Genomic DNA, 451534 nt, shown 5'->3' on the forward strand with positions numbered 1-451534 from the left:
GAGACCAGGACCTGCGCAACTTCGTCCTCAACGAACCGCGCGGCGGAGTGTTCCGCCACGCCAATCTGCTGGTGCCGGCCAAGGACCCGCGCGCGCAGATGGGCTGGATCATCATGGAGCCGGCCGACACCCCGCCGATGTCCGGTTCCAATTCGCTGTGCGTGGCCACCGTACTGCTCGACAGCGGCATCCTGCCGATGCGCGAACCGCTGACCCGGCTGCTGCTGGAAGCGCCGGGCGGGCTGATCGAGGCCCGCGCGGAATGCCGCGACGGCAAGGCCGAGCGGGTGGAAATCCGCAACGTGCCGTCGTTCGCCGACCGCCTCGACGCCTGGATCGAAGTCGAGGGCCTCGGCTCGCTACAGGTCGACACCGCCTACGGCGGCGACAGCTTCGTCATCGCCGACGCCCGGCGCCTGGGCTTCGCCCTGCGCGCCGACGAGGCCGCCGAGCTGGTCGCCACCGGCTTGAAGATCACCCACGCGGCCAACGAACAACTGGGCTTCCACCACCCGACCAACCCGGACTGGGACCATCTGTCCTTCTGCCAGCTGGCCGCGCCGCCGGAGCGCCGCGACGGTGTCCTCGGCGCGAGCAACGCGGTGGTCATCCGCCCCGGCAAGATCGACCGCTCGCCCTGCGGCACCGGCTGCTCGGCGCGGATGGCGGTGCTCCAGGCGAAAGGTCAGCTGCGGGTCGGCGAACGCTTCGTCGGGCGCTCCATCATCGGTTCGGAATTCTACTGCCACATCGAGTCGCTGACCGAACTCGGCGGCCGTCCGGCGATCCTCCCGTGCCTGTCCGGGCGCGCCTGGATCACCGGCATCCACCAGTACCTGCTCGACCCGGACGATCCCTGGCCGCAAGGCTATCGGCTGTCCGATACCTGGCCCGACGGCCACTGCTGACCACCCCGACCGACCGCAGGCAGCGGCCGGGCGGAAACCGATCCGGCGCGTACCGGATCGTCCACGACGGCGAACGCTGCCGTCGCCCTGTGACTCGGACCGCAGCGGTCCGATTGAATTCGTATACGAAATACGAAAAAAGGAGAAACCATGAGCAAGCACGTCAACTGGAGCGGCGTATTCCCCGCGGTCACCACCCAATTCAACGCCGATTTCTCGGTGAACCTGGAGGAAACCCACACGGTCATTTCCAACCTGGTGCGCGACGGCGTGTCCGGGCTGGTGGTATGCGGCAGCGTCGGCGAGAACACCTCGCTGACCATCGAGGAGAAGATGGCCGTCACCGAGGTCGCCAAGGATGCCTCCGGCGGCCGCGTGCCGGTGATCTGCGGGATCGCCGAGTTCACCAGCGCCGGCGCGGCGAAGGTGGCCAAGGCGGTGGAGCGGGTCGGCGTCGACGGCATCATGGTGATGCCGGCGCTGGTCTATTCCTCCAAGCCGCACGAGACCGCCGAGCATTTCCGCAGCGTGGCCAGCGGCACCGACCTGCCGGTGATGGTCTACAACAACCCGCCGATCTACCGGAACGACGTCACCCCGGACATCCTGGTTTCCCTGGCCGACTGCGAGAACATCGTCTGCTTCAAGGACAGCTCCGGCGACACCCGCCGCTTCATCGACGTACGCAACCAGGTGGGCGAGCGCTTCATCCTCTTCGCCGGCCTCGACGACGTGGTCCTGGAAAGCGTGGCGGTGGGCGCCCAGGGCTGGATCTCGGGAATGTCCAACGTATTCCCGAAGGAAGGCGAGACCATCTTCCGCCTGGCCAGGGCCGGGCGCTTCGCCGAGGCGATGCCGATCTACGAGTGGCTGATGCCGATCCTCCATCTCGACGCCCGTCCCGACCTGGTGCAGTGCATCAAGCTCTGCGAGGAACTCGCCGGTCGCGGCAGCGCCCTCACCCGTCCACCGCGCCTGGCCCTGCGCGGCGCCGATCGCGAGCACGTGGAGCGGATCATGGCCAAGGCCCTGGCCAGCCGGCCGGCGCTGCCGAACGTCGGCTTGTAGCCGGCGCCGCGCCCTCGCCGCCTCGCTCCCCAGGGAGCGGCCGGCGAGAGCCAGCGGCAGAGCATTCCGTCCACCGTCCCCAGGGAGGCCCCATGCCCAGTATCCTCGGTCACAACTACGTCGGCGGCGCTCGCAGCGCCGCCGGCAACCTCATCCTGCGCAGCCTCGACGCCGACAGCGGCGAAGCGCTGCCCTACGCCTTCGTCCAGGCCACCGAGGCGGAGGTCGACGCCGCCGCCCGCGCCGCCGAATGCGCCTATCCACGCTACCGGCAACTGTCCGCCGCGCGCCGCGCCGGATTCCTCGAGGCGATCGCCTCGCGCCTCGACGCCCTGGGCGACGACTTCGTCGCCCTGGTCCGTCGCGAGACCGCGCTGCCCGCTGCACGTATCGAGGGCGAACGAACACGTACCGCCAACCAGTTGCGGCTGTTCGCCGAAGTCCTGCGGCGTAGCGACTTCCACGGCGCGCGCATCGACCGTGGACAACCCGGGCGTACCCCGCCGCGTCCCGACCTGCGCCAGTGGCGAATCGGTCTCGGCCCGGTGGCGGTGTTCGGTGCCAGCAACTTCCCGCTGGCCTTTTCCACCGCCGGCGGCGACAGCGCCGCCGCCCTGGCCGCCGGCTGCCCGGTGGTGGTCAAGGCCCACGGCGGACACATGGCCACAGCCGAATGCGTGGCCGACGCGATCCTCCAGGCGGCGGCCGACAGCGGCATGCCGGCCGGGGTATTCAACATGGTCTACGGCAACGGCGTCGGCGAGGCGCTGGTGCGCCATCCGGCCATCCGCGCGGTCGGCTTCACCGGTTCGCTCAAGGGCGGGCGCGCACTGTGCGACCTGGCAGCGGCGCGGCCGCAGCCGATCCCGGTGTTCGCCGAGATGAGCAGCATCAATCCGCTGGTGGTGCTCCCCGAAGCCCTGCGCCGGCGCGGCCGCCAGGTGGCGGAGGAGCTGGCCGCCTCGGTGACGCTCGGCTGCGGCCAGTTCTGCACCAAGCCGGGCCTGGTGCTTGGCCTGCGCTCCCCCGGCTTCGACGCCTTCGTCGCGGCCCTGGGCGAGGCACTGGCCGCTAGGCCGGCACAGAGCATGCTCAACGCCGGCACCTTGCGCAGCTATGTCGAAGGACTGCAACGCCTGGAGCGCCACCCCGGCATCCGGCGCCTGGCCGGCGCGCCACAGGAAGGGCGGCAGGCCCATCCGCAGTTGTTCAAGGCCGACGTGGGCCTGTTGCTGGAAGGCGACGAACTGCTCCAGGATGAGGTGTTCGGCCCGGCCACCGTGGTCGTCGAGGCGGCCGACGAGGAACAGCTTGCCCGCGCGCTGGACAACCTGCACGGCCAGTTGACGGCGACCCTGATCGGCGAAGCGGAAGACCTCGCGGCGTTCGCCGGGCTGGTCCCGCTGCTCGAAGGCAAGGCCGGGCGCCTGCTATTCAACGGCTATCCGACCGGCGTCGAGGTGTGCGACGCCATAGTCCACGGCGGCCCCTACCCGGCCACCTCCGACGCTCGCGGCACCTCGGTGGGAACCCTGGCCATCGAACGCTTCCTGCGCCCGCTGTGCTACCAGGACTACCCCGACAGCCTGCTCCCGGACGCCCTGAAGAACGCCAACCCGCTGGGCCTGCTGCGCCTGGTCGATGGCCGGAGCACGCGCGAGGCCCTGGATTGAGCACGCCTGGAAGCCTGGATGGCGGATAACGCCGTTGGCGCTATCCGCCCTACGCAGTCGTCCTCGTTGCGCCACGCTGTCCGGTCGGCCCCTCGCCTTGCGCTCACTCCAGCAACGCCAGCAGCTCCCGGTGCAACGCCTCGGGAATCGTCACGCCGTCCCTGGCGCTGCGTTCGCGCGCTTCGAAGCGTCGCTGCGAGGGCAAGCGCGCGCCCTGTTCGACGATGCCTTCGAACAGCGTCTCGGCGCGCGCCAGGTGCTCCTCCGCCGAGGCGCCGAGCATGCGCCGCGGATCGATGGCGATCAGCAGTTCGCCACCGTAGGGAGAAGAACGGCTGCCCTCGTCGTAGGCCAGCGACTCGGCACTGGTCAGGTCGCCGATCAGCGGACCGGCGAGCAGTTCGACCATCGCCGCCAGGGCCGAGCCCTTGTGCCCGCCGAAAGTAAGCATGGCGCCTCGCAACGCGGCGCTGGCATCGGTGGTCGGCTCGCCCTGCTCGTCCACCCCCCAGCCCAGCGGGATCGGCTTGCCGGCGCGTTCGTGCAACTGGATCTCGCCACGCGCCACGGCGCTGGTGGCGAAGTCGAAGACGAACGGCGGGCCGTCCGGACGCGGCCAGCCAAAGGCGATCGGGTTGGTGCCGAAGATCGGCTTGCGTCCGCCCGCCGGCGCCACCCAGGCATGACTCGGCGTGGTCGCCAGGGCCACCAGGCCCGCCTCGGTGAGTGCCTCGACCTCAACCCATAGCGCGGAGAAATGCACACAGCGGTTCACCGCCATCGCCGCGATACCCTGGCTGCGGGCCTTCTCCAGCAGATGCGGCAGCCCCAGCCGGAATGCGCACTGGGAGAACCCGCCATGGGCGTCGACCCGCAGCAGGCCGGGAGCGATGTCGTGCAGTTCCGGCTCGGCGTCGGCGGATACCTTGCCGGCCTTCAGGGTGGCGATGCAGCCGAGCAACCGCCAGATACCGTGGGACGCGCATTCGTCACGCTCCCCCGCCACCAGGGTATCGGCCACCGCCTGTACATGGGCTTCGCTGAAAGCGTGCCGGCGCAGGATGCGCACGGCCAGCTCGCGGACCTCGTCCAGCGTCATTCGGATCACGGGCTTCTCCTTGTTCGACCAATCCCTAGGGTGGCCTGCCGCGACAGCCTTCTCTTGACCTCAATCGACCCGAAGCATGCCGAAAACGGCATAACCGGCTCGAGCACACCGGCAACTTACAGAAAATTCCTAGCAATCATGTAGGGCAATTCCAAATAGCCCCGCAGACCCTCAAGAAACCCCTCCGCCCCCCGCTACAGGCCCAAGCACCTTCCCACAGCCCGGTCGGAGACCACCCATGCTTCTTCGTCGTATCGCCATCACCCCACGCGCCGTCATCGGCTTCGCCATCCTCGCCTCGCTGCTGGTGGCGCTCGGCCTCTTCGCGCACAACCGCATGGGTTCGCTGAACCGCGCCGCCAAGGATATCGGCGAGGTCTGGCTGCCCAGCGTCGAAGCCTCGGCCCAGCTCAGCGGCCTGATGAGCGAACTGCGCCTCGGCGAGATGAACCACGTGCTGCTGCACGACGCCACGCGCATGCGCCAGCAGGAACAACGGATGGACGAGGTCATCGCTACCCTCGCCAGGGTGGAAAGGGAATACCGCCCCTTGCTGGTCCTGGACGAGGAGCGCGCGTTGCTCGACCAGTTCGTCCAGCACCAGCAGGAGTACCTCGAAGGACACGCCGCCCTGCTCGCGCTGTCCCGTGACAACCGTACCGACGAAGCCAGCGTGCTGATGGGCGGGGCCCAGTTGCAGCGCTACGAGCAGGTGCAGCGGACCCTGAAGCAACTCATCGCCCTCGACCGCGAGGCCGCCCGCGCCTCCACCGCCGAAGCCGCCGATGTCTACTCCCGGGCCTCCACCGCGATCCTCGCGGTGCTGCTGGTGGCCCTGGCGGCCAGCGTGACGATCGCCTGGCTGCTGACCCGCAGCATCGTCGTGCCGATCCGCCAGGCGGTGTCCTGCGCCGACCGCATCGCGGCCCGCGACCTGACCGGCGAGATCGCCAGCGACGGCGACGACGAGCCGGCGCAACTGATGAAGGCCATGCGCAGCATGCAGGCCAGCCTGCACGACACCATCGAGCAGATCGGCGATTCCGCCGCGCTGCTGGCCGCCGCTGCCGAGCAACTGAACGCGGTGACCGAGGAAGGCAACCGGTCGCTGGCCCGGCAGAACGATGAGATCGAGATGGCCGCCACCGCGGTCAACGAAATGAGCGCGGCGGTCGAGGAGGTCGCGCGCAACGCCAGCTCCACCGCCGAGGCCTCCAGTCTCTCGGAACGGGCCGCCGGCAACGGCCGCGCACGGGTCGGACAGACCGTCCGCTCGATCCGCCAGATGAACGCCGAGATCGGCCAGACTGCGCGCCTGGTGGAGGGCCTGGCCAGCCAGGCGCAGGACATCGGCAAGGTGCTCGACGTGATCCGCGCCATCGCCGAGCAGACCAACCTCCTCGCCCTCAATGCCGCCATCGAGGCCGCCCGCGCCGGCGAGCAGGGCCGCGGATTCGCGGTGGTCGCCGACGAGGTGCGCGCCCTCGCCCACCGCACCCAGCAATCGACCCATGAGATCGAAGGCATGATCGCCAGCGTCCGCGAGGGCACCGACACCGCGGTGTCCGCGATGCGCGAGAACGACCAGCGCGCCCGGCAGATGCTCGACGAGGCCGAGGCCGCCGACCATGCCCTGGGCGAGATCGCCGAGCACGCCACGCGGATCAACGAGCGCACCCTGGTGATCGCCAGCGCTGCCGAGGAGCAGGCCCACGTCGCCCGCGAGGTCGATCGCAACCTGGTGAACATCCGCGACGTTGCCGTGCAGACCACCCAGGGCGCCGAGCAGACCCGCGGCGCCAGCCACGAGCTGTCGCGCCTGGCCAACGACCTCAAGGGCATGATCGGTCGCTTCGTGGTCTGACCCGCAGGCGAGCTAGGGCGTCGCGCGGCGCAGCACCAACTGCCCGCCGTCGCCCTTCTGCACCCGGTAGTCGCCCTCGCCCTGGCGACCGAGGAGCATCAGGGTCAGGCCGCCGCGTTCGAGCAGCGCGATCCCGGCCGGGGTAGGCCTCCAGGCGCGCGGCTCGCTGGGCAGCCAGCGCGTCAGGCAGGCGGTATCGCCGCCCAGGTCGTAGCCACTGGCTTCCGCCACTTCGCTGTCGCGCAGCTCCAGGTGGCAGATCGCGGGCGCCTCGTCCTGCTGCAGGGTCCATTGCCCGGCGAGATCGGAAGCGCTGAGAAGAATCAGACTGCTGGCCATACTGATACCTGTGCTGAAAAAACCGCAGAGCAAGCAAACCATCCTGGAGAGCTTCGCGCTTGCCGACATCGAGAGATCTCCTTCAAGCCTGGAACATCGGAGAACGCGGCGAACGCCGCCCGCCATCCTCGCTTCGAACGCCAGCGCGCACCAGGCGCCGCGGGCCTCCGTTCGTCCGCCGGGCCGCCGGCCCACGGGCGCGCCACAGTTCACAACTTCGCTCCTGTGGAAGACACCTATCAATTCGAACAGTGCCCGGCCGGCCGAAGGGCCGCGGTTCGTACCGCCGCACCGAACCGCGCCCGCTTCAGCGCGTCAGACGACGATGTCGGCCTGGGTCGCCTGGCCGATCAGATTGATCGCGAAATCGGCATGGGCGTCCCCGCTGAAGTCGATCGCCAGGCTGCCGGCCTTGCTCGCCGCGTCGTAGGACAGGATCGCCTGGCCGGCCTGGCCGGCGAAGGCGTCGACGTATTGCAGCACCAGCCCGCCGTTGACGAAGGCGTCCAGCCCGGACAGGTCGATCTTGTCCTGGCCGCTGACGAAGTCGCGCAGGGTATCCGGCGCCGCCGCGGAGGACTCGGCGATATCGCCGTAGACGAAGGTGTCGGCTCCCGCGCCACCCCACAGCTGGTCCGCGCCGAGGCCGCCGTAGAGGATGTCGTTGCCGGCGCCGCCCTTGAGCACGTTGGCCACGTCGTTGCCGATCAACAGGTCGCTACCCGAGCCGCCGATGGCGTTTTCCACGGTGACCCCGGCAGCGATCGACACATTGCCCTTCAACCCGCCGACATCGGACAGCGCCTTCTCGTTGAGGTTGATCTTCTGGTTCTGGCTGAAGCCGGAGAAGTCCAGGGTGTCGTTGCCGCCGGCGTCCCACACCGAGAACACCAGCTTGGAACTGGACGAGGTGGCGCTGTAGAAGTCGCGCTCGGTGTTGGAGTTGAAGCCGTACACCGTGTCGCCGGTGCGGGTGGTCAGGTTGGCCCCATAGAGCTTCTGGATCGCCGCGATGTCGTCCAGCAGCGGTGCCGAGGAATAGGCGCCCTTGAAGTCCTGGCCGGTGTTCTGCTCTTCCCAGTAGCTCATCACCGAATAGGCGCGGGTGTCCTCGGCGTAGGTAGCGTCGGCGTAGGTGGGATCGCCCTCGCCGGCGTTGTAGTCGCCGGGGTGGCTCAGGCCCAGGGTATGGCCGATCTCGTGGGTCAGCGTCTGGCGTCCGTAGTTGCCGTTGGCCGGATTGACGTTGGCGCTGTAGCTGCTGTTGATCAGGTACCAGGATTGCCCCTTGAGCGCATCCGGTACATCCGGCAGGAAGGCGAACGCCGCACCGCCGACACTACTGCTGAAGTTGCCGAAGGTCAGGTCGCCCTGATCGCCCTGGCCGGCGTCGACGAAGTGGATATTGGTGACGTCCGCCCAGGATTGCAGCGACAACTTGGCCTGGGCCTGCTGCTGCGCGGAGAAGGCGCTGAACTTGCCCAGCGAGTAGATATCGCTGACATACTTCCACGGCGTATTGAAGAAGTCGTTCGGCTTGGTCAGGAACGAATAGGACAGGGTCAGCACCGAGTCGCCCGGCGCTTTCTGCCAAGACGCCTGTTCGCGGAGGATCTGCTCCGCCGCCTGGTCGACGGTATAGGACGGATGGCCATTGACCAATTCGTCCCCGCCCCGCGCATAGGCATGCAGGAAGTTGTCTACCTGGGTATACGCATCGCTACGACCTTTCAATGCAAGAGAATTGCTGGACATTGTCATATCCCTTTAAGTTGTAAAGGAAATAACTCGGATACAATTATCGGATGGATAATTGCAGTTATCGGCCAGATCAGGCCGAAGTCCAAACTGACACAGCTCATTTTCCAATGTCCACAGGTTTCATGAAAAAAATTAAGCTGCACTTAAAGCATATGCACGAACGAATTCCGCATATATGAAATCATGCAGGAAAGATAAACTACCGAAGACACTGGAATATTATATAAACCGTTTCACATAAATAGTGCCTTATTGGAAAAACAATTCCATGCGTATTGTTCGACCTCTGTCGACCCGCCCGGGACATCGACTTCACGCCAGGCGAACAATTGCCCGCACGTCCTTCGCGGTCTCAATTGAGCGCGCTCCGGTTTTCCTCCGTATCGGTCTTCGACAGGGTGTGCAGCGGCGCCGGGCAATCCGTCGTCGCGCAGTCGCGGCGGCGCGCCGGCGTCTCGCCGGAAACGAAGTTCGCCGCCACCAGTTCCAGGTCGGCTTCGTCCAGCACCCCGGCGTAGAAACGCAGGCGTGCCCAGGCCGTGAGGTAGTCGTACTTGGCCTTGGACAGCTCGTTCATCGCGCTGTACAGCGCCTGCTCGGCGTTCAGCAGGTCGAGGTTGACCCGCACCCCGGCGGCGATGCTCTTGCGCGTGGCCATCACCAGCGTCCGCGCCGAATCCACGGTCATCTCGTAGGCGCGGATCTTCGCCGCGCTGCTGCTGCTCTGGTTGTACATCTTGCGCACCTGGTTGAGGGTCTCGCGGACCTTGTCGTCCAGGTCGTAATGGCTCTTCTCCATGCGATGCGTGGCCTGGCGCGTCGCCGCCAGGGTCTCGCCGCCGGAGAACAGCGGAACGCTCAACTGGATGCCGACGCTGTCGGTCTCGTAGCGCTGGTTGTAGGTGTTCTCCGAACCGGACTTGGACTTGCCGGTGCTGGCGTACAGGCCCAGGCGCGGCAGGAAGTCGGCGCGGTTCTGCTCGACCTCGTAGCGGGCCACGTCCACCGCGTGGCGCAGCGAGGCCAGCTCGGGATTCTCGGCCAGCGCCAGGTCGCGCCAGGCGGTGTAGCTGGCGGGGCTCAGCGGGCGCACCTGGAAGCGTTCGCCGAGCGGCGCCAGGTCGGCGATCTCCAGCGGCGCCCCGACCAGTCGCTCCAGCTCGCGCAGGGCGGCATCCTGGCTGTCCCGCGCCTCGATTTCCTGGGCCTGGGCCAGGTTGAAGCGGGCCTGGGTCTCCAGGGTGTCGGTGCGGGTGCCGTTGCCGCGCTCGAACTGGCGCTGGTTGAGCTGGAACTGCTCGCGGTAGGAGCGTTTCTGCGCCCGCGCCAGTTCGATCTGGTCCTGGGCCAGCAGCGCGCCGGTATAGGCTTCCAGGACCCGGACCAGCAGTTCCTGGCTCTGGCTGCGGAAGCGCTCGTCGGACAGCAGCGCCTGGGCCACGCCCTTGCGGTAGCGGCTGAAGGCCTCGTAGTCGAACAACGGCTGTTGCAGGCTGAGGGTGGAGACGTAGCTGTCGTAGTCGCGGTCTTCCTTGAAATCGCCGCGGGTGGTGGCCTGGGTCACATCGGACCAACTGCGCCCACGGTTGTAGCTGTACACCAGGCGCGGCAGCAGCGCCGCGCGGCCGAGCGCACGGTATTGCCTGCCGGCCTCGTGCTCCTGGATCGCGGCCTGGAACTGCGGGTCGTTCTCCAGGGCCAGGTGATAGCCGTCCAGCAGGCCGAGGGCGAAGGCATCCTCGCGCAGCAGCAACAGGAAGGCGCCGAACAGCCAGGTCATCAGGCGGCGCATGGTCATCGGTCAGTTCTCCGCCAGCGCCACGTGGGCGCGGTCGAACAGGGGCTTGAACAGGTAGTTGAGCAGCGAGCGCTCGCCGGTGCGGACGAACACCTGCACCGCCATTCCCGGGCGGATCTGCAGGCCCTTCAGCTTGCCCATCGCGGCCGCGTCGACCTGGGCGCGCAGCGCGTAGTAGGGCTGCTTGTTCTGCTCGTCGAGCAGGCGGTCGGCGCTGACCATGGTCACCTCGCCGGTGACCCGCGGGGTCTTGCTCTGGTTGAAGGCGGTGAACAGCATCTCCACCGGCAACCCGCTGTGGATCCGGTCGACCAGGTTCACCGCGAGCTGGCCCTCCACTTCCAGGCTGTCGCTGTTGGGCACGATGTACATCAGCAATTCGCCGGGGCCGATCACCCCGCCATCGGTGAACACCTTCAAGCCGGCCACGTAGCCGCTGACCGGCGCGCGGATCTCGGCGTGCCGCAGTTCGTAGCGCGCCGAGGACAGCTCCTCCCAGAGTGTCCGCGCATTGACCTGGGTTTCCGCCAGTTGCCCGTTGACTTCCTTGCGGTACTCCTCCTCGCGTTGGGCGATGCGCATCTGCGCCTCGGCGATGCTCTGGCGGATCTGCCCGAAGCGACCGCTGCTCTCCGATAGCCGGGCGTTCACCTCGGCCAGTTGGCGCTCCTGTTCGAGCAACTGGTTGCGCGGCATGTAGCCTTCTTCGGCGAGGTCGCGCGCGCCGCTCAACTGGCTGTTCAACAGGCGTTGTTGCAGGCGCTGGTTGCCCTCGGTCTGGCGCAACCCTTCGAGCTGGGCGCGCAGCCCCTCGATGTTCGCCCGCAATGCGGAGAGTTCGTTGGCCAGCGCGGTCTGGCGGCTGCGCAGCAATTGCCGCTGCAACTCCAGGCGCTCGCCGAGGGTCGGCAGCGGGGCCTGCTCGGCCAGCCCCGCGGGCATCTCCAGGGTCCGCCGGCCGTCGTATTCGGCCTGCAGGCGCGCCTGGTTGAGCCGCGCGTTGGCGTACCGGTTGAGCAGCGAATCGACGTTGGCCCGGGCCTGGGTCGGTTCCATGCGGATCAGCGGCTCGCCCGCCTCCACATGCTGGCCGTCGCGCACCAGGATGTGCTTGACCACCCCGCCCAGCGGATGCTGCACCGACTTGCGCTGGCCGGAGATGATCACCGTGGCCGGCACCGCCACGCCCTGGTCGAGCGGCGCGAAGGCGGCCCAGAGCAGCGCACCGCCGAAGCCGAACAGGACCAGCAGCCAACCCAGTCGCGCATAGGCGTTCTCGTCGCGTTTCACCGTGCGGGTCATTCCACACCTCCCTGGCGCGGCGCGGCCACCACCTGCGGCGCGCCGTAGCCGGCCACCCGGTAGTCCGCGCGCTGCTGCGACGCCGACGCGGCGCGCTGGTTGTTCAAGGCGGCGAGCACCTGGTCACGCTCGCCGTACAGGTGCAACTGGCCGGCGTTCAGCGCCAGCAGGCGGTCGGCGCAACCCAGCACGCCGGCCCGGTGGGTGATCAGCAGCACCGTGCAGCCACGCGCCTTGAGCGCCTGGATCGCCGCCAGCAGCGCCTGCTCGCCGCTGTCGTCGAGGTTCGAGTTGGGTTCGTCGAGCACCACCAGGGTCGGCGCACCGTACAGCGCCCGGGCCAGGGCGATGCGCTGGCGCTGGCCGCCGGAAAGCCCGGCGCCGCCGACGCCGAGCACGGTGTCGTAGCCCTGCGGCAGGCGCAGGACCAGTTCGTGGACCCCGGCCAGGCGCGCCGCCTCCACCACCTTGTCGGCCTGCACCTCGCCGAAGCGGGCGATGTTTTCCGCCACCGTGCCGGCGAACAGTTCGATGTCCTGCGGCAGGTAGCCGATGCGCGGGCCGAGGGTCTCGCGCTCGTACTGGCGGATCTCGGCGCCGTCCAGGCGCACGCTGCCGTGCAGGGTCGGCCAGATGCCCAGCACTACCCGCGCCAGGCTCGACTTGCCGGAGCCGGACGGACCGATCACGCCGACCACCGAGCCGGCCGGGATCGCCAGGGTCAGGCCACGCAGGGTGCGCGCCTCGCTGCCGGGCGGCGCCGCGTCCAGCGATTCCAGCAGCAGGTGGCCACGCGGCTCGGGCAATTCCATGCGCCGCTCGCGGACGGGGAATTCGTCGAGCAGGCCGCTCAGCCGGCGATAGGCATCGCGCGCCGCGCCCCACTGCTTCCACACACCGATCAGTTGGTCGATGGGCCCCAGCGCACGGCCCATCAGGATCGAGCCGGCGATCATCATCCCCGGGGTGATGCGTCCCTCCACCGCCAGCCAGGCGCCGAGGCCGAGCACCAGGGATTGCAGGGCGATGCGCAGGTATTTGCTCAGCGCGTTGATCCGCGCCGCGCGCTCGCTGGCCAGGCTCTGCTGGTCGAGGAACGCCTGGTGCAGCCGTTCCCAGCGCCCGCGCATGCTGCCGAGCATGCCCATCGCCTCGATCACCTCGGCGTTGCGCAGGTTGTTGCTGGCCAGTTGGCCGGACTTGATCGACAACTCGCCGGCCTTGGCCAGCGGCACACGGGTGGCGCGTTCGTTGAACCAGGCGAGGGCCATCAGGGCCAGCGCGCCGACCAGCGAGAGCAGGCCGAGCCAGGGGTCGAAGAGGAAGATCACCAGCAGGTAGACCGGGAACCAGGGTGCGTCGAAGAAGGCGAACAGCGCCTGGCCGGTGAGGAACTGGCGCAGGGTGGTCAGGTCGTGCAGCGCCTGGCTGGCCTCCTGGCCGCCGGCGCGCAGGTTGCGTTCGAAGGCGGCGACGTAGATCCGCCCGTGCAACTGGCCGTCGAAGCGTTCGCTGACCCGCACCAGGACGAAGCTGCGCAGCGCCTCCAGCGCGCCCATGAAGACGAACACGCCGAGCGCCATCAGGGTCAGCATCAACAGGGTGACTTCGTTGGCCGAGGACAGCACGCGGTCGTACACCTGCAGCATGTACAGCGAGGGCACCAGCATCAGCAGGTTGATCACCCCGGAGAACGCCGCCACGCTGCGCAACGCGCCGCGGCTGGCCGCCAGGGCCTGTTTGATTTCGTTGGTAACGCTGGAACCGAGCCTTGCCATCGAGCGCGCTCACTTCTGCCACGACTGCCGCTGGAATCCCGAATGAGCCCGGATGGCACCTCCCTGTGCCGGGCGTTCCCTCGCCGTCAGGCGGCCAGGGCCTGATGCTCCGGCGCCGGGTCGGCGCCGATCAGCTGGATTGTCGGCGGCGCCGCTTCGCCGCCGTGGCCGAGCAGCGCCGCGAGCACCTTGCCGGCACCGTCCAGGGCGCTGTGCGCGGTATCCCCGGCGATCCCGGCGACGATCGACAGGTCATTGTCGAGGTCATGCACCAGCTCGATCTGGCCCTTCGGCCCGACCCCGGCGACATCGACACCGGCAATCGTTTGCGCATACAGCTTGCTGTCGAAGTGCAGGTCCAGCGTCGGCAGCGAGACACCGATGTCCTTGACCACCGGCACATAGCCGAGGATGCCGCCGACGATGGGCAGGTCCTTGAGGGTCACCTCGTTCCAGCTCAGCAGCTTGACCTCGTTGTAGCTACCCAGCTCCAGGGTGCCGCCGAGATTGGCCACGCCGAGGTTGTAGCTGGGTCCGGCGATACCGTAGAACTTGGCGCTGAAGCCTTCCTTGTCGACCGAGCCGACCACTCCCAGGCCGCCGAGGTTGAGCGGCGCCAGCACCGGCACCAGCGGCGCGGTGATCGGATTCAGCGCCAGGGCTGCGGTGACCAGCGGAGTCAGCGGCGTCTCGCCGCCGAAGGTCAGGCCTTGCTCGGTGAAGGAGACGTTGATCGGCAGCGGGCCGAGGATGCCGCGGCTATCGGGAATCACGCCCTGGTCGTGATTGCCGCCGAGCAGCGAGCCGATCACATTGACCCCGAGCAGGCCGTCGCTATTGCCGAGGCTTAGCGAGCCACCCTGGTAGGCGGCGTGATAGAGATCGTTGGCGGCCTTCAGGCTATCGCTGCCGAATTCCCAGGCATGGCCGACGGTGGCACCGACGCCCTGCCCCAGGTCACCGACCAGCTTCAGGTAATCCTCCGGCTCGACGCGCCCGTGCAACAAGTCGTCGGCGATCGCCAGCGAGTTGCCGGCCAGCCCGCCCAGCGTGCCGACCGCGGAGCCTACGGTGTCGAGGGCGTCGCCGGCGATCTCGCCGAGCGTGCCGGCCACCGCGCCGACCGTACCCTCCAGCGCCTGCTCCACGCTGGCAACGGCGTCATGCACCGATGTCAGCGCTTCGTGCACCTGCTGCTCCACGGCGTCGACGGTGGAGCCCACCAATGTCCTGGCCACGTCCGCCACCGCCGTGACGGCGGTGGCGGCCACCTGCGTCGCGCGCTCGTAGACCTGGCCGAACAGGTTCGCGGCTGCATTGAATAATCCCATCTTCTGTTCCTCGATTGAGTTGTCTCGGTTATCGCGTTTCCGGCGCAGGTCGCTGTTTACCGACCGAACCGGTCACGCGGTTAAGCGCAGTCAGTGAGTTCCGCGAGAAAACGGAACGCGGGTACCTGAAAGTTCATCAGGCCTGGCGACAACTTGTTTTTATTGGAAGACAGGAGCCCCCCGAGGGCGAAACCCATTTAATCCCGAGCAGCCCGCAACAGAGCGCTCTCCACCGCTTCGCCTGTTAAGTAGGACTAACATGGGAAAGGCGAATTTGTACCACCACTTAAATCAGTTCAATACTTTGGTTGGGCATACCGACCTGTCAGTTCTGCCAGGTGGATTTCCAAGCCCCTGATTCCTAAACGGATTATTGACGCTTTTAATTAATATCGAATGACGGACGGTCGCCCCGGCACGAACTCTGACGAAAATCAGAAATGAAGAAAGGGTTATATCCTTATGCACCAAAGTGCCGAGCCGCCCTCGCGGCGTGCCCAACTAGCGTGCAACTTCGGCAGCGCCCTCTTCGAAGAAGCGAATGACACTTTTGCGTGGCTCATAAGGAATACTCTTATTACGTGAAGCGCATCACAAAATATTGAATCGAACAGTCCAGGCGGATTGTTTTCTCCTGGTAAACGATGATTAACGGCGCGCTCCAAGGCCGGGTTATTTCCATGAATCGCTTCAGCCAACGCCTTGCCTGCCGATAGCCTCTGCCGTCACCCGTTCCCGCCCTTGCTCCCCGCCTTGCCTGCCCCTATCCTGCGCCCGTCACGGCCAAATCCGTGACCGGGTTTGACAGCCCGAAGAGACGGCGCGATGCGCCGAGCGGTGCATGCGAAAGCAGCGAATGCTTTTGCAGGCATCGGCTCGACCGCAGTTTTCCAACTGCGGGCCTTCATGGCGGATCGCGTGGGGAGACCCTCGTGGTCTGCCGGTTCCGTTTCCCGGTCTGTCAACCCTGCGCGATCCTGCCTCCATCGATTGACAGCGAAGGCGGCAGGTCATGTGACTCTCAGAAACGGAGCACCCAGCATGACGAAGGATGAAAAGGAAAAGACCCACGTCGACGCAATCATCGAACGCTACAAGGACCTGATGGTCGAGATTCCCCCCGCCGACCGGCAACCCGGTCTCTCCCTGCTCTGGCCGGTTCCCGCCCAGCCCGCCATCGACAAGGGCGTCCGCCAGGCCGAGAACTGGCTTGCCGACCAGATCGAAGGCCAGCTCTGGACCGCCTTCGCCTTCGGCCGCGACAGCCTGCCCACACCGATGCAGAAGACCGCCTTCGAAGTGGCCTTCCTGACGCGCCTGCAGCAGCGCCTGGTAGCCGCTCGACGTTCCGGTTGACCCGGCCATGGCGAATGACGCCGGTGGCGTCGTTCGCCCTATGGGGCTGCTCTATCCATGCCAAAGGGGAAATACAGGACAGCCAGGAATGTCGGCTTTTCAAGTGAACGGCTCGCCCCGTGCATATATCGCATCCTCGCTGCGCGAGCGTACTTCCACGGTTCATCCCCACGCATGTGGGGAACACATCGTCTCCAGCAGCACGCGGACGCGGTCCTTCGGTTCATCCCCACGCATGTGGGGAACACTCTACAAAGCCGAGCTGGCGTCTCTGCGGATGCGGTTCATCCCCACGCATGTGGGGAACACATGATGAAGCGGGTTCTCTACAAAGGGGTGTTCGGTTCATCCCCACGCATGTGGGGAACACTGAAGTTCCAGAGCGAATCTGGTTGTTCACGACGGTTCATCCCCACGCATGTGGGGAACACCGCGGGAAATCGATGTCTTCAAAGGCGGTCGGCCGGTTCATCCCCACGCATGTGGGGAACACTGGCGGCAGTCTTTTCGCTCCGGTGCGCGGATCGGTTCATCCCCACGCATGTGGGGAACACACGAGACTGACCGTCAGCGCGCTATAGCGATCCGGTTCATCCCCACGCATGTGGGGAACACTGCAAATCCTGGGCTGCCATCGAGCCAGAGGACGGTTCATCCCCACGCATGTGGGGAACACATGAATTGTACGAGGCCCTCATTGGGGCTGATCGGTTCATCCCCACGCATGTGGGGAACACTCCTCAAAGGCGGTCGGCTTGGGCTTCTGCGGCGGTTCATCCCCACGCATGTGGGGAACACTGTACCGCTTCACCTCACTCATGACCTACCTCCGGTTCATCCCCACGCATGTGGGGAACACCGCTCTCTCGCGCCGGGCCTGTGCCAAGTGAGCGGTTCATCCCCACGCATGTGGGGAACACACTTACCGTACAGAATTGTTTTTAAAGAAGAAAAAACACCTCGAAAAATCTACCGCCTCATCCTCTATTCCGTGGTCCGATCTAGAGGCTGGAATGCCACCAATTGCAGCCCGTCGAACAACACTGGATGTCGACGGTTAACGCCCAGGGTCTGGAACTCGTAGCCGGATTCGTTGGCGGCGGCCCAGGCCATTACCACGTTGCCCTCCTCGTAGCCCTCGCTCAGCTGCTGCCAGATCATTTCCCGGGTACGCCGCGATACATCGCCGATATAGACGCCCGCGCGGACTTCCAGCAGCCAGATTGCCAGACGTCCGCGCAAGCGCGGCGGGACGTTTTCCACCACTACGGCCAGGAAGCTCACCCTTGCGTCCTGTGCCCGAGGTCGCCGATTCCCTCCGGGTTGGGAATGGCTGGCGGCACCGACTCGGGCGGTGCGCTGGGAGGTTCGACGCCGCCGGCGGCCAGTACCTCTTCGATGGTGGGAATGATGCGGGTCAGCAGCTTGCTCGAACGGAAGATATCCCGGCAGGCGAGCCGCACGTCACGCTCGGGTTGCGACGGCGCCTTAGCGGCGATACGGAAGGCGACCGGCACCACTGTGTCGAATTTGAACAGGTCGGCGATGTCGTAAACGAACGACAGCGGTTTGCCAGTATGGATGAAGCCGACCGCCGGAGCATACCCCGCCGCCAGCACCGCAGCTTCGGTGATTCCATAGAGGCAACTGGTGGCCGCCGACAGGCAGCGATTCGGTACGTCGGCGGCATCCCACTTCCGCCGGTCGTAATTGCGCGCCCGCCAGTCCACTCCGAACTAGCGAGCCAGTAGCCGATAGGTCTCGCGCACCCGGGCGCCCTCGATGCCGCGCAATTGCTCGACACTACGCCGCGCGGGCGCCGGCTCGGCGAAACGCAGTTCGTACATCTTGCGTACCACCTTGAGCCGCAGCTCGTCGTCCAAGGCCAGACGGGCCTGGTACAGCAGACGATCAGCACGAGCGCCACCGGGCTGGCCACTGGCGTACAGACGCACGCCGGCCTCACCGACCCACACCAGCAAGGTGCCGACAGTCGAGGCCAGGTGTACGGCGGCATGGGACACCCGGGTACCGGGTTCGAGCATGATGCAGGCAACCGAGCCCACCGGAATGTGCATACGCACGCCGGTCTGGTCGATGACAACGAAGGCGCCGTCCCGCACGTCGATCTGCCCGTACTGGACGAACACCATGGACAGCCGGTCCTTCATCGGCAAGGGTTTGAGGGGCGGTAGCATCAGCTACGCGCCAGGCTCAGCAGGCCACAGCCGAAAGCCTTGGCAGGGCCTATCCCAGCGACCAGAGCCTGACCAAAGGCATCCGGGCGACTGATCCGCAAGCGCCCCTCGAACGCGGCGCGCAAGACGCTGATGCGTGTCTGCCCCTTGCGGCTGCCAAGCACTTCGCTGAAGGTTACGAGGGCCGCCTCGACCACGAAACCGTGCCGCTCGCCCTGGCGTGCCAGCCAAGCCAGTTGCTGCTCCTCGCCCACCAGCCCATAGCGCTTGCCCTGGCGTGTCACCGTCGGATTGGCGAACAATCTGAAACGGTAGGAGATATCGCTTTCCAGCCACTGTCGCAAAGCCAGAGATTTGCTCTGCGGCTCCCCCAGCAGGTAGCCAGGGAGCGCCTGCAGCACCGACCAGTTACCCTCGCTGGCCGCCTGGACCAGCAAGGTCGGAGTGGACCAGGCATTCCCCGAGGCCTCCAGACGCCAGAGGAAGCGCGATGCCGGAGCCTGCTCGTCGGCGAAAACCCGCGACAAAGTACGGTGCATCTCATAGGCGTCGCCTAGGTCGCGGCGCGCCTGAGCGCTGCGAGGATCAAGGGTCAGTCTGGTCAGGTACATCCGCGACTCCCGAGCGTACGAAGCGTGGGCCGAAACGGCGTTCGGCAAAGGGGGCGATGGGCTGATCGAGGCGTACCACCCCGCTGCGCTCATCCTCGATCAGGCAACGCAAGGGCTTGCCGCGGTCGCCCGGTTGCGCCTCGGCCAGGCGTGGCCAGGCCTGCAACGCCTGTTCCAGTGCCAGGGAAGAAAGGCCCTCGGGCAACCACACCGGGCTCCCAGGAACGAAACTCTTGCGGCCCAGGCACAGCGGCCAGAACGGTGCACGCAAGGCTTGCTGGATTCGCTCCAGCAGGGCCTGGTCGCGCCCTTCGAGCCCGACCAGAAAGACCGCGTCGGCCAGGTAATGCCGCGGGCTGACCACTGTCCGCCGCGGATCGGCCTTGCCACTGGCGACCAGCACACCGGTGGCCGTCTGGTAGTCGCGCAACGGAATGCCCTCTCGGTCGACGCGCACCCCCATCCGCAGGCTGGCCAGATCCTCCAGCGGCTCGCTGCGATCACGTCCCAGGGCGGCGCAGACCAGGCCAAGCACTCCCGACTTCGACGGTTCCAGCTGAGTGTCGCGCTCGTCAAAACGGCTGGTGGTGCCCCATGACTGCATCGGCCCTTGCAGGCGCATCAGCAAGGTAGCCATCTCAGCCTCCCAGACGGCTGGAAACCTGGCTGCGCAGCCAATCGGCGAGTTGCTGCAGGTTGCCGGCCGGCTCGCCACGCTCCTTCGGCCAGGCACCGCTGATGTCCAGATAGGCCCAGCGGTCGCGGCTGTCGCCGTAGACCGCAGCGAGCTGCTGGTCATGGCGGGCCAGCTCGGCGATGGACTGTTCGCTGAGGGAGATATCGGCACGCGCGACGACCGGCTTCTCGAAGGCATTGGCCAGGTTCAGTGGCCCCGCATGGCGCAGGCAAACACCGACGAACGCCGGCAGGTTGTGCGCCGCGAATGTGTTCTGCTTGCCCGACGGGATCGCCCGCACCATGGCCTGGGTGAACGCTTCCAGCGCCGACAGCACCAGCTCGCCGTCGTTCTGCAGGTTGCCGAGCAACTTGCGCAGGTCGACCACTGCGTAGCGATACAGCGTGGCGGAATTGAACTCCACCTGGCCGATCATGCCGGCGCCGCTTTCGTCCGGGCCACCGCGATCGTCGACGGCGGTGAAGTAATCGAACTCGCGCTCGACACGATGGGTACTGATCGCATGGGCCACCTGGCAGGCCGCGTCCTGATTGACTTCGGGCAGATCGGCGAGCATCCGCCCGAACAGCGCCACGTCAACGGCCTTGCCACCGTCGAGCAGGGCCCTGGCCTGCTTGATCACTTCCGTCGGCACGTTCGCCTTGGCTTCCTTCTTGCCCTTTTTCTCGCCAGCCGGCGCGGCGCTGCCCAGTTCATCCCAGCGCTGCTCGATCAGCGCGGCGAAACCGGCAATCTCCGCTTCGCCGAGAAACAGCAGGTATTCGGTCTTGCCATCGTCCTTGAGCTTGAGCCCCGCGGCCGCCAGCGCCGTCTCGATCTTGCCCTCGGCCTCGGCGGGATCGCGTCCGGCAAGCCGCTCCAGCAGCAATGCCTTGAGCTTCTTGGTGCGCACGCCGCGATGTTCGGGCGCGACCAACTCCTGCTCGTGGGCAGTCAGGCGGATCGCGCGCTTGAAGCACTGGCTGCTGACGCGAGCCCGACGGTGACCGCCAAAGATGGCATCCTTGGGCGCTCCGGTATCGTCACGGTTGAGGTTGGACGGAGCGAAGTTCTGGATCAGATGGAACTCGATGAACAAATTCATGCTGGTCTCTCAATCCTTGTGAAGGGAGGTGTCGGTTGTATTGGCCAGCGCCGCGTAGAAATCCCTGGCCCAGCGCTGGCGAATGGCGTCGCCGCGCGCAACAGGCAGGTAAGGGTCGAGCCAATGGGCAAGGTCGTTGAGCAAGGCGCCATAGTCGAAGGCGAGCTTGTCCGCCGCCAACAGGCTCACGGCCTGGCGCAGATACACCGGCAGGTTTTCCGCATCGGCAGCCAGCAAGGCGATGAAACGCTTTTCGATGCTGGCGCTGTTGCGCGCTTTCATCAGTTCGCCGAAGCGCATCGCCAGGCTCGCCCGCCCCTGTCCGGGATGGCTGGCGAACAATCCGGCGGTCAGATACAGCGCCAGGCGCCAGGCATCCTGCGCATGCCTCTCGGCACCGACGAAGCGTTCCACATAGGGATAGGCCGGCACATAGGCACCCGGCGCGAAGCCCAGGCTGCGCCGTAGAACGGCCAGCGCACCGCGATCATTCTGCAAGCGCTGCAGATGGCCGATGAAAGGATGTTCGGCAGCACTCATGCACGCTGCTCCTCTGCAAGTGGAGTGGAAGAGGTAGGTTCGCTACGGTAACGACGCAGCAACGCCAGGTAGCGCGGCCGGACCTTGGCCTCCGCACGCAACGCTGCGACCGACAGGCCCAGGCCTTCCCGCACGCCCTGCCAGGCGACCTCGAGGGCTGCCAGCAGGCGGCTTCGCCAGAACGCCTCGGCTTCGTCCAGCATCTCCAAGCTATCGCCGCCGATGAGGGCCATGAGCGAGGGCAACGAGCGCTCCAGCAAGGCGAAATAGGTGGCCGCAGCCGGACCGTTGTCAAACGACGTACGAGCCCTCGCCCAGGTGTCCTTGCTGGCAGGATCGGGCAACGCCCCGGCGAGCATTGCCACGGCGATCTTGCGCAGTTCGCCGTACAGGTCTTCCGATTCCCGGATACAACGGCGCAGTTCGTTGGCACAGCCCTCCGAGTCGAGCAGGGCCGCAGGCAGGACAACGGTCTCGGAGCGCCAGCGCAACAGTTTGGCCTGGTCGCTGGCCAATCCGGCGACCAGCAGCATCGAGGACGGCGCATCGGCGCCGATGCTGCGCAGGTTGGAAGCCCAGTCGAGAACGGCAGCCCGTTTCGAGCCAGCCGCCGCGCTGTCCGGCAGCAAGCTCGGCAGGTCGCGCCAGAACACCCGCCCTTCACCGAAGCTCAGCCGGACCATGCTGTTGTTGGCGCCGGGGCGGTAGCTGGCCATGGGGTCCGGCGCCTGGACATCGTCGGCCAGCGCCTGGCCGGCGGCGAAACGAATCCAGCGGACGCAGCCCTCTTCCTCCGGCAGCAACAACACTGCTCGCGACTGCCGGGTGTAGCGATCGTTAGGCCCGCTGGCAAGAATGGGGTCGGCGGCCAGTTGCGGAATCGTCAAGGCTTCCCGCTCCCAGGCAGGCAAATCGAAGGCTGCTTCGCCCGAGGCCGGGTGCAAGGCCAGGCACAGGGTTTTCGCCAGACTGTCCGCCAGGGGCACCACCGCCGCCGTATTGGCCAGTGCGCCGGCTTTGTCCGAATCGCGAACAGTCTTGACCAACCCGCCCGGAGTGAACTGTAGGAAGCCCAGCAAGGCGCACAACGCCCGGTCCGCACTCACCGCGGAAGGCGCCAGGTCATAGGAATGGTCGAACACGACAGGGGTATTGCCGTTGGCGCTGGCCAGGGAAATCTGGGCCCAGGGCTTCTGTTTGTCGCAGGTTTCCGCGGCGCTAGCCAAGGCCGCGACTTGCATGAACGGATACTGTGGATGGAACAGCCAGAAACGCTCTCGCCAACGCTCCAGGTAGCGTTCCACGACGTCAATGGACAACCCCTCGCGGAACCAACGCAGCCTGCCACTATCCTTCCACGCGCCGTACTCCAGCAAAAGCGCCCGGTGGGTAATGGCCAGCAGCAGGCGGTACTGTGCAATCAGACTCGGCGGCTCGGTTTCCGCCAGGGCGCTGATACGCTCGGCCTCGCGGAACACCTCCAGCAGCCCCATCTCGCGGACCTCGCCGTTCGCCAGGCGGACCGGCAGCCAGGGGGTGTCCAGCAGGTTGTAGTGTTCAGTCATTCTTACTCCTCGGGGTCCCTGATAAACACCAAGCCCAGCTCCTCATCCAGCACCACCGTCAATCTGCCTATCACCGCCTGTCCTTCAATTAGTTCCAACGGCCTGAGCTGCCGCAGCAACGGATGCTCGACGAAGGCACGCGGCACCTCCGTTGCCAGCAGGTGCTTGACCAGATCTTTGCGCGAGGTCTTGATCTGCCGGCTGGCCAAGGCCAGGGCCAGGTCATCGGAAACCCTATGCGCCGGGTCGAAGAGTTCTCCCCCAGCGGACAAGGACCAGCCGCCTTCCCGGCGATACACCGGGACCAGGGAAACCGACTCGTCTCCCAGGCGGGTGTAGTTCGGCAGACCGAGTCCTTCCTCGCCTTCCTGATAACCTCGATTGCGCTGCGTGTAAGCCAACTGGGGCTCGTCTTCCACAGCGATCGCCACGTTCGTCGCCATCATTCGCTCGGTGCGACGCTCACCCAGGCGCTTGCCGTAGGCTTCCACTTCGATGAAATGGCGATCGCGCTCGGTGATCTCCGCCGGCAGTTGCACCTCCTCGTCGTAGACCGCCTGGACCAGCAGGTCGATATCCTCGGGCAGTCGCAGATGATCCCGGAGGGACAGCAGCGCCCAGGTCCGCCCCAGGATGTAGGGGTCGTAGACATACTCCCAAGCCGTCGCCTTCAACTCGGGGAAGCGTTGCGGGTTCAGCCCGGCCACGTACAACCGTGCCTCGGCATGCGCCTCGGGGCGCAACCGATGAGCGTGCCGGTGCAGGCGCCCGGCGCGCTGCAGGAGCAGGTCCACCGGCGCCAGGTCGGTGAACATGAAGTCAAAGTCAATATCCAGCGATTGTTCCGCTACCTGGGTCGCCACCAACAAGGCCCGCTCGGGGCGCTGCCCCTCCTTGCCGAAGCAGTCGAGCACCTGGCCTTCCAGGCGTCCGCGCTGGTCTTCGGGAAAACGCGCATGGAACAGCAGCAAGCGGGTTTCCTCGCCGACCTGTGCCTGCAGCAGGCGATAGAGTCGTTGCGCGCGGTCTACGGTGTTGACGATAACTACGCCACAGCCGCCATGGGACAAGGCCTGCAACGCCTGTTCGGCGATACCTGGGAGGGCTTCCGTTACTTCGCGCAGGAGAATCCGTGGAAGCGAACGAGCCTGGCAGGCCTTCGACCGGACACCCCGCCCGTCGGCCAGCAGCAAACGCGGGTAGGCCGTCTGCGTTAACTCCGCGTCGTTCACACCCCAGGCGCGCAGCAGCTCGCAACGGCGCTGAGCGGGCAAGGTCGCGCTCATCAACACCACAGAGCAACCCATGGCCCGCAACCAGCGCAACAGTGCCTCGATCAAGGCACTGGTATAGGTGTCGTAGGCGTGCACTTCGTCAAGTACCACAACCTTGTTCGCCAGCCCCCAGAGCAGAACGAAGTGGTGCTTGACGTTCAGCGCGGCGAACAGCGCCTGGTCCACCGTGCCCACGCCATACGGAGAGAGCAGCGCCCGCCGACGACGGGCGAACCAGGCCGAGGACGCCACGCTTGCACCTGCGCCGCCGGCGATCCCGCGCAAGTGCAGGACCTGCGCGTCCTGCCCGGCCCCGCCGTGGACCAGTTGCACATCCGCGCCGTCGCCGCCGGCAAAGGCCTCCAGGAAAGTGCGGACCCGACGGAACAAGGCGTTTCCGGTCGCTCGCGTCGGCAGGGCGAGGTACAGCCCGCGATGCTGGTTGGCCGCCTGCAGGCGCAGATGAGCAAGCAGCGCCAGTTCGGTCTTGCCCTCACCCATTGGCGCCTCCACCAGCAGCAACGCAGGTCCCGCGGCCGTCGCCAGCAGTCCGTCGGCGATGCGCTGCAAAGGACGCGCCTCGACCGCCTGCTGAAGGCCAAGCACACGGCCGAGCAGTTGGTCGACCTCGGACAGTTCCGCAAGCAACGGCCGGTAATGCCGCCAGCCGATGGTCGCCAGCGCCGCCTCGGCACGCCGCCGGGCATCCTCGAAATAGTCGGCGAAGGCCGGCTGGCGCTCACCCAGCGGGAACCACTCTGGATTGGAACCAATCCAGTCGGAAACGCTGGTCAGCCCCGCCAGCCACTGAACGGCAGGCTGCGATAGCTCCTCCAGGGACGCCTGGCCTGTCGGCGCCAACAGCTTCCAATAGAGATCGAAGAGGCGACGCCGGGCCTGGCACCAGTCGGCCGGCTCGTGTCGCTGGACCACCCGTTCTATATCGGCAGAAGTGAAGTTGTAGCCATGATGGGCGCTGATCGCCTGCAGCACGTGCAGTATCCACAGCAAGGATGCATCGCCTTTTTCCAGCAGCAGCGGGCGCAGGAGCGAGGCGCTGGCACAGGCGTGGTCGGTGACCTTCAACAGGCGCGTATCGAAGCGCAGGCCGTTGGCCTCGTCCCGCTCGCGACCCGCCGGCCATTTGGCCTGGAACCCGGCTATCGCCTTGCCGAAGTCGTGCAGCCCAACCAGCGTAGCGATCCAGCGCGGCGCGCCGTCCAGCGGCAGCCCCAGGGCCTCGGCGGCCCATCGCCGACTGCTCCGCGGCTCGTGCTCCAGCACCGTCAGGGCCACCGCGGCCACATCCAGCAGGTGTGCCAGCAAACCATGGCCAGCCCCCTCATCGCTCTTGGCCCAGAGGTATCGCGATACGTCATCCATGTCAGAAAAGCCGAGCATTCCTTCCACCTTCCATCCCTGCCTACAACCGAGGCCGATCCTGAACTGCGGCTATCCTGCGTTCACCGCCGGCCCCTGGACTTGCCACATATCAGCCGACTCGCTGCCACAGGGCGATCCTACAGAGAAAAGAAAATGCCATTATTTGGCTATCGTTTCCAGCCCTCCCTCGGCGCCCGTACCGGGCCTGAGCCAGACCGGAGGAACGCGTCCTATTGGTGCATGACGCTCGTCAAGGAGCAGCCAGCGAGGGATGCGCCTGCTCCCCCCGTTTAGCAAGCGAAGGAGCGCAGGAGGGATATGGACCGGACCGACCACCCCTGTCCAAATTAGCAGGAACTCCATGGTGCAACAGCGAACGTCGGACATTCCGCTAACTCACTAACAACCTTCACTTGCCGCCTGTTCACAATCTATTTCCTTCCGCCACAGGGGGCTGGAAGCCTTCTTCGAGACCGGTAAGGGCAAGGTATCCAGGCAGCCCCCGCCCAATGCCTGCGCCGTCAGTTATTCGTGCTGAGCGAAGCCTGCATCCCCAGCGACGTGAACCAGGTTGGTTGGAAACTCCATGCCCTGAAAGAGGATCTTGCCGGACGGTGGGCGATCCGCGTCTCCGGCAACTGGCGGCTGACACTGGTGATCACGCCACTGGTCGTAGTGCCGCGCGGTTCGCCCCACCATGGGAAATACCGCGCGGTGGGGCGAACCGCAGGAGCGTAGACAGGTTTATCCCACGCCTGTGGGGGAACATCGGACCAGCCTGGTCACCATCGATGTCGATACCAGCTCATCCCCACGCCCGTGGGGAACACCAGGCAGCCAGTGCAGCCGCCACGATCGATGACGGTTCATCCCCACACCCGTGGGGAACACGGCGTGCTCCTGGCCAAGGGCAAGGAATACCTCGGTTCATCCCCACACCCGTGGGGAACACAGAAGCATCTCCTGAACGGACTCTAGAACAACCGGTTCATCCCCACACCCGTGGGGAACACAAATCGGCGCTCAACGTTCTGCCGTTCATGAACGGTTCATCCCCACACCCGTGGGGAACACAGCAGCACGACATCACCATCGAACGACACGGCCGGTTCATCCCCACACCCGTGGGGAACACCAGAACTCCACCGACTACGCCCAGCACACCTACGGTTCATCCCCACACCCGTGGGGAACACCACTGGCCGAGGTTGCCACCCAGCCTCTTTGCCGGTTCATCCCCACACCCGTGGGGAACACGTAGCCATCCGCCTCAACCTCCACGTCGGAGGCGGTTCATCCCCACACCCGTGGGGAACACTACAAGTTCGAATCCCTCCCGGAGGGCTACGACGGTTCATCCCCACACCCGTGGGGAACACCGCAGCTGGTCCACGTCCTGGGAAATGAACGCCGGTTCATCCCCACACCCGTGGGGAACACAGGTCCGTGGACTCTCCCTCAGTCATGTACGCCGGTTCATCCCCACACCCGTGGGGAACACCCTTACCGTATCCCATTGTTTTAAAAAAAGAAAAACAACAGCAAAATTCTACCGGGCCAAGCGGCCCTCGCGCCGCTCCTGGAAATGAGGGCCGTACTCATCCCACAGCCTAATCCGGCAGCTCCCTCGGGACCATTCGAAACCTACCCGCATCGGGATCCCGCGGTCCCCCAAGCTGATTGAACGCAAGCGCACCCACCGCCCTCCTATATTCCATACGACCCACCACCTCAACCGGAACCGAGCAAGACTCCGCAGACATGGCACAGCCTTTCACCATCGAACCGGACCCGAACCCCCTCGACCATTCACCGGCCTTCCTGGCCAACGGAGGAGCGGTCGGGAAACTGTTGCTCAGCCTCGACGCGGCCAGTTCGCCCCTCGGCCCGCCGGACGCCTGGTCGGCGAGCCTGAAGACGACGATGGCCACGCTGCTGCCGGCCAAGGCGCAGATCGTGCTGTTCTGGGGCGCGGAATTCGTCGCCCTGTACAACGATGCCTACGCGCCGAGCATCGGCGACAAGCATCCGCGCGCCCTCGGCCGGCCGGCGATAGAGAACTGGCGGGAGCTGTGGGATGACCTCGAACCGCTGCTGCGCGGGGTGTACGAGACCGGTGAAACCTTCGCGGCAAAGGATCGGCCCTTCTACATCGAACGCCATGGACGCGGCGAGACGGTCTATTTCGACGTGTCCTATTCGGCGGTGCGGGAAACCGACGGTTCCGTCGGCGGCGTGCTGTGCATCGTCACCGAGACCACCGAGCGGGTGCGTTTCGAACGCCGCCAGGCGTTCCTCCTGGAACTGGGCCAGACCCTGCCGTCCCTGGCCGATCCCCTGGAAATCGAAGCCACCGCCCTGCGCCGGCTCGGCGAGGAGCTGGGCGCGTCGCGGATATTCTTCGGCGAGGACAACGGCGACGGCATGACCTTCCAGGTCCATCGCGACTATCTCCACGACGGCCGCTCGGCGGTCGGTCGGCATCGCTACCTGGCGTTCGGCGCCACCCTGTCCGGCGAACTGCATGCCGGACGCAGCGTGGCGCGGGAAGACCTCGCCGGGGAGCGCGGCATGAGTCTCGACGAGGCGGCGAGCCGCGCGCGCCTGGGGCTGGGCGCCACGCTGCACGTCCCGGTGCTGCGCCACGGCCGGCTGGAGGCGCTGCTGGCGATCCACTTCGCCCATCCGCAGGCGCTCGGCGAAGATTCGCGCCGCCTGGCGGAGGAAGCCGCCAAGCTGGCCTGGACCTCGCTCACCCATGCCCGCGCGGAGCTGGCGCTGCGCACCAGTTCCGCGCAACTGGCGGCGATGTTCGACCAGGCCAGCGCGGGCATCGCGGTATGCGACCGGAACTGGCGCTTCACCCGGGTCAACGATCGCTACTGCGAGATCGCCGGCCGTTCGCGCGAGACCCTGCTCGGCCTGCGCATGCAGGACATCCTCGACCCCGCCGACTTCGCCCTCCCTGCGGCGCCAGGCGGAGCGACCGGCGCGGCGTTCGAGATGAGCGGCCGCTACGTTCGCCCCGACGGCGATACGGTGTGGGTGCAGAACCAGGTCACGCCGCTGGTGGACGAGCAGCATGCCGCCAGCGGCCTGCTCTGCGTGTGCATGGACATCAGCGCGCGGGTACGCGCCGAGAACGAGCTGCGCGAACTCAACGAAAGCCTGGAAGAACGTGTCGCGACCATGCTCGCCCAGCGCGAAAGCGCCCTGGCGCAGCTTCACGAGGCACGCAAGATGGAGATGGTCGGCCAGTTGACCGGCGGCATCGCCCATGACTTCAACAACCTGCTGACGCCGATCATGGCCTCGCTGGAACTGATCCGCCGGCGGCTCGACGACGCCCGCTCCACCGACCTCATCGACGGCGCGCTACAGTCCGCCGAACGGGCGCGGAACCTCGTCGGTCGCCTGCTCACCTTCGCCCGCCGGCAAACCCTCAAGCCGCAGGCGGTGGCCCTGCGCGAGCTGGTCGAAGGCATGCACGACCTGATCGAGCGCTCGCTCGGCCCGACCATCGAGGTCCGCATCGAGATCCCGGAACGCCTGCCTGCGGTGGTTGTGGATCCGCACCAGTTCGAACTGGCCATCCTCAACCTCGCGGTGAACGCCCGCGACGCCATGGGCGAAGGCGGCCGCCTGGAAATAGGCGCGCGGACCGACCTGGTGATCGACGGCGCGGTGGACGGTCTCGGCGCCGGCCGCTACGTGTGCCTGGAAGTCGCCGACAACGGCGGAGGCATGCCCGCCGAGGTGCTGGCCCGCTGCATGGAGCCGTTCTTTTCCACCAAGGGCGTGGGCAAGGGCACCGGCCTCGGCCTGTCGATGGTCCAGGGCCTGGTCGCCCAGTCCGGCGGCGGCCTGGGGATCCACTCGGAGATCGGCAAGGGGACCCGGGTGAGCATCTGGCTGCCGATCACCGCGGAGCAGACGCAATCCACCGCAGAAAGCTGCCCGGACGCACCGGAAGCGTTGCGGCCGACCCACGTGCTGCTGGTCGACGACGACAGGATGGTGCGCTACACCACCGCGCTGCTGCTCGGCGATCTCGGCTACCAGGTCAGCGAGGCGGCGTCGGCGGAGGAAGCCCTGGGCGAGGTCGAGCGCGGCCTGGCGCCCGACCTGCTGGTCACCGACCATCTCATGGCCGACAAGACCGGCGTGCAGCTTGCCGAGGAACTGCGCCAGCGCTTCCCACAATTGCCGGTGCTGGTCATCACCGGCTACGCCAACCTCAGGCCCGAGCAACTCAACGGCTTCGAGGTGTTGACCAAGCCGTTCCGCCACAACGAACTCGCCGAACGCCTCGCCCGGCTGCTGGAAGCCTCGCCGTGAGGCCCCGGGCCGGCGGAACGCCTCAGCGCACCCGCTCGCGGCTCTTCACCGCCAGGTCCAGGGCTTTCTGCATGTCCAGCCGCGCCGAGCGGCCGACGTCGCGGTGGTCCAGGCGGTAGCCGCGCTCCGAGGGCAGGATCGGTGCGGTGAGGTCCTCGGCATCGGCCGGCTCGAAATCGTAGTCGCCGCCGATGGTCATGGCGCTGCGCCGGAGCAGCATGCGGATCTCCTCGGGTCGCAGCCGCGGGTTGAGGGAAAGCATGGCGGCGACAGTGCCGGCGACCATCGGCGTGGCATAGGAGGTGCCGCAGTGCACCTCGCCCCGCGCGTCCCGCTCCAGGGTCGAGGCATGGGTACAGGCGGCGGCGGTGACATCCACCCGCATGTCGACGTTCGAGGTGCTGCGCTTGACCGCGTAGGCCGGGTCGTCCACCGCCAGGCCTTGGCGCTCGCTGCGCTGGTGGCCGCCCACCACCAGCAACTGCTCGGTGACGAAGGAGGACGGCAGGCGGTATTCGTCGGTACCGGAGTAGGACGAGCCGTTGCCGGCGGAGTTGACCACCAGCACGTCCGGATGCTCCTTGCGCAGCCAGAGGAAGAATTCCTCGAGCAACTCCTCGTAGCCGCTCATGGCGATCCCCGAGCGCACCAGCGAATCCACCTCGTCGCCGTCGACGTCGCGAGCGCCGACGCGGTGGATGCCCCAGCTCCAGTTGAGCACCCGCACGCCATCCTCCACCAGGTTCACCGAGGCGGCGACGTTGGCCGTGATGCCAGCGTCCGAATTGCGCTCGACGATCACTTCGAAACCCTGGCTGGCGCGGTCCAGCCCACGCAGGAAGCCACTGTTGCCGCCCTGGTCCCAGCGCGCGGCGAGGATGCCGGCGACCGTCGAACCGTGGTTGTCGGGACGTTCGGCATCGCGCGCGTAGAGGCAGGTACGCGGCGCGGGCGCCTTGCAGGGACCGAGGTAGTCGGCGAAGTCGGGGGCGTCGAAGTCGACGTCGCGCTCGATCACCCCGATGCGCACCGGGCGGGTCTCCAGCGGGGCCTGGCGGGCGCGGACCCGACGCTGGTAATAGTTCACCGCGTCCATGAAACGATTGGCCGCCCACTCGTCGGAGTCGCTGTCCGGCTTGTCCACGGGCCGGCGCGCCGCCTCGGTTTCCTCGCCCTTCTCCGGCGCGGACTCCTCCACCACCACGGCGTCCACGCTGGTCTCGCTGCCGATGCGGAGGACCAGCGCGTCGCGCTGGACGAGGTCGCGCGCCGGCAGGCGCAACTGGTAGAGGTTCAACGGCGGGATCGCGCCGACCACCCGCGCGCCATATTTATCGGCCAGGCGTTCGGCCTCCCGGCGACCGTCGTGGTTCTCCTCGATCAACAGGCTGACCAGGTCGACGTAGGTGGTCAGGCCATCCATGTTCTTCGCCACCTCGTCGGGACCGGCGGCGAGCACATGGCTGCCGTTCAGGGTCAGCCATACCGGATTGCTGCTGCGCCCGCCCTGCTCCAGCCAAAGCGGACCGCTGGCGTGGCCACGGCGGTCCAGGCGGAGCCGCAGGCCGTCGCCCTCGCGCCGCAGGGCGGTGGCCGGCAGTTCGCGGCCGTCCAGCAACAGGCGCGGCAGGCCGGCACCCAGGCCGCGCACGCGCAGGCACCACTCCTGCCGCTCGCTGGCCAGGAGATCGCCGCAGCGCTCCAGGCGCTCCAGGCGCAGGGGTGTTTCGGCGGCGACCAAAGGACTGCCCAGGGACGCGAAAAGGATGGCGAAAACGGCACGGCGCAGCGGCATGGACTCGGCTTCCGGAACGGGGACCTGTTGTTCCGACCGCCTGGCGAAACGCTTCGTTCAGGTTGAAGGCGGGCGCAGGCTAGCCCGCCAGTTGCTCCAGCGCTCGCCGGGTGACGCCATCGATATAGCCCGGCTCGCCATAGATGCGCGCCAGCAGGATGGCGCCTTCGAAATCGGCCACCAGTTGCCGGCCGCGCTCCAGCGCCTGCGCCTCGTCGAAGGCCGGGCGGTAGAGCTGGGCGAAGGCTTGCGCCCAGTCGTCGAGGAAACTGCGGATCGGCGCCATCAGCTCGCTGCGACCATAGCTGGCGTCGACCGCGACCACGCCCATCAGGCAGCCGATGCTGTCGTCCTGGAACAACCGGGCGGCCTTGCGGCCGAGTTTTTCCAGGCGCTCGCGGGGCGTCAGCAGCGGGTCGTAGGCGATGCTGAAGAGCGTCTCGGCGAGCCGCTGGTGGGTCCATTCGAGAACGTCGCGGAGCAAGGCTTCCTTGTTCGGGTAGTGGTGGTAGAACGAGGCCTTGGTCAAGCCGCAGGCGCTGGACAGCATGTCCATAGTGGTGCCGTGGTAGCCGTAGCGACGGAAGGTGCCGGCGCAGCACTGGAGAAGCTCGTCGCGGGAGATTTTCAACGGACGCACGGAAGGTTCCTGCTCTCGATCAAAGGCGTTGATTCTATGCCATAAGCCTTGGCGCCTCAATTTGACGGTTACCGAATGTTTGTTTAGTTTTTACAAACCGAATGTTCGGTAGGTAACTAGAAGAAGTTTCCGCTCCACCAACCCAAGCACAGGAGAGAGGCATCATGAGCGAAGCCAACAGCGGCCCGGGCCGCGTCACCCGAGAGCAGCGCGGTCATCTGTTTCTCATCGGCCTGGACCGCGCGGGCAAGCGCAACGCCTTCGACAGCGCAATGCTGGCGGACCTGGCGCTGGCCATGGGTGAATACGAGCGCAGCGAGGAATCCCGCTGTGCCGTGCTCTTCGCCCATGGCGAGCACTTCACCGCCGGGCTCGACCTGATGGAACTGGCACCGAAGCTCGCCGCCAGCGGTTTCCGCTATCCGGACGGCGGCGTCGATCCCTGGGGCGTGGTCCAGCCGCGTCGGAGCAAGCCGCTGGTGGTCGCGGTGCAAGGCACCTGCTGGACCGCCGGGATAGAGCTAATGCTCAATGCCGACATCGCGGTGGCCGCGCGCGGCACGCGCTTCGCCCATCTGGAGGTGCTACGCGGCATCCCGCCGCTGGGCGGATCCACCGTGCGCTTCCCGCGCGCGGCGGGCTGGACCGACGCCATGCGCTACATCCTCACCGGCGATGAGTTCGATGCCGACGAAGCCCTGCGCATGCGCCTGCTCACCGAGGTGGTGGAACCCGGCGAGGAACTGGCACGGGCCCTCGAATACGCCGAGCGGATCGCCCGGGCCGCGCCGCTGGCGGTGCGCGCCGCGCTGCAATCGGCGTTCCAGGGGCGCGACGAGGGGGACGATGCGGCGCTGTCGCGGGTCAACGAGTCGCTGGCCGCGTTGATCGGCAGCGAGGACGTCCGCGAGGGCGTGCTGGCGATGGTGCAAAAGCGCGCGCCGGCGTTCAAAGGCCGCTAGCTCCCCTGCGGGTCGACCCCCGGTCGCTCCGCTCCATCTCTCCTGCGGAAACCGACATGACTTCGTTGACTCAACATTCCGCAGCGCCGGTGCGGATGGAACGCCTGGCCCTGCCCGCGACCGACGGCTATCCGCTGTCCGCCTACCGCTACCACGCGCCGGGCCACGCCCATGGCAACCTGCTGGTGGCCGGCGCGACGGGCGTCGCCCAGCGCTTCTACCGGCGTTTCGCCGAACACGCCGCGCGCCAGGGCTTCGACGTACTCACCCTGGACTATCGCGGCATCGGCGAATCCGCGCCGGCAAGCCTGAAGGGCTTCGCCATGTCCTACCTGGACTGGGCCTACCGGGACCTCGCCGCCGCCGTCGAGCTGCTCGGCCGGGAGGAGCGGCCGCTGTACTGGATCGGCCACTCCTTCGGCGGCCACGCCATCGGCCTGCTGCCCGACCATGGGCGGCTCGCCGCCTGCTACAGCTTCGGCAGCGGCGCCGGCTGGAGCGGCTGGATGTCGCGCCGCGAAGCGCTCAAGGTGCGCCTGCTGTGGACCCTGGTGCTGCCGCCGCTGGTGGCCTGGAAAGGCTACATGGCCTGGAGCCTGCTGGGCATGGGCGACGACCTGCCGCTGGGGGTCTACCGCGACTGGAAGCGCTGGTGCCGCCATCCCCGCTACTATTTCGACGACCCGGCGATGCGCCACCTCCACCAGCGCTACGCCGCAGTGCGCACGCCCTGTCTGTTCGCCACCGCCCTGGACGATCCCTGGGCACCGCCGCGCTCGCGGGACGCCTTCGTCGAGGCCTACCGCAACGCACCGCTGGAAACCCTCGACCTGCGACCCGACGGTGGACCGCTCGGACACATGGGCTACTTCCGCGCCGGTGCAGAGGCGCTGTGGGACGACGCCCTGCGCTGGCTGAGACGGCATCCGGAGAACGCCTGAAAGACCAGCGAGAGCGCGCCATGCACCCGTTGCCGTTGTCCCTTCGCCTGTTCGCCGTCGCATTCTGGCTGGGCGTGGTCGCCGTGGTGTTCCTTCTCGAACGCAGCCGCGCCGAAAGCCGCGACCGGGGTTTCGCCGGGAGACCGCCACCAAGGCCGACAGCTTTGCCGGGGTGAACCGCTACTCCCGGCAGATCGCCCGCATCTCCCTGCTGGCCATCCCGGCCGGGCTGCTGGCCCTGGGCTGCGGCCCGTACCTGATGCGACAACGCTGAAAAATCCGCCGACTGTCCATTTCGCGACGATGACTGGCGCTTTTGCCGGCGCAGGCCGCCCGCGCCTGCCTTACCGTTCCCCGCTCTTTCAGACACGGGAGCAGGGCAATGCCGCTTGCCAGTCATCTGCGTTGCGTGGCGCTGGCGCTGGGGATCTCCACCGCGCTGGGCTGCGCGAACCGCAACCAACCCGCGCCACGCGCGGAAAGCCTCGACCCTGGCCTGTCGAGGGTGGCGGGAACCCGCGGCGACGCGCTGCCCGCCCAGTGGTGGACGCTCTACCAGGACCCTGGGCTGAACCACCTGGTGGCCGCCGCGCTGCGCCACAACCGCGACCTGGCCGCAGCCGATGCCCATGCCCGCGCGCTCCTCGGCCATCTGCGCGGCGCACAGGGCGAACGCTGGCCACGGACCGAGGTCGGCTATGGCTACCAGTATGGGCGCGACGGCGACGACCAGACCCTCGCCGAAGCCACCGACGAGGAGCTGCGCAGCCAGTGGAAACACACCGCCCGCCTCGACCTGTCCTACCAGTTGGACCTGTGGGGCGAAGTCCGCGCCCGCATCGCCGCGGCGAAGGCGGATGCCGAAGCGGCGCAAGCGGCGCGCGACCTGCTCAGAGTCAGCGTGGCCAGCCAGACCACCCTCGCCTACGTCCGCGCCTGCGCCCTGGCGCGACGGGCAGAGGTACAACGCCGATCGGTCGGCCTGCTCGACGCGAGCCTGGCGCTGAGCGAACGCCAGCTCGCCGCCGGCCTTTCCAGCGAGCTGCAGCGACGCCGGCTGCTGGCCTTGCGCGAGCGGACCCGCGCCGCGCTGCCGATGCTCGAGGCGCGGCGGCGCGCGGCACTCTACGAACTGGCGCTGCTCAGCGGGCGCTCGCCGCGCCAGTTGGACGCTCCTGCCGCGACCTGCGCCGGCATACCGCAACTGCGCCGTGCCCTGCCCACCGGCGACGGCTGGAGCCTGCTGGCGCGCCGCCCGGACGTCCGCGCGGCCGAGCGCCGGCTCGCCGCCGCCGACGCCCGGCGCGCGCTGGCCGAAGCCGAGCTGTACCCGCGCATCAGCTTCGCCGTCGGCGCCGAAACCTCCGCAGCGACCCTCGCCGGCCTCGGCGGCAGCGGCGCGCTGGCCTACGCGGCCGGCCCGCTGCTGAGCTGGCGCTTCCCCAACCGGGAAAGCGCGCGAGGCCGCCTGGACAGCGCAGCGGCAGAGCGCGACGCCGCTCTGGCGCGCTTCGACGGAGCGGTGCTCGGCGCCCTGCGCGAGGTCGAGCGTGCCTTGGCGCTGTATGCCGGCGAGCGCCAGCGGCGTGCCGACCTCCAGCGTGCCCTCGACGAGCAGCGCCACGCCTACCGGTTGGCGCGCAGCAACTATCGCGCCGGCGCCCTCGATGCCCTCGAGCTGCTCGACAGTCAACGCAGCCTGGTCGCCGACCGGGCGCGCCTGGTCGACGCCGAGATGCGCGTCGCCGAGCGCCAGGTCGAACTGTTCCGGGCTCTCGGCGGCGGCTGGCAAGCCGCTCCCAGCCCCTCCCACCAGGAAAACGGACAATGAACCAGGCAATCAGGGAACCCATCGAACACACCACTGGCGAAACCATGCCAGCAGCCACGCACCGGCGCCGAACCTGGCTGCTGGGCGGCCTCGCCGGCGCCATCGCGCTCGCCGCCCTGCTGGCCTGGTGGTGGAGCAGCGGACGCTTCCTGGAGGGCACCGACGATGCCTATGTACGCGCCGACTGGGTGGCGGTCAGCGCGCAGGTCTCCGGCTACGTCGCCGAGGTGCTGGTGGCCGACGACGCCGACGTCCAGGCCGGCGACCTGCTGCTGCGCCTGGACCCGCGCGACTTCCGCCAGCGCCTGCGCGCCGCCGAGTCCCGCGAAGCGGCGGCGCAGGCGGCGCTGGAAGCCCAGCGCGCGAAGCTGGAGACCCTCGATCGGCAACTGCTGGAGCAGGCGCAGACGATCAGCCGCGCCCGCGCCGATGGCGAAGCGGCGCGAGCCGAATGGCGCCGCGCCGAGACCGACTGGCGACGCTACCGGCAATTGGCCGACGAGCATGCCACCAGTCGCCAGCGCCTGGAGAATGCCGACGCGGCGCACCAGCGAGCGCGGGCGGCAGCGCGGCGGGCAAGCGCCGAGGAAGGCCGCCAGCGCGCCGCCAGGGACGTGCTGAAGAGCCGGCGACGCGAGGCGGAGGCGGCGCTCGCCCAGCGCCAGGCGGAGCTGCAGGAAGCCGCGGCGGCGCGCGAACTGGCGCGCCACGCCCTGGACGATACCGAAATCCGCGCCCCATTCGCCGGCCGCGTCGGCCAGCGCAAGGTGCGCCTGCGCCAGTACGTCACGCCGGGGCTGCCGCTGCTGGCGGTGGTGCCGCTGGAGCAGGCCTACGTGGTGGCCAACTACAAGGAGACCCAGCTCGAACGCATCCGCCCCGGGCAACCGGTAGAGCTGGAGGTGGACACGTTCGGCCGCCGCTGGCGCGGCCGCGTCGACAGCGTGGCGCCGGCCTCCGGCGCGGTATTCGCGCTGCTGCCGCCGGACAACGCCACCGGCAACTTCACCAAGATCGTCCAGCGCTTCCCGGTGCGTATCCGCCTGGACGCCGACGCCGCCGAGCGGGGCCGGCTGCTTCCGGGGATGTCGGTGATCGCCACCGTGGACACTCGCGAACCGGACGGAGCCTCCGCCGATGAGCGCTGACGACAAGGTATCGCTGCGTGCCTGGGTCGCCGTCACCGGCGGCCTGTTCGGCTGCTTCATGGCCGGCATGAACGTGCACGTCACCAGCGCGGCGCTGCCGGAGATAGAAGGCGCGCTGGGAGCCACCTTCGAGGAGGGCTCGTGGATCTCCACCGCCTATCTGGTCGCGGAAATCAGCATGATCCCGCTTACCGCCTGGCTGGTGGAAGTGTTCTCCTTGCGCCGGGTGATGCTCCTCGGCTCGCTGGTGTTCCTGCTCAGTTCGCTGAGCTGCGCGCTGGCGCCGAACCTGTCGACGCTGATCCTGATCCGGGTGATCCAGGGGGCTTCGGGGGCGGTGCTGATCCCGCTGTCGATGCAACTGATCCTCACCGAGCTGCCGTCCAGCCGGATACCCCTCGGCATGGCGCTGTTCAGCCTTTCCAACAGCGTGGCCCAGGCCGCCGGCCCGTCGATCGGCGGCTGGCTGGCGGATGCCTATTCCTGGCGCTGGATCTTTCTCCTGCAACTGTTGCCGGGGATCGCCCTGCTGGCCGCGGTGGCCTGGTCGATCCGCCCCCGCGACGGCGACCGCGAACGCCTGCGCCAGGCCGACTGGCTCGGCATCGGCGCGATGGTCGCCGGCCTCGGCGCGCTGCAGATCGTGCTGGAGGAAGGTGGCCGCCGCGACTGGTTCGAGTCCGGCTTCATCCGCACCTTCGCCGTCCTCGCCGTGCTCGCCCTGCTGCTCTTCGTACAGCGCCAACTGTGGGGCGCGCGGCCGTTCATCAACCTGCGCCTGCTGGGCAGCTACAACTTCGGCGTGTCCAGCCTGGCGATGGCGGTGTTCGGCGCGGCGACCTTCGGCCTGGTGTTCCTGGTGCCCAACTACCTGTCCCAGTTGCAGGGTTTCAACGCCCGGCAGATCGGCGACAGCCTGATCCTCTACGGCCTCGTGCAACTGCTCCTGGCGCCGCTGCTGCCGCGCCTGATGCGCTGGCTGAACCCCAAGCTGCTGGTGGCCGGCGGCTTCGCGATCATGGCCCTGGGCTGCTGGATGGGCGCGCACCTGAACGCCGACGCGGGACGCAACGTGATCATCCCCTCCATCGTCGTGCGCGGCATCGGCCAGCCGCTGATCATGGTCGCGCTCTCGGTACTGGCGGTGAAGGGCCTGGACAAGGCCCAGGCCGGCTCGGCCTCGGCGCTGATCTCGATGCTGCGCAACCTCGGCGGCGCGATCGGCACCGCGCTGCTGACGCAACTGGTCTCGCTGCGCGAGCGCTTCCACTCCGAGCGGATCGGCGAGACCCTGACGATCTTCGACGGCGCCCTGCAGCAGCGCCTGGGCGGTGGCCAGGTGCGGATACAACTGCCGGAGCAGCAGCAGGCGCTGGCCCTGCTCGACCACGGGGTGCGCCAGCAGGCCTATCTGATGGCCTACTCCGACGCCTTCTACCTTTCCTGCGTGGCGCTCCTGGCCTGCGCCCTGGCCTCGCTGATGCTGCGCCAGAAGGACTGAACTCAGTCGCCCTCGGCCACCCCGTAGGCGGCGCCGCGGCCGAAATAGAGGCTCGGCGAAACGCCCAGGGTCCGGCGAAACATGGCGCTGAAGGCGCTCTGGCTGTCGTAGCCGAGGTCCAGTGCGACCTCGAGGATCGAGTGCCCTGCCGCCAGCGCATCGAGGCTGGCGAGCAGGCGCATGCGCCGCAGCCACTGGACGAAGCTGAGACCGGTTTCGCGCTGGAAGGCGCGGGTCAGGGTCCGCGGGCTGACGCCCAGGCGACGCGCGGCATCGCCCAGGCTCCAGTCGGCGGCCGGCTCGGCGCGCAGGCTGCGGCACAGCGCCGCCAGTTGCGGATCGACCGGCTGTGGGACGTGCAGGGCGAGGATCGGCAGCACCCGCAGTTCATCGAGGATCAGCTCCATCACCCGCTCGTCGCGGCCGCCCGGCGGGTAGTCCGGGGCGATCCGCATCGCCGCGACGATCAATTGCCGCAGCAACGGCGGCACGTCCACCACCCGGCAGTCCTGCGGTAGGTCGTGGCGCGCTTGCGGGGCGATGAACAAGGTACGCATGCGCACCTGGCCGGCGAAACGCAGGGCATGCTCGATACCGGCCGGCAACCAGACACCGCGTCCCGGCGGCACCACCCAGATGCCCTCGGCGGTGCCGACCGTGACCACCCCGCTGAGCGCATGGATCAATTGCGCGCGCGAATGCCGGTGCAGCTCGACGCACTCGCCGTGGAGATAATCCTGGGCATAGGCGAAGACCGGACGGGTGGAAGGCAGGTCGATCAGCATCGGGCGGGCCTTGGCGGGCAGTGGTGGCGCTGTCTTTTTACCAGCCGCGCCATGCTAACGACCAGACCCGGCGGAGCACGCCGGCGCTCGCCGCGACGCGGCGAGCGCGCTACCCTGGCCGCCCCGGCGTGGCGCGACTGCCTGGCGTATCCGCCGCGCCATCCCTCCCCAAGCACAGGAGCGAAACCAGCATGGCCTCTTACGCGGAACTGTTCGATATCGGAGAAGACTTCGCCGCCTTCGTCGGCCATGGCCTGGCCACGGAACAGGGCGCGGTCGCGCGGTTCCGGCAGAAGCTGGAAAGCGACGGGCTGCCGAGCGCGCTGACGGAACGCCTGCAACGCATCGAACGGCGCTATCGCCTGCTGGTCGCCGGGGAAATGTGGTGCCCGGACTGCCAGATCAGCCTGGCCGCGCTGGACTTCGCGCAGCGCCTGCAACCGAACATCGAGCTGGCGATCATTTCCAAGGGCCGCGCCGAGGACGACCTGCGCCAGCGCCTGGCGCTGGAGCGAATCCCGATTCCGCTGGTACTGGTGCTGGACGAGGAGTTCAACCTGCTCGGACGCTTCGTCGAACGGCCGCAGGCGGTGCTCGACGGCGGTCCGCAGGCGCTTGCGGCGTACAAGGCGGGCGACTACCTGGAGCACGCCATCGGCGACGTCCTGGCGATCATCGAAGGCGCGGCGCGCTGAGACAGCGCCTGCGCCCGCTTCTCAGTGCCGCGAACAACCCGCGCCAAGGCCTCGGTACTGCAAGCGATGTAGGCGTCCGGCGCTGTCGCGGTAGAGCATCACCAGCGGCACCACGCCACAGGTGGCCGGCACCGGCGTGACGGAAAGCACCCGCTCGATGTCCGGCGGCATGCCGTAGTCGTAGCGCTCGATCGGCGGCAACTCTTTCCCGTCGTCGTCCGCCGCCTGGACCTGGGACGAGCAGGACAGCAGCAAGGCCAGCAAGAACGAGGTTTTCATGAGGTCTTTTCTCCATGCTGCGCCCCGTCGGACAAGACGCTTTGCGAATAGGCCCGGAGCAACCAGGCGAGGTCGGTGAGGATCGCGGCCAGGCGCCACTCGCCGGCGGCCGCCAGGCGGGCGCCGGCACGGCGTGCGTGCCGCACGGCGAGCGGCGGATCGCGATGGCGGACGGCGATGGCTCGCAGTGCGCGCTCGATCCACCGCGCCTCCGCGGCGGCCGGGTCGAGCCCGGCCAGGGCGCGCCACAGGCGCCGCGACTCGCGGCCGAGTTGCAGGGATACGAAGCCCAGGCGCAGGGCCAGCGCGCTGCGCGGATGTTCCATGCCATGCAACGCGCCCAGCTGGGCGATGCGATGCTGCTGGCGGGCCTGCCATGCATGCGCGTCGAAACCGGCGCGACGACGCAGCAAGGCGAGGGTCTCGCGGCGCAGATGGTCGAGCAGCGACGCCGAATGCCGTTCCAGGTCCTTCGGCAGCAGGCGGTAGACCAGCAGGCTGATGCAGAGCGCCAGCACCCAGGCGCAGGACTGGTTGGCGAAGTCGCCGAAATCGAAGCGGGCGAGATTGCCGGTGGCGACCAGGGTATTGAAGGCGATCAGGTAGGCGATTCCCTGCAACGCCCGCCTGGGCACTGTGGTGGCCTGGATACCGAACGACCAGAAGAAGGCGAGGCACAGCAGCAGCAATGGAAAACCGTTGATCAGCGGTAGCAGAAGGAATTTGCAGAGCAATGCGGCAGGTATCGCGTAGAGCGTGCCGCGAATGAAATTGCGCGTGCCCTCGGCGGGAAAGGGCGAGGCTGCCAGCAGCGTGCAGTAGGGGCCGAGCACCGCCAGCAGGGTCGGCCCCTGGTCCCACCCGCTGAGGAACCACAGGGCGCCGCCGACCAGCATCGCCAGCCAGGCTCGCGCGCCGTTGCGCAAGGCCTCGCGGTAATGTCGATGGAAGGCCGCTGGGCGGACGTCGGCGCGGGCCCGGCCGTCGAGCCGGGCGAACCCCCGCAGGGCGGCCTGCAGGTCATCCAGTTGCTCGTCGAGACGCTCCATGAACAGCCCTTCGCGACAGGCATCCGCTTGGTCTGTCGGAAGTCCGCGCCGAATCGCCGCCAGGCGACCGCGCAAGCTCGCGAGCCGTCGCGCGGCGCCGGCGAAGTCGAGCTCGCCGCGCTCCAGTTGGCCGCCCAGCAGGCACAGGTCGTCGGCCATCGGCAGCGCCAGTCCACGCTCCGCCAAGCGCCGGGCCCAATGCGTCTCGCCGGCGAAGCGGAACTCCATCAGCGTGGAAAACAGCGCCGCCAGGCCACCGCGGATCGCCGGGAGCGCAGCGCTCAGCGCCCGCGACTCGGCGCGACCGACGCCCAGCAGGTCGTCTACCGCGTAGACCTCGCCGGCCAGCGTCCGGCGACGGCGCTCCAGTTCCCCGTCAGCCGCACCGGCATGCCGCGCAGCGACCAGCGCCAGCGTCGCCGCGCAGAGCGAGACGAGACGCTGGCGCACCCGCCCGGACACGGTCCTGCGGCTGAAGAGCACGGTCACCAAGCTCAGGCAGCAGACCCCGACGATTACCGCCGAGGCGCGGGTGACGATGTGCTCGAAGGCCGCCTCGGGCTCGACCATGGCCGGTCCCAGCGCCAGGCACACGGTGTAGCCGGCGACCACCGCGGCGGTGGCGTAGAAGTGCCGGACCAGGCTCATGACGCCGACGCAGAGACCCAGCCAGAAACCCAGGGCGACGACGAACAGCAGCATCTTCTGGGCGAACAGCGCGGTCAGGACGAAGGCAGCGAGCGTGCCGACCAGGGTACCCACGGCGCGCCACCAGCCCTTGCCGACCACCGCCCCCTGCACCGGATTGATCAGCAACAGCACAGTGGACGCCGCGGAAAACGGCGAATCCAGTTGCAGGTAGAGTCCCAGGCCGAGCGCCAGAGCGGCAGCGCCGATGCTGCGCAGCACGTAGCCCAGGCTGTCGGTCCGCCAGGGCAACGGCAACGCCGCGTACCAATCGCGCCCGCCGGACGCCGACGCCGCCATCAAAGGTACTCCTGCAACCAGCGGGTCAGCCGCCAGTGCCGCGCGGTCCCCGCCTGCAGCACCTCGACACTGCCGGTCATGCCGGCGGCAAGCACCACGCCCGCCGGTACCCGGTCGAGTTCGATGCGCACCGGCACGCGCTGCGCCAGGCGTATCCAGCTGAAGTTCGGGCTGACCTGCGGCAGGCCGCTGTCGGCACGGCTTTCGTTGAGGTCGGCGACACCGCGACCGATGCTCGCGACATGGCCGTCGAGCAGCGGATCGAACCCCATCAGCTTGATCGTCGCCGGCGCGCCGACCTGTACATTGCGCAGCTTGGTTTCCTCGAAATAGCCGGTGACCCAGAAGCTTCGCCGATCGACGATGAAGATGTTGGTCCGGCCCGCCGCCGCGTAATCGCCGGGCTGCACGCGCAACTGCGTCACATAGCCGTCCACCGGCGAGCGCAACTCGCTGCGCCGCAGGTCCAGCCGCGCCTGGTCGAGCGCCGCCCCGGCGGCCTCGGCGCGGGCGCGGGCGATACGCAGGGCGCGACCGGCGTTGGCGACCTCCTCGCGCGAAACCGCGCCGGCCAACTGCATGCGTCGGCGCCATTGCTCGTCACGTTGGCGCAGGGTTTCCCGCGCCTGCTCCAGCTCCGCCTCGCGCTGGCGCACGGCCAGGCGATAGCTGCGCGGATCGATGCGGTACAGCGGATCGCCGCGGGCCACCCGCTGGTTATCTGCGACGAACACCGCCTCGACGCTGCCGGAGACTTCCGGCGCGATGCGGATCACCTGCGCGCTGACCCGCCCGTCGCGGGTCCAGGGCGCCAGCACGTAGGCTTGCCACAACTGCAACGCCAGGCACAGGGCGAGCAGGCCGCAGGCGAAGGTCGCAGCCACCTTGGAAAGACGAACGATGGACATGGGGACCTCGGCTCAGAACTTCAGCACCAGCACGGACAGCACGATGAACGACAGGAAGAAACGCAGCAGGCCGGGATGCCAGGCGCATTCCAGCCAGCGCCAGGCGAGGCGCTCCAGCAGCAGGTAGAGCGGCATCGCCAGGCACAGGTAGAGGAACAATGGCGGCACGTAGAGGCCGGAAACGGAGACTTCGCTCAGCATGCAGGGCACCAGGGTATCGAGGGCGCGGAGCGGTCGGCCGCTCCTGTCGGGTTGACGAGCACAGGCTACGGGTCGTGGCGATTTGCAAATATCGACTACTCAGCCAGAAAATAATCGAATTCGGACAACCAAAGGACCTGCCGTGAGCCGTGAACCGCAGACCTACCTCGCCCAACGCTTCGATCCCGACGCGCTCGGCCAGCCGGCCCTGGCCCTGCAGCTGGAGGCCCGGCACAACGACACCGAAGTGCCGGTGCACCGGCATCGCAAGGGCCAGCTGGTGGTGGCCTGCCGCGGCGGCATCACCTGCACGGTGCCCGATGGCCTGTGGATGGTGCCGGCCGGGTTCGGTGTGTGGATTCCCGGCGGCATCGCGCATAGCAACCGGGTCACCGCCAACGGCAAGGTCTGCTTCCTCTTCGTCGAGCCGGGGGCGGCACGCCTGCCGAGCGACTGCTGCACCCTGGCCCTGTCGCCGCTGGTCCTCGAACTGATCCTGCACCTGAGCGCGCAACCGCAGGACTATCCGCACGACGGCCCGCTCGCACGTCTCGCCGGGGTGCTGCTGGAACTCCTGGAACAGGCGCCGACCGAACAGCTCTACCTGCCGCTGCCGGACAACCGCGGCCTGCGCCGCATCGCCGACGAACTGACCCGCGCCCCCGGCGACCGCGCCAGCATGGCCGAATGGGCCAGGCGAGTGGCGATGAGCGAGCGGTCCCTGGCGCGGATGGTGCGCCGGGAGACCGGCATGACCTTCGGCCAGTGGCGCCAGCAATTGCAGATCATCATCGCCCTGCAGCAACTGTCCGCCGGCGTTTCGGTGCAACGCACCGCCGAGATCCTCGGCTACGAGTCGGTCAGCTCGTTCATCGGCATGTTCCGCAAGGCGCTCGGCAGCCCCCCGGCCCGCTACGTGCGCGACAGCATGCGGCGGCCAGCCGACTGAACGGAGGTCGACGGAAAGGTCTTGCAGTTCGTCAGCTGTTCTCCCCCGAGACTGGCACTCGAAGGCACTTCTGGGAATAATGCCGCCCTTTTTTCTCCAGGAGGATCAGATGGTTACGCACTTCTTGAGCGAATCCGGCCAGGCAGCCTGCGGGCGCGGCGACAGCAACGTGAACGGCTCGAGCGACGTCGGCCAGGTCAGTTGCAAGACCTGCCGGCGCACCAACGCCTTCGCCCAGGCCCAGGAAAACGCCGCTCCGGCCAGTGCCCCTGTCACCCCCACCGCCGCTGCGCCAGTGATCGACAAGGCCGCGCCGCGGCCGAAAGCCGAGGCCAGGCCCGCCGCCGCGCAGCGCCAGGACCGCGATGCCGCCCGCAAGGCCTGGCAGGCGCGTCTCAACGAATTATCCGGGAAGAACCGCATGCCGCGCTCGCGGCGCCGCGCGCAAGCCTATCTCTGAGCGGTAGCGGTACTTCGCGGCGGATGTCCGCACGCGGTCATATCCGTCCTGCCCAGCACAACCGCGCGTCCCCTCATCAGGCCAGGCCCTGCGCCTCCGCCAGGGCCAGACCGTCGAGGGCGCCGGCGAGCATGTCCGGCAGATGGCGCGGCTCGTCGGCCAGCTCGGCCAGCTCCGACAACCGATGCGCCGCCGTCAGCAAGGCGATCCGCCGACGCTCCAGGCGCCGACCGCTGAAGCGCTCGTAGGCGGCGACGATGCGCTCGGTGAGGTCGGCATCGATGAAGGTGGAATAGATGAACTCCTGGTGCAGCGGACCGATGCTCGCGTCGGCGAAGTCGTAGACACCGTTCAACCGCCCGACCTCGCTATCGAATGCCATGTTCCAGCCATGGCCGTCGAAGAAGCCGAAGATCGAACCCAGCGGATCGGCAGGCAGCTTGGCGTATTCCCGCACCAAGCGTTCCGCGCGTTCGCGCCAGGCCGCAGGCAGCAGCGGCAAGGCGCGCCTGCGCATCGCCGTGGGCGACTCCCAGGGACGCACCGGCAAGGCTCCAACCGCCCGCATGCGCGCCGGTTGCAGCCGATGCAGCTCGGCGTAGAAGCGCCCCAGCGCATCGCCGACCGCCTGCCGTGCGGGTTCGTCCAGGCGCCGATAGTCCTCGCCCAGGAGGTAACCGCCAGGCAGTTTTTCGTGGCGGGAAAACAGCGGCGGTCCCGCAAACACCTGCGGCGCCGGCACCGCCAGGCTCACCGCCGGACGCACCAGGCGTAGCACGGCGGCCTCGCGCAGCAGCGCCGCCTCGGCCTCCGCGCCGCGCGGAAACTTGAACACCCAGCGCCCTCCGACCTCCACCGCCGTGGAATGCCAGCCCGAGGCCAGGATGGCGAACGTGGCGTCCGCCAGTTCCGGACAGGCCGCCACTATCGCCCGGCGATATTCCTCCAGGGCACGCGGTTCCTTCACCGACGACTCCGCGCGACCATCGCCACGATCGCCTCGTACAGTTCCCGCCGCGCCTCTTCCGGGGCGATCTCTTCGGTGGCGGCCGCGTGCGACAGCGCTTCGGCGGCGCCGATCATTGCGCGCAGAGCGGCGACGGTCAGCCGTCCGCCGCCGGCGAAGGGCTCCAGCACGGCGCGGCACTTGTCCATGAAGAGAACCTCGTAGTCGCGCTTGATCCGCTCCAGCTCCGGCGAGCTGGCGAGGGCCGCGACCACCCCGGGAATCTCCCGTCCTTGTTGCATCACGCAGTCGACATAGGCGCGGGCGATGACGTCAGCGCGCCCCTCCAGGGTCGCCTCGCTCGCTTCCAGGGCAGCCTCCATCAGCGCCGTCTGGCGCAGGTCGTAATCCTGGTAGAGCGCCGCCAGCAGGCCGGCGCGGGTGCCGAAGTGGTCATAGACCACCGGCTTGGTCACCCCGGCCTGCTCGGCCAGGCGTCCGAGGGTCAGCGCCTCGGTGCCTTCTTCGCGGACCAGCCGCCAGGCCACCTCGAGCAACTGGCGCTGGCGCTCGTCGCGGGACAGGCGGCGGCGTGGCGACGGGTCGTCTGGGGAGTGCATTGACATAGATAACCTACTAAAAGTAACTTACTAAAGGTAACCTACAAAAGGTAGGTTTTACCCAGACTATCGACTTGCCCCCCTTCCCGCAATTCCCGGAGGAATTCGCCCATGCATGCCCTGATCGTCGTCGCCCATCACCATCCTCGCTCTCTCACACATGCCCTCGCCGCCCACATCGCCGAAGGCGTGGTCCGCGCCGGCCATTCCGCGGAAACCGCCGATCTGGCGGCGGAAGGCTTCGAGCCGCGCTTCGGCCTGGCCGACCACGCCGTGCATCGCGGCCAGGCGTCGCCTCCCGCCGACGTCCTCGCCGAGCAGGCGCGCATCGATCGCGCCGATACCCTGGTGCTGGTCTACCCGATCTACTGGTGGTCGATGCCGGCCCTGCTCAAGGGCTGGATCGATCGCGTGTTCTCCAATGGCTGGGCCTTCGACTACAGCATCGGCGGCGACCTGCGGAAAAAGCTGCAGCGCCTGCGCGTGGTGCTGGTTGGTGTCGGCGGCGCCGATGCCGGCACCTTCGAGCGGCACGGCTACGCCGGGGCGATGCGCACCCAGATCGACCATGGCATCTTCGATTACTGCGGCGCACGGGTGGTCCGTTCCGAACTGTTGCTGGAGTCGGAGAGCGCCGATCCGATCCGGCATCTGGACCAGGCCCTGCACATCGGCAGCCAGCTCTTCGCCGCACGCGGCGCGCAGGGGGCCGCCCAGGCGCAGCCGCTGGAGGCCTGACCCCAGGTCATTCGGCCAGGTGCATGGCGAAACCGGCCCGCTGCGGGGCAAGTTCGTCGCGCAGGGTCAGCGCCGGGATCAGGTAGTCGCCGCCGTTCTGCCGGCGGAACGGGATCGGCGCAGTGCGCTGCAGGTCATCGAGGCGCCGGCCCAACTGCTCGCTCAGCGCGGCGAAACGCTCCGCGTCGATCCGGCCGCTGCGATAGACGACGAACGGCGGCAATACCTCGAAGCCGGGGTAATGCAGGATGCCGTGGTGGATGGGGAACAGCAGGTCGTCCATCGGTCCGTTGATACCGCGCGCGGCGTAGTGCGACTCCCAGCCGCCGGCGGTGACTACCAGCATCGCCCGCTTGCCCTGCATCCGGCCCTCGCCGTAGCGGTCGCCCCAGTGGCTGTCGGAATGTTCGCCGACCCCGTAGGCGAAGCCGCAGGCATAGACGCGATCGATCCAACCCTTGAGGATCGCCGGCATGCTGAACCACCAGAGCGGGAATTGCAGGATCAGCGTATCGGCCCAGCGCAGCTTGTCCTGCTCACCGGCGATGTCGACGCTCTGCCAACCGTTCTCGAAGGCGCGCAGGGAAGTTGCGGAAGGATCGAAGCGTTCGCTGGCCTCGCGCTCGAGGCTGTCGCCGGCATCGAGCACGGCCTTCCAGCCCATCGCGTAGAGGTCCGAAACCTGCACCGCATGGCCGGCCGCCTCGAGGCGGGCGACCGCGAAGTCCTTGAGCGCACCGTTGAGGGAGCGCGGCTCGGGATGGGCATAGACGATGAGTACGTTCATGGCGGGTCTCCGGCAAAAGGTGGGCGCAGGATCGGCCATCGCCAGATATAGTTGAAATGAATATCCGAAATTCCAGGTATATGGATGATTAATCTCCGGCGACTGGACCTGAACCTGCTGGTGACCCTCGACGTGCTGCTCACCGAACACAATGTGACGCGCGCGGCGGAACGCCTGAATTTTTCCCAACCCTCGGTGAGCGTGCACCTGGCCAAGCTGCGGGCGATCTTCGACGATCCCTTGCTGCTTCCCGGCCCGCGCGGGATGCGCCCGACGGCGCGGGCGGAGGAGCTGCGCGAGCCGTTACGCCTGGCCCTGGAAGCCCTGGAGCAGGCGGTGGCGCCGGCCGCGCCGTTCGATCCGACGCAGTCACGGCATACCTGGCGCGTCGCCGCCACCGACTACGCCGAGTCGGCGATCCTCCTGCCGATCCTCGCCAGTCTTCGCCGCCAGGCGCCGGGCAGCCGCCTGGCGGTGCTGGAGCTGGCGCCGACGCGAATCGTCAGGCAGGCGGAACGCGGCGAGATCGACCTGGCCTTCCACACCCTCGAAGAAGCGCCGCCGGGACTGCGCTGTCGCCGGCTGTTCAGCGAGCGCTATGTGCTGGCCGGGCGCGCCGGGCATCCGGGGCTGCGTCGGCGACCGACGCTGAAGCAGTTCTGCCGCCTCGAGCAGGCGATCGTCTCGCCCGACGGCGGCGGCTTCCTAGGTCCCACCGACCAGGCGCTCGCCGAACTCGGCGCGGAACGCCGGGTGGCGTTGTCGGTGCCGCACTTCCTGTTCCTCCGCGCGGTGCTGGAAAGCACCGACCTGGTGGCGCTGCTGCCGTCGCGACTGGTACGCGAGCGCGACAGGTTGCGGGTGGTCGAGGCGCCTCTGGAGGTGCCCGGCTACGACCTGGCCATGCTCTGGCACGAGCGCTCGCACCGCGATCCGGCCCATCGCTGGCTGCGCGAACTCATCGCCGCCTCGGTGTAACGCGGCGATACGCTTCGGTCGTCGCCGCGGTTTGACGCACCGTCGCGCTTTGCCCAAGCTAGCGGGCTTCGATCCACCACCAGGAAGTCCTTGGCGTGAAGTTTCCGTTCCATCCCTGGCGCCGCCTGCTGCTCTGCGCGCTCCCTTTCGCCGCCCTGCTGACCGCATGCGACGACGGCAAGAAAGAGCCCCCGCCCAAACCCGCCGAAGTCACCACCTACAACAGCGTGCCCTGGGACGCCCTGCCGGCCACCAGCGACGCCGACCTGCTCGCCGGCTTCAATGCCTGGCGCTCGGCCTGCGCGCGGCTGGCCAAGGACCCGGTATGGGGCGAGCCCTGTGCGAGCGCCACGACGGTCGCCGCCGATCCGACGGCGGTGCGCGCGTTCCTCCAGGAGCGGATGCAGGTCTATAGCCTGCGTTCCTCCAGCAACGGCGACCAGGGCCTGATCACCGGCTACTACGAACCGGTCTACCACGGCAGCCTGAGCCAGGGCGAAAAAACCCCGGTGCCGGTCTACGGCGTACCGGACGACCTGGTGGTGGTCGCGCTGGAAAGCGTCTACCCGGAACTCAAGGGCAAGCGCCTGCGCGGACGCCTGGAAGGCCGGGTGCTGAAACCCTACGACGACGCCGCGACGATCCGCGACAACGGCTCCAGCGCGCCGGTGCTCGCCTGGCTGGGCGACCCGATGGACCTGCAGTTCCTGCAGATCCAGGGTTCCGGGCGCATCCAGCTGGAAGACGGCCGGCAACTGCGCATCGGCTACGGCGACCAGAATGGCCACCCGTACAAGCCGGTCGGCCGCTGGCTGGTCGAGCAGGGCCTGGTGCCGAAGGAAGAGATCAGCATGAAGCGCATCCGCGACTGGGCCGAGGCCAATCCGCAGCGGGTCTCCGAACTGCTGGCGAGCAATCCCAGCTTCGTGTTCTTCAGCCTGCGCCCGGACAGCGACGAAGGTCCGCGCGGCTCGCTGAACGTACCGCTGACCGACGGCTACAGCGTAGCCATCGACCGCAAGGTGATTCCGCTGGGCAGCCTGATGTGGCTGTCCACCACCCGCCCTGACGACGGCAGCGCGGTGGTCCGTCCGGTGGCGGCCCAGGATACCGGCGGGGCCATCGTCGGCGAGGTTCGCGCCGATCTGTTCTGGGGCACCGGCGACGCCGCCGGCGAACTCGCCGGACACATGAAGCAGCCGGGCCGGCTCTGGCTGCTATGGCCCAAGGGTGCGCCGCTGCCCGCCTCCTGAAAACCTCCGGCCGGTGCCTACGCACCCGGCCGGGACGGCTGGCCAACGCAACGCCAGCGAGCGCCCGACACCGCCGACCAGCATCGACGGCGCCGGGCGCGCTTGCGGCAGCAACCATTCAAACGATGAATGACGCCGCAGAATCTTCTGTGATGATCGCCGCGCCAGCCGGACCTCCGCGCCTCGCCGCAGCGGCCAGGCCCCCCGACACCACTTGTCCGTGCTACCCCCGGCAGGCGTAGCCGCGGCAGCCTGCCTCGGCAAAAAGCCATCAGCCGGCGCGCTTCGACGCCCCTCATACCGCCCTTTCGCCAACTACCAATTCTCATAGTTGTGAGGGGAAATTTGTATCTTATTTTAAATACCCACGAAACATATAAAAACACACACAGCGAAACACTTCGGAAACCCAACGCAAGGTGGAAGTGCAATGCGTGACCGTGAATCCATTCTCATCGCTTTTCTCTCTTTCCTGACGATAAGTCTGCATGGCAGCAGTTGACTGCCCTTGAGTCGACGGCACTCCGTATTTCCATAACGTTTTTCCGGGCAAGGCGCCTCGACGCTTGCCGCTCGCGTGAGCGAGCCGGTGGGCGGCGGACGACTGGCAGTTCCCGGGAAGACTCGGCCGCCGTCCTCACGAAAAACCAAAAACCCTTCATTTAGCCGAAGAAGCCGGCAGATGGACTCATTTTTTCGAAAAAAGGCGATCGCCAGAATGTCCCAGAACTCCCTGCTCGACCTGTACGCGCACCCAACGGTGGTGGCCCGCTTCAGCGAAATGGCAGCGCTTCATCCCCATCGCGAAGCCATCAGGGACCGTTTCGGAAGTGTCGACTATCGGCAACTCCTGCATAGCGCCGAACAACTTTCAGACTATCTTCTCGAGCATTATCCGCAGCCGGGAGTTTGTCTTGGAGTGTACGGCGAATATTCTCGGGAAAGCATTGTCTGCCTGCTCGCCATACTATTATCCGGCCATCACTACTTATATATAGACCTGAAACAACCGGCGGCCTGGAATGCAGAGTTGTGCCGGCAGGTCGACTGCCGCCTGATCCTCGACTGCTCGACCACGCCGACGCCCGGCAACGGTCTTCCCTGCGTCCCGGTCAGGCACCTGCCTGCCGCTCCAGCCTCGGTCGCCCGGCCATGCTTCGCGGCGGACCAGATCGCCTACATCAACTTCTCCTCGGGCACCACCGGCCGCCCGAAAGCCATCGCCTGCACCCACGCCGGCATTACCCGTCTGTGCCTGGGCCAGTCGTTCCTCGCGTTCGCTCCGCAGATGCGCTTCCTGGTGAACTCGCCGCTGTCCTTCGATGCGGCGACCCTGGAGATCTGGGGCGCGCTGCTCAACGGCGGCTGCTGCGTGCTGAACGACCTCGGCCCCCTCGACCCGGGCGTGCTGCGCCGGCTGATCGACGAGCGCGGAGCCGACAGCGCCTGGCTCACCGCCTCGCTGTTCAACACCCTGGTGGACCTCGACCCGGACTGCCTCGGCGGCCTTCGCCAGTTGCTCACCGGCGGCGACATCCTCTCGGTGCCGCACGTGCGCCGGGCGCTGCTGCGGCATCCGCGACTGCACCTGGTGAATGGCTACGGACCGACGGAGAACACCACCTTCACCTGCTGCCATGTCGTCACCGACGACGACCTCGAGGAAGACGACATCCCCATCGGCAAGGCCATCGCCGGCACCGCGGTGCTCCTGCTCGACGAGCACGGACAGGAGATCGCCGAGCCCGACCGGGCCGGGGAGATCGTCGCCTTCGGCGCCGGCCTGGCGCAGGGTTATCGGAACGATGCGGCGCGCACCCGCGCCAGCTTCGTCGAGTTGCCCTATCGCGGCCGCCTCCTGCGTGCCTACCGTACCGGCGACCGCGCTCGCTACGACGAGCAGGGCCGGCTGCGCTTCATCGGCCGCGGCGATGGCCAGGTCAAGCTGAACGGCTATCGCCTCGACCTCCCCGCCCTGGAACAGCGCTTGCGCCGCCAGCCGGGCATCCTCGACTGCGCCCTGCTGGTCCGCGAGCGCAACGGCGTCAAGCAACTGCTCTGCGCCTGGACGGGAAAAGCCGACGCCAGCCCGCAGGCCCTGCTCCGCCAACTGCCCACCTGGCAGCGCCCGCATGCCTGCGTCCGGGTCGAGGCCTTGCCCTTGACGGCGCACGGCAAGCTGGACCGCGCCGCCCTGCTGCGCCGCCTGGAAGAACCGCTGGAGCGCTGCGCCAGCGCGCTCGATCCCGACCAACGCGGCTGCGCGCAGCTGTGGAGCGAATTGCTGGGTTGCGAGGTCGGCGCCGCCGACCAGGATTTCTTCCTCTGCGGCGGCAACTCGTTGCTCGCCCTGCAACTGGTCGCCCTCTGTCAAACGGCGGGTGCGGGAGCAAACCTGGGACTCGCCGACTTGCAGGCAAACTCGCGCCTCGACCAGTTCAGCCGTCTCCTGCGCAGCCACGGCCTGGCGCCGGAGCGTCTGCTGGAACGGGCGGCGACGCCGGAGCAGCCGCTGGTGCTGTCGAGGAGCGCGGCATGAACGTCGGTCTCTCCGCGGAGGTGCGCTACCACTGGTTCCGCGAGCACCTGGTGGTGGTCGGCGATTGGCACCGCCTGTCCCCCTCCGAGCGCGACCGCCTGCGGCACCAACCGATGCCGGATGAGGCCGCGCAGTCCTTGCACGTCGACCTGTCGCCCTGGTCCTGCGGGATGGTCTTCAGCGAGCTGCTCGGCGCCGACCTGACCCGCTTCGGCCTCTGCTACCTGGCTCCGGCCAAGGTGCCGGCATCCGACCTGACGCGCCTGGGACGGCGCCTGCGCGAAGAGTTCCCGTTGCTCGACAGCCAGGTGGACAGCGGCGCGGAAGGTTTCGAACTGGTCGTCCACGGGCGGCCCGAGGAGAGCCCGGCGCTGGAAGTCGGCCCCTTCGCCGACGAAGACGCGCTCATCGCAGCGCTGCTGCAACACCCGCATTCCCTGTTCGAGCGCGGCCTGCTGCGACTGTTCCACGGGCGCTGCGGAGGACGTGCGCGCTGGGGCGTCTGGCTGCATCACCTGGTCGCCGACGCCGACTTCGCCAGCGTGCTGCTGGCCCGCCTGGCCGTGCTCAACGCCGACCCCACGACCGAAGCGGCGGCCCCCGAGTTCGGCTTCCTCCAGCAGCAATGGCGCCTGGAGCGCCAGCTGCGCGAGCGCAGGACCAGGCTGGAAGACTACTGGAGCGAGCGCGGCGAGGCGTTCCGTGAACTGGCGAGCCTGCCCTGGGCGGAGCGCGCCAGCCATTGCGAGGATTTCCGCTTGGCCGCCACGCCAGGAGACGGCGAAGCCGCCCTGCTGACCCGGCTCGCCTGCGCCCTGGCTCTCGCCCTGGCCAGCCAGGGCGCCACCGGCAAGGTCCTGGCGCTGACCCCGGTCAGCCTGCGCAGTCGCCGAGGCACGGCGGTTTCCGGTTGCTGGCTGAACCTGGTGCCGCTGCTGCTGGACGCCGCGACCGCCGAGGATACCTTCGAACGACACAGGCTCGAGGCCTTCGAGCACAGCCTGCTGCCGGCAGAGGCCATCGCCGAACGGGCCGGACTGCGCTATGCCGACGCCCAGGTGATGATCAATGTCATCGACCAGCCGTTCCGCAGCGCCGGGTTCATCCACCGGCCGACGCTGAAGAGCCGCCTGCCGCTGACCCTGACCCTGGTCCGGCGCGACGACGGCGGCTGGGACGCCAGCCTGGCCAGCCGCTTCGGCCGCGAACGGACCCTGGCGCTGGCGGCGGCCATGGCCGAGGCGCTGCGCCCGTGCTGATCCTGCTGCCTGACTTCATCGGCCACCCGAGCTGCTTCCGCGGGCTGCTGGCACGCCTCGGCGCAACGGACTGCCGGCCGGTCGACTACCACCGGCTGGATGCCTACGCCAGCATCGAAGCCCTCGCCAGCCAGGTACTCGACGGCCTGGCGGAAGAACCGGACTGGCTGATCGGCTATTCCTTCGGCGGCCTGGTCGGCTACGAGATGGCCCGCCAGTTGCCGGCCAGCCGCCTGCTGATGATCGACAGCCACCTGCCCTGGCCGGCCCTGCGGCGAATGCCGCCGAGCGAGCAATACCAGCGCTGGCTGAGCGCCGAGATGCGCGAATGGATCGCCCTGATGAGCGAGCTTGGCGAACTGCGCGAAGAGGTCCTGCTGCGCAATGTCGAGCTGTTCGGCCGCTGGCAGCCCCGCCATCGCCTCGCCCGCGCCAGCTGGGTGCGCTGCCGGGACGACGCCGGCCGCGACCCGGCCGCCGAACGCTGGTGCGACCTGATCGAGCAGCTCGACACCTTCCCCTGCGAGCGTCCGCACCACCTGGCCCTGCAGGACCCGGCGGTGATCGATTTCATCGTCCACACCGTCAGCAAGGAGTCCGTCCAATGAAACACTATCGGCAGGTGGTATCCCCGCAATTGCGCCAACAGGCGCTGGACTGGATCCTCGCCGCGGCGCAGCGGCCGGACCCGGCGCTGGAACCGGAATTCGACATCGCCGACGACGAGCGCCGCGAGGCGAAGAAGGTGCGCAACCTGCACCGCCACGACCCGCTCTTCTGGGACGACTGGTTCGCCCGCTCCGGGCTCGACGCGCTGGTCCGCGACCATCTGCGCAAGCCGCGCCTGCTGCGCCACGCGGCGTTCATCAAGCGCCATGCCGACGAGTCCTACATCCCGCTGCACCAGGACATCGCGCTGTGGGAGAAGCGCTACGAAAGCGCGCAGACCTTCTGGGTCGCCCTGACCCCATCGCGGAACGACAACGGCGGGATGTTCTATTACCCCGACGACCGCACCATCTTCCCCCACGAGTTCGACCTCGCCTACCCGATGTTCAAGTGCATCGACCTCCAGGCCAACGGCATTTCCCGCGAGCAACTGGTGGATGCCGAGCTGGACGCCGGCGACGTCCTGGTCTGGCCCGCCCGCACCGCACATGGCAGCCACAACAACCGCAGCGGCCAGCTGCGCATCGGCATGCCGATCGTCTTCGTCGACGACGACGAATTCCACCAACTGAATCGAGAGGACAGCATGAAAACCTGGATCGCTTCCAACCTGAAAAGCGTGTTCCCGGACGAGGCAATCACCGAGGACAACCTCGACCACTATCTTCCGCAGCTGTGCGACTACTCGCTGAAGATGGTCACCTTCCTCGCCCGTTTCTCCCGCCAGTTCGGCCATGCGCCGAAGATCCACGACTTCATCAGGGAGCCGCGGCTGGCGACGCTGTCGGCCTCGGACGCGGGAGCGAGACGATGATCCGGGTCATCGACTGCACCCTGCGCGAGGGGTGCCAGGCCCGCCAGTGCAGCTTCGACAGCGCGCAGTCGGTCCAGCTGGCGAGGGAAATCGCGGCGCTGGGGGTGGATATGATCGAGTGCGGCCACCCGCGGATTTCCGCGGACGAACGCGAGCGGGTACGCGCCGTGGTGGCGGCGGTTTCCACGCCGGTGCTGGCCCACGCCCGGGCGCGCCGGGAGGATATCGACGCGGTGCTGGAAACCGGTGCCCAGTGGGTCGGGCTGTTCGCCTCGATCAACGCGATCTCGCTGGAAACCAAGTTCAAGGGCATGAACCGCGAGGAGGTGCTCGAACTGTTCCACGACGCGATCCGCTACGCCCGCGAACGCGGCCTGCGGGTCCGGGCCACGGTGGAAGACGCCGCGCGCACCTCGGTCAGCGACCTGGTCAGCATGATCGCCACCGCGCGCGACGCCGGCGCCGATCGCATCTGCTTCGCCGACAGCGTCGGCATCCTGCTGCCGGACGAGACCTTCGACGTGCTCTCTCTGCTGCGCCACGAGTTCCCCGACGTGGTCTTCGAGTACCACGTGCACAACGACCGCGGCCTGGCCCTGGGCAACACCCTGGCGGCGATCCAGGCCGGGGTCCAGTGGCACTCGGCGAGCTGCAACGGGATCGGCGAACGCGCCGGGATCACCGATACCTTCCAGTTGCTGACCCTGCTGCACACCAAGTTCGCCGCCGACCGCTTCAACCTGAAGAACGTCCTCGCGGTCTCCGAGCTGGTCGAGGCGCACAGCCGGATCAAGCGTTCGCCGATGCACCCGGTGGTCGGCGAGAACGCCTTCGTCCATGTCGCCCGCCTGCACCAGTTGGCCATGCAGGAAAACCAGGACGCCTACAGCGCCTTCGATCCGGAACTGATCAACGGCCGCGTCTCGCTGCAACGCTACACGCCGATGCACCGCCAATCCCTGTTCCTCACGCCTTTCGAGAAATCCGCCAGCGAACTGAAGTACCACCGCCACGGCCCCGGCAAGCGCTTCGTCATGCTCGACCGGCGCCTGCTCGACGGCTCGCCGTTCTACTTCATCGCCCGCCAGTTCCACGACGTCGGCGACGGCGGGCCGGGCCACGTCGACAGCCACGTGCACAACTGCGACTCGGTGTTCCTGTTCCTCGGCAGCGACGAGGACTACCGCGGCCTGGAGGTGGAAGTCCTGCTAGGCGGCCAGCTGCGCCGTTTGCAGAGCCCGGCCAGCGTGTTCATCCCCGCCGGCGTCGAGCACAGCTACCGCTACCTCGGCGGCAGCGGCACCTACATCAATTTCGTCCACAAGGGCGATTACCACGAGAGCCTACTGGAGATTACCCAATGAAGCAGTTCGACAAGCACGCAGACGCCTACAACGTGGTCCGCGGCAAGATCGCCTATCCGGATTCGCTCTACCGCAACCTCGCCGAACGCGCCCCGGCACGCGAAGCGGCGCTGGACATCGGCTGCGGCAACGGCGTCTCGACCGTCCGCCTGCAACCCTGGTTCCGCTACGTGGAAGGCAGCGACCTGGGCGAGGCGCTGATCGCCAAGGCCCGCGAGAACTACCCGGAGATCCGCTTCAGCGTGTCGCCGGCGGAAACCTTCGCGCCGCAACGCCGCTTCGACCTGGTCACCAGCGCCACCTCCTTCTACTGGATGGACCGCAAGCAGGTGCTGACGCGCATGGCCGACTGGCTGACCCCCGGCGGGCTGTTCTGCGCCTACAAGTACGACTTCCCGATCGCCTACGGGCCGCTGCGCGACTTCATCGAGCACGAACTGGTGAACAAGTGGGCCAAACACCGCGACCCGCGCCTGACCCGCTATGACGACACCCTGGAGATCATGGGCAGTTGCCCGCACCTGCGCGACTGCCGCCGCGAAGTGTTCGCCAACATCATCTTCCTCAGCCCGGAGGAGGTCGCGCTGTTCTTCCTCTCCACCAGCTACGTGACCCGCTACATCGAGCAGGAAGGCGGCGAAGACTACGCCGACCGCTTCATCGCCGCGGTGCGCGAGATCGAGAGCGCGCCGCAGGTGGCGGTGAACTTCGACATCCACGCCTTCACCGCGCTGAATCGCTGAGGAGCCGGCATGAGCAGCCTCCCCGTACCCGTATCGCTCGACAGCACCCTCCGCCATCTCGGCAGCGCCGACCCGCGGCGGCCGTTCCTGATCGACGCCCGCGAGCCGGAGCGACCGCTGGAATACACCTGGGGCGACGCCGACCGCCAGGTCGACGCCCTCGCCGAGCAGATCGCCGCGCATGCCTGCCGCAGTGTCGGCGTGCTGCTGGACAACAGCTACCGCAACCTCTGCCTGATCTATGCGGTCATGCGCGCGGGCAAGCATCTGGTGCTGATCGATCCCGAGTGGGGGGAGGCCGCGAAGCAGGCCATCGTCGACGAGATGCGCCTGGACGCGCTGGCCAGCGAACATCCGCTCGAGGGCGCGCTGGCCGGGCTGCGCCTGGCGCTGGACTTCGAGCGCAGCGCGACGCGCCGGCTCGACCGCGCCGCGCACAGCCACATGATCCTGTTCACCTCGGGCACCACCGGCCAGCCGAAAGGCATCGAACTCAGCCAGCAGGCCATGCTCCATGCCTACCGCATCGGCCGCGACTGCCTGGGCATCGGGGAGCACACGCGCTCCGGTTGCTTCTACCGGATCAGCGGCCTGGGCATCCTCGGCATCAATTTCCTCTTCCCGCTGCTGTACGGCGGCAGCGCGGTGCTCCTGCCGCTGCACTGCTGGGCCGACAGCGAAGGCTTCTGGGAATACGTGGAACGCTTCGGCATCAGTTTCCTCTACCTGGTGCCGCCGGTGGTCAACCACATGGTCAAGGAAGGCTCCCCGCCGCCGCGCCGCTTGCCGTTGCAGCGCCTGCTCTGCGTCGCCGGCTCGGCGCGCCTGGACGCCGACCTGCAGGCGGCCTTCCAGCGCGACTACGCGGCGCTGGCGAACATCTACGGCCTCAGCGAGTGCGGCTTCGCCTTCCTCTTCGGCAAGCGTCGCGGCGACGCGTTCGACAACTCGGTGGGACCGGCCGTCGGCCTGGAACTCAAGCTGACCGACCCCGACGGCCGCCCGCTGGAGGGCAGCGGCGAACGCGGGCGCCTGTGGGTGCGCACGCCGAGCCTGTTCTCCGGCTACGTCAACCGCCCCGACCTGACCGCCCAGGTGCTCGAGGACGGCTGGCTGAACACCCAGGACCTCGCCTACTTCGACGAGGACCGCTGCGTGCACGTCCTCGGCCGTTGCGACGGCACCATCAACAAGGGCGGCAACCTGTTCCACCTGAATGAATGCGAACGGGCGCTCAACGGCCTGGACGAGGTGATCGACGTCTGCTGCCTGAAGGTCGACTGCCCGCTCTATGGCGAAGACTATGTCGCCGTGATCCACACCGCGCCGCAGGTCGAGTTCGCCTTCCTGCCCTGGCTCCAGCAGCAGCTCGGCACCCTCCGCGCGCCGCAGCGCGTGGTGCTGTCGCACCAGGCCCTGCCGCTGAACGGCGCCGGCAAGCACGACCGCCGTGCGCTCGCCGCCCTGCTGCAACGGGAAGCCTCGTGATGTGCGGCATCCTCGGTTACATCGGCACCGGTTTCAGTGTCTCGCGCTTCGCCGGAGCGCTACGCCTGCTGGCCCATCGGGGTCCGTTCGGCGAGGGCATCGCGGCCCTGCCGAACGGCGCCATCGGCATGACCCGCCTGCCGATGTCCGGCGCCGCGGCGGTGCCGCTGCCGCCGCAGGAGGGTCAGCGGCGGGTCGCCTACAACGGCGAGGTCTACCAGGCCGGCTGCGAAATCCATGGCGAGATCCGCCTGCTGCTCGACGGCTTGCAGCGCGGGGTACTGCCGGACGGCATGTACGCCCTCGCCAGCTGGGACCCGCAGACCCGGCAATTGACCCTGCTGCGCGACGAGTTCGGCATCAAGCCGCTGTACTACAGCTACCAGCCCGAGCGCGGCCTGCTGGCCTTCGCCTCCGAGCCGCGGGCGCTGCTGCACCTGCTCGGCGGCGCCCGCGCCGACGCCGAGGCGATCGCCCAGGTGGTCGCCGCCGGCGTGCCGCTGGAAGGCCAGACCCTGTTCCAGCAGGTCCGTCTGCTGCTGCCCGGCGAGGTGTTGCGCTTCGATCTCTCCCAGGAGCGTCCGCGCCTCTGCCAGCGCCAGCGGCTGGCCACCGCCCCGGCCAGCGAGGCGGACAGCCTCGACGAGCAGCTCGGCGAAACCCTCGAACGCTGCCGCCAGACCTTCCGCCCCTGCGCCCTGCTGGTCAGCGGCGGGGTCGATTCCAACCTGCTCGGCAGCTACCTGGACCCGCAGTTGCAACGCTTCCACCTGTGCCTGGAAGGCGACGAGGAAAGCCTGCTGCCACACCCTCGGCTGCAACGCTTCGAGCTGCGCCAGGAAGCCTTCATGCCGCTGCTGCGTCGCGCGGTCGGCAACTTCGGCGGGGCGACACGGATGTCCAGCCTGCTGATGTACCAGCGCCTGGCCGACGGTATCGGCGAGCAGGGCTATCACTGCGTGCTTCTCGGCGAAGGCGCCGACGAACTGTTCTGGGGCTACCCGCGCCATCTCGAACTCTGGCGCCGGCGCGACGCACCGGAACCGCGGCGCTTCGCCACCGCCTGGTTCGGCGAGTACCGGCGCAAGGCTACGCTGCTGGCGGAACCGGCGGGCCGACGGGTCGCCGAGCGGATCGAGGAACTCGCCCACGAGGCCCTCGGCCAGGGCCTCGAGGCGGCGATCGGCCAGTTCGACCTGCACTACTCGCTGGAGCCGCTGCTGCGACGCGCCGACCATCTGCTGATGTCGCGCACCATCGAAGCGCGCACCCCCTACCTGCATGGCGCCCTGGCGCAGCGCGCCGGGCGCCTCCAGCGGATCGTCGGCGACACCGCCAAGGCTCCGCTGGTGGCGCTCCTGGAGCAGCGCGAGAAACGCTGGCAGGCACAGCCGAAACGGCATTTCCGCCTGCCGTTCGAACGTTGGCCGCAGGCCCTCGGGGAAATGCGCCGGCACCTCGCCGAACGTCTGCCGGCGCTCCACGACCTCGGCCTGGAAGGCCTGGACGCACCGAGCGTCGCGGCGCTGCCCGGCGACCAGTTGTTCACCCTCACCACCCTGTCGCTCTGGCAGCAGGAATACGGAGCCTCGCTATGACAACCATCCATCGTCGCCCCGCGCCCTGGCGGGGCAACGCGGTGTTCTGCGCTTCGGCCGCTTTCGCCGCCGGCCTGGAAACGCTGTTCGCGCGCCTGCTGGAGCGGCGTCCCGCGGATAGCGCGGAGGCTCTCCTGCGCCAGCGCCTGCATCACGAACTGGAGCACGGCAGCGGCGTGCTGCTGCACGATTCCGCGCTGCTGCGCGGACTCGCCGAGGACGAATTCCAGCGGGTGTTCCGCGCATTCTGCCAATGGCTGGGACGCACCGTGGCGATCAACCGCAACGGCGAGTACCTCAAGGAAGTGCGCGACCTCGGTCTGCGCGACGCCCGCGACGCGCCGCAGCGCGGCCACCTGACCAGCCAGGAACTGGCCTTCCACTCCGATCGCGCCGACCTCACGGTGCTCGCCTGCTGGTCGCCGGCACGCCGGGGCGGCGCCTTCCGCATCCGTTCCTCGGCCGACGTCCTCGCCACCCTGGAAGCCGCCAATCCGGCCTGGCTGCCCCTGCTCGGCCAACCGATCCCCCACGACCTGCGCGACGAAGGCGACGCCGACTACGCGCTGGTGCCGCTGCTCACGGAAACCCCACGGACCTTCGTCTTGCGCTATATCCGCAAGTTCAACGAATCGGTGACGCGCCACGGGCTAAGCCTCGCCCCGCAGGTGCGAAGCATGCTCGACGGCCTGGACGAGGCGATCGAACGCGCCGACGGCTATGCCGAACTGGACTTCAGCAAGGGCATGCTGGTGCTGGTGAACAACCACACCACCCTGCACGCGCGCACCGAGTTCAGCGACGACGAGCGGCAGCGCCGCTGCCTGCTGCGCTGCTGGCTGAGCAGCGAATTCACCCGCGAACTGCCGGAAAGCTTCCTGCCGCTGTTCCACCAGGTAGCCGCCGGCAGCCTGCGCGGCGGCATCCGTCCCCTCGCCCAGGAGCCCCGCCCGTGAGCGACAACACCTTCAGCGTGCAACGCTTCCGCGCCCTGCCGACGGAAATCCACGTGATGCTCGTCGGTACGCTGCTGACCCGCGGCGCCTACTTCATGGTCTGGCCGTTCCTGGCATTGCTGCTGTGGCGCGAGTTCCGGCTGTCCGCCAGCGCCATCGGCCTGCTGCTGGCGCTGGCGACCGTCTGCGGCGCGCTCAGCGGCATCTACACCGGCTGGCTGTCGGATCGTTTCGGGCGCAAGCGCCTGATCTTCTTCGGCACCAGCCTCAGCGGGCTTTCCTTCGTGTTGCTGGGCTTCAGCGGCCAGCCGCTGTCCTACGGACTGGCGATCTCCGGGGTGAGCATCGGCTGCGCCCTGCTCGAATCGAGCTGCAAGGCGCTGATCGGCGACCGCGTCGAGGATCGCCGCTCGCGGGAACTGGCGCTCTACTGCCGGTACTTCCTGATCAACCTGGGCGCCGCCCTCGGCCCGCTGATCGGCCTGACCCTCGGCGTCGCCGCCCAGGCCGGCACCTTCCTGGTCACCGCGCTGGTCTACTTCTGCTACGGCCTGCTGCTCTGGCGCCTGCTGCACCACCTCGAACTTAAGCGGCGCAGCCTTGCCCCGCGATCCTCGACCGGGTTCCTCGAAGCCTGCCTGAGCATGGCCCGGCATCGCGCCTTCACCCTGCTGTTGCTGTGCAACATGCTGGCCGCGCTGATCTACGCCACCTTCGATTCGACCCTCGTGCAGTACCTCACCCGCAGCGGTCTGCCCGACGTGGTCAACAGCATCGCCCTGCTGGTGACCATCAACGCGCTGACCATAGTGGTCGCCCAGTTTCCCCTCCTCCGCCTGCTGGAAAACACCGGCACCGGCGGCCGCCTGATGCTCGGCATGCTGCTCATGCTCCTGGCCCAGCTAGGCTTCGCCTGGACCCCGGTGACCCTGTTCGCCGGCCTGGCGCTGGCCACGGTGGTGCTCAGCCTCGGCGAACTGATCGTGTTCCCGACCTTCAGCGTGGAGGTCGACCAACTGACCCCCGACGACTTGCGCGGCAGCTATTTCGGCGCGGCCAATCTCTACAGCCTCGGCACCGCGCTGGCACCGCTGTACGGCGGGATCATGCTCGACCATGCCGGCAGCCAGGCGCTGTACCTCGGCCTGGCCGCGCTGTGCGGGGTGATCATGCTGCTGCAGGTCGGCGCGGTCGGCCTGCGCCAGGCCGAGCGGGCCGGCGGATGAGCGGCGCGCTGCTGGTCTCGGGATTTTTCCTGCGCCGCTCCGCCTGGTCCGTGGAAGGCGCCGGCTGGCGAAGCTGCGACCATCTGCGCGACGCGCCCGGATGCGACCTGGCGCATTGGCTGGACCAGGCCGCCACCACGCTGGCCGGCGAGGAGCGGGTGATACTCTGCGGCCACAGCTTCGGCGGCTACCTGGCGCAATGCCTGGCGGCCCGCCTGGGCGAGCGCGCCGCGCACCTGTACCTGTTCAGCGCGCTGGTCAGCGAGGGCGGCGGCGCGCTGGAAAGCTACCAGGACAGCGGCCAGGACAATCTCCTCGGGCTATGCCGCCTCGACCCGCTCGGAGGGCGGGTCCGCCTGGAAGACCGCGCCGGCTTCCTCGAACTGCTCGGCGCCGAGGTGCCGACCAGCGCCAGCGAACCCGCGCAATTGCTGATCGACTCGCCACGGCAGACTCGTCCAGCCTGCCCGGTCACCTACGTGGTGGCGGCCGCCGACCGGCTCAGCCCGCCGTCGCTGCAACGTTCCTTCGCCCGTCGCCTGGACGCTCGGGTGCGGGAATACCCGGGCGGGCACCTCGCCGCACTGGCGGACCCGCGCTTCCTTCGCGCCCTGATCGAATCTAATAATTAGATAGATAAAGCCGAAAATAAGCACTTTTTTATCGTAACGATCTGACGGATGATGACCCCATCAACCGCCCGCCCCCTCGCGCAAACGAGCGGCGACGGGCCCAATGGAGATCCGATCATGATCGAACGTCGTCCCTTCGACCGTCTGGGCCATGCCGACCACGGCTGGCTGAACGCGCGTCATCATTTTTCCTTCGCCGACTACTATGACCCGGAGCGCGAGGACTGGGGCCGCCTGCGGGTCTGGAACGATGACGAGATCGCCGCCGGCAGCGGCTTCCCGCCGCACCCGCACCGCGACATGGAGATCATCACCTATGTCCGCGAAGGCGCGATCACCCACCAGGACAGCCTGGGCAACAAGGGCCGCACCGAGGCCGGCGACGTGCAGGTGATGAGCGCCGGCACCGGCATCGTCCATTCGGAGTACAACCTGGAAGCCGAGACCACCCGGATCTTCCAGATCTGGATCATCCCGGACCGCCGCGGCGACCAGCCGCGCTGGGGCTCCAAACCGTTCCCGAAGGCCGAGCGCGACGGTCGTTTCGTCACTCTCGCCAGCGGCGACGAGCAGGACAGCGAAGCGCTGCACATCCGCGCCGACGCCGAGGTCGCCGCGGTGACCCTGAAGGCCGGCCAGAGCGCCGAGTACGCCCTGGAAAACGGTCGCCGCGCCTACCTGGTGCCGGCCACCGGCAGCATCGAGGTCAACGGCGTGCGCGCCGAGGCCCGCGATGGCCTGGCGGTACGCGACGAACCGACCCTGAAGGTCACGGCCCTGGAAGACAGCGAAGTGCTGCTGGTGGAAGTGGCCTGACCCGACAGCCCCTCGCCCCCCCACGGGCGAGGGGCTGCTTTCGTTTCGCCCCAGCCCAGGGCCGCCTCTCTCGACGCAGCGGCGTTATCCGCCGCAACGCCTCCGGCCCTGCCGACTTGGTTCTTCCCAGCTTCACGCTTCGCGCTCACACTACCCGCAGAAGAATTCGAGAGGCTCCGCCATGCGTGAACTGCAACCCCTGCTGGAGAACCACGGGCTGCTCCTGCTGTTCCTCAACGTGCTCTGCGAACAGGCCGGGCTGCCGATCCCCGCCTACCCGGCGCTGATCGTCGCCGGCGCGCTGGCCATGCAGGGCGTCGGCGCGCCGCTGGGCGTGGTCCTGCTGGTGGTGGTGCTCGCCTGCCTGCTGGCGGACGTCGCCTGGTACCTGGCCGGGCGCCACTACGGCGGCTTCCTCCTGCGCAGCATCTGCAAGGTCTCGCTGTCCCAGGACAGTTGCATCCGCCAGAGCCAGAACATGTACCTGCGGGTCGGTCCGAGGGCGCTGCTGATGTCGAAGTTCCTGCCCGGCGCCAGTGCGTTGTCCACCACCCTGGCCGGCATGACCCGCACCCGCCTGCGCCGCTTCCTCGCCTACGACGCCGCCGGCTCGGCACTCTGGGCCGGTTCCGCGCTGCTGCTGGGGGTGATCTTCAGCGATGCGGTGGACCACCTGCTGGCCCTGCTCAGCGACTACGCGGCCATCGGCGCGCTGCTGATCGCCGGCGCCTTCGCCGCCTTCATCGCCTGGAAGCTCTGGCAGCGCCAGCGCCTGCTGTCGCGCAGCCGGCGGATTCCGCGAATCAGCGTGGAGGAACTGGAAAGCCTTCGCGAACAGGGGCAATTGCCGGTGATCCTCGATGTCCGCGCCCATCACGAAGACGAGCCGAGCGGCATTCCGGGAGCCATCCCGGTGGAACTGAACGTGTCGCTGAAGGACCTGCCCGGCGACCTCAGGGACGCCAGCATCGTCATCTATTGCGCCTGTCCCCACGAACTTTCCGCCGCGATGCTCGCCCAGCGCCTCAACGCCTCCGGCTTCACCCGCACCTGGGCGCTGGCCGGCGGCCTGGACGCCTGGCGCAAGGCCTACGGGCAGGTCGCGGCGAACGCCTGAGCGGTGCCCGCCGGGTTCAGACCAGGGCCTGCACCGCTGCGCCGCCGGCTTGCCGCTGCGACGCCGGCGAGGAGAACACCAGGTAGCCGTCCTCGACCTTGCCGTAGCGCAGCAGCGCCAGGTCGAGGACGTAGTTCTGGTAAAGCTTCCAGGGCATCCGGTCGCCCTGCTTGGGCATGCGCTCGGCGGCGCGCTGGATGTAGCCGGAGTCGAGGTTGAGGAAGGGCTCCTCGCGCACGTCGCCGGTGCTGTCGCGGGCGGTCACCTGGCGCATGCCGGTGGCGTCCATGTGATTGATCAGGCGGCAGAAGTATTCGCTGGAGAGGTCCGCCTTGAGCGTCCAGCTGGCGTTGGTATAGCCGACCACCGCCGCCAGGTTCGGCAGGTCGCGCAGCATGATGCCGCGATAGCCCATGCTCTGGTTGACCTGGAACGGCTTGCCGTCGACCGCCAGCTCGGCGCCGCCGAACATCACCAGGTCGAGGCCGGTGGCGGTGACGATGATGTCCGCCTCCAGCACCTCGCCGGTCTTCAGGCGAATGCCCCGCTCGACGAAGCGGTCGATGTGCTCGGTGACCACCGACGCCTTGCCCTTGCGCAGCACCTTGAACAGGTCGCCGTCCGGCACCGCGCAGACCCGCTCGTCCCACGGCTTGTAGCGCGGGCTGAAGTGACGCATGTCGAAGCGCTTGCCCAGTTGCAGGCTGGCCAGCTTGAGCAGGACCTTGCGGACCAGGCCGGGGAAGGTCCTGGCGAGCATGAAGAAGACCATCTGCATGGCCACGTTGCGCGCCCGCGCCTGGCGGTAGACCCAGGTTTCCGGAAGGAAGCGGCGAAGGAAATTGGAGATCGCGTCCTTCTGCGGCAGGGTGATCACGTAGGACGGCGAGCGCTGCAACATGGTGACGTGGGCGGCCTTGTCGGTCAGCGACGGCACCAGGGTCACGGCTGTCGCGCCGCTACCGATCACCACCACCTTCTTGCCGCTGTAGTCGAGGTCCTCGGGCCACAGCTGCGGATGGACGACCTGCCCGGCGAAGTCCTCGCGACCGACGAATTCCGGGGTATAGCCGGCCTCGTAGCGGTAGTAGCCGGTGCACATCAGCAGGAACTGCGCGGTCATGCGCAGCGGCTCGGGCTCGTCACCGCGCTGCACGTCGAGGTTCCAGCGCGCATTGGCGGAATCCCAGTCGGCCCTGAGCACCCGGTGGCGGTAGCGGATCTTCCGGTCGATGCCGTTCTCCCGCGCGGTCTCCTCGATGTAGCGGCGGATCGACGGACCGTCGGCGATGGCCTTGGGATCGCTCCATGGCTTGAAGTTGTAGCCGAGGGTGAACATGTCCGAGTCGGAACGGATGCCGGGGTAGCGGAACAGGTCCCAGGTACCGCCCATCGCCGCGCGCCCTTCGAGCAGGGCGAAGCTCTTGCCGGGGCAATGCTTCATCAGGTGGTAGGCGGCGCCGACGCCGGACAATCCGGCGCCGACGATGAGTACGTCCAGGTGTTCGACAGGCATAAGGTTCCTCGATCGGCGGAAGCGTCCAGCCGTCTGCTGGGCTGATGCCCTCCACCCTACAGAGGGGATGCCGCGCGGGTATCCCAACCTTCGTACTGCGATATCCGCAAAGTATGGACCCAGGCGTGGGAATCACCCATGCCGGCGTACCGGCATGGGTCGGGCGCTAGGACGCGCGGGAAGGTTTCTCCGGGGTCTCCGCCGCTACCGCGCCACGGTCTTCCAACTGGTCGGTCTGGAACAGCGTCTCCAGCTCGACCCGCGCCTCGCGAGCGCTTTTGATCAGCGCGTCGCGGTCGTTGTAGAACAGGTGCTGGGAGGCCAGGACCTCTTCGTCGTGCCGGCGGAAACGACGGATCCGCGCGTCCGCCTGTTCCTCGCTCAGACCCAGGCCGCAGAGCACCATGCGGCTCATCTCCAGGCTGGAGAAGAAGGTCTCGCGCACCGGCTCGACCCCGGCGTCGAGCAACAGGTGGACGTGCTGGCGGTTACGCGCGCGGGCGATGATCTTCAGGTGCGGATACAGCTTGCGCACGCGCTTGGCCGTCTCGATGTTGGTCTCCGGGTCATCGGTGGCGATGACGAAGAACTCGGCCTTCTCTACCTGGGCCGCGCGAAGGATCTCCGGGCGCATCGGGTCGCCGTAGAAGATCGGGATCGCGCCGAGGGTACGGGTCAGCTCGATGGTCTCCACCGAGGTGTCCAGGGCGATGAACGGCACGCGCTGGGCGCGCAGCACGCGAGCGACGATCTGGCCCATGCGGCCGACCCCGGCGATCACCACGCGCGGGGTGTCGTCGTTGTCGATGCGTTCCATTTCCGGCGGCGGCTTCGTCGCCTCCGGCTCCTTCGCCAGCAGGCGCGCGAGGCCGAGTACCAGCAACGGGGTCAGGGCCATCGACAGGGTGATGGAAAGCACCAGCAGGTTGTGCAGGTCGTTCTGGAACAGGCCCTGGTCGCGGGCCATCTTGAACACGACGAAGGCGAACTCGCCGCCGGCCGCCAGGACCACGCCCAGGCGCAGCGCCGAGGCCTTGTCGAGGCCGCCGGAAATGCGTCCGACGAAGTACAGCACCGGCGCCTTCAGGGCGATCAGCAGCACGGTCAGGCCGAGCACCATCCACGGCGACTTTAGCAGCAGGCTGATGTCCGCGCTCATCCCCACGCTGATGAAGAACAGGCCGAGCAACAGGCCCTTGAACGGCTCGATCTGCGCCTCCAGTTCGTGGCGGTACTCCGAGTCGGCCAGCAGCAGGCCGGCGAGGAAGGCACCGAGGGCCATGGACACACCGGCCAGCTCCATCAGCAGCGCGGTGCCCATCACCACCAGCAGCGCGGTGGCGGTGGACATGTCCTGCAGCTTGGTCTGGGCGACGATGCGGAACACCGGGCGCAGCAGGTAGCGGCCGCCGACCACCACCGCGGCGATGCTGCCGACCACCTTGAGGGTCTGGGTCAGTTCGCTGCCGCCGGCGTCGCTGTGCGCACCGCTGAGCAGCGGGATCATGGCGATCAGCGGGATCGCCGCGATGTCCTGGAACAGCAGGATGGCGAAGGCCAGGCGGCCATGGGGCTGGGTCAGTTCCTTGCGCTCGGCGAGTATCTGCAGGCCGAAGGCGGTGGACGACAGCGCCAGGCCCAGGCCGAGCACCACCGCGCTGTTCACCGGTTGGTCGAAGCCGACCAGGGCCACGGTGCCGATCACCACGCCGGTCAGCAGCACCTGCAGCAGGCCGACGCCGAACACCGACTTGCGCATCACCCACAGGCGCCGCGGCGACAGCTCCAGGCCGATGATGAACAGCAGCAGCACCACGCCCATCTCGGAGATCTGCGCGACGCTTTCCGGGTTGTCCACCAGGCCCAGCACGCTGGGACCGATCAGCACGCCGGCCAGCAGGTAGCCGAGCACCGCGCCCAGTTGCAGGCGCTTGGCCAGCGGCACCATGAACACCGCCGCGATCAGGAAGACCACGCCGGACTGGAGAAAACTGCTTCCGTGTTCCACGCTCAACTCCCGCTGGCGGCGCTGGCGCCGAACCGGTCGCGGATGGTGGCGATGGTCTCCACATCCATGGCGATATAGGCCTGCTTGACGAAGGCGTCGTAGGGCAGTTCGTCGCCCAGCGGCTGCAGGTAGCGGGTGCAGTAGGCGAAACGCACGAACAGCGAGCCGGGCTCCGGCTCCTCGATGGTCATGTCGAGGCTGCCGCCGGCCACCTCGGCGCTCGGCTTGATGCTGTAGTGGGCACTGTCCGGCGCCTTCAGCACGACTTCGTCCTCGACCACCAGACCCGGCAGGTACAGGCGCCGGTGCAGGCGGTCGCCGTCATCGACGAGGATCTCGAAACGCTCCAGGCCGACGACGAAATACTGTGGCTCGCGCGCACGGCAGACCAGGCCTTCCCAGAGTTGCAGCCGGTCGAGGACCGGCAGGTCGACAAGCGTCCGGTCGTTGACCTGGACCAGGTGTTCGAATTGCATGTGGCTCACTTCCTGTTCGGTGCATGCGATAGGCGAGTTCTGACCGGCGATGGGTGCAGAAAGTTTTCCCGCTGCCGGCGAATCGCCAGACCGCAGGTCCGCAACGATCGCCGACAGGCATTCGAGGACGCCGCCGGGGCACCCGGCGGCACATCGACCTCACTCGGCGTCGATCTTCCAGGGAATCGGCGGAGCGCTCAAGCGCGGCCCTTCCAGGGCGTCGAGCCGGCCGAAGCGGGCATCCCCCTCCTCCCAGGCCTTCTGCGCCCGGGCGATCTCACCCTTGCTGTGGCCGACGAAGTTCCACCACATGAAGATCTCCGCGCCGAACGGTGCGCCGCCCAGCAACAGCACCCGCGCGCCAGGATCGAGTTGCAGTTGCAGGCCGTCGCGGCCGTCGCCCAGGTAGGCCAGTTCGTTCACCGCGAAATGCTCGCCGCCCACTTCCAACCCGCCTTCCAGCGGCAGCAGGCCGTACTCGAAGTGCGGGTCGAGCGTCAGTTGCAGGGTCGAGCCATCGTCGCAGGCCAGGTCGGCGCCGAGCAGCGGCGAGTAAAGCCGGCACGGCGCCTGCCGCCCGTCCAGAGCGCCGGCCAGCAGGGTGAAGGTGACCCCCTGCTCCTGCCAGCGCGGCAGGTCGGGATGATGGTCGAAGGCCGGGGCGATGTCGCGCTGCTCGTAGGGCAGCACGATCCACAACTGCGCGGCGTGGGCGTGGCGCTCGTCGGGCAGCGACTCCTCGGTGTGGGCGATGCCATGGCCGGCGGTCATCAGGTTGACCTGGCCCGGACGGATCACCTGGACGTTGCCCAGGCTGTCGCGGTGCAACGCCTCGCCCTGGATCATCCAGGTGAAGGTCTGCAGGCCGATGTGCGGGTGCGGGCCCACGGCCAGGCCGCCGCCGGGTTCGAATTCGGCGGGACCGGCATGGTCGAGGAAGCACCAGGCACCGATCATCCGCCGCTGGCGCGACGGCATCAGCCGACTGACGGTGATCCCGCCGCCGATTTCCGCGGCACGCGCGGTGACTCGTTGCAGCAGGTGGTCGCGGCGCTCCGGACAGTCCCGCGAGGAGGACAGGTCGCAGCGCTCTTCGGTATTGCTCATGTTCAGGCTCTCCGGTGACGAGGCATTCAACCGCGCAGGCGGCGCACCCATAGCTGCAGGGCCTGCAACTGCTGCTGGATCAGCTCGCGCGCCTTGTCGTCGAGCAACCGGCCCTGGGCGTCGAAGGCGTTCTGCGCGCTGGAGATCATCACTTCCGGCTTGTTCAGCGGATGAACGTCGAGGAACACCAGCGTCTGGCGCAGGTGATACTGCGCCCGCGCGGTGCCGAAACGCCCGGCGCTGGCGCCGAGGATCGCCGCCGGCTTGCCGGAGAACGGCTGCTCCGGCGGCCGCGAGGCCCAGTCGATGGCATTCTTCAGCACCCCGGCCATCGAATAGTTGTATTCCGGGGTGGCGAACAGCAGCGCGTCCGCCGCGCGGATCTGCTCGCGGAAGCGTTCCACCGCGGGCGGGAAGCCGAGGGCGTAGACGTCCTCGTTGTACAGCGGGATGCCGGAGATGTCCGCCAATTCGATGCTCATGCCCGGCGGAACCAGACCGATCGCCTCCTGCAGCGCCGCGCTGTTGTAGGAGCCGCTGCGCAGGCTGCCGGAAATGCCCAATACCTTGATGTCGTCGCTCATGCCGTGCTCCTCGATGTGTGTGCGGGGTTCAGTCGCGCAGTTGGCTGCTGACGCTGACCTCTCCGGAGAGTACACGATGGATCGGGCAGGCATTGGCGATCTCCAGCAGACGCTGGCGTTGCTCGGCGTCGAGATCGCCGGCCAGGCGGATGTCGCGGCGGATATGGGTGAAAGGCTCCGGCTTGGTGCGTTCCTCGACGATGTCCAGTTGCACGTCGATGCCTTCCAGCGGCCACTCCTTGCGCTGCGCGTACATCGCCACGGTGATCGCCGTGCAGGCGCCCAGCGCCGAGAGCAGGATCTCGTGCGGCGAGGGACCGCTGTCGCCGCCGCCGAGGGCGGCCGGCACGTCGCTCAGCCACTGGTGGCTGTCGTCGCCGAGGGTCACGCGGTAAGGGGTGGTGCCGAGGGAAGCGTTGACGACCTGGGTAGCCATGGGGTTTCTCCTGTGCATGGGGGGCGTGCCGGAACCTCGGGTTCCGGCGAAGCGGCGTTCCGATGAAAACACCTGGACGGAAAACGACACAAGGCACCCGATGGCCGGAGTGCCTTGTGTCCGGGACAGCGGCGAAGCCGGCTTACTTCTTCGTGCCGAAGCTCTGGATCAGGTTGGCGTACGCCGGCAGGTGGCCGCCGAGGATGGCGCCGAAGCCTTCGATGTCGTTGCGCCAGTCGCGGTGCAGTTCGCAGCCGACGCTGAACCAGTTCATCAGTTGCGCGCCGGCGGCGGTCATGCGCGCCCAGGCGGCGTCGCGCACCACCGGGTTGAAGGTGCCGGAGGCGTCGGTGACGACGAATACGTCAAACCCTTCCTCCAGCGCCGAGAGGGTCGGGAAGGCTACGCAGACATCGGTCACCACGCCGGCGATGATCAGTTGCTTCTTGCCGGTGGCCTTGACCGCCTTGACGAAGTCCTCGTTGTCCCAGGCGTTGATGTTGCCGGGGCGGGCGATGTACGGGGCCTGCGGGAACATTTCCTTGAGTTCCGGCACCAGCGGGCCGTTGGGGCCGTCCTCGAAGCTGGTGGTGAGGATGGTCGGCAGGTTGAAGAACCTGGCGATGTCGGCCAATGCCAGGACGTTGTTCTTGAACTCGTCCGGGCTGAAATCGCGGACCAGGGAGAGCAGGCCTGCCTGGTGGTCGACGAACAGCACCGCCGCATCGTTCTTGTCGAGTCGCTTGTAGGTGAAGGACATGGTGTTTCTCCGGTCTCGGGCGGCGTCCGTCGCCGCGCGGTGTGAAACGAAGCGCCTCCTGGGAGGCATGCATGGGCGGTCTCGGGAGCGCACGCCGCCCATCAAGAGTAGTGACAGCGACAGCGATTTACCGCCCGGCAAAATGCGAAAACGGTGTTCTCGATACCAGAACAATGCCATTCCCCGGGCGCGCTACGCTTGCCCTGCCATTGCCGTTCCTGCACGTTCGACGCGCGCGTCCCCTTACCAGGAGTTCTCCCGCATGCGACAGTCTGCCTCCCGATTGTTTCGAGATTCGCCATGAGCCTGCGCCTTGAAGACATACAGGCCTTCCTCAACGTGGTCGAGCTGGGCAGCATCAGCGCCGCCGCCGAACGCATGAGCCTGTCCAAGTCCGTGATCAGCAAACGCGTCAGCGACCTGGAGCGCCACCTCGGCGTGCGCCTGCTCTACCGCTCGACGCGCAACGTCGAGCCGACCGAGGCCGGCGGCTTCTTCTACAAGTCGGCCAAGGCCTCGCTGCAGGACCTGAACAACGCCGCGGAAAGCGTGGCCCTGCGCGAGAACGACCTGTGCGGGGAATTGCGGGTGATGGCGCCGATGAGCTTCGGCACGCTCTGGCTGGGGCCGCTGGTGATGGAATTCATGGCGCGCAACCCGCGCCTGGAAGTGGTCCTGCAACTGGACGACCGGATCGTCGACTTCGAGAAGGAAGGCTACGACCTGGCGATCCGCATCACCCGCCTGCAGGACAGCTCGCTGATCGCCCGCCAACTGGGCACCAGCCGCCGGGTAGTGTGTTGCAGCCCGGAATACCTGGAACGGCACGGCCCGCTGCAACGTATCGAAGACATCCTCTGCCATCCCTGCATCGGCTACAGCCACAACACCCCGTCGCAGCTATGGAGCTTCGAGCCGCGGGTGGCCGGCGAGCCGGCGCGGATGATCACCCCGCGCGGACGCTTCAACACCAACAACGGCCAGACCATGCGCGACGCCGCGGTGCGTGGCCTGGGCCTGGCGATGCTGCCGCTGTTCATCGCCGCCGAAGACCTGGCCGCCGGCCGGCTGGTCGAGGCCCTGCCCCAGGAGCGGCCGCTGGACGACCTGATCTACGCCATGTATTCGCGAGCGGCGACCCTCTCGCCGAAGGTGAAGCTGTTCGTCCAGTTTCTCCAGCAGGCCCTGGGCAGCCCGCCGTGGGGCGTGCGCTGAGCCTCGCTCAGCGCTTGCGGCAGACGCTCAGCCCGTCGCCGATCGGCAGCAGCGAGTAGTCCACCCGCGCGTCGTTCTTCAGCGCCAGGTTGAGCTGCTGGATGCCGCGGGTATCCGCACTCTTCGGCTGCGCTTCGAGTACCCGGCCGCTCCACAGCACGTTGTCGAAAAGCACCAGCCCACCCTGGCGCACCAGCGCCAGCGCGGCCTCCAGGTATTCGGGGTAGTTGGCCTTGTCGGCGTCGATGAAGGCCAGGTCGAATTGCCCGGCCAGACCTTCGTCGAGCAACGCACGCAGGGTTTCCAGGGCGGGCCCGAGGCGCAGCTCGATGCGCTCCTCGACAGCGGCTTCGCGCCAGTAGCGGCGCGCGGTGAGATGGTAGTCGCCGGGCAGGTCGCAACAGGTAAGGCGCCCCTGCTCGCCAAGGGCGGTAGCCATGCACAGGGCGCTGTAGCCGGTGAAGGTGCCGACCTCCAGCGCCCGCCGCGCGCCGATCAGGGTCAGCAGCAAGGCGATGAACTGGCCCTGTTCGGGGGCGATCTGCCAGCGCGCGTTGGGCAGCTTCGCGGTTTCCTCGCGCAGGCGGGTCATCAGCGGGGTTTCCCGCAGCGAAACGTCCAGCAGGTAGCGGTAGAGGTTATCGTCGAGGTTGAGGGTGCGGGTGGTCATCGGCCCTGACCTCCCCGCCTCAGGGCATCCGCGCCAAGGGCGACGGCGCGACCAGCACGCGCTTGGCGTCCAGGTACGCGCGTTGCCAGTAGCTGTTCTGCAGGCTGTCCAGGCGCACCGTGCCGCCGGTGCGCGGCGCATGCACGAAGCGACCCTCGCCGACGTAGATGCCGGCATGGCTCACGGTGCGTCCACCGGAGGTGGCGAAGAACACCAGGTCGCCGGTCTGCAGGGCCTGCACCGGCACGCTGGGCGCGCGCATGGAAATCATCTCGCGGGTCGAGCGCGGCAGCTTGATGCCAGTCATGTCGCGGTAGACGAAGTTGATCAGGCCGCTGCAATCGAAGCCCGAATCGGGCGTGTTGCCGCCCCAGCGGTAGGGCGTGCCGACCAGGCCGAGGGCACGGAACAGCACATCGTCGGCGGCGGGCGAGAAATTCGTCGCCGGACGGAATACGACCTGTTTGGCGGGCGCGGGGGGCGGCGCTTTGCTGGCGCAGGCGGTAAGCAGCGCAGCAAAGGCGAGGATCGAGAATCGGGCCAGTGCATGCATAGTGGAAGCCTTCCTGGTGAGGAATGCTTCCACTTTGCTACGACAAGGAGTTAAACGCAATACTTAAAGTAAAACTTTAAGTTTAGCGCTTGCTCGTCAGGGCGTCCTTGTAGCCGGGTTCGAGCACCCGCTTGGCTTCCATGTAGCTCAGGCTCCAGTAGCTGGAGTCCAGGCTGTCCACCCGCACCCCGCCGCCGCGACGGCTGGCGGAATGGATGAACTGGCCATCGCCGATGTAGATGCCGGCGTGGCTGACGCGGCCACGGCCACGGTTGTTGAAGAACAGCAGGTCGCCGGGCTGCAACTCGTCCTTGGAGACCAGCGGCACGTCCATATCGATGAGTTCGCGGGTGGAGCGCGGCAGCTTGATGCCGGCCTCCTCGCGGAACAGGTAGCCGACGAAGCCGCTGCAATCGAAGCCTTTCGCCGTCGTACCGCCGAAACGGTACGGCGTACCGATCAGTTCGAAAGCGCGCTCGAGGATGCTGGACGCCAGCGCAGGCGTACCAGCCGATGAATTGTCCGCCCCTTCGTCCTCAACATCCTGCCAAGCGATCGCGTCGCGTTCGACGTCGATGCTGCTCTTGGCTGCGGTCGGCTCTTTGGCGACCTGCGGCTCCGGCGAATGGCTGGCGCAAGCGGCCAGCAGCAGAACGAAACTCATGGGCACGAGGGGTGCTAAGCGTTTAAGCATGGGCACGACCGTGTCTCATTAGTTTTACTAGCGGGCTAATTTGCCTTCTCGATCAATCCTATGCAAGTTTTTTATCGATAAATGTGACTTACCACCTGCGGCATGATGTCTAAGGCTCGTCCTGTCATTTTCACATCGACCCGCTCGCTGAGGTCGGTCACGCCAGGATTCACCTCCGCGGTGAAGCCTCCCGCCTGCCGCGTGCGCAGCACCGGTTCGACGATATAGGGGAAGCTCGCGGTGGTTCCCACCACCAGCACCGCATCGAAGCCTTTGCGCAATTCGCGGTACAGGGTATCGATCGCCTCTTCCGGCAACATTTCCTCGAACAGCACCACCGGCGGCCGCAGCACCCCACCGCAAGCGGCGCAGCGCGGCGGCAACTGGCCGTGCAGATGCTCCTCCAGGCCGCCGCTCTCGGCACCGCAGGACTGGCAGTAGAGCGGCGCCAGTTCGCCATGGATCTCGATCAGCCGCTCGGGCGGCGAGCCGGCCTGGCGATGGAAGCCGTCGATGTTCTGGGTCAGCACCCAGCATTCCGGTTTGTGCTTCTGCAACTCGGCGATGGCTTCGTGGCCGGCGTTGGGTCGGGCCGCCAGGCAAGCCTTGCCAAGTTCCGCGAGGTACTTCCAGCACAGCGCCGGATCGCGCCGCAGCATCGGTCCGGAAAGTGCCGCCTCGATCGGCAGGCCCTCTTCCGTGCGACCGTTGTAGAGACCGCCGAGGCCGCGATAGGTGGGCATACCGGAGTCCGCGGAGAGGCCGGCGCCGGTGATGACCAGGATGCGTTCGGCGCGCCGCAGGGCCTGGGCGACGGTGGCGATCGGGCTGTGGCTGTCCATGGTTGGCTCCTGTCAGGCTGGCGGATCGAGGGAAGCCGGCAAGCCGAGCCGGCGCATGCGCCCGAGCAGGGTCGTGCGCGGAATCCGCAACCGGGCGGCGGCCCGGGAGAGATTGCCGCGCGCCTGGCGCAAGGCGTCTTCTATCAGGTTGCGCTCCTGTTGCGCCAGCGCCTCGCGCAGGCCTCCGACCGCCGCGCTGTTCATCGAGCGCGCGGCCTCGCCGCCCATGGCCTCGGCGCCGTCGTCGGCGAACGCCACCTCATCCAGCAGTGCGCCGCCCTCCCCGTGCAGCAACAGGCTGCGTCGGATCACGTTTTCCAGTTGCCGGACGTTGCCCGGCCAGTCGCAGGCCAGCAACTGCGCCAGCGCCCGTTCGCCAAGGGCGGTGACACGTGGGTTGAGGCTGCGCGCATCGCGACGGACGAACGCCCGTGCCAGCAGTTCCACATCGCCGGGGCGCTCGCGCAGCGGCGGGATGTACAGGCTGCCCACGTCCAGGCGGTAGTACAGGTCCTCGCGCAGGCGTCCCTCGGCGATCGCCTGGCGCGGCGGCTGGTTGCTCGCCGCGATCAGGCGTACGTCGGCCCGCTGCGGGCTCAGGCTGCCCAGAGGCAGGTAGCTGCCGTCCTGCAGGACCCGCAGCAGCTTGCTCTGCATGGCCATCGGCATGGAATTGATCTCGTCGAGGAACAAGCTGCCGCCCTGCGCCAGGGCGAACATGCCCTTGCGGTTCTCGGCGCCGGTGAAAGCGCCGCGGGTGGTGCCGAACAGGGTACTTTCCAGCAGCGTCTCGGGAATCGCCGCGCAGTTCAGGCTGATCATCGGACCGCTGCGTCGCGGGCTCAGGGCATGGGCGCGACGGGCGAACAGTTCCTTGCCGGTGCCGGTCTCGCCATGGATCAGCAGCGGCAGGTCGGTGGCCGCGAAAACGTCCAGGCGCTGCAACTGCCGCAGCAGGCTCGGCGCCACGCTCAGGATGTTCGGGCAATCCGCCAGGCCTGCGGCCTCTTCGGTCTCGGCGACGACTTCGCCGAGCTCCATCGCGCCGAGCAGGCAACCGTCGCGCCCGCGCAGCGGGATCGCCCGGTGGCGATACTGCAACAGCTCGCCGCCGGCCCCCACGTAGGCCTGCAGCGTATCGATCGACGGCCGCCCTTCGGCCAGGCAACGCAACAGCGTGCTTTGCTCGGCCGCCAGCCAGGGAGCGCTCTGCAACAGGTGCATGCCCAACGCCCGCTGCGGGTCGAGACCATCGAGCAGGCCGCTGGCACGGTTGTAGTAGACGAAGCGACCGGAGGGGTCGACCACCGTGACCGGTTGCCGCAGGCCGTCGAAAATCGGCGCCAGGCAGTCCACCAACCAGGCCAGTTCACCGCTTCGCGTGGAAATCGTCGGCTCCTCGACAAGCGCCATGCTCTCCCCCTCGGTTTTCCGGATGTCGAAATCTCGTCAGTTGTCCCATCTTCGACGCAGCGCGACCGAGCATCCTTGGCGTGGATCAACCAAGTCCTCGGAAAACCAGGAAAATCCTCCGATTTATCAAGGATTTCCAAGGCAATTCCCGGGCGTTGGCTGGCGCGTGGCTTGCAACGACCTCGTCGTCCCCACACGAGGAAAATCGTTATGTTCAAGCACATCATCGCTCGCACGCCCGCCCGCAGCCTGGTCGACGGCCTGACCTCCAGCCACCTCGGCAAGCCGGACTACGCCAAGGCCCTGGAGCAGCACAACGCCTACATCCGCGCCTTGCAGACTTGCGACGTGGACATCACCCTGCTGCCGCCGGACGAACGCTTCCCCGACTCGGTGTTCGTCGAGGACCCGGTGCTCTGCACCTCGCGCTGCGCCATCATCACCCGCCCCGGCGCCGAATCGCGGCGCGGCGAGACCGAGATCATCGAGGAAACCGTGCAGCGCTTCTATCCGGGCAAGGTCGAGCGCATCGAGGCACCCGGCACGGTGGAAGCCGGCGACATCATGATGGTCGGCGACCACTTCTACATCGGCGAATCGGCCCGCACCAACGCCGAGGGCGCCCGGCAGATGATCGCGATCCTGGAGAAACATGGCCTCAGCGGCTCGGTGGTGCGCCTGGAAAAGGTCCTGCACCTGAAGACCGGGCTCGCCTACCTGGAACACAACAACCTGCTGGCCGCCGGCGAGTTCGTCAGCAAGCCGGAGTTCCAGGACTTCAACATCATCGAGATCCCCGAAGAGGAGTCCTACGCAGCCAACTGCATCTGGGTCAACGAAAGGGTGATCATGCCCGCCGGCTATCCCCGGACCCGCGAGAAGATCGCCCGCCTCGGCTACCGGGTGATCGAGGTGGACACCTCCGAATACCGCAAGATCGACGGCGGCGTCAGTTGCATGTCACTGCGCTTCTGAACCATGCCGCGGCGGACCGACCCGCCGCCTCCCGCCGTCGCACCCCGGCGCAGGCTCCGCCTGCGCCTGGCGCGACATACCGGATGCAGTTTCGGAGGTGCCACATGGCCGATTCGGACAAGGGAAAACTGGGGCTGCCGGCGCTGACCGCGCTGGTGGTGGGCGGCATCATCGGCAGCGGCATCTTCAGCCTGCCGCAGAACATGGCCGAAGGCGCAGGCGCCGGCGCGATCCTGATCGCCTGGGCGATCACCTTCGTCGGCATGCTGACCCTGACGCGGATATTCCAGTGGCTGTCGACCACCCGCCCCGAACTGGACGACGGCGTCTACGGCTACGCCCGCGAAGGCTTCGGCGAATACCTGGGGTTCAATGCCGCCTGGGGCTACTGGATTTCCGCCTGGGTCGGCAACGCCGGCTACCTGGTGGTGCTGTTCAGCGCCCTCGGCTCATTCGGCGCGCTGGCCTTCTTCGGCGACGGAACCACCTGGCCGGCGCTGCTCGGCGAATTGACGGTGCTCTGGCTGATGCATGCCTTCGTCCTCCACGGCGTGCACAACGCGGCGATCACCAACGCTATCGTAACCCTCGCCAAGGTGGTGCCGATCGCCCTGTTCATCCTCTGCGTAGCCCTGGCCTTCCGCATCGAGACCTTTCACCTGGACTTCTGGGGCAGCCCGGCACTGGGCAGCGTCACCCGCCAGGTGGAAACCACCATGCTCTACACCGTCTGGGTATTCCTCGGCATCGAGAGCGCCACGGTCTATGCCAGCCACGCGCGGCACGCGGCCGATGTCAGCCGCGCAACCCTGCTCGGCTTCGTGGTCACCCTGCTGTTGCTGGTCTGCGTCTCGGTGCTGTCGCTGGGCGTGGTGCCGCAGCACGAACTGGCGCAGATGAAGAACCCCTCGATGGCCCAGGTGATGGCCGCGGCGGTGGGCCCCTGGGGCGCCACGCTGATCAACGTCGGGCTGATCGTTTCGGTCGGCGGCGCGCTGCTGGCCTGGACCATGCTCGCGGTGGAAATGCTCTACCTGGCCAGCCGTGGCCCAACGCACACCGCGCCGGCACTGTTCGGCCGCACCAATGCGGTGGAAACCCCAGCGCCGGCACTGTGGCTGACCAGCACGCTGATCTCTGCGCTGCTGCTGGTGGCCTTCCTCAACGCCTCGGGCTACAACGCGCTGATCCAGTTGGCCACCTCGATGGCGCTGATCCCCTACCTGCTCTGCGCCGGCTTCTGCCTGAAGCTGGTGGCGCGCCGCCCGCACTCGGGCGCGATGCTGGCGCTGGCGCTGTTGGGGACGCTCTACGGGGTCTGGCTGATCTACGCCGCCGGGCTGAAATACCTGCTGCTGTCGATGATCCTCTACGCGCCAGGCCTCGGCTTCTTCCTGCATGCCCGTCGCCAGCGCGGCCTGCCGGCGTTCGGCAATCGCGCCGAAGGCAGCGTCGCGGCGCTGGTGCTGGTCCTCGCGCTGGCGGCGCTGTGGATGATCGGCAGCGGTCGGCTGAGCCTCTAGCTCAATGATTGACCGTATGCGCCAGCATCACCGACAGCTGGCACAGCGGCCGGCCGCTCTCCTCGCGCCACTGGTTGAAGGCTCCCTGGACGGCCGCCAGGTCCTTGAGGCTGGTGGGCGGCTTGTCGATGATTTCCTGGGCCTTCAGCGCGGCGACCATGTCGTCGCTGGGAATGAAGGTGTCCTTGCCGGCCATCCGCAGGAAACGCGGCGCCGACAAGCCGCCGAGCTGGTTGCCGCGCTTGGACAGCAGCTTCCACAGGCCGACGATGTCGGTTTCCGGCCAATCCGCGAGGAAGTTGCCGAAGCTGCCATGCTCGCGGGCCAGGTCGAGCACCATCTGCGCATTGCGCGGCACGCTCTTGAGCTTGCCCAGGTGGCGGATCAGGCGGGCGTCCTGCATCAGCCGCTCGAGATGCTCGGCGCTCATGAGCACGACCTTCTGCGGATCGAAGCCGAAGAACACTTCCTCGAAGGCTGGCCACTTGGCGTCCACCAGGCTGTGCTTGAGGCCGGCGCGGAAGATCCGCAGGCTGATCAGCGACAGGTAGCGGTCGTCACCCAGCGCGCGCAGCTCGGCGGCGCTCTTCGGCTGCGGCAGGCGCGCTTCCAGCGCCTCCCTGGAGCCGAAGCGGTTCAGGCAGTATTCGTACATCCAGGCGTAGTCGCGCATCGGGAATCCTTGCAGACCGGAGAGAAGAACTGACCCGCGGCGCGGCTCAGAGGTTCATCACGTCGAGGAAGCGCGGCGTGGCGTTCTCGTCGATGCGCAGGTTGGCGAAGTCGAACAGGTTGCGGTCGGCCAGTTGCGACGGCACCACGTTCTGCAGGGCGCGGAACATGATCTCGGTACGCCCCGGCGACTTGCGTTCCCATTCCAGCAGCATTTCCTTGACCACCTGGCGCTGCAGGTTCTCCTGCGAACCGCAGAGGTTGCAGGGGATGATCGGGAACTCCTTGAGCTGGGAATAGGCCTCGATGTCCTTCTCGCTGCAATAGGCCAGCGGCCGGATCACCACGTTGCGCCCGTCGTCGGCCAGCAGCTTCGGCGGCATGGCCTTCAGGGTGCCGCCGTAGAACATGTTGAGGAAGAAGGTCTCGAGGATGTCGTCGCGATGGTGACCGAGGGCCATCTTGGTCGCGCCGATCTCGTCGGCGAAGGTGTACAGCGTGCCGCGGCGCAGGCGCGAGCACAGCGAGCAGGTGGTCTTGCCTTCCGGGATCTTCTCCTTGACCACCGAGTAGGTGTCCTTCTCGACGATGTGGTACTCGACGCCGATCGACTTCAGGTACTCCGGTAGGACGTGCTCGGGAAAACCGGGCTGCTTCTGGTCCATGTTCACCGCGACGATCTCGAAGCGGATCGGCGCGACCTTCTGCAGGTAGAGCAGGATGTCGAGCATGGTGTAGCTGTCCTTGCCGCCGGACAGGCAGACCATGACCTTGTCGCCATCCTCGATCATGTTGAAGTCGGTGATGGCCTCGCCGGCCAGGCGGCGCAGGCGCTTCTGCAGTTTGTTCTGATTGACCGAAAGGGTGCCCATGGTGCTCTGGAATCCGGGTGTTCGAGGAGAAAAGCTGGCTATTTTACGCACAAAGCGACGCCGACCCCAGCCCCTCCCGACGCCCGATGCTAGTCTTGCCCCATGACTCCCGACCTCGACCACCGCCTCGACCTCGCCGGGCAGATCCTCTGCCTGCTGCGCGAGCATCCCGAGGGGCTTTCCGAATACCAGCTGATCCAGCTGCTGAAGGCCCGCCATTCGACGCATATCCCCCATCGCGAACTGGCCGACAAGCTGGTGCTGTTCCGCACCCATTTCCTCCTGTTCAACGCGCTCTACCACCTGCGCGACCACCTCTGGGCCGAGCGCGAGGCGCACCTGGAGATCAGCCCGCTGAGCCTGCGCCTGCATCCTTACGTGGATGGCACGCAGGCGCTGGAACAGGGCGATCCGCTGCGCGACTACTACCTCGACCTGCGTCACCTGGGGGAGACCAGCGAGGCCGACGTCGAGCGGTTGCTGCAGAGTTTCTGGACGCGCATGCAGGGCAGCGAGGAGAAGGCCGCCGCCCTCGCCCTGTTCGAGCTGGAAGGCGCGGTCGACTATCCCGCCATCAAGCTGCGCTACCGGCAACTGGTCAGCCAGCACCATCCCGACCGCGGCGGCAGCACCGCGCGCCTGCAATCGATCAACAAGGCGATGGAAATACTGCAACGCTATTACAGCCGGCCGTGAAGCTTCGATTTGCTCTAACCCCGCGAGCGACGCGGGGTCGGGCCGTTCCTATACTGCGACATAAGGTCGCATAGGTCGGCCGAGCACCGGGTGGCGCTGTCCATGCGCGCCCGGCGCTTCGCTGGGGGGCGACCACATAAGAACGAGGAGGAAACGGCATGATCCATCATGTATGGGGGCTCTTCACCCATCCCGATCAGGAATGGCAGGAAATCCGTGGCGAAGAAGAAAGCATCAGCCACATGTACCTGACCCACATCCTGATCCTGGCTGCCATTCCGGCGATTTCCGCCTATATCGGCACGACCCAGGTCGGCTGGGTGGTCGGCGGCGGCGATCCGGTCAAGCTGACCCAGGCCAGCGCGTTGCAGATGACGGTCCTCACCTACCTGGCGATGCTCGCCGGGGTGGCGGTGATGGGCGCGTTCATCCACTGGATGGCGCGGACCTACGACGCCAACCCGAGCCTGACCCAGTGCATCGTGTTCGCCGCCTACAACGCCACGCCGCTGTTCATCGCCGGGCTGGCGGCGCTGTATCCGCACCTCTGGCTGGGAATGATCGTCGGGGTGGCGGCGATCAGCTACACGGTCTACCTGCTCTACGTGGGGATTCCCACCTTCATGAACATCCACAAGGACGAAGGCTTCCTGTTCTCCAGCTCGGTGCTGGCGGTGGGCCTGGTGGTGCTGGTGGCGATGATCGCCCTGTCGGTGATCCTCTGGGGCAGCGGGGTCGGCCCGGAATACACCAGCTGACGTCCAGCGAACGCATCGTACGACCGGGCCGCGGGCAACCGCCGCCCGGTTTTTTCTTGCCCGCCGCCGCGCTTGCCTGATCCTGCACCCCGGACGAGCGGTCGTCCCGACGCCTGCGCCCGCCCTCCTGTCTCCGGCATAATCGCCCGCTGCTGGAGTCTTCCCGAATGCCCGAACACCTCAACGCCCGCGTCGAGGCCTGCTATCGGCAGGCCGAACACTTCTTCCAACGCAGCTTCCCCCGCCCGACCGTCAGCTTCCGCCTGCGCGGCCAGAAAGCCGGGGTCGCCCACCTCGACGAGAACCTGCTGCGCTTCAATCCCCAGCTGTACCGCGAGAATCGCGAGCACTTCCTGGAACAGACCGTGGCCCACGAAGTCGCGCACCTGATCGCGCACCAGTTGTTCGGCCCGCGCATCCGCCCCCACGGCGAGGAGTGGCAGTTGATCATGCGCGGCATCTACGGCCTGCCGCCGGACCGCTGCCACACCTACGCGGTCAAGCGCCGCGCCACCACCCGCTACCTGTACCGCTGCCATTGCCCGGAGCACAACGACTTCCCGTTCTCCCCGCAACGCCACACCCTGGTGGCCAAGGGGCGCCGCTACTACTGCCGGCGCTGCAAGGCGACCCTGGTGTTCACCGGCGAAGTGCTCCGCGAGTGATTCAGGCGATGGCCCCGGCCGCCTTCAGCTCGGCGATCCGTTCGGCGGAGTAGCCCAGGCCTTCGAGCACCGCCACGGTGTCGGCACCGAGCGCCGCGCCGATGTGGCGAGGCGCCGGCAGGCCGGCGGAAAACTTGATCGGACAGGCCATCTGCGCCTGGCTGCCGCCGTCCGCCAGCGGCACCTGGGCAACCAGCCCGCGCGCCTGCAACTGCGGGTGTTCCAGCGCCTCGGAGAGCGGCAGCAGCGGCTCCACGCAGGCATCCAGGGCGGCAAACACCGCCTGCCATTCGGCGAAGTCGCGTTTCTCGAACTCCATCTCGATCTCGCGCTTCAGCGCCCGCTGCTCTTCCGGCTTCGGCGACAGGCCGCGGGCGGCCAGTTCCGGGCGGCCGATGGCGGCACAGAATTGCTGCATGAACTGCGGTTCCAGGCTGCCCACCGAGAACCAGCGGCCATCGCGGGTGCGGTAGTAGTCGTAGAAGCTGCCGCCGTTCAGCGCCAGCGCCTCCATCTCCGGCTCGACCCCGGCCGCGAGATAGCCGGCGCCGGCCATGCCGTTCAGGCTGAAGGCGCAGTCGGTCATGCTGATGTCGACGAACTGCCCCTCGCCGGTCTGCTGCCGGTGGATGACCGCCGCCAGCAGGCCCATCACGCCATGCAACGAACCACCGGCGAGGTCCGCCAGTTGCACCCCCAGCGGCAACGGGCCACGCTCGCGGCGCCCGGTGTAGCTGGCGACGCCGGCCAGCGCCAGGTAGTTGATGTCATGCCCGGCGCGCTCGCGGTACGGCCCGGTCTGGCCGTAGCCGGTGATGGCCACGTAGATCAGCCGCGGGTTCGCCGCCTTCAGCGCCTCGTAGCCGACGCCGAGCTTGTCCATCACCCCCGGACGGAACTGTTCGAGGACGATGTCGTATTCGCGTACCAGCTCCAGCACCACCTCGCGTGCGCCCTGCCGCTTCAGGTCGAGGCCGATGGAACGCTTGTTGCGGTTCAGGTAGGCATGGCTGGCCGAGGTGCCATCGACGTGCGGCGGCAGCACCCGCACCAGGTCCATGCGCCCGGGCGACTCCACGCGCAGCACGTCGGCCCCCATGTCGGCCAGCAGCAGCGAGGCGAACGGCCCCGGCAACAGGGTCGAGAAATCCAGCACTTTCAACGATGACAACGGGCCTTTCATGCTCCCTCCTCTGGGTCGCCGGGCATTGGTCGGAATCGCCTGCCGAGCAGCCTATCCACCCGCCGCGCGGCGCGACATGGCCGTGGCGTCAGAGCTTCATGCCGCGGCTGATGATCTCTTTCATGATCTCCGAGGTACCGGCGAAGATCCGCTGGATGCGGGCGTTGGCGTACATCCTGCAAATCGGATACTCCCACATGTAGCCCCAGCCGCCATGCAGTTGCACGCCTTCGTCGACCACCTTGCCCAGCAGCTCGGTGGTGAACAGCTTGGCTTCGGCGGCGACCTCGGGGGACAGCTTCTTCTGGTTGTGGTCCATCACGCAGCGGTCGGTGAAGACCTGCGCCACGTCGATCTGGGTACGCATTTCGGCGAGCTTGAAGCGGGTGTTCTGGAAGTGCGCCACCGGCCGGCCGAAGGCCTGGCGCTCCTTCACGTAGTCGATGGTCGCCTGCAACGCCGCCTCGGCCCCGGCCACCGCGCCGCAGGCGTTGGTCAGGCGCTCCTGGGCGAGCATGTTCATCAGGTAGAAGAAGCCGCCCTTGGCGTCGCCCAGCAGGTTTTCCTTCGGCACCCGCACATTGTTGAAGAACAGCTCGGCGGTGTCCTGGCTCTTCATGCCGAGCTTCTTCAGGTTGCGCCCGCGCTCGAAGCCTTGCATGCCGCGCTCCACCAGGAACAGGCCCATGGCGTGCTTGTTCGCCGGATCGGTCTTCGCCGCGACGATCACCAGGTCGGCCAGCAGGCCGTTGGAGATGAACACCTTGGAGCCGTTGAGCAGCCAGTGGTCGCCCTTGTCCACCGCGGTGCTGCGCATGCCGGCCAGGTCGGAGCCGGCGGACGGCTCGGTCATGGCCACGGCGAGGATGGTCTCGCCACGGACGATCCCCGGCAACAGGCGGGCCTTCTGCTCGGCGCTACCGTATTCGGCGATGTACGGCCCGCACAACGCCGAGTGCAGCGGGATCATGAAGCCCGGTTCGTTGATCCGCGCCAGCTCCTCGCACATGATCTGCTCGTAGCGGAAGTCCTTGAGCCCGGCGCCACCGTACTCCTCGTCCGCCCAGGGCAGCAGGAAGCCCATCTCCCCCGCCTTCCTCCAGACAGCGCGGTCGACCACCCCGGCCTCTTCCCAGGCGTCCTGGTGCGGCACCACCTCTTTGTCGAGAAAGGCGCGGAAGGCATCGCGGAACAGGTTGTGTTCGGTCTCGAAGATCTGCCGTTGCATGTACGGGGACTCCCTGCGGTCAGTGGTTCCGCAGGGTAGGCGGCGCCGGCCGGCGCCCTCAATGACGCGAGCGCTCAGGCTCGGTTGACCGAATCGGTCAGCTACCAGTCCATGCTCGCCGGCTGCACGCCCGGGTGGGACGGGAACAGCGGCAGCACCTCCTCGGCCAGTTCCTGGATGACTTCCGCTGCCGGCCTGGCGGAGAACTGGATGCCCAGGGCGGCATGGTTGACGCCCGCCGCACGCCATTCGCCGAGCAGCTCGATCAGGCCGTTGCGCCCGGTGCGCAGGACGTAGCCGCCGTGCAACGGCGTACGCGGATACGCCGGGTCGTCCACCAGGTCCAGCCATTCGTTGGTCATGTGCGGGCGGAACCCGCCGTCCGCGATGGACATCCTCCAGGCGCGGATCTTCCCGGCCAGGCGACGTGGCCCGGACGCATCGACAGTCGACTCCGGATAGGTCAGCCAGCCATCCGCCTGGCGTGCCAGCCAGTCCGCCGGCTGCCGCGCGGAGCCGGTGACGACCAGCGGGATGGCGCCGGCCGGCGGACGCGGCAACAGTTCGGCGTCGTCCAGCGTACCGAGCGGCGAGGCGACGTGCCGGCAGCCGTGCAGCAGTTGGCGCAGGTAGTCCAGGCCCTGGGCGAACCGCTCGCCGCGCTGCGCATGCTCCAACCCGTAGGCGGGGAACTCCACCGGCCGGTCGCCGGAGGCGAGGCCCAGCACCAGGCGTCCGCCGGACAACCGGTCGACGCTCGCCGCGGCCTTGGCCAGGTCGACCGGTTGGCGCAGGGAAAGCACCGCGCTGCCGGTGGCCAGGGCGATACGGCGGGTCCGCCCGGCCAGATAGCCAAGGTAGGTGAACGGATCGAACACTTGTCCGGCATCGCCGAAGCGTGGGTCGAACAACGGTACGTCGCGTACCCAGACGGCGGCGAATCCCAGTCGATCGATGTCTTCGACCAGCCGCGCCTGGCCCAGCAGCACCCGCATGTCGCCCTGGTAGAAACGCAACGGCAGGAACAGGCCCAGGGTCAGCGCGTCTGCGGCGAACATGCGCCGATAGCCAGGGTGCCCGACGAAGGCCGGCGCCGAGGCGCCTTGCAGCAGGGCGCTCATGGACCCACCGCCGGTTCCGGCAGGACGATCCCGCGCTGCACCGCAGGCCGCAGGGCCATGCGCCGGTGCCAGTCGTCCAGGTGGCGATAATGGCTGAAGTCGAAGTCGACGATCCGCGCCGTATGGGTCCAGCCGAAGGTGGCGATATCGGCGATGGAGTATTGCTCACCGGCCAGCCAGGGCCGTCCGGCCAGGCGCTGGTCGAGGGTGGCGAAAACCTCCTCGGAGAGCCGCCGATAGCGTTCGATGGCCGGCGGGTACCGCTCTTCGGCGAAGATCTCGAAATGCACGCGCTGGCCGAGGATGGGGCCCATGCTGGAAGCATGGAAAGTCAGCCAGGTCAGGGCCTCCCAGCGTTCCCGGGGGGCGTCGGGAAGCAACCGCCCGCTGGTCTCCGCCAGGTACTGCAGGATCGCCGCCGACTCGAACAGGGTGATGCCGGCGGCCCGGTCTACCAGCACCGGTATCCGGCCATGTGGATTCAGGCGCAGGAATTCCGGGCGGCGTTGCTCGCCATGGTCGATGCGAACGTGGTGCAGTGCGTAGGGCAGCCCCAGTTCCTCGAGGGCGATGGTGATCTTGAATCCGTTGGGTGAACTGTCGCTGTAGAGCTGGAGGGAAGGCATGGCAAGTATCCTTGCAGCGCTGGACTATCCGGCGCCTGGGCGATGGGGGCGGCGCCGACCGGGGAAACCGCCTCGGCCGCTTCCCGCACACCGAAGAAAGCAGCTAGGCTAAAGTCTCTCGTTTCGCCACACATGCTGAAGCCCAGGTCGGCGGATGAAAAACGATCCTTTCTACAACCTGTTTATAGAAAAACTGAATTCATGGGTGCCGTCCTCCCGCTCCTCGCGCTACGCGCTTTCGTCGAAACCGCCCGCCATGGCAATCTCACCCGCGCGGCCGCGGCCATGGGCGTCACTCCCGGCGCGGTAAGCCAGCAGCTCAGGGCTCTGCAGGCGCGCACCGGCGTCGTCCTGTTCCAGCGCTTCAGCCATGGCATGCGCCTGACGCCGGAGGGCGAGCAGGTCTATCCCGGCCTCCGCCAGGCCTTCGAGCAGATCACCGCGAGCCTTGCCCAGCTGGAGGCGATCAATGCCCGCCAGACCCTCACGGTCAGCACCGAGCCCTCCTTCGCCGCCACATGGCTGGTGCCGCGCCTCGGTCAATTCAGCGCGTCGCACCCGCAGGTGGAAGTCCGCGTGGAGGCTACGGCACTGCTCGCCGACCTGCGCCGGGAACGAATCGACGTCGCCATCCGCCACGGGCTCGGCGACTACCCCGGACTCGACGTGCAGGCGCTGATGGCCCCGCCGCTGATCCCGGTGGCCAGCCCGCGCCTGCTGGCGGAAGGCCCTGAGATCCGCGAAGCGATCGATTGCCTGGCCTACCCGCTGTTGCAGGAGTCGGAGCGCAATGACTGGCGCCTGTGGCTGCGGGCGATGGGGGTGGAGGACGACCCGCGCAGCGAGAGAGGTCCGGCGTTCGCCGACGACCTGCTGCTGGTTCGCGCCGCCGAGGCCGGCCAGGGTATCGCGCTGGTACGGGAGATCCATGCCCGCGCCGAGATCGCCAGCGGCCGCTTGGCGGTCGCCCTCGAGCGGCCCTGGCCGAGCCGCTTCGCCTATTACGCGGTGAGCCTGCCAGGAGCGGCGCAACGAGCGCCCCTCTCGCTGTTCCTCGCCTGGCTGCGCGAGCAGGCCGCCGCCGAGGCATAAAAAAACCCGCCACGAGGGCGGGTTCGAAGGGCGGCAGGGAGCTCTTCACTTCCCCCTGCCGAACAGGTTTGAGCTTAGACCGCTTCGCGGCCGCCCACCGGAATATCGCTGGCAGGCGACGAAGCGTTGCCCTCGCCGGCCAGTTCGCGCTGCAAGGTGCCCTCGTCGAGCTGCTTGCACCACTTGGAAACCACTACCGTGGCCACGCCGTTGCCGACCAGGTTGGTCAGCGCGCGGGCTTCGGACATGAAGCGGTCGATGCCGAGGATCAGCGCCAGGCCGGCGACCGGCAGGTGGCCGACGGCGGAAAGGGTCGCGGCGAGCACGATGAAGCCGCTGCCGGTGACGCCGGCGGCGCCCTTGGAAGCGATCAGCAGCACCAGCAGCAGGGTGATCTGGTGGGTGATGTCCATCGGCGTATCGGTGGCCTGGGCGATGAACACCGCGGCCATGGTCAGGTAGATCGAGGTGCCGTCGAGGTTGAAGGAGTAACCGGTGGGAATCACCAGGCCGACCACCGACTTGTTGCAGCCGAGCTTCTCCATCTTGTCGATCATCCGCGGCAGGGCCGACTCGGAAGACGAGGTGCCCAGCACGATCAGCAGTTCCTCGCGGATGTACTTGATGAAGCGCAGGATGCTGAAGCCGTGGGCGCGGGCGATGCCGCCGAGGACGATGAGCACGAACAGGATGCAGGTGATGTAGAAGCACAGCATCAGTTGGCCGAGCTGCACCAGCGAACCCACGCCGTAGGCGCCGATGGTGAAGGCCATGGCGCCGAACGCGCCGATCGGGGCGACCTTCATGATCACGTTGATGATGTTGAACATCACGTGGGAGACGCGCTCGATGAACTCGAACACCGGCTTGCCGTAGCTGCCCAGGCGATGCAGGGCGTAGCCGAAGAGCACGGAGAAGAACAGGACCTGGAGGATGTCGCCGTTGGCGAACGCGCCGACCACGGTGCCGGGGATCACGTTCATCAGGAAGTCGACGGTGCTCTGCTTCTCGCCGGCAGCGGCGTAGGCAGCGATCTTGCTGGTGTCGAGGGTGTTCGGGTCGACGTGCATGCCGGCGCCCGGCTGGACCACGTTGACCACTACCAGGCCGATGATCAGGGCCACGGTGGAGACGACCTCGAAGTACAGCAGCGCCATGCCGCCGGTCTTGCCGACCGACTTCATGCTCTGCATGCCGGCGATGCCGGTGACCACGGTGCAGAAGATGATCGGCGCGATGGCCATCTTGATCAGCTTGACGAAGCCGTCGCCGAACGGCTTCATCGCCACCGCCGTTTCCGGGTACCAGTGGCCGAGCGCGATACCGATGGCGATGGCGACCAGAACCTGCACGTACAGGCTCTTGTAGAAGGGTTGTTTGGTCATGGGCAGAGTCCTCACGGGGGCGCTTCGCCAGTTCCCTGGAACGCGCTCACCGGTAGCGTTACCCCCCTTGCTGGGGAGATTTTTTGTCGTGAACCGCCGCGGCGGAACCTTGCCCAGGCATTGCAGAGGCTGTGCCAGGATGCTCTTTCTCTAAATAAAATCCTTATATATCAACAAGTTAAATAAAAAATGAAAATTGCATAGCGGGCTAAGCGTGGCGGATTACCGCCCGGCGGGCCGGCTGTGCCGCGCGAGCATGGCGGGAGTCCGCCACCACCCTTGTCGTCTTCCGGGTGGCGCCCTACCATCGCCGTTCCAACAACAAGGACGCCGCCATGCGTGAGCGCACCATCGCCAGCCATTTCGTCCGCGCCGCGTTGCGCGGGGCCACGCGCCAAGGCCTGGACGGCCCCGCCCTGCTGCGTCGCGCCGGCATCCAGCCGGCCCTGCTGGACGAACCGCGGGCACGCATCGCGCCGGAGCAGTTCACCCGCCTGATGCAGTTGCTCTGGGAAGTGCTGGACGACGAATACATGGGCTTCGGCGAAGTCCGCAGCAAGCGCGGCACCTTCGCCATGATGTGCCACACCCTGATTCATTGCCGGACCCTGGAAAAGGCCCTGCAGCGCGGCGAACTGTTCTACGGCCTGTTCCCCCAGGCGCCGCTGATCCACCTGCGGCGCGAAGGCGACCTGGTGCGCCTGAGCCTCGAGGAACGCCACCTGTCGGACCCGGATCACTTTCTCGCCGAAAGCCTGCTGGTGATCTGGCACCGCCTCGCCAGTTGGCTGATCGGCCAGCGCATCCGCCTGGAGGAAGCCACCTTCAGCTACCCGGCGCCGGACCACCAGGCCGAGTACGACCTGCTGTTTCCCTGCCCCCGGCGGTTTTCCGCCGGCTGCACCAGCCTGCTGTTCGCCGCCCGCTACCTGGGCATGCCGCTGCTGCAGGACGAACGCACCCTCAAGCAGTTCCTCCAGCACTCTCCCGCCGACCTGCTGGCGCGCCCGGACGGCGGCGACAGCCTGACCAGCCAGATCCGCCGCCTGCTCGGCCGCGACTGCCGGCGCTGGCCGGACCTCGACCAGGTCGCCCGCCAACTGCACATGAGTTCGCAGACCCTGCGACGCCACCTGCGCGAGGAAGGCGGCAACTTCCAGCAACTCAAGGACCACCTGCGCCGCGACCTGGCGATCTACCACCTGGGTCGGGACGAGCTGTCGATCCAGGACATCGCCGAGCAGCTCGGCTTTTCCGAGCCCTCGGCCTTCCATCGCGCGTTCAAGAAGTGGACCGGCCTCACCCCCGGCGCGTACCGGCACCAGGCGGAAGCCTGAAGCTCAGCCCAGCTCCTGGCGACGAAGCCCGCTGCGCAGTTGGTCGAGCACCGTGGCGAACGGCTGCGGCCGACCGACCGCGTAGCCCTGGGCGAAATCCACCCCGAGGCGCGCCAGGTGATCGAGGATTTCCCGGCTCTCGACGAACTCGGCCACGGTCACCGCGCCCAGGCGGTGGGCGATCTGGTTGATGGAGTCGACAATGGCCTGGTCCACCGGGCTCTTGTCCAGGTTGCGGACGAAGCTGCCGTCGATCTTGATCACGTCGACGACGAAATTCTTCAGGTAATTGAAGGAACTCAGGCCGGAGCCGAAGTCGTCCAGCGCCACCTTGCAGCCGAGGTCGCGCAGCTTGGCGACGATCCGCGAAGCCACCGACAACTGGTTCATCAACGCCGTCTCGGTCAGCTCGAAGTACAGGCGCTCCGGCCTCAGCGGCGAGTGTTCGATGCGATCCAGCAGGTAAGGCAGGAACAGCGGGTCGTTGAGCGAGTTGCCGGACAGGTTGATGCCGATGCTCAGGCCCTCCACCGCGGCGATCCGCGCGCCGAAGTTGATCAGCGCCTCGTTGATCACCCAGCGGTCGATGCTGGCCATCAGGTTGAAGCGCTCGGCGGCCGGGATGAAGGCGCCCGGCGGAGTCATCTGGCCATCCGGATCGTACAGTCGCAGCAGCAGCTCGTAGTGCCGGTCGCCGTCGCGGCGGGGGCCGACCGGGACGATCTCCTGCGCCTGCAACTGGAAGCGGTCGTTCTCCAGGGCCTCGCGCAGCCCGCTGGCGAGGAGTATGTCGCGGTGCTGGCGCTCCACTTCCTCATGGCCGAACTGGTACACCGAAACCCGGTTGCGCCCGGCATGCTTGGCCGCGTAGCAGGCCACGTCGGCCTGGCTCATCAGTTCGCTGGTGCTGCGCGAGGTGGCGGTAAGGGCGGTGATGCCGATGCTCGCGCCCACGTCGTAGAGCCGCCCTTCCCAGGGGAAGCGCACCGAGCAGATCTGCTCGATGAGCTTGCTCGCCACCTGCTCCGCCTCCGCCAGGTCGCAATCGAACAGCAGCAGGCCGAACTCATCGCCGCCCAGCCGCGCCAGGGTGTCGGAGGCGCGGGTGCGGTCGGCGAGAATCCGGCTCAGCTCGCGCAGCAGCATGTCGCCCGCCGCGTGCCCGGCGGAATCGTTGACCACCTTGAAGCGGTCGAGGTCGATGAAGCACAACGCATGCTGGGTCGCCCGCTCCTGGGCGTTGGCCAGGGCGCGCTGCAGCTCCTCCTCGAACTTGGTGCGGTTGAACAGCCCGGTGAGGGCATCGTGGGAGGCGTGATAGCTCAGCTCGCGCTGCATCGCCCGGGCCTTGGTGACGTTCTGGAACACCAGCACGGTGCCGATGATCTCGCCATCGCGGGTGCGCACCGGCGCCGCGCAATTCTGGATATCGTGCTGCTCGCCCTTGCGGCTGATCAGCGTGGCGCCGTCCTCCAGGTAGAACACCCGGGTGTTCTGCAGGCAGCGTCGCACCGGGCTTTCCAGGGCCTCGCCGGTGTCGCTGTCGAGCACGTTGAAGACCAGTTCGTGGGGCGCGCCGATGGCGTCCTGCAGGGTCCAGCCGGTCATCGCCTCGGCCACCGGGTTCATGAAGGTCACGCGGCCGCCGGCGTCGGTGGTCAACACGGCATCGCCGATGGAATACAGGGTCACCTGCAGGCGTTCCTTTTCCTCGTGCAGGGTTTCCGCCAGGGTGCGGATCTCGGTGATGTCGCTGTTGATGCCGATCATCCGCACCGGACGGTTGTCCTCGTCGCGCGTCAGCGTGGCGATCGCCCGCAGGTGGCGAACCTCGCGGTTGGGGCGGACGATACGGAACTCGCAGTCGAATTTCTGCAACCCGCTGACGGCGCGCTCCAGCTCGCGCAGCACGCGGTCGTGATCCTCGGCATGCAGGCTCGCCTTCCACTGCTCCACCGTGGTCTCCCCGGGACCGCTGCGGATGCCGTACAGGTCGAACATGCGGAAATCCCAGTGCAGGCGGTTGCGCGCCAGGTCCCACTCCCAGATGCCGATCTGCCCGGCGTCGGTGGCCAGCTTGATCCGTTCGGCGAGGCGCTCGCGCTCCAGCTCGGCACGCTTGTGACTGTCGATATCCTCCACCTGGGTGACGAAGTACTGGGCGACTCCCTCCTCGTCGCGCACCAGCGACACGCTGATGCGCGCCCAGAAGGTTTCGCCGTCCTGGCGCAGGTAGCGCTTCTCCATCTGGTAGGAGTTGATACGCCCGGCGAGCAGGTCGCGCACCAGGTCGAGGTCCAGTTCCAGGTCGTCCACATAGGTGATCTCCTGGAACGACAGCTCGCCCAGGCGTTCGGCGGAATAGCCGAGCATCCGGCACAGCGCCTCGTTGACCTTGAACAGCCGCCCCTCCAGCGACACCAGGGCCATGCCGATCGCCGAGAATTCCATGGCGCCGCGGAACTGCGCCTCGCCGATGGCCACCTGATGCTGCTCGCGGCGGCTGCGCTCCATGATCACCGAGACCAGGAAGGCGGGAATGAGGGTCAAGGCCATCGGCAGGTACAGCAGCGGCTCGCCGAAACGCTGCTGGGACGACTCGGGGACGAACACGCCGAGGGCGATCAGCACGGCGATGAAACAGGTGTTCAGGCAGCCGATCAGCGCGGTGCCGAACACGCTGGTGCTGGCGGCGGCCACCAGCAGCGGCAGGAGCACGTAGATGAAGGCGTAGGGCAGGCGCGTCAGGGCCACGAAGCTGATCACCAGGGTCACCAGCAGGAGCATCGCGTTGTCCACTCCCGCCCGCCCCGACAGAGCGTGACGCCAGGCCGCCAGGTTGCTGGCCATGCACAACGGCAGCAGCGCGAGCATGCCCATCGCATCGCCCACGTACCAGCGCGCCCACATTTCCGGGAAACGCCCCATGCCGAAGACGCTGACCAGCACCGCGCCCACCGAGGCACCGAGCAAGGGCGGGATCAGCGCGCCGGCCCAGAGCACGCGAACCGCCGAATGCAGGTTGAACTCGAAGTCCTCGCGCACCCGGTTGATGCGTAACAGCATCGCGGCGAAGATCGCTTCGCTCAGGTTGGCCGGCAGGAACGCCGCGCTCATCCACAGGCTGTCGCCATACAGGCGGTTGGCCGCCAGGTTGGCCACGGCGGAGCAGAGCAGGATCGCCGGCCACTGGCGCAGCGGCGCGCGCAGCAGGGCGGCGGTGAGGATCGCGTTGGGCAGCCAGATCGCCGCGATGGTGGCAGGCTGGCGCGACAGGTAGATGCAGGCCAGGGCGGCGAGAAAGAACAGCACACCGGCCTGGATGCCCGCCCACAAGCCCCTGTCGTCGGTTTTGCCACTGAACATCCGCTCGAATCCCCGGTACCTGCGTCAAAGGAACTGCGCCAGCCGAACAGACTTCAGCGTAGCGCGGAAACACCTCAGACGTAGGTAACGGCCGCCAAGTCTCAGACTGTAGCGAAACGTATGCGGAAGCAGGCGCCGCCCAGCTCGGAATCGTCCAGGCTCAGTTCGCCGTCGTAGCTCTCGATGATGTCCAGCGCCACGGCCAGGCCGATGCCCTGCCCCGGGTGCTGGGTATCGGCGCGCTCGCCGCGGCGGATGATTCGTGCGCGCTGTTCGGCAGGCACTCCGGGACCATCGTCCTCGACCCACAGCTCCGAGTAACCCGGCCCCAGCCGGGCGCCCACGCGGACCCGGCCCAGGCACAGGCGATAGGCGTTCTCCAGCAGGTTGCCGAGCAGTTCCAGCAGCGCGCCGCGCTCCACCGGCACGCTGAAGGACGGCGAGAAGTCCCGCTGCAGGCTTACCCGCTTGTCGCGATAGACCTTGTCCAGCGCGTCGCACAGGGTCTCCACCAGCGGCGCCAGTTGCTCGCGATGGCGTACCAGGCCGCTCTTGCGCAGGCTGGCGCGCTGCAACTGATAGCCTATCTGCTGGCTCATGCGCTCGATCTGGCCCTGTAGCACCCGCACCTGCTCGCGGTTGCCGGGCTCCTCGGCGAGCTGGTCGCCGACCCCCTGCAAGACCGCCAGCGGCGTCTTCAGACTGTGCGCCAGGTCGCCGAGGGAGTGGCGGTAGCGCTCGCGCTGCTTGTGCTCGCTGCGCAACAGGCGGTTCAGCGAGTGGGTCAGGCGCAGCAGCTCGCGCGGATGCTCCTCGCTCAGGCTCTCGCGCTCGCCGGATTCGATCTGGTCCAGCTCGGAACTCAACCCGCGCATCGCCCGGAAGCCCCAGGTCAGACCCAGCCAGAGCAGCCCGAGCAAGACCAGCAGGGCGCCGCCGAGCCACAGGTAGAGTTGCTCGCGGAACCCCTTGAGCAGGCTCTCGAACTCGCTGACCGATTGCATGGTGACGATGCTGTAGGCCGCCTGCTTGCCGCGCAGCAGGTCGATCTCGACGTCGAACACGAAGAACTCCTCGCCCTTCGCGTCGCGGGTGGTGTGGAATTCGTTGCCGCGGCCGTCGTAGCGCGGCGTGTAGTTGATCGACTCGTCGGCCGCCGAGGTGGAGCGCCAGAGCAGATCGCCATTCTGGTCGTAGATATAGCCGAGGACCTTGGCCTCCGGCAGGTTGAACTCCTCCACCGGCAGGTGCTCGGGCATCACCAGGCGGCCCTTCTCCACCCGCGCCGCCGAGACCAGGGTCGCCACGTCGGCGGCCAGGCGCTGCTCGATGGTGTTCTCCAGGGCGATGCCGAAGGCCCGCTGCAGGGCCGGCAGCAGCGCCAGCATGAACAGCACCGCCAGGGCGGCGGCGCCGAGCATCAGGCGGATGCGCAGGGAACGGATCACCGGCAGCGCTCGGTGAACAGGTAGCCCTGGCCGCGCACCGTATCGATCGGCTTGAAGCCGCCGCAGGCCTCCAGCTTGCGCCGCAGGCGGCCGACCAGCACCTCGATGACGTTGGCGTCGCGCTCCTCGTCGTCGGGATAGAGCTGTTCCATCAGGCGTTCCTTGGCCACCACCTGCTGGTGATGCCGCATGAGGTATTCGAGGATGCGGTATTCGTAGGCGGTCAGCGCCACCGGTTGCTCCTCGACCAGCGCCTGCTTGCGGTTCAGGTCGAGGACCAGGGGACCGGCCTCGATGGTCGACTGGACGAACCCCGAGGAGCGTCGCAGCAACGCGTTCAGGCGCGCTTCCAGTTCCTCGAACTGGAACGGCTTGACCACGTAGTCGTCGGCCCCGGCGGCCAGGCCTTCGACCTTGTCCTGCCAGTTGCCGCGGGCGGTGAGGATCAGGATCGGGAAGGACTTGCCCTGCGAACGCAGCTCGCGGATCAGGTCCAGGCCGCTCATGCCCGGCAGGCCGAGGTCGATCACCGCCAGGTCGTGGTGGTATTCGCTGACCCGGTAGAGGGCTTCCTCGGCATCCGGTACCGCGTCCACCACGTGCCCCTGTTCACCCAGGCGGGTATAGAGGTGGTGGCGCAACAGCGCCTCGTCTTCCACTACCAGCAGTTTCATGAGGTTCCTCCGGATGAGATGCGGCCGGACCTTCCGGCCCGGCCATCGAAGCATGCCCTCGCGGGCGCTGCGCGGTCATTTAGAACTTGTAGTTGGCGCCCAGGTAGAATTGCGAGCTGCTGTGCAGGTCCAGGGAGCCCAGCTTGTTGCCGCCATGCGGGGTCATCTCGGTGCTGGCGTTGGTGCGCAGGTAACGATAGCCGCCTTCGATCGAGGCATTCTTGCTCAGCTCCTGCAGGATACCGGCCTGCAGCCCGGCAGCGTAGCCGACATCGCTGTCGCGCTTGAAGCCCTTGCCGTCCTGTTCCAGCTTGACCAGGCCGAGGGTGGCACCGCCGAACAGCTTGGTGTTGTTGTCGCCGATCGGCAGGAAGGCGTCGTAGCTGCCGAGCAGGTTCTGCTGGCGCAGCTTGTTGCCGCTGCTGGTGTCGGAGATGTTCTCGTAGGTCGCGTAGTAGCGGCCCTGCTCGAACTGCTGGCCGGCGCGGATGCCCCAGGTGCCGGTGTTGTCGATCACCTTGTCGAGGTTCGGGCTGTTCAGGTTGCGGTTCAGCGACTTGGATTTCTGGATGTTGTTGCTGGTCTCGCCCCAGGTCAGGCCGACGAAGTTGTCGGCGGCCTGGACGCCGGCGGCGGAACCCAGCAGGGCGGTGGCGATGAAGAGAGTCTTGAGTGCTTTCATGGTGTTTCTCCGTTCTGCGAGAGTCGTGTCGTTCACGGCTTGCAGAGTACGGACAGGGTACTGAACCGCCCCTGAACGCTTGCTGAACCCGGGCTGAACGACTCGCGTTTGCCGGCGAACGCTCTGTTTCCAGGCTGCCGCGCGCCGGCTCGGCGAGGTTTTTGCCCGTACTGCAAGTAGGGTCTAGGCTTTCTACAGTCGCCTGCACAGAGGCTGGGCCAATGAACGAACAACCCGACCAGGGACGCGTCAAGGGCATGGAAGCCAGGCTCTTCCTGTTCCTCGTGATCTGCCTGTTCCCGCTGCTGTCCGTCGCCCTGGTCGGCGGCTTCGGTTTCTGCGTCTGGATGTACCAGCTACTGGCCGGCCCGCCCGGGCCGCCGGCCTGAGGTCGGGTATGAGCAGTCGCCGAGAGCTGTTCCGCCGCCTCGGCGGGCACCCGCCGACGCGGCGCCCGCCGTGGACCGCCGCCGACTTCGCCGAAGGCTGCACAGGCTGCGCCGCCTGCGTCGAGGCCTGCCCGGAAGGCGTGCTGAAGCTCGGCGCCGGTCGGCTCGTCGAACTCGACCTCTCCAGCGCCGGCTGCACGCTGTGCGGGGAATGCGCCAGCCGCTGCGAGGCCGGCCTGTTCGATGGCGCGCGCCCGGCCTTCCCCTGGATCGCCACGATCGGCGAAGCCTGCCTGGCCCTGGCCGGGATCCACTGCCGCAGTTGCCAGGACGCCTGCGAACCCGCCGCGATCCGCTTCCGCCCGGCCCCCGGCGGCGTCGCCCTGGCCGAGCTGGACAGCCAACGCTGCAACGGCTGCGGCGCCTGCCTGGCGCCCTGTCCGAGCCAGGCCATCCAACTGCGCGCGCTATCCACCAAGGAGTCTCCACGACATGCCTGAAGCCCTGCAGATCGCCAGCCTCATCCTGCATTGCCGGCCCGAGCGACTGCCAGCGGTGAAGGCCAACCTGGCGCTGCTCGACGGCCTGGAGATCTACCAGGAAAGCCCGCAGGGCAAGCTGATCCTGGTGCTGGAAGCCGAACGCGAAGAACAGATTCTCGACACCCTGGGCCAGTTGCAGAACCTGCCAGGAGTGCTCAACGCCGTGCTGGTCTACCACGAGACCCTGCACGACGACGATAGCAACGACGCGGCGGCCATGACCGACCGCGCGATACCGTGCTCGCCCGAGGAGACAATCGATGAACCTCACCCGTCGTGAATTCGCCAAGGCCAACGCCGCCGCCATCGCCGCGGCGGCGGCCGGCCTGCCGATCCTGGTCCGCGCCAGCAACCTGGTGACCGAGGCGGACGTCACCAGTCTGGTCTGGAACAAGGCCCCCTGCCGCTTCTGCGGCACCGGTTGCAGCGTGATGGTCGCCACCCGCGACGGCCAGGTGGTGGCCACCCATGGCGACATCAAGGCCGAGGTCAACCGCGGGATCAACTGCGTGAAGGGCTACTTCCTGTCGAAGATCATGTACGGCAGCGACCGCCTGACCCGCCCGCTGCTGCGCATGAAGGACGGCAAGTTCGACAAGCAGGGCGAGTTCCAGCCGATCAGTTGGGAACAGGCCTTCGACATCATGGCCGAGAAGTTCAAGGCCGCGCTCAAGGCCAAGGGACCGGAGTCGGTCGGCATGTTCGGCTCCGGCCAGTGGACGGTCTGGGAAGGCTATGCGGCGAACAAGCTGTTCAAGGCCGGCCTGCGCAGCAACAACATCGACCCCAACGCCCGCCACTGCATGGCCTCGGCGGTGATGGGCTTCATGCGCAGCTTCGGCATGGACGAGCCGATGGGCTGCTACGACGACATCGAGGCCACCGACAGCTTCGTCCTCTGGGGCTCGAACATGGCCGAGATGCACCCGGTGCTCTGGTCGCGGGTCACCGACCGCCGGCTCAGCGCGCCGCAGGTCAAGGTTGCGGTGCTGTCCACCTTCGAGCACCGCAGCTTCGAGCTGGCCGACCTGCCCATGGTGTTCAAGCCGCAGACCGACCTGATCATCCTCAACTACATCGCCAATCACATCATCGAGAGCGGCGCGGTGAACCGCGACTTCGTCGAGCGCCACGTGCGCTTCGCCCATGGCGCCGAGGACATCGGCTACGGCCTGCGCCCGGACGACCCGCTGGAGAAGAAGGCGAAGAACGCCGACAAGGCCAACACCTGGAGCGATATCGACTTCAAGGCCTTCGCCGAGTTCGTCAAGCCCTATACCCTGGAGCGCACCGCGCGCGAAAGCGGCGTGCCGGCCGAGCGGCTGAAGGCCCTCGCCGAACTCTACGCCGACCCCAAGCGCAAGGTGGTGTCGTTCTGGACCATGGGCTTCAACCAGCACACCCGCGGGGTCTGGGCGAACAACCTGATCTACAACATCCACCTGCTCACCGGGAAGATCAGCGAACCGGGCAACAGCCCCTTCTCGCTCACCGGCCAGCCCTCGGCCTGCGGCACCGCGCGCGAGGTCGGCACCTTCTCCCACCGGCTCCCCGCCGACCTGGTGGTGACCAACCCGAAGCACCGGGAAACCGCGGAGAAGATCTGGAAGGTGCCGGCCGGCACCATCCAAGAGAAGGTCGGCTTCCACGCCGTGCAGCAGAGCCGGATGCTCAAGGACGGCGTGCTCAACGTCTACTGGACCCAGGTCAGCAACAACATGCAGGCCGGTCCCAACGTGATGCAGGAAGTGCTGCCCGGCTGGCGCAACCCGGACAACTTCGTGATCGTCTCCGACGTCTACCCCACCGTCTCGGCCCAGGCCGCCGACCTGATCCTGCCCAGCGCCATGTGGGTGGAGAAGGAAGGCGCCTTCGGCAATGCCGAGCGCCGCACGCAGTTCTGGCACCAGTTGGTGAAGGCACCGGGCGAGGCGAAGTCCGACCTCTGGCAACTGGTGGAATTCTCCAAGCGCTTCACCACCGACGAGGTCTGGCCCGCGGAACTGCTGGCGAAGGCCCCCGAGCTGAAGGGCAAGACCCTCTACGACGTGCTGTTCCGCAACGGCCAGGTCGACCGCTTCCCGGCCAGCGACCTGGCCAAGGGCTACGCCAACGACGAGGTCGACGCATTCGGCTTCTATATCCAGAAGGGTCTGTTCGAGGAATACGCCGCCTTCGGTCGCGGCCACGGCCACGACCTCGCCCCCTTCGACGCCTACCACGAGGCGCGCGGCCTGCGCTGGCCGGTGGTGGACGGCAAGGAGACCCGCTGGCGCTACCGCGAGGGCTACGACCCCTACGTGAGCAAGGGCAGCGGCGTGCAGTTCTATGGCTATCCGGACAAGAAGGCGATCGTCTTCGCCCTGCCCTACGAGCCGCCGGCCGAGGCGCCGGACCAGGACTACCCGTTCTGGCTCGCCACCGGCCGGGTGCTCGAACACTGGCACACCGGGAGCATGACCGCGCGGGTCCCGGAGCTGTACAAGGCGGTGCCCGACGCGCTGGTCTACATGCACCCGGAGGATGCGCGCCAGCTCAAGCTGCGCCGCGGCAGCGAGGTCAAGGTGGTGAGCCGGCGCGGCGAGATCCGCGCGCGGGTCGAGACCCGCGGGCGCAACAAGCCGCCCCAGGGGCTGGTGTTCGTGCCGTTCTTCGACGCCAACAAGCTGATCAACAAGGTCACCCTGGACGCCACCGACCCGATTTCCAAGCAGACCGACTACAAGAAGTGCGCCGTTCGCATCGAACTGCTCAACCTGGCCTGAGGAGCGCGCCATGAAACCTCTGCTGACTGCCCTGCTCCTCGTCCTGCTCGGTGCCCCCGCGGCCTTCGCCGCCGACCTCGGCTACCCGCTGGACGCGCCCGCCCCCGACGGCCGCCGCCCCGGCGGCACGCTGGCCGAAAGCCGCCCCGCGCCGCCGCTGGCGGCCGAGGAAAACAAGGACCTGAAACGCGAGCGCAACTACCCCGAGCAGCCGCCGACCATTCCCCACAGCATCGTCGGCTATCGCATCGACAAGGACAGCAACAAGTGCCTGTCCTGCCACAGCCGCGCCAACAGCGCGCGAACCCAGGCGGTGATGATCAGCATCACCCACTACATGGACCGCGACGGCCAGCCGCTGGCCGCCGTCTCGCCGCGCCGCTACTTCTGCGTGCAGTGCCATGTGCCGCAACAGGACGTAAAGCCGCTGGTCGACAACCGCTTCGAGAACATCGACCAGATCCTCGAGAAAGAAGCCGCCAATGCGGCGCGCAAACCCTGAGGGAGGCCGCATGAAAGCACTCATCGCCTGGCTGGCCGGTTACTGGCGGGTCCTGCGTCGTCCCAGCGTGCATTTCAGCCTGGGCTTCCTCACCCTCGGCGGCTTCATCGCCGGGATCGTCTTCTGGGGCGGCTTCAACACCGCCCTGGAGGCGACCAACACCGAGACCTTCTGCATTTCCTGCCACGAGATGCGCGACAACGTGTTCGTCGAACTCAAGGACACCATCCACTACAGCAACCGTTCCGGAGTCCGCGCCACCTGTCCCGACTGTCACGTGCCACACAAGTGGACCGACAAGATCGCGCGCAAGATGCAGGCCTCCAAGGAGGTCTGGGGCAAGATCTTCGGCACCATCAATACCCGCGAGAAATTCCTCGACCACCGCCGCGAGCTGGCCGAGCACGAATGGGCGCGGCTCAAGGCCAACGATTCGCTGGAATGCCGCAACTGCCACAACTTCGAGTTCATGGACTTCACCCGGCAGAGCGTGCGCGCGCGGCAGATGCACTCCACCGCCCTGGCCAGCGGCGAAGCCACCTGCATCGACTGCCACAAGGGGATCGCCCACCACCTGCCGGACATGACCGGGGTGAAGGGCTGGTAGCGCCGCCCGCGGACCGGGCGGCGCGGCGCAATCAGGGCTGGGCGCCCTTCAGCGCCTCGAGGATCTTGCGCCCGGCGCGACCGTCGGCCGGGGTCAGGCCGAGGCGCTTCTGCTCGGCCTGGATCGCCTTGCGCGTGCTGGTGCCGATCAGCCCGTCGGCCTCGCCGATGTCGTAGCCGCGCGCCAGCAACGCCTTCTGCAATTGCTTGCGCTCGAGCCGGCTGATGCCCGGGTCGTCGGTCGGCCAGGACGCCACCAGGCCGCTGCCGCCGCGCAGGCGGTCGGAAAGCAGGGCGATGGCCAGCGCGTAGCTTTCCGCGGCGTTGTAGGAATAGATCGCATCGTAGTTGCGATAGACCAGGAAGGCCGGGCCCTGGGCCCCGGTCGGCAGGAGGATCGCGGCCTTCTCGTCGCCGCCCGGCAGCGGCTGGCCGTCGGCCCGCTTCACCCCACGGGCGACCCAGGCCGACAGCGGCTGGCGCTTGCCGCGCCCGGCCAGGCTGGCGGGGAAGTCGGCCGGCACCTTCACTTCATAGCCCCACGGCTGTCCCGTGCGCCAGCCAGCCTTCTTCAGGTAGTTGGCGGTGGAACCGAGGGCATCCGGCACGCTGCCTACCAGGTCGCGACGACCGTCGCCGTCGAAGTCCACGGCGATCCGCGCGTAGGTCGATGGCATGAACTGGGTATGGCCGAAGGCCCCGGCCCAGGAGCCGGTGATGCCGGCGTCGCGGATGTCGCCGGCCTGCAACAGCTTCAGGGTGGCGAGGAACTCGCCCTGGAAGAACGACTGGCGGCGCCCGTAGCAGGACAGGGTCGACAGCGAGGTCAGCAGCGGACGCTTGCCGAAGATCCGCCCGTAGTCGCTTTCCACGCCCCACACTGCCACCACCGTGTACTTGTCCACGCCGTAGCGCGCGGCCACCTGGTCGAGCAGCTTGTCGTGCTGGGCGAGCATCGCCTTGCCATCGCTGACCCGCTGCTCGTCCACCAGGCCGGCCAGGTAGTCCCACAGCGGGGTGGTGAACTCCGGCTGCGCGTCGAGCAGGTCGAGCACGCTGAGGTCGGCCTGCAGGCCGCTGGTGAAGCGCTCATAACTGTCGGCGGAAATGCCCTGCGCCTGGGCCTTCTTCTGCAGGCCGGCGAGGCAGGAAGGGAAGCTCGAGGCGTCGGGTTGCGCCAGGGCCAGGGCGGGTAGCAGGGCCAGCGAGGAGAGAAGAAGGCTGCGCATGGGGTTTCCTTGTACGGTGAACGGTCATCCATGGCACCGGCGGGCTTCCCCCGGCGCCGAAGGCCTGGTGGCCTGTACGGTTGACTCGGTGATCGGCGTTCGACTGGTCGAGTCAGCCACACGGGCCACTAGCCTACCGTCCCGCCGGGTGCGGCGCCATCTCCGCCCTGAAAGGCGGGTGAAACCTTGCTCGGGCAGACTGGCGACGGAATACGCATGCCGGGTGTCTCGCGGCCGATCCGCCGCGTCACATCCGTGCCCGAACGCGCTGCGCCACCCGCGCGTCCGTTTTCCGGGCACTGGCCGGGCGTTCGCCTGTCCAAGCAGTGTTCCCCGCCTCCGTCCACAAGCCGGAGCCGGCCCCGACGGTCCCAGACCACCGCAGGAAAGCCGGGCGGCCGCCACCCGCCACCGCCCCGGGCTTTCCACCCTCACTACACGTTTCGGAGTACAACCTTGATCCACTGGTTGAGCGACCCGACGTTCTGGACAGCCCTGCTGCAGATCGTCGCCATTGATATCCTCCTGGGCGGCGACAATGCCGTAGTCATCGCCCTCGCCTGCCGGCACCTGCCGGCGCACCGGCGCAAGCAGGCGATCTTCGGCGGCGTCGCCGGCGCCATCCTGATCCGCATCCTGCTGCTGTTCTTCGCCCTGCACCTGCTCGACCTGCCCTACCTCAAGGTGATCGGCGCGCTCCTGCTGCTGTGGATCGGCATCAAGCTGCTGCTGCCGGAGGAGGAGGACGGCGACGACATCAAGGGCAGCACCCACCTGCTCGGCGCGATCAAGACCATCATCATCGCCGACGCGGTGATGAGCCTGGACAACGTCATCGCCCTGTCCGCCGCCTCGGCCGGGGATTTCTTCCTGGTCTCCCTGGGCGTGCTGATCAGCATCCCGATCATCGTCTGGGGCAGCCAACTGATCCTGCGCCTGATCGACCGCTTCCCGCTGATCATCCTCTTCGGCGGCGGCCTGCTCGGCTGGATCGCCGGCGGCATGCTGCTCACCGACAGCGCGCTGAAACCCTGGCTGGCGCCCTACGCACAATGGGATTCCTACCTGCACTACGGTGCGGCGGCCTTCGGCGCGCTGTTCGTGATCCTCCTCGGCAGCCTCCTGGCGCGCCGCCAGTTGAAGCAGCGGCATGCCGCGCCGACGGCCGCCGCCGAAAGCGAAGGCCGCTAAGAGCAACGGGGCGCCCAGGGGCGCCCCGTCCTCTTTCTCCGTCTCAGATATTGGTGCTCGCCGGAATCCGGCTCGGCAACAGGTACTCGTAGGGCTTGCGGCGCGCCTGGTTGCGCGTGCGAATGGTCGCCTCGACCTCCTTCAGGCGTGCCTGGAAGCGCTCCAGCGGGCCGCCGCTGGCGGTCACCCGCCTGTCCGAGAACACCGGCGCATAGGGGAACCCGGTCTGCCGGTAGTCGCCGAGGCGACCGTGGTAGACCGAACCGAGCAGGTGATAGATGTTCACCTTCTCCAGCGCCACCAGGGTCGGCGGCATCATCTTCAACCAGTCGGCCTCGCTCTTGCCGCTCGGCGAGTCCGGAGCCGGCGCCGCGCTCATGGCGCAGATCGCTGGCGCGTAGGTCATCATCGAAGGCTGGGGAAAATTGACCGCCGCATGCTGCGCGGAGGCGGTGAAGATCACCATGGTCAGCACCTCGACCAGTTGGCTGCGACCGGTGATCGGGCGGAACCCGGCCACCTTGCCGCTGCCGATCACTTCGCCGACCCAGGCCGCCAGTTCGACGTCAGCGGTGACGTCGCCGTCGCTGGCGTAGTACACCGCCACGTAGTCGGCCGCCCACTGGCGGATCGCATTCCACACCAGCAGGCCGTCGTCGCGGTAGGGGTAGTCCGGTAACGCGGCCGGGTCGTCGACGTTCCGCGCCTTCAGGCTCTCCGGCAACATGCCGCGGTAGAAGTCGAAACCCAGCCGGTTGCCGCCGGCGGTGGCCTGGGTGTCCTGGATCGGCGCGGCGAACATCACGTCGATGAAGCCCGCGCTGGGCAACAGGATCCGCGCCGCCCCCTCGTTGATGAACAGGGTGCCCTCGAAGTGCGGGGCGAGCAGGACGTGCAGCGGATGGCTGGGCGCCAGGGTGCGCTGGGTGGCCAGGCAGAACGCCTCGCTCACCAGGTGGGTCTGGGCCAGGTGGACGAACATCTCGTGGTAGTTCTCCTCGGCGACCTGGACCACCGTCTTGGCCATCTGCCAACCCCAGTACAGATCACTCTCCGACTCCGCGGGACGCACGAACATCGGATGGGTAGCGGGGTCCTGGCCGCACTGGATGGCCACCGGCAACAGCCTCGCCCGATCCTTGCCAAGGGCGAACAGGGCGATCGGCGCATAGGCGAAGCCCGTCCCGGTGAGCAGTTTGTCCACCGCTCCCGACGGCGCCAGCTTGCCCAGCTCGGCGTAGTCCAGCAGGTACAGGCGGCGGCTGGCGGCGGCCTCCAGCAAGCTGTCGTCGGCGCCCATCACCCGGCGGAACTGCTCTTCGCCCAGCGGAAAGTTGGCCGGCAGCGCATCGACGCGGCGGATCAGCAGCGGATTAGGCCCGGCCACCCGCCAGTAGGCGAACGCTTCGTCGTCACGGAAGCTGTCGGCGACCTCCGGCAGGCGCAGGGTGCCGAACACCGCGCGGAAGCGATTCAGGCCGTCGCCCTGTCCACCCTGGGTAACCAGGTTGCTGGCGCTCTTGAGGATGTCGTCGACCAGCAGGCCGACCCGCGTCAGCAAGGCGATCACCCGCGTCTGCAATTCCGTGAAGCGCAGCAGCAGGCTGCCGGCCGCGGCCGGATCGTTCTTCGCCTCCTCCAGCAACGCCTCGTGGACCTGGCGCGCCGCTTCCAGATCGCCGCTGAGCCCGGCGGCGATCCGCTCGAACTGCGCGGCGGCCGACGCCGGCAACGAGGCGACGAAATTGACGATCAGCTCGACGATCACCCCGGCGGTCTTCAACAGCCAGTCGACATTCGGCAACTCGCCCAGCGGCACCGAGCGGGCCATCGGCACGCCTTTGACATTGGCGAAGTTCTCGGTCCAGACATATACCAGTTTCTTGCTGGTCAATACCGCACGCCGCGCCAACTTTCCGGCCAGGTTGTCATATTGCGGCAAACTCGGCGGAATCAGGTTGTCCAGCAAACTTCGCGAGGCATCGATAGATCGCTGTTGTTCCGCCCCGAGGTATTTCAAGGGCGAAAAGAATATCGAGTCATTGGCCAGTGCGGTTCCACTCAGGGCGACACCCGACAAGAGCACACTCCTGCGTTTCATATCATCGACTCCATCAATGCATTAACCAGGAACGACTCGATGCCTGAGCATCGAATCGCTCTTTCAACAGGTTGCGATCAGCTGTAAAGCCCTTCGCCGCTTTCCTTGTTGTAATGCAACGGAACATTGTGGTTGTCGGTCCCGCCGAGAATCTTGCCGACGGTGATCGCCGCCACCGAAGGCACCTGGAAGGCCAGCAGGTCGACCAGCTCGTGGGTACGGTTGAGGCCGATGGCGCTGGCCGCGTTGCCGATGCTGGAGAACAGCGGCGAGTTCAGGAAGGAGTTGGCCGCGTAGACGCCATTGATGATGGCATCGCCCAGGAAAGTCCCGGCGCCAGAAACTTGTTCGATTTCACCCACACTTAGAACCGCCAGGGCATTCACCTGATTTTTCATGTCTGAATCTCCACGTATTCAAATGATCGAAACGAATGGTTCTCGCTGAAAACAGCAAAGAAACCTGTACGTCCGAACTTCTTCGGAACGTGGAGAAAGCAATAGCGAGAGGAAAAATCGGCAATAAGCTGACGCTTCGCACAGTTGACAGGAAAAGCCTGAAACAATAGTTATCCACAATAATTATTGACGGCAAACTTTTGACTTGCAAAGAACTACGCCGGACAACGGCGATAGCCGATTTCATCCCGCCAGGCCTCGACCCATCGTGCAAACCCGGCAGGGCGTTGCGCAGAACGTGGCATTTATTCGGGGCGATCCGCCAAGGCGATTTCATGCACTGAAGTACCAGAATCAGCGGATCGTGAGACCTATTTCCCCTTGGAACGATACGGATATTTTTTCCCGCGCCCGGTTTCCTCTCTTCCGCGCCTGCCAGATCTGGCAGTTGCAAAATGCCACGGACGCGCAGTCCGCGGCGCAGACGCCTCGACCGCTCATTGATGGCTAACGCGCAGCTCGCTGAACGTCGCCCGCCCGCCCTCGCTGGACGGCCCGCGGTTGTCCTGCAGGTAGAGTCCGGCCTTGAAATAGAGGCCCTGGTAGGCCCACTGCGGGTCCAGTTGCTGCTCCAGGGCGCTGCCATTCACCGACACGCTGAGCAATCCGCTGCGAGACACGCCGATGCGGTAGCTGAACGACTGGCCGAGAGGAATCCCGTCCATCAGCGTGTAGGCCCTGGTCCCGCCATCGTCCGGTCGCTCGCGGACCAGCGCCTGGACCCGCCCCTGGTCGAGCCGCAACTGGTAGAGCAGCTTCACCAGCGGCGCGGCCTGGCCGCTATTGCTGCCATCGCTGTGGATCTGGCCGATGATCATGCGCCGGGTCGAGGGCACCGCCTCGATGCGCAGGGTCGCCTCCAGCCAGTTGTCGGCCCTGGCGTAACGCCAGTTGTAGGGCCTGCCGCTGGACAGGGTCTCGCGCAACTCGCTGCGCGGGAACTCGCTGTTGCGCGTGTGGCTGCCGTTGACCGGCACCCAGAAGCGAATGCCGTCGGCGGTGCGCTGGAAATAGTCGCTGCGGTAGTCGCGCTGCAATTGGCTGGTGGAGATGGTGATGGCCGGGCGGCCCTGGGGAATGGTCAGGTTCCAGGTACTCAGGTCAGGCATCCAGACGGTGTCCTAGCGAGGGAAAGGGACTCGCCCATAGGGTAGATGAGCGGCGCACGCTTTGCCTGGCCGAATGGCCCGCGTTTGAGCGGCGCAAGGCCGGCACCGAGGGTTTTCCCCGCGTCCCGCGCACAAGCGTCTATCTTGATCGGGGACCCTTTCACGGAGAGATGCCATGCGCCTGTTCTGCGCCCTGCTGCTCATCGCCTGCGCCGCCAGCGCCCAGGCCGCTATCCAGACCCGCGAGATGCCTTACCGGAGCGCAGACGGCACGCGCATGGTCGGCTATTTCGCCTACGACGACAGCAAGCCGGGAATCCGCCCCGGGGTCATCGTGGTCCACGAATGGTGGGGGCTCAACGACTACGCCAAGCGCCGCGCCCGCGACCTCGCCGAACTCGGCTACAGCGCCCTGGCCATCGACATGTACGGCGAAGGCAAGCACACCGAGCACCCGCAGGACGCGATGGCCTTCATGCAGGCCGCGACCCGGGATGCCGACGCCGCCAAGGCGCGCTTCCTCGCCGGCCTGGAACTGCTGAAGCGGCAACCGCAGACCGATCCCAGCCAGATCGCCGCGATCGGCTACTGCTTCGGCGGCAAGATCGTCCTCGACATGGCCCGCCAGGGCCTGCCGCTGGCCGGCGTGGCGAGCTTCCACGGCGCCCTCGGCACCGCCACCCCGGCCAGCAAGGGCAGCGTCAAGGCGAAGATCCTGGTGGAGCACGGCAGCGCCGACAGCCTGGTCCCGGCCAAGGACCTCGACGCCCTGAAACAGGAACTGAGCGCCGCCGGCGCCGACTACCGGGTGGTGATCCAGGACGGCGCCAAACACGGCTTCACCAACCCCGACGCCGACGCGCACAAGGACCACGGCCTGGACATCGGCTACGACCGCCAGGCCGACCGACGCTCCTGGGCAGACCTGCAGGCGTTCCTCAAGGACATCTTCGGGCAGGGTTGAACCCTGCGCCGACGCATAAAAAAACGGGAGTCCCCGGAGGGACTCCCGTCTTGAAAGGTCGAGACAGGACAGTATCCCGTCATCAACAAACAACCTCACCTGCATTCCACTGGAATGCGCGGCGCAGTCTGTCAAAACCGGGCCTTGCGGTCCGTTTTCCTTTGTTGCGCTTTTGCAATCTTGTGTAAGCGTCGCGTGACTGGTGGGCCACGTCGGGAACCGGCACAATGCGCGCCATGAACGACCGTCTCCCCTCCTTCTGCACCCCGCTGGACGACCGCTGGCCGCTGCCCGTCGCGCTGCCCGGCGTGCAACTGCGCAGCACCCGCTTCGACCCGGCGCTGCTGCAACCCGGCGACTTCGCCCTGGCCGGCATCCAGCCGCCGGCGAACATCCTCCGCGCGGTGGCCAAGCGCCAGGCCGAGTTCCTCGCCGGGCGCCTCTGCGCACGCGCCGCCCTGTTCGCCCTCGATGGCCGCGCCCAGACCCCGGCCGTCGGCGAGGACCGCGCACCGGTCTGGCCGGCCGCGATCAGCGGCTCGATCACCCATGGCGACCGCTGGGCCGCCGCCCTGGTGGCGGCGCGCGGCGACTGGCGCGGGCTCGGCTTGGACGTGGAGACCCTGCTCGAAGCCGAGCGGGCGCGCTACCTGCATGGCGAGATCCTCACCGAAGGCGAGCGCCTGCGCTTCGCCGACGACCTGGAGCGACGCACCGGCCTGCTGGTGACCCTGGCGTTCTCGCTGAAGGAAAGCCTGTTCAAGGCGCTCTATCCGCTGGTGGGCAAGCGCTTCTACTTCGAACATGCGGAACTGCTGGAATGGCGCGCCGACGGCCAGGCCCGGTTGCGCCTGCTCACCGACCTGTCGCCGGAGTGGCGCCACGGCAGCGAGCTGGATGCCCAGTTCGCCGTGCTCGACGAACGCCTGCTCAGCCTGGTGGCGGTCGGCGCCTGATCAGGCGTTCCCCGGCGTGCGCCGCGACGGCCGCAGCGCGCGGCCTTCCGCCAGGCGCTCGACGGCGCGGGCGGCGGCGACCATGCCGAAGGTGGCGGTGACCATCATCACTGCACCGAAGCCGCCGGCGCAGTCCAGCTTCACCCCTTCGCCGACGAAACTCTTCGACTGGCACACCGTGCCGTCCGGCTTCGGGTAGCGCAGCTGCTCGCTGGAGAACACGCAGGGCACGCTGTAGGTGCGCCCCGGCGTGCGCGAGAAGTTGTAGTCGCGGCGCAGGGTGGAACGCACCTTGGCCGCCAACGGGTCGTTGAAGGTCTTGTTCAGGTCGGCGACCTGGATCTGCGTCGGGTCGACCTGGCCACCGGCGCCGCCGGTGGTGATCACCGGGATCTTGCGCCGCTTGCACCAGGCGATCAGCGCGGCCTTGGCGGCCACGCTGTCGATGCAGTCGATCAGGTAGTCGAAGTCGACGATGTACTCGGCCATGGTCTCGCGGGTGACGAAATCGGCCACCGCGTGGACCCGGCAGGCCGGGTTGATGGCCCGGATGCGCGCCGCCATCACCTCGACCTTGGCCTTGCCCACCGAGCCTTCGATGGCATGCACCTGGCGGTTGGTGTTGGTCACGCAGACATCGTCGAGGTCGAACAGGGAAATCTCGCCGACGCCGCTGCGGGCCAGCGCTTCCGCCGCCCAGGAACCGACCCCGCCGATGCCGACCACCGCGACGTGGCTATCGGCCAGGCGTTGCAGCCCCTCGCGACCGTACAACCGGCCGATACCGCCGAAGCGCTGTTCATCCACCTGCATCACCAACCACCTCTGAAACCGAATCGCGGATTGCCGCGCGCATTATAAAAAGCCGCGGCCGCCGCGTCGCCTGCGTTCTTACGGCTCGTCGCGCAGGCCGGACTAGACTTGCAACAGACCCGCCGGCCCGGCGCCTGTACACCCCGGGGGGTGCGGGGTAGCATCCGCCGCCCCGTGTTCAGCGAAACATCCGGAACCTGGTTTCATCTCTATGTCTTCACGCAAGATCGGGCTCAACCTGGTGGTCATCGTCGCCCTGGCCGCCCTCTTCACCGGTATCTGGGCCCTGTACAACCGTCCGGTCAGCGTACCGGACTGGCCGGAACGCATCTCCGGCTTCTCCTTCTCGCCGTTCCGCCTCAACCAGAATCCGCAGAGCGGCCGCTACCCCAGCGCCGAACAGATGCGCGCCGACCTGGAACTGGTCGCCCGGCACACCCACAGCATCCGCACCTATTCGGTCCAGGGCGCGCTCGGCGACATCCCGGCGCTGGCCGAGGCGTTCGGCCTGCGCGTCAGCCTGGGCATCTGGCTCGGCCCGGACCTGGCCGGCAACGAGGCCGAGATCGCCCGCGCCATCCGCATCGCCAACGAGTCGCCGAGCGTGGTGCGGGTGATAGTCGGCAACGAGGCGCTGTTCCGCCGCGAGGTGACGGCGGAACAGTTGATCGCCTACCTCGACCGGGTCCGCGCGGCGGTCAAGGTTCCGGTGACCACCGCCGAACAGTGGCACGTCTACCGCGAACACCCGGAACTGGCGCAACACGTCGACCTGATCGCCGCCCACGTCCTGCCCTACTGGGAGGCCACGCCGGTGGCCGACGCGGTGGACTTCGTGCTCGAACGCGCGCGCGAACTCAAGGCCGCCTTCCCGAGGAAGCCGCTGCTGCTCGCTGAGGTCGGCTGGCCGAGCAACGGGCGCATGCGCGGCAGCGCCGAGGCGACACCCGCGGACCAGGCCATCTACCTGCGGCGCCTGACCAACGCGCTCAACGGCGAAGGCTACAGCTACTTCGTCATCGAAGCCTTCGACCAGCCCTGGAAGGTCAGCGCCGAAGGCTCGGTGGGCGCCTACTGGGGCGTCTACAACGCCGACCGCAAGGCCAAGTTCAACTTCACCGGGCCGGTGGTGCCGATTCCCAAGTGGCGCGCCCTGGCCATCGCCTCGGCGGTACTCGCGGTACTCGCCTTCACCCTGCTGCTGATCGACAGTTCCTCGCTGCGCCAGCGCGGGAGGACCTTCCTCGCCGTGGTCTCGTTCGCCTGCGCCTCGGTGCTGGTGTGGATCGCCTACGACTACAGCCAGCAGTACAGCACCTGGTTCAGCCTGACCGTCGGCGCGTTGCTGGGCGTCGGCGCGCTGGGGGTGGTCATCGTGCTGTTCACCGAGGCCCACGAGCTGGCCGAGGCGGTCTGGACGCGCAAGCGGCGCCGGCCATTCCTGCCGATCACCGCCGCGCAGGCCTATCGGCCCAAGGTGTCGATCCACGTGCCCTGCTACAACGAGCCGCCGGAACTGCTGAAACAGACCCTCGACGCCCTCGCCCGCCTCGACTACCCGGACTACGAAGTCCTGGTGATCGACAACAACACTCGCGACCCGGCCGTCTGGCAGCCCGTCGAGGCGCACTGCGCGCGCCTGGGCGAGCGCTTCCGCTTCTTCCACGTCGCCCCGCTGGAAGGCTTCAAGGCCGGCGCGCTGAACTTCGCCCTGGGCCACGTGGCGGCGGACGTCGAGGTGGTCGCGGTGATCGACGCCGACTACTGCGTCGACCCCGACTGGCTCAGGCACATGGTGCCGCACTTCGGCGACCCGCGGATCGCCGTGGTGCAGTCGCCGCAGGACTACCGCGACCAGCACGAGAGCGCCTTCAAGCGGCTCTGCTACGCCGAGTACAAGGGCTTCTTCCACATCGGCATGGTCACCCGCAACGACCGCGACGCGATCATCGAGCACGGCACCATGACCATGATCCGGCGCAGCGTGCTGGACGAGCTGAGATGGCCGGAATGGTGCATCACCGAAGACGCCGAGCTGGGCCTGCGGGTGTTCGAGAAGGGCCTGTCGGCCGCCTACTTCGAGCGCAGCTACGGCAAGGGGGTGATGCCCGATACCTTCATCGACTTCAAGAAGCAGCGCTTCCGCTGGGCCTACGGCGCGATCCAGATCATGAAGCGGCATACCGACGCCCTGCTGCGCGGCCGCGGTCCCGACGGCAGCCGCCTGACCCGCGGCCAGCGCTACCACTTCGTGGCCGGCTGGCTGCCGTGGATCGCCGACGGCCTGAACATCTTCTTCACCCTCGGCGCGCTGCTCTGGTCGGCGGCGATGATCATCGTGCCCAAGCGCGTCGACCCGCCGCTGCTGATCTTCGCGATCCTGCCGCTGGCCCTGTTCGCCTTCAAGGTCGGCAAGATCCTCTTCCTCTACCGGCGCACCGTCGGCGTCGACCTGCGTGACTCGTTCTTCGCCGCCCTCGCCGGCCTGTCGCTCTCGCACACCATCGCCAAGGCGGTGCTGTACGGCTTCGTCACCCGCGGCATCCCGTTCTTCCGCACGCCGAAGATGCGCTCCAGCCACGGCCTGCTGGTGGCCCTGGCGGAGGCCCGCGAGGAAGTCTTCGTGATGCTCCTGCTGTGGGGCGCGGCGGCCGGCATCGTGGCGGTTCAGGGCGTGCCGAGCCGCGACCTGCTGATCTGGGTCGCCATGCTCCTGGTGCAATCGCTGCCCTACCTGGCGGCGCTGGTCATGGCCCTGCTCTCGTCGCTGCCGAAACCGCGCGAGGAACTGGCCGGCGGCGCCGAGCAGATCGGCGGTTGAGGTCGGGCGAGGCGTCGGGACGGCCGGCCCCGCTCGCCTAAACGGCGTCCCTTCGCCCACGTTTATGCTTTAAGATTCCCCCTTTCCGCTCGACCCGCTCAGGATGCCCTCCCCATGACCGCCTCTTCGCCGAGTCTCTCGCCGACCCTCGAACTCGCCTGCGAGTTGATCCGCCGCCCCTCCGTCACGCCCCTCGACGCCGACTGCCAGGCCCTGATGATGCGCCGCCTGGAAGCCGCCGGCTTCGCCCTGGAGCCGATGCGCATCGAGGAGGTGGACAACTTCTGGGCACGGCGCGGCGGCGACGGCCCGGTGCTGTGCTTCGCCGGGCACACCGACGTGGTCCCCACCGGCCCGCTGCAGGCCTGGCAGCACCAACCCTTCGACGCCCTGATCGACGACCAGGGCATGCTCTGCGGGCGCGGCGCGGCGGACATGAAAGGCAGCCTGGCGTCGATGATCGTCGCCGTCGAGCGCTTCGTCGCCGACCACCCGGAGCACAAGGGCGCCATCGCCTTCCTCATCACCAGCGACGAGGAAGGCCCGGCCCACCACGGCACCAAGGCGGTGGTCGAACGCCTCGCCGCACGCGGCGAGCGCCTGGACTGGTGCATCGTCGGCGAACCGTCGAGCACCAGCCTGGTCGGCGACGTGGTGAAGAACGGCCGCCGCGGCTCCCTTGGCGCCAAGCTGACCATCCGCGGCGTACAGGGCCATGTGGCCTACCCGCACCTGGCGAAGAACCCGATCCACCTGGCCGCCCCGGCGCTGGCCGAACTGGCGGCGGAACACTGGGACGACGGCAATGCCTTCTTCCCGCCGACCAGCTTCCAGGTTTCCAACCTGAACTCCGGCACCGGCGCCACCAACGTCATCCCCGGTGAACTGACCGCGCTGTTCAACTTCCGCTTCTCCACCGAATCCACCGTCGAAGGCCTGCAGAAACGCGTCGAGGCGATCCTCGACAAGCACGGCCTGGACTGGCACGTCGAATGGGCGCTGTCCGGCCTGCCGTTCCTCACCGAGCCGGGTGAACTGCTCGATGCGGTGGCCGCCAGCATCAGGGCGGTCACCGGCCGCGAGACCCAGCCCTCGACCAGCGGCGGCACCTCCGACGGACGCTTCATCGCCACCATGGGCACCCAGGTGGTCGAACTCGGCCCGGTCAACGCCACCATCCACCAGGTCAACGAGCGGGTCCTGGCCAGCGACCTGGAGCTGCTCACCGAAATCTACTACCAGACCCTGGTGAGGCTGCTCGCCTGATGCTGATCTGCCCGCTCTGCTCCGCCGCCCTGGGCGAGGTCGACAACGGCGTCGCCTGCCCCGCCGGGCACCGCTTCGACCGCGCCCGCCAGGGCTACCTGAACCTGCTGCCGGTGCAGCACAAGAAAAGCCTCGATCCGGGCGACAACGCCGCCATGGTCGAGGCCCGTCGCCAGTTCCTCGGCGCCGGCCACTACGCGCCGCTGGCCCGGCGCCTGGCCGAACTGGCCGTCGAACGCGCGCCGCGACGCTGGCTGGATATCGGCTGCGGCGAGGGCTACTACAGCGCCCGGCTCGGCGAAGCCCTGGCCGGCGCCGAGGGCTACGCCCTGGATATCTCCCGCGAGGCGGTGAAACGCGCCTGCCGCCGCGCGCCGCAGTTGTCCTGGCTGGTGGCGAGCATGGCCCGGCTGCCGCTAGCCGACGCCAGTTGCGAGCTGATCGCCAGCGTGTTCAGCCCGATCGACTGGAACGAAGCCGTGCGCGTCCTCGCCCCCGGCGGCGGCGTACTGCGCCTGGGCCCGGCCAGCGCGCACCTGCTGGAACTGCGCCAGCGGCTCTATGACGACGTGCGCGACTACGCCGACGACAAGCACCTCGCCGGCCTGCCCGCGCAACTGAGCCTGCGCCACACCGAGACCCTCGAGTTCCGCCTGGCGCTGGACAGCTACGACGCGCGGGAAAACCTCCTGGCCATGACCCCGCACGGCTGGCGGGTCAACCCCGAGCGCCGCGCGCGAATCCTGGCCGAACCCTTCGAAGTCAGCGTGGCGGTGCGCTACGATTGGCTGCAACGCGACTGACCGTCCCCGAGGACCCCATGCGCCAACCGGATATCGAGATCTACCTGAAAGACGCCGAGCACGCGGCCGTCGCCGCCTGGCTGGAACAGGCTCTGGGGCCCTGCGGCCCATGGCAGGAGCACGGCCAGACCCTCAAGTGCACCGCCCGCGGCGAGCACGGTGCGGTGCGCGTCACCTGGCTGCCGAAGGCGGTGGGCAAGTGGCACAGCCTGTTCTTGGAGAGCGACAGCACGCCCTGGGACGACGACCTCGCCTGCGCCAGGGCCGCGCATGCCGCGCTCGGCGTGGAGATCCGCTGCGCGCCGGGCGGCTGGGAGGAAAACCAGGGCGAAGAGGACGCCGACCGCTGGCTGCGGGTCGACGCCGGGGGCGTCGAGGAAATTACCTGGCGCACCGCCTGAACGACGAAAACCCCGCGCTGCGAGGGGCCGCCCAACGGGGGCCTGGCGGGGTGGATGCGCTGGATGACAAAAGCCCGTCTCGCGACGGGCTTTTGCTTGCGGGAATCAGACCTTGGAGACGTCTTCCGCTTGCAGGCCTTTCTGGCCCTGGATCACCGAGAATTCCACTTTCTGGCCTTCCACCAGGGAGCGGTGACCCTCGCCGCGGATGGCGCGGTAGTGAACGAACACGTCCGGACCGCTATCGCGTTGAATGAATCCATAACCTTTGGCGTCATTGAACCACTTGACGGTTCCGACCTCACGATCAGCCATTACCACACTCTCCAACTTGCAATTTTTTATAAGTGGCCTTCCCAATCCGGGAAGACTTCGACGGTTCGGCTGCGCAACGCTGTTCTTGTTATCCGACCCCGGCAAAATGCCGTTGGAGCGGGCATTTCGAATGGCGTTCCACTAGCCACCGCGTCCCGGAGTATAAACAAACGAGTCCAACTGAAAAGGACTTTTTTAGCCCCTGGCGGAATACCCGCCACGCCCGGCGGGACTGGCCTTTCGATATGTTTTCGCTACGCCTGGAATACGTCTGCGCATGCACTTGCAGATAGCTAGCCGCCATATTTCCGTCAACTTTTCAGCGGTCGCGCAGACCTGCCTTGCGCGGCCAGGCCAGGGTGAAGCAGGCGCCGCCCAGAGTCTCGCTGCGGCCGATGGAGGCCCGGCCGCCATGCCAGTAGACGATCCGCCGGACGATGGACAGTCCCAGGCCATGCCCGCCGGAAGCACGGGTCCGGCTATCGTCCAGGCGTAGGAATGGCGTAAAGAGCCGCTCCCATTGCGCCTCCGGCACCCCCGGCCCGTCGTCCTCGACATCCACCCGGCAACGCTCCAGGCTGACCCGGTAGCTGATCCTGACCCGACGATCGGCATGCCGCAGCGCATTGGTCAGCAGGTTCTGCAAGGCCCGATGCAGGTAGCGCGGCTCGGCCTCGATCCAACTGCCCAGCTCCTCAGGCACCAGCGCGCCCTCCTCGCAACTGACCAGCACCTCGCGGCGCAGCGGAGCGATCTCCTCCACCACCTGGCGCACCAGCACGCCCAGCTCCAGGCGCTGGTAGGTCAGCGGCGGCGAGCCCTGTTCCAGGCGCGCGTAGGTGAGCATCTCGTCGACCAGCTTGTCGAGGTCCTGGATATCGTTGTCCATGCCCTCCAGGTACTTCAGGCGGGCGCCGTCGGTCTCGGCGGTCTCGATCATCTCCAGGCCGAAGCGCAACCGCGCCACCGGCGTGCGCAGCTCGTGGGACACCGCGCGAACCATCTCGCGCTGCACCGTCAGCAGCCGGTGGATGTGCTCGGCCATATGGTTGAAGGCCGCGCCCAGGCGTCCCACCGAGTCGCCGCCGCGCACCTCGACGCGGGTATCCAGACTGCCGCGGGCGATCCGCGTGGCGGCCGCCTCCAGGCTGCGCAGGCGCTGCTCCAGACGACGCACCAGCAGGTAGGTGATCAGGCCGATGAAGCTCAGGCACAGCGCGCCGAGCAGCAACAGCAGCTGCGGCGGATAGAGGTTCATCTGGAACAGCGGGCCCAGCTCCAGCACCCAGGGCGTGTCGAGGATGCCGGCGAAGATGCGGATCGAGTCGCCGTCCTTGCCCAGCGCCATCACCGTGTCGCCCTCCACCACCCGCCGGCGCTGGTCGTCGTCGAGGTCCAGCTCCTTGACCTGGAGCAGATGCACCGGGAAGCCGAAGCGCTTGTCGCGGACGATCCGCGCCAGGTGGTAAGGCTGTTCGCTGGCCGGGTAGCGCACCAGTTCGTCCATCAGCAGGTAAACCGTGGCCCGCGCCAGTTGCTCGCTGACCTGCTGCACCTCGCCGCTGAGCACCAGGTTCTCGGCAGCGCTGGCCTGGGTATAGACGGTGACGGCGTGCTCGGCGGTCTGCTTCACCAGCACCTGGCCGTTCATCAGGCGCGCGCGGCTGCGTCCATCCATCCGCAGCTCATCCAGCCCGCGCAGTTGCAGGGGAATCCCCAGCAAGCGGCTCCACTGCGCCAGGGCGCGCTTGCGCTCGGTGGCGGTCATCGGTTGCAGGTTGTCGGCCATCAGGCGGAAGGTGCCGCGCGCCAGCTCCTCGCGGTAGTGCTCGCCGCGCACCTCGTTGATCCAGTGCAGGCCGAGCAGGCCCAGGCCGCTGACCAGCAGCAGGGCCAGGAGCATGCCGCCATAGATGCGCAGGAAGATGGATTTCATCGGCGAGCCCCCGGCCGCTGTCCGCTGCTGTTGATTCTGGCCGACCGGGACGCCCGCGCCCCGGCCCGCAGGAAAAAAGCGCCTCAGCCCTCGCCGACGAACAGGTAGCCCTTGCTGCGTACGGTCTTGATCAGCCGCGGGTGCATCGGGTCGTCGCCGATCTTCGGGCGGATCCGCGAGATGCGCACGTCGATGGAGCGGTCCTGGCCGTCGTACTCGATGCCGCGCAGGGCGTTGAAGATCTCCTCGCGGGAGAGAATCCGCCCGGCGTTCGCCGCCAGCAGCCAGAGCAGGTCGAACTCGGCGCTGGTCAGCTCGATGGTGGTCCCGTCCAGCCAGGCCTCGCGCATCGCGTTGTCGATCACCAGGCGACCGAACGCCAGGCGTTTGCTGTCCGCCGCCGGGGCGCCCGCTTCCGGCGCCTCGCTGCGCCGCAACAGGGCACGGATGCGCGCCAGCAGCACACGCGGGCGCACCGGCTTGCACACGTAGTCGTCGGCGCCCATCTCCAGGCCGAGCACCTCGTCCATGTCGTCGGTGCGCGCGGTGAGCATCAGGATCGGACCGTCGAACTGCGGACGCACCTGGCGGCAGATGGACAGACCGTCCTCGCCCGGCAGCATCAGGTCGAGCACCACCAGGTCCGGGCGTTCGGCGAGGATACGCGCCGCCGCCAGTGCGCCGTTGGCTTCGATGTCGACCTTCAGGCCGTTGCCTTCCAGGTATTCCCGGGTCAGCTCGGCCAGGCGTCGATCGTCCTCGACGATCAGGATGCGCCAGGCTTCTTGCTCCACACAGCCTCCTCGTATCGCGGTCCCGGAGCCGCCGCGCGGCCCCCTCAGAGCGGCCCGCATTGTAGCCAATACGGGGGCCGCGCGGCAGCACGCGAGGAACATCTTGCAAACACTACATATTGTGGGTAGGGTGCGCGCCCCGAAAGGTTGGGGAGTAGGTCTGCGCCGGTGCTTTCCGAGGGCGACGAATGGCATTCTCCAGCGCTGCCGCGGCCTACGGACGCTTCCTAGGACTCACGCACAGAAGACCCACACTTTATCCACAGGTTTCCCCCAGACTGTCACCTTGCAAACACCCCATTAGCGCATTATCTTGTATCCCCATCGTCGCCACCCCCTATATCTTGGGTTTCGAGCGCACGAACGGCTACAACGGAACCAACCGCGCACGGACCACTCTGATGGCTCCGGCGGCTCCGCAAAAAAGCATTTTCCAGACGTACTGAAAGCATCGACGGCGCTCACCGCAAGGAGCCCTTCATGACGATGGAAAAGCGGTACGGGTGTTGCAACGGACGCTGTAAACAGACAGTCAACACCACTAGGTATTGTGTTCGACGGCAAAACGCCACGAACCCGCCAGGGCCAGGGAGGCACGCACAGTCCCCACCCTCAGCATTCGAATGAAGCAGCCGCCGCGAGGCCGGCTGCCCGGCTCTTTATCGATTCAAGGGAATGGGCGCCCCGGCGCCCGCTAGCAAAACCATTACGAGAACGTGGAGATACCCACCCATGCATACCGACACCACACGCGAGAACCCGCAGGCCAGCGCGCCGCAGGCCGCCGATTCGTCGCAGGATCTGGCCGCCACCGCGCCGGGCCAGCTGCGCGTGATCAAGCGCAACGGCACCGTAGTCCCCTACACCGATGACAAGATCACCGTGGCCATCACCAAGGCGTTCCTCGCCGTGGAAGGCGGCACCGCCGCCGCCTCGTCGCGTATCCATGACACCGTGCGCCGCCTGACCGAGCAGGTCACCGCCACCTTCAAGCGCCGCATGCCGTCCGGCGGCACCATCCACATCGAAGAGATCCAGGACCAGGTCGAACTGGCCCTGATGCGCGCCGGCGAGCAGAAGGTCGCCCGCGACTACGTGATCTACCGCGAAGCCCGCGCCGCCGAGCGCAAGAACGCCGGCGCCGCCAGCGACGTCGCCCAGCCGCACCCGAGCATCCGCATCACCCGCGCCGACGGCAGCCTGTCGCCGCTGGACATGGGCCGCCTGAACACCATCATCAGCGAAGCCTGCGAAGGCCTGGCCGAGGTGGACGGCGCGCTGATCGAGCGCGAGACCCTGAAGAACCTCTACGACGGCGTCGCCGAGAAGGACGTCAACACCGCCCTGGTGATGACCGCGCGCACCCTGGTCGAGCGCGAGCCGAACTACTCCTACGTCACCGCCCGCCTGCTGATGGACACCCTGCGCGCCGAAGCCCTGGGCTTCCTCGGCGTGGCCGAGAGCGCCACCCATCACGAGATGGCCGAGCTGTACGCCAAGGCCCTGCCGGCCTACATCGAGAAAGGCGCCGAGTTCGAGCTGGTCGATGCCAAGCTGAAGGAATTCGACCTGGAGAAACTGGGCAAGGCCATCGATCACGAGCGCGACCAGCAGTTCACCTACCTCGGCCTGCAGACCCTGTACGACCGCTACTTCATCCACAAGGACGGCATCCGCTTCGAACTGCCGCAGATCTTCTTCATGCGCGTGGCCATGGGCCTGGCCATCGAGGAGAAGGACCGCGAGGCACGTGCCATCGAGTTCTACAACCTGCTGTCGTCCTTCGACTACATGAGTTCCACCCCCACCCTGTTCAACGCCGGCACCCTGCGTCCGCAGCTCTCCAGCTGCTACCTGACCACCGTGCCGGACGACCTGTCGGGCATCTACGGCGCCATCCACGACAACGCCATGCTGTCGAAATTCGCCGGCGGCCTGGGCAACGACTGGACCCCGGTGCGCGCGCTGGGCTCCTACATCAAGGGCACCAACGGCAAGTCCCAGGGCGTCGTGCCCTTCCTGAAAGTGGTCAATGACACCGCGGTCGCGGTCAACCAGGGCGGCAAGCGCAAGGGCGCGGTCTGCGCCTACCTGGAAACCTGGCACCTGGACATCGAGGAATTCCTCGAGCTGCGCAAGAACACCGGTGACGACCGTCGTCGTACCCACGACATGAACACCGCCAACTGGATCCCCGACCTGTTCATGAAGCGCGTCTTCGACGACGGCTCCTGGACCCTCTTCTCGCCGTCCGACGTCCCCGACCTGCACGACCTCTACGGCAAGGCCTTCGAGGAGCGCTACGAGTACTACGAGGCCCTGGCCAGCTACGGCAAGCTGAAGCTGCACAAGGTCGTCCAGGCCAAGGACCTGTGGCGCAAGATGCTCTCCATGCTGTTCGAGACCGGCCACCCGTGGCTGACCTTCAAGGACCCGTGCAACCTGCGCAGCCCGCAGCAGCACGTGGGCGTGGTGCACAGCTCGAACCTCTGCACCGAGATCACCCTGAACACCAACAAGGACGAGATCGCCGTCTGCAACCTGGGCTCGATCAACCTGGTCAACCACATCGTCGACGGCAAGCTGGACACCGCCAAGCTGGAGAAGACCGTCAAGACCGCGGTACGCATGCTCGATAACGTCATCGACATCAACTACTACTCGGTCCCGCAGGCGCAGAACTCCAACTTCAAGCACCGTCCGGTCGGCCTGGGCATCATGGGCTTCCAGGACGCCCTGTACCTGCAGCACATCCCCTACGGTTCGGACGCGGCCATCGCCTTCGCCGACCAGTCCATGGAAGCCATCAGCTACTACGCGATCCAGGCTTCCTGCGACCTGGCCGACGAGCGCGGCGCCTACCAGACCTTCCAGGGCTCGCTGTGGTCGCAAGGCATCCTGCCGATCGACTCGGAAAAGAAGCTGATCGAAGAGCGCGGCGCCAAGTACATCGAAGTCGACCTGTCGGAAACCCTCGACTGGGCGCCGCTGCGCGAGCGCGTACAGAAAGGCATCCGCAACTCGAACATCATGGCCATCGCGCCGACCGCGACCATCGCCAACATCACCGGCGTCTCGCAGTCGATCGAGCCGACCTACCAGAACCTGTACGTGAAGTCGAACCTCTCCGGCGAATTCACTGTGATCAACCCCTACCTGGTGCGCGACCTCAAGGCCCGCGGCCTGTGGGACCCGGTCATGGTCAACGACCTGAAGTACTACGACGGTTCCGTGCAGCAGATCGAGCGCATCCCGCAGGACCTCAAGGACCTCTACGCCACCGCGTTCGAAGTCGAGACCCGCTGGATCGTCGAAGCCGCCAGCCGTCGTCAGAAGTGGATCGACCAGGCCCAGTCGCTGAACCTGTACATCGCCGGCGCCTCGGGCAAGAAGCTCGACGTGACCTACCGCATGGCCTGGTTCCGCGGCCTGAAGACCACCTACTACCTCCGTGCCCTGGCCGCCACCAGCACCGAGAAGTCCACCATCAACACCGGCAAGCTCAACGCCGTGTCGGCCGGTGGCAACGACGGCCTGCAAGCCGCCCCGGCCGCCGAGCCGAAGCCGGCGCCGGTGCCGCAGGCATGCAGCATCGACAACCCCGACTGCGAAGCCTGCCAGTGATCGCGCGTCGCTGAACGGCGTCCGTGTCGTGGCCGGGCAAGCCGGACTCCTCCCGTGAGTCCGGCTTGCCCGGCGCCTGACGGTCGCTCGTCCAGCGCCACGCTGGCAGCGCAAGGCCCCTCGCCAGGGCCAGGAACAATCCCCTTCTTCCCTCCGGGGGAGAAGAACGGCCCGGCCAGACCGTGCCGGACCACCGCTTTCGCGTGCACCTCACGCCCCATATCCAGGCCGCCGAGACGGCCGCCAGACCAGGAGAGAGCAAGATGCTGAGCTGGGACGAATTCGACAAAGAAGACCCGACCGAAGCCAAGGCCGCGCCCGCCGCCGCCCAGGCCGTTGCCCAGGGCCATGACAAGCTGGACGACGAAGCCGCCGGCTCGGTGGAAGAAGCGCGCGCCGTTTCCGCCGACGACTCCGACGCCGTCGCCCGCGCCAAGAAGGCCCTGAACGACCTCGACATCCAGGAAGGCCTGGACGATCTCGAAGGCTCCGCCGCGCGCGTGCAGGTCGGCGACAAGCAGATGATCAACGCCCGCGCCGACCTCAACCAGCTCGTCCCCTTCAAGTACGACTGGGCCTGGCAGAAGTATCTGGATGGTTGCGCCAACCACTGGATGCCGCAGGAAGTCAACATGAACGCCGACATCGCCCTGTGGAAGAGCAAGGACGGCCTCAGCGAAGACGAGCGGCGCATCGTCATGCGCAACCTCGGCTTCTTCTCCACCGCCGACTCCCTGGTCGCCAACAACCTGGTGCTGGCCGTATACCGCCTGATCACCAACCCCGAGTGCCGCCAGTACATCCTGCGCCAGGCCTTCGAAGAGGCGATCCACACCCACGCCTACCAGTACTGCATCGAGTCGCTGGGCATGGACGAGGGCGAGATCTTCAACATGTACCACGAGATCCCCAGCGTGGCGAAGAAGGCCTCCTGGGGCCTGAAGTACACCCGCTCGATCTCCGACCCGATGTTCCAGACCGGCACCCCGGAAACCGACCGCCAGTTCCTGCGCAACCTGATCGCCTACTACTGCGTGCTGGAAGGCATCTTCTTCTACTGCGGCTTCACCCAGATCCTCTCCATGGGCCGCCGCAATAAGATGACCGGCACCGCCGAGCAGTTCCAGTACATCCTCCGCGACGAGTCGATGCACCTGAACTTCGGTATCGACGTGATCAACCAGATCAAGATCGAGAACCCGCACCTGTGGGACGCCCAGATGAAGGACGAGGCGACCCAGATGATCCTCCAGGGCACCCAGCTGGAGATCGAATACGCGCGCGACACCATGCCGCGCGGGGTGCTGGGGATGAACGCGGCGATGATGGAGGACTACCTGAAGTTCATCGCCAACCGGCGCCTGACCCAGATCGGCCTGAAGGAAGAGTATCCGGGGACCACCAACCCGTTCCCGTGGATGTCGGAGATCATGGACCTGAAGAAGGAGAAGAACTTCTTCGAGACGCGGGTTATCGAGTACCAGACGGGCGGAGCACTGAGCTGGGATTGAGATTCTCGATTTAGGTCAAGACCGTTAGACGCTGTAGCCGGAAAGGGACTTTTGGGGCAGTGGTAGAAGATGAAAACCCCGCCTTGTGCGGGGTTTTCTTTAAGGAAGCACTATGCCGTACGATTTAGAAAAGAGATTAGTAATAGGCTTAGCCTCAAGCGCCCTCTTTAATCTTGAAGAGTCAGATAGTGTCTTTAGGTCAGAAGGAGAGGATGCCTACAGGAAATATCAAAGGGAAAATCAAAACAAACCACTCCCCCATGGGGTAGCATTCTCCTTTATTAGACGACTACTTTCCCTAAACAAACTTTCCCCTAAAGACCCACCAGTCGAAGTCATCTTACTTTCGCGAAACGATCCAGATACAGGCTTAAGAGTCATGAAATCAATTGAACACCATGGCTTACCTATGACTAGAGCAGTATTTCTACAAGGAAGGTCACCACAAAACTATATACCTGCCTTAAAAATCAGCCTATTCCTTTCAGCGAATGAAACAGATGTAAAACAAGCAATGATTGCTGGCTACCCTGCTGGACAAGTACTAAAGACTGCCGCATATGACGACCCTGAAGATAAAGAGCTAAGAATAGCTTTCGACTTTGACGGTGTAATTGCTGATGATGAAGCGGAGTCAATTTATCAAGAAACGAGAAATTTATCTGACTTCCACGATCATGAGCAAAGTCTTGTCAATACACCACACAGCCCAGGTCCACTTGCAGAGTTCCTTAAAAAAATATCAACCATACAAAAATTAGAGCAGGAACAACAAGAAAACGACCCCACATACTCTCCAGTACTTAACATCAGCATTGTTACTGCTAGAAATGCCCCTTCACATGAGCGCGTAATTAATACAATGCGCCACTGGAACATAAGAGTAAATTCCGCATTTTTCTTGGGCGGAATCGAAAAAAAATCCGTATTAGAAGTATTGAGCCCTCACATATTTTTTGATGACCAAAGACTACATCTAGACCCTGCGTCATCTGTACTACCGTCAGTCCATATTCCCTTTGGCGTGGCTAACAACATAGCCAAAGAGTGAACGTATCTCTCTACAAAATGCTGAAACTTCCGTAGATACCGTATTACCTGCTCCCAGCTTCCCAGTTGTTTCCCCAAACCCGCAGTTCGCTGCAAGTCTTTGTTTCGCCTTCCCAGGCGAGTCACTTTCTCAGTCGCGAGAAAGTAACCAAAGCGCTTGCCCCTGCATCCGGCCCCAGTCGCTTCGCGACTGGGGTTCCCTCCCTCCATCGCCGTTCCGGGGGCACGCCGCCACGGTCCTTCGTGGACCGAGGCGACTTTCGCGGCATCCTGCCGCTCAACCCCCTACACGACGATTCCGCTCGGCCTCCTGATGGGGCGGACCGGAGCGTCGGATATTTCTCTGGAAGAAGTAGGGCAAATCACGCACAGCGTGATTCGCAAGATGGGGCAGAGTTGCCAAGCGCCGGGCGGCGCAGGTTTGGTAAAAAGCCTTGTTTCATGTGGTTTCTTTGATAGAGAGAGTCTTTCAGCTTCGCTCATTCCGCTCGGTTGTTTCGTTCCTCTCGTCTCAATACTCTGCCACCGGCGCCTAAGAAACGCTAAACCACGCAGCGGCCAGACCGCTCCCGACAGCCAAGCGGCTTTTTTGAGTCTGCGGTATTCTCTCGCCCTCAAAATCTCTGCGACGCCGGGAGTGGACGAATACAAGACCCGAAAGGGAAATATGTCCGGCCCTCTGCGTGGGGTTTTCTTAACTCCCGGCACCCCAGCCCCAAGAAAGCTGGTCACATCACGCAGAGGTAACGGAAATGCCTATCACCAATCCCATATATCCATCCACACCGCTTCATCCCACCACCTCCCCGGAGGTGCGCCATGTCTGACGCCCCCCTCCACTACAGCCGTTTCACCCACCACCATCGGGTCCTGCGCGCCGTGCTGCTGGATGAGGAAGGCTGGTTCGTGCTCTCCGACCTGGCACGGCTGCTGGGCCGTTACCTGGGCGGTCGGGCGCCGGCGGCGTTGTGTGACGAGGCGCCGTGGCCGCTGGCGACGGCGGAACAGCGCGAGCGCTTGTTCGCCCTCTGCCATGTGCTGGAGCGGCACCTGGATGCCGACCAGTGGCGGCTCGCCTGGCTCCATGACGAACGCCACGGGCCACGCCAGGATTGCCTGGTCAGCGAGTCCGGGCTCTACGCTCTGCTCTGGCTCGCAGTGCCTGGCGCGGCGCGGGGCTTGCGCCGTTGGGTCAGCGGCTCGGTGCTGCCACGCCTGCGCAGCCAGTCTCACCCCAAAGCCACGCCCCAGCGCGCCGTGCTGCACTGGAAAACCGCCGAGATCGACACCCTGCACTGGCAAGGCAAGACCTGGATCCCCCTCTCCGACTGCCCCCACCTCCTCGACAGTCCACGCCCGCTGATCCGGGCCTGACCCCGTCATACGCCCTGAAAGGAGTCAGGGCTTGAAACAGCGGAGTGACCTGCTTTTACATGACTACTTGTAGTGGCCTGCAATCAGCACCGGCCTGTAATCCATCGCGGCCAACCAGAATTATCTGCGACTGACGGATAGGCTGGGCTCAGATTAATTGCGAGCGAGCATGCAATCCATGCGCCGGGCTTGCAATCCATCACCGCGGGCTCACGCTCTTTGCGACTGACGCTCATACCGGTAGTCCGGCACTTTGCATCTTCTCCCGAAGCTCGGTCGCCCGCGCCGGATCCAGTGTATTGCTGAACAACGCACGAACCTCGGCAGGCTTGGCATCGAACTGCTCTGCCAGAGTAGGCTCCCGCTCTGGGTGAGCAGAGATGCAGACCGAGTAACTATCACATAAAAAGCAGAGGCTCCTTACAGAGAGCCTCTGTTTATATTCCTCAAAAAGTGACTACAAAATCAGTCATGATCAGGATTCATTAGTATGAAAGAAAGAGTGTCAACCTTCATTTCAGCGGTATAATTGAAAAACACCTTAATATCAGGTCGATCAGGATAAGCATAGTAGTCCCAACCTCCAACTAATCCGATCACAGGCATTGTAAAGGGCTCTTTGGTCTTCTCTGGAGTGCCAAGAATGGAACGAACACCTGTTTTATCCATACTCCTAGAAAAGGGAGGTGGCAGTTCACCTTGATAGGCTGGAATGTTGTCCATCGTTTTTATAAGAACTATATGGAGTTTCTCGGCAACTTTACTTTCCCCCCAAAACTCTAGATCAACACCAGTATCGACATCTAGAGTAAGCCATTCAGAATCTTCGTACTGCTTCTCAAGAGGGGTTTCCGGTATTAAATTTTTCTTTAACAAATCGCCATAGCTCTGTCCAAGAGCACCAACAATTTTCTTGATTGATTCAGAATTCATCAGTACCACCCCTGCTCTGTATTGATTTTGTGCAACCTTGAACGTGCATCTTCAACATCTTTCTCAGAAAAACCCTCTTCCAGCAAAGCACCCTTGACTGCGTCAAAGTTGCTATCTACTGCCTTTCTTAAATCTGCTGCATCCTTACGCTGTTTTTCCTTAGTATTACGCCCGCCGTAGGTTTCGCTGTACTTCTGGTGTATCCGCGCAGGAATAGCGATGCTAGCCCCTTTCTTCATCAACTCCCGAATTTTCTTATCCTGAATTCCCGGAATATTCGATCTCAAACTCGTCGCCAACGCACCTTGAGCCGGCATATGGTCAAGATGGTTTCCATCACGAGGTCTTCCTGCAAAATTACCATAAATGTCCACTTCCAGCGGCTTAACTGGCGGCTTGGAAAAGACCAGATAGAGCGGAGGAACGTCCGAGCCCGCCGGGAAGATCACGATCAGATCGTCCAGATCTAATGGCACTCCCGGATAGGACTCCGGTTCGGCCTGCACTGGGGTGATCGTTGCTCCCTCATACACCGGAACCGGCTGCGGTACGACCGGAGTGTTGCTTGAGGGGTTCTGGCTTCCTGGAGGGGTAGCAGGGGTCCAGGTCAAGATCAGTGGTGGTGTATTCGGCACGGTGGATTTTGCGGGAACCGTCACCTCATACCGGCCCGTCGCAGCATTGAGGGTCGCGGCACGAACAGGCACCCCCTTGGGGACAGTTGCCCCGTTGGTCAGCACCGCGGCAATCTGCGACTTACCACTCGGGCTCTCTTGTGCAGCACTCGTGAGTCGTACCGGCATATCAACCGTGCCGCCTGCCTTGGCGACGCTTTGCAAATCAGCCGTGCCAGGAAGCCCCAGAGCGGACGCCTCCAGTGCCAATGCATTGCGAACGCCGGCAGGAACCTTGTCACTGTCTTTACCAGCCTGGTCGGAGTAGAGCGATAGCACCGCGAAGGTGGCAACGTATGCGCCAGGTCCACTACCAGCAATCTGAATCAAGCGATTGACAGCATTCGTTAGGGAAGCCGCCAGGCGAGCCGTCTCCACTGCCGCACTACCAAACCCGGCCACCGAAACCAGCGGCGCAGAGGTGGCCGGCATCGCCAAGGTGTTCGCAGCCTGGATGATCTGACCTGGTACTACATCGGCTGTTTTTTGCAAATCGTTGGTCGCCGCACGCTGTGCTTCGGCTACCGCTGCTGAGACCTCTTTTGCCTTAGCCTGCAGCGCTGCTTCGGTCTGCAGGGCAAAGGTGTTCACCTTGGCATAGGTGCTTTCAGTGAATTGTCGAAGGGTTGCTTGTGCAGCTTGCGAAGCCGCCTTGGTGGGGCTGGCCTTGACCTGGGCGGTTAGCTGTAGCGACCTGCGATCGAAAAGTTCCCGACCTGCAATCAGCGCCGTTTTCGACCGAGATTATTTGCGACTATCCCGCCCCGCAAACCAGGATTAAGTGCGAATGAGCCTGCAATAATCCGCGCCGACCTGCAATCCATCGCGGCCAACCAGGATTATCTGCGAATGAAATGGGCGGGGCACACGGGAAGCCCGGTCGAAACGCTGAAAATGCCACTACTCGTATCAAAAACGGGGCGTTTACCCGTTTTTACGCGACCGGGACCGAATCTGATGGCTTATTCGGAAGTTTCCCTAAGAAGCAGACGAAGCCCATAAACTGACTTCGCCTGATCTATATTTTTGGATATAAAAGACTATCAGCTAGATATAGCTATATTTCTTCAAAAGCTCTCTAACTTCCTGTTTTAGCTCCTCTTCATTTATCTCACCATCATCATCCTTCGGGCCATCCGTGAAGCAATCTGCCATTCCAAACATAAGTCTGAGGCAAGCGCCAAGATTATCATCATCCTTTTTCAGCAATCCTGACGCACCTTCGCTACGCCACATTTCAAAGAATTTTTTTGTGAAACTCTTTCCGCTTAACGATCCATCCAAAAAATTTCTTGCAAGATCAATAAGTGCCATGCTCATTTAAAGCACCTCATTCTCAAAATAGTTTTTTTCCTGTTTGCTTCCTGGTTCAAGATACCACCCTGACAAAAACATTCCATCCTCTTTGATAACAACCACAATATTAGTGTCAGGATTGTAAAATACCTTGGATCCTTGATATCTATGATAAACACCTTTTTCAATAGTTGAAGGTGAGCCAAGGTGTTCCAGAATTTTATCTCTGAACTCCGCCAAGGTGGTGTTATTTGCATTTCTGCCGGCGAAGCCAAAGTCATCGGCATGACTTTGATATTTCTTAAGCAGCTGCTTTCTCGTGAATATACCACTATCAAGAGGACTACTGAGCATTACATAAACAGGTTTGACTCCAGAATCCGCCGGGAAAATCACGATCAGATCGTCCAGATCTAACGGCACTTCCGGATAGGACTCCGGTTCGGCCTGCACTGGGGTGATCGTTGCTCCCTCATACACCGGAACCGGCTGCGGTACGACCGGAGTGTTGCTTGAGGGGTTCTGGCTTCCTGGAGGGGTAGCAGGGGTCCAGGTCAAGATCAGCGGGGGTGTATTCGGCACGGTGGACTTTGCGGGAACCGTCACCTCATACCGGCCTGTCGCAGTATTGAGGGTCGCGGCGCGAACAGGCACGCCCTTGGGGACAGTTGCACCGTTGGTCAACATCGCGGCAATCTGCGATTTACCACTCGGGCTCTCTTGTGCAGCACTCGTGAGTCGTACCGGCATATCAACCGTGCCACCTGCCTTGGCGACGCTTTGCAAATCAGCCGTGCCAGGAAGCCCCAGAGCGGACGCCTCCAGTGCCAATGCATTGCGAACGCCGGCAGGAACCTTGTCACTGTCTTTACCAGCCTGGTCGGAGTAGAGCGATAGCACCGCGAAGGTGGCCACGTATGCGCCAGGTCCACTACCAGCAATCTGAATCAAGCGATTGACAGCATTCGTTAGGGAAGCCGCCAGGCGAGCCGTCTCCACTGCCGCACTACCAAACCCGGCCACCGAAACCAGCGGCGTAGAGGTGGCCGGCATCGCCAAGGTGTTCGCAGCCTGAATGATCTGACCTGGTACTACATCGGCTGTTTTTTGCAAATCGTTGGTCGCCGCACGCTGTGCCTCGGCTACCGCTGCCGAAACCTCCTTGGCTTTGGCCTGCAGCGCTGCTTCGGTCTGCAGGGCAAAGGTGTTCACCTTGGCATAGGTGCTTTCAGTGAATTGTCGAAGGGTTGCTTGTGCAGCTTGCGAAGCCGCCTTGGTGGGGCTGGCCTTGACCTGGGCGGTTAGCCTGTTGACCTCGGTTTCGACCTCGGCGGCCGCATTGGCAGCAAACTGAGCCAGCGCTTGTTTTCGTGCTGTCGAAAACGCCGTGGCTTCGTTGACGATCTGCTTGACTTTGGTGTTGAAAGCCGTGACCTGGGCTTCTCCACTGGCCTGTGCTGCCAAGGCAATCTGATTCCGAAATGCCGCGCTGATCAGGTTCTGGCTGGACGAAATCTGGCTGTTGGCTTGTTGCTGGGCTTGCGCTGTCTTGACCTGCACCGCCTGGGTTGCCGAGGCGACTGCACCACTGACCTGGGTGGAAACCTGAGACAGACTAGCATCCACTGCTTTCACACGTTGCTGGACCTTGGTGGCGGTCGGAGTGGTGATCGCGTTGAAGTCGGCACCGAGCTGTTGAGTGACCTGCTGGGCTTCCAGGCGTGCCGCTTCTTCCGCTTTGCGTTTGGCGTCCGCTTCTGCCTGACGCTGGGCTTCTGCCTCCGCCCGGCGGCGGTCGGTTTCAGCATTGAGCTTGTTCAAGCGCTCTTGAAGACTATTGATCTGATCATTCAGGATGATTGTGTTGTAGCTTGCTTGCAGCTTATCCAGACTAGCCGAGTTCTGAACCACATCCAATTCGTTATCTAGTTCAGGGCGCTTTCGATTTAGCAGCCCGGTGACAACTACGGTTGATCTTTCCAGCCACTGCTCAGGTGTGAAGCTGGCAGGTAGTGCCGGATACTTGGCAGCTTCCGTATCCAACTCTGCCTGAACGTCGGCTTCCAGACTCTCTTTCCTCTTTTTGAAGTCAGCCTCCATGGCCAGAGTAAAACCACGGAAAGGGTTACCGAACGGATAGTTGCTTAGTATGTCCTGCCTGTCTCGTGATACGTCTATGCTAACTCCGCCAGGTTTCCCGGGGCGACTTGAGTATCTAACAATCAGTGGCGGTGGTGCATCAGCCATAGTTTTTACCTCGATTTGAGCTTGAGAAAATATACAGAGGTATTCTTGCTGGAATATGTGCCCACTGGAATCCAACTTCTAAAATCAACGCCAATGCACCTGGCACACACGCCAATCAACTACAATCCCTCCACACGACCATGAGCGTCATCGATTTCCTTCAATAGAGCTGACTCATTTGCGCATGTGTCCATCAAACGGTCATTTCCTGAACGCACACCTCATCTACCCCGGCCAGTCACGGAAGCCGCATACCTTCAGTTCATTAACGAACTCCCACTTTCAAAATTCATCCATGCCGCCCCTTCGCGAGCTTCCGGACAAAGCCACGCTGATTGCGAGCCCAGCGTTTTTGATTGAAAGCCGCTGCAGCTGGTCAGGCCGTTTCCGCAACGCTTGAAGTCCTGGCCGATATACCGGCAGGGCCAGCCATCGTTCGACGAATAAAGCCACCTCAGCCATGATGCCCTTTCCATCCCCAGCGGAACCCCGACATGGACGCCAAAGCTCTGCTCCTCGGCAGCCTCTGCCTGGCCGCCCCATTCGCCGACGCGGCGACGCTCGACAATGCCCTCTCCGCCTGCCTCGCCGCCCGGCTCGGTGCACCGCACACGGCGGAGGGCCAGTTGCACCTGCCACTCACCCTTGAGGCCCGGCGCTCCACCGGCGAATGCGGCTGTACCTCGGCGCTGGTGCGATATCGGCTGCTGGCCAGGGGCGCCAGCGCCGACAGCCCCGTGCTTCAAGAGGGGCTGCTCGATAGTCGCCAGGACACGCCGCGCACGCTGACCCTGGCGGCGGACGCCGGCATGGCGAGCGGCCGCGAACTGGTCGTCACCCTGGGTTGTCAGACGCCTGACTGACAGGCCGGGCTGCCACCACCAGGCCGAGATGGACGCCCTGCATGTATCCTCCGATCGGCAAGCCTCCCGTTCGCACATTCACCACTCTGCAATCCAGTTCATAAATCCCATAAAAGCCCTCTTCCGCTCCCCGCCAGCCCCCCCGCATCCCGCACCCTAGACGCCCCGCCGCTCTCCGCCGGCTCGCCCGACAAGAAAAACCAACCGATCGATCAGCCTCATCCTTCACCCATCACAGGAGCCATCGCGATGCACCTGATACCCCATTGGATCCCCCTGGTCGCCAGCCTCGGCCTGCTCGCCGGCGGCTCGTCCGCGTCCGCCGCCGAGGAAGCCTTCGACCTCTGGAACGAATGCGCCAAGGCCTGCGTGCTCGACCTCAAGGACGGCGTGCGTTCCAGCCGCATGAGCGTCGACCCGGCCATCGCCGACACCAACGGCCAGGGCGTGCTGCACTACTCCATGGTCCTGGAGGGCGGCAACGACGCGCTCAAGCTGGCCATCGACAACGCCCTCAGCATCACCAGCGACGGCCTGACCATCCGCCTCGAAGGCGGCGTCGAGCCGAACAAGCCGGTGCGCTACAGCTACACGCGCCAGGCGCGCGGCAGTTGGTCGCTGAACTGGCTGGTACCGATCGGCCACGAGAAGCCTTCGAACATCAAGGTGTTCATTCACGAACTGAACGCCGGTAACCAGCTCAGCCACATGTCGCCGATCTACACCATCGAGATGGGCGACGAGTTGCTGGCGAAGCTGGCGCGCGATGCCACCTTCTTCGTCAGGGCGCACGAGAGCAACGAGATGCAGCCGACGCTCGCCATCAGCCATGCCGGGGTCAGCGTGGTCATGGCCCAGGCCCAGCCGCGCCGGGAAAAGCGCTGGAGCGAATGGGCCAGCGGCAAGGTGTTGTGCCTGCTCGACCCGCTGGACGGGGTCTACAACTACCTCGCCCAGCAGCGCTGCAACCTCGACGATACCTGGGAAGGCAAGATCTACCGGGTGCTCGCCGGCAACCCGGCGAAGCATGACCTGGACATCAAGCCCACGGTCATCAGTCATCGCCTGCATTTCCCCGAGGGCGGCAGCCTGGCCGCGCTGACCGCGCACCAGGCCTGCCACCTGCCGCTGGAGACCTTCACTCGTCATCGCCAGCCGCGCGGCTGGGAACAACTGGAGCAGTGCGGCTATCCGGTGCAGCGGCTGGTCGCCCTCTACCTGGCGGCGCGGCTGTCGTGGAACCAGGTCGACCAGGTGATCCGCAACGCCCTGGCCAGCCCCGGCAGCGGCGGCGACCTGGGCGAAGCGATCCGCGAGCAGCCGGAGCAGGCCCGTCTGGCCCTGACCCTGGCCGCCGCCGAGAGCGAGCGCTTCGTCCGGCAGGGCACCGGCAACGACGAGGCCGGCGCGGCCAGCGCCGACGTGGTGAGCCTGACCTGCCCGGTCGCCGGCGGTGAATGCGCGGGCCCGGCGGACAGCGGCGACGCCCTGCTGGAGCGCAACTATCCCACTGGCGCGGAGTTCCTCGGCGACGGCGGCGACGTCAGCTTCAGCACCCGCGGCACGCAGAACTGGACGGTGGAACGGCTGCTCCAGGCGCACCGCCAACTGGAGGAGCGCGGCTATGTGTTCGTCGGCTACCACGGCACCTTCCTCGAAGCGGCGCAAAGCATCGTCTTCGGCGGGGTGCGCGCGCGCAGCCAGGACCTTGACGCGATCTGGCGCGGTTTCTATATCGCCGGCGATCCGGCGCTGGCCTACGGCTACGCCCAGGACCAGGAACCCGACGCACGCGGCCGGATCCGCAACGGTGCCCTGCTGCGGGTCTATGTGCCGCGCTCGAGCCTGCCGGGCTTCTACCGCACCAGCCTGACCCTGGCCGCGCCGGAGGCGGCGGGCGAGGTCGAACGGCTGATCGGCCATCCGCTGCCGCTGCGCCTGGACGCCATCACCGGCCCCGAGGAGGAAGGCGGGCGCCTGGAGACCATTCTCGGCTGGCCGCTGGCCGAGCGCACCGTGGTGATTCCCTCGGCGATCCCCACCGACCCGCGCAACGTCGGCGGCGACCTCGACCCGTCCAGCATCCCCGACAAGGAACAGGCGATCAGCGCCCTGCCGGACTACGCCAGCCAGCCCGGCAAACCGCCGCGCGAGGACCTGAAGTAACTGCCGCGACCGGCCGGCTCCCTTCGCAGGAGCCGGCCTTCTCGGGGCCTGGCCATACATCAGGTTTTCCTGATGCCAGCCCAATCGAATATGAATTCATCCTGATAGGTAATCCGCCTAACCTGCGTCTGCCACGCTTTCGCTCGTCCCGGAAGCGGCCATAACAATTCCAATAGCCGACGAGGACTCTCCATGCTCACCCATCGCATCGGTGGCATCCGCCTTTCCCCTTCCCCGCAGCGCTCGCCCGGAGACCGCCATGACTGATCTCCGCGATACCTCCCGCGACGAACGCCTGCTGGCGGCCCACGGCTATCGCCAGGAACTGGAGCGCGGGCTGAGCCTGTGGTCGTCCTTTTCCGTCGGCTTCGCCACCATCTCGCCGGTGGTGGGCATCTACTCGGTGATGTCCCTCGGCGCCATGAGCATGGGCCCCTCCTGGGTCTGGGTGGTGCCGCTGTGCCTGCTGCTGCAGTTCGGCGTGGCGCTGGTCTACGCCGAGCTGTCCTCGCAGTTTCCGCTGGCCGGCGGCTGCTACCAGTGGGTGCGGCGCCTGGTGGGCGACCGCCTGGCCTGGTTCACCGGCTTCCTCTACCTGGCTTCGGCGCTGGCCTCGCTGACCACCGTGGCCTACCTCGGTGGCTTCTGGCTCGGCCTGCTGGCGACCGGCGCGCCGCCGTCGGCCAACGGCCAGGTGCTCTGCGGCGCGCTGCTGCTGGCGCTGGGCCTGGCGGTGAACCTGCTGGGGATCAACCCGCTGAAGTACTTCGTCAATGCCGGGATCGTCGCCGAGGCCATCGCCTCCATCGGTATCGGCGTGCTGTTGCTGCTGTTCTTCCGCAACCATCCGCTCGATCTGCTGTTCAGCGGCCCGGGCGGCACAGGCGATGCGGACGGCGCCTACCTGGACGGCGTGCTGACCGCGCTGGCGGTGGGCGGCTGGGCCTTCCTCGGCTTCGACGCCTGCTCGCAGATTTCCGAGGAAACCACCGATGCCCGCGTCTCCACTCCCCGGGCGATCCTGCGCTCGATGCTGGTGGTGGGACTCACCGTGATGCTCACCGCCTTCGCCGTGACCCTGTCCTACCAGGACATCGGCGCGGTGGTCAGCGGCCAGGTGGTCGACCCGGTCACCCCGGCGGTGATGGACGCCTTCGGCGCCTGGGCCGAGCGGCCCTTCGTCGCAGTGGTGCTGATCGCCTTCGTCGCCTGCGTGGTGTCGGTGCAGACCTACATCGGCCGGGCGATCTTCGGCATGGCGCGCGACGCCATCCTGCCCGGCTCCGCCCTGCTGCGCCGGGTCGACCGGCGCAAGGTGCCGATGGCGGCGATGGTCTGCAGCACGCTGCTGGCCAGCCTCGGCCTGGCCCTGGGGCTGAACGCCACGGCGGTCGGCACGCTGATCGCGTTCGGCAGCGGCGGTTTCTTCGTGGTCTTCCTGATCGTCGCCGCCTGCGCCCTCTGGGCCCGCCTCGTCGGCCGCTGGGACCCGGACAAGGGCGCCTTGCGCCTGGGACGCGCGGGGCTGGCGGTGAACGTCCTGGCAGTCGCCTGGCTGTCTTTCGAGGCGCTCAACGTCGCCTGGCCGCGGGCCAGCCTCGCCCCGCCCGACGCGCCCTGGTTCCAGGTCTGGGCGGTGGTCGTGGTGTTCTCCGCGCTGGCCGCGTTCGGCCTGCTCTACATGGTCATCGCCAAGCCGCATCGGCGCATCGCCACCAGCCTCAGCTTCGCCGCTCCGCCGGCGGACTGACCCGCACGCGCCGGCCGTTCCGGCGTCTCCTCCGGTTGTTCCCGCACGCTGGCTTCGCGCCCGGCGGGGCCCGGCTCATCCTGCTTTCACGGAGCATCGCCATGAGCGACCTGCATTACTGGAACTACCCCACCGATATCCTCTGCGGCGTCGGCGCCCTGGAACAACTGCCGAGGCATTGCGCGCTGGCGGGCGCACGCCGGCCCCTGCTGGTCACCGATCCCGGCATGCTCGCCCTGGAGCCCCTGCGCCTGGTGCGCGAGTGCCTGGAACGCGCCGGCATCGACCATGACCTGTTCCACGAACTGTCGAGCAACCCCAGCCTCGCTGAAGTCCAGGGCGGCGCCAGGCGCTTCGAGGCTGGCGGGCATGACGCGCTGATCGCCCTCGGCGGCGGCAGCGCCCTCGACGCGGCCAAGGGTATCGCCCTGCTCAGCCGCGATCCGCACGGCCTCGAACGCTTCGAATGGACACAGACGCTGCGCAGCTATCCGACCCTCGCCGACTACCCGCTGCTCGGCCTGCCGCCGCTGCTGGCGCTGCCCACGACCGCCGGCACCGGCTCGGAACTGGGACGCGAGGCGGTGCTGACCGACACGCAACTGGGCATCAAGCGGGTCGTCGGCCATCGCGAGCTGCTGGCCGCCTGCGTATTCCTCGACCCGCGCCTGACCCGCGGGTTGCCGCCGGCGCTGAGCGCCGCCACCGGCATGGACGCCCTCACCCATCACCTGGAGGCGCTGTTCTCGCCGCTCTACCATCCGATGTCGGCGGGCATCGCCCTGGAAGGCGTGCGCCTGGTCAGGCAGCACCTGGAAAACGCCGTGCGCGACGGCAACGACCTCGCCGCCCGGGAAGGCATGCTGGTAGCCTCGGCCAGCGCCGCGGTGGCATTCCAGAAGGGGCTTGGCGGGGTTCACGCCCTGGCCCACCCGCTGGGCGCTCGCCATCACCTGCACCACGGCCTGCTGAACGCCGTGCTGCTGCCCTACGTTCTGCTGGCCAACCGCCCGGCGATAGAAGCCGACGCCGCGCGCCTGGCGCGCTACCTGGAACTCGACGAAGCGAGCTTCGACGGCCTGCTGGCGTGGATCCTCGAACTGCGCGCGCGCATCGGCATCCCGGCGAACCTCGCCGCCCTCGGCCTGGATGGCGAGGACGCGCAATGGGTGGGCGAGCAGGCGCTGGCCGACCTGTCCTCCTCGGCGACCAACGCCCTGCCGCTCGATGCCCGGGATTATGCGCGCATCTACCGCCAGGCGGTGGCCGGGACTCTCGCCTGAGTGCTCAGGACGTCAGGCCGTGGACCTGCAGCAGGTCGTCGATGAAGGCGCGGGCGGCTTCGCTGAGGGGGCGCCCGGCATAGACGATCATGCTGTGCTCCACCGGATAGCTCAGCCGCTCCGGCAACAGCGCGCGCATCCGCCCGCGCTCGATCCAGGCTTCGGCGTAATGGGTCGGCAGGTAGCCCAGGTGGGTGCCGGCCAGCACGGCATGGGCGACCGCTTCCATGTGGTAGGCGGTGGCGCGGCTGCGCGAAGGGCGTAGCGGCAGGACCAGGTTTTCCGGCAGGAAGCCGTGCATCACCCAGTCACAGGCGGCGATCCGCTCCAGGGTCGGCTGCGCCTCGGCGAACAGCGGATGGCGATCGCCACAGAACACGCCGATCTCTTCGCGATACAGCGGGCGGTATTCGAGGCTCGGCCGCGAACGGCTGAAATAGGAAATCGCCAGGTCCAGCTCGCCTTCGATCACCGCCAGTTCCAGCTCGGTGGGCGAATTGACGAAAAGGTTCAGTTGGACATCCTGGTCGCGCCGCTGGAAGCGCGCCAGCGCATCGCCGAAACGGGCCTGGGGCAAGGTCGCGAGATTGTCCGCCAGGCCCAGATACAGCTCCCCGACCAAACGTCCGGACAACGCCTGCGCCTGGTCGCGAAACAGGCCGATGGCGTCGAACATCGTTCGCGAAGCCTCCAGCACCCGGCGGCCCTTGGCGGTCAGTCGGAAGCCGCCCTTGCCGCGCTCGCAGAGCCGGTAGCCGAGGCGCTTCTCCAGGCTGGCGATGTGCATGCTGATGTTCGACTGGCTCATGTTCAGCTCGGCCTGGGCCGCGGTGAAACCGCCGCACTTCACCACGCAGGCGAAGATGCGCAACAGACGCAGGTCTAGGTCGGTGACGTTTCTCAGCATGGCGGTCCGATCCGGCGCGAGGTCCCGCAGTCTAGCCGAGCGCCGCGACACACGGCCATCCAGCGGCGGCGCACGGCGCGCCAGAGGCGCTGGCACATCATCGAAAATCTGGTCTATTCCAATTTCTTGAAAATACGCGGAAAAGTCCCGCCCAAAGGTGCAACCAGGACAAGAAAACGCACCAATACCGGGCAATCCCTCGAAAAAATCGAATGGTTTCGCTCTACTTTTGGTCTAGACCATAAAAATACCCGGTGCTAGATTGACCTTCGCCAGCCGGCCCAGCCTGACCGGATCGGCGCCACGCACCGCCGCCACACCTTCACAATCCATCTCAGCCTCGGCAGGACCGAGCAGGAGCGCGCCGACAGCCAACCTTGCGCACGAAAAAAGTCATGGAAAAGGCATCTGGTCTAGACCATGCATCCGGACAGCTTTGCAGCAGCACAACAAGAACAACCTCCCCGCACTGTCTAGACCCATAGGGACCCACATGAACAACCACAACGGTACCCTGCACCGTGGCTGGCAATCGCTCCAGCGCTGGCGCATCCAGATCTTCGTCATCACCTGTCTGGCCTACGCCGCCTTCTACTTCACCCGCAAGGCCTTCTCGGTGGCCAAGCTCGGCATCGCCGAAGACCCCTCCTTCGAACTCGACAAGAGCGCCATGGCCGATCTCGATGCCCTCTACCTGGCCGCCTACGCCGTGGGCCAGTTCATGTGGGGGGTGTTCGCCGACCGCTTCGGCACCCGCGTGGTGGTGCTCGGCGGTTTGCTCACCTCGGCGCTGGCGGCGCTGGCGATGGGTACCTTCGCCACCCTGCCGATCTTCGCCGCCTGCATGGTGGTCCAGGGCCTGGCGCAGTCCACCGGCTGGTCGGGGCTGTGCAAGAACATCGGCGCCTTCTTCGCCACCTACGAGCGAGGCCGAGTGCTCGGCCTGTGGAGTACCTGCTACGCCTTCGGCGGGCTGGTGGCGACGCCGTTCGCCGGCTGGTGCGCCTACCGGTTGACGCATGACTGGCGCATGGCCTTCCTGTCCTCGGCGGGAGTGGTGCTGGCGGTGGCCGTGCTGTTCTTCTTCCTCCAGCGCAACCGTCCGCAGGACGTCGGCCTGCCGCCCGTGGAGGCCGAGGCCGCGCCCCCCGCCAACGCGCCCCGGCCGAGCCATTCCGGCGCCCTGCTGAAGGCGCTCAGGAATCCCCACGTGCTGGTCCTCGGCATCGCCTACTTCCTGCTCAAGCCGGCGCGCTACGCGATCCTGCTCTGGGGCCCGGTGATCATCTACGAACGCATGCCGGAGATCGGCAAGGTCGCCTCGGCCATCGTGCCTTCGGCCTTCGAGGTCGCCGGGCTGGCCGGGCCGATCCTCATCGGCCTGGCCTCGGACAAGCTGTTCGGCGCCCGCCGCATGCCGGCCTGCGTGCTCAGCCTGGCGGCGCTGACCCTGAGCCTGGCGCTGTTCGTCCCGGCGATGCAGAGCGGCAGCCTGTACCTGGTGGTCGGCCTGCTGTTCATGATGGGCGTCACCCTCTACGGGCCGGACTCGATGATCAGCGGCGCCGCCGCCATCGACTTCGGCACCAGCGAGGCGGCCGGCACCGCCACCGGCTTCGTCAACGGCTGCGGCTCGGTCGGGGCGATCCTCGGCGGCCTGCTGCCGGGCTACTTCGACACCCTCACGGTGTTCTTCGTGTTCACCGCCACCGCGCTGCTCGCCAGCCTGCTGCTGGTGCCGTTCTGGAACAGCCGGCCAGGCGCGTGCCGCGTCGAACCGAAGGCGCATGCCGGCGGGCCGCTGCTGGCGGCCGGCAAGCCGCGTTGAAACCTCGCCGAACCATCGCCCGGCGCCAGGCGTGCCGGGCCAATCCCTAGCGAACAAGGAACCGCCTATGCCACTTGCCCTCTTCGACCTCGACGACACCCTGATCGACGGCGACTGCGCGACCCTCTGGGGGCGCTACATGACCGAACTGGGCTGGGTCGAGAAGACCGCCTTCCTGCACCAGGAACGCCGCCTCATGGAACTCTATGCCGAGGGCCGGCTGGCCATGGAGGACTACATGGACTTCAGCCTGGCGCCCATCGCCGGCCGCACCCCGGCGGAGATCGCCGGCGCCGTCGAGGATTTCGTCGCGCGGATCGTTGCGCCGCGCATCCACGCCGACGCCGTGCGCTGCCTGGAACGCCACCGCCAGGCCGGCGACCGCCTGCTGATCATCTCCGCCTCGGCGCACTTCCTGGTCAGCGCCATCGGCCGCCGGCTGGGGGTGGACGAGGTGCTGGCGATCGACATCGAGGAGCGCGACGGCCTCTACACCGGGCGCACCCGCGGCACCCTCACCTACCGCGAGGGCAAGGTCCGTCGCCTCGACGCCTGGCTGGCCCAGGAGGGCGAGACGCTGGCCGGCGCGACCTTCTATTCCGACTCGCGCAACGACCTGCCACTGCTCTCGCGGGTCGACCGGCCACACACGGTGAACCCCGACCCGGCGCTGCTCGGGCACGCCCGCGAGGCCGGCTGGCCAGTGCTGCAATGGCGCTGAGAAGGCGCGCCGCGCTATACCGCCGGCGGCCCGGAAGCATTACCCTGTAGCCCCCCGGAGCCCCAGCGGAGAAGCGTCGATATGCGCGACGAGCCGTCCCGACCCCTGACGGTGATCTACCAGTCCCTGCGCGAGCAGATCGAGCGCGGCCTGCTCGCGCGCGGCAGCAAGCTGCCCAGCGAACGGCAGTTGAGCGAGCTGTTCTCGACCACCCGCATCACCCTGCGCGAGGCGCTCGGCCAGTTGGAGGACCAGGGCCTGATCTACCGCGAGGAACGCCGCGGCTGGTTCGTCTCGCCGCAGCGGCTGCTGTACAACCCGCTGGTGCGCAGCCACTTCCACGCGATGGTCGCCGACCAGGGCCGGGTGCCGGAGACCGAGGTGCTCGGCGCGGCGATGATCCCGGCCAGCGTCGACATCTGCCAGCGCCTGGAGCTGCCGGCGCTGTCGCGGGTGTTCCAGATCCGCCGGGCGCGGCGGGTCGACGGGCGGCTGGTGCTGTACGTCGAGCACTACCTGAATCCCGCCTACTTTCCCGGCATCGAGCGCTTCGACCTGACTCGCTCGCTGACCGATCTCTACGCCAACCACTACGGCATCCGCTACGGCCGGGTGCGCTTCGAGATGGTCCCGACCATCCTCCCGGCGGAGGCCGCCGGGCCGCTGCGGGTTTCGGTGGGCAGCCCGGCGCTGCAGATCGTGCGGGTCAACCGCGACCAGGCGGGCCGCCTGATCGACTGCGACCTGGAGTACTGGCGCCACGACGCGCTGCAGGTCAACGTCGAGGTGCCCGAGTAGCGCTCCGCAGTCCTGTTCCTGGCGCATGCATGACCGCCTGGCGGGTTTCCCGCCGCTTCCAGCGCATTGGTCGACCGCTGGGCACGCTGCGTCGACGCTGAGCGGTTGCCGCTGACGGCACGGCCTGCTAAAAGTGGCGAAAACATTCGAAAATGCGATACGACCATGAGCGACAGTGAAAAATCGAATAGCCGCCTGTTCGACCTCGACCTGCTCCGCGCCATCGTCACGGTGGCCGACTGCGGCAGCTTCACCACTGCCGCCGCGCGCCTGCACTCGACCCAGTCGACCGTCAGCCAGAAGGTTCGCCGCCTGGAGGAAATGGCCGGACACCGCCTGCTGGAGCGCGGCAACCGCGACGTGTTGCCGACCGACGCCGGCGATACGCTGCTCGGCTATGCCCGCCGCCTGCTGGCACTGAACGACGAACTGGCCGAGGCGCTGTCCGGCGCCACGGTGGCGCTGACGGTGCGCATCGGCGTGCCGGACGACTTCGCCGCCGGCCGCACCACCGAGCGACTGGCGGCCTTCAACCGGCGTTATCCACAGGTCAAGCTGGAAGTCACCAGCGGCATGAGCCGCGACCTCAGCGCCAGCTACGACCGCGGCGAACTGGACCTGGTGCTGCTCAAGCAGCGCCGCGCCAGCCGCGAAGCACTGGCCTGCTGGCCGGAAAAGACATGCTGGGTGGACAGCGCCAGGAACCCCTGCATCGACCTCGACCCACTGCCCATCGTCACCTTCCCGCCGCGCGGGGTCTACCGCGACGAGATGATCGCCGCCCTGGAAGCGGTCGGCCGGCGCTGGCACATCAGCTTCACCAGTTCCAGCCTCAGCGGCCTGCAATCGGCCATCGCCGACGGCATGGGTATAGGCCTGCTGCCGTTGCGCGCGGTGAGCGCAGGCCACGCGGTGCTGCCGAAGAACGCCGGGCTGCCGGCGGTGGACGTGTTCGAAGTGGCGCTGCTGCACCGGCCGGCGGCGGATCCGATGGTGAAGGCGCTGGCGCGCGTACTGTCGCGGGTGCTGGCGGAAGATACCCGGAGCCGGCCCGCATTCGAAAAATGAATATGCTGGATTCCAACATTTAATTTGTGCATGTGACAGACGCTGGATATCGTTGCCGTCAGCAACGGCTCGCGCCCGCCCGTTTCGCTCCGGCGGCGCGTGCGCCGGCAGCAAGACAACAACGAGGAAACGCTCCATGTCCAAGTCCAGCTACTACGCGCCGCACGGCGGGCACCCGGCACAGACCGAGCTGCTCACCGACCGGGCGATGTTCACCGAAGCCTATGCCGTGATTCCCAAGGGGGTGATGCGCGATATCGTCACCAGCCACCTGCCGTTCTGGGACAACATGCGCATGTGGGTGATCGCCCGCCCGCTGTCCGGCTTCGCCGAGACCTTCTCGCAGTACATCGTCGAACTGGCGCCCAACGGCGGCAGCGACAAACCGGAGCAGGATCCCAACGCCGAGGCCGTGCTGTTCGTCGTCGAAGGCGAGCTGAGCCTGACCCTGCAGGGCCAGGTCCACGCCATGCAGCCGGGCGGCTACGCCTTCATTCCGCCGGGCGCCGACTACAAGGTGCGCAATACCACCGGCCAGCACACCCGCTTCCACTGGATCCGCAAGCACTACCAGAAGGTCGACGGCGTACCGCTGCCGGAAGCCTTCGTCACCAACGAGCAGGACATCCAGCCGCTGGTGATGCCGGACACCGAAGGCCGCTGGAGCACCACCCGCTTCGTCGACATGAGCGACATGCGCCACGACATGCACGTCAACATCGTCAACTTCGAACCGGGCGGCGTGATCCCCTTCGCCGAGACCCACGTGATGGAGCACGGCCTGTACGTGCTGGAAGGCAAGGCGGTGTACCGCCTGAACCAGGACTGGGTCGAGGTGGAGGCCGGCGACTTCATGTGGCTGCGCGCCTTCTGCCCGCAGGCCTGCTATTCGGGCGGCCCGGGGCGCTTCCGCTACCTGCTGTACAAGGATGTCAACCGGCACATGCGCCTGACCCTCAATGCGCCGCATTGAGGGCGGGACAGGCTGAAAGGGAACCCGGCGCCATGGCGCCGGGTTTTTCGTTTGCGGAAGGCACCCAGCCCGTCGTCAGCTCCGGGTGCGGAGGCTTTCAGGGCGAACCGAACATGGCCGTCCAGTAGATTCCCGCGTCGCTCTTCGGATCGGTGGCGTAGGCCGCGCCCAGCTCGCGGTAGCCGGGGTTCATCAGGTTGGCGCAGTGGCCCGGGCTGGCCAGCCAGCCGTCGACCACCTTGTCCACCCCGTCCTGGCCGGCGGCGATGTTTTCGCCGATCAGCCCGCCGCTGTAGCCGGCCAGCTCGGCGCGGTCGCCGGGGGTGCGGCCGTCGCGGTCGAGGTGGTCGAAGAAGTTGCCGTTGGCCATCGCCCGCGAATGCGCTTCGGCGGAGCCGCCAAGGGTGGCGTTCCAGGCCAGCGGCTGGGCCGCTGCGTAGGGCTTGCCACCGCACTGGCGGGCTTGCCCGCGGGCGGCGTTGATCCGTTCCAGGAGCTTCTGCCCTTCCGCCTGCCAATCGCCCATGCCGCCGCGCAGCAATGGCCGGGCGAGGACGATGCGCCAGTCGCGGTCCTGGCGGCTGACGCCGACGTCGACGAATTGCGGGTCGAGCACCACGCGGCAGAAGCTTTCCTGCAGCGCCTTCATCGCCGCGCCGGCATCGCGCGGCCCGGAAAGGCTGATCGACTGCACGTTGACCATCGGGTAGGCGGCCTGCGCCATCGCCTGCTGCAGGTCGCCGGCGGCATTCACCGGCAAGGCCAGGCGCGGATCGGCGGCCAGCGGCGGCAGTTCGCCGCTGGCCTGCCCGCCGCAGGACTGCACCTGGCCACGGTAGGCGTTGATCGCCTCGACCAGTTGCGCCTCGTCGGCGGCACTGGCGGCCGCTGCGAGCGCCAGTCCGAGCGTCAGTACGGCCAAACGCGGGATGCTTGGGATTGCCATGGAAATCTCCTCGATCTGATGGCGCCTATGATGCGCGATTCCGCGGCGCGCCGCCGCATTCGACCGGAACCCGGCGCCGGCGTTGCAGGCTCAGGCCGGCGCTTCGGCGAACGCCTCCACCAGCCGCTCGATCACCGCGCGGACCCGCGCGGTGTGGCGCAGGTCCTTGTGGGTAACCATCCACACCTCGTATGGCCGGCGTCGCTCACGCTGCGGCCAGACCCGCACCAGTCCGTCGCGCTCGCCCATGTACAGCGGCAGCTCGCAGAGCCCCAGGCCACGCGCCAGGGCCTGGCGCACCATCATGTTGGAATTCACCGCGATGACCACCCGGCCGTCGCGGATCGGCTCGCCGCCCAGGGTCAGTTCGCGCTGGCTGTGCCAATAGGGTTCGTACATCACCAGGTCGTGGCCGCGGAAACGCTCGCCGGGCACCGGTACGCCGTTGCGCCGCAGGTAGTCCGCGGAAGCGAACAGGCCCATGGGCCAACTGGCGAGTTTTCTCAGGATCAAATCGGGATTTTCCGGCCGCAGGGTGCGAATCGCGATGTCGGTCTCGCGCTTGGGCAGGTCGACCACGGCCGAAGCGCTGTCGAGCAGCACGCGGATATCCGGGTGTTCAAGGTGCAGGCGGGCCAGGGCGGGTAGCACGAAGTCGACGGCCAGGGAGTCGGTGGTGGACAACCGCACCTCGCCGGACAGTCGGTGGTCCATCCCGCGGGTCCGCCGCAGCAGCTCCAGGGCCGAGCGCTCCATCTTCTCGGCCAGTTCGAAGGCCGCCTCGCCGGCCGGGGTCAGCAGGTAGCCGGACGAGGTGCGCAGGAACAGGGTCGAGCCCAGCGCCGCCTCCAGCGACGCCAGCCGCCGGCCCACCGTGGCCTGGTCGATGTGAAGCGCGCGGGCGGCGCCGCGCAGGGTGTGCTCGCGGCAGAGCGCGAGGAAGACGCGGGTGTCGTCCCAATTCATGGCGGTTTTCCTGATGCATTTTCGCATCAGTCTAATGAAAAAGCGCTGCACGACCACGGCATCCGCGCTGATTACCATGCGAACCAGGTCCGAACCACTTTCCCAGGAGCATGCGATGAGCAGCACGAACCGATTTCCCGAACGAATGACCGCCATCGAGATCGCCCGGCCCGGCGGCCCCGAGGTACTGGTGGCGACCAGCCGGCCGCTGCCGACGCCCGGCCCGCGCGAGGTCCTGGTCGAAGTCCGCGCCGCCGGCGTCAACGGTCCCGACGTGCTTCAGCGCAAGGGCGTGTACGACCCGCCGCCCGGCGCCTCGGACATTCCCGGCCTGGAGATCGCCGGCACGGTGCGGGCGGTCGGCAGCGAGGTCAGCCGCTTCGCCGTCGGCGAGGCGGTGATGGCGTTGATTCCCGGCGGCGGCTACGCGCAGTTCGCGGTGGCCGACGAGCGCACCACCCTGCACCTGCCCGACGGCCTGGGCATGGAGGAAGCGGCGGCGCTGCCGGAAACCTTCATGACCGTCTGGGTCAACCTGTTCCAGCGCGGTGGCTTCAAGGCCGGCGAGACGCTGCTGGTCCACGGTGGCGCCTCCGGCATCGGCACCACCGCGACCATGCTGGGCAAGGCCTTCGGCGCGGCGAAGATCTTCACCACGATCTCCAGCGAGGCCCAGCGCGAGGCCAGCCTGCGCCTCGGCGCCGACGTGGCGATCGACTACACCGAGCAGGACTTCGTCGAGGAAGTGCTGCGCGGCACCGAAGGTCGCGGGGTCGATGTGATCGTCGATATCGTTGCCGGCGACTATGTGACGCGGAACTATCAGGCGGCGGCGATGAACGGACGGATCGTGCAGATCGGCGTGATCAAGGGCAAGGCCGCCGAAGTCGACCTGTTCCCGATGCTGAGCAAGCGCCTGGTCCATCTTGGCTCGACCCTGCGCTCGCGAAGCCACGACGAGAAAGGCGCGATCATCGCCGAACTGGAGCGCCAGGTCTGGCCGCACGTGCGCGCCGGCGCTGTCCGGCCGCAAGTGTTCCGCACCTTCCCCCTAGAGCAGGCGCGCCAGGCCCACGAACTGATGGACTCCGGCCAGCACATCGGCAAGATCGTCCTCACGTCCGCTCCCTGAAGCCGCTCAGACCTCGATATCGCCCAGGCGCAGCGCCCGCGCCACCGCCTGGGCGGTGGACGCCGCGCCGAGACGGCGGCGGGCGGCACGCAGGTGATTCTCCACGGTGCGCTCGGAAATCATCAGGATCGCCGCCACCTCCGCCTGCTGCTTGCCCAGGGCGATCCATTGCAGGACTTCCCGCTCGCGCTCGCTGAGCGCTTGCGCATCGCCCGCCGACACAGGGCCGCGCAGGCGCTTCAGGGCGAAGAACAGGATCGGGCAGAAGGCCTGGGCGGCGAGCTTGCAACCGGCATTCAGGTCCAGCCGCTCGCCGGCAAAAGACACCGCGCCCTCCAGGCCGTTGCGGCCGAACACCGGCACCTGCATGCCATTGACCTGGCCGAGGTCGCGGACCCCACGGACGATGCGGTAGGTCATGCGCGCCGGATCCTCCGAGGGGTTCTTCGACCAGAAGAACGGCTCGTCCAGTTCGAGGATGTGCCGGGTGACCGGACAGTGCAGAAGATAGGCGTCGCGCTCCTGGGCGCTGCGCCCCTCGGCCCAGTCGCCATGGACGAAGAACAGCTCGTCGATCAGTTCGTCCTCGCCGGGGCGGGGGAACAGGCTGCAGACGATCACCCGGTCGAAGCCCAGGCGTGCGGCGAACTCCACCATCTCGCGGCAGACCGCCTCGGTGGTAGCGGCCTTGCGCAGCCGGGCGACGCTGTCGAAGAGAAGGCTGGCGTAGTCGGTCATGGAGCGGACGTTCCTGGCTTTTCCCGCATGATCCCCGGCTTGCCGGCAAAAGCCCATAGGGGAAAACCCTCAGGCGACCGATCGTGGGTTAGGGGATTTCCCCTATTTCGCCGGCCGGCGACCCCGCCTATGGTCTTGGTGCGACCTCCATCACGCAGAAAGGAACGAGCCATGAGCAACGAGCGCGACACCAGCAGAACCCCGACGCCCGACCACGCCGAGCACAACGCGTTCTTTCCCTCGCCCTATTCCCTGAGCCAGTACACCTCGGCGAAGACCGACTTCGACGGCGCCGACTACCCGACCCCGTACAAGGGCGGCAAGAAGGTGCTGATGATCGGTACCGACGAACGCTACATCCTGATGCAGAACGGCAGCATGTTCTCCACCGGCAACCACCCGGTGGAAATGCTCCTGCCGATGTACCACCTGGACAAGGCCGGCTTCGAGTTCGATGTCGCCACGCTCTCCGGCAACCCGGTGAAGCTGGAGATGTGGGCGATGCCCGGCGAGGACGAGGCGGTGAAGAGCATCTACGCGAAGTACCTGCCCAAGCTGAAAGCGCCGCAGAAGCTCGCCGACCTCCTGGAGCAGGCCGTCGCCGACGACTCGCCGTACGCCGCGGTGTTCGTTCCCGGCGGCCACGGCGTGCTGGCGGGCATTCCGCACAGCCGGGAGGTGAAACGGCTGCTCAATGCCTTCCTCGCCAAGGACCGCTACATCATTACCCTTTGCCACGGTCCGGCCTGCCTGCTGGCACCGGCGGTCGAGGAGAAGCCGGAGGACTACCCGTTCAAGGACTACGAGATCTGCGTGTTCCCCGACGCCCTGGACACCGGCGCCAACCTAGAGATCGGCTACATGCCCGGTCCCCTGCCCTGGCTGGTGGGCGAGAACCTGCAGAAGCTCGGGGTGAAGATCCTCAACAAGGGCATCACCGGCCAGGTCCACCGCGACCGCAAGCTGCTCACCGGCGACAGCCCGCTGGCCTCCAACAACCTTGGCAAGCTGGCCGCCAAGACCCTTCTCGAAGCGTTCGCCCGCTGATTCCCCGCCGCGCCCCGTCCGTGCCCCACGGACGGGGACATCTCCCGTTCGTCCCGGCGTCATCGAACTTAAACCGGCCTGGCGCAGCATCGTCCTTCAGGAAGAGGAATGGCGCGTTGCCCGACGCCGTCCGGCGAAAGACGAATCGATGACCGCACAGAAAGAAAACTCTGACAGCACACCGACTAGTCGTCCTCCCTTCCCGCCGTTACGGTTCCGGGCTTGCGCACAAAGCCGAACCCAAGGGGGCCCCTCATGTCACTGCCGCCGTACCTCCAGCCCGGCGACAAGGTCGTGTTGTACGACCAGCACTGCCGCTTCTGCACGCTCTGGAGCGGTTTCCTGGCACGCCGCGCCGACCACCGGCTGAAGCTGCTTGCCGCGCAGTCCGCCGAAGGCCTGGCGATTCTCGATTGGTTCGGGCTGGCACCCGATCATTTCGACACCTGGCTGTTCGTCGACGGCGCCTACGCCTGCGACGACAACGATGCCCTGCTCGAGGTGCTGCGCCTGTTGCCGGGCCCCTGGCGTCACCTGCGCTGGCTGCGCCTGCTGCCAGCCTGGCTGCGCGACGAGTGCCACGAGGCGCTACGGCGCAACCGCTGGCGCTGGTTCGGCCGCCAGCGCCAGCCCCTCCGTCGTCGCTCCTGGCGTCCCCGTCGGGCCTGACGCCTCTCCGCACTGGCCGTGGCGGGTTATGCTGCCTGCGCACCAGCCTGCGGACCCATACCTGCCATGGCCCTTGACCCGAGCCAACGCCGACGACTGCGCCACGCGCTATCCGACGCCTTCGTCGACACTCTCCTGGAGCCCGAGGATATCGCCCGGCGGATAAAGGGCGTCGACCCGGCGTTGCTGGAACGGTTGTTCTTCGAGGAGGTGGCGCCGGTCTGCCACGGCAACCTGCTCAGCCCCGCTCCGGCGGTCTGGACCGCCTTCGACGAGGCCTGGCTGGAAGAGGCCATCGAGCGACGCCTGGCGCGGCAAAGGGGTAGCGCCCTGCGACGCTGGCACGAGCGCTGCCTGGTCGCCTGGCTGCGATGGCGATACGCCGACACCTGGCGCGCGATCGCCGGCGCTCTTTGAGCGAGCGCCTCAGTGAAATACCGAATGGATGAGCTTGCCGGCCTTCTTCGTGTCGACCGCCTGCTGGCGTACCGGCGGCAGCGGCTCGCGCTTGTCCTTGTCTGCCTCGTTCATCTGCGCCACCCAGGCGTCCACCCGATCGCGGCTGACGGCGCCGTAGTTGAGACGGCAGCTATCGACGAGGGTCTTGCCCTTCTTCTCCTTGTAGCTGCACTGCACGCGGAAGTCGCCGATGTAGTTGGTGGCGAAGCTCTCGGCACGGAACGGCGCGGAGAACGGCTTGGAGGTATAGGTCTCGTAGTAGTAGTCGGTCTTGGTCAGCGGCGTAGAACGACAGTTGGACTCCACGTTCACCGCCGTGTGGGTGACGCTGCGCTTCCTTTTCTGGACCGTCTTCTCCAGCGCCTCGCCGTTGGCCTCGCAGCGCTCCTCGTACGCACCGGTCTCGCGGGTGACGGTATAGGACAGGTACCTCACCTCGAACTCGTAAAGCTCGTAGTAGCGCGGCGTCAGTGCGAGGCTGAACAGCTCGGAGTACGACGAGGTGGTGACGTGGGCCGCATGGGTCTTGGAGGCGGGATCGCGGAAACGCAGGATCAGGCGGGTGGACGGGTCGTTGCTGCCGGTGTTCTCGAAGCCGACCACGCCGGTGACGAAGCTGGGCGGATCGCCGGCGCGCATGGAGAACCAGGACGACACCGAGCCCTGGTTCGCCGGGTTGATGTTGCAGCCCGCCAGCGATGCCATGCAGGCGAGCACGGCAGGTAGCTTTCCTTTTCTGGGCGTCATTGAAATCCCTTTGCTCGCGACAGGAGGAAAATATCGTTAGGAAACAACGTTGAGAGGCCGGCAAGGATACCCGACTGGCGCACGGGTCGCATCATTATGACATCACGCCGCCCGCCGGCGTTGCCGCGACCGTTCGTCGAACCTGTGAATTCCGGTAGTTTCCCTTGCCGTCGCTGGCGTCCCAGGATCGGGATTTCCTGTGTTCGCCGGGAGGATCCTGGCGTGTCCACGACCAGCCTCTGCCCCTCCGCCACGCGGGAACACGGTCCCGGCGCGAAACGCGTCCTGCCTCTGCTGTTCCTCACCTGCCTGCTGGATGCCGCTGGCGTCGGCCTGATCGTGCCCCTGCTGCCGACGCTGATCGGCAGCGTGGCGCCGCTGGCGATCCGCGACGCGGCCACCTGGGGCGCCGCCCTGGTGATGACCTTCGCGCTGCTGCAATTGTTCTTTTCGCCGGTCCTCGGCAGCCTCAGCGACCGCTTCGGACGCCGCCCCGTCCTGGTCCTGGCGATGCTCGGCTTCGCCCTCAGCTATCTGCTTCTGGCGTTGGCCGACAGCCTCTGGATGCTGTTCCTCGGTCGCGCGCTGGCCGGGCTCACCGGCGCCAGCGTGGCCACCGCGATGGCCTGCGCGGCGGACCTCGGCACGCACGGGCAGCGCACCCGGCACTTCGGCTGGCTGTACGCCGGCCTCGCCCTGGGCATGATCCTCGGCCCCGCTCTCGGTGGGCTGCTGGCGATGCACGGCACGACGCTGCCGCTGTTGCTGGCCGCCGGCCTGTGCCTGCTCAACGCCCTGCTCGCCGGCCTGTTCCTCGAGGAAACCCTGCCCCCGACGCGACGCCGCCGCCTGGATCCGAGGCGGATGAACGCCTTGCGCTCGATCAGCGGCCTGGCTCGACAACCGGGGGTCGGACGCCTGCTGGCGGTGCTTGCCCTGGTATTCCTCGGCTTGCAGGCGGTGATGGTGGTCTGGCCCTTCTTCGTGATCGAGAAGTTTCACTGGAGCAGCGCCTGGATCGGCTACTCGCTGGCCCTCTACGGCGTGCTCGCGGTGCTCGCCCAGACCCTCGGCGTGAACCTCTGCAAGCGGCGCCTGGACGACGCCCGCCTGCTGCGCCTGGGCCTCGCCCTGCAAGGCTGCGGCCTGCTGCTGTTCGCCCTGGTCGACTCGTCATTCTGGCTGGTCTGCGCGCTGCTGCCCTTCGCGCTCGGCAGCCTCGCCACCCCGGCCATGCAGGGGCTGCTCTCGGCCCGCGTGCCGGTCGATCGCCAGGGCGAGTTGCAGGGCGTGCTGAGCAGCCTGATGAGCCTCGCCGCGATCGTCGGTCCGCCGCTGATGAGCGGCCTGTTCCACTGGGGCAGCGGTCCGCTCGCGCCAGTGCCCCTGGCCGGCGCGCCATTCCTCGCCGGCGCCCTTCTCGTTCTGGCCGGGCTGGTCCTGGCCTGGCAACTTCGACCTACGGGAGAAGACCGATCATGGACCGGATAGACATGGGCGTGCTGGTGGTGCTGTTCAATCCTGGCGACGACGACCTGGAACACCTTGGCGAACTGTCGGCGGCCTTTCCGCAACTGCGCTTCCTCGCCGTCGACAACTCGCCGCACAGCGATCCGCAGCGCAACGCCCGGCTGCGCGGGCAAGGCATCGCCGTGCTCTACCACGGCAACCGGCAGGGCATCGCCGGCGCCTTCAACCAGGGGCTCGACACGCTGTTCCGGCGCGGCCTGCAGGGTGTGCTGCTGCTCGACCAGGACTCCCGTCCCGGCGGCGCCTTCCTCGCCGCCCAATGGCGCAACCTGCAGGCATGCAACGGCCAGGCCTGCCTGCTCGGTCCACGGATCTTCGACCGGGGCGACCGGCGCTTCCTGCCGGCCATCCACCTCGACGGGCTGGCGCTCAGGCAACTGTCCCTGGACGGCCTGACGACCCCACAGCGCACCTCGTTCCTGATCTCCTCCGGCTGCCTGCTGACCCGCGAGGCCTACCAGCGCCTCGGCCACTTCGACGAGGAACTGTTCATCGACCACGTGGACACCGAGTACAGCCTGCGCGCCCAGGCGCTGGACGTGCCCCTGTACGTCGACCCGCGGCTGGTCCTCGAGCACCGCATCGGCACGCGCAAGACCCGCCGCCTCGGCGGTCTCAGCCTCAGCGCGATGAACCACGCCCCGCTGCGCCGCTACTACCTGGCGCGCAACGGCCTGCTGGTCCTGCGCCGCTACGCCCGGTCCTCGCCGCTGGCCCTGCTGGCGAACCTGCCGACCCTGACCCAGGGCCTCGCGGTGCTCCTGCTCGAACGCGACAAGCTGCTCAAGCTGCGCTGCCTGGGCTGGGGCCTGTGGGACGGCCTGCGGGGGCGCGGCGGCGCACTGGAGCGCAACCGCCCGCGCCTGCTGAAGCGCCTCGCCGGTCCGGCCGTGGCGTCCGTAGCTTCCGGCAAGGCCAAGGCCTAGTCGGCGAAACGCATTCCCGCATAGGGCGCTTGCCGGCACGCCGCGAGCCGGCTGCGCAGGTCGCCGACGTGGGCCTCCAGGCGATGGCCGTCCGGGTCGAGGAAGTAGAACGAATCGCCCTCGCTGCGGTTCTGCTTCCATTCGCGCACGCCATGCGCGCGCAGCTGCGCGGCGAAGCGGGCGAAATCCGCGGCGGCGATGCCGAAGGCGTAGTGCGTGTAGTCCGCAGCCGGCCCGCCGTACTGCGGCTCCCGGGACAGGCACAGCCACAGCGAACCCAGTTCGAGATAGGCGCCCTGGTCCCAGCGCGCTTCCAGGCGAAAGCCGAGAAGATCGCGGTAGAAGGCGATGCTGGCCGGCAGATCGGCGACCGCCAGGGTCAGGTGATTGAGACCGGTGAGCATGGGGGCTCCTTGCAAGGTGTGGCGGGAGGTCGACTCAGGCACGTCCCAGCCAGTCGCCGCGGATCATTTCCATCAGTTGGCGCAAGCCGGGTTGCGGCTGGCGTCGGCTCGGATAGTAGAGGCAGAACGGCGCGCCCATCGAGGTCCAGTCCGGCAATACCAGTTGCAGCCGGCCGCTACGCAGCTCCTCGGCGATTCCCACCTCCAGGCAGTAGGCCAGGCCGACACCGTCCAGGGCCGCGGCAACCGCCGTATTGCTTTCGTTGACGCTGAAGGGGCCGGGCACGTCGACCTCGACCATCCGCTCGCCGTCGCCCAGTTCCCATTTGTAGAACGAGTTGTCGCCCAGGCGCATGCGGATGCAGGCGTGCCGCAACAGGTCGTCCGGCCGCTGGGGCACGCCGTGGCGCGCCAGGTAATCGGGCGACGCGGCCACCACCCAGCGCAGCTCCCCGGTCAATGGCACCGCGACCATGTCCTGGGGCACCGTGCCGCCGTAACGGATGCCGGCGTCGTAGCCGTCGGCGACGATGTCGACCATGCGGTCCTCCACCGAAAGTTCCAGTTGCAGGTCCGGATACGCCTCGGTGAAGCGCCTGAGGACCGGCCCCAGCAGCAGCCGCGAGGCATCGCGCGGCACGTTCAGGCGCAGCCGGCCCACCGGCGAGGTGCGATAGGCATCGAGCTCGCCGAGCGCCTCGCCGATCACCTGGAAACCATCCTCCAGCTTGGCCGCCAGCGCGCTGCCGGCATCGGTCGGCACCACCGAACGGCTGGTACGGTTGAGCAGCTTCACCCCGAGCCGCGCCTCGAGGTTGCGCATGCTGTGGCTCAGCGCCGAGGTACTGACACCCAGTTCCTGGGCCGAGTGGCGGAAGCTGCGGCGCCGGACGATGGTCATGAAGACGTTCAGGTCGGCGAGTTCGGAACGGGTGAAAGCCGGCATTCCAGGGCTCCTGGCAGTTCTCGGAGGTCAATGCAGCATTGAGCCACATTCAATCTCGGGTGATCTAGAGTAATCGCTCCGTGCCGCCGAGCGCATTGCCGGCAAGCGTTTTCCCGATCTGCAGGAGTATTTCCATGAGCGTTGAAAGCATTCGCATCGAGGGTATCGACACGCCGGTCTCGCGCATCGGCCTCGGCACCTGGGCCATCGGCGGCTGGATGTGGGGCGGCGCTGACGACGCGACGTCGGTGGAAACCATCCGGCGTGCGGTGGAATCCGGGATCAACCTGATCGACACCGCGCCGGTCTATGGCTTCGGCCATTCCGAGGAGGTCGTCGGCAAGGCCTTGCAGGGCCTGCGCGACAAGGCGGTGATCGCCACCAAGGCGGCGCTGGAGTGGAGCGACGCGGGCATCCACCGCAACGCCTCCGCCGCACGCATCCGCCGGGAGGTCGAGGACTCGCTGCGGCGGCTGAAGACCGATCGCATCGACCTGTACCAGATCCACTGGCCGGACCCGCTGGTGGCGCACGAGGAAACCGCCGGCGAACTGGAGCGCCTGCGCCGCGACGGCAAGATCCTCGCCATCGGCGTGAGCAACTATTCACCGGAACAGATGGACGGGTTCCGCCAGTTCGCTCCGCTGGCCAGCGTGCAGCCGCCCTACAACCTGTTCGAGCGCGCCATCGACGCCGACGTGTTGCCCTACGCCGAGCGTAACGGCATCGTCGTGCTGGCCTACGGTGCGCTGTGCCGCGGCCTGCTTTCCGGACGGATGAACGCCGAGACCCGCTTCGATGGCGACGACCTGCGCAAGTCCGACCCGAAGTTCCAGCAGCCCCGCTTCGCCCAGTACCTGGCAGCGGTCGCGCAACTGGAGGAACTGGCTCGCGAGCGCTATGGCAAGTCGGTGCTGGCCCTGGCCATCCGCTGGATTCTCGATCGCGGCCCTACGGTGGCGCTGTGGGGGGCGCGCAAGCCGGAGCAGTTGAACGGCATCGCCGACGCCTTCGGCTGGCGCCTGGACGACGAGGCCATGGCCCGCATCGAGCGGATCCTCGCCGAGACCATCCAGGATCCGGTCGGTCCCGAGTTCATGGCGCCGCCCAGCCGCAACGCCTGATCGGACGGCCGGGGCGGCAACGCCCCTGGCCGCTGGCCTGACGGAGCGGCGGAAGGCAAAATGGCGGTTTTTCTCAAGGACTGCCGGATCAGTTATGGAAAACGTCTACAAGACCCCGGAAGCGCCCCTGGTGGAAACCCGCGGCGCGAAGCGGGCGCATTTCTTCGTCACTTCCCTGGGCAAGATGAGCGTGCTCTTCCTCGTCACCCTGGGGCTGTACGGCGTGTACTGGATGTACAAGCACTGGAAGGCCCAGCAACCGCAGATGGAGCGGCGGATCAGCCCGGTATGGCGGGCGATCTTCGGCATCTTCTTTTTCCACGCCCTCGCCCGGCGGATCCACCAGGCCCTGCCGGAAGAGCGCCAGGCACTATGGAGCCCGAGCAAGGATGCGACCTGGGCGGTGCTGCTGACGGTCGCGGCGAACCTGATCAGCCACCTCACCGATGTGGTCCCCGCGCTGGAGCCCTACTCGCTGCCCTCGCTCCTGCTGCTGCTCACGCCGCTGATCCCGATGCGCAACATCCAGCGCCAGGCCAACCTCGCCAGCGGCGACCCGCAGGGCACGGGCAACGCCGGCTATTCGGGCTACAACCTGCTGTTCATCGTGCTCGGCGCGCTCTACTGGCTGCTGATCCTGATCGGTTCCGCGGTGATCCTCTTCGGCTCGTCCCAGGGCTGAGCCGCCTCAGCCGGGAAACGCCCGGCGCAACAGTTCGGGCAGCATCTCGCCGGCCGGACCGACGAGACAGTGCTCGCGCGGATGGCGGGTGCGCACCGTTTGCGGGTTCACATGCACGACGCTGGCACCGTGTTCCAGCGCCAGTCCGGGTATCCGCGCCGCCGGCTGCACCACGCCGGAAGTGCCGACGCTGAGCAACAGGTCGCACTCGCAGGCCGCGGCGAAAGCCTCGCGCAGCGCCGCCTCGGGCAGCGCCTCGCCGAACCAGACCACGCCCGGCCGGACCTGTCCGCCGCAGGCCGGACAACGCGGCGGCTCGATCCGTCGTCCCTCTTCCGGCTCGACCGAATCGGGCAAGGCGTCCCGGTAGGCTGCCGCGCAGGTCGCGCAACGCGGCGCGTGCAGGCTGCCATGCAGGTGAAGGACGTCGCGGCTGCCGGCGCGTTCATGCAGGTCGTCGACGTTCTGGGTGACCAACCGGGTGTCGGCGATCCGTCCGCTCAATGCGGCAATCGCCCGGTGCGCGGGATTCGGCTGGACACCCAGCACCTTCAGGCGGCGCCACTCGTACCAGCCCCAGACCAGCGCGGGATCGTCGGCGAAGGCCGCGGGCGTAGCCAGGGCCGCCGGATCGTAGCGCGCCCAGAGACCGCCAAGGGCATCGCGGAAGGTGGGAATCCCGCTTTCCGCCGACACCCCGGCGCCCGTGAAGATCACCAGGCGGCGGGCGCCGGCGAGCAGTTCGACGACAGCGCGCATCTCGCTCCTCCGCTTACAGCGCGGACAACGCGCGGTATTCGTCCTGGGCATGCTGGTCGGTCATGCCGCTGACGAAATCCTGGAGCATGCGGCAGCGGTGGTAGAACTCCCACTGCCGCTGCAACGGGTCCTCCGCCACACTTTTCATGGCCTCCAGGTAAGCCTTGATCTGCTGGCTCGGCAGGCGCCGAACCAGCAGTTGCGGATGCGGCGCGGCGGCCTGGCGACCTTCGGCGAGGGCCTGGAACTCCTCGGCCGGCAGGCGCAGCAGCGGCGCGTAGAAATCCAGCAGGCCCTGGATGATGCGGTAGCCCTGCAATTCCAGGGTTTCCACCTCCGGATGGCAGAACACCCATTCCATGGCCACATCCTTGAACGTCTGGACGATGGCGTGCGGCAGGCTGCCGTCCTCCATCAGCGCGCGGCCGAGGGTGCCGGCATGAACCGCTTCGAGGTTGTCGATGAACTGCTGGGCGGCGTGCTGGACCAGCGGGTGGATCATTTTCACCCGCAGGCGGATGAAGAATTCGCTGACCTTGTTGATCGGCTCCCGCTCGGCCTTTTCCAGCGAGTAGTCGACCATCCGCTGGAAGCTCATGTTGTCCGCGTCGCCGGGAATCGGCGCGTCCGGCGAATGGTGGACGGCAAACTTCTTCACCAGCAGATCCGCCAATTGACGGATGTCGAGGATGCCTTTTTCCACCGAGTCTTCGATATCGGCCAGGCAATAGGAGATATCGTCGGCCGCTTCCATGATGTAGGCCACAGGGTGGCGAGTGCCCGGGCGCATGCCGAGGACTTGGCGCAGTTCGTCGACGAAGGCTTCCTCGGAAAGATAGAAGCCCGGCTTCTTGTTCAGGTAGTGGTTCGCCGCTGCCTTGTCCGGCTTCGGCTCGTAGGCCGGACGCACGTACTTGAGCAGGCCGGCGGTCTGCGTGTAGGTGAGGTTCAGGCGCAGCAGCTTCACCACCAGGCGGATGGCCTGGGCGTTGCCTTCGAAATGCTTGAGGTCGGTGAGCATGCGCTGCTGCAACAGGCCGTCGCCCTGGCCCGGCGGTACGCGGCGCTCGAACAGGGCGTCGAGATTGCGTTCGAACCAGTCGTTGATGGCGTACTCGCCGAAATGACCGAACGGCGGATTGCCGACGTCGTGCATCAGGCAGGCCATTTCCACCAGGCTTTCCAGCGCGCCTTCCAGCCCGTCCAGGCCGACCTCCGCGGCACGCGGGCCCAGTTGGCGGAACAACGTGCGGACGATGAAACGCCCGGTCTGCTGCACTTCCAGGGAATGGGTCAGGCGGCTGCGCACCGCCGCGTTGCGCTCCAGCGGGAAGACCTGGGTCTTCTGCTGCAGGCGCCGCACGGCGGCGGAATTGACGATGCGCCCGCGGTCGCTTTCCAACTGGTAGACGATGTCTTGCAGATCGGTATTCCCGGCATGTCCGTAGGTTTCCCTGTCATGCGGACGCTGGCGGGATATCCGCTCCTTGAAATCCACGGCCCCTGGCATCTGGCGCTGTTCTCCACTCGGTCGGCTGGGAAACCCGAGCCTAGCGCGTGGCGGCGGTTTAACCAAGGTCGCGACAATCCGTCCCACTACCGTTCGCGATCCGCCCTCTTCCCCGGGCGGCGGCAACTGGCAGAATACCCCGCTCGGCACCAGCGACCCCCGCCGCAGAACGGGGGCGCCGCCAATCATGCGTGCGCCCATAGAAACAGGAACGTTCAGGGAGGTTCCGCATGAGCATCACATCCACCGACATCTGCCAGGCCGCCGATGCCCTCAAGGGGTTCGTCGGTTTCAACCGCAAGACCGGCCGCTACATCGTGCGTTTCAGCGAAGACTCCTTCGGCATGGACGTAGCCGACGACAGCATCACGCCCACCAGCGAGTTCGTCTGGAGTTCGGTACGCGACGACGTCATGCGCCTGGGCCGCGAGCAGTTGCAGATCCTGCTGGAACAGAACATCAACGAACGACTGAACATCGGCGAGCCGCTACTGGTCTATCTGCGCCGCCAGGACCTGCCGGAAATCACCGCACAACGCCAGTTGCGCTGAGCGCCGTCGATCGCCGCCCGCGCCGGGCGCTGCGCCACGCATTATGCTGGAAGCGTCCGCCGCCGTCCGGCGTCGCGGACGCCATCGGCCATCCGGCGCGCCACGCAGGTGCTGCGTGGGGAGGTGAACGCCATGAGCAAGGGACTGAACGCGAAGAAGGAAACTCGTAGGAAACCGCTGAAAACCGCCCAGGAGAAACGCCTGGCGAAACGAGCGAAAAAACACGCTCCGGCGGCGCCGCTCGGCACCCCATCGCGGAGCTGAGCCAGGCCGGAGCGGAGCCGCAGGCGCAACCGCTCAATCGTCCGCGGCGGGGTCCAGGTCGGGGAACAGCACCTCGGTGAAGCCGAACTTGCTGAAGTCGGTGATTCGCGAGGGATACAGGCGGCCGATCAGGTGGTCGCACTCGTGCTGCACCACCCGCGCATGGAACCCTTCGACGCTGCGGTCGATCGGCTGTCCCTGCGGGTCCAGGCCCTGGTAGCGGATGCGCCGATGGCGCGATACCGCGCCGCGCAACCCCGGCACCGACAGGCAGCCCTCCCAGCCCTCTTCCATCTCGTCGTCCAGCGGGGTGATCCGCGGGTTCAGCAGGATGGTCGCCGGCACGGCCGGGGCGTCCGGATAGCGCTCGCTGCGCTCGAAACCGAAGATCACCAGTTGCAGGTCGACGCCGATCTGCGGCGCGGCCAGCCCTACCCCGCCGACGTGATGCATGGTTTCGAACATGTCGTCGATCAGCCGTTGCAGCTCCTCGCTGCCGAGCAGTTCGGACGGCACCGGCTGCGCAATGCGCAACAGGCGCTCGTCACCCATCTTGAGGATTTCCCGGATCATGCCGCCCCCTGATTAAGGTCAGTAACGTCCTACATGCTCAGCCAGAAAACCAGACAGGACAAGACGCAAAGAGCTTCCATCTCCGGCAATTGCGTCATTGGTTTGACACCGAACGGCTTTCTTTCCCGGCACATCCGGTAATATTCGCCGCACACCGACTACACTGGCCAGTCGTACCACCCCGCTACGTTTTCCTGGAGGAAACCTTTTTGCCTTCGTTGCCCACCTTGCAGCCCCTCGACCTCTACAGGCGCACCCTGGCCTGCCTGGTCCTGGCGGTTTCCTGCCTGGGCGGCGGAGGCCTGTGGGCGGACGACGCACGGACGTCGGTCGAGCAACGCAGCAACGCGGTCAGCCAGGTTCTGCTGGGCATATTCAGCTACGTGCGCTGGCCGAAGGAACCGGCGGTTCTGCAACTCTGCGTGGTCGGCCCGACCGAGTACGCCGACGGCCTGCTCCGCGGCATGGTGCAGGCCAATGGCAGGCGCGTGCATGCGGAACGCCGCGCGGTGGACAACCCGGACCTCGGCACGCTCTGCAACGTGATCTACCTCGGAGTGGTCGACGAGCGCGAGCGCCAGCAGGTGTTCCACAGCCTGGCCGGGCATCCGGTCCTGTCCATCAGCGAGCGTGGCACCGAATGCAGCGTCGGCAGCATGTTCTGCCTCAACGTCGGCGGTCCGCGCATCACCTTCGAGGCCAATCTCGACTCCATCGCCCGCAGCGGCGTACGCGTGCACCCGAGCGTATTGAAACTGGCAAGGCGGCAGGCCACTCCGTGATGAACCGTCGTCGTCGCTATACGGGTTCCAATCCATCGCTGCGCCGGGTGCTCTATCGCGCGCACCTGGGCGTGGCGCTGGTCGCGGTATTCACCGCCGGGCTGGCAGTGACCCTGGTCGGCCTGCTGACCCTGCGCGCCTACGCGGACCCCAACCAGCAACTGATCGCCCGTTCCATCAGCTATACCGTCGAAGCCGCAGTGGTCTTCGGCGATGCCCAGGCCGCCGAGGAATCCCTGGCGCTGATCGCCTCCAGCGAAGAGGTCTCCAGCGCCATCGTCTACGACCGCCAGGGGCAGCCCCTGGCCAGCTGGCATCGGGAAAGCACCGGGCCGCTGCACCTGCTGGAACAGCAACTGGCGCACTGGCTGCTCAGCGCGCCGACCGAACAACCGATCCTGCACGACGGCCAGAAGATCGGTTCGGTGGAGGTGAAAGGCTCCGGCGGCAGCCTGCTGCGCTTCCTGCTCACCGGTTTCGCCGGCATGGTCCTGTGCCTGCTGCTTACCGCCCTGGGCGCCTTCTACCTGTCACGGCGGCTGGTACGCGGTATCGTCGGCCCGCTCGACCAACTGGCGAAGGTCGCGCATACCGTGCGCCGCGAACGGGATTTCGAGAAGCGCGTACCGGAAGCCGGCATCGCCGAGCTGAGCCAACTGGGCGAGGACTTCAACGCCCTGCTCGACGAACTCGAATCCTGGCAGGCGCGCTTGCAGGACGAGAACGCCTCGCTGGCGCACCAGGCCCACCACGACAGCCTGACCAGCCTGCCCAACCGCGCCTTCTTCGAAGGCCGCCTGAGCCGGGCGCTGCGCGATGCCAGCGAGCACCGCGAGCAATTGGCGGTACTGTTCATCGACAGCGACCGTTTCAAGGAGATCAACGACCGCCTCGGCCATGCCGCCGGCGACACCGTGCTGGTCAACATCGCCATGCGCATCCGTGGGCAGTTGCGCGAAAGCGACCTGGTGGCGCGCCTGGGTGGCGACGAATTCGCCGTGCTGCTCGCACCGCTGGCGTCCGGCGCCGACGCCCTGCGCATCGCCGACAACATCATCGCCAGCATGCAGGCGCCGATCCGGCTCAGCGACGGCAGCACGGTGAGTACCTCGCTGACCATCGGCATCGCCCTCTATCCCGAGCATGCGGATACCCCGGCGGCGCTGCTCCACGACGCCGACATGGCGATGTACATCGCCAAGCGCCAGGCCCGCGGCAGCCGGCGCCTGGCGGAACTCAACGACCCCCGCATCCTTCAGGAAGAAAAGGAGATAGACAGTGCTACCCCAGAGGCTCCACCCAAGTAGATTGCTCGCCCTCGCCCTGTTCAGCCTTGTGCTGGGCCTGGCCGGTTGCCAGACCAAGCCGCCGCAGACCGGCCTGAGCGCCGAGCAGATCGCCGTGCTCCAGGAGCAGGGCTTCGAACTCCGCGACGAAGGCTGGGAGTTCGGCATGTCCAGCAAGGTGCTGTTCGGCAACAATCTCGACCGTCTCAATCCCGACAGCCGCAACACCCTGACGAAGATCGCCCACGCCTTGCTCGCGGTAGACATCGACAAGGTCCGCCTGGAAGGCCACACCGACAACTACGGCGACGAAGGCTACAACCAGAAGCTCTCCGAACGGCGCGCCGAATCGGTAGCCGCGGTGTTCCGCGAAGCCGGCATGCCGGCGGCCAACATCGAGGTCCGCGGCCTGGGCATGAGCAAGCCGGTGGCCGATAACAAGACCCGCGCCGGCCGCAGCGAGAACCGCCGCGTCGCCATCATCGTTCCCGCCGAGTAATCCTGCGCTCGCGGGCTGCGTACGGCCCACCCGTACCTGGCCCGTCCATCGCCCGGCCCCGCCGCCACCCCGCTTCCGGCCTATGTTGAAGGAAGAAGCCAGCAGACCGGCGTACCGGCCGCCGCTGCCGCGGATGCTAGACTGAATGCTGCGCAAGAAACCGACAATCCCGGCCGACCTGCCGCTTGCGGGTGCTCCGGGATTCACCGACAGGGGGTATCGACCTTTGCCTGTTCGCCCAAGGAACAGGCCGTCAGACGATGGGAGGCATGCCATGAACCGGCATTACTACATCAGCGACAACCTCGACGAGCTGGAACGGCTCGAAGCCGAACTGGAAGCCAGCGGCATCGCCACCGAGCAGATCCACGTCCTCAGCGAAAAGGACGCGGAGGCCGGCCAGCGCCATCTGCACGAAGTCTCTCCGTTCATGAAGAAGGATGTGGTCCGCTCCGGCCGTGTCGGCCTGTTGGTCGGCCTCGTCCTGGCCATCGTCGCCGTGGCCTTCGCCTATGCCAGCGGCTGGACGGAAACCGCCGCCGGCTGGATTCCGGTGATCTTCCTCGGCGCCGTGCTCTGCGCGTTCTGCCTGTGGGAAGGCAGCTTCTTCGGCCTGCAGCGCACCAACCGCGCCTTCCGCCCCTTCGAAGAACGCCTGCACCAGGGGCAGCACCTGTTCTTCGTCGATGTGAAGAACGCCCAGGAGCCGATCCTGGTCAACGTGGTCAGCCACCACCCGCGCCTGCAGGACGCCGGCACCGGCCCCGCGGTCTCTCCGCTGCTGCTGGGCTGGCAGCAACGCTGGCGGCGGTTCCGGCGGATGGTCTGAGCGGCGGGGCCTGCGCACCGCGCAGGTCCTGCGCCGTCCCTCCGGCTGCTAGAATATCCGGCTACCCGCCCGCCATCCCGGCCGGCGCGGCCCGTCAGGAAACTCCATGAAACTCGATAAAGCGGCAGCCATCGCACAGCTCAACCAGGCCTTGGGCATGTCCGTGCTGGATGCCGGCAACACCCTGCTCGCCCGCTTCAACAAGAGCAAGAACGTCTGGTGGTTCGATATTCCGCTCAGCCAACTGAAGGCCGGCAAGTTCCTCAACCTGCTGCTGGCGAACCCGGCCGGCGATGCAGTGGAGCACCTGAAGGTGCCCACCGGTTTCCTTCGCCAGCAGCAGGACAGCCTGGAACTGCGCGACAAGAACGCCCGCCGGCCGACCCTCAGCCTGGAGCTGAGCGCGGACCCCGGCAAGCGCCTGCGCGACGTCCGCCCCGGCGGCGCTGGCCTGGACTTCGCCCCGTTCCTCCAGCCCTGAGCGGAAACCTCAGCGCGGCAGTTCGATGCGTTCCGGGTGGATCAGGATCAGGCCTTTCTTGTAGAGACCGCCGATGGCCTTCTTGAAGGTCCCCTTGCTGACCCCGAAGAGCCGGTGGATATCTTCCGGCGAACTCTTGTCGCTGAGCGGCAGGCTGCCGCCGGCCTCCAGCAGCCGGGCGAGAATCTGCTGGCTCAGCTCGACGGCGGCCTCGGCGCCGACCGGCTGCAGGCTCAGGGCGATCTTGCCGTCCGCGCGCAATTCCTTGATGTAGCCCTGTTCGCGCATGCCGCTGCGGAGGTACTTGAACGCCTCGTTCTTGTGGATCAGGCCCCAGTGCTTGCCCTCGATGATCGCCTTGAAGCCCATCTCGGTACGCTCCACCACCAGCAGGTCGACCGCCTGGCCGACGCTGTAGCGCGGCGGCAGGTTATCCAGCTGGCGGTCCAGGCGCGCGGTGGCGGTGATGCGGTTGGTGCGCTTGTCCAGGTAGACGTAGACCACGCAGTAGTCGCCGACCTGCAACGGACGCTTCTCTTCCGAATGCGGCAGCAGCAGGTCCTTGGGCAGGCCCCAGTCGAGGAACAGGCCGATCCGGTTGATCTCCACGACCTTCAGGCTGGCGAAACCGCCGACCTGGACCTTGGGCGTCTGGGTGGTGGCGATCAGGCGGTCGTCGCTGTCCAGGTAGATGAACACGTTGAGCCAGTCGCCCACTTCGCTGGGCTGGTCCTTCGGCACATAGCGCTTGGGCAGGAGGATCTCGCCGTGCTGGGTACCGTCGAGATAGAGCCCGAACTCCGTGTGTTTGACCACCTGCAGTGAATTGAAGCGCCCGATGACCGCCATGTTGTCTCCCCCTGTCGAAGGGGCGGCATTCTACCGGGCGCCACGCAGGCGGGCGGAAGTTTTTGCCGGTACGCCGACGCCGCTCATCGCCTTGCCGGCCGTTCGCGCCGAAACATCCTGAACCACGCGGACATTTCCCAAATGCCGACTGTCTACTGGCAGTAAGCACAACGATGTTTCAAAATCGTGAACCCTAAAGACTTTTTTGGAACATCCTTATCAAGGATTCTCGCTGCCGCTCATCAGGAGTTCCTGTGCGTCCACTCAGCCGTTGGCTCTCATCTTGCGGCTCGCTTCTGGCGCTGGCCGCGCTGTTCCTGGTCGTTCCCCTCGCCGGCCGCTACTGGCTCGGCTGGTCGACGCCGTTCGGCTATCTCTCGGACCTGGCCCTCGGCAGCCTGCTGGTGCTGCTCCTGCATCGACGCTCCCTGTGGTTCGCGCTCCCGGTCATGCTGCTCTGGTGCCTGTTCCTGATCGGCAATGCCGAACTGGTCGGCGCGGTCGGGCGCATGCCGGAGCCTTCCGACCTCAAGTACCTGCTGGATCCGCAGTTCGTCAGCAGCTCCACCCAGGGCGGCGGCCTCGCCCACCTGCCACTGGCGCTCGGCCTCGGCGGCGCGACATTGCTTTGCGTGCTGCTCTGGCGCCGCCGCGGTCCGCGCCTGCCGCGCTATGCCTACGCGCTGCCGGCGGCGTTCCTGGCGGCGCATGTCGGCCTGCAATACCTGCGTCCGAGCGATGCCGACCAGTGGCAGCAGTACAACCTGCCGCACAAACTGCTGGCCAGCGCGCTCAGCAGTGGCCAACTGGCGGTCGAAGACTGGCTCGCCGGCGACCGTCCGGACACCCCGCCGGACGTCGCCGGGCTCAACCAGCTCGACCTTTCCGGAACGCCGCTGCTGGCCGGCGGAGGGCGCGCGCGCAACGTCCTGATCGTGGCCATGGAGGGAATCCCCGGCGCGTATATCGCCGCCAACCGCGCCGCCATCAACAGCAGCTACCACGAAGCGCCGATGCCCAGGCTGAGTGGCTGGGCCGAACGGGCGATGACCACCCCGGACTACGTGCTGCACAGCCACCAGACCATCCGCGGCCTCTACGCCATGCTCTGCGGCGACTACAGCAAGCTCGACTCGGGCACGCCGAAGGGCGTCGAGCTGCTCAACAACCCGGCCCGGGCCAGGGAGTGCCTGCCCGCCCAGCTGCGCCAGCACGGTTTCAGCACGCACTTCCTGCAGGGTGCCGGCCTGCGCTTCATGGCCAAGGACAAGGTCATGCCGCAGATGGGCTTCGACAAGACCCTCGGGCGCGACTGGTTCCGCAACACGTCCTACCTGGAGTTTCCTTGGGGCATGGACGACAAGGCCTTCTTCGAGGGCGCCGCGACCTACGTGAAGCAGCTGCGCCAGCAGAAGAAACCCTGGATGCTGACCCTGCTCACCGTCGGCACCCACCAGCCCTACTCGGCGCCTGCCGACTACCTGGCCCGCTACCCGAACGCCAAGCAGGCCGCGGTGGCCTATCTCGACGACGCGATCGGCGCCTTCCTCGCCGACCTGGAGAAACAGGGCGTGTTGCGCGACACCCTGGTGGTGCTCACTTCCGACGAGTCCCACGGTGTCGACCAGGTGCGCCTCGCCTCGGCCTGGGGCTTCAACCTGGTGCTGGCACCGGAACAGGCGGCGCTGCCGCCGATCAAGAGCGGCGTCTACGGCCACGTCGACCTCGCCGCGTCCGTCCTCGACTATTTCGGCTACCGCGTGCCGGCGGGGATTTCCGGGCGCTCGCTGTTCCGCGACTACGCCAGCGGTCGCGAAATGATGTCCTACACCAACGGCATGCTGCGCCACCACGACGGCAAGGCCACCTTCGTCGAGTGCGATTTCCAGCAGGTCTGCCGGCGCTACCGCAGCGAGGGCTTCATCGCCGACGAAGCCGAGTTCCTCGGTCGCTTCAGCGGACGCCAGGCACGCCTGGTCAGCCAGCGCGCCGCCGTCCTCGACCACTCCGTGCAACAGGCCGGCCAGTTGGGCCAGGAGTTCCAGTTCGCCACCCACGAACGCATCCGCCTGAAGCCGGAAACCCACAACGACTGGACCGACAACCTGATCGGCGCGCAATACCTGGAGATGCCGAAGAACAGCAGGACCACGGTCACCCTGAAGATCCGCGCCTTGCAGATGGACCGCAACGGCGCCCGGGTGACGCTGAAGACCAAGGAGTTCGAACGCGACGTTCCCATACCGGTACCGGACATCCCGCGCCTGCTCAAAGGCAAGCCGCTGGACATGAGCTTCACCTTCGACAACCCGGAAGCGCGCAAGGCCTTCTCCTTCCACTTGCTCGCCGAGGGCCGCGGGATCATCGAGATCAGCGACTTCCACGTGGTCACGGCGGCCAACCCGGAACCCGTGGAAAGCCGCAGCCAGGTCGCCGAAGCGGCGAAGGAACAGCCGCTGCTGAGCACCCTGAAAAGCCTGTTCGCCAACCGCCCCGAAACCGAGGAAGCGGAACGCGCGGACGCCCCTCGGGAGCGCACCGTCATCCCCGAGCAGAAGGCCCTGATCCTTTCGCACTGACCGCGCCGGAGCGGCCCGCCCGGCCGCCGCGCGCTCCCCGCTGAACCCAGCGCCGTCGCTGGCGTCGAAGATTCGCAAGCAACCAGGCGAAACGGAGAACGGCATGAAGCACCTGGCATTCCTCGCCCTCGGCGGACTCCTGCTGGCGCCCCTGGCCGAAGCGGCCAGCTTCGATTGCGAAAAGGCTGAGCGAGCGGACGAAAAGGCCATCTGCGCGAACCGGGCGCTGAACGACAAGGACGTCGAGATGAGCGTCAAGTACCACTTCCTCCGCGGCCTGTTCGCCATGGGCGGCCGCGGCGCCATGCAGGACCGGCAGCAGGACTGGCTGCGTGAGCGCCGGCGCTGCGGTGGCGACACCGACTGCCTCTCCCGTGCCTACGCGCAGCGTATCGACGAGCTGGACAAGCAGTACGCGGGCATCGACAAGCCGCTCTGAAGCTAGCGTCCGCCGACGGCGAACTGCAGTTCCGCCAGGCGCGCATAGAGCGGGTTCTCGGCGATCAGACGGGCGTGGCTACCAATCGCCACCAGCCGCCCCTGGTCGATCACCGCGATGCGGTCGGCGCTCTGCACCGTGGCCAGGCGATGGGCGATCACCAGGGTGGTACGTCCGCTCATCAGGCCTGGCAGGGCCTGCTGGATCAGGTGCTCGCTTTCCGCATCCAGGGCGCTGGTCGCCTCGTCGAGCAGCAGCACCGGCGCGTCTACCAGCAACGCCCGGGCGATCGCCAGGCGCTGGCGCTGGCCGCCGGACAGGCCGATGCCGCCCTCGCCCAGGTGGGTGGCGTAGCCCTGCGGCAGACCCAGGATGAACTCGTGGGCATGCGCGGCACGCGCTGCGGCCTCGACCTCGGCGGCGCTGGCATGCGGACGGCCGTAGCGGATGTTTTCCTCGACGCTGCCGAAGAACAGCGCGGGGTTCTGCGACACCAGGGCAAAGCTGCGGCGCAAGTCGGCCGGGTCCAGTTCGACGATCGGCTGTCCGTCCAGCAGCAGCCGTCCCTGCTGCGGATCGAAGAAACGCAGGAGCAGATCGAACAGGGTCGACTTGCCGGCACCGGAAGGTCCGACCAGGGCCAGGGTTTCCCCCGGTTCGACGGCCAGGCTGATGTCGTCGATGGCCCAGTGTTCGGGACGGGTCGGATAGGCGAAGCGCACCGCCTGCAATTCGATCCTCCCGCTCACCCGCGCCGCCAGCTTGCGTGGTTGCGCTGGCGGGCGGATCTCGCTGCGCGCCCTGAGCAGCTCGGCGATGCGCTCTGCGGCGCCGGCAGCGCGCTGCAATTCGCCGATCACCTCGCTGAGGGTGCCGAAGGCCATGCCGACGATCAGGCTGTAGAAGACGAACGCGGCCAGTTCGCCGGCCGAGATGCTGCCGGCGATCACGTCGCGGCCGCCGACCCAAAGCATGATGCCGACTGCGCCGAGCACCAGCACGATCACCACGGTGATCAGCCAGGCGCGCTGGGCGATGCGCTTGCGCGCGGTGTCGAAGGCGCGTTCGACGGTGCCGGCGAAGCGCTGGCGATCCTGCGCCTGGTGGTTGTAGGCCTGCACGGTCTTGATCTGGCCGAGGGTTTCGCCGACGTAGCTGCCGACGTCGGCCACCCGGTCCTGGCTTTCCCGCGACAGGCTGCGTACGCGGCGGCCGAACAGCAGGATCGGGGCGATCACCAGCGGCAATGCCAGCACCACGATGCTGGTCAGCTTGGCGTTGGTGACGAACATCAGCAGCACCCCGCCGACCAGCATCAGGGCATTGCGCAGGGCCATCGACAGCGAGGAACCGATCACCGTCTGCAGCAGCGTAGTGTCGGCGGTCAGGCGCGACTGGATCTCGGAGCTACGGTTGGTTTCGTAGAAACCGGGATGCAACTCGATCAGGTGGTCGAACACGCGCTTGCGGATATCGGCGACGAAGCGCTCGCCGATCCAGGACACCAGGTAGAAGCGCACGAAGGTGCCCACGGCCAGGCCGAGCACCAGCACGAAGAACAGCAGGATGTAGCGATTGAGCAATTCGGGCGAGGCGGTGAGGAACCCCTGGTCCACCAGCAGGCGGATGCCCTGGCCCAGGGACAGGGTGATCGCCGCGGTGAACAGCAACGCCACCAGGGCCCCGAGCATGCGCCAGCGGTAAGGCGCCATGAAGCGCCAGGCCAGGCGCAGGGCGATACGTTGGCGGGAGGAGAGAATGGCTGGCATGCGGCGCTCGCTCGGCGGCTGGGGTTCCGCAGGTTAGCACCGGGAACGCAGCGAGGCGATGCATGCCCCGGCCGGCAGCGCGATGATATCGACGTATATATCCGGGCAACTTAGCCGATAACTAATCGTGAACTTTTCATTATTCTCGATATAGGCGAGTTAGAGCCCCGGAGAACTTTCTCGCTCAATTAGTGCAAACATTGGAATTCATGCCGGGATGCGCGAAGGAGTTATCCACCTGGCGGTATCCTGCGTCGCCCGGGGTCGGCGGGACATCCAGCCGCGGAGACCTCGAGCAGTTCGCCGCCGGCTCGCCAATGCCGCAGCGCCTCGCTCGGGTATTGCCTAACGGACTTTATAGAAAACAGCAGGTTACGTCCGAAATCTGATCGACAATATTCAAGATGAAATAAAACGCCGCTTCGGTTATAATGAACGGCCATATTTAATGCAGAGACAGGTCCCCGGATATGGCCATCATGAAGAAAACCGTCGCGCCGAAAGCCGCCAAGCCGGCTCCCGCGGTCGAAACCCGCGAATCCATCGAAGCGCAGGTCGCCGCCTTCCTCCAGGCCGGCGGCGAGATCCAGAAGATCGCCAAGGGCGTCAGCGGCCAGGTCTACGGCCCGTCGCGGCAGATCACCATCAGCAAGAAGCGCTGATCGCCCGCCCCTCGCCGGGGACTACGAAGGGGATGGCAGGCCGGCACGCAGATGTGCCACGCTCCATCCCCTTTTTCATTGCCTGAATCCCGAGCCCTTCATGCCTGGCCATCCCGATCCACTGCACGGCGTCACCCTGGAAAAACTGCTCACCGAACTGGTCGCCCACCACGGCTGGGCGGAGCTTGGCAAACGGGTCGACATTCGTTGTTTCAGGAACGACCCGAGCATCAAGTCCAGCCTCGCCTTCCTGCGCAAGACGCCCTGGGCCCGGGAAAAGGTCGAGGCGCTCTACGTCCAGCTCAAGCGCAACCAAGGCTGAAGGCTAGCGCGCCAACCCCAGGCGCAGCAATTGCCCGTCCTTCTGGTCGGTGAGCAGGTAGAGATAGCCGTCCGGGCCCTGCCGCACGTCGCGGATGCGCACCCCGAGATCGCCCAGCAGGCGCTCTTCGTGGACGACCCGGTCGCCATCCAGTTGCAGGCGGATCAGTTCCTGCGTCGCCAGCGCGCCGATGAACAGGTTGTGCTGCCAGGCCGGGAAGCGCTGCGCATCGTAGAACGCCATGCCGCTGATCGCCGGCGACTTCTCCCAGACATGGTGCGGCGCCTCGGTACCGTCGACGGCCTTGCCCCTGGCTTCGGGGATCGGCAGCAGGGTGTAGTTGATTCCATGGGTCGCCAGCGGCCAGCCGTAGTTCCCGCCGGCCTGGGGTATGTTGATCTCGTCGCCGCCGCGCGGGCCGTGCTCGTGGGTCCAGAGCTGGCCGGTCCAGGGATTCAGCGCGGCGCCCTGCTGGTTGCGGTGGCCATAGCTCCAGATCTCCGGCCGCGCGTCTGTACGGCCGACGAAGGGATTGTCCTTGGGAACGCCGCCGTCCGGATACAGGCGGACGATCTTGCCCTGCAACTTGTCCAGGTCCTGCGAGGTGCTGCGCTGGTTGTTCTCGCCGAGGGCGATGAACAGGTGGCCCTTGCCGTCGAAGACCAGGCGCGAGCCGAAGTGATGGCCGCTGGAAAGCTTCGGCAACTGCCGGAAGATCACGTGGAAGCCCTCCAGCCGTCGCTTGTCCGCCGATAACCGGCCGCGTCCCGCCGCCGTTCCGGCGCGGCCGTCCTCGCCGGCCTCGGCATAGGTCAGGTAGACCAGCCGGTCCTCGGCGAACCCCGGCGACAAGGCGACGTCGAGCAGGCCCCCCTGGCCGCTGGCGAAGACCCTGGGTACGCCTTCCAGCGGCGCCGACAACTGGCCCTCGGGACTGACGAAACGCAAGCTGCCGGGCCGCTCGGTGACCAACATGCCCTGGTTGTCCGGCAGGAAGGCGACGGCCCAGGGATAGGCCAGACCGCCAACCACCGGGGTGACCTCGACGGCGCCCAGCTCGCTGTCGTGGCGACCGGCGTCCACCGCCTCGGCCGACGGGGCGAGCAGTGCGACAGCGCTCAGCAGGATGGCATTCAAAGACAGGCCCGGCATGCGTTCTCTCCTTCCCAAGCAAAAACACCACTCTAGTCGCAGATCCGCCGCGCCTGGCGGTCCGCACACGGGCTGTAACAAACCCGCCCCTCAAAGCAAGGCGACCATTTCCTTGAGGGTCACCGCCCAGGTGCCCTTGGCATTGATATAGCGATAGCCGAACCGGGAACCGTGCGCCTCGCTGGTGATCACCGCGTTCCAGGCCTGCCCGCGCGGCAGGTCGTGGGCCGGGTCGAGGAGCAGGAAGGCGCGCTCGCTCATGCCGATGGCCAGGCCCCAGTGGCGGATATCGCTGCCCTTGCGGCCGTGGAAACCGAGCACTACCGGAAAGCCGGCCTCCAGGTATTCGCGGGTGTGCCGGACCAACCTACGCCCCTCGCCCTTGAGGGCGAAATGCTCGGTATCGTTGATCTCGGCCAGCAGCTCCAGCAGGTCGACGCCGGTGGTGCCGACGCGCAGCAGCGGGCCGTGCTGGTCCAGCGCCTTCATCAGGCGCCCGTAGCGACTGCGACTGTCGACCCGCTCCAGGCCCTTGGCCTGGCGCCGGCGCAGTTGGCCGCGGACCAGCATCGCCATGACCAGGCAGTAGGGCCCGCAGGCGCCGTCCATGTCGCCCTGGCGCAGATGGACCTTGTCGCCATTGGCGTTGCACAGGCCGCCGCTGCCATCCTCGTCCAGGTCCCATTCCAGGCCATCGATCAGGCGTGACTGCATGAGGGTCTCCTCTCCGGTTCCTTAAGTTGGGACCGAGCGGGCGCCGAATCATTCCTCGGCGCCCATCGCCACAACGAGTAAACTGGCGGTCTTTCATTCCAGTAGCCTCGCCATGACCGACCCGATCCGCCTGTCCAAACGCCTCGCCGAACTCACTGCCTGCTCGCGCCGCGAAGCCGAGCTGTACATCGAGGGCGGCTGGGTCAGCGTCGACGGCGAAGTGATCGAGGAGCCACAGTTCAAGGTGCTCGACCAGCGCGTGGAGCTGCTGCCGGGCGCCCGCGCGGAAACGATCGAACCGGCCACCCTGCTGTTGCACAAGCCGGCCGGCTGGCGCCACGACGATTTCGAAGGTCTGCTCGCCGCGGGGCGGCGCTGGAGCGATGACCCCAGTCCCTTGCGAGCGCTGAAGAAACACTTCGCCCGCCAGCGTCCCACCCTCGCGCTGGACAGCGAGGCTTCCGGGCTGGTGGTGTTCAGCCAGCAGCACGGCGTACTGCGCAAGCTGGTGGACGACGGTGCACGGCTGGAGCAGGAATACCTGGTCGAGGTCGCCGGCGACCTGGCCGCCGGCGGCCTCGAGCGCCTGCGCCACGGCCTCGCCTACCAGGGCCGCAGGCTATCGCCGTGCAAGGTCAGCTGGCAGAACGAAAGCCACCTGCGCTTCGCCCTCAAAGACGTGCTGCCCGGCCAGTTGCGCTTCATGTGCGAAAGCGAGGGGCTGGAAGTGCGGAGCATCCGCCGCCTGCGCATCGGCGCGCTGTCGCTGGCCAGGCTACCGCTCGGCGAATGGCGCTACCTCGGCCTCCACGAACGCTTCTGAGCGCTCATTCGAGACCACGCAGGGCGCGCCCCGGCGACTGCCCGCAGACCCGCCGGTACATGGCGATGAACGCACTGTCGCTGGCGTAGCCCAGGGCGTGGGCGACCTCGGTCACCGAGCGGCCTTCGGCCAGGCGTCTCCGCGCTTCGAACAAGCGAGCCTGGGTTCGCCAGCGAGAGAAACCCAGGCCGGTCTGCTCGGTGAACAGACGCGCCAGGGTCCGCCCGCTGGCGCCGACCTCGCGTCCCCATGCCTCGATGCTCCAGCCCAGCGCGGGTTGCGCCAGCAGCGCCTCGGCCACCTTCAGCGCCCGCGCATCGCGCGGCATCGGCAGGCTCGCGGCGTGTGCCGGGGCGGTCGCCAGTTCATCGAACAGTGCGCGCAACAGCGTCAGGTGCCGCCCTTCCAATTGCAAGTCGGCTGCCCAGCCGGTCATGCGCAGGATCAGTTCGCGCATTAGCGGCCCGACCTCGAGGACCTGGACGCTGTCCGGCAGCTCGGCGAACGCCGAGGGTTCGAAGTACAGGCTACGGTAGGCGAAGCGCCCGTGAAGGACCGTGCGATGCGGCACGCCGGCCGGCAGCCAGGCGGCCTGAAGCGGCGTCAATTGGCAAATGCGCTCGGCGAAATACAGCGTGACGCTACCGGCCGCCATGTACAGCAACTGCGCGCGCCGGTGGCAATGCCAGTCGCTGCGGTGGCCGGTGCTGTCGACCTCGAGGCCGACCACCGGGCAGCGGGCGAGATCGGGATCCTCGACCCGTTCGTAGGGATAGCGCGGCACCTTGTCCTCTTCGCGATGTTTTCCGTCCTGACCGCAGCATTCTGCCAGGCGCAAGCGACCTAGGCTTGGCTCTTTTTTCCGGAGCCATCATGCCTGACCGTCCTCGCCCTCCCCTGCTGCTGGTGCTCGCCCTGCTAGCCCTGCCGCAAGTCGCCGAAACCATCCTTTCCCCCGCGCTGCCGGCCCTGGCCAGCCACTGGCGACTGGACGACGCTACCAGCCAGTGGACCATGGCGCTGTTCTTCGTCGGTTTCGCCCCCGGCATCTGGCTCTGGGGCTGGCTGGCCGACCGCCTCGGCCGGCGCCCGGCTCTGCTCGGCGGGCTCGGCCTGGCGGCCCTGGCGACCTTCGGTGCCTGGGCCAGTACCGACTATTCCTACCTGCTTGCCTGTCGCCTGGTCCAGGGCCTCGGCCTGGCGACCTGCTCGGTGACGGTGCAGGCCAGCCTGCGCGATGTGCTGCAAGGCACGGCGTTGATGAGCTATTTCGTCACGCTCGGCGCGGTGCTGGCCTGGTCGCCGGCAGTCGGCCCCCTCGGCGGCCAGTGGCTGGCTGACCTCGGCGGGCACCCGGCGGTGTTCGCCACCCTGGCGGTGCTGCTCGCCTCGCTGGCGGCGCTGGTCGTCCCGGCCTGGCCGGAAACCCGTCCGCTGCTGGCGGGCACGCCCGAGCCCGCGACCCTGGCGATCTTCCGACGGGTCCTGGCCGACCGACCGCTACAGACGCGCGCACTGCTGGTGGCGGTGCTCAATGTACTGGTGTTCTCCTTCTACGCCGCCGGGCCGTTCATGGTCGGCGACCTGCCCGGCCTGGGCTTCGGCTGGATCGGCCTGGCCATCGCCCTTGCCGGGAGCCTCGGCGCCTTGCTCAACCGACGCCTGCCGCACACCTGGAACAGCGCTCGCCGGGTACGCCTGGGCCTGGCGCTGGCGGCCGCCGGCGCGACAGCGCAGACGCTGTTGGCCGCCGGCGGATACGCCGAAGGCCCGTACTGGGCCCTGCCGGCCCTGCCGATCTTCGTCGGCTTCGGCGTGGCGATTCCCAACCTGCTGGGTCCGGCGCTGTACGCCTACGACGATTGCCGGGGACGCGCCGGAGCCCTGTTCGGGCTCGCCTACTACCTGCTGATCGGCCTCGGACTGGGCGCGTCCACCCTGCTACCGTTCGACCGTCCCTGGCCGCTGGCGGCGTACTGGAGCCTGCTGGGCCTGGTCGCACTGCTGCTGGCCAGGCGGCTGCCGGAATGAAAGCGGCGCCAGGTACGCCCGTGCAAACCGGACGACCGGCCCGGAAAGCCGGATAGGGCGGCCGTCGCGACGCTGCTATGCTGTGATGGCACAGCGCCCACGCGGACCCGCAGAACGTGGCCAGAACGACGCTCGAATCGATCCAGCACGCCATCGAGGTGAATTCGTCCCTGGCCCTTCCCATCGCCCTGGAGAATCTCTCGCGTCTGACCCACCTCGCGCTGCTGACCGTCCCCTTCAACCTGATCCACATTCTGGTGTTTTCCCTGAAGGACTTCCGCCCGGACCTCGGCCATCAGCTCTGGCGCCAGGAAATCATGTACGCCCATGGCGCCATGGCCCTGCTCTTCGGCGGCATCGGCCTGCTCGCGCTATGGCTGCGCCGCCAGCCACCCAAGCTGTGGCGCATGCGCCTGCTGATCCTGCTGGGCGGCGCAGGGATCATAGGCTTCGGCGTCGCCATCGCCTGCATCGACCAGCGCATCACCAGCAACATCACGCCGCTGCTGCTGGCCTGTTTCGCCTGCGCCATGTTCATCCTGATCCGCCCGGCCTACGCGGTGCCTTTCTACGGCCTGGCCATGCTGGTCTTCCAACTGGCGATGGGCTACGCCCAGGCCGACCCGCAACTGCGCCTGTCGAACCAGGCCAACGGCCTCACCGCGTTCGGCCTCGGCCTGCTGCTGTCGCTGATCCTCTGGCACGGGCACGTGCGCAACCTGCGCCAGCAACGCAAGCTGGAGTTGCAGCGGCAGGAGCTGGAGGAGAAAAATCGCCAGTTGGAGTACCTGGCCGGTCACGACCCGCTGACCGGCCTGTTCAATCGTCGCGAATTCGACCAGCTGGTGCTCATGGAACTCGCGCGCATCGCTCGCCAACCGCAGCCGCTGAGCCTGCTGATGGTCGACCTGGATCACTTCAAGTACATCAACGACCGCTATGGGCACCCCTTCGGCGACGAGGTCATTCGCCATGCCGCCAACCTGCTGCGCGGCAATACCCGTAGCAGCGACAGCGTGGCGCGCCTGGGCGGGGAAGAATTCCTCCTGCTCCTGCCCGACACCGCCGAGCAGCAGGCTCGCAGCCTTGCGGAAAAACTCCGCGAACGCCTCGAAGGTACCCCGCTGGCGACGCAGGACGGCGTGCTCTGCCTGACCGCCAGCTTCGGCGTGGCCAGCCTCGACGGAGGCGGCCAGGCCAGCTACGAGCAGCTCTACAGCGCCGCCGACCAGGCTCTCTACCGGGCCAAGAGCAGCGGTCGCAACCGGGTCGAAGTGATTCGCCTGGCCAGCCTCGCGGAAAGCCTGCGGTAACAATTGATCGGCCGGCCCTGACGAGCGGTCGGTCAGCCGCCCGAACCTTGGTTAAGATGGTCCGTGGCGCTCTAGCTCGCCGCTCTTCCTGCCCTTCCGACCTGCCCGACCTCGCCCGGCCCCATGCCGCGGCCTTGCCGTTGGCGTCGTGCGGGAAGACCGGCGCAGCGCCGTTGTCCGCATTACCAGGGGAGAACCATGCTCAAGCACCTGCTCGTGCTCACCTGTGCCCTGCTCGCCAGCTCCTCGGCCCTGGCCCAGGTGATGGCCCGCGACCTGGGCGATTTCGAACTCAAGCTGGCCACCAGTCCGACCCGCAGCATGGCCCAGGGCCTGGTCACCCCGGGCAGCTCCGGCAGTTTCCACGGCGGCCTCGACCTAAGCCACGAAAGTGGCTGGTACATCGGCAACTGGACCTCCAACCTCGACCCCGGCAAGCCCACCGAGATCGACTCCTACGCCGGCTTCAAGCGCCCGCTGAACAACCGCCTGGGCTACGAAATGGGCCTGATCCGCTACAGCCGCCCGGAGCAGCCGGCCAACGACGCAGCCGAACTCTACGGCGGCCTGTCGATCTTCGGCAGCCGGCTCGGCGCGGCCCTGAGCAGCGACCCGGGGCGCAACGACACCACCCTGTTCGCCGACCTCGGGGTCAACCCGCCGTTCGGTTTCGACGTCACCCTGAAGTACGGCAACCATCGCCTGGACAACCCGGCGAGCCTCAGCGGCGGGGGCTACGTGAGCGTCTTCAACGACTGGTCGGTGAACCTCTCGCGGCCCTGGCTGGGCATCGACCTGAACCTGTCCTACAGCGGCACCAGCCTGACCGGCAGCGATTGCAGCGCCTACTCGGGACACAACAGCTACTGCGACACCACGTTCATGCTGAAGGCGTCGCGTCCGTTCTTCTGAGTCGTCAGTCGTCCTGGCGGCGGGTACGCTGGGCGAGTTCGTCGAGCTGTTTCTGCTCGCGCTTGTCCTCGGCCTGGCGCGCCTCTTCCAGGTAGCGCTCGACCAGCTTGCGCAGCCCTTCCAGGCGGGCGTATCTCTCCTGCCAGTTGAGCCGCGCCTTGTCCACCGCCTCGCGGTGCCAGGTCACGCTGATGGCCTGCTGGGCGACGGCGGTCTCCAGTTGCGAGAGGAAGCGCTGGTAGTTCATCAGCCACTGGCCGCTGACGCCCTTCTGGCCCTGGCTGATCCATTGCTGCTGGTAGTCGTTGCGGTAGCGTTCCAGCTCCGCCAGCTTCTGCTGTGCCGCGAGCAATTGCTGCTGGCACCTGCCCAGCTGGGTCGCGGCATCCCGCTCGGCCTTGCTGGCCATGTCCACCACCGGCGCCAGCCGCGCCGCACGCTTCTCCATGCCTCAGGGCGCCTCAGGCCTGCCCGCCGGCGAGCAGGCTCGCCAGCCGCGCACGGCTTTCCGCCAGGCTTTCGCTTTCGTCGAGGCCCTGGCGCAGGAACTGGCGCATGACCGGGAAGCGCGCGATGGCCAGGTCGGTCTCGGGATCGCCGCCGGCCACGTAGGCACCGACGCTGATCAGGTCGCGACTCTGCTGGTAGCGCGACCAGAGCTGCTTGAAGCGCTGGGCGTCGCGCAGGTGCTCGGCCTCGACCACCTGCGGCATCACCCGGCTGATCGAAGCTTCGATATCGATGGCCGGATAGTGGCCTTCCTCGGCCAGCCGCCGGGACAATACGAAGTGCCCGTCGAGCACGCCGCGAGCGGCGTCGGCGATCGGGTCCTGCTGGTCGTCGCCCTCGGAGAGCACGGTGTAGAACGCGGTGATCGAGCCGCCACCGGCTTCGGCATTGCCGGCGCGTTCCACCAGCTTCGGCAGCTTGGCGAACACCGATGGCGGATACCCCTTGGTCGCCGGTGGCTCGCCGATGGCCAGGGCGATCTCGCGCTGGGCCTGGGCGTAGCGGGTCAGCGAGTCCATCAGCAGCAATACGTTCTTGCCCTTGTCGCGGAAGTACTCGGCGATCCGCGTGCAGTATTGCGCGGCGCGCAGGCGCATCAGCGGCGCGTCGTCGGCCGGCGAGGCGACCACCACGGAGCGCTTGAGGCCCTCCTCGCCGAGGATCTCGTCGATGAACTCCTTCACCTCGCGGCCCCGCTCGCCGATCAGACCGACGACGATGATGTCGGCCCTGGTGAAACGGGTCATCATCCCCAGCAGCACCGACTTGCCCACCCCGGTACCGGCGAACAGGCCGAGGCGCTGGCCGCGGCCGACCGTGAGCAGGCCATTGATCGAGCGGATGCCGACGTCGAGAGGTTCGCTGATCGGGTGGCGCTTGAGCGGGTTGATCGTCGGGCCGTCCATCGGCACCCAGTCTTCGGCGCGCATCCCGCCCTTGCCGTCGAGGGCGCGGCCGGCGCCGTCGAGCACCCGGCCGAGCATCGACATGCCCATCGGCAGGCGCCCGGTGTCCGGCAGCGGCACGACCCGCGCGCCAGGCGCGATGCCGGCGAGGCTGCCAACCGGCATCAGGTACACCTTGCTACCGGAAAAGCCCATCACTTCGGCCTCCACCTGCACCGGGTGGTAGCCGCTTTCGTTTATCACGTTGCAGCGGCTGCCGACCGCGGCCTGCAGGCCTTCGGCTTCGAGGGTCAGGCCGACCATGCGCAGCAGGCGGCCCTCGACCACCGGCTGCGCCGGCAGCGAGACAGCCTCGGTGTAGCCCTCCAGGCGCCTGGCGAAACTGGTTCGCTCAAGGCGCATCGACGTCTCCGGGGGCGTCGAGGTCGATCCGGATGTCGCTGGCCAGCGGATGGGTCGCCTGTTCGCGCTGTTGCTCGAACAGTTGCTTCACTGCCTGCGCCAGGCGCGTCTCGATGGTCGCGTCGATGCGACTGTGCTCGGTCTCGATGCGGCAGCCGCCGGGCAGCAACGAATCGTCCTCGAGAATCCGCCAGCTCTCTTCGTGGCGCTCGCGCAGCGCCTTGACCCGCTCGAAGTCCTGCGGGTTGACATGGATACGGATGTTCGCCGCGCCCATCGGCAGCAGCTTGAGAGCCTCGCGCAGGACCTGGCGGACATGGCTGGAGTCCATGTGCAGTTCGCGCTGGATCACCTGGCGGGCAACGTGGTTGACCAGGTTGACCATGCCCTGCTCGATCAGGGCGTCCTGCTCGGCGATGGGTTCCAGGAGCTGCGTCATCAGGCGCTCGAGACTTTGCAGGCGCTCCTTCAGCGCCTCCTCGGCTTCCTGCCGCGCCTTCAACTGGCCGGCGTGGAAACCGTCGCGCTCGCCGGTGGCGAAGCCTTCGTTGTAGGCGTCCTGGCGGATCGCCTCGATTTCCTCCAGCGTCGGCGGCTTGACGGTCTCCAGCTCGACCTCTTCCACCGCCGGCGGCGCCGGCGCGGGTTCGGCGACCGCGGGCACCTGCGGCGCGGCAACGGCCGGCTCGTCGCGCGGCTCGTCGAAGCTCGGCAACGACCAGAGGCCGAAGGCCGCCACGTCCTTGCCGCGGATCAGTTCGCTGGGATTGTCTTTGTCCTTGTCGTGGGGGACCACCTCAGATCATCTCCTCGCCACCCTTGCCGCCCAGCACGATATCGCCGGACTCGGCCATGCGCCGGGCAATGGTGAGGATTTCCTTCTGCGCACCTTCCACTTCGCTGACCCGTACCGGCCCCTTGGCCTCCAGGTCGTCGCGCAGCAGCTCGGCGGCACGCTTGGACATGTTCTTGAAGACCTTCTCGCGGATCGCCTCGTCGGAGCCTTTGAGCGCCAGCACCAGTACGTCCGAGGAGACTTCCCGGAGCAGCGCCTGGATGCCGCGGTCGTCGACGTCGGCGAGGTTGTCGAAGACGAACATCAGGTCCTCGATCTGTCCGGACAGGTCTTCGTCGACCTCGCGGATCGAATCCATCAGTTGGCCTTCGATGGAGCTGTCGAGGTAGTTCATGATGTCCGCCGCGCGCTTGACCCCGCCCATGGTAGTGCGGGTGGCGTTGGAATTGCCGGCGAACTGCTTCTCCAGGATCAGGTTGAGTTCCTTCAGCGCCGAGGGCTGCACGGTGTTCAGCGAGGAGACGCGCAGGACGATATCCAGGCGCACCTTGTGGTCGAAATGGCTGAGCACCTCGGCGGCCTGGTCGGGATCGAGGTAGGCGACCACGATGGCCTGGATCTGCGGGTGTTCGTAACGGATCACGTCGGCCACGGCACGCGGCTCCATCCACTTCAGGCTGTCCAGGCCGCTGGTGCTGCCGCCGAGGAGGATGCGGTCGATCAGGTTGTTGGCCTTGTCCTCGCCGAGGGCCTGGGTGAGCATCTTGCGGATGTAGCCGTCGGCACCGACGCCGAGGCTGGTCTGGTCGCCGACCACTTCGACGAACTCGCCCATCACCTGCTCGACCTGTTCGCGGTGCACGTTGCGCATCGACGCCATGGCCACGCCGACCCGCTGCACCTCTTTCGGCCCCATGTGCCGCAGCACCTGCGCCGCGTCGGTCTCGCCGAGCGACAGGAGCAGGATGGCGGCCTTGTCGACCTTGGTCAGTTTGGCGGCGAGACGATTCTCACTCATGGCGCTTACTCATCGGCGTTGATCCACTCTTTCACGACCTGGGCGACGCGGCCCGGGTCCTGTGCGACCAGGTTCTTGATCGCGTTCAATTGCGCATCATACCCCTCCGTGGGGCTCGGCAGGAGGATGCTCGACGGCCCGCCGATGCTCACCCGGTCGTCGGCCAGCGAGCCTTCCAGGCCACTCTCGCCCAGCGCCAGGTCGCCGTCGCGACCGCCGCCGCCGGCCAGCGACTTGCCCTTGCCGCCGCCGGTGATGTTGCTCAGCACCGGACGCAGCACGCCGAACACCAGGACCAGGATGAACAGCACGCCGAGCACCTGCTTGACGATGTCCCAGAACCACGGCTGCGAGTAGAACGGAATGCTGTCGATCTCTTCGGCCTGGGCCGGGGCGAACGGCGCGTTGATCACGCTGACGCTGTCGCCGCGGCTGGCGTCGTAGCCCACCGAATCCTGTACCAGGCGGGTGAAGCGCGCCAGTTCGTCGGCGCTCCAGGGCTGGTGGCTGACCTCGCCGGTCTTCGCGTCGACCTTCATCTGGTCGTCCAGCACCACCGCCACCGACAGTCGGCGCAAGCGCCCCTGCTGCTGCTTGGTGTAGCTGATCGAGCGGTCCAGTTCATAGTTGCGGGTGGTCTGGTCGCGCTTGTCGGTCGGGTACGGCGCCAGCTCCGGCTTGCCGGTCTTCGGATCGATGATGGTCTGGCCGTTGGCGTCCTTCAGCGGCTGGCCCGGCGCGACGTAGTCGGCCGGCGCGCTGGCGGTGGCCTGCTGCGGAGCGCTGGCCGGGCCCGGCGGCTGGTTCGACAGCGCCCCCGGCACGCCCTGCGGCCCGGACGAATTCTGCCGTTCCTCGTTGTTGCGTTGCTCGCTGCGCAGGGCCGGCTGGTCCGGGTTGTACATCTCCGAGGTCGACTCGACCGCGCTGAAGTCGACGTCGGCGGACACCTCGGCCTTGTAGCGACCGTTGCCCAGCACAGGTTGCAGGATATTGTGCACGCGCTGGGTGAGCAGGCCTTCCATGCGCCGGGTGAAGTCGAACTGCTTGCCGGCCATGGTCAGCTCGGAGAGTTCCTGCTGGTCGGAGAGCAGGTTGCCCTTCTGGTCGACCACGGTGACCTGCGACTTGTCCAGCTCCGGCACACTGGTGGCGACCAGGTTGACGATCGCCATCACCTGGCTCGGCTCCAGGCTGCGCCCTGGATACAGCTCGACCAGCACCGAGGCGCTGGGCTTGCGGTCGTCGCGGACGAACACCGAACTCTTCGGGATCGCCAGGTGCACGCGGGCGGCCTTGACGTTGTTCAGGCTCGACACGGTGCGCGCCAGCTCGCCTTCCAGGCCGCGGCGGTAGTTGGTGGCTTCCATGAACTGGCTGGTGCCCAGCGCCTGTTCCTTGTCGAGGATCTCGAAACCGACGTTGTTGTCGGTCGGCGCCACGCCGGCGGAGGCCACCTTCATGCGTGCCCGGCCGAGGTCGTCGGCCTTGACCAGCAGCGCGCCGGAGTTGGGTTCGACCTTGTAGGGAATGTCCGCCGCGGTCAGCGCTTCCACCACACGGTTCGCGTCGACCCCGTTGAGGCTGCCATAGAGCGGCTTGTAGTCCGGCTGCTGGGACCAGAGCACAACGGCGAAGCCGATCGCCACGCTGGCGGCGAGACCGACCAGCAGGCCGATCTGGCGCAGCATGGTCATCTCGGAAAGGTTGTCGAGGAACGACAGTCCCGGGAAGGATTTCTTCAGCATCCCGGCACCGCCGCTCTTGGCGGGAACCTGGCTGTCGATCAGTGCATCGGCCATGAACTAGTTATCCTCGCGCCGCTCAGACCGGCATCTGCATGATGTCTTGGTAGGCCTGGACCAGTTTGTTGCGCACCTGGGTCATGGCCTGGAACGACACGCTGGCCTTCTGGCTGGCGATCATCACGTCGGTCAGGTCGACGCCGCTCTGGCCGACCTCGAAGGCGTTGGCCATCGCGGTGGAGGCCTGCTGGGTCTCGTTCACCTTGTCCACGGCCTGGGAGAGCATTTCCGAAAAGCTCGGCGCCCCCACTTCGGCCGGCGCCTGAACCGGTTTGGCCTTGGCCATGGCTTCCATTTGCATGGAACGCATTTCCAGCATCAGACGATTGAACTCGACACCCTGACTCATGACTCTTCCTCCAACAGCCGCGGCTTTTTTGACGCCGCCCGGCACTTTGCAGAGGAGTTAGCAACAAGGGTGCCAAGTCGACCCCAAGGCCCGGCATCGGCGTTCGCCGCCAATGCCCGCGACCGCTGCAGGGTCCGTCCCTGCTCCGGTTATCGGCAGGCGCGCACGCTCGAACAGCCCCGGGCGACGACCGGCGGCGGACGCAAAAGGCCCGCACGAGGCGGGCCTGAGGAACATGGCGAGCCCTCAGATGGCGTAGAGATAGGCCTCCACGTCCATCCCCGCGTCGCGCATCTGGGCGAGCTTGTAGCGCAGGGTCCGTGGGCTGATGCCAAGGCGCTCGGCAGCCTCCTTGCGGCGGCCGCGCTCGGTGCGCAGGGTATCGATGATCACCTGGAATTCGCGGCGGCGCAGGTCGTCGCCCAGCGCGCCGCTAGCGTCCTGGCCTGCGGCCGGCGACGGAATCTCGACGCTCGGCGGGGTGGCCGGTGGCATTGCCGGCATGGGCACCGGCACCGGGGCCGCGAGCGGCATGCCGATCGGCGCGGTGAGGCACAGGTCGGCGGGCTGGATCAGGCCGCCCTGTTGCAGGATCAACGCACGCTGGATGGCGTTGTCGAGTTCCCGTACGTTGCCCGGCCAGGCATGCCGGACCAGGCACTGGGCGGCCTCGGGGCCGAGCGCCACCGCGCCGAGGTTCATCTTGCGGCTGTGCTTGCGCAGCAGACGCTCGGCCAGCGGCAGGATGTCCGCAGGGCGTTCGCGCAGCGGCCGCCAGGCCAGCGGGAAGACCGACAGGCGATAGTAGAGGTCCTCGCGGAAACGCCCCGCCGCGACTTCCGCCGCGAGGTCGCGGTTGGTCGTGGCAAGCACGCGGATATCCAGGTTGATCGGCTTGCGCGCACCGACCCGCTCCACCTCGCGCTCCTGCAATACGCGCAGCAACTTGGCCTGCAGGCCGAGGGGCATTTCCGATATCTCGTCGAGAAGAATGGTGCCGCCGTCGGCCAGCTCGAACTTGCCGGGCTGGGCGGCAATGGCGCCGGTGAAGGAACCTTTCTCGTGGCCGAACAGGGTGGCCTCGAGCATGTTGTCCGGGATCGCCGCGCAGTTGATCGCGATGAACGGCTTGCCGGCACGCGGCGATTGCTGGTGGATATAGTTGGCCAAGACTTCCTTGCCGGTCCCGGACTCGCCGGAGATCAGCACGGTGGAATCGCTGCGCGCGACCCGCGCGGCCAGTTCCAGTAACTGCCGGCTGGCCGGCTCCAGGGCCACCGGACCATCCTCCTCGCTCCCCGGCAACTGGCCCAGCGCATGGCGTGCCACCAGGTCGAGCAGCGCCCGCGCCTCGAACGGCTTGACCAGGTAGTCGGCGGCGCCCTGGCGCATCGCCTCGACGGCGCGATCGACCGCGCCGTAGGCGGTCATCAGCAACACCGGCAGGTGCGGGTAGCGTGTACGGATCAGGCCGAGCAACTGGTGTCCGTCCATGCCCGGCATGTTCACGTCGCTGATCACCAGGCTGAAGGCTTCGCGGGCCAGGACCGGCAGCGCCGCCTCCGCCGAGTCCACGGCGACGAACTCGTGACCGCCCAGCAGCAGGGTGTCGCTGAGGGCTTCGCGTAGTGCGCGGTCGTCTTCGACCAGCAGGACTTTGGCTGCCATGGGGTTACTCCTGAATCGCAGAAAGAGGCGCCGCCGGAATCAGCGGCAGGATCAAGGTGGCGCAGGTGCCGCGCCCGGGCCGAGAGCGCAACTGCAATTGCCCCTGGTGGGCGCGTGCCACGGCCTTGACCACCGCCAGGCCAAGCCCGGTACCGGTGGTCTTGGTGGTGAAGAAGGGTTCGCCCAGGCGCGCCAGGGTCGCCGGGTCCATGCCCGGTCCATTGTCGCTGACGCTGAGGCGCAGGCTGTCGGCGCGGGCATAGAGATGCACCTTCAGGCGCAGTTCGGGCCCGCAGGCCTGGATCGCGTTCTCCACCAGGTTGAGCACGGTGCCCACCAGGGTGTCGCGATTGCACAGCAGCTCGCCGCCGCGCGCCTCGCACTGCCAACGCACCTGGAGCCCCTGGACATGGACTTCGGCCGCCGCGCGCAGGCTGTCGAACAGCGCCTTCGGCGCCACCCGGTCGGTCAGTGGCAGCTCGCCGCGGGCGAACACCAGCATGTCGCGCACCTGATGCTCCAGTTCGTGCAGGCGCTCCTTCAGCCGCCCGGCGAAGCGTTGCTGCTGGTCGGTCGGCAGCGCCTGCTCGCTGAGGTGCCCGGCATAGAGCAACGCCGCCGACAACGGCGTGCGGATCTGGTGGGCCAGCGAGGCGACCATCCGCCCCAGCGCCGACAGGCGCTCGTGGCGCGCCAGTTGCTCCTGGAGACGGCGGGTATCGGTAAGGTCGTTGAGCAGGATCAGTTGACCCGGTTCGCCGTTCAGCGAGCGGGTGGCGATGGACAGGCGACGTCCGTCGCGCAGGGAAATCTCGTGGCCGTCATCCTCGCGCGGAGCGAAGCAGCGGGCGATCACCTCGCGCCAGAGCATGCCCACCAACGGTTCGCCAAGCAGGCCCAGGGCCGCCGGGTTGGCCTCGCGGACCACACCATGGGCATCGATGACGATGACGCCGCCGGGAAGCAGGTCGAGCAGGCTCTGCAAGCGGTTGGCCAGGCGCTCCTTTTCCGCCAGCTCCTCCATGCGCTGCGCGCTGACCAGGGCCAGTTGCCCTTTCAGCTCGGTAACGCGCTCCTCCAGCAGGCTGTAGGACTCGCTGAGCTGGCTGGACATCTGGTTGAACAGCGCGAAGGCCTGCTCGAGGCCGGCGCGGCTGGTGGCCTCGGCCGTATCGGCTGGCTGCTCGGGGAAGGCGTTGAGGGCTGGTTGCATTGCGTTTCTCTCGGTCGGCGCGACGTCATGGTTCTGTCGGTCGACGGAGATACAGCAATACCCGTGCCTAAATTTTTTTCATTTGAAAATCAAAGCGTTGCGAAACGACCTGTCAATCATCCGACAGGTCGTCGTCGCGCCGGCTCATGCCGTACTTGCGCATCTTCTCCACCAGCGTGGTGCGGCGGATGCGCAGGCGTTCGGCGGCCCGCGCGACCACTCCGCCGGCATCGTCGAGGGCCTGCTGGATCAGGCCCTGCTCGAGGTTGGCCAGGTAGTCCTTGAGGTCCAGGCCTTCGGCCGGCAGCATCGCCGGCGCGTCCATTCCCGGCAGCCCGGCGTTGATCGCCGCGCGCTCTTCCAGCTCTTCGCGCAGGCTGCTGGCGAGTTGCTCGTCCTCGTCGTCGACATGGCGGAATTTCTTCGGCAGTTCGCCGACCCCGATCACCCCGTAGGGATGCATGATCGCCAGGCGCTCCACCAGGTTCGCCAGTTCGCGGACGTTGCCCGGCCAGTCGTGGCGGCAGAGCGACATGATTGCCGCCGAGTTGAAGCGGATCGACCCGCGCTTCTCATGCTCCATCCGCGAGATCAGTTCGTTGAGCAGCAGGGCGATGTCTTCCACCCGCTCGCGCAGCGGCGCCATCTCGATGGGGAATACGTTGAGGCGGTAGTAGAGGTCTTCGCGGAAAGTGCCGTCCTCGATCATCTTCTCGAGGTTCTTGTGGGTCGCGGCGATGATCCGCACGTCGACGTTCTGCGTCTTGTTGCTGCCAACCCTTTCGAAGGTGCGCTCCTGCAGCACGCGCAGCAGCTTGACCTGCATCGGCAGCGGCATGTCGCCGATCTCGTCGAGGAACAGGGTGCCGCCGTTGGCCAGCTCGAAACGTCCGGCACGGCTGGTGATGGCACCGGTGAAGGCGCCCTTCTCGTGGCCGAACAATTCGCTTTCCAGCAGTTCCGCCGGGATCGCCCCGCAGTTCACCGGGACGAAGGGCCCCTCGCGGCGCTTGGAATGGTAATGCAGGTTGCGCGCCACCACTTCCTTGCCGGTGCCGGACTCGCCGAGGATCAGCACGCTGGCATCGGTATCGGCGACCTGCTGCATCATCTGCCGCACCTGCTGGATCGCCCGGCTGGTGCCGACCAGGCTGCGGAACAGGTTCGGCTCGCGGGAACGGCCGCGCTCGCGGGCCTGGTCGTACATCTCGCGGTAGACCTGGGCGCGATGCAGGGAGTCGAGCAGCTTGTTGTAGCTGGGCGGCATCTCCAGGCTGGCGAGCACCCGGCGGCGCAGCTCTTCCGGCCAGTCGGCCGGGGCCGGCTCGCCGATCAGCAGGATCGGCAGGTACTCGTCCCAACTGGCCAGCTGCTTCAGCAGCTCTACCGCCCCGCCCTTCGACTCGACGCTACCGAGCAGCACGCACAGGGCTTCGCGACTGTTGCTCAGGCCCGCCGCTACCTCTCGCCAATCCTCGCTGTTGCAGGTCAGCTGATCTTCGCCGAGGAAGTTGAGAATGACTGCCAGGTCGCGACTGCGATCGAGATTGTCGTCAATCAGCAAGAGTTTGGTTTCGCGCCACATTTTGATCAGCTGCCTTGCATCGAATGGGTCTCGCTCGACCCGAAAGAGGGCTGGGACTAATGCCTATTTCTAATAAGCAGCCAGCATTTGGCCACTAGTTAAGTCAAATGTGAACGATTAGTCAATTTTATGGCGTGTTTTTTTTGCTGTTTCCGACAGGGAGAGGCAATAAAAAACCCCTACAGACCGCATGGAAAGCAGTACTGGCAGGGGTTTTGGGGGATATGTAAATTTTTCCGAAAAGCCTTGCGCCAAAGTAACGGCACAAAGCCATGAAAAACTTATCCGAACATCTGGTAGACCTTGGCGCCTTGCTTCGACTGGTTCAGCTGGATCAGATCGGTGGCCAGCTTGCGCTGCTCGCCCTGGCAGACATCGATCAGCTCGCGATACAGCGCCAGCAGCTCTTCCATCCGCGCCCGCAAGGTGGCTTCGTCCTGTACATCGAGCATCGCCTCGTCGACGGCCTGGCGGCAACGCTGGTCGAGTTCACCGATGGCCTCCCAGTTCTGGCTGGCCAGGGCAACGCGCAGGGCGCTACCGGTTTCTTCAAGGATCTGTACAGCTGCACTCATTGCTTGGTCCCTCTGGGGATGCCTCTCAGGGGGCAATCGCATCCCAACCGGATTTGATGTTGCGCAACAGCTCGGAAACTTCCTCGAGCTTGCCCGCGTCGTTCTTCAAGTTGGCTTCCGTCAGGCGCATCGACATGTAGGCGTAAAGGCGGTCGAGGTTGGCTGCCAGCTCGCCGCCCGCCTCGAAGTCGAGCCCTTCGCGCAGGCCACCGACGATGGCGATGGCCTTGCCGATCAGCTCGCCCTTCAGCGCCACTTCGCCGCGCTCCAGGGCTCCGCGGGCCTGCGCCATCCGGGTCAGGCCGCCTTCCATCAGCATCTGGATCAGGCGATGCGGGCTGGCATCGATAGCCTGAGCCTGGGTACTGACATTCTGGTATTGCCGCATGGCTGCCATTGCGTTCATCGACGGTTGCCTTGTTCGGTGACTGATACGCTCTATATCGGTCGGCTACCGCGATTCTTTAGCGCCGTTCGCTGTCTTCGCCCTGCGCTTCGGCGCTGCCAATGGCATCCCAGGCCTGCTTGATCTGGCCCAGCAGCGCCTCGACCTCGTCCAGCGGACGCGGTGTGTCGTCCAGCGCGACACCAGCCAGGCGGCGGGTCATGTAGTCGTACAACGCATCCAGATTGCCGGCTATCTCGCCGCCCTGCTGGTGATCGAGGCCAGCCTGCAAGGCGCCGATGATCGACAACGTGGTACCTACCGCTTCGCCGCGCAGCGCCGGGTTGCGCTCCAGCACCGCGCGCCGGGCCAGGGCGATGCGTTCGAGCGCGCCGTCCAGCAGCAGCTTGACCACCTGGTAGGGCGGGACGTCCTGTGCGCTGCCTACCTGCCGGTAGGTATCGATAGGACGCGACATCAGCTTTTCTTCACAAGGCCAGGCAGGCTGCTAAGAGCCTGGGCCATGCGTCCGCTGGTCTGGTTGAGCTGGCCGATCAACTGGTCCATGGCGGTGAACTGCTTGAGCAAACGATCCTGCAACTGCTCGACCCGGCGATCGAGCGCTTGGCGCTGGGTATCCACCGACTTGATGGTGTCCTGCAATCCATCCAGGCGCTGCTGGAGCACGCCGCCGGTCTGGGTGTAAGGCGTGAGCTTGTCGTCGAGACGCTTCATCAGGCCGGTATCGCCGGTGAACAGAGCGGAAACCGACTCGAACTTGTCCTTCAGAACCTTGTCGAGTTTCTTGTCGTCGATCTCCAGGGTGCCGTCTTTCTTGGTGGTGATACCCATGTCGGCGAGCATGCGAACATCGGTACCTTGCCCCGGCTGGACCATCTCGTTGCGCATGGTGGTGAGCAGGTTGCGCACGCTGCTGTCACCGACCAAGGCACCGACCACGGGAGCCTTGTCGTCGCCCACCTTGGTCACGCCGGTCAGTTCCGAAGTCACGCCGACCAGCTTGTTGTAGGCCTCGACGAACTTCTTGATGTTGTCCTTGACGCCGCCACGGTCCTGCTCGACCGAGATGGTGATCGGCTTGTTGGTGTCGGTGACCGTCTTCAGCTCGAAGGTGACGCCGTTGATGACCTTGTCGACCGTATTGGTCGGACTTTCCAGGGTCAGGCCGTCGATGCTGAACTTGGCATTCTTCGCCTGGGTGATATAGCCGCTGCTGCTGGAGGACGTACCGTCCAACTGGGACAGGGTCAGCTTGCCATCGGCGCCGACGCTGCCGATGTTGAAGTTCTCCAGGCCGGAACTGCCCTGGACGAACACGTCCTTGCCGGCGCCGGAATCCTTGCCGGTGAAGACCAGTCGCGAGGTTCCGTCTCCAGGGTTGTTGACGATGTTGGCGGTGATGCCCTTGTCCTTCAGCTGCGCGTTGAGCGAGTCGCGCACTTCGGCGAGGGTCGCGCCCGCCGCGACGTTTACCGTGACGCCGGCATCGTCGGCGCCCTGCTTGATGGTCAGGGTTCCGCCGGAAGTGGTCTTGTAGCCATCGGCAAACGACGCGGTGGCCACCTTGCTGACGCTGGCCAGCTGGGTCACTTCGAGCTTGTAGATACCCGGCAGGGCGTCCTTGGTGGCGGTGGCGGTGGCGAATTTCTCGTCGCTGGTGCTCGCCGAGCGCTTCTGGAACAGCTCGGGCTTGTTCAGCTCCTTGAGGATGGTCTGCAGGTCGGAGATCGCGCTCTTGAGCTGGCCGATGCCGGTGAACTTGGCGGTGGTGTCGCTTTCCAGGCGCTTGAGCTGCGCCTCCTTCGGCGCCTTCTCGGCCGCCACCAGGGTGGAAACGATGTTCTTGATATCAAGGCCCGAGTTGTAGCCGTTGATCGTCGTACTGTTCGCCATCTTGCTTCACCTCGTCAGCTCATTGACGCTTTGTCCTTCCAATTCCAACAGACAGTCAAAAGACGTGCCAATTCCGCTCAGGCTTCCGCCTTGAACAGCAGGCTGCGCGCTTCGTCCAGTCGCTCTGCCAGGCGCAGGGCCTCTTCGGAAGGGATTTGCCGGATGACTTCTCCGGAAGTCGAATCGGTCACCTTGACCACTACCCGCCCCGTGGAGTCGTCCAGGCTGAAACTCAGATCACGGCGGATGCTCTGGGTGAACTTCTCGATGGAGGAAACCGCCTCCTCGACCGCAGCGCGTTGCTCCTTGTCGCCCATCCTGACGTCGCCCGTCCGTTGCGCGCTTGCGCTGGCGGCCGCCTCGCCGGCCTGGCCGGCCGGGCGTGCGCCATCGGAAGAAGACGCCGAGCCGAACAGCCGGATTACCGGAGCAGCCGTCGAATTGTTGACATTGCTGACGTCCATCGTCGCTACCTCTCAATGAGATACGAGGGGAAGCGCGCCAGCGCTCCCCCTCGTGACTTCACCTTGACCTCGCCGAAGCTTAGCGCAGCAGGCTCAGAACCGACTGCGGCAGCTGGTTGGCCTGGGCCAGGATCGCGGTGCCGGCTTGTTGCAGCACTTGGTTCTTGGTCAGGTTGGCGGTTTCGGCTGCGAAGTCGGTGTCTTCGATCCGGCCGCGAGCAGCCGATACGTTCTCACCGATGTTCTTCAGGTTGTTGATGGTGTTGTCGAAGCGGTTCTGCACCGCACCGAGGTCGGCACGCTGGGCGTCGATCTGCTTGATCGCCTCGTCGATCACCAGCACGGCGGACTGAGCGCCCTTCGCGGTGGAGATGTCGATCTTGGCGACGGTGTCGTTAGCCTCGGTGAACGTCGTGGTGCCTGCCGCGGTGCCTGCGCCGGTGCTGCCGGTGTCGGTGATGGCTACGCCGGAAACCGCACTGGTAGTACCATCCGCACTAGCCTTGGACACGTAGCTGATCTGCGCGCCGTCGGTGAAGGCACCGATGCCGACGTTGGCGTCGTTGACCGCAGCGGCGATCTTGGCAGCCGCCTGCTCGGCGGTTTCGTTGCCCTTCATGTCGACCTTGACGTTCACGGCGCTGCCGCCAGTGATGCCGATCGCGATGTCGACGGTGCCCGAAGCGGTTGCAGCAGTGACCGCACCGCCGCCAGTAGCCGTGAAGTAGGTGCCGTTCAGCGACTCTGCGCTCATCTCGTCGATGCCGACGCTGATGATTTCGTTGGCGGCCGAACCCACCTGGAAGCTGGCGACGCCGAAGGAACCGTCGAGCAGCTTGCGGCCACCGAAGGTGGTGGTGTTGCTGATACGATCCAGTTCTTTCTGCAGTTGCTTCACTTCGCCATTCAGAGCGGTACGCTCGGAGTCGCTGTTGGAGCCGTTGGCCGACTGCAGGGACAGGTCACGCATACGCTGCAGGATGTTGGTCGACTGCTGCAGGGCGCCTTCAGCGGTCTGCGCCAGGGAGATACCATCGTTGGCGTTCTTGGTAGCCACGTTCAGGCCGTTGACCTGGCTGGTCAGACGGTTGGCGATCTGCAGGCCGGCGGCGTCGTCCTTGGCGCTGTTGATGCGCGAACCGGTGGACAGACGCTGCAGCGAAGTGTTCAGCGACGCGGAAGAGTTGTTCAGGTTCCGCTGAGTGTTCAGCGAAGCGATGTTGGTGTTGACGGTCAAGGCCATCTTGATGCCCTCCAAGGACGATATGTTTGCCTGAGCTTGCGACCTCGGGTGGGCATCGCCCAGGCACCCCTAAAGTTCGCATTCGTGATCTTTATCGGCGCTTCCCTGGGGAGCTTTAGGTTTTTTTTTGACCATCCTCGTTTTTCATGCATCGTCCCCGTCGGAGGGGTTCGCGCAAGGCCTCCCGAGCGCTGCGGACAGCGCGACGGAAAGCCCCGTCGGCCGCTCAGTCCGGCATCCAGGCGCGATACCAGGCGCGCAAACGCTCGCCGTCGAGCATCCAATCCGCCAGCACCCGTTCGCGCAGGTGATCCCCTGCCCTGGCCGCGGAATCCAGGTCGCGGGTATGCATGCGGATCGCGTCCACCCAGTCGCGGAAACGGTTCTTCACCCGCGTCACCGGCAGATCGTCCTGGTAGCAGCGCACGTCGCTGCAGACCACCGGGAAACCGCAGGCGCCGTATTCCAGCAGGCGCAGATTGCTCTTGCACTCGTTGAACAGGTTCTGCTCCACCGGCGCCAGCGCCAGGTCGAGATCGAGAGCCGCCAATGCCCGCGGATAGCGTTCGATAGGCACCCCCGCATGCACTTCCCTGACGAAGGGACGGATGGACGGCGGGCACATGCCGAAGAACACCCAGTCGACTTCGTCGGCCAGTTCCCGGACCACATCGGCGATCAGTTCCAGATCGCCGGTATGGCTCGAGCCGCCCGCCCAACCGACACGTGGCCGCTCGCCGCGCCGCCGCTGCGCCCGCAGCCCCTGCCACCACCCCACCGGCAGGCGGTTCTCGATCACCCGGATATCCGGGTGGAGACCGGCGAAGGCCTCTGCCAGGGCCGGCGTCGACACCACGAAGCGGTCGACGTAACCCAGCCCGCGACGCAACGTGCGCAGGATGTCCTTCGGCAGGTGCTGGCGATGGGCGCTCTTGAGGGGCACGTTGGGCAGATAGTCGTCCAGCTCGTAGACCTTGAAGGCTCGCGAGAACGCCTGCATCCGCCGCATGGCCTCGAGACGCTCCTCGCCGACCTGGCGCTGCAGCACCAGTACGTCCGGGTCGTAGCGCTCCAGATCGGCCACGTGCATCAGGCCGATCGACAGCGCGCCATCGATGGATGCCGACTCGCGCAACGCGCTGAACGGCTGGATCACCCGGTAATGGCCGCAGCCGAACAGGTCGGCGGGGTGCGCCAGGACAGTGGGCAAGGGCCGCCACCCCTGCAACGGGCGCCAGGCCAGCTGCGGGTCGGCCAGCTTGAAACCGCCTTCGGCCTGCAACGAAAAGCCCGGGTTATAGGCGGGATCGCGTGCCAACAACGGTAGCCAGCGCGCGTACAGCGCATCTTCTTCCTCGACGCTCGCCGCCGTCGTGGCAGGCGCATCGAGCAACAGCCGCGCACGCGGCGTCCATACGTTCAGGTAGCCCGCCTGGACCGCCCGCAGGCAGATGTCGACATCGTCCCAGCGCGTCAGCGCCTCGTCGAAACCGCCCAATTCGAGGAACAACTCGCGGCGCATCAACAGGCATTCGCCAGCCACCGCCGAGTAGTTCTGGTCCACCTGCAGGCGCTGCAGGTAACCGGCGTCCTCGTGCGAACGCCCTTCGAAGGCCGCCCGGCCGGTCCGCACAAACCGAGCAGCCAGCCGGCGTGGCAGACCCGTCCGTCCGCCGCCAGGAGCTTGGCGCCTACCGCGCCGACTTCCGGACGCTGGCCATGGTTGAGTAACTGCTGCAGCCAATCCTTGTCGAGGATGCCGCTGCCGGCATCGAGCCAGAGCAGGAATTCGCCGCGCGCCCGGGACGCCGCCAGGTTGCGCAGAGCCCCACGGGACAACTGCCCATCGCCTCGCAGCACCCGCACCTGCTCGACACCCATGCCTTCGACGGCGAGCAGCCATTCGCGAACGTCGGCCGCTTCGCCACCCTGTTCCAGCAGAAGGATCTCGTAGTTGGGATAGGCGGTATTCTCCAGCACGGTTTCTACGCAACGCTGGAGCTGCGCCAGGCGCTCCCCGGCCAGCACCAGGATGCTGACCGGCGGTTGCCCGGCGTGGCCGTAGTCCAGCTCGTAGCGCCCCGGCAGCCGGCTTCCGACTGTCGCCTGCGCGTAGCCACGGACACGCAGGTGGCCTTCGATCGCCGCACGCTCGGCGGTGCTGTCCTGCAGGCGCAGCGCTGGGCCAGACAGCAGTGGCTCGCTGATGTGTCCGATACAGCCCAGGCCCCGCTGCTCGACGAGACGCAACTGGTAGGCCAGCTCGAAAGCCTCGCCGGCGGTCTCGTCGAATCCGCCCGTGGCAAGCAGCGGCTCGCGGCGGAACAACCAGTGCCGGGACAGGCCGGCGGGGAAACTGAGCAGAAGGTCGAGATTCAGGTCCGGGCGCAACGCCGCGCCCAGCTCGCCGTCATCCAGGCGCATGAGTTCGTCGGCGTACACCGCCTGGCAGCTCTCCGGTGCCGCCAGCAGGTCCAGCGCCGCCACCAGCAGGCCGCTGACAGTGAATTCGACACCCGCTTCGACCAGGAGCAACCAGTCGGTATCAAGCCGGGCAAGCGCCTGGTTGATCGTCGGCACCGGCCCCACCTCTGGATCGAAGAGCATCGCTCCGTTCCGCGGACTCGTGCCCAGCGGCGCGAACAGGTGGCTCTCGACACGTGGATACGAATTGACGTGCTCCAGGCTCTGCAGGGTACGCTCCACGGCCTCGGTATCGCCGTGGGCATCGAGCACCAGCACCGCGAAGCGCGGCCCACCACCCTGCTCCTGCAGGAATCGATCGATCAGCACCTTCTGCACCGCATCCGGCCGCCGCGCCTCCAGCCAGGTCGACAGCGTGACGCTACCGAAGCCCGCCGCCCGCCTCAGCGCGGCGAGCAGGTTGACCGGCTTGAAGACACGGGCGTCCAGGCGGGTGATCGGTGCCACCCGGACGAAGCGGTTGTCGGCGGCCTGGCGATACCAACCCAGTTCGCGGATAGCCAGGCGGAAGTCGGCATGGCCCTGCTCGCCGATACCGGGCTGGTCGCGCCCGATCTGGCTGAACTGCTGGCGGGAGACGCGGAAACGGGTCAGCGGCCGCGACAGGAACGCCAGGTCGCCACGCTGTAGCAACTGCGCGCACATGGCCAGGTCGCCGATCCAGTCGATGGCCCGGCCGTTGAGCATCATCAGGCGCTCGCAGATCTGCAGCAGCGCATCGCGCCGGGCCATCAGGCAACTGGGTTCACCGATGAAGTTGATGGTGTGGTCGGCGAGGAACGAGACCAGCTCGCGACCGTCGATCAGGACGTCGCCAGCGAACGGGAAGCAGGTCGCCAGGATGTCCGGCAGCGGCTGCCCTTCCTCGTCGATACGCAACCGCCGCGACGAGGCCAGGACCACGTTCGGCTCGCGCTCCATCGCTCCCACCAACGCCTCGACGCACTCGGGAAGCAACACGTCGTCGTCGTGGAGAAACTTGACGTACTCGCCCTCCGCCAGGCGGATGCCTTTCGCCGTGCTGCCCAGCTCGCCGAGGCGCGTCTCGTTACGGAAGTAGCGGATCGGGAACGCCGCGGAGGCGCGCTTCTGCTCGACCAGCGTAGCGATCCGCTCGTCGCTGCTGTCGTCGCAAATGATCAGCTCCAGGGCCGGATAGGTCTGCCCGAGCACGCTGTCGAGGGCGTCCTCGAAGTACTCCAGCTTGTAGGTCGGCATGACGATGCTGACACGAACGTTCGCGCTCATTGAGCCATTCCTGAGTAATTGGTGCAGCGCATGGTGATCGGAAGGGCCGGGCCATGGCCCTTCGTGTCGTCGCTCCCAGTCTCGACGCCCCGCGGCGGAGCATCTGCTCCGACGAGCGCGTCAGCGCCCTTCACGAAGAGCATCGGGCCAGTCGACATAGAGGATCGTGTCGTAGAAATACAGCGAGTAATGGCGCAGGCGCAGCCGGGCTCCCGCAGCGATCCCGTCGATCGCGGCGACGATGTCCAGCAGGTCCTGCACATGGTGGTAACAGGTGATGGCCATGCGCGGCCGGCACTCGTCGATCAGCCGCGCGGCCCCCCGCAGAACCCGTGCCTCATGGCCTTCCACATCCATTTTCAGCAAGGTCATGACATCGAGGACATCGTCGAGCCGCACGCACGGCACCTGCACGGTGCCGTCTATCTCGACCCTGCTTCCCATGGTGCCGTGGGCTGCGAATGCGAGATGGCCGCCGGTATCGGACACCGCCTGGTTATGCAGATGGAGACCGACACTTCCAGCAAGCGACGCATGCATGAGCCGGTAATTCGCCGGATCAGGCTCGAAGGCATGGATCGAAGCATATTCATGACGAGCCGCCAGCATGAACTTCTTCACCGTATCGCCATCGTAGGCACCGATATCCACGTAATGCTCGTCGCTTCGCAAGACGATCGGATGCTCGGGGCCCCGGTACAGGGAAAAGTATTCCTGCTCTCCCGGACACAACACGTCCAGCAACGCAGCGCGGTTGCCGTCCAAACGCAGGCGCATGATGGCTTCCAGGGTCTTCCGGCTTCGCTCGTCGGCCAGGCGCTCGCGCAGCGAGACGAACTCGGCGTGATGCTGCATCGCCAATTCGCGAGTCAGCGCGCCGGTCTGGTAGACCAAAGGAATATCCAGCAGGTAGAGAAGCTCGGGCAGATCGAGGGTGATGCATTGCGCAGTCTTCGCCAGGTGATCCAGCGTCAGCCAGGTAGGCAGCGAATAGGCACAATTCACCGCGGGTTTCCCTGCGTGGCATGGTTCCTTCAACTGGGCGGTAGGAATCACCTGGTCGAAACCATCGGGAACGCTATTGCTGGCGAAAAGCACATCGTCCACAGCAATCAGGCGAACCCCAGGCAGACGCTGCGACAAACCGGCAACCACCTGTGAGCGGAACACCCCTCCAAGATAGGAACTAGGCACCAGCACCAATAGATATCCGCTCCGTTCGCATCGCGAAAGGAAGTCCGCCTGCGTCATATCGTTTCCCGCCATCATCGACAGCTCCCCGCTCATAGGATGCGTGCCCCATCGGGCATGAGTTCATCGTAAAAGGAGTAATTGGGCAGTTCCCGGGGAAGCCTGCCCGGCAACAACCATTCGCAGTGTCGCCCCACCCGGGTGTCGGCGAGCGCGACGCTGCCCGCACCCAGCGTGCTGCCCTGGCCGATCTCCACTCGCCGTCCCAACTGCACGCCAGCGAGCAGCGTGCTACAGGTTCCGACCCGGCAGTCCTCCTCCACCAGGACCTGCAGCTCCAGCCAACTGCCAGTGCCGATGCGGGCAGGACCGGCGAGCACGCAACCGGCGCCGACGAACACGTTGCCCAGCAGTCGCACGCCTTCGCCGACGATGGCCTGAGGCGAGACGATATCGAATAGCCGGTAGCCCGCCAGGCGGATATCCGCGATGAGCTTGTGGCGGGCGTAGTTCACCGCCCGCTCGTCCAGCGCCACGAATACTTCGCTTTCCGCAGCGGGGTAGCGTTCGAGCAGAGGCGCAATATCGAAGTTGTGTCGATCCGCAGCATTCAGCTCCAGGACCCGGTGTTCCAGTCCCCGTTCCCGCGCAGTACTGTCCGCCCGTTCGAGCGCGCGCCCTTCCCCGACGATGATCGCCTGCTTCATGCCCTCTCCCCCAGTACCTGCGCGCGATACCACAGGTGCTGGCGCACCAGCTGCACCTCGTAGTCGCCGTGCATGAACGGCGGCGAATGTGCGCCCAGCCCCTCCTGGAGGCGTTCCAGGACCAGGGTGTCCTCGCCGATCACGTTACGCTCGCCGCGAATCAGGGTGCTCAGCAAAGCGCTGAAATCGGTCTTCGGATCCTTGCGCCGGGCAGTCATCATCCACAGGTGGTAGTCGGTCTCGCCGGGAGCCACCGGGTCGTACTGCTGGAGCAGGAAGTGCTCGCCGCGGACGCTGCAGAAGTTCACGTTCGGGTAGATGAACCAGTTGTAGTAGGCGTGCTCGTCGCCGTAGCCCTCACAGAGGTCGGAGAACCAGCTCTTGTAGGGCTGGATCGGCGCCTTGGTGGGGAAGCTCAGCGAACGCAGCTCCGGCGTTTCGCCTTCCTGCAGCAGGCGCAGCACCTCGGATGGCACCGCAGCCTCGCGTGCCAGACCGCGCACCGGGGCGGTCATCACCGGGAGGAAGGTCTTCGGATGGACGAAAGGAACATGGTTGTAGTCCTTCACGTTCTCCATGTTCAGCTTCCAGTTGTAGCGCACCTTGTGGCAGCTGTAGATCAGCCGCGTATCCAGGTGCGAGGAGACCTCCCGCAAGGTTTCCAGGAATCCATCGTCGAACTGCTCGCGCAGCGGCAGCGGGTCGTCCGCCAGGTTGACGAACAGCAGTTGCCCCACCTCTTCCAGGTGCAGCTTGCGCAAGCCGATCCGCGCCCGCTCCTCGGCGCTGAACTGGTACAGACTGGAGTTCGGAATGCCCTGTAGCTGCCCCTCGGCGCCGAACGACCAGGCATGGTACGGGCAGACCAGCGGTCGCTGGCCGGTGCATTCGGTCTGGATGGCCGACAGACGATGCGGACACTGGTTGAGAAAGGCCCGGATGCCGGACTCGGTACGCTGCACCACGACCGGCACGCCGGCGATCTTGCGGGTGAAGAACTGGTTGCGCTCGCGCACCATCGAACTGAAGCCGACGAAGATCCAGAGCCTGCCGAACAGCCTTTCGCGCTCCAGCGCGAGCGTCTGCGGCTCGGTGTAGTGCGCTGCGTCCAGCGCATGGCGAGTCATGTCCACATCCACAACCTTCACTTGCTGAAAATAACCCGGGCCGGATTGCCGACCACGGTCTGTCCGGCCGCCACGTCCTTGAACACCACCGCGCCCATGCCCACCACGGCGTCTTCGCCGATACTGACGTCGCGGGCGATCATCGCCCCGGAGTTGATCACCGCACGATCGCCCACCTTCACGTAGCCGGCCAGCAGGCAGCGCGGGCCGATATGTACATAGTCGCCGATGACCACGTCGTGGCCGAGCATGGTTTGCTGGTCGATGAAACCGTAGGCGCCGATACGGCAGTCCACGCCGCTGCTCACGTCGTAGCCGAAGAAGGTCGGGCCGTAGCTGGTCCGCACGCCAAGGGTGCAGCGGGTGCGGATAGCGACGAACTCGGCGCCCTTCGCCAGCAGGCATGCGACCTGCTTCTGGCGACTGAGCGGATCGCCGACCGCGGCGACGAACAGTTGGTCAGGCTCCGCGACGAAGCTCTCCGGATACCCGAGCCAAGGGTAGTAGAGCGACTCCGCGACCGCGTCGGGGCCGCGCTCGTCGAGAAACCCGCCGATCACCCAGTCGATGCCGTGACCGTAGTCGACCTGCAGCTGGGCCAGCACCTGACGCCCCAACCCACCGGCGCCGAGGATGATGATCCTCTTCATTGCATCGTCCTCAACTGATGGTCAGGCCGCCGTCCATCACCAGGGTCGTGCCGGTCACCCAGCGGCTGGCATCGGAAAGCATGAAGATAGCGGCGTTGGCGATATCCTCGGGCTTGCCGAAGCCCATCGGGTGGTTGCTGCGTTGACCGTCCATCGAACCGACCGTCTGGGTGGCTGCATCCAGAAGCGGTGTTTCCACCAGTGATGGAGACAGGCAGTTAACCCGGATGTTGCGCTTCACCACTTCCATGGCCAGGCAGCGGGACATGGCGATCAGAGCGGCCTTGGTTCCCGAGTATGCCCCCACTCCGGCAACCCCGATGTGGGCGGCGATGGAAGCGATGAACAGGATCGAACCGCCGGGCGCTACCAGGTTGCGTTTGAGCAACGCCTGGGTAAGCAGCATCGGCGAGTCGACATTGATCGACTGGACTTCATGCAAGTGCGCTTCGGTCATCATCCGCACTGGACACAGACGGGAAATACCGGCGCTATGCACCAGTCCATGGATTTCGCTGTCGACAGCCGCTACCACCGCAGCGCGCTCCTCGGCTACCCGAAGATCGGCCTGGACAGCACGGTGCGGCAGCTCCGAGATCGACTGCAAGGTTGTCAGGCATCCATCCAGGCGGGTCTGGTCACGTCCGGTAACGATCAGCTCGGCGCCCATCCGCGCGCAGCTCTGCGCGATGGCCAGGCCCAGGCCGGAGCTGGCGCCGGTGACCAGGATGCGCCTGCCCGACAGGCTGAAGGGATTGAAGGAAGTCTCGTCGTTCACTTGGCTGATTCCGCGTTCAAGGCTCTCAGGATTCGATCAGGTCGGGGAACTTCGCCCCTTCGATATCCACCAGGCAGGTCCCCCAGGACAGGCCGATACCGAAGCCGCAGAGCAACACGCGATTGCGGCCGGCCTCGAGTTCCCGGTTGATCCGCGCGGTCATGGTCACCGGCAGAGAGGCGCCGCTGGTGTTGCCGAAGTCGCGCAGGGTCGAAGGCACCTTCTCTACCGGCAGGCCGAGCTTCTTGCGGATGGTCTCGTTGATCATCCGGTTGGCCTGGTGGAAAACGAAGTAGTCCACTTCGTCCTTGCTCGCACCGGCATAGTCGAGCAGCTTTTCCACCGCCGGCGGTACGCGCTGGGTGGAGAAGCTGAGCACGGCGGTGCCGTCGAGCTGCAGGTCGATGGCACGGTGCCAATGGTCGTTCTCGTCCTCGCGGAACGGCATCAGGTGCTGCACGCCGACCGGTTCGCGATGGCCGCCCACCGGCAGGATGATGGCCTTGTAGCCGCTGCCGTCGCTGTTCAGGTCGAAATGCATCGGCGGCGCGCCTTCGCAGAACTCCAGCGCCGTCGCGGTGCCCGCGTCGGAGAAGATCGGATCGTTGACACTGGCGCCGCGGTCGCCGACCAGCACAAGGCCCTTCTTCACCCCGCCGGCGGCAATCAGCGAACCCAGCAGGTTGAGGGCGAACGGATAGGCCGAGCAACCCAGGTTGACGTCGAAGGCCACGGTGGAATGCGGCAGCCCCAGGCGGTCCTGGAGGATGATCGCGGTAGCCGGCGCCAGGTAGTCGGGAGACTGGGTCACGACGATCAGCGCATCGACCTCCTCGCGCTTCCACTCCAGGCTTTCCAGCAGGCGCTCGGCGGCGTCGAAGGCCAGGTCGGAGAAGCACTGCCACTCCTGCGCCATGCGCCGCGTCTCGATGCCGATGTTGCGCACCAGGCGTTCGCGCTCGGCGCGCAGCTGCGGCTTGCAGTCGGTCAGGTTGGAGATAACGCGCTTGGGGACGCAGGTCGCCATCCCGGCGAAACGGACGTTCTTCAGCGTGGATGTGGCCATGGTCAGAGTCCGAGCATCTGGTAGAGGTCGCCCACCGTGCGGGCCTTGATCAGGTCTTCGCCGGTGATGGTCTTGCCGTATTCCATGTCGAACATGACGATGACCCCGAGCGCGGCCAGCGAGTCCCATTCCGGCAGGTCTTCGAGCTGGGTGTCCATGCTGACCTCGACGGGATTCTGGAAATCGGTGGCGGAAAGGAAGTCTTCGATGAATTTTGCTTGGCTCATTTCTTGTCTACCTGAGTGAGGCGGTTGTTCATTCTGTTATCGGTCGCGACGGGCTCAACTTGATGCCCGCCGCCGCGGCATGGCGGCGGAAGCGATCAGGCCGGCGACGAACTCGACGTCTGCGGCGGCCAGCCCGGGATAGATCGGCAGGCACAGCACCCGCGAGGAAATCGACCGCGCCACCGGAAGATTGGCGGGCGCCGCCGAGGGCAGCGAATGGTACATGGGGAAGTCGCTGATGAGTGGGTAGAAGTAGCGCCGCACCAGCACATCCCTGTCGCGCAGGCGCTGGTACAGCTCGTCGCGCGAAAGCGGAAAATCGTCTTCCACCAGGATCGGGAAATAGGCGTTGTTGGCGAAGGTCTGGGTACCAGGCCGGAGGCACTGGATGCCAGGGACGCCGGCCAGCAGGCGCCGATAGCGCTCGGCGATCTCCCTGCGCTGCTCCAGGGCCTGGTCGACGTGCTTGAGTTGCAGCAGCCCGAAGGCAGCGCCGACCTCGTTGAGCTTGCCGTTGATGCCGGGCATGACCACCGTGACCTCGTCGACGAAGCCGAAATTCTTAAGGTGGTTGAGGCGTTGCCGGGTGTTTTCGTCCGAGCAGATGATCGCACCGCCCTCGAAGGTGTTGAACACCTTGGTGGCATGGAAGCTGAGGATGCTCAGGTCGCCGTGGCGCAGCACGCTGCCGCCGGCGTCGCGCACGGCGAAGGCATGCGCGGCATCGTAGATGACCTTCAGGTGGTGGATATCGGCGATCCGCTGGATAGCCTCGACATCGCAGGGGTTGCCGTAGCAATGCACCGGCAGGATCGCGGTGGTCTGCGGGGTGATCGCCGCCTCGATCCGCGACGGGTCGAGATTCATGGAGTCCTGGTCGATGTCCACGAAGATCGGCTTGAGCCCGTTCCACAGCAGCGCGTGGCTGGTGGCGACGAAGGAGTACGGCGTGGTGATCACCTCGCCGGTCACCCGCAATGCCTGCAGCGCGGTGATGAGCGCCAGGGTGGCGTTGGCGAAGAGCACAATGTGCTTCACCCCCAGGTACTCGCACAGGGCCTCTTCCAACGCATGGTGCATGTCGCCCCCGTTGGTCAGGAAACGGCTCTCCCAGATCTTTTCCAGGTAGGGGATGAACTCTTCCAGGGGCGGCAGCAGCGGGCTGGTGACCGGGATCGTCTTGTTGTTCATGTAGGGCCCTGATGAATGGATACTCAGGCGAGTAAAGGGCGAAAAACCCGAGCACGCCACTCTATGCAAGGCCCGTACCCAAAGAGCTTGATGCAGGTCAAAGCCCCTGGTCGCGCGGCCCCTGGCTGTTCCACAGGCGCTGCGGCGCGAATCGGCAGTCAAACTTCTGACAAATTCTCCCGTGTTTCCGTAGACCTTGCGGAACATACCCTCCAGCGACACAGGTACAGTCCCTGCGAACGAAAAGGCCCATGACGGAGTCATGGGCCCTGTTCCACAGAGGGACTGTCACTTCAGGTAGTTGAACAGGCTCAACCCCTGGATCTTCACGTAGCTCTGCTGCGCGGCATCCATGATGGTGGACTGCAACGACAGCCGCGACAACGCCTCGGCGTAGTCCAGGTCCTGGATCTGCGACATCACCGACGCATTCACCAGCTTCACATCGTCGATGAAGGTCTCGGTGCTTTCCACGGTATTCAGGCGCGCGCCGATCTTGCCCTGGCCGCCATCCACGGCGGCAGCCACGGCGGAGAGGTTGGTCAGGGCCACCGCCGTCGCATCGCGGATGGCGTCGTTGCCGGCCTGGTTGTCGGTGGAGCTTTCCAGGGCCTTGCGCAGGTCCGACACCACGTTCAGCAGGCTGCGCTTCTCGCTGCCCGGCTTGTAGTTGACGTTGAACTCGTCGCCCGCCTTCGGCGTGCCGTCGATCGTCACGCTGACGCCGGCGTAGAGCACCTTGTCGATGGTCTTCGGGTCGTCGTCGATGGCGCCCTTGGACAATTGCCAGGCCGGCGGCGAATTCGGATCGTAGGTGGTCCAGTCATAGCCCGGAGGCAGGCTCTTCGGATCGTAGACCACGTACTCCTTGTCGCTGACGAAGTGGATGTTGAAGCCGTCGGTTGCCGCAGGCGGATTGCTCGCCGGGAACTGGCTGTCGAAGGCCAGCTCGTCCTCGACCAGGCCGACCGAGATGCGACCGTCGCCGGTATTGCCAGCCGCCGCCTTGGTATCGAGACGAGCGGCGTTGACGATGTCCTCGAACAGCACCTTGCCGCTGTCGCTGACCGGAATCCGCGTGCTGCTGGCGATCTGCACCTCGCGCTGGCTCTCGTCGCCCATGTAGCTGTAGGTGCCGTCCTCGTTGCGCACGAACGGCTGCACCGAGCCCTGGGACCCGGAAAACAGGTATTTGCCACTCGCGTCGCGGCTGTTGAGCAGGTTCAGCAACTCGTCCTCGCGCTGGCGCAACTCGCTGGCCAGCGACTTCTTGTCGTTGGAGTCCAGTGCGCCGTCGCCGGCCTGGCCGGCGATCTCACGGATGCGCTGGAGGACGTTGCCGACCGAACGGAGGATGGTTTCCTCCTGGCTCAGGCTGTTCTTCGCCTCGGTCATGCCGGTCTTGTACTGCTCGTTCAACCCCTGTTCCTGGTCCAGGCGCAACAGGCGTACCGAACCGACCGGGTCGTCCGCCGGGGTCAGGATGCGCTTGCCGGTGCTGATCTGCTCGAAGGTACGGTTCAGGTCCGCGTAGTTGCGGGAAATCCCGTTGACCGAGTTGTTGAAGGCCTGGATGGTGGAAATGCGCATGGTGGCGGTCTCGCTGGCTTAGGCCCCGTCGAGAGAACTCAACGGAACGCTCCAATCAGGGTATCGAACAAAGTGCGGGCAACTTGAATCACCTGGGCCGAGGCACCGTAATACTGCTGGAACTGGATCAGGTTGGCCGCCTCTTCGTCGAGGCTCACCCCGGACAACGAATCGCGGCTGTCCTGGGCCTGCTTCAGCACCGTGGCGCTGGCCTCGCTGCTGGCACGCACCTGGGCGGTCAGGGTGCCGACCCGCTCGACCAGGCCACCATAGGCCTCGTTGTAGGTGGAACCGGTGTTGTCGGTGCCGCCGACGGTCGGCTTGGTCTGCAAGGCCAGCAGGTTGAGAGCGTTGCGGTTGTCGGAAATGCCCTTGTCGTTGAAGCCCAGCTTGAAGCTGTCGGAGTTCTGCGGTACGCCGCTGAGCTCGAATTCGTAGCTGTATTTCTGCCCGCTCGGGTCGGTGAACGCCATGCGCACGGTATTGGTATTGCCGCTGGTCAGCGTCGGGCTGCCGGTCAGGGCGTTACCGTCCTTGTCGACGTAGTTCCAGCCGGCCGGCAACGGCGAGGACAGGGTATAGGTCTTGCCGTCGGCGCTGAGCGTCGCGCCCAGGCTGATCCCGTTGGGCCCGAACGCGCCCTGTAGCACCGCCGGGTCCACCGGCGACGGACCGCTGGTGAGGGTCGGCGCGCCGATCTTGCCGGTGCCGCGGTTTTCGGTGGTCGATTCGGTACGCGCGGTACCGGCGAACGCCAGTTGCGAGGCATTCTTCAGCGTCGCCTCGATATCCGCCGCGCCACGCCGGGTCGGCTGCAGGGTGAAGCGGTCGCCGGCAGCCGGGAGCTGGTCGAGGGTCAGGTTGAAGCCCTGGTCGACGCCGTTGGCATCCTTGAACGAGAGGGTGTAGGGACCGGTACCGCTGACCGTGACCTGCATGCTTGCGTCGTCGCCCAGGCGCCGCGCGGTGAAATTGGTGCCGTCGAAGTCCAGGCGGAAATCGCTGGAATTCAGCTTGCTGGTATCGGTGATGTTCAGGTTGGCGTGGACATTGCCGGTGTTGCCGTTCTTCGCCAGGACCCGCAGCGCGGTGATGTCCGGATCGTTGATGTCGCCGAACAGGTTGGCGCCGGCCTTGCCGGCCAGGTCGAGGCCCTGCCCCAGTTGCTTGTTGATGGTATCGGCGAGGGTGATCGCCAACTGCCCGAGCTTGTTGTAGCTGCTGTCCAGGGCGCTGTTGCGGTAGGCCAGCAAGCCACCCATCTCGCCGCCGGACACCAGGCCGGTGACGTTCTGTATGGAGTTGCCGTTGCTCAGTTGCACCTGGTAGCGGGTCGGGTCATCCAGCCCGGGCACCACGCTCAGGGTCGACACGGTATTGCCCACCACCAGCGGCTGGCCGCTACCGATGAACAGGCTGACGCTGTTGTCGTCCTGGGTGACCGCGGTCACCCCGATCATCTCGGACAGCTTGCGCACGGCTTCGTCGCGCGCATCCATCAGGTCGTTGGGCACCGCGCCCGCCGACTTGGCCTTGGCGATGGCATCGTTGTAGCTGGCCACGCTCTGTGACAGATGGTTGACCTGCGAAGCCAGCGCGCCCAGTTGCTGGTTGATCAGGCTGTTCTGCTTGTCCAACTGGTCGTAGAGGGTATTGAAGGTCTTGCCCAGCCCCTCGGCCTGGGCAAGCACTGCCTCGCGCGCTTCGGTCGAGGAGGGATTGTTGGCGGCGGCCTGCAGTGCGGCGAAGAAGCGCTGCATGGCCGGGCTGACGCCGGTGGTGGTGTTGGACAACAGGCCGTCGAGCTGCTCGATCTGGCTACGGAATGCGCTCAACTCGCTGTTCTGGCTGGTGGCGTTGCGCAACTGGCCGGTGAGGAAGTCACTGGCCAGGCGGCGCACGTCGACGATCTGGCTGCCCGAGCCCATGTAGCCGGCACCGCTGAACTGCGGGACCTGGGTCTGCTGGATGGCATCCTGGCGGCTGTAGCCCGGCGTCTTGACGTTGGTGATGTTGTGCCCGGTGATGGTCAGCCAGGTCTGGCTGGTGCCGAGGCCGGACAGGCCTATCGAGAGTAGGTCGGACATGGGTCAGTTCCTCCTTGCTCAACCCAGAGGCGGCGTGCCGGCGGCGGCGACGGCCTGGTAGGTCTGCATCTGTCTGGCGATCTGCGCCACCTTGCGGGCGTACTGCGGATCGGTGGCGTAGCCGGCGCGCTGCAGTTCCTGCATGAAGCGCTCGGGGTTGGCGGCGCTGTCCAGGGCGTTCTGGTAGCGGTCGTTGCCCTGGAGGAAGCTGACGTAGTCGTGGAAGCTCTGCTCGAACGACGAGTAGGAGCGGAACGCCGCGACCTCCTTGACCGCCTTGCCGCCTTCGTATTCGGTGGTGAGGGCGCGCGCCGAGGCACCATCCCAGCGGCTGCCGGTCTTGATGCCGAACAGGTTGTGGCTGCTGCCGCCATCCTGCTGGCGGATGATCGATTTACCCCAGCCGGTCTCCAGCGCGGCCTGGGCCACCAGGTAGCGGGCATCGACGCCGATCCGCTCGGCGGCCTTCTGGGCCATCGGCAGCATGGTGGCGATGAATTCGTCGGCCGAGGCGAACATCGACTTGCCCCTGGCCAGCGGCGGCTGGGCGATGCGCCGGCTGCCCTGGCTGTCGACGCCATCGGTGGAGAAACCGCGGCGGCTCGCCGCCGGGTAGCTCTGCGCCGGCAGGTAGCTGTCCTGGCCCAGGCTCTGCATCTGGCTGGCGGCCGGCGAGGCGGAGGGAACGATGCCGGCGAGCATGCGCTCGGCCAGCTTGCCCGGCAGCGCCAGGCGCCGCTGGTTGAGCAGCTTCGAGTCGTCGCGGCCGGCTTCCGGCATCGGCAGGGCCTTGCCGGCCTGCGCGCCGGGGTTGCTCGGCCAGCGACCGGCGCCGTTCTCGGCGACCCGGGCGAACGGGTTCTCGCCGTTGCCCCTGGAGCCTTGCTTCATCTTCGACAACTGGCGCACCAGCACGTCGGCCAGGCCGATGCCGCCGGCATTCTTCGACAGGCTCACCGACAGTTGCTGGTCGTACATGTCCTGGTACTGCTTGGTGGTCTGGCTGTTCATGAAATTGCCGTCGCCCAGCGCTTCGTTGGCCGAACGCATGGACTTGAGCATCTCGTTGAGGAACAGCGATTCGAATTCCTGGGCGACCTTGCGGATGTTCGCTTCGCCGTCGCGGTCCTTGCCGACCTTGAGCTGGTTGAGGCGGTTGAGATCGGTATAGGAGCCGCTGTCGGGGCCTGCGCCGATACCGCTGAGCAAACGGGAATCCATGGCGTCGTCCTCAGATCACGATCAGGTCGGCCTGCAACGCGCCGGCCTGCTTCAGGGCTTCGAGGATCGCCATCAGGTCGCTCGGCGCGGCGCCGACCTGGTTCACCGCGCGGACGATGTCGTCCAGGGTGGTGCCGGGACCGAACTTGAACATCGGCTTGGTCTCCTCCTCGGCGTTCACCCGCGAGCGTGGCACCACCGCGGTCTGGCCGTTGGAGAAGGCACCGGGCTGGCTGACGATCGGGTCTTCGGTGATGCTCACGGTCAGGCTGCCGTGGGTGACGGCGGCCGGCGATACCTTGACGTTCTGGCCGATGACGATGGTGCCGGTGCGCGAATTGATGATGACCTTGGCCACCGCCTCGCCCGGCTGCACGTCGAGGTTCTCCAGGATCGACAGGTAGTCGACCCGCTGGTTCGGGTCGAGCGGTGCGCTGACCCGCACCGAGCCGCCGTCCACCGCATGGGCGACGCCCGGACCGAGCAGTTCGTTGATGCGGTCGACGATGCGCTTGGCAGTGGTGAAGTCCGGGCGGTTGAGGTTCAGCGTCAGGCTGTTGCCCTGGTCGAAGCCGCTCGGCACCGCGCGTTCGACGGTGGCGCCGGCCGGGATACGTCCGGCGGACGGTACGTTGACGGTGATCTTCGAGCCGTCGCGGCCTTCGGCGTCGAAGCCGCCGACCACCAGGTTGCCCTGGGCGACCGCGTAGACCTGGCCGTCGATACCTTTCAGCGGAGTCATCAGCAGGCTGCCGCCGCGCAGGCTCTTGGCGTTGCCGATGGACGACACGGTGACGTCGATCGGCTGGCCCGGCTTGGCGAACGGCGGCAGGTCGGCATGCACCGATACCGCGGCGACGTTCTTCAACTGCACGTTGCCGACGTTGGCCGGCACCTTGATGCCGAACTGCGCCAGCATGTTGTTGAAGGTCTGCAGGGTGAACGGCGTCTGCGTGGTCTGGTCGCCGCTGCCGCTCAGGCCGACCACCAGGCCATAGCCGATCAACTGGTTGGTCCGCACGCCCTGGATGCTGGCGATATCCTTCAATCGCTCGGCCTGGGCCGCGCCGGCGGCCAGGAGCAGCGCGGCGAGGGCCAGCAGGTGCTTGAACTTGGTCATCGCGAGCGTCCTCAGAACGGCCACAGCGGGCTGAGGAAGAAGCGGTCCAGCCAGCCCGGCTGACTGGCATCGGCGAAGGCGCCGGTGCCGGAATAGGTGATCCGGGCGTCGGCCACGCGGGTCGAGGACACGGTGTTGTCGGTGGCGATATCGTCGGCGCGGACCAGGCCGGCGATGCGCACCAGCTCGTTGCCGGTGTTCAGGGTCATCCACTTCTCGCCGCGCACGGAGAGGATGCCGTTGGGCAGCACCTCGGCCACGGTCACGGTGATCGAGCCGGTCAGGCTGTTGCTCTGCCCCGCCTGGCTGTCGCCCTTGGCGTCGCGCGAGCCGCCGTATTCGGCGCTGAGGCTGAGGTCGCCGCCGCCGATCGGGTTGTTGGTGGTCATGCCGCTACCGAACAGCGAGGTCAGCCCCATCTTGGTCTTGCTGTCCTTCTGGATATCGGAGTTGGCTTTCTTGCTCGCCTGGGTCTTCTCGTTGAGGGTGATGGTAATGATGTCGCCCACGCGGAAGGCCTTGCGGTCGTCGTAGAGATTCTGCTCGAAGCCGGCCTGGTAGATCGCGCCGTTGTTCTGCGCGGCGGGCAGCGGGGTGCGCGGCAGCACCGGCGCGTAGTACGGATCGTTCGGCTTCGGCGGTGGGCTGACGCAACCGCCCAGGGCGGTGGCGATGCCAAGCAGGGAGACGATCATCAGCCGGTTCATATCAAGCTACCTCGCGGCGTACAGCCAGGGCCCGGTCAGGGCCCGTCAAAGATTCTGGGTGACGAAGGACAACATCTGGTCGGCGGTGGAGATAACCTTGGAGTTCATCTCGTAGGCGCGCTGGGTGGTGATCATGTTCACCAGTTCCTCGACCACGTTGACGTTGGAGTTTTCCAGGGTGTTCTGGGCAACCGTGCCGAGGCCGTTGAGACCCGGCGTGCCGACCTGCGGCGCGCCGCTGGAGCCGGTTTCCAGGAACAGGTTGTTGCCGATGGCCTGCAGGCCGGCCGGGTTGATGAAGTCGGCGGTCTGGATGTTGCCGATCACCTGCGGCTGGGCGTTGCCGGTGGTGGTCACCGAGACGGTGCCGTCCTGGCCGACGGTGAAGGTCTGGGTCTCGTTGGGCACCACGATCGCCGGCTCCAGGGCGAAGCCGTTGGAGGTGACGATCTGCCCGTCGGAGTTCAGGTGGAAGCTGCCGTCGCGGGTGTAGGACACGGTGCCGTCCGGCAGCAGGACCTGGAAGAAGCCGCGCCCGTTGACCGCCATATCCAGCGGCTGCTCGGTGGTCTGCAGGCTGCCCGGGGTGAAGATCTTCTGGGTGCCGACGACGCGCACACCGGTACCCAGTTGCAGGCCCGAAGGCAGCTCGCTGTCCTGGGTCGACTGGCCGCCCGGCTGGCGCCGGATCTGGTACAGCAGGTCCTGGAACTCCGCGCGGTCGCGCTTGAAGCCGGTGGTGGATACGTTGGCCAGGTTGTTGGAAATGGTGGTCAGGTTCATGTCCTGGGCGGACAGACCGGTCTTGCTGACCCACAGTGCCGATAACATCGTCGTGCTCCTCGGGTGCCGGTTTTATGGCACCACGCTCAAGTGATTAGCTGATTTGCAAAACCCGCGCCATGGCCGCCGAATCGTCCTCGGCGGTGCGCATCATCTTCACGTGCAGCTCGAATTGGCGGGACAGCGAGAGGATCGCGGTCATCTCTTCCACCGCGTTCACGTTGCTGCTTTCCAGGAAACCGGAGACCACCTTCACGTTGGCGTCGGCCAGCGGCGCCTGCTCGCCCGGCTGCGGCTTGTAGTGCAGCAGACCGTCGGTACCCTTCTCCATCTGCTTCAGGTTCGGGTTGACCAGCTTGATCCGGTCCACCACGGCGACCACGTTGGGGTTCTCGCCAAGGGCGCGGATGCTGATGGTGCCGTCCTGGCCGATCTCCACCTTTTCCTCCGGCGGCACGGCGATCGGTCCGCCGTTGCCGAGCACCGGCAAACCGTCGCCGGTGCGCAGCATGCCGAGGGCGTCGATGTGCATGCCAGCGGTACGCACGTAGGCCTCGCTGCCATCCGGCGCCTGGACCGCGACGAAGCCGTCGCCGTCGATGGCGATGTCCAGCTCGTTGCCGGTTTCCTGGAGGCTGCCATGGCTGAAATCGGTACCGGGCCGCTCGCTCATGGCGAATACCCGCGCCGGGAAGCTGTCGCCGAACACCTGCATCGAACGCGCCTGCTCGAAGTCGCGACGAAAGCCGCTGGTCGAGATGTTCGCCAGGTTGTTGGCATGAGCGCGCATCGCCAGGGTGTTCTGGCTGGCCCCGCTCATGGAGACGTACAGCATCTTGTCCATCGAATCCTCCAGGCACCGGCACAATCCGCCGGGCTTTCTTGCAGGTTATCCAGCAAGCTCCGTGCCAGAATTCGAAAAACAAATTAAGTTATTGATTTAAATGGATTTTACAAAAAAGAAAGCCTCCTTTCGGAGGCTTCGGGGGCAACCCCTGGCCAGGGGTTGCCGCTGGCGGCAAGGGCCTTGCCGGCGCCCGGACGGCACCGGCTCGCCGTCATCAGCGCAGGTTGATGATGGTCTGGGTCACCGCATCCTCGGTCTGGATGGTCTTGGCGTTGGCCTGGTAGTTGCGCTGGTGGACGATGAGGTTCACCAGTTCGTTGGAGATGTCCACGTTGGACGCTTCCAGCGCGCCGGATTGCAGCGCCCCCAGGGTGCCCGAGCGCGGCGCGCCGACCGCCGGCTCGCCGGACTCCGCGGACTGCACCCAGGAGGTCTTGCCGATCGGCGTCAGACCCTGGATGTTGGCGAAGTTCGCCAGCACCACTTGGCCCTGCACCTTGGACTGGCCATTGGTGTAGCGGGCGAAGATCACCCCGGTGTCGTCGATTTCCAGGCCTGCCAGCTGACCGGTGGTGTAGCCGTCCTGGATCGGGTTGCTCTGGGCGAACGCGGTGGAGTACTGGGTGGTCTTGCGCATGTCGAAGGAGATGCCGCTGGCGGCACCGGTCGCGCCATTCCAGGCGTAGGTCGGCGGGGTCTTGCCGTCCGAGGCCGCCGGAATCCAGCCGGTGCCGGGAGTCGGCGGATTGCCGGTGGCCGGGCTGAACTGGATCACGTTGGTGGTCGCGTCGATGCTGAAGCCCGGCCCGCTGGTGCTGCCGTCCGGCGCCCGTACCGAGGTCATCTGGCCGCTGGCGTCGAAGGTGACGTTGAAGCTCATCGGCGTCTTGTTCGACGGGTCGAGCGGATTGACCCCGTCGATCAGCACTTTCATGGTCCAGCTGTTCTCTGGAATCGGCGGGGTCGCATTCGGATCCGGCTCGTTCTTGATGAAGAACTGGCTCATGGTGTGGGAATTGCCCTGGCTGTCATAGATGCCCAGCGAAGAGGACGAGTTGTAGGTGGCGGCGTCGGACGGATCGAACGGCGTCACGGTCGGCGGCTTCAGCGTCGAGTTGAGGTTGTACGACTGCTGGATGCTCGAGGTGGCCTGCGGCGCCTGGTTGGCGCGCTCGACCTTGAGGTCGGTGACCACGCCGTTCTGCAACTGGCCGTTCGGCCCGACGGCATAGCCTTGCAGGCGGTAGCCGTTGTTGTCGACGATGAAATCCTGCTTGTCGGTATTGAAGTAGCCGGCGCGGGTGTAGCTGATCGCCCCGTTGTTGCTGGTGACGAAGAAGCCGTTGCCGTTGATGGCCAGGTCCAGCACGCTGTTGGTCGAGTCGATGTTGCCCTGCTTGAACATCTGCGAGACGTCCGAGAGCAGCACGCCGCTGCCCTGCGGGTTGCTGCCCGAACCCAGCACCGAGGCGGCGTAGACGTCGGCGAACTCCGCGCGGGATTGCTTGAAGCCTACGGTGCCGGCGTTGGCGATGTTGTTGCCGGTGACGTTCAGGCCGCTGGAGGCCGCCTGGATGCCGCTCAGGCCGATGTTGAAACTCATGGATAGCTCCTTGCCGGAAACGCCGGCTTACTGGCCGATGATCTGTACTTTGGACAGCGCGATGCTGCCCAGGCCTGCGAGGTTGAGCATCAGCTCGCCGCCGTTCTGCCCCAGGGTGACGCTGTCGACGTTGGCCGGCAGGTAGGTCTGGAGCCCGTAGGTCTTGCCGTCGATCGAGGTCTGCGCCTCGAACTTGTAGGTGCCCGGCGGCATGATGTTGCCGCTGCTGTCCTTGCCGTCCCACATGAAGCTGACGCTGCCGGCAGCCTGCTGGCCGAGGTTGATGCGGTTCACCACGGTGCCCTTGTCGTCGTAGACGTTGACCCAGACGTTGCTGCTGGAAACCGGCAGGTTGAGGGACGCCTTGAAGGTGTCCTTGGTGTCCACCACCGACTTGTCGGTCGCCACGATGACCTTGCGCCCCACCAGCGACGAGGCTTGCAGGGCCTGCGACGACTGGTAGTTGGAGAGAATGCTCTCCATGCTCTTGTTCAGCGACTGCACGCCTTCCACGGTGCTGAACTGGGCCAGTTGGGCGATGAACTCGCCGTTCTGCTGCGGCGACATCGGGTCCTGGTTCTTCAACTGGGCCACCAGCAGCTTGAGGAATTCGTCCTTGCCCAGGTTGCTGCTGCCCTTGACGCTCTGCCCGGTCTCGGTGGCGCCGCTGCCGGCGGCGCGATTGCTGCCGTTGACGTTGCCGGTGTTGCTGCTGGTGCCGCTGACGTTATCGATGCTCATGCTCTACTCCGCTCACTGACCCAGGGTCAGGACCTTCTGCATCATCTGTTTGGCGGTATTCATCATTTCCGCGTTGGTCTGGAAGGCACGGCTGGCGGAAATCATGTCGGCCATTTCCTCGACCACGTTCACATTGGGGTAATACACGTAGCCGTTGGCATCCGCGGCCGGATGGTTCGGCTCGTAGCGCGGCATCAGCGAACTCTGGTCCTCGACGATGCCCAGCACCTGCACGCCGGCGCCGGAGCTGTCCTGGTCGGCGAACAGCGAGCCGCTGTCGCCCTGGGCCTGCTGGAACATGGTGGAGAACACCGGATGGCGGGCGCGGTAGGTCTTGTCGACGCTGGAGGAAACCGTCTCGGCGTTGGCGATGTTGCTGGCCACGGTGTTCAGGCGGGTGCTCTGGGCGCTCATGCCGCTACCGGCAATGTTGAAGACACTGGCGAGGGACATGGCGGTTACTCTCCACGCAGGGCGCTGACCAGCCCTTTGAATTTGCTGTTGAGGAAGGTGAAGGACGCCTGGAAGTGCATGGCGTTCTCGGCGTAGTTGGCCTGCTCGATCTGGGCGTCGACAGTGTTCTGGTCGATCGACGGCTGGACCGGGATGCGGTACTGCAGGCTGCCCTCGCCCATGCCGAAACCTTCGGCGGCGATATGCCGCTCGTTGGTGATGCGGGTGGCGAAGGTACCCTTGGCGGCCTTGTCCTTCTGCTCGGCGAGAACCGCGGCGAAGTCCAGGTCGCGAGCCTTGTAGTTCGGGGTATCGGCGTTGGCCAGGTTGTTGGCCAGCACTTCGGCGCGCTGGGCGCGGAAGCTGAGGGCCTGCTGGTGGATACCGAGTGCTCTGTCGAAACTGATGCTCATGGCTGCGAACCTGTTTGCCGGTGTGGCTTTCGTCGCCAACACTTCAGCAAGGCCCGTGCCAGATTATTAAAATCCTTTATATTCAATAACTTGAGTTTATTTCAGGACAACCCGGAAGCGGCAAGCGGCAAGCCGTTTCCGCTTGCCGGCAAGGGTGGCAAGCCCCTGGAACGGCTTCTCCGGCAAACGAAAAAAGGCCCGATATCGTCGATATCGGGCCTTTCCCATGCTTCCAGCCGCTGGGGACTCGGCTCACTCGTGGCGAATGATCCGCTCGAGATCCACCGGTTCGCCGGGATGGGCATGCAGCTTGGCGCGAATGTCCTCGAACATCGCATCGTATTCCTTGTGCACCCGGGTGATCGCGCCGAACTTCGGGTGCAGGCCGTGCTTCTGGGCGACCCGCGTGGCATCGCTGGCGAAGTTGAAGGCGGTATCGCGCGGCAGCTCGAAGGAGTCGCTGAACGACTTGCCATCGATCTCGCCGTCCATGTCGAAGTGCACATAGGCGCCGGATTCGGCGTTCTGCCGCACCTCGTAGCGGATATGGATATTGATGTCCTGCTGGTCGAGGCCGGGCAGGCTGACCAGATGGAGGTGGCCTGGTTCGAACATGACGAATCTCCTGGTGGGAATCGGAATCAGTCTAGCCAGGGTCGAGCGAAAGAAAACCGCCCTGGATCAGTGCAACGTCGCTTTTTCCGCGCGTTCCTGAATGACCACCCAGGGCGCCACCACCACCGCCCAGAGGGTCGGGTCGCGTTCGAGGAAGTCCTTGGCCGCGTCCTCCCCGACCTTGCTCAGGCCGCCGCCGGAAAGCCAGGCGGCGACCTTCTCGCGGGCGTCCCCGGCCAGGGCCTCGGCGACTTCCACCAGGTCCAGCGCGGCATCGACCTGGAGCAAGGCGCCACGGGCGAAGAACGGTTGCAGCTCGGCCCAGGAAATGACCGCGGTCTCGCCGAGCAGCTTGGCATAGAGGGTGCTAGTTTGTTCTGTCATGGGATCTACCTGGATTGCATGGGCGCCATGATAACGCCCGCCGGTAGCCCACGACAGCCGAAGGGAAACCGGGCCCAGGGAGGTGATGCAGGTCCGCGCCGTTTTTCTATACGTTTATGTCAACCAGGCGACACGACTCACGGGAGCTCGCCGTGCCGTGCTTTTCAAGCGACGAAGCGCCGCTCTACACTGTACCGGTACAGTTCCCGGGGTCCGTCCATGACGATCACCCGGTCTCCTCCGGCCCCCGCAGCCGCGAGACTACAACAATGACAACACACAAGAAGAGTGGAGCACTATGAAGAAGGGTACTCAGCGTCTATCCCGCCTGTTCGCCGCGATGGCCATTGCCGGGTTCGCCAGCTACTCCATGGCCGCCGACACCATCAAGATCGCCCTGGCTGGCCCGGTCACCGGTCCGGTAGCCCAGTACGGCGACATGCAGCGCGCCGGTGCGCTGATGGCAATCGAACAGATCAACAAGGCAGGCGGCGTGAACGGCGCGCAACTCGAAGGCGTGATCTACGACGACGCCTGCGATCCCAAGCAGGCCGTGGCGGTCGCCAACAAGGTGGTCAACGACGGCGTCAAGTTCGTGGTCGGCCATGTCTGCTCCAGCTCCACCCAACCCGCCACCGACATCTACGAAGACGAAGGCGTGCTGATGATCACCCCGTCGGCCACCGCCCCGGAAATCACCTCGCGCGGCTACAAACTGATCTTCCGCACCATCGGCCTGGACAACATGCAGGGCCCGGTGGCCGGCAAGTTCATCGCCGAACGCTACAAGGACAAGACCATCGCGGTACTGCACGACAAGCAGCAGTACGGCGAAGGCATCGCCACCGAGGTGAAGAAGACCGTGGAAGACGCCGGCATCAAGGTTGCCGTCTTCGAAGGCCTGAACGCCGGCGACAAAGACTTCAACGCGCTGATCAGCAAGCTGAAGAAAGCCGGCGTGCAGTTCGTCTACTTCGGCGGCTACCACCCGGAAATGGGCCTGCTGCTGCGCCAGGCCAAGCAGGCCGGGCTGGACGCGCGCTTCATGGGCCCGGAAGGGGTCGGCAACAGCGAAATCACCGCGATCGCCGGCGACGCCTCGGAAGGCATGCTGGCGACCCTGCCGCGCGCCTTCGAGCAGGATCCGAAGAACAAGGCCCTGATCGACGCCTTCAAGGCGAAGAACCAGGATCCGAGCGGCATCTTCGTCCTGCCCGCCTACTCCGCGGTCACCGTGATCGCCAAGGGCATCGAGAAAGCCGGCGAGGCCGATCCGGAGAAGGTCGCCGCGGCCCTGCGCGCCAACACCTTCGAGACTCCCACCGGGAACCTCGGGTTCGATGAGAAGGGCGACCTGAAGAACTTCGACTTCACCGTCTACGAGTGGCACAAGGACGCCACCCGGACCGAGGTCAAGTAAGCATCGTTGCAGTACGGAGCCCACGTCACCCACCGTGGGCTTTGTTTTAGTACCCGCATGATTCCGCGAGCGGCGGCCCGGCAAGGGCAGGCGAAGACCGGCAGCGTTCACTCCTGGTGGACGGGAGCGCGGCTTTCCCCTGCCTCCCGCCGGCCCGCCGCGCGCCGGATCGTGACGGGTCTCAGCAGCGTTCCGGCCCCACACCCGCGAGCCGAACGTCTACCTGCCGTACAACGGCGGGCGTTTAGCGAGAGAGTCCCATGCCCGAGATTTATCATTACCTACAACAATTGGTTAACGGCCTGACCGTCGGCAGCACCTATGCGCTGATCGCGATCGGCTACACCATGGTCTACGGCATCATCGGCATGATCAACTTCGCCCACGGCGAGGTGTACATGATCGGCTCGTACATCGCCTTCATCGCCATCACCCTGCTGGCGATGATGGGGCTGGACAGCGTTCCGCTGATGATGCTCGCCGCGTTCGCCGCCAGCATCATCGTCACCAGTGCCTTCGGCTACAGCATCGAGCGGGTCGCCTACCGCCCGTTGCGCGGCGGCAACCGCCTGATCCCGCTGATCTCCGCGATCGGCATGTCGATCTTCCTGCAGAACGCCGTGATGCTCTCGCAGGACTCCAAGGAAAAGGCCATCCCGACCCTGCTGCCCGGCAACTTCGTGTTCGGCGAAAGCAGCATGAACGGCGTGGTGATCTCCTATATGCAGATCCTGATCTTCGTCGTCACCTTCCTGGTGATGTTCGGCCTCACCCTGTTCATCTCCCGCTCCCGCCTGGGCCGCGCCTGCCGCGCCTGCGCCGAGGATCTGAAGATGACCAACCTGCTGGGTATCAACAGCAACAACATCATCGCCCTCACCTTCGTCATCGGCGCTGCCCTGGCCGCCGTCGCCGCGGTGCTGCTGGGCATGCAGTACGGCGTGATCAACCCCGGGATCGGCTTCCTCGCCGGGATCAAGGCGTTCACCGCCGCGGTGCTCGGCGGCATCGGCAGCATCCCCGGGGCCATGCTCGGCGGCCTGCTGCTGGGCGTCGCCGAAGCCTTCGGCGCCGACGTGTTCGGCGACCAGTACAAGGACGTGGTGGCCTTCGGCCTGCTGATCCTGGTGCTGCTGTTCCGACCTACCGGCATCCTCGGTCGTCCGGAGGTGGAAAAAGTATGAGCCAGTCCCTCAAGCGCGCGCTGTTCAGCGCCCTCCTCGTGATCCTGGTGTCCTATCCGATCCTCGGCCTGAAGCTGCGCACCGTCGGCATCAAGCTCGAGGTCCTCGGCGCCGATGCGCAGACCCTCTGGACCATCGCCGCGGCCGCCCTGGCCATGTTCGTCTGGCAGCTGTTCCGCGACCGCATCCCGCTCAAGCTGGGTCGCGGCGTCGGCTACAAGGTCAACGGCAGCGGCCTGAAGAACTTCCTCAGCCTGCCATCGACCCAGCGCTGGGCGGTCCTCGCCCTGGTCGTGGTGGCTTTCGTCTGGCCGTTCTTCGCCTCGCGCGGGGCGGTGGACATCGCCACCCTGATCCTGATCTACGTGATGCTCGGCATCGGACTGAACATCGTGGTCGGCCTGGCCGGCCTGCTCGACCTCGGCTACGTCGGCTTCTACGCGGTGGGTGCCTACACCTACGCGCTGCTCGCCGAGTACGCCGGGTTCGGCTTCTGGACCGCGCTGCCGATCGCCGGGATGATGGCCGCGCTGTTCGGTTTCCTCCTCGGTTTCCCGGTGCTGCGCCTGCGCGGCGACTACCTGGCGATCGTGACCCTCGGCTTCGGCGAGATCATCCGCATCCTGCTGCGCAACATGACCGAGATCACCGGCGGCCCCAACGGCATCGGCTCGATCCCCAAGCCGACCCTGTTCGGCCTGACCTTCGAACGCCGCGCGCCGGAAGGCATGCAGACCTTCCACGAGTTCTTCGGCATCGCCTACAACACCAACTACAAGGTCATCCTGCTCTACGTGGTGGCCCTGCTGCTGGTGCTGCTGGCCCTGTTCGTGATCAACCGGCTGATGCGCATGCCGATCGGTCGCGCCTGGGAAGCGCTGCGCGAGGACGAAGTGGCCTGCCGCGCTCTCGGTCTCAACCCGACCATCGTCAAGCTCTCCGCCTTCACCATCGGCGCCAGCTTCGCCGGTTTCGCCGGCAGCTTCTTCGCCGCCCGCCAGGGCCTGGTGACGCCTGAGTCCTTCACCTTCATCGAGTCGGCGATGATCCTTGCGATCGTCGTGCTCGGCGGCATGGGTTCGCAGCTCGGCGTGATCCTCGCCGCGGTGGTGATGGTGCTGCTCCAGGAAATGCGCGGGTTCAACGAATACCGCATGCTGATCTTCGGCCTGACCATGATCGTGATGATGATCTGGCGTCCCCAGGGACTGCTGCCGATGCAACGCCCGCACCTGGAGCTGAAGCCATGAGCCGACCGATTCTCGAAGTGAGCGGCCTGACCATGCGCTTCGGCGGCCTGCTGGCCGTCAACGGCGTCAACCTGAAGGTCGAGGAAAAGCAGGTGGTCTCGATGATCGGCCCGAACGGCGCCGGCAAGACCACCGTGTTCAACTGCCTGACCGGCTTCTACCAGCCCACCGGCGGCCTGATCCGCCTCGACGGCGAGGAGATCCAGGGCCTGCCCGGCCACAAGATCGCTCGCAAGGGCGTGGTGCGGACCTTCCAGAACGTCCGCCTGTTCAAGGAAATGACCGCGGTGGAGAACCTGCTGGTCGCCCAGCACCGCCACCTCAACACCAACTTCCTCGCCGGCCTGTTCAAGACCCCGGCATTCCGCCGCAGCGAGCGCGAGGCCATGGAGTACGCCGCGCACTGGCTGGAGGAAGTCAACCTTACCGAGTTCGCCAACCGCAGCGCCGGCACCCTCGCCTACGGCCAGCAGCGACGCCTGGAGATCGCCCGCTGCATGATGACCCGCCCGCGGATCCTCATGCTCGACGAGCCGGCCGCCGGCCTCAACCCGAAGGAGACCGACGACCTCAAGGCGCTGATCGCCAAGCTGCGCAGCGAGCACAACGTGACGGTATTGCTGATCGAGCACGACATGAAGCTGGTGATGAGCATTTCCGACCATATCGTGGTGATCAACCAGGGCGCCCCCCTGGCCGACGGGACGCCGGAGCAGATCCGCGACAACCCGGACGTGATCAAGGCTTATCTGGGGGAAGCGTGAGCATGCTGAGTTTCGACAAGGTTTCCACCTACTACGGCAAGATCCAGGCGCTGCACGACGTCAGCGTGGAAGTGAAGAAGGGCGAGATCGTCACCCTGATCGGCGCCAACGGCGCCGGCAAGTCGACCCTGCTGATGACGCTCTGCGGCTCGCCGCAGGCGGCCAGCGGCAGCATCCGCTACGAAGGCGAGGAACTGGTCGGCCTGCCCTCCTCCACCATCATGCGCAAGAGCATCGCGGTGGTCCCGGAAGGCCGCCGGGTCTTCTCCCGCCTGACGGTGGAAGAAAACCTGGCGATGGGCGGCTTCTTCACCGACAAGGACGACTACCAGGTGCAGATGGACAAGGTGCTGGAACTCTTCCCGCGCCTGAAGGAACGCTACGAACAGCGCGCCGGGACCATGTCCGGCGGCGAACAGCAGATGCTCGCCATCGGCCGCGCGCTGATGAGCAAGCCAAAGCTGTTGCTGCTGGACGAACCTTCGCTCGGCCTGGCGCCGATCATCATCCAGCAGATCTTCGAGATCATCGAGCAGCTGCGTCGCGAAGGCGTCACCGTGTTCCTCGTCGAGCAGAACGCCAACCAGGCGTTGAAGCTCGCCGATCGCGCCTACGTGCTGGAGAACGGCCGGATCGTCATGCACGACACCGGCGCCGCCCTGCTGACCAACCCGAAGGTGCGCGACGCCTACCTCGGCGGCTGAGCACCGTCCCGCCGGAGACTTCAGCGCCTACGAAAACGGCCCTCACGGGCCGTTTTTTTATGCCGAGGCGTACCGGCTACAGGCCGTAGCGCTCGATAGCGTCCAGGTGCGGCTGGGTGTCGACCTCCGCCGCTTCCGCCAGGCGCAGCCAGCACATGCGGTGCGGCCATTGCCCGGTGGCCTCCTGCAACGCCTGGTGCAGGTCGCGCGGCGCCTGCTGCGCGGGTGTCGCGACGGTGAAGTAGATCGCCCGCAGTTCCTCGCCGCTGCTGGCATCGGTGACCTGGTAGTCGCGGTTGCTGTGCACCCAGACCTTCCAGCCGCGCGCGTCGAGCGTTTCGCGGAAGGCGTCGAAGGCCTCGTCGCCCGGATAGACGCCGTCCACCAGCCAGCTCGGCGAGTAACCACCGCTCTCGAGGACGTGCACCACCGCATAGGTGGGAACGAAACGCTTGCGCTCCTCCTCGTCTTCCGGAGCCGGATAGATCAGGCCGGCGTCGAACACCACCCAGTCACCGACCCGCTGGCTGCGATTGCCCGGCGCGTTCTCGAGGACCCGCGCGGTCACCGGGCCGGTGCGCCGGGCGTAGTAGTCGAGCGCTTCGCCATCCTCGATGTAACGGACGATCACCCAGCCCCAGTCTTCCTCGATCGGTCCGTCGCCGGCGGCGAACTCCATGCCCATGCCGGCAGCGACCTCGCGCAGCATCGTCCAGTCGCGCGCGGCGCTGGCGGCGGTCATCTGGTCCCACTGCACCGACTGCGGCTCCTCCAGCTTGCCGGCCAGACGCTGGTAGGCCAGCGCCGCCTCGGCGAAGCGATCCTGCTCCATCAGCGCCTTACCCAGCAGGCTGTGGGCTCCCAGCGAGCCGGGAGAAATCTCCAGCACCGATTGGCAGGCGCGCTCCAGCTCCGGCCAGTCGTTGAGTTTCTCGGCCAGCTTGACTTCGCTCCACAGCGCGATCAGCGGCACGCTGTCGGCGTAGAGCCGGCCAAGGCGCTTGACCTGGTCGTACTCGCCGCGGGCCAGCAAGGCATTGAGCAGGTAGTAGGCCAGTTGCTGCTCCTCGCCGGTGTGGCGCTCGACGTACTCCCAGAGCAGGTCGATGGCCTCGTCGTCGGCGGAGCAGGCCTGTAGCGCCGAGGCGGCCACTTCGCGCAAGGCGGTGTCGTCGGGCCGCTCGGCCAGCGCCTGGAGCAGCCACTGCACTTCTTTCTCCGGGTTGCGCGGCGCGTCTTCGCTGCCCTGCGCAGCCAGCCAGTCGAGCAACTCCGCAGCCGGCACCGGCAGCTCCTGCTGCTGCGGCGCGGCATCGATCTCCTCCCTCAACCCGGCGAGCAACTGGCTGGCGCCCCGATCGCGCTGCAACTGTTGAGCATGCTGTTCGGCCAGCGCCAGGTGGCGCCTGGCGCTCCATACCGAACCGCGTTGCAACGCGAGGCGGATGGCCTGGCTGGCAACATCGATGACCACCCGGTGCGCGCCCTTCTGCGAGTAGTGTTCGAGCATCTGCTGCAGGCGCCCGCCGAAGTCCCAGGTGTTGCGCTCAGGGGTCCGTTGCAGCAGCAGGTAGACCGCGCGCAGCCAGATCGTACGGTAGCGCGGGGCGATCTCGGAGAACGGCAGCAGCGCCTCCAGGGCCTCCTCGTCGCGCCCCAGCAACGCCAGACCGTGGGCCTTGTACAGACGCCGCGGCTGGCTGATGTTGTTCCACTCCGCGCCCTCGACCTTCTCCTCCATCTCGCCGATCAGGGCCAGCGCCTGTTCGGCGCGCCCCAGGTTCAGCAGGATCGCCACGCGCATCTCCAGGAGGCTGTCGAATACCTCCTCGCCGGCGGCGAGGATCTTCTTCTCCTGTTCGGCCAGGAAGGCCAGGGCATCTTCGCCGCGCCCGTCGTCGAGCAGCGCCTCGGCCTTCTCGTTGCTCAGACAGTGGAAGCAGGCCCAGGTCGGGTCGATCCGCGCCAGGGTCTCGTCGCACACCTCAATGCGTTCTTCCACCCAGCCCGGGCCGTCGACGTTGGCGTAGCACGACGCCAGGTCCTGGGTCACGCAGACCGACTGCGGGCAGGCCTGGGTGTCGTCGCGGTTGGCCAGTTCGAACAGGGAAACGGCGTCGGCCAGGGCGGTCTCGCCCTCCAGTTGGTTGCCGACCCGGTTACGCATCTCCCAGTGGCGGACGAAGATTTCCAGCCACGGGTTGTTCAACGTCCGGCTCAGCGCCTTGACCTCCGGCAACAGCGCCTCGGCGCGCTCCACCTCGAGGTCACAGACGTACGCGGTGAGTTCGTCGATCAGCCGCGCACTCTGCTCCTGGCCGGCCTCACGCAGGTCGGCGCGGAGCTTCTCCACCCAGTTCCAGATATCCATATGCTTCAGTCTCCATCAGGCGTGTTGCGAATTTTCTTATTGCCCCAGCAGGCGCTTCACCGAATCGGCGAGTCCGGCCAGGGCCTGGTTCAGCGAGGTCGCGGGCTGGCCGCGTCCCTGTCCGGCGATGATCACTTTGAACGAGCGCAGCAGCAACGCCGCATGGGCCGCTTCGTCGCGTTCCTCGCCGACGGCCGCGAGCAGCGCCTGCACCGCCGGATTGTCGAGGTTGACGTAGAGCCGGCTCGGCTGGCGATTGTCGAGCTTGCGGGTGAACTGCCGGGCCAGGCGCAACGCCGCGGTGGAAATACGCTTGTCGGCCTCGTCGTCCTCCAGTCGCCGCTTGAGTTCGGCGTCGCGGTCGGGCACCACCACAAGCGGCAATTCCTCGGGGCTGAAGCGGGCGATCACCAGTTGCTCCTCGGCGCCGCCCAGGTGTTCGGCCAGCCAGCCGGTCTCGCGCTCGGGCAGTCGGTCGAGGCGGAACAACTGGCGGTTGCCCTGCTCGGTGCCCAGCTCCACCAGGCGCATCCCCTTGGCCTGCGCCCAGCGACGGAGGAAGGGTACCACCGCATAGCGATTGCCATGGGCCACCGGTACGCCCATGGCACGGAACAGCATTTCCTCGAAGCCGCTGTCGTTGTCCAGCAGCACATGCACCGCTCCGCGCGAAAGGAGTTCGGAAGCCGGGAGGTCGCCCTGGGAGGTGGGTACGCGCAGGCTGTCCATCATCAGCGCGAACAGACGCTCGTCGCACAACGCCGCTCCCAGCAGGGCCTCGTTGTGCCGCAGCAGGACCCGCCGCCAGGCCTCCGGCTGCTGCCGCGCCACCTCGCCGAGCCCGGCGATCAGCGCCTCGGCCAGCGCATGCTGGATCGCCGCGTAATGGTCGTCGCGCTGCAGGTCCTCGCGGCTGGCGGTGGGCGTCAGGCGGTTCGACTCGATCACCCCGCCGACGAACCCGGCCCAGGACGGCAGCAGGTCGCGGGCGTCATCGTCGAGCAGCATGCCGCGGAGGAAAACCGAGAGATTGCGGTTGTCGCTGGTGCCATAGGTGCCGCCGTCCTGGATCCACAGCAGACCCTGCACGTCGACCCGCTCGTCCGGGCGCACCGGCAGGCAGCAGATCGGTTCGAAGTCATGTTCGAAACGCGCGGCGAACTCCAGGTCGCGGCGCTGCCGTTGCAGCGGGTGCAGCGCGGCGTCGGCGGCCAGCCGCCACGGCGGCGGCTCCGGGTTGATCGGCTGGGCGTCGCCGCCGACGTGGATCGGCTCGCGCAACAGCACGCAGTAGCGTTCGAGGATCTCGCGCAGGCGTGCGGCCTGGGTCAGCGCACTGTATTCGTCCTGCAGTTCGAGGGTGATCTCGGTGCCTACCGGGCGCGCCGGCATCGGCGTCACGCTGTATTGCTCGGCGTTGCTGGAGACGTAGCAGAAGCCCAACTCTGGCTGCTGGTAGGACGTGGTCCGCACGCTGACCCGGCGAGCCAGGACGAAAGCGGAGAGGAAGCCCAGGCCGAACATGCCGATCAGCCCGCTGTCCTCGTGGCCGGACTGGCGCAGTCCGCGGGTGTAGCCGACGCCGACGGTGGCCAGGTAGGCGTGGATTTCGTGTTCGGTGAGGCCGGCGCCGGTGTCGACGATGCGCACGGTGTTGCTGGCGCTGTCGCCGATCACCTCGATTCGCGACGGCCCTTGCCAGTCGGGCTGCTCCAGGCGGCGACGGAGGATCGAGTCGTGGGCGTTCTGCACCAGCTCGCGCAACGCCACGGTGGGCGTGGAATAGAGGTGCTTGCTGAGCACCGACATCACGCCGTTGAGGTCGACTCCAGCGCGACGGATCTGGGGAGTGTTCGATTGCGGAAAGCTGCTTTGCATGTCCCTATCCAAGCGTTCGATGAATGGCGTCCGCTCGCGCGCGAGCGGTCCGGTGCGGGATTCTGCCACGTTCCGTCACGTTCCTTGTGCAACGGCGTGCCCGCGATGAGCTTCAGGCCGCATGGAAGCGGCCCGGAGTGCAATAGAGCCGCGTCGCAGCGAAATGTTCAACCCTCCAGGCCGATCAATTGTCGCCGGCTGCGCTCGAACCAGTCGAGCAGGTAATCGGCGAGCACCTGGGTGCGCCGCGGCAGGCCGCCCTGGAACGGATGGACGAGGAACATCGGCGTGCTGCGCGTCTGGTAGTCGCGCAGCAACCAGGCCAGGCGGCCATCGCCCAGTTCGTCGTGGACCATGTATGACGGCAGCCGGGCGATGCCGGTGCCGGCCAGCGCGGCTTTCTTCAACAGGCTGTAGTGGTTGCTGGCGAGAAAGCCGGCAACCCGTACCCGCTCCAGCCGATGGTGGCGGTGATAGAGCCACTCCTCGTGGCCGCTGTAGTGCGAGTTCAGCAGGCACTCGCGCTCGGCCAGCTCGGCCGGGCGTTGCGGCTCGCCGTGTCGCGCCAGGTAGGCGGGACTGGCGCAGGTGATTTCCTGCAGGACGAACAGCGGCCGCGCCACCAGCCGGGCGTCCTGCTCGACCCCAGAGCGAATCGCCAGGTCGAAGCCCTCGCCAACCAGGTCGCGCAGGCCGTTGTACAGGTCCAGCTCGACGCGCAGCAGCGGATGGCGTTCCTGGAAGTCCTCCAGCAGCGCGTCGAACAGGGTCTCGCCCAGCGAGACCGGGAGGGTCACCCGCACCCGTCCTTCCGCTCGCTCCTGCAAGCGCGCCACCGCCTGCCGCGCGCGCTCGGCCTGCACCAGCAACGCCTGCGCCTCGGGCAGCAGCGCGGCGCCGGCGGCGGTCAGCGAAAGACGGCGGGTGGTGCGGTGCAAGAGGGTTACGCCGAGCTTCTGCTCGAGGACGCCAATGCGCTTCGACAGTTGGCCCTTGCTGCAACCGAGGCGCTCGGCGGCGCGGGTGAAACTGCCCAGGTCGTGGAGTACGGCGAAGGCGGCGAGATCGTCCAGGTCCTTCACGATTGTTTCCCTATGAAAACGGCAGGTTGTCGATTGACAGGATTATCCACAGCAAAGGCGACTCTACACTGGAAACCACTCACCTTCACGCAACGAGAGGCCTGTATGAAAATCATCCTGATCGGCGCCAGCGGCACCCTTGGCAAGGGCATCGACAAAGAACTCGGCGAGCGCCACGAGATCGTCCGGGTAGGCCACAGCAGCGGCGATTTCCAGGTCGACATCAGCGACGCGGACTCCATTCGCGCCCTGTTCGAGAAGACCGGTCGCTTCGACGCGCTGGTCGCCGCGGTCGGCAAGGTGCACTTCGGCGCCCTGGAGGAAATGGGCGAGGCGCAATACCAGCTCGGCCTGCGCGACAAGCTGATGGGCCAGGTCAACCTGGTACTGCTCGGCCGCGAGTACGCCAACGACGGGGGCTCCTTCACCCTCACCAGCGGCGTGCTCGCCGAGCAGCCGATCCGCTTCGGCAGTTCGGCGAGCATGGTCAACTGCGCCGTCGAGGGCTTCGTCCGCGGCGCAGCCCTGGAGTTGCCGCGCGGCCTACGCATCAACGCCGTCAGCCCGACCGTGGTCAGCGAGGCGCTGCCCGGCTACGCGCCCTACTTCCGTGGCTTCAAGCCGGTTCCGGCGGCGGACGCCGCGCTGGGCTATGCACGCAGCGTGGAAGGCGCGCAGACCGGCCAGGTGTACCGCATCTGGTAAGCGATATTTCTCAGGAGAGGCGGTCGGCGTAGCAGGTCGGCGAACTGCCCGGCTGCTGGCGGTCCAGCTCTTCCTCGAGGAACTCGGCCAGCACCACGGCATTGTTGTGCTGCTGGTCGTGGGCGCCGTAGAGCAGCGTCAGGGTGCCCTCGCGAGCGCAGTCGAGCAGGCCCCACCAATGTTCCGGGTGCGCCTGCAACTCGGCGCGGTAGTGTTCACGGAAGCTGTCGAAGAGTGCCGGATCGTGGCAGAACTGCTTGCGCACCTCGTTGGAGGGCGCGACCTCCTTCAGCCAGTCGTCCATGGCCAGGGCTTCCTTGCGGATGCCGCGCGGCCACAGCCGGTCCACCAGTACGCGCCGGCCATCGGCGGGCGACGCCGGTTCGTATACACGCTTGCATTGGATCATCGATCGACTCCCTGGTTGCGATGAAGTCCGATCCGGACTTGAGCTAGGCCCGGACGCTCGGTAACGTGGGCGCATTTTCGATGGAGTCTTCCCTATGCGCCCTGCCCGTCTGCTGGTCTACAGCCTGCTCCCCTTGTTCGCCGCCTGCCAGGTGTGGAAGCCCGAATCGCCGAGCACCAGTGTAGACACCCGCTTCCAGGGCGAACTGGTGAAGATCAACGGCGCGCTGCAATTCCGCCCCTGCACCGAGAAGCGCCTGTTCAGCATCGAGGACGTGGCCAATACCGGCCTGCGCCGCGAAGCCGACAGCCTGTTCGACGACGGCGCCCAGGGCCTGTTCGTCGACCTGCGCGGCACCATGGGACCGGCCAAGGTCCGCGGTACCGACGGCAAGCTGGAGGTCAGCCGACTGTACCGCGTGCAGAACGAGGGCCCCGGCTGCGACGACCCGAACTTCAAGCTGCTGACCTTCGCCGCCAACGGCAACGAACCCTTCTGGAGCGCCAGGGTGAACAACCAGGGCCTGCGCCTGGACCGCCCCGAACACGAGACCCTGGCCTTGCCTTACGTCGCCGAGGAACTGCCGAACGGCAGCACCAGCTATTCCAGCGAGGCGAACGGCAAGAAGGTCGAACTGTGGATCGCCCCGTCGTCCTGCACCGACAGCATGAGCGGTGCCTTCAGCAGTTACTCCGCCGAACTGCGCATCGATGGCGAGACGCTGCGCGGCTGCGCCTATCCGGGCGCACTGGGCAAGTGAAGCGAGGGGCCGCGCGACGGCCCTTTCCCTACAAGAGCAATCCGGCCTGCTCCAGGCGCCGCCGCAGCGCCGTCAGGCCGCCCTCGTACTCCCAGTAGGCGACGCGCCCGTGGGAGGCGCTGACCAGCAGGTATTTCTCGCTGATCGACTGGATCCGTTCGATGCGCAGCAGTTTCTCGACGAAGCGTTCCTCGCCGATCTGCTCGACGATTTCCCGGTTGTCCGCGTCGTAGCCGTGGACCATGAAGGCGGCGCGCACCTTGAGGCGGATGAAACTCATCGCACGGCTCTGCGCTGGAGGGAAAGATTGCGATGGCACACCGTCGAGCGCCCCGAGCCGTTCGGCCGCCGCGCCGGATCGGCGTAGGTCTCCAGCTCGACGAAGCCGGCCTTGCGCATCATTCCCGCCGACGCCAGGTTCTCTTCGTGACGATCGATATAGACATCCTCGATGCCTTCGTCGGCCAGTTGGGCCAGCACCGCCTCCAGCAACGCGCTGCCGAGCCCCTGGCCGGCCGCCGCCGGATGCACTACCGCCTCGCAGATGTAGGCCCGCGGCGCATCGGCACGCTGCGGCTGGTAATGGGCGAAATCCTCGGTGCGGCGGAAGCTGGCGAACCCCAGCAGCCGATCGTCGCGCTCGGCCAGGACGGCCCGTACCTCGCCGTCGGCGATGGCTCGCAGATGCGCACGCACCCCCTCCTCCGGCAAATGGTTCCAGGGATTCGGCCCGTGGCTCAGCAGCAGGTCGGTCATGGCCTCGATATCGCCGGTTTCGGCAGCTCGCAAACGGTGCATATCCACTCCTTCAAAGTCCAACCACCAGCAGCCCGTCGGGCAACGCCACGCCGCGCTCGACGCAGGCAGCCAGCGCCTCGACCAGGGGTTCCAGCGCATAGCCCTGCCTGGCCAGCCAGACCGGATCGTAATAGGTGGTCGCATAGCGTTCGCCGCCATCGCAGAGAATCGCCACCAGCGACCCCTTCTCGCCGGCCGCGACCATTTGCCGTGCGGCCACCAGGGCGCCGATCAGGTTGGTTCCGCTGGAACCGCCGACCCGCCGCCCCAGGCGCCGGGCCAGGTAATGCATGGCCGCCAGCGACCAGGCGTCCGGTACCTTGACCATCGCGTCGATCACTTCCGGCAGGAAGGACGCCTCGACCCGCGGCCGGCCGATGCCCTCGATCCGCGAACCGCAATCCAGGGTCAGGCCACGGTCGCCGCTGACATAGGCGTCGAAGAACACCGAACGCTCGGCGTCGGCGCAGAGCACCCGGGTGCAGTGCTGGCGATAGCGCACGTAGCGGCCGAGGGTCGCCAGGGTGCCGCCGGTCCCGGGGCTGGAGATCAGCCAGGTCGGGGTCGGGTACGGCTCGTGGCGCATCTGCTGGAAGATCGACTCGGCGATGTTGTTGTTCGCCCGCCAGTCGGTGGCGCGCTCGGCATAGGTGAACTGGTCCATGAAATGGCCACCGCTCTCCCGCGCCAGGCGTTCGGACTCGGCGTAGATCTGGGTGGGGTCCTCCACCAGGTGGCTCTGGCCGCCGTAGAAGGCGATCTGGGCGATCTTTTCCTTCGAGGTGCTGGCCGGCATCACGGCGATGAAGGGCAGGCCCAGCAGGCGTGCGAAATAGGCTTCGGAAATCGCCGTGGAGCCGCTCGATGCCTCGATCACCGGCGCGGCCGGCCTGAGCCAGCCGTTGCACAGCGCATAGAGGAACAGCGAGCGCGCCAGGCGATGCTTGAGGCTGCCGGTGGGGTGGCTGGACTCGTCCTTGAAGTACAGTTCGACGCCAGGCAGGCCGGGAGTCTCCAGGGGGATCAAATGGGTATCGGCGCTGCGCTGGAAATCCGCTTCGATGATGCGGATCGCCTCGCGGGCCCATTGGCGTTGGTCGACGGTCATGGAAACTCCTTCAGTTCAGGACGCCGGCCGGAGGCGGCGGCGGAGCGCTGCGCCACTGGCTGATGGCGACGCCGATGAAGACCAGGCCGGCAGCGAGCATCTGCGGGCCGTTGAGGGTTTCGCCGAGGAACAGCGAGGCGAATACCAGGGTGAAGACCGGGATCAGGTTGATGAATCCCGAGGCCTGGCTGGCCGGCAGTCGACCGACGCCGAAGTTGTACAGGCCGTAGGCGCCCACCGTGACCACCACGCCGAGATACACCACCGCCTGGATCCCCAGCGCGCTGGGCTGGCTCGGCAGGTCGGCGCTGGCCAGCGCCAGCGGCAGGAAGAACAACGTGCCGACGAAGGCCTGCATGGCGGTCAGGGCGAATGCCGAGTAGCGCGCCGACAGGTGCTTCAGCAACAGGGTATAGCCGGTGGCGCAGAGCATCGCGAGAAGTTCGAAGAAGTTGCCCAGCAGCGGCTGCGGCGCGTGCAGGTCGGGCTCGCCGGCGAGGCTCAGCCAGATCGAACCGAGCACCGCCAGGCCGAAGCCGATCCAGGTCATCCGGCCGATCCGTTCGTGCAGCAGCAACCAGGCCCCCACCGCCACCAGCAACGGCAGCAGCGCGGTAATCATCCCGGCCTGGGCCGCGCTGGTGTATTGCAGGGCGAAGGATTCGCAGAGGAAGTACAGGCAGGGTTCGCAGACGGCCAGGCCGAGCAGGTACTTCCAGTCGCCCGAGCGGTAGTCGATGCGTCCCCGCCAGCGCCAGGCGACGAGGAACACCAGGCTGCCGAGGGCCATGCGACCGAAGATCACCCAGAGCGGCGGCAGTTCGCGGAAAGCGACCTTCAGCACCACGTACGAACTGCCCCACAGCGCCATCGCCAGGATCAGGCAGGCCAGGGCGAACCAGCGCGTCCGAGTCAAGGGAATCTCCACCACGGGCGCCGTCGCGGCGCCGGAAAAAGGACTCCCAGTATAGGCAGCCGACTAGCCGCGCCGACAGGCACAGAAAGCGGGCAAAACTGTTGCGCCGTGCCTCACTGCTCCCAGGGCTTGCCGCGAGTCTTCTTCTCCAGCGGCAACTGCTGCAGCACCGCGGCCTTGGCCAGCATGTAGGCGCTGACCGGAGCGCTGATGAAGAGGAACAGGCTGATCAGCAGCTCATGCAGGCTGATGCCCGCCTGGCGGTTGGAGAAATAGATCAGCGAGGCGACGATCACCCCGCCGACCCCGAGGGTGGTGGCCTTGGTCGGCCCGTGCAGGCGCATGAAGAAGTCCGGCAGGCGGTACAGGCCGATCGCGCCGATCAGGACGAAGGCGCTGCCCAGCAGGAGGAACGCCGAAACGAGGATTTCCACCCACAGGCTCAGGGGTTCGCCAGTCATTCGATGATGTCTCCGCGCAGCATGTATTTGGCCACCGCCACCGTACCGACGAAACCGAGCACCGCGATCAGCAGCGCCGCCTCGAAGAACAGGTCGCTGTCGCGCCAGATGCCGTACAGCACCAGCAGGGCGATGGCGTTCACGTAGAGGGTGTCCAGCGCCAGCGCCCGGTCCGGCAGGCACGGCCCCTTGACCAGGCGCGCCAGGGTCAGCAACAGGGCCAGGCCGAGCAGCGCCAGGCACAGCGGGATCACGTAAGCGAGCATGGGAAGATCTCCTTCAGCGGCGCTTCGTAGCGTTGCTTGATCTCGGCGATCAGCGCCGCCTTGTCCGGCACGTCGAGGCCGTGCACCAGCAGGGTCTTGCGGTCGTCGCTGAGGTCCGACGACACCGACCCCGGGGTCAGCGAGACGATGCTCACCAGCACGCTGATGGCGAGGTCGTTCTCCAGCTCGATCGGCACCTCGACGAAGGCCGGACGCAAGCGCTCGATCGGTCCGAGGGTCAGACGGGCAACCTGGACATTGGCGACGAGGATGTCCCACATCACCAGCACCAGCAGCTTCAACAGCAGCAACGGATGCCACTCCTGGCTGCGCCCGACCAGCAGGCGGTTGGTCAGCAGCGGAATGCACACGCCGAGGAAGGCGCCGAGCAGCCAGTGGCCGATGGCGAAGGAATCCACCAGCAGCAACCAGACCAGCAACAGCAGGACACTAAGCACGGGATGAGGCAATACGCGAAGAAGCGGACGCGGCAACGAACGGCTGATCATGCGGCACCTCCGCGGGTGATGATCTGGCGATACAGGTCGAGGTCGTGCAACTGCGCCGCGGTGGCCTGGACGTAGGCCAGCAGCGGCTTCGCAGCGAACACCAGCAACGGGCCGGCGGAGAGCAACAGGATGCAGGCGAACAAGCGGCCGTGGTCCAGTTCGGCGCTACCGAGCACGGTATGCCCGGTACGCCAGAACAGTGTGCTGCCGGCCCGGCTCAACGCCACCAGCGCCACCAGGCCACTGCCCAGTACCACGCTCCACAGGGCCAGCGCCTGGCTGCCGGGAGCGACCGACTGCAAAAGCATGATCTTGCCGAAGAACCCCGACAATGGCGGCAGACCGGCGACGGCGATGGCACCGATGAAGAAGGCCCCGCCGAGCAACCGAGGGTTCTGCAACGCCGGGCCCTGGACCAGGTCGCCGGCCTTGTCGCCGCGCTGGCGGGCGACCAGGTCGGCGAGCAGGAACAGGCCACCGGCGATCCAGGTACTGTGCAGCAGGTAGTACAGCGACGCCGCCAGCGCCCGCTCGCTGCCCAACGCCACGCCAGCCAGGAGGGTTCCGGCGGAGACCACCACCAGGTAGGCCAGCAGGCCTTGCAGGGTCCGCGCCGCCAAGGCACCGATCGCGCCCAGGCCGAGGGTCGCCAGGGCCAGCGGCCAGAGCCAGGCCTGCGCCAGGTTGGCCAGCTCGCCGGCGGCCTCACCGAAGACCAGCGTGTAGACCCGCAGGATCGAGTAGATGCCGACCTTGGTCATGATCGCGAACAGCGCCGCCACCGGCGCGCTGGCCGCGGCATAGGCGCGCGGCAGCCAGAAGTACAGCGGCAACAGCGCCGCCTTCAGGGCGAACACCACCAGCAGCAGGAGCCCGGCAGCCGCCAGCAGCGGCGCGCGCTCGGCATCGGCCATGGCGATCTTCTGCGCCATGTCGGCCATGTTCAGGGTGCCGGTGAGGCCATACAGGGTACCCACGGCGATCAGGAAGAACGCCGAGCCGACCAGGTTGAGGATCACGTAGTGCAGGCCCGAGCGCACCCGCTCCGCGCCGCCGCCATGCAGGAGCAGCGCGTAGGAGGCGATCAGGAGTATCTCGAAGAACACGAACAGGTTGAACAGGTCGCCGGTCAGGAAGGCGCCGTTGATACCGAGCAGCTGGAACTGGAACAACGCGTGGAAATGCTTGCCCAGGCGGTCGTCGCCACGCAGCGCGTAGATCAGCGCGGCGCTGCCGAGCACCGCGGTGGCCAGCAGCATCAGGGCGGCGAGACGATCGAGCATGAGCACGATGCCGAACGGCGCCGCCCAGTTGCCCAGGGCATAGACGCTCAGGTCGCCGCTGGCGGCCGTGCGCATCAGCAACAGACTCAATGGGATCAGCGCCAGCGCCGCGAGCAACGACAAGCCGCGCCGCCAACGCTCGGCCAGCGGCAACAGCAACAGGCTGCCGGCAAACAGGGGGAGCAGGATCGGCAGGATCAGCCAATGGCTCATGGGCGCGGCTCCTCCTCGTCCGGGCGTCCATCTACGTGGTCGCTGCCGAGGTCGCCGAGGCCACGCAGGGCCAGGACCACGACGAAGGCGGTCATGGCGAAGCCGATGACGATGGCGGTCAGCACCAGCGCCTGCGGCAGCGGGTCGCCATACTCCCCGGGAGTGCCGATCACCGCGACGCTGCCGCCGAGCCGGCCCATGGCGAACAGGAACAGGTTGACCGCGTAGGAGATCAGCGTGAGACCGAGCACCACCGGGAAAGTCCTCGCCCGCAGCAGCAGGTAGACGCCGCTGGCGGTGAGCAGGCCGAGGGTGATGGCGAACAGGGCTTCCATCAGAGCGCCTCCTCTTGTGCGACGGGTTCAGGCATCAGGCTGAGCTTGCCGAGGTAGGACAGGATCAGCAGCGCGGCACCGACCACGGTGAGGTACACGCCGAGGTCGAACAGCATCGCCGTGGCCAGCTCGATCTCGCCGATCAGCGGCAACTCGAAGTGGCCGAACGCGGAAGTCAGGAACGGATAGCCGAACAGCCAGCTGCCAAGCCCGGTGAGCCCGGCGATCAGCACTCCGGCGCCAGCCATGGCCGCATAGTTCAGCGGCAGGCGCTGCTCGACCCACTGCGAGCCGCTGGCGATGTACTGCAGCACCAGGGCGATGGCAGTCACCAGGCCGGCGATGAAGCCTCCGCCCGGCAGGTTGTGGCCGCGCAGGAAGATGAACACCGAGATCAGCAACGCCAGCGGGAGCAGCACCCGCGACAGGGTTTCCAGGATCAGCGGGTGCTTGGCGTGGGCCCAGTTGCGCCCCTGCGGGTCGCAGGTCGGCTTGTGCAGGGCGAAACCGGAGAGCATCGCGTAGATACCGACACCGGCGATCGCCAGCACGCTGATCTCGCCGAGGGTATCGAAACCACGGAAGTCCACCAGGATGACGTTGACCACGTTGTAGCCGCCGCCCCCGGAGACGCTGTTCTCGACGAAGAATCCGGCGATGCTCTCGTAGGGCCGGGTCAGCACCGCGTAGGCCAGCAGCGCCACCAGCATGCCGACCCCGCCGGCCAGCGCCACGTCGCGCAGGCCGCGCAGGCTGGAGGACTCCGCCGGAGTGCGCGAGGGCAGGAAATACAGCGCCAGCATCAGCAGGACCATGGTCACCACTTCCACCGACAGTTGGGTCAGCGCCAGGTCCGGGGCCGAGAAGCGAGCGAAGGCCAGGGCCACCAGCAGGCCGGCGACGCTGAGGATCAATAGCGCGACCAGGCGCATGCGATGGAACAGCGCCGTGGCCAGGCCGCTGAAGGCCAGCACCAGCATGCCCAGGGCGGTGATACCGTCCAGCGGGGTCAGCCCGCGCGAGCCGGTCAGCCTCGCCAGCGGCGCCAGCTCGACCGCCACCACGACCAGCGCCGCGCCCAGCAGCCAGGCCAGGTAGCGCTGCAGCGACCCGTTCTCCAGCCAGGCGGTCAGGCGCGCGGCCAGGGCCACCACACGTTGCACCTGCTGCTCGAAGACCAGCTTGGCGTCCACCTCCGGCAACCCGGCGTACCAGTTGAACAGCGGCTTGCGCAGGACATAGACCAGCACACCGCCAACCAGCGCCACCACGCTCATCAGCAATGGCAGGTTGAAACCGTGCCAGATCGCCAGGCTGTATTCCGGCAGTTGCCCGCCAAGGCTGGCACTGGCGGCGGCGGCCAGCAGCGGCGCCACGGTGTAGGCCGGCAGCATGCCGACCAACAGGCAGAGGAACACCAGGATCTCCACCGGTACCTTCATGTAGCGCGGCGGCTCGTGGGGCGGGAACTTCGGCAACCGGGCCGGCTCGCCGTTGAAGAACACGTCGTGGATGAAACGCAGCGAATAGGCCACCGAGAACACACCGGCCAGGGTCGCCACCGCCGGCACCAGCCAGTTGAAGCTGCCCAGCAGGTTCTGGCTGAGGGTTTCGCCGAAGAACATCTCCTTGCTGAGGAAGCCGTTCAGCAGCGGCACCCCGGCCATCGCCAGGGAGGCGACGATGGCCAGCACCGCGGTATGCGGCAGGTACTTCCACATCCCGTTGATCAGGCGCATGTCGCGGCTGCCGGTCTCGTGGTCGATGATCCCGGCGGCCATGAACAGCGAGGCCTTGAAGGTCGCGTGGTTGATGATGTGGAACACCGCGGCGACGTTCGACAGCGGGGAGTCGAGGCCGAACAGCAGGGTGATCAGGCCCAGGTGGCTGATCGTCGAGTAGGCCAGCAGCCCCTTCAGGTCATGCTGGAACAGTGCCATGCCGGCGCCCAGCAACAGCGTTACCAGGCCGCTCAGGCTGACCAGGTAGAAGAACCACTCGGTGCCGGCCAGCGCCGGATACAGACGGGCCAGCAGGAACACGCCGGCCTTGACCATGGTCGCCGAGTGCAGGTACGCGGAAACCGGGGTCGGCGCCGCCATCGCGTGGGGCAGCCAGAAATGGAAGGGGAACTGCGCCGACTTGGTGAACACGCCGAGCAGGATCAGGATCAGTACCAGCGGATACAGGGCGTGGGCGCGGATCAGCTCGCCAGCCGCGAGGACCTCGGTGAGTTCGAAGCTGCCGGCGATGTGGCCGAGCAGCAGCACCCCGGCCAGCAGCGCCAGGCCGCCCCCTCCGGTAACGGTCAGGGCCATCCTCGCACCCTTGCGGGCGTCGGAACGGCTGCCCCAGAAGCCGATGAGCAGGAACGAGGACAGGCTGGTCAGCTCCCAGAAGAGCATCATCAGCAAGAGATTTTCCGCGAGCACCACGCCGAGCATGGAGCCCATGAACAGCAGCAGGAAAGCGAAGAAACGCCCCATCGGCTCCTGTTCGGAGAGGTAGTAGCGGGCGTAGAGGATCACCAGTAGGCCGATGCCGAGGATCAGCAGGGCGAAGAGGAAACCGAGGCCGTCCAGGCGCAGGCTGAGGTTGATGCCGATTTCCGGCAGCCAGGAATAGCTGGCGGTCAGGGTCTGCCCGGCGAACACCGTGCCGCGCTGCCCGAGCAACAGGACCAGGCCGATCAGCGGCGCCACGCCGGCGGACGCCGCGCACAAGGTGCGGCCGCCACGCTCGGCGAGCAGGGGCAACAACGCCCCCATGAACGGCAGCGCGATGATCAGCGCCAGAATCATGGGCTACTCCTCTTCGGTGGCGGAGCCCCCGGCATGCCTGGCCGGCGGTGCTTCCCCGCGGTTGTCGGTGCGCGGCCGGATCGCCAGCAGCTCGAAGCCCCGCCCGCCACCGGCAGGCGCGGCGCAACGGAGCTGCGATTATCGCAATCTATCGAACGAACGTCATGGATTGAATTATTACAAAATTCAGGCGTTCCGACTGCCGGAAAGCCGAAAAAAACTCTGCAACGGCAACGACTTGAAGCTTAGCAAGACAACCCCGGCAATGGCTCGGCGACACAACGAAAACGGCCGGCGAAGTGCCGGCCGTGGGACAACGAGGGAAGAATCAGTGAGCGACGCGGCTGGTGCCGTTGACGGTCAGGATGCGCACGCGCTCGCCGACGCGGAAGATCTGGCCCTGGTCGACCTGCTGGACGTAGGCGCGGGTGCTGCCGTCGTCTTCGCGCACGGTGATCTCGACGCCCTGGGTGCGCGTCAGGCCTTCTTCGGTAGCCGCGCCCAGCAGACCGCCAGCGACCGCGCCGATGATGGCCGCGACGTAGCTACCCTTGCCGCCACCCACCGCGCTGCCGGCGACACCGCCGACGCCGGCACCGGCGATGGAACCGATCGGGGTCTTGGTGCCTTCGATCTTGACCGGGCGCAAGGCCTGGATGGTGCCCATGCGTACAGTCTGCACGGTACGGGCTTCCTCACGGCTGTAGGTATCGCCGGTGAGGCTGGATTGGCAGCCGCCAAGAGCCAGGGCCATGGCGGTGAAGGAAGCAACGATCAAGGCAGACTTGCGCATAACGGCATCTCCGAAAGGGATAACTGACGAATATTAGACTCTCCCGCAGCCGCTCCTGTCACCTGGCCGGCGCGAGATAATCGAATCGATTCAGCAATGGTACAGATTCGTTCAGTTTCGACCGAACCCTCCCGCTTTCATCGGCGGGACCGATCGGCTAGGGTGAGCGCCCGCAGAAGGAACAGCCATGGACTATTTCATCATCGTCGTCACCACCGCCGCCGGCCTGTATTTCCACTGGTGGATCTACTGGCGCATCCGCCGCTGGATGGACCGCGACCTGGCGCTGTCATTCGCCGGCGACGACCCGCAAAAGCGTGACTATCTGTTACAGCGACTGGCCGAGGCCAAGGCCAGCAAGGTGAAGCGGCGCGACCTGCCAGCCTGGCTGGAGCGCGCCGCCGCCGACTACCCTTCCCGCGAAGCCTGAGCCAGGCGCCAGAGCCGGGCGATCTGCTCGGCGCGCGCCTCCAGTTCCGCCGCCGCTCCGGCACAGGCCTGCTCCAGGCTGATCGGTCCCGGCGCCAGGCTGAACGCCGCATCGATGCCGGCATCGTGCAGGCGCTGGTAGCCGTCGCCCAGGCTGCCGGCCAGGGCTACCACGGGAACGCCGGCCTGGCGCGCGATCCGCGCCACGCCCACCGGGGTCTTGCCGTGCAGGCTCTGCGCATCCAGGCGGCCCTCGCCGGTCAGCACCAGGTCGGCACCGACCAGCGCATCGGCCAGCCCGGCCAGCTCCGCCACCAGTTCGATGCCTGGGCGGAAACGCGCGCGGAGGAATGCCCTCGCGGCGAAACCCAGGCCGCCGGCGGCGCCGACGCCCGGCACCCGGCTGAAGTCCTCGCCCAGGGTCGCCGCGACCACCTTGGCGAAGTGCGCCAGGGCGGCATCCAGTTGCGCCACCTGTTCGACGCTGGCGCCCTTCTGCGGACCGAACACCGCCGACGCGCCGCGCGGCCCGCATAGCGGGTTGTCGACGTCTGCGGCGACTTCCACCGCGACATCCACCAGGCGCGGATCCAGCCCGCCCAGGTCGAGACTGTGCAGGCCAGCCAGCGCGGCGCCGCCGGGCGCCAGTTCCTCGCCGTCGGCAGCCAGGAAACGCACGCCGAGCGCGCTCAGCAGGCCGGCGCCGGCATCGTTGGTAGCGCTGCCGCCGAGGCCGAGGATGATCTTCCGCGCCCCGGCGTCCAGCGCCGCACGGATCAGCTCGCCAGTACCACGGCTGCTGCTGCGCGTGGCGTCGCGGCGGTCGCGCGGGACCAGGTGCAAGCCGCTGGCGGAAGCCATTTCGATCACTGCGGTGGCGTCGTCCAGCCAGCCCCAGTGCGCCAGGGTCGGCTCACCGAGCGGGCCTTCGACCCGGCATTCGCGACGTTCGCCGGCGGTGGCGGCGAGTACCGCATCGACCGTGCCTTCGCCGCCGTCCGCCAGTGGCCGCAGCAACACCTCGGCCTGCGGGAAGACTCGCCGCCAACCGCGTGCGATAGCCTCGGCGACGTCGGGCGCGGACAGGCTTTCCTTGAACGAATCAGGAGCAATCACGATTTTCATCAGTCACCTCACAGGGCCGGGAGTCCCCGGCCCCGCTTCAATCAGAGCAGCACAAGGCTGAGCAGCCATACCGCGAGCATACCGGCGATACCCTGGACCAGGGTCGCCAGGGTCTGGGCGCGATAGGCAGTGGATACGGTCATGCGGCTGAACTGGGTGACCACCCAGAAGAAGCTGTCATTGGCGTGGGACACCGTCATCGCCCCGGCACCGATCGCCATGACCGTCAGCACCCGGCCCATCTCGCTGTCCAGGCCGAGCTGCGGCAGCAGCGGAGCGACCAGCGCCGAGGTGGTGACCAGCGCCACGGTGGTCGAGCCCTGCGCGGTCTTCAGCGCGGCCGCCACCACGAACGGCATGAACAGGCCGATGCCCAACGCGGACAGGGTGCTGCCCAGGTAGTCGCCGAGCGGAGTGATCTTCAGCATCGCACCGAAGGCGCCGCCGGCGCCGGTGATCAGCAGGATCGGCGCGGCCGACTGGATGCCTTCCACCACGCGCTCATGGAATTCCTCGCGCTTGCTCTGGCCCTTGAGCAGGGTGCAGGCCAGGGCCAGGCCGACCAGCAGGGCGATCACCGGTTGACCGAGGAAGTTCAGGCAGGCGAACAGTACGCCCTCGCCCAGCGGCTTGCTCGGGAATACCGCGACCGAGCCAAGGCAGATCAACAGGATCGGTACGAAGATCGGCGCAAACGCCTGGGTCGCGCTGGGCAGCTTGCCGTAGCGGGCACGCAGCTCGCTGAAATCCTCTTCGGTCTGGACGACCTGGCCGTCGTCGACCAGGGGAATGTCCTTGCCGACGAAGCGATTGGCCCACCACATGCCGGCCATCGCAGTGACGAAGGCGACCACCAGGCCGACCGCGATCACCAGGCCAAGGCTGGCGTCCAGGCCGAGGTTGCCGGCCGCGGCGATCGGTCCCGGGGTCGGCGGCACGAAGGTGTGGGTGGCGTAGAGACCGGTGGCAAGGGCCACGCTCATGGCGATGGTGGATATCTTCATCCGCGCCGCCAGGGCGTTCTTCAGCGAGTTGAGGATGACGAAGCCGGAATCGCAGAACACCGGGATCGACACCAGGTAGCCGATGATCGACATGGTCAGGGTCGGGAAGCGTTCGCCGAGCAGGCGGATCACGCTTTCCGCCATGGTGATCGCCGCACCGCTGCGCTCGAGGATCACCCCGATGATGGTGCCGAGCACGATGACGATGCCGATGTAGCCGAGGATGCTGCCGAAGCCGCCGGTAACGGTCTTGACGATTTCCGCCGTGGGTACCTGGTAGGCGAAGCCGGCGATCAGCGCGGCCGCCAGCAGGGCGAGGAACGGGTGCAGCTTGAGTCGCGTGGTGGACAGGACGATAAAGGCGATCAACGCCAGCAGGATCAGGACCAGGGTCATGAGCCGCCTCCTTGTTGTTATGGGTGTGGGATGGGCGCCCAGGGGCGGGTCATTTTCGCTCCGTCGGGACCGGCCACGCCTTGTGCAACGGCCAGAGGAAGACGGCGCTGGAAGGGGAACATTTTGTGCGACTGCACAGTGAATCGATTGATCCGCCCGTTACCCGCGGCGCGGAACGAGCAATTGCAGCCCCAGCAACAATTGCTGGCGGTGCTCCAGGCGAGCGAGATCGAGCCCGCTGATCGAAGCGATGCGCTCCAGACGGTAGCGCAGGCTGTTGCGATGGATTCCCAGCGCCTGGGCACAGGCCTGGGCGTGCCCGTCATGGGCGCACCAGGACTCCAGGGTAGCGGCCAGCGAACCTTGCGGATCGTGGTCGAGCAACCGCTGCAAGGGCGCCAGCAGCTGCCGCACCTGCCAACTGTCGCGCTGGCTGAACAGCAGGCTGGCGAGGCGGTGTCCGTCCAGGGTCACGACCCGCCGACCGGGCAACCGGCTGCGCGCATAGTCCAGCAGGTCGCGTGCGGCGCAGGCCGAGGCGCGCAGCTCGGCCAGGTCGTGCGCCGGGTCGCCGGCACACAGGCGCGCCACGCCCCAGCCGCGCGCGTCGGCGCGCTCCAGCCAGTGCTCGAGCGTATCTGCGTGGGCTACCGGCCGGCACCAGAACACCAGGCGCTCGCCCAGCGCCGCGCTCCAGTGCTCCGCCCGGCCGCCGAGTGCCGCCAGCAGGCGAGCCTGGCAAGGCAGCGGATCGGCATGCTCGGGCAGCTCCAGGAAGACCGCCTGGCGCGGCCAGTGCATGGCCAGCCCCAGGTGTTCCGCATCGGCCGCCAGCGCCCCGAGGCCGTGGCCGGGATCGAGCAACTGGCGCAGCCAGGCTTCGTGACGCTGGCGTTGCCAGTGTCGCTCGTCCTGCATCTGGCGCTGCTCCATGAGCATTTCCGCTGCCATCCGCACCAGCTCGGCATAGGGCCGGACCACCTCCGGCGCGCCGGTGATGCCGAGCACGCCGACCAGCCGCTCGGCGTGCAGCAACGGCAGGTTCACCCCTGGCCGCACCCCGCGCAGGCAGGCGGCGGCCTGCTCGTCGATTTCCACCACCCGCCGGTTGGCCAGCACCAGTTGCGCCCCTTCGTGGCGGGTATGCAGGCGCGATGGATCGCCGCTGCCGATGATCATGCCCTGGGCATCCATCACATTGATGTTGTGCGGCAGGATCGCCATCGCCCGATCGACGATGTGCTGCGCCAGCGTCGAATCCAGTTCGAACATGGAGGACTCAGGGCGCCAGGCGTTCGCGCGACCAGCCGCCGTCCTGGCGTCGATAGTCGAGACGGTCGTGCAGGCGGCTCGGCCGCCCCTGCCAGAACTCGATGCGCTGCGGCAGGAGACGGTAGCCGCCCCAGTGCTCGGGACAGCTCGGCGGCTGGTCGGCGAAACGCCGCTCGGTGTCCGCGAGCAGCCGTTCCAGCTCGGCGCGATCGGCGATGACCCGGCTCTGCGGCGAGGCCCAGGCGCCCAGGCGACTGCCCAGCGGACGCACCTGGTAGTAGGCGTCGGATTCCTCGGGAGTGACCTTCTCGACGTTGCCTTCGATGCGCACCTGGCGCTCCAGCGCCGGCCAGAAGAAGGTCATGGCCGCCCGCGGATTGGCCGCCAGTTGCCGGCCCTTGGCGCTTTCGTAGTTGGTGAAGAAGGTGAAGCCGCGCTCGTCGAGGCCCTTGAGCAGGAGGATACGGCAATGCGGATAGCCGTCGGCGTCGACGGTGGCCAGGGTCATGGCGTTGGGTTCGACCGGCAGGCGCTCGGTCTTCACCGCGTCGTCGAACCACTGGCGGAACAGGCTGAAGGGATCGCTAGGGGCGTTGGCCTCGCTGAGGCCATCGCGGGTGTACTCGCGGCGCATATCGGCCAGGGACTGGGTCATGGCGCATCTCCAGGGGGAAATGCGCCATAGCTTAACCGCAGACTCCGCCTCGCGCTTGATCCGGGACAATGGCGCCAAGCGCCCTGCCCCGGTTCGGCTCAGTTGCCCTGGGCCAGGGACAGCAGGCTGGCGCGCTGGGTATAGAGCACTTCGACGCGACGGTTCTGGGCGCGGCCGGCGGCGCTGGCGTTGTCCGCGCGCGGCATGTCGGAACCGACCCCCTTCAGGCGCAATTGGTCGCCTTTCAGGCCGCTGAGGCGGAAGATCGCCGCCACCGACTGGGCACGCTCGAAGCTCAGCTTGTCGTTGACCGCCTTGCTGCCGGTGCTGTCGGTATGGCCGAGTACCAGGATACCGCTCTGCGGATCAGCCTGGGCCATCTTGGCGACCTTGCCCAGCGGGTTGAGGGTGATCGGCATCAGCATGGTGTGGCGCTTGGGATTGAACGAGTAGTCGGCGGGGGCGATGACGATCAATGCGTTGTCGCGGCGTTCGAGGGTGAACTCGCTACCGGCGATCGCTTCGCGCAGGGCTTTCTCATGAGTATCCAGCCACTCCTTGGTGACCTTCTGCTGGACCAGTGCCGGCTTGCCCGACGCCTTGCTCGCCGAGCTGGCGCCGAACGGCCACCACCAGGGGTTGGCGGCCTTCGGCTCGGCTGCGGCGGCGACTTCTTTCTTCGCCGCGGCGATCTCGGCCTTCTGCTCCGCAGCCTTGGCGGCTACGTCCCGACCGCCTTCGTCCTTGCCGAACGGCCACCACCAGTGGCTGGAGCCGACATGCTCGGCTTCGGCCTTCTGTTCCGTGGCCTGCTTGGCGACGGTCTGTCCGTCGTCCTTGCCGAACGGCCACCATGAATGGCTGGAAGCCTGCTCGGCCGGAGCCTTGGCTGGCTGCGAGGAAGCATCCTGGGTCTGGAAATAGCTGCAGCCGGAGGCGGTCATGCAGAGAAGAAGCGTCGAGGTCTTAAGCAGTTTCATACGTCGGGGTCCGTTGGAAGTGAAAGAAGGCGAGCCCGATGGAACATTCGGCTCAACCGCCGGTCACATCGCAGCGATGCCGGAGTCGATCCACTGCCCCGGCAACGCCCTATCTCATACGACGCTTTAGATTGTGTCGCTAAGCCATTATTTGGCAATGAAATTTAGCGTCGAGCCGACAAGCGGTTAAAAGTTAACCAACGGATTACAGACACTCCCCCGCGACACGCGCCAGCTGTTGCGCCCGCGGATCCATCAGCACGTACGGCCCCAAGGCGTTGCTGACAAAGGAAAAAGCCAGGTCGCGCTCGGGATCGGCGAAGCCGATCGAGCCACCCGCCCCAGGGTGGCCGAAGGCCTTGGGGCCGAGTCCGTAGGTCGCATTGGCCACGCCCGGTTGGTCGAGCATGGTGCCGAGGCCGAAGCGGGTCCGGGTCAGCAAGGTCCGATCCTCGCCTACCGCGTGTTCGTGGGCCAACTGGCCCAGCAGTTCATCTTCCAGCAAACGTCCCTGCAACAGGCCGCTATAGAAGCCGGCGAGCGCGCGCGCGTTGCCATGGCCATTGGCGGCCGGCTGCTGCATGCGTCGCCATTCCGGCTTGTTGGTGCTGGTGAGGATCGACGGCGGATTGGTGAAGGCGCGGGTGGTCAGCGCCAATGGCTCGCTCATCATGGTCTTCAGCATGCGCTGGGCGGCAGCGTCGCCGAGGCTGCCCTTGCTCCGCGCCATGTGGGCGACGCGGCCGAACTGGCTGTCGTCCAGGCCGATATGGAAATCCAGGCCCAGCGGTGTCGCGGTACGCGCCACGATGGCCTCGCCCGGCTCGCGGCCGTCGACCCGGCGGATCACCTCGCCGAGCAGCCAGCCGTAGGTAATCGGTGCATAGCCGTGCGCTTCGCCGGGCGTCCACCAGGGCTCCTCGGCGGCCAGTGCCGCGGTCATCGCCTGCCAGTCGTAGAGTGCCTCGGGCGGCATCTGCTTGCGCAGCGCCGGCAGGCCGGCGCGATGGCAGAGCAACTGGCGCACGCTGGTCGCTGCCTTGCCGGCCGCGGCGAACTCGGGCCAGTAGAGTGCCACCGGCGCGTCCAGTTCGAGCTTGCCCTCGGCCACCAGTTGCAGCACGGCAACGGCGGTGAAGGTCTTGGTGCAGGAGAACAGATTGAGGATGGTGTCGCGCTGCCAGGGCTGCTCGCCGTCCTTGTCCGCGACGCCGCCCCAGAGGTCGACCACCGTCTCGCCACCGACCTCCAGGCACAACGCCGCGCCGCGCTCCTGCGGATTGTCGAAAAGCCGGGCGAAGGCCTCGGCAAGCGGGGCGAAACGGCTGTCACAGTGGCCTTCGGGCGTCATGGGCAAGTTCCGGTGGGAAAGTGGTCGGAGCATTCTTCCAGCCCTCGGCGGCCTTGTGAACCCTGACATAAGAGGGGTTCGCCGCAAGCGGGCGGCGGTGAATGCGCGCTCATGAACCGGCTGAATCCTCGCGCGGCGGCGGAGGCTCGACGGCAGGCATGGAGCTGGCCATCGCCGACAGTCGCGACAGGGCGGCAAGGTTGCTTCGGCGCACCGTGTCGACGAAACCGGCGAACGGCAAGCCCGTGATCCCGACCAGGCCAATATGACCGTTCTCGCCGTCCAGCAGGCGCCCGCTGGCCGGTTGGTCGAGGTACTGGAACCAGTGGGCGCCGACGATATACGGACTCTTCAGCGCCGCCTCCAGGAACGTTCGGTAGGAGTCGCCGCGCGCCCGCTCATTGGCCGCCTCGCTGACGCCACCCCAGAACGGACCGCGATCCCGCGAGCCGAAGTGGAACTCGCTGATCAGCACCGGCTTGTCCAGCCGCGCCAGCAGGGAGTCGTCCAGGCCCTGCCCGGGCAACGGCGTATAGAGGTTGAAACTGAGCAGGTCGCAATACCGGGCGCAGGAGGTGATCGCCTCGGGAGTGCTGACGGCGAAGCGGCCGCCGAGCAGGAGGTGGTTCGGTGCGTGCCATTGCAGGGCGTCGCGCAGGGTCTTGAAGTAAGCGTCGGCATACAGCCGGAGGAAGGCGCTGTAGTCCTCGGCGATGGCCGGATGCCCCTCGCCCGGCAGCGGAGCCGCGTAGCCCGGCGCCTCCAGGGCCTCCCAGGCGGCCAGCTCGATGCCCCAGGCCTGGGCCAATGCCTCATGGCGCAGGTACTTGGCTTTCAATTGCTTGACGAAGGCGCGCTTCGCCGGACTGTCCATGGACAGCCTCAAGGCTCCGAAAGCGAGGCCGTAGCGCGCCTGGGCCGAGCCGTCGCGCCCGGCCCAGGCCAGTTCGTTGTCGGCGTAGTAGCCGAACAGCCAGGGATCGTCGCGGTGGTCGCGAGCAGCGATGGCGATGACGCGCTCGGCGGCCATGGCGAAGCGCGGGTCGAAGGGATCGGGCATGGCTCCCCACCAGTCGAAACCGCTGCTGACCGTGGCGTAGTCGCCGGCGATCGACAGCGGCAGGCTGTAGGGCATCCGCGCCTGTGCGGCGAGCGCCGGATCGCTCCAGTTGCCGAGGCTGTTGAAACCCCATGCCGAGAGGCGCTCCAGGGTGCGCTGGCGCCATTCGCCGGCGAGCTGGTCGGCGCTCGCCTGGGGAGCGATGCGCTGGCGATTGGCACCGAGGAAATCGAACCAGCGGCCATGCCCGAAACGCCGCCCGGCCTGCGCGGCGACGCCGCGGCGGTCGTCGCCCTCACCGAAGAATGCGGCCAGCGGCTCACCCTCCGCCGGCAGTTCGGCGAACATCGGCTCGCGTCCTTCGACGTAGGTCCGGCTGCCGTCGGCGGTCACCGCATTAACGCCCAGCGACCAGAACGGATGTCCTTCCGGAGTAACCAGCCACCAGCGCCCGCCACGTTTTTCCGTGCGGAAGAAGCCGCTGGCTTCGAACACCGGCCCACCCAGCAGGCCGCCGAAACGGTCGCGCGCCGGTGTCTGCCGTTCCCAGTCGCGGAGCTGTGCGGCCTCGGCCGCATAGGCGCTGCGCAACTGTTCGTCGGAACGAATCTTTTCCGGCCAGTCGGCGCGGCTGTACTGGCCATAACGATCGATCAGGCCGGTCAGGATGCTCCGCTCCACCGCTCTCCCTGCGCGTATGCCGAAACGTCCGAGCAGGATGCTCTGGGGAGCTTGCGGCGAGCGCAGGGACAGGCTCAGCGCCCCGACCCTGGCGCGGTCCAGCGAGCCCTCCACGCGTGGCGCCAGCAGCACCCGCTGGCCTTCGACCATCTGCGGCATCGGCGGCCCCGCACGCATGCCCAGAGCCTCTGGCGAAACCGCCCGCAACGGCACCAGCAGGGTCTGCGGCGGGCCTGCCGGAAGCTCGATGGATGCCTGCAACCCCGGCGCACCCTGCTCGCCCTCGATCGCGACCTCCAGGGTCATGTCCCAGCTCATGGCGTTCTGGATGCGCAGGCTCACGTAGTCCGCTGCGGACCAGTCCCAACGGCCCTGCGCCGGACTCATGCGCAAGGTGGGCCGTTGCGCCGGGCTGAAGGTGACGCGACGGAGAATGTCGCCCTCCGGGGTGGCCTCCGCCGTCACGCTGGGCAGGTCGGCATCCTCCAGGGTGATGCCGACCACGGCCATCGGCTTGACGAAGTTGAACAGCACCTGCTGGGTGTCGTTCGCCGCCAGCGGCGCGGCCACCGCGAGCAGGCCGAGAAGCAGGGGAAGATGCCAACGCGAACGGATCATGAAGCCTGTTTTCCTTAACTCCATCCCGGCATGGACAAATGCCGGGAATTTCCCGATGCGGCTCGGACGTGAAGGCTGGCGCCCTCCGCGCAGATCAGCGCGTCAGGCGATTTCCCGCCGGAACGGCGGCAATGCATTGAGGATAGCCTTGCCGTAGCGCTGGGTGACCACGCGGCGATCCAGCAGGGTGATGGTGCCGCGGTCCTGCTCGGTGCGCAGCAGCCGCCCGCAGGCCTGGACCAACCGCAGCGAGGCGTCTGGCACGGCGATCTCCATGAACGGATTGCCGCCGCGCGCCTCGATCCACTCGGCCAGCGCCGCCTCCACCGGGTCGTCGGGTACCGCGAAGGGAATCTTGGCGATCACCACGTGTTCGCAATAGGCCCCCGGCAGGTCCACGCCTTCGGCGAAGCTGGCGAGGCCGAAGAGCACGCTGTCCTCACCGTCGTCGACTCGCGACTTGTGCTTGTTCAGGGTTTCCTGCTTGGACAGGTTGCCCTGGATGAACACCCGCTTGCGCCAGTCGCGGTCGAGACCGTCGAAGACCTCCTGCATCTGCTTGCGCGAGGAGAACAGCACCAGGCTGCCGCGCGCGCCCTTCACCAGTTCCGGCAGCTCGCGAATGATCGCCGCGGTGTGCTCGGCGGCGTTGCGCGGATCCGCCTTGAGGTCGGGGACCCGCAATACCCCGGCCTCGGCATGGTGGAAGGGGCTCGGCACCACCGCGGTGACCGCGTTGCGCGGCAGGCCGGCGCGCATGCGGTAGCGGTCGAAGGTGCCCAACGCGGTCAGGGTCGCCGAGGTCACCAGCACGCCATAGGCGACGTTCCACAGGTTGCGGCGCAGGGTCTCGGCGGCGAGGATCGGGCTGGCGTTGGCTTCGATGTCGTAGAAGCTGCCGCTCTCGGCGAGGGTCAGCCAGCGCGCCATCGGCGGGCTGTCCTGCGGGTCCTCGCAGGTGAATGCGGTCCACAGTTCCCAGTTGCCCTGGGCGCGCGCCAAAAGACTACCGAACAGCGGGTACCACTCTTCCGCCTGGTGGCTGGCGATGCCGCCGGCGCCTTCGCCGTCCATCGCCTCCTTGAGGATATCGGTGAGACGGGTGAACAGGTCGGTCAGCTTGGAGAAGCCTTTCTTCAGCTCGATGCCCATCTCGCGGATATGCTCGGGGACCACCCCGCCGACGAAACGGTGACGCGGCCGCTCGCGACCTTCCATGTCCTCGCCGGCGCGAAAATCGCCGATCTCTTCGCAGGCGGTGAACATGAACTGCTGCTGGGTCTTGATCTCCCGGGCCAGCTCCGGCACCTGTTCGATCAGGCGGCCGAGGTCGCCCGGCAGCGGGTGCTGGGCGAGCAGCTTGGTGAGGTTCTTGGCGATCTGCTCCAGCCAGTCGGCGGTAGCGCGCAGGCGGGTGAAATGGGCGAAATGGCCAATCGCCTTGTCCGGCAGGTGATGGCCCTCGTCGAACACGTAGAGGGTCTCGCGCGGATCGGGCAGGATGGCGCCGCCGCCCAGGGCCAGGTCAGCCAGGACCAGGTCGTGGTTGGTGACGATCACGTCGACCTTGGTCATCCCTTCGCGCGCCTTGTAGAAGGCGCACTGCTGGAAGTTCGGGCAATGTCGGTTGGTGCACTGGCTGTGATCGGTGGTGAGCTGCGCCCAATGCGCGTCGTCGATCGCCTCCGGCCAGCTGTCGCGGTCGCCGTCCCAGCGGTTGCCGGCCAGGCGTTCGATCATCTGGTTGAACAGCTTGCTGCTGGTCTCGTCGACGTCGATGTTGAAACCGTCGTCGGCGAACAGTTGCGCCGTCGCGCTTTGCGCCTGGCCTTCCTGCAGCAGCACGTCGAGCTTGGACAGGCACAGGTAGCGCCCGCGGCCCTTGGCCAGGGCGAAGCTGAAGGCCAGCCCGCTGTTGCGCAGCAGGTCGGGGAGATCCTTGTGGACGATCTGCTCCTGCAGGGCGACGGTCGCGGTGGCTATCACCAGGCGCTTGCCACTGGCCTTGGCGCAGGCGATCGCCGCCAGGCTGTAGGCCACGGTCTTGCCGGTACCGGTTCCGGCCTCCACCGCGACCACCGCCGGCTCGCCCTCGCGGTGCCCCTCCTCGTCCTCCTTGATCGCGCCGAGGGCCTTGGCCACTTCGGCGATCATCAGGCGCTGGCCATAGCGAGGCTTCAGCTCCTTGGCTTCGAGAAAGCGGGTGTAGGCACCCTGGATCTGGGACTTGAGTTCGGCGCTGAGCATGGAATTCCTGGGCCCGGCGCGCAGCGGAAGGCGAATCCGCCGGCGCGCCATAGCTGGATAAATTTTCAGTGGTTCGACAGGGCGGCTATGATAACGCGCTTCGTCACAACCGCCAGCGGAGATCGCCGAATGACCCCCTACGCCCTCGTCTACGCCCTGCATGTCCTGGCCGCCCTGGTCTGGGTCGGAGGCATGTTCTTCGCCTGGACGATTCTTCGTCCGGCGGCCGTCGCCGCGCTGGAGGCCCCAGCCCGCCTGGGCCTGTGGCTGGAGGTGTTCCGCCGTTTCTTCCATTGGGTCTGGGCGGCGGTGATCCTGCTGCCGATCAGCGGCGTCGGCATGCTGCACCTGAGTTTCAACGGTTTCGCCGGCGCGCCGCGCTACGTACAGGTAATGATGGGGCTCTACGTCGCCATGCTGGCTCTCTTCCTGCGGGTGCAGGCGCTGCAAGTGCCGGAACTGCGCCGCGCGGTGCAGGCCCAGGACTGGCCGGCAGGCGGGCAGGCGCTGGGGAAGATCCGCCGCACCGTTGGCTTCAACCTGCTCCTCGGCCTGTTGCTGATAGCCCTGGTAGCGGCACGCCCGAGCCTCTGAACCGGCGATGCGCCGGCAGCTATGCTGCCGGCCGCTCCTCAGAAGCGCACGACGTCGAGGCTGCCGTCGCTGCCGTTGGTGCCGTTCGCGCCGTCCTCTCCGCTGCGCCCCGCACGACCGGCATCCACCGAGTAGATCCAGCAACCGGTGGCGTTATCCGCCGCACCCGGTTTGCCGGCCTTGCCTCCAGCGCCGCCGACGCCGCCTTGCAGACGGGTTTGCAAGCGCTCCAGAGGAAAATCGCCCGGCACTTCCAGACGAATCCGACCGCCCGCCCCGCCCGGACCGCCGTCGCTTCCGGATTGGCCGTCGCCACCTTTCAGCGCGCTGCCCCAGAGGCAGCCGGAGGCCTTGCCGGAAGCCCCGTCCAGGCCATCGTAGCCTGGCGCGCCGACGCCACCGCGGGCGTCCAGCAGCAGGCTTTCCACCTCCACCGCCTGCAAGCGCAGGGTCAGGTCGCGGCCGTTACCGGCGCTTTGCCGGAAGGTGCCGGTCGCGCCGGGCGCGGAAATGATGCTGCCATCGGCCAGGCGGCCGCTGACGACTTCGATGCTGATTCGCTCTTCGCCCGGCGCCACGCCGATCCGGGCGTTCTTCGCCATGTGCAGTTCCTCGATGCGCAAGACGCTGACCTCCAGCGGAATCAGCAGGGCGGCATCCTCGCCGATCTCCACTCTGCGCAGGCGCAGCTCCTGGGCCCGCTTGGGCAGGCGCATCACCGAGTTCGCCTGAACCTTCACGGTTCCGCCGATACCCTGCTGGCGTGCCGTCGGCGCCTCGGCCGAAAACGCGGCGCCAGCCCAGGCCAGGGGAACGACCAGGAACAATCCGAGCATGGCCTTACGCATGATCGTCCTCCTTGTCCTGCGGCAACTCGCTGGCCGGGCTCAGCGCCGGCAACGCAAGCATGTGGAAGACCCCGAACAGCAAGACCTGGAGACGGTCCAGCCAGGGATGCGCACGCGCTTTCAGGCGTCGTCCGAGGACGAGAATCTCGATCAGGTGGATCAACAGGATCAGGCCGCCGGCTATCGACAACAGCCAGTTCAGCGGATAGGCGAACGGATGCAGCAGATTGACCAGCACCGCGCCCCAGAACACCAGGGTCACGAGCTTGCCCAGCCCGAGAAACGCTTTCATGGAACTCCCCCCAAGACATCGTGTGCGGGGGAACATACTCGCCAGCCCGCCGCGGCGCCAGCCATGAACGAAAACGGGGGCTTCGACGCCCCCGTTCTGCTCCGTGCCGCCAGCGTCATTCGCGCTTGATGAGGATTTCCACCCGGCGATTCTCGGCCCGCCCTTCGCGAGTCTTGTTGTCGGCGACCGGCTGGCTTTCGCCCAATCCCTGCACGCCGACGATGATGCTCGAAGGCACCCCGGCATCGATCAGATAGTTCGCCACGGCATTCGCGCGCCGTTCCGACAGCTTCTGGTTGTAGGCATCGGAACCGACGCTGTCGGTATGCCCGGTGATACTCAGGCGCGTACTGGCCGCCTCGCCTTTCAGGCGTTCGGCGATGCCGTTGAGCTTCTCGCTGTCGGCGGCGTCCACCTTCGACGAATCGAAGGCGAAGTGCAGGTCGCGCACGACAATGGTTTCTTCCTTGACGACAGGAGGCGGCGGCGCGACTTCCTCGACCGGCTGCGGAGGCGGCGGCGCGACCTGTTCGCCGGCACCGTGCACCCAGCAATAGGCGGCACCGACGCCACCGCCGATCAGGGCGCCCCAGCCAGCCCAGCTGCTGCTTTCGATCGCGCCCAGGCCGGCGCCGGTAACACCACCGACCGCCGCACAGGTCGGCCAGTCGCTTTTCTGCAACCCTGCGCAACCGGTCAGCAAGCCGCTGACCAGAATCAGGGGTAAAGCGGTCCTCGTGATGCTCATTGGAACTCTCCTCGTGGATCGGTTGTAACCGACAAATAGGGAGTAAAGACCCCAGCCGAAAAAAGCGCCAGCACTAGGCCATGCAGGCGCTTCAGGCTAGTCTTGGCGAATCCCAGGAGAGTGTTTTCCCATGAGCGAACCGATTTCTCCCCGCACCCCGCAGCAGGCCCTGGCCGCGTTGCTCGCCCGCTACGCGCCGAAGCGCTTGCTGCTGGTCGGCGCCAGCCGGCTGCCGGCGGTGGAGGCCTTCATCCACAACCATCCCCAGTGCCAACTGGCGCACAGCCCGGCGGCGGCATTGCCCGCCGAACTGGCCGGCCAGCGCTTCGACCTCGCGCTGTTCGTCGATTGCCTGGAACACCTGCCGCAGCGCACCGGTCTGCAGTTGCTCGCGGGCGTGCGCAACCTGAACGCCAGCCGGGTCGCCGTACTGGTCGACCTCGAGGCCAGCGACTGGCAGGAAACCGACTTCTTCGCCCTCGCCATGCAGAACAGCGAACGCTTCCAGCGCGAAGGCCAGACGCTGACCCTGTACACCTACGACCTGTACGAGTACAAGCAGGTCCCCGATTGGCTGAACGCCAAGTTCTGGGCCAACCCGGAAAACTTCGGCAAGTACTGGTGGTAACCATGACCCAACCCACCTGCCCCTGCGGCAGCGGCGACCCGCTCGACGATTGCTGCGGCCGCTATCACCAGGGACATCCCGCGCCCACCGCGGAAGCCCTGATGCGCTCGCGCTACAGCGCCTATGCTCTCGGACTGGTGGACTACCTGCGCGACACCACGCTGCCGGCGCAACAGGCCGGCCTCGATCTCGACGGCATCCGCGCCTGGAGCCACGGCAGCACCTGGCTCGGCCTGGAGGTGGAAAACCACGAGGTGCTCGGCGGCCAGCCGGAGCATGCGCGAGTCACCTTCGTCGCGCGCTGGCACGACGCCGAGGGGGAACATGCCCATCGCGAATGTTCCGGCTTCGTCCAGCGCAACGGTCGCTGGTACTTCCTCGATCCGACCGTGGCCCTGAAACTCGGCCGCAACGACCCCTGCCCCTGCGGCGCCGGCGGCAAGCTGAAGAAATGCTGCGGTCCGTGGATCACCTGATGCATTCGCTCGCCAGCTATATCCGCGCCATCCATGCCCTGCCCTCGCCAGTCTCGATAAGCGATGCGCAGGTCGAAGAGCAACAGCGCTGCGAGGACGGCGTCGAGATCCACAGCTGCGAAGCGCTCTACCGTTTCGACAACGGCGTGCGCCTGCGCCAGCACTGCGAGCGCGACCTCCTGCCAAGCAGCGGGGCCTGCGAGGAATGCTGGATCGGCTACGAAGTGCTGGATTCCGCCGGGCGGGAAATCAGCCCACGCTACAAGCACTTCGTCAACGCCTGCCAGGAACGCTTCTGGTTGCGCATGCACGCCTGAGATGCTGCGCCAGGCTGCGCGGTTTGGGCGTTGACGAGCGCTCGGGTAGAATGCGCAGCCTTTTCATCCGGGCCCCATCCCCATGCTGCTGACCGTGCTCTACATCATCGCCATCACCGCCGAAGCCATGACCGGCGCGCTGTCGGCCGGCCGGCGCAGCATGGACCTGTTCGGCGTGGTGCTGATCGCCTGCGTCACCGCCCTGGGCGGCGGCTCGGTACGCGACATGCTGCTGGGCCATTACCCGCTGACCTGGGTCCGTCACCCGGAATACCTGGCGCTGACCGCAGTCGCCGCGCTGGTCACGGTGTTCATCGCGCCGCTGATGCGCCACCTGCGCTCGCTGTTCCTGGTACTCGACGCGGTCGGCCTGGTGGCTTTCACCCTGATCGGCTGCCAGGTCAGCCTGGAAATGGGCCACAGCCTGCTGATCGCGGCGATCAGCGGGGTGATCACCGGGGTGTTCGGCGGCATTCTCCGCGACATCCTGTGCAACGACGTACCCTTGATCTTCCGCCGCGAACTCTATGCCAGCGTGTCCTTCGCCAGCGCCTGGTGCTACCTGATCTGCGTGGAGCTGGAACTGCCCTCCGAACAGGCGATGCTGATCACCCTGTTCAGCGGCTTCCTGTTCCGCCTGCTGGCCATCCGCTTCCACTGGGAAATGCCCAAGTTCGTCTACCAGGACGATTTCGACCACTGAAGCAAGCGCCTGCCCCTGGTCGACGCGTTCCTCCAACCCCTCGCCTGTCCCCGATGCCACGGCCCCGCGACGCGGTTATCCGCCCCACGCCCACGCTTGTCGCAGGCCGCTGCCCGCCTCAGTCCTGCAGGCGCAGGTGGCTGGTGTCCGGAGCCGGAGCCGCTGGCTCGGGGCGTGCCTGGCCCATGTCGCTACCGACCGGGGCGACGCTGAAGCGGCTCAGGTCGAGCTTCGGCGCCTCGGCTTCGGCCTTGGCGTCCTGTAGGTCGGCGCCGACCGGAGCAAGGCCGAAATCCGGCGCATCGACCTCGGCGAACGCCGCCATGTAGCCGTCCCGCGGCGCTACCTGCAAACGCCCGGAGGGCGCGCTGTCCCGCGCAGCGACGCGGGCCTGTGGGGCTTCCACGGCGGCCTGCTGCGCAGGCGGCGGCGCCATGACCACCTCCTCGATCTCCATCTCGGCGACCACGGCAATCGCTCCCGCTCGCTCCAGCACGCTGCGGTATTTTTCCGCGGAGGCGGCATCGAGGTTGTTCTTGATCACCACCCGGCGGCCGGAGAACAGCAGTTCGATACGCTGCGCGTCGGCCTGGAACAGCTTGGCCAGGTTGGCCTTGACCACCTCGGGCCGGGCGCCGGCGACCAACTGGCCGGAAAAGGCGATTTCAAAGCGGCTCATTGGCATCTCTCCGAGTGAAGGGCCGCTCGGCATGGCGGCCCTGGCGTTTCGTCGAACGATTGTACCCATCGACAGCCACGCGTGGAGTGACTGGGTCCGGCAAATTGGCCGGCGGGTCCGTTCAGGTTAGCCGAGCCGGTCACGCCAGCCGACGGGAAGACTTGCACGGGCGTACGCGCTTCTCCATGCTCCCCCGACTGCGCTACGGGAAACATATGGACACAGGCCTGTACCTGAAACATCTTTCCTCTATACAACAATAAGTTGCAGCACAATCACTGCTTGTTAAACTGGGGCGTCTCGGGGGGAATAGCATGAATTACCAGGCGCAAATGATAAGAATTATCAGCCTAATAATGGCGTGGGGAGTTCTCTCCAATCTCTCGGGCTGCAGCTGGATGACCGGCAGCTTCGAAGACCCCGACGTCAAGCTGCTGAAGGTGGAAGTGGTCAAGGCACGATTGCTGGAACAGGAGTTCGTGATGCGCTTCCGCATCGACAACCCCAACGATTTCAGCCTGCCGGTACGCGGCCTGCAGTACGCCGTGCAACTGAACGACATCCAGCTCGCAGAAGGCGAGTCCGGCCAGTGGTTCACGGTTCCCGCCCACGGCCACGAGGTATTCGACGTGCCGGTGCGAACCAATCTCTGGCGCCACATGAAATACATCGTCAAGCTCCTCGAGCGTCCCGAGGAGCCGATCCGCTACCGCCTGCAGGGCGAAGTGAAGACCGGACTGATGTTCGGCCGCAGCGTGCACCTGAGACGAAATGGCGAGATAATTCCCGGCGATTTCATCCCAGAATAGGTCCACCATGAGTCAGGAACCCCACGTACACGGCCCGAACTGCAACCACGACCACGATCATCATCACGATCATGGCCATGGTCATGTCCACGGTCCGCACTGCAACCACAGCCACGAGCCGGTGCGCAATCCGCTCAAGGCCGTAGGCCGCAACGATCCCTGCCCCTGCGGCAGCGAGAAGAAATTCAAGAAGTGCCACGGCGCCTGACCCTTCGCACGCGCCGGCATCCGAAGGCCCGCTGAGCAGCGGGCCTTTTCGTTGGCGCGCCACCAGCCCTGCCGGGGCGTCATGCGCGACAGCGGTTTGCATCGAACCTAGGTTCCTGGCGTAGAGTCTTCCGTTCGTAGCCCATCGACGAGCCGGAGACGCACCGATGATCGACCTGTACTACTGGACCACCCCGAACGGCCACAAGATTACTCTTTTCCTGGAAGAAACCGGCCTGCCCTACGCCATCCATCCGATCAACATCAGCCAGGGCGACCAGTTCCAGGCGGATTTCCTGAAGGTGTCGCCGAACAACAAGATTCCCGCCATCGTCGATCGCCAACCGGCCGACGGCGGCGCTCCCCTGCCGCTGTTCGAGTCCGGCGCCATCCTGCTCTATCTCGCGGAAAAGACCGGACGGTTCCTCGCCAAGGACCTGCGCGCGCGCCAGGAAACCCTGCAGTGGCTGTTCTGGCAGATGGGCGGGCTGGGGCCGATGGCCGGGCAGAACCACCATTTCAACCGCTTCGCCCCGGAGAAGATTCCCTACGCCATCGACCGTTACGTCAAGGAAACCGCGCGCCTGTACGGCGTTCTCGACCAGCGCCTGGCGGACCGCGCCTTCGTCGCCGGCGACGACTACAGCATCGCCGACATGGCCATCTATCCGTGGATCGTCCCACACCAGTGGCAGGAGCAGGATCTCGCCGACTTCCCGCACCTGCAGCGCTGGTTCGAGAGCATTCGCCAGCGTCCGGCGACGCAACGCGCCTATGCTTTGGTGGAGCGCATCAATCCGCCGAAGTAGCCAGTCTCGAGCCGGCCTGCGGACGTCCTCGCGGACGACCGCAGGCGGAGCTTGCGCAGCCCTGCGGTCCTCACTAACGTAGCGCCTCTCGACGCGACCACTCCCGCAGGAGCCCCCACCCCATGGCCTCGCCAGCCTTCATGCGTTTTCTTCCCCGTTGCGGCGCCGCCGCGGCCTTCGGCACCCTCCTGGGCCTGGCCGGTTGCCAGTCCTGGCTCGACGATCGCTACGCCGACAGCCTGCCGCCGACCTCCGGCGTACAACCGATCAAGGGCCTGGCGCAAAACGTATCGATCCGGCGCAACGCGCTGGGCATGCCACTGATCGAAACCGGCACCTTCCATGACGCGTTGTTCGCCCTGGGCTACGTACACGCCTCCGACCGCCTGAGCCAGATGGTCAGCCTGCGCCTGCTGGCCCAGGGACGGCTGGCCGAGATGGCCGGCCCCGGCGCGCTGGAGATCGACCGTTTCATGCGTACCGTGAACCTGCGCCAGGCCGCGGAGATCCAGTACAGGAACGCCTCGCCGCGCCTGCAACGCTTCTTCGAGGTCTACGCGCGCGGGGTCAACGCCTACCTGTATCGCTATCGCGACAAGCTGCCGATGGACCTGGCCCAGTCCGGCTACCGTCCGGAATACTGGAAGCCCGAGGACTCGGCCCTGGTCTTCGCCCTGCTCAACTTCGGCCTGGCGGTGAACCTACAGGAAGAAATCGCCTCGCTGACGCTCGCGCAGAAGGTCGGCAGCGACAAGCTGGCCTGGCTAACGCCGACCTATCCCGACGAAAACCTGCCGTTCGACGAGGCGGAAAAGCTCAAGGGCCTGCGCCTGGACGGGCAGGTTCCCGGCCTCGCGGGCGTCGAGGGCGCGGCGCGGCAGGTCGCAGCGCTGAGCATGCTCGGGGTCGCCGCCTCGAACAACTGGGCTATCGCGCCACAACGCAGCCGCAGCGGCAAGAGCCTGATGGCCAACGACACCCATCTGCCACTGAGCATGCCGTCGGTGTGGAACTACGTACAGATCCGCTCGCCCAAGTACCAGGCCGCGGGCGTTTCCATCGCCGGTCTGCCGGGCGTGGTGGCGGGCTTCAACGGCAAGCTGGCCTGGGGCATGACCATGGTCCTGGGCGACAACCAGGATCTCTACCTGGAACAGTTGCGACGCCAGGGCAACCGGCTCTATTACCTGGCCGACGGCAAGTGGCAGCCAACCCGCGAACGCCAGGAAACCTTCTTCATCAAGGGCCAGCGGCCGATCCGCGAGGTCATCCACGAAACCCGCCATGGCCCGCTGCTCAACAGCGCCCTGGGCGAACGCAAGAACATCCTCCAGCCGCTGCCGCTGAAGAGCGGCTACGGACTGGCCTACCGGAGCATCCAGCAGGAAGCCGACAAGACCCTGGACGGCTTCTTCGACCTGTCGCGGGCCAAGACCATCGAGCAGGCCTTCGACGCCACCCGCGAGATTCGCGCGATGCCGCTGAACATCGTGTTCGCCGACGAAAAGCACATCGGCTGGCAGGTCACCGGACGCTATCCGAACCGCAAGGAGGGTCGCGGCCTGCTGCCCTCCCCTGGCTGGGACGGCCGCTACGACTGGGATGGCTATGCCGACCCGATCCTCCACCCCTCCGACCAGGACCCGCAGCAGGGCTGGCTGGGTACCGCCAACCACCGCACCGTGCAACCCGGCTACGGCGCTCAGTTGTCCAACTCCTGGTACTACCCGGAGCGCGCCGAGCGCATCGCCCAGCTCGCCGGTGCCAGCAAGAGCCACGACACCCAGAGCATGATCCGCATGCAGTACGACCAGACCTCGCTGTTCGTCGCCAAGCTGCAAGCCATGTTCGACAATCCCGGCATGGCGGCGCCGCTGCGCCAGGCCATCGACGCCTTGCCGGAGGCGCAACGCAGCCGGGCGCGGGAGGCCTACGACCGGCTGATGGCGTTCGACGGCAAGCTGACAGCCAGCTCCAGCGACGCCGCGCTGTACGGCGCCTTCCTCCACGAGAGCGCCAGGCAGATATTCCTCGACGAGCTAGGACCGGAAGACGGTCCTGCCTGGAAAGCCTTCGTCGAGACCGCCAACCTCTCCTACTCGGCGCAAGCCGACCACCTGCTCGGGCGCGACGACAGTCCGTTCTGGGACGATACCCGCACTCCGCAGAAGGAGGACAAGCCGGCAATCCTCGCGCGCAGCCTCGCCGCCGCCGTGGAGTTCTGCGAACAGCGACTGGGGAGCGAGCGCAAGGCCTGGCAATGGGGCAAGCTGCACACCTACGAATGGCGGAGCGACAGCTCGAAAATGGCCCCCTACCTGGGCGCCGGCGAGCGCGCCGGACTCGGCGCGATCAAGGGCTATCTCGATCGCGGGCCCTATCCGGCCGGCGGCGACCACACCACGCTGGACGTATCGGCCTACGGCTGGGGCCAGGACTTCGACACTTGGCTGATCCCGGCGATGCGGCTAATCGTCGACTTCGGCCAGAGCGAACCGATGATCGGCGTGAACAGCAGCGGCCAATCCGGCAATCCGGCCAGCCCGCACTACGCCGACGGTATCGACGCCTGGCTCAAGGGGCGCTACGTCAGCTTCCCGTTCCAGCCACAGAACCTCGATCGCGTTTACGGCAACAAGCGGCTGACGCTCACTCCCGCTCGCTGAACGGACGGCGCGGAACTTTCCTCCGCGCCGTGGCTCTGAACAGCCGACTTACTCCATGATCATCTTCAGGGCGTCCTTCCGGACGCCCTTCTTTTATCCCCCTCCCGGAAAGCCTCCGTTTTCTCGAAAGCCCGGGCACGGGATCGAACTGATCTCACTCCTCTCCGGCCTCTTCCACGGGCGCCACCAGCGCCCGGTCCAGCCAGTCCGTCGGCAGGCTCTTGCTGGCACGGGCACCGAGCAGCTTGAGTTGCTCGCTGCGACTGATCAGGTTGCCACGTCCCTCGGTGAGCTTGTTGCGCGCCGCGGCATAGGCCTTGTCCAGTTGCTGCAGGCGCGAACCGACCTCATCGAGGTCCTGGACGAAGAGCACGAACTTGTCATACAGCGAACCGGCACGTTCGGCGATTTCCCGCGCATTCTGGTTCTGCCGCTCCTGGCGCCAGAGGCTGTCGATTACCCGCAGGGTGGCCAGCAGGGTGGTCGGGCTGACTATCACGATATTCTGCGCGAAGGCGTCCTGGAACAGGTTCGGCTCGGCCTGCAGGGCCGTCGAGAAAGCCGCCTCGATCGGCATGAACAGCAGGACGAAGTCGAGGCTGTGCAACCCTTCCAGGCGTCGATAGTCCTTGCCGGAGAGGCCTTTCACATGGTTGCGCAACGACGTTACGTGCTGCTTCAGCGCCTGCTGGCGCAACAGATCGTCGTCAGCGGCGATGTATTGCTGGTAGGCCGTGAGACTGACCTTGGCATCCACCACCACCTGCTTGTCGCCGGGCAGGCGGATCAGCACGTCCGGCTGGAAGCGTTCGCCCTCGGCGCCCTTCAGGCTGACCTGGGTCTCGTATTCCCGGCCTTTTTCCAGGCCCGCATGCTCGAGCACCCGCTCCAGCACCAGTTCGCCCCAGTTGCCCTGGGTCTTCTGGCCCTTGAGCGCGCGGGTCAGGTTGGTCGCTTCCTCGCCCAGGCGCAGGTTGAGCTGCTGCAGACGCTCCAGTTCCTTGCTCAGGGAGAAACGCTCGCGCGCTTCCTGCTGGTAGCTTTCCTCCACCCGCTTCTCGAACGCCTGGATGCGCTCCTTGAGCGGATCGAGCATCTGCCCCAGGCGCTGCTGACTGGTTTCGGCGAAACGCTGTTCGCGTTCGTCGAAGATCTTTCCCGCCAGTTCGGCGAACTGTGCCCGCAACTCGTCGCGGGCCGACTGCAGGTCGGTCAGGCGCTGCTGGTGGCTTTCCTGCTGCTCGCGCAGTTCCGCAGCCAGCGCAGCCCGTTCGGAAGCCAGGCGACGCACTTCCTCTTCCCGGCCCTGGCGCTCGCTGGCCCAACGTGCCTCCGCCTGGGACGCCCGTTGCCGCTCCTCCCCCATCAACTCGGCTTCCCGACGCAGCGCGGCGACCTCACCGGAGAGCCTGGCATGGCGCTCGCCGAGTTGCTGGTAAGCCTCCCTGCTGGTCTCCAACTGCGCATTCAGCCCGTCCTGGGCCAGTTGCGCGGTCGCCAGTCGCTCGCCGAGCAAGGCTATCTCGCGCTCCGCCAGGCTGGCCCTTCTCTGTAGCTGCCATGCCAGGCCGGCCAGGGGAATCGCGGCAGCCAGCAGGCCAAGCAACAGGTTCGGTAGATCGACGGGCATGGGGCACTCCAGCGGAAAACGACGCAACACCCGCCTGGCAGGCGCGCGTGCAGCGGATTCTAGGTTCTTGGGAAAAGACCGTCGAGCGAATAGCGCCGCGCCGAACGAGCACTCCGCTTCCGAGCTGTGCATAACCCCATGCGCAGGACATTTCAGATACTTCCGTAACGGAAGCCATCGCCCTGCGCCCTTCGCCGCCGGGATATTTCTGCTTCCACGGCATTTTTGTCGCGGCTACAGGGCTTGCCTTGGAGCGTGCGATGTGCTGTCGAGCAAGCGCTTGGGAAATCCACAGATCCTGTGGATAACCCAGTGGAAAAGCCCCTAAAAAACTGCCGAACCCCCGATGGAGTGGGGCTATGGGACAGATTGACGATTTTTTCACCAACTATTTTTATCGTTATTTTTCAATAAGTTACGTTTCAAACATGAAAAATCAAGCGTTTAGAGCCTAACGCTCTCAACCCTTGACAAGCTGCTTTCCATTTGTGCACAAATTTTCGCCGAAGCCTCTTGCCGCCCCATTGCAGGGCAATGCCGTTCGAAATCCTCAGCCACTCTTTCCCTCGGGGCATGTAGGCCAGCCCTGCCCAACAGGCAGGTGGCGGCCTTCAGACGGTGCCCCCGGATCGCTGGCAACCGTGCCCCCCTCCACTCACGCCGGATGCGGCAACTTTCCGTCCACCAGGAACAGCTCCCAGGAGAAGATTTTCGGCGACCCCGGCACATGCGCCGGCTTGAAGGCCACGTAACCGGCCGTGGTTTCGCACAGCCAGGGCGTCAGGTTGCGAGGACGCTTTTCGGTGAAGGCCGCGGGCGTGAACAGGGCGACATTGCAGCCGCGCTCCGGGCAACGCGCCGAACGGTATTCGAATGCCTGCACCCCGGCGCTGCGCATGGCACTTCCCAGTTCCTGGGGAGCGCGGTAGTCGGCGATGTCGGTCAGCGCAGCCTCGTGATCGGAGAAAGGCGGCGCCTGCAGACGGATTCCCCGCTCCACCTTCCAGCCCGCCTCGAACGAAGCGTGCTCGGACAGAATCCTCCCGCTCGGTGGCGGCACCGCCATGCCACTCCACAGGACACAACGGTAATACGCGCTTTCGGCCATGGCCGTTTCCAGCTTCAACGCGGCGTAGAACAGGCTTGGCTCGTGACGACGGCCAAACCGCGACCCCCAACGCAAGGGCGGATAACGGAACGGGGTCTTCAACAGGTAATGCAATGGCTCGGCATCCGCCGGCACCGGCGGCTTGCTCGACTCGAGCAGTTCCTCGAGCAACGCCTGTTCTTCCAGGGTGTCGACCAATTGCAGGGTCGCCACCTGCTCCTGGCTCTCCACCAACCGCACCAGCCGCCCCTGGAGCGGTCGGACATGCCGCTCACCCTTGCACTGTCGCCAGATCTCGCTCACCTTCCGCCCCTCGCTTCCTGTGGTGTCGGATGCCAGCGTAGCGGCACCGCAGTCTCCATTCAGCCAGGCGTGTCGCCTCTGGCTGCCAGCCTTTTCCGTGACAGGCGTAGGCCCCCGTACAGGCGCGCCGGGCATCAGACCTTGCCGCGGATCGCATCGAGGTATTCCAGCACATGAACCAGGCCCTGCACCTGTCCCATCAGTGCCAGCGGCTCGCCCGCCAGGTGATGGTTGGGAGTGCGCAGGAAGTGGCGCATGTCCTCCTGCTGCCCGCCGAACAGGGCATACAGTGCGCGATAGACCCGCACCAGCAGCAGAGCCAGCTCGCCGGTCTTGCTGTCCACCCGCAGGCCCTGGGTCTTCCAGCGGCTGATGGCGCTGCGATCGACGCCGACGATGCCGGCCAGTTCGAGCTGCGTCAGCCCCAATTGCTCGCGCGCGGCCAGGACGGCCTTGGCCAGGACAGCATCGGCGCTGGGACGTTCCTTGATGAGAGCGCTCATGACGACCTCCTCATGTGTGTTTACAACAAACTATCATTATTTTGCTGAAAACACACCTTGATTCGGTCGAACCTAGAGAACCACGCGCAAGCATTGACCGGCGTGATAGAGAGAAAAACCCATCTCGTAGGCGCAACTGCGCAGCCTGGCCGCGGGGACGGGCTTCATGTCACTGAACGGCAACGGCAATGTCGCTCGCTCGCCGCTCAGCAGGTAGTCGGCGAACGCCTTGCCCACTACCGTACCGGTGGTCACGCCGCGTCCGTTGTAGCCGGTCACCGCCAGCAAGCCTTGCGCAGGCTCGAACAGGCGCATCAGATGATCGGGGGTGAAGGCGATGCAACCCGTCCAGCTGTACTCCCAGTTGACCTGGCCCAGGTCGGGAAAGTAATGGCTCTGGATTCGATCGGCCCATTGCCGCAGGAACCAGGCGGGCTTGTTCGCGCCATTGCCGAGGCTTCCCAGCAACAGGCGGCCCTGGGCATCGCGACGGATGCTGCTGAGCACCGTCCTGGTGTCCCAGGAACCCTGGCCGTGAGGCAGGATGCGCTCGGCCGCGGCGCCGTGCAGCGGCGCCGAAGCCACCTGGTAGTAGTAGCCGGGAAAGAAGTGCCGCCTCAGGTTGGTCCACTCGCCCTCGGTATAGGCGTTGGAGGCGATCACCACCTGTTCCGCCAATACCGCCCCCGCGGCGCTGCGCACCGCCCACAGCGCGCCCTGCCGCTCCAGGGCGAGCACCGGCGAGCGCTGGTACAGTTGCCCGCCACGCTGTACGACGGCAGTGGCCAGTCCGCGCGAATAGGCCATGGGATTGAGAGTGCCGGCGCGTCGGTCGAGCAACGCCGCGCTGATTCGCCGGGTGCCGCAGGCCTCGTGGCAAGCCGCGCCGGTCAGCAACTCCAGCGGAGCGCCGCGGCGCGTCCACTGCGCGTGACGGCGTTGCAGATCGGCCACGCCGCTGGCGTTGTGCGACATGTGTAGGGTGCCCTCGCGGCGCAACTGGCAATCGATGCCGAGGCGTTCGATGGTCTCCATCACCAGCGCCGGCGCCCGCCCCAGCACGGCGTTGAGCTTTTCTCCCTGCTCGGCGCCGAGGGTGGCGACCACCTCGTCCGGGGGAATCCAGGTGCCGGCGTTGATCAATCCGACATTACGTCCCGACCCGCCGTGGCCGACCTCGTACGCTTCCAGCACGCACACCGAACGGCCCGCCTCCAGCAGGTGGAGCGCCGCCGAAAGCCCGGTGAAACCGGCGCCGATCACACATACGTCGGCGCACTGCTCGCCGTTCAGGCTCGCCGCTCCGGACAGGCGAGGCGTAACCACTTCCCACAGACACCGTTGCTGCAAACCGCCCATGCGCGACTCCGCTGCCAGCCTCATTGCCATGCGGCGGGAGCCCGCCGCGCCCCGTTCAATCGAAGGTGATGCCCTGTGCCAGCGGCAGCTCGCGGGAATAGTTGACGGTGTTGGTCTGCCGTCGCATGTAGGCCTTCCAGGCGTCCGAGCCGGACTCGCGACCGCCGCCGGTCTCTTTCTCGCCGCCGAACGCCCCGCCGATTTCCGCCCCGCTGGTGCCGATGTTGACGTTGGCGATCCCGCAGTCACTGCCCGCCGCGCCCTGGAACAGTTCCGCCTCGCGCAGGTCGGTGGTGAAGATGCACGACGACAGTCCCTGGGGAACCTCGTTGTTCAGGCGCAGGGCCTCGTCGAAATCGCGGTAGCCGACCACGTACAGGATCGGTGCGAAGGTCTCCGTGCGCACCACTTCGGTCTGTCCCGGCATCTCGACGATGGCCGGCGACACGTAGTAGGCATCCGGATAGCGCTCCTGCAATTGCCGCTCGCCGCCGAACACCCGTCCCCCCTGCTCGCGGGCTCGCGCCAGGGCGTCCTGCATGGCCAGGTAGCTGCGTTCGTCGATCAGCGGCCCGACCAGGTTGCCCTCCAGCGGATGACCGATACGGACCCTGGAATAGGCTGCCTTGAGGCGCTCGACTATCTCGTCCTTCACCGACTCATGGGCAATCAACCGGCGCAAGGTGGTGCAGCGCTGCCCGGCGGTGCCCACCGCGCCGAACAGGATGCCGCGCACCGCCAGGTCGAGGTCGGCGCTTGGCGCCAGGATCATCGCGTTGTTGCCGCCCAGTTCGAGGATGCAGCGAGCGAAACGCGCCGCCACCCGCGGCGCCACTTCGCGCCCCATGCGAGTGCTGCCGGTGGCGCTGACCAGGGCGACGCGACGGTCGTCCACCAGCGCTTCGCCGGCCTCGCGGTCGCCGATCAGCAATTGGCTCAGGTGCGCCGGCGCATCGCCGCCGAAGGCCCGCGCGGCACGCTCGAACAGTGCCTGGCAGGCCAGTGCGGTGAGGGGGGTCTTCTCCGAAGGCTTCCAGACCACGGAATTACCGCAGACCAGCGCCAGCGCGGTATTCCACGACCACACCGCGACTGGGAAGTTGAACGCGCTGATCACGCCTACCACGCCCAGCGGGTGCCAGGTCTCGCGCATGTGGTGGCCGGGACGCTCGGATGCGATGGTAAGACCGTACAACTGGCGCGAGAGGCCCACCGCGAAGTCGCAGATATCGATCATTTCCTGGACTTCGCCGAGGCCTTCCTGGGTGATCTTGCCCGCCTCCCAGGACACCAGTTCGCCGAGTTCGGCCTTGTGCCGACGCAATTCCTCGCCGAACAGCCGCACCAGTTCACCACGGCGCGGCGCCGGCACCTGGCGCCAGGCGCGGAACGCCTGTTCGGCGCGCTCGACCTTGGCGGCAACGGCGGCGCGCCCCTCCAGTCGCACCGCAGCCAGGCGACTGCCGTCGATGGGGGTATGCACGGCAAGCTCGCCATCGCGAAAAGCATTGGGGTCGAGGCCGAGACTGCGCAGCAATCCGTCGATCATGTGAGGTTCTCCTGGCTGTTCGTTTCCGCTCGTTTTAGTCGGTTTGCCCGGTAGCGACAAACGACCTTTATTCGCCACGTCATTCCGAGTTTTCATACTGGCTCCGAGCTGTCGCGATCCGCCGTCTTTCCCGTACCATGCACGCCTTCGCCGGCCAGCCCTCGCCTACCCGACATGGACAAGAAAAAGCTGTTGCGCCTGATCACGGAAAAGCTCGCCGCGGACCTGGAAGTCGCCGTCCGCGCCGCGCAGACCGCCCATGAGACGGCAACCCACGAAGAGAACGTCGCCGAGAACAAGTACGACACCCTCGGCCTGGAGGCGGCCTACCTGGCCGCCGGGCAGTCGCGCCGGGTCGAGGAGATCCGCCAGGCGCTGGGCCTGTACCGCAATCTGGTGCTGCGCGATTTCGACGAGGAACAGGGCATCCAGCTCACCGCGCTGGTCACCCTGCTGAACGCCGACGGCAGCCGGCGAACAGTGTTCCTCGGCCCCGAGGCGGCCGGGCTGAAGATCGATTGCGAAGGTCGCGAGGTGTTGGTCATCACGCCTCGCTCGCCACTGGGTCAGAGCCTGGTCGGCAGGCACCCAGGCGACGAGACCGGGGCGAAGGACTCCCCCCTTGCGGTGGAAATCCTCGCCGTCGACTGAGGCTACTGCTGCGGCGCACCGCAGGCGCCGCAGAACTTCGCGCCCGCCGCGAGATCGGCGCTGCAGGCGATACAGCGCAGCGGCGCCAGGGCGCCGCCGCAGCCCTGGCAGAATCGTGCCGTCGCCGCATTCGCGGTGCGGCAGGCGGGACAGGCCATTCCCACCGCGACTGGCGCCGGCGGATAGCCGCCCTGACCGCGGTGATGACCGCCGCCGTGATGACCACCGCCCTGTCCATGATGACGCCCACCCATCAACAACCGTTCGAAGAACCCCATGGCACAACCCTCTCGTCTGGATCTGACGGCTTCCAGTGAAAAGGCTGTAGCCACTACAGGGTCAATGGCGCGGAAACATCGGGAAACTCAAGTCCGCTTCACCACAGCGGCAACGCGTAGCTGACGATCAGCCGGGTCTCGTCGATGTCGTTGCCGAAATCGCTGCGGAAGGTGCCGTTGCGCAACTTGATCCCCAGGTTCTTCAACGGCCCCGATTGCACCAGGTAGGCGATATCGGTGTCCCGCTCCCATTCCTTGCCGCGCCCACCGCCGTCCAGAAGGTCGATGTGTTCGCCACGCAGGTAGCGGCTCATGAATGTCAGGCCGGGCAGGCCGATGGCGGCGAAGTCGTAGTCGTAGCGCAACTGCCAGGAGCGCTCGTCCTTGTTGGCGAAATCGCCGATCTGCACGAAGTTGACCAGATACGGATCGGTCCCGCCCAGGTAGGCGAAGCCGCTATCGCCGGACATGCGCTGGTAGCCGAGGCCGAAGGCGTGGCCGCCCAGGCGATAGGTGAACAGCGCATTCAGCGCGCGATTGTCGACGCGGCTGCCGCCCTCGTCGGTGGAACGCGCCCAGCGGATGTCGGACTTCAGCGACTGGTCATCGGCGAGCGGCAAGAGGTGCTGCACGCCGAGATAATGCTGGCGGTAGAAATCCTCCAGGTTGGCGTAGTGGTAGCTGCTGCTCAGGCGCTCGCTCCAGCGGTAGGTACCGCCGGCGAAGTCGAAGCGGTCGCTGCCGGGGTGCCGGCCCGCCAGTACGTTGCGCTTGTTGCCGCGGGTGATGCCGAGGTCTTCGGCGTTGGTCGAGTCGCGCTGCTTGACCTGGCGCAACTGGCCGAACTGCAGCGCCAGCCCGTCGATCTCGTTCACTTCCAGCAGTCCGCCCTGGAAGGTTTGCGGGTGCAGGCGCGTGTCGTTGAACTGCACCACCGGCAGCCTGGGCATCAGGCTGCCGATCTTCAGCGTACTGTGCGAGACCCGTAGCTTGGCGGTCAGGCCCAGGCTGGAATAGTCGTGGGCGGCGCGCCGGTCGCTCGTCGAATACGGCAACAGACCGCTACCGGATCGCTCTGGCGAGGAGTCCAGCCTGACACCCAGCAGGCCCAGCGCATCGACACCCAAGCCGAAGAGCCCCTCGGTGTAGCCGGACTCGTAGCGCAACAGGAAACCCTGCGCCCACTCCTCCGAATAGGACTGGCTGGCGCCGGGCTGGCGATAGTCGCGATTGAAATAGAAATTGCGCAGTTCGAGGCCGGCCTTGCCGTCGGCGAAAAACTCCGCCTGGGCGAACGACGGCAGCAACGCCAGCCCCGCGGCCAGCATCGGAACGGGAAGAATTTTCATTGTTGTTGTCTCTTCGTCGTCAGTGGATAGACACGGCGCCGCGGCCACTCCCTGCCGCGACCGCCGTGGCGGAGCGGATCAGACCCCGGCGAGCATGCCCTCCAGGCGTTGACGCACCAGTTGGCGCGCCTGCTCGACGATGTCCCTGAGCAACTCGGCGCAGGCCGGTTCGTCGTCGATCAGGCCCTGGACCATGCCGGCCGACCAGATCCCCAGGTCGGTATCGCCCTGCTGGTACACCTGGCGACCGCGCTGGCCGCTGACCAGCGCGGCGATATCGGCGTAGCCGGCGCCGCCGCGTGCCTCGATCGCCAGTACTTCCTGGCTGATCGCGTTGCGCGCCACCCGCGCGGTATTGCGCAGGGAACGCATGATCAGGTCGGTGGAACGCTCGTCGGCCGCACGGATCGCCGCCTTCACCGCAGGGTGTATCGGACATTCGCGAGTGGCCAGGAAGCGCGTGCCCATGTTGATCGCGTCGGCACCCAGCGCCAGCGCCGCGACCAGGCCACGTCCATCGGCGAAACCGCCGGAGGCGATGATCGGCACGCGTAGCCGGTTGGCCGCGGCCGGCAGCAACACCAGGCCGGGGATGTCGTCCTCGCCCGGGTGGCCGGCACACTCGAAGCCGTCGATGGAGACGGCGTCCACGCCCAGTCGCTCGGCCTTGAGCGCATGGCGCACGGCGGTGCACTTGTGGATCACCTTGACGCCGTGTCGACGGAATTCGGCGATGTGCTCGCCGGGGTCGTTGCCGGCGGTTTCGACGACGCGGATTCCCGCCTCGATGATGGCTGCGCGATATTCGGCATAGGGCACCGGCTTCTGCGTCGGCAGCAAGGTCAGGTTGACCCCGAACGGCCGATCGGTCAGCTCGCGGCAGCGGGCAATCTCCGCAGCCAGTGCCTCCGGGCTCGGCTGGGTCAACGCCGACAGCGTCGCCAGGCCACCGGCGTTGGCCACCGCCGCAGCCATCTCGGCACGGCCGACCCACTGCATGCCGCCCTGCATGATCGGGTGTTCGACGCCGAAGGTCTCGGTGAAACGGGTCCTGAACACGCCCATGGATTGCCTCCTCGGTCAGATCGGGTCCCAGGAGAACACGCCCGGGCTGCGCGCCAGATCCATGAAGCTGCCGCGCAACGCCGGCATGCCGTGCTCGGCGATGCTCTCCGGGGTCCAGCCGCGCTCGCTATGCACACTGCGCAGCGGCCGGCTCTGGCTCATCAGGAAGAGTTCGTGGTGACGCGCGGCGAACACCTGGCCGGTGACCTCGCGGGCGGCGTCGGACGCCAGGTAGACGGCCAGCGGCGCGTTCTTCTCGGGGGTCATGCGCTGCAGCTTGTCGACGCGGGCCTTCTGCTCCGGGGTTTCGGCCGGGATCGAGTCGGTCATCCGGCTCCAGGCGAACGGCGCGATGCAATTCGAACGCACGTTGTAGCGCTGCATGTCGAGGGCGATGGATTTGCTCAAGGCGACGATGCCCAGCTTGGCCGCGGAATAATTGGCCTGGCCGAAGTTGCCGATCAGCCCGGAAGTGCTGGTCATGTGTACGAAGGCGCCGGCCTGCTGGGTACGGAAGCGTTCGGCGGCGGCCCGGCTGACGAAGAAGCTGCCGTTGAGATGGACATTGATCACCGACAGCCAGTCGTCGGCGCTCATCTTGTGGAAGATCGCATCGCGCAGGATGCCAGCGTTGTTCACCACGATATCCAGACGCCCGAAACCGTCCATGGCGCATTCGACGATACGCCGCGCGCTGTCCCAGTCGGCGACGCTGTCGGTGTTGATCAGACCTTCGCCGCCTCGCTGGCGGATCAGGCCAAGGGTCTCTTCGGCCGGCGAGGCCGACCCGCCCTCGCCCTGTAGCGATACGCCGATATCGTTGATCACCACCCGTGCCCCGGAATCGGCCAGGGCCAGGGCGATCTCGCGGCCGATGCCGCCGCCCGCGCCGGTAACGATCGCGACCTTGCCTTCATTGAGTCTGCTGCTCATGGGTAATCCTCTTCGTCCCGTGGATGTCGTTCGGTTGCGCTCAGCCCGGCAGGCCGAGGACGCTCTTGGCCAGGATGTTGCGCTGGATTTCGTTGCTGCCGCCGTAGATGGTGGTCGGCCGCGACTGGATGAAGATCCCCGCCGGATGCAGCTCGGGGTCTTCGGCGAAGGGCTGTAGCAGGGCCGAGTCCTCCCCGGCGACCTCCAGGCCCAGCTCGCTGATGCGCTGGAACAGTTCGGACTGGAATATCTTCAGCATGGATACCTCCGGGCCGAGGCTCTCCCCACGCCGCAGGCGTTCGGCGAAACGCTCGTAGAGCGCCTTGTGGCTGTCCAGGTCCATGCTCAGCGCGGCGAAGCGGCGCGCGAACAGAGGGTCGTGCCACAGTCCCAGGTGCCGGGCCAGACGCTCCAGGCGCTGGAGGGCGAAGGTGGACTGCTTGGGCGAACCGAGGAAGATCCGCTCGAAACCGAGCAGCGCCTTGGCCATGCTCCAGCCCTGGTTGATTTCGCCGACCAGGCTGTCGTAGGGCACCCGCACGTCGTTGAAAAACACTTCGCAGAACTCGCCGTGCAGCTCCAGGTTGAGGATCGGCCGCACCTCGATGCCCGGGCTGTCCATCGGCACCAGCAGGAAGCTGATGCCGTGCTGCGCCTTGGCGCTGCGCTCGGTGCGGACCAGCAGGAAGATCCAGTTGGCCTCCGAGCCCATGGTGGTCCAGGTCTTCTGTCCGTTGATCACCCACTCGCCGTTTTCCAGGCGCGCCTCGGTGCGCAGGCTGGCCAGGTCGGAGCCGGCGTTGGGCTCGCTGTAGCCCTGGCACCAGATGTCTTCGCCGCTGAGAATGCGCGGCAGGAAGCGCGCCCGTTGCGCCTCGTCGCCATAGCGGATCAACAATGGGCCGAGCATGGTCACGCCGCTGTCGGGCAGGCGCGCGCAGCCGTACTCCTCCATTTCCTCCATCATGATCAGTTGCTTGCCGGCGCTCAGCCCCATGCCGCCGTACTCCCTGGGCCAGCCGGGACACAGCCAGCCCTGGCGCGACAACAGCAGGTACCACTCGCGGGTTTCCTCGCGCCCCAGGCGACGGGGCGGATTGCGGATGCGCTGCGGATAGTTGGCGGCGATCCACTCACGGACCATCAGGCGAAAGGCGTTGTCGTCGAGACTGTCGTAGTCGGTCATCTCAGTTTCCTCTGAATACGGGGGGACGCTTGGCGAGAAAGGCCGCCTTGCCCTCGGCGTGGTCGGCGCTGAGAAACAACTGGCTCTGCAACTCGCCCTCCCGCTCCAGCAATAGGTCAAGGCCCTCGGCGAGCAACGCCTTGGTCATCGCCAGGGGCAACGGCGCCTGCTGCTCCACCCGCCCGGCCAGTTCCAGCGCCATCGCCAAGGCGCCGCCAGCGGCGCAGAGGCGGTCGGCCAGGCCGATGCGCAGTGCCTCCTCGGCCTCTACCACCTGGCCGAACATCAGGATCTGCCGTGCCCGCCCCCAACCGATGCGCGCCGGCAAGGTATGCAACTGGCCAAGGTCGGCGAGCAACCCGACCTTGCCGAAGCCGGCGGCGAAGCGGGCGCCGGCGCCGCAAACGATGCTGTCGCAGGCCAGCGCCACGGACAGCCCGGCCCCCACCGCCCAGCCCTCGACCGCGGCGATCAGCGGCTTGCCCATGCGCACCATCTGCCGCACCAGCCGCGCGTTGTCCTGCATTCGCGCCCTGCCGGCGGCCAACTCGGTCACCCGCATGTCGCCCAGGTCGCCGCCGGCGCAGAACACCTCTTCGCCACCGGTCAGCAGCACGCTGCGAATCGATGGGTCGCATTCGGCCGCCTCCAGGGCCCGCAGCAATTCCATGCGCAGCGCCGGCGACAGTGCGTTGCGCCGGGCCGGGTTGTCGAAGCGCAGCAGGCGCACCGTGCCGCGCGTTTCCTGCAACAAACCGCTCATCAGGCCACCTCCCGCTGTAGCAGCGCGGCGTAGCGCGCCTTGTGGAACGCCAGCGAGCCGTGGGCATTGAGCAGTACCATGGCGCGGCGCAGGAACAGGCCGATGTCCGCCTCGTCGGTGTAGCCGATGCCGCCGTGCAACTGGATGGCCTGACGGGTCACCAGCAGAGCCGCTTCCGAGGCCCGTACCCGTGCGCTGGAGACCTGCCGCTGGCGCTCGCTTTCCGACGCCCCGGCATCGATCGCGGCGGCGGCCTGCTCGACCATGGCGCGCGACAGTTCGATCTGGATCCTCAGGTCGACCATGCGGTGCTGCAGCGCCTGGAAACTGCCGATCTCGCGGCCGAACTGGCGACGTACCTTGAGGTACTCCAGGGTTCGCTCGAAGGCGCCATCCATCAGTCCGACCAGATAGGCCGCGCAGGCCAGCCCTGCCTCGTCCAGAACCTGTTCCGTTACCTCGCCGGACAACCACCGTGCCGGCGCATCGCGGAAACGCAGGCGCGCCAGGTGAGCGCCATCCTGGGTCGCCTCGCAGAGCAGTTCCACGCCATCGGCATCGCGCTCGACCAGCGCCAGGCCCTGCTCGCAGGCCACCAGCCAGGCATCGGCGGCACCAGCCAGATGTACGTGAGCGACTTCGCCGTGCAACCGCCCTTCCTGCATACGAGGGCGTCGCCGCCCATCGCGGTAGGCGATGCCCACCGGCAGGACCAGCCGCTCAGCGGCCAGCAACGCAACGCGCTCGTCTTCCGGCAGCAGCGGCGCCACCAGCCCGGCCTCGATCAGCGGCTCGGGCAGCAGGCCGCGCCCCAGCGCCTCCAGCAACGCCGCGTATTCGCTCATGCCCAGGCCGCTGCCGCCCAACGCTTCATCCAGGCGCAGCGCCGGCCAGCCCATGGCGCAGACCTCGCGCCAGGCCTGGCGGTCCACCCCGCTACCGGTGAAACGACCGCGGCGCACGCGGGTCAGGTCGCCGTCGCGCGGCACCAGCGAAGCCGCGCTGTCGCGGATCATCCGCAGACGCTGCTCGCGCTCGCCGGCCCACTCGTCTTGCTCACTCATCTGTTCGCCCTCCTGTCGATACGCCGTCCGCCCGTCCGTCATCTGCACGGGCGGCGCCGGCTTGTCCGCGCGGAGCGACCGCGCAGGCCGTGGTCCGGACGCGCGACGGATGGCTCCGCTGCCGTGCCGCCGGAACTCCGCTACGGCTTAGCCGCGCGGTACCTGAAGCTGCCCGAGGCCATGGCGATGACCTCGCCGTCCTCGTTGCAGATTTCCGCCGTGCAGAAGCAGATCGTGCGGGTCCGTCGCACCACCCTGCCAACCGCACGAAGCTCGCCGCGGGCGCTACCCATGAAGTGGGTAGCCATGTCGATGGTCACCATCGAGCAGTCCGGCAGGCAGGCACGGATCGCCTGGGCCATGGCGGCGTCCAGCACCGACATCAACACCCCGCCGTGGAACTGTTGCAGGTAGTTCATCAGTTCCGGGCGATGCCCCAGGCGCACCCGCGCCATCCCGTCGGCATCGGTCCAGCGCTCGAGGCCGATGAACTCCTGGAAGCTGGCGGGCCGCTGCTCCGCCGCTGGCTGTCGTGGAAAAGAACTCATGGATGTGCACTCCTTCCGCAGGATCAGGCCTTGGCCGCGCGCCGCTCGGCGGTATCCACGGCACTGCCCGGCGCTTGCCGTCGGGAAGCGCTCTCGGCATCGCGGGACTCGCGGTTCGGGTCGTAGAGCCGGTCCGCAATGAACAGCACCGGGATCAGTCCGGTGAGCACGTAGGTGATGCCCATCACCAGGAAACCCGCGCCGATCGACACGTGGGTGGCCAGCAGGCCGATGCCGGCGGGCGCCACCGCCGCGCCGATACGACCCAGGTTGTAGGCGGTGCCCACCGCCGAGCCGCGGACGCGGGTGGAGAAGCTCTCGGTCATGTAGGTGGCCAGCACCCCGACCGGAACGCCGTAGATGAAGCCGAAGGTGATGAGGATCCAGAGGATGTTGGAGGGCGAGTGGTAGAACACGATCAACGGCATGAAGGCGGCGCTGCCGATGGCCCCGGCGGCGAAGGTCAGGCGCCGGCCGAAGAGATCGGCGCAGACACCGGCGGCGACCTTGCCGAGGATCATCGCGCTGTAGGTGCCGACCATGTAGCCGGTCATCGACTTGAAGTTCATCCCCAACTCGCTCTCCAGGTAGGACGGCATCCAGTTGTTGGTGCCGTAGTAGCCGAACAGCAGGAAGCAGGAGGTGAGGCTCCAGAGCAGGAACATGCCGCGCGTTTCCGGATCGCCCAGCATCCGTCCCAGCGGGCCGGCGCCGCCAGCCTCGGCGTGGCTCTGCGGAGCCGCGCCGGGACGCTGGCGCCCGGCCTGGGCCGCGAGCCAGGACGGCGACTCCGGCACCCAGGGCCGCAGGGCCAGGCAGACCAGCGCCGGCGCCACGGCGGTGAAGAACAAGGTGCGCCAGCCGAACTCGGGGATGATCTGCCCCGCCAGCAGGGTCGCCACCAGGTAGCCCACGGTCCAGCCGGCCTGCATGGCGGCGAGGATGGTGGTGCGGTACCTGGTTCCGACGCACTCGGACATCAGGATGTTGCAGGCGACGAACAGCGAGCCGAGGCCGAGCGAGGCGACGAAGCGGATCAGCGCGAACTGCCAGTAGTTCTGGGTCAGCCCCAGCAACGCGGTACCGATGGAGAACAGCACGATGGTCCAGGTCACCACTCGCACCCGGCCGAAGCGGTCGCAGCACCAGCCGCCATAGATACCGCCGACGGCCATGCCGGCGAGAGTCAGGCTGCCGAGGGAGCCGGCTTCGAAGTTGCTCAGGCCGAATTCGGCCTTCAGGCTGTTGAGGCTGTAGGCCAGGAACATCAGGTCGACGCCGTCGGCGAGCAGGCCGAGGAAGCAGAAGACGAAGGCGATCAGCATGGTGCGCCGGGAAATGGCCGGCGCCGGGTTCGGGGAAAGCGCGGTTGCATTCATTATTCTTGTTCTCGCAAGCAGGATTTCGGTTGATCTTCACGGCAGCCCGACGGTCGTTCCCTCGCGCCACCGCCCTTCGCTTCAGTCCGGCCGCTCTGGCGGCGGACCTACCCGGCCGTTGTCCAGCACCACCACATCGCGCTCGACGACGCGAGTGCGGAACGAGCCGTCGCTCCACATCTCGGTACGCAAGGTCTCGCCGGGAAACACCGGAGCCGAGAAACGCACCTGCAGATGTCCCAGTTGCTCCGCGCGGTAGTCGGCGAGCCCGCGCAACACCGCGTGGAATGCCACGCCGAGGGTGCACAGGCCATGCAGGATCGGCCGCGGGAAGCCGGCCCGCAGCGCTGCCGCGGGCTCCGCGTGGAGCGGGTTGTCGTCGCCGTTGAGGCGGTAGTACAGGGCCTGCTCCGGACGGGTCGGCAGGTCGAGTCGCAGGTCGGGCGTCCGTTCAGGCAAGCGATGCGGCATTTCCGGCACCTGCCGGGAACCACCGAAGCCGCCGTCGCCGCGAAGGAAGGTGGTGCTGCGGGCGACAGCCAGCACCTCGCCGCTGAGCGCGTCGCTGAGCACCTTCTCGCTGTAGAGCAGCGCGCCCTTGTCGGCGCCCTTGTCTACCAGACCGGTGACCCGGGTCCTACCGATCACCTCGCCTTCCGCCGGCAACGGCCGCCGCCACTCCAGGCGCTGCTCGCCGTGAACCAGGCGCAGCGCGTCCACGCCAGTCGCCGGATTGCCCAGCCAGAAGCCCGGATGACCGAGCACCAGGGCCATGCACGGCAATGCCTGGAGATCGCGGCACGGATCGACGTAGACCAGTTGGCGCTCGTCCAGCGGGTCGCCGCCCAGACCGAGGGACAATGCGTAGAAGGCGCTGTCGCGCCGGCTGTAGCGCTGGCGTACTTCGGGGATCGGGTAGTTCAGGAGTACCTCAGGATCGAGCGCCATCGGCCACCTCCTCGACTTCCAACACCGCATCCACCGCCCAGGCGCCCTGGCCCTCCGGCAAGGCGATGACCGGGTTGAGGTCCACCGAGCGCAAGCGCTCTCCCGCCTCCCAGGCGAACCGCGAGAGATTCGACAGCAGCCGTGCCAGCGCCGCGACGTCGGCCCGCGGCCGGCCACGCGCGCCGAACAGGAGCGGCGCGCCTCTGATGCTACGGATCATCGCCTCGGCTTCGTCGACCTCGAACGGGCAGCGGCGGAACACCACGTCCTGCAGCACTTCGACGAAGATCCCGCCCAGGCCGAACAACGCCACCGGGCCGAACAGCGGATCGCGCTGGATCCCCATGAAGCACTCCACCCCGCCCTGCAGTTGGCGCGCCACCAGGACGCCATCGAGACGCGCCTGCGGCGCCTTCTCGGCGGCCCGGCGCAGGAGCAGTTGGAAACCGGCGCGTACCGCGTCCGCATCGCTTACGCCAAGCAGCACGCCGCCGATTTCCGACTTGTGCTGGATGTCCGCCGAGGCGAGCTTCAGCACCACCGGGTATCCGATGCCCTCGGCGAAGGCAACCGCCTCTTCGGCACTGCCCAGCACCGCCTCGGCGGCGGACTCGATACCGGCGCGCGCCAGCAGGCGCTTGACCTCGGCTTCGCCGGGCGTGGAGGCGGGCAACTGTAGCCCGCCGGCAGGCCGGCGCAGGCGCAACGGCCGGGCGAAGGCTTCGCCGAGCCGCCCCATGGCCTGGATCGCCACTACCGCCCGGGTGGGGTCTTCGAACAGTGCGAAGCCGGCCTCCTCGTAGGGTGCCAGCTCCTCCCCCTCGCCCATCACCGAGACCACGAACAGACGCTCGGGATGAGCCTCCTTGATCCGCCGGAACTGCTCGGCCAGACGCGCGCCGATGGAGGCGGCGGTGCCGGCCTGGGTGAAGAAGGCGAGCAGCGAACGGTAGCCACCGTCGACCACCATCGACTCGGTAAAGTCGCGCACCAGCGTCAGATCGTTCAGGGCCTGCGCGGTGCAGTCCACCGGGTTGATCGGCGACGCGAAGGACAGCCGTGCCTTCAGCCGCTCCTGGGCCATGTCCGGCATCGGCGGCATCGGCAGGCCGACCTCCTCGGCGGCATCGCTGACGATGATCCCGGCGCCGCCGCTGACGGTGATCATGCCGAGGCTGTTGCCCACCGGATAGATACGCCGGGTGGCGAGGTAGGCGATGTCCATCAGTTCCTCGGTGGTCCTGGCGCGGATCACCGCATAGTCGCCCAGCACGGCGTCCAGCACCTTGTCGTCGCCGGCCAGCGAAGCGGTGTGGGACAGCGCCGCGCGGCTACCCAGGGCACTGCGCCCGACCTTGTGCAGGATCACCGGCTTGCCGGCGCGATGCGCTGCCTCCAGGGCGGCGAGGAAGCTGTCGACGTTGCGGATGGATTCGGCGTAGGCCATCACCACGTCGATCTCCGGCGACTCCACCAGCCAACCGATGCTGTCGCCCAGGGTGACGTCGGCCTCGTTACCGGTGGCCACGCAGATAGGGGTTCCCAGGCGCCGCTGGCGCGCCATGCCGAGCAGGTGCGCGCCGTAGGCACCGGACTGGGTGGCGATGCCTACCCGGCCGGGCAGCGGTACGCCACGTTCCAGGCTGGTGGAGAAGAACGCGTAATAACCCAGGTTACTGTTGAACGCGCCGAGCGCATTCGGACCGAGCAGGCGCATACCGTGCTCGCGGGCAGCGGCTACCACCGCATCCTGCATCGCCGCGCCGGCCTCGCCGACCTCGCTGAATCCGGAAGAGAACACGATGGCACTGCGCGCCCCCTGGCGGCCCAGCGCCCGGACGGTCTCCAGCACCTGAGGCGCAGGCACCGCGACAATGGCCACGTCCGGTGCCTGCGGCAGCTCCGCAACGCTGGCGAAGGCCGGCAGCCCCTGGATTTCAGCACGATTCGGATTGACCGGGAGGATTTGCCCGGCATAGCCATGGCGCAGCATGTAGGCGATGGGACGGCCACCGATGCGGGTCGGGTCGCTGGAAGCGCCGATCACCGCGACCGAGCGTGGTTCGATCAATGGAGTAAGACTGGCGAAACGGGGAGCGTCGATGAGCTGTTGCGAGTGGTTCGCTGACATGGGTTCACCTGATCCGTTTGTCTGTGGCCGGCACGACAACCTTCTCGCGGGCGAGCGCGCCCGCGGGACGCCGCCACGGCAGCGCCCGGAAGGCCTGTCGGCCAGGGGTCTAGAGCGTGTCGCCGGTGCCGAGCAACGCGGTTACCTGGCTGGACAGCGTGCCGCCGTTGCCGTGCAGCAACGCCACGTCGGCCTTGGCCAACTGCCGCTCGCCGGCCTGGCGGCGGAGCTGGGTCACCGCCTCGATGATCAGGAACATCCCGTACATCCCCGGATGCACGCAGGACAGCCCGCCACCGTTGGTGTTCACCGCCAGCTCGCCGCCGGGCGCGATGCGTCCGCCCTGGACGAATGGGCCGCCCTCGCCCTTGGCGCAGAAACCCAGGTCCTCGAGGAACAGCAGGGTGTTGATGGTAAAGGCGTCGTAGAGCATCACCAGGTCGATGTCGGCGTGCCGCACACCGGCCATCTGCATGGCTCGCGGACCGCTTTCCGAGGCCGCCGTCACGGTGAGGTCGGGCATCGACACGATCGAGCGATGCCACTGCGCTCCGGCCGCGCCAAGGAAGTACACCGGCGCATTGGGCAAGTCGCGGGCGCGCTCGGCGCGCACTACCACGCAGGCGCCACCGCCGTCGGTGACCAGGCAGCAGTCGGCGGCACTCAGCGGGTCGCTGACCATCCGCGCGGCAAGGACGTCATCGACGCTCAACGGCCCGCGGGCGAACGCCTCGGGATTCAGGTTGGCCCATTGCCGGGCAGAGACCGCCACCTCGGCGAGCTGCTCGCGTGTGGTGCCGTACTGGTGCATGTGCCGGCTGGCCGCCAGGGCATAGGCGGTGATCGGGTGGCGCGGCTTGTAGGGCGTCTCGTGCCATTGTGGCTCGCTCATCGATACCAGGCGGCCGCCGGCGCTTCGCTGGTTGGAGCCGTAGCAGATCAGCGCAGCGTCGCAGAGACCGGCCTCCAGTGCCAAAGTGGCCTGCAGCAGGTGCAGCTCGAAACTGGAGCCGCCGATATTGGTGCCATCCACGAATTTCGGGCGGATGCCGAGGTATTCGGCGACCGACAAGGTGGGAAAGGCATGGGAACTGGTGGCGGCGAAGATCGCGTCGATGTCGGAAAGCTTCAGGCCGGCATCGGCAATGGCCCTGAGCGACGCCTGGCCGAGCAGTTCGATGGCGCTGTAGCCCGGCGCCTCGCCGACGCCGGCGCTACCGATGCCGACGATGGCGGTCTTGCCACGGATGGCCGCGCTCATGGTCGTCCCTCCTGGTGGGGAACGAACACCACGACATTGGCACCGTCCTGCTCGACGATGCGCGCCTGCACACGGGTGCCGATCGGCAGGCTCTCGTGCCCGTCGATCCGCGACATCATGCGCACGCCCTCGTCCAGGTCGACCAGCGCGACATTGTGATTGCCGCCGCGGGAGCGATTGACAGTGATCGCGTAGAGCGTACCCAGGCCGCTGGCGGGAACCCACTCGAGATCAGTCTCGCCGCTACCTGGCACCAACTGGCGCGGGTAGAACACATGGCGACCGCTGGAACGGCTGCGCTGCAACATGAAACGGCCCTGGGCGAGAAACGCAAGGTACTGCGCCTCAGGTCCCGGAGTACTGCCATCGGGAAGATCTGCCACGAGATTTCTCCTTTGTTCTTGTCGACCTTTGCTGCAAAGTGCATCGCGCTGGACGCCGAACCGGATACTGCTTCCGTCCCCGGTTGTACGTTCCGGAAGGCCAGAATATATTCACTATCGTGAATGTCAATCACAATACTGAATGAAAAGAGGAAAAATGACCAAGGACGCCACAACCAAAGGCACCAGCAGCAAAGATGTCGGCGCGGTAGTGAACGCCATTCAGATACTTCGCCACCTGGCCCACGCCGACGGACCGCAAGGCGTGGCCGCCATCGCTCGCGCCACCGGCATCAGCCCGAGCAGCGCCTTCAATATCCTGCGCACCCTGAGCAACGAACGGCTGACCTCCTTCGACGATGCGGGCAAGACCTACCAACTGGGCCTTGGCCTGTCGGAACTGGCCGTAGGATTCGTCGGACGCAGCTATGCCGACCTGATCCAGCCAGAGCTGGAGCGACTGAGCCTTGCCCACCACATCCTCATCGCCCTGTGGCAAGTCACCGACGATGCGCACATCCGCGTCATCGCCCTTGCTGCACCGCCCGTCGCCCACGTCAACGTCGCCGTCGGCACGCGCCTGCCGGAACTGGTCGGCGCCGCCGGGCGTTGCATTGCCGGCCTGCGCGAACTGCCGGAGGACGAACTGCGCCGCCGACTGACCCGCGTGCGCTGGGAAAATCCGCCGAGCTTCGAGCGCTACCAGGCCGAAGCGACCGAGGCCGTCGAGCGCGGCTGGGCTATCGACCAGGAACACCTCTACCGCGGCGTGAGCATGGTCGCCAGCGCCATCACCGACCGCGACGGACAACCGCGCTTCGCCATCTCCGCGATCGGCATCAGCGCCCAGCACCAGCCCGACGACCTGGAACGGATCGGCACCAGCCTGCGGGATACCGCGCGCTTCGTGAGCCGCGCGCTATTTCCCCAGGGCGAGGCACTGAAGGAGAAATCCTGAAATGGCATTCAACCCATTGAAAGATTAGCCGGCCAGCCGTCATCGACCCTCGACGCCGGTACCGTCCTTCAACCCGAGGACCGGCAGATAACGGAGAAAGCGCCAGAATCGCTTCAGCGTCACCCGGTCCCACGCTCGCAGCGGCACCGAGCGGAACAACTGCCAGGCATATCGCCCATCCTGGACAACAGCCTTCTTCAGCGCCTTGTTCAGGATCAGTTGCCGGGCCCGGCGATAATTCGGGTGAGCCCGATAAGGCTCGATGGCTTGCATATCCGCCTCGTAATTGAGCTTGTACCTGCCGGACAGACCGCTTCCATGCCGGCGATAACGCCCCATGTAGGCCGGCAGTCGATGAATTTCATAGCCCTGCGCCGCGATCCTTAGGGTGATCTGGAAATCCTGCACGCGAATCGACGGGTCGAAGAAATCCGCCCGCTTCATCGCTTCCATGCGGTAGAGCGCCGTCAGCGGCATGACCACCAGGGTCTCGGCCAATGCTGCATCGAACCCCCAACGCTCCACACACCCCTCGCTGAAACCGTCTCGCGCCACTTCGTTACCAGCACTGTCGATACAGATATTGAAACCGCCCACGCACCCGACCTCGGGGTGCGCAAGCAAGTAGTCGACGCGCGTGTCGAGCGCTCCAGGCAGGAGAATGTCGTCCAGGTCGGGAGTCATCACGAACTCGCCCCGCGCATGACGCAAACCGTGATTGAGCGCGTCGCTCACCCCTCGGTTAGCCTGGCGGTAGAGCTGGAAACCGTGACGCTCGCGGAGCATGGCGAGACGCTCATAGGTGTCGTCCGTGGATCCGTCATCCACCACGATCAACTCGAGATTGGGATAGCCCTGCGCGTAGATGCTGGCGATCGCCTCGTCCAGATACTTCGAGATATTGAAACAGGCGCAAACGACGGAAACGAGCGGACGCATTTCTTCCTCCCCAGCCCCGTCTCCGGGACTCGGCACAAACCGATATCCTGGCTGTCCGCCGGAGGGAAACCGTGCCATGCAGCTCGGCCACACATCCGCGGCGCCTTCAAGCGCCGGGATACTAAGAAGAACCGCACCGACCATCGAAACCGGCAGGTCGCCCGACCCGGCGCCCGAAGGACAGAAAATCGGAAGCGGTGGAGAAATGCGCGCTCAGCGCACCCACGAAACCCAGGCAGAGCGGGACGACCACCCAGAGGAGAAGGAAGGGCAGAACGAAGGAAGGGCCCGCAGCATTCCTAGGAAAGCTGCACGACCTGGCCGGCACCCGAAACCATGGCACGGCTTTTTCGCCCGCCCCGCAGAGGGGATGCCCGAACGCTCGCCAGAAAAGACAAAGCCCCCGGAACGCCAGGCATTCCAGGGGCTTTGCTCATATGTAATGGCGGAGAGATAGGGATTTGAACCCTAGGAGCCATTGCTGACTCAACGGATTTCGAATCCGTCCCGTTCGACCACTCCGGCATCTCTCCGTGCGGCGCGCATGATACCAGCTTGTACGAAGAACGCGAAGCTTTCTTGAAGATTTTTTCGCGTTCTTTCAGATGGTTGCGCGCGTTAGGAGGTTAAAGCGGCACGCCCAGGCGCTTGGCTACCTCTTCGTAGGCTTCGATCACATCGCCGAGGCCCTGGCGGAAGCGGTCCTTGTCCATCTTCTTGCGGGTTTCCTTGTCCCACAGACGGCAGCCGTCCGGGCTGAACTCGTCGCCGAGGACGATCTGGCCATGGAACAGGCCGAACTCCAGCTTGAAGTCCACCAGCAGCAGACCGGCGTCGTCGAACAGCTTGTTCAGCACTTCATTGACCTTGAAGGAATAGGTCTTCATCTGCGCCAGCTGCTCGGGAGTGGCCCAGCCGAAGGCCTGGACGTGGGATTCGTTGATGAACGGATCGCCCAGGGCGTCGTTCTTCAGGAACAACTCGAAGGTGGGAGGAGTCAGGGCGATGCCCTCTTCCACGCCGAGGCGACGCACCAGGCTGCCGGCGGCAAAATTGCGCACCACGCACTCGACCGGGATCATGTCGAGCTTCTTCACCAGGCACTCGGTATCCGACAGCAGCTTGTCGAACTGGGTCGGAATGCCGGCAGCTTCCAGCTTCTGCATGATGAAGGCGTTGAACTTGTTGTTCACCGCGCCCTTGCGATCGAGCTGTTCGATGCGCTTGCCGTCGAAGGCGGAGGTGTCGTTGCGGAACAGCAGGATGAGACGATCGGCATCGTCGGTCTGGTAAACCGACTTGGCTTTGCCGCGGTAGAGTTCTTCGCGTTTTTCCATGATGGGCTCCGCTTACGGGTAATAGGGCCTAGGCGATCTCGCGCCAATCCAGGCCTGAATGCTGATCGGCCACCTGCAGCCAGCCCGGATCGCACCCGAGGGTGTCGACGAAGGTTTGCCGGGCCAGCTGCGGCGAGTTGTTCTTTTCGCTGAGATGGGCCAGCACCAGGTGCTGCATGCGACCCCAATCCAGCTGCTTCACCAGTTCTGCGGACTGATGGTTGTTCAAGTGCCCTCGCGAACCGCCTACGCGGGCCTTGAGAAAATAGGGATACGGGCCACCGGCAAGCATCGTGCTGTCGTGGTTGGCCTCGACCACCAGAGCATCCACCGCACGATAGCACTCCAGCACCTCGGCCGTGGCCATTCCCAGATCGGTGAGCATGCCGAAGCGCCGCTGTCCGTCGGACAGCACGAACTGGGTAGGCTCGCGGGCGTCGTGCGAGACGCCAACCACCTGCACTTCCAGCCCGCGGATCGCCAGGCGCTGGCCGGCCCTCAACAGCTCGGCGGGGTGCACCGGGCGGCGCATGCCGCTCAGGGTACCCGCACTGAGATAGACCGGGATTTGGTAATGCCGCGCCAGCAGTTCGACGCCATGGATGTGATCGGCGTGTTCGTGCGTGACCAGGATCGCGTCCAGCTGCGCGGGACTCAGCCCCAGGCGCGCCAGACGCTTGATGATTTCACGCAGCGGGAAGCCGCAATCGATCAGTATCCGGGTGTCAGAACTGCTCACCAAGGCCGAATTGCCCCGGCTTCCGCTGCCCAGAACCGCGAACCGCATTGCGCATGCTCTCCTGGAGTTTTTCCAGTACGTTTTGCGCGACATCGGCCGGCGCAGAGGTGTTGATGTCCTTGTCGACGGTGACCTGCACGGCGTCGCTGACGGTGGTCAGGCGGACCTGGTAGCGCTGCGCCTTGGCGTCTTCCTCTTCCTTGGTCTTCTCGCCGCCGCCGAACAGGCGACTGAAGAACCCGGGCTTGTCTTCGTCGGGCTTCTTCGCCCCTTCGGCGATGTTCACGTAGTACACGCCAAGGCTGCGGTTGAGGTCGTCGACGCGGATATCGGCGTTATCCAGGGCACGCCCGACGCTGACCCAGGAGCGGTCGAAGTCGGACTGCAAGGTCAGCACCGGGTTGCCGCTGCCGTCCTTGCTCAACTCGAAGGTGCCGGGCGTGTCGTAGATCGAGTTGGCTGCCAGCAGCGAGACCGAGCCGCCCTGCTCGGCGCTGCGCGCCATGCTCGCGACCATCTCGTCGAGCAGCGCCGCGTCGAGGCTCGGCGCCACCGACTTGCTCGGCCAGCTCGGGCTGCTGGTGTCACCGGCAGCGCGGGTCTGGCTGAGCACGTAGACCTCGCTGGTATTGCTTTGCACGCCGGGCTCGATACGCACCCGAACCCGTGCCTGGCCGTCCGGCTCGACACCGCTCACGCGGCTGCTAAGGCGGCGTGCCAGCGGCGCGGAAAGCTGCGACAGCGATTGCCAGTCGGAACTGAACTCGCCGGTCTGCGGGCGCTCGTCCGCGATGCGGAAACCGTTCTCCTCGAAGAACTGCCGGGCCACCGGCCAGACTTCCGCCGGCGGACGCTGGGCCACGACCCAGCGGCTATCGCCGCTGCGCTGCAGGCTGTAGTCGCTGATGTCGCCGGCGTTGGCCAGCGGCTGCGGACGCGGAACCTCGTACTCACCCTCTTTTTCGTGGGTGGTGGCGACGTTCAGCGGAATCGGCAGCAGCGGATCGAGCGGCTTGCTGTGCACCCCTTCGGGCAATTGCATGGGAGGCGTCTCGCGGGCGCCGAGGTAGTCGTCGCCGCGGTCGCGGAAATAGCCCTCCGGCCCCCACAGCCAGCCGCAGCCGGAAGTGTTGCCGATAACCAGGGCGAGGGCGGTCAGTCCAGCCAGTCGCTTCATTGCGTGGAGCTCCTTGATCAAGCCAATACGCCGGTCTGGCGCATGGCCTGACGCAGCGGCTCGTGGCAACGCGGGCTGAGCCAGGTCAGGGGCAGGCGGATGCCCTCGGGGATCAGACCCATCTCATGCAGGGCCCACTTCACCGGAATGGGGTTGGATTCGATGAACAACGCCTTGTGCAGCGGCATCAGGCGGTCGTTGATGGCGCGCGCGGCAGCGGCGTCGCCGCGCATGGCGGCGGCGCACAGGTCGCTCATGGCGCGCGGCGCGACGTTGGCGGTCACGGAGATGTTGCCCTTGCCACCCAGCAGCATCAGCTCGACGGCAGTGGCGTCGTCGCCGGAATAGACGAGGAAGTCCTTGCCGACGCGCTCGATGACTTCCTTGGCGCGTTGCAGGTCGCCAGTGGCCTCCTTGATGCCGATGATGTTCGGCACCTTGGACAGGCGCTCGACGGTCTCCGGAAGCATGTCGCAGGAGGTACGCCCGGGCACGTTGTAGAGGATCTGCGGGATCGCAACGGCTTCGGCGATATGGCGGAAGTGCTGGTACATGCCTTCCTGGGTCGGCTTGTTGTAGTACGGCGTCACCAGCAGGCAGGCGTCGGCGCCGCCGCTTTTCGCGGCCTCGGTCAGCGCCACCGCCTCGCGGGTGGAGTTGGCGCCGGTGCCGGCGATCACCGGGATGCGGCCCTTGATCTGGTCGACCACGCGACGGATCACCTGGATGTGCTCTTCCACGTCCAGCGTGGCCGATTCACCGGTGGTGCCGACGGCGACGATGGCGTTGGTGCCTTCCTGCAGGTGGAAGTCCACCAACTTGGCGAGGCTGTCCCAGTCCAGTCGACCCTGAGCATCGAAGGGGGTGACCAGTGCCACCATACTGCCCGCAATCATGCAACCGCTCCTGCCGCGAAATTAAAGCGGTAATGGTACTGTCGGCGGCAGGCCTTGCACAAGACGAGCGCCACCTCGTCGGAAGCCGCTGACAGGCGGCAGACGTTTCCCTCGGCGGCGCTTTTCGCTACCCTTCCCGCTTTAGGTACGGCCCGTGCCGCCAGCGTATTCCAGGAAAGTTGAATGTCCACCAGCCAACCCCGCGAACAATTCCTTCTGATCAGCGCCCTCGGCCCCAATCCGATGGAGCTGACCACCCTGCTCTGCCGCGCCTGCGTCGAGAGCCGCTGCGCCGTGGTCAGCAGCCGCCTGACCCGCCACGGAGAGTTCAGCGCCCTGGTGCTGCAGATCTCCGGAAGCTGGGATGCCCTCGCCCGCCTCGAGGGCAGCCTGCCGGCCCTCACCAAGCGCGGCGACATCACCCTCAGCATGACCCGCAGCAACGCCCACGTGACCCGCGCCCAGGCGTTGCCTTACGTGGCCTATGTCAGCGCGGTGTATCGCCCGGACATCCTCAACGAACTCTGCCAGTTTTTCATCGACCACAACATCGAGCTGGAGAACCTGACCTGCGACACCTACCAGGCGCCGCACACCAACACCACCATGCTCAACGCCACGATTACCGTGACACTGCCCGCCGGCACCCAGATCAGCTGGCTGCGCGACCAGTTCCTGGACTTCGCCGACGCCCTGAACCTGGATGCCCTGATCGAACCCTGGCGCCCCCAACACCCCTGAGGAGCCGAGCCATGCCGGTCGCAATCGACAACCCCGTACCCGACTTCACCGCCCCCGCAACCAGCGGCAAGGAGGTGACCCTGTCCGCGCTGAAGGGCAAGCAGGTCGTCCTGTACTTCTACCCGAAGGACAGCACTCCCGGTTGCACCACCGAGGGCCAGGGCTTCCGCGACCAGTACGCGGCGTTCCAGAAGGCCAATACCGAGGTCTTCGGCATCTCCCGCGACGGCCTGAAGTCCCACGAGAACTTCAAGTGCAAACAGGAATTCCCCTTCGAGCTGATCAGCGACAAGGATGAAGCGGTCTGCCAGCTGTTCGACGTGATCAAGCTGAAGAAGCTCTACGGCAAGGAATACATGGGCGTCGACCGCAGCACCTTCCTGATCGATAGGGACGGCGTACTGCGCCAGGAGTGGCGCGGCGTGAAGGTGCCCGGGCATGTCGACGCGGTTCTCGCCGCCGCCCAGGCGCTCAACGGCGCCTGAGCCCCGCCCCGAAAAAAAAGGCCGCATCCGCGGCCTTTTTCATTTTTCATGCGGCCGATGCTATCGCGTGGCTGCCAGAGTCTCGGGAAGGTCCTTGGGCCAGGCATCCAGCACCGCTTTCACCAGGGTCGCCAGGGGGATCGCGAAGAACACGCCCCAGAAGCCCCAGAGCCCGCCGAACAGCAACACCGCGCAGATGATCGCCACCGGGTGCAGGTTCACCGCCTCGGAGAACAGCAGCGGCACCAGCACGTTGCCATCCAGCGCCTGGATGATCGCGTGGGCCACCATCAGATAGATGAACTGGTCGCCCCAACCCCACTGGAAGAAAGCGATCATCGCCACCGGTACGCTCACCACCACCGCGCCGATGTACGGCACCACCACCGACAGGCCGACCAGCAGGGCCAGCAGCGCCGCGTAATTGAGCCCCAGGTAGGCGAAGGCGATGTAGGTCACCGCGCCGGTAATGACGATCTCGATGACCTTGCCGCGAATGTAATTGGCGATCTGCTGGTTCATCTCGGCCCAGACCTGTTTCATCAGCCCGCGCTCGCGCGGCAGGTAGCGGTGGAACCAGGTATGGAAGCGCTTCTTGTCCTTGAGGAAGAAGAACACCAGGATCGGCACCAGCACCAGGTAGATCATGACGTTCACCACCACCGGCAGGCTGGCCAGCGACGAGGTCAGCGCCCACTGGCCGATCTGGCCGAATTCGCCGCGCGCGGTCTCGATGGCCTTGAGCACCTGCTCCTCGCTGATCAGGCTGGGATAGCGCTCGGGCAGCATCAGCAGCACGCTCTGCCATTCGCCGAGCATCCGCGGCAGTTCGTTGAACAGGGTGAACAATTGCTGCCAGAGCAGCGGCAGCAGGACCACCAGGAACAGCGCCAGCAAGCCGAGGAACAGGCTGTAGACCAGCCACACGGCGAACAGGTGCGGCACCCGGAAGCGTTCCAGCATGCCGACCACGCCCTGGATCAGGAAGGCGATCACCATCGCCGCCAGTACCGGCGCGAGCATCCCGCCGAAGGCGAGGATGACGCTGAAGCCGAGCACCAGCATGATCGCCAGCACCACGGCCTCCTCGTCGGAGAAGTAGCGCTGCATCCAGTCGCGTAACACCTTGATCATCGGAAATCCTGAATCGGAACGGCGAAGGCTCCGCTAACGCTTGCGCAGCCAGTATCGATAGACGCCTTCGGCGGCCTCTTCGCGCAGCAGTTCATGGCCGGCGAGCTGGGCGAAGGCCCGGAAGTCTCGCTGCGACCCGGCATCGGTGGCGATCACCTTGAGCACCCCGCCGCTGGGCAGGCGGTTCAGCTCCAGCTTGGCCTTTAGCAGGGGCAGCGGACAATTGAGACCACTGGCATCCAGCTCCGCGTCACATACCAGGGGGGATGAATCGTTATCCGTCATGACAGCCTCTCCCGAAGGGCCGACAAGCATACCCAAGCCTATCCGCCGCTGGCCAGTTGAAACGGCGCTCGAAGTCCAACAGCTTCGGGTCTCGGGCAGATACCTAGGCAGTGCCGATAACCAACGGCTAAAGTAAGGCCTTTGCCAACCTGAGCCTCCTGCATGAATGTACTGCGCCCTGCCCTGTTGACGCTCGCCTGCATGCTCGCTTCGCCGGTCATGTCGGACGATCTGCCCTCCCTGGGCGACGCATCTTCCTCGATCGTTTCGCCGGAGCAGGAGTTCCAGCTGGGCCGCGCCTGGCTGAGCATGCTGCGCAACCAGGTCGATGCGATCTCCGACCCGCAGCTCAAGGACTTCGTCGAAAGCAGCGTCTACCGGCTGGCCGAAACCAGCGACCTGCAGGACCACCGGCTGGCCTTCATCCTCATCCGCGACGCACAGATCAACGCCTTCGCCGCGCCCGGCGGCGTGATCGGGGTCAACGGCGGGCTACTGCTCAACGCCCAGACCGAAGGCGAGTATGCCGCGGTGCTGGCCCACGAACTCGGCCACCTGATCCAGCGCCACTTCGCCCGCGGCATCGAGGCACAGCAGCGCATGCAACTGCCGGTGATGGCAGCGATGCTCGCCGGCATCGTCGCCGCGGCCGCCGGCGCAGGGGATGCGGGTATCGCGGCGATCGCCGGGACCCAGGCGGCGGCGATCCAGAACCAGTTGCGCTTTTCCCGGCAGAACGAGCAGGAAGCCGACCGCGTCGGCGTCACCAACATGGTTCGCGCCGGTTACGATCCGCGCTCGATGCCGAACATGTTCGAGCGCCTGGCGCGGCAGTATCGCTACGACGGCAAGCCGCCGGAGTTCCTCCTCACCCACCCGGTCACCGAATCGCGTATCGCCGACACCCGCAACCGCGCCGAACAGTATCCCCAGGGCGGCAAGGAAGACAGCCTGCGCTACCAGCAGATGCGCGCGCGCACTCAGTTGCTCTTCGAGGAAACCCCGGGGATGGCCGGCAAGCGCTTCCGCGCCATGCTCAACGACAATCCCAAGCTGGATGCCGCGCGCTACGGACTGGCCATCTCGCAGACGCGCATCGGCCAGCTCAACGATGCCCGTGACAACCTCAGGCAATTGCTGGCGAAGGCACCCAACGACGTGGCCTACAACCTGGCCCAGGTCGAGTTGGACATCACCGCCAACCGCCTGCCGGATGCCGACCAGCGGTTGAAGAAGATGCTCGCCCAGTTCCCCAGCAGCTACCCGCTGAAACAGGTGCGCGCCGACCTGATGCTGAAGATGAGCAAGCCGCAGGAATCGGAGAAGATCCTCGACGACCTGAGCAAGGCGCGGCCGCTGGACCCGGATGTCTGGAACCGCCTGGCCGAGGTGCGCAGCCTGACCAACAACGCCATCGGCGTGCACCAGGCCCGGGCCGAGTACCTGTCTCTGACCGGCGACTACCAGGCCGCCATCGAGCAGCTCGATTTCGCCAAGCGCCGCGCTGGCGGCAACTTCCAACTGGCTGCACGACTCGACGCTCGTCAGCAGGAAATTCGCCAGCAGGAAAAGATGGTCAAGGAAATGTTCCGCTGAGCGGCATATCCGAGGAAAAACACCCGGCGAAGCTCATCGAAACAGGGGGTTGGGCGAACAACCGCACCGCGCTTACTCGCCCTACGCAGCGGGACGCCCTCGCCAGGATCAGGCGTTCCCGGCCTGGCGCAGGCGCGCGGCCTGGGTGAAGTCGAGCATGCGCTTCAGCGGACGGACCGCCCGCGGGATCAACGCCGGGTCGACGAAGATTTCCCCGCTGCCCTCGCGCAGGCAGGCCAGGGTCCGCTCGAGCGTGTTCATCGCCATCCACGGGCAGTGCGCGCAACTGCGGCAGGCGGCGCCGTTGCCGGCGGTGGGGGCCTCGATGAAATCCTTGTCCGGGCACAGCTGCTGCATCTTGTAGAAGATGCCGCGATCGGTGGCGACGATGAAGGTCTTGTTCGGCAGGGTCTGCGCGGCCTTGATCAACTGGCTGGTCGAGCCCACGGCATCGGCCAGCGCGACCACGCTTTCCGGCGATTCGGGGTGGACCAGGATGGCGGCGTCAGGGTAGAGCGCCTTCATGTCTTCCAACTGCTTGGCCTTGAACTCCTCGTGGACGATGCAGGCGCCGTCCCAGAGCAGCATGTCGGCCCCCGTCTCGCGCTGGATGTAGCGTCCCAGGTGCTGGTCCGGTGCCCAGAGGATAGGCTCGCCGTTGTCCATCAGGTGTTCGACGATCTCCACCGCGCAACTGGAGGTCACGACCCAGTCGGCGCGTGCCTTCACCGCCGCGGAGGTGTTCGCATAGACCACCACGGTCCGTTCCGGGTGCTGGTCGCAGAATGCCGAGAATTCATCCACCGGGCAGCCCAGGTCGAGCGAGCAGGTCGCTTCGAGGGTCGGCATCAGCACGCGCTTCTCAGGGTTGAGGATCTTCGCCGTCTCGCCCATGAAGCGCACCCCGGCCACGACCACCGTCTGCGCCGGATGCTGGTTGCCGAAACGGGCCATCTCCAGCGAATCGGATACGCAACCGCCGGTCTCCTCGGCCAACGCCTGGATCACCGGATCGCAGTAGTAATGCGCCACCAGTACCGCGTTCTGCGCCTTCAGTTCGGCCGCGATCGCCGCGCGATGCTCGGCGCTCTCCTGCTCGCTCAACACGCGGGGTTGCTTGGCGGCCAGGTGGGCCTGGACCAGGAGTCGTTCGGAAATGTGCGTCATAGTCGCTACACCTGAAGGCGCAACAGCGCGTCTCTCGATTTTATACCCGGCGGCAGGCTGGACCGCCGGGAGCTGACGATTGCAGGTTTCGGGCACGGCACCCGCGACACCCTCGAGCGAAGCTCGGGGTATCCGCCTGCAAGGCCGCGGATTCTAACCGCATAGGTCGCGCCAGGGCCATCCCGGCGTCCGTACCGGCCTGGCCGGTGGCTACGCTAACAAAAGACATAGGTTTCGGTCGTTAGACCTACGCGACATAATTTTTTCGTTTCTTAGAACCGTCCCTAGCTCGGCTCGCTCCACGACCGAACACGACATGCCGGCATACCAGCGTTAATACTTTGGTATTAGGCACTTGGTATTAGCGTTAAATAACCGGTAAATATCCGGATTTTCTTTTCGTCGAATTTACGAGCAATATGAAACATATTTCGTTGAAATAAGCTCTTCTTTCACATAATTATAAAAATATCCTGAAACAGAGCCGTCATCCCTCACCTCCAAAACGACGACTCCCCGTGCCGTGCGCCCGCCGCGCAGAAAGCGAGCCGGCGGCCGATTCCACCCTCGCACGCCAGCCCTTGCGCTTCACTGACCGACGGGAGGTTTCCCCGATGAAAACGTCATCCAGAAGACAAGTTGAAACACTCGGGCGCTATCTATCGAGTCCTCGACGCTTCTTCCACAGTAGCGGCAACCTGACCCGATCAAGGGAAGCGGCACGCGCCACCCAATAAAAGGAATAAGGGATGCCTATTCATAACCTGAATCACGTGAACATGTTCCTCCAGGTCATCGCCTCCGGTTCGATTTCCTCCGCTGCGCGGATCCTGCGCAAGTCGCACACCGCGGTCAGCTCGGCGGTCAGCAACCTGGAAATCGACCTGTGCGTGGAGCTGGTCCGTCGGGACGGCTACAAGGTCGAACCCACCGAGCAGGCGCTTCGCCTGATCCCTTACATGCGCAGCCTGCTGAACTACCAGCAGCTGATCGGCGACATCGCCTTCAATCTCAACAAGGGTCCGCGCAATCTCCGGGTGCTGCTGGACACCGCCATCCCGCCGTCGTTCTGCGATACGGTGAGCAGCGTACTGCTCGACGATTTCAACATGGTCAGCCTGATACGCACCTCGCCCGCCGATAGCCTGGCGACGATCAAGCAGGACAACGCGGAAATCGATATCGCCATCACCATCGACGAGGAACTGAAGATCTCCCGCTTCAACCAGTGCGTGCTCGGCTACACCAAGGCGTTCGTCGTCGCCCATCCGCAGCACCCGTTGTGCAATGCCTCCCTGCACAGCATCGCGAGCCTGGCCAATTACCGGCAGATCAGCCTCGGCAGCCGCTCCGGGCAGCATTCGAACCTGCTGCGGCCGGTCAGCGACAAGGTGCTCTTCGTGGAAAACTTCGACGACATGCTGCGTCTGGTGGAAGCCGGCGTCGGATGGGGCATCGCGCCGCATTATTTCGTCGAGGAACGCCTGCGCAACGGTACCCTGGCAGTCCTCAGCGAACTCTACGAACCGGGCGGCATCGACACCAAGGTGTATTGCTACTACAACACCGCGCTGGAATCCGAGCGCAGCTTCCTGCGCTTTCTCGAAAGCGCCCGCCAGCGCCTGCGCGAACTCGGCCGCCAGCGTTTCGACGATGCGCCGGCCTGGCAACCGAGCATCGTCGAAACGGCGCAGCGCCGCTCAGGCCCGAAGGCGCTCGCGTACCGCCAGCGCGCCGCACCAGAGTAGAGCGTTCTCCAGCAGACGCTGGCCGTGGGTGGTGAGAATCGACTCGGGATGGAACTGCAAGCCCAGCTGTCGATTGCGCGGATCGGCCATCGCCATGATCTCACCATCGGCATCGGCCAGGCAGTCGAAACCTTCCGGCAGGCGACTGACCACCAGCGAGTGGTAGCGCGCGACGCGCAGGTCAGCGATGCCGTCGAACAGCGGGTGATGCTGATCGAAACGCAGGGACGTGCTCTTGCCATGCAGCGGTTTCCTCGCCTCGCCCACCGCGCCACCGGCGGCCAGCGCCAGCGCCTGGTGGCCGAGGCAGACGCCGAGCACCGGCAAGCGCCCGCGGGCCCAGGCGAGCAATTCCAGCATGCAGCCGGCGTCTTCCGGCCGACCGGGCCCCGGCGACAGCACCAACAGTTCGCAACCGTCGGCCAGCAATGCCGCCTGGATCGTCGGCAACGGCGTATCGTTGCGCATCACCCGGACCTCCGCGCCGAGCAGGCAGAACTGCTCAACCAGGTTGTAGGTGAAGGAATCGAAGTTATCCAACAGCGTGATGCGCATCGCGCTCTCCCCTTTCGCGTTCGGCAGCGGCCACGGCGGTCAGCACCGCCAGCGCCTTGTTGCGGGTTTCCTCGGCCTCCAGCCGTGGATCCGAATCCAGCACCACGCCGGCGCCTGCCCGGACCCGCGCGATACCTTCGCGGACCTCGGCGGAGCGGATGACGATGCTGGTATCGAGGTTGCCGGCGCTGTCGAGAATGCCGATCGCGCCACCGTAGCTGCCGCGATAGCCATCCTCGTACTGCCGCAGCAACTGCATGGCACGGACCTTCGGCGCACCGACCAGGGTGCCCATGTTCAGGCAGGCACGGTAGGCATGCAGCGCATCCAGTTCGCCATGCAGTTCGCCAGCCACGCGCGAGACCAGGTGCATCACGTGGCTGTAGCGATCGACCTTGAGCATGTCGCGCACCTGCCGCGTACCGCTGCGGCAGACCCGCGCCAGATCGTTGCGCGCCAGGTCGACCAGCATCATGTGCTCGGCGATCTCCTTGGCGTCCAGGCGCAACTCCGCTTCCAGGCGATTGTCCAGTTCCGCATCGATGGCGCCCCGGGCATCGCGTCCGCGCGGGCGAGTGCCGGCGATGGGGTAGAGTTCCACCTCGCGACTCTCCGCGTCGTACTTCAATGCCGACTCCGGCGAAGCGCCGAACAGGCAGAAGTCCCCCGCATCGAGGAAGAAGCGGTACGGGCTGGGGTTGCGCAGGCACAACTGGCGATAGGCCCGCCAGGGGTCCGCGCACGGCATGCTGAAGCTGCGCGACGGTACGATCTGGAACACGTCGCCGGCCCTCACGTGGGCCTGCAGGCGCTCCACCTGGCGAGCAAAGCTCGCATCGTCCAGGTCGACCTGGTAGTTGCCGGCCCGTACGCCTGCCACCGGCGACTCGGAAGCCTCCTCCACGGCGCCATGGAATTCGTCGGCACACTGGCGCAGGCTGGCGGCCAACCGGTCGTGCCCGGCCGGATCGTGGACGAACGCCTGCAGCGAAGTCCGGCGCGCCAGGTGATCGATATCCAGCAGCAACTCCGGCACCAGGAACAGGTAGTCCGGGCAATGCCGCGCAGGTTCGGCCGGCGCCGGCAAGGGTTCGAACTGCTCGGCCAGGTCGAAACTGAACAGGCCGCCCAGCAGCGCAGGCTCCTCCGCGTCGCCCAGCGTTCCGAGCACGCGGCGCAGCGCCTCCAGGCTGGACAGGCCATGCAGGCGTCGCCACTCGTCCGCATGCGGCTCTTCCTGGGGGAAGCGCCAGTGCAGGGTGTCGCCGTCACGCAAGCAGGTGACCTGGGCCGGACAGGCCTCGCTCAACGGTGCCAGCAAGGCGCGTCCATTGGCGTTCAACGCCCGCAGCACTACATCGCGCCCCCAGCACTCGATGCGCAGGCAGCTGGAAAGGATCGCCACGCTACGCCGCGCAGCCTTGCTGTCCACGTCGAAGCAGTCGAACAGCATCCGGTTGGCGCCGGCCATGCGCCAGATCGACAGCGCCTCCGGCACCAGCGTGCGGTACTCCAGACTTTCTTCCAGTCGATAGCCAACCTCGCTCACGAGCCATCTCCCCGCGCCCATGGGCGACTGGCCTGCGCGACGCTAGCGCGCAACGGCATGTTCATCATCGATAACCCCCTTTTCCCCCAATTGCGACCGCTGCCGTCGGCGGCGATCACCGCAATGGATGTCCCGCCTCAGTCCAGAGGCAGCGCCTGACGGGAGAGAATCTCCAGCATCCGGCGCATGCTCCCCAGGTGCAGTTCGCCGGGCAGGAAGTCGACGCTCTGCCCACCCCAGGCGCGGTGCAGCTCCTCGCTCAGTTCGTCGAGGGACTCGCCCATGGACTGGCGCCAGAGCAACCGCCGGCACAGGCGCAGACACTCGGTATAGGCCGACTCGGCCCCATCCGCGGCCAGCCGCCCCCGCAGCAGGCCGCCGTGTCCCGGGATCAGTTGCAGCAGGGTCGGCAGACGCTGCAGACGTTCCAGGGACTCCAGGTAAGCCTCCATGTCGTCGAACACCAGCGGCCGCCACACCCCCTCTGCCTCGTCGAACTCGCCCAGGGCATCGCCGCAGAACAGGCGTCGGCGTCGCACGTCGTAGAAAACCACGTGATCGTCGCTGTGGCCGTGGGCCTCTATGACCTGCAGGCGATGCCGCGGTCCCAGCTCCAGCCACTCGCCGTCGGCCACCGCGCGAACCGGCAGAGCGTCCCAGGCACAGGCCTCGGGCAACCGCTGCTCCGCACGCAACAGTTGCCGGTTCAAGCGCTCGACCACCCGCACCGCGCTTTCCGACTTCCAGGCCTGGCAGGTCCGCTCGGACGCCAGGACCTGTACGTTCGGCAGCCGCGGACACAGGTAGGGCAGCAGGCCGCAGTGGTCGTAGTGCTTGTGGGTGATCAGCCAGTAGTGCACCTGGGACGGATCGGCGACCCAGCGGCACAGGTCCGCCCAAACCAATTCGGCATCCCGGCTGATCCCTCCTTCAACCAGCGCCCAGCTCGCCTCACCGAGACGCAGCAGAAACACCGGCACCTGGACGTCCCCCAACAGGCACAGGTCATCATCCAGTTGACCGGGAGCCGAAAGCCTCAACATGGCCGGTTCACCTCCTTAGGTTTACGGTACAGCGCCGCGCCCCAGGTCGCGCCGGAACCGTAGGTCAGGACCAGCACCCGCTGTCCGGGCTGGATGTCCGGCCAGAACATCGCCAGCGTGACCGGGGTCGAGGCCGAAGCCATGTTGCCCAGACGATCCACGGTCACCGCGAACTTGTGCTGGGGAATGCCCAGTTGCTCCTGCACCGCATCGAGGATGCGCAGGTTCGGTTGATGGCAGATCACATGGTCGATGTCGTCCAAGGTCAGCTCATGGGCCACGAGCATTTCGCCGGCGATCCGTACCAGGGTCTGGCTGGCATGCTCGAACATCGGCCGGCCGCGCATGAGGAACTCGCCCCCGCCCTCGCGCAGGACGTTCTCATCGAGGAAGGTCGGCGAGGCACTACCCGGCGCCGCGGTCATCAGCAGGTCGAAGTAGTTGCCGTCGGCGCCCAGGCGCAGGTCCAGCAGTCCGTCTTCGAGACTCTCGCCGGCGCTGACCACCACCGCGCCGGCACCGTCGCCGAGCAGGATCGACAGGTTGCGGCCGCGGTCCGAACAGTCCATGCGCTTGGACAGCACCTCGCCGCAGACCACCAGGACATGCCGTGCCAGCCCGGCGAGGATCTGCCCGCGAGCCATCTGCAAGCCGTACAGCAACCCGCTGCACTGTGCCCGGATATCCAGCACCGGGATGTGCCGCAGGCCCAGCAGCGGCTGGATCAGGCAGGCCTGGGACGGGTCGTGGTGGTCCGGCGACAGGGTGTTCACCAGCAACAGGTCGATGTCCTCCGGCAGCAGCCCGGCAGCCTCGATGGCCTGGCGCGCCGCCGGTACCATCAGCGCGCTGACCGCCTGTTCCGGCTCGACGTGATAGCGGGTGCGTACGCCGGTGCGTTCAACGATGAACTCATCCGACGTGTTGATGCGCCCTACCAGGTCATGATTGCTGACCTGGCGTTTCGGCAGGCTGAAACCCAGCCCGGCCAGGATCGGATTACCCATGTACAGCCCTCCTCGGACACCGTGGTTCAACATGGCGATGCCTCAGCACACCAGCACCTCGCCCAATTGCCAGACCTGGGCGGCGAAACCCCAGCCGGTGGCTGCGCCGGCCATGACGATACGATCGCCGGGGCGGATCTTGCCCTCGCGCAGGCCGGTCATCAGGGTGTACGGGATGGAAACGGAGATCATCACGCCGGTATCGCCCATCGTCAGCTGGTACTGCTCCGGACGGGCACCGATGCCCTCGGCCCAGGCCTTGACCAGGAACGGCGCTGGCTGGTGGAAGACGAAATAATCGATGTCATCGCTGCCCAGGCCGGCCTTTTCCAACGCCCGGCGCATCGCGATCGGCACGTTGGTCGGGACGAAGCTGGCCATCTTGTTCTGGCCGTCGCTGAACAACGAGAAATACAGCCGCGGCTTGGCCTCGCCGGTCGGGTTTTCCGGCAGGCGCCAGCGACCGGTGGCCACTTCATAGAACGTGGCGTCGCTGTGTTCGGCCGAAGCCAGCAGATCGCAGCTGTCGTCGTCGCCGCGGGTCAGCAGGGCCACCGCGCAGCCATCGGCGAACAGGGTCGAGGTACGCGAGGTGAAGTCGAGCAGGTTGGAGATGTACTCGCTGCACACCACCAGCACTTTCTCGGCCTTGCCCTGGCGGATCATGCTCGCTGCCAGGCGCAGGTTGAGCAGGAAGCTGGCGCACTCCATCTGCGAATCCAATGGCAGCGCCCGGCTCAGGCCGAGCTGCTTGGACAGCACGTTGGCCATGCGCGGATAGAGACGCCCGCGCAGGTCCGGCAGGACATCGCCGGCGTCGGTCATGATCGGCGAGGAAGCCGAACAGATCAGCATGTCCACGCTATCCGGCGCGGTATCGCTGCTGCGCAGCAGGCGCTCGGCGGCCCGGACCACCAGGCTGAACTCGTTCTCACCGTTCCGCGGGTCGAAATAGCCCCGCCGATTGACGCCCCAGAATTGCCACCAGGACTCGCTGAGGTCCGGTACCGCAGCGAACACCGGATCGTCGTTTTCGTAGCTGCGAGCCGGAAGTTCACAGGTGATCGCTGCCAGTTTGACCTTATGCATGAGCTTCTCCCGCCAGTTCCAGGGTCACGCCCTCCACCACCATGCCGAACGGATCGAAGCTGATCAGCAGCAGTTCATCCAGACGGTCGCGCTGTGCCGCGCGCAGTTGCGACGCCAGTTCGAACGGCCCCAGGCAACGACCATCGGGCCGTCCCTGGCCGAACCATTCCTCGCGCACCCAGTTCAGTTGCGGGAAGTCCCCGGCCAGACGGGTGAATCCGGCGCGTACCGCTTCGGGCAATCCAGGTTGGGCCGGCAGGTTGAGGTGTCCCTTGACGTCGCCTACCTGGCGAATATCGGTATTCAGCGGAATGCTCAGCGGCAGCCATTCCTGCGCCGGATCACCGCCCAGCGCACCGCGACGGAACGCGGCCTTGCCGGTCGGCCGGCAGAGCAGCGCCAGGGCGCCGTCGGCAAGGGCGAAGCCAGACTCGCTGTCCACTTCCAATCCCTGGCTGGATTCGCCGCGCACGACCAGGACGTTGCGATAGCCCTGGTCGCTGGCGAGGGTATCGACCACGTAGAGGGCGCGAGCCAGGCTCGAGTCGGTGAGGTCGAAGACATGGGCGCGATTCGCGCCGAGGATCTTCTGCAACGGATGGCCGATCTTCGGCGCCATGATGTCGCGGTTCTCGATCAGATGGTCGGGAGACAGGGCGAGGCCGACGATCAGGTCGATCTCCTCGGGCTTGACCGCCGCCTCGTCCAGGGCTTCGCGAACCGCCGGCAGCAAGCGCTGCATCAGCATCTCGTCGCCCTGGGCGCGAGGGCGTTCGCCTCCCAGCGGCCCCTCCAGACACACATAGGATGGGGGCAGGTTCACCCCCACAGCCTGAATCAACATGCCCGTTCCTCCGGAAGGTTGTCGTGATAAAGGGTGTCGGCCAGGTGGCGCAGCTCGGCGCGCGCCAACTTGCCGTTGTCGTTGCGCGGCAAGGCCGGCAGCACATGCAATTGGCTAGGCAGCATGTGTGAGGGAATCTGTTCGGCGAGATGCTGGTCGATGCGCTGCGCCAGCAGGATCTGGTTGTCGTCCAGCGGAGTGGCCAGGGTGACGAACAGGGTCGGACGCAAGCCGTCGTGCAGCCGGCAGGTAGGAACCAGAACCGCCTCGCTCACTTCCGGCAGATGACGGCAGATCGCCTGCTCGACCTGGGTCGGCACCACCCAGCGGCCATTCACCTTGAACAGATCGTCTTCCCGCCCACAGTGGCGGTAGGCACCCGACTCGTCGCGCTCGAACAGGTCGCCGGTGCGATACCAGCCACCTGCGAAGCGCGCCTGCTGCTCTTCGCTGGCCCGCCAGTAACCCGGACTCAGCCCAGGGCCACGCACCAACAGCACGCCTTGCTGGCCCGCTTCCTCGATAGTGTGTCCTTCGCGGTCCACCAGCCGGCACTCATAGCCAGGCAACGGCAGCCCGGTGCTGTCGGCACGCGCCTGCCCCGGGCGGTTGGCGAGGAACACATGGCCGACCTCGGTAGCCCCGATGCCGTCGCAGATCTCCAGCCCGTGCGCGGCCCAGAATTCGAACTCGCTGCGCGGCAGCGGCGAGCCGGCGGAAAACGCCAGGCGCACGCTGCTCAACAGCGCCCTGGCCTGCGCACGCAGCGAGGCATAGATGGCTGGCACCCCAAACAGGACCCGGGGGCGGAAGGCGACCAGGTTCTCCAGGACCCGCTCCGGGCTCGGCCAGGTATCGTCGAGCAGCGCCGAGGCTCCGCTGAACCAGGGAAAGAACAGGCTGTTGCCCATGCCATAGCCAAAGAACATCTTGGGAATCGAATACAGCCGGTCTCCCGCCTGCAATGCCAGCAACTCCGTAGCGAACGCCCGGCAGAAACCGAGCGTGTTGCGCAGGCTGTGCATCACCCCCTTGGGCGCCCCGGTGGAACCCGAGGTGTATTGCAGGAAACAGGCTGCCGCCGGGTCCTGGCGATGGAAGGCACTCCAATCGAGGTCCGCAGGACCGACCAGCGCGTCCAGCGAGAAATCGTCGAGCAAAGGGCGACCGGCGGCCGCACGCAGGGTCAAGGGCGCCAAAGGACCGCTCAGCGACGGTGCATCGGCTTCACGCACCACCAGGCTGGCCTGGCAGTCGGCAGCGATATCGGCCAGGGCCTGCTCGCGGGACTTGGGATTGATCACGGCGGGAATGGCGCCGACCGCGATGCAGGCCAGGAACAGGCAGGCCAGCGAAGGCGAGTCGTTCAACGCCAGCACCACGCGATCGCCGGGCTTGAGCAGGCGGGCCAGTTGGCTGGCCTGGGAGAGAATGTAGGTCCGGCATTGCAGCCGGCTGAGAGTCTGGCCCCGATAGTGATAAACGGCGGTATCGGGATCGAAATCGAGGCGGAACAGAACCTCGGTCAGGTTGGCCAATGTGGACATGACAGAACGTTCCCTCTTCAGCGATATGCATCCGGATCAGGAGATACCTGAGCCAGAGCGCTTGCTTTGTCAGGAACGGGAAACTAGCGGCGCTGGGCGAAGCGCGATATTCGGAGTCCGAACGAAAAAGTTTCGGGGAGAAGAACCACGGGCTTCGTAGGCCGCGGCAATCGGCGCGATCCAAACCGCGAGAAATTTGGCACACCCACCGGGCTGCGCGGGATCCGAGAACGGCAACCAAGCAAGAAGGGCGGCAGCCTTTTTACGCAAGAGCCCATTGGCCAGACAAAAACCGTTACAACCCTTGCTCGAGGCCTCGTCCGAACCCATGAGATGGCAAACCAATGACAACCCACTTTGCTCGGCAAATCGCCTCCCAGATCTCACAGTTCGAGGCGCTCGGCCTGGGCTCCAAGGGGGCGACGGCATGCCTGGAAGCAGGCGGCCATCCATCGGGCCGATAGCGCTCCGCCCCGCCTCGCCTGCCATTTGCAGGCTTCCCTGTTGAAATCCCATTGCGTAGTACACTGGGCGAGCCTGCCGAAGAGGACACCTACATGCCCCATAGCTACAGGAAAATGGAATCGCCGGTCGGGACACTGACCCTGGTAGCCAGGGACGATGCCTTTCTGGTCGCGATTCTTTGGCAGCATGAGCGTCCCAACCGAGTACCGCTGGACGAGATGCGGCTCTCCGAGGACAGCTCCCTCCTGGCGGAAACCGAACGCCAGTTGCGGGAATATTTTTCCGGCAAACGTTCCCGGTTCGAACTCCCGCTCGACTTCCAAGGTACCGAATTTCAGAAAAAGGTCTGGTCCGCCCTGCTCACCATTCCATTCGGCGAGACCCGCAGCTATACGGAAATAGCCGTGCAGATCGGCAGCCCCAACGCAGTACGGGCGGTTGGAGCCGCCAACGGACGGAACCCACTGTCCATTGTTGCACCTTGCCATAGGGTGATCGGAGCCTCTGGCGGCCTCACCGGTTTCGCCGGTGGGTTGGCCGCCAAGCAGTGGTTGCTGCGTTTGGAAACCCGAGGCAGGACACCAGACCTGTTGAGCATGATCGAGGACGAGTGAGCTGCCGCTTGCCCTCGCGCCCGGTGTTCACCGGAAAAATCCTCGCCTTTTGACTTGACCCGACTGCAGCGGGGACATTTCAGATCGAGGACCGACGGCAACTGAGCGCAACTCGTTCGTACGTCAGGTCCTTGTTCCTGGGCGGCAACTGATAGTCGACGGAACAGGAGCCATCGCTCCAGCGAATGGACAGGCGCCCCTGGTCCTCGATACCGAACACCAGCAAACGGGACAGGTTGTCGACCATTCCCACGACCCGCTCTTCCTTGTCGTATGCCTGTGCACCGAAGGGAATCTTTCCTCCAGACTCCATGCTCAGGACGAACTGCACCCGCCGACCGGACTCCGCGGAGAAACGCTTGGCAACCACGGCGCCCCGGGTCGGCACGGCCATTTGCGTGCTGTCGCTGATCTCGGTATCGCTTCCAAGGGTATTGGTATCCAGGTTCACCCAGTTGTAACGATAGGGTTGCATGTAGGGGAGCACGGCATAGCCACGGCCGTCGGTGCGAACCGAAGAGTAGCCGTCGAGGCCGACGCCGCCAACCTCCGGAACCTCCACCAGGCCGAACGTTTCCCCCACCGGCTGGCCGAAAGTCACTCCCCCCGGATGCACCACTACCGAACCGCTTGCTCCCAGGTTGATCTGCTTGTTGTCGCGCCCCTGGCTGTAATTGGCGGACAACTTGGCCTTGGACGTGTCCCAACCCAGGCCGACGCTGCCGGAGTTGCCGCCGTCCTTGCTGTAGTTGGCCTGTGCGCTGTAGTTGAACGCATTGGCTTCATCCAGGTATCCGGAGATACCGGTGTTCAGACTCGAATCACCATGCTGTGAACTCACGGCATTGGCATATACCTGACTGGAGCGTGCGCTACCGCCCAAGGGGATGCTGACGGAGGCCGTGAACTGGGTATCGGAGCGCCCGAACGACCCCGTCTCCTGGGTACGGGAAACCGCCAGGCTGTAGCTCGCGCGCTTGATGCCGCTGCTGAAGCCGAACTGCACGCGACGGCTGCTGCCGGGGCGATTCCAATATGTGGTTTCGCCCGCCGTGAGATAGAGCGAACTGCGTCGGAACAGCGTCTGGTTCACCGTCAGGTCTATGCGGCTCTTCTGCCGACTGGAACTTGAGCCATAGAGGTAGCTCTCGTCGGACATGTCGTCGATATGCTGGCTGAGAGTACGGTAGCCTTCCGTGGAATAGCGATAGCCCACCACGGTAAAGCTGGTTTCGGTGGCGTTGATGGTCTTGGAATAGAGAAGCCGCAGACTCTGCCCCTGGTTGCGCCCACCCCGTCGCGTGCGGGACTGGCTATGGGTCACGTCCGCAGAAAGACCGCCCAGGGGCGTGTTGAAGCCGAGGCCCAGGTTGGTGGCATTGTACTTCTCCGCAGCCAGCAGGCCGCCAAAGCCGGTAACCCTGTCGGACAAGCCATACACAGCCGATCCCTGGAGCAGGTTGACCGACGGCTGGCCGTCATTATGGTATTCACCGGCGGCCAGGCCATAGCGCAGGTTCCCCTTGCGGGTCATGACCGGCAGGTAGGAATAGGACTGCTTGAAGGACCGCTGGCGTCCGTCCGCCTCGATGATCTTGACCTCCAGGTCGCCATTGGAGCCGCTGGGATAGATGTCGGTGATCTCGAACGCACCGGGCGGTACGTTGGTGGAATAGATCACGAAGCCATTCTGACTCACCTCGACCGTCGCATTGGTTTCAGCGATACCGCGCACCACCGGGGTATAGCTGATCTCGTTGTCGGGCAGCATGCCGATATCGGATTGCAGTTGCACGCCGCGCATACGCACGCTCTCGAAAGCATCCCCCTGAGCGGAGGTATACAACTCGCCGAGGGACAAGGTCCCCTTCAAGGCCCGAATGTCACGTTCCACATAGGTACGGTTGCTACTGAACTTGTTGCGCATGCCGGTACCTCCGCTCAGGGAAGAGTCGTTGCGCAGGCGCCAGCCAAACAGGTTGAAGCCGTTGCGCAGACCCAGGTAGCGGTAATCGCTGTTCTGGCCAAAATTGGTGTTGCGCGTGAAGTTGGCCTGGTAGTTGGAAAACAACGCGGTGACGCCGTCATCCCAAAGAGAGGGATCCACATAGCCACGCGAGTGCCGCTGTACATACAGCTGTGGAATGCTGACCAGCAGGGAAAGGCTGTTGACGTCGAACTCTACGGATGCACCGGGGATGAGTTCGGCGACATTCAGGGGCGTATTGTTTTCCAGGTTGGCCGGAATGAGCTTGTCCCGAGTCAGCCGGGCGATATCGACCCCGATCTCCTTGAGCAGGCCCATCCGAATGATCGGGCGAACGCTTCCGGTTTCGGGATCGGCACTGAATACGACATCTTCGCGCCGGATCATGATCTGGTTCAAATGAATGTCGACGCTGTAAGTGCCGGGCGACACCGAGTTGCCGTTCTCGAAATACTTCAGTTCAACGGGCGCCCCGCCCTCGTTGTTCAGGAACTCGGCGTTGAATTCCACCGCGAAAGTTACGGCAGGCAAAGCCAATCCCAAGGCCACGAGACAGGAAGACCTGGAATAGACGGACACCTTGAGGTCGAACCTTTTCCTAAATATGGCCACGCGAATATTCCTTGGACTAATTTCCGACAAACCGGAAAAACCCATCCATAGGGGAAGTTAAGAGCAGCTCTTCTGCCCTTCTGCTCTTCTGAGCTTCAGTCGGATAAGGAGCTGGAATGTTTATCGAGGCCGCCATAGTCATTTACGCTCTGGAACTCGATCTTTCCAGAAACGCCGGGGGGAGTTCCCTTGATTTCGAATCGGCGACTCGACTTCGGCGCGACCATGTCGGCATCAACGACATAGGAGGCATTGCCAGCTTTTAATTTCACGTTGGCGAAAGAGACATGAAATGCAGTATCGTTGGAAACTTCGACAACCGACTTGCCACCCTGCCGAACAAGACGCCAGATCAACTTTCCAGGCGCTTCGGCGGAAGTTCCCGACAAGTTATCGGGGCGGTAGAAGACCTTGATACGCTGGCGCAAAGCTATCTGCAACGTATTAGCCGACGCAGATTTTTGCGGAATTTCCTGGACGTTCAGGCGGAATACGGATTCCCTGTCGCTCGGCAAGCCTTCCCCTTGAAACAGGATACGCAGGGTTTGCTGCTTGTTGCCTCCCAAACGACTTAGGGCAGGCGTGATGGCAAACGGGACCTCGCGATTATCTGCCCCATTATCAGCCTCTACCCAGGATTGAATCATCACGTCCTTGGAAGCCTGGTTCCTGACCAAGATTGCAGCCTCCTTGGCAGGCGCCTGCAGAACGACCCGGGTTCCTCCCAGTGTGATTCCCGCATTGGCAAGGGTGGAAAAAAGCAAAAGGATGCCACCCCAGATAACTCTGGAAGAAAATGGATATTTCATGACGAACTCACACCTCATGGAGCGGGGTATATACATACCCCGCCCATGTAGCAGAACTTAGTTGTATTCCAGGGTGAAGGGCAGGGAGCCGTTGGCAACACCTGCCGTAGCGGCCGCAGCGCCAGACTTTACGTAAGCAGCCCGCAGATTCAGATTGGCGCTGTAAAGGGTGATGTCTTGGCCTTCGCCATCTTTTTCAACCCTGGAATTCAAGGGTGCATCAATGGTCTCGTTCGCCGACAGGTTCAGCAGCTTGCCATCGGAACCATAGATGCCAATACCGACGCCAGTGGCAGTGGAGTCTTTACCAAGCTTCAGCAGGCTTTCGTTGTGCGAATCGATGCCGGTACCGGACATCGGGTCGAACTTCAGCTTCACGGTGGTCAGACCGGTACCGGTCTTGCCACAGTCCAGGTTCAGATTCAGGCTGGTACCACCAGCGATGCTGCCGCCCGCGGTGCCGCTCAGCGAGTCGATGCTGATCTTGCCGAGGTTTACGTCGATGGTCTGGTTGCCCGCTGCACCGCCAACGGTGGTGCCAGCACCTCCAGTGATGCTGCAAGCGGCCGCGGTGATTTCACCTTTGAAATTGATGGTGCCGTCTGCCGCCATGGCATTGCCGACGACCAGGCTGGCTACTGCGGCAGCCAGAATGCTTTTCATGGAAATGGACACGATTGAGCTTCCTTTTGACAGTGAAAGTGTTGCGATTTTTGAACTCTATAAGAGCCAGCAACATTCTCCGAAAAGCCGAATAGAACGACAACGAAGCACTTCCCAGGCAATCGTGTGAAACTTCCCCAGTGCTTGTATGAAGTTTCCTACAAGCGCCAAAAACCTCGTAGTTAAAAACCCTCCGACACCACAAGCTCGCTGCCACCAACAGCCAAAGACAATGAACGATCCGAAAGAAGCGCCATCAGCTTCGATAGCGCCTCTTATATGGAAGAATGAAAAACCAAGACAAATCAAAGCAAACCCAGCAAGTACCCAATTACCCCATTGCCCCAGCAGCAAACGCGGAGCTTATGGGTTCGAGAAATCCATGCTGGGGAATAGAGGCGATTCAGGTTATGGAGAGACCTGAACAGCTTCTGAAAGTTCTATCCGTCCCGATCTCTAGAGCCTTGCCAATTCGGTTGAGATACTGATTTCGAACGCACTTAGTTTGCCTTCCAATGAAGAGGCCAGATTGGCTATCCGCTCGGAAGACTCCGATGGGTTCTGGCAAGCCTTTTCAAGGCAGGAACAAGACTCGACCAATAGGCTGCTGCCCACCACCCTCGCAGCCCCTTTTATCCTGTGCGCAAGTTCGGCCACTCCTTGCAGGTCTGCGAGTTCAAGCAATTCCGCCAACCGAGTACGATCATCCCGACTGCTGGCCAATAAAGTTTCCAGCAACCGCCGCAATGCAGCCGGCTCGCCGCCGGTAATGGCCTCCAGCGAACGAATGTCGAAAAGACTTTCCATCGGCGATTCCGAACCAAGCGCTTTCATACAGACTCCATCGATATGCTTAAAGGAAGGTCACTGCGCATTGCGCTGTCCCGCCTGCGGGACTCCAGGCATCCGTAGAACGACAAGGCCGTATATGCCGTCCGGGCCAGTTATCCGCAAGCAGCATAAGGGAATTGCCTCCGCCTCTGCCGTCCAAACAGGGGAGCATCGCTTGTTGCGCCTCATCGAACGGCCCCAAACGGCCCTGGAAACGCTCATGGCCGGCACGGAGTCTACCTTTGCCAGCCGACCGCAGCCGGCCCGACCGCTCGTTTCGGGGAGGGAAACTCCTACGGTAAGTCTGTGCGAAGAGGCGTCATCAGTTGCGACCGCCTAACGGTTCGAAGTGTAGTGGTCAACCCATCCCGGACAGTGGGTTGAGTTTTTCTTCGGCCACCGCAGGTGGTAACCCGTCGTTGAATTGATGCGGCCTGATCCAGTTGTAGCGGTGCATCAAGTAATGACTGATGTCCCGTTGGGCCTCCTGCGCCGTCAGGTAACCCGTTGACGGGACCCACTCCGACTTCAGACTGCGGAACAGGCGCTCCATCGGCGAGTTATCCCAGCAATTCCCACGACGGCTCATGCTCTGCTGCATCCGATAGCGCCAGAGCCGTTGCCGAAACAGGCGGCTGGCGTACTGGCTGCCCTGGTCTGAATGGAACAGCACCTGCTGTGGCCTGCCGCGCTGTTCGTAGGCCATGTCCAGGGCCTTGATCACCAGTTCGGCATCCGGCTTGGCCGAGAACGCCCAGCCGATCACCCGCCGGGTATGCAGATCCAGCACCGCGGCCAGGTAGTGCCAACGGCCTTGCGCCCAGACGTAGGTGATGTCGCCACACCACACCTGATTGGGATGCTCGGTCGCGAATTTGCGGTTCAGCCGATTCGGGATATCCGGCCGCTCAACCGTGGCCTGTTTGTAGGCGTGCGAGCCCGGTTGCTTGCTGACCAGGCCCAGCTCACGCATCAACCGACGCACTCGGAAACGGCCGATGGTCACGCCCTCTTCGCGCAGCATGCCCAGAATGCTGCGGCTGCCGGCCGAGCCCCGACTCTGGCTGAACAACTGGTTGACTTGGCTGCGTAGCGCCACGCGGCGAGCATCGACACGCCGCCGTCGAAGACGGTGGACGTAGTAGCAAGACCGCGCCACATCGAAAGCTGAACAGACCACTTCCACCGACTCCTGCTCACTCAACTGGTCTATCAGCGCGTACGATCGAGTTCGTCCGACATCAAGAGAGCGGTAGCCTTTTTTAATATCGCTTTCTCCCGCTCCAATCGGTTGATCCGGGCTTCCAGCTCCTGGATCTTTTGCTGCTCAGGCGTCAACGCCTTGCTCTTCGGGGTCACACCCTGGCGCTCCGCCTCGAGCTGCTTCACCCAATGGCGCAAGGCCGAATCCACCACCCCCAGCGAACGGCAGGCGTCGATATGGCTGTAGCCTTGGTCCAACACCAGGGCCGCGGCCTCTCGTTTGAACTCGGCGGAAAACGTACGTCGTTGCTTGCTCATCAGACACCTCTCTCACGGCGAGGATTCTCGCCTAAATCGGTGTCCGGGATCAGTAGACCACTACAAAGCGAACCTGGCAGTGGAGCCATCGCTGCGACACGCGAACCTGGGTTACGCGCATGTGTTGGAAAGCGACGGTCGCAACCAGGGTTTGATGAACCACTATTGGCGTGCACAGGCATACGAGGAAGACGCAGGGAACACCTGGTTGAAAACCAGCTCTACAGATCATCGAGCAGCGAGGGTTCTATCTATGGCACAACCATTGGACGGCTCGCACGACGCGGACCACCCGAAGGCCGAAAAAACGGAAGGAAAGGTGCCATCGGTCAGCGATCCCAGGGCGCTTGCCCATCTTCTGGAATTGATACTGTCCACCGCCCAGGCCGGTCTCGCCTTTTCCAAGGACCGCTTCGACATCGGACGCTTTCGCGCGCTCCAGCATGCCGTCGCCGAATTCATCGCCAGCGACCAGGGGGTAGCGTACGAACGGGTCGAGAACTGGATCGCCCTGGACAGCCACTACCCGACCCCGAAACTGGACGTCCGTGCGTTGATCCTCGACTCGCAACAGCGGGTCCTGCTGGTCCGCGAGGCCTCGGATGGTCGCTGGACCCTACCGGGCGGCTGGTGCGACGTAAACGAGTCGCCGGCAGATGCGGTAGTTCGCGAAACCCAGGAAGAGAGCGGACTGGAAGTCCGAGCGATACGCCTGTTGGCATTGCTGGACAAGCACAAGCATCCCCACCCTCCCCAACTGCCGCATGCGTTGAAAGCTTTCTTCTTCTGCCACGTCACCGGTGGCAGGCTTCAGCAACAAACGGACGAAACGTCGGCGGCCGAGTACTTTCCGGTGGACGCCTTGCCGCCGCTTTCCGAGCACCGGGTACTGGCCTCGCAGATCCAGACGTTATGGCAGCGAATCCGCGCAGGAACGCCAGAGGCGCTTTTCGACTAGGCTGCAGACCTCATGGAGTCATCGCGCGGCAGACGGCCTGACCCCAACGGCGTCCAGCAGGCGCACCCGGCAGATCGACCGACCAGCCGATGAGCGCCTGCCGCCCTCCCCCATCGCCGGCAGCTTGACGCCGCCAACAGCGGTGCAGCGTGCCTTCCGAGCAGTAAAGCCAGCCCGTCGTTCTCGCTCGAATGCGTGCCGGAGCGCACCCGAGGCGTCAGCCGCCCGACCATCCCGAACGTGCCGATAGAGCAAGCTCCGAGCGAGTTTCCCCCGCTTCGTCCATAGCTCATCCGTGCTAGTCGACCCTCACCTTGGGATGCACCTATGATTCGTCCCTTGGATGACCCTCCGCGGTCGGGAACAAGACATTCAAGGACGAACTCATGGGCAAACCATTCCTTCATGCTCGGCGCTGGCTGCTGCCGCTCGCCTTCATCTGCACGGCAACGACTGCGGTCGCCGAAAGCACCGGCGACTACTGGATCGTCTACGGCAAGGGCGAACGCTACAACAACGAGGTATTCGTCGCCAACGCCACCGGCATCTTGCAGCAACCCAAAGGTATCCAGTCGGCGCAGATCATCCAGCTATTCGAAGACCGGTCGATGCCGACGCTGACGGCCTACGAGGTCCAGTTCAAGTGCAAGGAGCGCAGGGTTCGCTTCGACAACGCGCGTGCCATGCGCCGCATCGACAACGTCATCACCAACGTGAAAACCGTCGACGGCTGGATCGACCCGGAGAAATACGATTATTGGCTGCAACGCTCGTTCGCCTTCGTCTGCGCCCCGGCCATCCGCGACAACAACCAGATGTTGCCGCTGGGCAAGATGCCCATTGCGCGCATGGTGCAGACCGTCCAGGCAATGTTCGTCGAACTGCAGGGCGTCCAGGCCAAGAAACAGACCATGCGCGATCTGGATGCGATGCTCGGCAACGAGTAGAAATGAAGGAAGGCGGCTTGCCGCCCTCCTCCGGAGCGCCACGGAGCAGGTCAGCGGCATGCCGCTCGCAGCGTCCTGCCGGCCGTAGCCAGCGCCGCGACGAATAGCCAGAATGTGTCTCTATGCGAGGAGCGCGCGGAGCTGCGCGGGGACTTCCATGACTTCGCGGGTATCCGGGGAGACACAGACCTGCGTCAGACTCGCAGTGAACGCCACCACGTCCGGCGAAAGACGTCCTTCGACTGAAAACGAGAAAGAATGCGTCCCCACGTTCGACACACCCACTCGCAGCGTGAGTTCGTCGTCCCAGGTGACCGGATGCAGGAATTCCAGGGAGAACGCTCTCGCCGGGGGAAGAATCCTGAAACCCAGGAGGGTTCTGAGCCCCGGGCCTCCCAGCCAGACCCCGAGCGCCTCCTGCACCGCTTCCAGCACGAAGTATGAAAAACGTGGCGTATAGACGATCCCTTCGGGATCACAGTCGCCAAACAGTACCGTTCTTTTTATGAAAACCGGGGTCGGCATCGCGTCACTAATCCAGTCGCGAGGAAAGGAGCTTCACTCTATGAAAGTCCAGGCCCACTGACAAATCCTCGGATAGCCATGCACCTGTTCACCAGACTGCATGGAAGCAGACTGGCAGGCACACGACTGTGGTTGCCAGTGCCGATATAACTGGCGAAAGCACGAAACCAGCCGCTCGTTCTGGCGCGCTGTGGATCGGATATCCGGACTCCAGAAACAGAAAAGCCCACCTCGAGGGCCTCGGCTCGTTGAACCAGGATGGGGCTCGGTAGAAATGGTGTTGGCACGACAACTCATTGCAGCATGAACAGATAGGCCACCTTCGGGTGGCCCATCTATTAGAGAAATTACCAACTGCGGATTTTATTGGCAGTATCGCTCCTTCCCCTTGCGTTCAAACGAACACTAACGCGCTGGTTTGTATCTGAGCTGGAACCAACTCACCCGTGGGCTCTAGCAATGGCACTAATCGTGAATGTCCTTCCCGCAGCCTATCGTGCAAGCGGTTCAGTGCATCCACATCGTCAACGCCATCACGTGCCTCAGCCCAGAGCACAAGTCTACCGGCATCGTCCGCCGCAAGTTTCACCGGTGCCAAGGATGAGAATGGAGAGTTCACTTGTAACAATTGCAAGATCACACCCAGCGGTAACCCTGAAGGCACAAGTCCCAACTCGACGACGAAAAGCCAACCGCCCTCGAGGCGCTCCATAACCAGTTCCGGTCCCTCTGCCGGTTGCAGCCGCAACGTGGCATCGTTGCTCGAGGGAAGTCTCAAGCCCCACTGTGCCAGCCATGTATCAATCATGTGAACTCCTTATTCCGCCAAGCCTTAGCCATCTCAACGGTAGTCGAACTCAAGGGTTTGCCGAAACGCAGGAAGCCTCGTGCCGAGTAGTTGTCGACGATATCGTTCAGCGCTTGATTGATTTCCGCCGGACTGGTGGCATGCCGTAGCTGCTCCTCCGCCCGACGTAACAGAGCTACGTTGGAATCCGGCTGGCCAGGGCGATACAGAGAGGGGAAGATAACTTCCTTACGAATGTTCTCGGCAATAACCGCCACTTTGCGGCGCTGCGCCTCTGCTAACGCAGCGGCGAGCACCGGCGACTGCACCGTCTGCCCGCGCATGGCATCGAGTAACTGCTGATGATCAACGTTATCAGCATGGTTCAACTCAGCTGCCAACCATGCTAGGCGTTCCGGAGTATCTGCCAGCGCATCGAGTCGCTGAAGAGCGGAGCGCATAGCCTCGTCCAACTTGAGCCTACCCGCCAAGCCATTGGCGCTAACGATAGCGACAGTCAGCTCGGTGAACGCATCCCGCGCCTTCTGGCGAAAAGCCACCGCCCCGTCTGTGATCTCCGGGTTCTGTTGAGCAACACTGGTGAGCATACTGTCATCAAGTGCCAGCAGCGCCTCATCGAGAGAAGCGAAGGTATGACGCTCTGAAGCCTGAAGACGTTTCTCCAGATGTTCACCGACTCGCTCCTGGAGGCGCTCCTGAAGATGCGCCTTGATCTCGTCCGGCATGGTGAAGTTCAAGGTGCCACCGAGCATGCCACTGAAATCACCGCGCTCGCTCTTCAACGGCACCACAACGGTTTGCTCGCGCAATTCCTCCAGGCCCTCGAGCTGCAGCATTTCGCGCGCCTGCAGGGCAGGCACCCCGACGACCCAGCCCTTGAGCGCGCCGCCCCTAGTACCTCGGTCGGGCGCTACCTCCCCAGCTTCGCCCTCGAACTCAAGGATCAGGTTGTCGTTGCGCCGCAGTGGCCCGCTGTCAAAATGCTTGTCGATCATCTCAGGGACCGGCACGTTAATCATCACCCCGCCATCCTGGAATTCTGTCCACTCTACGCCGGCCTGGTACGGCTGATCACTCAAGCTGACCTTCTGGAACACTCCTGGGAAGGAACCGGAGATATGTGCCGCCTGGGCGACCTCCAGATCCGGTGTGTGGCTGGCATTGAACACCACTAATTGCGGACGCCCCTCGAACATGGCCGTACCTGTGATGTTCAGCGTCTTAATCTGGGGAATGTAAGCACTCAACCGATCTAGATCGCCAAAGGTGACTCCGGAGCCGGACTGCAATCTGCTGGCGATGGCGGCAACGGTCGGCTGGCGTGCAACCTCTGGATGCGTAGCGATCTGTCCGAGCACGGCCTTGCGTGTCTCGTCGCGCAATAGGCGTTCTAGGGGCTCAGCCCGCGAATCTATGCGTGGGAGTACATTGAGCAGCAACTCAGAGAAGCCGCCGATCTTGTTGCCCAAGCCCTTTTTCAGCGATGCGCCGATCTCGCTGCTAATGTGTTGGAACAGCTTCAGCTTCTTGTTCGAGCTGTCGAGCAGCGAAATAAGATCCATCTTGTCGGAAAGGGTCTTGAACGCCGCCGGGCTCATACCTGAGGCCAAAAGGGCGGCGGTGATGCCGCCAGCGGACGAACCGGACATGCTGCGGATGCCATCGAGCATGCCTTTCTCTTCTAGCGCCAGCATTGCTCCCGGGTATGCCGCACCTTTGGCACCACCGCCGCTTAGGACCAGACTGGTCAATGGTGGCCGACTGAGCTGTAGCTCGGTGACTCCGTTCTCAAACTGGCGCAGAGTGATCTGCCGCGGCCCTGCCGAGTCAGTCAGAGTACGGGACTCCCCTTGCCCTTGGGGACTGCTGAAACGCACGTCGCTAACGCTTTCCGGCAACTTCCCGGAAAGTATTCCCGGCGTGCTCTTTAGGGCAACCCCGAGACCTTGCCCTGAAGGTTCCTGACGCAAGCTGGCGGACTTATGCGCTGCCTGCGACGGGGTTTCGACAGGCTCCTGATTCAGCGAGGAGGCAGTAGCCCCCAACGATTGGATATGCATGTTCGCTCCTTGAAATACCGAGGGTTCGGAGCAAATATTAGGAAAACCGGCCATAAGGTTTTGCCAGTTTCGGACGTTTTTTTATCAGTTCGGACTGGCCTGCCCCCAGTTTTAGTACCGCTGCCTAGTTAGTAGGCTATGGGGTTGATATCAACTTTTCCCGCTTCAGCTGCTGCTGGTTGGTTCGCCACTTCGCAGCAAGCTCTGCCGGGGAGAGATTGCCAATGGCGCTGTGTGGTCGGTGCTCGTTGTAATCCCGCCAAGCCGCGATACGGATTCTGGCTTCGACCAGCGAGCAGTGCTCATTGAGGCATTCGCCCCGGAACTTGCCGTTGAATGACTCGATGAAGGCGCTCTGCGTGGGCTGGCCAGGCTGAATCAGCTTCAACTTGATGTCACGCTGACAGGCCCACTGATCAAGCGCCTTGCCGGTGAACTCGGGGCCCTGGTCGGTGCGGATCGCCTGCGGGTAGCCACGAAACCGCGCCATCTCGTCCAGCGCCTGCGTGACACGAAAACCGCTGATACCGTACTCCACCAAGATGTCGACCGACACCTTGGTGAAGTCATCGACCACCGTCAGGCATTTGATCCGTCGCCCAGTGCTGAGCGCGTCGAAGACGAAATCCATCGACAAGACCTGGTTCGGTGCGCTCGACAGGCTCAGGCATTCGCGCGCCACCGCGACCCTCCGCCGCCTCACCATCAAGCCGGCGGCTCGGTACAGCCGGTAAATCCGCTTGTGGTTGACCTGCACGCCACAGCAGGATGTGCAGGCGGCGTTAGCTACAGCGTCGATACTCCTGGGCCAGTTCCACCAGTTGGGCGTGCAGCTCGGTCGGTACACTAGCCTCGACCCGCTTGAGGAAGTCGAGAAGAACGCTTCTGCACTGCCGTCTCCTGCTTGGAAAACGGACTCTACTAAGTTCAGCGTGGTACTGAAATCGGGGGGCAGGTCAATCGACAAAGGTATCCCGACCGCAGGTTTGTTGGCCCACGTGATGGTGGCCAAGTTTGCCGATCACTTGCCGCTGTACCGGCAGGAGAAAATCTTTGGCCGCGCCGGGCTGGCAATTGCTCGCTCGACCCTGGCGCAGTGGGTCGGACAAACCGGCGTGCGGCTTCAGCCACTGGTCGATGCACTGCGTGAAGCCGTGCTGAACCAGGGCGTGATCCACGCTGATGAAACACCGGTGCAAATGCTTGCGCCAGGCGAGAAGAAAACCCACCGGGCCTATGTCTGGGCGTACAGCACGACGCCGTTTTCAGGGCTCAAAGCGGTAGTTTACGACTTCAGCCCAAGCCGTGCTGGCGAACATGCGCGCAACTTCCTGGGTGACTGGAACGGCAAGCTGGTCTGCGACGACTTCGCTGGCTACAAAGCCGGTTTCGAACAAGGCATCACTGAAATCGGCTGCATGGCCCACGCCCGGCGCAAGTTCTTTGATTTGCACGTGGCGAACAAAAGTCAGCTGGCTGAACAGGCCCTGCACTCGATCAGCGGCTTGTACGAGGTCGAACGTCAGGCGCGGGACATGAGTGATGAAGAGCGCTGGCGAATACGACAAGAATTGGCGGTGCCGATCCTCAAAAAACTGCATGACTGGATGTTGGCTCAGCGAGACCTGGTGCCCAATGGATCAGCCACGGCCAAAGCCCTCGATTACAGCCTGAAACGCTGGGTAGCGCTGACGCGCTACCTGGACGATGGGGCTGTGCCCATCGATAACAATCAGGTCGAGAACCAAATACGGCCATGGGCGCTCGGGCGTTCGAACTGGCTGTTTGCCGGGTCGCTGCGCAGTGGTAAACGGGCGGCTGCAATCATGAGCCTGATCTAGTCGGCGCGTATGAATGGGCATGATCCGTATGCCTATCTCAAAGATGTGCTGACGCGGCTGCCCACGCAGCGGGCCAGTGAGATCACTGATTTGTTTCCGCATAAGTGGGTAAATAGTCTGGAATAATCCTACAGCCGCTTCTCCATAACGATGGTGCGCTCCGCCCCATGAAACTCGTCGCGGATTTTCTGATAACCCAATGCGGTATAAAACCTTTCAGCTGTAATTGACGATGGCACACGTACAGCTCCAACTCCTGCGCTGGCAGCAGTTGTATGAATGACATCCATCAAATGCCGCCCGATACCGCCTTTCTGGTGAGCTGGGTCAACGAAAACACTTCTGACGCCGTCACCGTCGAGACCGGCAGTGCCAATAATGTTTTCGCCCAATAAGTCTACGAAGACCCTACGCTTCGTAAGCTGTGTGGTGATGGCTTCAGGAGAAAAGCTCTGCTCAACCTGAGCGATCACATCAGGCGGATAGTCCTGTGAATTTGACTCACGCAGGGCGGCTATAACTACGCGGCTTATCGCTGCTGCATCTCTGCTCGTGGCGGGACGAACGTGGCATTCCATGCTGAGACCTCAATCCTAAAGGATTACAGCTTAGCGCATCGCAATGTGCCTTCCCCGGACGCTTACGAACATCGACACCGCACAGTCGAAGGGCATTACAGCGACCCCGACCCTCGTCATCCGGGACAACCAGACAGGACGAAGCGTGAAGCTTGAAGGCATGGCCGACGAGACCACGTTGCTGTCGGCGATAGACTGGCTAGCCAAGGATCTCTAGCGTCGCGCCAAGAGACTCTTGGCTAAGAAATCGGCGAGGATTCCAACATCCCTCTTTTGGGCCTCCAGGATGCCCTGCACTTCACCTGGCAGAACCTCGACCTCCTCCCCATCCACAATCTTTACCATTCTCTTGCGGCCGGAGCTGGTGAGGCTAAGCCTCAACTCCATCGCCGGCCGGGCATTGATGTAAATGCTCTCGAGCAAGCGTTCCATGACTTCGACCACTCCTTAATATCAGTTAGCCATCTCCATACAGGGATTATGCCCTCTAGGGCATGAGGGAGTCACCCCTAACGCTGCAAGCAGCAGTTCTGGATACGGACGGGCTGATGGTTTCCTGCTGCCCCATCGCAAGCGATCCTGTCTGCTGTCTATTCCTTCCTCGAACCGGTACAAGCCCGCACCTCTTCATCACTTCCCCAAATGGGCCACCACGCCCCCTGGCTATCGGCTTACTCTTGGTACTACTCACTAGCGTGTGCCTGCCCTAACCAAGACTACAAAACGATAGGCGGTTCATCTTTCCTCATAACTTGAGGTTACTATTGAGTCTCATCCAACCCTCAGGGTTAAGGAGATTGGAATGCTTATTAAAATTCTTCGAATTATATTCTTGTTGCCTATAGTTGGTTTGGCACAGCAGGCTGCTGCCTCCCCGCCCGCAGAGTCACACTCGGATGAACAATCTGAATCTTCGTGTATCGATGTCCAAGTCAATGGAGCACGTAGCCTGTCTTATAACTGCATGGCTCAGCAAATGACTCCACCCAAAGAGGATCCTCGGCGTCGGAACCCTACCTTGAACTCCACATTAGCGTCTGAACGCGCCACTCGCCTGCCACCCACACAGACAGGACTTTTTACCAGCCTTCATCAACGTGCCATATCGAACTCGAAAGACTAGCCCTCAGCCAAACGACTTCCAGCCTATGCAGGGCACTCTATAGAGTGCCCTGCAGCACATTCGCAAGCTGAACACCTTGAAATAAAATCCTACTAAGGCGCATCCTTAGTTCAAAACCACATTTATTATTCCTGACACATTCTGGACCTCACCATACACTGCCCGCCCATCACGATAACTGTAGCTCATTATCACTGGAATCGTTGTTTTGAATGCAGTGCAACTGTAGTTTACAACAACAGATCCGCCATATGGCTCAACACCCAATTGAATGTCGGTCGGGCCGACCCATGACACATTACACCCTTGAGATGAATTCCCGGGTGTATTGTAACCAACACATCGTAGATCTGATGTTCCCCTGCTAACACCGTCTGGATAGAAATTGGCATAACGTGGAGCATAAAGATTTGCCCGGCAAGATGTTGTAAATTTCCTATTTCCGCTGGCAGAAACAGTGACCGTTCCTGGTGAAGGCATTGCCGAAATGATCATCCTTTGCAGAGGAGGGAGTGTAGGCGCTCTTTGACTCGACTTCATATTACTTGGAAGAATCGAACAAACTACAACATCTTCAACATCCACACCCTTTGAGACTTCCCCCAGACTTGTTATTTCAACTCCACCCTGCGCCCGACATATCTCACTTCCATCATTTGAGCCCTCATCAGCACACGCGAAATTGCTAGCCACCAAAAGCACAGCCGACATAACAAGTGATTTTTTCATTTTCAAAAAGACCTCTCCAGGCTAAAAATTATTAACTCAGTGAATACCCAGCTCATTGGGCGGCTTTCTTATCAGCTTCTCTGATTCAAGAACACGACCTTCAATTGGATCGCAGTTCAGCCGATTCAACCTAACACTCCCCTCTTCATTATCATTAACTCCGGAAAGCTTTTGCTCTCTCTCAAAGCAGTGCTGTCCAATCTCATCCGATCCACCTCCACCACCGACACACCCATAGATGAGAGCAATTAAAGAAAATAGAGAGAAGTACCTATATCCGACCCAACCACCCATCTTCATACTGCAAGAAAAATACAACATTTGCGTCACACCTTTGTAATTCTCAAGAGTTACCCTTCACCTAGAAAAACCCTACCCCCAATTTCGCTTCAGTTCTGTTTCAGAAGACAACAACTATCTAATTCACTAGTAGGAATCTCAGCGCAGCCTTCCTGCCTCTTAGCAACAAAAATAACTGTTTCGGCAGCGACTGCTCAGTCCGCGCAAACACCTGAATACAAGATGGCTTGGAAGCTCACTTCTACCTTATGAGTTACTAGGCTCCCTCCTCTGCACCATGCGCTAACAACTCGCCTTTACAGCGGTAAAAAATACTCCGGCGACGTAGTGATGATTTCCTGCTGCTCTATCCCAAGCGATCCTGTCTCCTGTCTGTACCTTTCTAGAACCGGTACAGACCCATGCCTCTTCATCACTCCCCCCCTGGCCGGCGGCCACAAACGCTGGCCGTTGGCGTACTACTGGTACTGCTGAGCGGCGCGAGCCAGGCCGAAACCTGGGTCATCACCGACAAGGCTCATCCGGTCTCTGCCACCGGATCGTCGCGCGTTCTGTTTCTGGACGCCCAGGAACACCTCGAAGAGCAACTGACTGCCGCCTTGCCCCAGGATCCACAGCATGCTCAAGCGGCGTTTAAGCGATTGCTACAAAGCCCCGATGGGCGCCGCCTGCAGGCAGAGCTGGTCAAGGCACAACAAGACGTCGCCGATGCGTGGAGTCTCGGTGTCGAGAAGATCCCTGCCGTAGTAGTCGATAGGCTGTACGTGGTCTACGGCGAACCGGATGTTTCGCGCGCTCTTGAGCTGATCGCCAAGGCCAGGAGGTCGCGCTGATGACCAGCCTCAACCTCCGCCGCCTGGCAGCTGCGGCCGCTACCTTCAGCCTCTCGTTCACGGCCTCGGCCGCGATCAACAGCGCTGCCATCGTCTCCTCCACCCTTTCCCCTCAGTGCCTCGAATACAAGGTCGTCGGGATCTGTTACTGGCTGCTCTGCGGCCCGCATGGCTGCAAAGTGAAGACGTCGGTCAAGGTCCGCCACTACGTGCCTGACGCAGTCGTCTCCAGCTACGCGAATACCGGGAGCAACCCCTGGACCGAGGTATCGGCGCTGGGTACACCGAATCCACTCGCCCAGGCCGGCAATGACGCGACCACAAACTACAAGGCCGAGAACAGCATCGGCCGCTTCAAGGAAGCGGATGTGATCGGCCATCCTGGTGGCGCCACGTTCAGCCGGTTCGCCAGCGCCTCTGGGTACGTTTGCCCTGGCGCCACCGTCCCGCTGGTGCCGTACTTTCTCAGCACACTGGACGCCATTGGCTGGCGGCATGGAATTCCCGAGCAGGTGTACCCCGAAGCGTTGGTCCCAGGGCTGCGCGAGGTGGGTGGAATCTTCTCCGGCGACATGTGGGGGAACCTCTATCCGCGCAGCGGTTTCCTGCACCAGACCGACGACTACAAGACGGCAGCCGTCATCGCCCAGCGCGCCGGCGATATCACCACGCGAATCGGCCAGCTCCACGTCTACCTCCCCATGCGCGCAGCCCCCAAGGACGGCTACTGGCCGGCGGGCGAGCTGAAAGAGGGCGATGCCTCGACCGGGAAATGGCAGGAGCTGACCCCATCCCTGAGCCTCAACTGCGCGGTGTTTCCCAACTCTGGGCCGAAGACGCAAGCCGTCGACGGCGATTACGCCTGGGCGCTCTGGCGTCCCTACTCCTGCTGCCAGCGCAAGGGGCAGATCTTCCTCGGCAGTACCGACTTCCAATAAGGACACGGAGACGAATCATGCGAATGAACATCACCTCGGTCGCGCTGACGTGGCTGCTCGCAGCGCAACTTGCCCAGGCCGACGACCCGATCAACGTATCCAAGACCGGCACGGTGCTCAGCGACGAGGTGCTCTACAGCATTGGCGGCGGCAGTGCGGTGAGCATGGGCAGCGCCGGCCAGATGGACTCGATCGGCGTCGGCTTCGGCTGGAACAACGACATGATGTGCGGAAACATGAACCTGAGCACCACCCTGGAGAACCAGCTCAACGGTGCCACACAGGGTTTCCAGAACATCATGGGCTCAGTCATCCAGAACGCGACCGGCGCGGTCATGTCGCTGCCGGCGTTGATCATCCAGCGCGCGAACCCTCAGCTCTACAACCTGATCACCAATGGCATCCTGCAGGCGCGGATCGACTACGATCGCTCGAAAGGGACTTGCAGAGCGATCGCCGAGAAGATGGCCGACATCGCTGGCGAGCAGACCGGCTGGGGGAAAATCGCCGAAGGCCAGGCCCTGGGAGCCACGCTGGCCTCTGGCGGGAAAGACGCCGTATCCGCCCTCGAAGCAGTGGAGAAGAAGGGCGGCAACGATGGCGTAACCTGGGTCGGTGGAGACAAGGCCGGCGGCTCCGGCCAGAAGCCCATTCGCATCGTCAACGACGTGACCCGGGCGGGCTACAACCTGTTGACCAGCCGCTCGGTGAATGATTCGTCGAGCGTGCCTTCCGCCACTTGCAACAACGGCCTGGTCTGCAACACTTGGTCCTCCCCCCAGGAGGCCGCCGCATTCGCCACCCGGGTACTGGGGGAGCAACAGCAACAGACCTGCGAAGGCTGCCAGAAGACGGTGACGGCTGCTGGCGTCGGCCTCACCCCGCTGATCCAGGAGACCTACGACAAGAAGCTCCAGTCGCTGCAGGAGCTGCTGTCGAAGAGCAAACCACTGACTGCAGAGAACCTGGCTGCGGCCGGCACCGATGCTCTGCCAATTACCCGCGGCGTCATCGAGGCGCTGCGCGACGAGCGTGACCAGGACGTCCTGGCGCGCCGCCTGGCGTCCGATGTCTCCCTGATGGACGTGCTCAGCAAGGCACTGCTACTGCAGCGCCTGATGTTCGCCGGCGCCAAGGAGCCCAACGTCGCCGCCAACGGCCTGGCCACCCAAGCCGTCGATCAGCAGACCAGCCTCCTGCAGCAGGAGATCTCCAATCTCAAGACCGAACTGGAACTCCGTCGCGAGTTGGCCAGCAATTCCCCCATGCGGGTCATCGAGCGCGGGCAACAACGCGCCTCAGGGTCCAGTGGCGTGTTCGAGTCGGCGCCCGATGCCGATCGCCTCGATCGCCTGCAGGCCCCCTCTGCCGCCGGCGGTAAGTCGGGAGGGAGACCGTGATGGCAGATACGCTCACCACCCGAAAGCTTCTCGGTCAGCTACTGGTCGGAGTGCTGATCGTCATCGGACTGGCAGTGGTCGGTACGCTGCTCAGCCTCTTCGCCCTGAACCACTTCGGTGGCATCCAGGGCCTGGAGGCCTGGCGGCAAAGCAACTACTGGAGCTTGTTCGCCTGGCGGGCGCTGCTGTACTGCGCCCTGGCCATCGCATGGTTCCGGCTCAAGCAGCGCAAGGAACTGAGCGCGCATGAGCGGCAGCGCATTCGGCGGATCGAGATCCTGGTGCTGTTGCTGGTCCTGCTCATCGAATTCAGCAAAGCCTACTTCCGCACGGGAGGCGCAGCATGACCTTCATGACCAATGACTACCTGGAGTATTACCTCACCCTCCTCGGCTGGATCATCAACAACGGGATCTGGAACATGATCTCGGACACGGGCCTGTTTGCGGTGCCGTTCGCGGCCATCGTAATGCGCGAATGGCTGAAAGTTCGCGGGGAAGGCGCCGACGAGGGCAACAAGGGCGTGCTGTCTCTGGCCCGCATCGAGACGCACATCTACGTCGGCTACATCGTGGTCGCCCTGGCGGAGATCCCGGTCGTCAACGTGAGCTTCGACACCATCGAGTTCGACCAGACTCGCGCCCAGCAGTGCCAATACAATCTGCCGGCACCGGCGGACACCGGCTGGTCGAGCTCCTTCAGCAGCCTGGCCGGCAAGAGTGCGCAGATGCCGCTCTGGTGGGCGATGATGCACGCCCTGTCCAAGGGCTTCACCAGCGGCGCCATCGCGGCCATTCCGTGCGGCACGGATCTGCGGCAGATGCGAATGGAAGTGGACAACACGCGCGTGAACAATCCGCTGCTGGCACAAGAAATCGCTGATTTTTCCAGAGACTGCTACGGGCCTTCCCGTGCGCGGCTGTTCATGCGGCAACCCGACCTGGGCTCCGTCGCCGAGGACAACAAGGCGTTGCAAGACCTGAACTGGATCGGCTCCCGATTCCTGTTGAACACCCCGGGGTACTACGACACCGACTACTCGAAGAGTCCCCGTCAGTCGTGGCCCTACAACGCCACCCGCGATGCCGGCCTGCCTCAGGTGGGCGGTGGTGGCGGCTACCCAACCTGCAAGCAGTGGTGGGCTGACTCAGGGATCGGCTTGCGTGATCGGATCAAGGACCAGGTGGATCCGGACCTGATGACCAGCTTCCTCAAGTGGGCGAAATGGTTGAACCAGGACGAGGTGACCGAGGCTGTCATTCGCCAGGTGATCTCACCCTCCAGCCAGGTCAAGGGTAACGTCTACACCGATTACGGCGGGCAGGTGGGCGGCACCGTCTGGAACGGCATCGCGAGAACCGCAGGAACCTTCGGCGTTGCGCTGGGCAGCCTGGCCTACTTCCCGGCGATGGATATGGTCCGCCAGGCACTGCCGATGGTGATGTCGTTCCTGAAGATGGCAATGGTCATCTGCATTCCGATGGTCCTGGTCATCGGCACCTATCAACTGAAAGTTGCCATGACGATGACGGTTGTCTTCTTTGCGATGATGTTCGTCGACTTCTGGTTTCAGTTGGCCAGATATATCGACAGCACGATACTTGATGCCTTCTATGGTTCGGGATCACCACATCTTTCATTCAACCCAGTCATGGGGCTGAATACGGCTACTCAAGATGCGATCTTGAACTTCGTGATGGGGGCGATGTTCTTGATACTACCTGCGCTCTGGATCACCGCCATCGGATGGGCAGGGATTCATGCTAGCGGTATCGTAGACGGTCTCACGAAGGGAACTGATGGTGTTCAGAAGGCGGGTAGTAGGGGTGGCCAAATAACGGAGCAAAGTGTCAAATCACTCAATAGTTAGGTGATATTCCCAGTAGTTGCCCGATGCTGAAACTCCTGCTTAGGGCAACTATCTATCAAGACCATCTACTCTGTTTCCCCAAGCATCTAGTGGGCACCCAAAGACATCACGTCCATATGGAGCCTCACGTGCTTCAGATTCCTCAGCCGACTCAGCAACAATTGAGAAATCGCCCTTCACTAAAGCCCACCCGACCAGCCCCATACACAGCAACGACATGAAGGCGCTGGCCAGCCAGGTAAAGTTCTGAGCAAAGACAACGAAAAGCACCACCAAGAGACTAACTCGTTTGACCCAGCGCACGACAGGCCGACGATCATGCAGGCAGAAGCGCACAAGCGAGCCCAGAGTATGACCGACCCGGGCGGCAAAACCTTTGTTGGCGTGTGCGTTCATGATCAACCTCCTGGATCCAAAAGGAAGGCATCCTGCTATCACCTATACGACGAAATGAGTGAATTAGCAAGCCCTGTGGCATATTATGCCACTAGCTATCTATGGACTGGAGCACCCCATGGCAACTCGAAACGTCGTCCTTCCTGATCCGATGGAGCAGGACATCAACGAACTGGTGGAGACCGGCCGCTATCAAAACCGCAGCGAGGTCATCCGGGCAGGCCTACGCCTGTTGCTGCAGCAGGAAGCCCAGAACAGCGCCAAGCTCGAAGCCCTCCGCAACGCAACATCCAGTGGGTTGATGCAACTAGAGCGCGGCGAGTACGACGAGATCACCAGCGACGACCTGGCCCAATACCTCGACGAGCTCGGCAACCAGGCGAGCCACTGAAGCATGGCCAAGTACCGCATCTCCCATGATGCTCAAGCGGACATCGTCGATATCCTGCGCTTCACCCATAACCGCTTCGGCGATGCCGCGCGCCGACGTTACCAGGCACTCATAGGGGCGGCGCTGGAAGCAGTTGCGACAGACCCACAACAGGTAGGCAGCATCAGCCGTGAAGAACTGGGAGCTGGCCTGCGCAGCATCCACCTCGTTTACTGCCGCTCGATGCCCAGCATCGGTAAGGTTATTCGGCCCAGGCACTTCGTCTTCTACCGGGTTGCGGCAGACCAGGTGCTCGAGGTGGTTCGCGTGCTTCACGACTCCATGGATCTGGATCAACACCTGCCCCAACGATGAGCAGCTGTAGCAGGAGCAAATGGCCCAAAGGGGAAATGGGCTTGAAGGGCGAAGGGAATGGTTCACAAGGGTAAAAGCCCTACCCGAAAGGGCCTGCCGGAAGGCAGAAATGGCTGCGTTCGCCCTGGCGAACGCACTGAAAAGGCTATAGGTTCATGCCCCCACAGACGTCATCCTATGGTGGGTTACTACTTTGACGTCGAGAACGATCACAATTTCACATAGGGGCGCAATCGGCCAGGATTTTAAGTCTTTTCCCAAAAAAGTCTGTCCAGAGGTATGTCGACGAATCGGAGTCAACCGGCAAAACCGCCTTCCTGAAGAAAGCGCTCCTCTTCTTGGGTCGAGACCCGACCCAGGATCGCGTTCCTGTGCGGAAATCGACCAAAACGCCGAATGATGTCGCAATGTCCTTCGGCATGCGCCAACCAGGGTTGACCCAATTGCTTGTTCAACCGTATCGACAGCGCTTGGTCGGCCAGATCCTCGGAATGGGCGAATGGTAGGCAGAAGAACACGCGCAACGGCGCGTCGACGTGGGGCATGTGTCCAGCCTCCAGGGCCTGGAGAGCAAAATGTCGAGCTATTGGATCAGTGGCATACATCCGTGCGGAACCGCGAAAAGCATTGCGGGGGAACTGGTCGGTCAGCAATAGCAATCCCAGCGCGCCCAGTGGCGTTTCGATCCAGTCATCGTGATGCCGGTCCACAACGGCCAGGTGCAGATTGAGGAAACGCCGTCGGAAGGCTCGATCAAACGAGGCCTGCTTGGCGAACCATAGACCTTGGTCTCCAGCCCGTCGCCAGAAGTCTATCAACTCAATACCTGCGGGATTCATGATGCACTCCGGTTGCCATGGATCAGGCTGCGCCCAGCGTAGATTCCCTGCGCCGTTTCCAGGGCGAAGCGCTCGGCGTCACGACGCCGCACGTCGTCCATGATCTGACGGCGCATTTGCTCCGGCGTTCCCATCAGCTCCAGGGCGTGCTCGCTCAATGTCAGCGCCGACTCGAAAGTTTCCCGGACTTGCCAGGTAGCGCCTGCATTAAGCAGTTCGATGGCGTGCTCCCGGTCGAACGAACGAGCCAGCACTGGGACCTGCGAGAAGCTGGTATGAACCAATTCGGCAATCTTCAGGCTAGCCTCGCGATCATCAACGGCGACGATGATCAGCCGTGCGTTCGCCGCTCCCGCAACCTGGAGAATATCCAGGCGAGCTCCGTCACCGTAGTGCACCTTGAAGCCAAAGTCGCCGGCATCGCGGATGGCATCGGGATCAGTCTCAATGATCGAAATCGAACAGCCATGGCTGAGCAATGGCTGGCTGACAATTTGCCCAAACCGCCCAAAACCGATCAGCAGCACGCTGGCACTGAGGTTGTCCGGGGGCTCGACGCCCTCTAGCGATGGCGAAACCTTGGGCATCAAGCGGTCATGGGCCATCACTAGGATCGGAGTAAGGGCCATGGACAGGATGATGGTCGCCGTCAGGATGGCATTGCCGTGCCGATCGATCAGCCCCACCGCCATGGCGGCGGCGTACAGCACGAAAGCGAATTCTCCGCCCTGGGCCATCAAAACCGCCCGCTCCAGCGCCTCGCGGTTGCCGGCCCCCATCAGCCGGGCAACCAGGAAGATGCCAAGCATTTTCAACAACATGTAGGCCAGCACGGACACCGCAATCAGCCGCCAGTTACCCGCCACGATGCCGGCATCAAGCGACATGCCCACGCCAAGGAAGAACAACCCCAACAGAATGCCGCGAAACGGCTCGACATCGGCCTCCAACTGGTGGCGAAATGACGATTCAGACAGCAATACCCCGGCCAAGAACGCGCCCATGGCCATGGATAACCCGCCCCACTGCATGAGCAATGCCGCCCCTAGCACGACGAACAGGGCTGCCGCGGTCATTACTTCACGAGCCTTCGCCTTACCCAGCACGCGGAACAGCGGATCAAGCAGGTAGCGCCCCGCCACCAACAGGCCAACAATGGCCCCCACCCCAGTGGCGACTTCGATCCAGCGACCGCCCTGGCTGACCTGCCCGCCTCCCGGCGCGAGAAAGGCGACCAGCGCCAGGAGCGGAACGATGGCTAGATCTTCGAGCAGCAGGACGGCCACGATCCGCCGCCCCTTGGGCTGCCCCAACAGACGACGCTCCTGCAGCATCTGCATGACGATCGCCGTGGAGGTAAGCACGAAGCCTGTGCCGGCGACGAAGCTTTGCGCAGTCGGATAGCCGAGCAGCAGCCCGACGCAGGTGAGCAGCCCGATACAGACCAGAACCTGTGCAAAGCCAAGTCCAAAGATATCCCCGCGAATCGACAGTAGGCGCGACGGTTGCATCTCCAGGCCGATGATGAAGAGGAACATCACCACCCCCAGCTCCGCGACCTGTAGGATCGAATGGGTGTCGTCAAAAAAGCCCAGGCCGAATGGCCCGATAACTACCCCGGCCGCCAGATAGCCCAGGACTGAACCCAGCCCCAGACGTTTGAACAGAGGTACGGCGATCACCGCAGCTCCCAACAGCACGACCACGCGTAGCAGGTCGAACCCCTGATGGACCGCCGTTTCGGCGGTCTGTGAAACGGATTCGCCGGTCATAACACTCCACCCTAACATTAGCGTACCGCACTCATGGGCACGCCGGTCGCAAGACAAGACCGCTTCCCCATGGGGAAGCGGCCTCCGTTCGCTCACTTGGTGGTGTAACCGCCGTTCACCAGAATCGTCTGCCCGGTCATCCACCACCCTTCGGACACCATGAAGCGAATGTATGGAACGATGTCCTCGATGTCGGTCAAGCCCGTGCGCGAATATTTCGACAGCGCCGCGGCCGTCTTGTGGTACGCCACCGCATCGGCCCCCTCCTCTGGATAGAAGAACGGTGTATCCATCGGACCTGGGCCGATCGCGGTGACTGAGATACCCCGCTCACCCAACTCTTTGGACGCTGCCCGCACGAAATGCTCCACTGGAGCCTTGGTGCCCGCATACGCGGCGTAGTATGGGGTATAAGCCCCCAGCAAGGCGGTAACCAGCATGCAGATCTTGCCGTTATCATTAAGGTGCTTGCCGGCCTCCTTGAGGAAGAAGAATGCCGACTTGGCGTTGACATCGCTCATCTGGTCGTACTCAGCTTCGCTAATGTCAACGATTGGTTTCTTGAGTACCTTGCCCACCGTGTTAATGGCAATGTCGGGACGGCCGATGGCGTCAACCACATCGGCGAACAGCTTTTCCATGGCCCCGGCACGGGTTAGGTCTGCCTGGAACGCCACCGCCTGGGCACCCGCAGCCTTGATCGCGGCGATCGTAGCATCGGCCTCGGCCTTTGTTGAATCACTGTTGTAGTGGATGGCGACGGCCTTCGCGCCGTGAGCGGCAAGATCGCGTGCGATGAGGCCACCGAGGTTCTTGGCGCCGCCGGCGATGATGACGATCTTGCCCTTTATGCTGTGGTCGGTCATGGTATTTCTCCTGTTGCGGAGCTTGGCTTCGGAGTGTGCAGGGTGATTGAAGGTCACACGTTGATACGAGGCTTGAGCAGATCCTGGAGACCAATCGTGCGGAACATCTCGCGACGGATCCGATCGCCGACCCGAAATACTTCCTCTGCGCCATCCTGCGCTGGGTCGACGTACACCCTGTACGGCCGTTTGCCGAAAGGCGCATCGACGATCTCGGTGATGGCCACCGCGACGGACGAGGCGTCGGCATCTTCCGGCTCCTGTGCTGCCAGCCCCTCGAGGGACTTAACCGCCACATCGGCATATGGACCCGTATCGTAGGCCGCCTTAACCGCCGCGTCGGCAGGACTGCCGGCATGGGCGAAATGATTGGTGCCTTTGGTAAACGCGCCGGGCACCACGATCGAGGTCTCGATGCCCCAGCGTGAAACCTCGCAAGCATAGGAAACGGCGAGGGAATCCATCGCTGCCTTAGCGGCGAAGTATGGCGCCAGGAACGGCGGCGTACCGCCACGAGCCGAGGACGACGACACCCATACCAGCAGCCCGCGCCCCTGCTTGCGCATATAAGGCAAGGCCGCGCGGTTCACGCGCTGGGTCGACAGCACATTGATGTCGTAAAGTTGCGCGTACTGTTCCGGGGTAAAGGCTTCGGCGGGACCGAACACCATATGCCCCGCGTTGTGGACGATTACATCGAGCCGGCCATTGTCCGCGACGACCTTGTCGATGCCGGCCTGCACAGATGCTTGCGATTGCACGTCGAGCTCGACGGTGCGCAAATCGACGCCGTGCGTTTGTGCATAGGCCGCGATTTCGGTCACCCGCGGCGCATTGCGCCCCTGGGTTTCACGCATCGAAGCGTAAACGGTATGGCCCGCTTGGGCCAGTCGCTGGGCACTGAGCAGTCCGAAGCCGCTCGATGCGCCGGTTACCAGAACGATCTGTTTCATGAAATGGCTCCTTCTATTCAGTGTTGCCGCTCAGCATAGGCCGCCATTGGCTCGCACGACCTGTCCGTTAACCCAGCCCCCTTGCGGACCAGCGAGGAACGCGACCACCTCAGCGATATCCCCGGGTTCACCAAGGCGCTCCAGCGGCGCGACTCGGGACATGCGTTCGATCAGTTCCGGGCTTTTACCGTCAAGAAACAGCGCGGTGGCCACAGGCCCTGGCGCCACCGCATTGACAGTGATGCCGCGCCCTCGCATTTCCTGGGCGAGTACCTGAGTCAACCCCTCCACGGCCGCCTTGGTGGCGATATAGACGCCGTAGGTGGGGCTACGCATCCCGATCACGCTGGATGAGAAGTTGATAATCCGGCCACCGTCGCGCAGACGTCGCGCGGCTTCACGGCAGACATTGAAGGTGCCCTTGAAGTTGATGGCCACCGTGCGATCGAACAGTTGGTCGTCGCTGTCGGCAACGCTGGCCAGTTGCATCACGCCGGCACAGTTGACGACCACGTCGATACCCTGGAACGCTCTCTCAACTTCTTCAAACATCACTCCAACCGCCACGGGATCTGCCACATCAGCCTGAAGGGCCAGAGCCTGACCACCGGCCGCCTCAATGGAGGCGACCACTGCCGCGGCCGGGCCGGCGCTGCCGGCGTAGTTCACAATTACCCGGAAACCCTCGCCAGCCAGGCGCTGGGCCAGGGCCGCACCGATCCCGCGCGATGAGCCAGTGATCAACGCGACTTTGCTTGTTTCGCTCATGAAAGAAACCTCTTGCTGGGTCAGTGTCGTGCAGGCACCAGAGGGCGGACCGCCCCCTCATGGGCCAGCGCCATTTCCGCTACAGTTGATCCCTCGACAACCGTGACGCCCGCGCCTCGCTGCGCCGGGCCTGTCAGTACATCGAACGTTTACAGCATGACGTTGATGACCTTCTTCTCCACGTAGCTGTACAGCTCCTCAATGCCCTCTTCCCTGTCCACGCCGCTGTTCTTGAAACCGCCCCAGGGCACGCCGAGAAAATGGGTGTTGCTGCCGTTGATGAAGACGCTTCCAGCCCGCACCCGGCGGGCAGTATCGAATGCCTGTTGAATATCCTGGGTCCAGATGGCGGCGGACAGTCCATACTCAGTGTCGTTAGCCATGGCGATAACTTGCTCAAAGTCGCGCCATTTGCTGACAGACAGTACCGGCCCAAAGACTTCCTCGCGCCATAGGCGCATGCCGGGGAGAACGTCGGCATAAACAGTCGGTTCGACCCAGAAGCCCTTGGCGAAGGCCGCGCCTGGCGGGCGGCGGCCGCCGGTCATCAGGCGAGCCCCCTGGGTCTGCGCCGGGTCAAGGAAGCTCATCACATGAGCATAGCTCTTGGCTGAGTTGATCGGCCCCATGCCCATATCCGGGGCCATAGGGTCGCCCACTTTTATCGCAGCCACCTTCTCGACGACGCGCTGCAGCAGGGCTTCGTAGATCGATTCGTGGACCAGCAGCCGCGAATTGGAGCCGCAGGATTGCCCCTGCCAGGAGAAGTTCATCCCGCGTACCGCACTGTCGGCCGCGGCATCGAGATCAGCGTCGGGGAACACGATCATCGGGTTCTTGCCGCCCAGTTCCAGGGTCACGTGCTTAATCCCAACCTGCGCGGCGCTGCGCTGGATCGCCATGCCAGTCGGTACCGAGCCGATCAGCGCGATGCGCTTGACCTCGGGGTGACGCACCAACGCATCGCCAACCTCTTGGCCAGTGCCGTTGACGATGTTGAATACCCCGGGCGGCAACACTTCCCGCGCGATCTCTCCCAGCAGCAGCACTGACAACGGCGAAGTTTCCGGAGGCTTGACCACAACAGTGTTGCCGGTCACCAGTGCCGAGGCGGTGCGCGCAGCAGAGAACATTGCCGGGTGGTTGAACGCGGCGATACGGCCGACCACGCCATACGGCTCGTGAACCGTCATGTGGAGATGTCTGCCAGTGGCGGGAATCGTTTCGCCGTGCAGCCCGTGTATCAGACCCGCATAGTAACGCAGGCTACGCACGGTCTCGTGCATACTGGCCAGGGTGGGAGAGTAGGTATTGCCCGAATCCAGCACCTCGATCCGAGACAGCTCCTCGGCACGCGCCTTGATACGCTCGCCGAAGGTGCGCAGTAGTTCGCCTCGCTCCTCACCGGTACGCTCGGCCCAGGCCGGCCACGCGCGGCGAGCAGCATCCACCGCTCGCTCAACATCCCGTCGGGTACCGGCGGGCGCGCGGCCAATGATCTGTTCGTTGGCGGGGTTTATCGAATCCACCCAGCCAGCGCCTTCGCTCTCGACCAGTTCGCCGTCAATCAGCAGGCGCCCTGTGATCAATGAGTCTTGCATGCTCCCATCCTCTCCAGTCGCTCAATGGACATCGGAAGCGTGCAGGCGCTGCACACGCTTCTTCCACAATTCCCATGGCCGGTCGACCTGGGTCTCGATGTTGGCGCAGGCGGTGGCCGCCTCCTCTTCACTTAGGTAGACCACATCGCCCAGGTTTAGCGCCTCGATCTGCATGCGTGCGTTGACCTCGGCATACACGGCCCGGTACACAGCCTGCTTGAGGGTCGGTGCCACCACCGTAGAGCCATGCCCACGCATCAGCACGAATGACGCGTCGCCAAGGCTGCGGGCCAGCGCCGCGCCGAGGGCATTGTTACGCACCAGCAGGTCGGTGGCATCGCCGCCGCTCTCGCGGATCTCGAACACCGGCGCACCCGCCCCTAGGAAGCCGCTCATGTGGCATACCGGTCGCAGCGCAACAGCACGCGAGACACTAAACGGCAGGACTGTAGGTGAATGGCTATGGACAATCGCCTGCACGTCAGGGCGCAGCCGATAAATCTCTGCATGGATAAAACGCTCGAGATAGACCGCCCGCCCGCCGGCATCAACCGGCGCTCCGTCCAGGGTGAACTGGACGATATCCTCGGGGCGCACGGTTCCTGGGGCCATGTTGCGCGCCAGTAGGAATCGTTCGGGATCTTTGTCGTGACGCACGCTGACATGACCGAAGGCATCGACAATGCCCTGATCGAACAGAATATGGTTGGCACGGACCAGATCCTCGACCAACGCAGGATCCGGTGTAATGCCGATATGCCCAGAATCGTTAGCAAACGCTGCGCTGCCATGAGCCTGGCAAGAATGGTTAAGCATGGTAGGCATGTTCCTTGAGTGGTTAGGCGTCAGTGCGAGCCTCCATGACCTGGCTGGCTCGCCATACACACTCGTAGATTAGGAGCGGCCTTACCATATATCCATTAGCTATTCCCACAACCAAACATAGTCAGCCGACTATGAGATTAGGGCACGGAAACCGGCACCGCACGGCTGAGAATGAACTGGACCAATTGAGTCTGGAAAGCTGAGAAGCGCTTGTCTTCGCGGTGCACCAGATAGATCGGTACCTTCATGGACAGATCGGGGCGTGCCAGCACCTGCAGCTCACCACGGGCAATCTCGGCGCGCACCGCTGAGGCGAACATGAAGCTCACGCCGACTTCCTGTCGCACCGCATGCTTCATGGCCTCCGGATGGCCTAGCTCGATGACCACTCGCCGCTGCTCGAAACCCTGTCGACGCAGCAGTGACTCCTCCAATTCTCGACGCGGCATATTGCGTGGCGTGCTGACGAAAGGCATCTGGTGCACATCGAGATCGGCCAGCGGCAAGCTTGCCCATGGGCTGCTCGGCGAGCACACCAACACTAAGTCGTCTTCCCACAACGGCAAGGTGGTTAAGCCATCAAGATCCTGGCCAACAGCTAACAGAATTACCGCAAAATCGCATGTCCCCATACGCGTGGCATCTACGGCGCCCTGCGGGTTGGAGATTTCCACCGTCACCAACCCGTCGGGATGCAGCCGGTGAAAGTCCAGCAGCAGCGGCGGCAACGCATAGGACCCTACCGACATTGACGTCGCCACCACGGCATTGCCCATCTCGCCACTTTCCAGCCCAGCCAACTCGCGTTCCACCTCTCGGGTACGGGTTATGACCTCCGTCGCCCATCGATAAATGCGCTCGCCCGCCTCCGTCAAAGCGATATTGCGGCCCGAACGCCTAACCAAGGCATAGCCCAGCCGTGCCTCCATGCTGCGCACATGGGCAGTGACCACCGGCTGGGCTATGCACAGCCGGTCCGCAGCCCGAGTGACGCTGCCCAACTCCACAACGGTGCAGAACACCTCAAGCTTCTGGAAGGTGAGGTACGAATCAAAACCACGCATGGCCACACTCCTATATCCACTTGGCTATTTGAATAAAGATTAATACGTATTTGAAGGTATGATTTGCATTACCCCATCATCCCCGGAACCAACAACAAGCCTGCCTGACAGGAGACAACAATGGTTCCTCTGACTCCCGCACCTTCCCGGCCATCGGAACGTATAGTCACCTATCGCGAGGTGTCGATATGAACCTCACCAGCTACGACTACGTGATCGTTGGCGCCGGCTCCGCCGGGTGCGCTCTCGCTTATCGCCTGGGCGAAGATCCGCAAGTGAGTGTCCTAGTGCTCGAGGCTGGTGGCCAGGACCGCTCACCCTATATCAAGGTACCGCTGACCTGGGGCGTGATCCTCAAGAACAGGCTGTTCGACTGGGGATACTTCACCGAGCCAGAAGCTAGCATGCAGGCCCGCCGGATCGAATGCGCCCGCGGCAAGGTGGTTGGCGGATCCTCATCGATCAACGGCATGGCCTATGCTCGGGGAGCTCGCGAGGACTATGACGGCTGGGCCAATGAGCTGGGCATTGAGGGCTGGGCTTACGACGATGTGCTGCCCTATTTCAAGCGCAGCGAAAGCTGGGAAGGTGGCGAAAGCGCCTTGCGCGGAGGCAGCGGTCCGCTGACGGTTGGACGGCTCGACTACCAAGACCCCTTGATCGATGGATTCCTAGCCGCGACACGAGCCTGCGGCTATCCCGAAAATCCGGACTACAACGGAGCTTCAAACGAAGGTTTCGGACCGATGCAGGCCACCATTCGTAATGGCCTTCGCTGCAGCGCGGCAGTAGCCTACCTGCGCCCGGCCCTAGCCCGTGGCAATGTCACCCTGGTGACTGGCACCCTGGCCAGGCGCATCATGTTCGACAACGACCAATCCACGCCGCGTGCCGTCGCGGTCGAATATGCCCGCAACGGCGAGCTACATCACGCAGAGGCCCGCCGGGAGGTCATACTCTGCGGTGGGGTAATCAATTCGCCACAATTGCTGATGCTGTCGGGCATCGGCCCTGCCGGACATGTGCAGGCGCATGGTATCGAAAGCTTGGTAGACCTGCAGGGTGTGGGCAACAACCTGCACGACCATATTGTCTTCGATCTCCGCTGGCGGCGGCGCACTCCCGGTCCCTTACACCGAATGATGCGCGCCGACCGAATTGTCCTAGATGTCCTGCGTACACTGCTTGGCGGCAATGGCTTCTCCAGTCGCATACCCGCGGCGGCGGTTGGGCTTGTTCGCAGCCACGCCGACCTCGCGCATCCCGACGTACAACTGATCCTGGCCGCCGGACCGATGAACGCCGCGCCCTATCTTGAACCATTCAAGCGGCCCTACAGCGATGCCTTCGCCATCAAAGGTGTGTACCTGACTCCTGAAAGCCGCGGTCAGGTCACACTGCAATCGGCGGACCCCGAGCAACCTGCCTGTATCCGTCAGCATTTCCTAACCAGGGAGAACGACTGCATCGCGGTACGCCAGATGTTCAGGCGCATGCGCGAGATCGGCGCACAGCCGGGTCTGGAGGCCTTCATCGCCGAAGAGCTCGCACCTGGTCTCAGGGTCCAAAGCGACGCCGAGGTCGACGCCTTCATCCGCAGCCAAGCCATCACCCTGCATCACCCGGTCGGCACCTGCCGAATGGGGCCTGACGAAGATCCGCAAGCGGTGCTCGACAATCAGATGCGTGTGCGAGGCGTGAGGGCGTTGCGAGTCGTTGATGGCTCTGCCATCCCGCGCATCATCCGGGGCCCGACCAACGCGCTGATCATGATGATGGCTGAACGCGCTGCCGATTTCATTACGGGCAAGGCCTCGCCCCGCAAACAGCGGCCGGCCAGTTCCCCGCTCACCCCGCGCCAGCCTGCCGGGAGGCTGCAATGACCCACATCTACAATCATTCCCATGGCGCACGCATCGTCCAGCATGACCGCAACGTCTTCCGTATCGGCCTGGGCGAGGTTGAGGTGATTCGCTTGTACGACACTTCGCTGTTGGGCGAAACCGCACAAAGCTGGCTGCCGAATTTCGACCGCCAGCGCGTGGCTGCCCATGAGCACTGGTTGGCACCAACTCATTACGATCCGGAAAGCGGTCGCATTCCGATGCCGGTGCACAGCTGGATCGTACGCACCGGCCGCCACACTGTGTTGATCGACAGTTGCATCGGCAATCACAAGGAGCGCCCCGGTTTGCCGGAAATGCACCATCTGTGCACACGCTACCTGGACAGGATGCGAGCCCTGGGCATCCAGCCTCAGGACATCGATTACGTTATGTGCAGCCACCTGCACGCCGATCATGTCGGTTGGAACACCCAACTGGTCAACGGCGTCTGGGTACCGACCTTTCCCAAAGCCCGCTATGTGATCTCACAGGTCGAGTACGACCATTTGCTGCGCGCCGTACGCGGCGAAGGTGCCCCCGGCCCTGCCTGGTTCGCGCCCATGTACAACGACAGTGTTTTGCCTGTGATCGAGGCAGGCCAGAGTGTGATGTTCGCCGACACTTATGAACTGGACGACACCTTTCTCATCCGCCATGCACCGGGCCATTCGCCCGGGCATGTGCGGATCGAACTGTCCTCCCGAGGCGCACGCGGCGTATTTAGCGGCGACATGCTGCACTCTCCGATCCAAATTCCATTCTGGCAGTGGAGCAGCAAGGTTTGCGAAGACCCTGCGCTGGCCGCGCGCAGTCGCTACGACCTGCTGTCGTTTTGCGAACAGCACGGCGCACTCCTCTTGCCCGGGCATTTCGAGGCCCCTCACGCCGGTCATATCGTCGATGACGCCGGCACCTTCGGCATCAGATTCTTGTCCTGATGCCCGATTTCTACCGCCCCACTCATCAGGAGGAGTTTTCATGAGCAACGATTGCGCTCGCACCGCCTTCTATCAGCGCCTTGCCAGCCAGGCGCTGGTTCCCCTCTGGGAACAATTGCACAACCTGGTCCCGCACCAACCCAACAGCGACTGCCAGCCGGCCCTGTGGCGCTACGGCGACATTCGTCCGCACCTCATGGAGGCCGGCCAGTTGATCAGCGCTGAAGAGGCCGTGCGTCGCGTTCTGGTGCTGGAGAACCCGGGCCTACGTGGGCAGGCGGCAATCACCACTAGTCTGTATGCCGGCCTGCAACTGATAATGCCAGGCGAACTTGCCCCCAACCACCGCCACAGCCAGTCGGCGCTACGCTTCGTGGTGGAAGGCCAAGGCGCCTACACTGCCGTGGATGGAGAGCGAGTGACCATGGCGCCGGGCGACTTCATCATCACACCGTCCTGGGCATGGCATGCCCATGGCAACCCCGGACAAGCCCTGGGCGGCGAAGCGGTAGTCTGGCTCGACTGCCTGGACATTCCCCTGGTGCGCTCGCTCGACTGCGGTTTCGCGCAGAGCCCTCTCGATGCCGAACAGCCCGTCACGCGTCCCGAGGGGGTCAGCCAAGCGCGCTATGGTGCCAACATGCTTCCGCTTCGTCACCAAGTGTGCGGTGCAACGTCGCCGCTGTTCCACTATCCCTACGAACGCAGCCGCGAAGCCCTGGACAGCCTGCTGCGCCAATCCGAACCGGACGATTGGGACGGCCTGAAGCTGCGGTACGTCAATCCGGCCACCGGTGGCTGGGCAATGCCGACCATCGGCACCTGCATGCAGTTGCTGCCACGTGGTTTCAACGGCAAGACCTACCGGACCAGCGACGCCACAGTGTTCTCGGTGGTGGAAGGCCACGGGCGGGCCGTCATTGCGGGCCAGAATTTTGATTTTGCTCCCAAGGACACCTTCGTAGTGCCCAGTTGGGCTTCGCTGAGCCTGCAGGCCGAGCAGGAATGCGTGCTGTTCAGTTGCTCTGATCGCCCGGTGCAGCAGGTGCTTGGCCTGCTGCGGGAATCCCGCGAAAACCGTTAGCCCCAGTTGACGTTGTCATGACCTATCTGTTCGCTCTCGAACCATCCACTACGCTAGCGCCGGCATGCCCGTAGGAGAGCGAGCCTGTGCTGCCCCGCCAGTCAGTGAGCGGCGCCGTGGCAGAAGTCCAAGCGCACATGAGCAAGATGGGTAAGCAACGCGCTGCGCAAGGGCTGCAAGCTGAAGTGCTTACCCACGGTGGTGACGTTATTCGATCACTGCATGGTCCAGGAAGTGTTTCAGCGTACCGCACCCGAGTGTCAGGCCAATTTCATTCCCATAGGACAAAAGCAAGACAGGTGAGGAGACTCCACGATGAATGCACCCCAAAAACGACAATCGATCATCATCGTCGGCGGTGGCATAGGCGGACTGGCCGCCGCCCAGGCCCTGACCCAGCAAGGCCTGGAGGTACTGTTGCTGGAGCAAGCCGGAGAAATCGGTGAAATCGGCGCGGGCATACAACTGGGCCCGAACGCCTACTCGGCGCTAGACGCACTGGGGGTGGGCGATACCGCAAGGGCACGCTCGGTATTTACAGAAAATTTGATCATGATGGATGCTATAGATGCCCGGGAAGTGGCGCGCATAGATGTCGGCGAGGCCTTTCGCAAGCGCTTCGGCAACCCCTACGGGGTGATCCATCGCGCCGACATCCACCGCTCGATCCTCGAGGCCGTGCAGAAGAACCCGCTGATCCGCTTCCAGACCTCTACCCGTATCGAAACTCTCGTGGCGGACGCTACAGGGGTTTCGCTGAGCGACAGCCGCGGCAATCGCTACCGGGCCGATGCTGTGATCGGCTGCGACGGAGTCAAGTCGGTCATCCGCCAGACACTGCTGGGCGATGACGTCCGCGTCACCGGTCATGTGGTCTACCGGGCGGTCATCGAACGGGCGGACATGCCCGAAGACCTTCAAGTCAATGCGCCGATGCTCTGGGCCGGCCCTCGGTGCCACCTAGTGCATTATCCACTACGCGGCGGCCAGCAATATAACCTGGTGGTGACATTTCATAGTCGTCGCGAGGAACGCTGGGGCGTCAGCGACGGCAGTAAGGAGGAAGTGCTGTCGTACTTCGACGGTATCCACGAGCGTCCGCGACAACTGCTCGACCGCCCCACCTCCTGGCGCCGCTGGGCGACCGCTGATCGCGACCCAGTCGACCGCTGGGGCGAAGGCAGTGTCACCTTGCTGGGCGACGCGGCTCACCCCATGACTCAGTACCTGGCACAGGGCGCCTGCATGGCGTTGGAGGATGCGGTAGTGCTTGGACAGGCGGTGAAGGCCTGCAACCACGATCTGGTGGCCGCCATGCGGCTCTATGAGCAAGTACGCATACCCCGCACAGCACGTGTACTGTGGTCCGCCCGCGAAATGGGCCGTCTTTATCACGCCAAAGGCGTGGAGCGACAGGTCCGCAATCAGCTATGGCAAGGACGCGACCAGGACCGGTTCCATGATGCACTCCATTGGCTGTACGGATGGCAGGCTTCCAACTGCTTGCAGCCGTTGGAGCTGGCTACCTCTGTGAAACTAAGCTAACCAACGATGGGAGCCTGTTCTAAGAGCCCGACAATAACTGCTGAGCCAGGTCATGCCGGCCCAGCATGTGGTACAAGCGATGTGCCTGGCTACTGACCGTGCCAGCATAAAACGCCCGCAACAACACGAATCGCAGGCCGCCGGACTCCAATAGCCACTGGCTAATCTGGGCTGGATAAGGCTGTCCTGCGTCGTTAGGCAAACGTATCGTAAGTCATGCTCGGTTTATAAACTTCCCATGCTGTTCTCCATGACACAGTATCCCCTGATATCAACCCCAGGACGTACTAACTAGGAAGCGGTACTAAAACTGGGGGCAGGTCACCCCAGCATAGAGATGGCACATCGCCAAAAAAATACCCCTTCCCCGCTACCGTTGTTTTCTCGTTGTTGCCAGCCCCTGATCTGGCGGAAAAGCCCGCTCCATGAATCGTCATGGAGCCTCCCATGTTTCAACTCCTTTCCTGGATATCCAGGAAGCCGTCCCCCACCCCACCAACCAAAGCTGCCCCAGGGGGATTCCTCCCTCCTCTGAGCAGCATGGAACTGCTCGGCACGCCTCGGCGCCGGCAGCTACTGGAGAACATCTGGCAACGTGCCTCGCTATCCAAGCAGCAATTCGAGGAGATCTACCGGCGGCCACTGGCCAACTATGCAGAGCTGGTCCAGCAGCTCCCTGCTTCGGAAAACCATCACCATGCCCATCCAGGCGGGATGATCGATCACGGCCTGGAGATCGTGGCCTACGCACTCAAGGTACGGCAGACCTACCTGCTCCCGATCGGCGCAGCGCCGGAGTCACAGTCAGCCCAGGCTGAAGCCTGGTCGGCCGCCGCGGCGTATGGCGCCCTGGCTCACGACATAGGCAAGATCGTCGTCGACCTGCAGGTTGAGCTACAGGACGGCAGCACCTGGCACCCTTGGAACGGACCGATCAACCAGCCATACCGCTTCAAGTACGTGAAGTCCCGCGAATACCAGCTCCACGGCGCTGCCTCAGCACTCCTCATCCACCAACTGCTACCGCGCACTGCACTCGATTGGCTCAGTCGCTTTCCAGAGCTGTGGGCTCAATTGATCTACCTGTTCGCTGGGCAGTACGAGCACGCCGGGATCCTCGGCGAGATCATCGTGAAGGCAGACCAGGCCTCAGTTGCACAGGAGCTAGGAGGCAATCCGGATCGAGCTCTGGCTGCACCGAAGCAGTCGCTGCAGCGGCAGTTGGCAGACGGCCTTCGCTTCTTGGTGAAGGACAAGTTCAAGTTGAATCAACCTAGCGGCCCGTCCGATGGATGGCTGACCCAGGACGCACTCTGGCTGGTGAGCAAGCCTGCAGCCGATCAACTGAGAGCCTACCTGCTGGCCCAGGGTATCGAGGGGGTGCCCTCCTCCAACTCGCCGTTCTTCAACATGCTCCAGGACCAAGCCGTCATCCAGACAAATGCCGAGGACAAGGCCATCTGGACGGCCACGATAGACAATGGTGCTGGGTGGAGAAACAAGTTCACGCTTCTCAAGATCGCTCCAGCCTTGATCTGGGCTGACCCTGCCGAGCGGCCTGATTCCTACAGCGGATCACTCATCATTGAAGAGGGCAACGCCTCCTCTGAAAAGCCGGAAACGACCTGCGAAATTCCCAACGATCCGATTGAACAGCAGCAAGCACCAGAAACGAAGATGACGCTCCACCAACCTTCGCCGAGCGTTGCGAAACCGGCAAACGACATACAGGCGATTGCAAAACCAACAACTGCTGATCAGGAAGAAACAGACGATTTGTACGCGCTTCTTGGTAATATCACTTCGCCACCAGAAGAGCTAGACACTAGCCACGACTCATCGGCTGCTTCTCCTATGAATACTCGCGGGGAGGAGAACCTACGGCAGCCACTAGGGATCAAGGAGCCAACAGATTGCGCTCCTGAAGCAATTGAAGATGTATTTATGCCTAGCAGAAGCACTGATCTGGGACAGGGATTCGTTGGCTGGATGAAATCTGGAATCGCGGCCCGACGCCTGTTCATCAACGACACCAAAGCCTTGGTGCATACCGTCGACGGGACCACCATGCTGGTCACGCCAGGAATCTTCAAGCGCTATGTCCAGGAGCATCCAGAGCTCGAAAAGCTGGCCCAGGCCAAGGAGACGACCGGCTGGAAGCTGGTGCAGCGCGCGTTTGAGAAACAGGGTTTACACCGGAAGACCAGTAAGAACCTGAACATCTGGACCATCAAGGTTTCTGGTCCTCGCAAGACGAAGGAGCTCAAGGCTTACCTGCTCCAGGATCCCAAACTGCTGTTCCCTGTGCAGCCTCTGGACAACCCAAGCCTCACGGTCATCACCGATGCCGAAGGAGGTGTGGAATGACGCCGCAGCAGCTCACCGAGGAGTACATCTTCGCGCACGATCTCCGAGAAGCCAGCGCGAAGATCTACCGCGCCGCGACCAAGGCGCTGCTCAAGCACTTCGGTCCTACGGCAACCGTACAGGACGTGGACCACAGGGCTGTCCTGGGATGGCGGCGCAAGGTACTGGAACAAGGCCTGTCCAAGCGGAGCTGGAACACGTATTCGAATCATCTGCGAACGATCTGGGGCTATGCCATCGAGCACGAGCTGGTGACGCACTCCCAAGTCAACCCGTTCAGAAAGACCACCGTCATCCCCCCCAGGCGAGCAAGCAAAACCGTCGCAGCCGAAGCCATCCTGCGCGCCCGCAATTGGCTCAACATGCAGGTCGGCGCCGAGCGCTGCACCGGCGATCGCGCACGCATCACTCCCGCCTGGTTCTGGCTTTGCACGTTTGAGGTCTTCTACTACACCGGCATCCGGTTGAATGCGCTGCTGTGCATCCGCAAGCGCGACATCGACTGGGATAATCAACTGATCCTCATCCGCGGCGAGACTGAGAAGACTCACAAAGAGTTCGTAGTGCCGATAACGGAGGGGCTTGTGCCTCACCTATCGAGGCTCCTGCAAGAGGCCGATAGAGCCGGATTCGCCGATGACGACCAGTTGTTCAACGTCAACCGGTTCTCACCGCACTACAAGAGCAAGGTGATGAACTCCGACCAGGTCGAAGCCATGTACCGGAAGTTGACCGAGAAGATTGGGGTGCGGATGACCCCGCACCGTTTCCGACACACCCTGGCCACCGACTTGATGAAAGCACCCGAGCGGAACATTCACCTCACGAAGTGCCTGCTCAACCACTCGAATATCCAGACCACGATGAGCTACATCGAGGCCGACTACGATCACATGCGTGCCGTGCTGCATGCTAGAAGCCTGGCCCAAGGCGCGCTGGAGAATGTCAGGAAGGTGGATTACAGCGGCTCCCCGCAAGCCTCTGCCAAACCGAAGCCATGCGGGCAACCTCTCGCTCGAGTGAGTGAAGCGCCGCCACCGGAGGCCAGGACAGAGCCTGCAGAACCAAGGGAGCACACGCCAGGGACAGGCATTCAGGGAGGTCCAACCGCGTGGGAAGCAGATGCGCTACCACAGCCACCTGACACCTTCGAGCCAAGCGTGCTGTTCACTCTGATGGCTCAACACTTATCGAACCGTGCCGCCTCGGCATCCGCGGCTCCCGCTGCAACAAGCGGATCAGGCGGATGGGGATCTGCCGCCCGAAGCAATCTCGCCTAGCGATACCGGTACTGAGGGCCGGCTACCGGACGAAAGGTAGCCGTGCCTTCCAGCAGATCGTTAGGCCTGTAGGAAAAATCTGGAATTACCGAGAGCGCCTGGATTCCAGCGCCGGCATGCTGGCAGAGCCAGCGCAATTTCAAGGCCAATACCACAGTACCCTCTGTAATCGCTGATTACGTCGGGGGCGCATTGCTACGCCTGCAGAATGGTTTCAGAGCCTTAGAAACAGAAAAGCCCACTTAGAAAGGCGGGCTATTCCATATTGACATCACGTCAATGCGGGCCTAATGTTCGGCCCAGACGGCTGCTAGACAAGAACCGGCGTAACACCCCTTCCTAGCCTATGCAACTCGCCCCTCAGAAAATGGTGGGTCGTGTAGGATTCGAACCTACGACCAATTGGTTAAAAGCCAACTGCTCTACCGACTGAGCTAACGACCCAACGCGAGGCGTATAATACTGATTTCTAACGTAAAAACAACACCTCTCGCGAATTTTTTTCAGAAATATGGCGTCGGGTCGGAAATACCAGCCGCCGCGAAGCCATCCGCACGCAGCCGGCAGCTATCGCATTTGCCGCACGCACGTCCCTGCTCATCGGCTTGATAACAGGACACCGTCAGGCCGTAATCCACCCCGCGCGCCACGCCCGCCTGGATGATCTGCGCCTTGGACAGATACTGCAGCGGCGCCTGGATGCGGAAGCCATTGCCTTCCACGCCCGCCTTGGTTGCCAGGTTCGCCATGCGTTCGAAAGCCTCGACGAACTCAGGGCGACAATCCGGATAACCAGAGTAATCCACCGCATTCACACCGATGAAGATGTCACGGGCATCCAGGACCTCGGCCCAGCCCAGGGCGAGCGAGAGGAACACCGTATTGCGCGCCGGCACGTAAGTCACCGGTATACCTGCGCTAGGCGACTCGGGCACCGCGATGCTCTCGTCGGTCAATGCCGAGCCGCCCATGCCATTGAGGTCGAGCCCTATCACCTTGTGCTCGATCACGCCCAATTGCCGGGCCACGCGCTCGGCGGCCTGCAGCTCGGCGCGATGGCGCTGGCCGTAGTCGAAACTCATGGTGTAGCAGGCGTAGCCGTCGGCCTTGGCCATGGCGACAACGGTGGCGGAGTCGAGGCCGCCGGAGAGCAGGATGACCGCTTTCTTCTGGTTCATGATGGATTCCTCGTCTCAATGGCCAGGTTCGTCGTTCCAGAGAATCTTGTGCAGTTGCAATTGCAGGCGGACCGGCAGGTTGTCGGCCACGATCCAATCGGCCAGTTCGCGCGCGCTGACCTGATAGTGGCTCGGCGAGAACAGGACTTCACCGGCACGCTGGTCGAGGCGGTACTCGATCAGCTTGGATACCGCCCAGTCGTAGTCCTCTCGCGAACAGACGACAAACTTCACCTGATCGTTGTCGGTCAGCAACGGGATATTTTCGTATCGGTTGCGTCCGACCTCGCCAGATCCCGGCGTCTTGAGGTCGAGAACCTTGCTTACGCGCGGGTCGACCCGTGACACATCGAGGGCCCCGCTGGTTTCCAGGGAAACCTCGTAGCCGGCGTCGCAAAGCCGCTCCAGCAGAGAAATGCAATTCGGCTGGGCCAGCGGCTCCCCGCCGGTCACGCAGATGTAGCGAGGCTTGTAGGTGGCAACCCGCTCGAGAATAGCGTCCAGGCTAACGACGTCGCCGCCGCTGAAGGCATAGGCGGTATCGCAATAGTGACAGCGCAGGGGGCAGCCGGTCAGGCGCACGAAGACCGTCGGCAAGCCGGCGGTACGTGTTTCCCCCTGCAACGAGTAGAAAATCTCGGTGATGCGCAGGGTCTGTTGCATATTCAGCCACGGGCGTGACGACTGAACAGGTCGTCCGCCTCCGTTGCGGTAAATGAAGGGGCGCCACGGAACGTATCCTGTCGTGGCACTCGAAATCCCGGAAGGTCTCGCGAGGAGAGGCACGAAGATCAGCCGAGCTGAAACCATGCAGCTTCACGGGGGCGCCGATTCTAACGAAAAAACCCGCGACAGGCGCGGGTTTGTTCATCGGGAACGGGGTCAGCGAAGGTTCTTCAGGTCGCGCTGCGCCAGTTGGGCGGCCGAAGTGCCCGGGTACTGGGAAATGACCTGCTGGAGGATGCCCTTGGCCTTGTCGTTGTTACCCAGGCGACGCTCGACGTCCGCCAGCTTGTACAGCGAGTCGGGCACCTTCTGGCTGCTGGGGTAGCTCTGGCTGACCCGCGCGAAAGCCTGGCCGGCACCTTGCAGGTCGCCCTTGGCCAGGTTCACCTCGCCGAGCCAGTACTGGGCGTTGCCGGAGTACTGGCTGTTCGGGTACTTGCGCAAGAAGGCATTGAACGCCTGGCTCGCCTTGTCGAAATCCTTGCTCTTTATCAGGTCGAAGGCCGCGTCGTAGTAGAGCTTCTCCTTCGCCGGGTCGCCCGGCTCGCTACTCGGCGCCGGTGCGTTGTTGCCTGCGGGAGCCGCAGGCGCCCCATTGGCATTGATGGCGCCAGCAGGTGCGGAATTCTGTGCAGCGGGAGCGCCACCACCGGAAATCCGACGGTCGAGGTCCTGGTAGCGTTCCAGGCTTTCCTGCTTGAGCTGCTGGATCTGGTTCTGCTGTTCCTCGAGCGTGCCACGCAGGCGAGCCAACTCGTCCTGCATCTGCTGGAGCTGCATGAACAGTTCGCCCTGCACGGAGGTGGGGGTTGTCACCCCACCTCCGGCAAAGGCGCCGCCGGCACCTGCCGTGCCATACCCGGAAGGAGGAACGTTGCCGCCATTGTTGGCGGCAACGCCGTCATACACAGGAACTTCCGCCCAGGCCGCTAATGGCAGGCTGAGCGCGAGGAACGTCAGGACACGCAGGTGCTTGGGCATAACGACTTCTTACTTCTTCAGCTCGACGCGACGGTTCTGAGCCCAGGACTGCTCGTCGTGGCCGGTAGCGACCGGACGCTCTTTACCATAGGAAACCAGTTCCAGCTGGGCCGGCGAAACGCCCTGCAGCACCAGGTAGCGCTGAACGGCCTTGGCACGACGCTCGCCCAGAGCCATGTTGTACTCGCGGGTGCCGCGTTCGTCGGTGTGGCCTTCCAGCACTACGCGCTGACCGCTGCCTTTCAGGTCTTTCGCGTGTACGTCCAGAGCGCGCATGGCTTCCGGCTTCAGGTCGGAGCTGTCGTACTCGAAGTAGAAGGTGGTGATCGCACGCAGAGCGGCTTCGTCGCTCAGGCTGCCGTCAACGGCACCGCTGTTGGCGCCATAGCCTGCGTTCGGGTCGACGCCGCCATTGGCACCTTCACCGGAAGCATCGCCGCCCTTGGAGGAGCAACCCACAGCCACAGCCATGGCCAGAGCCAGCGCAGCAAATTTGCCGAATTTCAGCATTTCCATCATGTAACTCCTAATGAACCCCAGTGTATAAGTTTGTAACCGTTGGCGACCGTCAGTTCAGGTAAGGGGACCAGGAAGGCTCGCGCACATCGCCCTGAGCGGTAGGGAGAGGTATCCGTACGCGTCCGTTGATGGATACGAGCATCAGCACGCCCCGGTCCTGCTGGCGGGTGGCGTAGATTAGCATGGTGCCATTGGGCGCAACAGTGGGCGAATCGTCCAGAGTGGTGTTCGACAGCACCCGCAGATTGCCGCGCTGGAGGTCCTGGGCGGCGATCTGGAAGTTGGTGTAGCCCTGCTGGCGGTGAACCATTACCAGGGTCTTCTCGTCGGCCGAGAGTTTCGGGTTGGCGTTGTAGTTGCCGATGAAGGTTACCCGGTCCACGGCACCGCTGTTCACGTTCATCTTGTAGATCTGCGGCTTGCCGCCACGGTCCGAGGTGAAGTACAGGGTAGAGCCGTCCTTGCCCCAGAAGGGTTCGGTATCGATCGCCAGGTTGTTGGTCAGGCGGCGCAGGGCGCGGCTGCCAAGGTCCATGACGTAGATTTCCGGGTTGCCGTCGCGCGACAGGACGAAGGCCAGGCGGTTGCCGTCAGGGGAGAATGCCGGAGCGCCATTCAGGCCCTCGAAATTGGTGATCTGCTCACGACGGCCAGTATCGACGTACTGGATGAAGATACGCGGGCGCTTCTGTTCGAAGGAGACATAGGCGATACGGCGGCCATCGGGCGAGAAGCGCGGCGACACGATGGGCTCGCGCGACTGCAGCAGGGTCACCGGGCGGGCGCCGTCGTAGTCGGAGCGCTGCAAGGTGTAGCGGGTGTTGTCGACCGAGAAACGCTCGGCGGTGACATAGAGCATCTTGGTGGAGAACGCGCCCTTGATACCGGTGAGCTTCTCGAACGACTGGTCGGCGATGTAGTGCGACATGTCGCGGAGCTGATCGGTGCTGCCGGTCACGCTGCCGGTCAGGACCTGCTGCTCGGTGCCGACATCGAACAATGCGTACTGCACCTGCAGGCGTCCGCCGGCAGGCACGATGTTGCCGACCATCACGTAGTTGACGCCAACTGCCTTCCAGTCACGGAAGATCACTTCGTTGGCCTGCGCCGGCTGGCTGATCATGTTCTGCCGGGGCAGCGGCTCGAAGTAGCCGGAGTTGCGCAGGTCGTTGCCGATGATATTGGACATGTCTTCCGGCAACACGTTGCCCCCCTGGAAGCCGAACGGCACCACGGCGATGGGAATGGCACGGTCGTTACCGCTGGAGATCACCAGCGGGTCGGCAGCCTGCGCAGCACCTGCCACCAGGGCCAGGGCGAACAGCGCAATGCGAATCAGGGTACTCACAGACTCAAATCCTCCGGTTTAAAGATGATGCGGCGCTGACGATACAGGCTGTCGAAGGTAGCCCGCGGCAATTGCTGCATCTCGGGAATACGGCCGACGTTGCGCACCGCCGCCACCGCCGAACTGTCGAAAGGCTTGTCGCCACTCGAACGGCTGACGCTGGCATTGGTGATGGTACCGTCCGGCAGCATTTCGATCAGTACTTCTACGCTCATTCCATTACGCGCCGATGGAGGACGCCGCCACTGCTGGCTCACCAGGTTGACGATCAGGTCGTCGAGACTGCCGGTGACCTCGCTGCCCACCTCGTCGGCCAGGGCCTGCTGGCGCTCGGTCGTATCCGAAAGCAACTCGGCCAACGCCTGCGCCTTCTTGTCCTCGGCAGCCTTGCGGGCTGCCGCGGCAGCGGCGGCGGCCTTTTTCTTGGCGGCCTCGACGGCGGCTTTCTTCTTCGCCGCTTCCGCAGCAGCCTTCTTCTTGGCCTCCTCGGCCGCTTTCTTCTTCGCGTCCTCGGCTGCCTTTTTCTTGGCGTCGTCAGCGGCCTTTTTCTTGGCCTCGTCCTCGGCGCGCTTCTTGGCTATGTCAGCCTGCTTCTTCTGTTCGGCGGCCTTGGCCTCGGCAGCTTTCTTGGCTTCATCGGCCTTCTTCGCCTCGGCGGCTTTCTGGGCCTCGGCCTTTCGAGCCTCGTCAGCCTTCTTTTGTTCCGCCGCTTTCGCAGCAGCGACCTGCTGCTGTTCCAGCTTTTGTTGCTCGAGTTTCTGCTGCTCGAGCTTCTTCTGTTCGAGCTGCTCGACTTCGTATTGCTTGGAGGCGGTCTTCTTCGCCTCGCCAGCGATCTTCTGGTTGGTCTGGGTCGTCGCCTGGCTCTTCGACTTGAGCTGGTAGAGCGTGGCCTGCACGATCGGCTTGGAGGGAGGAAGCTCCGGAGCAAACGCCCAGCTGACGAACAGCATGGCGAAGATCAGAACGTGCAGGACCACCGCCAGGACGACGGGCCAGAAATAACTCTCGGAAGGCGAGCGCTCGAACTGTTGCTTCAAGATCAGGGGGCCTCGGTAATCAACCCGACGTTGGGCACACCGGCCTGCTGCAAGGCACCCATGGCGCCAACCACCGCACCATAGTTCACCGCCTTGTCGCCGCGGATGAATACCTGGGTGTCCGGACGGGCACTCATGATCTTGGTGACTGCATCGGTCATCTGTTCCAACGACACGGCACTATCGGTCTGTTTTTCAGTATCCACTTCGCTGCCGACGTTCCAGTAATAGGAACCGTCAGCCTTCACCGAAAGGGTCAGGACCTGCTTGTTGTTGTCCTGAGGCAACGCCTCGCTGGACACCTTCGGCAGGTCGACCTTGACCCCCTGGTTGAGCATCGGTGCGGTCACCATGAAAATCACCAGCAGTACCAGCATCACGTCGATGTAAGGCACCACGTTCATTTCCGCGACCGGCTTGCGCTTGTGACGAACCCTTGCCATATCGGCTTACCTCTCAGTCGTCTTAGTCGTCGCTGGTGTGCACCTTGCGGTGCAGGATGGCCTGGAACTCGTCGGCGAAGGTGTAGTAACGACCGATCAGCATCTCAGAACGTGCGGAGAAGCGGTTGTAGGCGATGACCGCGGGGATCGCGGCGAACAGGCCGATGGCGGTGGCGATCAGCGCTTCGGCGATACCCGGGGCGACGGTGGCCAGGGTAGCCTGCTGCACGGTGGCCAGGCCACGGAAGGAATTCATGATACCCCAGACGGTACCGAACAGGCCGACGTACGGGCTGGTGGAGCCGACGGTTGCCAGGAACGGCAGGCTGGCCTCGAGTTTCTCCTCCTCACGGGAGATGGCCACACGCATGGCGCGCGCCACGCCCTCCATCACCGCATCGGGATCGACGCCGGACTGCTGGCGCAGACGGGAAAACTCCTTGAAGCCGGCACGGAAGATCTGCTCGACGCCGGAGTCCGGGTCCGGATTGCTACCGGCCTGGCGGTACAGCTTGGACAGGTCGATGCCCGACCAGAAGCGTTCTTCGAAGGCATCCAGTGCCTTCTTGGCGGCGCGCATGGCGTTACCGCGCTGGAAAATCATGATCCAGGATGTGACCGAGGCGGCCACGAGGGTCAGCATGACCAGCTGCACCACGATACTGGCGTTGCTGATCAGGCTCCACATGGAGGTATGGTCGACGACGTTCGGTTCCACTTTAATCTCCTGCTGAAAAAGAATCCGGGCTTCCGGCAAAAGCCGCACGCAACGTTTCGGGGATAGCACGTGGCTTCAGGGTGTCCGCTCGCACGCACGCCACCAGGAACCGCCCCTCGCAGAGCAGGACGGAGTCCGACGCTCGACGAACCTGTTGACGAAACTTCAGGCTCGCCCGGTTCAACTCCTCGACCTCGGCGCTGACAAGCAGTTCATCGTCGAGCTTGGCCGGGGCGTGGTAACGCGCCTCGGCGGAGTGCACGACGAACAGCAGATTGTCGCCGACCAGTTGCGATTGGGCGAACCCCAAAGCTCGCAGCCGCTCGGTCCGAGCCCGTTCCATGAACTTGAGATAGTTGACGTAATAGACGATGCCGCCGGCATCCGTGTCCTCGTAATAGACCCGGAAACGCTGCTGGAACGGCTTTCCCCCGTGTTGCGCGCGCATACTCTAGAACCAAGTCCCGGCTTTGCCAATCGGCAATCGCCCACAAATGCAATTAATTACCATCTTCAGACGTGAACAGATCCGTCGTCACCCCCGGCCCCAACCTTTTCGGAATATTCAGGCCAAAGTGCAGGTACGCATGGCGTGTTACCACGCGTCCCCGCGGTGTCCGCATGATGTAGCCCTGCTGGATCAGATAGGGCTCCAGTACATCTTCGATCGTGTGCCGCTCCTCGCTCAACGCCGCAGCCAAGTTGTCGATTCCTACAGGCCCGCCATCGAACTTGTCGATCATGGTCAGCAACAGACGACGGTCGAGGTGGTCAAAGCCACGCTCGTCGACATCGAGCAGGTTCAATGCCTTGTCGGCGATCACCCGGGTAATGTCGCCCTGCCCCCGGACCTCGGCGAAGTCGCGTACCCGGCGCAGCAGGCGATTGGCGATTCGCGGCGTACCGCGGGCGCGCTTGGCGATTTCCGCCGCGCCCTGCGGCTCGATCTCCAGGCCGAGAATGCCGGCCGACCGACTGACGATGGTCGCCAGGTCCTCGACGTTGTAGAACTCCAGGCGCTGGACGATACCGAAGCGATCGCGCAGTGGATTGGTCAGCATGCCGGCACGAGTGGTCGCGCCGACCAGGGTGAACGGCGGCAGGTCCAGCTTGATGGAGCGGGCCGCGGGCCCTTCGCCGATCATGATGTCCAACTGGAAATCTTCCATGGCCGGATACAGCACTTCTTCGACGATGGGCGAAAGACGGTGGATCTCGTCGACGAACAGGACGTCGCCGGCCTCCAGGTTGGTCAGCAACGCGGCGAGATCGCCGGGACGCTCGAGCACCGGCCCGGAAGTACTCTTGATGGAAACGCCCATTTCCTGGGCGATGATATTCGCCAGGGTCGTCTTGCCCAGCCCCGGCGGACCGAAGATCAGCGTATGGTCGAGCGCCTCCTGGCGGCCGCGCGCGGCATGGATGAACAGCTCCATCTGCTCGCGCACGCTGGGCTGGCCGATGTAGTCGGCCAGCTTCAGCGGGCGAATGGCGCGGTCCAACTGCTCATCGCGTTCGCGACCGGAAACGGCGGATATGAGGCGATCAGGCTCGATCATCGGGCGCCACCTAGACCATGCCCTTCAGGGCCTGGCGGATCATTTCTTCGCTGGACAAATCCTCTCCCGGTACGGCTGCGACGGCACGACTGGCTTCCTGTGGCTTGAAGCCGAGGGCGATCAGCGCGCTGACTGCATCGGCCTCGGCGCTTGAGACTGTAGCGCTGGCACGGGGTTCCATCACCAACGGTGCAATCGTGGGCATGTTTTCCCAAGCCTTGAAGCGGTCCTTCAACTCCACAAGCAGGCGCTCGGCGGTCTTCTTGCCAACACCGGGGATCTTCACCAGGGTGGAGGTGTCCTGTGCCTGGACGCAACGCACCAGTTCGTCCACTTCCAGGCCCGACATCAGCGCCAGAGCCAGTTTCGGACCCACGCCGTTGAGCCGGATCAGCTCACGGAACAGCTCTCGCTCGCGCTTTTCGGCGAAGCCATAGAGCAAGTGCGCATCCTCACGCACAACCAGATGGGTATGCAAGGTCACCGGCTCGCCTACCGAAGGCAACCGATAGAGGGTCGTCATCGGCACTTCCACTTCATAGCCGACGCCATTCACATCGAGGATCAGGTGCGGCGGCTGTTTCTCCGCCAGGGTGCCACGCAAGCGTCCGATCACGAAGAGCTTTCCTTATTCAAAGACGCAGGCGCCCGCCACGTCGGCGTGCGCCCACCAGGCCATGGGGGACCAGACTCTGTTGGGTATGGGCATGACACAGGGCGATGGCCAGGGCATCGGAGGCATCGATCTGCGGTTTCTGGGTCAGCTTCAACAGATGCATGACCATCATCTGCACCTGCTGCTTGTCTGCACCGCCGGTCCCCACGACTGCCTGCTTGACCTGCGAGGCGGTGTACTCCGCCACGCTCAACCCCTCCTCCATTGCCGCGACGATGGCCGCCCCCCGCGCCTGCCCCAGCTTCAGGGCCGAATCGGCGTTGCGCGCCATGAACACCTGCTCGATGCTCAGGGCCGTCGGGCCATGGGTGCGGATCACCTCGCGGACGCTGCGAAACACCACGTGCAGACGCTCGTGCAAGGGGCCATTACCGGTCCGTATGCATCCGGACGCCACGTATTCGCAACCGCGCGCCGTTTCCCGCACCACGCCGAAGCCGGTGATGCGCGAGCCCGGGTCAATCCCTAGAATCAAAGTCATAAGCTGGATACTAAAAGCCGGAAGCGGGGTTCGAACGCATCAAGCGTACCCCACTTCCGGCTTCGCGTTATCGCTCCGATCGGCTCAGCCGAGCTGCGCCATCACGTCGTCCGGGATATCGGCATTGGAATAGACGTTCTGCACGTCGTCCAGGTCCTCGAGCATGTCGATCAGCTTGAGCACCTTCTGCGCGGTTTCCAGGTCCAGGGTCGCGGTGGTCGAAGGGATCATGGTGACTTCGGCTTCGTCGCCCTTGAATCCGGCGGCGGCCAGCGCCTCGTTCACCGAAATGAAGTCGGCGAAGGTGGTGAACACGTCGATGGAGCCATCGTCGTTGACTACCACGTCATCGGCGCCAGCCTCCAGGGCCGCGTCCATCAGCGCTTCCTCATCCACGCCGGGAGCGAAGCTGATCTGTCCCTTGCGCTCGAACATGTAGGCGACCGAACCATCGGTACCCAGGTTGCCGCCACACTTGCTGAAGGCATGACGCACTTCCGCAGCGGTACGGTTGCGGTTGTCGGTCATCGCCTCGACGATGATCGCTACGCCGCTCGGCGCATAGCCTTCATAGGAAAGCTCGACCATGTTGTCGGCATCGTTGGAGCCGACGCCGCGTGCAATGGCACGATCGATGGTATCGCGGGTCATGTTGGCGGTCAGCGCCTTGTCCACGGCCAGGCGCAGACGCGGGTTGTCCGCCGGTACGCCGCCGCCCTGCCTTGCAGCGACGGTCAGCTCACGGATCAGCTTGGTGAATATCTTGCCTTTCTTGGCATCTTGCCGCTCTTTGCGGTGCTTGATGTTGGCCCATTTAGAATGACCAGCCATAACTCACTCCGTATTGCTCTCTCGGCAGGAGGCGCCGCAAGCGGCGCCACCGCGGGTTGATTCGAATCACTCGGCCTTCGGCTGCTCGCGCAGGCGAATGTGCAGCTCGCGCAGGGCCTTGCCGTCCACGGAACCCGGTGCCTGGGTCATGACGTCGCCAGCGCTCTGGGTCTTCGGGAAGGCGATCACTTCGCGGATCGACGATGCACCGGTCATCAGCATGACCAGGCGATCCAGGCCGAAGGCCAGGCCGCCATGCGGCGGCGCACCGTACTTGAGCGCGTCGAGCAGGAAGCCGAACTTCTCTTCCTGCTCCGCCTCGTCGATGCCCAGCACGCGGAACACCGCCTGCTGCATGGACTTGTCGTGGATGCGGATGGAACCGCCACCCAGCTCGGTGCCGTTGAGCACCATGTCGTAGGCACGGGAAAGCGCCGCGCCCGGATTGGCCTCAAGCTCGGCCGGGGTGCACTTGGGCGAGGTGAACGGGTGGTGCAGCGCGGACAGCGAGCCGTCGTCGTTCTCCTCGAACATCGGGAAGTCCACGACCCACATGGGCGCCCACTCCCGGGTGAGCAGCTTGAGGTCATGGCCGACCTTGATGCGCAGCGCGCCCAGGGCATCGCAAACGATCTTGGCCTTGTCGGCGCCGAAGAACACGATGTCCCCGTCGACCGCGCCAACGCGATCGAGGATCACGTTCAGGTTGGCCTCGGGGATGAACTTCACGATCGGCGACTGCAGACCTTCCACGCCCTTGGCGCGCTCGTTGACCTTGATGTAGGCCAGGCCCTTGGCACCATAGATGCCGACGAACTTGGTGTAGTCGTCGATCTGGCTGCGCGGCATGGAGGCGGCGCCCGGTACACGCAGGGCGGCGACACGCCCCTTCGGATCGTTGGCCGGACCGGAGAAGACCTTGAACTCCACTTCCTTCAACTGGTCGGCGACGTCCACCAACTCCAGCGGGATGCGCAGGTCGGGCTTGTCCGAACCGTAGCGGCGCATGGCCTCTTCGAACGGCATGTGCGGGAACTCGTCGAACTCGACGTCCAGCACTTCCTTGAACAGCTGGCGCACCATCTTCTCGGTGATGCCGATGATGTCGCTCTCGTCGAGGAAGCTGGTCTCGATGTCGATCTGGGTGAATTCCGGCTGGCGGTCGGCACGCAGGTCCTCGTCACGGAAGCACTTGGCGATCTGGTAGTAGCGATCAAAGCCGGCGACCATCAGCAGTTGCTTGAACAGCTGCGGCGACTGCGGCAGGGCGAAGAAGTGGCCCGGGTAGGTACGGCTCGGCACCAGGTAGTCGCGCGCGCCTTCCGGAGTCGGCCGGCCGAGGATCGGGGTCTCGACGTCGAGGAAGCCGTTGTCGTCCAGGTAGCGGCGAATGCTGCTGGTGATGCGCGCGCGCAGCTTCAGCTTGGCAGCCATCTCCGGACGACGCAGGTCGATGAAGCGGTAGCGCAGGCGGGTTTCCTCGCCCACATCGGAATATTCATCCAACGGGAACGGCGGAGTCTCGGCCTGGTTCAGCACTTCCAGTTCGTAGCCCAGTACCTCGATGGAGCCAGACGCCATGTTCGGGTTGCGCGCGCCTTCAGGGCGCAGGCGCACCTTGCCGGTGATCTTCACCACGAACTCGCTGCGCACCCGGTCGGCCTTGGCGAAGGTTTCCGCACGGTCCGGATCGAACACCACCTGGGCCAGCCCCTCGCGATCGCGCACATCGAGGAAGATCACTCCACCATGGTCGCGGCGGCGGTGAACCCAACCGCAAAGGGTGACTTCCTGGCCGTCCAGGCTCTCGTTCAGTTGGCCGCAATAGTGGCTGCGCATCATGGTGTGGTTCGCTTCTCGTAAGTCTTGGATTCTGTGGAGCCGCCGGCTGCCTGGCGACCATTGCCGGGCTCTCGCCGGCCCTGACCGAGCACCGGAACCATCGGTACGCCCCCGGAAGGACATCTCCCGCGCTGCCCGGTGAACGGCAACGGCGAAGCACCCGCATCCGGGCCCACTTCGCATTGAAGGCGGGGATTATAGCCTGAAAAATCCATGGCTTGCAGCCAGCCCCGCCGGCCTGTCACGCGGGAAGCCAGGCCGTTGAACGGAAGCATTTCGCCGCACCCTGCGAACCATTCGCTTGACCGGGCAGTCGGAATAGATTCTCCCTATCGCCGCCTTTGACATAGACCAAGAGCGCTGGGAAAAACCCTGTGTTAGCCTCACTCCAACTGTTTCGGAGTGCCCCATTCACAAGGCCGACTGAAAGGAGAACGCCATGGAAATCAATATCGGAATCGGCGAACAGGATCGCGCAGCCATTGCCGAGGGCCTGTCGCGGCTACTGGCCGACACCTACACCCTCTACCTGAAAACCCACAACTTCCACTGGAACGTCACCGGCCCGATGTTCAATACGCTGCACCTGATGTTCGAAGGTCAGTACACCGAACTGGCCGTTGCCGTGGACGACATCGCCGAGCGCATCCGGGCCCTGGGCTTCCCGGCGCCCGGCACCTACGCCGCCTACGCCCGCCTGTCGTCCATCAAGGAAGAGGAAGGCGTGCCGGAAGCCGAGGAGATGATCCGGCAACTGGTCCAGGGCCAGGAAGCCGTGGTGCGCACCGCCCGCAGCATCTTCCCGCTGCTGGACAAGGTCAGCGACGAACCCACCGCCGACCTGCTCACCCAACGCATGCAGGTACATGAAAAGACCGCCTGGATGTTGCGCAGCCTTCTCGCCAGCTGATCGTCGATCGCTCGATAGAAAGCGGGGCCCGCCTCAGGGCCCCGCCCTCCCCTCCGGCGCCAACCGCTTGATTTGAGTAGCCTCCTGCTTTCCTGTTAAATAGCCGCCGTGCGTCACACGCATAGGCCGGCCGTCCTTCCGCACCTTTCGTTTCATGCACCGAAGCGCTGTCCGGCTACTTGATCGTTACCCCATCAAGGTGAACTCATTGACATGTTGAAAATCGTCCTTCTGGTCACGGGCGTCGCCGCCCTATTGCTGTCCTTCATTCCCAGCCTAAGAACCGAAGCCACACCCTTCCTGCAACATCCCGATGCCATCTACCTGGCCATTCTGGGCCTGATCAACCTGCTCTTCGCTCCCGTACTGCAATCGTCACATCCAACCCGCCCGCTGCAGGCCGGCGCAGCCGCCCTGCTGGTCCTGGGCGTCGTCCTGCAGGCACTGATCCTGCTGGCGCCGCTGCCGACCATCGCCGACCAGCCGGCGATCGTCCTGCCCCTGCTAAGCCTGGTACTGGCCACGGCCCTGCAACTGGCGGGCAGCCTGAAGCCCGGCAAACCGGTCTCGCGCAGCGCCAGCGCCCCGGCGGCCCTCGGCGGCAGCCAGGACAGCGGCAACCGGGAGACCGGTACCGTGAAGTGGTTCAACACCTCAAAAGGTTTCGGCTTCATTTCCCGCGATTCGGGCGAGGACATCTTCGTCCACTTCCGAGCGATTCGCGGCGAAGGCCACCGCATCCTCATCGAAGGCCAGCGCGTGGAGTTCTCGGTGGTACAACGGGACAAGGGCCTGCAGGCGGAAGACGTAATCGCCTCCCGCCGCTGACCGCCGCGAAAAACAGAAAACCCGCCGAACGGCGGGTTTTTTGTGCATTCAATAATGGGGAGGAGGCGCTTCGTCTTCCCCCGCCTCGCCCACCAGCCCCTGGACGTCTTCCAGACGCTTGATCAATGCCGCGACCTGAAGCTGCAGTCGCTCAATGCTGCGCTGCTGCTCGACCACCACATCGTTGAGAGCCTGCAAAGTGTCATCCTGGAAAGCCTGGCGGCATTCCAGGTCATCCATGCGCGCGTCCAGCTCCATCTAGGCCTCCCCGGCAAAACGGAAGCCGTCGGTCAGCACCATCCGCAACTTGCCGCGGATCGCCTCGACCTGCTCGGAAGAATAAGGCTGAGCCGGATGGCGCCCCCAGACAGGGCCGGGCCAGGCGTCGTCGCCACGTCGCCGGACGATCACGTGCATGTGGAGCTGACTGACCACATTGCCCAGGTTAGCGACATTCATCTTGTCCGCACGGAAGGTGTCCTTGAGCACCTCTGCCAGCAGCGTGGCCTCGCGCCACAGCGCCTGCTGGTCATCGACATCGAGCTGGAACAGCTCGGTGACATCCTCCCGCCTCGGCACCAGGATGAACCACGGATAGCGGGCATCGTTCATCAGCAGCAGGCGGCTGAGGGGAAAGTCGCCGAGCAACAGGGTGTCCTGCTCCAGCCGGGGATCCAAAGCGAACATACTGACCTCTCCTGTTCGACCGTCATTCATGGACAGCTTAGCCCCTCCTTCCGAGAAGGGACCCGCCATAACTGCCGCGCAGGATACTTCGCCGCCCGGCCAAAGCAAGCCCGCACATCCGCCCGCCCCAGCTTGGCGCGCCTCTCCTGCCGAACGCCCCATAAGATGCCGGTCGAATGAATACAGCGCGATGCCGAACATAAGACATGCCGTGGATACAAACGCATTCGCCACAGACAACTCGATGGCAACCAACCCTTGAAGCAGACGGATTACAAACAGGTTTCAAGGCATGATTCGTTTGCTTTCAAACAGAATAGCTTCGCTCTCGAAGAGACCAACTGGAATACATAGGCGAAGCCGTTTTCCAATTTGTGCACGGAGTTTGCTTATACCTCTTTCATCACAGTAAGAGGGGCCGTACGGAACATGACATTTTTATTACAAGACCCCGCCAATCGGGAAAAGCGACTTGAGAAGCGACCTCAACAAGAGTGACCAAGCCCGCGACATACGTCATTTTTTCAACTGCGCACCTACGCAGATGCGACATACGTCATGCAATTTTGCGACAACGCCGTAAAGAATCCGTCGCTTCGGAACCTCAACTATCGCCAAGAAACACTGCGTGCTATAAGTTAGCGCCGACAAGAAGAACTAGCCGTCACTGCGGCACTGTGATGGCAGAGATAATTTCAAAACCAAAGGAGCAATCACAATGAAAGTGATGAAGTGGAGCGCCATTGCACTGGCGGTTTCCGCAGGTAGCACTCAGTTCGCCGTGGCCGACGCATTCGTCAGCGATCAGGCCGAAGCGAAGGGGTTCATCGAAGACAGCAGCCTCGACCTGCTGCTCCGCAACTACTATTTCAACCGTGACGGCAAGAGCGGCAGCGGGGACCGCGTCGACTGGACCCAAGGCTTCCTCACCACCTATGAATCCGGCTTCACCCAAGGCACCGTGGGCTTCGGCGTCGATGCCTTCGGCTACCTCGGTCTGAAGCTCGACGGCACCTCGGACAAGAGCGGTACCGGCAACCTGCCGGTGATGAACGACGGCACGCCCCGTGACGACTACAGCCGCGCCGGTGGCGCCGTGAAGGTACGCATCTCCAAGACCATGTTGAAGTGGGGCGAGATGCAGCCGACCGCTCCGGTCTTCGCCGCCGGCGGCAGCCGCCTGTTCCCGCAGACCGCGACCGGCTTCCAACTGCAGAGCAGCGAACTCGAAGGGCTCGATCTCGAAGCGGGCCACTTCACCGAAGGCAAGCAGGGCACCACCACCAAGTCGCGCGGCGAACTCTACGCAACCTATGCAGGCGAGACCGCCAAGAGCGCCGATTTCATTGGGGGCCGCTACGCAATCACCGATAACCTCAGCGCCTCCCTGTACGGTGCTGAACTCGAAGACATCTATCGTCAGTATTACCTGAACAGCAACTACACCATCCCACTGGCATCCGACCAATCGCTGGGCTTCGATTTCAACATCTACCGCACAAACGATGAAGGCAAGGCCAAGGCCGGCGACATCAGCAACACCACTTGGTCCCTGGCGGCAGCCTACACTCTGGATGCGCACACTTTCACCTTGGCCTACCAGAAGGTCCATGGCGATCAGCCGTTTGATTATATCGGCTTCGGCGAGAACGGTTCCGGCGGCGGCGGTGACTCGATTTTCCTCGCCAACTCCGTGCAGTACTCCGACTTCAACGGCCCCGGCGAGAAATCCTGGCAGGCCCGCTACGACCTGAACCTCGCCTCCTATGGCGTTCCCGGCCTGACTTTCATGGTCCGCTATATCAATGGCAAGGACATCGATGGCACCAAGATGTCTGACAACAACGTCGGCTATAAGAACTACGGCTACGGCGAGGACGGCAAGCACCACGAGACCAACCTGGAAGCCAAGTACGTGGTCCAGTCCGGTCCGGCCAAGGACCTGTCGTTCCGCATCCGCCAGGCCTGGCACCGCGCCAACGCCGACCAGGCCGAAGGCGACCAGAACGAGTTCCGCCTGATCGTCGACTATCCGCTGTCGATCCTGTAATCGACCGACAGGCAACGAAAAAACCCGGCATCGCCGGGTTTTTTCTTCTCGGCGGCAACGCGCCTATAAAGGAAGGGCGTAGGTACCGGTCACATGGGCCACCAGGTCTTCCTCATTACTCTGCGAAAACACCCCGACCTCGCAGACGACCTGGCGCCGCCCCAGCTTGAGGATGCTCGCCTCGGCCAACAGGTCCTCGGGCCTGGGCTTGCTGAGGAAGTTGATGTTCAGGTTCGAGGTCACGGCCATCTCGACCGCCCCGAGACGCCCGAGAATGACCGCGTACATCGCCGCGTCGGCCAGCGCCATGATGGTCGGGCCGGACAACGTTCCACCGGGACGCACCAGCTTGCCGTGAAAAGGTATGCGCGCCAGCGCATGTCGTTCGTCGAGACGCTCGACACGAAAATCGATGTCCTCGGCCATGGGCAGCCCCATGCGGATCAACGCCTGTACCTGCGCCGCGTTCATTGCCTGCTGACTCCTCATCATCGATGGCCGGCGCCCTGTACGCAGCCAGACCGGCACCGTACAATGCCCAGCCATTCCTCCCGATACAACCGACATAACGGCCAAAGATGCGTACCAGTCAGTATCTGCTTTCCACGCTCAAAGAAACCCCCGCCGACGCGGTGGTAATCAGCCATCAACTGCTGCTTCGCGCCGGCATGATCCGTCGCCTGGCCTCGGGTCTCTACACCTGGCTGCCAATGGGCCTGCGGGTACTGCGCAAGGTCGAGACCATCGTCCGCGAGGAAATGAACGCTGCCGGCGCCCTGGAAGTGCTGATGCCGGCGGTGCAGCCGGCCGAGCTGTGGCAGGAGTCGGGGCGCTGGGAGCAATACGGCCCTGAGCTGCTGCGCCTGAAGGACCGCCACGAGCGCGAATTCTGCGTAGGCCCGACCCACGAAGAAGTGATCACCGACCTCGCGCGCAACGAGCTGAACAGCTACAAGCAACTGCCGATCAACTTCTATCAGATCCAGACCAAGTTCCGTGATGAGATCCGCCCGCGCTTCGGCCTGATGCGCGGACGCGAATTCATCATGAAGGATGCCTATTCCTTCCACCTGAGCCAGGACTCGCTGCAGCAGACCTACGACGGGATGTACCAGGCGTACAGCAAGATATTCTCCCGCCTCGGCCTGGATTTCCGTCCCGTGCAAGCCGACAACGGCTCCATCGGCGGCAGCGGCTCCCATGAGTTCCACGTGCTGGCCAACTCCGGCGAGGACGATATCGTCTTCAGCGACAGCTCCGACTACGCCGCGAACATCGAGAAGGCCGAAGCCGTGCCGCGCGAGAGCGCCCGCGGCAGCGCCACCGAGGACATGCGCCTGGTCGACACGCCCAACACCAAGACCATCACGGCCCTGGTGGACGGCTTCCAGCTACCGATCGAGAAAACCATCAAGACCCTGGTGGTGCATGGCGCCGAAGAAGGCACCCTGGTCGCCCTGATCGTCCGCGGCGATCACGAACTCAACGAAATCAAGGCCGCCAACCAGCCGCTGGTCGCCAGCCCGCTGGTATTCGCGTCGGAGGCCGAGATCCGTGCCGCCATCGGCGCCGGCCCCGGCTCGCTGGGCCCGGTCAACCTGCCGATCGCCTGCATCGTCGACCGCTCCGTCGCCCTGATGAGCGATTTCGCCGCTGGCGCCAACATCGAGGACAAGCACTACTTCGGCGTGAACTGGGAGCGCGACCTGCCGCTGCCCGAGGTCGCCGACCTGCGCAATGTCGTCGAAGGCGACCCCAGCCCGGACGGCAAGGGCACCCTGGTGATCAAGCGCGGCATCGAGGTCGGTCATATCTTCCAGCTTGGCACCAAGTACAGCGAAGCGATGAAGCTGAACGTCCTGAGCGAACAGGGCAAGCCGGTCAACCTGATCATGGGCTGCTACGGCATCGGCGTATCCCGCGTGGTCGCCGCCGCCATCGAACAGAACCATGACGAGCGTGGCATTCTCTGGCCAAGCGCACTGGCGCCGTTCCAGATCGCCCTGGTACCGCTGAAGTACGAAACCGAGAGCGTCAAGCAGGCGACCGACAAGCTCTATGCCGAGCTGACCGCAGCCGGTTTCGAAGTGCTGCTGGATGATCGCGACAAGAAGACCAGCCCCGGGGTGAAGTTCGCCGACATGGAGCTGATCGGCATTCCCCACCGCATCGTGATCAGCGACCGCGGCCTCAACGAAGGCGTCCTGGAATACAAGGGCCGCCGTGACAGCGAGTCGCAGAACCTGCCGATCGGCGAACTGATGTCGTTCATCACCGAAAAACTCAGCCGCTGAGCGTAACGATGCCCACCGGAAGACCCCTGCGCCTATTCGCCGCCACCCTGTGCGGCGGCCTTCTGCTGAGCGGCTGCGCCAACCAGTTGCCGCAGCGTAGCGAGCATGAGGAGCGCGTCGAGCGGAAGCTGCTCGAACATACCCTGCAAGTCGATGTCGGCCAGCCCGATGTGCTCGAACTACCGCAGCGCCGGGTCCGGATCAACGACCAGAAGTCCTTCGAGGTCACCGAGTTCGAGGTGACGCGCCGTTACGACCGCTATACGCCGTACCAGGCCTGGCGGGAGATCTACGAGATCCCGTTGGGCGCGGTGGCGCTGGTGGCCGGCGTCGGAGCGAACATCGTCAACGTGGTGACCTTCGGCAGCGTACCGGACAACATCACCCACGGCTGGATCAACTATGGGCTGGCCGGGGTGAATCCGTTCATGAACGTGGAATCCAACGGTCGCGCCGAACAGAATCTCGCGAGCATCGACGAGAAACAGCGCGACAAGCGCCTGGAGTACTCCAGCCTGCCCTGGGCGGAGCGTCCGGTCATGGTCAGTTCCGGCAAGGAACTCAACGAACTGCTTACCGACCGTCATGGCGTGCTGCGCCTCAACCTGCTTGACAGCCCCTTCGCCGAACAGGACATCAGCCGCATCTCGCAGATACATCTTTCGGTGAGCGACCCGCAGGATGGTACCCGCGCCGATGCCAGCCTCCGCGTCAGCCGCAGCCTGCGCGGCAAGCTCCTGGAAGCTCACGCCCTGATCTATGACGACCTGGAAGGCGATGACGTCCACCACTGGGTCCATCGGGTGAAACGCCTCGCGGAGCTGGGCCTGGAAGAAGAAGCCAGCGAACTGGAACAGAGCCTGATCGAACTCACGCGCAACGACCCCGAACTGCAGCAGCAGTTCATGCATGCCCTGCTCCGGGATGCCGGACGCCTGGCCGCGGACCCTGGCGAGACGCCCTGACGGCGAACTCGCCTCGTCAGCGACGGACGACGAAGCCAGCGATCCCCTGCAGCGGCATTTGCTCGACCTCGACCGCAGAGACCTCCGCGTGCCGCGGGCCCCGCCCCAGCCATCGCTCCAGGGCTTTCGCCCGGTCCTCCTCGCCCTCCCAGACGACTTCGACACGCCCGTCATCCAGGTTGCGCACCCAACCGTCGAGTTCGAGGCGATCAGCCTCTTCCCGGGTCGCCTGGCGGAAACCGACGCCCTGTACCCGGCCGCCGACATAGGCATGCAAGCAGATCCTCGCCATCAGCGTCCCTCCCGCAAAGCCTCGAGCTGTTTCAATATGCCATCGGCCGTCTGCTCGCCCAGCAGACGCTGACGCATTTCCCCCCGAGCATCGACGATATAGGTGACAGGCAACGCTTCGCTGCGAGGGAGCTTGAAGCGAGGCGCCGGATCATCGGCCAGCACGGTGAAGCGAATCCCCATGCCATCGGCCGACTTCTTCAACTCGGCATCGCGCAAGCCATCGAAATTCACGCCAATGACGCGCCCGCCCTGCCCTTCCAGCACCTGCGCAAGGCGATTCATCTCCGGAATCTCGGTCCGGCAGGGCGCGCACCAGTCAGCCCAGTAATTGACCACCAGCCAATGCCCGTCCAACTGCTCCGCAGCGACAGGACGCCCGTCCTGGTCGACTCCGTAATCCGCCGAACAGCCCGCGAGAAACAACACCGCAGCAGCGCCCAGCGGGCGTAGCCAACTCCCCATGTCAGGAACCTCTCGAGTCAGGAAAACATCGGCCGGACCAGGGCAACCCGGCGCGGCACTATGGCGAGACCTTACTGGAAGCCATCCACCTCTGCAAAACCGAGTGGAGACGAATATGGGAAGAAGAAGCCCCGATACTTCCTACAAGGCACAAAGTGCGAGAAGAGTCACGACGATCGCCGTCGAACCGCACAGTTTGACGCAAAGGACCACCCCTATAATCCGCGTGCCACACACGACGCGACGACTCAACCGGCCGTATGCCCAGGCATCGGCAGGATCGACTTGGGGAGAAGTCGAGAGCGACGAGTCCGAAGCCCTTTTAAACGGACACACTGCTGCTTATGAAAGACCATCTGATCGGAAGCGTCCCCGCACACCTGGTGGATGCCGCACGCCCAACCCTGACAGCCCACGAGGGCCTGGTCGCGGACTACAACATTGCCGCCTGGCTACATCTTCCGGATGCCTGCGACCTGCTGGTGTCACTGGTGGTCAGCTATCTGGATGGCGGGCGCCAGCGCGAAGTGGCGGTGGATCACGGACGAATCGACCGCCAGCAACGCATCCTGCTTTCCGGCATTGCCCGCCTGCCCGTACGGCAGAAAGTGGAGAACATGCAGGTACGCCTGAAGTCGGCGACGGCCTTTTCCCGACTGGTCGTGGAGGAGTTCTTCGTACAAGCGGTGGAGCAGGAAAACAGGTCACAGCAGGTGTCCGAAGCTTGAGCCGGATCGCTCAGCCCTGGCGTACCTGATCGAACAGGGGTTCGTCCCGCACTTTCTCAGGCGACGGTTCGCTGACGCTGCGCGCCGGCACCAGCGACTCCGGCCAACTGCTGAACTGCAGCCCGGTAATCCGGTTCAAACGCTCAAGCGCTGCCTGCTCATCCTTGTGATGCAAATGGACGACCTTGTTCGACATTGGGAGCATGAACGGGAACCTCGGCGGAACTACGGAGTGAAACGACTGTCACACAGGGGTTTGCCAGAAGCGTGCCAACAGCGCTTTCCCTGCGCTTGCTGGGATTCCTTCGGCAGCATGCAGCGCCTCATGCACATCGTTCGCCGCAAACTGACACTTTACGTCACCTTCACTCCCGAGGTTCCGTCCGCCAGCCAGTGGGCCAGGCTTTCTCCGAACAGCGCCTCCTGCTCCACCTGCAAGCGCTCCATGGCCTGCTGGAACGGCGGATACCACGCCTCGTCCAGATTCGCAGGCATGCGCTCTCGGCTAGGCATGGGCCAGGGGCAGCGATTCAGCAAGCGGTGCAGACTGTAGGCGCCAAGATCCCGGCACAGCACCCACTCGCCTCCGCCGGCGCGGCAGACGAACTGCTCCTTCTCGAGAAAGTCCAGCAGTTCCTCCCACTCATCCTCGGGCAACAGCCAACCCGCACGATGCAAGTGGGTCAGGCGCAGCGATTGCCCAAGCTGCTGGCGTTGGTGGAACACCCTCAGCACGCCGAGCAGGACGATCAGCTTGGGCAGCGAGCGCCGCCGCCAGAGACGGGAAGAAGAGAGATTGCAGACCAGCACCGCGCCGAACAGAACGATCATCCAGGAAAGATAGATCCACAACAGGAAGATAGGCACGGTGGCGAAGGCACCGTAGATCAACTGGTAGCCGGGAAACAGGCTTACGTACAGCCCGAACAGGGTTTTCGCGGCTTCGAACAGTACCGCGGTGAACACGCCGCCCATCAGGGCATGGCGCACCGGGACCCGGGCGTTCGGGACCGCCGAATAGAGCAGGGTGAAGGCCGCCACGCTGAACGCCAGCGGCATCAGCCCTAGCAGCGTCTCCGCGCCCGGCAACGCGTCCGGGCCATGGAGCAGCGACAGCGAAGTGATGTAGGTGGTCACGGCGAAGCCGGCCCCCAGCAACAATGGGCCCAGGCTGAGGATCGCCCAGTAGAGGAGGAACCGCCCGACACCCCGGCGTGGCTGGCGAACCCGCCAGATCTCGTTGAAGGCTTTCTCGATGGTCACCAGCATGGTGAAGGCGGTGACTGCCAGAAAGACCACCCCGACCCAGGTCAGGTGCCGGGCCTGGGTGGTGAAACTCTTCAGGTAGGTTTCCACCGCTTCTCCAGCGGAAGGCACGAAATTGCGAAAGATGAAAGTCTGGATCGACTCGCCCATGCCATGGAATGCCGGAATCAGCGAAAGCATGGAAAACATCACCGTCATCATCGGCACTACCGCGAACAACGTGGTGTAGGTCAGCGCCGCCGCGCTGTTGGGAGCCTTGTCGGTGACGAAGCGATGAGCGAGGAAGCGAGCGAACTCGACCCCATCGTTGAAATGTTCGCGCATGCCCTCTCCTTGAAGTCGCGCCGGTTCTTCGCCTCTCGGGGCGGTACTTCGCGCCGACGGGTTCAGTCCTGGTCGACGAGGCGGTTAGAATAGCCGTCACTTCACCGGCCATGCGACCCCTGACATGAGCGAACTGATCCTGTTGCACAATCCGCGCTGCTCGAAATCCCGCGCAGCGCTCGAACTGCTCGAAGCCCGCGGCCTGCAACCGCAGGTGGTGCGCTATCTGGAAACCCCGCCGAGCGCCGCCGAGCTGAAAGCGATCCTGGCCAAGCTCGGCATTCCCGCCCGCCAGTTGCTGCGGACCGGGGAGGACGAATACAAGGCCCTCGGCCTGGATGAGCCCAGTCTTGGCGAAGAGGCCATCATCGAGGCAATGGCCAGGCATCCGAAGCTGATCGAGCGTCCGGTGCTGGTCGCGGGTGATAAGGCGGTGGTTGGCCGGCCTCCGGAAAGAGTCCTGGAGATCCTCGTTTGAGCAGTCCCTACATCCTGGTGCTGTACTACAGTCGCCATGGCGCTACCGCGGAAATGGCCCGGCAGATCGCCCGTGGCGTCGAACAAGGCGGCTTCGAGGCGCGCGTACGCACGGTTCCCGCGGTATCCACCGAATGCGAAGCGGTCGCCCCGGACATCCCCGCGGAGGGGGCGCTGTACGCAACCCTGGAGGACCTGAAGAACTGCGCAGGCCTGGCCCTCGGCAGCCCGACCCGCTTCGGCAACATGGCTTCCCCGCTGAAATACTTCCTCGACGGTACCAGTAGCCTGTGGCTGACCGGCGGCCTGGTCGGCAAGCCGGCAGCGGTCTTCACCTCCACCGCCAGCCTGCACGGCGGCCAGGAGACCACTCAGTTATCGATGCTGTTGCCGTTGCTGCACCACGGCATGCTGGTCCTGGGCATTCCCTACAGCGAACCCGCCCTGCTGGAAACCCGCGGCGGCGGCACGCCTTACGGCGCCAGCCACTTCGCCGGCGCCGATGGCAAGCGCAGTCTCGATGAGCACGAACTGACCCTGTGTCGCGCGCTGGGCAAACGCCTGGCGGAAACCGCCGGCAAGCTGGGGAGTTGAAATGGCCCGCAAGAACAAACCGCTGCCCGAAGTAGCGTGGCTGCTGCCGCGCCTGGCGCTCAGCCGCGCCACCAGCCTGGGAAGCTTCGTCGGCCTGGTCCTGCTCATCCTCATTCGCGACCTGATCTACGCGGACGCCCATGGTGCAGCGAGCTGGGTGCCCTGGCTGGTCCTCGCCTTCAAGCTGCTGCCGCTGCTGGTGGTGGCCCCCGGACTGCTCATGGGCAGCGCGCGCGGGCATGCCTGGGCCTGCTACGTGGTCAACCTGTATTTCATCCTCGGCGTACTCGCCGCCTTCGATCCCACGCAGCGCCTGTTCGGCTGGGCCGAAGTGCTACTCAGCGTGACCTTGTTCTGCGCCGCGCTGCTCTATACGCGCTGGCGATTCCAGTACGACCGAAGGGTCGCCGGGGAACGCTGATGGTAAGGCAGGAGCCCCCTCCTGCCCTGCCTGCGCCGCTTTCCAGTGCCGACCGACCGCCGGTAAGCCTGCGGACAACCAGCGCTCCGGTATTGCCGGCGCATGGATGGAGAGACGGATAGAAGGCGGTCACTTCCTGCTGCAAGCGAAACCCAAGGACTGCGGCACGGCCATGCGGGAGTTCGCCGACGGACTGTCGACGCTTACCAGCCGAGGGTTTCCTTGAGGAAAGGAATGGTCAGCTTGCGCTGAGCCTGGAGCGAAGCGCGATCCAGTTGCTCCAGCAGATCGAACAGAGAGTTCATGCTGCGCGAACCGCGGTTGAGGATGAAACGACCGACTTCATCGGTCAGATGCAAGCCACGACGGGATGCCCGCAGTTGCAGGGCACGAAGCTTGTCCTCGTCGGAAAGACCGTGCAACTGGAAGATCAGCGCCATGGTGAGGCGGGACTTCAGGTCCGGCAGCTTGACCTGCAGCTCCCGGGGCGACTTCGATGCCGCCAGCAGCAGGCGCCGACCGGTATCGCGCAGTCGATTGAACAGGTGGAACAGCCCCTCTTCCCACTCTCGCTTGCCAACCAGCACATCCAGGTCGTCGATGCAGACCAGCTCGCACTGCTCGAGATCGTCGAAGATTTCCGGGCCGTACTGCACCAGATCGGCCATCGGCAGGTAGATGGTTCGCTCTTCGAACTGCTCGAAACGCAAGCAGGCCGCCTGCAACAGGTGGCTGCGACCGACGCCGTCGTGTCCCCAGAGGTAGATGAGGCTTTCCGCCCAGCCAGCCTCGGCTTCGCACAAACGCTCGACATATCCCAGTGCCGCGGCATTGGCACCGGGATAGTAGTTGGCGAAGGTGGCGTCGTCGCGCAGACGCACACTGAGGGGAAGCTGAATAGGTTTCATGCCAGGCTGGGCGGACAATCCGAAAACGCCGCAGGAGTCACCGTAAAGGCTGCAAAGTTTATACGCCTCGGCAGGGCCGCACAATGAGCAACTAGGCAAGCAAAATCAAAGGTTTGCCGATAGCCGAGGCTCCTTGCCCAGAGCATCGGCCGGTCGCGCGCCGGCCCGCTCCGTTGCATAGGAGCGGATCGGCGCGCCGACTCACTGCCAGCGGAAATTCAGTTGGGTCGACGACGGCACCGCCGCGCTGGGCGCTGCGGGCTGGCCAGAGGCATCCAGCGGTACGCTGTCGGCCGGGATTTCCTGCAACTGCGCCAGGCCCAGCTGGGCACGCAATTGCTCGGGACTGGCCTTCACGGAATAGTCGAGGCGATCGCCCCGCACGCCTACCAGACGCGCGCCGAACGGATCGAGCAGGCGTTGCAACTCGGCATAGCGTGCCAATGTCGCGCCCTGGACCTGAAGGGTCAGGCCGGTCGCCGCTCCCGGCGTGGCAACGAAACGAGTGGACAGGCGGTTGCCGACGGCCAGCATCACGCTGTCTGCCAACGCGTCGGGCGTAGCGCCTTCAGCCTGGCCTTGCTCCCGCGAATCGCCCATCCACAGCCGCCATTGCGCCTGCCATTTGCCGTCCGCCTCCTTGGCGTCCACTGCCAGCAAGGCATCGGCGGCATAACGCTCGGAGGCTGCGCGCAGGGCATCGGGTTGGGCGGCGGTGAGGTTCTCCGGGGTACCGACGATCTGCTCGTCGAGATCCGCCAGAGGCAGGCGCAACGGCAAGCCGCGGTTCTGCGCCGCACGCTTGAGCGGTTCGGCCGAGGCCTGGTTGTCACCGACCAGGGTGCTGCCATCGGCGCTTTCGTTCAGCCACCAGGCCAGCACCGCCGGTCGGTTGGCGCCCCAGCTCGGCAGGCCGGCGGCCCGCAGCGCATTACCGGTGGCGGTTGGATCGAAATCGACCACCAGCGCCAGCGGCGGACCATTTTCGAAGGCGTACTGGCTGATCAGTTGCTGCGGATCCTTCAGGTACCCCGCCAATGCCGGATTCTGCGGCGCCTGCGGATTGCCGGTCAGGCGCACCAGCAGGGTCTGCAGGGCTCGCACCAGTCCGGCATCGCGCTCCCCGGGCTGCTGCGACGAAACCGGCTCGTGGACCTGGTAGAGATTGGGGACCGTTGCCGCGAAGACGGGCAAGCCTAGCAGGGAAAAACAGAGAACGAAGAGTCGGGCTATGCGCATGGAGGGCTCTCGACGAACGGATGGGAACGGCGGCGACGAGCTGTGAAGGCCGCGCAAGTGGACCTATACCTTAAACAGCAGTCCGTCCAGCGGCAACCGAGATGGCCGCTGCGTGGCAAGCCTGATAAAATCGCGCGCCTTCAAAACCGGCAAACAGCGTTGCACGCCTGGGCGGCCGGCCGATCTCCGAATTACCCCTATAGGCCTGGATTTATGAGCAGCAAGCAACCCTCGTTGAGCTACAAGGACGCTGGTGTGGACATCGACGCCGGCGAAGCCCTGGTGGAACGCATCAAAGGCGTGGCCAAGCGCACCGCACGCCCGGAAGTGATGGGCGGCCTCGGCGGCTTCGGCGCCCTCTGCGAAATCCCGGCCGGCTACAAGCAGCCGGTGCTGGTATCCGGCACCGACGGGGTGGGCACCAAGCTGCGCCTGGCGCTCAACCTGAACAAGCACGACAGCATCGGCCAGGACCTGGTGGCGATGTGCGTCAACGACCTGGTGGTCTGCGGCGCCGAGCCGCTGTTCTTTCTCGACTACTACGCCACCGGCAAGCTCAACGTCGACGTCGCCGCCACCGTAGTCACCGGCATCGGTGCCGGTTGCGAACTGGCGGGCTGTTCCCTGGTCGGCGGCGAGACCGCCGAAATGCCCGGCATGTACGAAGGCGAAGACTATGACCTGGCCGGCTTCTGCGTCGGCGTCGTGGAAAAGGCCGAGATCATCGACGGCTCCAGGGTCCAGGCCGGCGACGCGCTTATCGCCCTGCCCTCCTCCGGCCCGCACTCCAACGGCTACTCCCTGATCCGCAAGATCATCGAGGTTTCCGGCGCCGACATCGAGCAGGTCCAACTCGACGGCAAGCCGCTGGCCGACCTGCTGATGGCGCCGACCCGCATCTACGTCAAGCCGCTGCTGCAACTGATCAAGCAGACCGGCGCGGTCAAGGCCATGGCTCACATTACCGGCGGCGGCCTGCTGGACAACATCCCGCGCGTCCTGCCGAACAACGCCCAGGCCGTGATCGATGTCGCCAGCTGGAACCGTCCGGCGGTATTCGACTGGCTGCAGGAACAGGGCAACGTCGACGAGACCGAGATGCATCGCGTACTCAACTGCGGCGTCGGCATGGTCATCTGCGTGGCCCAGAGCGACGCCGAGAAAGCCCTGGAAGTCCTGCGTGCCGCCGGCGAGCAACCCTGGCAGATCGGTCGCATCGAAACCTGCGGCGCGGACGCCGAGCGCGTGGTCCTGAACAATCTGAAAAACCACTGATGCCGAAACTCTGCAATGTCGTGGTGCTGATTTCCGGCTCCGGCAGCAACCTGCAGGCGCTGATCGACAGCCTCCGGGAGGGCGCCACGCCGGCCCGGATCCGCGCGGTGATCTCCAACCGCGCGGACGCCTATGGCCTGGAACGCGCGCGCCAGGCCGGCATCCAGACCGAGGTGCTCGATCACAAGGCCTATGCCGATCGCGAAAGCTTCGACCAGGCCCTGGCACAACGGATCGATGCCCATGAACCGCACCTGGTGATCCTTGCCGGGTTCATGCGCATCCTCAGCGCCGATTTCGTTCGCCATTACCAGGGGCGACTGCTGAATATCCATCCCTCGTTGCTGCCGCGCCACAAAGGGCTGCATACCCATCAACGCGCCCTCGAAGCCGGCGACCGCGAGCACGGTTGCAGCGTGCACTTCGTGACGGAGGAACTCGATGGGGGGCCACTGGTCGTACAGGCAGTAATCCCGGTAGAGTCGCAAGATACGCCGGAACGCCTGGCCAGACGGGTTCACGAGGAAGAACACCGGATCTACCCGCTGGCCATGCGCTGGTTCGCCGAGGGCCGCTTGCGCCTGGGCGAACAGGGCGCCCTGCTGGATGGCCAGGCCCTGCCTGCCACCGGCCATCAGATTCGCACCAAGGAGATTCGCAATGCGTAAAGCCATGCTGTTCCTGCTGACGCTGCTGACCCTGCCGGCCTATGCTTTCGAGCTGAAGCCGTTCACCGCCAGCTATACCGCCGACTGGAAACAGATGCCCATCAGCGGCAATGCCTCCCGCAGCCTGAAGGCTCTCGGCGACGGCCGCTGGCAACTGGACTTCGAGGCCTCCATGCTGCTGGCCAGTCTCAACGAAGTCAGTACCTTCAAGGTCGAGAACGACACCTTCCTGCCACAGACCTATCGCTTCGCCCGCCAAGGTCTGGGCAAAGGCAAGCAGATCGAACTGGACTTCGACTGGTCGCAGAAGCAGGTGCTCGGCAGCGACCGCGGCGATGCGGTGCGGCAACCCCTGAATCGCGGTCAACTGGACAAGTCCACCTATCAACTGGTCCTGCAGCATGACGTTGCCGACGGCAAGAAGAGCATGAGCTACCAGATCATCGAGGGCGAGGATGTCGATACCTACGACTTCCGGGTTCTCGGCGAGGAAAAGGTACGCACCCAGGCCGGCCTAATCAACGCGATCAAGGTCGAGCGCGTGCGTGATCCGGGCAAGAGCAACCGCAAGACCATCCTCTGGTTCGCCAAGGACTGGGACTACCTGCTGGTCCGCCTGTACCAGATGGAAACCGACGGCAAGGAATACCAGATCATGCTCAAGGAAGGCACCATCGACGGCAAGACCGTCACTGGCGAAAAGAACTGATCCCCCCTCCCACGAAAAGCCGGGCCATTGCCCGGTTTTTTATTGCCCGCGGATCAGCCGCAGGCCTGGTGCTCGCGGCAGATCAGCTCGGCATCGGCAGCGCTCAACGGCTCCCCGGTTAGACCGCAGAAGGGCGAGCCCGCACGCCGTTGATGGAACCGGCAGGACCGACAAAGGCCGAAACCAGGCACATCCTCCTGACGCTGGATGACGACCAGAAGATCACGCAACAAGCCTTGCAAGTGTTCGCCCTTCTCGCCCAGTGCCGTGACGGCCTGCTCGAGGAACTGCGGCGGAATCACCGCCTCGATCAGCGCGCGCCCCGCATCGGTCAGCCGCAGATGAACGCTGCGCCGATCCCGCGCATCCGGCAGCTTGCTGATCAGCCCCCGCCCTTCCAGCACCTTGAGCGATTGCGACACTGTGCCCTTGGTCAAGCCGAGGTATTCGGTCACGCCCAGCGGAGTATCCGAATAGCGATTACAACGCGCCAGGTAATGCAAGGCGCTCAACTGCACCGGCTGCAGCTCAGCCACCAGCGGCTGCTCGCGGGACCAGGCACGCATCAGGCTGGTCAGCCTTTCCAGATAATCGTAAAGGGCGATGGCGGACATGGGATACCTCCTTGCCAATATAGTATCGACTAAAAACATGTTTGACAAAGAGGTCGCCCCTTGTTTAGGCTGAAAACGTATCGTATCGATACTAAATTCCTACAGGAGAATCAGCATGACCAAAGCCATCTACTACCACGCCGGCTGCGCAATCTGTGTCGAAGCCGAACGTTCCTTGCTGCCATTGCTCGATCGCAAGCAGGTGGACATCGAAGTGGTCCATCTCGCCGAACAATCGGCACGCATCGCCGAGGCGGAAAAGGCCGGGGTCAAGTCGGTTCCTGCCCTGGTTGTCGACGGACAGGTACTGCACCTTAACTTCGGTGCGGCGCTCAGCGATCTGAAATAAGGAGAACGGCCATGGAGGTGAAGATCTTCGACACCCATGTGCGAACCCGCGACGGCCGCTACCTGCACTTCGATGTCCTGGTCACGGAGGAGCTGGGGGCTCGCGCCGGCGAGTTCGCTCGACGCTGGCTCTCCGGAAGAGGCATAGACGAGGCCGATATCAGCCAGGGGCATTGCAGCTACTGCCATAGCGAGATTGCGACAGCAGAGGTTGCCGAAGCCATTCGGCTCCATGGCCATTACATCCTTCCCCTGGAAGGCTGTTGAGGCCAATGGACAGCTACCACCCGATCGCCTGCGATCTCCATGACTACCTGGAGATCGCCTGCCTCTACCGCTACCGGTTGCTCCTCGAACTCGAGGATGGTGTTCGCTTCGAAGCCGAGGCGCGCACGACGCATACCCGGGCCGTTCGGCCAGGCGGCGGCAAGGAGGAATACCTTGAGGTGGCCGTCGAAGGAGCGACTCTGCTGCTGCGCCTGGATCGCCTGTTGGCGATTACCGCCCTCACGGAAGCGGCCTTGTTCGGCCGCATACGCCTGAGGGAAGAGGCCTGTTCCAGAGCATCCGGCATGCCACCTTCACACCTTGGAAACTGAAAAGGTTTTTCTCAATTCCAGGACTATTTGATTAGCCTGCTATTGAAATAGGCTGGATTTGCCTTGATGCAGATCAACCCTGGAGCAGAAAAGATGAGTGTGACAGTGACCGAGCGTGACGATGACCACAAATCCCGCGAGCTGCGTGCGCTTGGCCGCCGCTGCTGGGACGTGCATCAGCAGGGACTGCTGGTTGGCGTCTTCCATAACGAGGATGACGCCCACGCCTATCGGATCAAACTGGAGAAAGAAGAAGAACTGCGGCAGATAGGTAAATCGGCCTGAACCATGCGCCCCCGCGTACTTCGGGGGCGCACCTTTGGTCTCAGGTCCCGGAAAGGCTCCGGTCGAGGCTGACGACTCCCGGCGGCAGGCTATCTTCCTGTACCCGTTGCCGTGGGGCACGCAACATCGCCCGAACCAGAGCCACCAGCACGCCGAGCGCCAGCCCACCCAGGAGGCCCAAGGCCACCACTAGAGCCTTGCGTGGCTTGATCGGCCTCAGAGGCGTTGCAGCTTTCTGGTCGACCCGTACCAGTTCGATCTTAAGGTCACTTGCCCTCAAGGTCTGTAGACGCGCCTGCTCTCCACGCAGCTTGTCGATGTTTTCGAAGAAACGCTCCTCGCCCTTTCGAGCCTGCAGGTATTGCACTTCACGGTTGTTCTCCAACTGTTTCAGCTCTTGCTGGATCGTCGCTACGCGGGGCTCGGTGAAGTCATCGCCCTTGCGTTTGAGCAAGGTATCGCGCTCGGCGGTCAAGGCATCGACGCCCATGAAATACAGGGGAATCTGCTGGTTATTCACCTCGGTGCGGAAAACGCTGCGCGAGCCATCCTGCCCGACCTCTCCCAGTGCGCCCGGGGTGGTCGGCTTGACGATCCCCAGCCGCGTGGCGATCTGGATGGCTTCGTTGAGCTGCTGGATACGAGAGCCGCGCACCATCTTCAGCCGCCCGCGCAACGCCCTGAGTTCATCCTCCAAGCCAGCCCGCCGGATGCTGTCCGCTTCCAGCAACCGGGCGATCTTGCCTTCCTTGCTAGCCTGGTAACTGGCACGCTTGCCTTCGATATCCTGCTCGAGGAATTGCAGGCGACCGTCGATACGTGCCTGGAGGTCGTCCAGGATTCGCTGGCGCTCGTTCTCGATGGTCGACGCGAGCATGCCGTTGAGAATGGCGGCACCATCCATGCCCTGGGGATACTGCATGGACAAGCGGAAGAAAGGCGCCGCCTGGGGGGCCTTCTTCAAGTCCGTCTGCTGCATGCTGAAGGCATCCTGGTTGAACTTCCAGAAAGCCTGCTCGGGGGACAGGCCCTCGGTGTTCAATTGCTGGAATAGCTCTGGATGTGCTTCGAAATACTCCAGCCTGCCGGAGTAGGCTGCCAGCTCGTTGCCGACGCGCTCCAACGCTTCCCGCGGAGTCATGGCGTAAAGACCTTCGATGTTGACAGCCTCCAGGGCCTTGGTCTGGATCGGCCGCAACAGGACATCCACCTGGTAGGTCGGAACGACCAACAGCGCATAGGCGAGCGCAGCGGCGGTCGCCAAGGCCGCGATCAGCGCTATCAGCCACTTCGACGCCCACAATTGCTGGAACAGCTGAACGATATCGATCTCCGAGGGCGAAGCCCCCGGAAGCTGTGAGGAAGGCATACCAACGTCCTTTTCGATAGGCGGCTAGCCCACAGATGCACGCAAAGGCAGCCGTAGGAGATTTCTGAGGAAAGGCATTATGCTATCGAAACGAAATCATCGGTAGTTATTTTAGAACTGCTTCGCATTCCAGAATTGGTAGTTGACCGGCATCCGTACCGGTCAAGCGACACTCCGGATGCGGACCTCACCACATGAGATCGTCGGGCACCACATAGTCCTTGTAGGGATCGTCTTCGTCCGGCTCCTGGCTCTGTATGTTGAGCAGCACCACCCGCCGCGGATCGCGCTCCTGGATCTTCACCGCCGCATCCCGGGGCACGATCTCGTAGCGTCCGTCATAGCTGACGATAGCCAGGCTGCCTCGGCTCAGCTTGTCGCGGATCAGGTCGTTGACCGCGATCCGCTTGACCTTCTTGGCGTCGACGAAATTGTAGTAGTCGTCGCTTTCCAGCTTGGGCAGGCGCGTCCCTTCGATAAGTTGCTTGATCTGCGCGGCCTTGGCCTTCTTCTCGGCTTTTTCCTGCTGCTGGCGGTTCAATTCCTGGTCGCGCGCCAGCTTTTCCGCCTTGGCCTGCTCCGCCGCCTGGCGCTGGGAGTCGTCCTTGTCGACCTGGTTCTTGTGCTCCAGGCGCTGCTGTTTCTGTTTCTGCTTGGTGGCCTGCTTGGCCTGTTTCTCATTGACCAGCCCGGCTTTCAGCAACTGGTCACGCAATGACATGCTCATTCGTCAACGACTCGCTCGCGTGGCACGCCCGGTGGGGTGCGGCATAATCTTCCAGCCGACTGGGGTTCAGCCGGCCCTCGCAGGGGGTATAATCCTCCAGCCTCAGCCGCCTCAACGCAAGTCTCGGCGGCTCGCAAACTGCCACGCATGCCCTGGAGACCCCTCCCTACCGTCCCGAGCACCCGCAGGCACTCCTCCCGGCCCCTGATATCGAAGGCATGGAAAGCAAGGCATGAGCGTTTCTCTCCTGGTAAAAGTCACTCTGGTGGGCCTGTTCGTCGCCAGCGTCCTGTTCGTCCATTTCCGTGGGCGCGCGCGCTTGCCCTTCCTGCGTCAACTGGTCAACCACTCCGCCTGGTTCGCCCCCTACAACTCGCTGATGTACCTGTTCTCCAGCGTCCCCTCGAAGCCCTATCTGGATCGCAGCCGTTTTCCAGAGCTGGACGAACTGAAGAACAATTGGCAAACCATCCGCGAAGAAGCCCTCAACCTGTTCGACGAGGGTTATATCCGGGCTGCCCTGAACAACAACGAAGCCGGCTTCGGCTCGTTCTTCAAGAAAGGCTGGAAGCGCTTCTACCTGACCTGGTACGACGGCCCGCTGCCCTCCGCCCAGCAGCTCTGCCCGAAGACCGTAGAGCTGGTGAGCCGCATCCCCAACGTCAAGGGCGCGATGTTCACCCTGCTTCCCGGCGGCAGCCACCTGAATCCGCACCGCGACCCTTTCGGCGGCTCGCTGCGCTATCACCTCGGCCTGTCCACGCCGAATTCGGACAACTGCCGCATCTACGTCGACGGCCAGCCCTACGCGTGGCGTGATGGCGAAGACGTGATGTTCGACGAAACCTTCGTCCACTGGGTGAAGAACGAGACCGAGCAGACCCGGGTGATTCTCTTCTGCGATATCGAGCGGCCGCTCCGCTCCCGCCTGCTGACCCGGCTCAATCGCTGGATCAGCGGCATTCTCGGGCGTGCGACCGCACCGCAGAACGTCGAAGGCGAACGCGTCGGCAGCATCAACCAGGCCTACTCGGTCGCCATTCGCGGCGGCAATGCCATCGGCGCCCAGGTGAAGCGCTTCAAACGCGCCTACCCGAAGGCCTACCGAATCCTCCGCCCGGTGCTGGCGGTGATCCTGCTGGTCATCCTCTATCGTTGGATCTTCGGCTGATTCAGATGCCGTGGCAGCCCGGCTGCCACGGTAATTTTCCCCATCAACAGCCAGGCGCGCTCCTCTCCGCTTTCTTAGCCTCGCCCCAGAGGCTGTCCAGTTCCTCCAGCGAACATTCTTCGGCTTTCCGGCCGGCTTCGCGCAGGTTCCGCTCGATGAATCGGAAGCGCCGCTCGAACTTGCCGTTGGCCTGGCGCAGAGCAGCCTCCGGATCGACCTTGAGATGCCGGGCCAGGTTGACCACGACGAACAGCAGGTCGCCAACCTCCTCGCCCACGGCACCCTCGTCACCCTCTGCCATCGCCTCGAGGACTTCGTCCAGCTCCTCGCGAACCTTGTCCACCACCGGCAGCGCTTCCGGCCAGTCGAAACCGACCTGCGCCGCGCGCTTCTGCAGCTTCGCCGCCCGTGACAACGCCGGCAGGGCGACAGGAACGTCATCCAGCAGCGACAACTGCTGCGGCTCCTTGGCCTTGGCGGCACGCTCCTCGGCCTTCAGTTCTTCCCAGCGCTGCTTGACCGCCGCTTCGGCGAGCTTCGCCGCATCGGGCTTGCCATAGAGATCGCCATCGAGGAATACGTGGGGATGTCGACGGATCAGCTTGCGGGTGATGCCGTCCACCACCTCGTCGAAAGCGAAGCGATCCTCTTCGCGAGCCAACTGGCTGTAATAAACCACCTGGAACAGCAGGTCGCCCAGTTCCTCGCGCAATTGCGGGAAATCCCCCTGCTCTATGGCGTCCGCTACTTCGTAGGCTTCTTCCAGGGTGTGCGGGACGATGGTCGCGTAGCTCTGCTGGAGATCCCAGGGGCAGCCGAATTCGGGATCGCGCAGGCGCGCCATGAGGTGGAGCAGGTCGTCGAGTCGGTACATGGGTATCTCGGGTCTTCAGTGAACGGTCCGGGCATTCTGCCCTTTCCGGAAACGAAAAGGCCACGGGCAGCCTGCGAGCGCCCGTGGCCTGTTTCCGCCTCGCCTCAAGGCGTACGGTTGCGCCGCGCCTCGATGATGTTGGGCAGTTGCGAAACGCGCGCCAGCAGGCGTCCAAGAGCGTCCAGACCGGGAATCTCGATGGTCAGTTGCATGGTCGCGGTGTTGTCTTCCTTGTTCGAACGGGTATTCACCGCCAGAACGTTGATCCGCTCATTGAGCAGCACCTGGGACACGTCGCGCAACAGGCCGGAACGATCATAGGCACGGATCGCGATATCCACCGGATAGGTGCGAACCGGCTCCGGCCCCCAGCTGACCTGGATCATCCGCTCCGGTTCGCGTCCCGCCAGTTGCAGCGCGGTGGCGCAATCCTGGCGGTGGATGGTGACCCCACGGCCCAGCGTGATGTAGCCGACGATGGGATCTCCCGGCAGCGGCTGGCAGCAGCCGGCCATCTGCGTCAGGAGGTTGCCGACACCCTGGATCTGCACGTCGCCGCGCTTGCCGTGGCCGATCTTGCTCGGCTTGCGCGGGATCAGTTCGAGTTGCTCGCTGTCGCGGTCCGGCTCGACCAGTTGCTGGGCATAGTTGACCAGGTGCGCCAAGCGCAGGTCGCCGGCGCCGAGAGCGGCGAACATATCCTCGGCGGTACGCACGTTGGCCTTCTCCGCCAGCCGGTCGAAATCCACCGGCGGCAGCGCCAGGCGCGACAGCTCGCGTTCGATCAGGGCCTTGCCGGCAGCGACGTTCTGGTCCCGCGCCTGCAGCTTGAACCAGTGGACGATCTTCGCCCGCGCCCGGGAGGTGGTGACGTAGCCCAGGTTGCTGTTCAGCCAGTCACGGCTCGGACCGCTGTGCTTGCCGGTGATGATCTCGACCTGCTCGCCGGTCTGCAGGCTGTAGTTCAGCGGCACGATGCGTCCGTTGATCTTCGCCCCGCGGCAGTTGTGCCCGACTTCAGTGTGGACCCGATAGGCGAAATCCAGCGGGGTCGCGCCCTTGGGCAGGTCGATGGCGTGGCCGTCGGGAGTGAAGACGTAGACCCTGTCCGGCTCGATATCGACCCGCAGTTGCTCCGCCAGGCCACCGATGTCGCCCAGTTCCTCGTGCCATTCGAGCACCTGGCGCAGCCAGGAGATCTTTTCCTCGTAATGGTTGGAGCTGGCCTTGACGTCGGTCCCCTTGTAGCGCCAGTGCGCGCAGACCCCGAGCTCCGCCTCTTCGTGCATGGAGTGGGTACGGATCTGTACTTCCAGCACCTTCCCCTCGGGGCCGATCACTGCGGTATGCAGCGAGCGATAGCCGTTTTCCTTGGGGTTGGCGATGTAGTCGTCGAACTCCTTGGGAATGTGCCGCCAGAGGGTATGCACGATGCCCAGCGCGGTGTAGCAGTCGCGCATCTCCGGAACGAGCACGCGCACGGCGCGAACGTCGTAGATCTGGCTGAAGTCCAGGCCCTTGCGCTGCATCTTGCGCCAGATCGAATAGATGTGTTTCGCCCGCCCGCTGAGATCGGCCTGTACGCCGGTGGCCGCGAGAGCTTCCTTCAACTGGCTCATCACGTTGGCGATGTACTGCTCGCGATCCAGCCGGCGCTCGTGCAGCAGCTTGGCGATCTGCTTGTACTGGTCGGGCTCGAGGTAACGGAAGGACAGGTCCTCCAGCTCCCACTTGATATGCCCGATGCCCAGGCGGTGGGCCAGCGGCGCGTAGATATCGAAGACTTCCCGGGCGACGCGGTGGCGCTTTTCCTCGTCGGCATTCTTCACCGCGCGAATGGCGCAGGTGCGCTCGGCCAGCTTGATCAGAGCGACGCGAACGTCGTCGACCATCGCCACCAGCATCTTGCGCAGGTTCTCCACCTGCGCCTGGGTACCCAGCACCATGGAATGGCGCGGATTGAGGCTGGCGCTGATTGCGGCCATGCGCAGCACGCCCTCGATCAGCTTGGCCACCACCGGCCCGAAATGCTTGTTGACCGCTTCCAGGGTGATCTTGCCTTCCCGCACGCCTCGATAGATGACCGCGGCGACCAGGGACTCCTGATCCAGCTTGAGGTCCGCGAGGATCTCGGCGATTTCCAGTCCGGTCTGGAAGCTGGACGTGCCTTCTGCCCAGGAGTTCTGTGCGGCGATCGCTCGCTGCTCGGATTCGCGAGCGAACTCGCAAGCCTCCAGCAAGCCCTGACGATCGAGCCCGGGGACGAGGTTCTGGACGTGGTCCAGCCAGGCCTCGAGGTTGATACTGCCGTCGGTGTTGACCGGCTGGTGCGCTCTCACCTGTACCATCTTGCCTACCCTTTACCACGGTGCGCGTAGCCCACCGATGACTGCGCCAGCCTTCGAACGGGCTGGTCGGATTACGCAGGCATCCTAGCCTGCCTCGAACAAAGCCATGGCCTCGACATGTGCGGTCTGCGGAAACATATCGAGGATTCCGGCGCGCTTCAGACGATAGCCCTGCCTGGCCATTTCGCCAGCATCGCGCGCCAGGGTCGCCGGATTGCAGGATACATAGACTACCCTCCGGGCACCCAGAGAACTCATTTCGCGTACCGCCTCGAACGCGCCGTCGCGCGGCGGATCGAGCAGCACAGCGGTAAAACCTTGCTCCGCCCAGGGCGCTTCGGCAAGCGCTTTGGACAGGTCGGCCTGGAAAAAGTGCGCGTTGCCAAGGCCATTGGCCAGCGCGTTGGCGCCTGCCCGCTCGACCATCGCCGCCACGCCCTCCACCCCGACTACCCGCGCCACCCGGCGCGCCAGCGGCAGGGAGAAATTGCCCAGCCCGCAGAACAGGTCGAGGACCCGCTCGTCGGCGGTCGGCGCCAGCCAGTCAAGGGCCTGGCGGATCATCGACTCGTTCACCGGCGCATTGACCTGGACGAAGTCTCCGGGTCGGTACGCCAGAGTCAGTTGCCAGTCACCCAAGGAGTAGCCCAGTTCGGCGGCCGGCTCCACCGGCAAGGGCTGTTCCGCACCTTGCAGCCAGAGCTGGGCCTGGTGTGCGGAACAGAAAGCGGCCAGGCGCTGGCGATCCTCGTCGACCAGGGCAGTCGTATGCCGCAACAGCAATGCACTGGCCGTGCCATGGAAGAGTTCCACGTGGCCGATGCTTTCCGGCTTGCGGAAGTCCTGCAGAAGAGCAGGCAGGGCACGGGCAATCGTTTGCAAAGGCGGCACCAGGACCAGGCACTCATCGAAGGCGACGATCTCCTGGCTGGCCGAGGCACGGAAGCCGACATCCAGACGCCGCGCCCTGGCATCCCAGCGCACGGCGATCCGAGCGCGGCGCCGATAGCCGAATTCGGGCCCGACCAGGGGGGCGGCCCATTCTTCCGGCTCGATCCCGGCGAAACGCTGCAACTGCTCCTGCAAGGTACGCTGCTTCAGGGCCAACTGCTCGCCGTGTTCCAGGTGCTGCAGGGTGCAGCCGCCGCAGCGACCCGCTACAGTGCAGGGCTCGCGGCGACGCAGGTCGCTACTGCTGAACAGGCGCTCGCTGCGCGCGTCGACCACCTTGCTTCGCGCGCCCAGCACCCGGGCCTCAAGTTCCTCGCCAGGCAGCCCGCCGCTGACGAACCAGGTCATCCCCGCCTCGTGGGCGATACCTCGGCCGTCATGGGCCAGGCGCTCGATGGTCAGGCGCTGCTTCTTGCCTACCGGTATCGCGGGACCGCGCGCACCACCGCTGGGCTGGAAGCGCAGCCCGCCCTTATTTCTGGCCATGGACATGCTCAGCGCGGGTCATAGACGCCGGAAGACAGGTAGCGGTCGCCGCGGTCGCAGATGATCGCCACCAGCACGGCATTCTCCAGTTCGCGGGACAGGCGCAGCATCGCCGCCACCGCCCCGCCGGAGGACACGCCGCAGAAGATGCCTTCCTCGCGGGCCAGCCGGCGCATGATGTCCTCGGCTTCGTCCTGGTGCATGTCGACGACCCGGTCGACGCGACTGGCGTCATAGATCTTCGGCAGGTATTCCTGCGGCCAGCGTCGGATTCCCGGGATGGCCGAGCCCTCCATGGGTTGCAGGCCGACGATCTGCACCGCCGGGTTCTGCTCCTTGAGGTAGCGCGATACGCCCATGATGGTCCCGGTGGTGCCCATGGAGCTGACGAAATGGGTGATGCTGCCGCCGGTCTGCTGCCAGATTTCCGGGCCGGTGCTGTGGTAATGGGCTTCCGGGTTGTCGCCATTGGCGAACTGGTCGAGGACCATGCCGCGGCCTTCGCGCTGCAGCTTGTCGGCCAGATCGCGCGCGCCCTCCATGCCCTCTTCCTTGCTGACCAGAATAAGCTCGGCGCCATAGGCGGTCATCGCCGCCTTGCGTTCAGCCGTGGAGTTGTCCGGCATGATCAGGATCATCTTGTAACCCTTGATCGCCGCCGCCATGGCCAGGGCGATGCCGGTGTTGCCGGAAGTAGCCTCGATCAGCGTATCGCCGGGGCGGATGTCGCCGCGCAGTTCGGCACGGGTGATCATCGACAGGGCCGGGCGGTCCTTCACCGATCCCGCCGGGTTGTTGCCTTCGAGCTTCACCAGCAGGGTATTGGAGGTTTCCCCGGGAAGGCGCTGCAGACGCACCAGAGGGGTATTGCCAACGCAGTCGGCGATAGTCGGGTACTGCACGGTCATGGAGGCACTCGTTCGGCACTGACGGTAAAGGCTGAGCATGATACCGGGAAACTGGGGCCGGACCCTAGCACCGCAATATCCGGTCATGCATGCCGATTCAGCCGAAAGACCGCCCGAAACGGCATGCGATGCGATGACCAGAGGCGTCCGAAGAGAAAACCTGGCGTTGGACAGCCGATGCCTGACCAACGCCAAAGAAAGGTCCGACGGGCGTTGCGCCTGCCGGTGAAAGCGCGTTGGCCGCGGCGATCAGAACGAGGTGGTCATCGAAACATAGTAGGCGCGACCCGGCTCGTTGTAGGTTGCCGCGCCGGCGTCGAAGGAGTTGCCCTGGCGGTACAGGCGCTTGTCGAAGAGGTTGCTTACCCCGCCCCGTACGCTCAGGTTCTCGCTGAAGGTGTAGCCGGCGCTGACGCCCCAGATGCCATAGGTACCCACCTCTTTTCGCGAGACCACCGGCGTGTTGCGGCTGGTGCCATGCTTCGGCGGCTCCTGGCGGCCGTAGATGGTGCTGGTCAGTTGGGTGGAAAGACGCTCGCTGGCCTGCCAGTCCAGGGTCGAGTTCAGGGTGTACTCGGGGATCACCGAAAGCGGGTTGCCGGTGTCCTTGTCCTTGGATTGCAGCATATAGGTCAGGTTGGTGCTCCAGCTCAGGTCCTCGTGCAGGGGGACCAGCAGGTTGCCTTCCAGGCCTTCGACCACCGCCTTCTTCGCGTTGCTCCATTGCAGGATGTTGTTACCGGTCCCGGTCTGTCCCATGACATCCAGCGGCGCGACGATCTTGTTCTTGTAGTCGTTGCGGAAGTAGGTGAGCCCGGCGACCCAGCCATCGCGCCGGAACTCGATGCCCAGTTCCTTGTTGACGCTGGTCTCGGCGTCCAGGTTCTCGTTGCCGACCAGGTAGCAGCCGCCGCTGCTGGTCTGGATCGGGCAGCCGTTGCCACGGGTATAGAGCAGGTAGTTCGGGTTGCTCTGGTACAGGTTGGGCGCCTTGAAGGCCCGTGCGATACCGGCCTTGACCGTGAAGTATTCGCCGAGCGTCTGGGAAGCGTTCAGGCTCGGGCTCCAGTTCAGGCCGAAGTCGCTGTGATCGTCCAGGCGCAGCCCGGGGGTGAGCATGGTGCCGGGGCGCAGTTCGATATTGTCCTCCACGTACAGCGCACGGATCTCCGCCTTGCTTTTCGGGCTTCGCGAGCCGGCCGCGGGGGTCCCCGGCAAGCTATCGCTTCCCACGAAGCCCTGCTTGAGCGAGGACGGGTCGTTGAGGGTTTCCTTGTTCCACTCCGCGCCCACCGTCAGCACCTGCTCGAACAACGCATGCAACGGAAGGTTGAGTTCGCCGCTGAGGCGATAGTTCTCCAGCTTGCTGGTGCTGAACGAACGGTCGGCGCCGATCTGCCCCTCGACGGAACCGGCCAGCCCCTCCTCCAGACGGTTGTTGCGGGTGGAGTCGTACTGGGCGACGAACCTGGAAGTACCGAACGACCAGGTCCCGTTGTGGGTGATGGCGTAGTTCTCGCGATACATGCGGTTGGTCTCCGCACCGTCGTCGGCGAGTCCCTGGGTATTGGCGGTGCCGTTGTTGTTCTGGGTATCGCCGGCATAGATGTTGCCCTGTCGGCTGAAGCCCGCTTCGAAATCGACGACCTGGTCGGGGGTCACCTGCCACGACAGCATCCCGCTGAGATCGCGATTGCGTACCCCTTCGCGTCCGGCCACGGTACGGCTCGGGTTGACGGTATGTCCGAGGTTGATGTCGGTATCGTCCGAATCGGTCTTGTTCGCGCTGCCGTACGCGCGGAAGCTCAAGGCTTCGGTCAGCGGCCCGCTGAGGCTGAAGTTGGCGCGGCGCGTGGCGCCATCCTTGGAGCTTTCCGGAATGTTGGTGAACACCGTCATGGAGCCACGCAAACGATCGGTCGGGCGCTTGGTGATGATGTTGACTACCCCGCCCGCCGCGCCGGAACCGTAGCGTGCCGCCGCGGGCCCACGGAGGACCTCGATGCGCTCGACCTCCTCCGGCGGCACCCAGTTGCTGTCGCCGCGGGTGTCGCGTTCGCCGCGCCAGCCGTAGCGCACCGAGTTGCGCGAGCTGACCGGCTTGCCGTCGACCAGGATCAGGGTGTTCTCCGGCCCCATGCCGCGGATGTCGATCTGCCGGTTGTTGCCGCGCTGGCCGCTGGAACTGTTGCCGGTGAGGTTGACCCCGGGCATGGTGCGGATGATCTCGGAGAGATCGTTCACCGGCGGGCGCTTCCTGATGTCCTCGGCGGTGATGATGGATACCCCCGGTGCCTGCTTGAGCTCCTGTTCGGCGGTGCCCAGCACCACCTCGTCACCCAGCTGGACCACCGATTCGGCGCGTTCGTCCAGTTCTTCCAGGCGCTCGTCCTCGGCCAGGGCCTGCCCGCCCAGCAGGCTCGATGAAGCGAAAAGGACGGCAGCGGCGAGATGGCCGCGACGGAATTGGGGGTACATGCGTGACTACTCCTGTCGAGGGAAAACGGGTAGCAGGCGAGCCACGAGGGATACGTTGACGTTTTTTCTGAAGCCTGGGTCGCCGGCGTTGCGCGGGTGACGTCTCGGCACGGGTAGGACAGGGCGCAGACCCGGAACAAGGCCGGCCGAGGAGATCGGCACGGATGATAATCATTCACAAAGGAGAGTAAAGATCATTTACATCTAGGTAAAATGTAAAGGCACCTGCGCCTCGCTAGGCAGAAGGCAGCACCAGGCACAGGCGCAGCCCCGGATCGGCGGCTTCCGCCCATAGGCGGCCGCCCTGGAGCACCACGGCGCGACGGGCAATGCTCAGTCCCAGGCCGAAGCCCTTGCCGGTACGTGCCGAAGACAGTCGGGTGAACGGGCGGAAGATGGTCTCCAACTGGTGCTCGGCCACACCCTCGCCCTGGTCTTCCAGGCAAAGCCACCAGCAACTTCCTTCGCGCCGACCATGCAGGCGGATCACGCCGCCCTCCGGCGAATGCCGGATGGCGTTGCGCAGCAGGTTCTCCAGGGCCTGGGCAAGTGCATTGAGGTTGCCACGCACGACACAATCCTCGGGCAGATCGCTGCGGAACCGCTCGGCGGCCCAGCCGCTTTCGAAGCGTGCGTTCTCCACCAGCAGGTCCCATAACGCCGGGATGGAAATGTCCTCCAGCGCCAATACCGGGCGTTCGGTGTCCATCCAGGCCAGCTCCAGGGTGTTGTCCACCAGTTGCTGCATGCCCTGTACCTCCTGCTCCAGGCGCTCGCGCAGGAGCTGCGCGGGCAGCGTGCCCTCTGCCGCCACCTGCAGGCGCGCCAGCGGCGTGCGCAGCTCGTGGGAGAGATCGCGGAGCAGTTGGCGCTGCAACACCATGTGCTCGTCGAGTCGCTCGGCCATATGGTCGAACGCCCGCCCCAGATCGCCCAGCTCGTCGCTGCGCCGGCTGATCTCTGCCTGCGTACGCGCCGTCAGGTCGTTGCCGCGCAGGGCATTGGCCTGCGCTCGCAGGCGTCCCAGCGGCACTACCCAGCGCCGATACAGCAACACTCCCAGCAGCAGGGCCAGCCCGGCCGGCACCAGGCCGTGGGTGACCAGGCGCTTGGCCGGCGACAAGCCGGGAGGGACGAACTCGGCGGGAAGACGCAGGACCACCCGGCCTTGCTCCGGATGTTCGGGGAAGCGCAGGCTGATGAACGGCCGCGACAACGAACGGGAGCTCATCGGCCAGTCGACGCCCCGCAGGAAAGTCAGGCGTTCGGCTTCCTCCGTGGTGAGCGGACGACTGCCCAGCGATTGCAGCCGTCCGTCGAGCACGACCACCCAGTCCAGCGCCTGCTGGCGCGGCTCGGCCAGCCAACGGTCGATGCCCTCGCGGCCATCGTCGAGCCAGGCACGCTCGGCTCGCCGCGCATAATCCGCCAAGGCGGAGCGGGCTTCGGCGGACAGGTAGTAACCCTTCAGTTCGGCACTGCGTCCCCAGGTCCAGGACAGCCATACCGATAGCAGGAAGAACGCCACCAGCACCAGGGCCAGGCGCCAGAACAGCGAATGGCGGTTGGGCATCATGGCGCCGGTGTCAGGACGTAACCCTTGCCCCAGACGGTATGCAACTGGTGACCGGCGTAACCGAGGCGTTGCAGCTTGCGCCGCAGGTGACTGACGTGCATGTCCAGGCTGCGATCATGCTGGGTATGACCGCGGTGCAGGACATGCTGGTAAAGGAAGGCCTTGGTCAGGGTCTCTCCTTCCGCGGCGAGGAAGGTTTCCAGCAGGCGGTATTCGGTCGGCGTCAGGCCGGCGAACCGCTCGCCAAGGCTGACATCGCAGACATCGGCGGAGAACTGCAGCGAGGGCCGCGCCAGCGGTTCGGCGCAGCGGCCCGGCGCGCCCCCCCGCTCCAGGGCGATCCGGCGCAGGATGGCATCTATGCGCACCCGCAGCTCGGCCAGGCTGAAAGGCTTCGGCAGATAATCGTCGGCGCCCTGGCTGAACCCGGCGATGCGGTCCTGCTCGGCGCCCAGGGCCGACATCAGGATCACCGGCAGCGCCTGCTCCTGGCGGAGTTGGCGAAGAATCTCGAGGCCATCGCGCCCCGGCAGCATGATGTCCATCAGGATCAGGTCATAGGCGCCGCTGCGCGCAGCCGCCAACCCCTCTTCCCCGTCTCGGCACCAGGTCACCTCGAAACCGCTGCCATTGAGGTGCTGGAACAGATGTGCGCCCAGTGTCGGATCGTCCTCGATGGCCAGCAGTCGGGGGTCGGGCGTCAGGGATGGGAACATGGCAGCCAAATAAGATTGATTAGCAATCGTGCCAGTATTCACGATCTTTCCGCTTCGTCGCAAGCCGAATCCGCCGGGCTGCGCACATCGGTGCAGATTCCCCTTCCGCGACCCGCTAAACTGCGCGGGGTAAACGTATGGCCGGGGAGCGTCGGCCATCCCGATCTGGCTCGACGGAGAGACGTGTGTTCAAGGATCTCGGCATCAAGGGGCGCGTACTGCTGCTCACCCTGCTCCCCACCAGCCTGCTGGCGATGGTGCTTGGCGGTTACTTCACCTGGATTCAGCTGTCCGACATGCGCGCCCAGTTGATCGAGCGCGGGCAACTGATCGCCGAACAACTGGCGCCGCTGGCCGCCACCGCGCTGGCGCGAAAGGATACCGCCGTGCTCAACCGCATCGCCAACGAGGCGCTGGACCAACCGGACGTGCGCGCGGTGACCTTCCTCGACGCCCGCCAGGAACGCCTCGCCCATGCCGGGCCAAGCATGCTCACCGTCGCCCCGGCCGGCGACGCCAGCCATCTGAGCATGTCCACCGAACTGGACACCACGCACTTCCTGCTACCGGTTCTTGGCCGCCACCACAGCCTGTCCGGCGCCACCGAGCCTGACGACGAGCGCGTACTCGGCTGGGTCGAACTGGAACTGTCGCACCACGGGACTCTGCTGCGCGGATATCGCAGCCTGTTCACCAGCCTCTTGCTGATCGCCGCCGGCCTCGGCGTCACCGCCCTCCTCGCCCTGCGCATGAGCCGCGCGATCAACGCGCCGCTGGAACTGATCAGCCAGGGCGTCGCCCAGCTCAAGGAAGGCCGCATGGAAACCCGCCTGCCACCGATGGGCAGCAACGAGCTGGACGAACTGGCCTCCGGCATCAACCGCATGGCGGAAACGCTGCAGAGCGCCCAGGAGGAAATGCAGCACAACATCGACCAGGCCACCGAGGACGTACGCCAGAACCTGGAAACCATCGAGATCCAGAACATCGAGCTGGACCTGGCGCGCAAGGAGGCCCTGGAGGCGAGCAGGATCAAGTCCGAGTTCCTCGCCAACATGAGCCACGAGATCCGCACCCCGCTCAACGGCATCCTCGGTTTCACCAACCTGCTGCAGAAGAGCGAGCTCAGCCCGCGCCAGCAGGACTACCTCACGACCATCCAGAAATCGGCGGAAAGCCTGCTGGGGATCATCAACGAGATCCTCGATTTCTCGAAGATCGAGGCCGGCAAGCTGGTTCTGGAAAACCTCCCTTTCAATCTCCGCGACCTGATCCAGGACGCCCTGACCATGCTGGCTCCGGCCGCCCACGAGAAGCAACTGGAACTGGTCAGCCTGGTCTACCGGGATACCCCGATCCAATTGCAGGGCGACCCGCAGCGGCTGAAGCAGATCCTCACCAACCTGGTCGGCAACGCCATCAAGTTCACCCAGGGCGGCACCGTCGCCGTACGCGCCATGCTCGAGGACGAAAGCGACGACCGCGCGCAGCTGCGGATCAGCGTACAGGACACCGGTATCGGCCTCTCCGAGGAGGACCAGCAAGCCTTGTTCAAGGCCTTCAGCCAGGCCGACAACTCACTGTCGCGGCAAGCCGGCGGCACCGGCCTGGGCCTGGTGATCTCCAAGCGCCTGATCGAGCAGATGGGCGGCGAGATCGGCGTCGACAGTACGCCTGGGGAGGGCGCCGAGTTCTGGATTAGCCTGAGTCTGCCGAAAAGTCGCGACGACAACGATGAGCCGGGCGCCTCCTGGGCCGCGGGCCAACGCGTGGCGCTGCTCGAACCGCAGGAACTGACGCGCCGCTCGCTGCACCACCAGCTCACCGACTTCGGCCTGGAAGTGAGCGAATTCGCCGACCTCGACAGCCTCCAGGAAAGCCTGCGCAACCCGCCGCCCGGCCAGTTGCCGATCAGCCTGGCGGTGCTCGGCGTCTCGGCCGCGATCCATCCGCCGGAAGAGCTGAGCCAGTCGTTCTGGGAATTCGAACGGCTCGGCTGCAAGACCCTGGTGCTCTGCCCGACCACCGAGCAGGCGCAATACCACGCGACCCTGCCCGACGAACAGGTCGAGGCCAAGCCCGCCTGCACCCGCAAGCTGCAACGCAAGCTGCAGGAGTTGCTGCAGGTCCGCCCGACGCGCAGCGACAAGCCCCACGCCATGGTTTCCGGACGGCCGCCACGGCTGCTCTGCGTCGACGACAACCCGGCCAACCTGCTGCTGGTGCAGACCCTGCTCAGCGACCTCGGCGCCCAGGTCACCGCGGTGGACAGCGGCTACGCGGCCCTCGAGGTGGTGCAGCGCGAGCGCTTCGACCTGGTCTTCATGGACGTGCAGATGCCCGGCATGGACGGCCGCCAGGCCACCGAGGCGATCCGCCGCTGGGAGGCCGAGCGGGAAGTCAGCCCGGTGCCGGTGATCGCGCTCACCGCACATGCGCTTTCCAACGAGAAGCGCGCATTGCTGCAGGCCGGCATGGACGACTACCTGACCAAGCCGATCGACGAACAGCAATTGGCCCAGGTAGTGCTGAAGTGGACGGGACTGAGCCTGGGCCAGTCGCTGGCCAGCATGAGCCGTGCGCCGCAGCTCGGCCAGTTGAGCGTGCTCGACCCCGAGGAAGGGCTGCGCCTGGCCGCCGGCAAGGCCGACCTCGCCGCCGACATGCTGGCGATGCTGCTGGCCTCGCTGGCGGCGGACCGCCAGGCGATTCGCCAGGCCCGCGACAACGACGACCGCACCGCTTTGCTCGAGAGGGTCCACCGGCTGCATGGCGCCACCCGCTACTGTGGCGTGCCGCAGTTGCGCGCGGCCTGCCAGACCAGCGAAACCCTGCTCAAGCAGAACGATCCGGCGGCGGCCGCGGCCCTGGACGAGCTGGACAAGGCCATCGAGGCCCTGGCCGAGACTGCCTCGGCCACCACCCACCTCTCCTCCACCAGCCTCGACTCCAGCGAACTCTGACCATGCGCATCCTGTTCTTCAGCACCCAGGCCTACGACAGCGAGAGCTTCCAGGCCAGCAACCACCGGCACGGCTTCGAACTGCACTTCCAGCAGGCCCACCTGCAGGCGGACACGGCGGTCCTCGCCCAGGGCTTCGAAGTAGTCTGCGCCTTCGTCAACGACGACCTCTCGCGGCCGGTGCTGGAACGCCTGGCCGCCGGCGGCACGCGCCTGGTCGCCCTGCGCTCGGCCGGCTACAACCACGTCGACCTGGCCGCCGCCGAAGCGCTCGGCCTGCCGGTGGTGCACGTCCCGGCCTATTCGCCGCACGCTGTCGCCGAGCACGCGGTCGGCCTGATCCTGACGCTCAACCGGCGCCTGCACCGCGCCTACAACCGGACCCGCGAGGGCGATTTCTCGCTGCATGGGCTGACCGGCTTCGACCTCCACGGCAAACGCGTCGGAGTGATCGGCACCGGACAGATCGGCGAGACCTTCGCCCGCATCATGGCCGGCTTCGGCTGCGAGCTGCTGGCCTACGATCCCTATCCCAATCCGCGCATCCAAGCGCTCGGCGGCCGCTACCTGGCGCTCGACGCCCTGCTCGCCGAGTCCGACATCGTCAGCCTGCATTGCCCGCTGACCGCCGACACCCGCCACCTCATCGACGCGCAGCGCCTGGCGACGATGAAACCCGGCGCGATGCTGATCAATACCGGCCGTGGCGCCCTGGTGAACGCCGCGGCGCTGATCGAGGCGCTGAAGAGCGGACAACTGGGCTACCTCGGCCTGGACGTCTATGAAGAGGAAGCGGATATCTTCTTCGAGGATCGCTCCGACCAGCCCCTGCAGGATGACGTGCTGGCACGCCTGCTGAGCTTCCCCAACGTGGTGGTGACCGCCCACCAGGCCTTCCTTACCCGCGAGGCCCTGGCGGCGATCGCCGACACCACCCTGGACAACATCGCCGCCTGGCAGGACGGGACGCCACGCAATCGGGTCCGGGCCTGATGGCGTGGTAGCATGCGCGGCTGATTGGAGGCTCCATGGCTGAACACGATTTCCGTTACACCCTGCTCAACCCGCAATACACCCTCAACGAATGCCGCGCGCTCTCCCCGGGGCGCTACCAGGTCACCGGCACCGGCGGCTCGATCAAGGCCGACGACGTGCTGCTGGTCAGCCTCAAGGGCAGCAAGACCCTGAGCATGCGCCTGACCGTGGAAAAGGTTCGCCACCTGATCAACCCACCCGGCCAGTGGCTGGCGGTCGCCCGCGGCCCGGCATTCCGCGAACTGGCGATCCATACCTGGCAGGTCGACTGCGACCAGTGCCAGGCTCGTCTCGACTTCGAGTTCGCCGTGGACGCCAGTCTCGGTCGCAAGGCCCTGGCGCCGGCCGCCGAAGAGCGCATTCACGAACTGGGCTGGAGCAGCCGCGAAGGCAAGCACCTGTGCCCGAAATGCCAGTAGGGCGAACGCTCCGTCCGACCGACGGTCTGTGAACTATCGCCCGTACGAAATGCGCAAAGGAAACGCCATGAAACCCTCTCTCGCCCTCTTCGCCTCCACCGCCCTGGTACTGGGCGGTTGCGCCAGCCAGGAGACCACCCTGGAAACCGAGCAGGCCTACCAGGTCGACTGGGTCGGCGCACAACCGACGATGGACTACAGCCACATCAGCCTGACCTTCGACGGCCAGGGCCGTGCCTTCGGCAACGGCGGCTGCAACCACTGGTTCGCCAGCTACACCCTGCAGGACGACCTCCTTCAGTTCGGCGCCATCGGCAGCACCCGCCGCCTGTGCGCGGCGGAGATCATGGAGCAGGAACGGCGCTTCCTGGCCCTGCTGCAGAGCGTCCAGCACTGGGACATTTCGCCGTCCGACGAGCTGCGCCTGTGGCCGGCCGAAGGCAAGCCGCTGCGCCTGGTCCCCGAGCACGACTGAAGCCTGAAGCGGCGCTACCCGGCGCCGCCCGTTTACATTTTTTTGACATCCATTTCATTCCCGCTTGACCACCACGTCCCTAGGCTTCCGCATCCTCGCCCGGAGACGCTTGATGTTCGCCCCACCCAGCACCGAGACACTCAACCGCTTCTTTCTGTTGTCGTGGCTGGTGGTGCTCTGGCAGGTGCTGCGCCTGCAGGACGGGATCGTCTTCGACGACGCCTGGCTGCCGCTCTGGAGCGTCGCTGCCAGCCTGAGCTACGCCTTCCTTTATATAGTCCCGGTGTACCTCGCCTGCCGACTGCTCCTGCATTTCCATGATCGCCTTCCCGTGCGCCTCAGTCCGTGGCTGGCAGGCGTGCTGGCCATCGTCGGCAGCGCGGCGGTACAGATACTGCTCTACGCCGACCGCACCCTCTACGACCTGTACGGATTCCACCTCAACGGTTTCAGCATCGGCCTGCTGGTCTCGCCCGGCGGCCTCTCCAGCCTCGGCAGCGGCGACGGCACCCTGCTCAGCGCAAGCCTGGCGGCCCTGGCCCTGCTCTGTCTGCAGGTGCTGCTGTACAGCGCCTGCCAGGTCAGCCGCGAACGCCTTCCCGCGCTCCCTCGGCGCGCCTGGCGCTACCTGTTGGCGGCCTTCCTCTGCCTGGCCCTGGGCGAACGCCTGACCTATGCGTTCAGCTCCCTGCGCGACTACCGGCCGATCCTGCTGGCCAGCGAACGCTATCCGCTGTACCTGCCATTGACCGTCCGCAGCCTGGCGCGAAGCCTGGGCATCCAGCCGACGCCCACCCAGCGCGAGCTGCTCCAGCAGCAGAGCGACCTGCACTATCCGCTCCGGCCGCTGGAGATCAGCGCCCCGGCGCACCCATTGAACATCGTCTGGATCGTCGCCGAGTCGCTCCGCGGGGACATGCTCGATCCGCGCTACATGCCCAGGCTGTGGGACTTCTCCAACCGGGCGATCCGCCTGGACAACCACTACAGCAGCGGCAACCTGACCCAGATGGGCGTCTTCGGCATGTTCTACGGGCTGCACGGCGGCTACTGGGACGCCGTGCTGAAGGCCGGCCAGCCGCCGGTGCTCATGGAGGTACTCAGGCAGCAGAACTACCAGTTCCGGATCAATGCCGCGCAACGTTTCAGCTATCCGCCCTTCGACCGCAGCGTGTTCGTCAACCTGCGCCCCCAGGACCTGCACGTGCTGGATAGCCCGGAGCCTGCCTGGCAGCGCGACGCCCGGAACACCGACGACCTGCTGCGCTTCGTCGATCGCCGACTACCCGACCGGCCGTTCTTCGCCTGCCTGTTCCTCGAGTCGAGCCACGCCAACTACAGCTTCCGCGACGAGACCGCGAAAATCCGCCCCTATCTGGTCAACTTCAACTACCTGACCACCGATTTCCAGGCGCAGATGCCGCTGATCAAGAACCGCTACCTGAATGCCGTGCGCGAAGTCGATACACAGATCGGCCGCCTGCTGCAGCACCTGGAAAACCAGCACCTGCTGGAAAACACCGCGGTAGTGGTGCTCGGCGACCATGGGGAAGAGTTCATGGAACGCTCGCGCTGGGGCCACAATACCGAGTTCAATCGCTACCAGACCGGCACCGTCGCCGTGCTGAGCATTCCCGGACAGGCGCCCCGTGCCGTCCGCGGCATCACCAGCCACATCGACCTGCCCGCAACGCTCCTGCCGCTGCTGGGCGTACGCAATCCGCCCCGCGACTACTCGCTGGGACAGGACCTGCTCGCAGCGGACTACCATCGCGACTATGCGGTGAGCGCCGATACCACGCGCATCGCCTACCTGGGCGAAGGCTTCAAGGTGAGCTTCCCACTGCGTGGCGCGGACCGTCACCACGGTCCGGTGAGCGATGGCGACGACCGCCCGCTCGACGTGGAACAACAGGAAGCCATACGCGGCCCACTCCGTGCAGCACGCCTGGAACTGCTGCAGGATCTCGGCCGCTTCAGCGCCTTGCCGGTAGGGGAAGAGCCGTCGCCGCGGAACCTCGCGACTTCGTTGAGGCCATGAGGAGCATCAGAACAACCTGAGTTGTTCGTGGGCGCCCTGCAGGTCGAGCAGGCGCACGCCGACGCCGATCAGGCGCACCGGACGATTGCCACGGGCAAAGGCCTGGCCGAGCAATTGCCGGTAGCTCTCCAGGTCGCGCCCGGCGCCGGACTGTTCCACCGTGGTCTGGGTGAAATCGTGAAACTTCAGTTTCACGAACGGCTTGTCCGGCCGATAACTGCCATCCAGGCGTTGCAGGCGTCCGTCCAGCTCCCCGAGCAGGGTCGGCAGTTCCTCCAGGCAAGCCGCCAGGTCCGGCAGGTCGCGATCGAAGGTACATTCGACGCTCACCGACTGGCGCCGGCTGTCGACTTCCACCGGTCGCTCGTCGATACCATGGGCCAGTCCCCACAGGCGTTCGCCGAAGCTGCCGAACTCGCGCACCAGGCTCAGCTTGCTGCCCTGGCGCAGGTCGGCGCAGGTGCGGATGCCCATCCGCGCCAGGCGCTCCGCCGTGACCTTGCCGACGCCATGCAACTTGGCCACCGGCAACTCGGCGACGAACCCGTCGACCTGCTCCGGGGTAATCACGAACAGCCCGTCCGGCTTGCGCCAGTCGCTGGCGATCTTGGCCAGGAACTTGTTCGGCGCGACGCCCGCCGAAACGGTGATGTGCAGCTCCTCGGCCACCCGGCGGCGGATGTCCTGGGCAATCCGCGTGGCGCTACCGGCGAAATGCGGCGAAGCGCTGACGTCCAGGTAGGCCTCGTCCAGCGAAAGCGGCTCGATCAGATCGGTATAATCGCGGAAGATCGCATGGATCTGCTTCGACACCGCCCGGTAGACATCGAAACGCGGGCGCACCACCAGCAGATCGGGACACAGCTTGAGCGCCGTGCGCATGGCCATCGCCGAGCGCACGCCATAGGCTCGCGCCTCGTAGCTGCAAGTGGCGACCACTCCGCGCTTGTCCGGCGAACCGCCAACCGCCAGCGCCTTGCCGCGCAGGCTGGGGTCGTCGCGCATCTCGAGGGCGGCGTAGAAACAGTCGCAGTCTATATGGATGATTTTCCGCACCGGAATCTCGCTACAAGCCCCGCCGGGCCTGCCCCGGAGCGCTGAATTCTAACATTGGGCAAGCGCTAAGCATTTGAAGAAAAAACACTTTTTTCGAAAAATCGATTGACAGCCCGACGAGAGTCCGTAGAATGCGCCCACACAGACGCGGGATGGAGCAGTCTGGTAGCTCGTCGGGCTCATAACCCGAAGGTCGTTGGTTCAAATCCAGCTCCCGCAACCACATTCGAAAAGCCCCGGCACTAGCGATAGCGCCGGGGCTTTTTGCATTCCGCCCCTCCTGTTCCACTGCATCGCCTCGCCCTCCGTTCGCTCGCATCATCGCACATTTAACTGTATATTCGTACAGCCAGCTCAGCCTTCGATGAATGCTCGGTAACGGATACGGAAAGGACAGACAGATGCTGAACGTCGAACAATTGAAGCGCAGCGTGAACCGGATGGGACTCGACGACATCCGCCAGGCAGTGGACGAACTGCAGATGGACGGCCTGGTCACCGACGGCAAGACGCCGTTCACCCGCGTGCACTTCAACACCTGCTTCGCCGAGATCGAGGCGCTGTTCCAGCGCGCCGGCTTCCACCGGCCGCTCGATGTGGTCGGCTACCAGGGCGAGATCTATGCGTTGTACGACCCCTCTCGCTGGGAGGCCGTGGAAGTGCTGCGCTGGTTGAAGGAATACCGCGAGGAATCGCGTCACCTGACTCCGGCGTGAGCGCAACGCCTGCGTCAGCGCAACTCGTGTGCCAGGCGCGCGCAGGCCATCCCCACGACCAGCATCACCAGCGGACCGAAGGCCCGCATGGAGATCCGCGCCAGGCTCCAGGACTCTTTCGCAGCGAACAGGCTTGCCGGATTCACCGAATAGACCAGCAGGAAACCGCAGAACAGCCCCAGGCCCAGCAGGCCCAGGCGGCGCAACCAACCGTCGTGGCGGAGCAACACCACCAGCAGGACGCCGTACAACAGGCAATCGACCCGCGCCACCGAATCCTTGACCTGCAACGACTGTTCCCAATCCCCCAGCCACCATCCAGCGGCCACGCCCAGCACGACTCCGGCGCCGACATGAATGCCCGCCTGGATCATCGTCACCCTTCCCCCCTCGGAAATGGTCGGACAGTGCAAGCCGCCACTATGCCCACGGCAAGCTGAACCATCGCTGAACGAACACCAGCAAATGGCCTTCGGCCACTTCGCCGACGCAACTCCTGAAAAACCCGGCGGTCTTCTCCCTGTGACAGGACGCCGCCCCGCACAGAAAAAATCTGCTGCGACCACTTGGGAACTCGCCCGAGAGGCCATACTCTGTCGCGCAAATTCCCATGAGGTGGCTGATGCGCACCGACGCTCCCGTTCCAGAACATCCCGCTCCACCCAGCTCTCCCGCGTCCCCACAACGCATCCGGCTGATCGATCGGATTACCGCCTACCGCCAGCCCATCGGCCTGGTCTTCACCTTGCTGCTGTTCGGCCTGGCGCTGGTGGCCTGCTACCACCTGCTACGGGAGATCGATCCCGGCGCCCTCCACGATGCCATCGCCGACGTGCCCAGGCCGGCGCTGCTCGGCGCCCTGGGCGCGACCGCCCTCGGCTTCGTCATCCTGCTCGGCTACGAGTGGTCGGCCAGCCGCTTCGCTGGCGTCACGCTGTCCATGCGCAGCCTGGCCACCGGTGGCTTCAGCGCCTTCGCCATCGGCAATGCGGTAGGTCTGTCGCTGCTTTCCGGCGGCTCCGTACGCTACCGACTGTATTCCCGGCATGGCATCGGCGCTGCCGAAATTGCCCGGATGACGCTATTTGCCAGCCTTTCCCTGGGCTGCGCACTGCCGGTGCTGGCGGCACTCGCCGCACTCTGCGACCTCGACGATGCGGCATCGGCGCTGCACCTGCCCCACGCCCTGGTCGCCGTCATCGCGATCGCCGTCCTGTTGCTGGCTGTCGGCCTGGTGGCGTTCCTGGCCCGGCACCGTCTGCCGGGAGAACGGCCGTCCCCCGACAGCCTGCTGGTCCGCCTCGGCCGCCGCAGCCTGCGCCTGCCAGGCCTGCGCCTATCGCTGCTGCAACTGCTGATCACCGCCCTCGACGTCGCCGCCGCCGCTACCGTCCTTTATCTGTTGCTGCCGGAAACCCCACCCTTCGCGGCGTTCCTGCTGGTCTACCTGCTCGCCCTGGCCGCCGGCGTACTCAGCCACGTACCGGGCGGAGTCGGGGTGTTCGAGGCGGTGCTGCTGGCCGCGTTCGCCGGCCAACTGGGCGCCGCGCCGCTGGCCGCGGCCCTGCTCTTGTACCGTTTGATTTATGTGGTACTGCCACTGCTGCTGGCCTGCCTTTTGTTGCTGTTCCTCGAAGCGCGCCGGTTGTGGGTGACGCGCCAGGCGATCCGCGTCGCCTCGGGTTTCGCCGCACCGATCCTGGCGATCCTGGTCTTCCTTTCCGGTGTCGTGCTGCTGTTTTCCGGCGCCACACCGGCGATCGACACCCGCCTGGAGCACCTCGGTTTCCTCATTCCACATCGCCTGATCGATGCCTCGCACCTGGTCGCCAGCCTGATCGGCGTGCTCTGCCTGCTGCTCGCGCAGGGTTTGCGCCGACGGCTGTCGGCCGCCTGGGCCCTGACCCTGGTGCTGTTGCTGGTGGGCGCCCTGCTTTCGCTGCTGAAAGGCTTCGACTGGGAAGAAGCCAGCCTGCTGAGCCTGACCGCCGCGCTGCTCGCCATGTTCCGCCGCTCCTTCTACCGTCCCAGCCGGCTGATGGAAGTACCCTTCTCGCCGCTCTATGTAGGCGCCAGCATCTGCGTGGTCGGCGCCTCGGTCTGGCTGCTGCTGTTCGCCAACCAGGACGTGCATTACAGCAACCAGCTCTGGTGGCAGTTCGCCCTGGACGCCGACGCCCCGCGCGCCCTGCGCGCCGCCCTCGGCAGTTGCCTGCTGCTCCTGGCCCTGGCCCTTGGCTGGCTGCTGCGCGCGGCACCGCCGGCGATCCGCGAGCCGGACGCGGAAGAGCTGCAGCGCGCGGCGCGGATCATCCGCCACTCGGACCAGCCGGATGGCGGCCTGGCCCTGACCGGCGACAAGGCCCTGCTCTTCCATGAGGGCGACGACGCTTTCCTCATGTACGCCCGCCGCGGTCGCAGCATGATCGCCCTGTACGACCCGATCGGCCCAGCCATGCAGCGCGCCGAACTGATCTGGCAGTTCCGCGACCTCTGCGACCTGCACCATGCCCGCCCGGTGTTCTACCAGGTGCGTGCCGAGAACCTGCCGTTCTACATGGACATCGGCCTGACCGCCCTCAAGCTCGGCGAAGAAGCGCGAGTCGACCTGCTGCGCTTCGACCTGGAGAACAAGGGCAAGGAAATGAAAGACCTGCGCTACACCTGGAACCGCGGCCAGCGCGACGGCCTGGCCCTGGAGTTCCATGAACCGGGCCAGGCTCCGCTGGACGAGCTGAAGGCGATATCGGACGCCTGGCTGGGCGGCAAGCAGGTGCGCGAGAAAGGCTTCTCCCTGGGCCGCTTCACCCCGGCGTACCTGAACTTCTTCCGCATCGCCATCGTCCGCCACCAGGGCAAGCCGGTGGCCTTCGCCAACCTGCTGGAAACCGACAGCCGCGAACTGGCGAGCCTCGACCTGATGCGCGTGCACCCGGAGGCGCCGAAGCTGACCATGGAGTTCCTCATGCTCGGCCTCATCCTCCACTACAAGGCCCAGGGCCACGCGCGCTTCAGCCTCGGCATGGTGCCGCTGGCCGGGCTCCAGCCAAGGCGCGGCGCGCCGTTGACCCAGCGCCTGGGCGCGCTGGTCTTCCGGCGGGGCGAACAGTTCTACAATTTCCAGGGGCTGCGACGCTTCAAGGACAAGTTCCAGCCCGACTGGGAACCCCGCTACCTGGCCGTGCCAGCCGGGCTCGACCCGCTGGTGGCCCTGGCCGATACCGCCGCGCTGATCGCCGGCGGCCTGACTGGATTGGTGAAACGCTGATATGTCTGTCGTGAAACGTCACTGGCGCCGTTTTCTGGTCGCCGCCCTGGTGCTGATCGTCGGTGCCGCCCTGCTGCTCTGGAGCCGACCGGCGGCCCAGGCGAAACTGGAAGCCCTGGACCTCGACGACGGCGGCCACGCCACCCTTGCCGAACCCGGCGAGAAGCCGCGCTCGCGGGTGGTGGTGATCGCCGCCCCCGAACAGCAACTGAACGACGCCCAGATGCTGAACCTGGCTCACGACAGCGCCGCCCGGGTGATCCAGTACTTCCCCCCGGAAAACAGCGATTGCAGGGCGCAGCAGTCCCGGCTCGAAGCGGTCATTGCCCGCCTCGGCGGCAAGCCGAACCTGGTCGCCGGCATCGGCCCAGGCTCGACCACCGCCTGGCGCTGGCTCGCCAGCCAGGACGACGACAAGGCCAAGGCGCTCTCGGTCGGCTTCGACATTGCCCTGGCCGAGCGCGACTGCGACGCCCCGCTGCCGCACCAGGCGTCGCACGGCCAGTGGCTGCTGGCCTGGAACGACAACCCGGACGACGACACCGCGGTCTTCGTCCGCAAGCAGTCGAGCGCGGAAACCAGCATCAGCGACTACGACACCCCGCTGTCCGACGTGCTCGCCCATCAGTTGCGCCTGCAACTGCAAGGCAACGCCGAGGCCCTGCCGGTACTCGAGGTCCCCGCGGCGAAACCCTCGGACATCGTCACCCTGTTCTATTCCGGCGACGGCGGCTGGCGCGACCTGGACAAGGACTCTGCCGAGCATATGGCGAGCATGGGCTACCCGGTGGTCGGCATCGACACCCTGCGCTACTACTGGCAACACAAGAGCCCGGAACAGAGCGCCGCCGACCTCTCCAAGCTGATGCAACACTACCGCGAGAAGTGGGGCGCGAAACGTTTCGTCCTGGCCGGCTACTCGTTCGGCGCTGACATCCTGCCGGCGATCTACAACCGCCTGCCCGGAAAGGACCAGCAGCAAGTGAAAGCCATGCTGCTGCTGGCGCTGGCGCGGACCGGCAGCTTCGAGATCGAAGTGGAAGGCTGGCTGGGCAAGGCCGGCGAGGAAGCCGCCACCGGCCCGGAAATGGCCAGGTTGCCGGCGGCCAAGGTGTTCTGCATCTATGGCGCCGAAGAAAAGGACGAAAGCGGCTGTACCCAATCCCAGGCCGTCGGCGAGAAGCTCGAACTGCCGGGCGGCCACCACTTCGACGAGGACTACCTGTCCCTGGCGAAGAAGATGCTCCAGGCCATCCGCGACCGCGAGAACGCTCCCGACGCCTGATCGCGATCAAGCTCTCCCCGCTCCGCCCTTCTTGTCCCCGGCCGGCGCCAGCTAGACTGAGCCTGCCGGGGGCATTCAGGCTGGCTTCAGCGGAGCCGCCGAGAATACCGGCCGACCCGCCGCAGAGCGGGCTCCCGAGAGCCGAAGAGAAGGAACCGTGATGAGCTGGAAAAACACCGAATCCCGTTATGGGAGCCTGACCATTGCCCTGCACTGGCTGACCCTGCTGCTGATCGCCGGGGTCTACGCCTGTATCGAACTGAAGGGCAATTTCCCCAAGGGCAGCGAAACCCGCGAACTGCTCAAGCAATGGCACTTCATGCTTGGCCTGAGCGTTTTCCTGCTGGTCTGGTTGCGCCTGCTGGTGCGCCTGGCCACCCCTACCCCGCGCATAGAGCCCGCCATCCCCGCCTGGCAGGCGACGCTGGCCAGGCTGATGCACTACGCCCTCTACCTGATGATGATCGGCCTGCCCTTCGCCGGCTGGCTGATCCTCAGCGCCGCCGGCAAGCCGATACCGTTCTTCGGCCTGGAGCTACCGCCGCTGATCGACAAGAACCCCGACCTCGCTGGGCAAATCAAGGAATGGCACGAAACCATCGGCAACGCCGGTTATTTCCTGATCGGCCTGCACGCCGCCGCGGCGCTCTTCCATCACTTCGTCAGCCGCGACAACACCCTGGTACGGATGCTGCCGCAACGGCGCTGAGAAACGTGCAAAAAAACGCGCCCAGTCGGGCGCGCTTTTTTTGCAGCGGAACGGATCAGATCTCGACCTGGGTTCCCAACTCGATCACCCGGTTGAGCGGCAGGTTGAAATAGCGCAGGTTGCCGTTGGCGTTCTTCAGCAGGAAGGCGAACAGCCCCTCGCGCCAGCGCGCCATGCCGATGCGCTTGGATGGAATCACCGTCTCCCGGCTGAGGAAGTAGGTGGTGCGCATCGGGCTGAAGTCCAGTTCGTTGAGATGGCACAGGCGCAAGGCCGCCGGGATGTCCGGCTCTTCCATGAAGCCGAAGTGCAGGATCACCCGGAAGAATCCGTCGCCATAGGCCTCGACCTCGAAACGGCGATCCGGCGAAACCCGTGGGCTGTCTTCGTTGACCACGGTGAGCAGCACCACCTGCTCGTGCAGCACCTGGTTGTGCAACAGGTTGTGCAGCAGCGCGTGAGGCACCGCGTCGGTACGCGCGGTAAGGAACACCGCGGTCCCCTGGACCCGGTGCGGCGGCTGCACGCGCATGCTGGAAATGAACACCGAGAGCGGCAGCGAGCCCTCGTCGAGACGCTCCACCAGCAGTTGGCGGCCACGCTTCCAGGTGGACATCAGGATGAAGATGACGATACCCGCGATGACCGGGAAGGCGCCGCCCTGGATCACCTTGGGCAGGTTGGCGGCGAAGAACAGGCTGTCCACCGCGAGCATCACGCAGAAGAACGGGACACCCAGCCACAGCGGCCATTTCCACAGGCGCCAGATCACCACGCCCATCAGCAGGGTGGTGATCAGCATGGTTCCGGTCACCGCCACGCCGTAGGCCGCCGCCAGCGACGCCGAGGACTCGAAGCCGAGCACCAGCAGGACCACGCCGACCATCAGCGCCCAATTCACCCCGCCGATGTAGATCTGCCCCTGCTCGTGGCTGGAGGTGTGCTGGATGGTCATCCGCGGCACGTAGCCGAGCTGGATCGCCTGACGGGTCAGGGAGAAGGCGCCGGAGATCACCGCTTGGGAGGCGATCACCGTGGCCAGGGTGGACAGCGCCACCATCGGCAGCAGCGCCCAGCCGGGCGCCAGCAGGTAGAAGGGGTTGCGCGCCGCCTCGGCGTTGGAAAGGATGGTCGCGCCCTGGCCGAAGTAGTTCAGCACCAGCGCCGGCAGCACCAGCAGGAACCAGGCACGGGCGATCGGCTTGCGACCGAAGTGGCCCATGTCGGCGTACAGCGCCTCGGCGCCGGTCAGCGCCAGTACGGTGGCGCCGAGGATGGCGACACCGATGCCGGGATGCGAGCCGAAGAAACGCACGGCCCATACAGGGTTCATCGCCTGCAGCACTTCCGGCTGCTGGATCACCCCGTAGACACCCAGCGCCGCCAGGGCGCCGAACCAGAGCACCATGACCGGGCCGAACAGGATGCCGATCCGCGCGGTGCCGTGCTTCTGGATCAGGAACAGGCCGATCAGCACGATAAGCGCCAGCGGTACCGTCCAGTGCTCCAGGCCGTCGAAGGCGATCTCCAGCCCTTCTACCGCCGACAGTACCGAGATCGCCGGGGTGATCATGCTGTCGCCGTAGAACAGCGCCGCGCCGATCAGGCCGGCAACCACCACGAAGGTCTGCAGCCTGCCGAATGGCGCCGCCGCCCGGCGCGCCAGGGCCGACAGCGCCATCACCCCGCCCTCGCCCTGGTTGTCGGCACGCAGGACGAAGATCACGTACTTGATGGAAACGACCCAGACCAGCGACCAGAAGATCAGCGACAGCACGCCAAGGACGCCATCGTGGTTGGCCTGCACCCCGTAGCCGCCGATGAAGACCTCTTTCAGGGTATACAAGGGACTGGTGCCGATATCCCCATAGCAGACTCCAACCGCCCCGACCATCAGGCCGATGGCAGAGCTGGAATGCCCCTCCGACGTCTCCTCGGCACGCGTCGCTGCATCACTCATGAAACGCTTTCCCCCGGAAAAATTCGGCAAATGCTGCGCCCATGCCGTCCGCGATGCAAGCGCCGAGGCCCCGGACTGCTATGACTATAGAAGGCCGGGGAGCCGATTGCCGAGCGCCCGCGGAGAGTTTTTCCAGGGCCGGAAAAGAGCTGCACGGGAGACTGGAAAAGCCGCGGCGCTGCCGCTAGAATTGCGCACTTTTTGATCAGAGGCGCCAGCAAGCGCGCCCGCCTACCGAGGTTAGCCATGTCCACCCCCACTCCCAAAGTCGGCTTCGTCAGTCTTGGATGCCCCAAGGCGCTGGTCGACTCCGAGCGCATCCTCACCCAACTGCGCATGGAAGGCTATGAGGTCGTCCCGACCTACGAAGACGCCGACGTCGTGGTGGTCAACACCTGCGGTTTCATCGACAGCGCCAAGGCCGAGTCCCTGGAAGTGATCGGCGAAGCCATCGCCGAGAACGGCAAGGTCATCGTCACCGGCTGCATGGGCGTGGAAGAGCACGCGATCCGCGACGTGCATCCCAGCGTGCTGGCGGTCACCGGCCCGCAACAGTACGAGCAGGTGGTTACCGCGGTGCACGAAGTGGTGCCGCCGAAGACCGAACACAACCCGCTGGTCGACCTGGTCCCGCCGCAAGGCGTCAAGCTGACCCCGCGCCACTACGCCTACCTGAAGATTTCCGAAGGCTGCAACCACAGCTGCAGCTTCTGCATCATCCCGTCCATGCGCGGCAAGCTGGTCAGCCGGCCGGTCGGCGACGTGCTGAGCGAGGCCGAGCGCCTGGTCAAGGCCGGGGTCAAGGAACTCCTGGTGATTTCCCAGGACACCAGCGCCTACGGCGTGGACCTGAAGTACAAGACCGACTTCTGGAACGGCCAGCCGGTCAAGACCCGCATGAAGGAACTCTGCGAGGCGCTGAGCAGCATGGGCGTATGGGTTCGCCTGCACTACGTCTACCCGTACCCCAACGTCGACGACGTGATCCCGCTGATGGCCGCCGGCAAGCTCCTGCCGTACCTCGACATCCCCTTCCAGCACGCCAGCCCGAAGGTGCTCAAGGCCATGAAGCGCCCGGCCTTCGAGGACAAGACCCTGGCCCGGATCAAGCAGTGGCGCGAGATCTGCCCGGAACTGACCATCCGCTCGACCTTCATCGTCGGCTTCCCGGGCGAAACCGAAGAAGACTTCCAGTACCTGCTCGACTGGCTGACGGAAGCCCAGCTCGACCGCGTCGGCTGCTTCCAGTACTCCCCCGTCGAAGGCGCTCCGGCCAACGAGCTGGGCCTGGAGCCGGTGCCGGACGAGGTCAAGCAGGACCGCTGGGAACGCTTCATGGCCCACCAGCAGGCGATTTCCGCCGCTCGCCTGCAGCTCAAGGTGGGCAAGGAAATCGAAGTGCTGATCGACGAAGTCGACGAACAGGGCGCGGTCGGCCGCTCCTGGGCCGACGCTCCGGAAATCGACGGCAACGTGTTCGTCGACAGCGACGAGCTGAAGCCGGGCGACAAGGTCCGCGTGCGCATCACCGATGCCGACGAGTACGACCTCTGGGCCGAGCTGGTCTGAGCCCCCCTGAAGAGCCCCGCCCCGCGGGGCTTTTTCATCGCCAACCGTTCCGGAGAGCACGATGCTCAACAACGACGTACTACGCAGCCTGCGCTACCTGCTGGATCTTCCCGATGCACATCTGGCCGAACTGGCCGCCCCGTTCGGCGAGCAAGTCGAAGCGGACCTGCTCGAGGCTTACCTGAAGAAGGAAGACGAAGACGGCTTCCAGGCCTGCCCCGACCGCTACCTGGCGCGCTGCCTGGACGGACTGATCATCCAGCGCCGCGGTCGCGACGAGTCGCGTCCGCTACCGCCGCTGGAGCTGCCGTTGAGCAACAACATGATCCTGAAGAAGCTGCGGGTCGCCTTCGAACTCAAGGAGGAAGACCTCCATGCCATCCTCGCCAGCGTCGACTTCCCGGTCTCCAAACCCGAGCTGAGCGCCCTGTTTCGCAAGCCCGGCCACAGCAACTACCGGACCTGCGGCGACCAGTTGCTGCGCAACTTCCTCAAGGGCCTGACCCTGCGCGTCCGTGGCTGAACGCGCGGAGCCGCTGCTGGCGGTTCTGCTCCAGGCGCCGCCCTGCGTCGACCCCTGGTTCCTGGAGTGCCGCCAGGATCGCGCCGGCCTCACCATCCTCGTCCGCGACCTCGCCAACCAGCGCACCTGGCGCGTCGAGTTCGTCGAAGTCGAAGGCCTGCGCCAGCTCGACGCTGCCGACCTGCTGGAATTCTGGCCAGCCTGTGCGGCATCCGAGGGTTGGCTGTACCGGGTCGAGCAAGGCGGCTGGCTGGACCAGGAATGCCGTCGCGAGGGCTTCGTCGCCCGCGAGACCAAGGCCGTCGACGAGTATTTCGTCAATGGCGGCGATCGCTGCCTGAGCGTGCTGTCCTGGTCGCCACCGAAGATTTCCCCGCTGATCTGACCGCCATGAAAAAAGCCGCCCGTGGGCGGCTTCTCGCGTGGCGCTCCGGCTACATCAGGAAGATCGTCGCCAGGCCGAGGAAGATGAAGAAACCGCCGCTGTCGGTCATCGCAGTGATCATCACGCTGGAGCCCATCGCCGGATCGCGTCCGAAACGATGCAGGGTCATCGGGATCAGCACTCCCATCATCGCCGCCAGCAGCAGGTTCAGGGTCATCGCGGCGGTCATCACCACGCCCAGTTCCCAGTTGCCGTAAAGATAGAAGGCCACCACGCCGATCACTCCGCCCCAGGCCAGGCCGTTGACCAGCGCGACGCCAAGCTCCTTGCGCAGCAGGCGGTTGCGACTGTTGCTGGTCGGCTGTACCTGGTCGAGCGCGATGGCGCGGACGATCATGGTGATGGTCTGGTTGCCGGAGTTGCCACCGATGCCGGCAACGATCGGCATCAGCGCGGCCAGCGCCACCAGTTTCTCGATGGAGCCTTCGAACAGGCCGATCACCCGCGAGGCGACGAAGGCGGTGATCAGGTTGGTGGCCAGCCAGGCCCAGCGGTTGCGCACCGACTTCCAGACCGAGGCGAAGATGTCTTCTTCTTCACGCAGACCGGCCATGTTGAGGACTTCGCTTTCGCTCTCCTCACGGATCAGGTCGACCATCTCGTCGATGGTCAGACGACCGATCAGCTTGCCGCCCTTGTCCACCACCGGCGCGGAAATCAGGTCGTAACGCTCGAATGCCTGGGCGGCGTCGTAGCCGTCCTCGTCCGGGTGGAAGGTCACCGGGTCGGTGGCCATGACTTCCAGCACTTGCTTGTCCGGATCGTTGACCAGCAGGCGCTTGATCGGCAGCACGCCCTTGAGCACGCCGTCGTAGTCGACCACGAACAGTTTGTCGGTATGCCCGGGCAGTTCCTTCAGGCGGCGCAGGTAGCGCAGCACCACTTCCAGGCTGACGTCCTCGCGGATGGTGACCATCTCGAAGTCCATCAGCGCGCCGACCTGGTCCTCCTCGTAGGACAGCGCCGAACGCACTCGCTCGCGCTGCTGCGCGTCGAGGCTTTCCATCAGTTCATGGACCACGTCGCGCGGCAGTTCCGGCGCCAGGTCGGCGAGTTCGTCGGCGTCCAGGTCCTTGGTCGCGGCGATGATCTCGTGGTCGTCCATGTCCGCGATCAGGGTTTCCCGGACCGCGTCGGAGACTTCGAGGAGGATGTCGCCGTCGTCCTCGGACTTGACCAGCTGCCAGACCGTCAGGCGGTCGTCCAGCGGCAGCGATTCGAGGATGTGGGCGATGTCGGCGGGGTGCAGTTCCTCCAGCTTGCGCTGGAGTTCTACGAGATTCTGCCGGTGGACGAGGTTTTCCACCCGGTCATGGTGCTGGCCTTCCTGACGATGGGTCAGGTCCTCCACCACCTTGTGGCGATGCAGCAGCTCGACCACCTGCGCTAGGCGGTCCTGCAGGCTTTCCTGCGGCTTCTTGGCTTCTACTTCGGTCATAGCGCGCTCCACCCCCAGTAGCGGAGCACGCCAAAGGGGTCAATCAGAAACGTGATTGGTCAAACGGGAAACTGTTCGAGTTTCTACTGGGTAAGTCCATGGGGGTGTTCCAAGGGCCCTCTCGGGGCAGATACGGATAATGATAACACTCCGCTTGCGTTTTGCGCGTTACAAAATGGCGGCAAGAACAAGCGCTTGCGGCACAAAGTTCATCGTCACTCGACGCCTGACTGCGACGCCGGAAATTTCACTCAGGACACTCGGCCCCGCGGAAAAAGGCAACGCGTTAGCCTGCACTCACCCTTATCCGACCCGGAGTGCCGGCCATGCGTTCCCTGTCCCTCCTTCTCCTCCTCTCGCTGGCGTCCACCTGCGAGGCCGCTGCGGTATTCCGCTGCGAAGACGCCAGCGGCCATGTCAGCTTCACCCAACTCGGTTGCCCCGCCGGGCAGGCCGGCGAGACCGTCGTGGCGGACAACCCGCCGCCGGGAGGCAGGAGCGTCACGCCGATGGCCGAGACGAAGACGAAAAAGGCGTCCATCGGCCGGAAAAGCGTGCCGCTCGCGGTGATCGGAGAAAGAGAAGATCGCTGCGGAAGACGCCTGGACGAGAAGGAACGCCGCAAGGCGATCGTGGAGCAGCGAATAATGGCGGGAATGACCCGCTCCGACGTGGAGCGGGCGCTGGGCAAGCCGGACCGGGTCAGCGGGAACAATGCGGAGGTGCGTTATCAGTACAAGGCCGACAAGCGACGGGGAGCGAGAAGCGTGAGCTTCGATCAGGAGGGATGCGTGAAGGGAAAGGGAAGGTACCGGGTGGAGCGAGTCGATCCCGGGAGCTAAGGCCGGGCCGACCTCATACCGATGAAAGCAGGACCGGCATCGCCTTTAGCGTGCCGGGCAGGCTGTCGCCCTGCCTGCATGGAAAAGACGGACGACAGTCTTCAGCAGCCTACCGCCTGCCCGCCGTGCACGCCTCTGGCTGGCGGTTATGGTCAGGCTCAATCCTCTTTCTGCGGTTCGCCGGGCAACAACGCGCGTGATGAACAGACCGCGATACAGGTGGAATCCCGTTTGCACGTCCACCGTTTCGGAAGCGCCTTGCAGTGAAGTCAAGGCAGCGATGCCCTTGCGCACACGGCACTCGTTCAACGCGCGGCTGCCTCCCTCCATCGGCAGCAAGGAGGGCAACGGCTCGTCAGCGGGCGCATGGTCGACAATGCTGCCGACGATGGTGATGAGCTTGTCGCCGCGCGCGCTGACGGCAGCCTCTTGCCCCGTCTCGACGACACTCCCGGCAGCCTGCGCGAGGTTTTCGGAAATCACCGCATCCAGGCGAACGATGCCGACGCGACGACTGATCAACATGACCATGGATCTCTCCTCTATGTATGGATGGCATCGCTACGATGCATCGCAACGACCTCTAGGAAGCCGTTCCACCCGTCCCCCCGGAGGCCTGCCCGGAAGCGGTGCGCTCGAGGTCGACGAGCAGCACGTGTTCGTGAGCGAGAACAAGGTCGAAACGAGCCTGCCCCAGCGCCTGGCCATCCTGCACGACGGACAGGTTTTCGATGGGCGTCAGGCGCAGCAGGCTGGCCTTCAGCACGCGCAGGCGCTCGCCGGCATTGCCTGACTGCAGCAGGCAGCGGGCATCCTGCAGGTACTGGTGCGCCTCGGGACCATGCCAGGTCAGGCGAAAGATGCTCTCGCAACTGGCCAGCAGGGACTCCTGCTCGCCACTGGCGGAAAACTCCCGCCGCACCTTGCCAAGCAGGCTCGAGGACTCCAGGCGCAAGGTCATGAAGGGGATGGCCGGCGGGGCCAGCAGTTGATCGGCATCGATGACGCTGCCGGCGGGCAGGCCGAACAACTGCCGCAACGTTTCGCGCAGGGCGGCGTGATCCAGGCGCACGGTTGCACTGGACATGGCGAACTCCTTTTTCAGGATGGATGGATGACGGACAGGCACCGACGCGGCGGATACAACCGCCGGCCAGGCCGGAGCGAAGTACGTTCGTTCAATGCAGGCGCAGGACCCGCGCCAGGTTGCCGCGCGCCTGCAACAGCAGGACCAGCAGCACCAGCAGTACCCCGAGCATCCACGGCGAGAGGTGCTCGGCACGATACAACCCGGCCACTATTCCCAGCGCCTGGCAGCCGGTGCACAACGCCAGCAGGTAGGCGCACAGGGAAACGCCGGGGCGGAAACGCGCGCCGGCGCGGCGATAGGTGATCAGGCGCATGCAGATCGCCGAGCAGACCAGCACGGTCAGGGTGGACAGCGGGTCAACCATCGGACTTGCCTCCCCGGCGGCGCAACAGCCCGCGCATCCAGTTGGGCAGTTCACCGCCACGCATCCACTCGAGCATGCCGATGCCGCCGGTCACGCACAGGGTCGCGGCGACGAAGGCGGCCATGCCGCTGGTCTGGGTCAACCCGCGGCCGAGCGCCTCGATTCCGGCGTAATAGCCGCCGACCCAGGACACCAGCAGATAGCCGAGGCGGGTCAGGGCGTTGTAGTCACGGGCGAACACGACAAAGAAGATGGCGCCGCCGAAGCCTCCCAGCAAGGCGTTGCCATCGATACCCGGCAGGTACATGGCCAGGCCGACGCCAGCCATTGCGCTGGCGGCGGAGGCCGCAGAGCTTGGCTCGGACATGGATGACTCCCGGAAATGCAAAGGCCCGCCGAAAAGGCGGGCCCGGAACGGCCGAAGCCCGCATCGGCGGGCTTCGGCCAGAGGAATTTCAATCGTGGAGAATTTATACCTTTATCGTCCCATAGCGTCAATATGGGAAAACCCGTTTTCATATAGAAATTTTTTTAGCGCTCGCACACGATCCCCACCTCCGCCATCGGCTCCTCCAGTCGCTGCAAGGCCTGGTGCAGCAAAGCGACGATCCGCTCGCGCCATTCCTTGTCCCAGCGATGCAGGGTGCTCTTCGACAGGCCGCTGAGTCGCTCGATCTCGCGGATGCTCGACGGCGGACGACGGAACATGCGCATCAGCAAGGCCAGGGTTGCCCGCTGCTCGATCGGGTCGGCCCCGGGCTTCAGCCAGTCGCGCAAAGCCGCCAGGCCAAGGACGAAATCCCGCCCGCGGGCGAACTCGGCCCGCACCACCGCCAGCTCCAGTGGGTGCGCAGCCAGCTGGCGCTGGGCGAAACGCACGGTCATCACCGCCTGGGCCTGCCATTCGTGCGGACTCAAACCGCTGGGCAGGTGTTCGATGAAGCTGCGATCGAAGCGCTCGCGCAGGCCATCGATCACCATCGCCGTCGACGACTTCGGTCCCGGCTGGTGCTCGAACATCCAGTAGGCCACGGCCAGCGCCTGCTCGGTACTTTGAAACATGGTATTCCCTCCTTGGCCGGCCCACCTGGCTAGCCGCTCGCATTAGCCACCCGCAGTGGCTGTGTTGGGCCGCCGTCCTACCCGAGGCGAGTAGGAAAGCGCTGAAATTATGGTAATACCCATATGCGGACGCTTGCAATGCCACAGGCACACCCTTAGTCTTGCCCCCTATGGAACTCAAAGATCGCATCAAGGCGGCGCGCAAGCACGCCCATCTCAGCCAGGTCCAGCTTGCCCAGGCGGTAGGCATGACCCAGACCTCCATTTCCGATCTGGAGCGCGGCAAGTCCCGCGCCACCAGCTTCGTCGCGCAGATCGCCGGCGCCTGCGGCGTCAACCCCCTGTGGCTGGCGGAAGGTCGCGGCGAGATGCTCGCCGAGCGCGGCCAGGCGAACGCAGGACCCAATGCCAGTTGGCTTGGCGCAGTAGAGTCATGGGACGACGAAACGCCCCTGGATGCCGACGAGATCGAACTGCCCTTCTACAAGGAGATCGAGCTGTCCGGCGGCAAGGGCAGCACGGTGATCCTGCAGACCGGCGGGCGCAAGCTGCGCTTCGGCAAGTACACCCTGCGCAAGAAGAACATCGATCCGGCCAGTGCCGCCTGCGTCACGGTCAGCGGCAACAGCATGGAGCCGGTGCTGCCGGACGGCAGCACGGTAGGCGTGGACACTAGCGCGCGGACGATCAAGGACGGCGACATGTACGCCTTCGACCACGACGGCCAACTGCGCGTGAAACTGCTCTACCGCCTTCCGGGCGGCGGCCTGCGCATTCGCAGCTTCAACAGCGACGAGCACCCGGACGAGCGCTACGAGCCCCAGGAAGCCGCCGAGCACATCAACGTGATCGGCCGGGTGTTCTGGTACTCGGTGCTGGTCTGACCCCTTCCCGCCCCGCCTGACGACGGGGCCGCGTTCCGGCGGAAGAAAAATCCCGGGCAAAGAAAAAGGGCCTGCATTGCTGCAGGCCCTTTCGGTATGGCGCACTCAGGAGGATTCGAACCTCCGACCGCTCGGTTCGTAGCCGAGTACTCTATCCAGCTGAGCTATGAGTGCGTGTCGGTGCTTTTTCCGGCCACCTGCCGGTAACGCTTGTTTTACCGTGAAAGACCGCAACTGTCGATCCTTCGTCCGTCGAGCCCCTGACTAGAGGAACCCTTCGAAATATGGCGCACTCAGGAGGATTCGAACCTCCGACCGCTCGGTTCGTAGCCGAGTACTCTATCCAGCTGAGCTATGAGTGCGTCGTGGGGGCGCATTATAGATTGTGGATTTTATCCGTCAAGCGATTTTTTCAATCAAATCAGTAACTTAGTTACCAAGATGGCTTTCGCCGCCTGAATCAATCTCTAACACTTGAATGGCGGAGAGGGGGGGATTCGAACCCCCGACACCCTTTTGAGGTGTACTCCCTTAGCAGGGGAGCGCCTTCGGCCACTCGGCCACCTCTCCGCAACACGGGGCGCATGATACCCATCTTTACCCCGTTTGCAAAGGGAAAATTAGATAAAAATTAATGGTTTGGCTCTTGATCTTTCTCTTTCTGGATGCGCTGGTAAATTTCCTCCCGGTGCACGGCGACTTCCTTCGGCGCGTTGACGCCGATGCGCACCTGGTTCCCTTTGACACCCAGTACCGTCACGGTGACGTCGTCACCTACCATCAGGGTCTCTCCGACCCGACGAGTCAGAATCAGCATTCCTTTCTCCTCACGCGAATATTTCAGGACAACAGTCTGCAAAAAAGAAATGGCGGCGGATCCGCAGAAATCAAGAGCGCGATCCTTCACCCAGTATTGACCAGTCCCGCCGGAATGAAAGTTCCTGCCGAACGGTCAAAAACGACAAAAGGCGCGGGGTTGCCGCGCCTTTCGCCTGCCAGCGTCACTCACCCTGTCGCGCCGGCGCGTCGAGCTCGAACGCCGTGTGCAGGGCACGTACCGCCAGTTCCAGGTACTTCTCTTCGATCACCACGGAAACCTTGATTTCCGAGGTGGAGATCATCTGGATGTTGATGCTTTCCTTGGCCAGCGCCTCGAACATGCGGCTGGCCACGCCGGCGTGCGAACGCATGCCGACGCCGACGATGGAAACCTTGGCGATGTTGGTGTCGCCGATGGCTTCGCGCGCGCCGATGTTGGCGGCGGTCTGCTTGAGAATTTCCAGGGCGTTCAGGTAATCGTTGCGATGCACCGTGAAGGTGAAGTCGGTGGTGTTATCGTGCGCCACGTTCTGCACGATCATGTCGACTTCCACATTGGCGGCACTGATCGGCCCGAGGATCTTGAAGGCCACGCCGGGGGTATCGGGTACGCCACGGATGGTCAGCTTGGCTTCGTCGCGGTTGAAGGCGATGCCGGAGATGATCGGCTGTTCCATGGATTCCTCTTCATCATCGATAGTAATGAGGGTGCCCGGACCCTCCTGGAAGCTGTGCAGCACGCGCAGCGGAACGTTGTACTTGCCGGCGAACTCGACCGCCCGGATCTGCAGCACCTTGGAACCGAGGCTGGCCATTTCCAGCATTTCCTCGAAGGTGATCTTGTCCAGCCGGCGGGCCTGCGGCACTACGCGCGGATCGGTGGTGTAGACGCCGTCGACGTCGGTGTAGATCTGGCATTCGTCGGCCTTCAACGCCGCCGCCAGGGCCACCCCGGTGGTATCGGAACCGCCGCGGCCCAGCGTGGTGATGTTGCCGTTGCCGTCGACGCCCTGGAAACCGGCGACCACCACTACCCTGCCGGCCTTGAGGTCGGCGCGGATATGGGTGTCGTCGATGTGCAGGATGCGCGCCTTGGTGTGCGCGCTGTCGGTGAGGATACGCACCTGGTTGCCGGTATAGGAGACCGCCGGCACGCCGCGCTTGATCAGGGCCATGCTGAGCAGGGCGATGGTCACCTGCTCTCCGGTCGAGACCATGACGTCCAGTTCGCGCGGAACCGGCTGCTCCATGATCTGGTTGGCCAGGCCGATCAGACGGTTGGTCTCGCCGCTCATGGCGGATACCACCACGACGACGTCATCGCCCGCTTCGCGGAATTTCTTCACCTTCTCGGCCACCTGCTCGATACGCTCGACGGTGCCGACGGAGGTCCCTCCAAACTTCTGTACGATCAAAGCCATTTCAAACCGCCTGATTCCGTGAAGGGCGCCCTTTTGAACCTGCCACATTCTTTCGCTACCCGGACTGGCGGGGCGCACCGCCGGCCGGGCATCAAGGGGCGCTGGCCGCCCGGCCCCGCGTCGCTCTGGCGCGGGGCCGGCATGGCATCAGAGCCCTTGCTCGACGAAGCGCTGGGCCAGGGCCAGGGCCTCGTCCAATTTCGCTGCATCGGTGCCGCCGCCCTGGGCCATATCCGGGCGTCCGCCACCTTTGCCACCAACTGCCGCCGCGGCTTGCTTCATAAGCTCGCCGGCCTTCAGTTGGCCGGTCAGGTCCTGGGTCACGCCTGCGACCAGTACGACCTTCCCGTCCAGCTCGCCGCCGAGCAGGATCACTGCGCGGCCGAGCTTGTTCTTCAACTGGTCGACCAGCGCCAGCAGCGCCTTGCCGTCCAGACCATCGAGGCGCGCGGCGAGTACCTTCGCGCCCTTGATTTCCACCGCTGCCGCCGAAAGGTCGTCGCCGGCCGCGCTGGCAGCCTTGGCCTTGAGCTGTTCCAGCTCCTTCTCCAGCGAGCGGTTGCGCTCCAGCAGTGCGCCGAGCTTGTCCAGCAGGTTATCGCGGCTGCCCTTGACCAGGCTGGCGGCTTCCTTGAGCTGCTCCTCGGCACCGTTCAGGTAGGCCAGCGCCGCCGCGCCGGTGACCGCCTCGATACGGCGTACGCCGGCAGCCACGCCACCCTCGCTGGTGATCTTGAACAGGCCGATGTCGCCGGTGCGGGATACGTGGGTGCCACCGCACAGCTCGACGGAGAAATCGCCGCCCATGCTCAGCACGCGCACCTGGTCGCCGTACTTCTCGCCGAACAGCGCCATGGCGCCCTTGGCCTTGGCGGTGTCGATATCGGTTTCCTCGGTCTCGACCTCGGTGTTGCGACGGATTTCGGCGTTGACGATATCCTCCAGGGCCTTCAGTTGTTCCGCCTTGATCGCCTCGAAGTGGCTAAAGTCGAAACGCAGGCGCTGGCTGTCCACCAGCGAGCCCTTCTGTTGTACGTGGTCGCCCAGTACCTGGCGCAGCGCGGCATGCAGCAGGTGGGTCGCGGAGTGGTTGAGCGCGGTGGCCTGGCGTACCGAAGCGTCGACCTCGGCCTTGACCGCGGCGCCGACGCTCAGGTTGCCCCGGGCGACCACGCCGTGGTGCAGGTGCGCGCCGCCGGCCTTGGTGGTATCGCGCACGTCGAAGCGCACGCCAGCCGCCTCGAGGTAGCCACTGTCGCCGACCTGGCCGCCGGACTCGGCGTAGAACGGCGTCTGGTCGAGGACCACGACGCCCTCCTCGCCCTCCTCCAGGCGCTCGACGGCCTGGCCGTCCCTGAACAGCGCGACGATCTGTCCAGCGCCGGAGACACCCTGGTAGCCGAGGAAGCGGGTCTCGCCGTCGACCTTGACCAGGCTGTTGTAGTCCATGCCAAAGGCGCTGGAAGCGCGGGCGCGCTCGCGCTGGGCCTCCATCTCGCGCTCGAAGCCGTCCTCGTCGATGGTCAGCTCGCGCTCGCGGGCGATGTCATTGGTCAGGTCGACCGGGAAGCCATAGGTGTCGTACAGCTTGAACACCACGTTGCCGGGAATCACGCTGCCCTGCAGTTCGGCAAGGTCCTGTTCGAGGATCTTCAGGCCTTGCTCCAGGGTCTTGGCGAACTGCTCTTCCTCGGTCTTCAGCACGCGCTCGATGTGTGCCTGCTGTTGCTTCAGCTCGGGGAAGGCATCGCCCATCTCGGCGACCAGCGCTGCGACGATCTTGTGGAAGAAGGTGCCCCTGGCGCCCAGCTTGTTGCCGTGGCGGCAGGCGCGGCGGATGATCCGCCGCAAGACGTAGCCGCGACCTTCGTTGGACGGCAGCACGCCGTCGGCGATCAGGAAGCTGCAGGAACGGATGTGGTCGGCTACCACCTTCAGCGACGGCGCGTCGTCGTTGGCGCAGCCGATGGCCTCGGCGGAGGCTTTCAGCAGGTTCTGGAACAGGTCGATCTCATAGTTCGAGTGCACGTGCTGGAGTACCGCGCTGACGCGCTCCAGGCCCATGCCGGTGTCCACGCTCGGCGCCGGCAGCGGGTGCATGACGCCGTCCGCGGTGCGGTTGAACTGCATGAACACGTTGTTCCAGATCTCGATGTAGCGGTCGCCGTCCTCTTCCGGCGAACCGGGCGGGCCGCCCCAGATCTCCGGCCCATGGTCGAAGAAGATCTCGGTGCAGGGACCGCAGGGTCCGGTATCGCCCATCGCCCAGAAGTTGTCGGACGCATAGGGCGCGCCCTTGTTGTCGCCGATCCGCACCATACGCTCGGCGGGCACGCCGACTTCCTTGGTCCAGATGTCGTAGGCCTCGTCGTCGGTGGCGTAGACGGTGACCCAGAGCTTTTCCTTGGGCAGGTTCAGCCATTTCTCGCCGGTGAGGAACTCCCAGGCGTAATGAATGGCGTCGCGCTTGAAATAGTCGCCGAAGCTGAAGTTGCCCAGCATTTCGAAGAAGGTGTGGTGCCGCGCGGTGTAGCCGACGTTTTCCAGGTCGTTGTGCTTGCCGCCGGCGCGCACGCATTTCTGGCTGGTGGTCGCACGGGTGTAGGCGCGCTTTTCCAGGCCGAGGAAGCAGTCCTTGAACTGGTTCATGCCCGCGTTGGTGAACAGCAGGGTCGGATCGTTCGCCGGGATCAGCGAACTGGAAGCGACACGGGTGTGTCCCTTCTCTTCGAAGAAGCGGAGGAAGGCTTCACGGATTTCAGCGCTTTTCATAGGTTCTTCCACGGAAAATTGGCGGCCACGAATCGCCGGCAAAGGGCCGCATTATATCGGCCCTTGGGCAAGGTTGTAGTGTATTTGCGCGATAGTTATTGCCTATTGCCGACCTTTTCGCTTATGAGCGACGAAAGGCCGCGAAGGCATCCAGTACTTGTCCTATGGACTCGGCGGAAACGTCCAGGTGGGTGACCAGGCGCAAACGCGCCGCCGCGCTGATCCGCACCTCGCGCTCGGCGAGGAAGTCGCGCAGCGCGACCGCCCGCTCGCCGAGATCGACGTAGACCATGTTGGTCTGCACCGGCTCCACCGCATAGCCCAGTTCGCGCAGCCCGTCGCCCAGGCGCGCGGCGTTGGCGTGGTCGTCGGCCAGGCGTGCCACCTGGTGATCGAGGGCGTACAGGCCGGCAGCCGCCAGCAGACCGGCCTGGCGCATCCCGCCGCCGACCATCTTGCGCCAGCGACGGGCCTTGCCGATCAGTTCGACGCTGCCGCAAAGCACCGAGCCCACCGGCGCACCGAGGCCCTTGGACAGGCACACCGACACCGAGTCGAAGTGCCGGGTGATTTCGCTGGCGTCTACGCCCAGCTTCACCGCCGCGTTGTACAGGCGCGCGCCATCCAGGTGCAGGGCCAGGCCACGCGCGCGAGTGAAAGCGCGCGCCGCGGCCAGGTAGTCGAGCGGCAGCACCTTGCCCTGCATGGTGTTTTCCAGGGCCAGCAGGCGGGTCCTGGCGAAATGGAAGTCGTCGGCCTTGATCGCCGCCGCGACCTTGTCCAGGTCGAGCGATCCGTCGGCCTCGCCGTCGATCGGCTGCGGCTGGATCGAGCCCAGCACCGCGGCACCGCCGCCCTCGTATTTGTAGGTATGCGCCTGCTGGCCGACGATGTATTCGTCGCCGCGCTCGCAGTGGGCCATCAATCCGAGCAGGTTGCTCATGGTCCCGGTCGGTACGAAGAGCGCCGCGGCGAAGCCCAGGCGCGCCGCCAGTTCGGCCTCCAGGCGGTTGACCGTAGGGTCCTCGCCATAGACGTCGTCGCCCAGTTCGGCCGCGGCCATGGCTTCGCGCATGCCGGCGGTGGGCTGGGTGACGGTGTCGCTGCGCAGGTCGATGACAGGCACGGAGGGCTCCTCGGTTCGGCGGAAAAGCCCGATCCTACGGCGCTCTACCGACAGCCACAAGGGAAGTCGGGAAATCTTCCCGGCCGCAACGGAAACGGAGCGCCGAAGCGCTCCGTCATGATCGAGAGGGAAGGCCGATACGCCTCAGAGCTTGGCCGGCACCACCAGGATTCCGGCGCGCAGGCCGTTCTTCACCCGTGGATTGGGGAAGATGATGCGCGCGCCGACCTCGTCCACCACCCAGCGCGTACCGCCGATATCCTCGGCCAGCAGGTAGCCCGGCGAGAGTTCGGTGAAGTTGGCCACGTCATCGTCGAGGTGCAGGCGGAAGTGGTCGCTGTGCTTGATCACCTCGCGCGACACGCTGAACAGCTTGAGGCCGTCGAGCCGGGAGCCGTCCGGCTGTTCCTCGCTGCCGTCGATCAGCAGCTCCAGGCTCCGCTCCAGGCGCTCCAGGTTGACCTCCTGGTTCTCTCCGAACGGACGTGCCTTGCCCAGTTCCAGGGTAAAGGCCTCCGCGCCGAGCTGGCCGTAGGTGTAGGCGCTGAAGGTGATGCCCGGCTTGTTCTGCAACAGCACCGCCTCGATGCCGGCGTCGCGCAGGCGGGCCAGTTCGCTGCGGGAATGCTCGCGGCCCTCGGCCCAGGGGTAGAGGGCGAACTGCTCGATCTTCGAGCCGCGGATCGCGGTATGCAGGTCGTAGTGCAGGTGGACTCGCTCGGTCTTGCTGAAGAACACCTGGGCCAGGCGCTCCAGCTCGGCGGCACGGAAGGCCTCGTTGCCGCTGCCCTCCTCGTGGCGACCGTTGAACAGGCGGTTCATGTCCTGTTCGACGTAGCGCTCGCCGCGGCGGATGGCCTCGGGATTGCCGAACAGGAAGAGGACCCTGGCGGCAGGCTTGAGGGTGCCCGCGGCGACCTTGCGGATCAGCCGTTCGAGCAGTTCGATGGGCGCGGTCTCGTTGCCGTGGATACCGGCCGAGAGCAACAGGTCGACGCCGTTGTCGCGGGCGCCGATCGGCGTGACTTCCAGCGCGCCCTCGGCCAGCCAGTGCAGGCGGGTGCCGTCGGCGGTGAGCTGGATCTTCTCGGTCGGCTCGCGGCCGGCCAGGGTCAAGTCGAGCAGTTTGCCGAGGGCGAGCATGGGATGTCCTCAGTCAGTGGGTGTGGTCGCAGCCGCAGTCGGGGCCGTGCTCGTGGTCGTCGCCCTCTTCGATCGGCTCCATCTCCAGTTGCAGGCTGACCAGGTTGGTCGCCATCGGCCGCAGCAGCAGGTTGGTGTATTCGGTATCGCCGTCTTCGACGTCGACGCCGATCAGCAACTGGCCGTTGCCGGCTTGCTGGACCCACACTTCCTTGCCCTGCCAGACCACGGCGAAACGGGTGCAGGAAGTTTCCAGCTGGGTGCCGTCGTTATCTTCGAGGATCAGTTGCAGGCTATCGGACATGGTGGCGAGGCTCTCAATCGAGTTGGAAGGAATAAACCGAGCCCAGTTTAAGGATCTGCGTCAGTTCATCCAATGCCGTCCGGCACTCCAGCAGCAGTTGCGGGTCGGCCAGGTCGGTTTCGCTCAGGCGGTCGCGGTAGTGCCGGTCGACCCAGGCTACCAGCGTGTCGTACAGGCCGGCGCTCATGATCACCCCCGGATTCACCGCCGCCAGCTCCCGCTCCTGCAGCGCCACGCGCAAGCGCAGGCAGGCCGGGCCGCCGCCGTTCTGCATGCTCTGCTTGAGGTCGAAGACCTTCACTTCGCGGATCGGGCCGTCGTCGCCGGTGAGCTGGTCCAGGTAGTTCCAGACCCGCGGGTTGTTCCGACACTCCTCCGGTACCACCAGCAGCATCGAACCGTCGGCCTTCGACAGCAGTTGGCTGTTGAACAGATAGGACTTCACCGCGTCCTCCACCGCGACCTGGTCGCGCGGCACGCAGATGGCGCGGAAGCGGCCGCCGCGGCGGCCAAGCTTGTCGTGCAGTTCGGCAAGGACCTTCTCGGTATCGAGGAAGGCGTCCTCGTGATGGAACAGCACCTCGCCATTGCCCACCGAGATCACATCGTTGTGGAACACGCCCTGGTCGATTACCGCCGGGTTCTGTTGAGCGTAGACCACTCCGGCCTCGCTCAGCCCGTGCAGGCGCGCGACCGCCTGGCAGGCTTCCAGGGTCTGGCGCGCCGGATAGCGTTGCGGCGCCGGGAAGCGACTGTCGAAGGCGCTGCGACCGAAGACGAAGAACTCCACGCCGGCATCGCCATAGTCCTTGCAGAAGCGCGTGTGGTTGGCCGCGCCTTCGTCGCCGAACTGGCTCACCGCCGGCAGCGCCGCGTGATGGGCGAAATGCCGCTCGTCGTTGAACATCGCCGCCAGCACGCGGCTGGTGGTGGGATGCTCGATGGATCGGTGGAACTTGCAGTTCAGGTTGGCCGCGGTGAAATGCACGCGGCCGTCGGCGGTGTCGGCGCTCGGGCTGACCGTGGCGGCATTGGCGGTCCACATGCTCGACGCCGAACTGCAGGCGGCGAGGAGAGGCATCGCTTCCTTCGCCGCGCGGCGGATCACCTCCTCGTCGCTGCCGGAGAAGCCCAGGCTACGTAGCGCAGCGGTATCCGGGCGGGCTTGCGGGGCGAGCACCCCCTGCTTGAAACCCATCTCCATCAACGCCTTCATCTTCGCCAGGCCCTGCTTCGCCGCTTCCTTCGGGTTGGACACCGCCTGGCTGTTGCTTTGCGAAGCGACATTGCCGTAGGACAGGCCGCCGTAGTTGTGGGTCGGGCCGACCAGGCCGTCGAAATTCACTTCATGGGCATTCATAGGCTGATCCCGGGAGTCAGGGTGGCAGGAAGGGACACGCTGGGGCTTTCCAGCGAGGCGACCGGATAGGCGCAGTAATCGGCGGCGTAGTAGGCGCTCGGCCGGTGGTTGCCGGACGCGCCGATACCGCCGAACGGCGCGCTGCTGGCGGCGCCGGTGAGCTGCTTGTTCCAGTTGACGATGCCGGCGCGGCTTTCCACGAGGAACTGCTCGAAACGCTCGCGGGAATCCGACAGCAGCCCGGCGGCCAGGCCGTACTGGGTGGCGTTGGCTTCACGGATCGCCGCAGCGAAATCGGAGTAGCGGATCACTTGCAACAACGGCCCGAAGAACTCTTCGTCCGGTCGCTCGGCCACCGCGCTGACGTCGAGGATGCCCGGGGTCAGCAGGGCGGCGCCGTCGATCGGCTGGGTCATCGCCAGCAGCGGCTGTGCGCCCTTGCCGATCAAATGCTCCTGGGCCTTGAGCAGGTGCTCGGCGGCGCTCAGCGAAATCACCGCGCCCATGAACGGCGCCGGCTGTTCGTCGAAGCGGCCGACCCGCAGGGTAGCGCTGACCGCCACCAGGCGCGCCAGCAGTGCGTCGCCCCAGGCGCCCTGCGGCACCAGCAGGCGGCGGGCGCAGGTGCAGCGCTGGCCGGCGGAGATGAAGGCGGACTGGATGATGGTGTAGACGGCGGCGTCGAGGTCGGCGACCTCCTCCACCACCAGCGGGTTGTTGCCGCCCATCTCCAGCGCCAGGATTTTCTGCGGCTGGCCGCCGAACTGGCTGTGCAGCAGGTTGCCGGTGCGACTGGAGCCGGTGAAGAACAGACCGTCGAGCCCACGGTGGGCGGCCAGCGCGACGCCGGTTTCGCGACCGCCCTGGACCAGGTTGAGCACGCCGGCCGGCAGGCCGGCCTCGATCCAGGCCTTGAGCGTCAGCTCGGCGACCTTCGGGGTCAGCTCGCTGGGCTTGAACACCACGCAGTTACCGGCCAGCAGCGCCGGGACGATATGCCCGTTGGGCAGGTGGCCGGGGAAATTGTAGGGACCGAATACCGCCACCACGCCATGCGGCTTGTGCCGCAGCACGGCGGTGGCGTCGGCCAGCGGACCGGACTTCTCGCCGGTGCGCTCGCGGAACGCCTGCACCGAGATCACCACCTTGTTGACCATGCTGGTCACTTCGGTGGCCGACTCCCACAGCGGCTTGCCGGTTTCCTCGCCGATCGCCCGGGCCAGCTCGTCGGCGCGGGACTTGAGGGTCGCAGCGAAGCGCTCGAGCAACTCGATGCGCTGCTCCAGCGGGCGCCGCGCCCAGGCCGGGAAGGCCTCGCGGGCGGCACGCACGGCGGCATCGACCTGGGCGGCGTCAGCGCCGCGCCCGGACCAGACCACGCCCTGGCCAACCGGGTCGAGGGACTCCAGGGTCTCGCCCTGGCCCGCCAGCCACTGGCCGGCAATGTAATGGGTACTCATCATCGACTCCTCGGGCGCCCTCGCCGGGACGCCTCCATCAGGCTTTCAAGCGCGCTTCTGCGCCGACAGCGGCACCGCGCGTACCGAGGCGCCGGCCGACAGGCGCAGGCGCTTGGCGGTCAGCGGATCGACCACCAGGGTGCCGGCGGCGGCCCGCGCCGGCGCGGCGGTGATGCGACAGTCTTCGCGCTTGCGGTTGTGGATCAGGTAGGGCTCGGCGTCGTCGCCGGGAGTGCCCACCGCCAGCACCAGGTTCTGGCTCTCGGCGATGGCGCGGATCTTGTCGGTCTCGGCCTCGATCGCCGGGCCGGCGTCGAAGATGTCGACGTAGCCCTGGTAGCTGAAGCCCTCGGCCTTGAGCATGGCCAACGCCGGCTCGGTGTTCGGATGGACGCGGCCGATCACCCCGCGCGCCTCCTCGGAGAGGAAGCAGGTGTAGAGCGGGAACTTCGGCATCAGTTCGGCGATGAAGGCCTTGTTGCCGACCCCTGTGAGGTAGTCGGCCTGGGAGAATTCCATCTTGAAGAAGTGCCGGCCGAGGCTTTCCCAGAATGGCGAACGCCCCTCCTCGTCGGACATGCCGCGCATCTCGGCGATCAGCTTGTCGCCGAACAGGTGGCGGAATTCGGCGATGAACAGGAAGCGCGCGCGCGACAGCAGCTTGCCGTTGAGGCCGCTGCGGTGGTCGGCGTGGAGGAACAGCGAGCACAGCTCGGAATTGCCGGTCAGGTCGTTGGCCAGGAACAGCGTGGGGATCTCGCGATGGATGTTGAGTTCCTGCGAGGCGCTCACGGTGAGGCCGACCCGGTAGTTGTACCAGGGTTCGCGAAGCCCTACCGCTCCGGCGATGGCGGAGATGCCGACGACCTTGCCGGCGTCGTCCTCGAGGACGAACAGGTAGTCGGCGTCGCCGCGTTCGGCCTCGCCACGGAAGGCCTTCTCGGCCCAGCTGACGCGATGCTGCAGGCGCTGCTCGTTGGCCGGCAGGGTGGTCAGGCCGGTGCCGGTGCTGCGCGCCAGCTCGATCAGGGCCGGCAGGTCGGCGCTGGTAACAGGACGTACGATCATGACTGGCTCCTTCAGACCGCTACCAGGCGCACGCTGGCGCCTTCGCCGACGCCCAGGGCCTCGGCGGCTTCAACACTCAGGGCCACCGGCTTGCCGGGCGCCCAGTCCAGGTCCAGCACGACCGCGCGGAAGTCCTGCAACTGGCCGTTGGTGACCAGGTATGGACGCCCGCTCTTCGGCGCCTCGCCGATCTTCACCGGAACCACCCGGCTCTGGGCGATCGAGCGAATCCCCGAGGTGCGCGCGTGCAGGGTCGGGCCGCCATCGAAGATGTCGATGTAGTTGTCGGTCTCGAAGCCTTCGCGCATCAGGATGTCGAAGGTGATCTGCGCTCGCGGGTGAACCTGGCCCATGGATTCCTGGGCGGCATCCGGCAACAGCGGCACGTAGATCGGATAGTGCGGCATCAGTTCGGCGAGGAAGGTGCGGCTCTTCAGCCCGGAGAGCTTTTCCGCCTCGATGTAGTTCAGGTCGAAGAAGTTGCGCCCGACCGCGTTCCAGAACGGCGATTCGCCCTGCTCGTCGCTGTAACCGACGATCTCCACCACCACCGCGTCGGCGAAGCGCTCCGGATGGCTGGCCATGAACAGCAGGCGACCGCGCGAGTTGAGTTCGGCATAGACGCTCTGCACCAGGTCGCGCTGTACGTAGAAACTGGTCAGCAGGCTGTTGCCGGTAAGGTCGTGGCACAGCGAGAGGACATGGATCTTGTTGTGGATCGACAGCGAGCGCGAGGCGTGCACGAAGGTTTCGTTGCGGAAGCTGTAGAACGGTTCCGAGAACCCGGCCGAGGCGACGATCGCCGAGCAGCCGACCAGCTCGCCGCTGGCGCTGTCTTCGAGGACGAAGAAATAGCTTTCCTCGCCGTTGTAGCTTACCTCCGCGGCGAACGAGGCCTCGGAAGCGAGGATCTTGTCGCGCAGGCGTTCGGCGTCATCCGGCAAGGACGTGACGCCTACCGGGCTGTCCGCCGCCAGACGCTGCACCTGTGGCAGGTCGGCCGCTTGGGCGGGGCGCATCACCAACATGGCGTCACTCCTTTCTCAGACAACGATGATTGCCGCATCCATGCGCGGGACCGCGGCACCTTCCTGTGCCACGGTTTCGAACGTACAGCAGGGAAGATCCCGCGCCACGCACGGCGGCACGGTTCCCGGCTCCGGCGCGGGCCGCTCCGGGATGTCGCATCGGGTGCCCCGGCCTGCGCCGGGGCCCCGTGGGTTCGCTCAGCCGCGGACCAGCTTGGCCACGGCGCGCTCGAAGCGCTCCAGGCCTTCGTCGATCTCGGCGTCGTCGATCACCAGGCTCGGCGCGAAGCGCACCACGTCCGGGCTGGCCTGGAGCACCATGACCGCCTCTTTCTCGGCGGCGTTGAGCACATCCCTGGCCTTGCCCTTCCACTCGTCGGTCAGCGCCGCGCCGATCAGCAGGCCCATGCCGCGAATCTCGCCGAAGATGCCGTACTCCTGGCCGATCTTCTGCAGGCGGGACTTGAAGCGCTCATGCTTGGCCTTCACGCCATCCAGCACTTCCGGGGTATTGATCACGTCCAGCGCCGCCTCGGCCACCGCCGAGGCCAGCGGGTTGCCGCCGTAGGTGGTGCCGTGGGTGCCGACCGACAGGTGCTTGGCGATCTCGCCGGTGGTCAGCATCGCACCGATAGGGAAGCCGCCGCCCAGGCTCTTGGCACTGGAGAGGATGTCCGGGACCACGCCGTAGTGCATGTAGGCGAACAGCTCGCCGACCCGGCCCATGCCGCTCTGGACCTCGTCGAAGACCAGCAGCGCGTTGTGCTCGTCGCACAGCTTGCGCGCCCCTTCCAGGTAGGCCTGCTGCGCCGGCAGCACGCCGCCCTCGCCCTGGATCGGTTCCAGCACCACGGCGCAGGTCTTGTCGGAGATCGCCGCCTTCAGCGCTTCCAGGTCGTTGTAGGGAACGTGGGTGATACCCTCGAACTTGGGCCCGAAGCCATCGGAATACTTCGGCTGGCCGCCGACGTTGACGGTGAACAGGGTGCGCCCGTGGAAGCTGTTGCTGGCGGCGATGATCTCGTACTTCTGCGGGCCGTAGACATCGTTGGCGTAGCGGCGAGCCAGCTTGAAGGCCGCCTCGTTGGCCTCGGCGCCGGAGTTGGCGAGGAACACCCGCTCGGCGAAGGTGGCGTCCACCAGCTTGCGCGCCAGGCGCAGGGCCGGCTCGTTGGTGAAGACGTTGGAAACGTGCCAGATGCGCTGGGCCTGCTCGGTGAGCGCCTTGACCAGCGCCGGATGCGCGTGGCCCAGGGAGGTCACGGCGATGCCGCCGGCGAAATCGATCAGTTCGCGGCCGCTCTGGTCCCAGACGCGCGATCCCTCGCCTCGCACCGGGATGAAGGCGGCGGGGGCGTAGTTGGGGACCATATACCGGTCGAAATCGGCACGTTCTACCTGCGCATGGGGAGCGGACATCGGTGTTTCTCCTGCCTGAAGGCGGCTATCGATGAAAGGATTGTAGGGATTGGGACCGGGCCGGCATTGCCGCCATGCGACAACTTGTTATAGCGCCAACCCGGGAATTTCCGCGGCTTTCGGAAATGCGACAGAAAGCATCGGGAAGGCGCAGTGTAAACGCGCGATGCACTCGGGTGCATACTTCTTCTACGCCGCCCCGCGGGCGGGAACAGCAGGGAAACAAGCCATGCCCATCGAGGGAATCGACTACCGTCTCGTCTTCGCCTCCGACGTCAATCCGCGCGACGGCCTCGGCCTGGAGTGCTGGCGCGGCGAACAGCCGCTGTTCGAGGTATTTCGCGACGACGCCGGCCGGCGTTTCGTGGTCAACCTGTTCGCCAGCGACGTTCCGCTGGAACTGCTGGAGGCGATCATTCCGACGGCCCGTCGCGAACTCGGCGACTTCCCGAGGCGATCCGCCTCCCGGGGCGTCGCAAAGCCCGGCTGAAACCGCCGCGCCGTTGGCGATCAGCCGCGTTCGACGGGAGTGAAGGTCGTCTCGAAGGCGCTGCCGCCGCGCCGCTGGTTGCGGTCCTCGCGCGGAGTGACGCCGAAGAAGTTGCGGTAGGCGCTGGAGAAGTGCGGCCCGGAAGAGAAACCGCAGGACAGGCCGATCTGGATGATCGACTTGCTGGTCTGCATCAGCATCTGCCGCGCGCGGTTCAGGCGCAGCTCCAGGTAGTACTGGCTGGGTACGCGGTTCAGGTATTGCTTGAAGATCCGTTCCAACTGGCGCCGCGAAACGCACACATGCTGGGCGATCTCGTCGGTGGTCAGTGGCTCCTCGATATTGGCTTCCATCAGCAGTACCGCCTGGGTCAGCTTCGGATGGCTGGAGCCGAGGCGATTCTTCAGCGGGATGCGCTGGCGCTCGTTGCCTTCGCGGATGCGCTCCACCACCAGCTCCTCCGAGACCGCGCCGGCCAGTTCAGCGCCATGGTCGCGGGACAGCAGCGCCAGCAGCAGGTCGAGTACCGCCATGCCGCCGCAGGCGGTCATGCGGTCGCGATCCCACTCGAACAGGTGGTTGGTGGCGATGACCTTGGGGAAGCGCTCGGTGAAGTCATCGTGCCAACGCCAGTGCACCGCGGCGCGATAGCCGTCGAGCAGGCCGAGCTGGGCCAGCGGGTAGATGCCGGCGGACAGCGCGCCGATCGCCGCTCCCGAACGCGCCAGTTGCTTGAGCGCCAGGCCCAGCGCTGGCGACACCGCCGCCGGCGCCTCGTCGGCGACCAGGAACAGCCGCGAGCATTGCTCCAGCCTGCCGTTCCAGGCCGTTCCCGGCAGGCGCCAGCCCTCCTCTTCGGCCGGCGCTTCGGCGAGCAGGAACAGCGGCTCGTAGAGCGCCTCGGGGTGCAACCGCCGGGCCGCCCGCAGGGCTTCCTCGGCAAGCGATAGCGTCAGCGCGCGGGTGGCGGGCCAGAGGAGGAAACCGATGCGTTGGGGTTGGGCAGTCATGGGAGCAGCTTAGCCGGCCTCTGCGATGAATGTTACTTGAGGCTGCCGGAGAGGAACTGCTTGAGGCGGTCCGACTGCGGGTTGGCGAGGACTTCCTTCGGGCAGCCGTGTTCCTCGACCAGGCCCTTGTGCAGGAACACCAACTGGTTCGACACCTCGCGGGCGAAACCCATCTCGTGGGTCACCACCACCATGGTGCGACCTTCCTGCGCCAGGTCCTGCATGACCTTCAGCACTTCGCCCACCAGTTCGGGGTCGAGCGCCGAGGTCGGCTCGTCGAACAGCATCACTTCCGGCTCCACCGCCAGCGCCCGGGCGATCGCCACGCGCTGCTGCTCGCCGCCGCTCATGTGCGCCGGGTAGGCGTCCTTGCGGTGCGCCACGCCGACCTTGGCCAGGTAGTGCTCGGCCTTCTCGATGGCTTCCTTCTTCGACACGCCGAGCACATGCACGGGCGCCTCGATGACGTTCTCCAGGGCGCTCATGTGCGACCACAGGTTGAAATGCTGGAACACCATCGACAGGCGCGAGCGCATGCGCTGCAACTGGCGGGAGTCGGCGGCCTTCAGCGCGCCGTCGCGGCCGGGCACCAGCTTCAGCTCCTCGCCGTTGAGCAGGATCTTGCCGGCGTGCGGCTGCTCCAGCAGGTTGATGCAGCGCAGGAAGGTGCTCTTGCCGGAACCGCTCGAGCCGATGATGCTGATCACGTCGCCCGCTTTCGCCGCCAGCGAGACGCCCTTGAGCACCTCGTGGCTACCGTAGCGCTTGTGCAGGTCTTGGACTTCCAGTTTGTACATGTGTGTGTTCTCGGCTAATCAGTCGCTGAGCAAGCGTCCCTGACGGATCGGTTGACGACCGGCCACCTTGGCCAGCCAGAGTCCCGGCTGCGCGTAGCGCATCCGTTCGATGGCGAAAAGCACGCCGGAGACCCCGGCGCACACGGTGCTGGCACGGTCGGCCAGGGGATCGATGACCTGGAACAGCGGTTCGCCCGCCTCCACCCATTCGCCCGGCCGGCGCAGGAAACTCACCACGCCGGTATGCGGCGCGTGGACGTATTCGGTGCCCTCGAAGGGCAAGCCTTCGCAGCAGGCTTCGGGCGCCGCCGGCCATTCGCCCTCGACGAAGCCCTGCTCGGCGAGGAAGGCCAGGATCGCCGCGGCGTTGGCCTCGGCCTGCTGCGCCGTGGTATCGGCCTGGCCGCCGAGTTCGACGGTGGTCGCCAGGCAGGCCAGCGGAAGCTCGGCGCGCGGATACAGGCGCGACAGGCGCAGCCACGGCACCGAGCAGGCCTCGTCGAAGGAACCGCCGCCGGACTCCTCGGCGAGCAGCCCGACGGCGGCGCCCAGGCGCGCGGCCAGGGAGGCGAAGGTGGGCCATTGTTGCGGCAGGGTATAGAGATGGATGGCGGCCTCGAAGTCGCAATGCAGGTCGAGCACCAGGTCGGCGTCGCAGGCGTGGCGATAGAGCAGGCGCTGCATGCCCTCCAGTTCCGAGGTCGCCGGCGGCAGGGCGTCCAGCGCCGCGCGCAGGGCCTGGCGGACCAGCGCGACATTGGCCGCCGGATCGCTGCCGAGACGCTCGCCGACGCTGTCGATCACCGCGTCCAGCAGGTCGGGGAAATCGCGATTGAAGTTGCGCCCGCTGCTCATTTCGAAGCGCCCCTGGTGCAGCGCCTGGATCATCTGCCCGAGACCGACCGGATTGGCCACCGGCACCAGCTCGACGGTGCCGCGCAGGCGGCCTTCCGCCTCCAGCAGGCGCAACCGCTGCTTCAGCTCCCAGGCGGTGCGCATGCCCGGCAGCTCGTCGGCGTGCAGGCTGGACTGGATGTAGACCTTGCGCGCGCCGCAGCCGAAGCGGAACACGCTCAGGCGCTTCTCGCTTCCCAGGGTGCTCCACGGCAGCAGGTGGTCGATACGCTCCATGCGGTCCTCCGGATCAGGATTTGCGCGGCGCCAGGTAGGCCAGCCAGCGGCGCTCGGCAAGCTTGAACAGGCGCACCAGGATGAAGGTCAGGCACAGGTAGAACAGGCCGGCGGTGATGAACGCTTCGAACGGCAGGTAGTACTGCGAATAGACGGTTCGCGCGGCGCCGGTGATGTCCACCAGGGTGACGATGGACGCCAGGCTGGTGGTCTGCAGCATCATGATCACTTCGTTGCTGTACTGCGGCAGCGCACGCCGCAGTGCCGATGGCAGGAGGATGCGGCGGTACATCTTCAGGCGCGACATGCCCATCGCCTTGGCCGCCTCGATCTCGCCATGGGGCGTGGCCTTCAGGCTGCCGGCGAGGATCTCGGCGGTGTAGGCGCTGGTGTTGATGGCGAACGCCAGGCAGGCGCAGAAGGACGCGTTCGACAGCCAGGGCCACAGCGCGCTCTCGCGCACCGCGTCGAACTGCGCCAGGCCGTAGTAGATCAGGAACAGCTGGACCAGCATCGGCGTGCCGCGGATCACGTAGGTGTAGAGCCAGGCCGGGAAGTTCACCAGCAGCTGCTTGGAGACCCGCATCAGCGCCAGCGGCACCGCCAGCAGCAGGCCGATCAGCAGGGAGATCGAGAGCAGCTTGAGGGTGACCAGCAGGCCGTCGAAATAGAGCGGAAGGCTGTCCCAGATGACGGAGAAATCGAAGATCACGATAGGGCCCCTTGACTCACAGTTCCGCGGTTTTCACGCCGACCGAATAGCGGCGTTCGAGCAGGCGCAGCAACAGCAGCGACACGCTGGTCACCAGCAGGTACAGGCCAGCCACGGCGAGGTAGTAGGTGAACGGCTCGCGGGTCGCATCGGAGGCCTGCTTGGCCTTGAACATCATGTCCTGCAGGCCGACCACGGAAATCAGCGCGGTGGCCTTGACCAGCACCAGCCAGTTGTTGGTGAAGCCGGGGATCGCCAGGCGGATCATCTGCGGCACCTGGATGCGGAAGAACACCTGGCGGTGGCTCATGCCGTAGGCGTAGCCGGCCTCGCCCTGGCCCTTGGGAATCGCCATGAAGGCGCCGCGGAAGGTTTCCGAGAGATAGGCGCCGAAGATGAAGCCGAGGGTGCCGACGCCGGACACGAAGGGATTCAGGTCGATGTAGTCGTCGTAGCCGAGTTGCGGGGCGACCCAGTTCAGCAGGCCCTGGCCGCCGTAGAAGATCAGCAGGATCAGCACCAGGTCGGGGATGCCGCGCACTACCGTGGCGTACAGGTCGCCGCACCAGGCCAGCCAGCGCACCGGCGACAGGCGGAAGGCCGCGCCCAGCAGGCCGAGGACGATGGCCAGGAGCATGGAAAGCAGGGCCAGCTGGAGAGTCAGCCAGGCGCCATCGACGATGGTCGCACCGTAGCCAGTGATCATCAAAACGGTACCTCTATGCAGCTAATGCAGCGCTAAAGCAGTGGCGTCCACTCAATAAAAAAGTGGCACAAACAGCGCGAGGCGTCGCGGACGTTTGTGCCACCTCTGACAGATAGCGTCAGTTCGAACCGTAGACGTCGAAGCTGAAGTACTTGTCCTGGATCTGCTTGTACTTGCCGTTGGCGCGCAGCGCGTCGATGGCCGCGTTGAACTTGCCGGCCAGCTCGCTATCGCCCTTGCGCACGGCGATGCCGACGCCTTCGCCGAAGTACTTGGCATCGGTCAGTTGCGGACCGACGAAGGCGTAGCCCTTGCCGGCATCGGTCTTGAGGAAGCCGTCCTCGAGGTTCACCGAGTCGGCGACCACCGCGTCGAGGCGACCGGCCACCAGGTCCATGTTGGCTTCCTGCTGGGAGTTGTAGCGCACCACTTCGACGCCGGCCGGGGTCAGTTCGGCGGAGGCGTAGCGGTCGGCGGTACTGCCACGCAGCACGCCGGCCTTCTTGCCCTTCAGGTCGGCCTTGGGATCGTTGAGGCTGGCGCCTTCCTTCATCACGAAGCGCGCCGGGGTGTTGTAGTACTTGTTGGTGAAGTCGACCGAACGCTTGCGCTCGTCGGTGATGGTCATCGACGAGAGGATCGCATCGATCTTGCGCACCTTGAGTGCCGGGATCAGGCCGTCGAACTCCTGCTCGACCCACTTGCACTGCACCTTCATCTCTTCGCAGAGGGCATTGCCGATATCCACGTCGAAGCCTGCCAGCTGGCCGTCCGGGGTCTTCAGCGAGAACGGCGGATAGGCCGCCTCGATGCCGATGCGCACCGGCTTGTCGGCGGCGAAAGTGGGCAGTGAGAGCACGGACAGCGCCAGGGCGCCGAGAAGTGCGAGCTTCTTCATCTGGAACTCCTTCGAAGGGGATAGCATCGATTGGCAGGAGAAATAGAACCTTGCCCAGGCTGCCGACGGATATGCGTGATCACCGGCTCTTGCGCATGGCGCCTTCTCGTGGACAGGGCGCCAGCTGGGGTGAGCGGCATTCTAGCGACAGGCCGAAAGTGGTTATTTCTTCAATGCGACAACTAATTATAAAAGCACCGAAGAGGGCATTCGGCGATATTGACAGGCAGCGACATTTGTGCCCGGAAAGCGCGAAGTGTAATCAATGAGTAAAGCAAATCTCAAGCCATAAATTGCCAATTCCTTCTCCTTCAATGGCTTGGCCGCTACGACTCGCCTCGACTGCTACCCCATGTCGCACCTTGGCTGTGCGTAGCGTTTCCTCTCGCCCCAATTATGCGCAGGCGCGCATCACCGAAGTGTTACCGCCGCCCCATTCCCGGCGCGAGCCCATTCGAAACGCCCTCCTCCTCGGCCCGCGCCAAATGAAAGACCCCGCGCGGCTCGCACCGCGCGGGGTCGTTTCGGATCAGGCGGAAGTCAGGCGGCCTGCATCGAGCGATGGGTCTCGATCAGGTGCTGGACCACGCCCGGGTCGGCAAGGGTGGAGATGTCGCCGAGGGTGTCGTACTCGGCCGCGGCGATCTTGCGCAGGATGCGCCGCATGATCTTGCCCGAACGGGTCTTCGGCAGTCCCGGCGCCCACTGGATCACATCCGGCGTGGCGATCGGACCGATCTCGCGGCGGACCCATTGCTTCAGCTCCTGGCGCAGCGCCTCGCTCGGCTCGACCCCGGAGTTGAGGGTGACGTAGACATAGATGCCCTGCCCCTTGATGTCGTGCTGCATGCCGACCACCGCCGCCTCGGCGACCTTCGGGTGGGCGACCATCGCGCTTTCCACCTCGGCGGTGCCCATGCGGTGGCCGGAGACGTTGAGCACGTCGTCGACTCGCCCGGTGATCCAGTAGTAGCCGTCCTCGTCGCGGCGCGCGCCGTCGCCGGTGAAGTACATGCCCTTGAAGGTCTTGAAGTAGGTGTCGACGAAGCGGTCATGGTCGCCGAACAGGGTCCGCGCCTGGCCCGGCCAGGAGTCGAGGATCACCAGGTTGCCCTCGGCGGCGCCTTCGATCAGGTTGCCGAGGTTGTCCACCAGCGCCGGGACCACGCCGAAGAACGGCTTGGCCGCGGAGCCCGGCTTCATCGCATGGGCGCCCGGCAACGGGGTCATCAGGCAGGCGCCGGTCTCGGTCTGCCACCAGGTGTCGACGATCGGGCAGCGCGACTGGCCGACGGTCTCGTAGTACCACTGCCAGGCTTCCGGGTTGATCGGCTCGCCCACCGAACCGAGCAGACGCAGGCTGGAACCGTCGGCACCGGCCACCGCCGCCTTGCCTTCGGCCATCATCGCGCGGATCGCGGTCGGCGCGGTGTAGAGGATGTTGACCTTGTGCTTGTCGATGATCTTCGCCACGCGGGTCACGTCGGGGTAGTTCGGTACGCCCTCGAACAGAATGGTGGTGGCGCCGTTGGCCAACGGGCCATAGACGATGTAGGTGTGGCCGGTGACCCAGCCGATGTCGGCGGTGCACCAGTAGACTTCGCCCGGACGGTAGTCGAAGACCCGCTCGTGGGTCAGCGAGGCGTACACCAGGTAGCCGCCGGTGGTATGCAGCACGCCCTTCGGCTTGCCGGTGGAGCCGGAGGTGTAGAGGATGAACAGCGGGTCCTCGGCGCCCATTTCCTTGGGTGCGCAAGTGCTGCCGGCAACCTTCATCAGGTCGTCGTACCAGACGTCGCGGTGCTGGTTCCACTTGATCTCCGCACCGGTACGCTTGCAGACGATGATCTTCTGCACGCTGGAGGTTTCCGGGTTGGTCAGGGCGTCGTCGACATTGGCCTTCAGCGGAGTGCGCTTGCCGCCGCGCACGCCTTCGTCGGCGGTGATCACCACCTTCGACTTGCAATCGATGATGCGTCCGGCCAGGGCCTCGGGGGAGAAGCCGCCGAAGACCACCGAGTGGATCGCGCCGATGCGGGTGCAGGCGAGCATGGCGACCACGGCCTCGGGGATCATCGGCATGTAGATGGTCACTACGTCGCCGCGGTGCACGTCCTGCCCGCGCAGGGCGTTGGCGAACTTGCAGACCTGCTCGTGGAGCTGGCGGTAGGTGATTTCCTGGTGGTCGGCGGGATCGTCGCCTTCCCAGATGATCGCCACCTGGTCGCCGCGTTCGGCGAGGTGACGGTCGAGGCAGTTGTGCGACACGTTGAGGGTGCCGTCGGCGAACCACTTGATGTCCACGTGATGGTCGTCGAAGGAGGTCTGCTTGACCTTCTCGAACGGCTTGATCCAGTCGATCCGCTGGGCCTGCTCGCGCCAGAAGCCGTCGGGGTTGACGACGGACTGCTGGTACATCGTCTTGTAGGTGGCTTCGTCGGTGAAGGTCCGTGCCACCGCTTCCGGGTGCACGGGGTACAGGGATGCCGCAGACATGGCTTTAACCTCGGTACGTGAGTGTTGTTTTTGTTGTGCCCAGTTGTAGCGAGCGCACACCCCACGAACCATACGACCATGGTCTTACCACTGCGCGACAGCGCCGATCGTAGCTATAAGCCGCGCCGATCGTAGCCTTGCGCCGGGCGGCGGAGCGCGTCTCGCGCCCCGCCGCCGCGACCTCAACTCATGCCCAGCAGGCCCGGCAGCCACAGCGAGATCAACGGCACGTAGGTCACCAGGATCAGGAACAGCAGCAGGATCATCAGCCACGGCAGCGCCGCGCGGATGGTCGCCCCCAGCGGCATGCCAGTGACCGCCGAGGTGACGAACAGGTTGAGGCCCACTGGCGGGTGTACCAGGCCGATCTCCATGTTCACCACCATGACGATACCCAGGTGGATCGGATCGATGCCCAGCTTCATGGCGATGGGGAAGAAGATCGGCGCCAGGATCAGCACGATCGCCGAGGGCTCCATGAAGCTGCCGGCGACCAGCAGCACCACGTTGACCATCAGCAGGAAGCCGATCGGGGTCAGGCCTTCCTGCACCACCCATTCGGTGATCTGCTGGGGGATCTGCTCGGTGGTCAACACATGGGCGAAGAGCATGGCGTTGGCGATGATGAACATCAGCATGATGCTCAGCCGCCCCGACTCCAGCAGCACCTTGGGACAGTCGCGCAGACGCATGTCCTTGTACACGAACAGCGCGACGAAGGCCGAGTACACCGCCGCCACCGCCGCCGCCTCGGTGGGGGTGAACAGCCCGGAATAGATGCCGCCGAGGATGATCACCAGCAGCAACAGGCCCCAGCCTGCACGGCGTGCGGCGGCCAGCCACTCGCGGAAGCTGGCGCGCGGCTGCGCCGGCAGCTTCTTGACCCGTGCGACGATGTAGATCACCACCATCAGGATCACCCCGAGCAACAACCCCGGAACCACCCCGGCGACGAACAGCTTGCCCACCGAGGTCTCGGTGGCGGCGGCGTAGACCACCATCACGATCGATGGCGGGATGAGGATGCCCAGGGTCCCGGCATTGCAGATGATCCCCGCGCCGAAGGCGCGCGGATAGCCGGAGCGGACCATGCCGGCCACGGCGATCGAGCCGACCGCCGCCACTGTCGCCGGCGACGAACCGGACAGCGCGGCGAACAGCATGCAGGCGAGCACCGCAGCGATCGCCAGGCCGCCGCGGATATGCCCGACGCAGGCATTGGCGAAGTCGATCAGGCGCCGCGCCACGCCACCGGTGGTCATGAACGCGCCGGAGAGCAGGAAGAACGGGATCGCCAGCAGGGTGTAGGCCTCGGAGGTCTCGAACAGCTTGATCGCCAGCGAGCGCACCGAATTCGGGCTGAACAGCAGGATCGTCAGGGCGCCGGACAGCCCCAGGGAGATGGCGATGGGCACGCCGATGAACATGAACAGGAACAGCAGCAGGAACAGGATCAGCACGGTCATGGACGGTTCTCCCCGGCCTCTTCGCCGGCCAGTTTGGAGGCCTCGGCGGCCTCGTCGGCGAGGCCCAGCCCGAGCTGGCGACCGCGCAACAGGTTGACGAGGATTTCCAGGTAGCGCAGCAGCACCAGGCCGAAGCCGACCGGCACCACCACCGCGATGTAGGCCTGGAGGATGCCGAAGTGGTCGAGGTCCTCGGCGCCGATGCCGGCGACCAACAGGGTCTTCACCCAGTCGTAGCTGGCGACCATGAACAGCCCGGCGTAGCCCAGGCAGCAGAGGCAGGCGAGTATCCCAATCAGGCGCTGCAAGGGACGCGGCGCCAGGCGCACCAGGGCATCCACCCCGAGGTGGCCGGCGGTGCGTACGCCGTAGGCGATGCCGAGGAAGATCAGCCAGCCGAACAGCGCCTTGGTCAGCGCGTTGCTCCAGGACATGTCCTGGGCTACCCCGAGGATCGCGTCGCCCACCGAGTACAGCGGAGCCCGCAGTGTCGGCAGGCGGTCGCCGAGGTCGTAGAACAGGGTGAAGACGTTGGTCATCACCACATAGAGGAAGGTCACCAGCGTCATCGCCGCCAGCAGGAAGGCGATAGCGCCCTCCTCGAAGCGGTTCCAGACGCGCACGAGTCGATTCATCGCAGCGTTCTCCACAATGCCCCGCCCGGCCGGGCGGGGCCGGACGGGTCAATCGGGACGGTTGGAGGCTTCGGCGGCCTAGAGCAGGTCAGCGCCGACATTGCCGCGGAATTTCTGCCATACCGGCTGCATCGCCTGGCGCCAGTCGGCGCGCTGCTGCGGGGTCAGGGTATGGATCTCGCTGACGCCACTGGCGAGGATGCGCTGGCGGGCGTCGCGGTTGAGGCGCTCGGCCTCGAGGTTCACCTGCACGGTGACCTCGTCCATGATCCGCTGCAGCGCTTCGCGGATGTCCGCCGGGAGGCCGTTCCAGAACTTCGCGTTGGTGATCACCATGTAGTCCACCAGGCCGTGGTTGGACTCGGTGAAATACTTCTGCACCTCGTTGACCTTCTGGCTCTCGTAGTTCGACCAGGTGTTCTCGGTGCCATTCACCACGCCGGTCTGCAAGCCCTGGTAGACCTCGGCGAAGGACATCTTCCGGGAGATCGCGCGGAGCTGGCGGAACTGCTCGTTGAGCACGTCGGACGCCTGCACGCGGAATTTCAGCCCGCGCGCGTCTTCCGGCTCCAGCAACGGGCGATTGGCGGAGAGCTGCTTCATCCCGTTGTGCCAGTAGGCCAGGCCGAGGATGCCCTTGCCCTGCATGCTGGTCAGCAGGGCGCGCCCCTGCGGGCTACGCTGGAAGCGGTCGACCGCCTGGATGTCGTCGAAGAGGAACGGCAGGTCGAAGATCTGCACCTTGCGCGTGTACTGCTCGAACTTGGCCAGGGACGGCGCTAGCATCTGCACGTCGCCCAGCAGCAGCGCCTCCATTTCCTTGCCATCGCCGAACAGCGACGAGTTGGGATAGACGTCCACCTCGACCCGGCCGCCCAGGCGCTGTTCGACGAGCTTCTTGAACAGCAGCGCGCCCTGGCCCTTGGGCGTGTTTTCCGCGACCACGTGGGAAAACTTGATGACGATCGGCTGCGCGGCATTCGCCAGGCAGGAGCCACCGATCGCCAGGGCGCACAACAGCGCCCGTACCATCGTCTTGAACATTTCGTGACCTCAGATTGTTGTTGTGCTTTCGAGGTATCGACGAGCCTGACGCAGCCGGCGCGTTCGGAGAATTCGCCATTGCTCAAGCCCGCGTTCGCGTCTGTCGAACGCGTTCAGCCACCCTCCCCGGCCCGCTCCAGCAGGCGTCGCGCGCGTCCCAGCACCGGCGCGTCGACCATCTCGCCGTCGACCACGAAGACGCCGGCACCGGAGGCGCCGGCCTCTGCCACCCGACGCGCCCACTCCAGTTCCGCGAGACTCGGCATCAATGTCTGGTGGATCGGCTCGACCTGGCTCGGATGGATGCACAGCAACCCGCCGAAGCCCATGTCGCGAGCGAAGCGCACTGCCTCGACCAGTCCGACACGGTTCTGGATCGCCGGATAGACGCCGTCCAGCGGCGGCGCCAGGCCTGCCAGGCGCGATTGCAGGAGCAGCGCGTAACGGGCGTGACCGAGAATCTGTTCGGCTGCGTTGCTGCCGGTGTTGAGATCGAGATCCAGGGCCAGGTCGAGGCTGCCGAAGGACAGCCGCTCGACCCCCGCGGCGGCGGCGATCTCGCCCAGCGCGGCAAGGCCGCGGGCACTCTCGACGATGGGCCAGACCGGCTTGCCGCTGGCCACGGCGGCGTGGCGCACCTGGGCGGCGCTCTCCACTTTCGGCAGGAGCAGGCCGATCACTCCGGCGTGGTCGCGGCACAGCGCCAGGTCGTCGGCATGTCCGGGATGCTCCGCCGCGTTGATCCGCACCAGCACCCGGGCTTCCGGCGTATCGACGAGGAAACGCCGGAGATTGGCCCGCGCCTCGACCTTCAGCCCCTCCTCCACCGCATCCTCGAGGTCGACGATGACCCGGTCGGCGCCGCTGGCAAGGGCCTTGGGGATCCGCTCCGGGCGGGTCGCCGGGACGAACAGCGCGCTGCGCACGATCTGTCGGTTCATGTCCGTCTCCTCATACCGTTCCGGTCGCGCGCAGGCGCTGGATATCGGCCGCGGTACAGCCCAGTTCGGCAAGCAGCGCGTCGCTGTCGCCGCCCAGCGCCGGCACCGCATCCATGCGCGGAACGAAGGCGCTGCTGCTGGCCGGCGGCAACAACGCCGGCAGGCGCCCGGCCGGGCTGTCGATGGAGGTCCAGCGTTGCCGCGCCTGCAACTGCGGGTGCGCCCAGACCCCGGCCATGTCGTTGACGTGGGCGTTGGCGATCTGCGCCTGTTCCAGGCGCGCCACCACCTCGGCGGCCGGCAAGGCGGCGAAGGCTTCGACGATCAGCGCACGCAGCTCCTCGCGGTTGGCCGAGCGCTTGAAGTTCGCCGAGAAGCGTTCGTCGTCGGCCAGCTCCGGGCGGCGCAGGACCTTGTCGCAGAAGGCCCGCCACTCGCGCTCGTTCTGCAGGCCGAGCATCACCGTGCCGCCGTCGCCGGCGGGGAATGGCCCATAGGGGTAGATGGTCGAGTGCGAAGCGCCGGCGCGCGGCGGTGGCGGCGCGTCCTGGTAGGCGTAGTACATCGGGTAGCCCATCCACTCCACCAGGCTCTCCAGCATCGACACGTCGATGCGGCTGCCCTCGCCAGTGCGCTCGCGCAGCAGCAGGGCCGAGAGGATGCTGCTGTAGGCGTACATGCCGGCGGCGATATCGGCGATCGAACAGCCGGCCTTGGCCATCTCGTTCGGCCCGGCGCCGCCGGTCACCGAAAGGAAGCCGCCCTCGCTCTGGATCAGCAGGTCGTAGGCCTTCTTCTTCTCGTAGGGACCGCCTTCGCCGTAGCCGGAGATATCGCAGACGATCAGTCGCGGGAAGCGCTCGCGCAACGCCTCGTAGGACAGGCCCAGGCGCGCGGCGGCGCCCGGCGCGAGGTTCTGCACCAGCACGTCGGCGCCGGCCAGCAGCTTCTCCAGCAACGGCAGCGCCTCGGCCTGCTTGAGATCGAGGCTGAGGCTCTGCTTGGAACGATTGGTCCAGACGAAGTGCGACGACAGGCCGTTGACCCGCTCGTCGTAACCGCGGGCGAAATCGCCGACGCCGGGGCGTTCGATCTTGATCACCCGCGCGCCGAGATCGGCCAGTTGGCGGGTGCAGAAGGGCGCGGCGATGGCGTGCTCCAGGCTGACCACGGTGATGCCGTCGAGCGGGCGCGGCTGGTGGGATTGCGTCATGGGTCGGACTCCCTGCCCTCGTCCGTCGAAGACGAGGTGCGGCTGGTTCGGTTGATCAGATCAGGGGCGTTACGGAAGGCGCCTGACGCAGGCCCCAGGCCCGCTGGATAAGGATCTCCGCCTCGGCGCCGGTGGCCGCGCCGGAAAACGCCAGCAGGCGGCGGAACTTGTCGGCCAGCTCGTCGCGGCTGAGGGTATTGCCGGGATCGCCCTTGGGTTCGTCGATGGCGGCGGTATGGCGCCGCCCTTCGCGATCCAGTACTTCGACCCGCCCGAGCCAGCGCTGCGGATAGGCGGCGTCGACCTCCGGGTCCAGGCGCATCTCGACCCGCTCGCAGAACGCAGCGACCCGTGGGTCGCTCAGCGCATGCCGATGGAACTCGCCGAGGCCGGCCTTGCCGTACACGGCGATCAGGCCCAGCACGGTGCCCATGGAGAACTTCGCCTGGTGCACGGTCTGCGGCTCGACCACCCGGCCGAGCACGTCGATGGCGCCCTGGTGGACCCGCGCGGTGACCGCGGCGATCTGCGAGTGATCGAGCCCTTCGCGCTGCATCAGCGCCAGCAGCGCGTCGGCCGCGGGATGGGTATGGCGGCACGAGGCGTGGAACTTGAACGAGGTTTCCAGCAACGCCCAGCGGCTGCCGAGGCGATCCACCAGGCGCTCGGGGTCGGCGTCGCTGGACATCCCGGCGGCCATCCCCTGCTCGCCTTCGAGGATGTGTCGCGCGCCGCTCAGGCCGTCGGCGGTGAGATAGGCGGCGAGCAGCCCGTCGGCGGCGGCCTTGGCGGTATGCAACTGCTTGGAATCGGCGGCGTCGCGGAGGAACTCCCAGAGCCCGGCGGCCTGGGTTCCGGCGCTGCCGAGCAGGTCGACGAAGCGCTCGCGGTCGAAGTCCATCAGCTTGCCCACCGCCACTGCCGCGGCGAGGGTGCCGACCGTGGCAGTGGTATGGAACACCCGGTAGTGGGAACGACCGAGGAATTCGCCGATGCGGATGCCGGCCTCGTAGCCGGCCACCGCCGCGAGGATCAGCTCGGCGCCACTGCGGCCGAGGTCCTGGGCCGCGGCCAGGGCGGCAGGGAAGACCACGGCCGCGGGGTGCAGCACCGAGCTGTTGTGCAGGTCGTCCTGCTCCACCACGTGGGAAGCCGCGCCGTTCACCAGGGCGGCGAAATACGGCGAGCTGCGCCGCCGGCTGGGCAGGATCTGCGCGCTACCGTCGGCCGGGCCCATGCGTTCGGCGTAGCGCTCGAACAATGGGATCGGATGCTGGCCCTTGCCGGCCAGCGCCGAGCCGAGCCAGTCGAGGAACAATTCTTCCATCCGCGCCAGCACCGCCGGCGGCAGGTCCTGGTAGCGCAGGCCGGCGAGAAAGCCGGCGAGTTGCTGGGTGTAGTCGGTCATGACCAACGCTCTCTTGTAGTTGTCCCGAGGCACGCGGCCTACAGCGGGTTGCTCAGTTCGATCAGGTTCAGGTCGGGGTCGCGCAGGTACAGCGAGAGGATCGGCCCGCCGGCGCCGGTGCGCTGCACCGGGCCCTCGAGGATTTCCACGGCCTGCTGGCGCAGTTGCTCGGCCACCGCCTCGAGTGGCGTGGCGACGATGAAACAGAGGTCGGCGGACCCCGGCGTAGGTCGCTCGGCCTTGGGTTCGAATTCGCCCCCGGCCTGGTGCAGGTTGATCTTCTGCGCACCGAAGGCGAGGGCCTTGCGACCCGCGCCGAAGGTAACGGCGCGCATACCCAGTACGCGGGTGTAGAAATCGATGCTGGCGTCGATGTCGCGGACGGTGAGCACCAGGTGGTCGAGACGGTCGATCTGCATGGGCGGCTCCCGCTTCAGAACGAGCGCGGCAGTTCGAGCAGGTGCTCGGCCACGTAGGACAGGATCAGGTTGGTGGAGATCGGCGCCACCTGGTACAGGCGGGTCTCGCGGAACTTGCGCTCGACGTCGTACTCGCAGGCGAAGCCGAAGCCGCCGTGGGTCTGCAGGCAGGCGTTGGCCGCCTCCCAGGAAGCTTTCGCCGCCAGGTACTTGGCCATGTTCGCGCTGGCCCCGGCGTTGAGCCCGGCGTCGTACTCCTGGCAGGCGCGCCAGCGCATCAGGTCGGCGGCCTCCACTTCGATGTGCGCCTCGGCGATGGGGAACTGCACGCCCTGGTTCTGCCCTATCGGCCGGCCGAAGACCACGCGGTCGCGGGCATAGTGGCTGGCCTTGTCGATGAACCAGCGGCCGTCGCCGATGCATTCGGCGGCGATCAGGGTGCGCTCGGCATTGAGGCCGTCGAGGATGTAGCGGAAGCCCTTGCCTTCCTCGCCGATCAGGCTATCGACGGGGATCTCCAGGTTGTCGAAGAACAGCTCGTTGGTCTCGTGGTTGACCATGTTGGCGATCGGCTGCACGGTCAGGCCCTTGCCGATGGCCTCGCGCAGGTCGACGAGGAAGATCGACATGCCTTCGGACTTGCGCTTCACCTCGGCCAGCGGCGTGGTGCGCGCCAGCAGGATCATCAGGTCGGAGTGCTGGATCCGCGAGATCCACACCTTCTGCCCGTTGATCACATAGCGGTCGCCCTTGCGCACGGCGGTGGTCTTGATCTTGGTGGTATCGGTGCCGGTGGTCGGCTCGGTCACCCCCATCGACTGCAGGCGCAGCTCGCCGCTGGCCAGCTTCGGCAGGTAGAAGCGCTTCTGCGCCTCGCTGCCGTTACGCAGCAGCGTGAACATGTTGTACATCTGCCCGTGCACGGTGCCGGAGTTGCCGCCGCAGCGGTTGACTTCCTCCAGGATCACCGAGGCCTCGGCCAGGCCCAGACCGGAACCGCCGTACTCCTCCGGGATCATTGCCGAGAGCCAGCCGGCGTCGGTCAGGGCCTTGACGAAGGCCTCGGGAAAACCGCGCTGCTCATCGATGCGGCGCCAGTAGGCGGCGTCGAATTCGGCGCAGAGGGCACGTACGCCCTCGCGGATCGCGTTCAGCTCTTCGCTGTTCGGATTCATCGGTGACTCCTCGATTCTTGTCGTTGGACGGGCGCTGGGGCCCTTTCAATCGAATTCCACGTCGCCGCGCTGGGCCAGGCCGGCGCCATTGCCGACCCATACCTCGGCCTTGCCGGCAGCGAGCAGGCGGCCGCCGACCTCGAACGGCTCGGGACAGATCAGCGGGCGCAGGCCGCGATAGGCGAAGCGACGCAGGCGCGCCTGCGGATTGGCCCGGCAGAACGCGCGCAGGGCCAGGGTGGCGATCAGCGGACCGTGCACCACCAGGCCCGGATAGCCTTCGGCATCGGTGACATAGGGCCAGTCGTAGTGAATGCGGTGGCCGTTGAAAGTCACCGCCGAGTAGCGGAACAGCAACACCGGATCGGGCTCCAGCGCCTCGCGCCAGTCGCCCTCGGGCAATGCCTCGGTACCGCCGAGCTTGGGCGGGGTCGGTTCGCGGTAGACGATGTCGTGCTCTTCGCTCAGCGCCAGTTGGCCGTCCTGGCGGTAGTCGTGACGCAGGGTGACGAACAGCAGCGCACCGCTGCGACCGTGCTTCTCCTCGACCCGGAGGATGGTCGAGGTGCGGCTGGCCTCGCCGCCGACCCGCAGCGGCTGGTGGAACTCCAAGCGCCCGCCGGCCCACATGCGGTTGCGATCGTCCGCCGGCGGCAGGAAACCGCCGCGCGCCGGGTGGCCGTCGACGCCGAGGCCGGCGGCCTCCACCGGGTCCTGGAAGAACGCCCAGTGCCAGAGCGGCGGCAGCGCTTCGCCGTGGGCCGGGGTCGGCTCGCCGAAGGTGGCGGCGATGCGCTTGACCAGGTTGCGGCTCAATTGATCGTGGGTTTCTTCCTGGCGACCGATCCAGGGGGCGAAAGCGGACTCACTCATGCGTGGCTTCCCATGACCTAGGGGGTGATGGGAGGAGAATGATAGGATGCTAGCGTTTTGAGAATTTGCAATTACGCAATGGCGCGTTCGGATTTGCCGAACGCCATGGAGTGCCCATGCATTTCGATCTCGCCGACCTGCGCCTGTTCATCCATATCGCCGAGTCGCCCAGCCTGACCCAGGGCGCGCGCCGCGCCTTCCTTTCCCCGGCCGCCGCCAGCGCACGGGTCAAGGCGCTCGAAGGCCAGCTCGGCAGCCGCCTGCTGTACCGCGACAGCCGCGGCGTCGAACTGACCCCGGCGGGCCAGCGCCTGCTACAGCACGCGCGGCTGATCATGCGCCAGGTGGAATACCTGAAGAGCGAGTTCACCGAGTACGGCAGCGACGCCGCCGGGCATATCCGCATCTTCGCCAATACCACCGCGGTCACCGAATTCCTCCCGGAAATCCTCGCCGGCTTCCTTGCCGCTCGTCCCGGGGTCACCGTCGACCTGCAGGAACGCCTCAGCCGCGACATTGTCCGCGGCGTGCTGGACGGCTCCACCGACCTCGGCATCATCGCCGGGCCGGTGGCGGCCAGTGGCCTGCAGGTCCTGCATTTCAGCACCGACCGCCTGGTGATGGCGGTGCCCCAGGGCCATCCGCTGGCCGGACAGGCCAGGGTACGCCTGCGCGACACCCTGCAGTTCCAGCATATCGGCCTGCCCGAGGGCACCACCCTGCACGCCTTCCTGTACGAACGGGTGGAGCAGATGGGCGAGCAGCTATCGCTGCGCATCCAGGTCTCCAGCTTCGAGGCGATCTGCCGGATGATCGAGGGTGGCGTCGGCATCGGCGTGATCCCGCAGTCCGCCGCGCGCCGCCACAGCCGGACGATGAAGCTGGCGACCATCGAACTCGACGAGCCCTGGGCGATCCGCGAGCGCAGCCTGCTGGTACGCGACCTGGAAGCACTGCCGAGTTGCCTGCGGGCGTTGATCGAGGAGTTGCAGAGGGTGGGAGACAGCCTGTAGGGCGCCGCCCACCACTCCCGCTCAGTTCGCCAACCCACCGCTCTCCGCCAGGCTGCGCTCGTCCGCGGCGAGCATCGCCGGCATGTGCTCGCGGAGGAACTCGACCCAGGTGCGGATCTTCGCATCCAGGTACTGCCGCGAGGGGTAGAGGGCGTAGACGTTGAGATGGAACAGGCTATAGCGCGGCAACACCCGCACCAGGCTGCCGTCCTTCAGGCCGTTGACCGCCGCGTACACCGGCAGCGCGCCGATACCCATGCCGGAGACCACCGCCTCGGTCATGGCGTCGGCGGTGTTGACCTGGAAATGCGTCTGGTTGATGCAGGCCAGTTCCTGGCCGTCGGGCCCGTCGAACAGCCAGCGGTCCAGCGACATCACCGAGTTCACCAGGCGCAGGCAACGGTGCGCGGACAGCTCCGCCGGCAGCTTGGGGAAGCCGTGCGCGGCAATGTAGCCCGGCGAGGCGCAGAGGATGCTGTAGGTCTGGCCGATGCACTTGGAGACGAAACCGGAGTCCGGCAGTTCGGGGGCTATCACCACGGAAATGTCGTAGCCCTCGTCGAGAATGTCGGTGATCCGGTTGGCCAGGGTCAGGTCGAAGCCAACCTCCGGGTAGGTCTCGCAGTATTGCGAGATGGCCTTGATCAGGTAGTGCTGGCCGATGCCGGTCATCGCGTGGACCTTCAGCGTGCCCGACGGCCGCGCATGGGCGTCGCCTGCTTCGGCCTCGGCCTCCTCGATATAGGCGAGTATCTGCTGGGCGCGCATCAGGTAGCGCTGCCCGGCTTCGGTCAGGGCGATGCGCCGGGTGGTGCGATGCAGCAGGCGGGTCTGCAGGTGGGCCTCCAGCTTGGCCACCGCACGGGAGACATAGGCGGTCGTCAGGTCCAGGCGCTGGGCGGCGGCAGTGAAACTGCCGGTCTCCGCGACGCTGACGAACGCGCGCATATTGAACAGGATATCCATCACGGCCCTCTAGGCTCTGACGCTTATGGCGCGTCTCTTTTCCACGCAACCCGGAGGACACCCCAAGGCGGCGCAGATTCTGTCACGAGTCAACCCACCTATTATTGCCTTTTGTGACAAAAATTTTTCACCTATCCGAGCTCTTATCCGCAAGCGCCGGCGCTCCTAGAATTCCCAGCCGTTTCGGCCTCCCCTCGCCGTCGTTCAGGATTCGCAGCAGTGCCCCGCGCCACCCGGAAAGGTCTCCCCCTGGTTCCACCGGCTCCCCTCGCGTTCTTTCCCAGCCCCGACGAATTGCGCCGCGCCCTGCTCGAATGGGCGCGTAGCGACGGCGTCGCCTGGGTCTTCGTATTCAAGGCCCTGCTCACCGCCAGCCTCGCCCTGTGGCTGGCCTATCGCCTGGAGCTGCCGCAGCCGAGCACGGTGCTGGTGACGGTCTTCATCGTCATGCAGACGCAGAGCGGGCAGGTCCTGGCCAAGAGCTTCTACCGCATCGTCGGAACCCTGATCGGCCTCAGCGTGATGGTCACTCTGATCGCCCTGTTCGCCCAGGAGCGCGTGCTGTTCCTCGCCTGCCTGGCGCTCTGGGTCGGCCTGTGCACCGCCGGCGCCGCGCGCTACCGCGATTTCCGCGGCTACGCCTGCGTACTCGCCGGCTACACCGCGACCATGATCGGGATTCCAGCCACCGCGCACCCGGAAGGCGCCTTCATGGCGGCGCTGTGGCGGGTCCTGGAAATATCCCTGGGCATCCTCTGCACCGGTACCGTCAGCGCCATCTTCCTGCCGCAGACCAGCGGCGCCGCCCTGCGCAACACACTCTACGGGCGCTTCCGCGACTTCGCCGGGTTCGCCGCCGAAGGCCTGCAGGGCAGCCTCGACGGCGAGCGCTTCGGCGAGCTCAGCGCGCGCTTCGTCGCCCAGTCCGTGGGCCTGGAAAACCTGCGCAGCGCCACTACTTTCGAAGATCCGCACATGCGCCTGCGCAGCGGCCGGCTGATTCGCCTGAACAACGAATTCATGGTCATGACCAGTCGCTTCCACGGCCTCCACCGCCTGCTCGAACGCCTGCGCGGGCGCGGGGCGCAGAATGTCCTGGAGGTCCTGGCGCCCTGCCTGGCGGAGCTTGCCGGGCTGCTCGCGCCGATTCGCGAACGGACGCCCACCGACGCCGACGCCGCGCGCCTGGCCGAACGCATCGAGGCCTACAAGCCGGAACTGATGCAGAACATCCGCCAGGCCCGCCAGCGCCTGGTGGAGCAGCGCCCCGGCGAGAACGACCTGCTGGATTTCAACACCGCCGCCGAACTGGCCTTCCGTTTCACCGACGACCTGCACAACTACGCCCTGACCCACGCTTCCCTGGCCGAACACCACCATGCCCGCGAGCAATGGAAGGAAAGCTTCGTCGCCCGCGCCAACCCGGTCGCCGCGCTGGTCGCCGGAGCGCGCAGCGCGCTGATGATCGGCCTGCTCGGCACGTTCTGGATCCAGACCTCCTGGCCCCACGGCGGCACCTTCGCCCTCACCGCGGTACTGATCTCGGCGCTCTCCTCGACCTCGCCGAATCCCGGCCGGTTGTCGCTGCAACTCACCCTCGGGACCCTCGCCGGGGCCTGCACCGGGCTGTTCGTGCTGCTCTACCTGCTACCCCACGTGGACGGTTTCCCGATGCTGCTCTGCTGCCTGCTGCCGGTCTTCGCGATCGGCGCCCTGCTGCTCTGGCGACCGCAGTGGAACGGCTACGGCGTCGGCCTGCTGGTGTGGTTCTGCTTCGCCTCGCTGCCGGCCAACATGGCGCGCTACGACGCCCTGGCCTTCTTCAACGAATACCTGGCACTACTCTTGTCGATGGTCCTCGCCACGGTCGCCGCCAGGGTGATCCTGCCGCCAAACCGGCCGTGGATGTGGAAGCGCCTGGAGCACGACCTGCGCGAGCGGGTGGTGTTCGCCATCAGCGGCAAGAGCAAGGGCCTGGTCTCCGGTTTCGAAAGCGGCACCCGCGACCTGCTGAACCAGGCCTACACCTTCTCCGCCGGCCGCCCGGACGTGCAACGCCGGTTGCTGGGCTGGATGTTCCTGGTGCTGGAGGTCGGCCAGGCGATCATCGAGCTGCGCCTCGAACAGCAACGCCTGCCCCAGGAGCCCTGCTACGCCGAACGCACCGCCTGGCGCCGGGCGATCCGCCTGATGGGCCGGGCGCTGATCCGGCTGTTCCTGCAACCCGGGCCGAGCAACCGTCAGCGCGCCCTGCACGCGGTGAACCAGGCGATCATGGCGGTACGGGCGGCGCCGGAGCCGCGCGCACCGCAGTTCGATACCTCGCCGCTGCGACGGGTGCTCAGCTACCTGCACTTCATTCGCAGCGCCCTGCTCGACCCGCAATCGCCCCTGGGCCAGGAAAGAAACCCGTGAGCCGGTCGAAAAGCCGCGGCGCAGAAGGCCACAGGGATATTGTTACCGATCCGTACAAGGTTCTTGTCTTGACTGAGTCTATATGTCGCAGCCTATCCCAACTTAAAATAAACCCAACAGCCGAAGTTAACTCCCGTTGAACTTCGACTCCGCAACTTGATTGCAGACTTACTTACCCAGCCTTGTTTATCGAGTTGCACCGGTGACCTGTCCGCCTGTCTTCCGACGGCAGATCGTACCCACTCAGAAACTACTCAGGTAAATAGTAATGAAGGCTTTCGCCCTGATGGCCCTGTTCGCCTGCTCGCCGCTGATGATGGCGGCTGGCGCCCAGGATCAACCTGCCAGCCAGCAGGAAAACGCTGTTGAAGAATATGCCTATGGCATGCAACTGGATGTGGCTCGCGTTATATCTTCAACCGACACTTCCAATGCGTGCGGCATCGTTCCCGCACGCATGACCTACGAAGATTCGAACGGCCAGAAACATACCGTCGAATATCAGGTCTGGGGCAACGGCTGCACTGGCGGCTAAACTCTCCTCGACCTCCGGGTCGACCTCCGAAGGATCGCGCCACGAGGGGCAGCTCGCCCATCCGGCGCGATCATTGTGTACTCGGCGGCGAAAATCCCGCCCCTCGGCGAACATCCTGGCCGTCTTCCCCGCGCCTCACCGCGCTGGCGCCCTTCCACAGGGGCCGACGCCTCCGCCGTTTCTTTCCCAGCCTGCAACAAACCGGCAAGCATGCCGCTCAGCCCTCGCCTTGCCCCACGCCATGCTGGCGCAGCTTGTTCGCCGCCGTGGTATGCGAAACGCCGAGGCGCTTGCCCAACTGGCGGCTGCTCGGATGCTCGCGGAACAGGCGCTCCAGCACCGCCTTCTCGAAGCGCCCGACGATGGCGTCGAGGTCTCCTTCCAGGGAAAAATCCCCCAGCGGCTGCGGTGCGCCGTAGTCCGGCAGGCGGATGTGCTCGGCCTTGACCGTTCCCCCTTCGCACAGCGAAACCGCCTGGAACAGCACGTTTTCCAATTGCCGCACGTTGCCCGGCCAGTGGTAGCGTTCGAGACGTTCCAGCGCCTGCGCAGAAAGCTTCGGCAGGCCGCAGCCGATCTGCCGGCTGGCCTGGTCGAGGAAATGCTCGGCGAGCGGCGCCAGGCCATCCAGGCACTCGCGCAGCGGCGGGATGTGCAGCGAGAGCACATTGAGACGGTGATAGAGGTCCTGGCGGAATTCGCCCTTGGCGCAGAGTTCGGACAGGTCTACCTGGGTGGCGCAGATCACCCGCACGTCCAGGTACACCTCCTCGTCGCTGCCGACCCGGCGGAAACAGCCGTCCTGCAGGAAGCGCAACAGCTTGGCCTGCAGGCGCGGGCTCATCTCGCCGACGCCGTCGAGGAACAGCGTGCCGCCGGCGGTAAGCTCCAGCAGGCCGAGCTTGCCTTCCGGACGGGCGCCCTCGAAGGCTCCCGGACCATAGCCGAACAGCTCGGTCTCGGCCATGGATTCCGGCAGGCCGGCGCAGTTCAACGCCATGAACGGCGACTGCCCGCGCGGGCTGGCCAGGTGGCAGGCGCGCGCCAGCAGCTCCTTGCCGGTGCCGGTCTCGCCCTCGATCAGCAGCGGCGCGTCCAGCGGCGCCATGCGCCGCGCCTCGCGGACCACCGCGGCCATTACCCGCGAACTCTGGAAGATACTGTCGAAGCCACGCAGCTCCTGCTTGCGCACATGGTAGATGCGCTCGCCGACGCGATCCGCGCGATGCAGGGTCAGCACCGCTCCAGCCAGCGCCTCGCTCTCGTCGTGCTCGGATTGCAGCGGCGCGATGTCGGCGAGGAACACGTCGCCCTTCACCTTGACCCGCAGCCCGTTGATCCGCGCCTTGTTGGCGCGCACCAGTTCGGGCAGGTCGAGGTCCTCGACATAGCGCGACAGCGGAATCCCCGGCACCTCGTCGACGCGCACGCCGAGCAACTGCGCGGCGGCACGGTTGGCGGCGACGATCTGCCCGCCCATGTCCACCGAGAGCACCGGGAAGTCCAGGGCGGCGAGCAGCGCGTTGAGTTCCAGGTGCCGGCGCTCGCTGGGCATCAGGCCGACGCGCTTGACCCCGAAGACCCCCGGCACCGCCTCCAGCTTGGGCCGCAGCGACTGCAACTGGAGGTTGATCATGTTCGGACAGAGCAGGTAGATGGCGTTGCCCTGGTCGCCGCCGACTTCGCCGCGATTGACGTTGATGCCGTAGTCGACCAGCAGGTTGAGGATGTCGCGGAGGATGCCTACACGGTTCTGGCAGTGCACTTTGATACGCATGGCGTGGCCCGGTGTTGTCGTTCTGATGGGCTCGCGGCCGGTTTTTTTAACTCCCGGCCGGAAATTTCCGTCAAGAATATGTGACAGTTAGAGTCACCAGCAACAATGCCTGGCCCAATGAACAGGCGACCCAGACCAATTCGTAAGGAAAACTTTACGAAAACGCCGATTCATCCCCGTTGCCCGGTCCCTATCCGGGGCTGCACGGACCGTCCCGACGCGGTATCGATAAGGCAACGACAACAACAAAGACCCCGCGGCCACAAGCCGCTCATGGAGTCCGTATGAAAACGACGCAGTACGTGGCCCGCCAGCCCGACGACAACGGTTTCATCCACTATCCGGAAACCGAGCACCAGGTCTGGAATACCCTGATCACCCGGCAACTGAAGGTGATCGAAGGCCGCGCCTGTCAGGAATACCTCGACGGCATCGAACAGCTCGGCCTGCCCCACGACCGGATCCCCCAGCTCGACGAGATCAACAGGGTTCTCCAGGCCACCACCGGCTGGCGCGTGGCGCGGGTTCCGGCGCTGATTCCGTTCCAGACCTTCTTCGAACTGCTGGCCAGCCAGCAATTCCCCGTCGCCACCTTCATCCGCACCCCGGAAGAACTGGACTACCTGCAGGAGCCGGACATCTTCCACGAGATCTTCGGCCACTGCCCCCTGCTGACCAACCCCTGGTTCGCCGAGTTCACCCATACCTACGGCAAGCTCGGCCTCAAGGCGAGCAAGGAGGAACGCGTGTTCCTCGCCCGCCTGTACTGGATGACCATCGAGTTCGGCCTGGTCGAGACCGACCAGGGCAAGCGCATCTACGGCGGCGGCATCCTCTCCTCGCCGAAGGAGACCGTCTACTGCCTCTCCGACGAGCCGCTGCACCAGGCCTTCAATCCGCTGGAGGCGATGCGCACGCCCTACCGCATCGACATCCTGCAACCGCTCTATTTCGTCCTGCCCGACCTCAAGCGCCTGTTCCAACTGGCCCAGGAAGACATCATGGCACTGGTCCACGAGGCCATGCGCCTGGGCCTGCACGCGCCGCTGTTCCCGCCCAAACAGGCGGCCTGACGAGAATCGCCGCCACCGCGGCTGACCCCGCGGCGGCCTTGTACTATGGTGGACGGGTCCGGCCCGTCCGCCGCTCCCACATGCGACAACCAAGGACTCCCACCATGACCGCACTCACCCAAGCCCATTGCGAAGCCTGCCGCGCCGACGCCCCGCACGTCAGCGACGAAGAACTGCCCGTGCTGCTGCGGCAGATTCCGGATTGGAACATCGAAGTCCGCGACGGCATCATGCAACTGGAGAAGGTCTACCTGTTCAAGAACTTCAAGCACGCCCTGGCCTTTACCAATGCCGTCGGCGAGATATCCGAGGCCGAAGGCCACCATCCGGGCCTGCTGACCGAGTGGGGCAAAGTCACCGTGACCTGGTGGAGCCACTCGATCAAGGGCCTGCACCGCAACGACTTCATCATGGCGGCGCGCACCGACGAGGTAGCGAAAACCGCCGAGGGGCGCAAATGAGTCATTTCGCCAAGGTCGCC

424 protein-coding genes, 6 tRNA genes, 6 pseudogenes and 2 CRISPR repeat arrays (2 of these 438 only partly in view) are annotated in these 451534 nt (G+C 65.5%); of the genes and pseudogenes, 167 read left to right on the top strand and 269 right to left on the bottom strand.

From position 1 onward, the window contains the following. The 3 genes from M6E97_RS16690 to M6E97_RS16700 all read left to right on the top strand — a co-directional run. On the top strand, positions 1–908 hold the 3' portion of the coding sequence (locus M6E97_RS16690) for a trans-3-hydroxy-L-proline dehydratase (protein ID WP_003140430.1). Its footprint begins 127 nt before the window's first position; 908 of the gene's 1035 nt are visible here — the last part of the coding sequence; the start codon falls outside the window, past its left edge; its stop codon occupies positions 906–908. A 150-nt stretch (positions 909–1058) separates the two neighbouring features. Further along, positions 1059–1976 (top strand): dihydrodipicolinate synthase family protein, encoded by a 918-nt coding sequence (locus tag M6E97_RS16695; protein ID WP_033938935.1) that lies wholly within the window; start codon positions 1059–1061, stop codon positions 1974–1976. Positions 1977–2068: 92 nt separating this feature from the next. Continuing rightward, complete coding sequence (locus tag M6E97_RS16700; protein ID WP_033938933.1) at positions 2069–3649, top strand: aldehyde dehydrogenase (NADP(+)); 1581 nt, start codon at positions 2069–2071, stop codon at positions 3647–3649. Positions 3650–3752: 103 nt separating this feature from the next. Here the strand turns inward: M6E97_RS16700 and lhpD are convergent, their stop codons facing one another. Then, positions 3753–4757, bottom strand: a complete 1005-nt coding sequence (gene lhpD / locus M6E97_RS16705; RefSeq protein WP_003082545.1) for a bifunctional delta(1)-pyrroline-2-carboxylate/delta(1)-piperideine-2-carboxylate reductase — start codon at positions 4755–4757, stop codon at positions 3753–3755. A gap of 238 nt (positions 4758–4995) precedes the next feature. Between lhpD and M6E97_RS16710 the strand changes: the two genes are divergently transcribed. Further along, positions 4996–6621 (top strand): methyl-accepting chemotaxis protein, encoded by a 1626-nt coding sequence (locus M6E97_RS16710; RefSeq protein ID WP_023126362.1) that lies wholly within the window; start codon positions 4996–4998, stop codon positions 6619–6621. Positions 6622–6633: 12 nt separating this feature from the next. Here M6E97_RS16710 and aprI read toward each other — a convergent pair whose 3' ends face one another. From aprI to aprX, 6 genes are all read right to left on the bottom strand, one after another. Next, positions 6634–7029, bottom strand: coding sequence for an alkaline proteinase inhibitor AprI (gene aprI / locus M6E97_RS16715; protein WP_003082543.1), 396 nt, complete (start codon positions 7027–7029; stop codon positions 6634–6636). 246 nt (positions 7030–7275) lie between these two features. After that, entirely contained in the window at positions 7276–8715 is a 1440-nt protein-coding gene (gene aprA, locus M6E97_RS16720) for a serralysin family metalloprotease AprA (RefSeq protein WP_003086731.1), read from the bottom strand. Between the two features lie 358 nt (positions 8716–9073). Further along, on the bottom strand, positions 9074–10519 hold the full coding sequence (gene aprF / locus M6E97_RS16725; RefSeq protein ID WP_003086727.1) for an alkaline protease secretion protein AprF: 1446 nt from the start codon (positions 10517–10519) through the stop codon (positions 9074–9076). Positions 10520–10522: 3 nt separating this feature from the next. Then, positions 10523–11821: an alkaline protease secretion protein AprE gene (gene aprE / locus M6E97_RS16730; protein ID WP_023092078.1), complete on the bottom strand. Its 1299-nt coding sequence runs from the start codon at positions 11819–11821 to the stop codon at positions 10523–10525. Further along, complete coding sequence (aprD, locus tag M6E97_RS16735; RefSeq protein WP_034005192.1) at positions 11818–13599, bottom strand: alkaline protease secretion ATP-binding protein AprD; 1782 nt, start codon at positions 13597–13599, stop codon at positions 11818–11820. The genes aprE and aprD overlap by 4 nt, the downstream gene beginning before the upstream one ends. Positions 13600–13685: 86 nt before the next feature. Further along, positions 13686–14930 carry a type I secretion system-dependent protein AprX gene (gene aprX / locus M6E97_RS16740; protein WP_003082538.1) on the bottom strand — a complete coding sequence of 415 codons (1245 nt, stop codon included), beginning with the start codon at positions 14928–14930 and terminating at the stop codon, positions 13686–13688. Positions 14931–15971: 1041 nt separating this feature from the next. On the opposite strand from aprX, the gene M6E97_RS16745 reads away from it, so the two are divergent. Next, the gene (locus M6E97_RS16745; RefSeq protein WP_003086723.1) at positions 15972–16286 is read left to right on the top strand and encodes a LasR-specific antiactivator QslA; all 315 of its coding nucleotides are present in this window, start codon (positions 15972–15974) and stop codon (positions 16284–16286) included. A gap of 158 nt (positions 16287–16444) precedes the next feature. Next, positions 16445–17206: direct repeats of the CRISPR family, unit length 29 nt; unit sequence CGGTTCATCCCCACGCATGTGGGGAACAC. Between the two features lie 64 nt (positions 17207–17270). On the opposite strand, the gene cas2e is transcribed toward M6E97_RS16745, so the two are convergent. The 9 genes from cas2e to M6E97_RS16790 are packed head-to-tail and all read right to left on the bottom strand — an operon-like array spanning position 17271 to position 25656. Further along, complete coding sequence (gene cas2e / locus M6E97_RS16750; RefSeq protein WP_003159837.1) at positions 17271–17570, bottom strand: type I-E CRISPR-associated endoribonuclease Cas2e; 300 nt, start codon at positions 17568–17570, stop codon at positions 17271–17273. Further along, positions 17567–18016 carry a CRISPR-associated endonuclease Cas1 gene (cas1, locus tag M6E97_RS16755; protein WP_224429304.1) on the bottom strand — a complete coding sequence of 150 codons (450 nt, stop codon included), beginning with the start codon at positions 18014–18016 and terminating at the stop codon, positions 17567–17569. Before cas1 (M6E97_RS16755) ends, cas2e begins: the two co-directional genes overlap by 4 nt. A gap of 6 nt (positions 18017–18022) precedes the next feature. After that, positions 18023–18484 (bottom strand): CRISPR-associated endonuclease Cas1, encoded by a 462-nt coding sequence (cas1, locus tag M6E97_RS16760; protein WP_224429305.1) that lies wholly within the window; start codon positions 18482–18484, stop codon positions 18023–18025. Continuing rightward, positions 18484–19095 (bottom strand): type I-E CRISPR-associated protein Cas6/Cse3/CasE, encoded by a 612-nt coding sequence (gene cas6e / locus M6E97_RS16765; RefSeq protein ID WP_004348749.1) that lies wholly within the window; start codon positions 19093–19095, stop codon positions 18484–18486. The genes cas1 (M6E97_RS16760) and cas6e overlap by 1 nt, the downstream gene beginning before the upstream one ends. Beyond that, positions 19070–19732: a type I-E CRISPR-associated protein Cas5/CasD gene (gene cas5e / locus M6E97_RS16770; RefSeq protein WP_004348746.1), complete on the bottom strand. Its 663-nt coding sequence runs from the start codon at positions 19730–19732 to the stop codon at positions 19070–19072. Before cas5e ends, cas6e begins: the two co-directional genes overlap by 26 nt. A gap of 1 nt (position 19733) precedes the next feature. Continuing rightward, entirely contained in the window at positions 19734–20876 is a 1143-nt protein-coding gene (gene cas7e, locus M6E97_RS16775; RefSeq protein WP_023127960.1) for a type I-E CRISPR-associated protein Cas7/Cse4/CasC, read from the bottom strand. 9 nt (positions 20877–20885) lie between these two features. Then, positions 20886–21416: a type I-E CRISPR-associated protein Cse2/CasB gene (casB, locus tag M6E97_RS16780; RefSeq protein WP_034005191.1), complete on the bottom strand. Its 531-nt coding sequence runs from the start codon at positions 21414–21416 to the stop codon at positions 20886–20888. Further along, positions 21413–22981: a type I-E CRISPR-associated protein Cse1/CasA gene (casA, locus tag M6E97_RS16785; protein ID WP_034005189.1), complete on the bottom strand. Its 1569-nt coding sequence runs from the start codon at positions 22979–22981 to the stop codon at positions 21413–21415. The genes casB and casA overlap by 4 nt, the downstream gene beginning before the upstream one ends. 2 nt (positions 22982–22983) lie before the next feature. After that, complete coding sequence (locus M6E97_RS16790) at positions 22984–25656, bottom strand: CRISPR-associated helicase/endonuclease Cas3 (protein WP_034005188.1); 2673 nt, start codon at positions 25654–25656, stop codon at positions 22984–22986. A gap of 783 nt (positions 25657–26439) precedes the next feature. Then, positions 26440–27139: direct repeats of the CRISPR family, unit length 29 nt; unit sequence CGGTTCATCCCCACACCCGTGGGGAACAC. Between the two features lie 260 nt (positions 27140–27399). On the opposite strand from M6E97_RS16790, the gene M6E97_RS16800 reads away from it, so the two are divergent. Then, complete coding sequence (locus M6E97_RS16800) at positions 27400–29976, top strand: PAS domain-containing protein (RefSeq protein WP_034005187.1); 2577 nt, start codon at positions 27400–27402, stop codon at positions 29974–29976. Between the two features lie 22 nt (positions 29977–29998). Here M6E97_RS16800 and M6E97_RS16805 read toward each other — a convergent pair whose 3' ends face one another. Beyond that, a complete protein-coding gene (locus M6E97_RS16805; protein ID WP_003086721.1) occupies positions 29999–31771 on the bottom strand; it encodes a S8/S53 family peptidase in 1773 nt (590 codons plus the stop codon). Between the two features lie 79 nt (positions 31772–31850). Continuing rightward, the gene (locus M6E97_RS16810; protein WP_049310168.1) at positions 31851–32411 is read right to left on the bottom strand and encodes a TetR/AcrR family transcriptional regulator; all 561 of its coding nucleotides are present in this window, start codon (positions 32409–32411) and stop codon (positions 31851–31853) included. Positions 32412–32575: 164 nt separating this feature from the next. Here M6E97_RS16810 and M6E97_RS16815 point away from each other — a divergent pair, with 164 nt between their 5' ends. The 5 genes from M6E97_RS16815 to M6E97_RS16835 all read left to right on the top strand — a co-directional run bounded on the left by M6E97_RS16815 (position 32576) and on the right by M6E97_RS16835 (position 38794). Next, positions 32576–33373: a crotonase/enoyl-CoA hydratase family protein gene (locus M6E97_RS16815; RefSeq protein WP_003086719.1), complete on the top strand. Its 798-nt coding sequence runs from the start codon at positions 32576–32578 to the stop codon at positions 33371–33373. Positions 33374–33429: 56 nt separating this feature from the next. Beyond that, positions 33430–34314 carry an alpha/beta fold hydrolase gene (locus M6E97_RS16820; protein WP_003086717.1) on the top strand — a complete coding sequence of 295 codons (885 nt, stop codon included), beginning with the start codon at positions 33430–33432 and terminating at the stop codon, positions 34312–34314. A gap of 382 nt (positions 34315–34696) precedes the next feature. Further along, on the top strand, positions 34697–36145 hold the full coding sequence (locus tag M6E97_RS16825) for an efflux transporter outer membrane subunit (protein ID WP_023875623.1): 1449 nt from the start codon (positions 34697–34699) through the stop codon (positions 36143–36145). Next, on the top strand, positions 36142–37293 hold the full coding sequence (locus M6E97_RS16830; protein WP_023101422.1) for an HlyD family secretion protein: 1152 nt from the start codon (positions 36142–36144) through the stop codon (positions 37291–37293). The genes M6E97_RS16825 and M6E97_RS16830 overlap by 4 nt, the downstream gene beginning before the upstream one ends. Continuing rightward, positions 37283–38794 (top strand): MDR family MFS transporter, encoded by a 1512-nt coding sequence (locus M6E97_RS16835; RefSeq protein WP_003082523.1) that lies wholly within the window; start codon positions 37283–37285, stop codon positions 38792–38794. Before M6E97_RS16830 ends, M6E97_RS16835 begins: the two co-directional genes overlap by 11 nt. 2 nt (positions 38795–38796) lie before the next feature. On the opposite strand, the gene M6E97_RS16840 is transcribed toward M6E97_RS16835, so the two are convergent. After that, a complete protein-coding gene (locus tag M6E97_RS16840; RefSeq protein WP_023092084.1) occupies positions 38797–39579 on the bottom strand; it encodes an AraC family transcriptional regulator in 783 nt (260 codons plus the stop codon). 191 nt (positions 39580–39770) lie between these two features. Here M6E97_RS16840 and M6E97_RS16845 point away from each other — a divergent pair, with 191 nt between their 5' ends. Continuing rightward, the gene (locus M6E97_RS16845) at positions 39771–40274 is read left to right on the top strand and encodes a thioredoxin family protein (RefSeq protein ID WP_023092085.1); all 504 of its coding nucleotides are present in this window, start codon (positions 39771–39773) and stop codon (positions 40272–40274) included. A 21-nt stretch (positions 40275–40295) separates the two neighbouring features. Here M6E97_RS16845 and M6E97_RS16850 read toward each other — a convergent pair whose 3' ends face one another. Genes M6E97_RS16850 through M6E97_RS16865 form a run of 4 tightly spaced genes read right to left on the bottom strand, consistent with a single transcriptional unit; the run spans position 40296 to position 43707 of the window. Then, positions 40296–40553, bottom strand: a complete 258-nt coding sequence (locus M6E97_RS16850) for a DUF2790 domain-containing protein (RefSeq protein ID WP_049310112.1) — start codon at positions 40551–40553, stop codon at positions 40296–40298. Continuing rightward, positions 40550–42589: an FUSC family protein gene (locus M6E97_RS16855; protein ID WP_023092087.1), complete on the bottom strand. Its 2040-nt coding sequence runs from the start codon at positions 42587–42589 to the stop codon at positions 40550–40552. Before M6E97_RS16855 ends, M6E97_RS16850 begins: the two co-directional genes overlap by 4 nt. Further along, positions 42589–43497 (bottom strand): HlyD family secretion protein, encoded by a 909-nt coding sequence (locus M6E97_RS16860; protein WP_003112442.1) that lies wholly within the window; start codon positions 43495–43497, stop codon positions 42589–42591. The genes M6E97_RS16855 and M6E97_RS16860 overlap by 1 nt, the downstream gene beginning before the upstream one ends. Positions 43498–43509: 12 nt before the next feature. Beyond that, positions 43510–43707 (bottom strand): DUF1656 domain-containing protein, encoded by a 198-nt coding sequence (locus M6E97_RS16865; protein WP_003082517.1) that lies wholly within the window; start codon positions 43705–43707, stop codon positions 43510–43512. Positions 43708–43840: 133 nt separating this feature from the next. Between M6E97_RS16865 and M6E97_RS16870 the strand changes: the two genes are divergently transcribed. Both M6E97_RS16870 and M6E97_RS16875 read left to right on the top strand, forming a co-directional pair. Then, a complete protein-coding gene (locus tag M6E97_RS16870; protein WP_003082516.1) occupies positions 43841–44647 on the top strand; it encodes an AraC family transcriptional regulator in 807 nt (268 codons plus the stop codon). Positions 44648–44756: 109 nt separating this feature from the next. After that, positions 44757–45107, top strand: a complete 351-nt coding sequence (locus tag M6E97_RS16875) for a hypothetical protein (protein ID WP_003120540.1) — start codon at positions 44757–44759, stop codon at positions 45105–45107. Positions 45108–45183: 76 nt separating this feature from the next. Here M6E97_RS16875 and M6E97_RS16880 read toward each other — a convergent pair whose 3' ends face one another. Together M6E97_RS16880 and M6E97_RS16885 are read right to left on the bottom strand one after the other, a co-directional pair. Beyond that, positions 45184–46032, bottom strand: a complete 849-nt coding sequence (locus tag M6E97_RS16880) for an aminoglycoside phosphotransferase family protein (RefSeq protein ID WP_079381505.1) — start codon at positions 46030–46032, stop codon at positions 45184–45186. 38 nt (positions 46033–46070) lie between these two features. Continuing rightward, on the bottom strand, positions 46071–46679 hold the full coding sequence (locus M6E97_RS16885) for a TetR/AcrR family transcriptional regulator (protein ID WP_003133652.1): 609 nt from the start codon (positions 46677–46679) through the stop codon (positions 46071–46073). Positions 46680–46784: 105 nt separating this feature from the next. On the opposite strand from M6E97_RS16885, the gene M6E97_RS16890 reads away from it, so the two are divergent. Further along, entirely contained in the window at positions 46785–47411 is a 627-nt protein-coding gene (locus tag M6E97_RS16890) for an NAD(P)H-dependent oxidoreductase (protein ID WP_023088939.1), read from the top strand. Positions 47412–47418: 7 nt separating this feature from the next. Here the strand turns inward: M6E97_RS16890 and M6E97_RS16895 are convergent, their stop codons facing one another. Further along, a complete protein-coding gene (locus M6E97_RS16895; protein WP_003162621.1) occupies positions 47419–48198 on the bottom strand; it encodes an NAD(P)H-dependent oxidoreductase in 780 nt (259 codons plus the stop codon). 84 nt (positions 48199–48282) lie between these two features. Between M6E97_RS16895 and M6E97_RS16900 the strand changes: the two genes are divergently transcribed. The 15 genes from M6E97_RS16900 to M6E97_RS16970 all read left to right on the top strand — a co-directional run bounded on the left by M6E97_RS16900 (position 48283) and on the right by M6E97_RS16970 (position 65650). After that, entirely contained in the window at positions 48283–49176 is an 894-nt protein-coding gene (locus M6E97_RS16900; protein ID WP_003116363.1) for a LysR family transcriptional regulator, read from the top strand. Between the two features lie 95 nt (positions 49177–49271). Further along, positions 49272–50429, top strand: coding sequence for a murein transglycosylase A (locus M6E97_RS16905; protein ID WP_003082509.1), 1158 nt, complete (start codon positions 49272–49274; stop codon positions 50427–50429). 718 nt (positions 50430–51147) lie between these two features. Continuing rightward, positions 51148–52968, top strand: coding sequence for a non-ribosomal peptide synthetase (locus M6E97_RS16910; RefSeq protein ID WP_023094140.1), 1821 nt, complete (start codon positions 51148–51150; stop codon positions 52966–52968). Continuing rightward, positions 52965–54227 (top strand): hypothetical protein, encoded by a 1263-nt coding sequence (locus tag M6E97_RS16915; RefSeq protein ID WP_019485853.1) that lies wholly within the window; start codon positions 52965–52967, stop codon positions 54225–54227. Before M6E97_RS16910 ends, M6E97_RS16915 begins: the two co-directional genes overlap by 4 nt. After that, positions 54221–54835: an alpha/beta fold hydrolase gene (locus M6E97_RS16920; RefSeq protein ID WP_003133668.1), complete on the top strand. Its 615-nt coding sequence runs from the start codon at positions 54221–54223 to the stop codon at positions 54833–54835. Before M6E97_RS16915 ends, M6E97_RS16920 begins: the two co-directional genes overlap by 7 nt. Further along, positions 54832–55710 carry a phytanoyl-CoA dioxygenase family protein gene (locus tag M6E97_RS16925; protein WP_003116358.1) on the top strand — a complete coding sequence of 293 codons (879 nt, stop codon included), beginning with the start codon at positions 54832–54834 and terminating at the stop codon, positions 55708–55710. Before M6E97_RS16920 ends, M6E97_RS16925 begins: the two co-directional genes overlap by 4 nt. Beyond that, entirely contained in the window at positions 55707–57074 is a 1368-nt protein-coding gene (locus M6E97_RS16930) for a 2-isopropylmalate synthase (protein ID WP_003086676.1), read from the top strand. Before M6E97_RS16925 ends, M6E97_RS16930 begins: the two co-directional genes overlap by 4 nt. Continuing rightward, entirely contained in the window at positions 57071–57817 is a 747-nt protein-coding gene (locus M6E97_RS16935; protein WP_003112447.1) for a class I SAM-dependent methyltransferase, read from the top strand. The genes M6E97_RS16930 and M6E97_RS16935 overlap by 4 nt, the downstream gene beginning before the upstream one ends. A gap of 9 nt (positions 57818–57826) precedes the next feature. Continuing rightward, positions 57827–59305 carry a long-chain fatty acid--CoA ligase gene (locus tag M6E97_RS16940; RefSeq protein ID WP_023118313.1) on the top strand — a complete coding sequence of 493 codons (1479 nt, stop codon included), beginning with the start codon at positions 57827–57829 and terminating at the stop codon, positions 59303–59305. Then, positions 59305–60903, top strand: a complete 1599-nt coding sequence (locus tag M6E97_RS16945) for an asparagine synthetase B family protein (protein WP_009315495.1) — start codon at positions 59305–59307, stop codon at positions 60901–60903. The genes M6E97_RS16940 and M6E97_RS16945 overlap by 1 nt, the downstream gene beginning before the upstream one ends. Beyond that, positions 60900–61859 (top strand): clavaminate synthase family protein, encoded by a 960-nt coding sequence (locus M6E97_RS16950; protein ID WP_003082503.1) that lies wholly within the window; start codon positions 60900–60902, stop codon positions 61857–61859. Before M6E97_RS16945 ends, M6E97_RS16950 begins: the two co-directional genes overlap by 4 nt. Then, positions 61856–63085 (top strand): MDR family MFS transporter, encoded by a 1230-nt coding sequence (locus M6E97_RS16955; RefSeq protein ID WP_003082502.1) that lies wholly within the window; start codon positions 61856–61858, stop codon positions 63083–63085. Before M6E97_RS16950 ends, M6E97_RS16955 begins: the two co-directional genes overlap by 4 nt. Then, positions 63082–63717 (top strand): alpha/beta fold hydrolase, encoded by a 636-nt coding sequence (locus M6E97_RS16960; protein ID WP_003133677.1) that lies wholly within the window; start codon positions 63082–63084, stop codon positions 63715–63717. Before M6E97_RS16955 ends, M6E97_RS16960 begins: the two co-directional genes overlap by 4 nt. 117 nt (positions 63718–63834) lie before the next feature. After that, the gene (locus M6E97_RS16965; protein ID WP_003133679.1) at positions 63835–64533 is read left to right on the top strand and encodes a pirin family protein; all 699 of its coding nucleotides are present in this window, start codon (positions 63835–63837) and stop codon (positions 64531–64533) included. 181 nt (positions 64534–64714) lie between these two features. Then, positions 64715–65650, top strand: coding sequence for a DedA family protein/thiosulfate sulfurtransferase GlpE (locus M6E97_RS16970; protein ID WP_003133680.1), 936 nt, complete (start codon positions 64715–64717; stop codon positions 65648–65650). Positions 65651–65666: 16 nt separating this feature from the next. Here the strand turns inward: M6E97_RS16970 and M6E97_RS16975 are convergent, their stop codons facing one another. The 7 genes from M6E97_RS16975 to ycaC all read right to left on the bottom strand — a co-directional run bounded on the left by M6E97_RS16975 (position 65667) and on the right by ycaC (position 72537). After that, positions 65667–67166: a flavin-containing monooxygenase gene (locus M6E97_RS16975; protein WP_033984968.1), complete on the bottom strand. Its 1500-nt coding sequence runs from the start codon at positions 67164–67166 to the stop codon at positions 65667–65669. Between the two features lie 166 nt (positions 67167–67332). Continuing rightward, on the bottom strand, positions 67333–69174 hold the full coding sequence (gene kefB, locus M6E97_RS16980; RefSeq protein WP_003086638.1) for a glutathione-regulated potassium-efflux system protein KefB: 1842 nt from the start codon (positions 69172–69174) through the stop codon (positions 67333–67335). A 2-nt stretch (positions 69175–69176) separates the two neighbouring features. Beyond that, a complete protein-coding gene (locus tag M6E97_RS16985) occupies positions 69177–69650 on the bottom strand; it encodes an SRPBCC family protein (RefSeq protein ID WP_003082488.1) in 474 nt (157 codons plus the stop codon). Positions 69651–69809: 159 nt separating this feature from the next. After that, a complete protein-coding gene (locus tag M6E97_RS16990) occupies positions 69810–70757 on the bottom strand; it encodes a pirin family protein (protein ID WP_003133691.1) in 948 nt (315 codons plus the stop codon). Positions 70758–70783: 26 nt separating this feature from the next. Further along, complete coding sequence (locus tag M6E97_RS16995; protein WP_003082483.1) at positions 70784–71341, bottom strand: NAD(P)H-dependent FMN reductase; 558 nt, start codon at positions 71339–71341, stop codon at positions 70784–70786. A gap of 28 nt (positions 71342–71369) precedes the next feature. Beyond that, complete coding sequence (locus tag M6E97_RS17000) at positions 71370–71777, bottom strand: OsmC family protein (protein WP_003123126.1); 408 nt, start codon at positions 71775–71777, stop codon at positions 71370–71372. Positions 71778–71919: 142 nt separating this feature from the next. After that, positions 71920–72537, bottom strand: coding sequence for an isochorismate family cysteine hydrolase YcaC (ycaC, locus tag M6E97_RS17005; protein WP_003082476.1), 618 nt, complete (start codon positions 72535–72537; stop codon positions 71920–71922). Positions 72538–72837: 300 nt separating this feature from the next. On the opposite strand from ycaC, the gene M6E97_RS17010 reads away from it, so the two are divergent. Beyond that, positions 72838–73752 carry a LysR family transcriptional regulator gene (locus M6E97_RS17010; RefSeq protein ID WP_003082475.1) on the top strand — a complete coding sequence of 305 codons (915 nt, stop codon included), beginning with the start codon at positions 72838–72840 and terminating at the stop codon, positions 73750–73752. A 7-nt stretch (positions 73753–73759) separates the two neighbouring features. On the opposite strand, the gene M6E97_RS17015 is transcribed toward M6E97_RS17010, so the two are convergent. The 5 genes from M6E97_RS17015 to ddaR all read right to left on the bottom strand — a co-directional run bounded on the left by M6E97_RS17015 (position 73760) and on the right by ddaR (position 77924). Next, positions 73760–74422 carry an O-methyltransferase gene (locus M6E97_RS17015; RefSeq protein WP_003086626.1) on the bottom strand — a complete coding sequence of 221 codons (663 nt, stop codon included), beginning with the start codon at positions 74420–74422 and terminating at the stop codon, positions 73760–73762. A gap of 19 nt (positions 74423–74441) precedes the next feature. After that, entirely contained in the window at positions 74442–74975 is a 534-nt protein-coding gene (locus M6E97_RS17020; protein ID WP_003086623.1) for a C40 family peptidase, read from the bottom strand. An 82-nt stretch (positions 74976–75057) separates the two neighbouring features. After that, complete coding sequence (locus tag M6E97_RS17025; RefSeq protein ID WP_003082470.1) at positions 75058–75675, bottom strand: C40 family peptidase; 618 nt, start codon at positions 75673–75675, stop codon at positions 75058–75060. A 65-nt stretch (positions 75676–75740) separates the two neighbouring features. After that, a complete protein-coding gene (locus M6E97_RS17030) occupies positions 75741–76511 on the bottom strand; it encodes an NAD-dependent deacylase (protein ID WP_034005185.1) in 771 nt (256 codons plus the stop codon). Between the two features lie 12 nt (positions 76512–76523). Continuing rightward, entirely contained in the window at positions 76524–77924 is a 1401-nt protein-coding gene (gene ddaR, locus M6E97_RS17035) for a transcriptional regulator DdaR (RefSeq protein WP_003133709.1), read from the bottom strand. A 210-nt stretch (positions 77925–78134) separates the two neighbouring features. On the opposite strand from ddaR, the gene ddaH reads away from it, so the two are divergent. Both ddaH and M6E97_RS17045 read left to right on the top strand, forming a co-directional pair. Continuing rightward, complete coding sequence (gene ddaH, locus M6E97_RS17040; RefSeq protein ID WP_003086612.1) at positions 78135–78899, top strand: dimethylargininase; 765 nt, start codon at positions 78135–78137, stop codon at positions 78897–78899. Between the two features lie 104 nt (positions 78900–79003). After that, the gene (locus tag M6E97_RS17045) at positions 79004–80422 is read left to right on the top strand and encodes a basic amino acid/polyamine antiporter (RefSeq protein WP_003082465.1); all 1419 of its coding nucleotides are present in this window, start codon (positions 79004–79006) and stop codon (positions 80420–80422) included. Position 80423: 1 nt separating this feature from the next. Here M6E97_RS17045 and M6E97_RS17050 read toward each other — a convergent pair whose 3' ends face one another. Both M6E97_RS17050 and ttcA read right to left on the bottom strand, forming a co-directional pair. Continuing rightward, positions 80424–81095: a DNA-3-methyladenine glycosylase I gene (locus M6E97_RS17050; protein WP_019485862.1), complete on the bottom strand. Its 672-nt coding sequence runs from the start codon at positions 81093–81095 to the stop codon at positions 80424–80426. A gap of 46 nt (positions 81096–81141) precedes the next feature. Continuing rightward, a complete protein-coding gene (gene ttcA, locus M6E97_RS17055) occupies positions 81142–81966 on the bottom strand; it encodes a tRNA 2-thiocytidine(32) synthetase TtcA (RefSeq protein WP_003082462.1) in 825 nt (274 codons plus the stop codon). Positions 81967–82068: 102 nt separating this feature from the next. Between ttcA and M6E97_RS17060 the strand changes: the two genes are divergently transcribed. The 3 genes from M6E97_RS17060 to M6E97_RS17070 all read left to right on the top strand — a co-directional run bounded on the left by M6E97_RS17060 (position 82069) and on the right by M6E97_RS17070 (position 84085). Next, positions 82069–82662, top strand: coding sequence for a DNA-J related domain-containing protein (locus M6E97_RS17060; RefSeq protein ID WP_003082458.1), 594 nt, complete (start codon positions 82069–82071; stop codon positions 82660–82662). A gap of 158 nt (positions 82663–82820) precedes the next feature. Next, complete coding sequence (locus M6E97_RS17065; protein ID WP_003082455.1) at positions 82821–83420, top strand: Yip1 family protein; 600 nt, start codon at positions 82821–82823, stop codon at positions 83418–83420. Between the two features lie 167 nt (positions 83421–83587). Further along, positions 83588–84085, top strand: coding sequence for a SprT family zinc-dependent metalloprotease (locus M6E97_RS17070; RefSeq protein WP_003082453.1), 498 nt, complete (start codon positions 83588–83590; stop codon positions 84083–84085). 1 nt (position 84086) lies between these two features. Here M6E97_RS17070 and M6E97_RS17075 read toward each other — a convergent pair whose 3' ends face one another. The 4 genes from M6E97_RS17075 to M6E97_RS17090 form a co-directional block, all read right to left on the bottom strand. After that, the gene (locus tag M6E97_RS17075; RefSeq protein WP_023084495.1) at positions 84087–85268 is read right to left on the bottom strand and encodes a CaiB/BaiF CoA transferase family protein; all 1182 of its coding nucleotides are present in this window, start codon (positions 85266–85268) and stop codon (positions 84087–84089) included. Positions 85269–85356: 88 nt separating this feature from the next. Continuing rightward, positions 85357–86496, bottom strand: a complete 1140-nt coding sequence (locus M6E97_RS17080) for an acyl-CoA dehydrogenase family protein (protein ID WP_003082447.1) — start codon at positions 86494–86496, stop codon at positions 85357–85359. A 101-nt stretch (positions 86497–86597) separates the two neighbouring features. Next, entirely contained in the window at positions 86598–87617 is a 1020-nt protein-coding gene (locus M6E97_RS17085; RefSeq protein ID WP_015503313.1) for an LLM class oxidoreductase, read from the bottom strand. Further along, positions 87614–88243 carry a glutathione S-transferase family protein gene (locus M6E97_RS17090; RefSeq protein WP_003140525.1) on the bottom strand — a complete coding sequence of 210 codons (630 nt, stop codon included), beginning with the start codon at positions 88241–88243 and terminating at the stop codon, positions 87614–87616. Before M6E97_RS17090 ends, M6E97_RS17085 begins: the two co-directional genes overlap by 4 nt. Before the next feature lie 201 nt (positions 88244–88444). On the opposite strand from M6E97_RS17090, the gene M6E97_RS17095 reads away from it, so the two are divergent. Beyond that, a complete protein-coding gene (locus M6E97_RS17095) occupies positions 88445–89335 on the top strand; it encodes a LysR substrate-binding domain-containing protein (RefSeq protein WP_003109209.1) in 891 nt (296 codons plus the stop codon). Between the two features lie 74 nt (positions 89336–89409). Here the strand turns inward: M6E97_RS17095 and dctA are convergent, their stop codons facing one another. After that, positions 89410–90720, bottom strand: coding sequence for a C4-dicarboxylate transporter DctC (gene dctA, locus M6E97_RS17100; protein ID WP_003133810.1), 1311 nt, complete (start codon positions 90718–90720; stop codon positions 89410–89412). Positions 90721–91055: 335 nt separating this feature from the next. On the opposite strand from dctA, the gene M6E97_RS17105 reads away from it, so the two are divergent. After that, positions 91056–92057, top strand: a complete 1002-nt coding sequence (locus M6E97_RS17105) for an AraC family transcriptional regulator (RefSeq protein ID WP_033938948.1) — start codon at positions 91056–91058, stop codon at positions 92055–92057. A gap of 3 nt (positions 92058–92060) precedes the next feature. On the opposite strand, the gene M6E97_RS17110 is transcribed toward M6E97_RS17105, so the two are convergent. From M6E97_RS17110 to M6E97_RS17125, 4 genes are all read right to left on the bottom strand, one after another. Continuing rightward, entirely contained in the window at positions 92061–95423 is a 3363-nt protein-coding gene (locus M6E97_RS17110; RefSeq protein ID WP_033938912.1) for a diguanylate cyclase, read from the bottom strand. 101 nt (positions 95424–95524) lie between these two features. Further along, positions 95525–96871, bottom strand: coding sequence for a two-component system sensor histidine kinase PhoQ (gene phoQ / locus M6E97_RS17115; RefSeq protein ID WP_003082438.1), 1347 nt, complete (start codon positions 96869–96871; stop codon positions 95525–95527). After that, a complete protein-coding gene (gene phoP / locus M6E97_RS17120) occupies positions 96868–97545 on the bottom strand; it encodes a two-component system response regulator PhoP (protein ID WP_003082436.1) in 678 nt (225 codons plus the stop codon). Before phoP ends, phoQ begins: the two co-directional genes overlap by 4 nt. 79 nt (positions 97546–97624) lie before the next feature. Next, the gene (locus M6E97_RS17125; protein ID WP_003082431.1) at positions 97625–98227 is read right to left on the bottom strand and encodes an outer membrane protein; all 603 of its coding nucleotides are present in this window, start codon (positions 98225–98227) and stop codon (positions 97625–97627) included. Positions 98228–98448: 221 nt separating this feature from the next. Between M6E97_RS17125 and napE the strand changes: the two genes are divergently transcribed. Genes napE through M6E97_RS17155 form a run of 6 tightly spaced genes read left to right on the top strand, consistent with a single transcriptional unit; the run spans position 98449 to position 103032 of the window. Continuing rightward, entirely contained in the window at positions 98449–98616 is a 168-nt protein-coding gene (napE, locus tag M6E97_RS17130; RefSeq protein WP_003082429.1) for a periplasmic nitrate reductase, NapE protein, read from the top strand. 8 nt (positions 98617–98624) lie between these two features. Next, positions 98625–99116, top strand: coding sequence for a ferredoxin-type protein NapF (gene napF / locus M6E97_RS17135; RefSeq protein WP_015503316.1), 492 nt, complete (start codon positions 98625–98627; stop codon positions 99114–99116). After that, positions 99109–99438 (top strand): chaperone NapD, encoded by a 330-nt coding sequence (locus tag M6E97_RS17140; RefSeq protein ID WP_003107633.1) that lies wholly within the window; start codon positions 99109–99111, stop codon positions 99436–99438. Before napF ends, M6E97_RS17140 begins: the two co-directional genes overlap by 8 nt. Continuing rightward, positions 99419–101923 carry a nitrate reductase catalytic subunit NapA gene (napA, locus tag M6E97_RS17145; RefSeq protein ID WP_003107632.1) on the top strand — a complete coding sequence of 835 codons (2505 nt, stop codon included), beginning with the start codon at positions 99419–99421 and terminating at the stop codon, positions 101921–101923. Before M6E97_RS17140 ends, napA begins: the two co-directional genes overlap by 20 nt. A gap of 10 nt (positions 101924–101933) precedes the next feature. Then, complete coding sequence (locus tag M6E97_RS17150) at positions 101934–102425, top strand: nitrate reductase cytochrome c-type subunit (protein WP_003082414.1); 492 nt, start codon at positions 101934–101936, stop codon at positions 102423–102425. A gap of 10 nt (positions 102426–102435) precedes the next feature. Continuing rightward, positions 102436–103032: a cytochrome c3 family protein gene (locus tag M6E97_RS17155; protein ID WP_003082412.1), complete on the top strand. Its 597-nt coding sequence runs from the start codon at positions 102436–102438 to the stop codon at positions 103030–103032. A 31-nt stretch (positions 103033–103063) separates the two neighbouring features. Here M6E97_RS17155 and M6E97_RS17160 read toward each other — a convergent pair whose 3' ends face one another. Beyond that, entirely contained in the window at positions 103064–104260 is a 1197-nt protein-coding gene (locus M6E97_RS17160; RefSeq protein WP_003133821.1) for a lytic murein transglycosylase, read from the bottom strand. 456 nt (positions 104261–104716) lie between these two features. On the opposite strand from M6E97_RS17160, the gene M6E97_RS17165 reads away from it, so the two are divergent. Then, entirely contained in the window at positions 104717–105451 is a 735-nt protein-coding gene (locus tag M6E97_RS17165; RefSeq protein WP_003086563.1) for a TerC family protein, read from the top strand. Positions 105452–105494: 43 nt separating this feature from the next. Here the strand turns inward: M6E97_RS17165 and M6E97_RS17170 are convergent, their stop codons facing one another. The 3 genes from M6E97_RS17170 to M6E97_RS17180 all read right to left on the bottom strand — a co-directional run bounded on the left by M6E97_RS17170 (position 105495) and on the right by M6E97_RS17180 (position 109119). Further along, positions 105495–107552, bottom strand: a complete 2058-nt coding sequence (locus M6E97_RS17170) for a lipoxygenase family protein (RefSeq protein ID WP_023436288.1) — start codon at positions 107550–107552, stop codon at positions 105495–105497. A gap of 77 nt (positions 107553–107629) precedes the next feature. After that, on the bottom strand, positions 107630–107950 hold the full coding sequence (locus M6E97_RS17175; protein ID WP_003082401.1) for a hypothetical protein: 321 nt from the start codon (positions 107948–107950) through the stop codon (positions 107630–107632). Between the two features lie 497 nt (positions 107951–108447). Then, entirely contained in the window at positions 108448–109119 is a 672-nt protein-coding gene (locus tag M6E97_RS17180) for a polysaccharide lyase family 7 protein (protein WP_003082396.1), read from the bottom strand. Between the two features lie 175 nt (positions 109120–109294). Here M6E97_RS17180 and M6E97_RS17185 point away from each other — a divergent pair, with 175 nt between their 5' ends. Both M6E97_RS17185 and M6E97_RS17190 read left to right on the top strand, forming a co-directional pair. Next, positions 109295–110083, top strand: a complete 789-nt coding sequence (locus M6E97_RS17185) for a dienelactone hydrolase family protein (RefSeq protein WP_034005184.1) — start codon at positions 109295–109297, stop codon at positions 110081–110083. 227 nt (positions 110084–110310) lie between these two features. After that, the gene (locus M6E97_RS17190) at positions 110311–111039 is read left to right on the top strand and encodes a 4'-phosphopantetheinyl transferase family protein (RefSeq protein ID WP_003082383.1); all 729 of its coding nucleotides are present in this window, start codon (positions 110311–110313) and stop codon (positions 111037–111039) included. On the opposite strand, the gene tcdA is transcribed toward M6E97_RS17190, so the two are convergent. Next, on the bottom strand, positions 111040–111852 hold the full coding sequence (gene tcdA, locus M6E97_RS17195; protein WP_003086553.1) for a tRNA cyclic N6-threonylcarbamoyladenosine(37) synthase TcdA: 813 nt from the start codon (positions 111850–111852) through the stop codon (positions 111040–111042). Positions 111853–112063: 211 nt separating this feature from the next. Here tcdA and ndvB point away from each other — a divergent pair, with 211 nt between their 5' ends. The 4 genes from ndvB to M6E97_RS17215 all read left to right on the top strand — a co-directional run bounded on the left by ndvB (position 112064) and on the right by M6E97_RS17215 (position 117143). Then, on the top strand, positions 112064–114673 hold the full coding sequence (gene ndvB, locus M6E97_RS17200; RefSeq protein ID WP_003140539.1) for a glycosyltransferase NdvB: 2610 nt from the start codon (positions 112064–112066) through the stop codon (positions 114671–114673). Positions 114674–114787: 114 nt separating this feature from the next. Next, positions 114788–115939, top strand: a complete 1152-nt coding sequence (gene dapE / locus M6E97_RS17205; RefSeq protein WP_003082377.1) for a succinyl-diaminopimelate desuccinylase — start codon at positions 114788–114790, stop codon at positions 115937–115939. Beyond that, a complete protein-coding gene (locus M6E97_RS17210) occupies positions 115939–116742 on the top strand; it encodes a putative RNA methyltransferase (RefSeq protein ID WP_003140543.1) in 804 nt (267 codons plus the stop codon). Before dapE ends, M6E97_RS17210 begins: the two co-directional genes overlap by 1 nt. 17 nt (positions 116743–116759) lie before the next feature. Further along, positions 116760–117143: a hypothetical protein gene (locus M6E97_RS17215; RefSeq protein WP_003082373.1), complete on the top strand. Its 384-nt coding sequence runs from the start codon at positions 116760–116762 to the stop codon at positions 117141–117143. A gap of 105 nt (positions 117144–117248) precedes the next feature. On the opposite strand, the gene M6E97_RS17220 is transcribed toward M6E97_RS17215, so the two are convergent. The 3 genes from M6E97_RS17220 to M6E97_RS17230 all read right to left on the bottom strand — a co-directional run bounded on the left by M6E97_RS17220 (position 117249) and on the right by M6E97_RS17230 (position 120188). Further along, the gene (locus M6E97_RS17220) at positions 117249–117458 is read right to left on the bottom strand and encodes a cold-shock protein (protein ID WP_003082372.1); all 210 of its coding nucleotides are present in this window, start codon (positions 117456–117458) and stop codon (positions 117249–117251) included. A gap of 319 nt (positions 117459–117777) precedes the next feature. Beyond that, positions 117778–119394: an ATP-binding protein gene (locus tag M6E97_RS17225; protein ID WP_003109067.1), complete on the bottom strand. Its 1617-nt coding sequence runs from the start codon at positions 119392–119394 to the stop codon at positions 117778–117780. An 83-nt stretch (positions 119395–119477) separates the two neighbouring features. Then, positions 119478–120188 (bottom strand): winged helix-turn-helix domain-containing protein, encoded by a 711-nt coding sequence (locus M6E97_RS17230; protein WP_003082360.1) that lies wholly within the window; start codon positions 120186–120188, stop codon positions 119478–119480. A gap of 732 nt (positions 120189–120920) precedes the next feature. On the opposite strand from M6E97_RS17230, the gene M6E97_RS17235 reads away from it, so the two are divergent. The 4 genes from M6E97_RS17235 (at position 120921) to M6E97_RS17250 (ending at position 127747) form a co-directional block, all read left to right on the top strand. Next, the gene (locus M6E97_RS17235; RefSeq protein WP_003082358.1) at positions 120921–123812 is read left to right on the top strand and encodes a ribonucleoside-diphosphate reductase subunit alpha; all 2892 of its coding nucleotides are present in this window, start codon (positions 120921–120923) and stop codon (positions 123810–123812) included. 263 nt (positions 123813–124075) lie between these two features. After that, on the top strand, positions 124076–125323 hold the full coding sequence (locus M6E97_RS17240; RefSeq protein ID WP_003086547.1) for a ribonucleotide-diphosphate reductase subunit beta: 1248 nt from the start codon (positions 124076–124078) through the stop codon (positions 125321–125323). A 112-nt stretch (positions 125324–125435) separates the two neighbouring features. Then, complete coding sequence (locus tag M6E97_RS17245; RefSeq protein ID WP_071534444.1) at positions 125436–126374, top strand: 5'-nucleotidase; 939 nt, start codon at positions 125436–125438, stop codon at positions 126372–126374. An 818-nt stretch (positions 126375–127192) separates the two neighbouring features. Then, positions 127193–127747, top strand: coding sequence for a Bro-N domain-containing protein (locus M6E97_RS17250; protein WP_034005182.1), 555 nt, complete (start codon positions 127193–127195; stop codon positions 127745–127747). A gap of 465 nt (positions 127748–128212) precedes the next feature. Here the strand turns inward: M6E97_RS17250 and M6E97_RS17255 are convergent, their stop codons facing one another. The 4 genes and pseudogenes from M6E97_RS17255 to pys3 all read right to left on the bottom strand — a co-directional run. Further along, positions 128213–128680: a DUF6392 family protein gene (locus M6E97_RS17255; RefSeq protein ID WP_071534445.1), complete on the bottom strand. Its 468-nt coding sequence runs from the start codon at positions 128678–128680 to the stop codon at positions 128213–128215. Then, positions 128680–130041 (bottom strand): annotated as a pseudogene (locus M6E97_RS17260) (S-type pyocin domain-containing protein); the annotation flags it as partial. The pseudogene M6E97_RS17260 and the gene M6E97_RS17255, both read right to left, overlap by 1 nt. 360 nt (positions 130042–130401) lie before the next feature. Beyond that, positions 130402–130674 (bottom strand): colicin immunity domain-containing protein, encoded by a 273-nt coding sequence (locus M6E97_RS17265; RefSeq protein ID WP_031690664.1) that lies wholly within the window; start codon positions 130672–130674, stop codon positions 130402–130404. A gap of 108 nt (positions 130675–130782) precedes the next feature. After that, a pseudogene (gene pys3 / locus M6E97_RS17270) lies at positions 130783–132897 on the bottom strand (pyocin-S3); the annotation flags it as partial. Positions 132898–133391: 494 nt separating this feature from the next. Between pys3 and M6E97_RS17275 the strand changes: the two are divergent. The 4 genes from M6E97_RS17275 to M6E97_RS17290 all read left to right on the top strand — a co-directional run bounded on the left by M6E97_RS17275 (position 133392) and on the right by M6E97_RS17290 (position 138959). Further along, on the top strand, positions 133392–133760 hold the full coding sequence (locus M6E97_RS17275; protein WP_033938905.1) for a DUF2195 family protein: 369 nt from the start codon (positions 133392–133394) through the stop codon (positions 133758–133760). A gap of 249 nt (positions 133761–134009) precedes the next feature. Further along, positions 134010–135926 carry an exotoxin A gene (gene toxA / locus M6E97_RS17280; protein ID WP_033989353.1) on the top strand — a complete coding sequence of 639 codons (1917 nt, stop codon included), beginning with the start codon at positions 134010–134012 and terminating at the stop codon, positions 135924–135926. A 259-nt stretch (positions 135927–136185) separates the two neighbouring features. Beyond that, the gene (locus M6E97_RS17285; protein ID WP_033939264.1) at positions 136186–137676 is read left to right on the top strand and encodes an APC family permease; all 1491 of its coding nucleotides are present in this window, start codon (positions 136186–136188) and stop codon (positions 137674–137676) included. A 101-nt stretch (positions 137677–137777) separates the two neighbouring features. Further along, the gene (locus M6E97_RS17290; protein WP_033939263.1) at positions 137778–138959 is read left to right on the top strand and encodes an iron-containing alcohol dehydrogenase; all 1182 of its coding nucleotides are present in this window, start codon (positions 137778–137780) and stop codon (positions 138957–138959) included. A 4-nt stretch (positions 138960–138963) separates the two neighbouring features. On the opposite strand, the gene M6E97_RS17295 is transcribed toward M6E97_RS17290, so the two are convergent. Beyond that, positions 138964–139866, bottom strand: coding sequence for a LysR family transcriptional regulator (locus M6E97_RS17295; protein WP_003120575.1), 903 nt, complete (start codon positions 139864–139866; stop codon positions 138964–138966). A gap of 493 nt (positions 139867–140359) precedes the next feature. Here M6E97_RS17295 and M6E97_RS17300 point away from each other — a divergent pair, with 493 nt between their 5' ends. The 5 genes from M6E97_RS17300 (at position 140360) to M6E97_RS17320 (ending at position 145254) form a co-directional block, all read left to right on the top strand. Then, a complete protein-coding gene (locus M6E97_RS17300) occupies positions 140360–141694 on the top strand; it encodes an MFS transporter (RefSeq protein WP_034005181.1) in 1335 nt (444 codons plus the stop codon). A gap of 67 nt (positions 141695–141761) precedes the next feature. Beyond that, positions 141762–142415: an HAD family hydrolase gene (locus tag M6E97_RS17305; RefSeq protein WP_003086534.1), complete on the top strand. Its 654-nt coding sequence runs from the start codon at positions 141762–141764 to the stop codon at positions 142413–142415. A gap of 81 nt (positions 142416–142496) precedes the next feature. Next, positions 142497–143213, top strand: a complete 717-nt coding sequence (locus M6E97_RS17310) for a UTRA domain-containing protein (protein ID WP_003086532.1) — start codon at positions 142497–142499, stop codon at positions 143211–143213. Positions 143214–143378: 165 nt separating this feature from the next. After that, entirely contained in the window at positions 143379–144281 is a 903-nt protein-coding gene (locus M6E97_RS17315; protein ID WP_003109090.1) for a LysR family transcriptional regulator, read from the top strand. A gap of 136 nt (positions 144282–144417) precedes the next feature. Beyond that, entirely contained in the window at positions 144418–145254 is an 837-nt protein-coding gene (locus M6E97_RS17320; protein WP_003086528.1) for a bifunctional allantoicase/(S)-ureidoglycine aminohydrolase, read from the top strand. 97 nt (positions 145255–145351) lie between these two features. Here M6E97_RS17320 and M6E97_RS17325 read toward each other — a convergent pair whose 3' ends face one another. Further along, positions 145352–146200, bottom strand: a complete 849-nt coding sequence (locus M6E97_RS17325) for a CAP domain-containing protein (RefSeq protein WP_033939259.1) — start codon at positions 146198–146200, stop codon at positions 145352–145354. 90 nt (positions 146201–146290) lie between these two features. After that, entirely contained in the window at positions 146291–147166 is an 876-nt protein-coding gene (locus M6E97_RS17330) for a LysR family transcriptional regulator (protein WP_003109095.1), read from the bottom strand. A gap of 145 nt (positions 147167–147311) precedes the next feature. Between M6E97_RS17330 and M6E97_RS17335 the strand changes: the two genes are divergently transcribed. Further along, positions 147312–148298: an NAD(P)H-quinone oxidoreductase gene (locus tag M6E97_RS17335; RefSeq protein ID WP_033862728.1), complete on the top strand. Its 987-nt coding sequence runs from the start codon at positions 147312–147314 to the stop codon at positions 148296–148298. Between the two features lie 6 nt (positions 148299–148304). Here M6E97_RS17335 and M6E97_RS17340 read toward each other — a convergent pair whose 3' ends face one another. Next, positions 148305–149036, bottom strand: a complete 732-nt coding sequence (locus M6E97_RS17340; RefSeq protein WP_003140557.1) for a PA1136 family autoinducer-binding transcriptional regulator — start codon at positions 149034–149036, stop codon at positions 148305–148307. 171 nt (positions 149037–149207) lie between these two features. Between M6E97_RS17340 and hchA the strand changes: the two genes are divergently transcribed. From hchA to M6E97_RS17355, 3 genes are all read left to right on the top strand, one after another. Further along, positions 149208–150083 carry a glyoxalase III HchA gene (hchA, locus tag M6E97_RS17345; protein ID WP_003109098.1) on the top strand — a complete coding sequence of 292 codons (876 nt, stop codon included), beginning with the start codon at positions 149208–149210 and terminating at the stop codon, positions 150081–150083. Positions 150084–150338: 255 nt separating this feature from the next. Continuing rightward, on the top strand, positions 150339–150752 hold the full coding sequence (locus tag M6E97_RS17350; RefSeq protein ID WP_003109099.1) for a thiol-disulfide oxidoreductase DCC family protein: 414 nt from the start codon (positions 150339–150341) through the stop codon (positions 150750–150752). A gap of 66 nt (positions 150753–150818) precedes the next feature. Continuing rightward, the gene (locus tag M6E97_RS17355) at positions 150819–151169 is read left to right on the top strand and encodes a DUF7079 family protein (protein WP_003109100.1); all 351 of its coding nucleotides are present in this window, start codon (positions 150819–150821) and stop codon (positions 151167–151169) included. Positions 151170–151178: 9 nt separating this feature from the next. Here M6E97_RS17355 and M6E97_RS17360 read toward each other — a convergent pair whose 3' ends face one another. Next, positions 151179–151868 (bottom strand): hypothetical protein, encoded by a 690-nt coding sequence (locus tag M6E97_RS17360; protein WP_079381517.1) that lies wholly within the window; start codon positions 151866–151868, stop codon positions 151179–151181. Between the two features lie 312 nt (positions 151869–152180). Here M6E97_RS17360 and M6E97_RS17365 point away from each other — a divergent pair, with 312 nt between their 5' ends. Both M6E97_RS17365 and M6E97_RS17370 read left to right on the top strand, forming a co-directional pair. Further along, positions 152181–153449, top strand: coding sequence for an MFS transporter (locus M6E97_RS17365; protein WP_024947637.1), 1269 nt, complete (start codon positions 152181–152183; stop codon positions 153447–153449). After that, a complete protein-coding gene (locus tag M6E97_RS17370; protein WP_023112251.1) occupies positions 153437–154414 on the top strand; it encodes a rhamnosyltransferase in 978 nt (325 codons plus the stop codon). The genes M6E97_RS17365 and M6E97_RS17370 overlap by 13 nt, the downstream gene beginning before the upstream one ends. Here M6E97_RS17370 and M6E97_RS17375 read toward each other — a convergent pair. Beyond that, complete coding sequence (locus M6E97_RS17375; protein ID WP_003082280.1) at positions 154411–154818, bottom strand: FosA family fosfomycin resistance glutathione transferase; 408 nt, start codon at positions 154816–154818, stop codon at positions 154411–154413. The two genes, M6E97_RS17370 and M6E97_RS17375, sit on opposite strands and share 4 nt — an antisense overlap. A 34-nt stretch (positions 154819–154852) precedes the next feature. Further along, complete coding sequence (locus tag M6E97_RS17380; RefSeq protein ID WP_003086503.1) at positions 154853–155764, bottom strand: LysR family transcriptional regulator; 912 nt, start codon at positions 155762–155764, stop codon at positions 154853–154855. Positions 155765–155898: 134 nt separating this feature from the next. Between M6E97_RS17380 and M6E97_RS17385 the strand changes: the two genes are divergently transcribed. Together M6E97_RS17385 and M6E97_RS17390 are read left to right on the top strand one after the other, a co-directional pair. Then, a complete protein-coding gene (locus M6E97_RS17385) occupies positions 155899–156888 on the top strand; it encodes an aldo/keto reductase (protein WP_003082273.1) in 990 nt (329 codons plus the stop codon). A gap of 94 nt (positions 156889–156982) precedes the next feature. Beyond that, positions 156983–157570, top strand: a complete 588-nt coding sequence (locus M6E97_RS17390; protein ID WP_003082271.1) for a DUF4234 domain-containing protein — start codon at positions 156983–156985, stop codon at positions 157568–157570. Between the two features lie 6 nt (positions 157571–157576). Here M6E97_RS17390 and M6E97_RS17395 read toward each other — a convergent pair whose 3' ends face one another. Both M6E97_RS17395 and dgt read right to left on the bottom strand, forming a co-directional pair. Further along, on the bottom strand, positions 157577–158329 hold the full coding sequence (locus M6E97_RS17395) for an SIR2 family NAD-dependent protein deacylase (RefSeq protein WP_003082269.1): 753 nt from the start codon (positions 158327–158329) through the stop codon (positions 157577–157579). Between the two features lie 13 nt (positions 158330–158342). Then, positions 158343–159839, bottom strand: a complete 1497-nt coding sequence (gene dgt, locus M6E97_RS17400; RefSeq protein ID WP_033939249.1) for a dGTPase — start codon at positions 159837–159839, stop codon at positions 158343–158345. A 230-nt stretch (positions 159840–160069) separates the two neighbouring features. Here dgt and M6E97_RS17405 point away from each other — a divergent pair, with 230 nt between their 5' ends. Together M6E97_RS17405 and M6E97_RS17410 are read left to right on the top strand one after the other, a co-directional pair. Then, entirely contained in the window at positions 160070–160390 is a 321-nt protein-coding gene (locus M6E97_RS17405; RefSeq protein ID WP_003082265.1) for a DUF2025 family protein, read from the top strand. Between the two features lie 132 nt (positions 160391–160522). Next, positions 160523–160654, top strand: coding sequence for a hypothetical protein (locus M6E97_RS17410; protein ID WP_003086493.1), 132 nt, complete (start codon positions 160523–160525; stop codon positions 160652–160654). Between the two features lie 33 nt (positions 160655–160687). Here the strand turns inward: M6E97_RS17410 and def are convergent, their stop codons facing one another. Beyond that, a complete protein-coding gene (gene def / locus M6E97_RS17415; protein WP_033939247.1) occupies positions 160688–161227 on the bottom strand; it encodes a peptide deformylase in 540 nt (179 codons plus the stop codon). Positions 161228–161436: 209 nt separating this feature from the next. Between def and yfiR the strand changes: the two genes are divergently transcribed. The 5 genes from yfiR to M6E97_RS17440 all read left to right on the top strand — a co-directional run bounded on the left by yfiR (position 161437) and on the right by M6E97_RS17440 (position 165104). Further along, positions 161437–162009 (top strand): diguanylate cyclase inhibitor YfiR, encoded by a 573-nt coding sequence (yfiR, locus tag M6E97_RS17420; RefSeq protein WP_003086488.1) that lies wholly within the window; start codon positions 161437–161439, stop codon positions 162007–162009. After that, a complete protein-coding gene (gene tpbB / locus M6E97_RS17425; RefSeq protein ID WP_003116327.1) occupies positions 162009–163316 on the top strand; it encodes a diguanylate cyclase TpbB in 1308 nt (435 codons plus the stop codon). Before yfiR ends, tpbB begins: the two co-directional genes overlap by 1 nt. Continuing rightward, positions 163288–163794, top strand: coding sequence for an OmpA family protein (locus tag M6E97_RS17430; protein WP_003133895.1), 507 nt, complete (start codon positions 163288–163290; stop codon positions 163792–163794). The genes tpbB and M6E97_RS17430 overlap by 29 nt, the downstream gene beginning before the upstream one ends. Before the next feature lie 274 nt (positions 163795–164068). Then, positions 164069–164623, top strand: coding sequence for a magnesium transporter (locus M6E97_RS17435; protein WP_023095958.1), 555 nt, complete (start codon positions 164069–164071; stop codon positions 164621–164623). A gap of 106 nt (positions 164624–164729) precedes the next feature. Continuing rightward, the gene (locus M6E97_RS17440; RefSeq protein WP_003082252.1) at positions 164730–165104 is read left to right on the top strand and encodes a hypothetical protein; all 375 of its coding nucleotides are present in this window, start codon (positions 164730–164732) and stop codon (positions 165102–165104) included. A 9-nt stretch (positions 165105–165113) separates the two neighbouring features. Here the strand turns inward: M6E97_RS17440 and M6E97_RS17445 are convergent, their stop codons facing one another. Further along, on the bottom strand, positions 165114–165953 hold the full coding sequence (locus M6E97_RS17445) for a S1 RNA-binding domain-containing protein (protein ID WP_023092119.1): 840 nt from the start codon (positions 165951–165953) through the stop codon (positions 165114–165116). A 254-nt stretch (positions 165954–166207) separates the two neighbouring features. Here M6E97_RS17445 and M6E97_RS17450 point away from each other — a divergent pair, with 254 nt between their 5' ends. Both M6E97_RS17450 and M6E97_RS17455 read left to right on the top strand, forming a co-directional pair. Further along, entirely contained in the window at positions 166208–168532 is a 2325-nt protein-coding gene (locus M6E97_RS17450) for an LTA synthase family protein (protein ID WP_003109109.1), read from the top strand. Between the two features lie 103 nt (positions 168533–168635). Continuing rightward, positions 168636–168971, top strand: coding sequence for a lysozyme inhibitor LprI family protein (locus M6E97_RS17455; RefSeq protein ID WP_003086480.1), 336 nt, complete (start codon positions 168636–168638; stop codon positions 168969–168971). A 2-nt stretch (positions 168972–168973) separates the two neighbouring features. Here the strand turns inward: M6E97_RS17455 and hcuC are convergent, their stop codons facing one another. Further along, positions 168974–170740, bottom strand: coding sequence for a hydrophobic compound transporter HcuC (hcuC, locus tag M6E97_RS17460; protein ID WP_003086478.1), 1767 nt, complete (start codon positions 170738–170740; stop codon positions 168974–168976). Positions 170741–171210: 470 nt separating this feature from the next. Here hcuC and M6E97_RS17465 point away from each other — a divergent pair, with 470 nt between their 5' ends. Together M6E97_RS17465 and M6E97_RS17470 are read left to right on the top strand one after the other, a co-directional pair. Then, positions 171211–171402 (top strand): hypothetical protein, encoded by a 192-nt coding sequence (locus tag M6E97_RS17465; protein WP_003109112.1) that lies wholly within the window; start codon positions 171211–171213, stop codon positions 171400–171402. A 100-nt stretch (positions 171403–171502) separates the two neighbouring features. After that, on the top strand, positions 171503–171724 hold the full coding sequence (locus M6E97_RS17470) for a VF530 family DNA-binding protein (protein WP_003082243.1): 222 nt from the start codon (positions 171503–171505) through the stop codon (positions 171722–171724). A 3-nt stretch (positions 171725–171727) separates the two neighbouring features. Here M6E97_RS17470 and hcuB read toward each other — a convergent pair whose 3' ends face one another. Continuing rightward, positions 171728–172876: a hydrophobic compound transporter HcuB gene (hcuB, locus tag M6E97_RS17475; RefSeq protein WP_015503341.1), complete on the bottom strand. Its 1149-nt coding sequence runs from the start codon at positions 172874–172876 to the stop codon at positions 171728–171730. A 90-nt stretch (positions 172877–172966) separates the two neighbouring features. Further along, on the bottom strand, positions 172967–173590 hold the full coding sequence (hcuA, locus tag M6E97_RS17480; RefSeq protein ID WP_003086467.1) for a hydrophobic compound transporter HcuA: 624 nt from the start codon (positions 173588–173590) through the stop codon (positions 172967–172969). 112 nt (positions 173591–173702) lie between these two features. On the opposite strand from hcuA, the gene M6E97_RS17485 reads away from it, so the two are divergent. Beyond that, positions 173703–174413, top strand: coding sequence for an rRNA pseudouridine synthase (locus M6E97_RS17485; protein ID WP_003086466.1), 711 nt, complete (start codon positions 173703–173705; stop codon positions 174411–174413). Positions 174414–174417: 4 nt separating this feature from the next. Here the strand turns inward: M6E97_RS17485 and M6E97_RS17490 are convergent, their stop codons facing one another. Next, the gene (locus M6E97_RS17490; protein ID WP_024947639.1) at positions 174418–175197 is read right to left on the bottom strand and encodes an AraC family transcriptional regulator; all 780 of its coding nucleotides are present in this window, start codon (positions 175195–175197) and stop codon (positions 174418–174420) included. Positions 175198–175286: 89 nt separating this feature from the next. Between M6E97_RS17490 and M6E97_RS17495 the strand changes: the two genes are divergently transcribed. From M6E97_RS17495 to M6E97_RS17505, 3 genes are all read left to right on the top strand, one after another. Then, positions 175287–176444, top strand: coding sequence for a multidrug effflux MFS transporter (locus M6E97_RS17495; protein ID WP_024947640.1), 1158 nt, complete (start codon positions 175287–175289; stop codon positions 176442–176444). 116 nt (positions 176445–176560) lie between these two features. After that, positions 176561–177757, top strand: coding sequence for a diguanylate cyclase RoeA (gene roeA / locus M6E97_RS17500; RefSeq protein WP_003086463.1), 1197 nt, complete (start codon positions 176561–176563; stop codon positions 177755–177757). A 198-nt stretch (positions 177758–177955) separates the two neighbouring features. After that, positions 177956–178669: a TorF family putative porin gene (locus M6E97_RS17505; protein ID WP_003086461.1), complete on the top strand. Its 714-nt coding sequence runs from the start codon at positions 177956–177958 to the stop codon at positions 178667–178669. A gap of 4 nt (positions 178670–178673) precedes the next feature. On the opposite strand, the gene fliJ is transcribed toward M6E97_RS17505, so the two are convergent. From fliJ to M6E97_RS17690, 37 genes and pseudogenes are all read right to left on the bottom strand, one after another. Then, on the bottom strand, positions 178674–179117 hold the full coding sequence (gene fliJ / locus M6E97_RS17510) for a flagellar export protein FliJ (RefSeq protein WP_033939246.1): 444 nt from the start codon (positions 179115–179117) through the stop codon (positions 178674–178676). A gap of 13 nt (positions 179118–179130) precedes the next feature. After that, on the bottom strand, positions 179131–180486 hold the full coding sequence (gene fliI / locus M6E97_RS17515; RefSeq protein WP_003086458.1) for a flagellar protein export ATPase FliI: 1356 nt from the start codon (positions 180484–180486) through the stop codon (positions 179131–179133). Beyond that, complete coding sequence (gene fliH / locus M6E97_RS17520) at positions 180476–181282, bottom strand: flagellar assembly protein FliH (RefSeq protein WP_003082217.1); 807 nt, start codon at positions 181280–181282, stop codon at positions 180476–180478. Before fliH ends, fliI begins: the two co-directional genes overlap by 11 nt. Position 181283: 1 nt before the next feature. Further along, entirely contained in the window at positions 181284–182300 is a 1017-nt protein-coding gene (gene fliG, locus M6E97_RS17525) for a flagellar motor switch protein FliG (protein ID WP_003082212.1), read from the bottom strand. Between the two features lie 5 nt (positions 182301–182305). Next, a complete protein-coding gene (gene fliF / locus M6E97_RS17530) occupies positions 182306–184102 on the bottom strand; it encodes a flagellar basal-body MS-ring/collar protein FliF (RefSeq protein ID WP_003109118.1) in 1797 nt (598 codons plus the stop codon). A gap of 22 nt (positions 184103–184124) precedes the next feature. Continuing rightward, entirely contained in the window at positions 184125–184454 is a 330-nt protein-coding gene (fliE, locus tag M6E97_RS17535) for a flagellar hook-basal body complex protein FliE (RefSeq protein ID WP_003086454.1), read from the bottom strand. A gap of 246 nt (positions 184455–184700) precedes the next feature. After that, complete coding sequence (fleR, locus tag M6E97_RS17540) at positions 184701–186122, bottom strand: sigma-54-dependent response regulator transcription factor FleR (RefSeq protein WP_003082202.1); 1422 nt, start codon at positions 186120–186122, stop codon at positions 184701–184703. Positions 186123–186126: 4 nt separating this feature from the next. Then, positions 186127–187335 carry a sensor histidine kinase FleS gene (gene fleS / locus M6E97_RS17545; RefSeq protein WP_003109120.1) on the bottom strand — a complete coding sequence of 403 codons (1209 nt, stop codon included), beginning with the start codon at positions 187333–187335 and terminating at the stop codon, positions 186127–186129. A gap of 112 nt (positions 187336–187447) precedes the next feature. Further along, entirely contained in the window at positions 187448–188920 is a 1473-nt protein-coding gene (fleQ, locus tag M6E97_RS17550; protein ID WP_003086448.1) for a transcriptional regulator FleQ, read from the bottom strand. Between the two features lie 281 nt (positions 188921–189201). Then, complete coding sequence (locus tag M6E97_RS17555) at positions 189202–189495, bottom strand: flagellar protein FliT (protein ID WP_003086445.1); 294 nt, start codon at positions 189493–189495, stop codon at positions 189202–189204. A 25-nt stretch (positions 189496–189520) separates the two neighbouring features. Further along, positions 189521–189901 (bottom strand): flagellar export chaperone FliS, encoded by a 381-nt coding sequence (fliS, locus tag M6E97_RS17560; protein ID WP_003158217.1) that lies wholly within the window; start codon positions 189899–189901, stop codon positions 189521–189523. A 58-nt stretch (positions 189902–189959) separates the two neighbouring features. After that, positions 189960–190358 (bottom strand): flagellar export chaperone FliS, encoded by a 399-nt coding sequence (gene fliS, locus M6E97_RS17565; protein ID WP_003086441.1) that lies wholly within the window; start codon positions 190356–190358, stop codon positions 189960–189962. Then, positions 190358–191794: a flagellar filament capping protein FliD gene (gene fliD, locus M6E97_RS17570; RefSeq protein ID WP_016561641.1), complete on the bottom strand. Its 1437-nt coding sequence runs from the start codon at positions 191792–191794 to the stop codon at positions 190358–190360. Before fliD ends, fliS (M6E97_RS17565) begins: the two co-directional genes overlap by 1 nt. 77 nt (positions 191795–191871) lie before the next feature. Beyond that, positions 191872–192258, bottom strand: a complete 387-nt coding sequence (locus M6E97_RS17575) for a flagellar protein FlaG (protein WP_003086436.1) — start codon at positions 192256–192258, stop codon at positions 191872–191874. Between the two features lie 79 nt (positions 192259–192337). Beyond that, complete coding sequence (locus tag M6E97_RS17580) at positions 192338–193501, bottom strand: flagellin (RefSeq protein WP_003086434.1); 1164 nt, start codon at positions 193499–193501, stop codon at positions 192338–192340. Between the two features lie 226 nt (positions 193502–193727). Then, positions 193728–197233, bottom strand: a pseudogene (locus M6E97_RS17585) (glycosyltransferase). Positions 197234–197353: 120 nt separating this feature from the next. Further along, entirely contained in the window at positions 197354–198520 is a 1167-nt protein-coding gene (locus M6E97_RS17590; RefSeq protein ID WP_077565757.1) for an FkbM family methyltransferase, read from the bottom strand. Further along, the gene (locus tag M6E97_RS17595) at positions 198517–199131 is read right to left on the bottom strand and encodes an acetyltransferase (protein ID WP_003086429.1); all 615 of its coding nucleotides are present in this window, start codon (positions 199129–199131) and stop codon (positions 198517–198519) included. Before M6E97_RS17595 ends, M6E97_RS17590 begins: the two co-directional genes overlap by 4 nt. Further along, entirely contained in the window at positions 199128–200258 is a 1131-nt protein-coding gene (locus M6E97_RS17600; protein ID WP_003158206.1) for an aromatic ring-hydroxylating oxygenase subunit alpha, read from the bottom strand. Before M6E97_RS17600 ends, M6E97_RS17595 begins: the two co-directional genes overlap by 4 nt. Positions 200259–200275: 17 nt before the next feature. Continuing rightward, complete coding sequence (locus M6E97_RS17605) at positions 200276–200908, bottom strand: acetyltransferase (RefSeq protein ID WP_003086423.1); 633 nt, start codon at positions 200906–200908, stop codon at positions 200276–200278. Between the two features lie 10 nt (positions 200909–200918). Then, complete coding sequence (locus M6E97_RS17610; RefSeq protein WP_003086422.1) at positions 200919–201686, bottom strand: SDR family NAD(P)-dependent oxidoreductase; 768 nt, start codon at positions 201684–201686, stop codon at positions 200919–200921. 25 nt (positions 201687–201711) lie between these two features. Beyond that, a complete protein-coding gene (locus M6E97_RS17615; RefSeq protein ID WP_003086420.1) occupies positions 201712–202752 on the bottom strand; it encodes a ketoacyl-ACP synthase III in 1041 nt (346 codons plus the stop codon). A gap of 2 nt (positions 202753–202754) precedes the next feature. Next, complete coding sequence (locus tag M6E97_RS17620; protein ID WP_003086419.1) at positions 202755–202979, bottom strand: acyl carrier protein; 225 nt, start codon at positions 202977–202979, stop codon at positions 202755–202757. 54 nt (positions 202980–203033) lie between these two features. Next, on the bottom strand, positions 203034–204170 hold the full coding sequence (locus M6E97_RS17625; RefSeq protein ID WP_003086416.1) for a DegT/DnrJ/EryC1/StrS family aminotransferase: 1137 nt from the start codon (positions 204168–204170) through the stop codon (positions 203034–203036). A 288-nt stretch (positions 204171–204458) separates the two neighbouring features. After that, positions 204459–205760: a flagellar hook-associated protein FlgL gene (gene flgL, locus M6E97_RS17630; protein WP_003086414.1), complete on the bottom strand. Its 1302-nt coding sequence runs from the start codon at positions 205758–205760 to the stop codon at positions 204459–204461. A gap of 38 nt (positions 205761–205798) precedes the next feature. Further along, positions 205799–207847, bottom strand: coding sequence for a flagellar hook-associated protein FlgK (gene flgK / locus M6E97_RS17635; protein WP_003133935.1), 2049 nt, complete (start codon positions 207845–207847; stop codon positions 205799–205801). Positions 207848–207865: 18 nt separating this feature from the next. Continuing rightward, a complete protein-coding gene (gene flgJ / locus M6E97_RS17640; protein ID WP_003133938.1) occupies positions 207866–209068 on the bottom strand; it encodes a flagellar assembly peptidoglycan hydrolase FlgJ in 1203 nt (400 codons plus the stop codon). Between the two features lie 10 nt (positions 209069–209078). Beyond that, a complete protein-coding gene (locus M6E97_RS17645; protein ID WP_003082169.1) occupies positions 209079–210188 on the bottom strand; it encodes a flagellar basal body P-ring protein FlgI in 1110 nt (369 codons plus the stop codon). A gap of 11 nt (positions 210189–210199) precedes the next feature. Beyond that, complete coding sequence (gene flgH / locus M6E97_RS17650; protein WP_003086407.1) at positions 210200–210895, bottom strand: flagellar basal body L-ring protein FlgH; 696 nt, start codon at positions 210893–210895, stop codon at positions 210200–210202. 45 nt (positions 210896–210940) lie between these two features. Then, positions 210941–211726, bottom strand: coding sequence for a flagellar basal-body rod protein FlgG (gene flgG, locus M6E97_RS17655; RefSeq protein ID WP_003082164.1), 786 nt, complete (start codon positions 211724–211726; stop codon positions 210941–210943). 46 nt (positions 211727–211772) lie between these two features. Then, entirely contained in the window at positions 211773–212522 is a 750-nt protein-coding gene (gene flgF / locus M6E97_RS17660; protein ID WP_003082159.1) for a flagellar basal-body rod protein FlgF, read from the bottom strand. Positions 212523–212739: 217 nt separating this feature from the next. Then, the gene (gene flgE / locus M6E97_RS17665; protein ID WP_003086405.1) at positions 212740–214128 is read right to left on the bottom strand and encodes a flagellar hook protein FlgE; all 1389 of its coding nucleotides are present in this window, start codon (positions 214126–214128) and stop codon (positions 212740–212742) included. Between the two features lie 27 nt (positions 214129–214155). Then, entirely contained in the window at positions 214156–214869 is a 714-nt protein-coding gene (gene flgD, locus M6E97_RS17670; protein ID WP_003111390.1) for a flagellar hook assembly protein FlgD, read from the bottom strand. A gap of 12 nt (positions 214870–214881) precedes the next feature. Further along, on the bottom strand, positions 214882–215322 hold the full coding sequence (gene flgC, locus M6E97_RS17675) for a flagellar basal body rod protein FlgC (RefSeq protein ID WP_003082150.1): 441 nt from the start codon (positions 215320–215322) through the stop codon (positions 214882–214884). Positions 215323–215327: 5 nt separating this feature from the next. Then, positions 215328–215735, bottom strand: coding sequence for a flagellar basal body rod protein FlgB (gene flgB / locus M6E97_RS17680; RefSeq protein WP_003133966.1), 408 nt, complete (start codon positions 215733–215735; stop codon positions 215328–215330). Positions 215736–215987: 252 nt separating this feature from the next. Next, positions 215988–216350 carry a DUF5064 family protein gene (locus M6E97_RS17685; protein WP_003111391.1) on the bottom strand — a complete coding sequence of 121 codons (363 nt, stop codon included), beginning with the start codon at positions 216348–216350 and terminating at the stop codon, positions 215988–215990. 66 nt (positions 216351–216416) lie between these two features. Further along, complete coding sequence (locus M6E97_RS17690) at positions 216417–216734, bottom strand: DUF2288 domain-containing protein (RefSeq protein ID WP_003133968.1); 318 nt, start codon at positions 216732–216734, stop codon at positions 216417–216419. Positions 216735–217032: 298 nt separating this feature from the next. On the opposite strand from M6E97_RS17690, the gene M6E97_RS17695 reads away from it, so the two are divergent. The 5 genes from M6E97_RS17695 (at position 217033) to M6E97_RS17715 (ending at position 222056) form a co-directional block, all read left to right on the top strand. Beyond that, the gene (locus M6E97_RS17695) at positions 217033–218154 is read left to right on the top strand and encodes a branched-chain amino acid ABC transporter substrate-binding protein (RefSeq protein ID WP_003086396.1); all 1122 of its coding nucleotides are present in this window, start codon (positions 217033–217035) and stop codon (positions 218152–218154) included. A gap of 260 nt (positions 218155–218414) precedes the next feature. Next, positions 218415–219338: a high-affinity branched-chain amino acid ABC transporter permease LivH gene (gene livH, locus M6E97_RS17700; RefSeq protein WP_003086391.1), complete on the top strand. Its 924-nt coding sequence runs from the start codon at positions 218415–218417 to the stop codon at positions 219336–219338. Then, a complete protein-coding gene (locus tag M6E97_RS17705) occupies positions 219335–220588 on the top strand; it encodes a high-affinity branched-chain amino acid ABC transporter permease LivM (protein ID WP_003082131.1) in 1254 nt (417 codons plus the stop codon). The genes livH and M6E97_RS17705 overlap by 4 nt, the downstream gene beginning before the upstream one ends. Continuing rightward, complete coding sequence (gene livG / locus M6E97_RS17710) at positions 220585–221352, top strand: high-affinity branched-chain amino acid ABC transporter ATP-binding protein LivG (protein WP_003082125.1); 768 nt, start codon at positions 220585–220587, stop codon at positions 221350–221352. Before M6E97_RS17705 ends, livG begins: the two co-directional genes overlap by 4 nt. 2 nt (positions 221353–221354) lie before the next feature. Beyond that, on the top strand, positions 221355–222056 hold the full coding sequence (locus M6E97_RS17715) for an ABC transporter ATP-binding protein (RefSeq protein WP_003086389.1): 702 nt from the start codon (positions 221355–221357) through the stop codon (positions 222054–222056). A gap of 76 nt (positions 222057–222132) precedes the next feature. Here the strand turns inward: M6E97_RS17715 and M6E97_RS17720 are convergent, their stop codons facing one another. The 3 genes from M6E97_RS17720 to M6E97_RS17730 all read right to left on the bottom strand — a co-directional run bounded on the left by M6E97_RS17720 (position 222133) and on the right by M6E97_RS17730 (position 227387). After that, complete coding sequence (locus M6E97_RS17720; RefSeq protein ID WP_016253741.1) at positions 222133–224427, bottom strand: hypothetical protein; 2295 nt, start codon at positions 224425–224427, stop codon at positions 222133–222135. 36 nt (positions 224428–224463) lie between these two features. Continuing rightward, positions 224464–226374, bottom strand: a complete 1911-nt coding sequence (locus M6E97_RS17725; protein WP_004348565.1) for an ATP-binding protein — start codon at positions 226372–226374, stop codon at positions 224464–224466. Positions 226375–226472: 98 nt separating this feature from the next. Next, a complete protein-coding gene (locus M6E97_RS17730; protein ID WP_003082110.1) occupies positions 226473–227387 on the bottom strand; it encodes a LysR family transcriptional regulator in 915 nt (304 codons plus the stop codon). Positions 227388–227492: 105 nt separating this feature from the next. Between M6E97_RS17730 and M6E97_RS17735 the strand changes: the two genes are divergently transcribed. Beyond that, positions 227493–228092 (top strand): short chain dehydrogenase, encoded by a 600-nt coding sequence (locus tag M6E97_RS17735; RefSeq protein WP_003108693.1) that lies wholly within the window; start codon positions 227493–227495, stop codon positions 228090–228092. A gap of 10 nt (positions 228093–228102) precedes the next feature. On the opposite strand, the gene M6E97_RS17740 is transcribed toward M6E97_RS17735, so the two are convergent. Then, complete coding sequence (locus M6E97_RS17740) at positions 228103–228501, bottom strand: DUF488 domain-containing protein (RefSeq protein WP_003086382.1); 399 nt, start codon at positions 228499–228501, stop codon at positions 228103–228105. Positions 228502–228595: 94 nt separating this feature from the next. On the opposite strand from M6E97_RS17740, the gene M6E97_RS17745 reads away from it, so the two are divergent. Further along, positions 228596–229261, top strand: a complete 666-nt coding sequence (locus M6E97_RS17745; RefSeq protein ID WP_003082099.1) for a COG3650 family protein — start codon at positions 228596–228598, stop codon at positions 229259–229261. A 28-nt stretch (positions 229262–229289) separates the two neighbouring features. On the opposite strand, the gene M6E97_RS17750 is transcribed toward M6E97_RS17745, so the two are convergent. From M6E97_RS17750 to M6E97_RS17800, 11 genes are all read right to left on the bottom strand, one after another. After that, entirely contained in the window at positions 229290–229541 is a 252-nt protein-coding gene (locus M6E97_RS17750) for a hypothetical protein (RefSeq protein ID WP_003082096.1), read from the bottom strand. Further along, complete coding sequence (locus M6E97_RS17755) at positions 229538–230059, bottom strand: GNAT family N-acetyltransferase (protein ID WP_003086379.1); 522 nt, start codon at positions 230057–230059, stop codon at positions 229538–229540. The genes M6E97_RS17750 and M6E97_RS17755 overlap by 4 nt, the downstream gene beginning before the upstream one ends. A gap of 10 nt (positions 230060–230069) precedes the next feature. Further along, positions 230070–231167: a PLP-dependent cysteine synthase family protein gene (locus M6E97_RS17760; RefSeq protein WP_003086377.1), complete on the bottom strand. Its 1098-nt coding sequence runs from the start codon at positions 231165–231167 to the stop codon at positions 230070–230072. A 10-nt stretch (positions 231168–231177) separates the two neighbouring features. Continuing rightward, positions 231178–232083, bottom strand: coding sequence for a DMT family transporter (locus M6E97_RS17765; protein ID WP_015503353.1), 906 nt, complete (start codon positions 232081–232083; stop codon positions 231178–231180). Positions 232084–232196: 113 nt separating this feature from the next. Further along, complete coding sequence (locus M6E97_RS17770; RefSeq protein WP_003086373.1) at positions 232197–232544, bottom strand: Na+/H+ antiporter subunit G; 348 nt, start codon at positions 232542–232544, stop codon at positions 232197–232199. Then, on the bottom strand, positions 232541–232810 hold the full coding sequence (locus tag M6E97_RS17775; protein WP_003082079.1) for a K+/H+ antiporter subunit F: 270 nt from the start codon (positions 232808–232810) through the stop codon (positions 232541–232543). Before M6E97_RS17775 ends, M6E97_RS17770 begins: the two co-directional genes overlap by 4 nt. Then, a complete protein-coding gene (locus tag M6E97_RS17780) occupies positions 232795–233319 on the bottom strand; it encodes a Na+/H+ antiporter subunit E (RefSeq protein ID WP_003134007.1) in 525 nt (174 codons plus the stop codon). The genes M6E97_RS17775 and M6E97_RS17780 overlap by 16 nt, the downstream gene beginning before the upstream one ends. After that, positions 233316–234815: a monovalent cation/H+ antiporter subunit D gene (locus M6E97_RS17785; protein ID WP_003086369.1), complete on the bottom strand. Its 1500-nt coding sequence runs from the start codon at positions 234813–234815 to the stop codon at positions 233316–233318. The genes M6E97_RS17780 and M6E97_RS17785 overlap by 4 nt, the downstream gene beginning before the upstream one ends. Beyond that, entirely contained in the window at positions 234812–235150 is a 339-nt protein-coding gene (locus M6E97_RS17790) for a Na+/H+ antiporter subunit C (RefSeq protein WP_003082068.1), read from the bottom strand. Before M6E97_RS17790 ends, M6E97_RS17785 begins: the two co-directional genes overlap by 4 nt. Then, a complete protein-coding gene (locus M6E97_RS17795; protein ID WP_023092131.1) occupies positions 235150–237951 on the bottom strand; it encodes a monovalent cation/H+ antiporter subunit A in 2802 nt (933 codons plus the stop codon). The genes M6E97_RS17790 and M6E97_RS17795 overlap by 1 nt, the downstream gene beginning before the upstream one ends. A 328-nt stretch (positions 237952–238279) precedes the next feature. Further along, positions 238280–238744 carry a glycine zipper 2TM domain-containing protein gene (locus tag M6E97_RS17800; protein ID WP_003082056.1) on the bottom strand — a complete coding sequence of 155 codons (465 nt, stop codon included), beginning with the start codon at positions 238742–238744 and terminating at the stop codon, positions 238280–238282. 187 nt (positions 238745–238931) lie between these two features. On the opposite strand from M6E97_RS17800, the gene M6E97_RS17805 reads away from it, so the two are divergent. Further along, a complete protein-coding gene (locus M6E97_RS17805) occupies positions 238932–239174 on the top strand; it encodes a hypothetical protein (protein WP_003082053.1) in 243 nt (80 codons plus the stop codon). Here the strand turns inward: M6E97_RS17805 and M6E97_RS17810 are convergent. The 8 genes from M6E97_RS17810 to dinG all read right to left on the bottom strand — a co-directional run bounded on the left by M6E97_RS17810 (position 239153) and on the right by dinG (position 250562). Further along, positions 239153–240298 (bottom strand): glycerate kinase, encoded by a 1146-nt coding sequence (locus tag M6E97_RS17810; protein ID WP_003116306.1) that lies wholly within the window; start codon positions 240296–240298, stop codon positions 239153–239155. The genes M6E97_RS17805 and M6E97_RS17810 overlap by 22 nt on opposite strands. A gap of 41 nt (positions 240299–240339) precedes the next feature. Further along, the gene (locus M6E97_RS17815; protein ID WP_015503357.1) at positions 240340–241698 is read right to left on the bottom strand and encodes a GntP family permease; all 1359 of its coding nucleotides are present in this window, start codon (positions 241696–241698) and stop codon (positions 240340–240342) included. 159 nt (positions 241699–241857) lie between these two features. Further along, the gene (locus M6E97_RS17820; RefSeq protein ID WP_003112517.1) at positions 241858–242970 is read right to left on the bottom strand and encodes a CdaR family transcriptional regulator; all 1113 of its coding nucleotides are present in this window, start codon (positions 242968–242970) and stop codon (positions 241858–241860) included. Between the two features lie 7 nt (positions 242971–242977). After that, positions 242978–243625 carry a pyridoxamine 5'-phosphate oxidase gene (gene pdxH, locus M6E97_RS17825; protein WP_023092132.1) on the bottom strand — a complete coding sequence of 216 codons (648 nt, stop codon included), beginning with the start codon at positions 243623–243625 and terminating at the stop codon, positions 242978–242980. A gap of 98 nt (positions 243626–243723) precedes the next feature. Next, positions 243724–244605, bottom strand: a complete 882-nt coding sequence (locus tag M6E97_RS17830) for an OmpA family protein (RefSeq protein WP_003108672.1) — start codon at positions 244603–244605, stop codon at positions 243724–243726. Between the two features lie 205 nt (positions 244606–244810). Next, a complete protein-coding gene (locus tag M6E97_RS17835; RefSeq protein WP_033939240.1) occupies positions 244811–245956 on the bottom strand; it encodes an EstA family serine hydrolase in 1146 nt (381 codons plus the stop codon). A 109-nt stretch (positions 245957–246065) separates the two neighbouring features. Next, positions 246066–248339, bottom strand: a complete 2274-nt coding sequence (locus tag M6E97_RS17840) for a beta-agarase (RefSeq protein WP_079381515.1) — start codon at positions 248337–248339, stop codon at positions 246066–246068. A gap of 78 nt (positions 248340–248417) precedes the next feature. Continuing rightward, on the bottom strand, positions 248418–250562 hold the full coding sequence (gene dinG / locus M6E97_RS17845) for an ATP-dependent DNA helicase DinG (RefSeq protein WP_003086351.1): 2145 nt from the start codon (positions 250560–250562) through the stop codon (positions 248418–248420). Positions 250563–250691: 129 nt separating this feature from the next. Here dinG and M6E97_RS17850 point away from each other — a divergent pair, with 129 nt between their 5' ends. Continuing rightward, complete coding sequence (locus M6E97_RS17850) at positions 250692–251156, top strand: CopD family protein (RefSeq protein ID WP_003082024.1); 465 nt, start codon at positions 250692–250694, stop codon at positions 251154–251156. Positions 251157–251194: 38 nt separating this feature from the next. Here M6E97_RS17850 and M6E97_RS17855 read toward each other — a convergent pair whose 3' ends face one another. The 3 genes from M6E97_RS17855 to M6E97_RS17865 all read right to left on the bottom strand — a co-directional run bounded on the left by M6E97_RS17855 (position 251195) and on the right by M6E97_RS17865 (position 253044). Next, positions 251195–252004 carry a hypothetical protein gene (locus M6E97_RS17855; protein ID WP_031636472.1) on the bottom strand — a complete coding sequence of 270 codons (810 nt, stop codon included), beginning with the start codon at positions 252002–252004 and terminating at the stop codon, positions 251195–251197. Then, the gene (locus M6E97_RS17860; RefSeq protein ID WP_003086345.1) at positions 251997–252296 is read right to left on the bottom strand and encodes a DUF1145 domain-containing protein; all 300 of its coding nucleotides are present in this window, start codon (positions 252294–252296) and stop codon (positions 251997–251999) included. The genes M6E97_RS17855 and M6E97_RS17860 overlap by 8 nt, the downstream gene beginning before the upstream one ends. Positions 252297–252411: 115 nt before the next feature. Continuing rightward, a complete protein-coding gene (locus tag M6E97_RS17865; protein ID WP_003082015.1) occupies positions 252412–253044 on the bottom strand; it encodes an OmpA family protein in 633 nt (210 codons plus the stop codon). A 130-nt stretch (positions 253045–253174) separates the two neighbouring features. Here M6E97_RS17865 and M6E97_RS17870 point away from each other — a divergent pair, with 130 nt between their 5' ends. The 4 genes from M6E97_RS17870 to M6E97_RS17885 all read left to right on the top strand — a co-directional run bounded on the left by M6E97_RS17870 (position 253175) and on the right by M6E97_RS17885 (position 255168). Further along, positions 253175–253672, top strand: coding sequence for a DUF6231 family protein (locus M6E97_RS17870; protein WP_003086343.1), 498 nt, complete (start codon positions 253175–253177; stop codon positions 253670–253672). A 2-nt stretch (positions 253673–253674) separates the two neighbouring features. Beyond that, positions 253675–254148: a YchJ family protein gene (locus tag M6E97_RS17875; RefSeq protein ID WP_003123184.1), complete on the top strand. Its 474-nt coding sequence runs from the start codon at positions 253675–253677 to the stop codon at positions 254146–254148. Beyond that, positions 254148–254465 carry a hypothetical protein gene (locus tag M6E97_RS17880; protein ID WP_003086341.1) on the top strand — a complete coding sequence of 106 codons (318 nt, stop codon included), beginning with the start codon at positions 254148–254150 and terminating at the stop codon, positions 254463–254465. The genes M6E97_RS17875 and M6E97_RS17880 overlap by 1 nt, the downstream gene beginning before the upstream one ends. An 82-nt stretch (positions 254466–254547) precedes the next feature. Continuing rightward, entirely contained in the window at positions 254548–255168 is a 621-nt protein-coding gene (locus tag M6E97_RS17885; protein ID WP_003081997.1) for a trimeric intracellular cation channel family protein, read from the top strand. 118 nt (positions 255169–255286) lie between these two features. Here M6E97_RS17885 and M6E97_RS17890 read toward each other — a convergent pair whose 3' ends face one another. Continuing rightward, on the bottom strand, positions 255287–255847 hold the full coding sequence (locus M6E97_RS17890) for a hypothetical protein (protein WP_003123185.1): 561 nt from the start codon (positions 255845–255847) through the stop codon (positions 255287–255289). Between the two features lie 314 nt (positions 255848–256161). Here M6E97_RS17890 and M6E97_RS17895 point away from each other — a divergent pair, with 314 nt between their 5' ends. The 4 genes from M6E97_RS17895 to quiP all read left to right on the top strand — a co-directional run bounded on the left by M6E97_RS17895 (position 256162) and on the right by quiP (position 260338). Then, positions 256162–256656 carry an LEA type 2 family protein gene (locus tag M6E97_RS17895; protein ID WP_003123186.1) on the top strand — a complete coding sequence of 165 codons (495 nt, stop codon included), beginning with the start codon at positions 256162–256164 and terminating at the stop codon, positions 256654–256656. Between the two features lie 7 nt (positions 256657–256663). After that, positions 256664–256864, top strand: coding sequence for an SEC-C metal-binding domain-containing protein (locus tag M6E97_RS17900; RefSeq protein ID WP_003081984.1), 201 nt, complete (start codon positions 256664–256666; stop codon positions 256862–256864). Positions 256865–257030: 166 nt separating this feature from the next. Beyond that, entirely contained in the window at positions 257031–257672 is a 642-nt protein-coding gene (locus M6E97_RS17905) for a glutathione binding-like protein (RefSeq protein WP_015503362.1), read from the top strand. Positions 257673–257794: 122 nt separating this feature from the next. Next, positions 257795–260338, top strand: coding sequence for an acyl-homoserine-lactone acylase QuiP (gene quiP / locus M6E97_RS17910; protein ID WP_034005179.1), 2544 nt, complete (start codon positions 257795–257797; stop codon positions 260336–260338). A 154-nt stretch (positions 260339–260492) separates the two neighbouring features. On the opposite strand, the gene rmuC is transcribed toward quiP, so the two are convergent. From rmuC to M6E97_RS17935, 5 genes are all read right to left on the bottom strand, one after another. Continuing rightward, complete coding sequence (rmuC, locus tag M6E97_RS17915; protein ID WP_003081943.1) at positions 260493–261854, bottom strand: DNA recombination protein RmuC; 1362 nt, start codon at positions 261852–261854, stop codon at positions 260493–260495. Between the two features lie 769 nt (positions 261855–262623). Continuing rightward, the gene (locus tag M6E97_RS17920) at positions 262624–263379 is read right to left on the bottom strand and encodes an RES family NAD+ phosphorylase (RefSeq protein ID WP_003086331.1); all 756 of its coding nucleotides are present in this window, start codon (positions 263377–263379) and stop codon (positions 262624–262626) included. Positions 263380–263513: 134 nt separating this feature from the next. Next, positions 263514–263882, bottom strand: a complete 369-nt coding sequence (locus M6E97_RS17925) for an antitoxin Xre/MbcA/ParS toxin-binding domain-containing protein (protein WP_003086329.1) — start codon at positions 263880–263882, stop codon at positions 263514–263516. Positions 263883–263954: 72 nt separating this feature from the next. Then, positions 263955–265241, bottom strand: a complete 1287-nt coding sequence (locus M6E97_RS17930; protein ID WP_033939236.1) for an NAD(P)/FAD-dependent oxidoreductase — start codon at positions 265239–265241, stop codon at positions 263955–263957. A gap of 55 nt (positions 265242–265296) precedes the next feature. Next, on the bottom strand, positions 265297–266790 hold the full coding sequence (locus tag M6E97_RS17935; protein ID WP_003086325.1) for an aldehyde dehydrogenase family protein: 1494 nt from the start codon (positions 266788–266790) through the stop codon (positions 265297–265299). A gap of 174 nt (positions 266791–266964) precedes the next feature. Here M6E97_RS17935 and M6E97_RS17940 point away from each other — a divergent pair, with 174 nt between their 5' ends. After that, positions 266965–267441 carry a GreA/GreB family elongation factor gene (locus tag M6E97_RS17940; RefSeq protein WP_003140638.1) on the top strand — a complete coding sequence of 159 codons (477 nt, stop codon included), beginning with the start codon at positions 266965–266967 and terminating at the stop codon, positions 267439–267441. Between the two features lie 2 nt (positions 267442–267443). On the opposite strand, the gene M6E97_RS17945 is transcribed toward M6E97_RS17940, so the two are convergent. From M6E97_RS17945 to M6E97_RS18005, 13 genes are all read right to left on the bottom strand, one after another. Further along, entirely contained in the window at positions 267444–267719 is a 276-nt protein-coding gene (locus tag M6E97_RS17945; RefSeq protein ID WP_023098713.1) for a zinc ribbon domain-containing protein, read from the bottom strand. Between the two features lie 98 nt (positions 267720–267817). Next, positions 267818–269068, bottom strand: coding sequence for an OprD family porin (locus M6E97_RS17950; RefSeq protein WP_024007623.1), 1251 nt, complete (start codon positions 269066–269068; stop codon positions 267818–267820). Between the two features lie 78 nt (positions 269069–269146). Further along, positions 269147–270133 (bottom strand): NADH:ubiquinone reductase, encoded by a 987-nt coding sequence (locus tag M6E97_RS17955; protein WP_003086306.1) that lies wholly within the window; start codon positions 270131–270133, stop codon positions 269147–269149. Between the two features lie 15 nt (positions 270134–270148). Then, entirely contained in the window at positions 270149–271066 is a 918-nt protein-coding gene (locus M6E97_RS17960) for an SDR family NAD(P)-dependent oxidoreductase (protein ID WP_033939235.1), read from the bottom strand. Between the two features lie 40 nt (positions 271067–271106). Beyond that, positions 271107–272252, bottom strand: coding sequence for an acyl-CoA dehydrogenase family protein (locus M6E97_RS17965; protein WP_003086301.1), 1146 nt, complete (start codon positions 272250–272252; stop codon positions 271107–271109). A 1-nt stretch (position 272253) separates the two neighbouring features. Next, a complete protein-coding gene (locus M6E97_RS17970) occupies positions 272254–273015 on the bottom strand; it encodes an enoyl-CoA hydratase/isomerase family protein (RefSeq protein ID WP_003086299.1) in 762 nt (253 codons plus the stop codon). Next, complete coding sequence (locus tag M6E97_RS17975; RefSeq protein WP_015503366.1) at positions 273015–274079, bottom strand: acyl-CoA dehydrogenase family protein; 1065 nt, start codon at positions 274077–274079, stop codon at positions 273015–273017. The genes M6E97_RS17970 and M6E97_RS17975 overlap by 1 nt, the downstream gene beginning before the upstream one ends. 140 nt (positions 274080–274219) lie before the next feature. Continuing rightward, positions 274220–274627, bottom strand: coding sequence for a PaaI family thioesterase (locus M6E97_RS17980; RefSeq protein WP_003108633.1), 408 nt, complete (start codon positions 274625–274627; stop codon positions 274220–274222). Positions 274628–274650: 23 nt separating this feature from the next. After that, positions 274651–276006 carry an MFS transporter gene (locus tag M6E97_RS17985; protein ID WP_033939233.1) on the bottom strand — a complete coding sequence of 452 codons (1356 nt, stop codon included), beginning with the start codon at positions 276004–276006 and terminating at the stop codon, positions 274651–274653. An 81-nt stretch (positions 276007–276087) separates the two neighbouring features. Then, positions 276088–276954, bottom strand: a complete 867-nt coding sequence (locus tag M6E97_RS17990) for a MaoC/PaaZ C-terminal domain-containing protein (protein WP_033939232.1) — start codon at positions 276952–276954, stop codon at positions 276088–276090. Then, positions 276938–279085: an acetate--CoA ligase family protein gene (locus M6E97_RS17995; protein ID WP_033939230.1), complete on the bottom strand. Its 2148-nt coding sequence runs from the start codon at positions 279083–279085 to the stop codon at positions 276938–276940. The genes M6E97_RS17990 and M6E97_RS17995 overlap by 17 nt, the downstream gene beginning before the upstream one ends. 109 nt (positions 279086–279194) lie before the next feature. Continuing rightward, positions 279195–280346: a thiolase gene (locus M6E97_RS18000; RefSeq protein WP_033939227.1), complete on the bottom strand. Its 1152-nt coding sequence runs from the start codon at positions 280344–280346 to the stop codon at positions 279195–279197. Further along, entirely contained in the window at positions 280343–280729 is a 387-nt protein-coding gene (locus M6E97_RS18005) for a Zn-ribbon domain-containing OB-fold protein (RefSeq protein WP_011666727.1), read from the bottom strand. Before M6E97_RS18005 ends, M6E97_RS18000 begins: the two co-directional genes overlap by 4 nt. A gap of 157 nt (positions 280730–280886) precedes the next feature. Between M6E97_RS18005 and M6E97_RS18010 the strand changes: the two genes are divergently transcribed. Further along, complete coding sequence (locus M6E97_RS18010; protein ID WP_003112543.1) at positions 280887–281687, top strand: IclR family transcriptional regulator; 801 nt, start codon at positions 280887–280889, stop codon at positions 281685–281687. A gap of 39 nt (positions 281688–281726) precedes the next feature. Here the strand turns inward: M6E97_RS18010 and wapB are convergent, their stop codons facing one another. The 6 genes from wapB to dapA form a co-directional block, all read right to left on the bottom strand. Continuing rightward, a complete protein-coding gene (gene wapB, locus M6E97_RS18015) occupies positions 281727–282719 on the bottom strand; it encodes a 1,2-glucosyltransferase WapB (RefSeq protein ID WP_078463861.1) in 993 nt (330 codons plus the stop codon). 350 nt (positions 282720–283069) lie between these two features. Beyond that, a tRNA-Ser gene (locus tag M6E97_RS18020) sits at positions 283070–283159 on the bottom strand. 93 nt (positions 283160–283252) lie between these two features. Continuing rightward, the gene (gene purC, locus M6E97_RS18025) at positions 283253–283963 is read right to left on the bottom strand and encodes a phosphoribosylaminoimidazolesuccinocarboxamide synthase (RefSeq protein WP_003108622.1); all 711 of its coding nucleotides are present in this window, start codon (positions 283961–283963) and stop codon (positions 283253–283255) included. Positions 283964–283991: 28 nt separating this feature from the next. Next, positions 283992–284750, bottom strand: a complete 759-nt coding sequence (locus M6E97_RS18030) for an MBL fold metallo-hydrolase (protein ID WP_003123205.1) — start codon at positions 284748–284750, stop codon at positions 283992–283994. Continuing rightward, complete coding sequence (gene bamC, locus M6E97_RS18035; RefSeq protein ID WP_003086271.1) at positions 284689–285879, bottom strand: outer membrane protein assembly factor BamC; 1191 nt, start codon at positions 285877–285879, stop codon at positions 284689–284691. The genes M6E97_RS18030 and bamC overlap by 62 nt, the downstream gene beginning before the upstream one ends. Before the next feature lie 17 nt (positions 285880–285896). After that, positions 285897–286775, bottom strand: coding sequence for a 4-hydroxy-tetrahydrodipicolinate synthase (gene dapA / locus M6E97_RS18040; RefSeq protein WP_023910412.1), 879 nt, complete (start codon positions 286773–286775; stop codon positions 285897–285899). Positions 286776–286958: 183 nt separating this feature from the next. On the opposite strand from dapA, the gene M6E97_RS18045 reads away from it, so the two are divergent. After that, positions 286959–287516 (top strand): glycine cleavage system protein R, encoded by a 558-nt coding sequence (locus M6E97_RS18045; protein WP_003086267.1) that lies wholly within the window; start codon positions 286959–286961, stop codon positions 287514–287516. Between the two features lie 11 nt (positions 287517–287527). Continuing rightward, positions 287528–288001 carry a peroxiredoxin gene (locus M6E97_RS18050; protein ID WP_009315359.1) on the top strand — a complete coding sequence of 158 codons (474 nt, stop codon included), beginning with the start codon at positions 287528–287530 and terminating at the stop codon, positions 287999–288001. Between the two features lie 60 nt (positions 288002–288061). Here M6E97_RS18050 and M6E97_RS18055 read toward each other — a convergent pair whose 3' ends face one another. Both M6E97_RS18055 and M6E97_RS18060 read right to left on the bottom strand, forming a co-directional pair. Next, complete coding sequence (locus tag M6E97_RS18055) at positions 288062–289135, bottom strand: AI-2E family transporter (RefSeq protein WP_003086260.1); 1074 nt, start codon at positions 289133–289135, stop codon at positions 288062–288064. 33 nt (positions 289136–289168) lie between these two features. Then, complete coding sequence (locus M6E97_RS18060) at positions 289169–289420, bottom strand: sulfurtransferase TusA family protein (protein WP_003086258.1); 252 nt, start codon at positions 289418–289420, stop codon at positions 289169–289171. 162 nt (positions 289421–289582) lie between these two features. On the opposite strand from M6E97_RS18060, the gene M6E97_RS18065 reads away from it, so the two are divergent. Then, the gene (locus M6E97_RS18065; RefSeq protein ID WP_003086256.1) at positions 289583–291016 is read left to right on the top strand and encodes a tetratricopeptide repeat protein; all 1434 of its coding nucleotides are present in this window, start codon (positions 289583–289585) and stop codon (positions 291014–291016) included. A 108-nt stretch (positions 291017–291124) separates the two neighbouring features. Here the strand turns inward: M6E97_RS18065 and nadA are convergent, their stop codons facing one another. Beyond that, entirely contained in the window at positions 291125–292183 is a 1059-nt protein-coding gene (gene nadA, locus M6E97_RS18070; protein ID WP_003112547.1) for a quinolinate synthase NadA, read from the bottom strand. A 749-nt stretch (positions 292184–292932) separates the two neighbouring features. Here nadA and mvfR point away from each other — a divergent pair. Next, positions 292933–293931: a multiple virulence factor transcriptional regulator MvfR gene (mvfR, locus tag M6E97_RS18075; protein WP_003108614.1), complete on the top strand. Its 999-nt coding sequence runs from the start codon at positions 292933–292935 to the stop codon at positions 293929–293931. Here mvfR and phnB read toward each other — a convergent pair. The 7 genes from phnB to pqsA all read right to left on the bottom strand — a co-directional run bounded on the left by phnB (position 293884) and on the right by pqsA (position 301565). After that, positions 293884–294486 carry an anthranilate synthase component II gene (gene phnB / locus M6E97_RS18080; RefSeq protein WP_003086250.1) on the bottom strand — a complete coding sequence of 201 codons (603 nt, stop codon included), beginning with the start codon at positions 294484–294486 and terminating at the stop codon, positions 293884–293886. The two genes, mvfR and phnB, sit on opposite strands and share 48 nt — an antisense overlap. Then, the gene (locus M6E97_RS18085; protein WP_023099870.1) at positions 294464–296056 is read right to left on the bottom strand and encodes an anthranilate synthase component 1; all 1593 of its coding nucleotides are present in this window, start codon (positions 296054–296056) and stop codon (positions 294464–294466) included. The genes phnB and M6E97_RS18085 overlap by 23 nt, the downstream gene beginning before the upstream one ends. A gap of 116 nt (positions 296057–296172) precedes the next feature. Next, a complete protein-coding gene (gene pqsE / locus M6E97_RS18090; protein ID WP_003086247.1) occupies positions 296173–297078 on the bottom strand; it encodes a 2-aminobenzoylacetyl-CoA thioesterase PqsE in 906 nt (301 codons plus the stop codon). Further along, on the bottom strand, positions 297072–298085 hold the full coding sequence (gene pqsD / locus M6E97_RS18095; protein WP_033939225.1) for an anthraniloyl-CoA anthraniloyltransferase: 1014 nt from the start codon (positions 298083–298085) through the stop codon (positions 297072–297074). Before pqsD ends, pqsE begins: the two co-directional genes overlap by 7 nt. A gap of 42 nt (positions 298086–298127) precedes the next feature. Next, the gene (pqsC, locus tag M6E97_RS18100) at positions 298128–299174 is read right to left on the bottom strand and encodes a 2-heptyl-4(1H)-quinolone synthase subunit PqsC (protein WP_003108612.1); all 1047 of its coding nucleotides are present in this window, start codon (positions 299172–299174) and stop codon (positions 298128–298130) included. Beyond that, positions 299167–300018: a 2-heptyl-4(1H)-quinolone synthase subunit PqsB gene (pqsB, locus tag M6E97_RS18105; protein ID WP_003140753.1), complete on the bottom strand. Its 852-nt coding sequence runs from the start codon at positions 300016–300018 to the stop codon at positions 299167–299169. The genes pqsC and pqsB overlap by 8 nt, the downstream gene beginning before the upstream one ends. Continuing rightward, positions 300012–301565: an anthranilate--CoA ligase gene (gene pqsA, locus M6E97_RS18110; RefSeq protein WP_033939223.1), complete on the bottom strand. Its 1554-nt coding sequence runs from the start codon at positions 301563–301565 to the stop codon at positions 300012–300014. Before pqsA ends, pqsB begins: the two co-directional genes overlap by 7 nt. A 557-nt stretch (positions 301566–302122) precedes the next feature. On the opposite strand from pqsA, the gene M6E97_RS18115 reads away from it, so the two are divergent. Continuing rightward, the gene (locus M6E97_RS18115) at positions 302123–302644 is read left to right on the top strand and encodes a methylated-DNA--[protein]-cysteine S-methyltransferase (RefSeq protein ID WP_003086236.1); all 522 of its coding nucleotides are present in this window, start codon (positions 302123–302125) and stop codon (positions 302642–302644) included. Between the two features lie 79 nt (positions 302645–302723). Here M6E97_RS18115 and M6E97_RS18120 read toward each other — a convergent pair whose 3' ends face one another. From M6E97_RS18120 to M6E97_RS18140, 5 genes are all read right to left on the bottom strand, one after another. Next, entirely contained in the window at positions 302724–305243 is a 2520-nt protein-coding gene (locus M6E97_RS18120; protein WP_033939220.1) for a fimbria/pilus outer membrane usher protein, read from the bottom strand. Positions 305244–305338: 95 nt separating this feature from the next. Beyond that, entirely contained in the window at positions 305339–306052 is a 714-nt protein-coding gene (locus M6E97_RS18125) for a molecular chaperone (protein ID WP_009315348.1), read from the bottom strand. 57 nt (positions 306053–306109) lie between these two features. Then, entirely contained in the window at positions 306110–306727 is a 618-nt protein-coding gene (locus M6E97_RS18130; protein ID WP_003086231.1) for a fimbrial protein, read from the bottom strand. 444 nt (positions 306728–307171) lie between these two features. Next, positions 307172–307549 carry an Hpt domain-containing protein gene (locus M6E97_RS18135; protein ID WP_003134050.1) on the bottom strand — a complete coding sequence of 126 codons (378 nt, stop codon included), beginning with the start codon at positions 307547–307549 and terminating at the stop codon, positions 307172–307174. A gap of 355 nt (positions 307550–307904) precedes the next feature. Continuing rightward, a protein-coding gene (locus M6E97_RS18140; protein WP_126457156.1) for an IS3 family transposase occupies positions 307905–309067 on the bottom strand; the annotation gives its coding sequence in 2 pieces (ribosomal slippage) (positions 307905–308812 and positions 308812–309067; 1164 coding nt in all). A 319-nt stretch (positions 309068–309386) separates the two neighbouring features. Here M6E97_RS18140 and M6E97_RS18145 point away from each other — a divergent pair. Continuing rightward, complete coding sequence (locus tag M6E97_RS18145; protein ID WP_003086228.1) at positions 309387–310025, top strand: NUDIX hydrolase; 639 nt, start codon at positions 309387–309389, stop codon at positions 310023–310025. Positions 310026–310411: 386 nt separating this feature from the next. Further along, complete coding sequence (locus M6E97_RS18150; RefSeq protein ID WP_003108605.1) at positions 310412–310972, top strand: hypothetical protein; 561 nt, start codon at positions 310412–310414, stop codon at positions 310970–310972. Positions 310973–311092: 120 nt separating this feature from the next. Here the strand turns inward: M6E97_RS18150 and M6E97_RS18155 are convergent, their stop codons facing one another. The 4 genes and pseudogenes from M6E97_RS18155 to M6E97_RS18170 form a co-directional block, all read right to left on the bottom strand. Then, positions 311093–311497 (bottom strand): acyl-CoA thioesterase, encoded by a 405-nt coding sequence (locus M6E97_RS18155; protein WP_003108604.1) that lies wholly within the window; start codon positions 311495–311497, stop codon positions 311093–311095. A gap of 394 nt (positions 311498–311891) precedes the next feature. Further along, positions 311892–312305 (bottom strand): CesT family type III secretion system chaperone SpcU, encoded by a 414-nt coding sequence (gene spcU, locus M6E97_RS18160; RefSeq protein ID WP_003134054.1) that lies wholly within the window; start codon positions 312303–312305, stop codon positions 311892–311894. Next, the gene (gene exoU / locus M6E97_RS18165) at positions 312302–314365 is read right to left on the bottom strand and encodes a type III secretion system effector cytotoxin ExoU (protein ID WP_033939166.1); all 2064 of its coding nucleotides are present in this window, start codon (positions 314363–314365) and stop codon (positions 312302–312304) included. Before exoU ends, spcU begins: the two co-directional genes overlap by 4 nt. A 136-nt stretch (positions 314366–314501) precedes the next feature. Beyond that, a pseudogene (locus M6E97_RS18170) lies at positions 314502–315219 on the bottom strand (IS3 family transposase); the annotation flags it as partial. Between the two features lie 105 nt (positions 315220–315324). On the opposite strand from M6E97_RS18170, the pseudogene tnpC reads away from it, so the two are divergent. Continuing rightward, a pseudogene (tnpC, locus tag M6E97_RS18175) lies at positions 315325–316332 on the top strand (IS66 family transposase); the annotation flags it as partial. A gap of 2 nt (positions 316333–316334) precedes the next feature. Here the strand turns inward: tnpC and M6E97_RS18180 are convergent. Next, entirely contained in the window at positions 316335–316784 is a 450-nt protein-coding gene (locus M6E97_RS18180) for a GNAT family N-acetyltransferase (RefSeq protein ID WP_071534422.1), read from the bottom strand. A gap of 64 nt (positions 316785–316848) precedes the next feature. Between M6E97_RS18180 and M6E97_RS18185 the strand changes: the two are divergent. Beyond that, positions 316849–317001: pseudogene (locus tag M6E97_RS18185) on the top strand (protein-disulfide isomerase); the annotation flags it as partial. Here M6E97_RS18185 and M6E97_RS18190 read toward each other — a convergent pair. Beyond that, positions 316998–317216 carry a hypothetical protein gene (locus M6E97_RS18190; protein ID WP_003108468.1) on the bottom strand — a complete coding sequence of 73 codons (219 nt, stop codon included), beginning with the start codon at positions 317214–317216 and terminating at the stop codon, positions 316998–317000. The pseudogene M6E97_RS18185 and the gene M6E97_RS18190 sit on opposite strands and share 4 nt — an antisense overlap. 2121 nt (positions 317217–319337) lie before the next feature. On the opposite strand from M6E97_RS18190, the gene M6E97_RS18195 reads away from it, so the two are divergent. Genes M6E97_RS18195 through M6E97_RS18215 form a run of 5 tightly spaced genes read left to right on the top strand, consistent with a single transcriptional unit; the run spans position 319338 to position 323977 of the window. Beyond that, positions 319338–319769, top strand: a complete 432-nt coding sequence (locus M6E97_RS18195) for a TIGR03757 family integrating conjugative element protein (RefSeq protein ID WP_077563786.1) — start codon at positions 319338–319340, stop codon at positions 319767–319769. Next, the gene (locus M6E97_RS18200) at positions 319769–320707 is read left to right on the top strand and encodes a TIGR03756 family integrating conjugative element protein (protein WP_003141525.1); all 939 of its coding nucleotides are present in this window, start codon (positions 319769–319771) and stop codon (positions 320705–320707) included. Before M6E97_RS18195 ends, M6E97_RS18200 begins: the two co-directional genes overlap by 1 nt. Positions 320708–320724: 17 nt before the next feature. Beyond that, positions 320725–322107, top strand: a complete 1383-nt coding sequence (locus M6E97_RS18205) for an integrating conjugative element protein (RefSeq protein ID WP_003159687.1) — start codon at positions 320725–320727, stop codon at positions 322105–322107. Further along, positions 322107–322454 (top strand): hypothetical protein, encoded by a 348-nt coding sequence (locus M6E97_RS18210; RefSeq protein ID WP_016264196.1) that lies wholly within the window; start codon positions 322107–322109, stop codon positions 322452–322454. Before M6E97_RS18205 ends, M6E97_RS18210 begins: the two co-directional genes overlap by 1 nt. Next, entirely contained in the window at positions 322451–323977 is a 1527-nt protein-coding gene (locus tag M6E97_RS18215; RefSeq protein ID WP_033939163.1) for a conjugal transfer protein TraG N-terminal domain-containing protein, read from the top strand. Before M6E97_RS18210 ends, M6E97_RS18215 begins: the two co-directional genes overlap by 4 nt. A 48-nt stretch (positions 323978–324025) precedes the next feature. Here the strand turns inward: M6E97_RS18215 and M6E97_RS18220 are convergent, their stop codons facing one another. Continuing rightward, entirely contained in the window at positions 324026–324373 is a 348-nt protein-coding gene (locus tag M6E97_RS18220; RefSeq protein WP_071534421.1) for a hypothetical protein, read from the bottom strand. A gap of 118 nt (positions 324374–324491) precedes the next feature. On the opposite strand from M6E97_RS18220, the gene M6E97_RS18225 reads away from it, so the two are divergent. Together M6E97_RS18225 and M6E97_RS18230 are read left to right on the top strand one after the other, a co-directional pair. Continuing rightward, positions 324492–324764, top strand: coding sequence for a type II toxin-antitoxin system ParD family antitoxin (locus M6E97_RS18225; protein ID WP_003123374.1), 273 nt, complete (start codon positions 324492–324494; stop codon positions 324762–324764). 3 nt (positions 324765–324767) lie between these two features. Next, complete coding sequence (locus M6E97_RS18230; protein WP_031686420.1) at positions 324768–325118, top strand: type II toxin-antitoxin system RelE/ParE family toxin; 351 nt, start codon at positions 324768–324770, stop codon at positions 325116–325118. A 296-nt stretch (positions 325119–325414) separates the two neighbouring features. Here the strand turns inward: M6E97_RS18230 and M6E97_RS18235 are convergent, their stop codons facing one another. The 8 genes from M6E97_RS18235 to M6E97_RS18270 all read right to left on the bottom strand — a co-directional run bounded on the left by M6E97_RS18235 (position 325415) and on the right by M6E97_RS18270 (position 333806). Further along, positions 325415–325957 (bottom strand): DUF924 family protein, encoded by a 543-nt coding sequence (locus M6E97_RS18235; RefSeq protein WP_031636509.1) that lies wholly within the window; start codon positions 325955–325957, stop codon positions 325415–325417. Then, the gene (locus tag M6E97_RS18240) at positions 325954–327729 is read right to left on the bottom strand and encodes a monovalent cation:proton antiporter-2 (CPA2) family protein (protein ID WP_049310173.1); all 1776 of its coding nucleotides are present in this window, start codon (positions 327727–327729) and stop codon (positions 325954–325956) included. The genes M6E97_RS18235 and M6E97_RS18240 overlap by 4 nt, the downstream gene beginning before the upstream one ends. A 92-nt stretch (positions 327730–327821) precedes the next feature. After that, positions 327822–328595 (bottom strand): SDR family oxidoreductase, encoded by a 774-nt coding sequence (locus tag M6E97_RS18245; protein ID WP_031636511.1) that lies wholly within the window; start codon positions 328593–328595, stop codon positions 327822–327824. Positions 328596–328648: 53 nt separating this feature from the next. Continuing rightward, positions 328649–329548, bottom strand: coding sequence for an SDR family oxidoreductase (locus tag M6E97_RS18250; protein ID WP_023124012.1), 900 nt, complete (start codon positions 329546–329548; stop codon positions 328649–328651). Positions 329549–329578: 30 nt separating this feature from the next. Continuing rightward, complete coding sequence (locus tag M6E97_RS18255) at positions 329579–330316, bottom strand: SDR family oxidoreductase (RefSeq protein WP_023124013.1); 738 nt, start codon at positions 330314–330316, stop codon at positions 329579–329581. A 149-nt stretch (positions 330317–330465) separates the two neighbouring features. Continuing rightward, on the bottom strand, positions 330466–331917 hold the full coding sequence (locus M6E97_RS18260; protein ID WP_049310174.1) for an aldehyde dehydrogenase family protein: 1452 nt from the start codon (positions 331915–331917) through the stop codon (positions 330466–330468). A gap of 21 nt (positions 331918–331938) precedes the next feature. After that, positions 331939–332733 (bottom strand): class II aldolase/adducin family protein, encoded by a 795-nt coding sequence (locus M6E97_RS18265; protein WP_023124015.1) that lies wholly within the window; start codon positions 332731–332733, stop codon positions 331939–331941. A gap of 146 nt (positions 332734–332879) precedes the next feature. Continuing rightward, positions 332880–333806 (bottom strand): LysR family transcriptional regulator, encoded by a 927-nt coding sequence (locus M6E97_RS18270; RefSeq protein WP_023124016.1) that lies wholly within the window; start codon positions 333804–333806, stop codon positions 332880–332882. Between the two features lie 188 nt (positions 333807–333994). Between M6E97_RS18270 and M6E97_RS18275 the strand changes: the two genes are divergently transcribed. The 6 genes from M6E97_RS18275 (at position 333995) to M6E97_RS18300 (ending at position 342906) form a co-directional block, all read left to right on the top strand. Then, on the top strand, positions 333995–335689 hold the full coding sequence (locus tag M6E97_RS18275; protein WP_033939161.1) for a GMC family oxidoreductase: 1695 nt from the start codon (positions 333995–333997) through the stop codon (positions 335687–335689). Beyond that, positions 335686–336630, top strand: a complete 945-nt coding sequence (locus M6E97_RS18280; RefSeq protein WP_023124018.1) for an MBL fold metallo-hydrolase — start codon at positions 335686–335688, stop codon at positions 336628–336630. The genes M6E97_RS18275 and M6E97_RS18280 overlap by 4 nt, the downstream gene beginning before the upstream one ends. A gap of 40 nt (positions 336631–336670) precedes the next feature. Next, positions 336671–337714 (top strand): gentisate 1,2-dioxygenase, encoded by a 1044-nt coding sequence (gtdA, locus tag M6E97_RS18285; RefSeq protein ID WP_023124019.1) that lies wholly within the window; start codon positions 336671–336673, stop codon positions 337712–337714. A gap of 315 nt (positions 337715–338029) precedes the next feature. Beyond that, positions 338030–339259, top strand: a complete 1230-nt coding sequence (locus M6E97_RS18290; protein ID WP_023124020.1) for a 3-hydroxybenzoate 6-monooxygenase — start codon at positions 338030–338032, stop codon at positions 339257–339259. Between the two features lie 447 nt (positions 339260–339706). Then, the gene (gene mobH, locus M6E97_RS18295; RefSeq protein WP_016253753.1) at positions 339707–341626 is read left to right on the top strand and encodes a MobH family relaxase; all 1920 of its coding nucleotides are present in this window, start codon (positions 339707–339709) and stop codon (positions 341624–341626) included. Further along, positions 341623–342906, top strand: a complete 1284-nt coding sequence (locus tag M6E97_RS18300; protein ID WP_034005563.1) for a site-specific integrase — start codon at positions 341623–341625, stop codon at positions 342904–342906. Before mobH ends, M6E97_RS18300 begins: the two co-directional genes overlap by 4 nt. A 368-nt stretch (positions 342907–343274) precedes the next feature. Here the strand turns inward: M6E97_RS18300 and M6E97_RS18305 are convergent. The 15 genes from M6E97_RS18305 to aspS form a co-directional block, all read right to left on the bottom strand. Continuing rightward, positions 343275–343350 (bottom strand) — tRNA-Lys (locus M6E97_RS18305). Between the two features lie 59 nt (positions 343351–343409). Further along, a complete protein-coding gene (gene queC, locus M6E97_RS18310) occupies positions 343410–344084 on the bottom strand; it encodes a 7-cyano-7-deazaguanine synthase QueC (protein WP_003086132.1) in 675 nt (224 codons plus the stop codon). Positions 344085–344099: 15 nt separating this feature from the next. Then, positions 344100–344747, bottom strand: coding sequence for a 7-carboxy-7-deazaguanine synthase QueE (queE, locus tag M6E97_RS18315; RefSeq protein ID WP_003086131.1), 648 nt, complete (start codon positions 344745–344747; stop codon positions 344100–344102). Between the two features lie 219 nt (positions 344748–344966). Continuing rightward, entirely contained in the window at positions 344967–345791 is an 825-nt protein-coding gene (ybgF, locus tag M6E97_RS18320) for a tol-pal system protein YbgF (RefSeq protein WP_003120698.1), read from the bottom strand. A gap of 9 nt (positions 345792–345800) precedes the next feature. Continuing rightward, the gene (gene pal / locus M6E97_RS18325) at positions 345801–346307 is read right to left on the bottom strand and encodes a peptidoglycan-associated lipoprotein Pal (protein WP_003111417.1); all 507 of its coding nucleotides are present in this window, start codon (positions 346305–346307) and stop codon (positions 345801–345803) included. A 52-nt stretch (positions 346308–346359) separates the two neighbouring features. Further along, positions 346360–347658 carry a Tol-Pal system beta propeller repeat protein TolB gene (gene tolB, locus M6E97_RS18330; RefSeq protein ID WP_034005564.1) on the bottom strand — a complete coding sequence of 433 codons (1299 nt, stop codon included), beginning with the start codon at positions 347656–347658 and terminating at the stop codon, positions 346360–346362. Further along, positions 347655–348698, bottom strand: a complete 1044-nt coding sequence (gene tolA, locus M6E97_RS18335) for a cell envelope integrity protein TolA (protein WP_003086127.1) — start codon at positions 348696–348698, stop codon at positions 347655–347657. Before tolA ends, tolB begins: the two co-directional genes overlap by 4 nt. 2 nt (positions 348699–348700) lie before the next feature. Next, positions 348701–349141, bottom strand: a complete 441-nt coding sequence (gene tolR / locus M6E97_RS18340; protein ID WP_003086126.1) for a protein TolR — start codon at positions 349139–349141, stop codon at positions 348701–348703. A gap of 22 nt (positions 349142–349163) precedes the next feature. Further along, positions 349164–349859, bottom strand: coding sequence for a protein TolQ (gene tolQ, locus M6E97_RS18345; protein WP_049311463.1), 696 nt, complete (start codon positions 349857–349859; stop codon positions 349164–349166). Position 349860: 1 nt separating this feature from the next. Beyond that, entirely contained in the window at positions 349861–350307 is a 447-nt protein-coding gene (gene ybgC / locus M6E97_RS18350) for a tol-pal system-associated acyl-CoA thioesterase (protein ID WP_003086124.1), read from the bottom strand. Positions 350308–350359: 52 nt separating this feature from the next. Then, the gene (gene ruvB, locus M6E97_RS18355; protein ID WP_003086123.1) at positions 350360–351418 is read right to left on the bottom strand and encodes a Holliday junction branch migration DNA helicase RuvB; all 1059 of its coding nucleotides are present in this window, start codon (positions 351416–351418) and stop codon (positions 350360–350362) included. Between the two features lie 10 nt (positions 351419–351428). Next, complete coding sequence (gene ruvA / locus M6E97_RS18360) at positions 351429–352034, bottom strand: Holliday junction branch migration protein RuvA (RefSeq protein WP_003086122.1); 606 nt, start codon at positions 352032–352034, stop codon at positions 351429–351431. Between the two features lie 16 nt (positions 352035–352050). Further along, the gene (gene ruvC, locus M6E97_RS18365; RefSeq protein ID WP_003112575.1) at positions 352051–352575 is read right to left on the bottom strand and encodes a crossover junction endodeoxyribonuclease RuvC; all 525 of its coding nucleotides are present in this window, start codon (positions 352573–352575) and stop codon (positions 352051–352053) included. An 84-nt stretch (positions 352576–352659) separates the two neighbouring features. After that, the gene (locus M6E97_RS18370) at positions 352660–353406 is read right to left on the bottom strand and encodes a YebC/PmpR family DNA-binding transcriptional regulator (RefSeq protein ID WP_003086107.1); all 747 of its coding nucleotides are present in this window, start codon (positions 353404–353406) and stop codon (positions 352660–352662) included. A gap of 66 nt (positions 353407–353472) precedes the next feature. Then, positions 353473–355248, bottom strand: coding sequence for an aspartate--tRNA ligase (gene aspS / locus M6E97_RS18375; protein WP_003123218.1), 1776 nt, complete (start codon positions 355246–355248; stop codon positions 353473–353475). 439 nt (positions 355249–355687) lie between these two features. Between aspS and M6E97_RS18380 the strand changes: the two genes are divergently transcribed. Both M6E97_RS18380 and M6E97_RS18385 read left to right on the top strand, forming a co-directional pair. Next, positions 355688–356158, top strand: a complete 471-nt coding sequence (locus tag M6E97_RS18380) for a Dps family protein (RefSeq protein WP_003086103.1) — start codon at positions 355688–355690, stop codon at positions 356156–356158. Between the two features lie 213 nt (positions 356159–356371). Continuing rightward, positions 356372–356986, top strand: coding sequence for a cold-shock protein (locus M6E97_RS18385; protein WP_003106665.1), 615 nt, complete (start codon positions 356372–356374; stop codon positions 356984–356986). A gap of 48 nt (positions 356987–357034) precedes the next feature. Here M6E97_RS18385 and M6E97_RS18390 read toward each other — a convergent pair whose 3' ends face one another. After that, the gene (locus M6E97_RS18390; protein WP_003086099.1) at positions 357035–357244 is read right to left on the bottom strand and encodes a SlyX family protein; all 210 of its coding nucleotides are present in this window, start codon (positions 357242–357244) and stop codon (positions 357035–357037) included. After that, positions 357245–357673: an HIT family protein gene (locus M6E97_RS18395; RefSeq protein WP_003086095.1), complete on the bottom strand. Its 429-nt coding sequence runs from the start codon at positions 357671–357673 to the stop codon at positions 357245–357247. Positions 357674–358391: 718 nt separating this feature from the next. Between M6E97_RS18395 and oprD the strand changes: the two genes are divergently transcribed. After that, entirely contained in the window at positions 358392–359723 is a 1332-nt protein-coding gene (gene oprD / locus M6E97_RS18400; RefSeq protein WP_003086093.1) for an outer membrane porin OprD, read from the top strand. Positions 359724–359786: 63 nt separating this feature from the next. On the opposite strand, the gene M6E97_RS18405 is transcribed toward oprD, so the two are convergent. After that, the gene (locus M6E97_RS18405) at positions 359787–360194 is read right to left on the bottom strand and encodes a PaaI family thioesterase (protein ID WP_003086091.1); all 408 of its coding nucleotides are present in this window, start codon (positions 360192–360194) and stop codon (positions 359787–359789) included. A 107-nt stretch (positions 360195–360301) separates the two neighbouring features. On the opposite strand from M6E97_RS18405, the gene M6E97_RS18410 reads away from it, so the two are divergent. Both M6E97_RS18410 and M6E97_RS18415 read left to right on the top strand, forming a co-directional pair. Then, positions 360302–362017: a proline--tRNA ligase gene (locus M6E97_RS18410; protein WP_003086089.1), complete on the top strand. Its 1716-nt coding sequence runs from the start codon at positions 360302–360304 to the stop codon at positions 362015–362017. 8 nt (positions 362018–362025) lie between these two features. Beyond that, positions 362026–362982 (top strand): hypothetical protein, encoded by a 957-nt coding sequence (locus M6E97_RS18415; RefSeq protein ID WP_033939158.1) that lies wholly within the window; start codon positions 362026–362028, stop codon positions 362980–362982. A gap of 16 nt (positions 362983–362998) precedes the next feature. On the opposite strand, the gene M6E97_RS18420 is transcribed toward M6E97_RS18415, so the two are convergent. Then, on the bottom strand, positions 362999–363274 hold the full coding sequence (locus M6E97_RS18420) for an acylphosphatase (protein ID WP_003102385.1): 276 nt from the start codon (positions 363272–363274) through the stop codon (positions 362999–363001). Next, complete coding sequence (locus M6E97_RS18425) at positions 363274–363738, bottom strand: TlpA disulfide reductase family protein (RefSeq protein ID WP_003102387.1); 465 nt, start codon at positions 363736–363738, stop codon at positions 363274–363276. Before M6E97_RS18425 ends, M6E97_RS18420 begins: the two co-directional genes overlap by 1 nt. 344 nt (positions 363739–364082) lie before the next feature. On the opposite strand from M6E97_RS18425, the gene M6E97_RS18430 reads away from it, so the two are divergent. Then, positions 364083–364466, top strand: coding sequence for a hypothetical protein (locus tag M6E97_RS18430; RefSeq protein ID WP_003109947.1), 384 nt, complete (start codon positions 364083–364085; stop codon positions 364464–364466). 10 nt (positions 364467–364476) lie between these two features. Here M6E97_RS18430 and M6E97_RS18435 read toward each other — a convergent pair whose 3' ends face one another. Together M6E97_RS18435 and M6E97_RS18440 are read right to left on the bottom strand one after the other, a co-directional pair. Further along, a complete protein-coding gene (locus M6E97_RS18435) occupies positions 364477–364662 on the bottom strand; it encodes a hypothetical protein (protein ID WP_009878006.1) in 186 nt (61 codons plus the stop codon). Positions 364663–364820: 158 nt separating this feature from the next. Further along, complete coding sequence (locus tag M6E97_RS18440; protein WP_003109945.1) at positions 364821–366056, bottom strand: YihY family inner membrane protein; 1236 nt, start codon at positions 366054–366056, stop codon at positions 364821–364823. Between the two features lie 124 nt (positions 366057–366180). Between M6E97_RS18440 and arsC the strand changes: the two genes are divergently transcribed. Genes arsC through M6E97_RS18455 form a run of 3 tightly spaced genes read left to right on the top strand, consistent with a single transcriptional unit; the run spans position 366181 to position 367548 of the window. Beyond that, the gene (arsC, locus tag M6E97_RS18445) at positions 366181–366534 is read left to right on the top strand and encodes an arsenate reductase (glutaredoxin) (protein WP_003140785.1); all 354 of its coding nucleotides are present in this window, start codon (positions 366181–366183) and stop codon (positions 366532–366534) included. Next, positions 366531–367127, top strand: coding sequence for an NAD(P)H:quinone oxidoreductase (gene wrbA, locus M6E97_RS18450; RefSeq protein ID WP_003102394.1), 597 nt, complete (start codon positions 366531–366533; stop codon positions 367125–367127). Before arsC ends, wrbA begins: the two co-directional genes overlap by 4 nt. A 1-nt stretch (position 367128) precedes the next feature. Then, on the top strand, positions 367129–367548 hold the full coding sequence (locus tag M6E97_RS18455; protein ID WP_033939154.1) for a DUF2069 domain-containing protein: 420 nt from the start codon (positions 367129–367131) through the stop codon (positions 367546–367548). Positions 367549–367751: 203 nt separating this feature from the next. Here the strand turns inward: M6E97_RS18455 and hda are convergent, their stop codons facing one another. Together hda and M6E97_RS18465 are read right to left on the bottom strand one after the other, a co-directional pair. Continuing rightward, positions 367752–368456 carry a DnaA regulatory inactivator Hda gene (gene hda / locus M6E97_RS18460; protein ID WP_003102398.1) on the bottom strand — a complete coding sequence of 235 codons (705 nt, stop codon included), beginning with the start codon at positions 368454–368456 and terminating at the stop codon, positions 367752–367754. Positions 368457–368657: 201 nt separating this feature from the next. Next, positions 368658–369695, bottom strand: coding sequence for a DUF2066 domain-containing protein (locus tag M6E97_RS18465; RefSeq protein WP_033939153.1), 1038 nt, complete (start codon positions 369693–369695; stop codon positions 368658–368660). A gap of 213 nt (positions 369696–369908) precedes the next feature. Between M6E97_RS18465 and purM the strand changes: the two genes are divergently transcribed. The 3 genes from purM to M6E97_RS18480 are packed head-to-tail and all read left to right on the top strand — an operon-like array spanning position 369909 to position 372347. After that, the gene (gene purM / locus M6E97_RS18470; protein ID WP_003134243.1) at positions 369909–370970 is read left to right on the top strand and encodes a phosphoribosylformylglycinamidine cyclo-ligase; all 1062 of its coding nucleotides are present in this window, start codon (positions 369909–369911) and stop codon (positions 370968–370970) included. Then, entirely contained in the window at positions 370970–371638 is a 669-nt protein-coding gene (purN, locus tag M6E97_RS18475) for a phosphoribosylglycinamide formyltransferase (RefSeq protein ID WP_003086063.1), read from the top strand. Before purM ends, purN begins: the two co-directional genes overlap by 1 nt. After that, complete coding sequence (locus M6E97_RS18480; RefSeq protein WP_023096002.1) at positions 371631–372347, top strand: DUF3108 domain-containing protein; 717 nt, start codon at positions 371631–371633, stop codon at positions 372345–372347. The genes purN and M6E97_RS18480 overlap by 8 nt, the downstream gene beginning before the upstream one ends. Before the next feature lie 53 nt (positions 372348–372400). Here M6E97_RS18480 and M6E97_RS18485 read toward each other — a convergent pair whose 3' ends face one another. Next, on the bottom strand, positions 372401–372961 hold the full coding sequence (locus tag M6E97_RS18485) for a MarR family winged helix-turn-helix transcriptional regulator (RefSeq protein WP_023099884.1): 561 nt from the start codon (positions 372959–372961) through the stop codon (positions 372401–372403). A 115-nt stretch (positions 372962–373076) separates the two neighbouring features. On the opposite strand from M6E97_RS18485, the gene M6E97_RS18490 reads away from it, so the two are divergent. The 4 genes from M6E97_RS18490 (at position 373077) to M6E97_RS18505 (ending at position 374193) form a co-directional block, all read left to right on the top strand. Further along, on the top strand, positions 373077–373310 hold the full coding sequence (locus tag M6E97_RS18490; RefSeq protein ID WP_003086058.1) for a glutaredoxin family protein: 234 nt from the start codon (positions 373077–373079) through the stop codon (positions 373308–373310). Positions 373311–373321: 11 nt separating this feature from the next. Further along, entirely contained in the window at positions 373322–373576 is a 255-nt protein-coding gene (locus M6E97_RS18495) for a DUF2024 family protein (RefSeq protein WP_023112288.1), read from the top strand. Between the two features lie 5 nt (positions 373577–373581). Continuing rightward, positions 373582–373908, top strand: coding sequence for a Rho-binding antiterminator (locus tag M6E97_RS18500; protein ID WP_003086055.1), 327 nt, complete (start codon positions 373582–373584; stop codon positions 373906–373908). Positions 373909–374001: 93 nt separating this feature from the next. Further along, on the top strand, positions 374002–374193 hold the full coding sequence (locus M6E97_RS18505; RefSeq protein ID WP_003454532.1) for a hypothetical protein: 192 nt from the start codon (positions 374002–374004) through the stop codon (positions 374191–374193). A 40-nt stretch (positions 374194–374233) separates the two neighbouring features. Here the strand turns inward: M6E97_RS18505 and M6E97_RS18510 are convergent, their stop codons facing one another. Together M6E97_RS18510 and M6E97_RS18515 are read right to left on the bottom strand one after the other, a co-directional pair. Then, positions 374234–375562 carry a Wzz/FepE/Etk N-terminal domain-containing protein gene (locus M6E97_RS18510; RefSeq protein ID WP_004364065.1) on the bottom strand — a complete coding sequence of 443 codons (1329 nt, stop codon included), beginning with the start codon at positions 375560–375562 and terminating at the stop codon, positions 374234–374236. A gap of 187 nt (positions 375563–375749) precedes the next feature. After that, entirely contained in the window at positions 375750–376289 is a 540-nt protein-coding gene (locus M6E97_RS18515; protein ID WP_004364066.1) for a DUF2058 domain-containing protein, read from the bottom strand. 232 nt (positions 376290–376521) lie between these two features. Between M6E97_RS18515 and lpxO2 the strand changes: the two genes are divergently transcribed. Continuing rightward, the gene (gene lpxO2 / locus M6E97_RS18520; protein ID WP_003086047.1) at positions 376522–377460 is read left to right on the top strand and encodes a lipid A hydroxylase LpxO2; all 939 of its coding nucleotides are present in this window, start codon (positions 376522–376524) and stop codon (positions 377458–377460) included. 43 nt (positions 377461–377503) lie between these two features. Here lpxO2 and mazG read toward each other — a convergent pair whose 3' ends face one another. The 7 genes from mazG to pirR all read right to left on the bottom strand — a co-directional run bounded on the left by mazG (position 377504) and on the right by pirR (position 387797). After that, positions 377504–378334 (bottom strand): nucleoside triphosphate pyrophosphohydrolase, encoded by an 831-nt coding sequence (mazG, locus tag M6E97_RS18525; RefSeq protein WP_003086045.1) that lies wholly within the window; start codon positions 378332–378334, stop codon positions 377504–377506. A 104-nt stretch (positions 378335–378438) separates the two neighbouring features. Further along, the gene (gene relA / locus M6E97_RS18530) at positions 378439–380682 is read right to left on the bottom strand and encodes a GTP diphosphokinase (protein WP_003086042.1); all 2244 of its coding nucleotides are present in this window, start codon (positions 380680–380682) and stop codon (positions 378439–378441) included. Positions 380683–380766: 84 nt separating this feature from the next. Further along, complete coding sequence (rlmD, locus tag M6E97_RS18535; protein ID WP_003102417.1) at positions 380767–382119, bottom strand: 23S rRNA (uracil(1939)-C(5))-methyltransferase RlmD; 1353 nt, start codon at positions 382117–382119, stop codon at positions 380767–380769. 8 nt (positions 382120–382127) lie between these two features. Further along, complete coding sequence (gene cysM, locus M6E97_RS18540; protein ID WP_033939150.1) at positions 382128–383027, bottom strand: cysteine synthase B; 900 nt, start codon at positions 383025–383027, stop codon at positions 382128–382130. A gap of 249 nt (positions 383028–383276) precedes the next feature. Next, on the bottom strand, positions 383277–385505 hold the full coding sequence (gene pirA, locus M6E97_RS18545) for a TonB-dependent siderophore receptor PirA (protein ID WP_003117107.1): 2229 nt from the start codon (positions 385503–385505) through the stop codon (positions 383277–383279). 235 nt (positions 385506–385740) lie between these two features. After that, the gene (pirS, locus tag M6E97_RS18550; protein WP_004364068.1) at positions 385741–387078 is read right to left on the bottom strand and encodes a sensor histidine kinase PirS; all 1338 of its coding nucleotides are present in this window, start codon (positions 387076–387078) and stop codon (positions 385741–385743) included. Next, complete coding sequence (gene pirR / locus M6E97_RS18555) at positions 387078–387797, bottom strand: response regulator transcription factor PirR (protein WP_003109933.1); 720 nt, start codon at positions 387795–387797, stop codon at positions 387078–387080. The genes pirS and pirR overlap by 1 nt, the downstream gene beginning before the upstream one ends. A 185-nt stretch (positions 387798–387982) precedes the next feature. Here pirR and gacS point away from each other — a divergent pair, with 185 nt between their 5' ends. From gacS to M6E97_RS18580, 5 genes are all read left to right on the top strand, one after another. Further along, positions 387983–390760, top strand: a complete 2778-nt coding sequence (gene gacS, locus M6E97_RS18560; RefSeq protein WP_033939149.1) for a two-component system sensor histidine kinase GacS — start codon at positions 387983–387985, stop codon at positions 390758–390760. A 2-nt stretch (positions 390761–390762) separates the two neighbouring features. Beyond that, positions 390763–391752, top strand: a complete 990-nt coding sequence (locus M6E97_RS18565; RefSeq protein WP_003086027.1) for a 2-hydroxyacid dehydrogenase — start codon at positions 390763–390765, stop codon at positions 391750–391752. A gap of 35 nt (positions 391753–391787) precedes the next feature. After that, positions 391788–392213, top strand: a complete 426-nt coding sequence (locus M6E97_RS18570) for a hypothetical protein (protein WP_003086023.1) — start codon at positions 391788–391790, stop codon at positions 392211–392213. A 67-nt stretch (positions 392214–392280) separates the two neighbouring features. Then, positions 392281–392688 carry an META domain-containing protein gene (locus tag M6E97_RS18575; RefSeq protein WP_003086021.1) on the top strand — a complete coding sequence of 136 codons (408 nt, stop codon included), beginning with the start codon at positions 392281–392283 and terminating at the stop codon, positions 392686–392688. Positions 392689–392800: 112 nt separating this feature from the next. After that, positions 392801–394729, top strand: coding sequence for a sulfatase-like hydrolase/transferase (locus M6E97_RS18580; RefSeq protein ID WP_003086020.1), 1929 nt, complete (start codon positions 392801–392803; stop codon positions 394727–394729). 6 nt (positions 394730–394735) lie between these two features. Here M6E97_RS18580 and dinB read toward each other — a convergent pair whose 3' ends face one another. Continuing rightward, a complete protein-coding gene (dinB, locus tag M6E97_RS18585; RefSeq protein WP_003109930.1) occupies positions 394736–395785 on the bottom strand; it encodes a DNA polymerase IV in 1050 nt (349 codons plus the stop codon). 146 nt (positions 395786–395931) lie between these two features. Here dinB and M6E97_RS18590 point away from each other — a divergent pair. Both M6E97_RS18590 and M6E97_RS18595 read left to right on the top strand, forming a co-directional pair. Further along, positions 395932–396008, top strand: a tRNA-Met gene (locus tag M6E97_RS18590). A 178-nt stretch (positions 396009–396186) separates the two neighbouring features. Further along, the gene (locus M6E97_RS18595; RefSeq protein ID WP_003109929.1) at positions 396187–396501 is read left to right on the top strand and encodes a transcriptional regulator; all 315 of its coding nucleotides are present in this window, start codon (positions 396187–396189) and stop codon (positions 396499–396501) included. 14 nt (positions 396502–396515) lie between these two features. On the opposite strand, the gene M6E97_RS18600 is transcribed toward M6E97_RS18595, so the two are convergent. After that, the gene (locus tag M6E97_RS18600) at positions 396516–396875 is read right to left on the bottom strand and encodes a hypothetical protein (protein WP_009315327.1); all 360 of its coding nucleotides are present in this window, start codon (positions 396873–396875) and stop codon (positions 396516–396518) included. A gap of 248 nt (positions 396876–397123) precedes the next feature. On the opposite strand from M6E97_RS18600, the gene mprF reads away from it, so the two are divergent. From mprF to M6E97_RS18615, 3 genes are all read left to right on the top strand, one after another. Beyond that, positions 397124–399769, top strand: a complete 2646-nt coding sequence (gene mprF, locus M6E97_RS18605) for a bifunctional lysylphosphatidylglycerol flippase/synthetase MprF (protein WP_033939146.1) — start codon at positions 397124–397126, stop codon at positions 399767–399769. Position 399770: 1 nt separating this feature from the next. After that, complete coding sequence (locus M6E97_RS18610) at positions 399771–401054, top strand: virulence factor family protein (protein WP_023096010.1); 1284 nt, start codon at positions 399771–399773, stop codon at positions 401052–401054. Positions 401055–401214: 160 nt separating this feature from the next. Further along, the gene (locus tag M6E97_RS18615) at positions 401215–401763 is read left to right on the top strand and encodes a cytochrome b (protein WP_009315320.1); all 549 of its coding nucleotides are present in this window, start codon (positions 401215–401217) and stop codon (positions 401761–401763) included. A 55-nt stretch (positions 401764–401818) separates the two neighbouring features. On the opposite strand, the gene M6E97_RS18620 is transcribed toward M6E97_RS18615, so the two are convergent. Beyond that, the gene (locus M6E97_RS18620; protein ID WP_003086004.1) at positions 401819–403723 is read right to left on the bottom strand and encodes a potassium transporter Kup; all 1905 of its coding nucleotides are present in this window, start codon (positions 403721–403723) and stop codon (positions 401819–401821) included. Positions 403724–403969: 246 nt separating this feature from the next. Here M6E97_RS18620 and rimO point away from each other — a divergent pair, with 246 nt between their 5' ends. From rimO to M6E97_RS18635, 3 genes are all read left to right on the top strand, one after another. Then, positions 403970–405292 carry a 30S ribosomal protein S12 methylthiotransferase RimO gene (rimO, locus tag M6E97_RS18625; protein ID WP_003086001.1) on the top strand — a complete coding sequence of 441 codons (1323 nt, stop codon included), beginning with the start codon at positions 403970–403972 and terminating at the stop codon, positions 405290–405292. A 61-nt stretch (positions 405293–405353) separates the two neighbouring features. After that, on the top strand, positions 405354–405815 hold the full coding sequence (locus tag M6E97_RS18630) for a DUF1456 family protein (protein ID WP_003085999.1): 462 nt from the start codon (positions 405354–405356) through the stop codon (positions 405813–405815). Then, positions 405808–406200, top strand: a complete 393-nt coding sequence (locus tag M6E97_RS18635; protein ID WP_033939144.1) for a hypothetical protein — start codon at positions 405808–405810, stop codon at positions 406198–406200. Before M6E97_RS18630 ends, M6E97_RS18635 begins: the two co-directional genes overlap by 8 nt. A 49-nt stretch (positions 406201–406249) precedes the next feature. Here M6E97_RS18635 and mgtE read toward each other — a convergent pair whose 3' ends face one another. After that, positions 406250–407698, bottom strand: a complete 1449-nt coding sequence (mgtE, locus tag M6E97_RS18640) for a magnesium transporter (RefSeq protein ID WP_003085996.1) — start codon at positions 407696–407698, stop codon at positions 406250–406252. A gap of 326 nt (positions 407699–408024) precedes the next feature. On the opposite strand from mgtE, the gene M6E97_RS18645 reads away from it, so the two are divergent. Then, the gene (locus M6E97_RS18645; RefSeq protein ID WP_003117115.1) at positions 408025–408540 is read left to right on the top strand and encodes a DUF4124 domain-containing protein; all 516 of its coding nucleotides are present in this window, start codon (positions 408025–408027) and stop codon (positions 408538–408540) included. 45 nt (positions 408541–408585) lie between these two features. Here the strand turns inward: M6E97_RS18645 and M6E97_RS18650 are convergent, their stop codons facing one another. The 5 genes from M6E97_RS18650 to M6E97_RS18670 all read right to left on the bottom strand — a co-directional run bounded on the left by M6E97_RS18650 (position 408586) and on the right by M6E97_RS18670 (position 411056). Then, entirely contained in the window at positions 408586–409071 is a 486-nt protein-coding gene (locus M6E97_RS18650) for a hypothetical protein (protein WP_022580720.1), read from the bottom strand. 52 nt (positions 409072–409123) lie between these two features. Then, the gene (locus tag M6E97_RS18655) at positions 409124–409627 is read right to left on the bottom strand and encodes an LIC_12616 family protein (RefSeq protein ID WP_003159665.1); all 504 of its coding nucleotides are present in this window, start codon (positions 409625–409627) and stop codon (positions 409124–409126) included. Between the two features lie 91 nt (positions 409628–409718). Continuing rightward, positions 409719–409994 (bottom strand): phage holin family protein, encoded by a 276-nt coding sequence (locus tag M6E97_RS18660; RefSeq protein WP_003085989.1) that lies wholly within the window; start codon positions 409992–409994, stop codon positions 409719–409721. Then, a complete protein-coding gene (locus tag M6E97_RS18665; protein ID WP_003085986.1) occupies positions 409987–410361 on the bottom strand; it encodes a phage holin family protein in 375 nt (124 codons plus the stop codon). The genes M6E97_RS18660 and M6E97_RS18665 overlap by 8 nt, the downstream gene beginning before the upstream one ends. 164 nt (positions 410362–410525) lie before the next feature. Then, entirely contained in the window at positions 410526–411056 is a 531-nt protein-coding gene (locus tag M6E97_RS18670; protein WP_023092154.1) for a hypothetical protein, read from the bottom strand. 170 nt (positions 411057–411226) lie between these two features. On the opposite strand from M6E97_RS18670, the gene alpR reads away from it, so the two are divergent. Continuing rightward, positions 411227–411940: a transcriptional regulator AlpR gene (gene alpR, locus M6E97_RS18675; RefSeq protein ID WP_003085982.1), complete on the top strand. Its 714-nt coding sequence runs from the start codon at positions 411227–411229 to the stop codon at positions 411938–411940. A gap of 97 nt (positions 411941–412037) precedes the next feature. Here the strand turns inward: alpR and M6E97_RS18680 are convergent. The 14 genes from M6E97_RS18680 to aruC form a co-directional block, all read right to left on the bottom strand. Further along, positions 412038–412114: transfer RNA gene (locus M6E97_RS18680), tRNA-Arg, on the bottom strand. Positions 412115–412225: 111 nt separating this feature from the next. Further along, positions 412226–412302 (bottom strand) — tRNA-Arg (locus M6E97_RS18685). 117 nt (positions 412303–412419) lie between these two features. After that, a tRNA-Ser gene (locus tag M6E97_RS18690) sits at positions 412420–412510 on the bottom strand. A 61-nt stretch (positions 412511–412571) separates the two neighbouring features. Continuing rightward, positions 412572–412757, bottom strand: a complete 186-nt coding sequence (gene csrA, locus M6E97_RS18695) for a carbon storage regulator CsrA (RefSeq protein WP_003085981.1) — start codon at positions 412755–412757, stop codon at positions 412572–412574. 184 nt (positions 412758–412941) lie between these two features. Beyond that, entirely contained in the window at positions 412942–414180 is a 1239-nt protein-coding gene (locus M6E97_RS18700; protein ID WP_003085971.1) for an aspartate kinase, read from the bottom strand. Between the two features lie 147 nt (positions 414181–414327). After that, complete coding sequence (gene alaS, locus M6E97_RS18705) at positions 414328–416952, bottom strand: alanine--tRNA ligase (protein WP_023112293.1); 2625 nt, start codon at positions 416950–416952, stop codon at positions 414328–414330. Positions 416953–417073: 121 nt separating this feature from the next. Continuing rightward, positions 417074–418078 (bottom strand): low-specificity L-threonine aldolase, encoded by a 1005-nt coding sequence (gene ltaE / locus M6E97_RS18710; protein ID WP_033939139.1) that lies wholly within the window; start codon positions 418076–418078, stop codon positions 417074–417076. A 144-nt stretch (positions 418079–418222) separates the two neighbouring features. Continuing rightward, positions 418223–419221 (bottom strand): succinylglutamate desuccinylase, encoded by a 999-nt coding sequence (gene astE, locus M6E97_RS18715; protein WP_003134260.1) that lies wholly within the window; start codon positions 419219–419221, stop codon positions 418223–418225. Between the two features lie 13 nt (positions 419222–419234). Beyond that, positions 419235–419525 (bottom strand): hypothetical protein, encoded by a 291-nt coding sequence (locus M6E97_RS18720; RefSeq protein ID WP_033939137.1) that lies wholly within the window; start codon positions 419523–419525, stop codon positions 419235–419237. A 13-nt stretch (positions 419526–419538) separates the two neighbouring features. Continuing rightward, a complete protein-coding gene (gene astB / locus M6E97_RS18725) occupies positions 419539–420885 on the bottom strand; it encodes an N-succinylarginine dihydrolase (RefSeq protein WP_003085956.1) in 1347 nt (448 codons plus the stop codon). Next, complete coding sequence (gene astD, locus M6E97_RS18730; RefSeq protein ID WP_079381513.1) at positions 420882–422348, bottom strand: succinylglutamate-semialdehyde dehydrogenase; 1467 nt, start codon at positions 422346–422348, stop codon at positions 420882–420884. The genes astB and astD overlap by 4 nt, the downstream gene beginning before the upstream one ends. Before the next feature lie 42 nt (positions 422349–422390). Continuing rightward, on the bottom strand, positions 422391–423413 hold the full coding sequence (astA, locus tag M6E97_RS18735) for an arginine N-succinyltransferase (RefSeq protein WP_003110258.1): 1023 nt from the start codon (positions 423411–423413) through the stop codon (positions 422391–422393). An 11-nt stretch (positions 423414–423424) separates the two neighbouring features. Next, positions 423425–424441: an arginine/ornithine succinyltransferase subunit alpha gene (aruF, locus tag M6E97_RS18740; RefSeq protein WP_003085950.1), complete on the bottom strand. Its 1017-nt coding sequence runs from the start codon at positions 424439–424441 to the stop codon at positions 423425–423427. 198 nt (positions 424442–424639) lie between these two features. Further along, on the bottom strand, positions 424640–425860 hold the full coding sequence (aruC, locus tag M6E97_RS18745) for a bifunctional succinylornithine transaminase/acetylornithine aminotransferase (protein WP_003085948.1): 1221 nt from the start codon (positions 425858–425860) through the stop codon (positions 424640–424642). A 166-nt stretch (positions 425861–426026) separates the two neighbouring features. Here aruC and M6E97_RS18750 point away from each other — a divergent pair, with 166 nt between their 5' ends. Further along, positions 426027–426350: a hypothetical protein gene (locus M6E97_RS18750; RefSeq protein ID WP_003134266.1), complete on the top strand. Its 324-nt coding sequence runs from the start codon at positions 426027–426029 to the stop codon at positions 426348–426350. 20 nt (positions 426351–426370) lie between these two features. Here the strand turns inward: M6E97_RS18750 and argR are convergent, their stop codons facing one another. The 16 genes from argR to M6E97_RS18830 form a co-directional block, all read right to left on the bottom strand. Beyond that, entirely contained in the window at positions 426371–427360 is a 990-nt protein-coding gene (gene argR, locus M6E97_RS18755) for a transcriptional regulator ArgR (protein WP_003085944.1), read from the bottom strand. 32 nt (positions 427361–427392) lie between these two features. Beyond that, on the bottom strand, positions 427393–428157 hold the full coding sequence (gene aotP, locus M6E97_RS18760) for an arginine/ornithine transport ATP-binding protein AotP (protein WP_003085940.1): 765 nt from the start codon (positions 428155–428157) through the stop codon (positions 427393–427395). An 18-nt stretch (positions 428158–428175) separates the two neighbouring features. Further along, on the bottom strand, positions 428176–429288 hold the full coding sequence (locus M6E97_RS18765) for a M14 family metallopeptidase (RefSeq protein ID WP_019486735.1): 1113 nt from the start codon (positions 429286–429288) through the stop codon (positions 428176–428178). Between the two features lie 13 nt (positions 429289–429301). Continuing rightward, complete coding sequence (locus M6E97_RS18770) at positions 429302–430000, bottom strand: ABC transporter permease (protein ID WP_033939132.1); 699 nt, start codon at positions 429998–430000, stop codon at positions 429302–429304. A 16-nt stretch (positions 430001–430016) separates the two neighbouring features. After that, the gene (locus M6E97_RS18775) at positions 430017–430706 is read right to left on the bottom strand and encodes an ABC transporter permease (RefSeq protein ID WP_003085934.1); all 690 of its coding nucleotides are present in this window, start codon (positions 430704–430706) and stop codon (positions 430017–430019) included. Between the two features lie 118 nt (positions 430707–430824). Continuing rightward, positions 430825–431604: an ABC transporter substrate-binding protein gene (locus M6E97_RS18780; protein WP_003085932.1), complete on the bottom strand. Its 780-nt coding sequence runs from the start codon at positions 431602–431604 to the stop codon at positions 430825–430827. A gap of 540 nt (positions 431605–432144) precedes the next feature. Further along, a complete protein-coding gene (gene acs / locus M6E97_RS18785) occupies positions 432145–434100 on the bottom strand; it encodes an acetate--CoA ligase (RefSeq protein ID WP_003110260.1) in 1956 nt (651 codons plus the stop codon). A gap of 182 nt (positions 434101–434282) precedes the next feature. After that, on the bottom strand, positions 434283–435566 hold the full coding sequence (gene dctM / locus M6E97_RS18790; RefSeq protein WP_033939130.1) for a C4-dicarboxylate TRAP transporter large permease protein DctM: 1284 nt from the start codon (positions 435564–435566) through the stop codon (positions 434283–434285). Next, positions 435563–436201, bottom strand: a complete 639-nt coding sequence (locus M6E97_RS18795) for a TRAP transporter small permease (RefSeq protein ID WP_003134273.1) — start codon at positions 436199–436201, stop codon at positions 435563–435565. Before M6E97_RS18795 ends, dctM begins: the two co-directional genes overlap by 4 nt. A 78-nt stretch (positions 436202–436279) precedes the next feature. After that, positions 436280–437245 carry a TRAP transporter substrate-binding protein gene (locus tag M6E97_RS18800; protein WP_034005565.1) on the bottom strand — a complete coding sequence of 322 codons (966 nt, stop codon included), beginning with the start codon at positions 437243–437245 and terminating at the stop codon, positions 436280–436282. Positions 437246–437358: 113 nt separating this feature from the next. Continuing rightward, positions 437359–438186, bottom strand: a complete 828-nt coding sequence (locus M6E97_RS18805; protein ID WP_003134274.1) for an HpcH/HpaI aldolase/citrate lyase family protein — start codon at positions 438184–438186, stop codon at positions 437359–437361. Positions 438187–438196: 10 nt separating this feature from the next. Further along, positions 438197–439399, bottom strand: coding sequence for a CaiB/BaiF CoA transferase family protein (locus M6E97_RS18810; RefSeq protein ID WP_003110264.1), 1203 nt, complete (start codon positions 439397–439399; stop codon positions 438197–438199). 55 nt (positions 439400–439454) lie between these two features. Beyond that, the gene (locus tag M6E97_RS18815) at positions 439455–440807 is read right to left on the bottom strand and encodes an MmgE/PrpD family protein (protein WP_033939125.1); all 1353 of its coding nucleotides are present in this window, start codon (positions 440805–440807) and stop codon (positions 439455–439457) included. A gap of 38 nt (positions 440808–440845) precedes the next feature. Beyond that, entirely contained in the window at positions 440846–441226 is a 381-nt protein-coding gene (locus M6E97_RS18820; protein WP_003085915.1) for a VOC family protein, read from the bottom strand. Positions 441227–441240: 14 nt separating this feature from the next. Next, positions 441241–442401 carry an acyl-CoA dehydrogenase family protein gene (locus M6E97_RS18825; protein WP_022580714.1) on the bottom strand — a complete coding sequence of 387 codons (1161 nt, stop codon included), beginning with the start codon at positions 442399–442401 and terminating at the stop codon, positions 441241–441243. A 45-nt stretch (positions 442402–442446) separates the two neighbouring features. Continuing rightward, a complete protein-coding gene (locus M6E97_RS18830; RefSeq protein ID WP_003085910.1) occupies positions 442447–443274 on the bottom strand; it encodes an FAS1-like dehydratase domain-containing protein in 828 nt (275 codons plus the stop codon). A 116-nt stretch (positions 443275–443390) separates the two neighbouring features. Here M6E97_RS18830 and M6E97_RS18835 point away from each other — a divergent pair, with 116 nt between their 5' ends. Beyond that, on the top strand, positions 443391–444287 hold the full coding sequence (locus M6E97_RS18835) for a LysR substrate-binding domain-containing protein (RefSeq protein ID WP_003085908.1): 897 nt from the start codon (positions 443391–443393) through the stop codon (positions 444285–444287). Positions 444288–444308: 21 nt separating this feature from the next. Here the strand turns inward: M6E97_RS18835 and M6E97_RS18840 are convergent, their stop codons facing one another. Next, on the bottom strand, positions 444309–445253 hold the full coding sequence (locus M6E97_RS18840; RefSeq protein ID WP_003085907.1) for a LysR family transcriptional regulator: 945 nt from the start codon (positions 445251–445253) through the stop codon (positions 444309–444311). A 219-nt stretch (positions 445254–445472) separates the two neighbouring features. On the opposite strand from M6E97_RS18840, the gene M6E97_RS18845 reads away from it, so the two are divergent. Both M6E97_RS18845 and M6E97_RS18850 read left to right on the top strand, forming a co-directional pair. Then, the gene (locus M6E97_RS18845; protein ID WP_079381512.1) at positions 445473–447668 is read left to right on the top strand and encodes an FUSC family protein; all 2196 of its coding nucleotides are present in this window, start codon (positions 445473–445475) and stop codon (positions 447666–447668) included. 268 nt (positions 447669–447936) lie between these two features. After that, the gene (locus M6E97_RS18850; protein WP_033939122.1) at positions 447937–448203 is read left to right on the top strand and encodes a DUF2790 domain-containing protein; all 267 of its coding nucleotides are present in this window, start codon (positions 447937–447939) and stop codon (positions 448201–448203) included. Between the two features lie 217 nt (positions 448204–448420). Here the strand turns inward: M6E97_RS18850 and M6E97_RS18855 are convergent, their stop codons facing one another. Then, positions 448421–449980, bottom strand: a complete 1560-nt coding sequence (locus M6E97_RS18855; protein WP_003105980.1) for a sigma-54-dependent phenylalanine hydroxylase transcriptional regulator PhhR — start codon at positions 449978–449980, stop codon at positions 448421–448423. Between the two features lie 284 nt (positions 449981–450264). On the opposite strand from M6E97_RS18855, the gene phhA reads away from it, so the two are divergent. The 3 genes from phhA to M6E97_RS18870 all read left to right on the top strand — a co-directional run. After that, entirely contained in the window at positions 450265–451053 is a 789-nt protein-coding gene (gene phhA / locus M6E97_RS18860; RefSeq protein ID WP_003085900.1) for a phenylalanine 4-monooxygenase, read from the top strand. Positions 451054–451157: 104 nt separating this feature from the next. Further along, positions 451158–451514 carry a 4a-hydroxytetrahydrobiopterin dehydratase gene (locus M6E97_RS18865; protein WP_003085898.1) on the top strand — a complete coding sequence of 119 codons (357 nt, stop codon included), beginning with the start codon at positions 451158–451160 and terminating at the stop codon, positions 451512–451514. Further along, positions 451511–451534, top strand: the beginning of a protein-coding gene (locus M6E97_RS18870) for an amino acid aminotransferase (RefSeq protein ID WP_003117127.1). Its footprint extends 1176 nt past the window's final position; the window shows 24 of its 1200 coding nt (coding positions 1–24); it begins with the start codon at positions 451511–451513; its stop codon lies off the right edge, out of view. Before M6E97_RS18865 ends, M6E97_RS18870 begins: the two co-directional genes overlap by 4 nt.

The organism is Pseudomonas sp. B111 (genome assembly GCF_026428275.1).
Lineage (GTDB): Bacteria > Pseudomonadota > Gammaproteobacteria > Pseudomonadales > Pseudomonadaceae > Pseudomonas > Pseudomonas aeruginosa.

Excerpts from the sequence above, each read along its gene's own strand:
- cas1 (WP_224429305.1), bottom strand. The coding sequence starts at position 18,484 with ATGCTACCGCCCCTCAAACCCTTGCCGATGAAGGACCGGCTGTCCATG.
- flgJ (WP_003133938.1), bottom strand. The coding sequence starts at position 209,068 with ATGGATTCCCGTTTGCTCAGCGGTATCGGCGCAGGCCCCGACAGCGGC.
- gtdA (WP_023124019.1), top strand. The coding sequence starts at position 336,671 with ATGAGCAACGATTGCGCTCGCACCGCCTTCTATCAGCGCCTTGCCAGC.
- M6E97_RS17975 (WP_015503366.1), bottom strand. The coding sequence starts at position 274,079 with ATGAGTGAGCAAGACGAGTGGGCCGGCGAGCGCGAGCAGCGTCTGCGG.
- dgt (WP_033939249.1), bottom strand. The coding sequence starts at position 159,839 with ATGCCAGGGGCCGTGGATTTCAAGGAGCGGATATCCCGCCAGCGTCCG.
- M6E97_RS17985 (WP_033939233.1), bottom strand. The coding sequence starts at position 276,006 with ATGAATGCAACCGCGCTTTCCCCGAACCCGGCGCCGGCCATTTCCCGG.
- aprX (WP_003082538.1), bottom strand. The coding sequence starts at position 14,930 with ATGGGATTATTCAATGCAGCCGCGAACCTGTTCGGCCAGGTCTACGAG.
- mvfR (WP_003108614.1), top strand. The coding sequence starts at position 292,933 with ATGCCTATTCATAACCTGAATCACGTGAACATGTTCCTCCAGGTCATC.
- M6E97_RS17190 (WP_003082383.1), top strand. The coding sequence starts at position 110,311 with ATGCGCGCCATGAACGACCGTCTCCCCTCCTTCTGCACCCCGCTGGAC.
- exoU (WP_033939166.1), bottom strand. The coding sequence starts at position 314,365 with ATGCATATCCAATCGTTGGGGGCTACTGCCTCCTCGCTGAATCAGGAG.
- M6E97_RS18570 (WP_003086023.1), top strand. The coding sequence starts at position 391,788 with ATGGCTGAACACGATTTCCGTTACACCCTGCTCAACCCGCAATACACC.
- M6E97_RS18370 (WP_003086107.1), bottom strand. The coding sequence starts at position 353,406 with ATGGCTGGTCATTCTAAATGGGCCAACATCAAGCACCGCAAAGAGCGG.
- M6E97_RS17925 (WP_003086329.1), bottom strand. The coding sequence starts at position 263,882 with ATGAGCGCTCTCATCAAGGAACGTCCCAGCGCCGATGCTGTCCTGGCC.
- M6E97_RS17390 (WP_003082271.1), top strand. The coding sequence starts at position 156,983 with ATGGAAAACGTCTACAAGACCCCGGAAGCGCCCCTGGTGGAAACCCGC.
- M6E97_RS18455 (WP_033939154.1), top strand. The coding sequence starts at position 367,129 with ATGGCCCGCAAGAACAAACCGCTGCCCGAAGTAGCGTGGCTGCTGCCG.
- M6E97_RS18810 (WP_003110264.1), bottom strand. The coding sequence starts at position 439,399 with ATGACGCAATCCCACCAGCCGCGCCCGCTCGACGGCATCACCGTGGTC.
- M6E97_RS17795 (WP_023092131.1), bottom strand. The coding sequence starts at position 237,951 with ATGATTCTGGCGCTGATCATCGCGCTGCCGTTCATGGGGGCGTTGTTG.
- flgD (WP_003111390.1), bottom strand. The coding sequence starts at position 214,869 with ATGAGCATCGATAACGTCAGCGGCACCAGCAGCAACACCGGCAACGTC.
- mprF (WP_033939146.1), top strand. The coding sequence starts at position 397,124 with ATGCGCACCGACGCTCCCGTTCCAGAACATCCCGCTCCACCCAGCTCT.
- M6E97_RS17440 (WP_003082252.1), top strand. The coding sequence starts at position 164,730 with ATGAAACTCGATAAAGCGGCAGCCATCGCACAGCTCAACCAGGCCTTG.
- M6E97_RS17955 (WP_003086306.1), bottom strand. The coding sequence starts at position 270,133 with ATGGGCGTGTTCAGGACCCGTTTCACCGAGACCTTCGGCGTCGAACAC.
- M6E97_RS18065 (WP_003086256.1), top strand. The coding sequence starts at position 289,583 with ATGAATGTACTGCGCCCTGCCCTGTTGACGCTCGCCTGCATGCTCGCT.
- M6E97_RS18655 (WP_003159665.1), bottom strand. The coding sequence starts at position 409,627 with ATGTCCAGTGCAACCGTGCGCCTGGATCACGCCGCCCTGCGCGAAACG.
- M6E97_RS18220 (WP_071534421.1), bottom strand. The coding sequence starts at position 324,373 with ATGAACGCACACGCCAACAAAGGTTTTGCCGCCCGGGTCGGTCATACT.
- M6E97_RS17960 (WP_033939235.1), bottom strand. The coding sequence starts at position 271,066 with ATGAGCAGCAGACTCAATGAAGGCAAGGTCGCGATCGTTACCGGCGCG.
- M6E97_RS16935 (WP_003112447.1), top strand. The coding sequence starts at position 57,071 with ATGAAGCAGTTCGACAAGCACGCAGACGCCTACAACGTGGTCCGCGGC.
- M6E97_RS18805 (WP_003134274.1), bottom strand. The coding sequence starts at position 438,186 with ATGAACCGACAGATCGTGCGCAGCGCGCTGTTCGTCCCGGCGACCCGC.
- M6E97_RS17410 (WP_003086493.1), top strand. The coding sequence starts at position 160,523 with ATGAGCAAGGGACTGAACGCGAAGAAGGAAACTCGTAGGAAACCGCTG.
- M6E97_RS17330 (WP_003109095.1), bottom strand. The coding sequence starts at position 147,166 with ATGAATTGGGACGACACCCGCGTCTTCCTCGCGCTCTGCCGCGAGCAC.
- dctA (WP_003133810.1), bottom strand. The coding sequence starts at position 90,720 with ATGACCAAACAACCCTTCTACAAGAGCCTGTACGTGCAGGTTCTGGTC.
- dctM (WP_033939130.1), bottom strand. The coding sequence starts at position 435,566 with ATGACCGTGCTGATCCTGTTCCTGCTGCTGTTCCTGTTCATGTTCATC.
- M6E97_RS17300 (WP_034005181.1), top strand. The coding sequence starts at position 140,360 with ATGAACAACCACAACGGTACCCTGCACCGTGGCTGGCAATCGCTCCAG.
- M6E97_RS16915 (WP_019485853.1), top strand. The coding sequence starts at position 52,965 with ATGAACGTCGGTCTCTCCGCGGAGGTGCGCTACCACTGGTTCCGCGAG.
- tcdA (WP_003086553.1), bottom strand. The coding sequence starts at position 111,852 with ATGCAGGTGGATGAACAGCGCTTCGGCGGTATCGGCCGGTTGTACGGT.
- M6E97_RS17445 (WP_023092119.1), bottom strand. The coding sequence starts at position 165,953 with ATGGCGGTCATCGGGCGCTTCAATTCACTGCAGGTGGTCAAACACACG.
- M6E97_RS17240 (WP_003086547.1), top strand. The coding sequence starts at position 124,076 with ATGCTGAGCTGGGACGAATTCGACAAAGAAGACCCGACCGAAGCCAAG.
- ybgF (WP_003120698.1), bottom strand. The coding sequence starts at position 345,791 with ATGCCCAAGCACCTGCGTGTCCTGACGTTCCTCGCGCTCAGCCTGCCA.
- M6E97_RS17255 (WP_071534445.1), bottom strand. The coding sequence starts at position 128,680 with ATGAATTCTGAATCAATCAAGAAAATTGTTGGTGCTCTTGGACAGAGC.
- M6E97_RS17010 (WP_003082475.1), top strand. The coding sequence starts at position 72,838 with ATGAGCCTGCGCCTTGAAGACATACAGGCCTTCCTCAACGTGGTCGAG.
- M6E97_RS18855 (WP_003105980.1), bottom strand. The coding sequence starts at position 449,980 with ATGCGTATCAAAGTGCACTGCCAGAACCGTGTAGGCATCCTCCGCGAC.
- cas7e (WP_023127960.1), bottom strand. The coding sequence starts at position 20,876 with ATGAATTTGTTCATCGAGTTCCATCTGATCCAGAACTTCGCTCCGTCC.
- M6E97_RS18440 (WP_003109945.1), bottom strand. The coding sequence starts at position 366,056 with ATGCGCGAACATTTCAACGATGGGGTCGAGTTCGCTCGCTTCCTCGCT.
- casB (WP_034005191.1), bottom strand. The coding sequence starts at position 21,416 with ATGAGTGCTGCCGAACATCCTTTCATCGGCCATCTGCAGCGCTTGCAG.
- M6E97_RS17050 (WP_019485862.1), bottom strand. The coding sequence starts at position 81,095 with ATGCGCGACTACGCCTGGATGTACGAATACTGCCTGAACCGCTTCGGC.
- flgG (WP_003082164.1), bottom strand. The coding sequence starts at position 211,726 with ATGTTATCGGCACTGTGGGTCAGCAAGACCGGTCTGTCCGCCCAGGAC.
- fliD (WP_016561641.1), bottom strand. The coding sequence starts at position 191,794 with ATGGCGAACAGTACGACGATCAACGGCTACAACTCGGGCCTTGATATC.
- M6E97_RS17485 (WP_003086466.1), top strand. The coding sequence starts at position 173,703 with ATGACCGACCCGATCCGCCTGTCCAAACGCCTCGCCGAACTCACTGCC.
- toxA (WP_033989353.1), top strand. The coding sequence starts at position 134,010 with ATGCACCTGATACCCCATTGGATCCCCCTGGTCGCCAGCCTCGGCCTG.
- dapE (WP_003082377.1), top strand. The coding sequence starts at position 114,788 with ATGACCGCCTCTTCGCCGAGTCTCTCGCCGACCCTCGAACTCGCCTGC.
- M6E97_RS17935 (WP_003086325.1), bottom strand. The coding sequence starts at position 266,790 with ATGATCGACGGATTGCTGCGCAGTCTCGGCCTCGACCCCAATGCTTTT.
- M6E97_RS18645 (WP_003117115.1), top strand. The coding sequence starts at position 408,025 with ATGCGTTCCCTGTCCCTCCTTCTCCTCCTCTCGCTGGCGTCCACCTGC.
- flgC (WP_003082150.1), bottom strand. The coding sequence starts at position 215,322 with ATGTCCCTCGCCAGTGTCTTCAACATTGCCGGTAGCGGCATGAGCGCC.
- M6E97_RS18830 (WP_003085910.1), bottom strand. The coding sequence starts at position 443,274 with ATGAGTGAGTCCGCTTTCGCCCCCTGGATCGGTCGCCAGGAAGAAACC.
- M6E97_RS16710 (WP_023126362.1), top strand. The coding sequence starts at position 4,996 with ATGCTTCTTCGTCGTATCGCCATCACCCCACGCGCCGTCATCGGCTTC.
- M6E97_RS17685 (WP_003111391.1), bottom strand. The coding sequence starts at position 216,350 with ATGTTCGAACCAGGCCACCTCCATCTGGTCAGCCTGCCCGGCCTCGAC.
- M6E97_RS17905 (WP_015503362.1), top strand. The coding sequence starts at position 257,031 with ATGATCGACCTGTACTACTGGACCACCCCGAACGGCCACAAGATTACT.
- M6E97_RS17755 (WP_003086379.1), bottom strand. The coding sequence starts at position 230,059 with ATGCACCGTTTGCGAGCTGCCGAAACCGGCGATATCGAGGCCATGACC.
- M6E97_RS18800 (WP_034005565.1), bottom strand. The coding sequence starts at position 437,245 with ATGTTCAAGACGATGGTACGGGCGCTGTTGTGCGCCCTGGCGATCGGT.
- purM (WP_003134243.1), top strand. The coding sequence starts at position 369,909 with ATGAGCAGCAAGCAACCCTCGTTGAGCTACAAGGACGCTGGTGTGGAC.
- M6E97_RS17375 (WP_003082280.1), bottom strand. The coding sequence starts at position 154,818 with ATGCTCACCGGTCTCAATCACCTGACCCTGGCGGTCGCCGATCTGCCG.
- hcuB (WP_015503341.1), bottom strand. The coding sequence starts at position 172,876 with ATGCCGGGCCTGTCTTTGAATGCCATCCTGCTGAGCGCTGTCGCACTG.
- hchA (WP_003109098.1), top strand. The coding sequence starts at position 149,208 with ATGAGCAACGAGCGCGACACCAGCAGAACCCCGACGCCCGACCACGCC.
- M6E97_RS17080 (WP_003082447.1), bottom strand. The coding sequence starts at position 86,496 with ATGCAACGGCAGATCTTCGAGACCGAACACAACCTGTTCCGCGATGCC.
- M6E97_RS16830 (WP_023101422.1), top strand. The coding sequence starts at position 36,142 with ATGAACCAGGCAATCAGGGAACCCATCGAACACACCACTGGCGAAACC.
- M6E97_RS16825 (WP_023875623.1), top strand. The coding sequence starts at position 34,697 with ATGCCGCTTGCCAGTCATCTGCGTTGCGTGGCGCTGGCGCTGGGGATC.
- M6E97_RS18435 (WP_009878006.1), bottom strand. The coding sequence starts at position 364,662 with ATGTCGAACAAGGTCGTCCATTTGCATCACAAGGATGAGCAGGCAGCG.
- M6E97_RS17980 (WP_003108633.1), bottom strand. The coding sequence starts at position 274,627 with ATGAGTTCTTTTCCACGACAGCCAGCGGCGGAGCAGCGGCCCGCCAGC.
- M6E97_RS16950 (WP_003082503.1), top strand. The coding sequence starts at position 60,900 with ATGACAACCATCCATCGTCGCCCCGCGCCCTGGCGGGGCAACGCGGTG.
- M6E97_RS18430 (WP_003109947.1), top strand. The coding sequence starts at position 364,083 with ATGAAAGACCATCTGATCGGAAGCGTCCCCGCACACCTGGTGGATGCC.
- M6E97_RS17455 (WP_003086480.1), top strand. The coding sequence starts at position 168,636 with ATGAAGCACCTGGCATTCCTCGCCCTCGGCGGACTCCTGCTGGCGCCC.
- aprF (WP_003086727.1), bottom strand. The coding sequence starts at position 10,519 with ATGACCATGCGCCGCCTGATGACCTGGCTGTTCGGCGCCTTCCTGTTG.
- fliI (WP_003086458.1), bottom strand. The coding sequence starts at position 180,486 with ATGCGCCTTGAGCGAACCAGTTTCGCCAGGCGCCTGGAGGGCTACACC.
- ycaC (WP_003082476.1), bottom strand. The coding sequence starts at position 72,537 with ATGTCCTTCACCTACAAGCGACTCGACAAGAACGATGCGGCGGTGCTG.
- casA (WP_034005189.1), bottom strand. The coding sequence starts at position 22,981 with ATGACTGAACACTACAACCTGCTGGACACCCCCTGGCTGCCGGTCCGC.
- M6E97_RS17020 (WP_003086623.1), bottom strand. The coding sequence starts at position 74,975 with ATGCATGCACTGGCCCGATTCTCGATCCTCGCCTTTGCTGCGCTGCTT.
- ttcA (WP_003082462.1), bottom strand. The coding sequence starts at position 81,966 with ATGGGCACCCTTTCGGTCAATCAGAACAAACTGCAGAAGCGCCTGCGC.
- ruvB (WP_003086123.1), bottom strand. The coding sequence starts at position 351,418 with ATGATCGAGCCTGATCGCCTCATATCCGCCGTTTCCGGTCGCGAACGC.
- M6E97_RS17645 (WP_003082169.1), bottom strand. The coding sequence starts at position 210,188 with ATGACCAAGTTCAAGCACCTGCTGGCCCTCGCCGCGCTGCTCCTGGCC.
- M6E97_RS17605 (WP_003086423.1), bottom strand. The coding sequence starts at position 200,908 with ATGAAGAGGATCATCATCCTCGGCGCCGGTGGGTTGGGGCGTCAGGTG.
- M6E97_RS17940 (WP_003140638.1), top strand. The coding sequence starts at position 266,965 with ATGGACAAGAAAAAGCTGTTGCGCCTGATCACGGAAAAGCTCGCCGCG.
- M6E97_RS17110 (WP_033938912.1), bottom strand. The coding sequence starts at position 95,423 with ATGTTCAGTGGCAAAACCGACGACAGGGGCTTGTGGGCGGGCATCCAG.
- M6E97_RS16800 (WP_034005187.1), top strand. The coding sequence starts at position 27,400 with ATGGCACAGCCTTTCACCATCGAACCGGACCCGAACCCCCTCGACCAT.
- M6E97_RS18650 (WP_022580720.1), bottom strand. The coding sequence starts at position 409,071 with ATGGTCATGTTGATCAGTCGTCGCGTCGGCATCGTTCGCCTGGATGCG.
- nadA (WP_003112547.1), bottom strand. The coding sequence starts at position 292,183 with ATGACGCACATTTCCGAACGACTCCTGGTCCAGGCCCACCTGGCCGCC.
- M6E97_RS16985 (WP_003082488.1), bottom strand. The coding sequence starts at position 69,650 with ATGCAATTCGAACACCTGGTCCAGGTCAACGACCGGACGCTTGTCGAC.
- pqsC (WP_003108612.1), bottom strand. The coding sequence starts at position 299,174 with ATGCATAAGGTCAAACTGGCAGCGATCACCTGTGAACTTCCGGCTCGC.
- M6E97_RS18050 (WP_009315359.1), top strand. The coding sequence starts at position 287,528 with ATGCCGGTCGCAATCGACAACCCCGTACCCGACTTCACCGCCCCCGCA.
- M6E97_RS17340 (WP_003140557.1), bottom strand. The coding sequence starts at position 149,036 with ATGACCGACTACGCCAGCCTTCTCTTCGACAGCGTCGCCCGGCTGCGC.
- M6E97_RS18380 (WP_003086103.1), top strand. The coding sequence starts at position 355,688 with ATGGAAATCAATATCGGAATCGGCGAACAGGATCGCGCAGCCATTGCC.
- argR (WP_003085944.1), bottom strand. The coding sequence starts at position 427,360 with ATGACTGCCCAACCCCAACGCATCGGTTTCCTCCTCTGGCCCGCCACC.
- astD (WP_079381513.1), bottom strand. The coding sequence starts at position 422,348 with ATGATGAGTACCCATTACATTGCCGGCCAGTGGCTGGCGGGCCAGGGC.
- fleS (WP_003109120.1), bottom strand. The coding sequence starts at position 187,335 with ATGCAACCAGCCCTCAACGCCTTCCCCGAGCAGCCAGCCGATACGGCC.
- M6E97_RS17555 (WP_003086445.1), bottom strand. The coding sequence starts at position 189,495 with ATGAGTGCAGCTGTACAGATCCTTGAAGAAACCGGTAGCGCCCTGCGC.
- M6E97_RS17865 (WP_003082015.1), bottom strand. The coding sequence starts at position 253,044 with ATGAGCATCACGAGGACCGCTTTACCCCTGATTCTGGTCAGCGGCTTG.
- M6E97_RS17965 (WP_003086301.1), bottom strand. The coding sequence starts at position 272,252 with ATGACCGACTACGACAGTCTCGACGACAACGCCTTTCGCCTGATGGTC.
- pirA (WP_003117107.1), bottom strand. The coding sequence starts at position 385,505 with ATGTACCCCCAATTCCGTCGCGGCCATCTCGCCGCTGCCGTCCTTTTC.
- acs (WP_003110260.1), bottom strand. The coding sequence starts at position 434,100 with ATGTCTGCGGCATCCCTGTACCCCGTGCACCCGGAAGCGGTGGCACGG.
- M6E97_RS17355 (WP_003109100.1), top strand. The coding sequence starts at position 150,819 with ATGGCCCTTGACCCGAGCCAACGCCGACGACTGCGCCACGCGCTATCC.
- M6E97_RS18250 (WP_023124012.1), bottom strand. The coding sequence starts at position 329,548 with ATGAAACAGATCGTTCTGGTAACCGGCGCATCGAGCGGCTTCGGACTG.
- M6E97_RS18260 (WP_049310174.1), bottom strand. The coding sequence starts at position 331,917 with ATGCAAGACTCATTGATCACAGGGCGCCTGCTGATTGACGGCGAACTG.
- M6E97_RS18665 (WP_003085986.1), bottom strand. The coding sequence starts at position 410,361 with ATGTCCGAGCCAAGCTCTGCGGCCTCCGCCGCCAGCGCAATGGCTGGC.
- M6E97_RS16850 (WP_049310112.1), bottom strand. The coding sequence starts at position 40,553 with ATGAAAACCTCGTTCTTGCTGGCCTTGCTGCTGTCCTGCTCGTCCCAG.
- M6E97_RS18150 (WP_003108605.1), top strand. The coding sequence starts at position 310,412 with ATGGGCAAACCATTCCTTCATGCTCGGCGCTGGCTGCTGCCGCTCGCC.
- M6E97_RS16900 (WP_003116363.1), top strand. The coding sequence starts at position 48,283 with ATGATTAATCTCCGGCGACTGGACCTGAACCTGCTGGTGACCCTCGAC.
- M6E97_RS16885 (WP_003133652.1), bottom strand. The coding sequence starts at position 46,679 with ATGTCAATGCACTCCCCAGACGACCCGTCGCCACGCCGCCGCCTGTCC.
- M6E97_RS18850 (WP_033939122.1), top strand. The coding sequence starts at position 447,937 with ATGAAGGCTTTCGCCCTGATGGCCCTGTTCGCCTGCTCGCCGCTGATG.
- M6E97_RS18055 (WP_003086260.1), bottom strand. The coding sequence starts at position 289,135 with ATGATCAAGGTGTTACGCGACTGGATGCAGCGCTACTTCTCCGACGAG.
- aspS (WP_003123218.1), bottom strand. The coding sequence starts at position 355,248 with ATGATGCGCAGCCACTATTGCGGCCAACTGAACGAGAGCCTGGACGGC.
- M6E97_RS16815 (WP_003086719.1), top strand. The coding sequence starts at position 32,576 with ATGAGCGAAGCCAACAGCGGCCCGGGCCGCGTCACCCGAGAGCAGCGC.
- M6E97_RS18425 (WP_003102387.1), bottom strand. The coding sequence starts at position 363,738 with ATGGGGAGTTGGCTACGCCCGCTGGGCGCTGCTGCGGTGTTGTTTCTC.
- M6E97_RS18505 (WP_003454532.1), top strand. The coding sequence starts at position 374,002 with ATGAGTGTGACAGTGACCGAGCGTGACGATGACCACAAATCCCGCGAG.
- M6E97_RS17505 (WP_003086461.1), top strand. The coding sequence starts at position 177,956 with ATGCTCAAGCACCTGCTCGTGCTCACCTGTGCCCTGCTCGCCAGCTCC.
- M6E97_RS18085 (WP_023099870.1), bottom strand. The coding sequence starts at position 296,056 with ATGGGCGCGGGGAGATGGCTCGTGAGCGAGGTTGGCTATCGACTGGAA.
- M6E97_RS18630 (WP_003085999.1), top strand. The coding sequence starts at position 405,354 with ATGCTCAACAACGACGTACTACGCAGCCTGCGCTACCTGCTGGATCTT.
- pqsB (WP_003140753.1), bottom strand. The coding sequence starts at position 300,018 with ATGTTGATTCAGGCTGTGGGGGTGAACCTGCCCCCATCCTATGTGTGT.
- M6E97_RS17575 (WP_003086436.1), bottom strand. The coding sequence starts at position 192,258 with ATGGACGTCAGCAATGTCAACAATTCGACGGCTGCTCCGGTAATCCGG.
- M6E97_RS16700 (WP_033938933.1), top strand. The coding sequence starts at position 2,069 with ATGCCCAGTATCCTCGGTCACAACTACGTCGGCGGCGCTCGCAGCGCC.
- M6E97_RS17880 (WP_003086341.1), top strand. The coding sequence starts at position 254,148 with ATGCATTCGCTCGCCAGCTATATCCGCGCCATCCATGCCCTGCCCTCG.
- M6E97_RS17740 (WP_003086382.1), bottom strand. The coding sequence starts at position 228,501 with ATGATCCAATGCAAGCGTGTATACGAACCGGCGTCGCCCGCCGATGGC.
- M6E97_RS16855 (WP_023092087.1), bottom strand. The coding sequence starts at position 42,589 with ATGGCGGCGTCGGCGTCCGGCGGGCGCGATTGGTACGCGGCGTTGCCG.
- M6E97_RS17155 (WP_003082412.1), top strand. The coding sequence starts at position 102,436 with ATGAAAGCACTCATCGCCTGGCTGGCCGGTTACTGGCGGGTCCTGCGT.
- M6E97_RS17715 (WP_003086389.1), top strand. The coding sequence starts at position 221,355 with ATGCTGAGTTTCGACAAGGTTTCCACCTACTACGGCAAGATCCAGGCG.
- aprD (WP_034005192.1), bottom strand. The coding sequence starts at position 13,599 with ATGGCAAGGCTCGGTTCCAGCGTTACCAACGAAATCAAACAGGCCCTG.
- M6E97_RS18240 (WP_049310173.1), bottom strand. The coding sequence starts at position 327,729 with ATGACCGGCGAATCCGTTTCACAGACCGCCGAAACGGCGGTCCATCAG.
- fliE (WP_003086454.1), bottom strand. The coding sequence starts at position 184,454 with ATGAGTCAGGGTGTCGAGTTCAATCGTCTGATGCTGGAAATGCGTTCC.
- M6E97_RS17800 (WP_003082056.1), bottom strand. The coding sequence starts at position 238,744 with ATGCGCAAGTCTGCCTTGATCGTTGCTTCCTTCACCGCCATGGCCCTG.
- M6E97_RS18200 (WP_003141525.1), top strand. The coding sequence starts at position 319,769 with ATGACCAGCCTCAACCTCCGCCGCCTGGCAGCTGCGGCCGCTACCTTC.
- M6E97_RS18255 (WP_023124013.1), bottom strand. The coding sequence starts at position 330,316 with ATGAGCGAAACAAGCAAAGTCGCGTTGATCACTGGCTCATCGCGCGGG.
- M6E97_RS17075 (WP_023084495.1), bottom strand. The coding sequence starts at position 85,268 with ATGAAAGGCCCGTTGTCATCGTTGAAAGTGCTGGATTTCTCGACCCTG.
- astA (WP_003110258.1), bottom strand. The coding sequence starts at position 423,413 with ATGATCGTACGTCCTGTTACCAGCGCCGACCTGCCGGCCCTGATCGAG.
- M6E97_RS17690 (WP_003133968.1), bottom strand. The coding sequence starts at position 216,734 with ATGACAGAACAAACTAGCACCCTCTATGCCAAGCTGCTCGGCGAGACC.
- M6E97_RS17370 (WP_023112251.1), top strand. The coding sequence starts at position 153,437 with ATGGACCGGATAGACATGGGCGTGCTGGTGGTGCTGTTCAATCCTGGC.
- M6E97_RS18820 (WP_003085915.1), bottom strand. The coding sequence starts at position 441,226 with ATGCAGATCGACCGTCTCGACCACCTGGTGCTCACCGTCCGCGACATC.
- M6E97_RS18750 (WP_003134266.1), top strand. The coding sequence starts at position 426,027 with ATGCACTCGGGTGCATACTTCTTCTACGCCGCCCCGCGGGCGGGAACA.
- M6E97_RS18210 (WP_016264196.1), top strand. The coding sequence starts at position 322,107 with ATGGCAGATACGCTCACCACCCGAAAGCTTCTCGGTCAGCTACTGGTC.
- M6E97_RS18660 (WP_003085989.1), bottom strand. The coding sequence starts at position 409,994 with ATGGTTGACCCGCTGTCCACCCTGACCGTGCTGGTCTGCTCGGCGATC.
- M6E97_RS18610 (WP_023096010.1), top strand. The coding sequence starts at position 399,771 with ATGTCTGTCGTGAAACGTCACTGGCGCCGTTTTCTGGTCGCCGCCCTG.
- M6E97_RS18030 (WP_003123205.1), bottom strand. The coding sequence starts at position 284,750 with ATGCGGTTCGCGGTTCTGGGCAGCGGAAGCCGGGGCAATTCGGCCTTG.
- M6E97_RS17870 (WP_003086343.1), top strand. The coding sequence starts at position 253,175 with ATGAGCGAACCGATTTCTCCCCGCACCCCGCAGCAGGCCCTGGCCGCG.
- M6E97_RS18575 (WP_003086021.1), top strand. The coding sequence starts at position 392,281 with ATGAAACCCTCTCTCGCCCTCTTCGCCTCCACCGCCCTGGTACTGGGC.
- M6E97_RS18245 (WP_031636511.1), bottom strand. The coding sequence starts at position 328,595 with ATGACCGACCACAGCATAAAGGGCAAGATCGTCATCATCGCCGGCGGC.
- M6E97_RS17595 (WP_003086429.1), bottom strand. The coding sequence starts at position 199,131 with ATGAAGCAGGCGATCATCGTCGGGGAAGGGCGCGCGCTCGAACGGGCG.
- M6E97_RS18775 (WP_003085934.1), bottom strand. The coding sequence starts at position 430,706 with ATGATCACTGGCTACGGTGCGACCATCGTCGATGGCGCCTGGCTGACT.
- M6E97_RS17900 (WP_003081984.1), top strand. The coding sequence starts at position 256,664 with ATGAGTCAGGAACCCCACGTACACGGCCCGAACTGCAACCACGACCAC.
- M6E97_RS17720 (WP_016253741.1), bottom strand. The coding sequence starts at position 224,427 with ATGGATATCTGGAACTGGGTGGAGAAGCTCCGCGCCGACCTGCGTGAG.
- M6E97_RS17070 (WP_003082453.1), top strand. The coding sequence starts at position 83,588 with ATGCCCGAACACCTCAACGCCCGCGTCGAGGCCTGCTATCGGCAGGCC.
- M6E97_RS17150 (WP_003082414.1), top strand. The coding sequence starts at position 101,934 with ATGAAACCTCTGCTGACTGCCCTGCTCCTCGTCCTGCTCGGTGCCCCC.
- M6E97_RS17775 (WP_003082079.1), bottom strand. The coding sequence starts at position 232,810 with ATGCTCGCTTACGTGATCCCGCTGTGCCTGGCGCTGCTCGGCCTGGCC.
- M6E97_RS16925 (WP_003116358.1), top strand. The coding sequence starts at position 54,832 with ATGAAACACTATCGGCAGGTGGTATCCCCGCAATTGCGCCAACAGGCG.
- cas5e (WP_004348746.1), bottom strand. The coding sequence starts at position 19,732 with ATGGCTACCTTGCTGATGCGCCTGCAAGGGCCGATGCAGTCATGGGGC.
- spcU (WP_003134054.1), bottom strand. The coding sequence starts at position 312,305 with ATGATTGATACATGGCTGGCACAGTGGGGCTTGAGACTTCCCTCGAGC.
- M6E97_RS17180 (WP_003082396.1), bottom strand. The coding sequence starts at position 109,119 with ATGCCTGACCTGAGTACCTGGAACCTGACCATTCCCCAGGGCCGCCCG.
- M6E97_RS18815 (WP_033939125.1), bottom strand. The coding sequence starts at position 440,807 with ATGACCGACTACACCCAGCAACTCGCCGGCTTTCTCGCCGGCCTGCGC.
- M6E97_RS18580 (WP_003086020.1), top strand. The coding sequence starts at position 392,801 with ATGTTCGCCCCACCCAGCACCGAGACACTCAACCGCTTCTTTCTGTTG.
- M6E97_RS17895 (WP_003123186.1), top strand. The coding sequence starts at position 256,162 with ATGAATTACCAGGCGCAAATGATAAGAATTATCAGCCTAATAATGGCG.
- M6E97_RS17220 (WP_003082372.1), bottom strand. The coding sequence starts at position 117,458 with ATGGCTGATCGTGAGGTCGGAACCGTCAAGTGGTTCAATGACGCCAAA.
- M6E97_RS18700 (WP_003085971.1), bottom strand. The coding sequence starts at position 414,180 with ATGGCTTTGATCGTACAGAAGTTTGGAGGGACCTCCGTCGGCACCGTC.
- M6E97_RS17160 (WP_003133821.1), bottom strand. The coding sequence starts at position 104,260 with ATGCGCAGCCTTCTTCTCTCCTCGCTGGCCCTGCTACCCGCCCTGGCC.
- fliG (WP_003082212.1), bottom strand. The coding sequence starts at position 182,300 with ATGAGTGAGAATCGTCTCGCCGCCAAACTGACCAAGGTCGACAAGGCC.
- M6E97_RS17950 (WP_024007623.1), bottom strand. The coding sequence starts at position 269,068 with ATGAAAATTCTTCCCGTTCCGATGCTGGCCGCGGGGCTGGCGTTGCTG.
- queC (WP_003086132.1), bottom strand. The coding sequence starts at position 344,084 with ATGAACCAGAAGAAAGCGGTCATCCTGCTCTCCGGCGGCCTCGACTCC.
- M6E97_RS17295 (WP_003120575.1), bottom strand. The coding sequence starts at position 139,866 with ATGCTGAGAAACGTCACCGACCTAGACCTGCGTCTGTTGCGCATCTTC.
- M6E97_RS17805 (WP_003082053.1), top strand. The coding sequence starts at position 238,932 with ATGGACTATTTCATCATCGTCGTCACCACCGCCGCCGGCCTGTATTTC.
- M6E97_RS16820 (WP_003086717.1), top strand. The coding sequence starts at position 33,430 with ATGACTTCGTTGACTCAACATTCCGCAGCGCCGGTGCGGATGGAACGC.
- M6E97_RS17875 (WP_003123184.1), top strand. The coding sequence starts at position 253,675 with ATGACCCAACCCACCTGCCCCTGCGGCAGCGGCGACCCGCTCGACGAT.
- M6E97_RS17810 (WP_003116306.1), bottom strand. The coding sequence starts at position 240,298 with ATGAAAATCGTGATTGCTCCTGATTCGTTCAAGGAAAGCCTGTCCGCG.
- M6E97_RS17215 (WP_003082373.1), top strand. The coding sequence starts at position 116,760 with ATGCGCCAACCGGATATCGAGATCTACCTGAAAGACGCCGAGCACGCG.
- M6E97_RS18195 (WP_077563786.1), top strand. The coding sequence starts at position 319,338 with ATGCCTCTTCATCACTCCCCCCCTGGCCGGCGGCCACAAACGCTGGCC.
- M6E97_RS16895 (WP_003162621.1), bottom strand. The coding sequence starts at position 48,198 with ATGAACGTACTCATCGTCTATGCCCATCCCGAGCCGCGCTCCCTCAAC.
- alpR (WP_003085982.1), top strand. The coding sequence starts at position 411,227 with ATGGAACTCAAAGATCGCATCAAGGCGGCGCGCAAGCACGCCCATCTC.
- M6E97_RS17350 (WP_003109099.1), top strand. The coding sequence starts at position 150,339 with ATGTCACTGCCGCCGTACCTCCAGCCCGGCGACAAGGTCGTGTTGTAC.
- M6E97_RS17790 (WP_003082068.1), bottom strand. The coding sequence starts at position 235,150 with ATGGAAGCCCTGTTCGCCATCACCCTCGGCCTGCTCACCGCCAGCGGC.
- M6E97_RS17085 (WP_015503313.1), bottom strand. The coding sequence starts at position 87,617 with ATGAGCGCCCTGCTGCAAGGCGCCTCGGCGCCGGCCTTCGTCGGGCAC.
- cas6e (WP_004348749.1), bottom strand. The coding sequence starts at position 19,095 with ATGTACCTGACCAGACTGACCCTTGATCCTCGCAGCGCTCAGGCGCGC.
- M6E97_RS16840 (WP_023092084.1), bottom strand. The coding sequence starts at position 39,579 with ATGCTGATCGACCTGCCTTCCACCCGTCCGGTCTTCGCCTATGCCCAG.
- fleQ (WP_003086448.1), bottom strand. The coding sequence starts at position 188,920 with ATGTGGCGCGAAACCAAACTCTTGCTGATTGACGACAATCTCGATCGC.
- M6E97_RS18465 (WP_033939153.1), bottom strand. The coding sequence starts at position 369,695 with ATGCGCATAGCCCGACTCTTCGTTCTCTGTTTTTCCCTGCTAGGCTTG.
- M6E97_RS17470 (WP_003082243.1), top strand. The coding sequence starts at position 171,503 with ATGCCTGGCCATCCCGATCCACTGCACGGCGTCACCCTGGAAAAACTG.
- M6E97_RS18205 (WP_003159687.1), top strand. The coding sequence starts at position 320,725 with ATGCGAATGAACATCACCTCGGTCGCGCTGACGTGGCTGCTCGCAGCG.
- M6E97_RS16990 (WP_003133691.1), bottom strand. The coding sequence starts at position 70,757 with ATGAGCAATACCGAAGAGCGCTGCGACCTGTCCTCCTCGCGGGACTGT.
- M6E97_RS17830 (WP_003108672.1), bottom strand. The coding sequence starts at position 244,605 with ATGAAACTGCTTAAGACCTCGACGCTTCTTCTCTGCATGACCGCCTCC.
- M6E97_RS17275 (WP_033938905.1), top strand. The coding sequence starts at position 133,392 with ATGGACGCCAAAGCTCTGCTCCTCGGCAGCCTCTGCCTGGCCGCCCCA.
- lpxO2 (WP_003086047.1), top strand. The coding sequence starts at position 376,522 with ATGAGCGTTTCTCTCCTGGTAAAAGTCACTCTGGTGGGCCTGTTCGTC.
- tolR (WP_003086126.1), bottom strand. The coding sequence starts at position 349,141 with ATGGCAAGGGTTCGTCACAAGCGCAAGCCGGTCGCGGAAATGAACGTG.
- M6E97_RS17380 (WP_003086503.1), bottom strand. The coding sequence starts at position 155,764 with ATGCCGGCTTTCACCCGTTCCGAACTCGCCGACCTGAACGTCTTCATG.
- napA (WP_003107632.1), top strand. The coding sequence starts at position 99,419 with ATGAACCTCACCCGTCGTGAATTCGCCAAGGCCAACGCCGCCGCCATC.
- M6E97_RS18235 (WP_031636509.1), bottom strand. The coding sequence starts at position 325,957 with ATGAATCCCGCAGGTATTGAGTTGATAGACTTCTGGCGACGGGCTGGA.
- M6E97_RS17325 (WP_033939259.1), bottom strand. The coding sequence starts at position 146,200 with ATGGCAATCCCAAGCATCCCGCGTTTGGCCGTACTGACGCTCGGACTG.
- M6E97_RS17855 (WP_031636472.1), bottom strand. The coding sequence starts at position 252,004 with ATGCGTAAGGCCATGCTCGGATTGTTCCTGGTCGTTCCCCTGGCCTGG.
- purC (WP_003108622.1), bottom strand. The coding sequence starts at position 283,963 with ATGGAAAAACGCGAAGAACTCTACCGCGGCAAAGCCAAGTCGGTTTAC.
- M6E97_RS17750 (WP_003082096.1), bottom strand. The coding sequence starts at position 229,541 with ATGAGTTTCATCCGCCTCAAGGTGCGCGCCGCCTTCATGGTCCACGGC.
- M6E97_RS18390 (WP_003086099.1), bottom strand. The coding sequence starts at position 357,244 with ATGGAGCTGGACGCGCGCATGGATGACCTGGAATGCCGCCAGGCTTTC.
- M6E97_RS18620 (WP_003086004.1), bottom strand. The coding sequence starts at position 403,723 with ATGAGTGATGCAGCGACGCGTGCCGAGGAGACGTCGGAGGGGCATTCC.
- M6E97_RS17000 (WP_003123126.1), bottom strand. The coding sequence starts at position 71,777 with ATGGCTACCCAGGTCGTCAACGCTTCCCTCGGCACCACCCCTTACCGC.
- M6E97_RS17785 (WP_003086369.1), bottom strand. The coding sequence starts at position 234,815 with ATGAGCCATTGGCTGATCCTGCCGATCCTGCTCCCCCTGTTTGCCGGC.
- fliF (WP_003109118.1), bottom strand. The coding sequence starts at position 184,102 with ATGGCCGATGCACTGATCGACAGCCAGGTTCCCGCCAAGAGCGGCGGT.
- M6E97_RS17185 (WP_034005184.1), top strand. The coding sequence starts at position 109,295 with ATGCGCCTGTTCTGCGCCCTGCTGCTCATCGCCTGCGCCGCCAGCGCC.
- M6E97_RS17590 (WP_077565757.1), bottom strand. The coding sequence starts at position 198,520 with ATGAGCGGGGAGCTGTCGATGATGGCGGGAAACGATATGACGCAGGCG.
- mazG (WP_003086045.1), bottom strand. The coding sequence starts at position 378,334 with ATGTACCGACTCGACGACCTGCTCCACCTCATGGCGCGCCTGCGCGAT.
- M6E97_RS18155 (WP_003108604.1), bottom strand. The coding sequence starts at position 311,497 with ATGCCGACCCCGGTTTTCATAAAAAGAACGGTACTGTTTGGCGACTGT.
- rimO (WP_003086001.1), top strand. The coding sequence starts at position 403,970 with ATGTCCACCCCCACTCCCAAAGTCGGCTTCGTCAGTCTTGGATGCCCC.
- purN (WP_003086063.1), top strand. The coding sequence starts at position 370,970 with ATGCCGAAACTCTGCAATGTCGTGGTGCTGATTTCCGGCTCCGGCAGC.
- M6E97_RS18480 (WP_023096002.1), top strand. The coding sequence starts at position 371,631 with ATGCGTAAAGCCATGCTGTTCCTGCTGACGCTGCTGACCCTGCCGGCC.
- pirR (WP_003109933.1), bottom strand. The coding sequence starts at position 387,797 with ATGTTCCCATCCCTGACGCCCGACCCCCGACTGCTGGCCATCGAGGAC.
- M6E97_RS18840 (WP_003085907.1), bottom strand. The coding sequence starts at position 445,253 with ATGGATATCCTGTTCAATATGCGCGCGTTCGTCAGCGTCGCGGAGACC.
- M6E97_RS17930 (WP_033939236.1), bottom strand. The coding sequence starts at position 265,241 with ATGGGCGGTTTGCAGCAACGGTGTCTGTGGGAAGTGGTTACGCCTCGC.
- M6E97_RS16835 (WP_003082523.1), top strand. The coding sequence starts at position 37,283 with ATGAGCGCTGACGACAAGGTATCGCTGCGTGCCTGGGTCGCCGTCACC.
- fliS (WP_003158217.1), bottom strand. The coding sequence starts at position 189,901 with ATGAACGCAATGGCAGCCATGCGGCAATACCAGAATGTCAGTACCCAG.
- M6E97_RS17245 (WP_071534444.1), top strand. The coding sequence starts at position 125,436 with ATGCCGTACGATTTAGAAAAGAGATTAGTAATAGGCTTAGCCTCAAGC.
- M6E97_RS18270 (WP_023124016.1), bottom strand. The coding sequence starts at position 333,806 with ATGCGTGGTTTTGATTCGTACCTCACCTTCCAGAAGCTTGAGGTGTTC.
- M6E97_RS17625 (WP_003086416.1), bottom strand. The coding sequence starts at position 204,170 with ATGAACAACAAGACGATCCCGGTCACCAGCCCGCTGCTGCCGCCCCTG.
- fliS (WP_003086441.1), bottom strand. The coding sequence starts at position 190,358 with ATGTCGCGTCCTATCGATACCTACCGGCAGGTAGGCAGCGCACAGGAC.
- napE (WP_003082429.1), top strand. The coding sequence starts at position 98,449 with ATGAACGAACAACCCGACCAGGGACGCGTCAAGGGCATGGAAGCCAGG.
- M6E97_RS18825 (WP_022580714.1), bottom strand. The coding sequence starts at position 442,401 with ATGAATCCGAACAGCGAAGAGCTGAACGCGATCCGCGAGGGCGTACGT.
- aotP (WP_003085940.1), bottom strand. The coding sequence starts at position 428,157 with ATGTACAAACTGGAAGTCCAAGACCTGCACAAGCGCTACGGTAGCCAC.
- mgtE (WP_003085996.1), bottom strand. The coding sequence starts at position 407,698 with ATGACCGAAGTAGAAGCCAAGAAGCCGCAGGAAAGCCTGCAGGACCGC.
- M6E97_RS17170 (WP_023436288.1), bottom strand. The coding sequence starts at position 107,552 with ATGAAACGCAGGAGTGTGCTCTTGTCGGGTGTCGCCCTGAGTGGAACC.
- tpbB (WP_003116327.1), top strand. The coding sequence starts at position 162,009 with ATGAACCGTCGTCGTCGCTATACGGGTTCCAATCCATCGCTGCGCCGG.
- pqsE (WP_003086247.1), bottom strand. The coding sequence starts at position 297,078 with ATGTTGAGGCTTTCGGCTCCCGGTCAACTGGATGATGACCTGTGCCTG.
- M6E97_RS16790 (WP_034005188.1), bottom strand. The coding sequence starts at position 25,656 with ATGCTCGGCTTTTCTGACATGGATGACGTATCGCGATACCTCTGGGCC.
- M6E97_RS18395 (WP_003086095.1), bottom strand. The coding sequence starts at position 357,673 with ATGTTCGCTTTGGATCCCCGGCTGGAGCAGGACACCCTGTTGCTCGGC.
- M6E97_RS17600 (WP_003158206.1), bottom strand. The coding sequence starts at position 200,258 with ATGACTCGCCATGCGCTGGACGCAGCGCACTACACCGAGCCGCAGACG.
- M6E97_RS18595 (WP_003109929.1), top strand. The coding sequence starts at position 396,187 with ATGCTGAACGTCGAACAATTGAAGCGCAGCGTGAACCGGATGGGACTC.
- M6E97_RS17320 (WP_003086528.1), top strand. The coding sequence starts at position 144,418 with ATGTCCAAGTCCAGCTACTACGCGCCGCACGGCGGGCACCCGGCACAG.
- M6E97_RS17615 (WP_003086420.1), bottom strand. The coding sequence starts at position 202,752 with ATGGCCACATCCACGCTGAAGAACGTCCGTTTCGCCGGGATGGCGACC.
- M6E97_RS17250 (WP_034005182.1), top strand. The coding sequence starts at position 127,193 with ATGTCTGACGCCCCCCTCCACTACAGCCGTTTCACCCACCACCATCGG.
- M6E97_RS16695 (WP_033938935.1), top strand. The coding sequence starts at position 1,059 with ATGAGCAAGCACGTCAACTGGAGCGGCGTATTCCCCGCGGTCACCACC.
- M6E97_RS17835 (WP_033939240.1), bottom strand. The coding sequence starts at position 245,956 with ATGACGCCCGAAGGCCACTGTGACAGCCGTTTCGCCCCGCTTGCCGAG.
- M6E97_RS17090 (WP_003140525.1), bottom strand. The coding sequence starts at position 88,243 with ATGCCTTCCCTCCAGCTCTACAGCGACAGTTCACCCAACGGATTCAAG.
- M6E97_RS18565 (WP_003086027.1), top strand. The coding sequence starts at position 390,763 with ATGCGCATCCTGTTCTTCAGCACCCAGGCCTACGACAGCGAGAGCTTC.
- M6E97_RS17060 (WP_003082458.1), top strand. The coding sequence starts at position 82,069 with ATGACTCCCGACCTCGACCACCGCCTCGACCTCGCCGGGCAGATCCTC.
- M6E97_RS17760 (WP_003086377.1), bottom strand. The coding sequence starts at position 231,167 with ATGACCGTCGACCAACGCCAATGGGCCCGCGAGGCGATCCGCATCATC.
- M6E97_RS17850 (WP_003082024.1), top strand. The coding sequence starts at position 250,692 with ATGACCCCCTACGCCCTCGTCTACGCCCTGCATGTCCTGGCCGCCCTG.
- M6E97_RS18510 (WP_004364065.1), bottom strand. The coding sequence starts at position 375,562 with ATGCCTTCCTCACAGCTTCCGGGGGCTTCGCCCTCGGAGATCGATATC.
- M6E97_RS17970 (WP_003086299.1), bottom strand. The coding sequence starts at position 273,015 with ATGAGCGGTTTGTTGCAGGAAACGCGCGGCACGGTGCGCCTGCTGCGC.
- M6E97_RS16745 (WP_003086723.1), top strand. The coding sequence starts at position 15,972 with ATGACGAAGGATGAAAAGGAAAAGACCCACGTCGACGCAATCATCGAA.
- flgB (WP_003133966.1), bottom strand. The coding sequence starts at position 215,735 with ATGAGCATCAGTTTCGACAGAGCACTCGGTATCCACCAGCAGGCCCTC.
- M6E97_RS17885 (WP_003081997.1), top strand. The coding sequence starts at position 254,548 with ATGCTGCTGACCGTGCTCTACATCATCGCCATCACCGCCGAAGCCATG.
- M6E97_RS17095 (WP_003109209.1), top strand. The coding sequence starts at position 88,445 with ATGGGTGCCGTCCTCCCGCTCCTCGCGCTACGCGCTTTCGTCGAAACC.
- M6E97_RS17045 (WP_003082465.1), top strand. The coding sequence starts at position 79,004 with ATGGCCGATTCGGACAAGGGAAAACTGGGGCTGCCGGCGCTGACCGCG.
- M6E97_RS18490 (WP_003086058.1), top strand. The coding sequence starts at position 373,077 with ATGACCAAAGCCATCTACTACCACGCCGGCTGCGCAATCTGTGTCGAA.
- bamC (WP_003086271.1), bottom strand. The coding sequence starts at position 285,879 with ATGAAGCGACTGGCTGGACTGACCGCCCTCGCCCTGGTTATCGGCAAC.
- dinG (WP_003086351.1), bottom strand. The coding sequence starts at position 250,562 with ATGCTCAGCGCCGAACTCAAGTCCCAGATCCAGGGTGCCTACACCCGC.
- aprA (WP_003086731.1), bottom strand. The coding sequence starts at position 8,715 with ATGTCCAGCAATTCTCTTGCATTGAAAGGTCGTAGCGATGCGTATACC.
- M6E97_RS17235 (WP_003082358.1), top strand. The coding sequence starts at position 120,921 with ATGCATACCGACACCACACGCGAGAACCCGCAGGCCAGCGCGCCGCAG.
- M6E97_RS17495 (WP_024947640.1), top strand. The coding sequence starts at position 175,287 with ATGCCTGACCGTCCTCGCCCTCCCCTGCTGCTGGTGCTCGCCCTGCTA.
- M6E97_RS18300 (WP_034005563.1), top strand. The coding sequence starts at position 341,623 with ATGACGCCGCAGCAGCTCACCGAGGAGTACATCTTCGCGCACGATCTC.
- pqsA (WP_033939223.1), bottom strand. The coding sequence starts at position 301,565 with ATGTCCACATTGGCCAACCTGACCGAGGTTCTGTTCCGCCTCGATTTC.
- M6E97_RS16875 (WP_003120540.1), top strand. The coding sequence starts at position 44,757 with ATGGTTACGCACTTCTTGAGCGAATCCGGCCAGGCAGCCTGCGGGCGC.
- M6E97_RS17735 (WP_003108693.1), top strand. The coding sequence starts at position 227,493 with ATGAAAATCATCCTGATCGGCGCCAGCGGCACCCTTGGCAAGGGCATC.
- M6E97_RS17840 (WP_079381515.1), bottom strand. The coding sequence starts at position 248,339 with ATGGAGTTAAGGAAAACAGGCTTCATGATCCGTTCGCGTTGGCATCTT.
- M6E97_RS18010 (WP_003112543.1), top strand. The coding sequence starts at position 280,887 with ATGACCAAGGACGCCACAACCAAAGGCACCAGCAGCAAAGATGTCGGC.
- M6E97_RS18720 (WP_033939137.1), bottom strand. The coding sequence starts at position 419,525 with ATGTCCGATAGCCTGCAACTGATCCTCGAAGATAACGACGGCACCCAG.
- M6E97_RS18275 (WP_033939161.1), top strand. The coding sequence starts at position 333,995 with ATGAACCTCACCAGCTACGACTACGTGATCGTTGGCGCCGGCTCCGCC.
- aprE (WP_023092078.1), bottom strand. The coding sequence starts at position 11,821 with ATGACCCGCACGGTGAAACGCGACGAGAACGCCTATGCGCGACTGGGT.
- M6E97_RS18835 (WP_003085908.1), top strand. The coding sequence starts at position 443,391 with ATGCATTTCGATCTCGCCGACCTGCGCCTGTTCATCCATATCGCCGAG.
- hcuA (WP_003086467.1), bottom strand. The coding sequence starts at position 173,590 with ATGCAGTCACGCCTGATCGATGGCCTGGAATGGGACCTGGACGAGGAT.
- M6E97_RS17820 (WP_003112517.1), bottom strand. The coding sequence starts at position 242,970 with ATGTTCGAACTGGATTCGACGCTGGCGCAGCACATCGTCGATCGGGCG.
- fleR (WP_003082202.1), bottom strand. The coding sequence starts at position 186,122 with ATGGCAGCCAAAGTCCTGCTGGTCGAAGACGACCGCGCACTACGCGAA.
- M6E97_RS17465 (WP_003109112.1), top strand. The coding sequence starts at position 171,211 with ATGGCCATCATGAAGAAAACCGTCGCGCCGAAAGCCGCCAAGCCGGCT.
- M6E97_RS17125 (WP_003082431.1), bottom strand. The coding sequence starts at position 98,227 with ATGAAAGCACTCAAGACTCTCTTCATCGCCACCGCCCTGCTGGGTTCC.
- ddaH (WP_003086612.1), top strand. The coding sequence starts at position 78,135 with ATGTTCAAGCACATCATCGCTCGCACGCCCGCCCGCAGCCTGGTCGAC.
- M6E97_RS16970 (WP_003133680.1), top strand. The coding sequence starts at position 64,715 with ATGCGTGAACTGCAACCCCTGCTGGAGAACCACGGGCTGCTCCTGCTG.
- M6E97_RS18670 (WP_023092154.1), bottom strand. The coding sequence starts at position 411,056 with ATGTTTCAAAGTACCGAGCAGGCGCTGGCCGTGGCCTACTGGATGTTC.
- quiP (WP_034005179.1), top strand. The coding sequence starts at position 257,795 with ATGGCCTCGCCAGCCTTCATGCGTTTTCTTCCCCGTTGCGGCGCCGCC.
- M6E97_RS17995 (WP_033939230.1), bottom strand. The coding sequence starts at position 279,085 with ATGTCAGCGAACCACTCGCAACAGCTCATCGACGCTCCCCGTTTCGCC.
- M6E97_RS16910 (WP_023094140.1), top strand. The coding sequence starts at position 51,148 with ATGTCCCAGAACTCCCTGCTCGACCTGTACGCGCACCCAACGGTGGTG.
- M6E97_RS17105 (WP_033938948.1), top strand. The coding sequence starts at position 91,056 with ATGCGTGAGCGCACCATCGCCAGCCATTTCGTCCGCGCCGCGTTGCGC.
- M6E97_RS16890 (WP_023088939.1), top strand. The coding sequence starts at position 46,785 with ATGCATGCCCTGATCGTCGTCGCCCATCACCATCCTCGCTCTCTCACA.
- M6E97_RS17030 (WP_034005185.1), bottom strand. The coding sequence starts at position 76,511 with ATGGACAGCCACAGCCCGATCGCCACCGTCGCCCAGGCCCTGCGGCGC.
- csrA (WP_003085981.1), bottom strand. The coding sequence starts at position 412,757 with ATGCTGATTCTGACTCGTCGGGTCGGAGAGACCCTGATGGTAGGTGAC.
- phhA (WP_003085900.1), top strand. The coding sequence starts at position 450,265 with ATGAAAACGACGCAGTACGTGGCCCGCCAGCCCGACGACAACGGTTTC.
- M6E97_RS18500 (WP_003086055.1), top strand. The coding sequence starts at position 373,582 with ATGGACAGCTACCACCCGATCGCCTGCGATCTCCATGACTACCTGGAG.
- M6E97_RS18405 (WP_003086091.1), bottom strand. The coding sequence starts at position 360,194 with ATGAACGCGGCGCAGGTACAGGCGTTGATCCGCATGGGGCTGCCCATG.
- M6E97_RS18795 (WP_003134273.1), bottom strand. The coding sequence starts at position 436,201 with ATGAATCGACTCGTGCGCGTCTGGAACCGCTTCGAGGAGGGCGCTATC.
- M6E97_RS18125 (WP_009315348.1), bottom strand. The coding sequence starts at position 306,052 with ATGAAATATCCATTTTCTTCCAGAGTTATCTGGGGTGGCATCCTTTTG.
- M6E97_RS16975 (WP_033984968.1), bottom strand. The coding sequence starts at position 67,166 with ATGCCTGTCGAACACCTGGACGTACTCATCGTCGGCGCCGGATTGTCC.
- pal (WP_003111417.1), bottom strand. The coding sequence starts at position 346,307 with ATGGAAATGCTGAAATTCGGCAAATTTGCTGCGCTGGCTCTGGCCATG.
- aprI (WP_003082543.1), bottom strand. The coding sequence starts at position 7,029 with ATGTCGGCAAGCGCGAAGCTCTCCAGGATGGTTTGCTTGCTCTGCGGT.
- ndvB (WP_003140539.1), top strand. The coding sequence starts at position 112,064 with ATGTCTTCACGCAAGATCGGGCTCAACCTGGTGGTCATCGTCGCCCTG.
- M6E97_RS18265 (WP_023124015.1), bottom strand. The coding sequence starts at position 332,733 with ATGCTTAACCATTCTTGCCAGGCTCATGGCAGCGCAGCGTTTGCTAAC.
- flgF (WP_003082159.1), bottom strand. The coding sequence starts at position 212,522 with ATGGACAAGATGCTGTACGTCTCCATGAGCGGGGCCAGCCAGAACACC.
- M6E97_RS17815 (WP_015503357.1), bottom strand. The coding sequence starts at position 241,698 with ATGACCCTGGTCCTGATCCTGCTGGCGTTGATCGCCTTTATCGTCCTG.
- M6E97_RS18415 (WP_033939158.1), top strand. The coding sequence starts at position 362,026 with ATGCCCACCGGAAGACCCCTGCGCCTATTCGCCGCCACCCTGTGCGGC.
- M6E97_RS17385 (WP_003082273.1), top strand. The coding sequence starts at position 155,899 with ATGAGCGTTGAAAGCATTCGCATCGAGGGTATCGACACGCCGGTCTCG.
- pirS (WP_004364068.1), bottom strand. The coding sequence starts at position 387,078 with ATGCCCAACCGCCATTCGCTGTTCTGGCGCCTGGCCCTGGTGCTGGTG.
- pqsD (WP_033939225.1), bottom strand. The coding sequence starts at position 298,085 with ATGGGTAATCCGATCCTGGCCGGGCTGGGTTTCAGCCTGCCGAAACGC.
- M6E97_RS18615 (WP_009315320.1), top strand. The coding sequence starts at position 401,215 with ATGAGCTGGAAAAACACCGAATCCCGTTATGGGAGCCTGACCATTGCC.
- dapA (WP_023910412.1), bottom strand. The coding sequence starts at position 286,775 with ATGATTGCGGGCAGTATGGTGGCACTGGTCACCCCCTTCGATGCTCAG.
- M6E97_RS18215 (WP_033939163.1), top strand. The coding sequence starts at position 322,451 with ATGACCTTCATGACCAATGACTACCTGGAGTATTACCTCACCCTCCTC.
- M6E97_RS18865 (WP_003085898.1), top strand. The coding sequence starts at position 451,158 with ATGACCGCACTCACCCAAGCCCATTGCGAAGCCTGCCGCGCCGACGCC.
- astB (WP_003085956.1), bottom strand. The coding sequence starts at position 420,885 with ATGAATGCCCATGAAGTGAATTTCGACGGCCTGGTCGGCCCGACCCAC.
- M6E97_RS17435 (WP_023095958.1), top strand. The coding sequence starts at position 164,069 with ATGAACCGGCATTACTACATCAGCGACAACCTCGACGAGCTGGAACGG.
- livH (WP_003086391.1), top strand. The coding sequence starts at position 218,415 with ATGCCCGAGATTTATCATTACCTACAACAATTGGTTAACGGCCTGACC.
- M6E97_RS16945 (WP_009315495.1), top strand. The coding sequence starts at position 59,305 with ATGTGCGGCATCCTCGGTTACATCGGCACCGGTTTCAGTGTCTCGCGC.
- M6E97_RS17405 (WP_003082265.1), top strand. The coding sequence starts at position 160,070 with ATGAGCATCACATCCACCGACATCTGCCAGGCCGCCGATGCCCTCAAG.
- aruC (WP_003085948.1), bottom strand. The coding sequence starts at position 425,860 with ATGTCCGCTCCCCATGCGCAGGTAGAACGTGCCGATTTCGACCGGTAT.
- M6E97_RS17860 (WP_003086345.1), bottom strand. The coding sequence starts at position 252,296 with ATGAAAGCGTTTCTCGGGCTGGGCAAGCTCGTGACCCTGGTGTTCTGG.
- M6E97_RS18765 (WP_019486735.1), bottom strand. The coding sequence starts at position 429,288 with ATGGAGCGTATCGACCACCTGCTGCCGTGGAGCACCCTGGGAAGCGAG.
- ybgC (WP_003086124.1), bottom strand. The coding sequence starts at position 350,307 with ATGCGCGCGCAACACGGGGGAAAGCCGTTCCAGCAGCGTTTCCGGGTC.
- M6E97_RS18600 (WP_009315327.1), bottom strand. The coding sequence starts at position 396,875 with ATGATCCAGGCGGGCATTCATGTCGGCGCCGGAGTCGTGCTGGGCGTG.
- M6E97_RS17265 (WP_031690664.1), bottom strand. The coding sequence starts at position 130,674 with ATGAGCATGGCACTTATTGATCTTGCAAGAAATTTTTTGGATGGATCG.
- def (WP_033939247.1), bottom strand. The coding sequence starts at position 161,227 with ATGATCCGGGAAATCCTCAAGATGGGTGACGAGCGCCTGTTGCGCATT.
- M6E97_RS17945 (WP_023098713.1), bottom strand. The coding sequence starts at position 267,719 with ATGGGGTTCTTCGAACGGTTGTTGATGGGTGGGCGTCATCATGGACAG.
- M6E97_RS18495 (WP_023112288.1), top strand. The coding sequence starts at position 373,322 with ATGGAGGTGAAGATCTTCGACACCCATGTGCGAACCCGCGACGGCCGC.
- M6E97_RS17580 (WP_003086434.1), bottom strand. The coding sequence starts at position 193,501 with ATGGCCTTGACCGTCAACACCAACATCGCTTCGCTGAACACTCAGCGG.
- M6E97_RS18045 (WP_003086267.1), top strand. The coding sequence starts at position 286,959 with ATGTCCACCAGCCAACCCCGCGAACAATTCCTTCTGATCAGCGCCCTC.
- pdxH (WP_023092132.1), bottom strand. The coding sequence starts at position 243,625 with ATGACCCAGTCCCTGGCCGATATGCGCCGCGAGTACACCCGCGATGGC.
- M6E97_RS17745 (WP_003082099.1), top strand. The coding sequence starts at position 228,596 with ATGCGCCCTGCCCGTCTGCTGGTCTACAGCCTGCTCCCCTTGTTCGCC.
- ddaR (WP_003133709.1), bottom strand. The coding sequence starts at position 77,924 with ATGGCGCTTGTCGAGGAGCCGACGATTTCCACGCGAAGCGGTGAACTG.
- livG (WP_003082125.1), top strand. The coding sequence starts at position 220,585 with ATGAGCCGACCGATTCTCGAAGTGAGCGGCCTGACCATGCGCTTCGGC.
- oprD (WP_003086093.1), top strand. The coding sequence starts at position 358,392 with ATGAAAGTGATGAAGTGGAGCGCCATTGCACTGGCGGTTTCCGCAGGT.
- M6E97_RS17315 (WP_003109090.1), top strand. The coding sequence starts at position 143,379 with ATGAGCGACAGTGAAAAATCGAATAGCCGCCTGTTCGACCTCGACCTG.
- M6E97_RS17210 (WP_003140543.1), top strand. The coding sequence starts at position 115,939 with ATGCTGATCTGCCCGCTCTGCTCCGCCGCCCTGGGCGAGGTCGACAAC.
- M6E97_RS17175 (WP_003082401.1), bottom strand. The coding sequence starts at position 107,950 with ATGAAAAATCAGGTGAATGCCCTGGCGGTTCTAAGTGTGGGTGAAATC.
- M6E97_RS17305 (WP_003086534.1), top strand. The coding sequence starts at position 141,762 with ATGCCACTTGCCCTCTTCGACCTCGACGACACCCTGATCGACGGCGAC.
- phnB (WP_003086250.1), bottom strand. The coding sequence starts at position 294,486 with ATGCGCATCACGCTGTTGGATAACTTCGATTCCTTCACCTACAACCTG.
- M6E97_RS17780 (WP_003134007.1), bottom strand. The coding sequence starts at position 233,319 with ATGATCAGCCGTTCGTTGCCGCGTCCGCTTCTTCGCGTATTGCCTCAT.
- M6E97_RS17705 (WP_003082131.1), top strand. The coding sequence starts at position 219,335 with ATGAGCCAGTCCCTCAAGCGCGCGCTGTTCAGCGCCCTCCTCGTGATC.
- M6E97_RS16965 (WP_003133679.1), top strand. The coding sequence starts at position 63,835 with ATGATCGAACGTCGTCCCTTCGACCGTCTGGGCCATGCCGACCACGGC.
- queE (WP_003086131.1), bottom strand. The coding sequence starts at position 344,747 with ATGCAACAGACCCTGCGCATCACCGAGATTTTCTACTCGTTGCAGGGG.
- M6E97_RS17770 (WP_003086373.1), bottom strand. The coding sequence starts at position 232,544 with ATGACTGGCGAACCCCTGAGCCTGTGGGTGGAAATCCTCGTTTCGGCG.
- M6E97_RS18515 (WP_004364066.1), bottom strand. The coding sequence starts at position 376,289 with ATGAGCATGTCATTGCGTGACCAGTTGCTGAAAGCCGGGCTGGTCAAT.
- M6E97_RS18385 (WP_003106665.1), top strand. The coding sequence starts at position 356,372 with ATGTTGAAAATCGTCCTTCTGGTCACGGGCGTCGCCGCCCTATTGCTG.
- aruF (WP_003085950.1), bottom strand. The coding sequence starts at position 424,441 with ATGTTGGTGATGCGCCCCGCCCAAGCGGCCGACCTGCCACAGGTGCAG.
- M6E97_RS18230 (WP_031686420.1), top strand. The coding sequence starts at position 324,768 with ATGGCCAAGTACCGCATCTCCCATGATGCTCAAGCGGACATCGTCGAT.
- M6E97_RS18410 (WP_003086089.1), top strand. The coding sequence starts at position 360,302 with ATGCGTACCAGTCAGTATCTGCTTTCCACGCTCAAAGAAACCCCCGCC.
- M6E97_RS16930 (WP_003086676.1), top strand. The coding sequence starts at position 55,707 with ATGATCCGGGTCATCGACTGCACCCTGCGCGAGGGGTGCCAGGCCCGC.
- M6E97_RS18190 (WP_003108468.1), bottom strand. The coding sequence starts at position 317,216 with ATGGAACGCTTGCTCGAGAGCATTTACATCAATGCCCGGCCGGCGATG.
- M6E97_RS18780 (WP_003085932.1), bottom strand. The coding sequence starts at position 431,604 with ATGAAGAAGCTCGCACTTCTCGGCGCCCTGGCGCTGTCCGTGCTCTCA.
- relA (WP_003086042.1), bottom strand. The coding sequence starts at position 380,682 with ATGGTACAGGTGAGAGCGCACCAGCCGGTCAACACCGACGGCAGTATC.
- flgE (WP_003086405.1), bottom strand. The coding sequence starts at position 214,128 with ATGAGTTTCAACATCGGCCTGAGCGGCATCCAGGCGGCCTCCAGCGGC.
- M6E97_RS16845 (WP_023092085.1), top strand. The coding sequence starts at position 39,771 with ATGGCCTCTTACGCGGAACTGTTCGATATCGGAGAAGACTTCGCCGCC.
- M6E97_RS16860 (WP_003112442.1), bottom strand. The coding sequence starts at position 43,497 with ATGTCCATCGTTCGTCTTTCCAAGGTGGCTGCGACCTTCGCCTGCGGC.
- M6E97_RS18180 (WP_071534422.1), bottom strand. The coding sequence starts at position 316,784 with ATGGAATGCCACGTTCGTCCCGCCACGAGCAGAGATGCAGCAGCGATA.
- M6E97_RS17290 (WP_033939263.1), top strand. The coding sequence starts at position 137,778 with ATGAGCGACCTGCATTACTGGAACTACCCCACCGATATCCTCTGCGGC.
- M6E97_RS18420 (WP_003102385.1), bottom strand. The coding sequence starts at position 363,274 with ATGGCGAGGATCTGCTTGCATGCCTATGTCGGCGGCCGGGTACAGGGC.
- M6E97_RS18000 (WP_033939227.1), bottom strand. The coding sequence starts at position 280,346 with ATGAGCGCGGCCATCCGTGGCAAGACCGCCATCGTCGGCATCGGTAGC.
- cysM (WP_033939150.1), bottom strand. The coding sequence starts at position 383,027 with ATGACCGTGCAGTACCCGACTATCGCCGACTGCGTTGGCAATACCCCT.
- hda (WP_003102398.1), bottom strand. The coding sequence starts at position 368,456 with ATGAAACCTATTCAGCTTCCCCTCAGTGTGCGTCTGCGCGACGACGCC.
- M6E97_RS17140 (WP_003107633.1), top strand. The coding sequence starts at position 99,109 with ATGCCTGAAGCCCTGCAGATCGCCAGCCTCATCCTGCATTGCCGGCCC.
- alaS (WP_023112293.1), bottom strand. The coding sequence starts at position 416,952 with ATGAAAAGCGCTGAAATCCGTGAAGCCTTCCTCCGCTTCTTCGAAGAG.
- M6E97_RS17015 (WP_003086626.1), bottom strand. The coding sequence starts at position 74,422 with ATGACCACCCGCACCCTCAACCTCGACGATAACCTCTACCGCTACCTG.
- M6E97_RS16960 (WP_003133677.1), top strand. The coding sequence starts at position 63,082 with ATGAGCGGCGCGCTGCTGGTCTCGGGATTTTTCCTGCGCCGCTCCGCC.
- M6E97_RS18280 (WP_023124018.1), top strand. The coding sequence starts at position 335,686 with ATGACCCACATCTACAATCATTCCCATGGCGCACGCATCGTCCAGCAT.
- M6E97_RS17890 (WP_003123185.1), bottom strand. The coding sequence starts at position 255,847 with ATGAGCCGCTTTGAAATCGCCTTTTCCGGCCAGTTGGTCGCCGGCGCC.
- M6E97_RS18225 (WP_003123374.1), top strand. The coding sequence starts at position 324,492 with ATGGCAACTCGAAACGTCGTCCTTCCTGATCCGATGGAGCAGGACATC.
- flgK (WP_003133935.1), bottom strand. The coding sequence starts at position 207,847 with ATGTCCGACCTACTCTCGATAGGCCTGTCCGGCCTCGGCACCAGCCAG.
- M6E97_RS18115 (WP_003086236.1), top strand. The coding sequence starts at position 302,123 with ATGCCCCATAGCTACAGGAAAATGGAATCGCCGGTCGGGACACTGACC.
- rlmD (WP_003102417.1), bottom strand. The coding sequence starts at position 382,119 with ATGGCCAGAAATAAGGGCGGGCTGCGCTTCCAGCCCAGCGGTGGTGCG.
- M6E97_RS17620 (WP_003086419.1), bottom strand. The coding sequence starts at position 202,979 with ATGAGCCAAGCAAAATTCATCGAAGACTTCCTTTCCGCCACCGATTTC.
- M6E97_RS18290 (WP_023124020.1), top strand. The coding sequence starts at position 338,030 with ATGAATGCACCCCAAAAACGACAATCGATCATCATCGTCGGCGGTGGC.
- mobH (WP_016253753.1), top strand. The coding sequence starts at position 339,707 with ATGTTTCAACTCCTTTCCTGGATATCCAGGAAGCCGTCCCCCACCCCA.
- M6E97_RS17285 (WP_033939264.1), top strand. The coding sequence starts at position 136,186 with ATGACTGATCTCCGCGATACCTCCCGCGACGAACGCCTGCTGGCGGCC.
- M6E97_RS16805 (WP_003086721.1), bottom strand. The coding sequence starts at position 31,771 with ATGCCGCTGCGCCGTGCCGTTTTCGCCATCCTTTTCGCGTCCCTGGGC.
- phoP (WP_003082436.1), bottom strand. The coding sequence starts at position 97,545 with ATGAAACTGCTGGTAGTGGAAGACGAGGCGCTGTTGCGCCACCACCTC.
- M6E97_RS18060 (WP_003086258.1), bottom strand. The coding sequence starts at position 289,420 with ATGACGGATAACGATTCATCCCCCCTGGTATGTGACGCGGAGCTGGAT.
- M6E97_RS17065 (WP_003082455.1), top strand. The coding sequence starts at position 82,821 with ATGATCCATCATGTATGGGGGCTCTTCACCCATCCCGATCAGGAATGG.
- fliJ (WP_033939246.1), bottom strand. The coding sequence starts at position 179,117 with ATGGAGAAGCGTGCGGCGCGGCTGGCGCCGGTGGTGGACATGGCCAGC.
- flgH (WP_003086407.1), bottom strand. The coding sequence starts at position 210,895 with ATGAACCGGCTGATGATCGTCTCCCTGCTTGGCATCGCCACCGCCCTG.
- M6E97_RS17990 (WP_033939232.1), bottom strand. The coding sequence starts at position 276,954 with ATGGCGCTCGATCCTGAGGTACTCCTGAACTACCCGATCCCCGAAGTA.
- M6E97_RS17695 (WP_003086396.1), top strand. The coding sequence starts at position 217,033 with ATGAAGAAGGGTACTCAGCGTCTATCCCGCCTGTTCGCCGCGATGGCC.
- arsC (WP_003140785.1), top strand. The coding sequence starts at position 366,181 with ATGAGCGAACTGATCCTGTTGCACAATCCGCGCTGCTCGAAATCCCGC.
- astE (WP_003134260.1), bottom strand. The coding sequence starts at position 419,221 with ATGCTCGCCCTCGGCAAACTGCTCGACTTGACCCTGGCCGGCCGCGAG.
- M6E97_RS17395 (WP_003082269.1), bottom strand. The coding sequence starts at position 158,329 with ATGCGCGCTGTCGTCGAACTGCTCGCCGGCGCCCGCCGCCTGGTGATC.
- hcuC (WP_003086478.1), bottom strand. The coding sequence starts at position 170,740 with ATGCCAGCCATTCTCTCCTCCCGCCAACGTATCGCCCTGCGCCTGGCC.
- M6E97_RS16995 (WP_003082483.1), bottom strand. The coding sequence starts at position 71,341 with ATGAGCGACGACATCAAGGTATTGGGCATTTCCGGCAGCCTGCGCAGC.
- flgL (WP_003086414.1), bottom strand. The coding sequence starts at position 205,760 with ATGCGCATTTCCACCATCCAGGCCTTCAACAACTCGGTCAACGGGATT.
- M6E97_RS17225 (WP_003109067.1), bottom strand. The coding sequence starts at position 119,394 with ATGAAATCCATCTTCCTGCGCATCTATGGCGGCATGCTCCTGGCCCTG.
- M6E97_RS17335 (WP_033862728.1), top strand. The coding sequence starts at position 147,312 with ATGACCGCCATCGAGATCGCCCGGCCCGGCGGCCCCGAGGTACTGGTG.
- M6E97_RS16940 (WP_023118313.1), top strand. The coding sequence starts at position 57,827 with ATGAGCAGCCTCCCCGTACCCGTATCGCTCGACAGCACCCTCCGCCAT.
- ruvC (WP_003112575.1), bottom strand. The coding sequence starts at position 352,575 with ATGACTTTGATTCTAGGGATTGACCCGGGCTCGCGCATCACCGGCTTC.
- M6E97_RS17310 (WP_003086532.1), top strand. The coding sequence starts at position 142,497 with ATGCGCGACGAGCCGTCCCGACCCCTGACGGTGATCTACCAGTCCCTG.
- M6E97_RS18485 (WP_023099884.1), bottom strand. The coding sequence starts at position 372,961 with ATGTCCGCCATCGCCCTTTACGATTATCTGGAAAGGCTGACCAGCCTG.
- M6E97_RS18135 (WP_003134050.1), bottom strand. The coding sequence starts at position 307,549 with ATGAAAGCGCTTGGTTCGGAATCGCCGATGGAAAGTCTTTTCGACATT.
- napF (WP_015503316.1), top strand. The coding sequence starts at position 98,625 with ATGAGCAGTCGCCGAGAGCTGTTCCGCCGCCTCGGCGGGCACCCGCCG.